This window comes from Escherichia sp. MAL-1, from assembly GCF_052948035.1.
Map to the genome: position 1 here is coordinate 3,324,943 of NZ_CM129609.1, position 461,373 is coordinate 3,786,315.

Sequence of the window (461,373 nt, forward strand, 5' to 3'; positions counted from 1 at the left end):
CCGCGGTGTTTAAGGCGATTGGCGAGGCACAAGAACGCATCATTCTTGAAACGTTTATCTGGTTTGAGGATGACGTCGGCAAACAGCTGCATGCGGCACTACTGGCAGCAGCGCAACGCGGGGTTAAAGCGGAAGTCTTGCTGGATGGCTACGGTTCGCCGGATCTCAGCGATGAGTTTGTCAATGAACTGACGGCAGCTGGCGTGGTATTTCGCTACTACGATCCCCGCCCTCGCCTTTTTGGTATGCGCACCAATGTGTTTCGCCGGATGCATCGCAAAATTGTGGTGATCGACGCGCGTATCGCCTTTATTGGCGGGCTGAATTACTCCGCCGAGCATATGTCCAGCTACGGTCCAGAGGCTAAACAGGATTACGCGGTACGCCTTGAAGGGCCGATTGTCGAAGATATTCTCCAGTTTGAGCTGGAAAACCTGCCTGGACAGAGCGCGGCACGACGCTGGTGGCGACGTCATCACAAAGCGGAAGAGAACCGCCAGCCGGGAGAAGCGCAGGTATTGCTGGTCTGGCGCGATAACGAAGAACATCGCGATGATATTGAACGTCACTATCTGAAAATGCTCACTCAGGCGCAGCGAGAAGTCATTATCGCCAACGCCTACTTCTTCCCCGGCTATCGATTTTTACACGCCTTGCGTAAAGCGGCACGGCGCGGGGTGCGGATCAAACTGATCATTCAGGGCGAACCGGATATGCCGATTGTCAGAGTCGGTGCGCGCTTGCTGTATAACTATCTGGTTAAAGGCGGCGTTCAGGTATTTGAGTACCGCCGCCGCCCGCTCCACGGCAAAGTGGCATTGATGGACGATCACTGGGCGACAGTAGGGTCCAGTAATCTCGATCCGCTCAGTTTGTCACTGAATCTCGAAGCAAATGTCATCATCCACGATCGTCATTTTAACCAGACGCTGCGCGATAATCTGAACGGCATTATTGCCGCAGATTGTCAGCAGGTCGATGAGACCATGCTGCCGAAACGCACCTGGTGGAACCTGACCAAAAGCGTGCTGGCGTTCCACTTTTTACGCCACTTCCCGGCGCTGGTTGGCTGGCTTCCGGCACACACACCACGTCTGACGCAGGTTGATCCCCCCGCACAACCGACAATGGAAACGCAGGATCGGGTAGAAACTGAAAACACGGGGGTAAAACCCTGATGAGTAAATCACACCCGCGCTGGCGCTTAGCAAAGAAGATCCTCACCTGGCTGTTTTTTATCGCGGTGATTGTGTTGCTGGTGGTCTACGCCAAAAAGGTGGACTGGGAAGAGGTCTGGAAGGACATCCGTGACTACAATCGCGTTGCGCTGCTCAGTGCGGTCGGGCTGGTGGTCGTCAGTTATCTGATTTACGGCTGCTATGACCTGCTCGCCCGCTTTTACTGCGGTCACAAACTGGCGAAGCGCCAGGTGATGCTGGTGTCGTTTATCTGCTACGCCTTCAACCTGACACTCAGTACCTGGGTCGGCGGCATTGGTATGCGCTATCGTTTGTACTCTCGTCTGGGGTTGCCCGGTAGCACTATTACGCGGATTTTCTCGCTCAGTATCACCACCAACTGGCTGGGCTATATTTTGCTGGCGGGGATTATCTTTACCGCAGGCGTGGTGGAGTTGCCGGATCACTGGTATGTCGATCAAACTACGCTGCGTATTCTCGGCATTGGCTTACTGATGATTATCGCGGTTTATTTGTGGTTTTGCGCTTTCGCGAAGCACCGCCATATGACCATTAAAGGGCAAAAGCTGGTACTGCCTTCATGGAAATTCGCCCTCGCCCAGATGCTGATTTCCAGCGTTAACTGGATGGTAATGGGGGCGATTATCTGGCTGTTACTTGGTCAAAGCGTTAACTATTTCTTTGTACTGGGCGTGTTGCTGGTTAGTAGTATTGCAGGCGTCATCGTGCATATTCCGGCGGGAATTGGTGTGCTGGAAGCGGTGTTTATCGCGCTACTGGCTGGGGAGCATATCACCAAAGGCACAATTATCGCCGCCCTGCTCGCTTACCGTGTGCTGTATTACTTTATCCCACTGCTGCTGGCGCTGATCTGTTACCTGTTGCTGGAAAGCCAGGCGAAAAAGCTACGAGCGAAAAATGAAGCGGCGATGTGAAGTTCAGTTAAGTTCTTTAGTATCTGCATTTACGACTAATGAAAAAAACGCGTATGCCTTTGCCAGACAAGCGTTATAGCTATCGCGGCAAGTATCCCAAAGAAGCCGATAAAATAGTAATAGAGTGTTAATGCACCTGTAAAAGCGCAACGAACCGGACTCCACAACTCTTCACTATGGCATTTTCCTGCCAGTTCAAGGAGCTTATTTCGTCCATGCGAGATAATGCCTGGCCATAACACAATCATTAAGCAACTTATTACCCAAATGGGCCGTTCACTCATTAATGCCGCATTCACGATGATTACCAGGGCCAACCCTGTCAACGTCATCATAATGATAAAACGGTGAGAACCAGGATCAACATTAAATAATAAACCGGCCAGCATACTGATTAAAAACATCGCGCCCGCAGTGCTGAACACGATGATAATGGCATATACAGGAACTAAACTTGCAACGACAATCGCCACCAAAGAGAGTAAAAACAGATATATTACGCCCGCGATGGCGGCATTTATCTTGTTGATATCCTTACTTAAGCCATACATACAAAGTAATAATAACCCTATGGCGACATACATTGGTGGTGAATCATATTTGGTTGCCGTAATTTCGAGATACTTAGCTCCCCAGGCTAGTCCTGCGGTTGCCACCAAACCTAAAGCGGTAATGAGCCATATACCGTTTAATATCCTGGCCTCGTGCTGAAAATCTAATTTATTGCTGTTTTGCGAGTATGATTCCATTCTTTTAGTTATCCTTAGAAAAAATATTAATATTCATCATGAATAAATTTAAACCCACGCATACAAAATACTTTTGTATTTATGGATACGGAAAACGCTTCCGCTCGTCCATAAGGCGTATTTTATACCTGGTACTTGTTAAGTGTCGTTTTTAGTAAGAAAAAAAATCCCGACACATGGCCGGGATATTGATGGTGAAAAAGAATTAACGGCGGTTGCCGAAGATCCGCAGCAACATCAGGAACAGGTTGATGAAGTCCAGATACAAGGTTAACGCGCCAAGAATGGAATATTTGCGCAGGTTCGACGTGTCGCGGGTATCAATCTGCTCACCCATATTTTTCAGTTTCTGGGTGTCATACGCCGTCAATCCGACAAAGACAATCACGCCGATGTAGGTGACTGCCCACATCAACGCTTCGCTTTTCAGCCAGAAGTTGACCAGCGATGCCAGCACAATGCCGATTAACGCCATAAACAGCATATTGCCAAAGCCGCTTAGATCGCGCTTCGTGGTGTAACCATACAGGCTCATTGCGCCGAACATCCCGGCAGTAACGACGAAAGTACTGGCGATAGAAGCAGCGGTATAGACAATGAAAATACTGGAAAGCGTAAGACCCGTCAGCGCCGAATAAAGCATAAAGAGCATAGTCGTTACACCTGCGCTCAGCTTTTGAATCATCGCTGATAACACAATAACCAATGCTAATTGCGCGATGATCAGACCGATTAAAAAGACACGGTTAGTGAACAACAGCTCCATCACTGCCGCAGAATTAGCTGCATACCAGGCAACAAATGCGGTCAGCAACAAGCCAACGGTCATCCAGCCATAGACTTGCGCCATATAAGTCTGCAAGCCAGCCCGGGGTTGTACAATTGAATCAGAACGTGGGAATCTGTCCATGACGATCTCCTGAAGATATTAGGAATATCTTAAGGATACTGCAAAATGATGAGGCTGTGCATCGACGCAGCGTAAACGCATGTACTGAGCGGTGAAATTGCCGGACGCAGCGGTGCCTTATCCGGCTAACAAAAAACTACCAGCGTTTTGCCGCCTGCCGATCGCTCTCCCGAGCTTCGACCCAGCGGTCGCCTTCCGGCGTGGCTTCACGCTTCCAGAACGGTGCGCGGGTTTTGAGATAATCCATAATAAACTGCCCGGCTTCAAACGCACTGCTGCGATGCGCACTGGTGACACCGACAAAAACGATTTCATCGCCCGGCCATAATTCCCCGATGCGGTGAATCACAGTGACGCGCCCCAGCGGCCAGCGGTTACGCGCTTCATCAACAATTTCTGCCAGTGCTTTTTCAGTCATCCCCGGATAGTGTTCGAGGGTTAATGCGTTGACGCTGTCGCCCAGGTTATGGTTGCGCACCTTACCAGTAAAGGTGACTACCGCACCGTCTTCGTCACGCTCCGCCAGCCACGGGTACTCTTCTCCTACGCTGAACGGCTGCGGACCAACAACAATTTTGGTTTCTGCCATCTTAACCTCCGGTTACCGGCGGGAAGAAAGCTACTTCGTCGCCGTCAGTCAGCGGATGGTCAAAACTCACCAGCGTCTGGTTGACGGCAGCCAGTAATTTGCCATCTTCCAGCGCCAGCGCCCAGCGATCGCTCTGCGCAGCCATGTGCTGGCGTAACGCTTCAACAGTTGGGAAATCCGCAGCCACTTCGGTTGCATCTGTTCCCACCAACTCGCGCACCTGGGCGAAAAAAAGAACTTTAATCATCCGCTTCCACCTTAAAGTCACCCGACTTGCCGCCGCTCTTCGCCAGCAAACGTACCGGACCAATCACCATATCTTTTTGCACCGCTTTGCACATGTCATAAATGGTCAGCGCCGCCACGGAGGCCGCGGTTAATGCTTCCATTTCGACACCGGTTTTCCCGGTCAGGCGGCATAAGGTTTCTATACGCACCCGATTGTGCTCCGGCTCGGCCTGTAAATTGACTTCAACTTTGCTGAGCATCAGCGGATGACAGAGCGGGATCAGATCCCAGGTGCGTTTTGCCGCCTGAATACCGGCAATACGCGCAGTGGCAAATACGTCGCCTTTGTGGTGGCGACCATCAATAATCATCGCCAGCGTCTCGCTGCGCATGGTGACAAAGGCTTCCGCCCGCGCTTCACGCACGGTTTCCGCTTTGGCGGAGACATCCACCATGTGCGCTTCGCCAGCGGCGTTGATATGGGTCAGTTGCGACATACTTATTTCTTCAAATGTGGATGGAAATTACACGGACGCGTACGGGCATCCAACTGCGGCGCGATGATATTTTCCCATGCGGTACGGCACGCTTTGGTCGAACCCGGCATGGCGAAAATCAGCGTTTTGTTAGCGACGCCCGCTACCGCACGAGATTGCAACGTGGAAGTGCCAATCTCTTCAAACGACAACATACGGAACACTTCACCAAAACCTTCAACTTCACGGTCGAACAACGGCAGCAATGCTTCGGGAGCCTGATCACCTTCCGTCAGGCCAGTACCACCCGTAATCAACACCACTTGTACATCGTCGCTGGCGATCCACGCAGATACCTGAGCGCGAATAGCGTAGCGGTTTTCTTTCACAATGGCTTTATCGACAACGTGATGGCCCGCTTCTTGCGCCGAATCGCGCAAATAGTGACCGGAGGTATCGTCTTCTTCACCGCGCCGATTAGAAACCGTAAGAATAGCAATACGGGTCGGGATAAATTCAGTGCTTACCTGACTCATCTGATCTCTCCTTTTGACGTTTTAGCCGCCAATGTACGATAAGTTTTGCGTAATACCGGTGTTGTTTTGATGCAGGAAATGGGTCTGTTTCTTCTCCCGCAGCGCCGCTGAAATACGCGCTTCCAGCGCCTGTTGCTGGGCATCGTCTTCCAGCAGATCGCGCAGGTTAACGCCGCCTTCACCAAACAGGCAGAGATGGAGTTTACCAATGGAGGAAACGCGCAGGCGGTTGCAAGTGGCGCAGAAGTCTTTTTCATACGGCATGATAAGGCCAATCTCTCCGGCGTAATCCGGATGGCAAAAGACTTGCGCGGGACCGTCGCTGCGTTGACGTAATTGGTGGATCCAGCCGCGACGCAGTAGCTCGTCACGCAGAACCTGACCAGAGATGTGATGCTTACGGAAGAGCTCACTGCCCTCGCCCGTTTCCATCAGTTCGATGAAACGCAGCTGGATAGGGCGATGCTGGATCCAGTTCAGAAAGGTGTCGAGCTGGTGATGATTAACATCACGCATCAGCACGGTATTGACTTTGACCTTCTCAAAACCGGCCTCAAATGCAGCATCAATCCCTGCCATGACCTGGTTGAATTTATCCTGCCCGGTAATAGCGTGAAACTGGCGGGCGTCCAGACTGTCGACACTGACGTTAATGCCAGTAAGTCCCGCATCGCGCCAGTTCGCCACATCGCGTTCCAGACGGTAACCATTGGTGGTGACCGCAATCTGGCGGATAGCGTCGTTTTCCCGCACAGCGGCGATGATATCGGTAAAGTCGCGGCGTAAAGACGGCTCTCCTCCTGTCAGGCGCACTTTTTCGGTGCCCAGACTGGCGAAGGCGCGCGTAACCCGGCGAATTTCATCGACGGTAAGAAAGCCTTTATTGGTGACGCCGCTCGGTTTGTAGCCATCCGGCAGGCAGTAGGTGCAACGAAAGTTACACACATCGGTAATCGACAGGCGCAAGTAGTAAAACTTACGCGCAAATGCATCAGTCAGTTGTGAAGCCATGTACACCTTTCCAGATACGGGAGGCGAAGTCATTTCTTCCTTCGCCCTGGTGGCAATCTTTACGAGCATTGTCACGGCCAAAGCACCGTATCAGTTGACCCAGGTGCAGAGGCTAGAGTGTTTAGTGGTTAAGCCGATACTAGCGTGTAAATGAGATTTTTACCATCCACACTTTCGCTATGTAATCATGTATATAGCGTCATGATCGTGCTATTTCGCTACAGAATAAGGGAAAATGGCAGTTTTACTTTGATATACATCATCAGGGCGGCATAGCGTGCATCGTCCTTTAGAGGTAGAAGAAAATAGTTTGTATCCTCAATATTGGCAGGTTAATTGCTGTTTCCCCGCAATTTGCGCTACTGTAGCGCGGATAATCTGACTCCAGGAAACTATATGCGCAATCGTACGCTGGCTGATCTTGATCGTGTCGTTGCTCTCGGCGGAGGGCATGGACTGGGACGCGTTCTCTCATCACTTTCGTCTTTGGGTTCTCGTTTAACGGGTATCGTCACCACCACCGATAATGGTGGCTCGACGGGGCGTATTCGCCGTTCAGAAGGCGGCATTGCCTGGGGCGATATGCGCAACTGCCTCAATCAGCTGATAACGGAACCGAGCGTCGCCTCCGCGATGTTTGAATACCGTTTTGGTGGCAATGGCGAACTTTCCGGTCATAATCTCGGAAACTTGATGTTAAAGGCGCTGGATCACCTTAGCGTGCGGCCTCTGGAAGCCATCAATTTAATTCGTAATCTGCTGAAAGTGGATACGCATTTGATTCCAATGTCAGAGCATCCTGTTGATCTGATGGCGATTGACGATCAGGGGCATGAAGTTTACGGCGAGGTCAATATCGACCAGTTAACTACGCCGATTCAAGAGTTATTGTTAACGCCTAATGTACCCGCAACGCGTGAGGCGGTTCACGCTATCAATGAAGCGGATCTCATCATTATTGGGCCTGGCAGTTTTTATACCAGCCTGATGCCAATTCTGCTGCTGAAGGAAATCGCCCAGGCATTACGCCGCACGCCAGCGCCGATGGTTTATATCGGCAATCTGGGGCGTGAGTTGAGTTTACCTGCGGCTAATTTGAAGCTGGAAAGCAAGCTGGCAATTATGGAGCAGTATGTTGGTAAAAAGGTCATTGATGCGGTCATCGTCGGGCCAAAAGTGGATGTCTCGGCGGTGAAAGAGCGGATTGTGATCCAGGAGGTACTGGAGGCCAGCGATATTCCGTATCGTCATGACCGCCAGTTGTTACATAACGCGCTGGAAAAGGCGTTACAGGCTTTAGGTTAACGGAAATCCGAAGGAAAATTCCGGCTTCCTATTGAAGACAAAGTGCGCGTTGTTTATGCCGGATGCGGCGTGAACGCCTTATCCGGCCTACAAACCGCGCAAATTCAATATATTGCGGAGAAAATGTAGGCCTGATAAGCGTAGCGCATCAGGCTGTTTTCCGTTTGTCATCAGTCTTCTTCGCTATCCTGTTACGATGCCGCGATAAACAGCTCACGCAGCTGATGCAACTGGTCACGAATTTGCGCCGCTTCTTCGAACTCCAGATTCTGCGCGTGTTGCATCATCAACCCTTCCAGCTCATGGATTTTCTGCTGCAACGCTTTAGGCGACATATCCATCGGCACATTATCCGGCTCAACAATCGGGCGCGATTTTCCTCTGCCCTTCGCTTTGGTTTTGGCAATGTTCTGCCCCAGCGCCAGGATATCGACCACTTTCTTGTTCAAGCCTTGCGGCGTAATTCCGTGTTCCTCGTTGTACTTCTGCTGTTTCTCGCGGCGACGTTCGGTTTCGCCAATCGCTTTCGCCATTGATGGGGTGATCTTATCGCCGTAGAGAATCGCTTTACCGTTAACGTTACGTGCCGCACGACCAATGGTCTGGATCAACGAACGTTCGGAACGCAGGAAGCCTTCTTTGTCAGCGTCGAGGATCGCCACCAGCGACACTTCCGGCATATCCAGACCTTCGCGCAGTAAGTTGATCCCTACCAGCACGTCGAACTCACCCAGACGCAAGTCGCGGATAATCTCCATACGTTCGACGGTGTCGATATCTGAGTGAAGATAACGCACGCGCTCGCCATGTTCTTCGAGATATTCGGTAAGATCTTCCGCCATCCGCTTGGTCAGTGTGGTGACCAGTACGCGTTCGTTAATTGCCGCTCGCTGACGAATCTCCGAAAGAAGATCATCAACCTGTGTCGCCACCGGCCGCACTTCGATAATCGGGTCAAGCAATCCGGTTGGACGCACCACCTGATCCACCACATCGCCGCCGGATTTTTCCAGCTCGTAATTACCCGGCGTCGCCGAAACATAGATGGTTTGCGGCGCTAATGCTTCGAACTCTTCAAACTTAAGCGGACGGTTATCCAGCGCTGATGGCAGGCGGAAGCCGTACTCCACCAGTGTCTCTTTACGCGCCCGGTCACCGCGATACATGCCGCCAATTTGTGGAATGGTGACGTGAGATTCATCGACCACTAGCAGCCCATCAGCAGGGAGGTAATCAAACAGCGTCGGCGGTGGCTCACCCGGTCCACGACCGGAGAGGAAGCGCGAGTAGTTTTCAATCCCCGAACAGTAGCCCAGCTCGTTCATCATCTCCAGATCAAACTGGGTACGCTGGGTCAGCCGCTGCTCTTCCAGCAGTTTGTTGTTTTCCAACAGCACTTTGCGTCTGGCGGCCAGCTCTTCTTTGATCTCCTCCATCGCCTGTACGATGCGCTCGCGCGGTGTGACGTAGTGCGTTTTCGGGTAGATGGTAAAACGTGGAATAGTGGAAACAATCTGCCCGGTCAGCGGGTCAAATAACGACAATCGTTCCACTTCCTCGTCAAACAGTTCCACGCGAAGTGCAATGTCATCCGATTCTGCCGGGAAGATATCTATCACCTCGCCACGAACGCGGAAAGTACCACGCTGGAATGCTTGATCATTACGAGCGTATTGCAGCTCCGCCAGTCGGCGCAGAATCGCGCGCTGATCGATAATCATACCGACCGTGAGATGGAGCATCATCTTGAGATATAAATCAGGATCGCCCAGACCATAAATCGCGGAAACAGACGCCACCACAACCACATCACGCCGCTCCAGCATCGCTTTGGTGGCGGATAAACGCATCTGCTCAATATGTTCGTTAACCGAGGCATCTTTCTCAATGAAAGTGTCGGAACTCGGTACATAGGCTTCCGGCTGATAGTAGTCGTAGTAGGAGACGAAATACTCCACCGCGTTTTCCGGGAAGAACTCTTTCATTTCGCCATACAGCTGGGCCGCCAGCGTTTTGTTGGGCGCAAGTACCATGGTTGGGCGCTGAAGGTCAGCAATGACATTGGCAATGGTGAAGGTTTTCCCTGAGCCAGTCACGCCAAGTAACGTCTGGTGCGCCAGGCCATCTTCCAGCCCCTCTTCGAGACGTCGAATCGCCTCTGGCTGATCGCCAGAAGGTTTAAAAGCGGAATTCAGTTTGAACGGTTTACTCATGAGTCGCTACCTGAAGGAGTTGGGCGGGCAGGTATGTAATTTTACTCGTCGTACTTAATTATGCTAACAAATTATACTGGATAAAAAAACAGTTCATCACCATAATATTTCTGATACAGCGTAAACTCCGCTGTCAATCATGAGCAAAATTTACTCTGTGGCGAGATAAAACTCCGGCCTTACCGGGTTATCCCCAAAGCAACGGCTTTTTTAACATTTGTCAAGATGAGTGATGACAGTTTTATGGCAAGAGATGCCTGTTCAGTGACTGCCATTGCATTTATCTAACCAGTTAAAAAATAAAAGATATTTCTTTGAGCCGTCTTTAACGCCAATTCGCGTGCAAGCCGCGTATTCTCTCGCTTGCCTCGTGTTTTCTAACTCTAATACACATGGTTATCCACAGGAATAGTGGATAACTGTCTCCAGCCCCTATCCCCCGCCGCCTGGGCAATTCCCACATTCGCCGCATGAGGCGGAAGTAAAATTTTTTTCGTGATTATTTTAGAATTTAATTGGTTAAATTGCAGTCAATCGAAGACGCGATCTCGCTCGCAATTTAACCAAATACAGAATGGCTACAACAAGGCAAGGTTTATGTACTTTCCGGTTGCCGCATTTTCTGGATTTTCTGCAAGCCAGGGGATCTCTCCCAGCAGCGGCGCGGGAATCATGCGGGTGAGCGTGGTCATATATTCAGCGTGACGTTTTCCCGGAGGCGTAACATCGTTCGCCACCCAACCCGCCAGAGTCAGTCCGGCGTGTTGTATTGCCTGCGCAGTCAACATCGCGTGATTAATACAGCCGAGTTTCACACCAACTACCAGTATCACCGGCAGTTGTTCCTGTGTTACCCAATCTGCAAAAGTGAAAGTGTCAGAAAGCGGCGTAAACCAGCCGCCAGCACCTTCCACTAACACCCAGTCAGCCTGTTGTTCAAGCGCGCGTAATCCGGCGCTCATTACCAATGATTCTATCGGTCTGCCCTCTTGCGCGCTGATGATGTGCGGCGAAGTGGGTTCTGCGAAGGTGTAAGGATTTACTGTTGCGTAATCCAGCTGCAGGCTGCTGTTGCGCTGTAACGCCAGCGCGTCGCTATTGCGTAAACCTTCCGGGGTCTTTTCGCTGCCAGAGGCGACCGGTTTATAACCTGCCGTCCGGTAGCCTGCTGCCTTTGCGGCTTGTAAAAGTGCACAACTGGCGACAGTTTTCCCCACTTCGGTATCCGTTCCGGTGACAAAATAACGTTTACTCACGAGCAATCACTCCCAAAAAAAGATGATACGTCAGAGGATATCGCCCCTGCTGTTGCGGCCAGGCCAGTTGCAATCGCTGCAACTGCGAACGCGTTAATATTCGCGGGTCGCGCCCTTCATGAAGATGCGTGGCACCGATGCCTTTCAGCGAACGCATGGCACTGAGCGCATCATCAAACCACAGCGTGATGGGCTGAATATGATGTTGATAATGCACGCCGTTCAGCGACTGTTCGATTTCATCTGGCGGTAAAAAGCGATTAGCATGCGGACGCTCGTCCACCGCCTGCCACGCCTGATGCAGTTCGGGTAACGATCCCTGCACCAGCGTGGTAAACGCGACCACGCCTTTGGGGCGCACCACCCGATACAGCTCGCGGAGTGCCGTGGATAAATTACCGCACCACTGCACTGCGAGATTGCTCCATGCAAGATCGAACGTCGCAGTCGCTAACGGCAGGGATTCGATATCTCCCGCCAGATAATGGTCTGCGGCATCCTTCTGGCGTGCCTGAACAAGCATTGGCGGCGAGAGATCTAAGGCCGTCACCTGCGCGTGACGTTCCCGCCAGTGGCGGCTCATCCAGCCAGGTCCACAACCCGCGTCCAGTACGTGGGTGTATTTACGCTGTGGAAGTATTGCCAGTAAGGCGTCAGCACTCTGGCGCTGTAGATCTGCATGTTGCTCATAGTGTGCGGCTGCCCGACCAAATGCCGCTGCAATGGCTTGTTTATTAACCGTTGCCATGCAGCACCTCCAGCAGACGGTCGATATCCTGCATTTCATGCGCAGCGGTTAGCGTTAAGCGCAGTCGCGCAGTACCAGCGGGTACGGTTGGCGGGCGAATCGCCGTGACCCAGCAGCCTTGCTGGCGCAGTTTTTCTGCCAGTTGTAACGCACGGCTGTTATCACCGACAATCAATGGCTGGATGGCGCTGCATGAATCAGCATGCGTAAACGGCAAATCCTGTACTCCGGCACGAAAACGCGTAATGAGTGCCGCCAGTTTTTCGCGCCGTGCATCACCCTCATCACTGCGAATGACCGCCAGCGACGCACGTAATGCCTGCGCCTGAGCGGGCGGCATACTGGTGCTGTAGATAAGGTGGCGGGCGAATTGCAGCAGATAATCCGCCACCGTACTGGAGCAAAGCACCGCTGCCCCGCTGACGCCAAATCCTTTGCCAAAAGTCACTACCAGCAATTCTGGTTTTACCTTTTGCAGCCAGCAGCTGCCGCGCCCCTGCTCCCCGATAACGCCCGTGCCGTGGGCATCATCGACCATCAACCAGCCATTGTGCTGTTGCGTTACCTGCTGGATTTCCGCCAGTGGCGCACTATCGCCGTCCATGCTGAACACGCCTTCTGTCACCACCATTTGCTGCCCCGGACAGGGGGAAGCAAGCAGTCGCGCCAGATGAGTGACATCGTTATGAACAAAACGGCGAAGCTGCGACGGGCTTAAACTGGCAGCCTCCAGCAATGAGGCATGGCTAAGCCGGTCGGCAACAATACGGTCCTCTTTCGCCATCATCGCGGCAATGACCGCCTGATTAGCGGCAAAACCAGAGATAAACAGCAGTGCCCGCGAATAGCCCAGCCACTCGGCCAGTTCTTCTTCCAGCGCCTGATGTGCCACGCTATAACCGCTGACGTGACCGGAGCCGCCGCTACCGACGCCAAATTGCTCCGCACTCTGCTTCCAGGCACGGATAATTTGCGGATGATGGCTTAAACCTAAATAATCGTTACTGGAAAAGTTCAGATACTGGCGATCGTCCGCCACCAGCCAGCGTCCTGCTCCTTGCGCCACTGGATAACGGCGACGCAGGGCATCGGCAGCACGCCGCGCATCGAGGGCCGCGTTGATTTTATCCTGCCAGCTCATAGTGCTGCCGCGTTGTAATATTCGTCAGTGTCCGGGGTCATCAGTGCCTGTTCCAGACGCTGCTGTTGTTCGTTATCGCCCGCCAGCACGGCAGTTTGCTGCGGATTTAGCCCCAGTTTGCGGAACAGTTGCAGGTCTTTATCTTCTTCCGGATTCGGCGTGGTCAGCAGTTTGCAACCGTAGAAAATCGAGTTTGCGCCTGCCATAAAGCACATCGCCTGAGTCTGTTCGTTCATCTGCTCGCGTCCGGCAGAAAGGCGCACGTAAGAGGTTGGCATCATGATCCGCGCGACCGCAATGGTGCGAATAAAATCAAAGGCATCGACATCATCGTTATCGGCAAGCGGCGTGCCTTTCACCTTCACCAGCATGTTGATTGGCACGCTTTCCGGCGGCGTCGGCAGGTTTGCCAGTTGCAGCAATAATCCGGCGCGATCTTTTACCGTTTCGCCTAAGCCCACAATGCCGCCAGAACAGACTTTGATCCCGGCATCGCGCACTTTTTCCAGCGTATCGAGGCGTTCCTGATAAGTGCGTGTGGTGATGATATTGCCGTAAAACTCCGGCGAGGTGTCCAGGTTGTGGTTGTAGTAATCCAGCCCGGCGTTCGCGAGGCGCTGCGCCTGAGATTCACTCAACGTGCCCAGCGTCATACACGCCTCCAGCCCCATCGCTTTTACCCCCTGCACCATTTGTTCCAGGTACGGCATATCGCGTTCGTGGGGATTCTTCCACGCCGCGCCCATACAGAAGCGCGTCGATCCTGCCGCTTTCGCTTTGCGCGCCGACTCCAGCACCTGTTCAACTTCCATCAACCGCTCGGCTTCCAGCCCGGTTTTGTAGCGCGAGCTTTGCGGGCAGTATTTGCAATCTTCCGGACAAGCTCCGGTCTTAATCGACAGCAAAGTGCTGACCTGCACCTGACGAGGATCGAAATGCTGTCGATGTACCTGCTGCGCTTCAAACAGCAGATCCAGCAACGGTTTTTCAAATAATTCTGTGACTTGCGACAATGTCCAGCGTGGGCGGTGAGCCATGGGGCTTCTCCAAAACGTGTTTTTTGTTGTTAATTCGGTGTAGACTTGTAAACCTAAATCTTTTCAATTTGGTTTACAAGTCGATTATGACAACGGACGATCTTGCCTTTGACCAACGCCATATCTGGCACCCATACACATCCATGACCTCCCCTCTGCCGGTTTATCCGGTCGCGAGCGCCGAAGGTTGCGAGCTAATTTTGTCTGACGGCAGACGCCTGGTTGACGGTATGTCGTCCTGGTGGGCGGCGATCCACGGCTATAATCACCCGCAGCTTAATGCGGCGATGAAGTCGCAAATTGATGCTATGTCGCATGTGATGTTTGGCGGTATCACCCATGCGCCCGCCATCGAGCTATGCCGCAAACTGGTGGCAATGACGCCGCAACCGCTGGAATGCGTTTTTCTCGCGGACTCCGGCTCCGTAGCGGTGGAAGTGGCGATGAAAATGGCGTTGCAGTACTGGCAGGCCAAAGGCGAAGCGCGCCAGCGTTTTCTGACCTTCCGCAATGGTTATCATGGCGATACCTTTGGCGCGATGTCGGTGTGCGATCCGGACAACTCAATGCACAGCCTGTGGAAAGGCTATCTGCCAGAAAACTTGTTTGCTCCCGCCCCACAAAGCCGTATGGATGGCGAATGGGATGAGCGCGATATGGTGGGCTTTGCCCGCCTGATGGCGGCGCATCGTCATGAAATCGCGGCGGTGATCATTGAGCCGATTGTCCAGGGCGCAGGCGGGATGCGCATGTACCATCCGGAATGGTTAAAACGAATCCGCAAAATATGCGATCGCGAAGGTATCTTGCTGATTGCCGACGAGATCGCCACTGGATTTGGTCGTACCGGGAAACTGTTTGCCTGTGAACATGCAGAAATCGCGCCGGACATTTTGTGCCTCGGTAAAGCCTTAACCGGCGGCACAATGACCCTTTCCGCCACACTCACCACGCGCGAGGTTGCAGAAACCATCAGTAACGGTGAAGCCGGTTGCTTTATGCATGGGCCAACTTTTATGGGCAATCCGCTGGCCTGCGCGGCAGCAAACGCCAGCCTGGCGATTCTCGAATCTGGCGACTGGCAGCAACAGGTGGCGGATATTGAAGTACAGCTGCGCGAGCAACTTGCCCCCGCCCGTGATGCCGAAATGGTTGCCGATGTGCGCGTACTGGGGGCCATTGGCGTGGTCGAAACCACTCATCCGGTGAATATGGCGGCGCTGCAAAAATTCTTTGTCGAACAGGGTGTCTGGATCCGGCCTTTTGGCAAACTGATTTACCTGATGCCGCCCTATATTATTCTCCCGCAACAGTTGCAGCGTCTGACCGCAGCGGTTAACCGCGCGGTACAGGATGAAACATTTTTTTGCCAATAACGAGAAGTCCGCGTGAGGGTTTCTGGCTACACTTTCTGCAAACAAGAAAGGAGGGTTCATGAAACTCATCAGTAACGATCTGCGCGATGGCGATAAATTGCCGCATCGTCATGTCTTTAACGGCATGGGTTACGATGGCGATAATATTTCACCGCATCTGGCGTGGGATGATGTTCCTGCGGGAACGAAAAGTTTTGTTGTCACCTGCTACGACCCGGATGCGCCAACCGGCTCCGGCTGGTGGCACTGGGTAGTTGTTAACTTACCCGCTGATACCCGCGTATTACCGCAAGGGTTTGGCTCTGGTCTGGTAGCAATGCCAGACGGCGTTTTGCAGACGCGTACCGACTTTGGTAAAACCGGGTACGATGGCGCAGCACCGCCGAAAGGCGAAACTCATCGCTACATTTTTACCGTTCACGCGCTGGATATAGAACGTATTGATGTCGATGAAGGTGCCAGCGGCGCGATGGTCGGGTTTAACGTTAATTTCCACTCTCTGGCAAGCGCCTCGATTACTGCGATGTTTAGTTAATCACTCTGCCAGATGGCGCAATGCCATCTGGTATCACTTAAAGGTATTAAAAACAACTTTTTGTCTTTTTACCTTCCCGTTTCGCTCAAGTTAGTATAAAAAAGCAGGCTTCAACGGATTCATTTTTCTATTTCATAGCCCGGAGCAACCTGTGAACACATTTTCAGTTTCCCGTCTGGCGCTGGCATTGGCTTTTGGCGTGACGCTGACCGCCTGTAGCTCAACCCCGCCCGATCAACGTCCTTCTGATCAAACCGCGCCTGGTACCTCTTCTCGCCCGATTCTGTCGGCAAAAGAAGCGCAGAATTTCGATGCTCAACACTATTTTGCATCCCTGACACCAGGTGCTGCAGCGTGGAATCCTTCCCCGATTACCCTGCCTGCGCAACCTGACTTTGTTGTCGGCCCGGCGGGCACTCAAGGTGTAACGCATACCACGATTCAGGCGGCGGTAGATGCGGCAATTATCAAGCGTACCAACAAGCGCCAGTATATTGCCGTGATGCCTGGTGAGTATCAGGGAACGGTATATGTCCCTGCCGCTCCGGGTGGAATTACTCTGTACGGTACAGGTGAAAAACCGATTGATGTGAAGATTGGGCTTTCCCTTGATGGTGGCATGAGCCCTGCCGACTGGCGTCACGACGTCAACCCGCGCGGCAAATATATGCCAGGTAAACCAGCGTGGTATATGTACGATAGCTGCCAGAGCAAACGCAGCGACAGTATCGGTGTTCTCTGCTCTGCGGTCTTCTGGTCACAAAACAATGGCCTGCAACTGCAAAATCTGACCATCGAAAACACGCTGGGCGATAGCGTAGATGCAGGTAACCATCCGGCGGTGGCACTGCGTACTGATGGTGACCAGGTACAGATTAACAACGTTAACATTCTCGGTCGTCAGAACACCTTCTTTGTCACCAACAGCGGTGTGCAGAACCGTCTGGAAACGAATCGTCAGCCGCGTACGCTGGTGACCAACAGCTACATTGAAGGGGATGTGGATATCGTTTCTGGTCGCGGCGCAGTGGTGTTCGATAACACCGAATTCCGCGTGGTGAACTCACGTACTCAGCAAGAAGCGTATGTGTTTGCACCGGCTACGCTGTCCAACATTTACTACGGTTTCCTCGCCGTAAACAGCCGTTTCAATGCTTTCGGTGATGGTGTGGCGCAACTGGGCCGCTCGCTGGATGTTGATGCCAATACCAACGGTCAGGTGGTGATCCGTGATAGCGCCATCAACGAAGGTTTTAACACGGCTAAACCGTGGGCCGATGCGGTGATCTCTAATCGTCCGTTTGCGGGTAATACCGGCAGCGTAGATGATAACGACGAAATACAGCGCAATCTGAATGACACTAACTACAACCGCATGTGGGAATACAATAACCGCGGCGTGGGTAGTAAAGTGGTTGCAGAGGCGAAGAAGTAAGAGCAATTAACTATTTGCCGGATGCGGCGTAAACGCCTTATCCGGCCTACGGTTCGATGCGATTTGTAGGTCGGATAAGATGCGCAAGCATCGCATCCGACAATAAGTGCCGGATGCTGCGAAAATGCCTTATCTGGCCTACAGATTCGATGCGATTCGTAGGTCGGATAAGATGCGCAAGCATCGCATCCGACAATAAGTGCCGAATGCGACCTACATTCACATGGCGCTTTTTACATCTGACGGTTTTTATTGAAGTTAATCAAACTACCCGCCTTGATAATCTCGCGCTCTTCAGCAGTCAGACTTTCCATATAGAGCGTAATTTCCGTTACCGGCGCATCTTCATGGATCACATAACCTTTAAACGTCGTACCCGGATTATCCAGCGCCGCTTTAATGCCAGGGATGTAAATGTAATCCCCCACTTCAAAGGTTGGCACTTCCGCCATCTGCAGCGGTAACATCCCCCAGTTGATGACGTTAGAACGGTAGCGTTTAGTCGCGTACTCTTCGGCAATATTCGCCAGACCGCCAATCACACGCTGGCAGCTCGCCGCCTGTTCACGCGCAGAACCATCGCCTGGTTTCACCGCATATACCATGCTGCCAATTTCAGTTTGCAGCGGATCAATATGCTCCTGACCAGCAATCTGCTTAATGCGCGCAAACACCTCTGTCAGCTCGCTGACATTCCCCGCCAGACGCTGATTTTCCAGCTCAGCAGTCGCTTTACTTCTGCCAACATAACCGGGATCGCGGCGTGACAGGGTAAACTCCGCCAGACCAATCGGATTTGAACGATAAGAAGAGGTTTCACCGGAAGGAATCAGTTCGTCGGTGGTGGTCACTTCGTCGAGGATCTTCGAGCACACTTTCAGGACGATATTGTCAGTCAGCGCACCCAATTCCGGCCAGTCTTTAATGTTCGGTCCGTAAATCAGCGGTTGCTGAGTTGCCCCTTTCACAAAGCCCTGATAAACACGGTTTTTATACGGCGTTACATCGAAGGCGTACTCCGGCACGTTGTCCCAGCAATCAAGTTCGCTGGCAGAGGTTAAATAGCCACCGTTTGCCGCAGTCGCAGCGATAGAACGAGCGTCCATCAACGCCACCGCTGACATCTGCCCATTAGCTGGCTTAGAGCCTTCGCGGTTCGGGAAGTTGCGCGTGGTGTGGCGAATACTTAATCCGTTGTTGATTGGCGTATCGCCCGCGCCAAAGCATGGGCCGCAGAACGCGGTTCTGATGATTGCGCCTGCGCCAATCAAATCTGCTACCACACCTTTTTTGGCGAGATCCATAAACACCGGCTGTGATGACGGGTAAACTGCCAGCGAGAAGGTGTCATTGCCACAGGATTGACCGCGCAGTGCATTCGCCGCCGCGATGACGTTTTCGTAGTTACCGCCAGAACAGCCCGCGATAATCCCCTGCTGCACTTTCAGGCGACCATTTTCCACTTTATCCAGCAGCGAGAGTTTGGCTTTACCGTGCGCCACGCGTTCGGACTCAATTTCAATCTCACGCAGAATGTCGGTCAGGTTCTGGTTCAGTGTGTCGATTTCATACACGTTGCTCGGGTGGAACGGCAGCGCAATCATTGGTTTGATGGCGCTTAAATCAACGCTGATGCAGCCATCGTAGTACGCCATCGGTTGAGGGTTAAGCTGGCAGTAATCCTGGCCGCGACCGTGCAGCGCCAGCCAGTTATGGACTTCTTCATCGGTTTGCCAGACAGAACTTAAACAGGTCGTTTCAGTGGTCATAACGTCAACGCTGTTACGGAAATCGGTAGAGAGCGCAGCAACACCGGGACCTACGAATTCCATCACTTTGTTTTTGACGTAGCCGTTTTTGAACACGGCACCGATGATAGCCAGCGCCACATCCTGCGGCCCCACATACGGCGCTGGTTTTCCGGTCAGATGCACCGCAACAACTCCCGGATAGTCGATATCCCAGGTGTCATTAAGCAGCTGTTTTACCAACTCACCGCCGCCCTCACCGACTGCCATTGTCCCTAATGCACCGTAACGGGTGTGGCTGTCTGACCCGAGGATCATTTTGCCGCCGCCTGCCATCATCTCACGCATATATTGATGGATGACCGCAATATGCGGAGGCACAAAAATACCGCCATAACGCTGAGCTGCCGATAAACCAAAAACATGGTCATCACCGTTAATGGTGCCGCCGACGGCGCAGAGTGAGTTATGGCAGTTGGTCAGCACATACGGCAGCGGGAAACGTTCCATTCCGGACGCTTTAGCGGTCTGTACAATACCAACAAAGGTAATATCGTGAGAGGCTAATGAATCAAACTTAATTTTAAGTTTATCCATATTTCCGGACGTATTATGAGAAGAGAGAATAGACCAGGCAATAGTGCCTTTTTTGGCTTCTTCTTTTTTAATTTCGCCGGTGAAATGTTCTTCGGCAATTATTTCGTTATTACTGGCGAGAAACACGCCTTTTTCAGATAACTTGATCATCAAATGCTCCAGATATCTGCGCACCGTGAAGTGCGCAGAAAGATAATAAATGGATATACTCTAAATAATTCGAGTTGCAGGAAGGCGACAAGTGAGTGAATCCCCAGGAGCTTACATAAGTAAGTGACTGGGGTGAGCGAACGCAAACGCAGCACATGCAACTTGAAGTATGACGAGTATATTTACAGCATGTTCCAGCCGATCAGCATATTCCACCACCACACGCCGAGGGTGATATGCACCAGGAAGGTTAATATCGTCAGTACCGCACCGACCAACCACCAGGATTTAATATCGTTATAACCCACGCCAAAGATGACCGGACCTGCCGCGCCGCCATAGTGAGTAACCATGCCGCCATAGGAGTTGGAGAACAACAGTGCCAGCGCGGTTAACATTAACGGTGCGCCGGAGACGTTCGCCAGCATGGCAAATACCGGTAACATAGCAACGATATAGGCACTACCGGAAGCGAAGAAATAACGCACGATAATGCTGAGGAAAATAATAACGAAGAAAGCAACGTTACCGTGACCATCAAATGCCAGGTTATTTTTAAAGACTTCAGCTAACCATTCGAAGAATTTAACTTTCGATAATAAGGAGCTTAAGCCGATAATACCGCCGTACCAGATTAAGGTATTCCAGCCGCCTTTATTTTTAACCACGTCTTCCCAGGTAACGATACCCAGCAGCAGCATGGTTGCCATAACAACGATTGCCACGGTGGATTCATCAACCCCCAGAGACTTACTGAAAATCCAGCCCAGCAGCGCCAGCACAAAGACACCGAGCAGCATTTTTTCGCGGATTTTCATCGGTCCTAGTTCGGCAAGGCCCGCTTTAGCGATGGTTTTGTTATCCACCTTCTTAATTTCTGGTGGATACATGGTGTAAATCACCAGCGGGGTGACCAGCAGCATAATGATGCCCGGCAATCCGGCTGCCAGCGCCCATCCACCCCAGCTAATTTGCAGGTGCAGAATGTCGTTGATCATTTTCAGCGCCAGAATGTTCCCCGCCATTGCGGTAAAGAACATATAGCTGGTGGTTTTGGTGACCATGTAAATGGACATCATCAGGTAATGTCCGACACGACGCGGACTTTTTTCCGGTTCGGACCCCAAAGCCACCGCCACGCTGTTGATGATCGGTAACACAATGCCGCCCGCACGCGCGGTGTTAGACGGTGTTGCCGGAGCCAGTACCAGATCGAGGAATACCGTAACGTAACCCAGACCCAGCGTGGTGTTACCGATTTTACCAATCAGCAGATAGGCAATACGTTTACCTAAACCGGTGGTCACAAATGCGGCGCTTAAGGTAAACGCCGAGAACACCAGCCAGGTGGTACCTGAAGAGTAACCGCTTAATACGGCGGTGGTTTTAAACGCACCGTCGGATAAGTTACCGACCACCACCATTGAGGCAGCAACGGCAATTAACAGTACGACAGGTTCCGGGAAAGGCTTGATAACCAGCCCCACAATGGCCGCCAGGTAAATACCAAAAAGCACCCACGCCAGTTCGCTTAATCCTGCCGGAGCTGGCATAAAGCCAATAATACATGGGATCGCTAATATCAGAATTAGCTTCCATAACGATTTCTTATTCATTTAAAATCCTGTTCTTTCTGTATGACTCATACAGAAGTCCTTTATTGATTGTCCTTATCCTGACAACGAATTTTTTCAGGGAAGATAAACTTCACCGGAAAATATTTTTCTGGTCGTCCGAATAACAGATGCGCGTAACGTCGTGGCATCCTGACCTTCATTACTTAAATGAACGTCGAGCGCACCACTGGGGTGTTCAATATTGATATTGCCGTATCCTACAGAAGGGACGATTTGTCGGGTGACGGTGCCTTCCAATGCACAACTACTGGAAATAGCAATAGCACCGGTTATCGCCAGCGCGAGATGGCAAGAATGCGGCATAAAATAACGCACATTAATTGCCCCGCCTTTCTGCGCTGGAGAAATAAGCACAGGTTTAGGGATAACCATATTACTGACATCACCTAAGCCCATTGCTTTACCCGCTTGTAGACGGATAGATTCAATGCGGGCTAATAATGCTTTGTCGGCATCCAGTTCCGCCGGTAATTCATAACCTGTTTTTCCCAGATATTCAGCCGGAATAATGACGACTGGCATCGCCATATCGATACAGGTCACCGGGACATCGTCAAAATAATCAATCTGATTATCAGTCGGGAAAACTTTTCCGGTTTTGGTTCCAGCGGCATTCAGGAAAGTGAGCGCAACCGGTGCGGCAGTACCCGGTACGCCGTCAATTCTGGCGCTACCCTCGTACTCGACAACACCATTTGGCGTTTGCACATCAGCTTCGATGAACGTACCCGTATTGACGTTGCGGATACGTACGCGAGTAACTGGCGAAGTCGCTGCAATCAAACCATTTTCAATGGCGAATGCCCCAACACCAGACAGCATATTGCCGCAGTTAGGCGTGGTATCGACACGTTGCTCATGAACGATTACCTGCGCAAACAGATAATCGACATCAGCACGCGGATCGCTGGAACGGCTAATAATGGCGACTTTACTGGTCAGTGGATTACCGCCGCCAATACCGTCAATTTCCAGATCGTTACCGGAACCCATAATTGCCATCAATATTTTATCGCGCTGCGTTTGATCTTCGGGTAAATGTTCCGCTAACAGGAACGCGCCCCTCGAGGTTCCACCTCGCATCATCACGCAGGGTATTTTTTTCATAATAATGCCCTCAATTTAAAAACATAACTTATTGCGATATGGTTACATTAAGGGCAAAGCATCTCTAATGACTTTAGCTCAACGATTAATAACATTTTTTCATTAATTTAAGTTGGCTAAATGCAGTTAAAATTTTTAACGGCCAGCCACCCAAAATCGTCGCTTCCATTTTCCGGAGTAATAATGAAGCATGAATTATCAAGTATGAAGGCATTTGTCATACTGGCAGAGTCCAGTTCGTTTAACAATGCCGCTAAATTACTCAATATTACGCAACCTGCATTAACGCGAAGAATAAAAAAGATGGAGGAAGATTTACATATTCAACTATTTGAGCGTACAACTCGCAAGGTTACGTTAACAAAAGCAGGAAAAAGGTTGCTCCCGGAGGCGCGGGAATTAATAAAGAAATTCGATGAAACGCTTTTTAATATTCGTGATATGAATGCTTATCATCGTGGTATGGTGACGTTAGCGTGTATTCCGACCGCAGTATTTTATTTTTTACCGCTGGCAATCGGTAAATTTAATGAGCTGTATCCCAATATTAAAGTGCGGATTCTGGAACAAGGCACGAATAATTGCATGGAATCGGTGCTGTGTAACGAATCAGACTTTGGCATAAACATGAACAACGTCACAAATTCATCCATTGATTTTACCCCACTGGTCAACGAGCCGTTCGTGCTGGCCTGTCGGCGTGACCATCCATTGGCCAAAAAGCAGCTTGTAGAATGGCAGGAGTTAGTGGGTTACAAAATGATTGGCGTACGCTCCTCCAGCGGCAACCGACTGTTGATAGAACAACAGCTGGCCGACAAGCCCTGGAAGCTGGACTGGTTTTACGAAGTGCGTCATCTTTCGACGTCATTAGGACTGGTGGAGGCGGGACTGGGGATTTCGGCGCTTCCTGGCCTGGCAATGCCTCATGCGCCCTATTCTTCGATTATTGGTATCCCATTGGTGGAACCCGTTATACGTCGAACATTGGGAATAATTCGCCGTAAAGATGCCGTACTTTCTCCAGCAGCAGAACGCTTTTTTGCCTTGCTGATTAATTTATGGACTGACGATAAAGACAATTTGTGGACCAATATCGTCGAACGCCAGAGACACGCGTTACAGGAGATAGGTTAATACACCGGCGCAGGAGAGACTGCGCCGGGTAAATCAGCGGTTAGTGTGCGTTAACCACCACCCACATTGGTCCCTGCCCGACCGCATAGCGGCCTTTTTCATGCAGTAGCCCCTGCTCGCCAACAATTTCGTATACCGAGATGTGGTGAGATTTTTGCCCAGCGGCAATCAGATACTTGCCGCTGTGATCAACATTGAAGCCGCGCGGCTGGGTTTCCGTTGGCTGGAAGCCTTCTTTACTCAACACGCTGCCATCTTCCGAAACGCTGAAGACAGTAATCAGGCTGGCAGTACGGTCACAGGCATATAAGTGACGCCCATCCGGGGTGATATGAATATCAGCCGCCCAACGGGTATCGGAGAAGTTTTCCGGCATCATATCCAGCGTCTGGACACATTCGATATTACCGTGCGGATCTTTCAGTTCCCAGACATCCACTGAGCTGTTTAACTCATTGACGCAATACGCATATTGTTCGTTTGGATGGAATACCATATGACGCGGGCCGGCCCCTTCAACGGTGGTCACTTCCGCAGGGTCCTGCGCCACGAGATGACCATCATCGCTGACCGTAAACAGGCAAATGCGATCCTGCTTTAATGCCGGAACCCACAGCGTACGGTTGTCCGGTGAGATATTGGCGGAATGGCAACCGTCCAGCCCCTCGACCACATCGACGACGCCCACTGGCAGGCCATCTTCCAGACGCGTTACGCTCACGTTACCCGCATTGTAAGAACCTACAAAGACAAACTGCCCCTGGTGATCGGTGGAAATATGCGTCGGACTACCCGGCAGCGCAGACTCTGCGGCAAAGGTCAGTGCGCCATCGTCCGGGGCGATACGATACGCCAGGACGCGAAACTCAGGGCGAACACCAACATAGAGATAACGTTTGTCCTGGCTGACCACCATCGGCTGCACCTGCCCCGGCACATCGACAACCTGTGTCAGCGTCAGTGCGCCTTCATGATTCAGGTTCCAGACGTGAATTTGCTGGCTCTCAGGGCTGGCGATATAAACTGTTTGCTTCATGAATGCTCCTTTGCATTTAGCAACTGACTGTAACAGCTAAAATTAGTCGCTTTTGGCGGTGAATGCTGAATTAAAACGCAGAATTTTGTCCGATAGTGGTATCGGTGTACCATTCGCGCAGACGAAAATTCTTAACCTTAATCTGGAATACGCCATGACCACACGCGTGATTGCTCTCGACTTAGACGGCACCTTATTGACCCCGAAAAAGACCCTGCTTCCTTCATCGATAGAAGCCCTGGCCCGCGCTCGCGAAGCAGGCTATCAATTAATCATCGTCACAGGTCGCCATCACGTCGCTATTCATCCTTTTTATCAGGCGCTGGCGCTGGATACACCTGCTATTTGCTGTAATGGCACCTATTTGTATGATTATCATGCAAAAACCGTGCTGGAAGCGGACCCAATGCCCGTTATTAAAGCCCTGCAACTCATTGAGATGCTGAATGAACACCACATTCACGGTCTGATGTATGTCGATGATGCAATGGTCTATGAGCACCCGACCGGGCATGTCATTCGCACATCTAACTGGGCGCAAACCCTGCCGCCGGAACAGCGTCCGACTTTCACACAAGTCGCTTCTCTGGCTGAAACGGCGCAACAAGTTAACGCCGTATGGAAGTTCGCCCTGACGCACGATGACCTGCCGCAATTGCAGCATTTTGGTAAGCATGTCGAACATGAACTGGGACTGGAGTGTGAATGGTCCTGGCACGATCAGGTTGATATTGCACGCGGCGGCAACAGCAAAGGTAAACGTTTGACGAAATGGGTTGAGGCGCAAGGTTGGTCGATGGAAAACGTCGTGGCATTCGGCGATAACTTTAATGATATCAGTATGCTGGAAGCCGCTGGTACAGGCGTGGCGATGGGCAACGCCGATGACGCGGTAAAAGCGCGCGCCAACATTGTGATTGGTGATAACACCACCGACAGCATTGCCCAATTCATTTATAGCCACCTGATTTAATCAGGCGGTTATCGACACACTTTTAATTTGCGCGTACAGCCACAGGCCAGGTTTGATCGCCAGTTCATCCCTGGCCCACGGGCTGATACGCGCCCACAGCGTTTTACCGCCGACTTCCAGTTCCACTTCCACCTGGCCGTTGTCGTCATAACTATTAACAACTTTTGCCCGCAATACGTTACGAATGCTGGTTTGCTGCGGCGGTTGTAAAACCAGAGAAACATCGGAAGCCTGAATGCGGATACGTAGCGCAGCTTGCAGCGGTTCGTCCAGCTTATTGACCCACAAATGCTGATCGCCCAGCGCCAGCGCGGTCATCGCGTAATGCGGATGATGCTCAAGCACCGTCACTTTCAGAATGCTACTTTGTTGCTCTTTCGGCAGCCACGGATTCATCACGCTACTGCCCCACACTTCCTCCAGCGCGCCAAAGGCTTTCACCTGACCGTTTTCCAGTACCATCACTCTGTCTGCCAGATGGAGGATCTCATCCAGCGAATGGCTGACATACAACATCGGAATGTTGATTTCCCGTGTCAGCCGTTGCAGATAAGGCAACAGTTCGCGTTTACGCGGAATATCCAGTGACGCCAGCGGTTCATCCAGCAACAGCAATTCCGGTGCTGTCAGCAAAGCCCGACCAATCGCCACGCGCTGTTTTTCGCCTCCGGACAGGCTGCCTGGTAAACGGTCAAGCAACGGTTCAATGCCTAAAAGCGCCACCAGCTTATCGAACTGATCGACCATACTTTTCGACATGCCGTAGCGCAGATTGCCACGCACTTTGTAATGCGGGAACAACCGCGCATCCTGAAAAACATAGCCAACGCGACGCTTTTCCGGCGTCAGGCAGATACCTTTTTCGGCATCATTTAGTACCCGCCCATTGAGGACAATCCGCCCTTTTTGCGGGCGCGTCAGTCCACTGATGGCGTTAATCAGCGAAGTTTTTCCGGCACCGGAGACGCCAAAGATAGCAGTGATGCCATTGGCGGGCAGCGTTTCATTAATAGTCAGGCAATGGTTGCCCAACGTCTGGGAAAAATTCAGTTCCAGCATGATTAGCGCCCCGCCCGTTCACGGCTGATTCTGGCCAGCCATTCTGAAATCAACAGGGAGATCATCGCCAGCGCAATAGAAATAATGCACAGTCTCGCCGCTCCACTTTCCCCGCCGGGGGTCTGGATCAGGGTATACATGGCAGAAGGAATGGTTCGCGTTTCACCAGGAATGTTCGACACAAAGGTGATGGTTGCACCAAACTCACCGAGAGAACGAGCAAAAGCCAGTACCGTACCAACAATAATTCCCGGTAAGGTCAGCGGTAACGTGATAGTAAAGAAAACGCGCCAGCGCCCGGCCCCCAGTGTTCTTGCGGCCTGTTCCAGTTTGACATCAACCCCTTCCAGCGCCAGACGAATTGCCCGCACCATCAGCGGAAACGACATGACGGCGGCAGCGAGAACCGCGCCGCGCCAGCTAAAGGCGAAGGTAATACCAAACCAGTCATACAGACGTTCACCGATAAATCCGCGCCGTCCCATCGAAACTAATAATAAGTAACCGACGACCACGGGCGGTAACACCAGCGGTAGATGCAGTACGCTGTCGAGCAGAGCTTTGCCCGGAAACGTGCAACGCACCAGTAACCAGGCAAAAAAGATCCCAAACGGCAGGCTAAACAGCACAGCCAGGGAAGAAACTTTCAGGCTTAATAAAACTGCCTGCCATTCTGGATCGGTCAGTATCATTACTTGATTGTAAATCCGTAACGTTTAAAGATTTCCGCTGCCTGCGGTCCCTTCAGATAATCATAAAATGCTTTCACTGTCGCATTGTTATGCCCTTCCACAACAGCAACCGGATATTCCACTTTTTTATGTGAATCTTCCGGGAAGGTGGCAACCACTTTTACCCCTTTGCTGGCAACTGCGTCAGAACCGTAGACAATGCCCAGAGGCGCTTCGTTACGTTCGACCAGCGCCAGCGCCCCACGAACATCTTCCGCTGGGGCCAGTTTCGGAGAGAGCGTATCCCATGCGCCCAGTTTTTGCAGTGCTTCTTTTGCATAAATGCCAGCGGGAACATGTTCCGGATCGCCAACCGCCAGGCGACCGCCATTCAGCAGTGAAGTCCAGTTGGTTTTGCTGTCGATGGTGAAATCTTTCTGCACGCTGGCTTTCGGTGCTACAACGACCAGGCTATTGCCGAGCAGTGTCTGACGCGTAGCTGTATCGATCGCTTTTTTATCAACCGCATAATCCATCCATTTCTGATCGGCAGAAATAAACAGATCCGCAGGCGCACCCGCTTCAATCTGACGGGCGAGAGTAGATGACGAAGCGAAAGAAGAAACCACATCCACGCCTTTCTCTTTTTTAAACTGCGTAGCAATGTCCTGCATTGCGTTAGTCAGTGATGCGGCGGCGAACACCGTGATTTTCCCTTCATCTGCCAGTGCATTGCCAGCAACAGCGAAAGAGAGTGCCGCCCCGGCAAACAAGTTCAACCATTTACGAGCCATTGGTAACCCCTTAATGTAACGTTATGTAGGCGACAATATAACGACTAACTCGGAATTTTCCCAGCAGTTATTGCTAACCTTTGTGAGGTAGATAAGAAAAAATATCGGCAGGAAAAGCAGGAAGTTGAGAAAAAGAAAATGCCCGACTAAGCGGGCATTCAGGGAATCAATGATTTTGTCCGGGCTGGTCTTTTTTACCAACACCAGAAAAGATGTTGAATACTTCACCAAGACCGTAAATCAGACCCAGGATGATGGCCATCACGACAGGTACCATGATTACGGCGAATACCAGACTTTTTAATAACTCTAACATGGTCAACTCCAGATATAGTCATGAGACTATTCTAACCGCTAAGCACAGAAAAGCACTCCCCTTTTGTGCGGTCAGCTTTGCGTGGCGTTCGTTTTCCGTCACAATAAGACTTTTGCCAGGACATTGTTATGCAGGCCGAAATCCTTCTCACCCTTAAGCTCCAACAAAAATTATTCGCCGACCCGCGCCGCATTTCGCTACTAAAACACATTGCGCTTTCCGGTTCCATTAGCCAGGGAGCGAAAGATGCCGGTATTAGCTATAAAAGCGCCTGGGATGCCATTAACGAGATGAATCAGTTAAGTGAGCATATTCTGGTCGAGCGCGCAACAGGCGGTAAAGGTGGCGGCGGCGCAGTACTGACCCGCTATGGTCAGCGACTGATTCAGCTCTATGACTTACTGGCGCAAATCCAGCAAAAAGCCTTTGATGTGTTAAGTGACGATGACGCCCTGCCGCTGAACAGCCTGCTGGCCGCGATCTCACGTTTTTCACTGCAAACCAGCGCCCGTAACCAGTGGTTCGGTACCATCACCGCCCGCGATCATGATGACGTTCAACAGCATGTTGATGTCTTACTGGCTGACGGAAAAACACGCCTGAAAGTCGCAATTACCGCACAAAGCGGCGCGCGTCTGGGGCTGGATGAAGGCAAAGAAGTGTTGATATTGCTAAAAGCGCCGTGGGTAGGTATTACTCAGGACGAGGCGGTCGCGCAAAACGCTGACAACCAATTACCGGGTATTATTAGTCATATTGAGCGCGGCGCAGAGCAGTGCGAAGTATTAATGGCGCTACCCGACGGGCAAACACTGTGCGCCACAGTGCCGGTAAATGAAGCGACTTCTCTTCAGCAAGGACAGAATGTCACGGCCTACTTTAATGCCGACAGCGTGATTATCGCCACGCTGTGCTAAGCGTGTTGACAATTTGTTATGAAACACGTATCCCTGTCAGTAATCGCTGCACAAAGTGGGATATAAAATGTCATCGTTGCAAATTTTGCAAGGCACGTTTCGTCTTAGCGACACAAAAACGCTGCAATTGCCTCAGCTAACGTTAAACGCGGGTGATAGTTGGGCGTTTGTCGGTTCGAATGGAAGCGGGAAATCGGCCCTGGCCCGCGCGCTGGCGGGGGAACTTCCGCTTTTGAAAGGTGAACGGCAAAGCCAGTTTTCCCACATCACTCGTCTCTCCTTCGAGCAATTGCAAAAACTCGTCAGCGACGAATGGCAGCGGAATAACACCGATATGCTCGGCCCTGGCGAAGATGACACCGGACGCACTACGGCTGAGATCATTCAGGATGAAGTAAAGGATGCACCGCGTTGCATGCAACTGGCGCAGCAGTTCGGTATTACCGCCCTCCTCGACCGACGCTTTAAATACCTTTCCACTGGCGAGACGCGAAAAACCCTGCTGTGTCAGGCGCTGATGTCGGAGCCTGACTTGTTGATTCTTGATGAGCCGTTCGATGGCCTGGATGTTGCCTCACGTCAGCAGCTGGCTGAGCGACTCGCCTCGTTACATCAGTCCGGTATTACTCTGGTACTGGTGCTCAATCGCTTCGATGAGATCCCGGAGTTTGTCCAGTTTGCTGGCGTGCTGGCGGATTGCACGTTAGCGGAAACTGGCGCTAAAGAGGAACTGCTCCAACAAGCACTCGTCGCGCAACTGGCGCATAGTGAACAGCTTGAAGGTGTGCAACTGCCGGAGCCGGATGAACCTTCAGCACGTCACGCCTTACCCGCCAACGAACCGCGCATTGTGCTGAACAATGGCGTGGTTTCTTATAACGATCGCCCCATTCTTAATAACCTTAGCTGGCAGGTGAATCCAAGCGAACACTGGCAAATTGTCGGGCCAAATGGTGCAGGAAAATCGACGTTATTAAGCCTGGTTACTGGCGATCATCCGCAAGGTTACAGCAACGATTTGACGCTTTTCGGACGACGTCGCGGCAGCGGCGAAACCATCTGGGATATCAAAAAGCATATCGGTTACGTCAGCAGTAGTTTGCATCTGGATTACCGGGTCAGCACTACCGTGCGTAATGTGATTCTTTCTGGCTATTTTGATTCGATTGGCATTTATCAGGCCGTTTCGGATCGCCAGCAAAAACTGGTGCAGCAGTGGCTGGATATTCTCGGCATTGATAAACGCACGGCTGACGCTCCGTTCCATAGTCTTTCCTGGGGACAGCAGCGTCTGGCGCTGATTGTCCGCGCACTGGTGAAACATCCGACGTTGCTTATTCTCGATGAACCACTACAGGGGCTTGATCCGCTGAATCGCCAGCTTATCCGCCGTTTTGTTGATGTGCTGATTAGCGAAGGTGAAACGCAATTGTTGTTTGTTTCGCACCACGCTGAAGATGCGCCTGCCTGTATTACCCATCGTCTTGAGTTCGTGCCGGACGGTGGACTCTATCGCTATGTGCTGACAAAAATATATTGAGTCGGTAGTGCTGACCTTGCCGGAGGCGGCCTTAGCGCCCTCTCCGGCCAACGGTTCGACGCATGCAGGCATGAAACCGCGTCTTTTTTCAGATAAAAAGCGCAATCATTCATAAACCCTCTGTTTTATAATCACTTAATCGCGCATAAAAAACGGCTAAATTCTTGTGTAAACGATTCCACTAATTTATTCCATGTCACACTTTTCGCATCTTTGTTATGCTATGGTTATTTCATACCATAAGCCTAATGGAGCGAATTATGAGAGTTCTGGTTACCGGTGGTAGCGGTTACATTGGAAGTCATACCTGTGTGCAATTACTGCAAAACGGTCATGATGTCATCATTCTTGATAACCTCTGTAACAGTAAGCGCAGCGTACTGCCTGTTATCGAGCGTTTAGGCGGCAAACATCCAACGTTTGTTGAAGGCGATATTCGTAACGAAGCGTTGATGACCGAGATCCTGCACGATCACGCTATCGACACCGTGATCCACTTCGCCGGGCTGAAAGCCGTGGGCGAATCGGTACAAAAACCGCTGGAATATTACGACAACAATGTCAACGGCACTCTGCGCCTGATTAGCGCCATGCGCGCCGCTAACGTCAAAAACTTTATTTTTAGCTCCTCCGCCACCGTTTATGGCGATCAGCCCAAAATTCCATACGTTGAAAGCTTCCCGACCGGCACACCGCAAAGCCCTTACGGCAAAAGCAAGCTGATGGTGGAACAGATCCTCACCGATCTGCAAAAAGCCCAGCCGGACTGGAGCATTGCCCTGCTGCGCTACTTCAACCCGGTTGGCGCGCATCCGTCGGGCGATATGGGCGAAGATCCGCAAGGCATTCCGAATAACCTGATGCCATACATCGCCCAGGTTGCTGTAGGCCGTCGCGACTCGCTGGCGATTTTTGGTAACGATTATCCGACCGAAGATGGTACTGGCGTACGCGATTACATCCACGTAATGGATCTGGCGGACGGTCACGTCGTGGCGATGGAAAAACTGGCGAACAAGCCAGGCGTACACATCTACAACCTCGGCGCTGGCGTAGGCAACAGCGTGCTGGACGTGGTTAATGCCTTCAGCAAAGCCTGCGGCAAACCGGTTAATTATCATTTTGCACCGCGTCGCGAGGGCGACCTTCCGGCCTACTGGGCGGACGCCAGCAAAGCCGACCGTGAACTGAACTGGCGCGTAACGCGCACACTCGATGAAATGGCGCAGGACACCTGGCACTGGCAGTCACGCCATCCACAGGGATATCCCGATTAAGGAACGACCATGACGCAATTTAATCCCGTTGATCATCCACATCGCCGCTACAACCCGCTCACCGGGCAATGGATTCTGGTTTCACCGCACCGCGCTAAGCGCCCCTGGCAGGGGGCGCAGGAAACGCCAGCCAAACAGGTGTTACCTGCGCACGATCCAGATTGCTTCCTCTGCGCAGGTAATGTGCGGGTGACAGGCGATAAAAACCCCGATTACACCGGGACTTACGTTTTCACTAATGACTTTGCGGCTTTGATGTCTGACACGCCAGATGCGCCAGAAAGTCACGATCCGCTGATGCGTTGCCAGAGCGCGCGCGGCACCAGCCGGGTGATCTGCTTTTCACCGGATCACAGTAAAACGCTGCCAGAGCTCAGCGTTGCAGCATTGACGGAAATCGTCAAAACCTGGCAGGAGCAAACCGCAGAACTGGGGAAAACGTACCCATGGGTGCAGGTTTTTGAAAACAAAGGCGCGGCGATGGGCTGCTCTAACCCGCATCCGCACGGTCAGATTTGGGCAAATAGCTTCCTGCCTAACGAAGCTGAGCGCGAAGACCGCCTGCAAAAAGAATATTTTGCCGAACAGAAATCACCAATGCTGGTGGATTATGTTCAGCGCGAGCTGGCAGACGGTAGCCGTACCGTTGTCGAAACCGAACACTGGTTAGCCGTCGTGCCTTACTGGGCTGCCTGGCCGTTCGAAACGCTACTGCTGCCCAAAGCCCACGTTTTACGGATCACCGATTTGACCGACGCCCAGCGCAGCGATCTGGCGCTGGCGTTGAAAAAGCTGACCAGTCGTTATGACAACCTCTTCCAGTGCTCCTTCCCCTACTCTATGGGCTGGCACGGCGCGCCATTTAATGGCGAAGAGAATCAACACTGGCAGCTGCACGCGCACTTTTATCCGCCTCTGCTGCGCTCCGCCACCGTACGTAAATTTATGGTTGGTTATGAAATGCTGGCAGAGACCCAGCGAGACCTGACCGCAGAACAGGCAGCAGAGCGTTTGCGCGCAGTCAGCGATATCCATTTTCGCGAATCCGGAGTGTAAGAAATGAGTCTGAAAGAAAAAACACAATCTCTGTTTGCCAACGCATTTGGCTACCCTGCCACTCACACCATTCAGGCGCCTGGCCGCGTGAATTTGATTGGTGAACACACCGACTACAACGACGGTTTCGTTCTGCCCTGCGCGATTGATTATCAAACCGTGATCAGTTGTGCACCACGCGATGACCGTAAAGTTCGCGTGATGGCAGCCGATTATGAAAATCAGCTCGACGAGTTTTCCCTCGATGCGCCCATTGTCGCACATGAAAACTATCAATGGGCTAACTACGTTCGTGGCGTGGTGAAACATCTGCAACTGCGTAACAACAGCTTCGGCGGCGTGGACATGGTGATCAGCGGCAATGTGCCGCAGGGTGCCGGGTTAAGTTCTTCCGCTTCACTGGAAGTCGCGGTCGGAACCGTATTGCAGCAGCTTTATCATCTGCCGCTGGACGGCGCACAAATCGCGCTTAACGGTCAGGAAGCAGAAAACCAGTTTGTAGGCTGTAACTGCGGGATCATGGATCAGCTAATTTCCGCGCTCGGCAAGAAAGATCATGCCTTGCTGATCGATTGCCGCTCACTGGGGACCAAAGCAGTTTCCATGCCCAAAGGTGTGGCTGTCGTCATCATCAACAGTAACTTCAAACGTACCCTGGTTGGCAGCGAATACAACACCCGTCGTGAACAGTGCGAAACCGGTGCGCGTTTCTTCCAGCAGCCAGCCCTGCGTGATGTCACCATTGAAGAGTTCAACGCTGTTGCGCATGAACTGGACCCGATCGTGGCAAAACGCGTGCGTCATATACTGACTGAAAACGCCCGCACCGTTGAAGCTGCCAGCGCGCTGGAGCAAGGCGACCTGAAACGTATGGGCGAGTTGATGGCGGAGTCTCATGCCTCTATGCGCGATGATTTCGAAATCACCGTGCCGCAAATTGACACTCTGGTAGAAATCGTCAAAGCTGTGATTGGCGACAAAGGTGGCGTACGCATGACCGGCGGCGGATTTGGCGGCTGTATCGTCGCGCTGATCCCGGAAGAGCTGGTGCCTGCCGTACAGCAAGCTGTCGCTGAACAATATGAAGCAAAAACAGGTATTAAAGAGACTTTTTACGTTTGTAAACCATCACAAGGAGCAGGACAGTGCTGAACGAAACTCCCGCACTGGCACCCGATGGTCAGCCGTACCGACTGTTAACTTTGCGTAACAACGCAGGGATGGTAGTCACGCTGATGGACTGGGGTGCGACTTTACTTTCCGCCCGTATTCCGCTTTCCGATGGCAGCGTCCGCGAGGCGCTGCTCGGCTGTGCCAGCCCGGAATGCTATCAGGATCAGGCCGCGTTTCTGGGGGCCTCTATTGGTCGTTATGCCAACCGTATCGCCAATAGCCGTTATACCTTTGACGGTGAAACCGTGACGCTTTCGCCAAGTCAGGGCGTTAACCAGCTGCACGGCGGGCCGGAAGGGTTCGACAAACGTCGCTGGCAGATTGTGAACCAGAACGATCGTCAGGTGCTGTTTGCCCTGAGTTCAGATGATGGTGATCAGGGCTTCCCGGGTAATCTCGGCGCGACGGTGCAATATCGTCTGACCGACGATAACCGTATCTCCATTACTTATCGCGCCACAGTTGATAAACCTTGCCCGGTGAATATGACTAATCACGTCTATTTCAATCTTGACGGCGAGCAGTCTGACGTGCGCAATCACAAGTTGCAGATTCTGGCGGACGAATATCTGCCGGTTGATGAAGGCGGCATTCCGCACGACGGCCTGAAATCTGTCGCCGGAACGTCTTTTGATTTCCGCAGCGCCAAAATCATCGCCAGTGAGTTTCTTGCCGACGACGATCAGCGCAAAGTGAAAGGTTACGATCACGCATTCTTGTTACAGGCCAAAGGCGATGGCAAGAAAGTGGCGGCGCATGTCTGGTCAGCAGATGAAAAATTGCAGCTGAAGGTCTACACCACCGCTCCGGCTCTGCAATTCTACTCCGGCAACTTCCTCGGCGGCACACCGTCGCGGGGAACCGAACCTTACGCCGACTGGCAAGGGCTGGCTCTGGAAAGCGAGTTTCTACCGGACAGCCCGAACCACCCTGAATGGCCGCAACCGGACTGCTTCCTGCGTCCTGGCGAAGAGTATTCCAGCCTGACGGAATATCAGTTTATTGCTGAGTAATGTTAAGCCCTCGTCATGAGGGCTTTATCTCATATTGTTCAAATCACCAGCAAACACCGACATATTTGCAACTCAATATTCACAACAACCTTACACTGCGCCACTATTTTCGCTATGGTTATGCGTAAGCATTGCTGTTGCTTCGTCGCGGCAATATAATGAGAATTATTATCATTAAAAGATGATTTGAGGAGTAAGTATATGGCTGTAACTAAGCTGGTTCTGGTTCGTCATGGCGAAAGTCAGTGGAACAAAGAAAACCGTTTCACCGGTTGGTACGACGTGGATCTGTCTGAGAAAGGCGTAAGCGAAGCAAAAGCAGCAGGTAAGCTGCTGAAAGAGGAAGGTTACAGCTTTGACTTTGCTTACACTTCTGTGCTGAAACGCGCTATCCATACCCTGTGGAATGTGCTGGACGAACTGGATCAGGCATGGCTGCCCGTTGAGAAATCCTGGAAACTGAACGAACGTCACTACGGTGCGTTGCAGGGTCTGAACAAAGCGGAAACTGCTGAAAAGTATGGCGACGAGCAGGTGAAACAGTGGCGTCGTGGTTTTGCAGTGACTCCGCCGGAACTGACTAAAGATGATGAGCGTTATCCGGGTCACGATCCGCGTTACGCGAAACTGAGCGAGAAAGAACTGCCGCTGACGGAAAGCCTGGCGCTGACCATTGACCGCGTGATCCCTTACTGGAATGAAACTATTCTGCCGCGTATGAAGAGCGGTGAGCGCGTGATCATCGCTGCACACGGTAACTCTTTACGTGCGCTGGTGAAATATCTTGATAACATGAGCGAAGAAGAGATTCTTGAGCTTAATATCCCGACTGGCGTGCCGCTGGTGTATGAGTTCGACGAGAATTTCAAACCGCTGAAACGCTATTATCTGGGTAATGCTGACGAGATCGCAGCGAAAGCAGCGGCGGTTGCAAACCAGGGTAAAGCGAAGTAAACGTCATTCGTTTAAAATGAGAAAGCCGACTGCAAGTGAGTCGGCTTTTTTGTTGCTAACAATGGAGCACATTGCCTGATGCGACGCTGCGCGACTTATCAGGCCTGTGGTGATTCATCGGATACGCCACTCTGACGGCGCATCCGACAATTAAACCTTACCCGCGACGCGCTTTTACTGCATTCGCCAGTTGACGTAACAGAGCATCGGTATCTTCCCAGCCGATGCAGGCATCGGTGATGCTCTTACCGTAGGCCAGCGGCTCCCCGCTCTCGAGGCTCTGATTGCCTTCCACCAGATGGCTTTCCACCATCACGCCAATAATGGCCTTTTCGCCACCGGCAATCTGCTGGCAAACGTCAGCACAAACATCCATCTGCTTTTTGAATTGTTTGGACGAGTTAGCATGGCTGAAATCGATCATCACCTGTGCTGGCAGGCCTGCTTTGTTCAGCCCTTCTTTCACTTCAGCAACGTGCTTCGCGCTGTAGTTAGGCTCTTTACCGCCGCGCAGAATGATATGGCAATCGCCGTTACCGCTGGTATTCACAATCGCCGAATGCCCCCATTTCGTTACGGACAGGAAGCAGTGCGGCGCACCGGCGGCATTAATGGCATCGATAGCCACTTTAATCGTACCGTCGGTGCCATTTTTGAAGCCGACCGGACAAGAAAGCCCTGATGCCAGTTCGCGGTGCACCTGCGATTCGGTGGTACGTGCGCCAATTGCGCCCCAGCTCATCAGGTCAGCGAGATATTGTGGGGTGATCATATCGAGAAACTCACCTGCCGCTGGCAGACCGCTGTCGTTAATATCAAGCAGCAATTTACGGGCTATACGCAGACCGTCGTTGATCTGGAAGCTATTATCCATATGCGGATCGTTAATCAGCCCTTTCCAGCCCACCGTGGTACGCGGCTTTTCAAAATAGACGCGCATTACGATTTCCAGCTCATCTTTCAGCTCTTCACGCAGCGCCAGCAAGCGAGTGGCATACTCTTTTGCCGCGACAGGATCATGAATTGAGCATGGGCCAATCACAACCAACAGGCGATCATCATTACCTTTCAGGATCTTATGGATCGCTTTTCGGGCATGGGCAACCGTATTCGCGGCATTTTCAGTAGCGGGGAATTTTTCCAGCAATGCGACAGGAGGAAGTAACTCTTTGATTTCTTTGATGCGTAAATCGTCGTTCTGATAATTCATGTCTGTTCCAGTGTTGCCATACTTATCTTAGTGAATGCAATACTTCCAATCTATATCTTCCGTCAGAATGTGTAAACGGGGTTTTACACTATGAACGGATTAATCCTGGAATTAGCAAGAAAAACGCCAGATTGTCGCGAAAAACGAGATCTCTCCTACAATTTCTAACTGTAACTCCTTTGTTTGTTAATTATTTCAAGATTCTCTGCTGCGTTTCATAACCTGGCTGAAATCTTAAACCAATGCCTTATATTCACCTGCAAATGCACTGTTGGAAGAGGTTATCCGACATAACGACCATAACAGGAGCATCCTATGAAAATGACAAAACTGGCCACATTATTTCTGACTGCCACTCTAAGCCTTGCCAGCGGTGCCGCACTGGCTGCCGATAGCGGAGCGCAAACTAATAACGGCCAGGCAAACGCCGCAGCTGATGCGGGCCAGGTAGCCCCTGACGCCCGTGAAAATGTCGCGCCAAATAACGTCGACAATAACGGGGTAAATACCGGTTCTGGCGGCACAATGCTGCATTCGGATGGTTCTTCAATGAACAATGACGGAATGACCAAAGATGAAGAGCACAAGAACACCATGTGCAAAGATGGTCGCTGTCCGGATATCAATAAAAAGGTACAAACCGGTGATGGCATCAATAATGATGTCGATACCAAAACCGACGGTACCACGCAGTAACCCTGCAAAATAGCCAATAATGGGAGAGCGGAGTCTCTCCCTTTTAATTTTTCACTTCTAAAAGCAGTATGATGTCATAAAGTTAAGTGAGAATAATTAAGGGATGACTCGTCATGGCGCACTCACACTCACACACGTCCTCACACCTGCCAGAAGATAATAATGCTCGTCGCTTGTTGTATGCTTTCGGCGTGACTGCCGGGTTTATGCTGGTAGAAGTCGTTGGTGGTTTTCTTTCTGGTTCTCTGGCATTGCTGGCCGATGCGGGTCATATGTTGACCGATACTGCCGCCCTGCTTTTCGCCCTACTCGCCGTGCAATTTTCACGTCGTCCTCCCACCATTCGCCACACTTTCGGTTGGCTAAGACTGACCACGCTCGCGGCGTTTGTGAATGCCATAGCCCTCGTGGTAATTACCATTTTGATTGTCTGGGAGGCGATAGAACGCTTCCGCACGCCGCGTCCGGTCGAGGGCGGCATGATGATGGCAATTGCCGTGGCTGGGTTGCTGGCAAATATACTTTCTTTCTGGTTACTTCATCACGGCAGCGAAGAGAAAAACCTCAACGTACGAGCAGCGGCACTGCATGTGCTCGGGGACCTGCTGGGTTCGGTTGGGGCTATTATTGCCGCGTTGATTATTATCTGGACTGGCTGGACACCTGCTGACCCCATTCTCTCGATACTGGTGTCGCTTCTGGTTCTGCGTAGCGCGTGGCGACTGTTGAAAGATAGCGTGAATGAATTACTTGAAGGTGCACCGGTATCGCTGGATATCGCTGAACTGAAGCGTCGTATGTGCCGGGAAATCCCGGAAGTCCGCAATGTGCACCATGTACATGTATGGATGGTAGGCGAGAAGCCGGTGATGACGTTGCATGTGCAGGTGATCCCGCCACACGATCACGATGCCTTGTTGGATCAGATCCAACACTACCTGATGGATCACTATCAGATTGAGCACGCCACCATTCAGATGGAATATCAACCTTGTCATGGGCCAGACTGCCACCTGAATGAAGGGGTGTCTGGCCATTCACATCATCACCATTAATGGGACAGCGCGCGTGAGCCTCTTTCACGTGCGCTGTTGATCCACATCCGGCTGCCGTTGAGCGCAATAAAGGTCAGGATGATGTACTCCAGAGACATGGCGTAAACGCCCTGAAGTGCAAAAATAACGACGCTAATCACGTTAATAATCACCCACAACAGCCAGTTTTCCACATACTTACGCGTCATCAGAATCATTGCCACGATAGATAACACCATCATGCATGAATCCCAGAACGGGAAAGCGTCCGGTTGCAGTTCAGGCATCACAACCTGTAATCCTAATGCTTGCATGATCATGACTGCCACGCGGGTCAAAAATGCAAACACCGGATTGATAAATACCGTCATCAGACCAATCGAAACAACGCAAACCGCCAACCAGCTGAGTGCCTTCGGCAATGGCAACCAGCGAATTTTCAACTCCGCCTCGTTCTGACTGGTTTGTCGCGACCACGCATACCAACCGTAAATATTCGCGGCAAAGAAAAACACCTGTAATAGCAGGCTGGCATACAGCTGAATCTGAAAGAAAATAATGCCAAACAAGGTGACGTTGATCAGGCCAAAGAAGTAGTTGCTGATCTTCTCCAGACTGGCAAGGCCAATACACAGCAACCCGGCGATCGTGCCTACCGCTTCGATCCATGAGAGATCATAACCGCCTGCCCCTATTGGTATATGTACCAGGATATTCTGCACACTAAAAAAATCCATCTTTCCCCCAAAGCGTAACGTTACGCCTTATTATTCGTTATCCACGTAGTGTAGCCGCAAAATCCAGCATACGATTGAGCGGCACCAGCGCCCTCTCTCGCAGCCTTTCTTCAACATGAACCTCGTGATTGCTTCCTTCCTGTTCTAATGCCTCTGCGATGGCCTGAAGGCCATTCATGGCCATCCACGGACAATGCGCGCAGCTGCGGCAGGTTGCACCCTCACCTGCGGTTGGTGCTTCCAGTAACTCTTTATCTGGCACCGCCTGCTGCATTTTGTAGAAAATACCCCGATCGGTTGCCACAATAAGCCTCTGATGTGGCAATGTTTTCGCAGCAGCGATCAGTTGACTGGTGGAACCGACCGCATCCGCCATATCGACAATAGCTTGTGGTGATTCTGGATGCACCAGTATGGCAGCATCCGGGTATTCTTCTTGCAAGCGGGTTAACGCCTGAGTCTTAAATTCATCATGCACAATACAGGCACCCTGCCAGCATAGAATGTCTCCACCCGTCTGTTTTTGCACGTAACGCCCCAGATGTTTGTCGGGTGCCCAGATGATTTTTTCACCCAAACTATCAAGATGATCAATAAGTTCGACGGCAATGCTTGAAGTTACCACCCAATCTGCGCGCGCTTTTACCGCAGCAGAAGTGTTGGCGTAGACGACGACAGTACGATCGGGATGGGCATCGCAAAATGCGTTAAATTCTTCAACAGGGCAGCCGAGATCCAGTGAACATTCAGCCTGAAGTGTCGGCATCAGAATTGTTTTTTCCGGACTGAGAATTTTGGCGGTTTCTCCCATAAATCTCACCCCAGCGACTAACAAAGTAGAAGCGGGATGCTTTGCACCGAAGCGCGCCATTTCCAGAGAATCAGAAATACAGCCACCGGTTTCTTCTGCCAGTTGTTGAATTTCGGGATCGGTATAGTAGTGGGCAACCATCACCGCATTACGTTCTTTTAGCAGACGTTTTATCTTCTCGCGGTAATACGCTTTTTCATCAATGCTTAACGGCGTCGGCTTCGGGGGGAAAGGATAAATCGCCGTGTCTGGATCAAACATTACGCTCATCTTACCATCTCGTTTTACAGGCTTAACGTTAAAACCGACATTAGCGTAATATTCGCTGTTATCGGTGTAATTTGTTTTATATGCTAAACAAGATAGTCGAATGGTGGGGAAAAGTCACTCGAATTACGTATGAGATGCCGAATGCCACACTTTGCGTCTTATTCCTCCGACGTAAAGTTGTTTACGCAGCAAGCGCGGAGTATGTCATCAGGGTCAAGAATTGAAATTGAGAGATGCCTGAATAGCAAAAAAGCGCCTTTAGGGCGCTTTTTTACATTGGTGGGTCGTGCAGGATTCGAACCTGCGACCAATTGATTAAAAGTCAACTGCTCTACCAACTGAGCTAACGACCCCTTGCGGGATTATGCTGCTTTAATCATTCAGGATGGTGGGTCGTGCAGGATGACTGGACTTCGTCTCGCCCTTCGGGCCGTTGCTAACGCAACGTTATCCTTCACGTTCTCTACCAGTAACCACCTTTAAATTGGTGGGTCGTGCAGGATTCGAACCTGCGACCAATTGATTAAAAGTCAACTGCTCTACCAACTGAGCTAACGACCCATATGGGTGTTACCTGAAAGATTTCTACTCGGAACCAATCTTTAAAATTGGTGGCTCGTGCAGGATGACTCGCTTCGCTCGCCCTACGGGCCGTTGCTGGCGTAACGTTATCCTTCACGCTTAACATCTGAGTTTGATGTTAAAACTGGTGGGTCGTGCAGGATTCGAACCTGCGACCAATTGATTAAAAGTCAACTGCTCTACCAACTGAGCTAACGACCCGAGTGGTGGGTGATGACGGGATCGAACCGCCGACCCCCTCCTTGTAAGGGAGGTGCTCTCCCAGCTGAGCTAATCACCCGATACTGCGCTGGATACTACAAACTACTTCCACCGAACCCACCGTAATTAGTGGTGGGTCGTGCAGGATTCGAACCTGCGACCAATTGATTAAAAGTCAACTGCTCTACCAACTGAGCTAACGACCCGGTGGTGGGTGATGACGGGATCGAACCGCCGACCCCCTCCTTGTAAGGGAGGTGCTCTCCCAGCTGAGCTAATCACCCAATACTACGCTGGATACTACAACTAACTATGTTAGTGGTGGGTCGTGCAGGATGACTCGACTTCGTCTCGCCCTTCGGGCCGTTGCTGATGCAACGTTATCCTTCACGTTTTACTACCGCTTCCACCTTAGCGATTGGTGGGTCGTGCAGGATTCGAACCTGCGACCAATTGATTAAAAGTCAACTGCTCTACCAACTGAGCTAACGACCCACTTTTTCGTTGCTTTCGGTTTGTTTGATATCCCGTGGCAACGGCGGCATATATTACTGATTTCAGACTTGAGCGCAACAAAAATTTCGATGCAGATCACTCAACTGCTTATGATTCGCACGACACGACCAGAAATAATGCGACTTCTGGTCGTGTGTTATGCATTACATCGCGTTCAGACGTTTTTGTGCCTGTTTAGCGCCATCAGTACCAGGGTATTTACTGATAACCTGCTGGTATACGGCTTTCGCTTTTGCGGTGTCACCTTTGTCCTGCATGATGACGCCGACTTTAAACATCGCATCAGCAGCCTTTGGTGACTTCGGATAGTTTTTCACTACCGAAGCAAAATAGTACGCCGCATCATCTTTTTTACCCTTGTTGTAGTTTAACTGACCCAGCCAATAATTGGCGTTTGGCAGGTAAGTTGAATCAGGGTAATTTTTGATGAAATTCTGAAATGCCACCATTGCGTCATCCTGGCGGGATTTATCCTGCACCAGCGCAATAGCTGCATTGTAATCCGTGTTTGCATCGCCGCTTTTCACCGGCGCGCCAGCATTCGCAGTACCAGCATCAGCTGTCGGCGTCGTTGATGCCGCCGCACCGCTTTGATCGCTGCTGGTTGATTGCGCCGCTGCACCACCACTGCTGAGGCTGTCGATCTGCAACAGGATCTGCTTTTGCCGCTCCACGACCTGATTCAGTTGATACTGATTTTCCTGAATCTGACCACGCAGGGAATCAATATCGGATTGATTATCAGAAAGTTGTTGCTGGAGTTGGGTTAAAAGCTGGCTGTGAGCATTAGAAATACGCTCAAGTTGAGTGACGCGGTCTTCGACCGAGCCTGAGCCGACACTACTGATTGGTGCCTGAGCAAAAGCGGCCCAGGGGGCCGCTATACCAACCAGTAACGACAGACTCAATAGTTGATGTCTGAAGTTACTGCTCATGCAATTCTCTTAGTAAACCAGTACCGCACGACGGTTTTTGGAGTATGCCGCTTCGTCATGACCCAGTACTGCAGGTTTTTCTTTACCGTAAGAAACGATGGAGATCTGGTCTGCAGAAACGCCTTTACCCTGCAGGTACATCTTAACGGCGTTCGCACGACGTTCACCCAGGGAGATGTTGTATTCCGGAGTACCACGTTCGTCCGCGTGACCTTCTACGGTGACTTTGTAAGACGGGTTGCTACGCAGGAAGTTTGCATGTGCATCCAGCATTTGAGCGAAGTCAGAACGGATATCGTACTTGTCCAGATCGAAGTAAACGATGTTGTTCTGCTGCAGCTGTTGCATTTGCAGACGAGCCTGCTCTTCGGAAGACATGTTGCCGTTGCCGCCGTTCGCATCCATACCAGTGCCGGCACCCAGCATGCCTTCGCTGCCGTCATTGCTGGCGTTCTTGTTGGAAGAACATGCCGCAATTGCCATAACAGGCAGAGCAATCATCAGCCCTTTCAGCACTTTGTTCAGTTGCATTTCAATGATTCCTTTACTATTCAATTAATTATTATCACAGATACGGCGACCAGGCAGGGAATTTGACCTGTCCATCAGTTGCCGGAAGACGCGCTTTGAAACGCCCATCTGTAGAAACCAAATTCAGCACGGATCCCATCCCCTGAGAAGAGCTGTAGATTACCATAGTGCCGTTAGGTGCCAGACTTGGCGTTTCATCCAGGAACGTGGACGACAGAACTTGTACGCCTCCCGTTGCCAGATCTTGTTTGGCAATGTGCTGCTGCCCACCATTGGAGCTGACCATTACCATAAATTTACCGTCGCTGCTGACATCCGCATCCTGGTTCTGCGAACCTTCCCAGGTAATACGTTGTGGCGCACCGCCGTTGATATTCACTTTATAAACCTGCGGACGACCGGCCTGGTCAGAAGTAAATGCCAGGTTCTGGCTATCCGGGAACCAGGTCGGTTCGGTATTGTTACTGCGACCATCAGTCACCTGGCGGATCTGACCAGAAGCCAAATCCATTACGTACAGGTTCAGACTACCGGTTTTCGACAAGGCGAATGCCAGTTTGCTGCCGTCTGGCGAGAATGCAGGTGCACCGTTGTGACGCGGGAATGAAGCCACCTGACGTACAGCGCCATTTGCCAGCGTCTGAATAACCAGCGCGGAACGACCGCTTTCGAAGGTCACATAAGCCAGTTTAGAACCGTCTGGTGACCACGCCGGAGACATCAGCGGCTGCGGTGAACGGTGAACGACAAACTGGTTGTAACCGTCATAGTCAGATACGCGCAGTTCATACGGGAACTGACCGCCGTTGGTCTGAACAACGTAGGCAATACGAGTACGGAACGCACCTTTAATGCCGGTCAGTTTTTCAAACACTTCATCACTGGCGGTATGACCAGCATAACGCAGCCACTGCTTGTTCACTTTGTACGAGTTCTGAGCAAGTACAGTACCCGGTGCGCCGCCAGTGTCAACAAGTTGATAAGCAACATTGTAAGAACCATCCGGATTCGGAGTGACCTGACCGACAACTACAGCGTCAATGCCCAGTGCGGACCATGCAGCTGGTTGTACTTCCTGCGCACTACCCGGCTGCTGTGGCAGACGAGCGCGATCTAACGGATTAAATTTACCGCTGTTACGCAAGTCAGCAGCAACGATGCCGCCAATATCTTCAGGTGCCGCACCAGGCCCCGCCCACTGGAAAGGAACAACACCAATAGGACGACCGGAATCTACACCGCTGTCGATCACAATGCGGACTTCAGCATGCAGAACTGATGCCCACAGTATGAGAAAACCAAATGCTACTCGTAATGCCTGCTTCATCATATCTCCCTTATCTGGACCGATGGCCCACGATAATTTAGCAGAATGTTAACAAACTAAAATACACAAAACTACCAGAACCCCGTGGCAACCGGTGCCTGATGTTGACCGTCCGAACAGTCAACATCGCGATTACGGTTTGAAGTCCAATGGCGCGTTTTTGAACACTTCATATACTGCCTGGCTTGGTGGTTTCGGGATCTTCGCAAGTTTAGCTGCTGCCAACGCAGCCTGACAAAGTGCGGGATCGCCACCTTCAGGTTTGATATCCAGTAACATACCATCGGGTGCCAGTTTTATGCGCAGCGTACAGGTTTTGCCTGCATAGGACGATGCGTCATAGAACTTACTTTCGATAGCAGATTTAATCTGCCCGGCATAGTTATTGATATCGGCCCCTGATGCGCCATTGTTTTTAGTATTACCACTCCCGGCAGGCGAAGCATTGTTCCCTTTCGCCCCTCCCCCCGTTTTCGGTGCATTCTTACCAGAGCTTAGCTCACCGAAAATATCATCTGCCTCTGCGGCCGCTTTTGCTGCAGCGGCTTTTTCAGCTGCAGCTTTTGCCGCTGCCGCTTTTTTGTCTGCGGCGGCTTTTTCTGCCGCTGCTTTCTTATCAGCTGCTGCCTTTTCAGCAGCCGCTTTTTCTGCTGCTTTTTTGTCGGCTGCAGCTTTCTCTGCTGCCGCTTTCTTATCAGCTGCAGCCTTTTCAGCAGCCGCTTTTTCTGCTGCTTTTTTGTCGGCTGCAGCTTTCTCTGCTGCCGCTTTCTTATCAGCTGCAGCCTTTTCAGCAGCCGCTTTCTTCTCAGCTTCTGCTTTGGCTTTTTCAGCAGCTTCAGTTGCCGCTTTCTTTCTTGCTTCAGCTGCAGCTGCTTCTGCCGCTTCCGCTTTCTTCTTCAGTGCCGCAGCGGCTGCCTCGGCTTTTTTCTGCGCTTCGGCTGCGGCTTTGGCGGCTTCTGCTTCTGCTTTTTTCTTTGCGTCTGCAGCCGCTTTCTTCGCTGCTTCTTCCGCAGCTTTAGCATCTGCTTCGGCCTTCGCTTTAGCATCTGCCGCCGCTTTCGCTGCCGCCTCTTCAGCTTGCTTCTGCTTTAACTCGGCCTGTTTTGCGGCTTCTTCAGCCTGCTTTTTCTGCTCCTGAGCCGCTAACCGCTCTTTCTCAAGTTGCTTCAGGCGTTCCTGTTCAGCCGCTTGTTTCTCACGCAGTTCTTCAGCAGCCTGCTGTTCCTTCATCTTGCGCTGTTCATCAGAACGCTTCGCGCTTGATTCCTGGCTTTGCATGCGTTTGTACTGCTCAACTACCGCACCTGAATCAACCATGACAGCGTCGATGGACGAACCACCGCCGCCTCCGGCTGAAGCTTCTATATTCTCATCGAACGAACTCCAGATCAGCGCCGCAAATAAGATGGCATGCAGCACTGCTGAAATAATTATCGCCCGCTTGAGCTTGTCGTTTTGTTCGGTTGCCTTTGACACTCTCGGTTTCCAAAAACTGTTCGCCTGTTACCCGCTCTCTTTCAAGCAAGGGAAACGCAGATGTTTAGATAGGCTGCGTCATTAAACCAACCGATTTCACACCCGCACTATGTAACAAGTTCAGTGCTTTAATTATTTCATCGTAAGGCACATCTTTTGCGCCACCGATCAGAAAGACCGTTTTCGGGTTGGCCTTGAAACGGCTGGACACTTCCGCCACCACCTGCTCTGGTGGTAAACGCTCCAGGCGATCTTTCTCAACCACCACGGTGTACTGACCAATACCAGACACTTCAACAATCACTGGCGGATTATCGTTACTGCTCACCGCCTGTGATTCAGTAGCGTCTGGCAGATCGACCTCCACGCTCTGGGTGATGATGGGCGCTGTCGCCATAAAGATCAGCAACAGCACCAGCAGTACGTCCAGCAACGGTACAATGTTGATTTCGGACTTGAGATCGCGACGACCTCGTCCACGCGCTCTGGCCATGGCTTACCCCTTGTTGCTCTCGCTAACGGTAAACGCCTGGCGGTGCAGAATCGCGGTAAACTCTTCCATAAAGTTGTCGTAATTCAGTTCCAGTTTGTTTACGCGCTGGTTGAGGCGGTTGTAGGCCATAACTGCCGGGATAGCGGCAAACAGACCAATTGCAGTCGCAATCAACGCTTCTGCGATACCGGGCGCAACCATTTGCAGTGTTGCTTGTTTTACCGCCCCGAGGGCGATAAAGGCGTGCATGATCCCCCAGACCGTACCAAACAGACCAATATACGGGCTGATGGAGCCAACCGTACCGAGGAACGGAATGTGCGTTTCCAGATTTTCAAGTTCACGGTTCATGGAGATACGCATAGCACGCGACGCCCCTTCCACTACGGCTTCCGGCGCATGGCTATTGGCACGATGCAGGCGCACAAACTCTTTGAACCCGCTGTAAAAGATTTGTTCCGAACCAGTCAGATTATCCCGTTTCCCCTGGCTCTCTTGATAGAGGCGAGAGAGTTCGATTCCAGACCAGAATTTATCTTCAAACGCTTCGGCTTCGCGCGCCGCTGCGTTAAGAATACGGGTCCGCTGGATAATAATGGCCCAAGATGCGATTGAAAAACCAATCAAAATCAACATGATAAGTTTAACCAGAAGGCTAGCCTTCAGGAACAAATCAAGGATATTCATGTCAGTCACTGCTTAAACTCCGCGACAATAGACTTGGGAAGCGCACGAGGCTTCATTTTGAGTGGGTCAACGCAAACAACCAGAACCTCTGCTTCATTCAGCAAAGTATTCTCGGCGTTGACAATACGTTGCGTGAAAACCAAAGAGGTGCCACGCATTGATGTTATTTCAGTCTGTATTTCGAGCATATCGTCGAGCCGCGCAGGTGCGTAATATTCCACCGTCATTTTACGTACCACAAAGGCAACGCGTTCAGCCATCAGCGCCTGCTGACTGAAGTGATGATGACGCAGCATCTCTGTGCGTGCTCTTTCATAAAAAGCGACGTAACTGGCGTGGTACACCACACCACCGGCATCGGTATCTTCATAGTAGACGCGAACCGGCCATCGAAACAGCGTTGTATTCACTTTACATCCCGGTAATGCAACAAAAGTTAGAGCTTTTAAACGCTGCTACTATACGCGCGCGATTGAGGTTTGGGAATGAGGGCAAGTTAAGGGAGCGTAAAAATTTATGGGCCTGGAGCGGCCCATAATTTTTTAAAGAGAATTCTGATTTAAAAGAAGAAGAAAATCAGCCCGACAATGAGAACAATATCGGCAAGCAATGGGCAAAAAATCCCTTGCCAAAGAACCTTCTGCGGACGAAAGCCCACGCCGTGAATCACACCAGCACAGACGGCCCACATCAGCAATAAACCATGCCAGATTTCCAGTTCACTGGTCTTCGCGGCAAAACGAGATGGGTCCCAAAACATACATCCTGCTAACAGAAGCGCCATCACGAAGGAAAGCGCCCGCAGGGGGCGCTTGTCCATTACCGCATACAAAGTCGCGATAATCTTACTCATCAGATGTCTTCTTGACCGGCTTTGCCTGATTCGACGTGTTCAAGCGCCAGCGCGGTGATTACCCCAAACGAACAGGCAAGAAGCGTTCCCAGAATCCATGCGAAATACCACATTTTTAGCTCCTTACTTAGTACAGAGAGTGGGTGTTACGTTCAATATCTTCTTTGGTGATACGACCGAACATTTTCCAGTAACACCAGGCGGTGTAGAGCAGAATGATCGGTACCAGAACCACCGCAACCCAGGTCATGACGTTAAGCGTCAGCTGGCTGGAAGTTGCATCCCACATTGTCAGACTTGCGTTCATCATGGTGCTGGACGGCATCACAAACGGGAACATTGCGATACCGGCTGTCAGGATGATGCAGGCCAGCGTCAGGGAGGAGAACACAAACGCCCACGCGGCTTTATCCATACGTGCAGTCAGGATGGTCAGCAGCGGCAGAACCACACCCAGTGCCGGAATAGCCCACAGAATTGGCGTGTTGTTGAAGTTAACCAGCCATGCGCCAGCTTCACGAACCACTTCTTTATTCAGTGGGTTAGAGGCTGCGTAATGGTCCATTGTCGATTTCACGACATAACCATCGATACCGTACATCACCCATACGCCAGCCAGTGCGAAACAGACCAGTGTCACCAGCGCAGCCACCTGAGCCGTTGCACGGGTACGCAGGTGCAGTTCGCCCACGGTACGCATTTGCAGATAGGTTGCGCCCTGAGTAATGATCATCCCTACGCTCACCACGCCTGCCAGCAGGCCGAACGGGTTAAGCAACTGGAAGAAGTTACCGGTGTAGTACAGACGCAGATATTCATCAACGTTGAACGGTACGCCCTGCAACAGGTTACCGAACGCTACACCAATTACCAGCGGCGGAACGAAGCTACCAATGAAGATGCCCCAGTCCCACATGTTACGCCAGCGGGTTTCTTCAATCTTGGAGCGGTAGTCAAAACCGACCGGACGGAAGAACAAAGACGCCAGCACGAGGATCATCGCCACATAGAAGCCGGAGAACGCAGCGGCATAGACCATCGGCCAGGCAGCAAAGAGTGCGCCGCCCGCGGTGATCAGCCAAACCTGGTTACCGTCCCAGTGTGGTGCAATGGAGTTAATCATAATTCGACGCTCGGTGTCGTTACGACCGAGGAAACGGGTGAGCATGCCCACCCCCATGTCGAAACCGTCAGTGACTGCAAAACCAATCAGCAGAACGCCAACCAGCAGCCACCAGATAAAACGCAATACTTCATAATCGATCATTTGACGACTCCTGTCTTAGCGTGCCGGCTGAGTAGTCGTGGAAGACTGCTCAAAGTGATAGCGACCGGTTTTCAGGCTGCTTGGGCCGAGGCGTGCAAACTTGAACATTAAGAACAATTCTGCCACCAGGAACAGGGTATACAGGCCGCAAATCAGCACCATTGAGAAGATGAGATCGCCTGCGGTCAGTGACGAGTTCGCCACAGCTGTCGGCAGCACTTCACCGATAGCCCACGGTTGGCGGCCATATTCAGCCACGAACCAGCCCGCTTCTACAGCAATCCACGGCAGCGGAATACCGTACAGCGCGGCGCGCAGAAGCCATTTTTTCTCGCCAATGCGGTTGCGGATGACACTCCAGAAAGAGAGCGCGATGATTGCCAGAAGCAGGAAGCCACACGCCACCATGATACGGAACGCAAAGTACAGCGGCGCTACACGCGGGATGGAGTCTTTGGTTGCCTGTTGAATCTGCGCTTCAGTCGCATCAGCCACGTTTGGCGTATAGCGTTTCAGCAGCAGACCGTAACCGAGGTCTTTCTTCATGCTATTGAACTGGTCACGAACCGCCTGGTCGGTAGAACCAGAACGCAGTTGTTCGAGCAGAGAGTACGCCTTCATCCCGTTACGAATGCGTTCTTCATGCTGCACCATCAGCTCTTTCAGGCCGATAACCGGGGTATCCACGGAACGCGTTGCAATGATGCCCAGTGCGTAAGGGATCTGAATCGCAAATTTGTTCGTCTCCTCTTCCTGATCAGGAATGCCGAACAGAGTAAAGGCAGCAGGCGCAGGTTGCGTTTCCCACTCGGCTTCAATAGCAGCCAGTTTGGTTTTCTGCACGTCGCCCATTTCGTAGCCGGATTCATCACCCAGAACAATAACAGACAGAACAGCAGCCATACCGAAGCTGGCAGCGATAGCAAAGGAGCGTTTAGCGAAGGCGAAGTCACGACCTTTCAGCATATACCATGCGCTGATACCGAGGATGAACATCGCGCCAGTCACATAACCAGACGCTACAGTGTGAACGAATTTCACCTGAGCAACCGGGTTAAGCACCAGCTCGGAGAAGCTCACCATCTCCATACGCATAGTTTCAAAGTTGAAATCGGACGCGATTGGGTTTTGCATCCAGCCGTTCGCAACCAGAATCCACAGTGCGGACAGGTTTGAACCGAGCGCCACCAGCCAGGTGACACACATATGCTGAACTTTACCCAGACGATCCCAACCGAAGAAGAACAGACCTACAAAGGTGGATTCGAGGAAGAAGGCCATCAGACCTTCGATTGCCAGCGGCGCACCGAAGATATCCCCTACATAGTGGGAATAGTAAGACCAGTTAGTCCCGAACTGGAACTCCATGGTCAGACCGGTAGCCACACCCAGAGCGAAGTTGATACCAAACAACTTGCCCCAGAACTTGGTCATATCTTTATAAATCTGTTTGCCGGAGAGGACGTAGACCGTTTCCATAATGGCCAGCAGGAACGCCATACCGAGCGTCAGTGGCACAAAAAGGAAGTGGTACATCGCGGTCAAGGCAAACTGTAAGCGCGACAGTTCGACTATATCTAACATCATGACTCCTTGCTCATCGCATGAAGACTCCGAGAGTGAACCCCGTTAGAAAGGGTCACACGCATGCCCCAATAGAAATTTGTTTGAACACTTTCATCATACCATGTGAATGCACACAAAAACGGCGTAAAGAAAGGTTGCAAACATGTTAATAAAAACTCAAATTGATCCCACGTATATATTACGCCGCAAAATCCTTACAATAAACAGGTTTTTGTTGAAGCAAATTTGCATTTTTCGACGGTGATCAATTTATAGCTAAATTACCGCCTTTCAGCCAATTTGATCGAGAACAATTTATCTCTTTTTGATGCCCATTTCCAAGACTTATACATTGATAAATATCAATTCCTACAAATTATGTTAATCATGTTTCAATAAGGTAACTTTAGTGACATTTATGTTTAAAATGTGTGAGTTATAAGGCTGAAATTAGTTTCGGTTGGCAATTAAAGATAAAAAGAGACGAAGCAAAAACAGCACGGTTGACCTTAATTCTTTTTTTGGTCACTGGCTAATACGACGCAGAGTTTCAGGATTACTAATAAAGGCATAAATCCACCCCGCTAATATTAACATTTAATTAACTTATAATTATATTATAATTAACTCACCCAGGGTTATTATTTTGTTAAAAATAAAGCCACATATACGTGGCTTGAGAGTGAAGATAAACGCAAAATTACCTGATGCGCTACGCTTGCCAGTGTCTACATCATCTCTGCAATATATTGAATTTGCCTGCTTTTGTAGACCGAATAAAGCGTTCATGCCGTATCCGGCATGAACAAAGCGCCCTTTGTCAACAATCTGGCCGCGCATATGTGGCTTCGGTTTGATTGCTATTCAGGCAAGCCGGTAACTGAACGTCCGTGACTGGCCGGGTAAAAAAGGCCCCGATAGATTTGAACCTTGATTTTCCTCGGTGGTAATGTATTCATCCATCATCGTTTCTGAGCAAGAAATCACCTCGCGACTGAAAGCAACAGTCGCATCACAGGTTGCTGATTCAGCCGGATTAAACAGCCGTAAAATCACTTCTTGTCGGTCTTCAGCTTTCTTAAGTGCGCTTATCAGGCATCCCACTGGGGGCATTTTCAACAAACTATAACTTTCCGGCACGTTGAATCCGGCTTTGTTGAGCTTCATCACATCCCATGGGATTTTGTTGTAACACTGTACTGGAGTCAGCCATGCTCGCGCCTGCTGAGCTACACCAGCGGCGGTTGGCGTACCGGTATAACTCAATAAACTTAGGCGACAAGAAAGCAGACCACGTAGTTGTGAGTCCGGGACTGGCATTTTAATTCCCGAAGGCCGCCCAGGCCTTAAAAGCAGATCTTCTTTGCCCAGTAAGCCCACGCCACGCAGCAACGTAATGGCAAAGGTTTTCTTCTCTTCACCGATGACTTCAAATTCACGTAACCCTTCGCTAAAGACAGCCATGCCGTTACGCCCTTCCTGTAAGGCAACATAGTTGAGCATATTCCATACCGGAACCGGCGCTTCTTTCCAGCCTTCTTGCTGCCAGTTGTTCATTGCACTGTCGTTCACGGGGCGCGTTAGCGAACCAAACTGCGTATCTGCCAGAACACTGTCGGTGTTAAAAGGTGTAGGGACCAGGACACGAAGGCGATGATCGTCAGCCTGGTTATCAAGATTGATATCCACATCAATACGCCTGCTGTTATGACTAAGAGTGACAACCAACACCACCCCTACTCTGCCAGTGGATTGCCGGGCGCTGCGTTCTGACAAATTGAGCGGCACTGCCATGTCATAGCGGATAACAGCCCTGCTCTGCCAGGCTTCATGAATAATATCGCATTGCGGTTTCGCGTTCGCTGCGGTAATTACCCACTCTTCTTTTGCGGGTGAATAGTCATATTCATCACCATCATCAGAGCTTTCTTCAATTTGCAATACCCGGTCATAGCGCACACCGCTGTCTTTATCTACCAGTTGCAGAGAACCATCCTCATTGAGCGCAATTTGCCAGAAAGCATTTTCCAGTATCCCTTCAGCGTCACTTTTTGCCGCAATCACGTTGCCAGGCTGATTCGCTTCGATATAAAGCGTGCGATAGCCCATAGAAGGGACAATCTGGTTGATCTGTATATCAAACTCCATAAAGGGATCGTAATTACCGTAATGAACTATTTGCCGATCGATTAGGCCTGGATCGATCTCACGGGCATGGCGAATAAAATACGGTACAGGCTGACCGCGATCGTCCCGCAAATTAAACTGGCTGGCGCGCAGCCGCACAGTGGTGTTGATAACTTCTTCACGCGGCCAGGGCATCAGGTTAAACAGGACGAGTTTGTCGGCGTCGCTCTGCGGCATGTTGTCGGCAATTTTGCGCATGTAGAAACGAATCAGATTATCCGCCATGTCTTCAGCCAGTTCGAAGCGGGCGACGATTTCGCGATGAACTTTGTCACTACAGCAGCAGCCGATACTGTCGTGGGCATGATTTTTTAAGATCTCTTTCCACATTTTCTCCAGCAAGCCGTGGTGGTATTCAAAACCCAACGTCCAGGCCAGTGTTGCCAGCGGTTCCAGCAGATTAACAATCTTATTTTCAATACGCGCGTGGGCAATTTTGATATCCATACGCGTAGAACCGATGGTGCGATGCACGCGCATATATTTGCCATCAATAAATTCCCCTTTCAGGGTTGCCAGATTATCTCGCTGCGCTTCGATCTTCTCAAATACCTCTTCAAAGCGGCTCATCACAAACTTACGTTGAGGGTAGATCTCACGTAGCTTATCCATCACTTCGAAGATATTTTGCTGCAATGGCATCTGGTCATGCCCATTCGGCAGCAAAATCTCTTTGGTTACAGACGCTTTTTCCAGCACGTCAAAATAACTGTCGAGGCGTTTACGTAATCCGTTTTCGTCGGCAGGTAAGTACTTACCGATGGCGTAGCCCAGCGGCAGCACCTGCGCCGTCACTTCGCTACCGTCACTGCTTTGCCACAAAAACTCGGTTTTATCAGTACCGTGGCGCTCCGAACATCCGCGCCAGAACATGGTGCGGGTAATGCCAAATCCATTGTAGATATGCGGCAGTTGCCCGGACATGCCAAAGGAATCTGGTAAATAACCTATTTTCATCGGCTCGCCAAACGCGAGGCAGTCACGCATTCCGTACATCAGATTACGGACGATGGATTCCGCAGAAACAATCGTGGTATCGGTCTGGGTATACCAGGGGCCGATAATCAACTTGCCGGCTTCTACCTGTTTCTTCACACGGTCTTTGTTTTCCGGTTTCACCGCGAAATAATCTTCGAGGATCGCCGTTTGCCCGTCGAGTACGTAATATTTGTATTCGTTGTCCTGTTCCAGTCGGCACAGGATCTCTTCCATATTATTGACCAGCAGAATACGTGACTCTTCGGTGGTGAAATACCACTCTCGATCCCAGTGCATATGCGGGGTGATGTGAACGCGAGATACTGCTTTCATCGTCGTTTCCTTTTTGTTTATGGCATTACGCCATCAGTCAGATAGTTGCCATGCTTAACCGCGTGACGCCGCCACATCAGGAGAATTGCAGTCGAGATTGCAGCCCCCACCAATGCCGCGCCAAACCAGCCAATTGCCGCCATAACACCGCCCGCGCCATTATCATGAAGTAAAAAGAGCGAGAAAATGCCGGCACCGGGTGTCGAAAGGCCGATATTCATCGCACCGACAATAGCGCCCGTTACCATAGAGCCCAGCACAAACGAACCAATAACCCGCAGCGGATCTTCAATCGCCATCGGGATCGCCCCTTCGGTAATACCTGCCAGCCCTAACAGCCAGGTGGATTTCCCGGTCTCAATTTCAAACTCTTTAAACAGGCGCGGTGCGAGCATCGTGGAAGCGGTTACGGTAAATGCCGAAACCATTTTGACGGAGGCGAAAATGGCATACGGGCCGTAAACGCCGTTCGCCATTGCGCCCAGGCAGAATGCATAAGCGGCTTTATTCACTGGCCCTCCAAGGTCAAAGGAACACATAAAACCGAGAATGGCACCCAGCAACAGCGCGTTACTTCCTGACAGACCGTTCAGCCAGGCGGTAAGCGAGTTATTGATCCAGGCGACAGGTTCCCCCACCACAAACAGCATCAGACTGCCCGCTCCCAACGTACCGAGCACCGGGTAGAGATAAAAAGTCAGGAATCCATTGAATTTACTGCTAAGACGCAAGTGATTTTTCACCCAGCGCATCAAGTAACCGGCTATCAATCCGCCAACGACCGCGCCGAGAAACCCGGAGCCGATCATGTTGGCGGCAAGTCCAGCCGCAAAGCCTGGCGCTAACGCCGGTTTATCTGCCAGAGAATAGGCGGTATAGGCCGCGAGCACCGGTACCATCAAAATTCCGAGCAGCCCGCCGCCCAGCTTGCGGTACATCCACAGCCAGGAGTTTTCTTCATTAAACAGATCTTGTAGCCCGAAGATTTGCGACAGTAATACCGCGACCGCCAGCACCGTGCCCCCCGCGACAATCAACGGTACGGCAAAAGAGATTCCGCTCAACAGTGCCTGTTTCAGCTCCGTTTTGACACTTTTCACCGGTTGCGTATCTTGCTGTACGGTACGCGTCTCATCGCTACGCTTGAGGGTAAGCGCTTGTTGGATCAACGCTTCTGCATGGCGAATCGGCTCGGCAACAGGCACTGAAAGCGCGGGAATGCCATTAAAACGCTCACTCTCCTTGATGGCGACTTCAGCCGCAAAAATACAGGCGGTTGCACTATTGAGTTGATCCGCCGTTAAACGCCCTTCAATGCCGTTAGCGCCTTGTTTTTCAACGTAAACATTTACGCCGAGTTTGCGTCCGGCTTTTTCCAGATATTCCGCAGCCATATAGGTGTGAGCAATACCCGCCGGACAGGCCGTTACGCAGACGATAGTTGGCGCGTTGGAAAAAGAGGCAGAAGGTTGCGTGCCTCCCTTGTCATCCAGCGCCGAGAGCAACTCATCAGGCGTCGTCGCCGACTGTATACGCGCCCGAATCTCATCATCCGCAAGGCGCGTGGTCAGCGCTGTCAGCAGTTGCATATGCGTAGTACCCGCTTCATTGGGGGGAATCGCCAGCAGCACCACTAAATCAACTGCTTCCGGGCCATCAACGCCTTCCCACTGAAGCGGCTCGCTGAGTGTGGCGACCGCAAACGCCGCTTCTTTTACCGCAGCAGTTTTGCCATGCGGCACAGCCAACCCTTCACCTAAGGCGGTCGGGCCAAGGCTTTCACGGCGATACACTTCTTCCAGAAATTGCTCAGTACTGGAAATTTTCCCCAGAGCAGCAAGACGTTGAGTCAACACGTGGATGGCCTCTTCACGGCTGGTAAAGCGCGCATTCAGACACAACGCATCGCGGTGGGTCAGAGTCGTCAGATTCATCATGATCCTCACTTGATCGTTTTTATAGTCGCGCCAGCGCGCCCGATAAAACAATACCATTATGTGATCAATTTCACTTGATTGAAATTATTTGTATTGTATTTGTATTATTTACAGGATGAATTTATCGGGCATAATGGTTAAATTCGTATTAATGAGATACTAAAAATGGGACACAAACCCTTATACCGGCAGATTGCCGATCGCATTCGTGAGCAAATTGCGCGTGGGGAGCTTAAACCTGGCGATGCGTTACCTACCGAATCTGCATTACAAACAGAGTTTGGCGTCAGCCGGGTTACGGTGCGTCAGGCTTTGCGCCAGCTAGTCGAGCAGCAGATCCTCGAAAGCATTCAGGGCAGCGGGACTTACGTCAAAGAAGAGCGGGTCAATTACGATATTTTTCAGTTAACCAGTTTTGATGAAAAACTGTCGGACCGTCACGTCGATACACACAGTGAAGTCCTGATATTTGAAGTGATTCCGGCTGACGATTTTCTTCAGCAACAGCTACAAATCACCGCGCAGGATCGTGTGTGGCATGTGAAGCGCGTGCGCTATCGCAAGCAAAAGCCAATGGCGCTGGAAGAAACCTGGATGCCGCTTGCGTTGTTCCCAGATCTCACCTGGCAGGTCATGGAAAATTCGAAATATCACTTTATTGAAGAAGTGAAGAAAATGGTTATCGAGCGTAGCGAACAGGAAATCATTCCTCTGATGCCAACCGAAGAGATGAGCCGTCTGCTTAATATCAGCCAGACAAAGCCGATTCTTGAAAAAGTATCGCGTGGATATTTAGTTGATGGTCGGGTGTTTGAATATAGCCGCAACGCTTTTAATACCGATGACTATAAATTTACCCTGATAGCGCAGCGAAAATCATCGCGATAAGCACAAAAAAGGCCATCATACGATGGCCAACCATGTCGAAACCGACAGCCCTTCGCCATTCCTGTAGAGGGAAGCGGCGAGGGCTATTTCTTATTACAGATATTTATTTCAGAACAGTTTTCAGTGCTTCACCGATATCCGCCAGGCTGCGAACGGTTTTCACGCCTGCGGCTTCCAGAGCAGCGAATTTCTCATCCGCAGTCCCTTTCCCACCGGCAATGATGGCACCCGCGTGGCCCATACGTTTGCCTTTCGGCGCAGTCACACCAGCAATGTAGCCCACAACTGGCTTGGTAACGTGCTCTTTGATGTACGCTGCCGCTTCTTCTTCAGCGCTACCGCCGATCTCACCAATCATCACGATCGCTTCGGTCTGCGGATCTTTTTCGAACATTTCGAGAATGTCGATAAAGTTAGAGCCAGGGATCGGGTCACCGCCGATACCGACACAGGTCGACTGACCGAAACCGTAATCCGTGGTCTGTTTAACCGCTTCATAGGTCAGTGTACCGGAACGGGAAACGATACCCACTTTACCCGGTTTGTGAATGTGACCCGGCTGGATACCGATTTTGCATTCACCCGGAGTGATAACGCCTGGGCAGTTCGGGCCGATCATACGAACGCCTGCTTCGTCCAGTTTCACTTTCACAGTCAGCATATCCAGCGTCGGGATGCCTTCAGTGATGGTGATAATCAGTTTGATGCCTGCGTCGATGGCTTCCAGAATGGAGTCTTTGCAGAACGGTGCTGGTACGTAGATAACAGAAGCGGTAGCGCCAGTAGCAGCAACAGCTTCACGCACGGTGTTGAACACCGGCAGGCCGAGGTGGGTAGTGCCGCCTTTACCTGGAGTTACGCCACCAACCATTTTAGTGCCGTATGCAATGGCCTGTTCTGAGTGGAAAGTCCCCTGGCTACCGGTAAAGCCCTGGCAGATAACCTTGGTGTTTTTATCGATTAAAATGGACATTATTTCCCCTCCACTGCGGCAACAACCTGCTGAGCTGCATCCGTCAGACCTTTTGCTGCAATAATATTCAGGCCGCTGTCAGCCAGTTTCTTCGCGCCGAGTTCGGCGTTGTTACCTTCCAGACGTACCACGACCGGTACGTTAACACCCACTTCTGCTACCGCGCCGATGATACCGTCAGCGATCAGGTCGCAACGAACGATACCGCCGAAGATGTTAACCAGAACGGCTTTCACTTTGTCGTCAGAGAGGATGATTTTGAACGCTTCGGTTACACGTTCTTTGGTTGCGCCGCCGCCAACGTCAAGGAAGTTAGCCGGTTCGCCGCCGTGCAGTTTAACGATGTCCATCGTACCCATCGCCAGACCTGCGCCGTTAACCATACAACCGATGTTACCGTCCAGCGCAACGTAGTTCAGTTCCCACTGTGCAGCCTGTGCTTCACGCGGATCTTCCTGCGACTGGTCACGCATTTCGCGCAGATCAGGCTGGCGGAACAGTGCGTTGCCGTCAGCGCCCAGTTTGCCGTCGAGGCAAATCAGATCGCCCTGTTTGGTGATGACCAGCGGGTTGATTTCGATCAACGCCAGGTCGCGCTCCAGGAAAATGGTCGCCAGGCCCATGAAGATTTTGGTGAACTGCTGAACCAGTTTACCTTCCAGACCCAGTTTGAACGCCAGCTCGCGTCCCTGATACGGCATCGGGCCAGTCAGCGGATCAAGCGCAACTTTATGGATCAGGTGCGGAGTTTCTTCCGCCACTTTTTCGATTTCCACGCCGCCTTCGGTGGAGGCCATAAAGACCACACGACGGGAACTACGGTCAACAACGGCACCGAGATACAGCTCTTTAGCGATATCGGTCGCTGCTTCAACCAGAATCTGGTTAACCGGTTGGCCATTGGCATCTGTTTGATACGTTACCAGACGCTTGCCCAGCCAGTTTTCTGCAAAAGCACGGATGTCTTCTTTGCTGTTTACAACTTTCACACCGCCCGCTTTACCGCGGCCACCAGCGTGAACCTGACATTTCACTACCCACGGACCGGCACCGATTTTTGAAGCGGCTTCTTCTGCTTCGCGCGGAGTAGTACAGGCATAACCCACCGGTGCTGGTAAGCCATAGCGGGCAAAAAGTTGTTTTGCCTGATATTCATGTAAGTTCATGTGTTCTGTCCATCCTTCAGTAATCGTTATCTTTTAAACCGTAGACCGAATATTTCGTATCGCTTCCGGGCATTGTCGGTCACCCGTAGGCCTGATAAGACACGTTAAACGTCACATCAGGCATCGCTTGTCGGATGCGGCGCTTGCGCCTTATCCGACCTACATTGGTGGTCCCCGTAGGCCTGATAAGACACGTTAACCGTCACATCAGGCATCGCTTGTCGGATGCGGCGCTAGCGCCTTATCCGACCTACATTGGTGGTCCCGTAGGCCTGATAAGACGCGTCAGCGTCGCATCAGGCTTCAATTGCCGGAGAAGGCGATAATGCCTTATCCGGTCTACAGTGCAGGTGAAACTTAAACTACTACACGTCCAGCAGCAGACGCGTCGGATCTTCCAGCAACTCTTTGATCGTTACCAGGAAGCCCACGGATTCGCGACCATCGATCAGACGGTGATCGTAGGACAGCGCCAGGTACATCATCGGCAGGATCTCAACTTGACCATTCACCGCCATCGGACGATCTTTGATAGCGTGCATACCCAGAATTGCGCTCTGCGGCGGGTTGATGATCGGCGTAGACATCAGGGAACCGAACACACCACCGTTGGTGATGGTGAAGTTACCACCGGTCAGATCTTCAACGGTCAGCTTGCCGTCACGGCCTTTGACTGCCAGCTCTTTGATTTTCTTCTCGATGTCTGCCATGCCGAGGGTATCGACATCACGCAGAACCGGCGTCACCAGGCCGCGCGGCGTAGAAACCGCCATGCTGACGTCGAAATAGTTGTGGTAAACCACGTCATCGCCGTCGATAGAAGCGTTCACTTCCGGGTAACGTTTCAGGGCTTCAACCACCGCTTTCACGTAGAAGGACATAAAGCCCAGACGGATGCCGTGGCGTTTTTCAAACGCTTCACCGTACTGCTTACGCAGATCCATAATCGGCTTCATGTTGACTTCGTTGAACGTGGTCAGCATGGCGGTGGAGTTTTTCGCTTCCAGCAGACGCTCTGCCACACGCTTACGCAGGCGAGTCATCGGGACACGTTTTTCACTACGTGCAGCCAGAGCCGGTTGCGCCGCCGGAGCAGCCGCTGCCGGAGCAGACTCTTTCGCCGGGGCTTTCGCCAGATGTTTTTCCACATCTTCACGAGTCAGACGACCACCCACACCAGTGCCTTTAATGGCGCTGGCGTCGAGATTGTGTTCAGCCAGCAGGCGACGGATCGCCGGGCTTAACGCATCGTTGTTTTGCTCTTCCAGAGACGCCTGCTGGCGTTGCGCCGGAGTGGACGCTTTCTCTTCAGATTTGGCGCTGGTTTCTTTACCGGCGCTGTTGCCTTCACGCAGGCGACCAAGGATCTGACGAGACGTTACCGTTGTACCTTCATCTTCCAGAACCGCATCCAGAATGCCGTCTGCTGATGCCGGTACTTCCAGTACCACTTTGTCAGTTTCGATTTCTACCAGCACTTCATCACGTACGACTGCGTCGCCGGGTTTTTTATGCCAGGTTGCGACGGTGGCATCGGCTACGGATTCAGGCAGGTCAGGGACCAGAATATCTACGCTACTCATTGTGTATCCTTTATTTATTCGACGTTCAGCGCGTCATTAACCAGATCTTGTTGCTGTTTCTGGTGAACGGACATATACCCTACCGCCGGAGAGGCGGAGGCCGGGCGGCCTGCATAACGCAGAGAAGCCCCAAACGGAATCACTTCACGGAAATGATGCTGGCTGCAGTACCATGCGCCCTGGTTGAGCGGCTCTTCCTGGCACCAGACAAAATCCTTGACGTGAGCAAACTGCTGCAACACTTCCTGCATCGCTTTATGCGGGAACGGGTAGAGTTGCTCGATACGCACAATGGCGACATCGTGTTGATTGTTCTTACGACGTTGTTCCAGCAGGTCGTAATAAACCTTACCAGAACACATCACTACGCGCTTCACACCCTTCGGATCAAGCTCGTCGATTTCACCGATGGCTGGCAGGAAGGTGCCGTTCGCCAGTTCTTCGAGGCTGGAAACCGCCAGCGGATGACGCAGCAGGGATTTCGGCGACATCACGACCAGCGGACGACGCATCCCGCGCAGCGCCTGACGACGCAGCATGTGGTAAACCTGTGCCGGGGTAGACGGTACGCACACCTGCATGTTTTGCTCAGCACAAAGTTGCAGATAACGTTCCAGACGCGCGGAGGAGTGCTCCGGCCCCTGCCCTTCATAACCGTGCGGCAGCAACATCACCAGACCACACATCCGGCCCCATTTCTGTTCGCCAGAGGAGATGAACTGGTCGATAACCACCTGCGCACCGTTGGCGAAGTCACCGAACTGCGCTTCCCAGATAGTCAGAGTGCGTGGTTCTGCGGTGGCATAACCGTATTCAAACGCCAGCACTGCTTCTTCAGACAGTACGGAGTCCCAGACACGGAACGCGCCCTGGCCGTTATGGATGTGTTGCAGCGGCGTGTAAGTGGAACCGTTAGACTGGTTGTGGATCACCGCGTGGCGGTGGAAGAAGGTACCGCGACCGGAGTCTTCACCCGACAGGCGAACCGGAATGCCTTCGTCAACCAGCGTGGCGTAAGCGAGGTTTTCCGCGCCGCCCCAGTCGAACAGTTTCTCACCGGCAGCCATCGCCTGGCGATCGCCATAAATTTTGGCAACGCGAGACTGCATTTCAACCGCTTCCGGCACCGTGCTGATGCGTTTAGCCAGTTCCTGCAGGCGCTTCATCTCAACTTTGTTCGGGTACTCTTCGTCCCATTCGTGGTTGAGATACGGCGACCAGGTGAAAGAGTGCATGTTCATCGGACGCCACTCTGCCACTACGCAATCGCCAGCATCCAGCGCATCGCGGTACAGGTTAACCATCTCGGTGGCATCTTCCAGCGTCGCCACTTTTTCCTGCTCCAGCTTGTCAGCATAGATTTTGCGCGGCGTCGGATGTTTTTTGATTTTCTGATACATCAGCGGCTGGGTTGCGCTCGGCTCGTCGGCTTCGTTGTGGCCGTGACGGCGGTAGCACACCAGGTCGATGAAGACATCACGTTTAAAGGTGTTACGGAAATCGAGCGCCAGACGGGTCACAAAGGCAACGGCTTCCGGATCATCCGCGTTAACGTGGAAAATCGGTGCCTGAACCATCTTACCGATATCAGTACAGTACGGTGTAGAACGAGCATCCAGCGGATTAGAGGTGGTGAAACCAACCTGGTTGTTGATAACGATACGTACCGTACCGCCAACTTCATAACCACGCGCTTTCGACATGTTCAGAGTTTCCTGAACCACACCCTGCCCGGTCACTGCGGCGTCACCGTGGATGGTGATTGGCAGCACTTTGTTGCTGCTCGGCTCATCAAGTCTGTCCAGACGGGCACGAACAGAACCGATAACTACCGGGCTTACAATCTCAAGGTGAGACGGGTTAAACGCCAGCGCCAGGTGCACCAGGCCGCCATCGGTCTGGAAGTCAGACGAGAAGCCCATGTGGTATTTCACGTCACCCGTGCCGAGGTGTTCTTTATGTTTACCGGCGAACTCGTCGAACAAGTCTTGCGGTTTTTTACCCAGCACGTTCACCAGCACGTTCAGACGACCACGGTGCGCCATCCCGAGAACCACTTCGCGGGTGCCGCTGTTGCCAGCGTGGCGGATCATCTCTTTAAGCATCGGGATTAACGCGTCACCGCCTTCCAGCGAGAAGCGTTTTGCGCCAGGGAATTTTGCGCCGAGGTAACGTTCAAGGCCTTCAGCGGCGGTCAGTTCGCTTAAGAAGCGTTTTTTCTCTTCGCTATTGAAAGTCGCGCGACCAGACTCGATACGCTGTTGGATCCAGCGTTTTTCTTCGGTGCTGGTGATGTGCATATACTCGGCACCAATCGGGCCGCAGTAGGTTTGCTTGAGGGCTTCCAGCAGCTCGCCGAGTTTCATGGTTTCTTTGCCGCTGGCAAATGAACCGACGTTGAAGGTCTCCTGGAAGTCTGCTTCGGTCAGATCGTGGAAAGACGGATCCAGATCGGCCACTTTATCTTGCTGCCACAGTCCCAGCGGATCGAGATTCGCATGCTGGTGACCACGGAAGCGGTATGCGTTAATGAGCTGCAGGACTTTTACCTGCTTCACATTGGTGTCAGGGTCGGAGATCGTTGAAGAGTAACGTGAAGCGTCTTTCGCCAGGCGGCGGAAATATTCACGCGTTTGAGAGTGGAATTGATCCGGTTTGACTCCCGTACCAGGTAACTGCTGGAACGTCGAACGCCAGTTAGCGTCAACCGAGTCAGGATCGGTTAAGAAGTCTTCATAGAGCTGTTCTATCCAGCTCTGGTTTGCGCCAGAGAGGTAAGAAGAGTCCAACCAGGCTTTCAAAGCGCTGTTCTGCATCGTGATCCCTTAAGCATCTTTTTTATGCTTACTTCGCCGTGGATACTACCACGCACAGTGATGTGCGTGCCGGGGTTCACTTGCGAGCTCTTGTCTACGTAGTGGCTCGCGAAGGAACCTTTAAAAACTGTCTTAGTGTCAGGGGCAGTTTTTAAAGATTTCCTGAATAGCCGGGGGATTTCCCCGGCATCAACATTTAATTACGCATTACGTTGCAACAACATCGACTTGATATGGCCGATGGCGCGCGTCGGGTTCAGCCCCTTCGGACATACACTGACGCAGTTCATGATGCTGTGACAGCGGAATACACTGAATGCATCGCTCAAACCGTCGAGGCGGCTGTCAGTCTCGGTATCACGGCTATCGATCAGGAAACGATATGCCGCTAACAAGCCTGCCGGGCCGATAAACTTATCGGGATTCCACCAGAAAGACGGACAAGAGGTTGAACAACATGCGCAGAGAATACATTCATACAGCCCGTCGAGTTTTTCGCGCTGCTCTGGCATCTGTAAATGCTCGCGAGCTGGCGGATTTTGTCCATTATTCAACAGGTAAGGCTTAATTTTCTCATATTGCGCATAGAATTGTCCCATGTCTACCACCAAATCGCGGATCACCGGTAAACCTGGCAGCGGGCGAATCACAATCTTCTTGCCCGGCTGGTTGAGTGCCGAAATCGGGGTAATACAGGCCAGACCATTCTTGCCGTTCATGTTCAGACCGTCGGAACCGCACACACCTTCACGGCAGGAGCGGCGGAACGACAGGCTGGGATCTTTCTCTTTCAGCTGGATAAGCGCATCCAGCAACATCATGTCGCGACCTTCTTCCGCTTCCAGGGTGTAATCCTGCATACGCGGAGCATCATCAACATCCGGGTTATAGCGATAAATTGAAAACTCGAGTCTCATTTTCCTGTCTCCGCATTAGTAAGTACGAATCTTCGGCGGGAATGCCGGGCGCAGTTTCGGTTCCATGTTGACGCTTCGGCGCGTCATGGATTCCGACTCTGGCAGATACAGGGAGTGGCACAGCCAGTTTTCATCATCACGATCCGGGAAGTCGAAGCGGCTATGCGCGCCACGGCTTTCGGTACGGAAGTTGGCAGAAACAGCCGTTGCATACGCCGTTTCCATCAGGTTATCCAGTTCCAGGCACTCAACGCGCTGGGTGTTGAACTCGCTGGAAGTGTCATCCAGACGGGCATTTTTCAGACGCTCGCGGATAACTTTCAACTGCTCAAGCCCTTTCGCCATCGCATCACCTTCACGGAAGACCGAGAAGTTATGCTGCATACATTCTTGCAGCGCTTTACGAATCGCCACCGGATCTTCACCGTTACGATTATTGTTCCAGCGGTTCAGACGATCCAGAGATGCTTCAACATCAGACTCGCTGGCATCGCGCAATGCGCCCTGCTCGGCGATAGACTCTTGCAGATGCAGACCCGCTGCGCGACCAAAGACCACCAGGTCCAGCAGCGAGTTGCCGCCCAGACGGTTAGCGCCGTGTACCGATACACAAGCGATTTCACCAACGGCAAACAGCCCCGGAACAACCACATCTTCGCCTTTCTCGTTCACCGTCAGCGCCTGACCGGTCACTTTGGTCGGAATACCACCCATCATGTAGTGACAGGTTGGGATAACCGGAATCGGCTCTTTCACCGGATCAACGTGAGCGAAGGTACGGGAGAGTTCCAGAATACCCGGCAGACGGGATTCGAGAACTTCTTTACCCAGGTGGTCGAGTTTCAGTTTCGCATGTGGCCCCCACGGACCATCACAGCCGCGACCTTCACGGATTTCAATCATGATGGAACGCGCCACCACGTCACGGCCCGCCAGGTCTTTGGCGTTCGGCGCATAACGCTCCATAAAGCGTTCGCCATGTTTGTTCAGCAGATAACCGCCTTCACCACGGCAACCTTCGGTGACCAGTACGCCCGCACCGGCAATACCGGTCGGGTGGAACTGCCACATTTCCATATCCTGCACCGGTACGCCTGCGCGGATAGCCATGCCGACGCCGTCGCCAGTGTTAATGTGGGCGTTAGTGGTGGACTGATAAATACGCCCTGCCCCGCCAGTCGCCAGCACGGTAGCGCGGGCTTTGAAATAAACCACTTCACCAGTTTCGATGCACAGTGCAGTACAACCCACCACCGCGCCATCCTGGTTTTTCACCAGATCCAGCGCATACCACTCGGAGAAAATAGTGGTGTGGTTTTTCAGGTTCTGCTGATAAAGGGTATGCAACAGTGCGTGACCGGTACGGTCAGCTGCTGCCGCAGTGCGTGCCGCCTGCTCGCCGCCGAAGTTTTTCGACTGACCGCCAAACGGACGTTGATAGATACGACCATCATCAAGACGCGAGAACGGCAGGCCCATGTGTTCGAGTTCCAGAATCGCTTCCGGCCCGGTTTTACACATATATTCAATCGCGTCCTGGTCACCGATATAGTCCGAACCTTTTACGGTGTCGTACATATGCCATTCCCAGTTATCTTCATGGGTATTACCCAGCGCAACGGTAATGCCGCCTTGCGCAGAAACGGTATGGGAACGGGTCGGGAAGACTTTAGAGAGCAGCGCACAGGTTTGACCGCTCTGGGAAATTTGCAGCGCCGCGCGCATACCTGCGCCACCGGCACCAATCACAACTGCATCAAATTCTCTGACTGGCAATTTCATCACACACCCCACACCACAACGAATCCATAAATCACGTAAACCACCAGAGCAACGACAATCACCAGTTGCAGCATCAGGCGCAAGGCCAGCGGTTTAACGTAGTCGGTCAACACCTGCCACATGCCGATCCAGGCATGGATCAAGATAGAAAACAGCGCCAGCAGGGTGAACACTTTGGTGAACGCAGAGGCGAAGAAACCGATCCAGACTTCATATGTCAGCTCGCCACTGGTAGCGAAAAAACCGACCATATAAATGATGTAGAGCGTCAGGACGATAGCGGTAGCGCGAACGAGGATGAAATCATGTACGCCATTGCGTCCTAATGCGGAGGCGTTGCTTACCATACGAGGACTCCTGCGAGAAGTGAAAGCACGACAGTAATAACAAAGGAGATTTTGGCGGAGCGTTTACCCGCTTCGAATGTTTCTTCCAGATAGCCAAAATCCATCATCATGTGGCGAATACCTACGACGACGTGATACGCCAGAGCGGTAAGGATGCCCCACATGATAAATTTGACGAAGAAGCTGCCCATAATCGCGGAAGCTTGCTCGAAACCTTCAGGGGAAGAGAGGCTGGTACCCAGAAGCCACAGCAGGATGCCCACTGCAACAAAGGTGATCACACCGGAAACGCGATGGAGAATGGACGCTATCGCCGTGATGGGGAACCGGATGGTCTGTAGGTCCAGATTAACAGGTCTTTGTTTTTTCACATTTCTTATCATGAATAACGCCCACATGCTGTTCTTATTATTCCCTGGGGACTACGGGCACAGAGGTTAACTTTCTGTTACCTGGAGACGTCGGGATTTCCTTCCTCCGGTCTGCTTGCGGGTCAGACAGCGTCCTTTCTATAACTGCGCGTCATGCAAAACACTGCTTCCAGATGCGAAAACGACACGTTACAACGCTGGGTGGCTCGGGATTGCAGGGTGTTCCGGAGACCTGGCGGCAGTATAGGCTGTTCACAAAATCATTACAATTAACCTACATATAGTTTGTCGGGTTTTATCCTGAACAGTGATCCAGGTCACGATAACAACATTTATTTAATTTTTAATCATCTAATTTGACAATCATTCAACAAAGTTGTTACAAACATTACCAGGAAAAGCATATAATGCGTAAAAGTTATGAAGTCGGTATTTCACCTAAGATTAACTTATGTAACAGTGTGGAAGTATTGACCAATTCATTCGGGACAGTTATTAGTGGTAGACAAGTTTAATAATTCGGATTGCTAAGTACTTGATTCGCCATTTATTCGTCATCAATGGATCCTTTACCTGCAAGCGCCCAGAGCTCTGTACCCAGGTTTTCCCCTCTTTCACAGAGCGGCGAGCCAAATAACAAACGGGTAAAGCCAGGTTGATGTGCGAAGGCAAATTTAAGTTCCGGCAGTCTTACGTAATAAGGCGCTAAGGAGACCTTAAATGGCTGATACAAAAGCAAAACTCACCCTCAACGGGGACACAGCTGTTGAACTGGATGTGCTGAAAGGCACGCTGGGTCAAGATGTTATTGATATCCGTACTCTCGGTTCAAAAGGTGTGTTCACCTTTGACCCAGGCTTCACTTCAACCGCATCCTGCGAATCTAAAATTACTTTTATTGATGGTGATGAAGGTATTTTGCTGCACCGCGGTTTCCCGATCGATCAGCTGGCGACCGATTCTAACTACCTGGAAGTTTGTTACATCCTGCTGAATGGTGAAAAACCGACTCAGGAACAGTATGACGAATTTAAAACTACGGTGACCCGTCATACCATGATCCACGAGCAGATTACCCGTCTGTTCCACGCTTTCCGTCGCGACTCACATCCAATGGCAGTCATGTGTGGTATTACCGGCGCGCTGGCGGCGTTCTATCACGACTCGCTGGATGTTAACAATCCTCGTCATCGTGAAATTGCCGCGTTCCGCCTGCTGTCGAAAATGCCGACCATGGCCGCGATGTGTTACAAGTATTCCATTGGTCAGCCATTTGTTTATCCGCGCAACGATCTCTCCTATGCCGGTAACTTCCTGAATATGATGTTCTCCACGCCGTGCGAACCGTATGAAGTTAATCCGATTCTGGAACGTGCTATGGACCGTATTCTGATCCTGCACGCTGACCATGAACAGAACGCCTCTACCTCCACCGTGCGTACCGCTGGCTCTTCGGGTGCGAACCCGTTTGCCTGTATCGCAGCAGGTATTGCTTCACTGTGGGGACCTGCGCACGGTGGTGCTAACGAAGCGGCGCTGAAAATGCTGGAAGAAATTAGCTCCGTTAAACACATTCCGGAATTTGTTCGTCGTGCGAAAGATAAAAATGATTCTTTCCGCCTGATGGGCTTCGGTCACCGCGTGTACAAAAATTACGACCCGCGCGCCACCGTAATGCGTGAAACCTGCCATGAAGTTCTGAAAGAGCTGGGCACCAAAGATGACCTGCTGGAAGTGGCTATGGAGCTGGAAAACATCGCGCTGAACGACCCGTACTTTATCGAGAAGAAACTGTACCCGAACGTCGATTTCTACTCTGGTATCATCCTGAAAGCGATGGGTATTCCGTCTTCCATGTTCACCGTCATTTTCGCAATGGCACGTACCGTTGGCTGGATCGCCCACTGGAGCGAAATGCACAGTGACGGTATGAAGATTGCCCGTCCGCGTCAGCTGTATACAGGATATGAAAAACGCGACTTTAAAAGCGATATCAAGCGTTAATGATTGATTGCTAAGCCGTTTACTTTCCGGACCCGCCTTTAATAGAGCGGGTTCTTTTTATATGGCTGAACATAATAAATTGTAAAAATTAAACCAGATACAAATACCCATTAATAAGGTGAGAAAATGTGACAAGTCACATACTGAGCAGAATGATAAGTTTATTTTTATACTTTCCTGCTGGTAGCATTGTTAACCCAATGAAAATTATGCATATCCATCCCACCCCATCCTTCATCTCATTAAACAATAAATTTATGCACTCAATTATTCCATTCTTTATATAACAAGATTTTTAATATTGTTAAATAAAACCAAATACATTCAACTGCCAGTTAATATATTCTTGCCACGCAACATTCTATCTCATTATTTAAAGGACTCCGTTATGTTTAAAGGACAAAAAACATTGGCCGCACTGGCCGTATCTCTGCTGTTCACAGCACCTGTTTATGCGGCTGATGAAGGATCCGGTGAAATTCACTTTAAAGGTGAAGTTATTGAAGCACCGTGTGAAATACATCAGGATGATATTGATAAAGAGGTTGAACTCGGTCAGGTGACCACCAGCCACATTAATCAGTCACATCACAGCGATGCCGTTGCTGTCGACCTGCGCTTAGTCAACTGTGATCTGGAAAACTCCAGCAACGGTTCCGGTGGCAAGATTTCTAAAGTTGCAGTCACCTTTGATAGCTCAGCGAAAACCACCGGCGCAGATCCGATTCTCAACAACACCAGCACGGGTGAAGCCACCGGCGTCGGCGTACGTTTAATGAATAAAGATCAAAGCAATATCGTTTTAGGCACCGCTACTCCAGATATCGACCTGGCTCCGACCTCCAGCGAACAAACGCTGAATTTCTTTGCCTGGATGGAACAAATTGATCAGGCTACACCTGTAACGCCAGGCGCAGTTACGGCGAATGCAACCTACGTGCTGGATTATAAATAAGTATTACTTTGGCGGCGCTATCGCCGCCTTTCATAAAATATTTATCAGGTATGGACACCGTGAATATTTATCGACTCTCTTTTGTATCCTGCCTGGTCGTGGCGATGCCTTGCGCATTGGCGGTCGAATTCAACCTTAATGTTCTCGATAAATCGATGCGCGACCGCATTGATATTTCATTATTAAAGGAAAAAGGAGTCATTGCTCCCGGTGAGTATTTTGTTAGCGTTGCGGTAAATAATAACCAAATCAGTAACAGGCAAAAGATTAACTGGCACAAAAATGACGATAAAACCATTCCGTGCATCAATGATTTACTGGTCGATAAATTTGGCTTAAAACCTGAAGTCCGTCAGTCGTTACCATTGATAAATCAGTGCGTCGATTTTAGCTCCCGACCTGAAATGCTCTTCAATTTCGATCAAGCCAATCAGCAACTAAATATCACCATTCCGCAAGCCTGGCTGGCGTGGCACTCAGAAAACTGGACCCCACCCTCCACATGGAAAGAAGGTGTCGCCGGTATCCTGATGGATTACAACTTGTTTGCCAGCAGCTACCGCCCACAGGACGGCAGCAGCAGCACTAACCTGAACGCCTACGGTACCACCGGAATTAACGCCGGGGCATGGCGCTTACGTAGTGATTATCAGTTGAATCAGACTGATAGCGATGATAACCATGAACAGTCAGGCGGGATATCGCGCACCTATCTTTTTCGTCCATTACCGCAATTAGGCTCTAAATTAACCCTCGGCGAAACGGATTTTAGTTCCAATATTTTCGACGGTTTTTCTTATACCGGCGCGGCACTGGCAAGTGACGAGCGAATGTTGCCATGGGAACTACGCGGCTACGCCCCACAAATTAGCGGTATTGCACAGACCAATGCCACGGTGACGATCAGTCAATCAGGCCGCGTCATTTACCAGAAAAAAGTCCCACCAGGCCCATTTATCATTGACGACCTTAATCAGTCTGTTCAGGGCACACTGGATGTCAAAGTGACGGAAGAAGATGGTCGGGTGAACAATTTCCAGGTTTCGGCAGCATCGACGCCCTTCCTGACTCGTCAGGGACAGGTTCGCTATAAACTGGCCGCGGGTCAGCCACGGCCCTCCATGTCACATCAAACTGAAAATGAAACCTTTTTTAGCAATGAAGTTTCCTGGGGGATGCTGTCAAACACCTCGCTGTACGGCGGCCTGCTGCTTTCTGGTGATGACTACCATTCTGCCGCAATGGGTATTGGGCAAAATATGCTGTGGCTTGGTGCGCTGTCGTTTGATGTCACGTGGGCCAGTAGCCATTTTGATACTCAGCAGGACGAGCGGGGCTTAAGCTACCGTTTTAATTACAGCAAACAAGTGAATGCCACTAACAGCACGATTTCCCTCGCCGCTTATCGTTTCTCCGATCGTCATTTTCACAGCTACGCCAACTATCTGGATCACAAATACAACGACAGCGATGCGCAGGACGAAAAACAGACGATCAGCTTATCTGTGGGCCAACCGATTACCCCACTAAACCTCAATCTTTACGCCAACCTGCTACATCAAACCTGGTGGAATGCAGACGCCTCCACGACCGCCAACATCACAGCCGGTTTTAATGTTGATATTGGTGACTGGAGAGATATCTCTATTTCGACGTCATTCAATACAACCCATTACGAAGATAAAGATCGCGACAACCAGATTTACCTGTCGATTTCGCTCCCCTTCGGTAATGGTGGTCGGGTTGGTTATGACATGCAAAACAGTAGCCACAGCACCACACACCGCATGTCGTGGAACGATACGCTGGATGAACGTAATAGCTGGGGCATGTCTGCCGGACTGCAATCCGACCGTCCTGACAATGGAGCCCAGGTGAGCGGTAACTATCAGCACCTGAGTTCAGCGGGTGAGTGGGATATTTCTGGTACCTATGCCGCCAATGATTACAGTTCCGTCAGCAGCAGCTGGAGCGGTTCTTTCACCGCAACCCAATATGGTGCAGCGTTTCATCGCCGCAGCTCCACCAATGAACCTCGCCTGATGGTCAGCACCGATGGCGTGGCAGATATTCCGGTTCAGGGCAATCTCGACTACACCAACCATTTTGGCATTGCGGTGGTGCCGTTGATTTCCAGTTATCAGCCTTCCACCGTGGCGGTGAACATGAATGAATTACCCGACGGCGTAACAGTTACAGAAAACGTTATCAAAGAAACGTGGATTGAAGGCGCGATAGGTTACAAATCACTGGCTTCCCGTTCCGGTAAAGACGTTAACGTCATCATTCGCAACGCCAGCGGTCAGTTTCCTCCCCTCGGAGCGGATATCCGCCAGGATGACAGCGGCATTAGCGTGGGGATGGTTGGCGAGGAAGGACATGCCTGGTTAAGCGGAGTCGCTGAAAATCAAAAGTTTACCGTGGTCTGGGGTGATAGCCAGCATTGCTCGCTCCATCTTCCTGAACATATGGAAGACACCGCAAATCGCCTGATTTTACCTTGTCATTAATTAAGGAAATGAAAATGACATTTATGAAAGGACTACCCCTTTTGTTGTTGGTTGCCAGTCTGTGCAGCCACGCTGCACTACAACCCGATCGCACTCGTATTGTGTTTAACGCTAATGATAAAGCTACCAGTCTGCGGGTGGATAATCGTAGCGATAAACTCCCCTACCTCGCTTATTCCTGGCTCGAAAATGAAAAAGGGGAGAAAAGCGATGATCTTCTGGTCGCCCTGCCGCCGATACAACGTCTGGAACCGAAAGCAACAACGCAGGTACGGATAGTAAAGCAAGCCTCGACCACAAAATTACCGGGCGATCGCGAAACGCTATTTTTCTACAATATGCGTGAAATTCCTCCCGCCCCGGAAAAAAACAGCGACCATGCCGTTCTGCAAGTCGCCATTCAGAGTCGTATCAAGGTGTTCTGGCGACCGGCTGCATTACGCAAGAAAGCAGGAGAAAAGGTCGAACTGCAGTTACAGGTCAGCCAGCAGGGCAACCAACTGACACTGAAAAATCCTACCGCGTATTATCTGACCATTGCCTACCTGGGACGAAATGAAAAAGGCGTTCTCCCCGGCTTCAAAACCGTGATGGTTGCGCCTTTTAGTACGGTCAACACAAACACCGGAAGCTATAGCGGCAGCCAGTTCTATCTCGGTTATATGGATGATTACGGCGCGTTACGCATGACGATGCTCAACTGCAGCGGACAATGCCATTTACAAGCCGTGGAGGCGAAGAAATGAGTGCTGGCAAGGGAGTGTTGCTCGTCATCTGTCTGTTATTTCTGCCGTTGAAGTCTGCGCTTGCCCTGAACTGCTACTTTGGTTCATCCGGTGGCTCGGTAGAAAAATCAGAAGCGATTCAACCTTTTGCTGTACCAGGCAATGCCAAACTCGGCGATAAGATTTGGGAATCTGACGATATTAAAATTCCCGTCTATTGTGACAACAATACCAACGGCAATTTTGAAAGTGAGCATGTTTATGCCTGGGTAAACCCCTACCCGGGGGTGCAGGATCGCTATTATCAACTCGGCGTAACTTACAATGGCGTTGATTATGACGCCAACCAGGGAAAAAGCCGCATCGACACTAACCAGTGTATTGACAGTAAGAACATTGACATTTATACCCCTGAGCAGATTATCGCGATGGGATGGCAGAACAAAATTTGCTCGGGTGATCCCGCTAATATTCACATGTCGCGTACCTTTCTCGCTCGCATGCGGTTATACGTCAAAATACGAGAAATGCCGCCGCATGATTATCAAAGTACGCTTAGCGACTATATCGTCGTGCAATTTGACGGTGCCGGTAGCGTTAACGAAGACCCTACTGCCCAAAACCTGAAATATCATATTACTGGTCTGGAAAACATTCGCGTGCTGGATTGCAGCGTCAATTTTTCCATTTCACCGGAAACACAGGTGATTGATTTTGGTAAATTTAATTTGCTGGATATTCGTCGCCACACAATGTCGAAAACATTCAGTATTAAGACGACAAAATCACAAAATGACCAATGCACCGACGGATTTAAAGTCAGTTCCTCCTTTTATACCGAAGAAACGTTGGTTGAAGAAGATAAAGCATTGTTGATTGGTAATGGTCTGAAGCTACGTTTGCTGGATGAAAACGCCTCGCCTTATACCTTCAATAAATATGCTGAATACGCCGATTTCACCAGCGACATGTTGGTCTACGAAAAAACCTATACAGCTGAACTTTCGTCCATTGCAGGTACCCCCATCGAGGCTGGGCCCTTCGATACAGTGGTGCTTTTTAAAATTAACTATAACTGATTTGCCATGATGCCCTTTGCAGCCGGAAAGGGCATCTCTTTCAGAAAATTGCTGATTTTCCCCTTTTCCTTGATTGCTGTTATTTTTTCCTGGCCCGGCTTTCTTTATGCTGTATCGATACACCAAAGAGAAAATAATGAGGGAGCGAAGGATGCCAGTTTTGCAGTGGGGAATGTTATGTGTGCTATCACTTCTCCTTTCTATTGGTTTCCTCGCGGTACATCTCCCGGCGGCGCTATTACTTGGGCCGATGATCGCCGGGATCATCTTCAGTATGCGCGGAATTACTCTGCAACTTCCCCGCTCCGCTTTTCTCGCCGCCCAGGCCATTCTTGGCTGCATGATTGCGCAAAACCTCACTGGTTCGATTCTCACCACGCTGGCCGCCAACTGGCCGATCGTGCTTGCTATTTTACTGGTGACGCTGCTTTCCAGCGCCATCGTGGGTTGGTTATTGGTGCGCTATAGCTCACTGCCTGGAAATACCGGTGCCTGGGGTTCTTCTCCAGGCGGCGCAGCGGCAATGGTCGCTATGGCGCAAGATTACGGCGCAGATATTCGCCTGGTGGCGTTTATGCAATATCTGCGAGTGCTGTTCGTCGCGGGGGCCGCTGTTCTGGTCACCCGCATGATGCTGGGTGATAACGCTGAAGCGGTTAACCAGCAAATCGTCTGGTTCCCGCCAGTGAGCATTAATCTCCTGCTTACGATTTTGCTCGCAGTCGTTGCCGGTACGGCGGGATGCATGCTGCGTCTTCCTTCCGGCACGATGCTCATCCCGATGCTGGCGGGCGCAGTGCTCCAGTCTGGTCAGCTCATCACCATCGAACTACCGGAATGGCTGCTGGCGATGGCGTATATGGCAATTGGCTGGCGGATTGGTCTTGGTTTCGATAAACAAATCTTACTGCGGGCACTACGCCCACTACCGCAAATCCTGCTGTCGATTTTTGCTCTGCTGGCTATTTGTGCGGGTATGGCGTGGGGGCTGACCCGGTTTATGCACATTGATTTTATGACTGCCTACCTCGCCACCAGTCCCGGCGGGCTTGATACCGTGGCGGTCATCGCCGCAGGGAGCAATGCCGATATGGCGCTTATTATGGCGATGCAAACCCTGCGCCTGTTCAGTATTTTGCTGACGGGGCCAGCCATTGCGCGGTTTATTTCAACCTATGCGCCGAAGCGGTCGGCCTAGTGCTGGCAGCCAGGGCACCAGTAAAACGGGCGAGATGACAGCGTGGTTTTCTCAATGATGCTGCCACAGCGTTCGCACGGTTCGCCATCACGATGAAAAACCTTAAAGCGAAACAGCGCCCCATGATGCTTATTCTCATCCACCTGCCCCCGCGTAGCGTAAGAAAACCGAGGAATCTCCAGTAACGCGTGTGCGAGTGCATCCAGTTGCGCCGCATTGAGATCTTTCGCTTTATGATTTCCAGTCAACCCAACCTGCCAGAGGATCTCCACCCGCAAATAATTGCCAAGCCCAGCCAGAAACGCCTGATCGAGCAGTAATCCTGCAAACTGACGGTTACGAAAGCGCGGTGACAATAACCGTTCCTTTACCACCTCCGGCGTCAGATTCGGATCCAGCACATCGGGACCAACGCGTTGTAAAAACGGATGCGTGGTCAGTTGTTCCGGCCTCAACATCTCAATATCCGAGGCGCTATAAAGCAGAATGGTTTTGTCAGCCGTTTGCAGTTTTACCCGCAATACTCGCGTGGTCTGCGGCTCTTCGCCGGTATCAACCACGCGCCAGACGCCGTAAAGCTGATTATGGCTGTAGAGCGTTAAGTCGTTGGAAAAATGAGTTAACAACGCCTTACCACGCGTTTCCACATGGGTAACGTGTTGACCGATAAGTTGTGATTGATAAGTTTTTAACTGCGGGAAGGCAAACCAGACATCAGTTAGTGGTTTGCCTTTGATCGCCGCCTCCAGGTTATCCGCTGCACGGCGGATCTCCGGGCCTTCAGGCATGGTGATATCCTTTTTTCATTCTTTATTAATCGGGGTTATGCTGCGACAACAATCTCCTTTTCGGCAAATGTAGAGCGTAGTCGGCGGGCGAACGCCAGTGCGTGCTCGCCGTCGCCATGCAGGCAGACTGTTTGCGCCGTGACCGTTGCCCATTCGCCGGTGATACTTTTGACTCTGCCGTGTTGCACCATCTCTAGCGTTTGCGCCAGCGCCTGTTCTTCGTTTTCAATCAACGCGACTGGCTGACTTCGCGGCACCAGCGAGCCGTCAGCCTGATAACCGCGATCGGCAAACACTTCCTCGCGCGTTGTCAGGCCATATTGCTTGCCTGCACGAATCAGCTCGCTTCCTGCCAGCCCAACGAGAATCAATGCCGGATCGCAAGCGTATACCGCTCTGGCGATGGCGTCTGCCAGTTGTGCTTCTTTCGCCGCCTGGTTGTACAACATGCCGTGCGGTTTGACATGACGCATTACGCCGCCTTGCGCACGGGCAATCGTTGCCAGCGCGCCAATTTGATACAGCGTCTGGGCGTAAACGGTTTCTGGCGGCAGCTGCATGGCGCTGCGACCAAAATTTTCCCTGTCGGGAAAACTCGGGTGAGCGCCAATCGCGACACCATTTTTTATTGCTTCACGCACGCAAGCCTGCATGATTTGCGCATCGCCTGCATGAAATCCACAGGCAATATTGGCAGAGGAAACCAGCGTTAATAGCTCTGCGTCGCTGGCGCAGCCTTCGCCCAGATCGGCGTTCAGGTCAATTTTCATTGTGCAGCCGCCACGCTAATTGTTCAAAATAACGTTGCTGATCTTGCCGCGTTTTCAGTGCCTCTTCCAGTGAACACTGGACAAAATGAATCGGCTGACCGAGCGGAATTTGCGCAAGATGGTACATATCAGCCTCAATGATGCAGGCAATACGCGGGTAACCACCGGTGGTCTGTGCGTCGTTCATCAACACAATCGGCTGCCCGTTATGTGGCACCTGCACCACGCCCGGTAACAAACCGTGAGATAACAGTTCGCGATCGGTGGTGCGTTTTAAAATTTGCCCCTGTAAGCGATAGCCCATGCGGTTACTTTGCGGGCTAAGCTGCCAGGGCGAACGCCAGAATGCATCCTGCGAGGCGCGATCGAACTCATGATATTCCGGCCCCGGCAAGGCGCGAATGCGGTTGCCCCACAGCAGCTGTTTAACGCCCTGCGCTTCCATAAAATCATGCTTCGATTTGCCAATCGGGAGTCGGTCACCATCCTTCAGTAAACGGCCTTCCAGCCCGCCAATCCCCACGTTGAGATCGGTGCTGCATGACCCCATTACCGGCGGAACATCAATACCACCCGCGACCGCCAGATAACTGCGCATCCCGTGCTGCGGGCGTTTAAGCGTTAAACGCTGGCCTGCTTTCATCGGCAATCGCCAGCCGGTCCAGACGGCATTATCATCCAGCCGCGCTTCGCAACCGGCACCCGTCAGAGCAAACCACCCATCAGTTTCGAACTCAACAGTTAACTGACCGAGCGTGATCTCCAGCGCGGGGGCATTGGCGTCATTACCCACCAGTAGGTTAGCAATGCGTAACGCGGGCATATCCAGTGCGCCGCAGTGGCTGATACCCGACTGGCGAAAACCGTGACGACCGCCATCCTGCACAGTGGTATACATGCCCGCACGAATAATCTTCAGCATACTCCCTCCTTCTGCGGTACAAAGCGCACGCTGTCTCCCGGACGTAATAAGATGGGTTCGTCACGCGCCGGATCAAACAGGCTGAGTGAGGTATGACCAATCAACTGCCAGCCACCCGGCGTTGCCAGCGGATAAACACCAGTCTGCGGCCCGCCGATCCCGACAGAACCTGCCGGAACGAGTAAGCGCGGTTCAGCGCGCCGTGGCGTGTGTAGTTGTTCCGGCAAACTCCCGAGATACGGGAAGCCCGGTTGAAAACCTAAAAACCAGACCACGTATTCCACGGAGGAGTGCAATTCAACAACCTGTTTTTCGCTCAACCCGCAATGCGCCGCGACCACCGCCAAATCCGGTCCGCCTGCACCACCGTAAACCACCGGAATTTCAATAAAGCGAGACTCAGGTTCCAGGGCCTCGCTCTCCTCCCACCAGCGTTGCAAACGCTCTATGGCATCCAGCGCCAGCGACTCAGGATTACGCAAAATCACCGTAATATTGTTCATGCCGGGAATGGCTTCAACCACATTCGGCATATCCACCAGACGCTGCGCCAGTCGCCAGATCCGTTTCTGGCTAGCCAGCGTCACCGGCGGTTCCAGTTCCAGCACTACCGCCGTTTCACCTATCAGATAACAACGCGCTCGTTGCACTTTCGATCCCTCTGATTATTCGTTATGCAGGATTAGGAATATCAATAAAGGTCACATCAAGATCGGTATTTTCATTCAGCCACTCGCTCAATGCGCGAATACCACCACGTTCAGTGGCATGGTGACCTGCAGCATAAAAATGCAATCCCTGCTCGCGGGCTGAATGAATGGTCTGTTCAGAAACTTCGCCAGTAATAAAAGCATCCACGCCAAAACGCGCGGCGCTATCGATAAAACTTTGCCCGCCGCCCGTGCACCAGGCGACGCGCTGGACCACCTCAGGTCCGGTATCGCCACACCATAACGGCTTACGTCCCAGACGCGCTTCAATCCAGGAAGCCAGCTCCAGTCCCGGCACAGGCATGGTCAGCTCTCCCCACGGCACCAACGGCTCAATTTCGCCCATGACCGTGATCCCCAGTAACGCCGCCAGCTGTGCGTTATTGCCCAGCTCAGGATGTGCGTCAAGCGGCAAATGCCAGCCATACAGGTTGATATCATTCGCCAGCAACGTTTTTAAACGGTTACGCTTCATTCCGCGAATGACCGGAGACTCTCCTTTCCAGAAGTAGCCATGATGCACAATGACCGCATCCGCGCCCAGACGCACTGCCTCATCGAGCAAAGCCTGGCTGGCGGTGACACCGGTAACAATTTTTTGCACCGTCTCTTTGCCTTCCACCTGCAAACCATTCGGCGCGTAATCACTAATCGCCGCGCTGTTCAGTTTTTCGTTAATCAGTTGTTCCAGTTCGGTGTTTTTCATCTTCGCGCCTTCCGTATTCTGATAGCTACACCGTTAACATAGCGTTACCTCGCCTGTTCGTCGATAGCCAATCTTTTGACATATTAAGAAACAAACCCGACGCCAAAAGACGCAAATTGTTTATATCATCACGCTTCAGCTAATGTATATTTATGCAATCAGACAGCATATTGCATAAATAATCAGATCTGTATCAAAGTTTTAACTTTAAGGAAACACAAGCACGCCGCGCAACTATTACGTGACGTTGCAGTCAATTGTGGAATTATCATGAATAAACACGCATCACAGCCGCGCGCTATTTACTATGTCGTTGCGCTGCAAATCTGGGAATATTTTAGCTTTTACGGCATGCGTGCCCTGCTGATTCTCTATCTCACCAATCAACTAAAATACAACGATACTCACGCCTACGAGTTATTTAGCGCCTACTGTTCGCTGGTGTATGTCACGCCAATCCTCGGTGGCTTTTTGGCGGATAAAGTTCTCGGCAATCGCATGGCGGTGATGCTGGGGGCGTTGTTGATGGCGATCGGTCATGTGGTGCTGGGTGCCAGTGAGATCCATCCGTCATTCCTCTATCTGTCCCTGGCGATTATCGTCTGCGGCTATGGCCTGTTTAAATCTAACGTAAGCTGTCTGCTCGGCGAGCTGTATGAGCCAACCGATCCGCGTCGTGATGGCGGTTTCTCGCTGATGTATGCGGCGGGTAACGTGGGGTCTATTATCGCACCTATCGCCTGTGGTTACGCCCAGGAAGAGTACAGCTGGGCGATGGGCTTTGGCCTGGCGGCGGTTGGCATGATCGCGGGTCTGGTCATTTTCTTATGTGGCAATCGTCATTTCACTCATACCCGCGGCGTTAACAAAAAAGTACTGCGTGCGACAAACTTTCTCCTGCCGAACTGGGGATGGCTGCTGGTTCTGCTGGTGGCAACGCCTGCACTGATTACCGTACTGTTCTGGAAAGAGTGGTCGGTATACGCCTTAATTGTCGCGACTATTATTGGCCTGGGTGTACTGGCAAAAATTTATCGCAAAGCAGAAAACCAGAAACAGCGGAAGGAGCTGGGGCTGATTGTGACGCTCACCTTCTTCAGTATGTTGTTCTGGGCCTTCGCACAACAGGGCGGTAGCTCGATTAGCCTTTATATCGACCGCTTCGTTAACCGCGATATGTTTGGTTATACCGTTCCGACCGCGATGTTCCAGTCGATTAATGCCTTCGCAGTTATGCTGTGCGGTGTGTTCCTGGCGTGGGTGGTAAAAGAGAGTGTCGCGGGTAATCGTACCGTGCGCATCTGGGGGAAATTTGCTCTTGGCCTTGGCCTGATGAGCGCCGGATTCTGCATTCTGACCTTAAGCGCCCGCTGGTCCGCAATGTATGGTCACTCTTCTCTGCCACTGATGGTATTAGGCCTGGCGGTGATGGGCTTTGCGGAACTGTTTATCGACCCGGTTGCCATGTCGCAAATTACGCGCATTGAAATCCCCGGTGTGACCGGCGTATTAACCGGCATCTACATGCTGCTTTCTGGCGCGATCGCGAACTATCTGGCGGGCGTGATTGCCGATCAGACATCGCAGGCTTCGTTTGATGCTTCCGGGGCGATCAACTACTCCATCAATGCATATATTGAAGTATTTGATCAAATTACCTGGGGCGCACTGGCGTGTGTAGGAGTGGTACTAATGATTTGGCTGTATCAGGCGCTGAAATTCAGAAACCGCGCGCTGGCGCTGGAGTCATAATAGGCCAGCACCATACCTGATAAAACGCTCGCTGCGTTTTATCAGGCTCCTTTCCTCGCTTCTTCGTACGCTGCCAGCGTTCGCAGCCTTGCCTCTTTGTGATCAACTATCGGTTGCGGATAATCCAGCATCACACCTGCTTTCTGCGCCCACTTCCACGGCTCATGCACCGCTTTCCCTGGTACATCGCGCAGCTCCGGTAACCATCGACGAATAAACTCGCCCTCACGGTCAAATTTCTCGCCCTGGGTTGTCGGGTTGAAAATACGAAAATACGGCGCTGCATCGGTTCCGGTTGAAGCGGCCCACTGCCAGCCACCGTTATTGGCTGCCAAATCACCATCAATCAGCTGCGACATGAAATATCGCTCGCCTTCGCGCCAGTCGATCAACAAATCTTTAACCAGAAAACTGGCTGTAATCATCCGTAGCCGGTTATGCATCCAGCCAGTGCTGTTAAGCTGACGCATGGCAGCATCGACAATCGGGTATCCCGTTTTGCCTTCCTGCCAGGCCTGTAAATGTGCGGGATTGCTCTGCCACTGCACACGATCCGTCCAGGCAATAAACGGACAATGTTTACACAACGAGGGGTAATACGTCATCAGATGACGGTAGAACTCGCGCCAGATCAGCTCACTAAGCCAGACACTACCGGCCCCACCGTCCAGCGCCTGCGGCTGTTCCGCCAACAAGCGATGCAAACACTGGCGAGGCGATAACCCGCCCGTTGCCAGGCTGGCGGACAAACGACTGGTGCCTTCCACTGCCGGAAAATCTCGTTGTTGCTCATATTCTCCGGCACCGTTCTGGCAAAACTGGCGTAATTGCGCAATCGCCGCTTTTTCTTCCACCGGGAAATGCGCAGTATCGAAAGACTGACGAGGATAATTCAGCGTAATGGATGGCGCGGGCTCTATCGATCCGCTACTACGAACTTTTGGCGCAGCGACACACTCCGGCATCCCTTCCCGCAGCCGTTTCAGCCAGGCATTCTTAAAAGGCGTAAAGACTTTGTACATCTCGTGATTACCGGTCATCACCGCGCCAGGCGGCAGGATCACGCTGTCATCAAATCCTTCACACACCACGTTACGCAGCGCTCTTTCAACTTCCACATCCCGCGCCCGCTCATTCACTTCATACTGATAGTTATAAAACAGGTGGGTAACGCTGTTTTCCGCGCACACCTGTTTAACTATTTCGACACTGGCGACAAAGTCATCCACTTCACGGAACAATAAAGGAATACCTTTTTCCGCAAGCGCTATTTGTAGCCCATTCAGTTGAGCATTGATAAGTTCAGCCTGACGCGGCGACATGTTATGCGTCGCCCACTGGCGTGGTGTAGCGATATATAACGCCAGCACGCGTGCAGACGAATTGCGGCAGGCGGCAGCCAGTGCGAGATTATCGTGCAGACGTAAATCCTGGCGAAACCAGACCAGATGGGTAATCATAAAACTCCTGAATGGCGCAAGTTAATCACACGCGGCCAAAGTTCGAAATAACGCTGCCCTGAAAGCCAGGCGTCAGGATAAAGCGCCATATAGTGTTTGATACGCATCAGCGGCGCAAGAAGTGGTTGCTCGCCACGGCGATAACTGTCGATAAGCGCCGCCAACTGCTGGCGTTCTGTGGAATCAATATGCGGGCGAAAATAACCCTGAACGTGCATCAAAACGTTGGTGTGATCGCGCGGGTTGGCGGGATGAGAAAGCAAAACAATTACGCGTTGGTAGTACTGGTTGTAAAAATCATCCAGATTTTGCCACTGGTGAATATCAGCCACGAACGGGCCAAGTTTGCGGTACTCCGGCTGAGAATGCGCCAGAAAGACGAGTTTATAGCGGCTGTGATAATCGAGAAGCGCCCCGCGCGTTAAGCCATGTTCTTTCAGTCGATGTAACTCATGAAGGGCGAAGATACGGATTAGGGTGCTGTCATCAAATCGTTGCTGATTCATTACTGCTCCTGAACGGTTTACAGGAGTAAGTGTAGACGTTGAGAAATGATATTTGTGAAGTTAATCCTGTTGTAGCAGGACAAATTTACGAAAGCCTGCTCCCCGCAAGGACTGACGTCAGGTAGTTTCTAACCATAGCTGCCCTTTCTATTCAAACGTGAAATCAATAAGCTCATCAGGGACATCGCAAACAATATGAAGACGGGTTTCTTCTCTGCCGTGACTCTTTTCACTAATTGCGTAACTGTCATGCTTGGGATTATTTAATTCTTTCAGCGGAAATTTTTCCTCGAAGGCTTTATTTAGCCGCCCCTGGTTTCCTTTTACAGCGAATAAATAATCACCTCCCTGTTTTTGTATCTTCTCTGCAATATCTTTCTGGCAACCCATCGCATCGGTTGTGATGATTTTTCCTTTAATATCCAGCATGTTAAGAAGTTCTGGGATAGCTGTAATCTCATTAGATTTCTCATCCGTCTTGATCTGTCCGATGACCAGACTGTGCATTGTTGAGAACGCACTAATGACATGAATCGCTCCCCTGCGGCGACTCTTGTCATAAGAGTGCCGGAGCGTTTTTCCATCAATTGCAATGACGTCTTTATCATCTGAAGAATGGCAGTCACGCATCCAGTTAATAAAGCACTCGTGAAATTTTGCAGGACTGATACAGGATACAACTCTGGCAATGGTATCGTGAACAGGAATGCCATTTTCAAAATCACCATATTGCTTCAAAAAATCGAGATGTGTTTCCCCAAAATCCTCTATATCTTCCCAACCCTCTGCACCAGAAATAACGGCACAAATAGTCAACAGTAGAATATCCGATAATTTATGTTCCACTTTCCAAGCTTGTCTGTAATCGGGGATAATAGAAATATGTTCCATCAATTTTTTAAGTTCCATTTTGTTCTCCTTAATTATGTAAGAAGTATTTGATCATGTATAAGCAATAAAAAACAGCTTCAGGTAATAAGGAATATCTCAATTTTTAAACATAAAATGCGAATTATTTAGTACAAAAAGCAGGGAAAGATTACGAAAGCCCGCTCCCCGCAAGGACTGACGCGAGATAGTTTCTATCCATGGCTGCTTTTCGCATCTTACGTCTTAACCCTGCCTTGAATACCTTATCATTCGTTAAAATATTAATAGCGATGTGCCGTATCCCTGAAAATAATTCTGCGGCGTTTCCTCTTCTTATTTTGCAGTCGTCTTCATTCATTACCACGTCCAGACGCCAGTGCAGCTTATTCTCCACGTGCCAGTGGTTTCGGATTGCTGTGGCGAACTTTTCTGCGGTTAAATCAGCAGAACTGATATAATATCTGACCGTCATTTCTGGCTCTTTCTTTTGTTCTGCTATTATTGACCGAAAGGAGACTGCCACGCATAATTTCTTCAGTCCTTTCCATTCAAACGTGAAATCAATAAGTTCATCAGGGACATCGCAAACAATATGAAGACGGATTTCTTCTCTGCCGTGACTCTTTTCACTCATTGCGTAACTGTCATGCTCTGGATTATTTAATTCTTTCAGCGGAAATTTTTCCTCAAAGGCTTTATTAAGCCGCCCCTGGTTTCCTTTTACAGCGAATAAATAATCACCGCCCTGTTTTTGTATCTTCTCTGCAATATCTTTCTGGCATCCCATCGCATCAGTTGTGATGATTTTTCCTTTAATATCCAGCATGTTAAGAAGTTCAGGAATGGCTGTAATCTCATTAGATTTCTCATCCGTCTTGATCTGTCCGATGACCAGACTGTGCATTGTTGAGAACGCACTAATGACATGAATCGCTCCCCTGCGGCGACTCTTGTCATAAGAGTGCCGGAGCGTTTTTCCATCAATTGCAATGACGTCTTTATCATCTGAAGAATGGCAGTCACGCATTCAGTTAATAAAGCACTCGTGAAATTTTGCAGGACTGATACAGGATACAACTCTGGCAATGGTATCGTGAACAGGAATACCATTTTCAAAATCACCATATTGCTTCAAAAAATCGAGATGTGTTTCCCCAAAATCCTCTATATCTTCCCAACCCTCTGCACCAGAAATAACGGCACAAATAGTCAACAGTAGAATATCTGACAATTTATGTTCTACTTTCCAGGCTTGTCTGTAATCGGGGATAATAGAAATATGTTCCATCAGTTTTTTAAGTTCCATTTTGTTCTCCTTAATTATGTAAGGAGTATTTGATCATGTATAAGCAATAAAAACAGCTTCAGGTAATGAGGAATATCTCAATTTTTAAACATAAAATGCGAATTATTTAGTACAAAAAGTGAACTTCTGATGATCTTTCCCTGGTACAAAAAGTGAACTTCTGATGATCTTTCCCTGGCAGGTTGCCCCACTCATCGTATTCTGCGCACCATTCTATTGCCCCTTCCGTGCTGATAAGCACTAGCGGCAGGTTATTCGGTTTGCGTCGTTGAGTTCACTACACTAAAAATCCGTGCCCATATAACCCAAGTCGGAGGCATGCCTTCCTCTGGTTCGTTCCATCTAAAATGTCTATACATAACATGGTTATTCAATTATTTTTTCTTTGAATTTATTCTCAATCCAGCTGTGTTTATACCTGATGAAAATTTGACACTCACCAATATTATCAATGTCTCCAGAATTTGTATTTGGAATTTGTCCAACTGCAACTATAGTTGATTCAAAATATTCAACATTGACATTATCTGTAATTATTGAAATTATATAATCATCTGGAATAGAGCCATTAGGAGTTATATTGAAGAAACTAACATCTGAAAATACCAAATAACCATCTTCTAAGTCTTCATTATCATAAAAAATCCATTCTGTTGTACCATAGGCTATCCTTGAGATTAAATTAACCTGAATTCTAATTTGTTTACTCCATAAATCAAATTCAATTTTTTTTATTGCTCGATCACCAAGATATATTCTATCAAACATATTACCCCCCTATTCTAAAAATACTCAGGCATCCCGCCAGGGCAAGATTACGAAAGCCCGCTCCCCGCAAGGACTGACGCGAGATAGTTTCTATCCATGGCTGCTTTTCGCATCTTACGTCTTAACCCTGCCTTGAATACCTTATCATTCGTTAAAATATTAATAGCGATGTGCCGTATCCCTGAAAATAATTCTGCGGCGTTTCCTCTTCTTATTTTGCAGTCGTCTTCATTCATTACCACGTCCAGACGCCAGTGCAGCTTATTCTCCACGTGCCAGTGGTTTCGGATTGCTGTGGCGAACTTCTCTGCGGTTAAATCAGCAGAACTGATATAATATCTGACCGTCATTTCGGGCTCTTTCTTTTGTTCTGCTATTATTGACCGAAAGGAGACTGCCACGCATAATTTCTTCAGACCTTTCCATTCAAACGTGAAATCAATAAGTTCATCAGGGACATCGCAAACAATATGAAGACGGATTTCTTCTCTGCCGTGACTCTTTTCACTGATTGCGTAACTGTCATGCTCTGGATTATTTAATTCTTTCAGCGGAAATTTTTCCTCAAAGGCTTTATTTAGCCGCCCCTGGTTTCCTTTTACCGCGAATAAATAATCACCTCCCTGTTTTTGTATCTTCTCTGCAATATCTTTCTGGCAACCCATCGCATCAGTTGTGATGATTTTTCCTTTAATATCCAGCATGTTAAGAAGTTCTGGGATAGCTGTAATCTCATTAGATTTCTCATCCGTCTTGATCTGTCCGATGACCAGACTGTGCATTGTTGAGAACGCACTAATGACATGAATCGCTCCCCTGCGGCGACTCTTGTCATAAGAGTGCCGGAGCGTTTTTCCATCAATTGCAATGACGTCTTTATCATCTGAAGAATGGCAGTCACGCATCCAGTTAATAAAGCACTCGTGAAATTTTGCAGGACTGATACAGGATACAACTCTGGCAATGGTATCGTGAACAGGAATACCATTTTCAAAATCACCATATTGCTTCAAAAAATCGAGATGTGTTTCCCCAAAATCCTCTATATCTTCCCAACCCTCTGCACCAGAAATAACGGCACAAATAGTTAACAGTAGAATATCCGATAATTTATGTTCCACTTTCCAGGCTTGTCTGTAATCGGGGATAATAGAAATATGTTCCATCAATTTTTTAAGTTCCATTTTGTTCTCCTTAATTATGTAAGAAGTATTTGATCATGTATAAGCAATAAAAAACAGCTTCAGGTAATGAGGAATATCTCAATTTTTAAACATAAAATGCGAATTATTTAGTACAAAAAGTGTACTTCTGATGATCTTTCCCTGGGCATCCCGCACATTATATCAGCCTCATCTTGATTGCTTCCCGTTTTCCGATACGGCGGCGCGGGGAGTCATAAAGGTAAGAAATTTCCAGCAGTACGGCGTCCTATTGTTCACGATGGTAATGCACCAGCCAGTATTGGCTATCGTAGTGATAACCGTGTAACCTGCCGCCGCATCGCGTATCTAATGTTCATTCTTTTCCATAAACCGTCCGTACACATTGTGATAGTAAAAATACAATACATCTTCGCTGATGCGGTTATTCAGCTGCATGTGGGAAGCGCCGAATACTGCTCCCGGTATGGCCAGTAATTACTATTTAGTACGACGTTAGGGGGAGTCACTTAATCTCACAGATACTTCAAGTAACAGATGAAAATCGCTCCTGAAATGAAAAAAGAAATTTTTTGAATGTGTTCCTGTCAAATCAAGTGGTTTTTTCGTCGATATGTAGAGTCATATTGTACACAAAATAGTTACGAAACACACCTTGGTAAAATATTTGAATCGACTGTACAGTGGATTATTTTGTGTGTATTACATGCAACACTTGCCCATCTTTTTTCGCTATTAGTATTGTAAAATTTCCTCCTAACGTCTTCGGTTGTTTTCCCTCGATTTTCCAACAATTATTGTCATCTGTAATACTATATGGTTTCTGAAATTCTGCTTTTTCTTTCCCGTATACATATTTAATGTAAACATATGATAATTCCAAAGCCATTTCACGACTATTTACTAAAATTTCCACTGGATTTTCTTTTCCAAATACTGAGTGTGATATTGTAAACAATATCATAATAAGTAATATTAGTGAGTTTCTCGTGTTCTACACCTATCGAATCTCAAAAGTTGAGGGTAAAACATTACATTCAGAATATATGATATTCTTACCATCGGAATCCATTTTTCCAAATCGACCTTCTGGTGTACCTGGATATCCATTAAGAACATGTTTTTCCGAATGGTTAATTTATTTTCTCAGGAAGATGTTTTATTTTTCTTCACTACGAAGCAGTTCATGCTGTATTTTTGTTAAACATTCGTAAGACTCATCTTTGTTCGGGAGATGTGCTGTCATTCGAGCATAAGTTGGCTTCTCTTCTTTAAAATATTTAACCATGATTGAATTATCAAGGACTGCCAACAACTGAGCTGGATCACTGCTCTTTTTTTGATAGATACCCGCTCTTATATAACTTCTAAACCGATCGCCGAGAAACGCCGTTTTTTCTGCTGTATTTATCAACTCCTGCAACGTTCCTTTGATGGCATGATTTTCATTAAGGCGTAGTGACCCAACGCGAATTAAGAGTCTCGCCCCGCTTGGTGTGAATTTATTATTTTTACATGTGCCCAGTTCTGTTTGCCAATAATACTCACCGATGTCCTCATTCTGATACCATCTCCACATGGCTTTATTATTTAAGACAGGAAACGCGGAAAAAATAGTACCCTTAGCGAAAATAGTAAAACAATCATGATCTTTAGCTTGTATTTCGCAATCAGCTATAACACCAAAACTAACAAATATCATCAGCAAAAAGAACAAAACTCTTTTCATTTTCTTATTCCTCTCGATGTTCTCTGTTTCATCTTAGCTAAAATTTCACCCAAATCATCTATCCCTGCTGTTGCTGGCCCATCGGGTTTATTAATGTCTGGGAATAAATAGGGTTCTGCACAAGTATATCCTGGTGGTAATTGAGTTGTTGGCCAATTTGTCTGTGGCAGGTAATCACTTGCTGTCTTTGTATCCATCCCTGGATACTGGGAATCATCCTGTGGCGTACAAGTCAGATTTGGTTTTACCCACTTCCTGCAATACAGTGTGTAGTCGTAAGGGCTTAATGCTCTGAAGAATGTTTTGAAAACATTAGGCGCACTACTGGCCTGGTCAATAGGATATGGCAGTCTTAATTGTTTCGCTATGTCCGGCAATTTACTTGGATCGGGCGTAGGCGGTTTGTTGGGTCTCGCTCCATATCCGCCATTATTTAAGTGTCCATATTTTGATGCCAGTCCCATTGAATCTATATACTGAACCGGATTCAGCGGATACTGATAAAAATTCCATCCCCCCTTCAGCCCAATCGGATCCTGAGTGATATACCTCCCCTGCAGCGGGTCATAATAGCGGTGGCGGTTGTAATACAGGCCGGACTCCTCATCATACTGCTGCCCCGGCAGGCGGATAAGCTGCTGCAGCTGATGCGGGTTCTCTTCATTCAGCAGGTTGCCCCATTCATCGTATTCTGCGCACCATTCTGTTGCCCCTTCCGTGCTGACAAGCGCCAGCGGCAGGCCGCGATGGTCGCAGTGGTACAGGTGGATTTTTCGCGCCGGCGTGTACACCGGGTCCATCTGGTTTTGCATCTGCTCCACGGTCAGGCCGCACGATGCCAGCCAGCGGCGGCTTTCCTCACTCACCCGGTCAGCCAGGATTTCACTTTCCAGCCGGTCGAGCATCTGCACCAGCACCGGCGGGAACACCACACTGCCACCGTCTTCGCCGCCGGACTGCTGAAGCGCATCCGCCAGGCTGCGGCGCTGCGTTCTGGCCAGTTCACCGGTGGCAGTTTCAACTCTGATGAGTGGTGTGAAGCTCCCCGGCTGATAAATCGTCTGGATGCGGCTCCTGTCGTTCTGTATCGTGGTCAGCCGGTCGCCGTCCCAGCCGTACCAGGTCACTTGCGGTTTCCGTGACAGCGACATCCAGCCCGTCAGGTCCCGTTCACGTCGCCATACCCGTTTTGCCACCCTGCGGCCCAGCGGGTCGTAAAGATAGCGGCTTTCGACCAGCGGCTCTGCATATTGTGTCCGCGTGTAGTGCACCAGCCGGTGCTGACTGTCGTAATGGTACCGGTGGGTGCGCTCATCATCCGTGCGGATAACCCCTTCCGGGATGAGGTCGGTTTTCTCCGTCAGCCTGCCGTGACGGTCATACCGGTAAAGATAGTGCGCGTCACGGGCGATACGGTTATCCGGCCACATGCTGAGGGTGCTGTCCGGGTGCAGCTCCGGGTCGGGCAGGCGGTTACCTGCCGGGTCTGTGGCATACGGGATATCAATGCCCAGGTTACATATAATAATAAGAGCAATTAACTTAATTTATTTGTTTATAATGCGCTTACTTAATACAAACCATTGAATATACCCTCCTGACAGAAAATAAAGCCATATTATTATCGCCATAATATACTTACTATCAATCCTTACGCCAATAATGTCTGATACAGTCCCTATAAATATTAGAGCAATAAAGAATACTATGCCTGTTGGAAAACATATTACCATCATTCCATAAGACATGAGACTAATTAACTCGCTCACATCACGAGTGGAGTCTAATAGTGAAAGTCTATGCATGGAAAAGAATAGTATTAAAAGCGATAAAGCCAGCCATATAGCTCTGAATAAAAAAATAATATATTTCATTACATCACTCCGGTGAATACAAATCTAATAAAACGTCCAATGTTATTTCCGGAGCACTTCATCTTACATGTTTCTAAAGAATCATTAGACCAGTCTTGGCAGTTTTTAAATAGCCCTAAATTTATAGGTGTGAATATATCAGGCAATACAGAATAACGCGGCCTTACCTCTTTAAACTTCCCTTTTAAACAGTTCTCCACACAACTATTATCGGTTTCAACGAGGTCACAACGGCCAGCAGCTTCTTTTGTATCATTACTTGCTTTACCTGGCCCCCATAGACCATCTCCTTTTGATTCTCCCCGTTGGTCTTGGCCACCACAAGTATAGTCCCCTTTACCATCTGGGACACAAAGATATTGATGATAGAACGGATTCCCCCATATATCTGGACCGCTTCTTTCACCAGTTCCGCCCATTGAATGCAGTGGCTTAATGCATTTTAGTGTTTCTAATCCTAATGGATCTATATTTGAGATCGGATTCAACGGATACTGATAAAAATTCCATCCCCCTTTCAGCCCAATCGGATCCTGAGTGATATACCGCCCCTGCAGCGGGTCATAATAGCGGTGGCGGTTGTAATACAGGCCGGACTCCTCATCATACTGCTGCCCCGGCAGGCGGATAAGCTGCTGCAGCTGATGCGGGTTCTCTTCATTCAGCAGGTTGCCCCACTCATCGTATTCTGCGCACCATTCTGTTGCCCCTTCCTTACTGATAAGGGCCAGCGGCAGGCCGCGATGGTCGCAGTGGTACAGGTGGATTTTTCGCGCCGGCGTGTACACCGGGTCCATCTGGTTTTGCATCTGCGCCACGGTCAGGCCGCACGATGCCAGCCAGCGGCGGCTTTCCTCACTCACCCGGTCAGCCAGGATTTCACTTTCCAGCCGGTCGAGCATCTGCACCAGCACCGGCGGGAACACCACACTGCCACCGTCTTCGCCGCCGGACTGCTGAAGGGCATCCGCCAGGCTGCGGCGCTGCGTTTTCGCCAGCTCACCGGTGGCAGTTTCGACCCTGATGAGTGGCGTGAAGCTCCCCGGCTGATAAATCGTCTGGATGCGGCTCCTGTCGTTCTGTATCGTGGTCAGCCGGTCGCCGTCCCAGCCGTACCAGGTCACTTGCGGTTTCCGTGACAGCGACATCCAGCCCGTCAGGTCCCGTTCACGCCGCCACACCCGTTTTGCCACCCTGCGGCCCAGCGGGTCGTAAAGATAGCGACTTTCGACCAGCGGCTCTTCATATTGTGTCCGCGTGTAGTGCACCAGCCGGTGCTGACTGTCGTAATGGTACCGGTGAGTCCGCTCATCATCCGTGCGGATAACCCCTTCCGGGATGAGGTCGGTTTTCTCTGTCAGCCTGCCGTGACGGTCATACCGGTAAAGATAGTGCGCGTCACGGGCGATACGGTTATCCGGCCACATGCTGAGGGTGCTGTCCGGGTGCAGCTCCGGGTCGGGCAGGCGGTTACCTGCCGGGTCTGTGGCATACGGGATGCGGATATCCAGATTCGCTGCGGTGGTGTGAACGCCGGTCAGCCTGCCGGTGGTGCTGTAGCTGTAACTCCGGGTCTGGCGCGGGCTGCTGATGCGGATGAGTTCGCCGTTGTCGTTCCAGGTGTAATCGCGGTCAGACAGCAGGCTGTTCAGGTGCTGGCTCTGTAACTGCCCGGCAGGGGTATAAGCGGTGGTGAGTTCATAACGGCCGAAGCTGCGCAGCGTTTCCCGGTGCAGGCGGTCGCGGGTGTACTCCACCAGCGGTGTGTCGCCGAGTTTCATGCCTGCCAGGTAACCGCTGCCGTAGGTCAGCCATTCCACGGCGGGCAGGCTGTCCGGTATACAGCGGTTCGCCAGCCCCTGCGCGTTGTACGCATGTCTGGTCTCATGCTGCCAGAGCAGTGCTTCCGTCTGCGGGTGATGCACCGTCTGACGCTCACCGGTCAGCCGGCCTTTCTCATCATACCTGTAATGCACCGCCACCCGGTGCCCTTCGCTGATATGGCTGATGTCTGTCAGCCAGCCACGTTCGTCATACTGCCACCGCTCTGCGGTTTCACCCTTCACGGTGCGGTGCGTGAGGCGGTCTGCTTCGTCATAGTGCCAGTGGGTGACCAGACCCTCATCCTCGCTGCGGATAAGTTTGCCGGTCAGGTCGTGGTGATAACGCTGTGTGCGGCCGTCAAAGCCGGTTTCCTGTATCAGCCGGTCAAGTACATCGTAACGGAAGGTGGTGTGGCTGCCGTTTTCACTGGTCAGGCGGATGACCCGTCCGGCAGCATCGTATTCCATACTGCGCGTCAGCCCGCCCTGCGTGGTACGGACGGCCTTTCCCCACGCATCGTACTGTGTCCCGTTTCTGCTGCCGTCCGGGGCAATGACGGCGGTCAGGTCACCGGCGATGTTGTATTCATACCGCGTTTCATGGCCCTGCGTGTCTTTCACGGCAATTAACTGTCCACGGCTGTCGTATGCGCGGTACTGACTCAGCCCTTCCTCGCGGTGCACCGCCGTCATCTGCCCGAAGCGGTCATGGTCATAACGGGTTACATAACCGGAACAGTCGGTGAAGCTCAGCAACTGACCGTAACGGCTCCACGTCATGGTTTTCCGGCTGCCGGTGGCATCTTCCGTTGCGCAGGGTAAGTCACTGTGTGGATTATCATAACGGTAGCGGGTGATATCGCCGTCAGGGGCAGTTTCCTGAATCAGACGGCCCAATTCATCATATTCCCGGCGCAATTCCAGCCCGTCAGGCCCGGTGGCTGACGTTAACTGGTTGTGGTGGTTATAGTAAAACGCCGATGCCCTGCCATCCGGCGTGGTTATGCGCGTGATGAGGCCCGTCACCACATCCGGGCTGTACTCTGTTGTCCTGCCTGCGGCATCCGTCTGTGCCCTGAGCCTGCCCACGGCGTCAAACTGACTCTGCGTGACGCTGCCGTCCGCGTGTTCCTTTTTCACCACCCGCTTCAGCCCGGCTTCGCCCTGCGTGTGCAGCACTTCACGGCGGTCCAGGCTGTCGGTGATGGTGATGCGGTCTTTCTCATACTGATACGTGTAGCTTAAGCCTGCCGGGTTTAGCTGTTCTGTCACCCGCCCGTCGCTGTCGTAACGGTAACGGATTTCCGGCCGGCCCGTGTGACGGTGCGCCACCATCCGGCCCCGGTATTTATCATCGTAAGTAAAGCTGCGCACCTGTTTGCCACTACGGTCATACACCACCGCCAGTTCGCCGCGTGGCGTCCAGCCATAGCGCACCAGCGGCGCGGCAGGTAAATTCTCCGGGTATTCCGGGTCGTGCGTCAGCCACACGGCAGACAGACGGATGCCGTTGTCCCGGCCATATTCGGTGTAACCCGGCAGGGTATCAGGAAAAGCGGACGGTTCCGTCCCGCCGGAAATGGCCTGCTGCCGGGCTTCTTCTGCCCGCTGCGCCTGCGTGGTCAGTACCAGCCGGAAGTGACGCCAGGCACCATCCGTCACGCCGGTGATTTCGCCGCTGAATTCACCGGCGGCTTCGCGGTGGAACGTCTGTGTGCGCCCGAAGCGGTCCACCAGCCCGGTCAGTACCCGGTACGGCGGCAGCGGCGCAGGCAGCACCTCATCCGCTTCCGGCACCCGCTCACACCAGCCGAGCAGCCACCACGGCCCCTGCGGACTGTTTGTCGCCAGATAACGATGCGGACTTAAGCGGAGTTCTTCCGGCAGCGCCTGCCAGAGTGCGGCCAGCCGGTGACCTTCATCCAGTCTCAGGACGCCGCCGCGCACCAGCCACAGTGACTCGCTGCGGCTGTAACCGTCCTCACCGGGAAACAGGTGCTCAAAATACAGGCTTCTGCCGCCGTTATCACTGAGTATCAGTGTGTTATCGCGCAGCTGTAAGCGGATATCCGCAGGCATTTTCCAGCCGGGGCCGAGGCTCCCCACCGGCGCGGGCGTTTTTGTCCGGTAACTGCTGTAGGTGCGGGAGAGAATGAACGGCAGCGGGCCGGGCAGGGCGATGTCGGTTTCACCGGGAAGGACCTTTGCACCGAGCAGCGGATTGACCGGATGGCCGGACGTCACCCCGCCGGGGCACACCGAACAGGCCACGCCGGTGGGGGCACCGATGCGTACCCCGGCTGAACCCTGGACAATGCTACCGCCATACTGCGTCATGTCGCCCTGACGCGCCGCCGGTTTTCCGCTCATCTGCTCATCCTTGTTTTATCGGGTTATTTGTCTGCTGACAGGCGAAACCCTACAGATTTATAAGAAAGCCTTAAGTGAGATATCTGTCAGATAAGAACAATTAGGAAAATATTTATATATATTTCATGAATATATGTTTCGATTGGTATAACGATGTCTAAATATTCCTCTGAACATCTTCCTGATACAAAAAACCGCCAGCGTTTCCGCTGGCGGTTTTCAATGTATTCAAAACTCAGCAATCAATAAAAATCACCAGTTGCCTTTTCGGCCTGATCCATCCACACCGGTTTATCGCTGGTTTTCGACCAGACGCGATGCAGGTAGCTGTAAAAGCGGGCGCGGTCTTTCCAGAAAAGCATGAAAGGCAGCGCCAGAACGCCCGCTGCAACCGCATAAGTACGGCGTAAAAAGATAAGCCATGCAGGATATTCTCTGTAGAGTTCCATACTTTTCTCCCCCTTTTGTATCTACCCGGTGAATGGCACCGGAAAAATGAATTTGTTTATCTGATGAAAATAGTACCGCCTTTTGTGTAATTTTACTACTCATCCGACCACTTATTTTTGCTTATTGATGGTTTATTTACATTCATCCTGTAATTAAGTTACACAAAAGTTAAATTAATACTAAACATTAGTTAAATCATGGCTTTTGCCATTTTTATACTTTTTTTACACCCCGCCCGCAGATTTTTGCGAAATCTTTGCAGCCAGAATTCTACCCTTCCGGTATCACTTTTAGGCCACTGGAGGTGCACTGTGAGTGCAGGCGTGATAACCGGCGTATTGCTGGTGTTTTTATTACTGGGTTATCTGGTTTATGCCCTGATCAATGCGGAGGCGTTCTGATGGCTGCGCAAGGGTTCTTACTGATCGCCACGTTTTTACTGGTGTTAATGGTGCTGGCGCGTCCTTTAGGCAGCGGGCTGGCGCGGCTGATTAATGACATTCCTCTTCCCGGTACAACGGGCGTTGAGCGCGTACTTTTTCGCGCACTTGGCGTCTCTGACCGTGAGATGAACTGGAAGCAATATCTTTGTGCCATTCTCGGCCTGAACATGCTGGGGCTGGCGGTGCTGTTTTTTATGTTGCTCGGTCAGCACTATCTGCCGCTTAATCCACAGCAGTTGCCAGGGCTGTCGTGGGATCTGGCGCTGAATACCGCCGTCAGCTTTGTCACCAATACCAACTGGCAATCTTATAGCGGTGAAACCACGTTGAGCTATTTCAGCCAGATGGCGGGCTTAACGGTGCAAAACTTTCTTTCTGCCGCCAGCGGGATTGCGGTGATTTTTGCCCTCATCCGTGCGTTTACCCGCCAGAGCATGAGCATGCTCGGGAATGCCTGGGTCGATCTGCTACGCATCACGTTATGGGTGCTAGTCCCTGTGGCGTTGTTGATTGCACTGTTTTTTATTCAACAAGGTGCGCTGCAAAACTTTCTGCCTTATCAGGCTGTGAATACCGTTGAAGGAGCGCAACAGCTGTTACCCATGGGGCCTGTAGCTTCTCAGGAAGCGATCAAGATGCTCGGTACTAACGGCGGTGGCTTCTTTAATGCCAACTCGTCGCATCCGTTTGAAAACCCAACCGCACTGACCAACTTCGTGCAGATGCTGGCGATCTTCTTGATCCCAACGGCGCTGTGCTTTGCCTTTGGTGAAGTGACGGGCGATCGCCGCCAGGGGCGCATGTTGCTGTGGGCGATGTCAGTGATTTTTGTCATCTGCGTAGGCGTGGTGATGTGGGCAGAAGTTCAGGGTAATCCTCATCTGCTGGCACTGGGCACGGACAGCAGCATCAATATGGAAGGTAAAGAGAGCCGTTTCGGCGTGCTGGTCAGTAGCCTGTTTGCGGTCGTGACGACGGCGGCTTCCTGTGGCGCGGTGATTGCGATGCATGATTCGTTTACCGCTCTCGGTGGCATGGTGCCGATGTGGCTGATGCAAATTGGTGAAGTGGTGTTCGGCGGTGTCGGTTCTGGTCTTTACGGCATGATGCTGTTTGTCCTGCTGGCGGTGTTTATTGCCGGGCTGATGATTGGTCGTACACCGGAATATCTGGGTAAAAAAATCGACGTACGCGAGATGAAACTGACTGCACTGGCAATTCTGGTTACCCCGACGCTGGTGCTGATGGGCGCGGCGTTGGCGATGATGACCGACGCCGGACGTAGCGCCATGCTCAACCCTGGCCCGCATGGTTTTAGCGAAGTGCTGTACGCCGTGTCATCCGCCGCTAACAACAACGGCAGCGCCTTTGCCGGATTAAGCGCCAACTCTCCGTTCTGGAACTGTTTACTGGCGTTCTGCATGTTTGTCGGTCGCTTCGGGGTGATTATCCCGGTGATGGCAATTGCCGGTTCGCTGGTGAGTAAAAAGAGCCAAGCCGCCAGCTCCGGCACGCTGCCAACGCACGGCCCGCTGTTTGTTGGCCTGTTAATCGGCACCGTGTTGCTGGTTGGCGCACTGACCTTTATCCCTGCCCTGGCGCTTGGTCCGGTGGCGGAATATCTCTCCTGATGATATTGAGTGAGCACTGAATATGAGTCGTAAACAACTGGCGCTATTCGAACCAACACTTGTCGTTCAGGCGCTGAAAGAAGCGGTGAAAAAATTAAACCCGCAGGCGCAATGGCGCAATCCGGTGATGTTTATCGTCTGGATCGGCAGTCTGCTGACCACCTGTATTAGCATCGCGATGGCAAGCGGTGCGATGCCCGGCAATGCGCTGTTTAGCGCGGCCATTAGCGGTTGGCTGTGGATCACCGTACTGTTCGCTAATTTCGCCGAGGCGCTGGCAGAAGGCCGCAGTAAAGCGCAGGCCAACAGTCTGAAAGGGGTGAAAAAAACTGCCTTTGCCCGCAAGCTGCGTGAGCCGAAATATGGCGCTGCGGCGGACAAAGTTCCTGCCGACCAACTTCGTAAAGGCGATATCGTACTGGTAGAAGCTGGCGATATTATCCCCTGCGATGGTGAAGTTATTGAAGGGGGTGCATCGGTCGATGAAAGCGCCATCACCGGGGAATCGGCACCGGTGATCCGTGAATCCGGCGGCGATTTTGCCTCCGTCACCGGCGGCACGCGTATTCTTTCTGACTGGCTGGTGATTGAGTGTAGCGTTAACCCCGGCGAGACATTTCTGGATCGGATGATCGCGATGGTGGAAGGCGCACAGCGACGCAAAACGCCGAACGAAATTGCCCTGACCATTCTGCTGATTGCCCTGACTATCGTCTTTTTACTGGCAACCGCCACGCTGTGGCCGTTTTCCGCGTGGGGCGGTAATGCAGTCAGCGTAACGGTACTGGTGGCGCTGCTGGTCTGTCTGATCCCAACCACTATTGGCGGCCTGTTGTCAGCGATCGGCGTCGCCGGGATGAGCCGGATGCTAGGCGCGAATGTGATTGCCACCAGCGGACGTGCAGTTGAAGCGGCAGGTGACGTTGACGTTCTGCTACTGGATAAAACCGGCACCATCACACTCGGTAACCGTCAGGCGTCGGAGTTTATCCCCGCGCAGGGCGTGGATGAAAAAACGCTGGCTGACGCCGCACAACTGGCTTCGCTGGCTGATGAAACGCCGGAAGGCCGCAGTATTGTGATCCTCGCCAAGCAGCGTTTTAACCTGCGCGAGCGCGATGTGCAGTCGCTCCATGCCACCTTTGTACCGTTTACTGCGCAAAGCCGGATGAGCGGGATCAACATCGACAACCGCATGATCCGTAAAGGTTCTGTCGATGCCATTCGTCGCCATGTTGAGGCTAACGGTGGTCACTTCCCTACCGATGTTGATCAAAAAGTCGATCAGGTTGCGCGTCAGGGAGCCACGCCGCTGGTGGTGGTGGAAGGTTCTCGTGTGCTGGGCGTTATTGCGCTGAAAGATATCGTCAAAGGCGGTATTAAAGAGCGCTTCGCCCAGCTGCGCAAAATGGGCATTAAAACGGTGATGATTACCGGCGATAACCGTCTGACTGCCGCCGCGATTGCTGCGGAAGCGGGTGTCGATGATTTTCTCGCCGAAGCGACACCGGAGGCCAAGCTGGCATTGATCCGTCAGTATCAGGCGGAAGGTCGTTTGGTAGCGATGACCGGCGACGGCACCAACGATGCTCCGGCGCTGGCGCAGGCAGATGTCGCGGTGGCGATGAACTCCGGCACCCAGGCGGCGAAAGAGGCGGGCAATATGGTCGATCTCGACTCTAACCCGACCAAGTTGATCGAGGTGGTGCACATTGGCAAACAGATGCTGATGACCCGTGGCTCGCTGACCACCTTCAGCATTGCCAACGATGTGGCGAAATACTTCGCCATTATTCCGGCGGCATTCGCGGCAACGTATCCGCAGTTAAATGCGCTGAACATCATGTGCCTGCATTCGCCCGACTCCGCAATCCTCAGTGCGGTGATTTTCAACGCCTTGATTATCGTCTTTTTGATTCCCCTGGCGTTAAAAGGCGTGAGTTATAAACCGCTTACCGCTTCTGCCATGTTGCGCCGTAACTTATGGATTTACGGTCTGGGTGGGCTGCTGGTGCCGTTTATCGGTATCAAAGTCATTGATTTACTGCTGACCGTTTGCGGTCTGGTGTGAGGTTTACCATGAGTGGATTACGTCCGGCATTATCAACATTTATCTTTCTGTTATTGATTACTGGCGGCGTTTACCCGCTGCTGACCACCGTACTGGGGCAATGGTGGTTTCCCTGGCAGGCCAATGGTTCGTTGATTCGTGAAGGTGATACGGTGCGCGGTTCGGCATTAATCGGGCAGAATTTTACCGGCAACGGCTATTTTCATGGTCGCCCGTCGGCAACGGCAGAAATGCCCTATAATCCACAGGCTTCTGGCGGGAGCAATCTGGCGGTCAGTAACCCTGAGCTGGATAAACTAATAGCCGCACGCGTTGCTGCATTACGGGCCGCTAACCCGGATGCCAGCGCGAGCGTTCCGGTTGAACTGGTGACGGCATCGGCAAGCGGGCTGGACAATAATATCACCCCGCAAGCGGCGGCCTGGCAAATCCCACGCGTGGCGAAAGCGCGTAATCTCAGCGTTGAACAGCTCACGCAACTGATCGCAAAATACAGCCAACAACCGCTGGTGAAATATATCGGCCAGCCGGTTGTCAACATTGTTGAACTCAATCTGGCGCTGGATAAACTTGATGAATAACGAACCCTTACGTCCCGACCCCGATCGTCTGCTGGAACAAACTGCCGCGCCGCATCGGGGGAAGCTGAAAGTTTTCTTCGGTGCCTGTGCAGGCGTCGGGAAGACCTGGGCGATGCTGGCAGAAGCCCAGCGACTGCGGGCGCAAGGGCTGGATATTGTGGTTGGCGTGGTAGAAACCCACGGGCGAAAAGATACCGCCGCCATGCTGGAAGGGCTGGCTGTTCTGCCGTTAAAACGCCAGGCGTACCGTGGGCGGCATATCAGCGAGTTTGATCTCGATGCCGCCCTCGCCCGCCGCCCGGCGCTGATCTTAATGGACGAACTGGCGCACAGTAATGCGCCAGGTTCCCGTCATCCCAAACGCTGGCAGGATATCGAAGAACTGCTGGAAGCTGGCATTGATGTTTTCACTACCGTCAACGTTCAGCATCTGGAAAGTCTGAATGATGTGGTCAGCGGCGTCACCGGAATTCAGGTACGGGAAACTGTGCCCGATCCTTTTTTCGATGCCGCCGACGACGTGGTGCTGGTGGACTTGCCCCCGGACGATCTGCGCCAGCGGCTGAAAGAAGGCAAAGTCTATATTGCCGGGCAGGCGGAGCGCGCCATTGAACATTTTTTCCGCAAAGGTAATCTGATCGCCCTGCGCGAACTGGCACTGCGCCGTACTGCCGATCGCGTTGATGAGCAAATGCGCGCCTGGCGGGGGCATCCTGGCGAAGAGAAAGTGTGGCACACGCGCGACGCGATCCTTTTATGCATCGGCCATAACACCGGCAGCGAAAAACTGGTCCGCGCAGCGGCGCGGCTGGCGTCACGGCTGGGTAGCGTCTGGCACGCGGTGTATGTTGAAACCCCTGCCCTGCACCGCTTACCGGAAAAAAAACGTCGGGCAATTCTCAGCGCCTTACGTCTGGCGCAGGAACTGGGCGCGGAGACGGCAACACTTTCTGATCCAGCAGAAGAGAAAGCGGTAGTGCGTTATGCCCGTGAACATAATCTCGGCAAGATTATTCTCGGTCGCCCGGCCTCGCGCCGCTGGTGGCGTCGGGAAACGTTTGCTGACCGACTGGCGCGCATCGCCCCCGATCTCGATCAGGTGCTGGTCGCGCTTGATGAACCACCCGCCCGCACGATTAACAACGCGCCGGATAACCGCTCTTTTAAAGACAAGTGGCGTGTACAAATTCAGGGATGCGTGGTTGCCGCCGCGTTATGCGCCGTTATCACCTTAATTGCCATGCAGTGGCTGATGGCGTTTGATGCCGCCAACCTGGTGATGCTGTATCTGCTTGGCGTGGTGGTGGTGGCGCTATTTTATGGACGCTGGCCTTCAGTGGTTGCCACCGTCATTAATGTAGTGAGTTTCGATCTCTTTTTTATCGCCCCACGCGGCACGCTCGCCGTCTCTGATGTGCAATATCTGCTGACCTTCGCGGTGATGTTAACCGTCGGGCTGGTGATCGGGAACCTTACTGCTGGCGTGCGTTATCAGGCGCGGGTAGCCCGTTACCGCGAGCAACGCACACGGCACTTATATGAAATGTCGAAAGCTCTGGCGGTGGGCCGCAGTCCGCAGGATATCGCTGCCACCAGCGAACAATTTATTGCCTCCACGTTTCATGCCCGCAGTCAGGTGTTGTTGCCCGATGACAACGGTAAATTGCAGCCGTTAACACATCCGCAAGGAATGACGCCGTGGGACGATGCCATCGCGCAGTGGAGTTTTGATAAAGGCCTGCCTGCGGGCGCGGGCACCGACACGTTACCCGGTGTACCGTACCAGATTTTGCCGCTAAAAAGCGGCGAGAAAACCTACGGGCTGGTGGTGGTGGAGCCGGGGAATCTGCGCCAGTTGATGATCCCGGAACAGCAGCGCCTGCTGGAGACGTTTACGCTGTTAGTCGCCAATGCCCTTGAGCGGCTGACGCTAACCGCCAGCGAAGAACAGGCGCGGATGGCAAGCGAACGTGAACAGATCCGCAACGCCCTGCTGGCGGCGCTTTCGCATGATTTACGCACGCCGCTTACGGTGCTGTTTGGTCAGGCAGAAATCTTAACGCTCGATCTGGCAAGCGAAGGATCACCCCACGCCCGCCAGGCCAGCGAGATCCGTCAGCACGTGCTGAACACTACCCGACTGGTGAATAATCTACTGGATATGGCGCGAATTCAGTCCGGCGGCTTTAATTTGAAGAAAGAGTGGTTAACGCTGGAAGAAGTAGTCGGCAGCGCGCTGCAAATGCTGGAACCGGGTTTATCGTCGCCCATCAATCTTTCTCTGCCAGAACCGCTGACCTTAATCCACGTTGACGGGCCACTCTTTGAACGGGTGCTGATTAATCTGCTGGAGAACGCGGTGAAATATGCGGGTGCGCAGGCCGAAATTGGTATCGATGCCCACGTTGAGGGCGAAAATCTACAACTGGATGTCTGGGATAACGGCCCCGGTCTTCCGCCAGGCCAGGAGCAGACGATATTTGATAAGTTTGCTCGCGGGAATAAAGAGTCGGCAGTACCGGGGGTAGGGCTTGGACTGGCAATTTGTCGGGCGATAGTGGATGTACACGGGGGCACTATTACCGCGTTCAACCGACCGGAAGGTGGTGCCTGTTTTCGTGTTACACTTCCCCAGCAAACTGCCCCTGAACTTGAATAATTTCATGAGGATATGTGACAAACGTTCTGATTGTTGAAGATGAACAGGCTATTCGTCGCTTTCTGCGCACGGCGCTGGAGGGCGACGGGATGCGCGTCTTTGAGGCCGAAACGCTGCAACGCGGCTTGCTGGAAGCGGCAACCCGTAAGCCAGATTTGATTATTCTCGATCTCGGCCTGCCCGATGGTGATGGGATTGAGTTTATCCGCGACCTGCGCCAGTGGAGCGCGGTGCCGGTGATTGTGCTTTCCGCACGCAGCGAAGAGAGCGACAAAATCGCCGCGCTGGATGCCGGAGCGGATGATTATCTGAGTAAGCCGTTTGGCATTGGCGAATTGCAGGCCCGTCTGCGCGTCGCATTACGCCGCCACTCTGCCACCACCGCGCCCGATCCGCTGGTAAAATTTTCCGATGTTACCGTCGATTTAGCCGCCCGCGTGATTCACCGGGGTGAGGAAGAGGTGCATCTCACACCAATTGAGTTCCGCCTGCTGGCGGTGCTGCTCAACAATGCCGGAAAAGTACTCACCCAGCGCCAGCTCCTTAACCAGGTGTGAGGGCCAAACGCGGTCGAACACAGTCACTATTTGCGTATTTATATGGGACATCTGCGACAAAAACTGGAACAGGATCCCGCCCGCCCACGCCATTTCATTACTGAAACCGGTATTGGCTATCGGTTTATGCTTTGAATATTAATTTTAATACAGCCTGCCTTTTATTAATTAAAGCCGTAATAATAAATACGGCTTTTTATCTTAAACAACACACAAAAATAACAATTCAATATTTTATATTACTGAGTAAAAAGCTCATCATTAAATAAATTAAGATTGATCATTTTTTATTGATCACCTTCACAGTTCAACCGTATTTCCTGGATAGAATATCTTCACCTTCATTCACATCAGGAAAGGTAAATTAAATGGAAAATAACAGCCGCACTATGCCCCATATAAGGCGGACAACTCATATTATGAAGTTTGCTCATCGCAATAGCTTCGACTTTCACTTCTTCAATGCCCGTTAGTCTACCGACTAAGGGCACTTCAGCGTACAGGTCTTCCTGACTCTCTGTATTACAGGCATATGCCTGTATTCCGCAGTGCTCATTCTCTGTTAACCCTTGTATTATCAGCCACCTGACTGGTAAGGGTTTCTGCATTCTGAAAAAAGCAATCTACCTGATTTATTTATCAGCGGGGTAACTTTGCTTTTTTCCGGCACGATCGATTTCTCATTCGAGAAATTGAGGACCTGCTATTACCTAAAATAAAGAGATGAAAAATGTCAAAATTAAAAATTGCGGTTAGTGATTCTTGCCCGGACTGTTTTACCACGCAGCGAGAATGTATCTACATTAATGAAAGTCGTAATATCGATGTGGCGGCAATAGTTTTATCGCTCAACGATGTTACATGCGGAAAACTCGATGAAATCGATGCCACGGGTTATGGCATCCCGGTATTTATTGCTACTGAAAATCAAGAACGTGTACCCGCAGAGTATTTGCCCCGTATTTCGGGTGTCTTTGAGAATTGCGAATCGCGACGAGAATTTTATGGTCGCCAGTTAGAAACCGCTGCCAGCCATTATGAAACTCAACTGCGCCCACCTTTCTTCCGCGCACTGGTCGATTATGTCAATCAAGGTAACAGCGCGTTTGATTGCCCTGGTCATCAGGGCGGCGAATTTTTCCGTCGCCATCCGGCGGGGAATCAGTTTGTGGAATACTTTGGTGAGGCGCTGTTCCGTGCCGACTTGTGCAACGCCGACGTAGCGATGGGCGATCTGCTGATTCACGAAGGCGCGCCATGCATTGCACAGCAACATGCGGCAAAAGTGTTTAATGCCGATAAAACCTACTTCGTTTTAAATGGCACTTCATCTTCTAACAAAGTGGTTTTAAACGCCCTGCTAACACCGGGTGATCTGGTGCTGTTTGATCGCAATAACCACAAATCTAACCACCACGGAGCGTTGCTACAGGCTGGTGCAACACCGGTTTATCTGGAAACGGCACGTAACCCGTATGGCTTTATCGGTGGCATTGATGCGCACTGTTTTGAAGAAAGTTACCTGCGTGAGCTGATCGCGGAAGTCGCACCGCAGCGGGCAAAAGAGGCTCGTCCTTTCCGCCTCGCTGTGATTCAGTTAGGCACCTACGACGGTACGATTTATAACGCCCGCCAAGTGGTGGATAAAATTGGTCATCTGTGTGACTACATCCTGTTTGACTCAGCATGGGTCGGCTATGAACAGTTTATTCCGATGATGGCGGACTGTTCGCCGCTGTTGCTGGATCTTAATGAGAACGATCCGGGTATTCTGGTTACGCAATCTGTGCATAAACAACAGGCTGGTTTTTCTCAGACTTCACAAATTCATAAAAAAGACAGCCACATCAAAGGGCAACAGCGTTATGTACCGCACAAACGCATGAACAACGCCTTTATGATGCACGCCTCCACCAGCCCGTTCTATCCGCTGTTTGCCGCACTGGATATCAACGCCAAAATGCATGAAGGTGTCAGCGGTCGTAATATGTGGATGGATTGTGTGGTAAATGGCATTAATGCCCGCAAACTGATCCTCGATAACTGTCAGCATATTCGTCCGTTCGTACCTGAACTGGTGGATGGTAAACCCTGGCAGTCGTATGAAACAGCGCAAATTGCGGTTGATCTGCGCTTCTTCCAGTTTGTACCAGGGGAACACTGGCATTCTTTTGAAGGCTATGCAGAGAATCAATACTTTGTCGATCCATGCAAACTGTTGCTGACAACCCAAGGTATTGATGCACGTAACGGCGAATATGAAGCGTTCGGTGTACCCGCGACGATTCTTGCTAACTTCCTGCGCGAAAATGGCGTAGTGCCGGAAAAATGCGATCTTAACTCCATCCTCTTCCTGCTGACTCCGGCAGAAGATATGGCCAAACTTCAGCAACTTGTTGCCCTGCTGGTACGCTTCGAAAAACTGCTTGAGTCCGACGCGCCATTAGCAGAAGTGCTACCTTCCATCTACAAACAGCATGAAGAGCGCTACGCCGGTTATACCCTGCGTCAGTTGTGTCAGGAAATGCATGATTTGTATGCCCGCCACAACGTGAAACAACTGCAAAAAGAGATGTTCCGTAAGGAGCACTTCCCACGCGTCAGCATGAATCCGCAAGAAGCCAACTACGCCTATTTACGCGGTGAAGTGGAACTGGTTCGTCTGCCGGATGCAGAAGGCCGTATCGCTGCCGAAGGTGCGCTTCCTTATCCTCCGGGTGTGCTGTGTGTTGTTCCGGGTGAAATCTGGGGTGGTGCTGTTCTGCGTTACTTCAGCGCTCTGGAAGAAGGGATCAACCTGCTGCCAGGTTTTGCACCGGAGCTGCAGGGTGTCTATATCGAAGAACATGATGGTCGTAAGCAAGTTTGGTGCTATGTCATCAAGCCTCGTGATGCGCAAAGCACCCTGTTGAAAGGGGAAAAATTATGAGTCAGGCTAAATCGAACAAAATGGGCGTCGTTCAGTTAACCATACTGACGATGGTCAACATGATGGGCTCCGGTATCATCATGCTGCCGACAAAGCTTGCCGAAGTCGGGACAATCTCAATTATCTCCTGGCTGGTGACAGCCGTAGGCTCAATGGCACTGGCATGGGCATTCGCAAAATGCGGTATGTTCAGCCGTAAATCAGGCGGTATGGGCGGTTATGCCGAGTATGCTTTCGGTAAATCCGGTAACTTTATGGCGAACTATACCTACGGCGTCTCACTGCTGATTGCTAACGTCGCGATTGCTATTTCGGCGGTTGGTTACGGCACCGAACTGCTCGGCGCGAGTTTGTCGCCAGTGCAGATTGGTCTTGCGACCATCGGGGTGCTGTGGATTTGTACCGTGGCTAACTTTGGTGGTGCGCGCATTACCGGGCAAATCAGTAGCATTACCGTGTGGGGGGTCATTATTCCGGTCGTCGGTCTGTGCATTATTGGCTGGTTCTGGTTTAGCCCGACGCTGTACGTTGATTCCTGGAATCCGCATCATGCACCGTTCTTCAGTGCGGTAGGTTCTTCCATCGCTATGACGCTGTGGGCTTTTCTTGGTCTGGAGTCTGCGTGTGCGAATACTGATGTAGTGGAAAACCCGGAACGTAATGTGCCAATCGCGGTACTCGGCGGTACGTTAGGTGCGGCGGTGATTTATATCGTCTCCACCAACGTGATTGCCGGGATTGTGCCAAATATGGAGCTGGCAAATTCAACGGCACCATTTGGTCTGGCCTTCGCGCAGATGTTCACGCCGGAAGTGGGTAAAGTCATTATGGCGCTGATGGTGATGTCCTGCTGCGGTTCGCTACTTGGCTGGCAGTTCACCATTGCCCAGGTGTTTAAATCTTCATCTGATGAAGGCTACTTCCCTAAAATTTTCTCCCGTGTAACCAAAGTGGATGCACCGGTGCAGGGAATGTTGACCATTGTGATTATTCAGAGTGGATTGGCACTGATGACCATTAGCCCGTCGCTAAACAGTCAGTTCAACGTGCTGGTTAACCTGGCCGTGGTGACCAATATCATTCCGTATATTCTGTCAATGGCGGCATTAGTCATTATTCAGAAGGTCGCTAATGTGCCCCCCTCAAAAGCGAAAGTTGCAAACTTTGTTGCTTTTGTTGGCGCGATGTATAGCTTTTATGCGCTGTACTCATCCGGGGAAGAAGCCATGCTGTACGGTTCCATCGTGACCTTCCTTGGTTGGACACTGTATGGTCTGGTATCACCACACTTTGAACTGAAAAATAAACACGGTTAATAAAACAAAGTAAAAAAGGGCGATTGAATGATCGCCCTTTCTGTTTGTTGGCAAATAGTTCGTTATTTATGCCGCATCCGGCAGATGTAGGGTCTAAACGCGATCGAACACAGCAACTATTTGCGTAATTATATGGGGCATCTGCGACAAAAACTGGAACAGGATCCGGCCCGGCCTCGCCATTTTATTACTGAAACCGGTATTGGGTATCGGTTTATGCTTTGAAAAAAGTGGCAATGTATGGATAAAGTCATTTTTTATTCAAATATAAGGAACTTAATATTTAAAAAATGTTCCATACAATTCCTCATCATAAATGACACCGTAGCACACAAGGAGCAAGTAGCGATGCGTGAAATGAATCAGTTAGTAAATACTGAAGATTCAGCCTGGCCAATAATCCAGAACTGGTTAAAAGACGCCACAAACCATACCGAACTCTTACCGGTTAATAAAGATTTAGCCGAAACCGCACTTTATCAATTACAGGTGACAACAAAATCACCGATGGGTGCGCTTGTCTATGGCTCCGGAGGTCTGCTGATTGATAATGGTTGGTTACGCATAGCAGGATCTGGTCACCCCCGGTTGCCACGAGATCCAGTAAGTTGGACACAACGCCCTGAATTCGCAGGCGTGCGGGCTTTACCCATCGCTGACGATGTCGCAGGGGGAATTTTTGCTCTTAATGGTGGCGATCTTGGGGAAGATACTGGCTGCGTTTATTATTTTGCGCCAGATACGCTGAATTGGGAAAGTCTGGAAGTTGGATATTCTGAGTTTCTTCAGTGGGCATTATCCGGTGATTTAGATACCTTCTATGAAAATGTACGATGGCAGCAATGGCGAGAAGACGTAATAAAATTATCGGCAACGGAAGCCTTCACGTTCTACCCTTTCTTATGGGTACAAAGTGAAGAAGCAAGAACAAGAAAAGTTATTTCGCTTACTGAACTCTGGGAAATGCAGTATCAAATGAAAGAAACATTCACGCAATAAGACATGTTCAGGTCCGGGTTTCATTCCCGGACTCACTATTTTAATGTGTATTTATCGCTTTCAATTCTTGCTGGCAATTTTCTGACTGGCAGCGTCGTAACTCAATAATCCCGACATGCATCATCGAGCCAAAAAATCCGCTTTCGCTGACATAATCCTCATTGACTATCGGTCGAGTGCCGGGCTTGCCCTGGCAAACCCGCATAAAAAATGAGGTGTAGCATTGCCAACCGGGATTTAAACCGACCTTTTCTTGTGCTGACATATTATGAAGATAAGTAAGTTCTTTTTCGTTCCCGCCTGACAACTGCCAGCGGCGGGTATTATCAGGTAAGTTATCACCACGGCAATTTGTCTTACACCGGGAAGGTGCAATATTTACCGCAATGCTACCCGTTAATCCTCTGGTTTTATCTTTAGGGGTCAGTAACCAGTCGCCAGCTAATGATGATTGTTCAGGTTGGGCGCATGCAGTCAGCAGTAATGTGGCGGTAATTAGTGACACTATGACGACCAGACTCCTGTTGGTCTTCATTGGGATTTCCTTGAGCTACTCAGTTTGTTGACAAAGTGTTCGTTGTTTTTGCCGGATGCGGCGTGAACGCCTTATCCGGCCTACAAAATCGCTTAAATTCAATATATTGCACCATCCTCGTAGGCCTGATAAGCGTAGCGCATCAGGCAATTCTGTGTTTGTCATACGTAAAAAAGGGCGATCTTGCGACCGCCCTTTTTTTATTAAATGTGTTTACGCGTTTTTCAGAACTTCGCTAACAATCTCAACCGCTTCTTTCTCAATCTGCTTGCGATGTTCTTCACCGAGGAAGCTTTCGCAGTAGATCTTATATGCGTCTTCCGTGCCTGACGGACGCGCGGCGAACCAGCCGTTGTCAGTCATCACTTTCAGACCGCCAATAGAAGCACCGTTGCCCGGAGCAGCAGTCAGGCGCGCGGTGATCGGGTCACCTGCCAGGGTGCTGGCGCTCACCATTTCCGGAGACAGCTTAGACAGCGCCGCTTTTTGTGCGGAAGTCGCAGCTGCCTGCAAACGGTTGTAGCTCGGCGCACCAAAGCGTTTTGCCAGTTCGTTGTAGTGTTCCTGCGGGTTCTTACCGGTGACAGCGGTGATTTCCGCCGCCAGCAGACACATGATGATGCCGTCTTTGTCGGTGGACCACGGCGTGCCGTCGAAACGCAGGAAGGAAGCCCCTGCGCTCTCTTCGCCGCCAAAGCCGAAGCTGCCGTCGAACAGACCATCAACAAACCATTTGAAACCTACCGGGACTTCTACCAGCTTACGACCCAAGTCATTGACCACACGGTCGATCATCGCAGAAGAAACCAGCGTTTTACCAACGGCAACATCTTTGCCCCACTGCGGACGATGCTGGAACAGGTAATTGATCGCCACCGCCAGGTAGTGGTTCGGATTCATCAAACCTGCCGGAGTGACGATACCGTGACGGTCATAATCCGGGTCGTTAGCAAACGCCAGATCGAACTTATCACGCAGTGCCAGCAGGCCCGCCATCGCACACTCGGAGGAGCAGTCCATACGGATCGCGCCGTCTTTATCAAGGTGCATAAAGCGGAAGGTTTGATCGACCTGATCGTTAACGATAGTCAGGTTGAGGTTGTAATACTCGCCAATGCGCTTCCAGTATTCGATACCGGAACCGCCCAGCGGATCAACGCCAAGCGTCAGGCCCGCTTTCTGAATCGCCGCCATATCAACGATATCGGCCAGCCCTTCCACGAACGGCTGCACCAGATCCTGCTCTTTCACATGACCGGATGCCATCGCTTCGTCGAGGGAGATACGCTTCACGCCTTTCAGGCCATCGGCCAGCAGTGCGTTGGCACGATCTTCCACCACTTTAGTGACGTTGGTATCAGCCGGGCCACCATTTGGCGGATTGTACTTGATACCACCATCTTCCGGCGGGTTATGGGACGGTGTAATAACGATACCGTCTGCCAGCGGGCCACCTTTTTTATTGTGAACCAGGATGGCATTGGAAACGGCAGGCGTCGGGGTGAAGCCATTGTTTTCCTGCACAATAACATCTACGCCGTTCGCTGCCAGCACTTCCAGAACGGAAATAAATGCAGGTTCGGACAGGGCGTGAGTATCTTTACCCACATAGCAAGGGCCAGTGATACCGTTTTTCGCACGTTCTTCAGCAATTGCCTGAGCGATCGCCAGAATGTGCGGCTCGTTAAAGCTGTGGCGCGCTGCACTGCCACGGTGACCGGAAGTACCGAATTTCACCGCGTGCTCCGCATTCCCTGCTTCTGGTTTCAGTACATAATATTGCGCCGTCAGTTGGGCGACGTTAATCAAATCACTCTGTTGTGCAGGTTGGCCTGCACGATTGTGGATTGCCATTGCTTTGTCCTTTGTCTGCAACGTTTTAGATAGTTCCGCAAACCTTCTCAATCAATTCCGCCGGGAATTGCATCGACTGCATGATGTGTTCGATCATGCTGCATTTACGGCCGGTGTTGGTGTTGGTGATCACCCAATACGGCGTGCCTGGCACATGTTTCGGCTTGGTCTGATTACCATTTTTCAGCAGCGTTTGTTCATCTGCCGCAAAGTAAACGCGTGTACGACCGTGCAACGATTCCGTTGCTTCGGCAAACGCCTGGGCGTCAAGAGAATATAGTGTAGACAACAGCAGCATAAAGCGATTGACCGCTCGCTTTTGCTCTGCGTATTCGTCCGAAAGCAGAAGTTCACGCATTGCGCGAACCTTGTCTTTAATCGTTTTGACCGGCTTCGCTTCGACGATAGCAGGTGACGCAACGCGAACCTCTTTCGTCACCGGAGCAGCAGGCTGTGATGCGGCGGAAAATTTCAACATACGCCGTAAAATGTCGGATGCGCTCTCGCCGATATGCTTAGTGTGGCTGGCAATATAGCTGTAGAGTTCATCATCAACTTCAATCGTTTTCATCTTAATCCAGTGCAGTGTCTTAGCTGAATACAAGTCGCCAGGAGTATATGAATAAATCCCGGCAGCGGATAGCGTCAAGCCTGGCTTGCAGAAAAACTCGGAATAAACCTTATTTGTTGCAGCCCTGTGGCACAATGGTCAACATAATACCCTAACCCGACAACGCGAAAAAAAGAACTTTGCCATGAAATTGAATATCCGCGCGCAAACTGCACAAAACCAGCACAATAATTCTCCCATCGTTCTTGTCCATGGTCTGTTTGGTAGCCTCGACAACCTTGGCGTACTGGCTCGCGATCTGGTAAACGATCACAATATCATCCAGGTTGATATGCGTAACCACGGTCTTTCACCGAGAGAGCCGGTAATGAATTACCCGGCGATGGCGCAGGATCTTGTTGATACCCTGGATGCACTGCAGATCGACAAAGCAACATTTATCGGTCACTCCATGGGCGGTAAAGCGGTAATGGCACTTACTGCACTGGCCCCCGATCGCATCGATAAACTGGTGGCGATCGATATCGCACCGGTCGACTATCACGTACGCCGTCATGATGAGATTTTCGCAGCTATCAACGCGGTCAGTGAATCGGACGCACAAACTCGCCAGCAAGCAGCAGCAATAATGCGCCAGCATCTTAATGAAGAAGGGGTGATTCAGTTTCTGTTGAAATCTTTTGTTGACGGGGAGTGGCGCTTTAACGTGCCGGTATTGTGGGATCAGTATCCGCATATTGTGGGTTGGGAGAAAATCCCGGCATGGGATCACCCTGCCCTGTTTATCCCTGGTGGTAATTCTCCGTATGTTAGCGAGCAGTACCGTGATGATTTACTGGCACAATTTCCACAGGCACGGGCGCATGTCATTGCAGGCGCGGGTCACTGGGTCCATGCTGAAAAACCAGATGCGGTATTACGCGCTATCCGTCGCTATCTCAATGATTAACGCAACTGATTAAAAACCCAGCGTCCGCGTCGCTTTCCGCGCGTGGGCGTTGGCGTGACTCATCGCGCTGATGTATTATGGCGCGCTATCCATCCGGGCAGAGGCCTGGCTGATTGTTTCCCCCGAAGTCACCAAGATCATGGCCAAAGAACAAACGGACCGTACGACATTAGATCTGTTCGCGCACGAGCGTCGACCGGGACGACCGAAAACTAATCCGCTTTCGCGCGATGAACAGCTGCGTATTAATAAACGCAACCAACTAAAACGCGACAAAGTACGTGGCCTTAAGCGTGTCGAACTGAAGCTGAACGCGGAAGCTGTCGAGGCGCTGAACGAGCTGGCGGAATCGCGCAATATGAGCCGTAGCGAACTGATCGAAGAGATGTTAATGCAGCAACTGGCGGCGCTGCGTAGTCAGGGCATCGTTTAAATTTCCACTTTCATGTAGCACAGTGTGCAGTCCTGCTCGTTTGCTGATTCCGCAAGACTGCCTGTTCTGCTATGATTGCCTTTATCCGTGGGCAATTTTCCACCCCCATTTCAATAAGTTTCAAGAGGTTATTTCACTCATGGCTATCACTGGCATCTTTTTCGGCAGCGACACCGGTAATACCGAAAATATCGCAAAAATGATTCAAAAACAGCTTGGTAAAGACGTTGCCGATGTCCATGACATTGCAAAAAGCAGCAAAGAAGATCTGGAAGCTTATGACATTCTGCTGCTGGGCATCCCAACCTGGTATTACGGCGAAGCGCAGTGTGACTGGGATGACTTCTTCCCGACTCTCGAAGAGATTGATTTCAATGGCAAACTGGTTGCGCTGTTTGGTTGTGGTGACCAGGAAGATTACGCCGAATATTTCTGCGACGCATTGGGCACCATCCGCGACATCATTCAACCGCGCGGTGCAACCATCGTTGGTCACTGGCCAACTGCGGGCTATCATTTCGAAGCATCAAAAGGTCTGGCAGATGACGACCACTTTGTCGGTCTGGCTATCGACGAAGACCGTCAGCCGGAACTGACCGCTGAACGTGTAGAAAAATGGGTTAAACAGATTTCTGAAGAGTTGCATCTCGACGAAATTCTCAATGCCTGATGTGATGCGGCGTAGACTCATGTCTACGCCGTATTAATAGATAATGCCAATCAAAATAATTGCTACAAATTTGTAACTTTTGCTGTTGTACCTGTACAATGTCCCGGTGTTCAAGTGGCCTTGCCGTTGTAAATGTAAGCTATGCCACGTTTTTATTAACAATATTTGCCAGGGACTTGTGGTTTTCATTTAGGCGTGGCAATTCTATAATGATACGCATTATCTCAAGAGCAAATTCTGTCACTTCTTCTAATGAAGTGAACCGCTTAGTAACAGGACAGATTCCGCATGACTGATAACAATACCGCCCTAAAGAAAGCTGGCCTGAAAGTAACGCTTCCTCGTTTAAAAATCCTGGAAGTTCTTCAGGAGCCGGACAACCATCACGTCAGTGCGGAAGATTTATACAAACGTCTGATCGATATGGGTGAAGAAATTGGTCTGGCTACGGTATATCGCGTACTGAACCAGTTTGACGACGCTGGTATCGTCACCCGCCACAATTTTGAAGGCGGTAAATCCGTATTTGAACTGACACAGCAACATCACCACGATCACCTGATCTGCCTCGACTGCGGCAAGGTTATCGAATTTAGTGATGATTCCATCGAAGCGCGTCAGCGTGAAATTGCCGCAAAACATGGCATTCGCCTGACTAACCACAGTCTCTATCTTTACGGTCACTGTGCCGAAGGCGATTGCCGCGAAGATGAGCACGCGCACGAAGGCAAATAAGCCAGCCTGAACGAGAAAAGCCAACCTGCGGGTTGGCTTTTTTATGCAAGGGAAATAAGAAAAGCGAGAGTTACAGCTCTCACTTATTTGTTATTACTGCGAATTTCCTGCCAGACCTTATCACAATCGGCTTTCACCGCCTGATCATTTCCGGTTTGCGTTGCACGCAGACACTGCTGATAATCCAGTACGCGGACACTTTCCTGGTCGGCAAACTGCTGATGTTGTTTCTCTTTCTTCAGCACGTTTAACACGCTCTGGCAGGCTTCAATTTTTTCCGGCGAACCTTGCGCGGTGTTGATACAGGCGCTGTATGCCTCTTTCAGACGGCTGTCTTCCTGTGGTGCGGTTGATTGCGCACAAGCTACCAGCCCCGATGCCATCATGGCGATGAGAATCAGTTTTTTCATAGCAAATTCCTCAAACGTGCGGCAGGCACAAAACCTGCCGCGTCGGGCATCAGAAGATGGTGAATGGTGCGATTACCATAAATTTTACGTCACGCTCATCCTGGAAGATGTTGCCGTAACCACCGCCCCAGCTTGGGATGTCGGAGTGGTTGTCGTATTCGGTGAAGTGCAGTTTGAACATCGTGCCTTTGGCGCGACCGTCCTGAATGGTATAGACCGCATCCAGGCTGTATGCAGACTCTTCAATAGTCCGGTTTTTGTCGTAGTACGCATCCGGATTGCTCTGCCAGGTCGCAGGTTTAGCATCCCATGCGTAAACGTAGGAAGCGCCGATGGCGAAGCCTGGAAGATTCCAGTTTTTCAGGTCATACATCGCACCGAAGAAGACTGCTTTTTCGCCGTTGGCGTTGAAGTCAGAACGGTTGTCCCACCAGATATCCAGGCGACCGTTTGAGGAAGCGTAGGTTGGAGTCATACGTTGCAGGAAGTATCCCTGCTGACCGTCAGCCTTAACCCAGGTGCCTTCGAGGCGCAAATCCACTACGTCAGCCGCCCGGTAACCAAAGGTCAACGCCTGCAGCCAGGCGGTGCCGTCATAAAGGTCGTTGACGCTGCGATCGTCAACTTTATCGCGGGTACCGTAGAACTGGTAGCTGGTGGTTAACGGGCTACCGGCGATATCAAATTTGTAGCTGGCTTTGGCAAAATATTGATCGATATACCCTTCCGCCTGACCAAAAGCCGCTTCCAGTACGAAGTTATTTTTGAAGTCGTATTTCGCCCCAAGGGAGTGCAGATAATCAACTTTGGTGGTTTTATCGTTCTGATAAAACTCATCCATTTCCAGATGCCACGGCGCTTTGTATTCGTTGGTCCACATGTAGGAGAAACTCAACGCACCGGCATCGCCGTAATCAAAATTCGCTCCGGCTTCCGCACCCTGATAAGTACCCGGCATAAAGCTCCAGTGAGGCGCTAACAGCGTCTGACCGGTTGGCTGAATATAACCTGCCCTCGCCCAAACCGGACCGTATTTAAATTTGGCCGCTGCTTTATACAGGCTTATACCGCTTTTGTCGCCGGACCAGTCTTCGTCATAGGCTTTATTACTTTTTGAAAACGCGATTTCGTTCGGGTGAGAGCTGTCGCCGTTTTCCGCCATTTCAATCGCCGTAAACGCGGCAATATCAAGGCCGAACATATCAGCAGCATAACCAGACTGAAAATCGAGGTTGGCATTCCAGGTGGAGTGAGAAAGGTTGGTTTTGTATTTGTCGCCGTCGGTAACATCTTTACGGTCGCGTTCACGCTGCCAGTAATATATACCGCCGGTTAAGGTTGAATCGTCGATGAATCCTTCGGCGCGAGCCTCCGGCATTGCCATAAAGCCCGACATTGCTGTAACACCGGCGATAGCCAGCGCCAGCGTACTACGTTTGCCACTAAACGTACGCATGGGTTAATCCTCTTTGACGTATAAATTGCTGCACCAAAGGTGAACAGCGAAAAAATAAAAATTAAAAAAGTAGCGTTGAGAAAAGTCTCGCTGACTACAGGAACAGACTATTTTTCGCGACGCGAATTATCAATCTCTTTCTGTAACCAGAATGTAAGAACATGAGCAACCGCACATATTTTGATGATTTTTGTTACAAGGCTTAAGTTTGCGGTTGAAAGGCTTGCAGAAGAATAAAAGCGTGAAATTCCAGCAAGATGAAAGCGGTTACATTTTATTTAATTATGTTTTGTTATTTTAAATTTATTTTATGGATAAATTGCGAAGCGGAATTAATTCGCGAAGAAAAGTAGAAAAAACGCCGCTGAACGCGGCGTTTTGGATTGTTTGTTGTTTCTTGCCGGATGCGGCGTGAACGCCTTATCCGGCCTACAAAAGCACGCAAACTCAATATATTGCAGAGATCATGTAGGCCTGATAAGCGTAGCGCATCAGGCAATTTAGCGTTTGAAACTGTTTGTCTGTTCCTTGCCGGATGCGACGTAAACGCCCCATCCGGCATAGCGAAACTTAAAATTACTCGCCTACTTTCGCCCAGGTATCACGCAGCCCAACGGTGCGGTTAAATACCGGTTTTTCCGCCGTAGAATGGCGGCTATCGAGGCAGAAGTAACCTTCACGCTCAAACTGGAATGCTTTACCCGCAACCGCATCTTTCAGCGACGGTTCAGCAAAGCCCTGTTTGATCACCAGCGATTCCGGGTTAATCACCGACAGGAAATCATCCGCAGCACCTGGGTTAGGCACGCTGAACAGACGGTCATACAAACGGATTTCAACCGGCAGCGCATGTGCCGCGCTCACCCAGTGAATAACACCTTTGACTTTACGACCATCTGCCGGATCTTTGCTTAAGGTATCGGCGTCATAAGTACAGAAGATGGTGGTGATATTACCTTCGGCATCTTTCTCGACGCGTTCTGCCTTAATCACATAAGCATTACGCAGACGCACTTCTTTACCCAGCACCAGACGTTTGTACTGCTTGTTAGCTTCTTCGCGGAAATCGGCGCGATCAATCCAAATCTCACCGCTAAACGGCACCTGACGGCTGCCCATTTCCGGTTTGTTCGGATGGTTCGGCATGGTAACCATTTCGCCTTCGCCCTGATAGTTTTCGATAACCAGTTTCACCGGATCGATAACCGCCATTGCGCGCGGCGCATTTTCGTTGAGATCTTCACGGATGCAGGATTCCAGCGACGCCATCTCAATGGTGTTGTCCTGCTTGGTCACGCCGATGCGTTTGCAGAACTCACGAATAGAAGCCGCAGTGTAACCACGACGACGCAGACCGGAAATGGTCGGCATACGCGGGTCATCCCAGCCTTCAACGTGCTTGTCGGTCACCAGCAGGTTCAACTTACGCTTGGACATCACGGTGTATTCCAGATTCAGGCGCGAGAACTCATACTGGCGCGGGTGAACAGGAATCGTGATGTTGTCCAGTACCCAGTCGTACAGACGACGGTTGTCCTGGAACTCAAGCGTACACAGAGAGTGCGTAATACCTTCCAGGGCATCGCTGATGCAGTGGGTGAAGTCGTACATCGGGTAGATGCACCACTTGTTGCCAGTCTGGTGGTGTTCAGCAAATTTAATACGGTACAGCACCGGATCGCGCATCACGATAAACGGTGAAGCCATGTCGATTTTCGCACGCAGGCAGGCTTTACCTTCTTCAAAACCACCGGCACGCATTTTTTCGAACAGCGCCAGGTTCTCTTCAACGCTGCGGTCGCGGTACGGGCTGTTTTTACCCGGTTGCGTCAGGGTGCCGCGGTATTCGCGGATCTGTTCCGGCGTCAGTTCATCAACGTACGCCAGGCCTTTATTGATCAGTTCGATCGCATAGGCGTGGAGCTGATCAAAATAATCGGAGGAGTAACGGACGTTACCAGACCAGTGAAAACCTAACCACTCTACGTCGTTTTTGATCGACTCAACATACTCGATATCTTCTTTTACCGGGTTAGTGTCGTCGAAACGCAGGTTGCACTGGCCTTTATAGTCCTGGGCGATCCCGAAGTTCAGGCAGATAGATTTCGCATGGCCAATATGCAGATAGCCATTCGGCTCCGGCGGGAAACGGGTGTGTACTGTGGTGTGCTTACCACTGGCCAGATCTTCATCGATGATCTGACGGATAAAGTTAGTCGGGCGGGCTTCTGCCTCACTCATCGTGGATTCCTCAAAGCGTAAACAACGTATAACGGCGTATGATCTTATAAGCGGGACAGGCTGACAACTGTTAGTTTTTTAAAATTGATAATCTAACAAGGATTATGGGGATGATTGATGAAAAAAAAAGCGGCAGAGAAGATCTCCACCGCTTGTCATTGTTGGATGCGACGCTCAAGCGTCGCATCAGGCATAAAGCAGATTACTTTTTGATTTCATACAGCGGTGTTTGACCCGCCACAACATGGCCCTGAGCTTTAATGATCAAGCCACTGAAATCGTCGATATTGCTGCAAACCACCGGGCTAATCATCGAGCGGGCGTTAGCGTTCAGGTAATCCAGATCCATTTCCAGAATCGGTTGCCCTGCGCTTACCTGCGCACCCTCTTCCACCAGACGTTTAAAGCCTTTACCTTCCAGCGCTACGGTGTCGATACCCATATGGACGACGATCTCCGCGCCTTTTTCGGTTTCCAGGCAGAACGCGTGGTTGGTGTTGAAGATTTTCACGATTGTCCCTGCGGCTGGTGATACGACGATTTTATCTGTCGGTTTCACCGCCACACCGTCACCCACCGCTTTGCTGGCGAATGCTTCGTCAGGAACCTGATCCAGTGCCACGACATCACCGGTAATCGGCGATACCAGCTCCGCGATAGATACCGCGTTTGGTACAGCCTGCGGTTTTGCTACAGGCGCGGCAGTTGCCGGAGTTGCTTCAGCTGACGCAGCTGCTACCGGACCGCGGGCAACAACTTTCTTCATCGCATCGCCGATGGATTCTGCTTTCGCGCCAACAATCACCTGAATAGTCTGTTTGTTCAGTTTTACTACACCAGAAGCACCCAGACGTTTACACATCGTATCGTTAACGCGGGCAGAGTCAGCCACTGTAAGGCGCAGACGGGTGATACAGGCGTCAATTGCTTTCAGGTTGTCAGTGCCGCCAACCGCAGCAATATAGTTGGTCGCCAGTTGATTGAGGCCTTCTTCAGTGTTGCTGTTGGCTTCTTCAGTAACGATCTCGTCTTCTTTATCTTCACGACCCGGCGTTTTCAGGTTGAACATGCGGATAACCAAACTGAACACCACGAAGTAGATAGCGAAGAAGACAACACCCATCACCAGCAGCATCCAGACGTTCTGGCTGGCGGCCGGCAGGTTATACATCAACGCGTAGTCGATAGCCCCCGCAGAGAAAGAGAAGCCAGCATGGATACCCAGCAGTGTTGCCACAAACAGGCTGATACCGGTCAGCAGTGCGTGCAGGAGGTACAGCAGCGGTGCAAGGAACATGAACAGGAATTCCAGCGGCTCAGTCACACCGGTCAGGAACGCAGTAACAGCAACAGAAAGCAGCATCCCGCCAACCATCGGACGACGCTCTTTCGGTGCTGCGAAGTACATCGCCAGCGCCGCACCCGGCAGACCGAACATCATAATCGGGAAGAAGCCGGACATGAACATCCCCGCGGTGCCGTCACCGGCATAGAAGCGGTTGATATCACCGTGGAAAACCGTACCCGCCGCGTTGGTGAATTCACCAATCTGGAACCAGGCGATGGTGTTCAGCACCTGATGCAGACCGGTTGGGATCAGCAGACGGTTGATGAAACCAAAGATACCGGAACCCAGCGCGCCCGCAGAAACGATCCACTCGCCTCCTGCATGGATAGCGTGCTGTACCGGCGGCCAGACGTAACCAAAAATGGCCGCCAGCACCAGGCAGAAGAAGCCGGTGGCAATCGGCACAAAGCGTTTGCCGCCGAAGAAACTCAGGAAGTCCGGCAGTTTAATATCGGACCAACGGTTATAGGCTGCGCCACCAACCAGACCGGTAATGATACCCGCCAGTACACCCATGTTAATTTCTGGGTTGATGGTCACCATCGCTTTGGTTAACACAAAGTAACCTACCGCACCCGCCAGCGCCGCCGCACCTGCGCTGTCTTTCGACCAGCTGGATGCCACACCGATGGCGAAGATTAATGCGAGGTTATCAAAAATCGCACCGCCCGCCTGGGCAATAAACGCAACGTTAAGTAAATCTGGCTGACCGAATCGCAGCAACAGTGCCGCCACCGGCAGCACCGCAATAGGGAGCTGTAACGCCCTACCGAGTCGCTGGAAAAAACCTAAAATATTCATCTTATTCCCCCTACGAGAACCCTATTTGGCTCGTTTAAAGCCGTATTTTTATTTTGCTGCAAATTGTACTGCCGATGTTCTGTAATCAGATTGTTAGATCATCTGCTACAGAGTGTGTGAAAATTTAATTCGTATCGCAAATTAAACGCGTGTCTTTTGTGAGTTTTGTCACCAAATATCGTTATCATCACTCCCTTTTACTGGCTAAACCAGAAAACTTATTTTATCATTCAAAAAATCAGATCGGATTGACGCCTGTCTGCGCAAATCCAGGTTACGCTTAAAGATGCCTAATCCGCCAACGGCTTACATTTTACTTATTGAGGTGAATAATGAGACTGATCCCCCTGACTACCGCTGAACAGGTCGGCAAATGGGCTGCTCGCCATATCGTCAATCGTATCAATGCGTTCAAACCGACTGCCGATCGTCCGTTTGTACTGGGCCTGCCGACTGGCGGCACGCCGATGACCACCTATAAAGCGTTAGTCGAAATGCATAAAGCAGGCCAGGTCAGCTTTAAGCACGTTGTCACCTTCAACATGGACGAATATGTCGGTCTGCCGAAAGAGCATCCGGAAAGCTACTACAGCTTTATGCACCGTAATTTCTTCGATCACGTTGATATTCCAGCAGAAAACATCAACCTTCTCAACGGCAACGCCCCGGATATCGACGCCGAATGCCGCCAGTATGAAGAAAAAATCCGTTCTTACGGAAAAATTCATCTGTTTATGGGCGGTGTAGGTAACGACGGTCATATTGCATTTAACGAACCGGCGTCTTCTCTGGCTTCTCGTACTCGTATCAAAACCTTGACTCATGACACTCGCGTCGCGAACTCTCGTTTCTTTGATAACGATGTCAATCAGGTGCCAAAATATGCCCTGACTGTCGGTGTTGGTACATTGCTGGATGCCGAAGAAGTGATGATTCTGGTGCTGGGTAGCCAGAAAGCACTGGCACTGCAGGCTGCAGTTGAAGGTTGCGTGAACCACATGTGGACCATCAGCTGTCTGCAACTGCATCCAAAAGCGATCATGGTGTGCGATGAACCTTCCACCATGGAGCTGAAAGTTAAGACTTTAAGATATTTCAATGAATTAGAAGCAGAAAATATCAAAGGTCTGTAATTGTTATCCCTGCCCTGGCTCCTTGCTCAGGGCAATATTTTTTAAAATCGGGGGTCAGAATGTATGCATTAACCCAGGGCCGGATCTTTACCGGCCACGAATTTCTTGATGACCACGCGGTTGTTATCGCTGATGGCCTGATTAAAAGCGTCTGTCCGGTAGCGGAACTGCCGCCAGAGATCGAACAACGTTCACTGAACGGGGCCATTCTCTCCCCCGGTTTTATCGATGTGCAGTTAAACGGCTGCGGCGGCGTACAGTTTAACGACACCGCTGAAGCGGTCAGCGTGGAAACGCTGGAAATCATGCAGAAAGCCAATGAGAAATCAGGCTGTACTAACTATCTGCCGACGCTTATCACCACCAGCGATGAGCTGATGAAACAGGGCGTGCGCGTTATGCGCGAGTACCTGGCAAGACATCCGAATCAGGCGTTAGGTCTGCATCTGGAAGGTCCGTGGCTGAATCTGGTAAAAAAAGGCACCCATAATCCGAATTTTGTGCGTAAGCCTGATGCCGCGCTGGTCGATTTCCTGTGTAAGAACGCCGACGTCATTACCAAAGTGACCCTGGCACCGGAAATGGTTCCTGCGGAAGTCATCAGCAAACTGGCAAATGCCGGGATTGTGGTTTCTGCCGGTCACTCCAACGCGACGTTGAAAGAAGCGAAAGCCGGTTTCCGCGCGGGGATTACCTTTGCCACCCATCTGTACAACGCGATGCCGTATATTACCGGTCGTGAACCGGGCCTGGCGGGCGCGATCCTCGACGAAGCTGACATTTATTGCGGTATTATCGCTGATGGCCTGCATGTTGATTACGCCAACATTCGTAACGCTAAACGCCTTAAAGGCGACAAACTGTGTCTGGTTACCGACGCCACCGCGCCAGCAGGTGCCAACATTGAACAGTTCATTTTTGCGGGTAAAACAATATACTACCGTAACGGACTTTGTGTGGATGAGAACGGTACGTTAAGCGGTTCATCCTTAACCATGATTGAAGGCGTGCGTAATCTGGTCGAACATTGCGGTATCGCACTGGATGAAGTGCTGCGTATGGCGACGCTCTATCCGGCGCGTGCGATTGGCGTTGAGAAACGTCTCGGCACACTCGCCGCAGGTAAAGTAGCCAACCTGACCGCATTCACGCCTGATTTTAAAATCACCAAGACCATCGTTAACGGTAACGAGGTCGTAACTCAATAAGAGAAAGTATGACACCAGGCGGACAAGCTCAGATAGGTAATGTTGATCTCGTAAAACAGCTTAACAGCGCGGCGGTTTATCGCCTGATTGACCAGTACGGGCCAATCTCGCGGATTCAGATTGCCGAGCAAAGCCAGCTTGCCCCCGCCAGCGTAACCAAAATTACGCGTCAGCTTATCGAACGCGGGCTGATCAAAGAAGTTGATCAGCAGGCCTCCACCGGGGGCCGCCGCGCTATCTCCATCGTCACCGAAACCCGCAATTTCCACGCAATCGGCGTACGGCTTGGTCGTCACGACGCCACCATCACCCTGTTTGATCTCAGCAGCAAAGTGCTGGCAGAAGAACATTACCCGCTGCCGGAACGTACCCAGCAAACGCTGGAACATGCCCTGTTGAATGCCATTGCTCAGTTTATTGATAGCTACCAGCGCAAACTGCGCGAGCTGATCGCGATTTCGGTGATCCTGCCAGGGCTTGTTGACCCGGACAGCGGCAAAATTCATTACATGCCGCATATTCAGGTAGAAAACTGGGGGCTGGTAGAAGCTCTGGAAGAACGTTTTAAAGTGACCTGTTTCGTTGGTCACGATATCCGTAGTCTGGCGCTGGCGGAGCACTACTTCGGTGCAAGTCAGGATTGCGAAGACTCCATTCTGGTGCGTGTCCATCGCGGAACCGGGGCCGGGATTATCTCTAACGGGCGCATTTTTATTGGCCGCAACGGTAACGTCGGTGAAATTGGCCATATTCAGGTCGAACCGCTGGGTGAACGCTGCCACTGCGGCAACTTTGGCTGCCTGGAAACTATCGCCGCCAACGCTGCCATTGAACAACGGGTGTTGAATCTGTTAAAGCAGGGCTACCAGAGCCGCGTGCCGCTGGACGACTGCACCATCAAAACTATCTGCAAAGCCGCGAACAAAGGCGATAGTCTGGCGTCGGAAGTAATTGAGTATGTCGGTCGTCATCTGGGTAAAACCATCGCCATTGCTATCAACTTATTTAATCCGCAAAAAATTGTTATTGCCGGTGAAATCACCGAAGCCGATAAAGTGCTGCTCCCTGCTATTGAAAGCTGCATTAATACCCAGGCGCTGAAGGCGTTTCGCACTAATCTGCCGGTGGTACGTTCTGAGCTGGATCACCGCTCGGCAATCGGCGCTTTTGCGCTGGTAAAACGCGCCATGCTCAACGGTATTTTGCTCCAGCATTTGCTGGAAAATTAATGTGCTTTTATAGTGGCGCTTATTGTTGTCAATATTCTGGGTAGTCCATGACCATTAAAAATGTAATTTGCGATATCGACGGCGTGCTGATGCACGATAACGTCGCCGTACCGGGTGCAGCGGAATTTTTGCACGGGATTATGGATAAAGGCCTGCCGCTGGTGTTGCTGACCAACTATCCTTCGCAGACTGGGCAAGATCTGGCGAACCGCTTTGCCACCGCAGGTGTCGATGTACCTGACAGCGTGTTTTATACCTCTGCGATGGCGACTGCCGATTTCCTGCGTCGCCAGGAAGGCAAGAAAGCGTATGTGGTGGGCGAAGGCGCACTGATTCATGAACTGTACAAAGCCGGTTTCACTATTACCGATGTGAACCCTGATTTCGTGATTGTTGGCGAAACGCGTTCCTACAACTGGGACATGATGCATAAAGCAGCCTATTTCGTCGCTAACGGTGCACGTTTTATCGCCACCAATCCGGACACCCACGGGCGCGGTTTTTATCCCGCTTGTGGCGCGTTGTGTGCAGGGATTGAGAAAATCTCCGGGCGCAAACCGTTCTATGTTGGTAAGCCCAGCCCGTGGATCATCCGCGCAGCATTAAACAAAATGCAGGCGCATTCGGAAGAAACGGTGATTGTCGGCGATAACCTGCGCACCGATATTCTGGCCGGCTTCCAGGCAGGTCTGGAGACGATTCTGGTGCTTTCTGGTGTTTCGTCGCTCGACGATATCGACAGTATGCCTTTCCGCCCCAGCTGGATTTACCCGTCAGTCGCTGAAATCGACGTTATCTGAATAGCAACCACGTCTCAGGACGTGGTTGGCTCTGATGACAAACGCCAAACTGCCTGATGCGCTACGCTTATCAGGCCTACGCAGCTCCTGCAATATATTGAATTTTCATGCTTTTGTAGGCCGGATAAGGCGTTCACGCCGCATCCGGCATGAACAAATCGCACTTTGTCAGCAATTTGGCCCCCGTAAAATATAAACATTCAATAAAACCCGCTAAAAATTATCGATTCAGCAATAAATATATCCTCACACCAGACCTTTTTTCACCAATCGACAATCACCATTACGTTTTTTATTTTTTCACCGCCAAATCGCTTGCGCACAGTGCTGCTTTGCGGCATTTTTTTAAACAAGCAAACACAACAAGCAACAAATACCAGGTTAACGGAGAAGGTTATGTGTTCAATTTTTGGCGTATTCGATATCAAAACAGACGCAGTTGAGCTGCGTAAGAAAGCCCTCGAGCTGTCACGCCTGATGCGTCATCGTGGCCCGGACTGGTCCGGTATTTATGCCAGCGATAACGCCATTCTCGCCCACGAACGTCTGTCAATTGTTGACGTTAACGCGGGGGCGCAACCTCTCTACAACCAACAAAAAACTCATGTGCTGGCGGTAAACGGTGAAATCTACAACCACCAGGCACTGCGCGCCGAATATGGCGATCGTTATCAGTTCCAGACCGGATCTGACTGTGAAGTGATCCTCGCGCTGTATCAGGAAAAAGGGCCGGAATTTCTCGACGACTTGCAGGGCATGTTTGCCTTTGCCTTGTACGACAGCGAAAAAGATGCCTACCTGATTGGTCGCGACCATCTGGGGATCATCCCACTGTATATGGGCTATGACGAACACGGTCAGCTGTATGTGGCCTCAGAAATGAAAGCCCTGGTGCCAGTTTGCCGCACGATTAAAGAGTTCCCGGCGGGGAGCTATTTGTGGAGCCAGGACGGCGAAATCCGTTCTTATTATCATCGCGACTGGTTCGACTACGATGCGGTGAAAGATAACGTAACCGACAAAAACGAGCTGCGTCAGGCACTTGAAGATTCCGTTAAAAGCCATCTGATGTCTGATGTGCCTTACGGTGTGCTGCTTTCTGGTGGTCTGGATTCCTCAATTATTTCCGCTATCACCAAGAAATACGCAGCCCGTCGCGTGGAAGATCAGGAACGCTCTGAAGCCTGGTGGCCGCAGTTACACTCCTTTGCTGTAGGTCTGCCGGGTTCACCGGATCTTAAAGCAGCCCAGGAAGTGGCAAACCATCTGGGCACGGTGCATCACGAAATTCACTTCACTGTACAGGAAGGTCTGGATGCCATCCGCGACGTGATTTACCACATCGAAACTTATGATGTGACCACAATTCGCGCTTCAACACCGATGTATTTAATGTCGCGTAAGATCAAGGCGATGGGCATTAAAATGGTGCTGTCCGGTGAAGGTTCTGATGAAGTGTTTGGCGGTTATCTTTACTTCCATAAAGCGCCCAACGCTAAAGAACTGCATGAAGAGACGGTGCGTAAACTGCTGGCCCTGCATATGTATGACTGCGCGCGCGCCAACAAAGCGATGTCAGCCTGGGGCGTGGAAGCACGCGTTCCGTTCCTCGACAAAAAATTCCTTGATGTGGCGATGCGCATTAACCCGCAGGATAAAATGTGCGGTAACGGCAAAATGGAAAAACACATCCTGCGTGAATGTTTTGAGTCATACCTGCCCGCAAGCGTGGCCTGGCGGCAGAAAGAGCAGTTCTCCGATGGCGTCGGTTACAGTTGGATCGACACCCTGAAAGAAGTGGCGGCGCAGCAGGTTTCTGATCAGCAACTGGAAACTGCCCGCTTCCGCTTCCCGTACAACACGCCAACCTCAAAAGAAGCGTATCTGTACCGGGAGATCTTTGAAGAACTGTTCCCGCTTCCGAGCGCCGCTGAGTGCGTGCCTGGCGGTCCTTCCGTCGCGTGTTCTTCCGCTAAAGCGATCGAATGGGATGAAGCGTTCAAGAAAATGGACGATCCATCTGGTCGTGCGGTTGGTGTTCACCAGTCGGCATATAAGTAAGAAATGCGAAACAGCCCCGGTGAAATCCGGGGCTGTTTCAGTTATTGAGGTGCTTGTTGATTCTGATATGCAGTAAGGAAATGTTCCGGGTTTGCCACATCACTGTTTGACAACTCATCACTGTAGGCCAGTATTTCATAGATTAATTTCCCACCACTATTGTTGAATTCCGAATTTCATCCTGTACGACAAAAGAATGGCTGTAGGGTGGGGAAAAAACACAAAGTAAACAATAATTGACGAATATAGCGCCACGCTGTTCGCAACCTAACCAAACAGTCACTTTCGAGCAATTTTCCTTGAAAAAGAGGTTGACGCTGCAAGGCTCTATACGCATAATGCGCCCCGCAACGCCGATAAGGTATCGCGAAAAAAAAGATGGCTACGTAGCTCAGTTGGTTAGAGCACATCACTCATAATGATGGGGTCACAGGTTCGAATCCCGTCGTAGCCACCATCTTTTTTGCGGGAGTGGCGAAATTGGTAGACGCACCAGATTTAGGTTCTGGCGCCGCAAGGTGTGCGAGTTCAAGTCTCGCCTCCCGCACCATTCACCAGAAAGCGTTGTACGGATGGGGTATCGCCAAGCGGTAAGGCACCGGTTTTTGATACCGGCATTCCCTGGTTCGAATCCAGGTACCCCAGCCATCTTCTTCGAGTAAGCGGTTCACCGCCCGGTTATTGGGGTATCGCCAAGCGGTAAGGCACCGGTTTTTGATACCGGCATTCCCTGGTTCGAATCCAGGTACCCCAGCCATCGAAGAAACAATCTGGCTACGTAGCTCAGTTGGTTAGAGCACATCACTCATAATGATGGGGTCACAGGTTCGAATCCCGTCGTAGCCACCAAATTCTGAATGTGTCGAATATGTTCGGCAAATTCAAAACCAATTTGTTGGGGTATCGCCAAGCGGTAAGGCACCGGATTCTGATTCCGGCATTCCGAGGTTCGAATCCTCGTACCCCAGCCAATTTATTCAAGACGCTTACCTTGTAAGTGCACCCAGTTGGGGTATCGCCAAGCGGTAAGGCACCGGATTCTGATTCCGGCATTCCGAGGTTCGAATCCTCGTACCCCAGCCACATTAAAAAAGCTCGCTTCGGCGAGCTTTTTGCTTTTCTGCGTTCATTCAATGTCGAATGCGATGTTGACACGTCTTATCCTTCAATGTCGGATGCGACGCTGCCGCGTCTTATCCGACCTACGGTTGGCACGCATCCGGCAATGTTGTAAGGCTACAACCCTAACGCATATTTCAGCGCCTGACGTTTCAACACGCCAGCACGCTCCGCCGCCATTAACCCGAGATTACGCATAAAACGCAGTGGTGGCAGATTATTGCTGAATCCGGCATAAAACAGATCCATACCGCTTTGCATAATGAAGTTATCCGCCATGCGCCGCATCTGGTAACGCTTGAGGACAGGATAACTGGCCCACGCTTCGCCGTAGCTGCGGGTGTTGACCAGAACATCAATCAGGGCATCGACATCACGATAACCAAGATTCACTCCCTGCCCCGCCAGCGGATGGATGGTATGCGCGGCATCGCCCACCAGCGCAAGCCCTGGCTGCACGTACTGCAACGCATGGCGACGCGTCAGCGGAAACGCACCAGCGGCAAGCGGTGTAACGTAACCCAGACGCGACGGGAAATGCTTCGCGATTTCCGCCTGGAGCTGTGCCATATTCATATTCTGCAACTGGCGAATACGCGCCGGAGAGTCATACCACACCAGCGATGCCCAGTTATCAAACAACGGCAGAAACGCACGCGGTCCGTCCGGAGTAAATTGCTGCCAGGTGCTGTCGCCGGGATCGTTCTCGCACTGGACGCTAATCAACATGCACGACTGCGCATACTGCCATGCATGAACGCCAATTCCCGCCATCTGCCGCACCTGCGAATTTGCGCCGTCGGCACCAATCACCAGCTTCGCGCGAATCACTTCACCGCCTTTCAGCTCCAGCTCCTGAAGATCATCATGGCGATGCAGCGCAATCAGCGAGCCTGGCACACGTAACGTTACTTTCGGATGCGCTTCCAGCGCCTGCCACAACGCCTGTTGCAGGACAGTGTTTTCCACCATATAGCCAAGCAGCGGTAGCTTAAGTTCAGCGGCGTCAAACACCACATGCGCCGTTTCCCACTCCCACGTTTCCAGTCTGCGGTAAGGATGGCAACGCATAGCCTGTACTGCATCCCAGACCCCTAACCCTTTAAGCAATGATACCGAAGCCGCGCTGATCGCCGAGATCCGCACGTCCGGTTGGCTATCAGCGACAAACGGCGCTGGTTCTGCGTGCTCGATCACCGTTACCGCAAATCCGTGCTGTGCCAGCCCCAGCGCCAGTGCGCCGCCGACCATTCCTCCGCCGACAATGGCAATTTCCGTTGGTTGATTTGTCATGGTCAATCATCCTGTTAGCAATATGCTTTAAGTTTACAGGATTTTTACCCCTAAGGGCTGATAACGCTCATACTGGTCACAACGGCAGCAAAGCATTACACTATGCGCCCTGCATTCCTGGCTACTATTTCGCAAGAGCAAGTCGATGACCAAAAAACTCCATATTAAAACCTGGGGCTGTCAGATGAACGAGTACGATTCATCGAAGATGGCCGATCTGCTGGATGCCACCCACGGCTATCAACTGACCGACGTGGCGGAAGAAGCGGATGTGCTGCTGCTGAACACCTGCTCAATCCGCGAGAAGGCTCAGGAAAAAGTCTTCCATCAGTTGGGCCGCTGGAAACTGTTAAAAGAGAAGAATCCAGACCTGATTATCGGCGTCGGTGGCTGCGTGGCATCGCAAGAAGGCGAGCACATTCGCCAGCGCGCCCACTATGTCGATATTATTTTTGGGCCGCAAACGCTGCACCGTCTGCCGGAGATGATCAACTCCGTGCGTGGCGACCGCAGCCCGGTTGTAGATATCAGCTTCCCGGAAATCGAGAAGTTTGACCGTCTACCGGAACCGCGCGCCGAAGGGCCGACCGCGTTTGTCTCCATCATGGAAGGCTGCAATAAATATTGCACCTACTGCGTGGTGCCTTACACCCGTGGTGAAGAGGTAAGCCGTCCGTCCGACGATATTCTGTTTGAGATTGCCCAGCTTGCGGCTCAGGGCGTGCGTGAAGTCAACCTGCTCGGTCAGAACGTGAACGCCTGGCGTGGTGAAAACTACGACGGCACCACCGGATCGTTTGCCGATCTGTTGCGTCTGGTTGCTGCGATCGACGGGATCGATCGTATTCGCTTTACCACCAGCCATCCGATCGAATTCACCGACGATATCATCGAAGTGTACCGCGACACGCCGGAGCTGGTGAGCTTCCTGCACCTGCCGGTACAGAGTGGTTCCGATCGCATTCTGAACCTGATGGGCCGTACCCATACGGCGCTGGAGTACAAAGCGATCATCCGTAAACTGCGTGCGGCGCGCCCGGATATTCAGATCAGTTCTGACTTCATCGTCGGCTTCCCTGGCGAAACCACCGAAGACTTCGAGAAAACGATGAAGCTGATTGCCGACGTCAATTTCGACATGAGCTACAGCTTTATCTTCTCTGCACGTCCGGGTACACCAGCCGCCGATATGGTTGATGATGTTCCGGAAGAAGAGAAGAAGCAGCGTCTGTATATTCTGCAAGAACGTATCAATCAGCAAGCGATGGCGTGGAGCCGCCGGATGCTCGGCACCACCCAGCGTATTCTGGTAGAAGGTACATCGCGTAAGAGCATCATGGAGCTTTCCGGGCGTACCGAAAATAACCGCGTGGTCAACTTCGAAGGTACGCCGGATATGATCGGTAAATTCGTCGATGTAGAAATTACCGACGTCTACCCGAACTCTCTGCGCGGTAAAGTGGTGCGTACTGAAGATGAAATGGGTCTGCGCGTGGCAGAAACACCGGAATCAGTGATTGCCCGTACTCGCAAAGAAAACGACCTTGGCGTGGGTTATTATCAACCGTAATTCTCAGGCCCGCCGTTCCGGTGGGCCTTGTTTTTTCTCTCTTTATCCCCATCTTTATCGCAATGCTTGCGCCTTTTTCCTGTGGCGTGAATAATTTCCTTATAGGCCGGTGAATGTTCAGCTTCCGGCGGCATACAGATAAGAGGAACGGTTTGAACATAGACACTCGCGAAATCACCCTGGAGCCAGCAGACAATGCGCGTCTGTTGAGCCTGTGCGGCCCGTTTGATGACAACATCAAGCAGCTCGAACGCCGTCTCGGCATCGAGATCAATCGCCGCGATAACCACTTTAAACTGACCGGCCGTCCGATTTGCGTCACCGCTGCGGCAGACATTCTGCGTAGCCTGTATGTCGATACTGCCCCGATGCGCGGTCAGATTCAGGATATCGAACCGGAACAGATCCACCTTGCTATTAAAGAAGCACGGGTACTGGAGCAAAGCGCGGAGAGCGTGCCGGAGTACGGCAAAGCGGTCAATATCAAAACCAAACGCGGCGTAATTAAGCCGCGCACGCCAAACCAGGCGCAGTACATCGCCAATATTCTCGACCATGACATTACCTTCGGCGTTGGCCCGGCGGGTACGGGTAAAACCTACCTGGCAGTGGCTGCAGCAGTTGATGCCCTGGAGCGTCAGGAAATTCGCCGTATTCTGCTGACTCGTCCGGCGGTCGAAGCCGGTGAGAAACTGGGCTTCCTGCCTGGCGATTTAAGCCAGAAAGTAGACCCGTATCTGCGCCCACTGTACGACGCGCTGTTTGAAATGCTGGGCTTTGAGAAAGTCGAGAAACTGATTGAGCGCAACGTTATTGAAGTCGCGCCGCTGGCCTATATGCGTGGTCGTACGCTGAACGACGCGTTTATCATTCTCGATGAGAGCCAGAACACCACCATCGAACAGATGAAGATGTTCCTGACCCGTATCGGTTTTAACTCAAAAGCGGTTATCACCGGCGACGTCACGCAGATCGACCTGCCGCGTAATACTAAATCAGGCTTACGTCATGCCATCGAAGTGCTGGCCGATGTCGAAGAGATCAGCTTTAACTTCTTCCACAGCGAAGACGTGGTTCGTCACCCGGTGGTGGCGCGTATCGTTAACGCCTATGAAGCCTGGGAAGAAGCCGAACAAAAACGTAAAGCGGCGCTGGCGGCAGAACGCAAGCGCGAAGAACAGGAACAAAAATGAGTCAGGTGATCCTCGATTTACAACTGGCATGTGAAGATAACTCCGGATTGCCGGAAGAGAGCCAGTTTCAAACATGGCTGAATGCGGTGATCCCGCAGTTTCAGGAAGAGTCGGAAGTGACGATTCGCGTGGTCGATACCGCCGAAAGCCACAGTCTCAATCTGACCTATCGCGGTAAGGATAAGCCGACCAACGTGCTCTCCTTCCCGTTTGAAGTGCCGCCTGGCATGGAGATGTCGCTACTGGGCGATCTGGTTATCTGCCGTCAGGTGGTTGAGAAGGAAGCTCAGGAGCAAGGCAAACCACTGGAGGCACACTGGGCGCATATGGTGGTGCACGGCAGTCTGCATTTGTTAGGTTACGATCACATCGAAGATGACGAAGCAGAAGAAATGGAAGCCCTCGAAACAGAGATTATGCTTGCTCTGGGCTATGAGGATCCGTACATTGCCGAGAAAGAATAATTTGCCAGGCATTTGACTGGCAGACGTCCCCGCCGTTGGTGATTAACGACGGCGTTTTGATTAACTAACATGAGAACCCATACGACGCCATGAGCGACGACAATTCACACAGTAGTGACACGATAAGCAACAAGAAGGGATTTTTCTCCCTGTTACTCAGCCAACTTTTCCACGGTGAACCGAAAAACCGTGACGAACTGCTGGCGCTGATCCGTGATTCCGGGCAGAACGACCTTATCGACGAAGATACGCGCGATATGCTCGAAGGGGTGATGGACATCGCAGACCAACGCGTTCGCGACATCATGATCCCCCGCTCCCAGATGATTACCCTGAAACGCAACCAGACGCTGGACGAATGCCTTGATGTCATCATCGAGTCCGCCCACTCACGTTTCCCGGTGATTAGCGAAGACAAAGATCACATTGAAGGGATTCTGATGGCGAAAGACTTGCTGCCGTTTATGCGCAGCGATGCTGAAGCCTTCAGCATGGACAAAGTGTTACGTCAGGCGGTTGTCGTTCCTGAAAGTAAGCGCGTAGACCGAATGCTGAAAGAGTTTCGCTCTCAGCGTTACCACATGGCGATCGTTATTGACGAATTCGGTGGGGTTTCCGGTCTGGTGACCATTGAAGACATCCTGGAACTGATTGTTGGTGAGATTGAAGACGAGTATGACGAAGAAGATGATATCGACTTCCGTCAGCTGAGTCGTCATACCTGGACCGTGCGCGCACTGGCTTCCATTGAAGACTTCAACGAAGCGTTCGGCACCCACTTTAGCGATGAAGAAGTCGACACTATCGGTGGTCTGGTGATGCAGGCATTTGGGCATCTTCCGGCACGTGGCGAAACCATCGACATCGACGGTTACCAGTTCAAAGTGGCGATGGCCGATAGTCGGCGTATTATTCAGGTTCATGTCAAAATCCCGGATGACTCACCCCAGCCAAAGCTGGATGAATAAAACCGAAACTGGATAGATAACTACATGGCTTTTGCCTCATTAATTGAACGCCAGCGCATTCGCCTGCTGCTGGCGTTATTATTCGGTGCCTGCGGAACGCTGGCCTTCTCTCCTTACGACGTCTGGCCTGCGGCGATTATTTCGTTGATGGGGCTTCAGGCGTTGACCTTTAACCGCCGTCCACTCCAGTCTGCCGCTATTGGCTTTTGCTGGGGATTTGGCCTCTTTGGCAGCGGTATTAACTGGGTCTATGTCAGCATCGCGACCTTTGGCGGAATGCCTGGCCCGGTTAACATCTTCCTGGTGGTGCTGCTGGCGGCGTATTTGTCGCTGTATACCGGACTGTTTGCTGGCGTGCTGTCGCGTCTGTGGCCGAAAACCACCTGGCTGCGCGTGGCGATTGCCGCCCCTGCTCTCTGGCAAGTGACCGAGTTTCTGCGCGGTTGGGTACTGACAGGCTTCCCGTGGTTACAGTTCGGCTATAGCCAGATTGATGGCCCGTTAAAAGGGCTGGCACCGATAATGGGCGTGGAAGCCATTAACTTCCTGCTGATGATGGTTAGTGGCCTGCTGGCACTGGCGTTGGTCAAACGCAACTGGCGTCCGCTGGTGGTGGCCGTCGTGCTGTTTGCCCTACCCTTCCCGCTGCGTTACATCCAATGGTTTACCCCGCAACCGGAGAAAACCATTCAGGTTTCGATGGTTCAGGGCGATATTCCGCAATCACTGAAATGGGATGGAGATCAGCTTCTTAATACGCTGAAGATTTACTACAACGCAACGGCTCCGCTGATGGGCAAATCATCGTTGATTATCTGGCCGGAGTCGGCGATAACCGATCTGGAAATTAATCAGCAACCGTTCCTCAAAGCACTGGACGGTGAGTTGCGCGATAAAGGTAGCTCGCTGGTAACCGGGATTGTCGACGCGCGTCTCAATAAGCAGAACCGCTACGATACCTACAACACCATCATCACACTGGGTAAAGGTGCACCGTACAGCTACGAATCAGCCGATCGCTATAACAAAAACCATCTGGTGCCGTTTGGCGAGTTTGTCCCGCTGGAGTCGATTCTGCGTCCGTTAGCACCGTTCTTTGATCTGCCGATGTCGTCGTTCAGCCGTGGGCCATATATCCAGCCGCCGCTGTCGGTAAATGGTATTGAGCTTACTGCGGCCATTTGCTACGAGATCATTCTTGGCGAGCAAGTGCGCGATAACTTCCGCCCGGATACCGACTATCTGCTGACTATCTCCAACGATGCGTGGTTTGGTAAATCTATTGGTCCATGGCAACACTTCCAGATGGCGCGAATGCGTGCGCTGGAGCTGGCGCGCCCACTGTTGCGCAGCACCAACAACGGCATTACGGCGGTGATTGGCCCGCAGGGTGAGATTCAGGCGATGATCCCGCAGTTCACCCGCGAGGTGTTGACCACTAACGTGACGCCGACGACCGGACTCACACCGTACGCACGAACCGGCAACTGGCCGCTGTGGGTGCTGACGGCGCTGTTTGGTTTTGCCGCTGTGCTGATGAGTCTGCGAGCACGTAAACGTTGATGTGCCTGATGTATCCGGCATGAGCAAAACGTACTTTCTCATTAAGCTTTGGGGCATGGTTATCATGCCCCTTTTTCTTACGGTTCAGGGATACAAGCCACATTGCCATATTGGGGATGACGAATAATTGCCTGCGGATCAAGCGAGCGCGTCCTGTCCAGTTGGATTAACCCGTTCTTCGCCATAACAAATATCTTTCTACCATCCGCCGAAAAACGAAGGTGATTAACGTAGCTGGCAGGATAAACGCCAACAATCTGCCCGGCATTAATATTGAGCAGGATGACATAACCTTGCAAGCCATATGACACCAACGCTAAATACTGACCGTCCGGGCTAATACCCTCAACGGAATAAACGCTCCTGCTACACCATTGCGTCATAATGCTGGCTTGCTGATCCCCAACTCTTATACGTGAAATCCCCTGGCTGTCGGCAAAAATTACATCCCCGTTTTCAGGTCGAAAACGCATCGCCGATATCGTTCCACGCGCATCACCTGCGGGAAAGTCTTCTTTCTGATGCGTGATGGTATTGATGCGTACAATGTCACCTCTGACCATACCGGGTATCAACAATATTTTTTCATCCGGGGAAAGTGCCATAACCCAGGCACCAGGTTTATTACTCGTCCCCGTCCCGTCGTATTTCTCCAGCGGGATATCCGCCACATGCTGATAAGTCACCAGATCAATCGCTGACACACTATTACTGGTGCGATTCATCACCCAGGCTTTTGTGCCATCACGCGAGAGGATAAGACTGTCAGGATGTGCACCGGTGGTAATCGACTGAATAATCTCCCCCGTCGCCACGTTAATGACCGATAACGCATTCGCTTCAAATGAAGTCGCATAAAGCAACGTTTCATCCGGGCTTAGCGTCAGCGATCTGACGCCCTGATCTTTACAGCCACCACAATGTTTGACTGACTTTTCTTTCGCTATGGGGGCTGTAAAGGTATGCAGGATTTTCTTTTGTCCGAGGTCGAAAACAACAATGCTGTTGGTGTTTTCAATTGCGGCATACAACGTATTACCATCCCGACTGATCGCCATATCATGGATATCGGCAATCTCAGCGAGCAAATCACCACTGGCCTGTTCACGACTTACCGGAGCGGATAATGTTTCCCTGAGGGCGTTGCGTTCCTCCGCTAACTGTTGTTTTTTTTGTCGTCGCTCTTGTTCAATCTCCTGCGGATAAAACTCTTCACGCAGGCTTTGCCTGACCTGTAAAACTGACTCATCCATCTGCTGCTGCGCAAGCCAGATAGCCCCGGTCAGAAGAAGACTGCCCGCAACAATAATCCCGCCTTCCGTAACGAGTCGGTTTTGCCCAGATAAACGCGCGCTCAGCCAACCCAACGCGCCACCCGCAATCAGGCCGCCAATGTGGCAAGCGTTATCTATTCCTGTTTGCCGGGCACCGTACAACAGTGTCAGCGCCACCATACCCAACAGAGGAAATACTCGCCGCTGGTTTTTATGGTGTGTGCCCGTACCTGAAGCAAGCTGTGTTGCTATCGCAGCGCCAGCTATTCCCATAATTGCCCCGGATGCCCCAACGCTGATGACTATCTGATCACTATCGCGTAACGCATAACAGGCGCTGATGAGCCCACCAAAGACGCCGGAGAATAACCAAATAATCAGAAGTCGCCATTTCCCCAGTATCCGTTCCGTCACTGCCCCCACCACCAGGAGTGCAAACATATTCATCAGCAAATGGGAAAAACTACTGTGCAGAAAGACACTGCTCAATAAGCGCCAGGGTTCACCCGACAACGAGAGTGAAGCAACGTTAGCACCGAGATGGATGAGTGCGGATTGATCGACTTCTTCATAACTCATCCATTGTGCGAGGTAACAAAATATCCCAACACAGAGCGCAAAAAGGATAAGGGTTATTGCGGGTAATTGAACATTTAACGGCTTAACCGAAGATGCAGACATAAGGTGTTTCTTCCTTGAAAAGACAGATAAAAAGCATTTTTCCCGTGTGCAGTTATCATCCCGGCAAACGTCCCATACCGAAAAGTTAACCCTGTCCGAAATATGACTTTTTCAGCCTAAAATTACAATCGTAATTAATTCGCCCCTAAGTATTTTTTGGCATGTAAGTTGCTTTATTTACTGTGTAAGCGATGAAATCAGCCGCGACGCAACCAGGTTGCACCACCACAAATCAGCGGTAGCACCAAAAGAGTGCATTTTAAGAATTTTGCTTCGGAATGGTGCGGCGCATCTCGCAAAAACAAACAATAAAACAGCAATATCTTTACATTTAGCCAAACTAAATGTTACCTAACAGGCACAACACTGCACAATAAAGTTGCAGACGATAACAACACAAACACTCACAACGGGTATCCATGCGTTCTTAACGCAGAAGATAAAGGAGTTGGATATGCAATTACGTAAACCTGCCATAGCAATCCTGGCCCTGGCGCTTTCCGCAGGACTGGCACAGGCAGATGACGCCGCCCCGGCAGCGGGCAGTACGCTGGACAAAATCGCCAAAAACGGTGTGATTGTCGTCGGTCACCGTGAATCTTCAGTGCCTTTCTCTTATTACGACAATCAGCAAAAAGTGGTGGGTTACTCGCAGGATTACTCCAACGCCATTGTTGAAGCAGTGAAAAAGAAACTCAACAAACCGGACTTACAGGTGAAACTGATTCCGATTACCTCACAAAACCGTATTCCTCTGCTGCAAAACGGCACTTTCGATTTTGAATGTGGTTCCACCACCAATAACGTCGAACGCCAAAAACAGGCGGCTTTCTCTGACACTATTTTCGTGGTCGGTACGCGCCTGTTGACCAAAAAGGGTGGCGATATCAAAGATTTTGCCGATCTGAAAGGCAAAGCCGTAGTCGTTACTTCCGGCACTACCTCTGAAGTTTTGCTCAACAAACTGAATGAAGAGCAAAAAATGAATATGCGCATCATCAGCGCCAAAGATCACGGTGACTCTTTCCGTACCCTGGAAAGCGGTCGTGCCGTTGCCTTTATGATGGATGACGCCCTGCTGGCCGGTGAACGTGCGAAAGCGAAGAAACCAGACAACTGGGATATCGTCGGCAAGCCGCAGTCTCAGGAAGCCTACGGTTGCATGTTGCGTAAAGATGATCCGCAGTTCAAAAAGCTGATGGATGACACCATCGCTCAGGTGCAGACCTCCGGTGAAGCGGAAAAATGGTTTGATAAATGGTTCAAAAATCCCATTCCGCCGAAAAACCTGAACATGAATTTCGAACTGTCAGACGAAATGAAAGCACTGTTCAAAGAACCGAATGACAAGGCACTGAACTAATTACAAGAACCAGGGGCGGAAATTCCAGCCCTCTCGATTGTTACGTAGCACGGACAGACTATACGCCTGATGGTCGTTCCCCATCGGGCCTGAAAACCGCAATACGCTGGGTAACAATCTTCGAGGGTAGCAGTTAACGCTGCTACCCTCTTTTTTCTGGAGTAGATTTATGTCTATAGACTGGAACTGGGGTATTTTTTTACAACAAGCCCCGTTCGGCAACACCACCTATCTTGGTTGGATCTGGAGTGGTTTTCAGGTGACGATCGCTTTGTCGATCTGCGCCTGGATTATCGCTTTCCTCGTCGGTTCATTTTTCGGCATTTTACGTACCGTTCCAAACCGTTTTCTCTCCGGTCTGGGTACGTTGTATGTCGAACTGTTCCGCAACGTGCCGTTGATTGTGCAATTCTTTACCTGGTATCTGGTGATCCCGGAGCTGCTGCCGGAGAAAATCGGCATGTGGTTTAAGGCCGAGCTGGATCCCAATATTCAGTTTTTCCTTTCATCCATGCTCTGCCTGGGGCTGTTTACCGCCGCCCGTGTTTGCGAACAGGTACGCGCCGCGATCCAGTCGCTGCCGCGAGGGCAAAAAAATGCCGCGCTGGCGATGGGTCTGACGCTACCGCAGGCTTATCGATACGTACTGCTGCCTAATGCTTATCGCGTTATCGTCCCGCCAATGACTTCCGAGATGATGAACCTGGTGAAAAACTCCGCCATCGCCTCGACTATCGGTCTGGTGGATATGGCAGCGCAGGCGGGTAAATTGCTCGACTACTCGGCCCACGCCTGGGAGTCGTTTACCGCCATTACGCTTGCGTATGTGTTGATTAACGCTTTTATCATGCTGGTGATGACGCTGGTTGAACGTAAAGTTCGCCTGCCCGGCAACATGGGGGGCAAATAATGTACGAGTTTGACTGGAGTTCCATTGTTCCTTCCCTGCCATATCTGCTCGACGGGCTGGTGATCACCCTGAAAATCACCGTCACGGCAGTCGTGATTGGTATTTTGTGGGGTACCATGCTGGCGGTGATGCGCTTGTCCAGCTTCGCGCCTGTTTCGTGGTTTGCCAAAGCCTACGTTAACGTATTCCGCTCGATTCCTTTAGTCATGGTTTTGCTGTGGTTTTACTTGATTGTGCCGGGATTTCTGCAAAATGTGCTGGGATTATCGCCAAAAAATGATATTCGTTTAATTTCGGCGATGGTGGCGTTTTCGATGTTTGAAGCGGCCTACTATTCAGAGATTATCCGTGCCGGTATTCAAAGTATTTCTCGTGGTCAGTCGAGCGCCGCGCTGGCGTTGGGAATGACTCACTGGCAGTCGATGAAACTGATTATTCTGCCGCAGGCGTTCCGCGCGATGGTGCCGCTGCTGCTCACTCAGGGCATCGTACTGTTCCAGGATACCTCGCTGGTGTATGTGTTATCTCTGGCCGATTTCTTCCGTACCGCCTCAACCATTGGTGAGCGTGATGGTACGCAGGTTGAGATGATCCTGTTTGCCGGATTTGTTTATTTCGTTATTAGTCTTAGCGCGTCGTTGTTGGTCAGCTACTTGAAAAGAAGGACAGCATAATGATTACCCTGAAAAATGTTTCAAAATGGTATGGTCACTTTCAGGTGCTGACCGACTGCTCAACCGAAGTGAAAAAAGGCGAAGTGGTGGTGGTTTGCGGCCCGTCTGGTTCCGGCAAATCAACGCTGATTAAAACCGTCAACGGCCTCGAACCAGTGCAGCAAGGTGAAATCACCGTCGATGGTATCGTGGTTAATGACAAGAAAACCGATCTGGCAAAGCTGCGTTCCCGCGTCGGGATGGTGTTCCAGCATTTTGAGTTGTTCCCCCATTTGTCGATTATTGAAAACCTGACTCTGGCGCAGGTGAAAGTGCTTAAACGCGATAAAGCGCCCGCTCGTGAAAAAGCATTGAAATTGCTGGAGCGCGTGGGACTTTCCGCACATGCCAATAAATTTCCGGCGCAGCTTTCCGGCGGTCAGCAGCAGCGTGTGGCGATCGCTCGCGCATTGTGTATGGATCCTATTGCCATGCTGTTCGACGAACCGACATCGGCGCTGGATCCGGAGATGATCAACGAAGTGCTGGACGTGATGGTGGAACTGGCAAACGAAGGAATGACCATGATGGTGGTGACCCACGAAATGGGTTTTGCCCGTAAAGTGGCGAATCGGGTGATCTTTATGGATGAGGGTAAAATTGTCGAAGACTCGCCGAAAGATGCGTTCTTCGATGATCCGAAATCGGACCGCGCAAAAGACTTCCTCGCGAAAATCCTGCATTAATCACTCTGGCGCGCATACCCAATTGCGCGCCATCTCACGCTTTATCGTTTCGCCCCTCGTATCTGTTACATCCTGGCGTTACCCTTGTCGCAAAGAAGCACACAACAAGGAGCAACAATGGCACTGCCAATTCTGTTAGATTGCGACCCAGGTCATGACGACGCTATCGCAATAGTTCTCGCCCTCGCCTCACCAGAGCTTGATGTCAAAGCAATTACGTCTTCCGCCGGAAACCAGACACCAGAAAAAACCTTACGCAATGTTCTTCGTATGCTGACCTTGCTCAATCGCACCGATATTCCGGTAGCAGGCGGCGCGGTAAAACCGTTAATGCGTGAGTTGATTATCGCGGACAATGTGCACGGCGAAAGCGGTCTCGACGGCCCGGCATTACCGGAACCGGCGTTCGCACCGCAAAACTGTACGGCGGTAGAGCTAATGGCGAAAACGCTGCGTGAAAGTGCGGAACCTGTCACCATTGTGTCTACCGGACCGCAAACTAACGTTGCCTTGCTGCTCAATAGCCATCCGGAACTGCATAGCAAAATTGCCCGTATCGTGATTATGGGCGGCGCAATGGGGCTTGGTAACTGGACGCCAGCGGCTGAATTTAATATTTACGTTGACCCGGAAGCGGCAGAAATTGTCTTCCAGTCAGGGATCCCGGTGGTGATGGCCGGTCTGGATGTTACTCATAAAGCACAAATCCACGTTGAAGACACCGAGCGTTTCCGCGCGATTGGTAACCCTGTTTCAACCATTGTTGCCGAACTGCTGGATTTCTTCCTCGAATATCATAAAGACGAAAAATGGGGCTTTGTCGGCGCACCACTGCATGACCCATGCACCATCGCCTGGCTGTTGAAACCGGAGTTATTTACCTCTGTTGAGCGCTGGGTTGGCGTGGAAACACAGGGGAAATAGACCCAGGGTATGACGGTTGGGTAATGACTCCAACTTATTGATAGTGTTTTATGTTCAGATAATGCCCGATGACTTTGTCATGCAGCTCCACCGATTTTGAGAACGACAGCGACTTCCGTCCCAGCCGTGCCAGGTGCTGCCTCAGATTCAGGTTATGCCGCTCAATTCGCTGCGTATATCGCTTGCTGATTACGTGCAGCTTTCCCTTCAGGCGGGATTCATACAGCGGCCAGCCATCCGTCATCCATATCACCACGTCAAAGGGTGACAGCAGGCTCATAAGACGCCCCAGCGTCGCCATAGTGCGTTCACCGAATACGTGCGCAACAACCGTCTTCCGGAGCCTGTCATACGCGTAAAACAGCCAGCGCTGGCGCGATTTAGCCCCGACATAGCCCCACTGTTCGTCCATTTCCGCGCAGACGATGACGTCACTGCCCGGCTGTATGCGCGAGGTTACCGACTGCGGCCTGAGTTTTTTAAGTGACGTAAAATCGTGTTGAGGCCAACGCCCATAATGCGGGCTGTTGCCCGGCATCCAACGCCATTCATGGCCATATCAATGATTTTCTGGTGCGTACCGGGTTGAGAAGCGGTGTAAGTGAACTGCAGTTGCCATGTTTTACGGCAGTGAGAGCAGAGATAGCGCTGATGTCCGGCGGTGCTTTTGCCGTTACGCACCACCCCGTCAGTAGCTGAACAGGAGGGACAGCTGATAGAAACAGAAGCCACTGGAGCACCTCAAAAACACCATCATACACTAAATCAGTAAGTTGGCAGCATCACCCGCCGCCTGAATTAATAATCGACGAATAATTAATGCTTCCAGTGGACAACGATTTTCTGCATCAAGGCGGCTCACAATCGGCATTAATGATTCTTCTGTAGGTTGGCAGGCCTGCACTAATTGTTTGGCAACTAGATATAATGGCCATAAGGTATGTTCTGTATCACGCGTGAGTGAGATCCGCGGCTTACGTCCTTTGTGCAAAACCATCTCGACCAGTGAACGCCCCAGCGCAGAGAGTTTTTCATCGCTGAGTATTTCGTATAAATGAAAACGCGTACGGGCGCTGTCGCCGGGGACATAAAGTAGCGGTTTTCCCTGATCGTTAACCAGATCACGCGCTTCAATCATCATCACCAGTAATGGGTAATAATCGACCCGATGCTGACGGCACCATTGCAACATTAAAGCATCCGCCTGGGTGGAGGGATACTCGCGCCAGTAGTCACAAAGTTCTGCCAACAGGCTTTCGCCTTCTCCACAATAGACGCGTTGCGCGTATTCATAATAAGGCGCATCTTCATTATCAGGTTCAGTTTCCCGCCATGACTGGGCGTAATCCAGAAGTTCGGGGATATCCAGGCGACCTGCGCTATACCAGCGGAGTAAATTTCTGTGCAGTTTTGCATCATCGGGGATAATCACTGCGCGATGTTGCGCTAAATACAATGTCAGCCATTCTGGATGCGATGACCAAATCCGAGCGAACATTTGGTAAAAATCGATGGTGTCATTTTGCACGGCAACGGGCAGATGCAGAATGGTCTGGAAGTTAAAAACATTCCCCTTCGCAATGGCATATAAAAAGGATTCCAGTTCTTCTTCGTCTATTTCCCCGGTATTTTCCTCCTGTAACCACCGCAATCTTTCTGCTAATAACACCACGCACTCGAAGGATAAATGGGCAGTGTGCATGGCGATTGTGCACAGCGACCAGCGTAATTCATCAATCTCCTCCATCGAGCAATAATTTAATTGCTGAATGAATCGCTGCCAGGCGGAGGGCAGAAAACGTTCACTATCAGAGGCAAGTAACGCACGAAAGGCGAGCAGAATTTCATGTTCTGCTACCTCATATTCTTCTGGTTGCCAAACAGATTTAGCAGGCGACTGCGCAATCCGTAGCGCCTCCTCATACGCCTGACGAAGTTGTTTAAAACCCTGCGGATCGGTTTCTGGATGAAAGGACGGTAACAGCGCCAGATAAGCGCGGCGGATAATATCGACGTCAGTCGTTTCCTCTATATCGAGGATCTTCCAGCAATTTTTCATAGGTCGCTCATATCCTTAAGCGTTTCCGGGCATGCAGAATAGTAAGCCAATGGTTGCCAGGACAAGGTAGGGTAATACGCATCATCACTGGCAAATAATTGATAAAACATATCATTGCCGGAATCGTCGTATTCTTTACGCGCTAAGAATTCGCGTAATAAAGGCAGATGATCATCTTCGGGAGACTGCCAATATTGCCGACCAAAGGTATAACCGGCAAAGTATTGCCGCCAGTTACTATAATAACGTAGAGCCCGTAGATGAATGCGCGACTGGATCCATAGACTTTCTTCTTCGCTCAACCAGTTATTAAGTACGCCCATTCGGCTTAAAAAACCCATCCGGACATAATCCCAGGCTTTGATTCCCCCTTCGCCACAGCATTCGGCGGTGCTGGCGACAAATTGCGCATAAGCCTGACCTTCCTCATTTAGTTCAGCAAGATAGTCACGCCATTCACATGGCGAATAACGAAACCAGCGGTGATAAAACCCTGCCAACCGAGCGGCATGACCGTTATCGATCATTCGGTGAATTGTGCGCAGCAGGTCATCACGGTCATCAATTCCCCATGAGGAAGAAAGGTCAAAAAAGCATGTACCTAAATACATTTTGGGTGATGAATGCGAAGGTAAACAGCATTCATTGCGTATTTCCATCGGAGTGGAAAGTGCAAACAATATTTTTTGCGACTCCATGTCCATATAATTTATCCTTAAATATTCATTAAATGAATATTAGCCGCATTGCGAGGCTCGTTTATTTATACTTTTCTGACGCGACATAATACGCATAAAATAAGGCTTACGCAAAAATGGAACACATAAAAATATAATATGTTTTATCTGCAACCATAAGGAAATGATAATGATTTTCACGTCAAGTTGCTGCGATAATTTATCAATAGATGAGATTATCGAACGTGCTGAAAAAGGCGATTGCGAGGCTCAATATATTGTTGGGTTTTATTATAATCGCGATAGCGCAATTGATTCTCCGGACGACGAAAAAGCCTTTTACTGGCTGAAGCTGGCCGCTGAGCAAGGTCATTGTGAAGCACAGTATTCCTTAGGGCAAAAGTATACCGAGGATAAAAGCCGTCATAAAGATAATGAGCAAGCCATCTTCTGGCTGAAAAAAGCTGCCCTACAAGGCCATACTTTCGCTTCCAACGCCCTTGGCTGGACACTGGATCGTGGAGAAGCCCCCAATTATAAAGAAGCGGTTGTCTGGTATCAGATAGCCGCGGAGAGCGGAATGTCTTATGCGCAAAATAATCTTGGGTGGATGTACAGAAATGGCAACGGAGTCGCAAAAGACTATGCGCTGGCATTTTTCTGGTACAAACAAGCTGCATTACAAGGCCATAGTGACGCGCAAAACAATCTGGCCGATCTTTATGAAGACGGAAAAGGCGTTGCTCAAAACAAGACACTCGCCGCATTCTGGTATTTGAAAAGCGCACAGCAGGGTAATCGGCACGCCCAGTTTCAAATTGCATGGGATTATAACGCTGGCGAAGGGGTGGACCAGGACTATAAGCAAGCGATGTACTGGTATCTGAAGGCTGCCGCTCAGGGGAGCGTCGGCGCTTACGTCAACATCGGTTATATGTATAAACACGGACAAGGCGTTGAGAAAGATTATCAGGCTGCCTTTGAATGGTTTACGAAAGCCGCTGAATGCAATGACGCCACTGCCTGGTATAACCTGGCCATTATGTATCACTACGGAGAAGGAAGACCTGTCGATCTCCGACAGGCTCTCGACCTGTATCGTAAAGTTCAGTCATCCGGAACCAGAGATGTCAGTCAGGAAATTCGTGAGACTGAAGATTTACTGTAGAGATAAAAACAAGGGCCGGGGAATTTCATTCGGCCCATATTCTCTTTATTGCTGTGCGAAATCAGACTATTACGGCTCAAACGGGCGTCTCTGGAACTGGTCATGACCACATTTCGGGCATAGCGTCAGCACTTCCGGTGTGTAGATCGGGAGATGGAAGTGACATTTCTCGCAGACCAGATTTCCCAGCCCGACCACTTCTCCGCTGTGATAAACCCCATGATGATTGAGGTCCTGGAAAACTTCGCGCCATTCAAGCTGCGTTTTATCGGTGATGTCTGCCAGCTCCTGCCACAAGCTTTCTTTAATCACCCGCATAAAGACGCTGTCAGATTCTTCTTTCAGGCTCTCTTCATAGCTCATGGCGAACTCTTCCAGGTCACGTCTGACAGCTCGCGTCAGCTCATCGACCTCGGTTCGCGTTAACTCCCCTGTTTTTATTACGCGCTCGCGCGCCTGTTCCACCAGTGCGTCGATATCACGTTCGCCATTGCGCAGGCGTTCGCTCAGTGACGCAACCAGTTCACGGTAATATTGAGCAACCTTGTTCATCGTTTCATCTCCCGGGTCGTTAACTGACTATAATAATAGACGTTCTTTGTTCCTTGCTTTGCTAATACGCCCACAAACTCTGTAAATTAATGTATGAATAATCCGGGCATCATTTCAACGTCGAGTGCGCGAAAGGCTGTTTTGACGCGGACGTTTGGGCTATGCTATGCGGATCTGAAAAACCACCTCTAACGCTACTTTTGTAGCCGTAATGAAAACAGGACCACTGGCTGCCATGCAAGAGCAATACCGCCCGGAAGAGATAGAATCCAAAGTACAGCTTCATTGGGATGAGAAGCGCACATTTGAAGTAACCGAAGACGAGAGCAAAGAGAAGTATTACTGCCTGTCTATGCTTCCCTATCCTTCTGGTCGACTACACATGGGCCACGTACGTAACTACACCATCGGTGACGTGATCGCCCGTTACCAGCGCATGCTGGGCAAAAACGTTCTGCAGCCGATCGGCTGGGACGCGTTTGGTCTGCCTGCGGAAGGCGCGGCGGTGAAAAACAACACTGCACCGGCACCGTGGACGTACGACAACATCGCGTATATGAAAAACCAGCTCAAAATGCTGGGCTTTGGTTATGACTGGAGCCGCGAGCTGGCAACCTGTACGCCGGAATACTACCGTTGGGAACAAAAATTCTTCACCGAGCTGTATAAAAAAGGCCTGGTATATAAAAAGACTTCTGCGGTCAACTGGTGCCCGAATGACCAGACCGTACTGGCGAACGAACAAGTTATCGACGGCTGCTGCTGGCGCTGCGATACCAAAGTTGAACGTAAAGAGATCCCGCAGTGGTTTATCAAAATCACCGCTTACGCTGACGAACTACTCAACGATCTGGATAAACTGGATCACTGGCCAGACACCGTTAAAACCATGCAGCGTAACTGGATCGGTCGTTCCGAAGGCGTGGAAATCACCTTCAACGTTAACGACTATGACAACACGCTGACCGTTTACACTACCCGCCCGGACACCTTTATGGGTTGTACCTACCTGGCGGTAGCAGCGGGTCATCCGCTGGCGCAGAAAGCGGCGGAAAATAATCCTGAACTGGCGGCCTTTATTGACGAATGCCGTAACACCAAAGTTGCCGAAGCTGAAATGGCAACGATGGAGAAAAAAGGCGTCGATACTGGCTTTAAAGCTGTTCACCCATTAACGGGCGAAGAAATTCCCGTTTGGGCAGCAAACTTCGTATTGATGGAGTACGGCACGGGCGCAGTAATGGCGGTTCCGGGGCACGACCAACGCGACTACGAGTTTGCCTCTAAATACGGCCTGAACATCAAACCGGTTATCCTGGCGGCTGACGGCTCTGAGCCAGATCTTTCTCAGCAAGCCCTGACTGAAAAAGGCGTGCTGTTCAACTCTGGCGAGTTCAACGGTCTTGACCATGAAGCGGCCTTCAACGCCATCGCCGATAAACTGACTGCGATGGGCGTTGGCGAGCGTAAAGTGAACTACCGCCTGCGCGACTGGGGTGTTTCTCGTCAGCGTTACTGGGGCGCGCCGATTCCGATGGTGACGCTGGAAGACGGTACCGTAATGCCGACCCCGGACGACCAGCTGCCGGTGATCCTGCCGGAAGATGTGGTGATGGACGGCATTACCAGCCCGATTAAAGCAGATCCGGAGTGGGCAAAAACTACCGTTAACGGTATGCCAGCGCTGCGTGAAACCGACACTTTCGACACCTTTATGGAGTCCTCCTGGTACTATGCGCGCTACACTTGCCCAGAGTACAAAGAAGGTATGCTGGATTCCGAAGCGGCTAACTACTGGCTGCCGGTGGATATCTACATTGGTGGTATTGAACACGCCATTATGCACCTGCTCTACTTCCGCTTCTTCCACAAACTGATGCGTGATGCAGGCATGGTGAACTCTGACGAACCAGCGAAACAGTTGCTGTGTCAGGGTATGGTGCTGGCAGATGCCTTCTACTATGTTGGCGAAAACGGCGAACGTAACTGGGTTTCCCCGGTTGATGCTATCGTTGAACGTGACGAGAAAGGCCGTATCGTGAAAGCGAAAGATGCGGCAGGCCATGAACTGGTTTATACCGGCATGAGCAAAATGTCCAAGTCGAAGAACAACGGTATCGACCCGCAGGTGATGGTTGAACGTTACGGCGCGGACACCGTTCGTCTGTTTATGATGTTTGCTTCTCCGGCTGATATGACTCTCGAATGGCAGGAATCCGGCGTGGAAGGGGCTAACCGCTTCCTGAAACGTGTCTGGAAACTGGTTTACGAGCACACAGCAAAAGGTGATGTTGCGGCACTGAACGTTGATGCGCTGACTGAAGATCAGAAAGCGCTGCGTCGCGATGTGCATAAAACGATCGCTAAAGTGACCGATGATATCGGCCGTCGTCAGACCTTCAACACCGCAATTGCGGCGATTATGGAGCTGATGAACAAACTGGCGAAAGCACCGACCGATGGCGAGCAGGATCGCGCTCTGATGCAGGAAGCACTGCTGGCCGTTGTTCGTATGCTTAACCCGTTCACCCCGCACATCTGCTTCACGCTGTGGCAGGAACTGAAAGGCGAAGGCGATATCGACAACGCGCCGTGGCCGGTTGCTGACGAAAAAGCGATGGTGGAAGACTCCACGCTGGTCGTGGTGCAGGTTAACGGTAAAGTCCGTGCAAAAATCACCGTTCCGGTGGACGCAACGGAAGAACAGGTTCGCGAACGTGCTGGCCAGGAACATCTGGTAGCAAAATATCTTGATGGCGTTACCGTGCGTAAAGTGATTTACGTACCCGGTAAACTCCTCAATCTGGTCGTTGGCTAAGCGCGGGAGGAAGCGTGCGATATCTGGCAACATTGTTGTTATCTCTGGCGGTGTTAATCACCGCCGGGTGTGGCTGGCATCTGCGTGATACCACGCAGGTTCCTTCCACTATGAAGGTCATGATCCTGGACTCAGGCGATCCGAACGGGCCATTAAGCCGTGCGGTGCGTAACCAGTTACGTCTGAATGGTGTCGAGTTGCTTGATAAAGAAACCACGCGTAAGGACGTTCCATCCCTGCGTTTGGGTGCTGTATCAATCTCGCAGGATACCGCGTCGGTTTTCCGTAATGGTCAAACTGCGGAATATCAGATGGTGATGACTGTTAGCGCGTCGGTATTGATTCCTGGACGAGATATCTACCCGATTAGCGCCAAAGTCTTCCGTTCGTTCTTCGATAACCCGCAAATGGCGTTAGCGAAAGATAACGAGCAGGAAATGATCATTAAAGAGATGTACGACCGTGCTGCCGAACAGCTGATTCGTAAGCTACCAAGCATCCGTGCTGCGGATATTCGTTCCGACGAAGAACAGGCGTCGACCACAACGGATACTCCGGCAACGCCTGCACGCGTCTCCACCACGCTGGGTAACTGATGATTCGGTTGTACCCGGAACAACTCCGCGCGCAGCTCAATGAAGGGCTGCGCGCGGCGTATCTTTTACTTGGTAACGATCCTCTGTTATTGCAGGAAAGCCAGGACGCTGTTCGTCAGGTAGCTGCGGCACAAGGATTCGAAGAACACCACACTTTTTCCATTGATCCCAACACTGACTGGAATGCGATCTTTTCGTTATGCCAGGCTATGAGTCTGTTTGCCAGTCGACAAACGCTATTGCTGTTGTTACCAGAAAACGGACCGAATGCGGCGATCAATGAGCAACTTCTCACACTCACCGGACTTCTGCATGACGACCTGCTGTTGATCGTCCGCGGTAATAAATTAAGCAAAGCGCAAGAAAATGCCGCCTGGTTTACTGCTCTTGCGAATCGCAGCGTGCAGGTGACCTGTCAGACACCGGAGCAGGCTCAGCTTCCCCGCTGGGTTGCTGCGCGCGCAAAACAGCTCAACTTAGAACTGGATGACGCGGCAAATCAGGTGCTCTGCTACTGTTATGAAGGTAACCTGCTGGCGCTGGCTCAGGCACTGGAGCGTTTATCGCTGCTCTGGCCAGACGGCAAATTGACATTACCGCGCGTTGAACAGGCGGTGAATGATGCCGCGCATTTCACCCCTTTTCATTGGGTTGATGCTTTGTTGATGGGAAAAAGTAAGCGCGCGTTGCATATTCTTCAGCAACTGCGTCTGGAAGGCAGCGAGCCGGTTATTTTGTTGCGCACATTACAACGTGAACTGTTGTTACTGGTTAACCTGAAACGCCAGTCTGCCCATACGCCACTGCGTGCGTTGTTTGATAAGCATCGGGTATGGCAGAACCGCCGGGGCATGATGGGCGAGGCGTTAAATCGCTTAAGTCAGCCGCAGTTACGTCAGGCCGTGCAACTCCTGACACGAACGGAACTCACCCTCAAACAAGATTACGGTCAGTCAGTGTGGGCAGAGCTGGAAGGGTTATCTCTTCTGTTGTGCCATAAACCCCTGGCGGACGTATTTATCGACGGTTGATATGAAATCTTTACAGGCTCTGTTTGGTGGCACCTTTGATCCGGTGCACTATGGTCATCTTAAACCCGTGGAAACGCTGGCGAATTTGATTGGTCTGACGCGGGTCACAATCATCCCTAATAATGTTCCTCCGCATCGTCCCCAGCCGGAAGCGAACAGCGTGCAGCGTAAACACATGCTTGAACTGGCGATTGCCGACAAGCCATTATTTACTCTTGATGAACGCGAGCTAAAGCGCAATGCCCCCTCTTACACTGCGCAAACACTGAAAGAGTGGCGGCAGGAACAAGGACCGGACGTGCCGCTGGCGTTTATTATTGGTCAGGATTCATTGCTGACCTTTCCGACCTGGTACGAATACGAAACGATACTCGACAATGCACATTTGATCGTCTGTCGGCGTCCAGGTTACCCACTTGAAATGGCGCAACCGCAATACCAGCAATGGCTGGAAGATCATTTGACACATAACCCGGAAGATCTTCACCTTCAGCCTGCCGGTAAAATTTATCTGGCTGAAACGCCGTGGTTTAACATCTCGGCGACCATCATCCGCGAACGTTTGCAAAACGGTGAATCATGTGATGATTTATTGCCGGAACCGGTACTGACTTACATTAACCAACAAGGCTTGTATCGCTGATACCTGTCGTTACGGAGGGCATGATGCGACTGTGGTTAATTCGTCATGGCGAAACACAAGCGAATGTCGATGGTCTGTACAGCGGTCATGCGCCCACACCCCTGACCGCACGCGGTATTGAGCAAGCGCAAAATCTGCATACACTGCTAGATGATGTTTCCTTTGACCTGGTTTTATGCAGTGAACTGGAACGGGCACAGCATACCGCGCGACTGGTTCTCAGTGACCGCCAGCTCCCCGTTCATATCATCCCTGAACTCAACGAAATGTTTTTTGGCGACTGGGAGATGCGACATCATCGCGACCTCATGCAAGAAGATGCCGAAAACTATAGCGCGTGGTGCAATGACTGGCAGCATGCTATCCCCACGAACGGTGAAGGATTTCAGGCATTTTCGCAACGTGTGGAACGCTTTATCGCAAGGCTTAGTGAATATCAGCACTATCAGAATATTTTAATCGTCAGCCATCAGGGCGTACTGAGTCTGTTAATTGCTCGTTTAATTGGCATGCCTGCCGAGTCTATGTGGCATTTTCGCGTTGACCAGGGGTGTTGGAGCGCCATTGATATCAACCAAAAATTCGCGACGCTACGCGTCCTCAATAGCCGTGCCATCGGGGTCGAGAATGCATGACTTTTCTGTTTTTTTACGGGTAAGCCGCAACGACCATTGACAGCCCCGGGCAGGCTGATATTCTCCGCAGCCAGACTTTTTCCGCCAGACACGACTTTGTAGAAATTGTTTTACAAAAATGGCGATGCAATCTGCGGCGCGGGGTGGGATGATAGCCCACTTTCGAAAGCCGATTCGGCGACAATTGTCCCGAAATCGCCTCTGGTTCAGGTATACTGACAGACCATTTTTATCTATTTGATTCACCCAGGGGGAAAACTTGCAGGGTAAAGCACTCCAGGATTTTGTTATCGACAAAATTGATGACCTCAAAGGTCAGGACATCATCGCCTTAGACGTTCAGGGCAAATCCAGCATCACCGACTGCATGATCATCTGTACGGGTACGTCCAGCCGTCATGTTATGTCCATTGCTGACCACGTTGTGCAGGAGTCTCGCGCAGCGGGCCTGTTACCGCTCGGCGTAGAAGGTGAAAACAGCGCCGACTGGATTGTCGTGGATTTGGGCGATGTGATTGTCCATGTCATGCAGGAAGAGAGCCGTCGCCTGTATGAACTGGAAAAACTCTGGAGTTAATGCGTGAAGCTGCAACTTGTCGCCGTGGGAACGAAAATGCCGGACTGGGTACAAACCGGTTTTACCGAGTACCTGCGTCGTTTTCCGAAAGATATGCCCTTCGAGCTGATTGAAATTCCGGCCGGAAAACGCGGCAAGAATGCGGACATCAAGCGCATACTCGACAAAGAGGGTGAGCAGATGTTGGCGGCCGCAGGCAAAAACCGCATTGTCACCCTCGATATTCCAGGCAAGCCCTGGGATACGCCGCAGTTAGCCGCTGAGCTGGAACGCTGGAAGCTGGATGGTCGCGACGTCAGTCTACTGATTGGCGGGCCTGAAGGGTTGTCGCCTGCCTGTAAAGCGGCGGCGGAGCAGAGCTGGTCGCTGTCGGCGCTTACCCTCCCCCATCCGCTGGTTCGCGTGCTGGTCGCAGAGAGTCTGTACCGGGCGTGGAGCATCACCACCAACCATCCTTATCACCGTGAGTGATAAGGGAGCTTTGAGTAGAAAACGCAGCGGATGAAACTACAGAACTCTTTTCGCGACTATACGGCAGAGTCCGCGCTGTTTGTGCGCCGGGCGCTGGTCGCCTTTTTGGGGATTTTGCTGCTGACCGGCGTGCTTATCGCCAACCTGTATAATCTGCAAATTGTTCGCTTTACCGACTACCAGACCCGCTCTAATGAAAACCGCATTAAGCTGGTGCCTATCGCGCCCAGCCGCGGCATTATCTACGACCGTAACGGTATCCCTCTGGCACTCAACCGCACTATCTACCAGATAGAAATGATGCCGGAGAAAGTCGATAACGTGCAGCAAACGCTGGACGCTTTGCGCAGCGTGGTTGATCTGACCGATGACGATATTGCTGCATTCCGAAAAGAGCGCGCACGTTCACACCGTTTCACCTCTATTCCGGTGAAAACTAACCTGACCGAAGTACAAGTAGCTCGCTTTGCCGTCAATCAGTACCGTTTTCCGGGTGTTGAAGTTAAAGGCTATAAACGTCGTTACTATCCTTACGGTTCGGCGTTGACCCACGTCATCGGCTATGTGTCGAAAATCAACGATAAAGACGTCGAACGCCTGAATAATGACGGCAAACTGGCCAACTATGCGGCAACGCATGATATCGGTAAGCTGGGCATTGAGCGTTACTATGAAGATGTGCTGCACGGTCAGACCGGTTATGAAGAGGTTGAAGTTAACAACCGTGGGCGTGTTATTCGCCAGTTAAAAGAAGTACCACCGCAAGCCGGACACGATATTTACCTGACGCTGGATCTCAAACTCCAGCAATATATTGAAACGCTGCTGGCGGGTAGCCGCGCAGCTGTGGTAGTCACCGATCCGCGTACAGGTGGGGTGCTGGCGCTGGTTTCCACGCCTAGTTATGACCCAAACTTGTTTGTTGACGGTATCTCCAGCAAAGATTATTCCGCCTTGTTGAACGATCCGAATACACCGCTGGTGAACCGCGCCACACAGGGGGTTTATCCTCCCGCGTCTACAGTTAAACCCTATGTGGCGGTTTCGGCATTGAGCGCCGGGGTGATCACGCGCAATACGACGCTGTTTGACCCAGGCTGGTGGCAACTGCCAGGTTCGGAAAAACGTTATCGTGACTGGAAAAAATGGGGCCACGGGCGTCTGAATGTCACAAGATCGCTGGAAGAATCTGCGGATACCTTCTTCTATCAGGTGGCCTACGATATGGGGATCGATCGCCTCTCCGAATGGATGGGTAAATTCGGTTATGGTCATTACACCGGTATCGACCTGGCGGAAGAACGTTCCGGCAACATGCCTACCCGCGAATGGAAACAGAAACGCTTTAAAAAACCGTGGTATCAGGGTGACACCATTCCGGTTGGTATCGGTCAGGGTTACTGGACAGCGACCCCAATCCAGATGAGTAAGGCACTGATGATCCTGATTAATGACGGTATCGTGAAGGTTCCTCATTTGCTGATGAGCACCGCCGAAGACGGCAAACAGGTGCCATGGGTACAGCCGCATGAACCGCCCGTCGGCGATATTCATTCCGGTTACTGGGAGCTGGCGAAAGACGGTATGTACGGTGTTGCTAACCGCCCTAACGGTACGGCGCATAAATACTTTGCTAGCGCACCGTACAAAATTGCGGCGAAATCCGGTACCGCTCAGGTCTTCGGTCTGAAAGCGAACGAAACCTATAATGCGCACAAAATTGCCGAGCGTTTACGTGACCACAAACTGATGACCGCCTTTGCGCCATACAATAATCCGCAAGTGGCTGTCGCCATGATTCTGGAGAACGGTGGTGCGGGTCCGGCGGTTGGTACACTGATGCGCCAGATCCTCGACCACATTATGCTGGGTGATAACAACACCGATCTGCCTGCGGAAAATCCAGCGGTTGCCGCAGCGGAGGACCATTAATCATGACGGATAATCCGAATAAAAAAACATTCTGGGATAAAGTCCATCTCGATCCCACAATGCTGCTGATCTTACTGGCATTGCTGGTTTTCAGCGCCCTGGTTATCTGGAGCGCCAGCGGTCAGGATATTGGCATGATGGAGCGTAAAATCGGCCAAATCGCGATGGGTCTGGTCATCATGGTGGTGATGGCGCAAATTCCTCCACGCGTTTATGAAGGCTGGGCCCCCTATCTCTATATCATCTGTATTATTTTGCTGGTGGCGGTAGATGCTTTCGGTGCCATCTCTAAAGGTGCTCAACGCTGGCTGGACCTCGGTATTGTTCGTTTTCAGCCGTCGGAAATTGCCAAAATAGCCGTACCACTGATGGTTGCGCGCTTTATCAACCGCGACGTTTGCCCGCCATCGTTGAAGAACACTGGCATCGCGCTGGTGCTGATATTTATGCCCACGCTGCTGGTGGCTGCACAGCCTGACCTGGGAACATCAATCCTCGTTGCGCTTTCCGGTCTGTTTGTACTGTTCCTCTCTGGCCTTAGCTGGCGTCTGATTGGCGTCGCAGTAGTGCTGGTAGCGGCGTTCATTCCGATTCTGTGGTTCTTCCTGATGCATGATTACCAGCGCCAGCGCGTAATGATGCTCCTGGACCCGGAATCAGACCCACTCGGCGCGGGCTATCACATTATTCAGTCTAAAATTGCTATTGGCTCCGGCGGATTACGCGGCAAAGGCTGGCTGCACGGCACTCAGTCACAGCTTGAATTTCTCCCCGAACGCCATACTGACTTTATCTTCGCGGTACTGGCGGAAGAGCTGGGATTAGTGGGCATTCTGATTCTGCTCGCTCTCTACATTCTGCTGATCATGCGCGGGCTGTGGATAGCCGCCAGAGCGCAAACCACCTTTGGTCGCGTCATGGCTGGCGGCTTAATGCTGATATTATTCGTTTATGTCTTCGTAAATATTGGTATGGTAAGCGGTATTCTGCCGGTTGTAGGGGTTCCGCTCCCACTGGTCAGTTATGGAGGATCGGCGCTAATTGTGCTGATGGCTGGGTTCGGGATTGTAATGTCAATCCACACCCACAGGAAAATGTTGTCGAAAAGCGTGTAAGAGGTGCGCAATGCGTAAGCAGTGGCTCGGGATCTGCATCGCGGCAGGAATGCTCGCGGCATGTACAAGCGATGATGGTCAGCAACAGACGGTAAGTGTACCGCAGCCTGCGGTATGTAACGGCCCTATAGTTGAAATTAGCGGGGCGGACCCGCGTTTCGAACCACTGAACGCGACGGCAAATCAGGATTACCAGCGCGACGGTAAAAGCTACAAAATCGTGCAGGATCCGTCTCGATTTAGCCAGGCGGGACTGGCGGCAATCTATGATGCCGAACCCGGCAGTAACCTGACGGCCTCTGGCGAAGCATTCGATCCGACACAGCTGACGGCAGCCCATCCAACGCTTCCGATCCCCAGCTACGCCAGAATCACTAACCTGGCTAACGGGCGAATGATCGTGGTGCGCATTAATGATCGCGGTCCTTACGGCAACGACCGCGTTATTTCGCTTTCTCGCGCGGCAGCTGACCGTCTTAACACGTCAAACAACACCAAAGTTCGTATCGATCCGATTATTGTCGCCCAGGATGGTTCGCTTTCTGGTCCTGGTATGGCTTGTACCACTGTCGCCAAACAGACTTACGCCCTGCCTGCACCTCCCGATTTAAGCGGTGGCGCGGGAACAAGTTCAGTGTCTGGCCCGCAGGGTGACATTCTTCCGGTCAGTAATTCGACGCTAAAAAGCGAAGATCCGACCGGCGCGCCGGTAACCAGTAGCGGTTTCCTCGGCGCACCAACGACCTTAGCGCCTGGTGTACTGGAAGGCAGCGAACCGACGCCTGCGCCACAGCCCGTTGTTACAGCTCCGTCGACAACGCCAGCAACCTCGCCTGCAATGGTGACACCGCAAGCCGCCTCGCAAAGCGTCAGCGGCAACTTTATGGTGCAAGTCGGGGCCGTAAGCGATCAGGCTCGTGCGCAACAGTACCAACAGCAACTGGGACAGAAGTTCGGCGTCCCCGGTCGCGTAACTCAAAATGGCGCGGTCTGGCGGATCCAGCTTGGCCCATTCGCCAGCAAAGCCGAAGCCAGTACCTTGCAGCAACGTTTGCAAACCGAAGCCCAATTACAGTCATTTATTACCACCGCGCAGTAGCGTAAAGCAGGCATCTGATGTGTCAATTTCTGTAAATGACGTTAACAAAGTCACGCGGAAAGTCAGATGCCTGCCGGTAGTGCATTTGCTATAGTAGGGCACTTTTTTAATTCCATCACGGATGTCGTAGTTCAGACCATGAATACCATTTTTTCCGCTCGTATCATGAAGCGCCTGGCGCTCACCACGGCTCTTTGCACAGCCTTTATCTCTGCTGCACATGCCGATGACCTGAATATCAAAACTATGATCCCGGGTGTACCGCAGATCGATGCGGAGTCCTACATCCTGATTGACTATAACTCCGGCAAAGTGCTCGCCGAACAGAACGCAGATGTCCGCCGCGATCCTGCCAGCCTGACCAAAATGATGACCAGTTACGTTATCGGCCAGGCAATGAAAGCCGGTAAATTTAAAGAAACTGATTTAGTCACTATCGGCAACGACGCATGGGCCACCGGTAACCCGGTGTTTAAAGGTTCTTCGCTGATGTTCCTCAAACCGGGCATGCAGGTTCCGGTTTCTCAGCTGATCCGCGGTATTAACCTGCAATCGGGTAACGATGCTTGTGTCGCCATGGCCGATTTTGCCGCTGGTAGCCAGGACGCTTTTGTTGGCTTGATGAACAGCTACGTTAACGCACTGGGCCTGAAAAATACCCACTTCCAGACGGTACATGGTCTGGATGCTGATGGTCAGTACAGCTCCGCGCGAGATATGGCGCTGATCGGCCAGGCGTTGATCCGTGACGTACCGAATGAATACTCGATCTATAAAGAAAAAGAATTTACGTTTAACGGTATTCGCCAGCTGAACCGTAACGGCCTGTTATGGGATAACAGCCTGAATGTCGACGGCATCAAAACCGGACACACTGACAAAGCAGGTTACAACCTTGTTGCTTCTGCGACTGAAGGCCAGATGCGCTTGATCTCTGCGGTGATGGGCGGACGTACTTTTAAAGGCCGTGAAGCCGAAAGTAAAAAACTGCTAACCTGGGGCTTCCGTTTCTTCGAAACCGTTAACCCACTGAAAGTAGGTAAAGAGTTCGCCTCTGAACCGGTTTGGTTTGGTGATTCTGATCGCGCTTCGTTAGGGGTTGATAAAGACGTGTACCTGACCATTCCGCGTGGTCGCATGAAAGATCTGAAAGCCAGCTATGTGCTGAACAGCAGTGAATTGCATGCGCCGCTGCAAAAGAATCAGGTCGTCGGAACTATCAACTTCCAGCTTGATGGCAAAACGATCGAGCAACGCCCGCTGGTTGTGTTGCAAGAAATCCCGGAAGGTAACTTCTTCGGCAAAATCATTGATTACATTAAATTAATGTTCCATCACTGGTTTGGCTAAAAATTGAACACTTGAAAGTGTAATTTCCGTCCCCATATACTAAGCATCAGTAAAAAACTCCCGCCTTCTGGCGGGAGTTGCTATTTAATTACGTTACGCCGGAGCTGACATGAAAACCAAACTTAACGAACTGCTTGAATTCCCTACTCCTTTTACTTACAAAGTTATGGGGCAGGCGTTACCTGAGCTGGTTGATCAGGTGGTTGAAGTGGTACAGCGCCATGCGCCAGGTGACTACACCCCAACGGTAAAACCAAGCAGCAAAGGCAACTACCACTCGGTATCTATCACTATCAACGCCACTCATATCGAGCAGGTTGAAACACTGTATGAAGAACTGGGCAAAATCGATATTGTCCGCATGGTTCTGTAACTCGCTTCTCCGTTACCCGGCCCCTGGTCGGGTAACTCCCCTCTCCTCGCTGTGATATACTTTTCCCCCACTTTTACTCATTCTCCACGGAGATGCCGTTTTGTATCAGGATAAAATTCTTGTCCGCCAGCTCGGTCTTCAGCCTTACGAGCCAATCTCCCAGGCTATGCATGAATTCACCGATACCCGCGATGATAGTACCCTTGATGAAATCTGGCTGGTCGAGCACTATCCGGTATTCACCCAAGGGCAGGCAGGAAAGGCGGAGCACATTTTAATGCCGGGTGATATTCCGGTGATTCAGAGCGATCGCGGTGGGCAGGTGACTTATCACGGGCCGGGGCAACAGGTGATGTATGTGTTGCTTAACCTGAAACGCCGTAAACTCGGTGTGCGTGAACTGGTGACCTTGCTTGAGCAAACAGTGGTGAATACCCTGGCTGAACTGGGTATAGAAGCGCATCCTCGGGCTGACGCGCCTGGTGTCTATGTCGGGGAAAAGAAAATTTGCTCACTGGGTTTACGTATTCGACGCGGTTGTTCATTCCACGGTCTGGCATTAAACGTCAATATGGATCTTTCACCATTTTTACGTATTAATCCTTGTGGGTATGCCGGAATGGAAATGGCTAAAATATCACAATGGAAACCCGAAGCGACGACTAATAATATTGCACCACGTTTACTGGAAAATATTTTAGCGCTACTAAACAATCCTGACTTCGAATATATTACCGCTTAATTGCATACCTCAATGGCCCAATTTACACTGGGTCATTACTCATAATACCTGCTAATGCTTTACATCTCCTTCGCGTTTGTATACTTTCTTTATCACTTGCAGAAATGCGGTGCTACGCCTTGCTCCGTAACTCACCCCATTGATTAACCTATTGAAATAGTTGATTATGGTGAGCAAAAGCGTTCCGTTCCAATTAGACATAAGATTATTGTAATTTTTTTAAATATTATTTTTCCATGAATAAAATTGGAGTAAGTGCGTGGATAGTAATAATCAAATTGAACCTTGTTTAAGCAGAAAGTCGTCAGAAGGTAAACCACAAATATTTACAACCTTACGAAATATTGATCTTAACCTTCTGACTATTTTTGAAGCTGTATATGTACATAAAGGGATCGTTAATGCAGCGAAAGTGCTTAATCTGACCCCCTCGGCAATCAGTCAGTCTATTCAGAAACTGCGCGTTATATTCCCTGACCCATTGTTTATTCGCAAAGGCCAGGGTGTCACTCCTACCGCATTTGCGATGCATCTACATGAGTATATCAGTCAGGGCCTTGAGTCCATTCTTGGCGCGCTGGATATCGAAGGAAGCTATGATAAGCAACGAACGATAACTATTGCGACCACTCCCTCGGTCGGAGCCCTGGTCCTTCCTGTCATCTATCGGGCGATTAAAACTCACTATCCGCAGCTTTTACTGCGCAACCCGCCCATCAGCGACGCTGAAAACCAACTCAGTCAGTTTCAAACCGATCTCATCATCGATAACATGTTTTGCACCAATCGTACGGTGCAACATCATGTTCTGTTCACCGACAATATGGTGTTAATTTGCCGCGAGGGAAATCCACTACTCTCTTTAGAAGATGACAGAGAGACTATCGACAACGCTGCGCATGTACTTCTGTTACCGGAAGAGCAAAATTTCAGCGGTCTGCGGCAGAGAGTTCAAGAAATGTTTCCGGACCGGCAAATCAATTTCACCAGCTACAACATTTTGACAATCGCTGCACTGGTTGCCAACAGTGACATGTTAGCGATTATTCCCAGCCGTTTTTATAACCTGTTTAGCCGCTGCTGGCCGCTGGAAAAACTGCCTTTTCCGTCCTTAAATGAGGAGCAAATAGATTTCTCTATCCACTACAACAAATTCAGCCTGCGTGATCCCATCCTGCACGGAGTAATAGATGTTATCCGTAATGCATTTTGAAAAAGTATTGTTACAGCCAGATCACAGCGCAGAACGATAAAATGGCACAATCCAACAACAATTTTACATTTTCGCGACCGCTTTGGCTGCTTTCAGGTCCGTTTCAATGATATACTGCCAGTCGTTAATTCAAAAATAGTTGATAATTACAACAATCTATTGAATTGAAACGCTTTCCTTCGTAATTCGCAACTGGAACACGCACGCTATGAGTAAACCCATTGTGATGGAACGCGGTGTTAAATACCGCGATGCCGATAAGATGGCCCTTATCCCGGTTAAAAACGTGGCAACAGAGCGCGAAGCCCTGCTGCGCAAGCCGGAATGGATGAAAATCAAGCTTCCAGCGGACTCTACACGTATCCAGGGCATCAAAGCCGCAATGCGCAAAAATGGCCTGCATTCTGTCTGCGAGGAAGCCTCCTGCCCTAACCTGGCGGAATGCTTCAACCACGGCACAGCAACGTTTATGATCCTCGGCGCTATTTGTACCCGCCGTTGTCCGTTCTGTGATGTTGCCCACGGTCGCCCGGTAGCTCCTGATGCCAATGAACCAGTGAAACTGGCGCAGACCATTGCCGATATGGCGCTGCGTTATGTGGTTATCACCTCCGTTGACCGTGATGACCTGCGCGATGGCGGTGCCCAGCACTTTGCGGATTGCATTACTGCCATTCGGGAAAAAAGCCCGCAAATCAAAATTGAAACTCTGGTGCCGGATTTCCGTGGTCGTATGGATCGTGCTCTGGATATTCTGACTGCAACGCCCCCAGATGTGTTCAACCATAACCTGGAAAACGTACCGCGTATTTACCGGCAGGTACGGCCTGGCGCAGATTACAACTGGTCGCTGAAGCTGCTGGAACGCTTTAAAGAAGCGCATCCGGAAATCCCGACCAAGTCTGGTCTGATGGTGGGACTGGGTGAAACCAATGAAGAAATTATTGAGGTAATGCGCGACCTGCGCCGTCATGGTGTGACGATGTTAACGCTGGGGCAATATTTGCAGCCAAGCCGCCATCACCTGCCGGTTCAACGTTACGTTAGCCCGGATGAGTTCGACGAAATGAAAGCCGAAGCGCTGGCGATGGGCTTTACCCATGCTGCATGCGGTCCGTTTGTCCGCTCTTCTTACCACGCCGATTTGCAGGCGAAAGGGATGGAAGTTAAGTAATCCTGTAATAATTACTTACATCTGTCTGATAAAAAACCCGCTTTTTGAAGCGGGTTTTTTGTATCGAACAAGATATTGAGGGAGCGTCCTGCTCGCCACGTCACTCTTTATGAGAGAGCTTTTCAGCCTGAAGATCAACGTCTGCGCCTTTTTTCGCCGCAGCATCATCATCATTCATCGCCTTCTTGAACCCTTTAATGGCCGCTCCAAGGTCTCCGCCCAGCGTACGTAACTTCTTAGTCCCAAACAGCAGAACGACCAGCGCCGCAACTACCAGCAGTTTGGTAATACTAATCTCACCCATAGATACCTTCTTGACATATAACCGGCAACAGAACGCGCCTTAAAAACCAGAGAATATTAACGGTCATTCGACGCGCGCACACAATAGCAATCTGTAACAAGGTGAATCAAGCGCCGAGTAAAAAAACATCATAATAATTGCGGCGGCGCAAAGCGACGGTTGTTTAAGACGGGCAGTTGCGCGCGCACCTGACGCACACGTTCGGGCGTCACTTCCGCCATAATGAGTGCAGGCATTTCTGACGCTGCCGCAATGGTGACGCCAAAGGGATCTATAATCCGGCTTTGACCGATATTTTTGTTCCCGCACTCCCCCGCCGCCACCATATAACAGGTGGTATCCAGCGCACGAGCGGCAAGCAACGTTGACCAGTGATGCTCTTTGAGCGGCCCGCGAACCCAGGCGGCAGGAAGTACCAGGATTTCAGCTCCCTGTAATGCCTGTGCCAGCGCCAGCTCTGGAAAGCGTAAGTCATAACAGGTCATCAGACCGACCTTCATCCCCTCCACCTCGAGTAACGGAGCGATTTCATTACCAGCATCAACACGGCGTGATTCCTGAATGGCAAATGCATCATAGAGATGCAATTTGGCATAACGGGCGACGATGTTTCCTGCCTGTAGCGCCACCAGCATATTCCATGCGCGCCCCGGCGTTGAAGGAACATGAATCGTCAGAATTGTCGTCATCATGTTACGTTTACTTTCTCGCCGTAAACGTCCGAGGAATTCGCCTTCCAGCAGCTGTGCTGATTTAACCGATAGATCTGCATCATGATCATCGCGCGCCAGCAATGCTTCCGGCAGAACGAACAGCGATACGTCGTTTTCCGCCGCCTGCGCCATCAACGAGGCACAAATCTCAGCGTTCTTTTCCCACACAGATGTAACAGCAAACTGTCCTGCGGCAACCAGCATTGCCACCTCCTGTCAGAGTCGTAAAATTCGCCAACGACGATTATTCGGCGTTACACTTATCACTCATACAAATCAAATAGCAGGATTTTGCAGTGTTACAACTTCTTTTAGCAGTTTTTATTGGCGGTGGTACGGGAAGCGTGGCGAGATGGCTGTTAAGTATGCGATTTAACCCACTGCATCAGGCGATTCCGTTGGGGACGCTGACAGCAAACCTGATTGGGGCATTCATCATAGGAATGGGATTCGCATGGTTCAGCAGGATGACGAACATTGATCCAGTGTGGAAAGTATTAATCACCACCGGATTTTGTGGCGGTCTAACAACCTTCTCAACATTTTCGGCAGAAGTGGTGTTTTTGTTACAAGAGGGTCGCTTTGGCTGGGCATTACTGAACGTTTTCGTCAACCTTCTGGGGTCTTTTGCCATGACAGCACTGGCTTTCTGGCTGTTTTCGGCCTCAACCGCACACTAAAGACCAAAAAAAACCCGCTGATTAAGCGGGTTTTGAATTCTTGCTGACGTATCTTACAGAGCGATTACGTTTGCAGCAGAAGGGCCTTTGGCACCGTTAGTGATTTCGAACTCTACGCGCTGACCTTCAGCAAGAGTTTTAAAACCATTAGTCTGGATTGCAGAGAAGTGTACGAACACGTCTTTGCTGCCGTCTTCCGGAGTAATGAAACCGAATCCTTTGGACTCATTAAACCACTTAACGTTACCTTTAATCTTAGACATCAAAATTACCTTTACATGAAAAATAGACACAAATGCTGTGTCGGTTACCAGTACACCAATTGTGGTACGCTTTGTCCAGTGCAACTTTACTAAAAAGTGATAAAAGTCGCGTTATTTTTGATGTTAATTATTTTAGTTATTGATTTTAAAGAAGTTACTAAAACTTCATTTGTCTCAAAACTGAAAGCGCATCCAGGCAAAGTACACATTGCCATTGTTATAGGTACCCGGAATGTAGGTCATCTGAAAAGTCACTGGACCATAACCCACAGAGGCCAATGGCAGTAGAACCGGGAGAGGGATGTAATTCCAGTTATCGCGTGCCGTTACGCCAGCGGTGAATCCCAGTCCTAAATGAAAATTTTCATCCGCCAGCGGTCGCCAGGTACTTTCCCATCCGTATCCGGCAATCGGTTCCCATTTGTTCCACGAGTCCTTAAATGCCATGGCATACAGGCCATGCCAGTTTCCTTTTTCATCCCATCGCGGGTGATGCTGCCAACTTACTGATTTAGTGTATGATGGTGTTTTTGAGGTGCTCCAGTGGCTTCTGTTTCTATCAGCTGTCCCTCCTGTTCAGCTACTGACGGGGTGGTGCGTAACGGCAAAAGCACCGCCGGACATCAGCGCTATCTCTGCTCTCACTGCCGTAAAACATGGCAACTGCAGTTCACTTACACCGCTTCTCAACCCGGTACGCACCAGAAAATCATTGATATGGCCATGAATGGCGTTGGATGCCGGGCAACAGCCCGCATTATGGGCGTTGGCCTCAACACGATTTTACGTCACTTAAAAAACTCAGGCCGCAGTCGGTAACCTCGCGCATACAGCCGGGCAGTGACGTCATCGTCTGCGCGGAAATGGACGAACAGTGGGGCTATGTCGGGGCTAAATCGCGCCAGCGCTGGCTGTTTTACGCGTATGACAGGCTCCGGAAGACGGTTGTTGCGCACGTATTCGGTGAACGCACTATGGCGACGCTGGGGCGTCTTATGAGCCTGCTGTCACCCTTTGACGTGGTGATATGGATGACGGATGGCTGGCCGCTGTATGAATCCCGCCTGAAGGGAAAGCTGCACGTAATCAGCAAGCGATATACGCAGCGAATTGAGCGGCATAACCTGAATCTGAGGCAGCACCTGGCACGGCTGGGACGGAAGTCGCTGTCGTTCTCAAAATCGGTGGAGCTGCATGACAAAGTCATCGGGCATTATCTGAACATAAAACACTATCAATAAGTTGGAGTCATTACCCCATCGCGACTGACCAAAACCGCCACCCCACGGTCGCTCGTTATAGCGATCGGTTTTTTCTTTGTCGTAAGCGAAACGTGCATGCCAGGTGATGGCAGGAATATATAAATCATAATGTTCAGGCTGTTGCCAGGTTTGTGCAATATTTTCTCTAAACGTTGTCATCCACTCATCTGCGTTAGCAAAAACTTTACCAACGCTGATTAACTGAATAAAAACAAAGGAAAAGATAGCGACATATTTACTCACGTTCATTTGTGACCATAAAACATTTATCAAAAATCTACTACTAGCATAGCAAAGCTACAATTAACATAACCTTAATAGCCCCAACATAAAGAATAATCTGAATATCTGCTCTATTTATTTCCGCTTGTTCAAGTTAAATATTTCCGCGCATCGATTTAAAATGACACATCGTTTTCTGCGATGGGAATAGTCATAAAAGAAAAAGCTAGTTGTTTCTGATAACAAAATGCAATCAAGAAAAAATGACTTATTTTTTAATAAGATACCAAAAATCATCTTAACAGGGAATATATTATATATCGTCAACCCACGCCCATTGCAGATTATTTTTTGAGCACGCAACCGCAGCTAACACCATTGCAATTAACAAATTTGCATCAATCCTCCATCAATTTACACACATTATTATGTGATAATTGCCAACCGCTAAATATGCGTTTTGTTATCTACGTATAAAAACAGCAACTTCAATGTCTTAATGGCAGTTTTTCTTGATTTTAATCAGCATTCATCGCCAATTTATTGGGCATATTTTTTCCTTAAGCTTTAGGAATTTTTTATTATTTACTTTGGGGCCTGGAGACAGGAAAAATTATGCTGACATTCATTGAACTCCTTATTGGGGTTGTGGTTATTTTGGGTGTAGCTCGCTACATCATTAAAGGGTATTCCGCCACTGGTGTGTTATTTGTCGGTGGCCTGTTATTGCTGATTATCAGTGCCATTATGGGGCACAAAGTGTTACCGTCCAGCCAGGCTTCAACAGGCTACAGCGCCACGGATATCGTTGAGTACGTTAAAATATTGCTAATGAGCCGCGGCGGCGACCTCGGCATGATGATTATGATGCTGTGTGGCTTTGCTGCTTACATGACCCATATCGGCGCGAATGATATGGTGGTCAAGCTGGCGTCAAAACCATTGCAGTATATTAACTCCCCCTACCTGCTGATGATTGCCGCCTATTGTGTTGCCTGTCTGATGTCACTGGCCGTCTCTTCCGCAACCGGTCTGGGTGTTTTGCTGATGGCAACCCTGTTTCCGGTGATGGTAAACGTTGGTATCAGTCGTGGGGCAGCAGCTGCCATTTGTGCCTCCCCGGCGGCGATTATTCTCGCACCGACTTCAGGGGATGTGGTGCTGGCGGCGCAGGCTTCCGAAATGTCGCTGATTGACTTCGCCTTCAAAACGACACTGCCTATCTCAATTGCTGCAATTATCGGCATGGCGATCGCCCACTTCTTCTGGCAACGTTATCTGGATAAAAAAGAGCACATCTCTCATGAAATGTTAGATGTCAGTGAAATCACTACCACTGCCCCTGCGTTTTATGCCATTTTGCCGTTCACGCCGATCATCGGTGTACTGATTTTTGACGGTAAATGGGGTCCGCAATTACACATCATCACTATTCTGGTGATTTGTATGCTGATTGCCTCCATTCTGGAGTTCCTCCGCAGCTTTAATACCCAGAAAGTTTTCTCTGGTCTGGAAGTGGCTTATCGCGGGATGGCAGATGCGTTTGCTAACGTGGTGATGCTGCTGGTTGCCGCTGGGGTATTCGCTCAGGGGCTTAGCACCATCGGCTTTATTCAAAGTCTGATTTCTATCGCTACCTCGTTTGGTTCGGCGAGTATCATCCTGATGCTGGTATTGGTGATTCTGACCATGCTGGCGGCAGTCACGACCGGTTCAGGCAATGCGCCGTTTTATGCGTTTGTTGAGATGATCCCGAAACTGGCGCACTCTTCCGGCATTAACCCGGCGTATTTGACTATCCCGATGCTGCAGGCGTCAAACCTGGGTCGTAGCCTATCACCCGTTTCTGGCGTAGTCGTTGCGGTTGCCGGGATGGCGAAAATCTCACCATTTGAAGTCGTAAAACGCACCTCGGTGCCGGTGCTTGTTGGGCTAGTGATTGTTATCGTTGCTACAGAGCTGATGGTGCCAGGAACGGCAGCAGCGGTCACAGGCAAGTAAATAGTAATGCCGGAGGCAAGTTTCCTCCGGCTTTATCATGTCACCCACTGTGGTATATGCGTTGTGGTCTGCCAACTTTGCCGTGAACAATTTCAGCAATAATCAGATGGCGGCTGGCGCAATATTCAAGATAACGCCTGGCAGTGGTGCGACTGATGGTCAGTGCCTGCGCCACCGTTTCTGCCGTATGTTGCACACCAGGCTCTTTAAACAGTTTTCGCACCGCGTTTAGCGTCAAGGGATCAATGCCGGTCGGCAGTTCGTCTTTAGGTTCACCGCGAGCATAGGCATTAAACATCTCATCAATTTGCTTCTGGCTGGCGCTATCAATACTTTCCAGCATATGTTTACGCTGGCGGAAACGGGTTAGCGTTTGCCCCAGCCGTTCATAGGCAATGGGCTTAATGAGATAATCAAATACACCACAACGTACGGCTTCAGACACCGTTTCCATATCGCTGGCTGCAGTGGTAAACACCACGTCGCCGGGATAATGCGCCTGCACCAGTTCATGCAATAAATTAATCCCTCTGCCGTCAGGAAGATAGTTATCGAGCAAGATTAGCCCCGGCTTAAAACGCTCGATCATCATTCGGGCCTGCGCCAGGTTTCCCGCCAGTAATATCTGACTGAATCCGGGAATGTGACGAATATATTCCGCATGCATCTCTGCCAGCGGCGTTTCGTCCTCAACGATCAATAGGGTTAATGGAGCTGTCATTAGGTTTCACTTTCGGAATATAGATTGAAAACAAGGTACCGCAGGGATCATTATCTTCGAGAGTGATAACACCACCGCAGCGCGTTACGTAGCTGGCAATCAAGTACAACCCAATGCCATGTTCGCCGGGCTCGTCAGCACGCGTACTGACCCCCTGCTCAAATATTTTGTCTCGTAGAGACTCTGGAACGCCGCAGCCCTGATCGGCGACTTCAATCACCACATCATCGCCTTCATCGCTGAGGAATAATTCAACGCTCTTGTTTCCTTCATCGCTACGCAGGCTGGCTTCGAAGGCGTTATCAAGTAAATTGCCCACAATGGCTGCAAACTCGGTGCTATCCAGTCCTGGCGGCAGTTGCGAAAGCTGGCTACCGGGGACAATGATCATTTTTAGCCCCAGTTCCCGGGCGCGCTGCACTTTACCAAAAAGTAGCCCCGCCACCTGGCGATCGGCAAACGCCTCGCGCAGGCTGTCAATAAGCTGTTGCTGGGCCTGAGACTCCCCCTGCACCATCGCCAGCACGCGATCATACTCTTTCATCTGCAACAGACCATTGAGCGTCGACATCCAATTGAGATGCTCGTGTCGCAATGTACGAAGGCTCTCAACGTATTGTTTTATTTGCGTCAGTTGCGCATTGAGGGTGGAAATTTCGTCTTTACTGCGAAAGCTGATAATGGCCCCCAGCAAATCATCACCTGAACGAATAGCTTCCCGATTGGCAATAACGCTCAGACCGTTAAAGTTAGCCACCACATCCTGACGTTTTTCATCAATCTGTTCGGTAAAGAAATCGGCGGGCCTGACCACTTCAGCAATGGGTTTACCCAACCATTGCCGTCCGGGAGAGCTCAGCCCCAGCATCTTTCTTGCGTTACGATTGATGGCGGTAATGTAACCATGCGGATCCACCGCAATCAGCCCTTCATAAACCGAACTAAACAGCGCCTCTTGCTGACGGACCACGCGTGCGATTTGCTTTGGCTCCATGCCCATCATCTGCCGACGGATATGCGCTGCCAGGAACCACGACAGCAACATCAGAATCCCTAACAGCACGACAAACACGCCTGCCATCGGTAATAAAAACTCAGCCCGCCAGCTATCGATTTTACTCACCAGGTAGCCAATCGACACCACGCCGATGACTTTTCCATCGTCATCAAAGATTGGCGTTTTGGCGCGCATCGCCATCCCCATTGACCCTTTCCCGGTAATGAAGTAGCTCTCCCCTTTCTCCAGCGCGCCCTGTTTGGTGAACTGCATAGGATAACCAATTTTCTCCGGATTAGGATGGTAAAGGCGGATCGAGTGCCGGTCCCCAATCACCACATAATCAAAATCGGTATCTCTTTGTAATTTGTTAGCGATGGTCGCCAGCCGTTTGTAGTCACGCGTTTTCACCGCAGAGATGACACTGTCATTGGAGGCAATAATTTTCGCCTGATTCATTGCCATGTCGCGTACATGAAGCGTTAAATAGTCCTCAAAACTGGCCGTAAAATATTGCGCCAGGGCTGCAATGACAAATATTGAGAACACCAGAATCAGCAAAAAGATACGCAGCGGAAATGCCAGTCTTTGGAAAAATGCAAACTGTTTATTCTCGTTAAGCTGCAACATTGTTTTCCTTGCGGGTTGTCCCGATCCTCTTTGACGGATGTAATTAAAATGTTGAATCAAAATACATAGATATTAATTATGATCGTGGCAAATTTTATTCATTAAATCAATTAAATCACTTAAACCTGCAGGTCATTTCGTAATTACATTAATTAAAAAACTTAAAACCATTAAATAAATAAAAAACCACTAACTCTATGTGAAATAAATCAAAATTTCACGCTGCAATACTCCTTAGGATGTATAGCGAAAGGAGAAAAAGATATACCTCGATCACCCCCCTTTCTCCCAAGTGAAAATAAAAGGTTATCAGTTTGCAACATTGAACAACATTCGTTGCAAATCGATAACAACATGCACCTTCAGGATACTATTTATTATGTTCGGCAATGATATTTTCACCCGCGTAAAACGTTCAGAAAATAAAAAAATGGCGGAAATCGCCCAATTCCTGCATGAAAATGATTTGAGCGTTGACACCACAGTCGAAGTATTTATTACCGTAACCCGCGATGAAAAGCTTATCGCGTGCGGTGGAATTGCCGGAAATATTATTAAATGCGTTGCTATCAGTGAATCCGTTCGCGGTGAAGGACTGGCGCTGACATTAGCCACTGAACTGATAAACCTCGCCTATGAGCGGCACAGCACGCATCTGTTTATTTATACCAAAACCGAATACGAGGCGCTGTTCCGCCAGTGCGGTTTTTCCACGCTGACCAGCGTACCCGGCGTGATGGTGCTGATGGAAAACAGCGCCACGCGACTGAAACGCTATGCCGAATCGCTGAAAAAATTTCGTCATCCAGGGAACAAGATTGGCTGCATTGTGATGAACGCCAATCCCTTTACGAATGGTCACCGTTATCTGATTCAACAAGCTGCGGCACAGTGCGACTGGTTGCATCTGTTTTTAGTCAAAGAAGATTCTTCACGCTTCCCCTATGAAGACCGGCTGGATCTGGTGTTAAAAGGCACCGCCGATATTCCACGCCTGACTGTGCATCGCGGCTCCGAATACATCATCTCCCGCGCTACGTTCCCTTGCTACTTCATTAAAGAACAGAGCGTCATTAACCATTGTTACACCGAAATTGATCTGAAGATTTTCCGTCAGTACCTCGCTCCCGCACTGGGTGTAACTCACCGCTTTGTCGGTACTGAACCCTTTTGTCGCGTTACCGCCCAGTACAACCAGGATATGCGCTACTGGCTGGAAACGCCGACTATCTCCGCACCGCCCATCGAACTGGTTGAAATTGAGCGGCTGCGTTACCAGGAGATGCCGATATCCGCTTCCCGGGTACGTCAACTGCTGGCGAAAAACGATCTCACGGCTATCGCGCCGCTGGTCCCTGCAGTCACGCTGCATTATTTGCAGAACCTGCTTGAGCACTCCCGCCAGGACGCGGCAGCTCGTCAAAAGACCCCCGCATGAGAAACAGGTGAAAAATGAAAATAAACCAGCCCGCCGTTGCAGGCACCCTTGAGTCTGGGGATGTGATGATACGCATCGCCCCACTCGATACGCAGGATATCGACCTGCAAATCAACAGCAGCGTTGAGAAACAGTTTGGCGATGCAATTCGCACCACCATTCTGGACGTTCTCGCCCGCTACAACGTGCGCGGCGTACAGCTGAATGTCGATGACAAAGGCGCACTGGACTGCATTTTACGTGCACGACTGGAAGCCCTGCTGGCACGCGCCAGCGGTATCCCGGCTCTGCCATGGGAGGATTGCCAATGATTTCCGCTTCGCTGCAACAACGTAAAACTCGCACCCGCCGCAGCATGTTGTTTGTGCCTGGTGCCAATGCCGCGATGGTCAGCAACTCCTTCATCTACCCGGCTGATGCCCTGATGTTTGACCTCGAAGACTCCGTAGCATTGCGTGAAAAAGACACCGCCCGCCGCATGGTTTACCACGCGCTGCAACATCCGCTGTATCGCGATATTGAAACCATTGTGCGTGTCAACGCGCTGGATTCCGAATGGGGTGTCAACGACCTGGAAGCCGTCGTTCGCGGTGGTGCGGACGTTGTGCGTCTGCCGAAAACCGATACCGCTCAGGATGTTCTGGATATCGAAAAAGAGATCCTGCGTATCGAAAAAGCCTGTGGTCGTGAACCCGGCAGCACCGGCCTGCTGGCGGCGATTGAATCTCCGCTGGGCATTACCCGCGCAGTGGAAATCGCTCACGCTTCCGAGCGTTTGATCGGTATCGCCCTCGGTGCAGAAGACTATGTGCGCAACCTGCGTACAGAACGCTCCCCGGAAGGAACTGAACTGCTGTTCGCTCGCTGCTCCATTTTGCAGGCCGCGCGCTCTGCGGGTATTCAGGCGTTCGATACCGTCTATTCCGACGCTAACAACGAAGCTGGATTCCTGCAAGAAGCCGCCCACATCAAACAGCTGGGCTTTGACGGCAAATCGCTGATCAACCCGCGTCAGATTGATCTGCTGCACAACCTCTACGCACCGACCCAGAAAGAAGTGGATCACGCCCGCCGCGTCGTAGAAGCCGCTGAAGCCGCCGCTCGCGAAGGCCTCGGCGTGGTTTCCCTGAACGGCAAGATGGTGGACGGTCCGGTTATCGATCGCGCCCGTCTGGTGCTCTCCCGTGCAGAACTTTCCGGCATCCGCGAAGAATAAGGCAATCAAAATGACGCAGAAAATTGAACAATCTCAACGACAAGAACGGGTAGCGGCCTGGAATCGTCGCGCTGAATGCGATCTTGCCGCTTTCCAGAACTCACCAAAGCAAACCTCCCAGGCTGAAAAAGCGCGCGATCGCAAACTGTGCGCCAACCTGGAAGAAGCGATTCGTCGCTCTGGTTTACAGGACGGCATGACGGTTTCCTTCCATCACGCTTTCCGTGGCGGTGACCTGACCGTCAATATGGTGATGGACGTCATCGCGAAGATGGGCTTTAAAAACCTGACCCTGGCGTCCAGCTCCCTGAGTGATTGCCATGCGCCGCTGGTAGAACACATTCGCCAGGGCGTGGTTACCCGCATTTATACCTCCGGCCTGCGTGGTCCACTGGCGGAAGAGATCTCCCGTGGTCTGCTGGCGGAACCGGTGCAGATCCACTCTCACGGCGGACGTGTGCATCTGGTACAGAGCGGCGAACTGAATATCGACGTGGCTTTCCTCGGCGTCCCGTCCTGTGATGAATTCGGTAATGCCAACGGCTACACCGGTAAAGCCTGCTGCGGCTCCCTCGGCTATGCAATGGTTGATGCCGACAACGCAAAACAGGTTGTGATGCTTACCGAAGAACTGCTGCCTTATCCGCATAATCCGGCAAGCATTGAGCAAGATCAGGTTGATCTGATCGTCAAAGTTGATCGCGTTGGCGATGCTGCAAAAATCGGCGCTGGCGCTACCCGTATGACCACTAACCCGCGCGAACTGCTTATTGCCCGTAGCGCTGCGGATGTGATTGTCAACTCTGGCTACTTCAAAGAAGGTTTCTCCATGCAAACCGGCACCGGCGGCGCATCGCTGGCGGTAACCCGTTTCCTGGAAGACAAAATGCGTAGCCGCGATATTCGCGCCGACTTCGCCCTTGGCGGTATTACCGCGACGATGGTTGACCTGCACGAAAAAGGTCTGATCCGCAAACTGCTGGATGTGCAGAGCTTTGACAGCCATGCTGCGCAATCGCTGGCCCGTAACCCCAATCACATCGAAATCAGCGCCAACCAGTACGCTAACTGGGGTTCGAAAGGCGCATCGGTTGATCGTCTCGACGTGGTGGTACTGAGCGCGCTGGAAATTGACACCCAGTTCAACGTTAACGTGCTGACCGGCTCTGACGGCGTACTGCGTGGTGCTTCCGGTGGTCACTGCGATACCGCAATTGCCTCTGCGCTTTCCATCATCGTCGCGCCGCTGGTACGCGGTCGTATTCCGACTCTGGTGGATAACGTGCTGACCTGCATCACCCCGGGCTCCAGTGTCGATATTCTGGTCACAGACCACGGTATCGCAGTTAACCCGGCACGTCCGGAACTGGCAGAACGTCTGCAGGAAGCGGGCATTAAAGTGGTTTCCATTGAGTGGCTGCGCGAACGTGCGCGTCTGCTGACCGGTGAACCACAGCCGATTGAATTCACCGACCGCGTCGTTGCCGTTGTGCGTTACCGCGATGGCTCGGTGATCGATGTTGTGCATCAGGTGAAGGAATAAGCCATGCACCTGCTTCCTGAACTCGCCAGCCACCATGCGGTATCAATTCCCGAGCTGCTCGTCAGCCGGGATGAAAGGCAAGCACGGCAACACGTCTGGCTCAAGCGCCATCCTGTTCCACTGGTCTCCTTTACCGTGGTTGCGCCTGGGCCGATTAAAGACTGCGAGGTCACACGCCGAATTTTTAATCATGGCGTGACAGCCTTGCGTGCCTTAGCCGCAAAACAGGGCTGGCAAATTCAGGAGCAGGCTGCACTGGTTTCCGCCAGCGGGCCGGAGGGCATGTTGAGCATTGCCGCCCCGGCTCGCGACCTCAAGCTCGCCACCATTGAGCTTGAACATAGTCATCCTCTCGGGCGGTTATGGGATATCGATGTCCTGACGCCCGAAGGCGAAATTCTCTCCCGCCGCGACTATTCACTGCCGCCTCGCCGCTGCCTGTTGTGCGAGCAAAGCGCAGCCGTCTGCGCGCGTGGAAAAACCCATCAACTGACCGATTTACTCAACCGCATGGAGGCACTGCTGAACGATGTCGATGCCTGCAACGTCAACTAAAACCACAAAGCTTGCGACGTCATTAATCGATGAGTACGCCCTCTTGGGCTGGCGCGCCATGCTGACTGAAGTCAATCTGTCACCGAAACCAGGCCTCGTGGATCGCATTAACTGCGGTGCGCACAAAGATATGGCGCTGGAAGATTTCCACCGCAGCGCGCTGGCGATTCAGGGCTGGTTACCCCGTTTCATTGAATTTGGTGCCTGTAGTGCAGAAATGGCACCGGAAGCGGTACTCCACGGATTACGCCCAATTGGTATGGCTTGCGAAGGTGATATGTTCCGCGCCACTGCGGGCGTAAACACGCATAAAGGCAGCATTTTTTCTTTAGGGCTGCTATGTGCGGCAATTGGCCGTTTGCTTCAGCTCAACCAGCCGGTAACGCCAACAACCGTTTGTTCTACGGCGGCAAGTTTCTGCCGTGGCCTGACCGATCGCGAACTGCGTACCAATAATTCACAACTGACGGCAGGTCAACGGTTGTACCAACAGCTTGGCCTTACCGGCGCACGCGGTGAAGCCGAAGCGGGTTATCCACTGGTGATCAATCACGCCTTGCCGCATTACCTCACTCTGCTGGATCAGGGGTTAGATCCTGAACTGGCATTGCTCGATACCTTGCTCCTACTGATGGCGATCAACGGCGATACCAACGTTGCATCGCGCGGTGGCGAGGGGGGCCTGCGCTGGCTACAGCGCGAGGCGCAAACATTATTGCAAAAAGGGGGCATTCGAACCCCCGCCGATCTCGATTATCTCCGGCAGTTCGACAGGGAGTGTATCGAACGAAATCTCAGTCCAGGCGGCAGTGCTGACCTACTGATCCTTACCTGGTTTTTAGCACAGATTTAATTATTTAAGCACTTGATAAATTTGGAAATATTAATTTTCGGAGAACCCGTATGTCTTTAGCAAAAGATAATATATGGAAACTATTGGCCCCACTGGTGGTGATGGGTGTCATGTTTCTTATCCCTGTCCCCGACGGTATGCCGCCGCAGGCATGGCATTACTTCGCTGTGTTTGTGGCAATGATTGTCGGCATGATCCTCGAGCCAATTCCGGCAACAGCGATCAGTTTTATTGCGGTTACTATTTGCGTTATTGGCAGTAATTACCTGCTCTTTGATGCCAAAGAATTAGCTGACCCAGCGTTTAATGCGCAAAAACAGGCGCTGAAATGGGGCCTGGCTGGTTTTTCCAGCACCACGGTATGGCTGGTATTTGGCGCATTTATTTTTGCATTAGGGTATGAAGTTTCCGGGTTAGGTCGTCGCATTGCCCTTTTCCTGGTGAAATTCATGGGCAAACGCACGCTGACGTTGGGTTATGCGATTGTCATTATCGACATTCTGCTGGCACCGTTTACACCTTCCAACACCGCGCGTACCGGGGGTACGGTTTTTCCGGTCATTAAAAACCTGCCGCCGTTGTTTAAATCATTCCCGAACGATCCGTCCGCGCGTCGTATTGGCGGCTATTTGATGTGGATGATGGTCATTAGTACCAGTCTGAGTTCGTCCATGTTTGTCACCGGTGCGGCACCAAACGTGCTGGGTCTGGAGTTCGTCAGCAAAATTGCCGGTATCCAGATTAGCTGGTTGCAGTGGTTCCTCTGCTTCCTGCCGGTTGGGGTTATCTTGCTTATCATTGCGCCGTGGCTTTCCTACGTGCTGTACAAACCGGAAATCACACACAGTGAAGAAGTGGCAACCTGGGCGGGTGATGAACTGAAAACCATGGGTGCGCTGACACGCAGAGAGTGGACACTGATTGGCCTTGTATTGCTCAGCTTAGGTTTGTGGGTATTTGGCAGTGAAGTCATTAATGCTACTGCGGTTGGTCTGCTGGCAGTTTCGCTAATGCTGGCCCTGCACGTTGTGCCTTGGAAAGACATTACCCGCTATAACAGCGCATGGAACACACTGGTCAACCTGGCAACTCTGGTTGTGATGGCTAACGGCCTGACTCGTTCTGGTTTTATTGACTGGTTCGCCGGTACCATGAGTACGCACCTGGAAGGATTCTCACCAAACGCAACGGTGATTGTACTGGTTCTGGTGTTCTACTTTGCACACTACCTGTTTGCCAGCCTGTCTGCGCACACCGCAACCATGCTGCCGGTTATTCTGGCCGTCGGTAAAGGTATTCCGGGCGTACCAATGGAACAACTGTGTATCCTGCTGGTGCTGTCTATCGGTATCATGGGCTGTCTGACGCCGTATGCAACCGGTCCTGGGGTGATTATTTACGGCTGTGGCTATGTGAAATCAAAAGATTACTGGCGTCTTGGCGCAATCTTCGGGGTGATTTACATCTCTATGTTGCTGTTGGTTGGCTGGCCGATTCTCGCCATGTGGAACTAATACGTTCGCCAAACGCTGAATAAATCATCACGCCCGCCAGGTAAGCCCACCTGGCGGGCTTTTTTATGATTTAATAGATAGTATTCAGTGTATGTATGAGTTCCACACCCATTATGAAAGCATTCTGGCGTAACGCCGCGTTGCTCGCGGTTTCTCTGCTTCCCTTCTCTTCTGCCAACGCCTTAGCGTTGCAGGCAAAACAGTATGGCGATTTTGATCGCTATGTCCTGGCCCTCTCCTGGCAAACCGGATTTTGCCAGAGTCAACACGATCGAAATCGTAACGAACGAGATGAATGTCGCCTGCAAACCGAAACGACCAACAAAGCTGATTTTCTGACCGTACATGGTCTGTGGCCAGGATTGCCTAAATCGGTTGCTGCCCGTGGTGTTGATGAACGCCGCTGGATGCGCTTCGGTTGCGCTACTCGCCCAATCCCGAATCTACCAGAAGCGCGCGCCAGCCGAATGTGTTCATCGCCGGAAACCGGATTATCACTGGAAACGGCCGCTAAACTAAGTGAAGTCATGCCAGGAGCTGGCGGACGTTCCTGCCTGGAACGCTACGAATATGCCAAACACGGTGCCTGCTTTGGTTTTGATCCGGACGCATACTTCGGTACGATGGTACGCCTGAATCAAGAAATTAAAGAGAGCGAAGCCGGAAAATTCCTTGCGGATAATTACGGTAAAACAGTGAGCCGCCGTGACTTTGACGCCGCCTTTGCCAAAAGCTGGGGAAAAGAGAACGTGAAAGCAGTTAAGCTAACGTGCCAGGGTAACCCTGCGTATTTGACTGAAATTCAGATCTCGATCAAAGCTGACGCCATCAACGCTCCGCTTTCTGCAAACTCATTCTTGCCACAACCTCACCCAGGTAACTGTGGCAAAACCTTTGTGATTGATAAAGCGGGTTATTAATCATCTGATTTACAAAACACGCTAATTCGTCTTCCATAAACCAAGGCGATTAAGATTTATACATAATGCGCTGCATTGAGGAATTCCCTGAATGTGACGCAAATCACTTCAAAGAGTGAGCAACAGTCAGTATCATCATGTGAGTTAAACCCTCGCCGCCTGACGGTGAGGGTTTTCTTTTGGGTATGTTTATCTGCGACACTCGCAGCACCGACGACATGGAGTAAAAATGTCCAGACCAACTATCATCATTAACGACCTGGATGCCGAACGCATCGATATTCTGCTGGAGCAACCCGCCTATGCTGGTTTGCCAATCGCCGACGCGTTAAACGCAGAGTTGGATCGCGCCCAAATGTGTTCGCCAGAAGAGATGCCACACGACGTGGTGACAATGAACAGCCGGGTTAAATTCCGCAATCTTAGCGATGGCGAAGTGCGTGTGCGCACGCTGGTGTATCCGGCAAAAATGACCGATAGCAATACTCAGCTTTCCGTTATGGCTCCGGTAGGTGCCGCACTGCTGGGGCTGCGCGTTGGCGATTCCATTCACTGGGAACTTCCGGGCGGCGTTGCAACCCACCTTGAAGTGCTGGAACTCGAATACCAGCCAGAAGCTGCTGGCGACTACCTGCTTTAATCCCATCTGCACAAGCGATAACTCGCTTTGCCCAGAGGATGCACTCGCATCCTCTTTACGCAAAATCAGCAATTTTTCCTGGTTCTCACTGTTCACTTTTGCTGCAAAATTATTCCGTTTCGTTTGTGGGAATAACCATGGCAGAAGCATTTTACATCCTGATAGGATTTCTGATTATGGCGGTGATTATCGTCATGGCTGTCCTTTACCTCGAAAACCACTCCTGACGATCATATTGTTCCCCCCGGCATCGCATTCACCAGACCTGAAACCGCCTTCTGCGCCGCCTCTGCGCTTTGTGCACCGGGTACCAGAATCACCTTACGGCACTCCTCTTCACGTTTTTCGAAAATCTCATATCCCCGGGCGGCCTCTTCAAACGGCATATAGTGGGTAACAATTTCTTCTGGTTTCAGTAATCCTTTCTCAATTAACGGTAATAATTCTCCCAGCCATGCGTGAACGTGGGTCTGTCCCATTTTAAACGACAACCCTTTATCAAAGGCGTCGCCAAACAGGAAACCGTGAATAAATCCAGCGTAGACGCCCGGTACGCTAACAATGCCGCCACGCCTGACCGCCGCAATACACTGACGCAACGCTTTACCGCTGCTGCCCTCCAGTTTCAGGTTAGTCAGCACCGTTTCCGTGGTGCTGCCTTTCGCTTCAAAACCGACGGCGTCTATTACTGCATCCACGCCCCGGTGACCTGCCGTTTGTTCAATAATTGACTGTGCCGGATCGCTGTCTTCATCAAAATTAATCGGGATCGCGCCGTAGCGGTCGGCGGCGAAATGCAAGCGGTAGGGATGATGATCAACAACAAAAATCTGTTCCGCACCGAGCAACCGTGCACAGGCGATTGTCAACAATCCCACAGGACCAGCACCATAGACTGCAACGCTTGAACCTTGTTGGATCTGCGCATTTTTTGCTGCCTGCCATGCCGTTGGCAGAATATCAGAAAGGAAAAGCGCTTTATCATCTGAAAGCAAAGGCGGTACTTTAAACGGCCCCACATTCCCTTTAGGGACGCGGACATATTCCGCCTGCCCACCAGGAACGCCGCCATACAGGTGACTATAACCAAACAATGCCGCTGGAGCTGGTATCTGTTTTTTATTGAGCGCAGCGCCTTTACCCGCATTGGTATTTTCGCAGGCGGCATATTGTTGCAATCGACAGAAAAAACAGTCGCCACAAGCAATGACGAACGGAATTACCACTCGGTCGCCTTTTTGCAAATTTTTTACGTCCTTTCCGGTTTCAACTACTTCCCCCATAAATTCATGACCAAAAATATCGCCATGTTTAACCTGAGGTATTTTGCCTCGATAAAGATGGAGGTCAGAGCCACAGATCGCCGTTGCCGTAATACGCAGAATAATATCATCTGCCTGTTCAACGCCCGGATCGGGAACATTTTCTACCTGAACGTGATGTGGGCCGTGATAAGTCAATGCTTTCATGCAACCTCCAGAGACAGTTCAAAAAAGAGTCAGTCTTTAAGGGTAGCTATCACAGCGGGAAAACGGGCGGTACCACAGGTTTTGGGAGAATTCCTGGTGTTCAGTGAGAATATATTCATCACAGAAACAGTTCGTAAGGAAAAAGAACCAGACAAATATCAGGGATAAATATTATAATCATGGCGAATGATTTGTTCATGATTAACAGGGAGAAAGGGTTATGTATAAGACAATCATTATGCCAGTTGATGTATTTGAAATGGAATTGAGCGACAAAGCTGTTCGCCACGCTGAATTCCTCGCCCAGGATGACGGAGTTATTCATCTACTTCACGTACTACCCGGGTCAGCCAGCCTGAGCCTGCACCGTTTTGCCGCTGATGTGCGTCGTTTTGAAGAGCATCTGCAACATGAAGCACAAGAACGTCTGCAAACGATGGTCAGCCACTTCACCATCGATCCTTCCCGCATTAAACAACATGTCCGTTTTGGTAGCGTGCGGGATGAAGTCAATGAGTTGGCAGAAGAACTGGGGGCTGATGTTGTAGTTATTGGTTCTCGCAACCCATCGATTTCGACCCATCTGTTAGGTTCTAACGCCTCGAGCGTGATCCGCCACGCCAATCTGCCGGTGCTGGTTGTGCGTTAATTGCCAGAATAAGTATCCCGCCCTGCCCGGAGCCATCCCGGCGGGGCTTTTTAATGCCATAAAAAAGCCGCCAGGTTTGACCCCGGCGGCTAAGCAATTGCAGGTGAATCTTACTTCTTCTTATGCAGTTTTGGTGCGAATCAGGTAGTCAAAAGCACTCAGAGAGGCTTTGGCACCTTCGCCAGTGGCGATGATGATCTGCTTGTACGGAACCGTCGTACAGTCACCCGCTGCGAACACGCCTTTCACGTTGGTTTCGCATTTCGCATCAATGATAATCTCGCCCATGCGGTTACGTTCGACTGCGCCTTCGAGCCAGTTGGTGTTCGGCAGCAGACCAATCTGGACGAAAATACCGGCCAGTTCGATGTTGTGAATATCGCCGCTGACACGATCTCGATATTCCAGACCAACGACTTTGCTGCCGTCGCCTTTCACTTCCGTGGTTTGCGCATTCAGAATAATGTCGACGTTTTTCAGGCTGCGCAGTTTGTCCTGCAGAACCTGGTCGGCTTTCATTTCTGGCGCAAATTCCAGCAGCGTTACGTGCTCAACGATACCCGCCAGGTCAATTGCCGCTTCCACGCCGGAGTTACCGCCGCCGATAACCGCTACGCGTTTACCTTTAAACAGCGGGCCGTCGCAGTGCGGGCAGTAGGTCACGCCTTTGGTGCGATACTGATCTTCGCCCGGAACGTTCATGTTGCGCCATTTTGCACCGGTCGCCACGATAATGCTGCGTGCTTTCAGTACCGCGCCAGAAGCTGTTTCAATCTGATGCAGACCACCTTCAACTGCTGCTGGGATCAGTTTGCTGGCGCTCTGGCTGTCGATCACATCAACGTCGTATTCATCAACGTGAACTTTCAGTGCGCCTGCCAGCTTCTGCCCTTCAGTCTTCGGTACAGAAATGTAGTTTTCGATATCAACGGTATCGAGGATCTGACCACCAAAACGTTCGCCCATCAGACCGGTACGGATGCCTTTACGTGCGGAGTAAATTGCTGCCGCTGCACCCGCCGGGCCGGAACCGACGATTAATACGTCATAAGCATCACGCTTGTTCAGCTCTTCTGCCGCACGTTTTTCCGCGCCAGTATCAATTTTGGCAACGATTTCAGTCAACGTCATGCGGCCCTGACCAAACTCTTTCCCGTTTACGAACACTGCCGGAACGCCCATCACGTTGCGATCGGTGATTTCGTTCTGGAAGGTGCCGCCGTCAATTGCAGTGTGCTTGATGCGCGGGTTCAGTACGCTCATCAGGTTCAGCGCCTGCACCACGTCCGGGCAGTTGTGGCAAGAGAGCGAGTAATAGGTTTCGAATTCAAAATCACCGTCAATATGGCGAATCTGCTCCAGCAGAGACTGCGCTTCTTTCGACGGATGACCACCGGTCCACAGCAACGCCAGTACCAGCGAGGTGAACTCGTGGCCCAGCGGGGAGCCTGCAAAACGTGGCCCCTGGTTGGAACCTGGGTTGGTGATCAGGAAAGACGGCTTACGCACCGGCAAGCTGTTATCTTCTTTAAAGGTGACTTTGTCTGACAGTTCTGCGATTTCAGCCAACAGTTCCTTGATTTCTGCCGATTTAGCGCTGTCATCCAGCGTGGCAATTAACTCAACAGGCTTGGTCAATTTCTCAAGGTAAGCCTTGAGTTGAGTTTTCATATTTGTGTCGAGCATGTTTATCTCCTGGGCTTTAAACATCATCATGCAAGCGGCCTCTGCGGCTACCTGGATGCAGCTTGCATCATGGTGCGGGGAAGAAAATCGGGTGCCGCAGCACCCGAAGAATTAGGTGAATTTCCGAAGTATTTCGCGTCAGAGCAAGGCGGCTAGCCTGTGAATCCCCGGGAGCTTACACAAGTAAGTGACCGGGGTGAGCGGGCGACGCCAACGCCGCTATGGCGTGAAAGACGAAGGAAATTTAGATTTTACCAACCAGGTCCAGAGACGGAGCCAGAGTTGCTTCACCTTCTTTCCATTTAGCCGGGCAAACTTCACCTGGGTGAGAAGCTACGTACTGTGCTGCTTTGATTTTACGCAGCAGGTCAGACGCGTCACGGCCAATGCCTTCAGCGGTAACTTCGATTGCCTGGATGATACCCTGCGGGTCAACAACGAAGGTCGCACGGTCAGCCAGACCTTCATCTTCACGCATGTTGTCGAAGTTACGGGTCAGGGCGCCAGTCGGGTCGCCGATCATCGCATATTTGATTTTAGCGATGGTTTCAGAGCTGCTGTGCCATGCTTTGTGGGTGAAGTGAGTATCGGTAGATACTGCGTATACGTCTACGCCCAGTTTCTGCAGTTCTTCGTAGTGGTCAGCAACGTCACCCAGTTCGGTCGGGCATACGAAAGTAAAGTCAGCCGGGTAGAAGAAGAAGACGCTCCAGCGGCCTTCGGTATCTTTTTCGGTGATTTCGATGAATTCGCCGTTTTTGAATGCCTGGTTTTTAAAAGGTTTAATTTTGGTGTTAATCAAGGACATCTATACTTCCTCCGTGTTTTCGATGAGATGTAAGGTAACCAATTTTTGCCGATTCGGCTAATGCGTTTCCATTATCAAATCGATAAGTTTTACCTTACAACCTTCGTAAGACAACTTTGTGAACTTTGCACCGCCAGCGGCGATAAAAAGTAAAATGGCCCCCTTTCCAGGTGACCGTGTAATCTGAACTACCCTTTGGTATCTTCAGTGCCTGCCTGCAGGCTGAGGTGTTGCCCTTACAAATGCAACAACGACATGGATTACAACACCCTCATAAACAAAGGGCAATCACCTGATCTAAGCTCTTACCTATGACAGTGATAGGTTATGCCTTTTACTCGACTTTTGCACTGACTGAAAAGGACAAATTAATGTTAAAAAAGATACTTTTACTGGCTCTGCTTCCTGCAATCACCTTCGCAGAGGAACTTCCTGCTCCAGTAAAAGCGATTGAAAAACAGGGCATTACAATCATCAAAACATTCGATGCCCCCGGAGGAATGAAAGGTTATCTCGGAAAGTATCAGGATATGGGCGTCACCATCTACCTGACTCCAGATGGTAAGCACGCTATCTCTGGTTACATGTACAACGAGAAAGGTGAAAACCTGAGTAACACACTTATCGAAAAAGAAATTTACGCACCAGCCGGACGCGAAATATGGCAACGGATGGAACAATCCCACTGGCTCCTCGACGGTAAAAAAGATGCGCCGGTCATTGTCTACGTCTTCGCCGATCCGTTCTGCCCATATTGTAAACAGTTCTGGCAGCAGGCGCGCCCGTGGGTAGATTCTGGCAAAGTGCAATTAAGAACATTGTTGGTTGGGGTTATCAAGCCAGAAAGCCCGGCGACAGCAGCGGCAATTCTTGCCTCCAAAGATCCCGCAAAAACCTGGCAACAATATGAAGCCTCTGGTGGCAAGCTTAAGCTAAACGTGCCTGCAAACGTAAGTACAGAGCAAATGAAAGTGTTAAGTGACAATGAGAAACTGATGGACGATCTGGGGGCAAATGTCACGCCGGCTATCTATTACATGAGTAAGGAAAATACGCTACAACAGGCCGTGGGGTTGCCCGATCAGAAAACGCTTAATATCATTATGGGGAATAAATAAAAGGTAATTCATGGATGGTTGAACTATATCCCTGCTTTTCAACCATCCTAAAAAAGCATGAATTGCTCGCTCTGCCCTAAGTGGCTGTGCTATTTTAGAAAAACTTAATCCTGAGTTAAGCAAAAAAACATAATCAATAAAAATATATACGCAAAAAACATTGATTAAGTGAATATATCATGGAAGAAAAATATAACCGGAGTAGTGTATGGCCAATCTCTACGACTTGAAAAAGTTCGACTTAAATCTTCTTGTCATATTTGAGTGTATTTACCAGCATTTAAGCATTAGCAAAGCTGCTGAATCACTATATATCACCCCATCAGCCGTGAGCCAGTCGTTACAACGCTTACGTGCGCAATTTAATGACCCTTTATTCATTCGCTCAGGAAAAGGTATCGCGCCGACGACAACAGGGTTAAATCTGCATCACCATCTTGAGAAAAATCTCAGAGGCCTTGAACAAACAATTAATATAGTCAATAAGTCCGAACTAAAGAAAAACTTTATTATCTACGGCCCTCAGCTCATTTCTTGCTCTAATAATAGTATGCTGATCCGCTGCCTACGGCAAGATTCCTCTGTCGAGATTGAGTGCCATGATATCCTCATGTCAGCAGAGAATGCTGAAGAACTGTTGGTTCACCGCAAAGCCGATCTGGTGATCACCCAAATGCCAGTGATCAGCCGTTCCGTCATTTGCATGCCATTGCATACGATTCGCAATACTCTAATTTGTAGTAATAGGCATCCACGAATTACTGACAATAGCACTTATGAACAAATTATGGCAGAAGAGTTCACCCAATTAATATCTAAATCAGCAGGGGTTGATGATATTCAAATGGAAATAGACGAGAGATTTATGAATCGCAAAATCTCATTTCGTGGTTCCTCTTTGCTGACAATCATTAATAGCATTGCAGTTACAGATTTACTGGGAATAGTCCCCTATGAACTTTATAATTCCTACCGTGACTTTCTTAACTTAAAAGAGATAAAACTAGAACATCCGTTACCTTCAATAAAGCTTTACATTTCCTATAATAAATCTTCTTTAAATAATTTGGTGTTCTCCCGATTTATTGACCGTCTAAATGAGAGTTTTTGATATATAACTACAGACAGCTACTATAACTTTCATCTATTTATTCACAGCGCGAATGAAAAATAAAACACTCTGCTTTACAGTGTTTACTTTATAATTAACAGACTTATCTCACTGATCACCCTGTAACGTTCAGAGAGCGTCTTCAGATGTCTATTTATAAAATTCCTCTTCCGCTCAATATTCTGGAAGCTGCACGAGAGCGTATTACCTGGACACTCAACACCCTACCCCGCGTTTGTGTCTCATTTTCTGGCGGCAAAGACTCTGGTTTAATGCTGCATCTGACAGCCGAACTTGCCCGACAAATGGGCAAAAAAATCTGCGTTTTGTTTATCGACTGGGAGGCGCAATTCTCTTGCACCATTAACTATGTTCAGTCCCTGCGCGAGTTGTACACCGATGTCATCGAAGAGTTTTACTGGGTTGCGCTCCCGCTTACGACGCAAAATTCCCTTTCACAATACCAACCCGAATGGCAGTGCTGGGAACCTGATGTCGAATGGGTACGTCAACCTCCCCAAGATGCGATAACCGACCCTGACTTTTTCTCCTTTTACCAGCCAGGCATGACCTTCGAACAATTTGTACGTGAGTTTGCCGAATGGTTTTCACAAAAACGTCCGGCGGCGATGATGATCGGCATCCGTGCGGATGAGTCCTACAACCGTTTTGTCGCCATCGCCAGTTTAAATAAACAACGTTTTGCCGACGATAAACCCTGGACTACGGCCGCACCAGGCGGTCATAGCTGGTACATTTACCCCATTTACGACTGGAAAGTGGCTGATATCTGGACCTGGTATGCAAATCATCAAAGTCTCTGCAACCCACTGTATAACCTAATGTATCAGGCAGGCGTTCCTCTGCGTCATATGCGAATTTGCGAACCTTTTGGCCCGGAGCAACGACAAGGATTATGGCTCTATCACGTTATCGAACCGGATCGCTGGGCTGCTATGTGCGCACGAGTCAGCGGGGTAAAAAGTGGCGGCATTTACGCCGGACATGACAATCATTTCTATGGGCATCGGAAAATCCTCAAGCCAGAACATTTAGACTGGCAAGAATATGCATTATTGCTGCTCAATAGCATGCCGGAAAAAACAGCTGAGCATTACCGCAATAAAATCGCCATTTATTTGCACTGGTATCAGAAAAAAGGCATCGAGGTTCCACAAACCCAGCAAGGGGACATTGGCGCGAAAGATATCCCCTCCTGGCGGCGGATATGCAAAGTTTTACTCAATAACGATTACTGGTGTCGGGCATTATCATTTAGCCCCACAAAATCGAAGAACTATCAGCGTTATAACGAACGGATAAAAGGAAAACGTCAGGAATGGGGGATACTATGCAACAACGATTAACGCAGGATTTAACGCAATTTCTCGCCAGCTTGCCGGAAGATGATCGCATCAAAGCGATTAATGAAATCCGCATGGCGATCCATCAGGTTAGCCCCTTTCGTGAAGAGCCAGTGGATTGCGTTCTGTGGGTTAAAAACAGCCAACTTATGCCTAATGATTACAACCCAAACAACGTGGCACCACCCGAAAAAAAACTGCTGCAAAAATCCATTGAAATAGATGGTTTTACCCAACCCATTGTGGTCACACATACGGATAAAAATGCCATGGAAATCGTGGATGGTTTTCACCGCCATGAAATTGGTAAAGGCTCATCATCATTAAAATTACGCTTAAAAGGTTATTTGCCGGTGACCTGTCTGGAAGGTACGCGTAATCAACGCATCGCCGCGACTATTCGTCATAATCGCGCTCGTGGACGCCATCAAATCACCGCCATGTCGGAAATCGTCCGTGAACTTAGCCAGTTGGGATGGGACGATAATAAAATTGGCAAAGAGCTGGGAATGGACAGCGACGAAGTGCTGCGCCTGAAGCAAATTAACGGCCTGCAAGAGTTGTTTGCCGACCGTCAATATTCCCGCGCCTGGACGGTTAAATAGCTAAAGCTGGCGCAGGCGTTCAGCTGCTGCCAGCAACGTCGATTCCTTCTTGGCAAAACAGAGACGAATCAGTTTATGTGGGAAGGGATCGGCGCAAAACACCGACAGCGGAATCGCCGCTACGCCGTGCTCCTGCGTCAGCCACTGGCAAAACTCAACATCATCCAGGGTAGAAACCGCGCTGTAATCCACCAGCAAAAAGTATGTACCTTCACACGGTAAAATCTCCAGCCGGCTTTCATTTAAAGCATTCACCAGAATATCGCGCTTCTGGCGATAAAAGTCCGGTAACGCAAGATAATGCTCAGGTTCTGCACGTAGCATATCAGCAAGCGCCAGCTGTGCCGGGGTATTCACCGAAAAGGTCAGATACTGATGTACCTTGCGAATTTCGGCGCTGATGGGCGCTGGCGCAACACAATAACCCACTTTCCAGCCGGTCATATGATAGGTCTTGCCAAATGAAGAAACCGCCACTGCCCGCTCACGCAGCTGCGGATGCGCCAGCACACTGGCATGGCCCTGTTGTGAAAAGTTGATGTGCTCGTAGACTTCATCGCTAATGACAAAAATCTCGTGCCCGGCGATCGCCTGCCACAAAGCGGCGAAATCAGCCTGCTGCCAGACAGTTGCACTGGGGTTATGCGGAGTGTTGAGGATCACCAGTCTGGTGCGCTCGCTTAATAATGCGGCAAATTCCTGCCAGTCAACGCGAAAATGCGGTGGTTGCAGTGCCATACGCTTCACTATTCCCCCAGAAAGCGCGATGGCGGGGGCGTAACTGTCATAGCTGGGATCAAAACAAATCACTTCATCGCCATTGCGCACCAGTGCGGTAATCGCCGCGTATAACGCTTCCGTCGCCCCTGCCGTTACGGTGATATCGCTATCGGCATCTGGTTGATAGCCATACAAACGTTCCGTTTTCTGAGCAATCGCCTCGCGCAAGGCCTGCACGCCGGTCATGGGCGCGTATTGGTTTGCCCCCTGTGCAACGTGGTGCGCCAGCCGCTCCTGTAAATAGCGCGGACCATCAAAATCAGGAAAGCCTTGCGACAGGTTAATCGCCTGGTGTTGCTGCGCCAGCGCGCTCATCTGGGTGAAAATAGTGGTGCCAAGTTGTGGAAGTTTGCTTTGTGGAATCAGAGGGTTATTTGTCATTTTTATTGTACCTGACGAAGTTGCGTGTTGAAGGCACTATAACACGATGCTAGTATTTGGCAATCAAGACGTTTAGATGTCTAAATAAAACAATAAGGACAACACAACATGCCTCACAATCCTATCCGCGTGGTCGTCGGCCCGGCTAACTACTTTTCACATCCAGGAAGTTTCAATCACCTGCACGATTTTTTCACTGATGAACAACTTTCTCGCGCGGTGTGGATCTACGGCAAACGCGCCATTGCTGCGGCGCAAACCAAACTTCCGCCAGCGTTTGGACTGCCAGGGGCAAAGCATATTTTGTTTCGCGGTCATTGCAGCGAAAGCGATGTACAACAACTGGCGGCTGAGTCCGGTGACGACCGCAGCGTGGTGATTGGCGTCGGTGGCGGTGCACTGCTCGACACCGCGAAAGCCCTCGCCCGCCGTCTCGGTCTGCCGTTTGTTGCCGTTCCGACGATCGCCGCCACCTGCGCCGCCTGGACACCGCTCTCCGTCTGGTATAATGATGCCGGACAGGCGCTGCATTATGAGATTTTCGACGACGCCAATTTTATGGTGCTGGTGGAACCGGAGATTATCCTCAATGCACCGCAACAATATCTGCTGGCGGGGATCGGTGACACGCTGGCGAAATGGTATGAAGCGGTGGTGCTGGCTCCGCAACCAGAAACGTTGCCGCTAACCGTGCGACTGGGGATCAATAATGCGCAAGCCATTCGCGACGTCTTGTTAAACAGTAGCGAACAGGCGCTGAGCGATCAGCAAAATCAACAGTTAACGCAATCATTTTGCGATGTGGTGGATGCTATTATTGCTGGTGGTGGGATGGTTGGTGGTCTGGGCGATCGTTTTACGCGTGTGGCGGCAGCTCATGCCGTGCATAACGGTCTGACCGTGCTGCCGCAAACCGAGAAGTTTCTCCACGGCACCAAAGTCGCCTACGGAATTCTGGTGCAAAGCGCCTTGCTGGGTCAGGATGATGTGCTGGCGCAATTAACTGGAGCGTATCAGCGTTTTCATCTGCCGACTACACTGGCGGAGCTGGAAGTGGATATCAATAATCAGGCGGAGATCGACAAAGTGATTGCCCACACCCTGCGTCCGGTGGAGTCCATTCATTACCTGCCAGTCACGCTGACACCAGATACGTTGCGTGCAGCGTTCAAAAAAGTGGAATCGTTTAAAGCCTGACGTACAAATTTAGCAGCAGCGCGCGCCGCCTTTTCCACCGTAGCGCGCGTCCTGCCGCTCACGGAAAAACTCTTCGTAGGTCATCGGCGTTTGATCGGGATGGTTAACCCGCATATGTTCGACATAGTTGTCGTAATCAGGCATACCAATCATCAGCTTCGCCGCCTGACCTAAATATTTTCCGGCTTTTGCCAGTGAATCAAACATCTTGGCCTCCGCTAACCATGTTGCTGAAAGAGTGCCGGATGCGGCGTGAACGCCTTATCCGGCCTACAAATGCTATCAACGCGCTCGGTCAGTCCCCTCGCCCCACCGGGGAGAGGGTTAGGGTGAGAGGGAACCCTGGGCACTAAGCCAACATTCGCCAACATCCCCCCCTCACTCTGACTTTAGTGTGCGCCTTTTGCCTGCGCCACGATCTCCTCGACATTTTCCGGCATTGGTTCATACGGCGTTTCTTTCGCCGTTGGCTTCGGATCTTTCAATGCCGCAAGTGCCGTCTTAATCGAGAACAGTGCCAGAACCACCACGACCACCATAAAGAAGATGGTTAACCCGGCATCCAGACGGTTGTTGAACACCAGTTGCGCCAGCTGTGACTCAGTATACTGCGACGGAATATTGCCGCTGTCGATCATTGCCTGGAACTTATTAGCAATGGCCAGGAAGCCGACTTTCGCATCCGGGCTAAACGCTTTCTGCCAGCCTGCGGTCAGGGTACAAATCAGCAGCCAGGCCGTTGGTACCAGCGCCACCCAGGCGTAACGTTGACGTTTCATCTTGAACAACACCACGGCACAGAGCATCAGCGCCATCCCTGCCAGCATCTGGTTGGCAATACCAAACAGCGGCCACAGAGTGTTAATGCCGCCCAGCGGATCGACCACGCCCTGATGGAGGAAGTAGCCCCACGCCAGTACGCACAGCGCTGTTGCCAGCAGGTTAGCAGGCAGTGAATCGGTCCGCTTCAGGCCAGGAGACACCACGCCCAGCAGATCCTGCAACATAAAGCGCGCAGCACGCGTACCTGCATCCACCGCCGTCAGAATAAACAGTGCTTCAAACAAAATGGCGAAGTGATACCAGAACGCCACATCCATCATGCCGCCCAGCGCGCCGTGCAGAATGTAGGCCATCCCCACCGCCAGCGTCGGCGCACCGCCCGCACGGGAAATGATCGACTGTTCACCCACTTCGCTGGCAATCTGGTTTAGCGTATCTGGTGTAATGCTAAAGCCCCAGCTACTCACCACCTGCGCGGCAGAAGCGACCACATCCGCCGTCCCTGCCGGAGCCAGCACCGCCATCGGGCTGTTCATGGCAAAATACACGCCCGGATCGATGATACAGGCGGAAACCAGCGCCATAATCGCCACGAAGGATTCCATTAACATCCCACCGTAGCCGATAAAGCACGCCTGCCCTTCGTTCGCCAGCATCTTCGGCGTGGTCCCAGAAGAGATCAGCGCATGGAAGCCAGACACCGCGCCACAGGCGATGGTGATAAACAGGAACGGGAACAGGTTACCGGTCCATACCGGGCCAGTGCCATCGACAAATTTGGTCAGCGCAGGCATGGTCAGCGTCGGGCGCATAATCAAAATGCCTACCGCCAGACCGACGATAGTCCCGATTTTCAGGAAGGTAGAGAGGTAGTCACGCGGGGCCAGCAGTAACCACACCGGCAGCACCGCCGCCACAAAACCGTAACCCACCAGCATCCAGGTCAACTGCACGCCGGTAAAGTCAAAGTACGGTGCCCAGGTCGGACTTTCTGCCACCCAGCCGCCAGAGATAATGGCGAAAATCAGGAATACCAGACCGATGACCGACACTTCGCCAATACGCCCCGGACGCAGATAGCGCAGGTAGATCCCCATAAACAGCGCCAGCGGAATGGTGAACGCAACGGTATATGTTCCCCACGGGCTATGAGTCAGGGCTTTCACCACGATCATCGCCAGCACTGCAAGGATAATGACCATGATCATAAAGCAGGCCACCAGCGCAATCACCCCGGCGGTTGGCCCCATCTCTTCTTTGACCAGCTCACCCAGCGAGCGACCGTCACGGCGCGTAGAAACAAACAGCACCATGAAATCCTGCACCGCACCGGCGAGAACCACCCCAGCGAGCAGCCAGATCATCCCCGGCAGGTAGCCCATTTGCGCCGCCAGTACCGGCCCCACCAGCGGACCTGCTCCGGCAATGGCCGCAAAATGGTGACCGAACAGCACTTTCTTGTCCGTCGGCACATAGTCCAGCCCGTCGTTATGGCGCACCGCTGGCGTCATACGCGTCGGGTCAACCGCCAGCACATTTTTGGCGATATACAGCCCATAAAAACGGTAAGCGATCAGATAGATACAGACCGACGCCACCACAATCCACAGCGCGTTGATCTGTTCCCCACGATTTAAAGCAATGTATCCCAGAGCAAATGCTCCCATTACAGAGAGCACTGTCCAGACGAGGTATTTCCCTGATTTGTTCATAGTTGTTATCCGTGTGCGTGTCCATAGAGATGTTACATTTTGTTTCTATAACATCTTTGTACAATTTAACAACACAGCAACCATGTAAATCGGAGTTGAAACCAATATTTAACTTAACAATGTTAACTCGATCACTCCGTTAACCGAGTTTTCCTGCAATCTCATCTAATTCTGTCGGGTTCATCCCAAAACTGCCGTACCCAGCCGACAAGTGCAGCAACGCCGCCCCTGTTCATCGAAAACGACGATTTCTCAGCTCTGATTTTGCCGACCAAGATGCAGCGGCTGGCAGACGCCGCGTACCTTTCCCTCAGACACCGGGCGATGGTGTGTTGCATTAAGTTCTGTGCCTACCACACACTGTCCGTCGCGGGTCATCATAAATCCGGCCATCGATCCCAGCGTTTCCGCCAGCGCCGCCGACGCGCCGCCATGTAGTAAACCGAACGGCTGATGAGTACGGGTATCAACCGGCATTTCGGCTTCCAGCACATCATCGCCCAGACGGGTATACACAATTCCCAGATGCGCCACCATTGTGTTATCGCTGGTGGCGTTCAGTTCGTCGAGCGTTAAATGGCGTTTCCAGATCATGCTTATGCCCCCAGCGTTGAGCCGCCATCGACCACAATATCCTGTAGGGTAATATGGCTGGCGAGGTCAGAGGCGAGGAACAAAATCGTGTTGGCGATCTCTTGTGGACGGGCGATTTTCCCCAGCGGAATGCCGAGTTTAAACTGCTCGCCAAAGCCGCGAATACGCTGTTCTTCGGCGTCATCGCTCACCCACAGCGTGCGTTGCATATCGGTGTCGGTGGAGCCAGGCGAAACCACATTACAGCGCACGCCGCTACCCGCCAGTTCCAGCCCGACGCTCAACGCCAGGCTTTTCAGCGCCGCTTTCGATGCGCCATAAGCACTCATGCCAATACGCGGCGTGTGCGCGGCGTCGGACGCCACAGTGACAATCGCCCCGCCCCGCTGACGGCGAAACTGGTTCATGGTTTGCTGGAACAGGTTAAACGCACCGCCGACGTTAACCGCAAAAGTCTGCTGCCAGTCCTCTTTACTGAGCTGATCGGTCGCGCCCATGCGTAAAATTCCCGCCGCATTGACCAGCGCGTCCAGTCGCTCCGTTTCAGCTAACAGTCGCTGACACACTTGCGCGACCTGCGCAGCGTCGGCAACATCCATCACTTCGGTCGCAAAGGGATATTGCTCCTGAGTGAACGCTTGATCAAAACCTGTAACTTTCGCTCCCGCCTCAACAAACGCCAGCGCCGTGGCGTAGCCGATACCTTTACCTGCGCCGGTTACCCAGACATTTTTACCGCTGAAATCCATTATTTCACCTCGCGGGAGAGTAGCTTCCACCAGGCGTCGATGGTCGGGTTTTTCGCCAGCATGACAAAGTCGATATCACCATGCACTTTGCGCCAGCGCGCCGCCAGCGCCATCATGCGCACCGAATCCAGACCGTAGTCGATCAGGTTGTCGTCATCGAACGGTTCATCGGACTCGTCCAGCAACGGCAGGATCACCTCACGCAGCGCCGCTTTGCTGGCGGGGATAGGTGCTGGCAGTAATTCTTCAGTCATCACCACCCGGCCAGAACGTCCGGCCACATATTTCAGCGACATCAAATGCTCGTCACGGCTGAAATCGGCCAGCGCATCCGCCACCATAAACGGTTTAATATCGCGCATAAATGCGTCGGTTGCGGTGGTCATACAGCCAATGTGGGCATATACCCCGGTAATAATCAGCTGGTTACGTCCACTCTCTTTCAGCATTTGCTCCAGCGGAGAACGATGAAACGCGCTGTAGCGCCACTTCACCAGCACCGTGTCGTCGGCATCTGGCGTCAGGCGATCCACCACCTTTTGCTGTTCCGGCGAGCGGGTCAGGCCCGGCCCCCACATATCATTCAACAGCGCCCGATCTTCATCGCTCTGCTCTTTCGGCTGGGCGGTGTAATAAACCGGGATATTGTGCTGTTTGCAGTAGTCGCGCAGCGCAGCAATATTCGCGATCACCTGCTCCATCATCGGGCAGTTCTCGCCCCAGAAGCTGACAAAATAGTCCTGCATATCATGGATTAACAACGCGGCACGTTGCGGTTCAAAGGCCCAGTCAACTTTATTCTGCGGAATATCGTGAGACTCCGGCAGTGCGTAAGCCTGTAATTTTGGAATAGCCATCGTGTTCTCTCCTTCAGGCTGATGCGCGTGACGCCAGCCACTGACGTAATTGTTTTTTATCGACTTTCCCGACCGCCGTCAGCGGAAGTGAATCCACACACTCCACGCGATCCGGTAATTTAAATTCGGCAATACCCTGTTCACGCAGGAAACGACGCACCTGCACCGCGCGCAGCGGCTCTTTTACCACCAGATAAGCGCAGCTTTTTTCGCCCATCAGCTCATCTTCCATGCTCACCAGTGCGGCGTAGATCACCGCCGGGTGGCGCAGCAGCAGGTTTTCGATCTCTTCGGCAGCGATCTTCTCGCCGCCACGGTTAATCTGATCTTTCTCGCGCCCCTGCACGGTGATGTAACCCTCTGGATCAATAGAGATCAGATCGCCGGAACAGTAAAAACCGTTGGCATCAAAGGCGCTGGCATTGTGCTGTGGACTTTTGTAATAGCCGCGGAAGGTGTACGGCCCGCGCGTCATCAGGCGTCCGACTTCCCCTTGCGGCAGTGGATTTCCTTCGGCATCGGCAACCCATACTTCGTCATCTGGACACATTGGGTAACCCTGGGTATGGATAATTTTCTCCGCGCTATCATCAAGTCGGGTGTAGTTCACCAGCCCTTCCGCCATGCCAAACACCTGCTGCAACTGACAGCCAATCTCAGCGGGAATACGCGCCGCAAGGGTGGCAGAAAGACGTGCGCCGCCGACCTGTAACAGTTTCAGCGAGGCAAGCTGCGCCCGGCTTTCGCCTTCGATCAGCGCCTGCAACCACAGGCTGACTGCGGGTGGCACCAGCGCGGTAACGTTAACCTGATGTTTTTCAATCAATGGGAAACAGAGCGTGGCGCTGGGATCGGCCGCCAGAACAACCGTTCCTCCGGCAAGAAAGACGCCCAGCGATCCTGGCGAACTCATGGCGTAGTTATGAGCCGCCGGGATCGCGCACAGGTAGCGTGTCTGTTGTGTGAACTGACAAATCTCGACGCTACGACGCACGCTGTAGTAGTAGTCGTTATGAGTGCGCGGGATCAGTTTCGGTGTGCCGGTGGTGCCACCGGAAAGCTGGAAATAGGCCACTTCATCAGCAGGTGATGGCGTGGCAGTAAAATCCTCAGCCGGATGGTTAATCGCATCCTGCAAGTTATGCTCACCGCTGTCGTTGAGCAGTTGCACCACGCGAATGGAGGAATGTTCTGTGACGAAAGTATTGAGGAAATCATCCCCGCTAAACAGCGCATGTTGGCGATCGGCAATCAGCAATGCGGGTTCAATCTGGCTGGCATAGGCGTTCAGTTCACTACGCTGATGGCTGAACAACGCCAGCACCGGCGCAACGCCCAGTTTCAGCAGCGCGAAAAAGGTAATATACAATTCAGCGACGTTACCCAGTTGTACCAGCGCGGTTTCACCAGGTTTAATGCCCTGACGGCGTAAACTACACGCGAGGTTATCCGCCGCCTGATTCAGCTCCCGATAACTCAACTGTCGCTCGCCGTCGATAACCGCGATGCTGTCACTCGCAGCATGTCGCGTCAGAATGTCGGTCAGCGGCAAATCCTGCCAGTAGCCTTTTTCCCGATAGCGACGGGCAAACTCTTCCGGCCAGCGGGTGAATGGAATGCTCATCCTCGCTCCTTAATGCAATCCAAAAACGTTCAACATGGTAGAAAGTTTGACGCCTGTTTCGCGCCACTCACCCAACGGTGACGACGCAGGCACAATCCCCGCTCCGGCAAACAGACGCACCTGATTTTCCCGCAGCTTCGCGCAGCGGATGGTCACCACCCATTCGCCGTTACCTTCGCTGTCACACCAACCCACAATGCCGCCAAACAGTTCGCGGTCGAACGGTTCCAGTTCAGCAATAACCTGGGTCGCGGCCTGATGCGGGAAACCGCTCAGCGCGGGGGTCGGATGCAGCAGACAGGCCAGAGTCAGTGCGTTTTCTTGCGAATTCGCTTTACCTTCAAAGGGAGTTGCGAGATGCCACAGCGTCGGCGTGGTGATCAGCTGTGGAGAAGAAGGAACGTGTAACTCACTACTGCGTTCGCGCAGTACCTCTTTCATCGCCTGAGTCACCAGTTCATGTTCATGGCGATCTTTTTCTGACGCCAGCAGACGATTACCTGCTTCGCGATCGAGCACTTCATCCGGCTGACGACGCGCGGAACCGGCTAACGGAATGGAGCTAAAACGCTCGCCGTCTTTACGTAGCAGCAGTTCCGGGCTGGCCCCCAGCAGGACGCCACCATCAGCCAGCGGAACATGGAAGTTGTAACTAACCGGGTTTTGCGCAATCAACCGTTCCAGCAATACGCCACTATCAATAGCGGCGTCAGTGGTGATATCAATCAACCGTGACAACACCACTTTGTCGACCTGCGGCGTGGCGGTAAGTGCGGCGGCGCGGGCAACCATCTGTTCAAACGTGGTTTGCTCCGGAATTGCCTGGCGTTCCACCACATTCAGCGACTGGCTGCGGGTGAAACGGCGTGCGGAAGCTTGTTTTTCCTGACGGGAGAACGACTGCCAGGATTCAGGAATATACAGCGACGAAGGCTGACGTGGATCGAAGGGAATCGCCCCGACCATCACCGGATTTTTGATGCCCTGCGCTTTGGCATCGGCAAACAGCGCGGCGAGTTTTTGCTGGAAGGGACTGTCGGGCGAATCCCCGTTCACAGCCGGTTCATCGAAGCGGGCGAAACATCCTGACGTCGTAAAACTGCGGTACGGCGACATAAAGAAAAAGCGATTGGGCGCAAGTGTTGCCATGGTCTGCTGTACTTCCTCAGCCAGTGACGTATCCATATCATCCTCCACAAAATGATAAAGGCTTTAATAATGATTATCATTTATATTTTCGGTCGCTAACCTAAAAGCAAACGCGCACTATGTCAACTCTTGAGGTAACGCAATCTGCAACTCGGGGTTGCATCTGGTTGTGGTTACAATGAAAATGAGAAGCATTATTGATGGATTCGCATAAGCGCAATGTGATGTCCTGCGCCGTTCTGCCCCCTCTCCCTTCCAGGGTGAGGGCTGGGGTGAGGGTTAATGTTCGCACCAGTGCTGGCTGTTCCCCTCACCCTAACCCTCTCCCCAAAGGGGCGAGGGGACGGATTGTGCGCTTTGTCGAATTTGTCATTACGCCCTTAACCTTATTAATAACAGGAAGCTGATTTGTGAGACTCGCCCCGCTCTACCGCAACGCCCTTCTATTAACAGGACTTTTGCTTTCAGGAATAGCCGCAGTTCAGGCCGCTGACTGGCCGCGTCAGATTACTGACAGCCGTGGCACACATACACTGGAAAGCCAGCCGCAGCGTATTGTTTCCACCAGCGTCACCCTGACCGGCTCACTGCTGGCGATTGATGCTCCGGTGATCGCCAGCGGCGCGACCACGCCGAATAACCGCGTCGCGGATGACCAGGGCTTTTTACGCCAGTGGAGCAAGGTGGCGAAAGAACGCAAACTGCAACGGCTCTATATCGGCGAACCGAGCGCCGAAGCCGTTGCCGCGCAAATGCCGGATCTGATTTTAATTAGCGCAACCGGCGGGGATTCGGCGCTGGCACTGTATGATCAGCTTTCCACCATCGCCCCGACATTAATCATCAATTACGACGACAAAAGCTGGCAGTCGCTGTTAACGCAACTTGGCGAAATTACCGGGCATGAGAAACAAGCGGCAGAGCGGATTGCGCAGTTTGATAAGCAACTGGCGGCGGCGAAAGAGCAAATCAAATTACCGCCGCAGCCGGTCACTGCCATTGTCTATACTGCCGCTGCACACAGTGCCAATCTCTGGACGCCAGAATCAGCACAAGGGCAGATGCTGGAACAACTCGGCTTTACGCTGGCGAAGTTACCCGCAGGGTTAAATGCCAGCCAAAGTCAGGGTAAACGCCATGACATCATTCAGCTTGGTGGGGAAAATCTGGCTGCAGGGTTAAATGGCGAGTCACTATTCCTGTTCGCCGGTGATCAGAAAGATGCCGATGCTATTTATGCTAATCCGCTGCTCGCGCACCTGCCTGCAGTACAAAACAAGCAGGTTTATGCGCTGGGAACCGAGACGTTCCGTCTGGATTACTACAGCGCCATGCAAGTGCTGGATAGGCTTAAGGCGCTGTTTTAAGCATTAACTGTCGGACGCTGTCACCTGCGGCGGCGTCTGGCGAAAATGTCGCAACTCCACCAGCACCAGCAATAACAACACGCCGATAATCAACAAACCAAAACCGCTCGCGCTTGCGGAAGCAACCGGTGTCATCATCGCGCCCAAACCACCCAGCAGCGCCGCGCCTATGGCATCGCCCGTCACGTTCTGCGCCGTCCACAAACCGTTAATCCGCCCTAACATCGCTTCCGGGGTTTGCGTTTGCAGCATTGTGTATTGCAGCAACGAGCTGACCGCACTCAACCAGCCGAACAGCGCCAGACAAACCACGCCTAAAATCCACATCGGCATCAGGCCAAACAGACCAATGGCGAGGAACGATCCCAGCGTGGAGAGCAGCATCAATAACCCTGGTCGCGCACTATGTGCCAGCTTCCCGCTGGTTAACGCACCAATAGCCGCGCCGAGCGGGATCGCCGCGTAGAGAAAACCAATCTGTGCCGCTGACATCTGCCAGTTGTCAGCCAGCGCCGGATACAGTACCCGCACCGCGCTCGCCATCGTCAATAAACCACCCAGCAGCGCAATCCCGCCCACCAGCGGGCTGGCAAGCAGAAAACGAAATCCTGCCAGTAATGATTTCAACGGATGCTCACGCGGCTGCGGTGGCGGTGGCAACGCCGGAAGGCTTAACAACGGTAGCAAGGTAATAAACGTGCCCGCCGCCGCCAGCCCGTAGTTCCAGGCTACGCCACCGGTCGCCAGCAATAAACCGCCAATCATGGGCGAAATCACCGACCCCAGACGCACGGTCAACATGGTGATCGCCCCGGCCTGCATTAAGTTTTCACGCCCTACCAGTGCTGGTGTCGCCGCCAATAGCGCCGTAACGCCAAGCGATGCGAAAAAACCATCCCATAAACCAAGTAAATAGATTGCCAGCAATGACGGCTCCGGCAGCAGTGCATTAAGGCACAGTCCAATGAAGCCAATGCCACAGGTGCCGCGCGCCAGCAAAATCACTTTTTTGCGCTCATAGCGATCCGCCAGCACACCGCCAACCATCAGGCCAACAAACATCGCGCCGCCGGTCAGCGTCACCGAAAGCCCCACCTGCCAGGTAGAATGCGTCATCATCTGGATCTGCACCGGCACCGCGACGCCGAGCAAACCCAGAGACACAATTGAGATAAAACGAGCGAGGAATACTGCGCGAAACGCCGGGTGCGTTTTCAACAGGCTGAGGTTAAGCAGCCAGGATTGTTTATTCATTACAATGCCTTGCCATCAAATATTTTAAATACCTATTCTTAGGCTGCACATGCTAACATATCCAAATAAGATCGATAACGATAATTAATTTCATTATCATGGAAGTTCGTATGTCTGGTTCTGTTGCCGTGACACGCGCCATTGCCGTGCCCGGATTGCTGTTATTACTGATTATCGCGACGGCATTAAGCCTGCTCATTGGGGCAAAATCACTCCCCGCTTCCGTAGTGCTGGAGGCCCTCTCCGGCACCTGCCAGAGCGCCGACTGCACCATCGTGCTCGACGCGCGACTGCCGCGCACCCTTGCCGGTTTACTTGCAGGCGGCGCGCTTGGCCTTGCCGGGGCGTTGATGCAAACCCTCACCCGAAATCCACTTGCCGACCCCGGCTTGCTTGGCGTGAATGCCGGAGCCAGCTTTGCCATTGTGCTGGGTGCGGCGCTGTTTGGTTACTCATCCGCGCAGGAACAACTGGCGATGGCCTTCGCCGGGGCGCTGGTGGCCTCATTGATTGTTGCCTTTACCGGCAGTCAGGGCGGCGGGCAGTTAAGTCCGGTGCGTTTAACCCTGGCGGGCGTGGCGCTGGCGGCGGTGCTGGAAGGACTGACCAGCGGCATCGCCCTGCTTAATCCTGACGTCTACGATCAGTTGCGTTTCTGGCAAGCCGGTTCGCTGGATATTCGCAATCTACATACCTTAAAAGTGGTGCTGATCCCGGTGCTGATCGCCGGAGCAACTGCGCTATTACTGAGTCGCGCGCTGAACAGTTTGAGCCTCGGCAGCGACACCGCGACGGCGCTGGGCAGTCGCGTGGCGCGCACACAGTTGATTGGTCTGCTGGCGATTACCGTGCTTTGTGGTAGTGCGACGGCAGTAGTTGGCCCGATTGCCTTTATTGGCCTGATGATGCCGCATATGGCGCGTTGGCTGGTGGGTGCCGATCATCGCTGGTCGCTGCCCGTCACGCTACTTGCTACCCCTGCCCTGCTGCTGTTTGCCGATATCATCGGGCGGGTGATTGTGCCCGGCGAACTGCGCGTTTCTGTGGTCAGTGCGTTTATTGGTGCACCGGTGCTGATCTTCCTCGTGCGACGTAAAACGCGAGGTGGTGCATGATTTACGTCTCTCGCCGATTACTCATCACCTGTTTGCTGCTGGTTTCCGCCTGTGTGGTTGCAGGTATCTGGGGATTACGCAGCGGTGCCGTCACGCTGGAAACCTCGCAGGTATTCGCCGCGCTGATGGGCGATGCGCCGCGCAGTATGACGATGGTGGTCACCGAATGGCGTTTACCACGCGTGCTGATGGCGCTGTTGATTGGCGCAGCACTGGGCGTCAGTGGCGCGATTTTTCAGTCGCTGATGCGTAACCCGCTCGGCAGCCCTGACGTAATGGGCTTTAACACCGGGGCGTGGAGCGGCGTGCTGGTGGCGATGGTGCTGTTTGGTCAGGACCTGACGGCTATCGCGCTGTCAGCAATGGTGGGCGGCATTGTCACTTCGCTGCTGGTCTGGCTGCTCGCCTGGCGCAACGGCATCGACACCTTTCGGTTGATTATTATCGGTATCGGCGTTCGCGCCATGCTGGTGGCCTTTAATACCTGGCTGTTGCTGAAAGCGTCTTTAGAAACGGCGCTAACAGCAGGTTTGTGGAATGCCGGATCGCTCAACGGCCTGACGTGGGCAAAAACCTCGCCTTCCGCACCCATCATTATATTGATGCTCATTGCCGCCGCCTTACTGGTACGCCGGATGCGCTTGCTGGAAATGGGCGATGATACCGCGTGTGCGCTGGGCGTCAGCGTCGAACGTTCGCGTCTGTTAATGATGCTGGTTGCAGTGGTGCTTACCGCTGCGGCAACAGCGCTTGCCGGGCCGATTTCCTTTATTGCTTTAGTCGCACCGCACATTGCCCGACGCATTAGCGGCACCGCTCGCTGGGGGCTAACCCAGGCGGCGCTATGCGGGGCGCTGTTACTGCTGGCGGCCGATCTCTGCGCCCAACAACTGTTTATGCCGTATCAACTTCCGGTTGGCGTCGTTACCGTCAGCCTCGGCGGTATTTACCTTATCGTCTTGTTAATTCAGGAGTCTCGCAAAAAATGACCGAATCAGTAGCCCGTTTGCGCGGCGAACAGTTAACCCTGGGATATGGCAAATATACCGTTGCGGAAAATCTGACTGTAGAAATACCTGATGGTCACTTCACGGCAATTATCGGGCCAAATGGCTGCGGTAAATCCACGTTACTGCGTACCTTAAGCCGCCTGATGACGCCTGCTCATGGGCATGTCTGGCTGGATGGCGAGCACATTCAACATTACGCCAGTAAAGAGGTTGCACGCCGGATTGGTCTGTTGGCGCAAAATGCTACCACGCCGGGCGATATCACCGTGCAGGAGCTGGTGGCGCGTGGACGTTATCCGCATCAACCGCTGTTTACCCGCTGGCGCAAAGAGGATGGAGAAGCGGTAACGAAAGCAATGCAGGCCACGGGAATAACTCATCTGGCAGATCAAAGCGTGGATACCCTTTCTGGCGGACAACGCCAGCGAGCGTGGATCGCGATGGTGCTGGCCCAGGAAACGGCAATTATGCTGCTCGACGAACCCACGACCTGGCTGGATATCAGTCATCAGATTGATTTGCTGGAGTTGTTAAGCGAACTGAACCGCGAAAAAGGCTATACCCTGGCGGCGGTGCTGCACGATCTTAATCAGGCCTGTCGTTACGCCAGCCATTTGATTGCATTGCGAGAAGGGAAAATTGTTGCTCAGGGAGCGCCGAAGGAGATTGTCACTGCTGAACTGATTGAGCGCATTTATGGTCTGCGCTGCATGATCATTGACGATCCGGTAGCCGGAACGCCGCTTGTGGTGCCGCTCGGACGAACGGCACCTTCAACCGCAAATAGTTAAACTAAGTGGTCTGCCATCATGGCATCCTGTTTTCTGGATGCCATCGCATAGCGCAATAACACGCTACCACAAGCCACCATCCCGCCGATCAGCGCGGAAAGGATCACAATAATCGCCTTACCCGGACCGTCTTTTTTCACTGGCAATGACGGGCTTAACTGATATTTAAACGGCGTAAAATTCACATCGTTGATATTTGCTTTTGTTAACTGCTCAACAAGATACTGACGATTACGTAATTCACCGTTCAGTTCCGCAACGTCAGTGACCGCTTTTTCTATTTCCAGTTTGCGTTCAATACCGTCTGCACCGAGAGAAATAGAAAAATCGGGGTCATCTTTAACGGCCTGACCATTACTGTAAACGGGCTTTTTAATTCCTGCCGCGTTGGCAATGTCGAGTGAATAATTGAGGCGCTGAATGTTTGCATCAAGTTGATTTTTCGTTTTAATGCGATCCTGAGCCAGTTTTTCTTTTTCAAACTGGGTTTTGATCTCCAGTTTATTACGGACGTTTTCTAGCGACTCTTTCACCACCAACGTAGAGATATAATCGATATACCCGCTCAAAACGGTCTGCGCCTCTTCACTGGTTGGCGCGGTAAAACTTAGCGTCCAGGAGGTATACAGTGACGGTTCATCTTTTTTCTTACTGGCATTGTCATCAACCGCTTTCATTTTTTCGCTCAATGCGACAATTGCGCGATGCAAATCCAGTTCGTCAATTTTCGCCTCTTTTAATTGGTCCATCACATAAGGTGATGAACGCAGGTACTCTTCCAGCAAGCTAACCGACTGAAACTTCTTGATAAACAGGTTAAATGCTTCTGTACGATCAATTTTGATATCCAGATCCAGCACACGAAGCTTAGTGAATGTTTTCTCCAACTCTTGCCACTGAACAGGTTCTGGAGGCGTGACAACCGCCGCGCTGGTCCATTTTTGCGGCAGGATGAAAGAGATCAGCAAGCCTGCGCAGGCAAACGCAAAAACGACCGCCATGACCGTTTTTTTGGCCCGCCATAAAACTGAGATTAGATTAAGTAAATCAATTTCATTATTACTGGGCGACGCCAGAGGATAATCGGGAAAATGAGCGTCACTTCCCTGTTTAATATTCAGTGATGACATGGGGTATAACCTGAAAATGAGTCCAATAGGGGGAAATCTCCACGGCGCTCACTTTACCAGTTGGTGAGAATTATCCGAAGCTGAAGTTTGTAAATTCCTTCCAATGAATGCAACATTCACTCTATTTAAGAGAAATAACCAGCAAACTTATAAATTAAACAAATGATTAACCCATAATTATTTCCTGTAATTATGGGTTAATAGATAATGTTAATTTACCTGTTTAGCGTTGCGCGAATAATCGGCCCAATTTTTTCAAACGCCCCTGGAGAGATAATATCCACATGCGCACAATCCTGACGATAGATATCCAGCTCGGCTATCCACGGCGACCAGGCGCGTTCGGGGCTCATACCTTCCTGAAGCGTGCGTTCAGCAACAAACAGCGTCGCTTTACCATCAAACGGTACGCTATGAGCAGTCGTCAGCAGGCGCACAGCATCAGCGTAGTTGCCTTCAATGGTGGTAAACAACTCCGTTGAAGTACTTCCCTGCTGTGCCGCCAGGAAGGCCTCGCGTTCGCGGTTAATCTCCGCCAGCACTTCCGGGTCCAGACCATTAGCTTCTTTTTCCTGCCAGTTTTGCGTTTCTGGCGGCCAGGTATCCAGCAAGCCAAGAAATGCCACCTGTTCGCCACGGGCACGCAGCCGCGCCGCAATACCCTGCGCCAGCGTACCGCCCAGCGAATACCCCAGCAGGTAATAAGGGCCGCGCGGTTGTTGTTCAAGTAACGTTGCCAGATGCGCTTCGCAGACTTCATCCAGGTTCGTCGCCGTCTGCATGGGGCCATGAGGGCGCGGCGACTGAATGCCGATAATCGACCATTGTGGATCGATATAACGCGAGAGCACGCTAAACTGCCAGGCAAAACCGGATGCCGGATGGAAACAAAACAGCGTCGGGCCATTACCTTCACGCAACGGCAGAATGGTTTCGAATCCCATGCGCCGGGAGCTGTCCTCTTCACCATCAATAATCGTTGCCAGTTTGGCGACGGTTGACGCAACCATCACCTGCCCCGGCGTCACCTGACGGGCAAACTGCCGACTTAACTGCGCTGCCAGTTTCATTGCCAGTAGCGAATGACCGCCAAGCGCGAAGAAATCAGCGTCAGCATCCTGCACGTCACACCCCAGCAACGACGAGAATGCCGCGGCGATAATCGTTTCACTGCCCGCTTTCGGCGCACGCCCTGGCGCTTGTGCCTTCAGTTCAGGCAACGGTAAGGCTTTGCGATCCAGCTTGCCGTTGGCGCTAAGTGGCAACTGCGGCAGTTGCAGCAGAACGACTGGCACCATATGCGGCGGCAATGTTTCACGAAGCTGCGCCTGCAATGCGCTGGTATCCAACGGCAGGCCCGATTGCGATACCAGATAGCCCACCAACTGACGCGCATCACCACCAGTGGCTGCCGCTTGGTTAATCACACAGGCGTGGGTAACGGCTTGTTCGACATCCGGCAGCGCCTGCATCACGCGATCGATTTCGCCCAGTTCAATACGCTGCCCGCGAATTTTTAGCTGATCGTCACTGCGCCCGAGGTACTCCACCGCGCCGTTATCCAGCCAGCGGGCAACGTCTCCGGTACGGTACATCCGTTCACCAGGAGCAAAAGGATCGGCAATAAAGCGGCTGGCGGTCAGATCGGGTCGTCCAAGATACCCCTGCGCCAGTTGAATACCGGTGAGATAGAGATCTCCCGCCACACCCGGCGGCACCGGATGCATCATCGCATCAAGAATACGCAGGCCCGTGTTCCACACCGGATAACCAATCGGCACACTGCTGCCGCGCACCTGTGCCAGTTCCTCGCCAAAAGCCGGATACCAGCTGACATCTACCGCCGCTTCCGTCGGGCCATATAGATTATGCAACGGCGCGCCAGTTAACTGTTGCCATTCGCGGCATAAATCAGCCGGTAAGGCCTCACCACTACAGAAAACCTGTTTCAACGTCGCGCAACTCTGGCGAGCGGTTTGCGGCGTCAGCGAGGCAACAAACGCCGCCAGCATCGACGGCACAAAGTGCGTGGTCGTTACGCCATATTCGGCAAAGAATTGCTGCATAGCGAGCGGGTCGCGGTGCGCTTCCGGTTCAGCCATCACCAGTTTTGCCCCTGCGATAAACGGCCAGAAAAACTCCCACACCGAGACATCAAAACTGCACGGCGTTTTTTGGGCAACGACATCTTCGCCTGTAAGCGGATAATGATTTTGCATCCAAAGCAGGCGGTTGACGATAGCCGTCTGCCCGACCATTACCCCTTTCGGCCTGCCGGTGGAGCCAGAGGTAAAGATGATATAAGCCGTGTGATGCGGTTGTGAAAGTTGCAGCGGCGCACTGCCCTGCGGTGTAAGCGGGGCGTTATAGCAAAGGTTGGTTAAATCTGGAACATCGGCAAAGCGCGGCAGTTGATCGTCGGTGGTGATTAACAGCGACGGACGCGCATCTTCTAGCATCATTTTCAGGCGATCGTCCGGATAACCGGTATCCAGCGGTAGCCAGGCCGCACCTGCTTCAACAATCGCATGTAGCGCCAGGGTCAAAAAGACCGAGCGCGGTAGCGCCACCGCTACGCTGTCGCCCGGTTTAACGCCGCGCTCACGCAGCAGATTCGCCAGCGCCACCACCTGCTCACGCATTTCCCGATAGCTGAACTGGTAATGCGCATCTGCCAGCGCCGGAGCATCCGGAGTTTTTGCCGCTTGTTCTGCCACCAGAGCGCTAAGCGTGGTTTCTGGAATCTCAACCTGAGTGGCGTTGATCTGCGCCAGCTGCGCGTATTCACCTGGCAGCATAATATCGACATCACCGCACAACAGCGCCGGATCTGCGGCGAACTGGGCAATCAGCATTTTCAGGCGTTCAGCATGCTGGATTAACGTTGGCTCAGCGTAACGCTGTTTATTGGCGAGGATCTCAATACTCAAATCACCGTGTTCATCCGGGAACAGGGCCAGTTCAAGGTCATTAACCGGACCGGTTGCCAGGGTATGGGTTTGCGCCTGAACACCAGGAATATCCAGTTGGTAATCAAATACCTTGATATTGAGTACCGGACCAAACAGCGGTTCATCACCTGCCACTCGCCCGCTGTCACGGACAATTTGTTCGGCATCGTAACGTTGATGACGACGCATTTTTTTCAGTTGTGCTGCCAGTCGGGTTGCCAGTTCCGGCAGCGTTTCTTGCGCCGCAATGTGAATACCCAACGGCAAAACGTTGAGCACGGGTCCGGTAGCCGTCAGCGCCGCCGAGCCCAGTCGACGCATAAAGATAAATCCGGCGGCGTAGTCCATACGATTGCACAATCGCCCCAGCCACAAGGCTGCCAGCGCAAGGGCTAAATCGGTACGCTGCACACCTGAAAGTTGCGTAGCCAGCTGGCGGAATTCCCCGTCGGTAAATTCCAGTTTCAGGCGCAGAATATCTGCCGAGGCGCTGCGCCCCGGTAAAGGTGCCGGAGAAAGTGACGCGGGCGGCGGCAGTTGACGACGCTGTTCTGCCCAGAATGCCGCATCACGCTGCCAGGCTTCGCTTTCGCGGTATTGCTGGTACTCTTCCACTACATCAGCGAAAGGCGTAAATGGCGAAGCAGGCGTTGGTTCGCCACGCAGCCATGTGCAGTAAATATTGGCGATCTGGCGGGTAATGGCCGGGAAACTGAAGCCATCGACCAGCAAATGGTGATAACGCTGATACCAGTACCAGCGGTTATCCGCCACCTGTATCAGCTGATGAAAGACCAGTGGTTTACCGCTATCGACGCGCAGATCTTGTTGCAAATCCGCCTGCATTAATGCCTGCGCAGTACCGTGCGGATCAATGTTGGTTCGTAGGTCGATAATTTCTGGCAGTTCGAACGTCAGCGCATCATCGACCCACTGCCAGACTTCGCCGTTATCTTCCGTAAAACGCATCCGCAGCGTATCTGCTTGCGCTAGTCCGGCAACCACCGCGCGGGCCAGTAATGGCGAATCAACCTCTCCGGTTAACTCAACGTAATGCGCCACGCTCCAGGCGGAGGGTAATTCTGACAGTTTTTCTGCCATCCAGATGCCGGGCTGTGCGGCGACCAAAGGTAAATGCTGGCTCATTGTGCCTCCTGCAACTGGGTAAAATTCGTCGGTGTCAGAGTACGCCAGTGGGCTTCCAGCCACTGCTGGCAGGACGCCTGTGACTGCGGCTGACACACAATGTCCCAGCCTGCCGGTAAGACGCATTGTTGCGGCCACAGACTGAATTGCCCCTGCGCATTGCGCAATATGTAAAACGCTCCCTGCGGATCATCGAAGGGATTACTGAATGCCATATTCAACTCCTGTCATGGAAAAGTGGTTGCCAGAGGTCGATTAGCCCCTGCATCAAGCCACCGCGCCAACAAAGCGCATCATGTCCGCCGTCAACCTGACGCCAGAAAATGGATTCTTTTATGGGGTGTAATTGCGCATACAGCGCCTGATTGGCCCGCATGATCATCGGCTCGCGAATACCCGCTTCCAGCACAATGCGCAGACCTTCGGCGCTAACTTCACCAGCTTTTAGCTTTTCAAGTAACACGCCCTCTTGCTGCCCGCCCCGATGCGGCCACCAGTACGATCCTGACTGGCTTAATACACAGCCAAAGCGTTCAGGCCAGTGCAGTCCGGCATACAGCGCGGAAAGCCCACCAAAACTCTGCCCGGCAACCACGGTGCGATCGGCACGATCGCTAAAAGGGGCAATAGCTTTCACCAGGGGTAATAACTCTTGCTGTACTGCGAGCCAGAAATCCGCATTACACGGCAGTTCGTGGGCGCGGTGCGTGGTGTCGATAGCGTCGATCAACACATACACGGCGGGAGGAAGTTGCTGACGATGGGTCAGCGAAGTCAGCACTGGCCAGACGGGCATACTTTGCGCCCAAAATTCGCCATCGAGCAAAACTGCCAGCGGGCGTTCTTCTGCTGTTGCATCGCCGGTGGTAAAAATCCATACACGCCGTGACTTTTTCAACCGTTCACTTTTCCAGATAATTTCTTTGGCAGGTATTTCTGGCGCTTGCGGACAATCCCATCCCGGTTGCAGAGGCGCTTGCGGCATTTCGAGTGCAGAAACAGCGTGCCCTCGCCCGCCTTTCCAGCTTTGTAGGTTCAGCGGATCGGCTATCGCCTGGGGTAATAGTTTTCGCCAGCCTTCGCGCAATTCGAGGCGATCGGGGGATGGTACAGAAAAAATGTCATCGCGTTCGGTGGGAATAAAACAGTAGCTGCCGCGCCAGTTGGCATTGAGTTGTGTCGTCCACTGCCAGACGTTAGTGCCTGCAATTCGCTGCATCGACTGGGGCTGGCTGTTCTGATGGTGATCGGTCACACCAGTGATGTAGACCCATACGCGCTTTATCGTCGAGTATTCTTCAGAACCTTGGGGATCACGCCACCAGAAAGTGACCTCAAACATTTCGTCATTCAGACGCTGCCATTCCGGGCCATGTTTCGACTGCCACCAGCTCTCACTTCCTACTTTTAACGCCGTCACACCATAACCCCATGTTTACTGTGCAATTTTTCATTGATTGCAGAAATATATTGATAATATTATTGATAACTATTTGCATTTGCAATAGCGTAATAGCGCGCCGTGGGAAGCGCGGACATTAATTAACCAACTGCACTGCGTGTCTTTCAGGATCAAAGGTTTTCGCGGTAGCGGGATGCGTCGTGTTGATGACGACCATGCCCGACAGTTGCAATTCGTGGCAAAAATGCAGGAATAAAACAATGAACAAGAAGATTCATTCCCTGGCCTTGTTGGTCAATCTGGGGATTTATGGGGTAGCGCAGGCACAAGAGCCGACCGATACTCCTGTTTCACATGACGATACTATTGTCGTTACCGCCGCCGAGCAGAACTTACAGGCACCTGGCGTTTCGACCATCACCGCAGATGAAATCCGCAAAAACCCCGTTGCCCGCGATGTGTCGGAGATCATCCGTACCATGCCAGGCGTTAACCTGACCGGTAACTCCACCAGTGGTCAGCGTGGGAATAACCGACAGATTGATATTCGCGGTATGGGTCCGGAAAACACGCTGATTTTGATTGACGGCAAGCCGGTAAGCAGCCGTAACTCGGTGCGTCAGGGCTGGCGTGGCGAGCGCGATACCCGTGGTGATACCTCCTGGGTGCCACCTGAAATGATTGAACGTATTGAAGTTCTGCGTGGTCCGGCAGCTGCGCGTTATGGCAACGGCGCGGCGGGCGGCGTGGTTAACATCATTACCAAAAAAGGCAGCGGTGAGTGGCACGGCTCCTGGGACGCTTATTTCAATGCGCCAGAACATAAAGAGGAAGGTGCCACTAAACGCACCAACTTCAGCCTGACCGGTCCGCTGGGCGACGAATTCAGCTTCCGCTTGTATGGCAACCTCGACAAAACCCAGGCTGACGCGTGGGATATCAACCAGGGCCATCAGTCCGCGCGTGCCGGAACGTATGCCACGACGTTACCAGCCGGGCGCGAAGGGGTGATCAACAAAGATATTAATGGCGTGGTGCGCTGGGACTTCGCGCCTCTGCAATCACTCGAACTGGAAGCGGGTTACAGCCGCCAGGGTAACCTGTATGCGGGCGATACCCAGAACACCAACTCTGACGCTTATACTCGCTCGAAATATGGCGATGAAACCAACCGCCTGTATCGCCAGAACTACTCGCTGACCTGGAACGGTGGCTGGGATAACGGCGTGACCACCAGCAACTGGGTGCAGTACGAACACACCCGTAACTCGCGTATTCCGGAAGGTCTGGCGGGCGGTACCGAAGGGAAATTTAACGAAAAAGCGACACAGGATTTCGTCGATATCGATCTTGATGACGTGATGCTGCATAGCGAAGTTAACCTGCCGATTGATTTCCTCGTTAACCAGACGCTGACGCTGGGTACGGAGTGGAATCAGCAACGGATGAAGGACTTAAGTTCCAACACCCAGGCACTGACCGGAACGAATACCGGTGGCGCTATTGATGGCGTGAGTGCCACCGACCGTAGCCCGTATTCAAAAGCAGAAATTTTCTCGCTGTTTGCCGAAAACAACATGGAGCTGACTGACAGCACCATCGTAACGCCGGGGCTGCGTTTCGATCATCACAGTATTGTCGGCAATAACTGGAGCCCAGCGCTGAACATATCGCAAGGTTTAGGCGATGACTTCACGCTCAAAATGGGCATCGCCCGCGCCTATAAAGCGCCGAGCCTGTACCAGACTAACCCAAACTACATTCTCTACAGTAAAGGTCAGGGCTGCTATGCCAGCGCGGGCGGCTGCTATCTGCAAGGTAATGATGACCTGAAAGCGGAAACCAGTATCAACAAGGAGATTGGTCTGGAGTTCAAACGCGACGGCTGGCTGGCGGGCGTCACCTGGTTCCGTAACGATTATCGCAATAAGATTGAAGCGGGCTATGTGGCTGTAGGGCAAAACGCAGTCGGCACCGATCTCTATCAGTGGGATAACGTGCCGAAAGCGGTGGTTGAAGGTCTGGAAGGATCGTTAAACGTACCGGTTAGCGAAACGGTGATGTGGACTAATAACATCACTTATATGCTGAAGAGTGAAAACAAAACCACGGGCGACCGTTTGTCGATCATCCCGGAGTATACGTTGAACTCAACGCTGAGCTGGCAGGCACGGGAAGATTTGTCGATGCAAACGACCTTCACCTGGTACGGCAAGCAGCAGCCGAAGAAATACAACTATAAAGGTCAGCCAGCGGTTGGACCGGAAACCAAAGAAATCAGTCCGTACAGCATTGTTGGCCTGAGCGCGACGTGGGATGTGACGAAGAATGTCAGTCTGACCGGCGGCGTGGACAATCTGTTCGACAAACGTTTGTGGCGTGCAGGTAATGCCCAGACCACGGGCGATTTGGCAGGGGCCAACTATATCGCCGGTGCCGGGGCGTATACCTATAACGAGCCGGGACGTACGTGGTATATGAGCGTAAACACTCACTTCTGATGCTAACGTCAGATTGTTGACAAAGTGCGCGTCGTTCATGCCGGATGCGGCGTGAACGCCTTATCCGGCCTACAAAAATCTTGCCAATTCAATATATTGCAGGACCATGTAGGCCTGATAAGCGTAGCGCATCAGGCAGTTTTGCGTTTGTCATCAGTCTCGAATATGGTCGATATGAAAACTACGCATACCTCCCTCCCCTTTGCCGGACATACGCTGCATTTTGTTGAGTTCGATCCGGCGAATTTTTGTGAGCAGAATTTACTCTGGCTGCCGCACTACGCACAACTGCAACACGCTGGACGTAAACGTAAAACAGAGCATTTAGCCGGACGGATCGCTGCTGTTTATGCCTTGCGGGAATATGGCTATAAATGTGTGCCCGCAATCGGCGAGCTACGCCAACCGGTGTGGCCTGCGGAGGTATACGGCAGTATTAGCCACTGCGGGGCTACGGCATTGGCCGTGGTTTCCCGTCAACCGATTGGCGTTGATATCGAAGAAATTTTTTCTGCGCAAACAGCGACCGAATTGACAGACAACATTATTACACCAGCAGAACACGAGCGACTCGCAGACTGCGGTTTAGCCTTTTCTCTGGCGCTGACACTGGCATTTTCCGCCAAAGAGAGCGCATTTAAGGCAAGTGAGATCCAAACTGATGCAGGTTTTCTGGACTATCAGATAATTAGCTGGAATAAACAGCAGGTCATCATTCATCGTGAGAATGAGATGTTTGCTGTGCACTGGCAGATAAAAGAAAAGATAGTCATAACGCTGTGCCAACACGATTAATTGACAACATCTGGTACGATTCGCCCGCAGCCATCACTGACCACGGGCGAAAGTGTAAAGCAGGTGCCTTACCATCCTGACCTGACAACCGGATATGCGGGGATTGCTCCCATAAGCGCTAACTTAAGGGTTGTGGTATTACGCCTGATATGATTTAACGTGCCGATGAATTACTCTCACGATAACTGGTCAGCAATTCTGGCCCATATTGGTAAGCCCGAAGAACTGGATACTTCGGCACGTAATGCCGGGGCTCTAACCCGCCGCCGCGAAATTCGTGATGCTGCAACTCTGCTACGTCTGGGGCTGGCTTACGGCCCCGGGGGGATGTCATTACGTGAAGTCACTGCATGGGCTCAGCTCCATGACGTTGCAACATTATCTGACGTGGCTCTCCTGAAGCGGCTGCGGAATGCCGCCGACTGGTTTGGCATACTTGCCGCACAAACACTTGCTGTACGCGCCGCAGTTACGGGTTGTACAAGCGGAAAGAGATTGCGTCTTGTCGATGGAACAGCAATCAGTGCGCCCGGGGGCGGCAGCGCTGAATGGCGACTACATATGGGATATGATCCTCATACCTGTCAGTTCACTGATTTTGAGCTAACCGACAGCAGAGACGCTGAACGGCTGGACCGATTTGCGCAAACGGCAGACGAGATACGCATTGCTGAGCGGGGATTCGGTTCGCGTCCCGAATGTATCCGCTCACTTGCTTTTGGAGAAGCTGATTATATCGTCCGGGTTCACTGGCGAGGATTGCGCTGGTTAACTGCAGAAGGAATGCGCTTTGACATGATGGGTTTTCTGCGCGGGCTGGATTGCGGTAAGAACGGTGAAACCACTGTAATGATAGGCAATTCAGGTAATAAAAAAGCCGGAGCTCCCTTTCCGGCACGTCTCATTGCCGTATCACTTCCTCCCGAAAAAGCATTAATCAGTAAAACCCGACTGCTCAGCGAGAATCGTCGAAAAGGACGAGTAGTTCAGGCGGAAACGCTGGAAGCAGCGGGCCATGTGCTATTGCTAACATCATTACCGGAAGATGAATATTCAGCAGAGCAAGTGGCTGATTGTTACCGTCTGCGATGGCAAATTGAACTGGCTTTTAAGCGGCTCAAAAGTTTGCTGCACCTGGATGCTTTGCGTGCAAAGGAACCTGAACTCGCGAAAGCGTGGATATTTGCTAATCTACTCGCCGCATTTTTAATTGACGACATAATCCAGCCATCGCTGGATTTCCCCCCCAGAAGTGCCGGATCCGAAAAGAAGAACTAACTCGTTGTGGAGAATAACAAAAATGGTCATCTGGAGCTTACAGGTGGCCATTCGTGGGATAGTATCCCTGACAGCCTACAAAACGCAATTGAAGAACGCGAGGCATCGTCTTAACGAGGCACCGAGGCGTCGCATTCTTCAGATGGTTCAACCCTTAAGTTAGCGCTTATGGGAGTGATCCCCGCACAACGGCTACTTCTTCGGTTCGTAAGCGAGAACAGCCTTAAACTCAATATTACGTTCCTTTACGGTGAACTCACACAGCGAATCTCCGACCAGAAGCGTAAATCCCAGCACCGTTAAACACAGCACTATGACTGCCGCAAGGGCATATTTCGTCAGCATGTTTATATTGCCTCCATGCGAAGAAGGGACTACCATCCAAATTGTTCGGGTTTGGAGTGGCAGCCCCAGGGTTGATAGAAATATCTCCTGGGGCTTCATCTTTCCAGACCTCAGAGTAAACCTGAAACCGGAAAGCTTCAGGCACCCGCCGTTATCTTACCCTTCCTCAACAAAATAGCTGTTTATTTATACAGTGAGTCCTGTTTCGGACTTCTCACTCCTCATTTAATCAACTGAAGCTGAACCCGTTTTTTTCTGCATGACTCAATCGTCAAAATTCTTCGCCACCAGTCAGCACTGCCATAACTTGTCACATTGCAAAAGTAGCCAAATTGCTTCAGGCACCATCAGTTCACCATCACCAAAAAAAAGAAACATTCCAGAACTTCCGCATCTCGCCCAGCCGCTCCGACTTCTATACTGAATAGAAAACGCCAACATAAGAGAAACCTATGCCATTACCCGATTTTCATGTTTCTGAACCTTTTACCCTCGGTATTGAACTGGAAATACAGGTGGTTAATCCGCCGGGCTATGACTTAAGCCAGGACTCTTCAATGCTGATTGACGCGGTTAAAAATAAGATCACGGCCGGAGAGGTAAAGCACGATATCACCGAAAGTATGCTGGAGCTGGCGACGGATGTTTGCCGTGATATCAACCAGGCTGCCGGGCAGTTTTCAGCGATGCAGAAAGTCGTATTGCAGGCAGCCACAGACCATCATCTGGAAATTTGCGGCGGTGGCACGCACCCGTTTCAGAAATGGCAGCGTCAGGAGGTATGCGATAACGAACGCTATCAACGCACGCTGGAAAACTTTGGTTATCTCATTCAGCAGGCGACCGTTTTTGGTCAGCATGTCCATGTTGGCTGCGCCAGTGGCGATGACGCCATTTATTTGCTGCACGGCTTGTCACGATTTGTGCCGCACTTTATCGCCCTTTCCGCCGCGTCGCCATATATGCAGGGAACGGATACGCGTTTTGCCTCCTCACGACCGAATATTTTTTCCGCCTTTCCTGATAATGGCCCGATGCCGTGGGTCAGTAACTGGCAACAATTTGAAGCCCTATTTCGCTGTTTGAGTTACACCACGATGATCGACAGCATTAAAGATCTGCACTGGGATATTCGCCCCAGTCCTCATTTTGGCACGGTGGAGGTTCGGGTGATGGATACCCCGTTAACCCTTAGCCACGCGGTAAATATGGCGGGATTAATTCAGGCCACCGCCCACTGGTTACTGACGGAACGCCCGTTCAAACATCAGGAGAAAGATTACCTGCTGTATAAATTCAACCGTTTCCAGGCCTGTCGCTATGGGCTGGAAGGCGTCATTACCGATCCGCACACTGGTGATCGTCGACCGCTAACGGAAGATACCTTGCGATTGCTGGAAAAAATCGCCCCTTCCGCACATAAAATTGGCGCATCGAGCGCAATTGAAGCACTGCATCGCCAGGTCGTCAGCGGTCTGAATGAAGCGCAGCTGATGCGCGATTTCGTCGCCGATGGCGGCTCGCTGATTGGGCTGGTGAAAAAGCATTGTGAGATCTGGGCCGGTGACTAAGTCGGGAATTGCCTTACAGAAGAATATCCCTGACAATGGTGTTTTAACTTACATTTAACAATGTTATGAAACACCCTTTAGAAACCTTGACCACCGCAGCAGGCATTTTGCTGATGGCTTTCCTCTCTTGCCTGCTGCTTCCCGCCCCCGCATTGGGGCTGACGCTGGCACAAAAACTGGTGAGCACGTTCCATCTGATGGATCTTAGTCAGCTTTACACTTTATTGTTTTGTCTGTGGTTTTTAGTGCTGGGCGCTATTGAGTATTTTGTTCTGCGCTTTATCTGGCGACGCTGGTTCTCGCTGGCGGATTAAACGTCGATTATCGCCGTACTTCGCGGCATACTTTGCTTATTCTCCTTCGCCTAAAGGAACGTTTATGGATAAGCAATCACTGCACGAAACGGCGAAACGCCTGGCCCTTGAGTTACCCTTTGTCGAGCTTTGCTGGCCTTTTGGCCCGGAGTTCGATGTTTTTAAAATTGGCGGCAAGATTTTTATGCTGTCGTCGGAGCTACGCGGCGTCCCCTTTATCAATCTGAAGTCCGATCCACAAAAATCCCTGTTAAATCAGCAAATATACCCAAGCATTAAGCCAGGGTATCACATGAATAAAAAGCACTGGATTTCGGTGTATCCCGGCGAGGAAATCTCCGAAGCGTTACTTCGCGATCTGATCAACGATTCGTGGAATCTGGTGGTTGATGGTCTGGCTAAACGCGATCAAAAAAGAGTGCGTCCAGGCTAAAGCGGAAATCTATAGCGCATTTTTCTCGCTTACCATTTCTCGTTGAACCTTGTAATCTGCTGGCACGCAAAATTACTTTCACATGGAGTCTTTATGGATATCATTTCTGTCGCCTTAAAGCGTCATTCCACTAAGGCATTTGATGCCAGTAAAAAACTTACCCCGGAACAGGCCGAGCAGATCAAAACTCTCCTGCAATACAGCCCATCCAGCACCAACTCCCAGCCGTGGCATTTTATTGTTGCCAGCACGGAAGAAGGTAAAGCGCGTGTTGCCAAATCCGCTGCCGGTAATTATGTGTTCAACGAACGTAAAATACTTGATGCCTCGCACGTCGTGGTGTTCTGTGCAAAAACCGCGATGGACGATGCCTGGCTGAAGCTGGTTGTTGACCAGGAAGATGCTGATGGCCGCTTTGCCACGCCGGAAGCGAAAGCCGCGAACGATAAAGGTCGCAAGTTCTTCGCTGATATGCACCGTAAAGATCTGCATGATGATGCAGAGTGGATGGCAAAACAGGTTTATCTCAACGTCGGTAACTTCCTGCTCGGCGTGGCGGCGCTGGGTCTGGACGCGGTACCCATCGAAGGTTTTGACGCCGCCATCCTCGATGCAGAATTTGGTCTGAAAGAGAAAGGCTACACCAGTCTGGTGGTTGTTCCGGTAGGTCATCACAGCGTTGAAGATTTTAACGCTACGCTGCCGAAATCACGTCTGCCGCAAAACATCACCTTAACCGAAGTGTAATTCTCTCTTGCCGGGCATCTGCCCGGCTATTTCCCCTCAGATTCTCCTGATTTGCATAACCCTGTTTCAGCCGTCATCATAGGCTGCTGTTGTATAAAGGAGACGTTATGCAGGATTTAATATCCCAGGTTGAAGATTTAGCGGGTATTGAGATCGATCACACCACCTCGATGGTGATGATTTTCGGTATTATTTTTCTGACCGCCGTCGTGGTGCATATTATTTTGCATTGGGTGGTACTGCGGACCTTCGAAAAACGTGCCATCGCCAGTTCACGGCTTTGGTTGCAAATCATTACCCAGAATAAACTCTTCCACCGTTTAGCTTTTACCCTGCAGGGGATTATCGTCAATATTCAGGCGGTATTCTGGCTGCAAAAAGGCACCGAAGCGGCAGATATTCTGACTACCTGCGCGCAGTTGTGGATCATGATGTATGCGCTGCTTTCAGTCTTCTCGTTGCTGGATGTTATTTTGAATCTGGCGCAGAAATTCCCGGCAGCATCTCAGTTACCGCTGAAAGGGATATTTCAGGGGATTAAACTGATCGGCGCGATTCTGGTCGGCATTTTGATGATCTCGCTGCTGATTGGTCAGTCGCCAGCGATTCTGATCAGCGGTCTTGGTGCAATGGCTGCCGTGCTGATGTTGGTATTTAAAGATCCGATTCTTGGTCTGGTGGCAGGTATTCAGCTTTCCGCGAACGATATGCTGAAACTGGGCGACTGGCTGGAGATGCCGAAATACGGCGCGGATGGCGCGGTGATCGATATTGGGTTAACCACCGTCAAAGTGCGTAACTGGGACAATACCATTACCACTATTCCCACCTGGTCTCTGGTTTCTGACTCCTTTAAAAACTGGAGCGGGATGTCAGCATCTGGCGGGCGACGTATTAAGCGCAGTATCAGTATTGATGTCACCAGTATTCGTTTTCTTGATGAAGACGAAATGCAACGTCTGAATAAAGCGCATTTGTTAAAGCCTTATTTAACCAGCCGCCATCAGGAAATTAATGAGTGGAATCGCCAGCAAGGTTCTACGGAGTCGGTATTAAACCTGCGCCGAATGACCAATATTGGAACCTTTCGTGCCTATCTGAACGAATATCTGCGTAACCATCCGCGGATTCGTAAAGATATGACTTTAATGGTACGCCAACTGGCTCCAGGTGATAATGGTTTACCGCTCGAGATCTATGCGTTTACCAACACCGTGGTGTGGCTGGAATATGAAAGCATTCAGGCTGATATATTCGATCACATATTTGCGATTATCGAAGAGTTTGGTCTGCGACTTCATCAGTCGCCAACCGGCAATGATATTCGCTCTCTGGCGGGTGCATTTAAGCAGTAATTAAAAAAACCGCTCTCATCGAATGGATGAGAGCGGACATCGTTTTGTCGGATGTAGCGTGAATGCCTTATTTCCGACGCAGCGTTTTAAATGCCACAAACAGGAATACAATCCACACCGGCAGCAGGATCGCTGACAAGCGCATATCATCCATCGTGCACATCAGCAGCAAAATCATGCCGAGGAAGGCGATGCAAAGATAGTTGCCGAACGGATAAAGCAGCGCCTTAAACTGTGTTTCACGCCCCTGACGTCGCATCGCTGCACGAAAACGCAGATGCGCCAGACAGATCATAATCCAGTTCAACAGCAGCGTTGCTACCACCAGCGCCATCAGCAGACCAAACGCTTTTTGCGGCAGCAGATAGTTGATTAACACCACCAGCGAAGTGATCGCTCCGGAAAGCATCAGCGAGTTAATCGGCACACCGCGACGGCTGACGCGAGTCAAAAACTTCGGCGCATTACCCTGCACAGAAAGGCCAAACAGCATGCGGCTGTTAGAGTAAACCCCGCTGTTATACACTGACAGCGATGCTACCAGAATGACGAAGTTCAGCGCAGAAGCTACCACGTTGCTGTCGAGATTATGGAAAATCATCACAAACGGGCTACTGTTGGATTTCACTTCCACCCACGGATAGAGCGCCAGTAAAACCACCAGTGAACCGATGTAAAACAGCAGGATGCGATACACCACCTGATTTACCGCTTTTGGAATGCTTTTTTCCGGATCGCGCGCTTCAGCGGCAGTAATCCCAATCAGCTCCAGACCGCCGAAGGAGAACATAATTACCGCCAGCGACAAAATCAGCCCATTCCAGCCGGTGGCGAAGAAACCACCGTAGCGCCAGAGGTTGTCGATACTGGCTTTCTCGCCGCCGTGACCAGAAAACAGCAGCCACAGGCCAAAGCCGATCATACCGATGATCGCCAGCACTTTAATCAGCGCAAACCAGAACTCGGTTTCGCCATATAAGCGCACGTTCACCAGGTTAACGGCGTTGATGATAATAAAGAAGGCGGCAGCCCAAATCCACGTTGGAACATCCGGGAACCAGTACTGCATATAGATGCCCGCAGCGGTCAGCTCTGCCATTCCCACCAGCACGAACATTACCCAGTAGTTCCAGCCAGAGAGGAAGCCCGCAAACGGTCCCCAGTATTTATAGGCAAAGTGGGCAAATGAACCGGATACCGGCTCCTCAACCACCATTTCGCCAAGCTGGCGCATAATCAGGAAAGCGATGATCCCGGCGACGCCGTAGCCCAGCAATACAGCCGGACCCGCCATCTGAATCGCCGGGCCAATGCCAAGAAACAGACCAGTACCAATTGCGCCACCCAACGCAATCAGTTGAATATGACGGTTATGTAATCCGCGATGAAGCGTCGGCTCTTGATTCGACGCAGTATCTTCCGATACGGTTGACGCGTTTTTCACGCCTTTCCCCTGTGTGTCTTTTTTGTTGAGGGGCACCTTTTAACATTTAGTGCCCATCGTCGCAAGACACAATCCACACGGTTAAACGGGGTATCCTGCTTTTATTTCCGTACCCGATGTCGGTGCAGCCACATCAGCTTATACGCCGCCGGGATAATAAACAGCGACAGCAAAGGTGCGGTGATCATGCCGCCAATCATCGGCGCGGCAATCCGGCTCATCACCTCTGAACCAGCCCCCGTTCCCCACAGAATCGGCAGCAGACCGGCGATAATCACCGCCACCGTCATCGCTTTCGGGCGCACGCGCAGGACCGCGCCGTGATATAACGCCTCATCCAGCTTCTGCTCGCTGAATGTTTGTGGATTATTCAACGACGGCACGGCCTCTATGGCGTGACGTAAATACATCAGCATCACCACGCCAAATTCGGCGGCGACCCCGGCGAGGGCGATAAAGCCAGTGCCCGTCGCCACGGAAAGATGAAAGCCCATCCACCACAGCAACCAGATGCCGCCCACCAGCGCAAACGGTACGCTGCTGATAATCAGCAACGCTTCGCCCACCCGACGGAACGCCAGATACAACAGCACGAAGATAATCATCAACGTCATCGGCACCATGAGTTTAAGCTTATGGTTGGCGCGCTCCAGTAGCTCGAACTGCCCGGAGAATGCCACGCTGGTGCCCGGTTTTAACTGCACTTTTTCAGCTATCGCTTTTTGCAAATCGTGAACCACCGACACCATGTCACGATCGCGGGCATCGATATAAATCCAGCTCGTCGGGCGCGCATTCTCGGTTTTCAGCATCGACGGTCCGGTAGAGACTTTAATGTCGGCCACGTCTGCCAGGGTGATTTGCTGCTTCATCGGCGTCAGGATCGGCAGCTGGCGCAGTGCCTGCGGACTATCGCGCCAGCTTTGCGGATAACGCAGATTAATTGGATAACGGGCAATCCTTTCCACCGTTTCGCCAACCATCGCCCCGCCCACCGCAGAAGTCACAAACAACTGCACATCCGCCACCGTCATACCGTAACGTGCGGCTTTTTCACGGTTAATCTCAACGTTGATATAGCGCCCACCTTCCAGCCGCTCGGCAAGCGCAGAAGCTACGCCTGGCACCGTTCGCGCTACTTCTTCAATTTGCTCAGCCATCGCGTCGATATCCGCCAGCACAGTGCCGGAAACTTTAATGCCGATGGGGCTTTTAATGCCGGTTGAGAGCATATCGATACGGTTACGAATTGGCGGCACCCACAGATTCGCCAGCCCCGGCAGCCGCACGGTGTTATCCAGTTCCTCAATGATTTTGTCCATCGTCATGCCTGGCCGCCACTGCTCCTGCGGCTTAAGCTGGATGGTCGTTTCTACCATCTCCAGCGGAGCAGAATCGGTGGCGGTTTCCGCTTTCCCGGTTTTGCCAAATACCCGCGCCACTTCAGGTACGCTCATAATTAGCTTGTCGGTTTTTTGCAGCATACTCGCCGCCTCTGCTGCGGAAATCCCCGGCAGCGTCGATGGCATATACAACAAGTCGCCTTCATTGATCTGCGGTAAAAATTCCCCGCCAACTTTATTGAGCGGCCAGAGAACCGTCAGCACCGAAAGCGCCGCCACCAGCAGCGTGGTTTTCGGCCAGTGCAGTACTTTCAGCAACAGCGGATGATAAACACGAATCAAAAAGCGATTGAGCGGGTTACTGCTTTCCGGCGGAATTTTGCCACGGATCCAGTAGCCCATCAGGATCGGGATCACTACGATCGCCAGCAGCGCCGCACCCGCCATCGCATACGTTTTGGTGAACGCCAACGGGCCAAACAGACGCCCTTCCTGCCCTTCCAGGGTGAAGATCGGGATAAACGACAACGTGATAATCAGCAGACTGATAAATAGCGCCGGCCCCACTTCAACAGACGCATCGGTGATCACCTGCCAGCGCGTTTTATTATCCAGCGTGGCGTCAGGATGCTGGTGCTGCCACTCTTCCAGCCGTTTATGCGCATTCTCGATCATGACGATAGCAGCATCGACCATCGCCCCGACGGCAATCGCAATGCCACCCAACGACATAATATTGGCATTCAGTCCCTGGAAGTGCATGACAATAAAAGCAATACACAACCCCAGCGGCAACGAAATAATCGCCACCAGCGCCGAGCGCACATGCCAGAGAAACAGCGCACAGACTACCGCCACCACAATAAACTCTTCCAGCAACTTGCCGCTGAGGTTGTCGATGGCGCGGTCAATGAGCTGGCTGCGATCGTATGTTGTAACTATCTCCACGCCTTCCGGCAGACTACTTTTCAGCGTTTCCAGTTTGTCCTTCACGGCGGCGATCACTTCTCGGGCGTTTTTGCCGGATCGCAGGATCACCACCCCGCCCGCCACTTCGCCTTCGCCGTTTAGTTCGGCAATGCCCCGGCGCATCTCCGGGCCAATCTGGACCTTCGCAACATCGCGCAGATAAACGGGCACGCCATTTTCACTGGCTTTTAAAACGATGTGATTAAAGTCGTCGAGCGTTTGCAGATAGCCGCTGGCGCGCACCATATATTCCGCTTCCGCCAGTTCGATCGACGAACCGCCCGCTTCCTGGTTTGAAGCATCCAGCGCGCTTTTTACTTCGGCGAGACTGATGCCATACTGCGCCAGGCGCTGGGGATCGATAACCACCTGATACTCTTTCACCACACCGCCCACCGACGCCACTTCCGCAACGTCAGGGATGGTTTTCAGCTCATATTTGAGAAACCAGTCCTGTAATGAGCGTAAATCGGCCAGATCGTGCTTACCGCTGCGATCCACCAGTGCATATTCATAGATCCAGCCAACACCCGTGGCATCTGGCCCCAGCTCGGCGCTGACTCCCGCAGGCAGCTTACCCTGTACCTGGTTGAGGTACTCCAGCACCCGCGAACGCGCCCAGTACGGATCGGTGCCATCTTCGAAAATGACATACACATAAGAGTCGCCAAACTGTGAGAAACCGCGCACAGTCTTCGCGCCAGGCACCGACAACATGGTGGTGGTTAGCGGATAAGTCACCTGATTTTCAACGATTTGTGGTGCCTGACCGGGATAGCTGGTTTTAATAATAACCTGCACATCGGAGAGATCCGGCAGCGCATCCACTGGCGTATTAATGATGGTCCAGGTGCCCCAGATGCTCAGAAACAACGCGCCCATCAGCACCAAAAAACGGTTCGCCACCGAGCGACGAATAATCCATTCAATCATTGGTTATTCCCTCAATGCGCATGGGTAGCACTTTCAGAGCGCATCCGCTCCAGTGCGCCAGAAATATTGGCTTCGGAATCAATCAGGAACAGGCCGCTGGAAACCACCTTTTCACCTTCCGCCAGACCAGAGCGTAATGCGGTGACGCCTTGCGATGCCTGGAAAACAGCAACGCGTTTCGGTACAAAGCGCCCGTCGGCATCAACGGTAATCACCCGCTGTTCGCTGCCGGTATCAATCAGCGCTTGTGACGGAATGAGCAGCATCGGTTCGCTGGCGGTGTTGAGTTGCAACCAGGCGTTCATGCCCGGTTTTAGCGCCTCGTCGGCGTTGTCGACTTCCAGACGCAGCTGCAGCGTGCGGGTCGCGGCATCCACGCCAGGTAGCAGCGTCCATTTGCGGATGGTGAGTGTTTTATCCGGTCGCGCCGGAACGGTGAGGGTAAACTGCGAGGCATCTTTCACCAGCCAGGCGATGGACTCCGGGATCGCAGCAGTGACCCACACCGGGTCCATACCCTGAATTTTCGCGACCACGTTATCTTTGGCGATATTCATTCCCGCGCGCAGATCAAACGCGGTGATCACGCCATCAATGGGCGCTTTGAGCGTAAAGCGAGTCTGGATTTTTTGCGTGGCGATCAGGCGGCGAATATCCGCCTCCGGCATTCCCGCCAGTCGCAGCCGCTCAAGAATGCCTTCAGTCTGGGTCGCCGTACCGCCGGTTTCGCGCAGCAGTAAATACTCACTCTGCGCTTCCACCCAGTCAGGAATGGTCAGGTCGAGAAGCGGTGTGCCCTTTTGTACTTTATCGCCCACGGTAAGCGGATACACCTTGTCGATAAACCCGGCAGCGCGAGCCTGCACAATGGCATACTGATACTCGTTGTAACTGACATTCGCCGGGAAACTCTGGGCAAAAGTCAGCGGCCCGCGCGTGACGGTAGCCGTTTTCACCCCCAGATTCTGCGTCTGAGTCGGGTCAATGCGCACACCAGACGCAGAACTCTCTTCATCGGCATATTTCGGCACCAGATCCATATCCATAAACGGCGATTTACCTGGTTTATCGAACCGCGTATTGGGATACATCGGGTCGTACCAGAATAAAATTTTACGTTCTACGGTCGACGTTTTTTCTGCGGGCGGTTCCGCCTTTGCAACCCAGGTAAAACCTGCCGCAGAAATAATACCGCCCGCGATCATGCTGCCGATAATAAGCGCGATTTTTTTCATCTCATTAAACCTGGGTTACTGGCTGACTTTAATATCCTGTAATAAAGAAAGGTTGCCCTGCTGGACAAAATTAAACGCCACTTTGTCGCCAGTTTTAATTTCACTCATTTTCGTCTGCGGAGTGATGGTAAAGCGCATGGTCATCTCCGGCCAGTTCACGGCAGCAATCGGATCGTGATGGATGGTGATTTTTTTGCTTTCCAGATCAACACCTTTTACCACGCCGGTGGCACTAATGACCTGTGGTTGTGCTTCGCTCATGGTTTCATGATGATGTTCGTTAGCCTGGGCATTAAAGCCAATAACGGTAAACAGACTGAACATTGCGACTTGCAGTGCTTTTTTCATTTATTCTCTCCTGGAGTTAAAAGTCATACTCTAAATAATTCGAGTTGCAGGAAGGCGACAAGCGAGTGAATCCCCAGGAGCTTACATAAGTAAGTGACTGGGGTGAGCGAACGCAGACGCAGCACATGCAACTTGAAGTATGACGAGTATATTGCTGTCAACCGCCACCTAAGGCAGTATACAAAGAAATTTCGTTAACCTGACGGGCATAATTCAGGTCGAGTAAAGTTTGTCGGGTTGCAAATAAAGAACGCTCGGCATCCAGCACTTCCAGATAACTTACCGCGCCGTGCTGATATAATGCCCGCGCCCGTTGCAAAGTAATTTGCAGCGACGCCAGATAACGCTGCTGGGCGCTGATTTGATCGTTCAGGCTTTGACGTAATGCCAGCGCATCTGCCACTTCTTTAAAGGCATTCTGGATTTTCTGTTCATAATTCACTACCGACTGCTGCTGGCGAATTTCGGCGATATCCAGATTGGCCTGGTTGCGTCCGGCATTAAAAATGGGGATCTCAATTTTAGGAATAAAATTCCACATCCCGCTGCTGGCGTTAAATAATGACGACAGATCGCTGCTGGCGGTTGATATTCCGCTGGTCAGGCTTATAGATGGGAAAAATGCCGCGCGTGCGGCCCCAATATTGGCATTAGCCGCCATTAACGCGTGTTCAGCTTCCATAATATCCGGGCGCTGCAATAAGATTTGCGACGACAAGCCCGCCGGTAATTTAACGCTTTGCAGGCTGTCGCTGTTTACTGTTTGCGCTTGCGGCAGCTTGCCGTAGCTTCCCAGCAACAGTTGCAATGCATTATTCGCCTGCGCCAGTTCCCCCTGACGTTTAGCGATGTCGCTGCGGGTACTTTCTATCACCCCGCGAGCCTGTTCCAGCGCCAGAACATTACTGCTACCTGTCAACAGTTGTTTTTCGACAAACGCATATGACTGCTGATAATTACGCAGCGTTTCTTCAGCTATTTGCAATTGCGAATACGCCAGCTGCTGATTGAAATAGCTTTGCGCGACATTAGAAACCAGCAGAATATGCACCGCGCGTTGAGCTTCCTCAGTGGCTAAATAATTTTGTCGCTCGGCTTCGCTCATGTTCTTTAAGCGACCGAAAAAATCGAGATCAAAGCTGGCGTTAAGGCCAGTCGAGAACTCCCGCGTCGTGGCTGAATCGCCTTTAAGATTGCCGCTCCAGCTGCCGCTGCCCTCGCCATTGAGCTGTGGATAGCGGTCGGCATCGGTCAGACGATATTGCGCCCGCGCTTCCTGCACTTTCAGCGTCGCCATGCGCAAATCCCGGTTATTCACCAGCGCCTCGCTAATCAGCGTCTTTACCTGATTATCAACAAAAAAGGTGCGCCAGCCCACGTTCTGGTAGTTATCTGCTGCGTTAACCAAGCCGTTCTGGCTGAGTGAGAACTGCTGCGGCACGGGCATTGCCGGGCGCTGATAATCCGGTGCCAGTGAACAACCAGTTAGCGCAAGGGCCACACAAAATGGCAGAAGTTTACAAGGAGACATAGGCTCATAATTTCTGGTGATTTTATACCGCCAACTTTACTCGCCAGGCTCTGATTTTCCGGTGACAGGAAAATGACAAAATTGTCATTTTGCCAATAAGCGATTGCCATCTGATCCCGCTACTCTAGAATTGCCCGGGCAACATGCGGAGGAAATATGAAACTGTTGATTGTCGAAGATGAAAAGAAAACCGGAGAATACTTGACCAAAGGGTTAACCGAAGCCGGTTTTGTGGTCGATTTGGCCGACAACGGGTTGAATGGCTACCATCTGGCGATGACCGGTGATTATGATCTGATAATCCTCGATATTATGCTGCCGGACGTGAACGGCTGGGATATCGTGCGCATGTTGCGTTCCGCCAATAAAGGGATGCCGATTCTGTTGCTTACCGCGCTTGGCACCATTGAACATCGCGTCAAGGGGCTGGAGTTGGGGGCGGATGACTATCTGGTGAAGCCGTTCGCTTTTGCTGAACTGCTGGCGCGGGTGCGCACTCTCCTGCGGCGCGGGGCGGCGGTGATTATCGAAAGTCAGTTTCAGGTTGCCGATCTGATGGTCGATCTCGTCAGCCGCAAAGTCACCCGCAGCGGCACGCGCATCACTCTGACCAGTAAAGAGTTTACTCTGCTGGAGTTTTTCCTCCGCCATCAGGGCGAAGTGCTGCCCCGCTCGCTTATCGCCTCGCAGGTGTGGGACATGAATTTCGACAGCGACACTAACGCCATTGATGTAGCGGTGAAGCGGCTGCGCGGCAAAATCGACAACGACTTTGAGCCGAAGCTAATTCAGACCGTGCGCGGCGTGGGCTACATGCTTGAGGTGCCGGATGGTCAGTAAGCCATTTCAGCGCCCGTTTTCGCTGGCAACCCGCCTGACCTTTTTTATCAGCCTGGCCACCATCGCGGCGTTTTTCGCCTTTGCATGGATCATGATCCACTCAGTAAAAGTGCATTTTGCCGAGCAGGATATTAATGATTTAAAAGAGATTAGCGCCACGCTTGAACGGGTACTTAATCACCCTGACGAAACGCAAGCCCGACGCTTAATGACGCTGGAAGATATCGTCAGTGGTTATTCCAACGTGTTGATTTCCCTGGCAGATAGCCACGGCAAAACGGTGTATCACTCCCCCGGTGCGCCTGATATCCGCGAGTTTGCACGTGATGCCATACCCGATAAAGACGCGCGGGGTGGCGAGGTGTATCTCCTTTCCGGCCCGACGATTATGATGCCAGGCCACGGTCACGGGCATATGGAACACAGCAACTGGCGGATGATTAACTTGTCGGTTGGCCCGTTGGTGGACGGCAAACCGATTTATACGCTCTACATCGCGCTTTCGATCGATTTTCATCTTCATTACATAAATGATTTGATGAATAAACTTATTATGACCGCATCGGTAATCAGCATCCTGATCGTCTTTATCGTACTGTTGGCGGTACATAAAGGTCACGCGCCGATCCGCAGCGTCAGCCGCCAAATCCAGAATATCACCTCGAAAGATCTCGACGTTCGCCTTGACCCGCAGACCGTGCCCATTGAGCTGGAACAGCTGGTACTGTCGTTCAACCATATGATCGAGCGTATTGAGGATGTCTTTACCCGCCAGTCCAATTTCTCAGCGGATATCGCTCACGAAATTCGCACGCCGATTACCAATCTCATCACGCAAACGGAAATCGCCCTCAGCCAGTCTCGCAGCCAGAAGGAGCTGGAAGATGTGCTCTACTCTAATCTCGAAGAGCTGACGCGAATGGCGAAAATGGTCAGCGATATGCTGTTTCTCGCTCAGGCCGATAACAACCAGCTAATCCCCGAAAAGAAAATGCTCAACCTGGCGGATGAAGTCGGCAAAGTGTTCGATTTTTTCGAGGCGTTAGCGGAAGATCGCGGCGTGGAGTTGCGATTTGTTGGCGACGAATGTCAGGTTGCGGGCGATCCGCTGATGCTGCGTCGGGCGTTAAGCAACCTGCTTTCTAATGCCCTGCGTTATACGCCGCCCGGAGAGGCAATTGTAGTGCGCTGCCAGACGGTCGATCACCAGGTGCAAGTTACCGTCGAAAACCCCGGTACGCCCATTGCGCCCGAGCACTTACCGCGATTGTTTGACCGTTTCTACCGCGTTGACCCTTCCCGCCAGCGAAAAGGCGAAGGTAGCGGCATTGGGCTGGCGATAGTGAAATCGATTGTTGTCGCGCATAAAGGCACGGTTGCAGTAACGTCAGATGCGCGGGGGACAAGGTTTGTGATTATGCTGCCGGAGAGAGAGTGATTATTAAGTTCAAATTCAGGGTGATGCTGCCAACTTACTGATTTAGTGTATGATGGTGTTTTTGAGGTGCTCCAGTGGCTTCTGTTTCTATCAGCTGTCCCTCCTGTTCAGCTACTGACGGGGTGGTGCGTAACGGCAAAAGCACCGCCGGACATCAGCGCTATCTCTGCTCTCACTGCCGTAAAACATGGCAACTGCAGTTCACTTACACCGCTTCTCAACCCGGTACGCACCAGAAAATCATTGATATGGCCATGAATGGCGTTGGATGCCGGGCAACAGCCCGCATTATGGGCGTTGGCCTCAACACGATTTTACGTCACTTAAAAAACTCAGGCCGCAGTCGGTAACCTCGCGCATACAGCCGGGCAGTGACGTCATCGTCTGCGCGGAAATGGACGAACAGTGGGGCTATGTCGGGGCTAAATCGCGCCAGCGCTGGCTGTTTTACGCGTATGACAGGCTCCGGAAGACGGTTGTTGCGCACGTATTCGGTGAACGCACTATGGCGACGCTGGGGCGTCTTATGAGCCTGCTGTCACCCTTTGACGTGGTGATATGGATGACGGATGGCTGGCCGCTGTATGAATCCCGCCTGAAGGGAAAGCTGCACGTAATCAGCAAGCGATATACGCAGCGAATTGAGCGGCATAACCTGAATCTGAGGCAGCACCTGGCACGGCTGGGACGGAAGTCGCTGTCGTTCTCAAAATCGGTGGAGCTGCATGACAAAGTCATCGGGCATTATCTGAACATAAAACACTATCAATAAGTTGGAGTCATTACCCCGTTGAATTATCTCGCCAAACAGCGACAAAAAGTGATGTGGTGAAGGGCAAAGCGGAAACGGATAAGACGGGCATAAATGAAGAAGAAATGGCGCGCCCTGCAGGATTCGAACCTGCGGCCCACGACTTAGAAGGTCGTTGCTCTATCCAACTGAGCTAAGGGCGCGTTGATACCGCAATGCGGTGTAATCGCGTGAATTATACGGTCAACCCTTGCTGAGTCAATGGCTTTTGATCTGGTTGCTGAACAAGTGAACGACCGCGTCTGATTTTCTGATTTATTTCGCTATAGTGGCAAACAAACGCACACCGCTGCGCGTCTGAATCAAGAAAACCCGTATTTTCATGTATCAAAGTACAATTTACCGCCCTAACGGAAAATTGTCCGCTCCTATGAGACTGGTAACTATGAAACCAACGTCGGTGATCATTATGGATACTCATCCTATCATCAGAATGTCTATTGAAGTTCTGTTGCAAAAAAAGGTGATGCTGCCAACTTACTGATTTAGTGTATGATGGTGTTTTTGAGGTGCTCCAGTGGCTTCTGTTTCTATCAGCTGTCCCTCCTGTTCAGCTACTGACGGGGTGGTGCGTAACGGCAAAAGCACCGCCGGACATCAGCGCTATCTCTGCTCTCACTGCCGTAAAACATGGCAACTGCAGTTCACTTACACCGCTTCTCAACCCGGTACGCACCAGAAAATCATTGATATGGCCATGAATGGCGTTGGATGCCGGGCAACAGCCCGCATTATGGGCGTTGGCCTCAACACGATTTTACGTCACTTAAAAAACTCAGGCCGCAGTCGGTAACCTCGCGCATACAGCCGGGCAGTGACGTCATCGTCTGCGCGGAAATGGACGAACAGTGGGGCTATGTCGGGGCTAAATCGCGCCAGCGCTGGCTGTTTTACGCGTATGACAGGCTCCGGAAGACGGTTGTTGCGCACGTATTCGGTGAACGCACTATGGCGACGCTGGGGCGTCTTATGAGCCTGCTGTCACCCTTTGACGTGGTGATATGGATGACGGATGGCTGGCCGCTGTATGAATCCCGCCTGAAGGGAAAGCTGCACGTAATCAGCAAGCGATATACGCAGCGAATTGAGCGGCATAACCTGAATCTGAGGCAGCACCTGGCACGGCTGGGACGGAAGTCGCTGTCGTTCTCAAAATCGGTGGAGCTGCATGACAAAGTCATCGGGCATTATCTGAACATAAAACACTATCAATAAGTTGGAGTCATTACCCAAAAAAACAGTGAATTGCAGATTGTCCTGAAAACGGATGATTACCGCATAACCATCGATTATCTCCGAACCCGTCCTGTTGATTTAATCATTATGGATATAGACTTACCCGGAACAGACGGTTTTACCTTCCTGAAAAGGATCAAACAAATCCAGAGCACAGTGAAAGTGTTATTTTTATCATCGAAATCAGAATGCTTTTATGCTGGCAGAGCGATACAAGCTGGTGCTAACGGTTTTGTCAGTAAATGCAATGATCAGAATGATATTTTTCATGCCGTTCAGATGATCCTCTCCGGATACACGTTTTTTCCTAGCGAAACGCTTAACTATATAAAAAGCAATAAATGTAGTACGAATAGTTCAACGATCACTGTGCTATCTAATCGTGAAGTGACCATATTACGTTATCTGGTTAGCGGATTATCTAATAAAGAAATTGCCGATAAGTTATTACTTAGCAATAAAACAGTTAGTGCGCATAAATCTAATATTTATGGCAAGCTAGGTTTGCATTCAATTGTAGAGCTTATCGACTACGCCAAATTATACGAATTAATATAATATTAATTATAATTGATCATAAATATCGCATCCGCTTTCGCCACACCTGGCCGAACACCGCTGGCTAACGCTCGATAATTGGCAAAAAAGTTTAGTGTGACATTGCCATTTGCATCTACTTCCTCAGTCGGGCTCGCCTCCCCCAGTGCGAGCCGGGAGCGATCGCTATTACGTAATTCGATGGCGACGGTTTGTGCCATTGCGGGATCATCCAGAGCCAGCAGGTTGGTATCGGATGCCGGCGTTCCCGTAAATAAAATCGCAACTGAACCCGGAGGACATCCCTCCAGCCGCAGGCTAAAAGGGACGAGTGCCGTGGTATCGCCAGCGTTCAGTAATTGTGTCGTAGGCCATCTGCCTAAATCTACCGTCTTATCAATATCCGCTGTGTTTACGGTACAGGAGAAATCAACAACGTTACCGTGCAAATTGATATTAATCGTTCCTAAAGGGTCAGCTGCCCATCCAATGGAACTCCACAGTAACCCGCAGAAACAGCTAAAGAGTACTCTTCTCATTCTCCGTACCTCATTGATAATCGACGCGTAAATACCCCAGCGCGCTAAACGGCCCCTCGGTCGGTTTTTGACCGGTAATACTGATAGGCCAGGCGCGAAGTGTGACATTGGCTGCCGCAGCTGCATCCAGACGGAAAGGAATAACGCTATTGAGATCGTTAGGCGTAATCGGCGTATCGTTCTGATCGGCGACAATAAAACCTAAATCCTGATTGTCCGACACCATCGCCTGACCAGAAACGGCACTGGCTTCCAGACGCATTGTTAAATAAGCCTGCGCAGCAACATTCGTACATTTGACCGCAATGCTCTTGGTTTGCGGCATGACGCCAGCTGGTCGATTCCCCGGCCCTGCCGCACTAAATAACGATGCGCCGATATCACCAAAATCAAATTCAACAATCTGCCCGGCATTTAATTCGCAGTTTTGCGGCACTTCAACCCGGCCACCAAAACTAATGGTATAAACAGGTGTAACCAACGGATCGTAAGGCGTTGATGTCACATACACGGTAAACATCACCTGTCTGGGGATCTCCACCATGTTAATAAAGGGACGAATAACCTTTAAACGAAATATTAAACGAGAATCCATCACCCCGAATGGAAGGTTTTGCGAAACGTTAGGATCTGTTCCCATCCGAATATAATTTTGCGGGGGGAACTGAATATCCATCACACTATCAACCAGACTCATCGCACCTAATAGATAATCATGTAATTGCATATATTTATAATTATCGATAGTTTCCTGAACAATAAAGTTGGTGACATAACTACGGTATGTATAATTCACCAGCGTACCGGGTGGACAAATTGCTGAGACACCTACCCAGCCGGATTTTTCCGGTAAAACAACAATCTGCCCTGGCTGGTTATTGGTGCTATTAAAGATATTTGAGAGATCATAGTGTTCATCTTCTGCTACGCCAGTACTATTTGCACAAACAGTAGCCCAGGATATGTTTGCCAGACACAAACATGCCATCGCCAATAATAATCTGCAGATTATCTTATTGATAATTTCCTTTATGAGCCAGGATGTGTGCAAACTGCCGAAATAACAGTGACGGCTTGCTGTAAGCTTTGCTTCGGCAATACATAGTGCGCAATGCAGCGTGAGTTCGCGCCGTCTCCCCACTGAACCAGTAATTCACCAGACAATGGCGCACCACTTAAATAAACTTGCCCGTCATCACCCACCATACTGGTTATTCCGGTACTGTTTTCCCGTACCAGTGATCCAAACGGCACCGGTTTTCTGCCCTGGGTAACGGTAATGAGCGCCCGCACGCCTATGCGGGTATCAAAATTGGCACGAACCAACGCGCCTTGCGTCGGCACAACGCTGCTAATATTTTTTTCAACATCGATGGAATTCCCCATCGTATTGGTATCAAGCGCGATACGGTTATACCGATAAACCGTGGCATACGGCATCACCGCATAGCCGCGCCAGTCGGTTAAAATGCCAGTTTGATTTTCAATGCGTACACCGCCTGCGCCAGGCGCTTTAATCAAAACATTGGTATCCCCTAAAGGCTGGCTCAGCGTTATGCCATTTTCATGCCCGACCACACCGCCAGACAGCTGCCAGTTAACGTCATGTTGATCGCGGTCGTAGTTATACCCGACCCCCAGCGTACCGTAAGCGGCCTGCCAGTTTGCCGTGGCGCTGCCCGTATACCCATTATTCGAGGTATCACCCTGGCTTACGTGATAACTCAGGTTGTGGCCTTCCAGTAAGGTCCCACCTACACCTGCCAGCCAGCTATTTTGCCCGTTGCTGTTACGGTTGGCGTTAAAGGAGGCATAAGCGCGGTCGAGCGCATTTTCCCGGGTGTAGCGACGTTTGGTCAGAACATTGAAAGGCACTGAAACATTAAGTCCGACAATACGTTCGTTATCGGGGTTCCCTACAGATTCATTCCACGAAAATGAGAGTGAATAACTGATGCCAACCCAGCTGCTGGTATACCCCACCTGATACCAGGTATCTGAATCCGAAGTATTCCAGTATTTTTGATGGGTACCAGAGATATAAAGCGAGCCAAAGTCATTAAGTGATTGTGAAATATTTAACTGCAAACGGTCTTTACGGCTAAAGCGTAAATTGTGGTAATTCACGATTATCGGTTCATCGCGATGCTCACCGTCGTAATCGTAATCATATTCGTACCCCTCCATTCGACGATACGCAACATCATCAAGGGTATAAAAACCTTGTGTCGAATAGCGGTAACCCATTAACTGAAAATTGGTGCCGAAGGTGTTCATCGATTTCGCATAGAGGAAGCGAATGGAATCCCCCTCATGACGACTGTCGTCGGCTAACTGACTGCGCGCATGGGTCACATCCAGCGACACTGTGCCCCAGTTCCCGAGGTTGCGCCCCAGCCCTAATAAAAAGGCGGTGTAATTGGCAGATAATTGCGTCCCGCCGTAGGCAGTAAATTCCTGTGGTAAACCGCCGAGTGCCGTACCCTGAAAAAAGAAAGGCGATGATTGCTGACTATTACCGCTACGAAAATCGCCCGCCGTCAGGTCAAATTTGAAACGCCCTTCGCGTTGTAAAATTGGCACTGTTGAATACGGAATTGTGTAATTCTGCTGATTACCATCGCGCTCGTCGATGGTGACGTCCAGATCGCCATTTGAAGATGTCGGGTGCAAATCTGTAATTTCAAAAGCGCCGGGGGAAACATAGCTTTGATAGATAATAAAACCATTTTGCCGAATCGTTAGCTGGGCCGCCGTACGGGCAATCCCACGTACTGTTGGGGCAAACCCTTGCTGGCTATCAGGATACATATTATCGGAAGAGTAAAGCCGTATACCACGAAATCCAACACCATCGAAAATATCACTTCCTGTATTGCCGTCTCCCATTACCAGTTCACTTTTCAGCGGAATAATGGCGCGCTGTACCCAGGTGCCAATATTATTCCACTGTTCTGAATGATATCCATTTCCGCGAAAATAGTTCCAGGAACCATTGTTGCGTAAACGCCACGGGCCAATATTAATCCCGCTGAGCTCACTAAAAAAATAGCTATCGTTACCATTACCTCTGTTACCGGTGAAATTATAATTCAGGAGTAAAGCAGGAATACCTTCATCCCACTCTTCAGGCGGAATGTAACCGTGAGCGCTACTCAACAACGCTATCTGAGGAATAGTGATGTTCAGGCGCATCGCTGCAAAATCAAAGTTAATTGTGGCATCAGGTACAGCTTTCAGTAAATTGATGCATTTATTGTTTTGCTGCTGGGCTAACTCGGGAAATGCACTGCTATTAAGGCTAATTCGTTCAAGGAGTACCTGGTTAAAACAGGGCATTAACCCACCTGATTTATCACCTGTATTTTCTGTTGTCGATTCAAATACGATATCCTGTGAACCAATGAACTCATCATTACGCCAGAGATCTACCCGATACACGCCCGCAGGTTGATGATTACCTCTCTCAAAGCGCGATAAATCAGCAACGGATGTGCCATTCTCTAATAAAAATGCCGGGTTGAAATAACTTTCCGCATAGCTTAAAAAGGAGGGTAAAATGGCAAGAGATGAATAACAAATTCCGGCCAGACACCAGGTATACCTCTGCGGAATATCCGTAGTAGTGGGTATTTTCATAATTAGCTCTGATATTGTCAGATGATTCGGTTAGTTTAAGTTCACTTTTCTGACCGGGGTTACTGAACCATAATCATTAACGGTCTGAAATTTCAGCTTTCCCTGCACTCCTGAGGGTAAGGGAATTTGTGAATTAACTCTGGGTGCAGCCATAGCATTCCCCAACTTTTGGTTGCCCACTTGTAAGTTAACCAGAGTGACATAAAAAGGTGAGGGATTATGAACATTGATATAGTTACCGGATCGCGAAAACTTGAGTGTGTCCGGTGCTTCTGCGGGTAATTCTTGTAATTGAATTAGACGGAGAAATAATTTCATGCGCGATAAAATCGCCAGTTGCAAAACATTCCTGCCGTTCAATGCATTTTTATCTACCGAAGGGATCGTCTTAACATTCATCCAGAACAGAGACTCACGATCTGCTGCCAGCGGTGGACCGGTGTAAATAATACGCAAGGTATTTTCGCTTTTGGGTTCACTAACAAACAGTGGCGGTGTAATGATGAATGACTTTTCTTTTACACCGCTGCTGTTTTCAATCCACGAATTGACCAGAAAGCGCTCATTGGTATGGCTATTTCTAATCCATACCGCAGTCTGTTTAGCATCAGCGGGATAAATAATACGCGTGGCACCTAATGCGATCCCTCCGGCAGCATGGGCGCTGGCCGAAATGATTAAATAAAATATAATGAGCATCAATAACTTTATTTTAGTCATCATAGTTAATACGCCTTGTGTATTCCTGACGGCAAAAATAAGAAATATAAAGAAATGATTGCTTTGGTTTCTTACAACACATCATTCCCTTTTCATTTAATAAAGCGGCATGATACAAAGTGAACATGATTTCGATTTACATTGCCACCATACCGCTTCAGACAACCGGTACATTACTTTGTTATAAGACGTGATATATAATTCAAAACAACGTGGTTTTGATTATTCGTATCTCATAATAAAAGTCGCGTCAGCATTTGCTTGCCCTGCTGATGCACTTGTACCGGTGCCTTTATAACGTGCAGAAAAATGAAGAACGTTGGTCCCGGGGATCAAGTTCTGGTTGGTTGAGAAGCTATTCCCATCAGGTTTGAGAATTGCGGATGTATTATCAAGTATTTCAATACCGACACCCGTTGCTGTTGTTGTATTGGTACTGGATGCAATGGCCAATAAATTATCATTGATTGCATCAGCCTGACCAGAAAATGCAACGGCAGCATTAGCGGCAACAACAGGATCGCAGTCGTTCAACTGAATGGTGAATGGAATTAATGCAGAGGTATTACCAACAGCATTGAAAATATCGGTACGATATTGACCGAGTGTGACAACCTGGTCTGCCGAGTCAGTATTCACTGAACAGGCAGCATTCACCAGTTCGCCTTCAAAGTGAATTGTACCGCCATCTACAACGGCAGCATAACTACCCGTAGCGGCGAATAGTGCGGCAGCCAGCGCAGACGAAATAAATCTTAATTTCATATATATTCCTTCAATCTCATTTATCGACTCCACATCCGTATATAACCGATTACTTTATTTAAGACACTGATAGTAGTAAAATTCCTTTTTATCCTCTAAGAATGTCTTAATTGAAAATATGCACTCTATTCTAAAAAATAGAGAGCCCCGTTAGATGAATACTTTCGCGCAAAATATATTCAACACAAATATAGACCTGAAGCGGTAAATTACCAGGCTGAAAATTCTTTTTATATTGTCAGGTATTTCTTAAATTATCTTAATCCTTAAACAAGGAAATAAATCAGTTCCAGATTTACAACGCCATCATGGACGAAAAATGAAGCTTTCAATCTCAGCGACCTCAGCGACGGTGCGCCTCACCTTCGCAAGAGGTCGCTTCACGCGATAAATCTGAAACGAAACCTGACAGCGCGCCCCGCTTCTGACAAAATAGGCGCATCCCCTTCGACCTACGTAACAGATGGAATCCTCTCTCTGATGGCAGCAAAGATTATTGACGGTAAAACGATTGCGCAGCAGGTGCGCTCTGAAGTTGCTCAAAAAGTTCAGGCGCGTATTGCAGCCGGACTGCGGGCACCAGGACTGGCCGTTGTGCTGGTGGGTAGTAACCCTGCATCGCAAATTTATGTCGCAAGCAAACGCAAGGCTTGTGAAGAAGTCGGGTTCGTCTCCCGCTCTTATGACCTCCCGGAAACCACCAGCGAAGCGGAGCTGTTGGAGCTTATCGATGCGCTGAATGCCGACAACACCATCGATGGCATTCTGGTTCAACTGCCGTTACCGGCGGGTATTGATAACGTCAAAGTGCTGGAACGTATTCATCCGGACAAAGACGTGGACGGTTTCCATCCTTATAACGTCGGTCGTCTGTGCCAGCGCGCGCCGCGTCTGCGTCCCTGCACCCCGCGCGGTATCGTCACGCTGCTTGAGCGTTACAACATTGATACCTTCGGCCTCAACGCCGTGGTGATTGGCGCATCGAATATCGTCGGTCGTCCAATGAGCATGGAACTGTTGCTCGCAGGTTGCACCACTACCGTGACTCACCGTTTCACTAAAAATCTGCGTCACCACGTAGAAAATGCCGATCTGTTGATCGTTGCCGTCGGCAAGCCGGGCTTTATTCCTGGTGACTGGATCAAAGAAGGCGCAATTGTGATTGATGTCGGCATCAACCGTCTGGAAAATGGCAAAGTTGTGGGCGACGTCGTGTTTGAAGACGCGGCTAAACGCGCCTCATACATTACGCCTGTTCCGGGCGGCGTTGGCCCGATGACGGTTGCCACGCTGATTGAAAACACGCTTCAGGCGTGCGTTGAATATCATGATCCACAGGGTGAGTAACATGGCGACATTTTCTTTAGGTAAACATCCGCACGTTGAGCTGTGCGATTTGCTGAAACTGGAAGGCTGGAGCGAAAGCGGCGCGCAGGCGAAAATCGCGATTTCCGAAGGCCAGGTGAAAGTCGACGGTGCGGTTGAAACGCGCAAACGCTGCAAAATCGTCGCCGGTCAGACAGTGAGTTTTGCAGGTCACAGCGTACAGGTTGTTGCCTGATCCCTTTCCCGGCCTGTATCAACAGGCCGGTTCTCTTTTCAGACTTTTGCCCTCTACGCCCCGTTCATCCATGCTGATAGCATCGACATTTTGCCGAAGCGACCATCATGCCAACCGTTATTACGCACGCCGCCGTTCCCCTATGCATTGGTTTAGGGTTGGGTTCGAAAGTCATCCCTCCGCGTCTGTTATTTGCCGGAATCATCCTGGCGATGCTGCCCGACGCCGACGTATTGTCGTTTAAATTTGGCGTTGCTTACGGCAATGTTTTTGGTCATCGCGGGTTTACCCATTCGCTGGTGTTTGCGTTTGTTGTCCCGCTGTTATGTGTGTTTATTGGACGCCGATGGTTCAGGGCTGGGCTGATTCGCTGCTGGCTGTTTTTAACCGTCTCGTTGCTATCGCACAGCTTGCTGGATTCGGTAACCACTGGCGGTAAAGGCGTTGGCTGGCTGTGGCCGTGGTCAGATGAACGCTTTTTCGCTCCCTGGCAGGTGATAAAAGTCGCGCCGTTTGCATTGTCTCGTTACACCACGCCGTACGGGCATCAGGTGATTATTTCTGAATTGATGTGGGTGTGGTTGCCGGGGATGCTACTGATGGGAATGTTGTGGTGGCGCAGACGATAACCGGATGCGAAAACTCGCATCCGGCAATAGCGCAATTACTTACGACGCCAGGTGGTCCCTTGCGGGCCATCTTCCAGCACGATCCCCATCTCGTTAAGACGATCACGCGCCGCATCCGCCGCCGCCCAGTCTTTCGCTTTACGGGCATCCAGACGCTGTTGAATTAACGCTTCAATCTCAGCCACTTCGCTGTCGTCTGCCTGCGCGCCGCTTTGCAGGAACGCTTCCGGTTCTTGCTCCAGCAGGCCCAATACAGCGGAAAGTTTACGCAGGTGAGATGCCATTGCATTCGCCGCTGCCATATCTTCTGCTTTCAGACGGTTTACTTCACGCGCCATATCAAACAGCACGGAATAGGCTTCCGGGGTGTTGAAATCGTCGTCCATCGCTTCAATAAAGCGCGCTTCAAACGCTTCGCCACCGGCAGGCGCAACGGTTTTATCTGTGCCGCGCAGCGCAGTGTAGAGACGCTCCAGCGCCGCACGCGCCTGCTTCAGGTTCTCTTCGCTATAGTTCAGCTGGCTGCGATAGTGGCCCGACATCAGGAAGTAACGCACGGTTTCCGCGTCGTAGTATTTCAGCACATCGCGCACGGTAAAGAAGTTACCCAGCGATTTGGACATCTTCTCGCGGTCAACCATCACCATCCCCGAGTGCATCCAGTAGTTCACATACTGACCATCATGGGCACAGGTGGACTGCGCGATTTCGTTTTCGTGGTGCGGGAACATCAGGTCTGAACCGCCGCCGTGGATATCAAAGTGGTTACCCAGCTGCTTGCAGTTCATTGCCGAACATTCAATGTGCCAGCCAGGACGACCCGCGCCCCACGGAGACGGCCAGCTCGGTTCGCCCTCTTTCGACATCTTCCACAGAACGAAGTCCATTGGGTTGCGTTTGTCGTCGACCACGTCAACGCGCGCGCCTGCCTGCAGCTGGTCGAGATCCTGACGCGACAGCACGCCATAAGTTGGATCGGTCGGGACGTCGAACATCACGTCGCCGTTGTCCGCCACATAAGCGTGACCTTTGGCGATCAGTTGTTCAGTGAGTTCAATAATTTCTGCGATATGGTGCGTCGCGCGCGGCTCCATATCCGGGCGCAGAATGTTCAACGCATCAAAATCTTTGTGCATTTCGGCGATCATGCGATCCACCAGCGCCACAAAGCTTTCGCCATTTTCATTGGCGCGTTTGATGATTTTGTCGTCGATATCGGTAATGTTGCGCACATACTTCAGCTTATAGCCGAGGAAACGCAGATAGCGCGCAACCACGTCAAAAGCAACAAAGGTACGCCCGTGACCGATATGACAGAGATCGTAAACGGTGATTCCACACACGTACATGCCGACTTCCCCGGCGTGAATAGGCTTAAATTCCTCTTTTTGGCGTGTCAGAGTATTGAAGATTTTTAGCATCGAAGATTCCGTTTAGACATGTGTGGGTAATTGAGTTGCGTATAATACCCATATTTCCCGCGCGAATCAGCATACATTGCGTGATGATCCGATCGTGCGGTTATGCTATAACACCACCCTATATATGACCCGAACTGGGTTGAAGCACCAATCAAACGGAACAGGATGCAAAAATGGTTACTTTCCACACCAATCACGGCGATATTGTCATCAAAACTTTTGACGATAAAGCACCTGAAACAGTTAAAAACTTCCTGGACTACTGCCGCGAAGGTTTTTACAACAACACCATTTTCCACCGTGTTATCAACGGCTTTATGATTCAGGGCGGCGGTTTTGAACCGGGCATGAAACAAAAAGCCACCAAAGAACCGATCAAAAACGAAGCCAACAACGGCCTGAAAAATACCCGTGGTACGCTGGCAATGGCACGTACTCAGGCTCCGCACTCTGCAACTGCACAGTTCTTCATCAACGTGGTTGATAACGACTTCCTGAACTTCTCTGGCGAAAGCCTGCAAGGTTGGGGCTACTGCGTGTTTGCTGAAGTGGTTGACGGCATGGACGTGGTAGACAAAATCAAAGGTGTTGCAACCGGTCGTAGCGGTATGCACCAGGACGTGCCAAAAGAAGACGTTATCATTGAAAGCGTGACCGTTAGCGAGTAATCGTGGCGACACTCTTTATTGCAGATCTTCATCTCTGCGTGGAAGAACCGGCGATCACCGCCGGTTTTCTGCGTTTTTTAGCGGGGGAAGCCCGCAAGGCCGACGCGCTGTATATTCTTGGCGATCTGTTTGAAGCATGGATTGGCGACGACGATCCCAACCCACTCCATCGCCAGATGGCGGCAGCGATCAAAGCGGTGTCCGATTCCGGCGTTCCCTGTTATTTCATTCATGGCAACCGTGATTTTCTGCTCGGCAAACGCTTTGCCCGTGAAAGCGGCATGACATTATTGCCGGAAGAAAAGGTGCTCGAACTTTATGGTCGCCGGGTGTTGATTATGCATGGCGACACGCTGTGCACCGATGACGCGGGTTATCAGGCTTTTCGCGCCAAAGTCCACAAACCCTGGCTGCAAACGCTATTCCTCGCCCTGCCGTTGTTTGTGCGCAAACGCATTGCCGCGCGAATGCGAGCGAACAGTAAAGAAGCCAACAGCAGTAAATCGCTGGCGATCATGGACGTTAACCAAAACGCGGTAGTCAGTGCGATGGAAAAACATCAGGTGCAATGGCTGATCCACGGGCATACCCATCGCCCGGCGGTACATGAACTTATCGCCAACCAGCAACCTGCTTTTCGCGTGGTACTCGGTGCCTGGCATACAGAAGGTTCGATGGTGAAAGTCACGGCGGATGACGTTGAGCTGATTCATTTTCCGTTTTAAAAAACCCGCAACTTTGCTGATTTCACAGCCACGCAACCGTTTTCCTTGCTCTCTTTCCGTGCTATTCTCTGTGCCCTCTAAAGCCGAGAGTTGTGCACCACAGGAGTTTTAAGACGCATGTCTTCCCGCAATAATCCGGCGCGTGTCGCCATCGTGATGGGGTCCAAAAGCGACTGGGCTACCATGCAGTTCGCCGCCGAAATCTTCGAAATCCTGAATGTCCCGCACCACGTTGAAGTGGTTTCTGCTCACCGCACCCCCGATAAACTGTTCAGCTTCGCCGAAAGCGCCGAAGAGAACGGTTATCAGGTGATTATTGCGGGCGCAGGCGGCGCAGCGCATCTGCCAGGCATGATTGCCGCCAAAACGCTGGTGCCGGTGCTGGGCGTGCCAGTACAGAGCGCCGCACTGAGCGGTGTCGATAGCCTCTACTCCATCGTACAAATGCCGCGCGGCATTCCGGTGGGTACGCTGGCGATTGGTAAAGCTGGCGCGGCAAACGCGGCGTTACTGGCAGCACAAATTCTTGCGACTCATGATAAAGAACTGCACCAGCGTCTGAATGACTGGCGCAAAGCCCAGACCGACGAAGTGCTGGAAAACCCGGACCCGCGAGGTGCGGCATGAAACAGGTTTGCGTCCTCGGTAACGGGCAGTTAGGCCGTATGCTGCGTCAGGCAGGCGAACCGTTAGGCATTGCTGTCTGGCCAGTCGGGCTGGACGCTGAACCGGCGGCGGTGCCTTTTCAACAAAGCGTGATTACCGCTGAGATCGAACGCTGGCCGGAAACCGCATTAACCCGCGAGCTGGCGCGCCATCCGGCCTTTGTGAACCGCGATGTGTTCCCGATTATTGCTGACCGTCTGACTCAGAAGCAGCTTTTCGATAAGCTCCACCTGCCGACTGCACCGTGGCAGTTACTTGCCGAACGCAGCGAGTGGCCTGCGGTGTTTGATCGTTTAGGTGAGCTGGCGATTGTTAAGCGTCGCACTGGTGGCTATGACGGTCGCGGTCAATGGCGTTTACGCGCCGATGAAACCGAGCAGTTACCGGCTGAATGCTACGGCGAATGTATTGTCGAGCAGGGCATAAACTTCTCTGGTGAAGTGTCGCTGGTTGGCGCGCGCGGCTTTGATGGCAGTACCGTGTTTTATCCGCTGACGCATAACCTGCATCAGGACGGTATTTTGCGCACCAGCGTCGCTTTCCCGCAGGCCAATGCGCAGCAGCAAGCGCAAGCCGAAGAGATGCTTTCGGCGATTATGCAGGAGCTGGGCTATGTGGGCGTGATGGCGATGGAGTGTTTTGTCACCCCGCAAGGTCTGTTGATCAACGAACTGGCACCGCGTGTGCATAACAGCGGTCACTGGACACAAAACGGTGCCAGCATCAGCCAGTTTGAGCTGCATCTGCGGGCGATTACCGATCTGCCGTTACCGCAACCAGTGGTGAATAATCCGTCGGTGATGATCAATCTGATTGGTAGCGATGCGAATTATGACTGGCTGAAATTGCCGCTGGTGCATCTGCACTGGTACGACAAAGAAGTCCGTCCGGGGCGTAAAGTGGGGCATCTGAATTTGACCGACAGCGACACATCGCGTCTGACTGCGACGCTGGAAGCCTTAATCCCGCTGCTGCCGCCGGAATATGCCAGCGGCGTGATTTGGGCGCAGAGTAAGTTCGGTTAACCTGGTGCTCATTTGATTGCCGGATGCGGCGTGAACGCCTTATCCGGCCTACACCGATCCGGTACCCATTGTAGGCCTGATAAGACGCGTCAAGCGTCGCATCAGGCATGGTGCACCGATTGCTGGATGCTCTCATCACTACAGCGAAATACAGGTCCCCGCTTCGCCCGCCAGCGTCTCTTCAATTCGCAATAACGCCCCAATCCACGCGGGTTTACCACGGCTTCTGACATAACCACTCACCGCCGTTACCTTCGGCCCCATCGAACCATCGGCTTTGGCAAATGGCGCTAACTCATCCGGTGTGGCATGGCTAATGGCGCGTTGCTGCGGCGTTCCCCAGTTTTCATATACCGCATCAGCATCAGTGAGGATCACCAGCCCATCGGCGTTAATCTGCTCAGCGAGCAACGCAGCAGCGAGATCTTTATCAATCACCGCTTCACTCCCTGCCCCATCTTCCGTCACAGGCACACCGCCGCCGCCACTGCAAATCACCACATGCCCCTCTTTGAGCAACAACTCGATGGCTTCGCTGTCGAGAATTTTACGCGGTTGCGGAGACGCCACCACCCGGCGCAAATATTTACCATCACGTTTCATCTGCCAGCCGTAAGCTGCTTCCAGTGCCTCTTGTTCTTCTGGCTGATAGACCGGACCGATAAACTTCTCTGGCTGCAAAAACGCCGGATCATCAGGCGAAACTTCAATGCGCGTCAGCACCGTCGTGACAGGCGGCATCTGCGGCTGTGCGCTCAAACTCTGCGCCAGCATATAGCCAATCATCCCCTGACTTTCTGCCACCAGCACATCCAGCGGATACGGTTCCACTTCTTTCCACGCCAGATTCTGTAACGCCAGCAGCCCCACCTGCGGCCCGTTGCCGTGAACAATCGCCAGCCGATAAGAACGGGCCAGGCGCGCCAGCGCAGGTACAGCACTGGCGATATTGCGATATTGATTTTCTGCCGTCAGCGCCTCACCGCGCTGAAGCAAGGCATTGCCCCCAAGAGCTACAACCAGTGTTTTCATGGTTTTCCTTGTAATAATTGTTGACCAAGCCAGAACCCCAGCAGTGTATCTGCCCCTGACGTATGCCCCAGCGCCAGCAGCGAATCAATCGCAACAGCGGTACGTTTCGGGCAACTCAGAGCATGAACAAAGTGCAGGAGTGGCGAGGCGAAATATCCTTGCGCGGCATAACGTAAATAACTGACGCTCACCGCTGTGGTAACGAGTTGCAGATTGTCGGAACAGGCAAAAAACTGGCGACCGGAGCGCGCATCTAAAGCGCCATAATACCAGGCCGCCAGCAGCATTCCGCTCAGCGTGTCATCATGACTCGGCGTTAATCCGGGGCCTTTACCCAGCCAGTGCCGCCAGTCGGTCTTAACGCCATTGAGCGCGGCCTGAAAACAGTGACGAAACTGGCGTAACTCAGCAGGCAGCGGATCGCTTGCCGCCAACGCCAGTGGCCCGAAAAGCCCGGTTTCCTCCGCGCGTTGCATCCATGCAGCTGCAAGTGGTTGAGGATGCGCAGGCGGCGTAATACGCAGCAAACAATAACGCTGTGGCTGTTTAACCGTGAAACGCCCGAGGCGAATCCCTTGAGCCACAACCTGTGGTCGTTCATTGCCGCATAATCCACCGCATAACGCATCGAATTGCGCACGGCGAAGCATCCATCCTCCGGGGCCGAAACCACTACCCTGACGATGCAGCGTTAACAGTTCGCCGCTTTCCGTCATCAGGTTAATCGCCCGTCGCCACACTCCCGCTAACCGCCAGGACTGGCGATAATTCGGTGCACTACGGCTGGCAAGCAGAGGATGGATGATCGTCATTGCGCGTTCCTCAACCAATCCCCATGCTTTCAGCCAGTGCTTCCAGCGCCTGTTCAAAACACGCCAGCGGTGCCCGCACAGTGCCTGCGCCAATCTGCCCGATCCCCGCCTCTTTATGGGCGATACCGGTATTGATGAGTGGCGTAATGCCGGTTTCTACCACGCGACGAATGTCCAGTCCCAGGCACGCGCCCTGAAAATCCCAGCCTGGGATCTGCAACTGCATATTGCGCTCAAGGTAAATTTCCGCCATCTCTTCAGATACCGCTCTGGCCGCTTCCATGCCACCCGCACCGACAAAGCGCGTTACGCCAGGCGCTGCGATCATTGCCGCACCTCCGATACCAAAGGTTTCGGTAATCGCGCTATCGCCCATATCCGGGTTCGCCTGCTCCTGCGAGAAGCCGGTGAAAAACAGACCTTGCGGAGTGTTTACAGGCGCAGTAAACCAGCGTTCGCCCAGCCCGCTTACCCGAATCCCGAACATATTGCCGTTGCGGGTCATTGCCGTGACGATGCTGCCTGCGCGGATCATCGCGCCAGCATCCATCGCCGCCTTGCAGTAAGCCATCGCGAGGTTGAGGAAGAACTGATCGGTCACGCTGAGGAAATCCATCACTTCGGCGATGTGCTGTTTATCATGATCGAGGCGAGCAATTTGTGGGGCCAGCGCACGCATTAACAGTGCAGAGGAAGCAATATTGCGTTGATGGAACTCATCGCCCATCGTAATGCCCTGCGCCATCATCGCCGTGAGATCGATACCGCGCTCCATGCGCCCCAGCGCCGCGCTTAATACTGGCATTAACACATCGCGCATCCAGCGATGGCGAGTCAGGACATCTTCGCCGTAAGCGCCAAAACGCATCACTTTGCCGATACCTTCGTTGAGGTTGCAGTACGCCCGGTTGCCGTCGGTCACGTTCTCAACCACCAGCATCGGCATACTGGCAGAAGTAATACCGCCCATTGGACCGACGGCATTCACATGGTGACAAGGAATGAAGTTCACTTCCCCCTGCTCCAGTATTGCCAGCGCCTGCGCTTCATCTTTCGCCCAGCCTTCGAACAGACATGCGCCCACGCACGCCCCTTTCATGGGTCCGGTCATCTCCTGCCAGCGCATTGGCGGCCCGGCGTGAAGCAGTGTTTTGCCCTCGTTTAGTTCGCTGATAAGTGAAGAAGCCGGTTGCACATCCAGCCAGTGTGGACGAGCGCGACGAATTTGTTCGATAACCGCAGCATTGGCTTGCGCCACTGATGTAAACATGGGAACCCCTTATTGCAAACGTTCTAATAAACGAGCCAGTTTTTTATTGCCGCCGGCGACTGGCGACCATTGGTAATGCACAACCGGTTTGCTGGCGCTTTGTAGCTCCAGCGCAAAGCTGCGTAATCCGATGTTAATCACGGCGACGTTTTCCAGTAATGACGGTGTGTGTTGCTGAGTGGCAGGCGAAAGCGGACGAATCAGTGCCGCCGCCAGCAAGGTGGCTTCCGGCAGCGAACTCACTACCGCGATCCCTGCATCTTCCAGCGTGGCGATTTGCTGCGAGCGGCATTGCGGGTCACGTTCAGTGCCTGTCACCGTGGCAATGGCATACAGTGGTTGATTGTCTGAACGCGCGGCACATGCTTTTTGTCAGGCGCTTACCAGCGAGGCGGCAGGATCGGCGGTCGCACCGAAGCCAATCACGACATCAAGCAGCAATACGCGCACTTGCGGTTTAGCGCCGAGATCGGCAATTAACTGATTGCGTAAGGCTGGGTCGATCATCGGATGGGGACGCCCGACGGTGTAGAAATCATCGCCGAGGTCAATAATCTGGTGACCATCGGCGTCGAGCATCATGCCGTGATGATGGGTATCGTCGGCTTCCACGCCAAGGTGTCCAGCAAGTAATCCCGCCGCTTCGGCAGCCAGGGTACCGCCGGTATACAAACCGCAAATAAATCCGCTGCTGGCAGGCGTTATCGCGTTACGTCGCGCCGTAACGCGTGAAAGCAGGCAAGCCAGGCGTGCGGCCTCATCCAGCGAGGAGGCAAACCAGACATTCTCGTCGCGGGCCACCGCCGGGGTATAACCTAAAAACAGCGCCACCGTCGGTTTGCCGGTTGCTTTCATGGCATTAACAATTTTCAGACGCACAGCTTCGGCAGGCGGTTTTGAAACAAATGCCAGCACTTCGCTTTTCTCGTCTGCACTGAGCATTTCCAGCGCCGTCAGCGCACTGATGCCGCCCACTTCACGGCTGAGGTCGCGCCCGCCAAGGCCAATCGCGTGAGTAATTCCCTCCCCTGCCAGCGCAATCTGCGAACACAGTTCCTGAATCCCGGTACCGGAAGCGCCAATGACGCCAATATTGCCTTCCGGCATCACGTTAGCAAAAGCCAGCGGCGTGCCGGCAATCATCGACGTACCGCAGTCCGGCCCCATCACCAGCAAGCCTTTTTCCCGCGCGCGGCTTTTAAGTTGGATTTCATCTTCCAGCGTGACGTTATCGGAGAACATCATCACGTTGAGGTTGCGATCCAGCGCCTGGTTCGCCAGCTCCGCCGCATACTCGCCAGCCACTGAAATCAGCGCCAGACTGGCGTCGGGTAATTTCTGACAGGCACTGTCCCAGCGACGCACCTGCGTCAAGGCCTGGCTGCTGCCTGACCCCTGCGCCAGTTGTTTTAGCGCCTCTTCAAGCTGCTGCATAATCGCCTGCGCGATCCCCGCATCCGCCGCTTCGCTACGAATTGCCACGCAAATATCGTTCGGCGTGGCGTCATTAAAATCGTCATGCCAGAAACCTGTGGTATCTAATAACGCTTTATTGGCGGGCGTACCCATCATTACGGAAACATCATCAACATTTTCTGATTCGCTGAGTTTTCGTGAAATAATCATTAAACTGACCGAATCCTGAAAACACCCTTTTTTAATAAAGGCGTGGATCATAACAACTCCTTAAAAATTGCACCCATGGCAATTGCACGAGCAGTGTTAATGTGGCGATTACGGTATCGATGACAACGGGTAAATAAGGTGATGAATATCACACAGGGATTATTAACAAAAGAATTCAAATAACCGCCATGCTATTACGTGTTATTTTTTAATAAGCGTGGTTGTTTTAAAAACCAGGTTAAAAGAGAGCGGATTATCAAATAAATTCTAACTATATTTTTTTGCCTGTCTGGATCACATAATCCAGATATTTTCCCTGTATGTTAATTGCAGTCATGCTTCACACCGTCGTTAAAAAGGAAGACAGATGAAAATCAGTCGGGAAACACTCCACCAGCTAATCGAGAATAAACTCTGCCAGGCTGGGTTAAAACGTGAGCACGCTGCAACCGTGGCTGAAGTATTGGTTTACGCCGATGCCAGAGGGATCCACTCTCATGGCGCGGTGCGCGTTGAATACTACGCAGAACGCATTTCAAAAGGCGGCACCAACCGCGAACCGGAGTTTCGTCTTGAAGAAACCGGGCCGTGCTCGGCAATTTTACATGCCGACAATGCCGCCGGACAGGTCGCGGCGAAAATGGGTATGGAACATGCCATCAAAACCGCCCAGCAAAAAGGCGTTGCGGTGGTCGGTATCAGCCGGATGGGTCACAGCGGCGCAATCTCTTATTTTGTGCAGCAGGCAGCCCGCGCTGGATTAATTGGCATTTCGATGTGCCAGTCCGATCCAATGGTGGTGCCGTTTGGCGGCGCGGAAATTTACTACGGTACTAACCCATTGGCCTTTGCCGCGCCGGGAGAAGGCGACGAGGTCCTTACCTTTGATATGGCGACTACCGTACAGGCATGGGGAAAAGTGCTCGACGCCCGCTCGCGTAATATGTCTATTCCGGATACCTGGGCGGTCGATAAAAACGGTGCACCAACAACCGATCCGTTCGCGGTACATGCTCTGCTCCCCGCCGCCGGGCCGAAAGGGTATGGCCTGATGATGATGATTGACGTCCTCTCAGGCGTCTTATTCGGCTTACCGTTCGGGCGACAGGTTAGTTCGATGTATGACGATTTACACGCCGGGCGTAATTTGGGGCAATTACATGTAGTTATTAACCCGAACTTTTTCTCCTCCAGCGAATTATTCCGTCAACATCTTAGCCAGACCATGCGCGAATTAAATGCCATTACCCCCGCGCCCGGTTTTAATCAGGTTTATTATCCCGGACAGGATCAGGATATTAAACAACGCAAAGCCGCCGTCGAAGGCATCGAAATTGTTGATGATATTTACCAGTATTTAATTTCCGACGCGCTTTATAACACGTCATACGAAACGAAAAATCCCTTTGCGCAATAATTATTGAGACAGGACTTTCTTATGATTACACATTTTCGTCAAGCCATAGAAGAAACGCTACCCTGGCTTTCCTCATTTGGCGCTGACCCAGCGGGTGGGATGACCCGTTTACTTTATTCGCCGGAATGGCTGGAAACCCAGCAGCAATTTAAAAAAAGAATGGCAGCAAGCGGGCTGGAAACACGTTTCGATGAAGTGGGGAATTTATACGGTCGCCTGAATGGCACCGAATATCCACAGGAAGTGGTTCTGAGCGGTTCGCATATCGATACCGTGGTTAACGGCGGTAACCTCGACGGGCAATTCGGCGCGCTGGCGGCGTGGCTGGCAATTGACTGGCTGAAAACGCAATACGGCGCGCCGTTACGTACGGTTGAAGTGGTGGCGATGGCGGAAGAAGAAGGCAGCCGCTTCCCGTATGTTTTCTGGGGCAGTAAAAATATCTTTGGGCTGGCGAATCCTGACGACGTGCGGAATATCTGTGATGCCAAAGGAAATAGTTTTGTCGATGCGATGAAGGCTTGCGGATTTACTCTGCCGGACGCCCCGCTAACTCCGCGTCAGGATATTAAAGCCTTTGTCGAACTGCATATCGAACAGGGCTGTGTGCTGGAAAGTAATGGGCAATCAATTGGCGTGGTGAATGCAATTGTCGGGCAACGTCGCTATACGGTGACGCTGAACGGCGAATCAAACCATGCAGGCACCACGCCGATGGGTTACCGTCGTGATACAGTTTACGCTTTCAGTCGCATTTGCCATCAGTCGATCGAAAAAGCGAAAAAGATGGGCGACCCGCTGGTGCTGACCTTTGGTAAGGTGGAGCCGCGCCCGAATACGGTGAATGTGGTGCCGGGTAAAACCACATTCACCATTGATTGTCGTCATACCGACGCCGCCGTGCTGCGCGATTTCACTCAGCAGTTAGAAAACGACATGCGGGCGATTTGCGATGAAATGGACATTGGTATTGATATCGATTTATGGATGGACGAAGAACCCGTGCCGATGAATAAGGACCTGGTCGCCACCCTGACAGAATTGTGTGAAAGCGAAAAACTGAATTACCGGGTGATGCACAGTGGTGCCGGGCACGACGCGCAAATTTTCGCGCCTCGCGTACCAACCTGCATGATTTTCATTCCCCGCATCAATGGGATCAGCCATAACCCGGCGGAACGCACCAATATTACCGACCTTGCCGAAGGGGTCAAAACGTTGGCACTCATGCTTTATCAACTTGCCTGGCAGAAATAAGGAGTCATAAATGGGATATTTAAATAACGTCACCGGTTACCGCGATGATTTACTGGCTAACCGTGCGATTGTTAAACACGGTAATTTCGCACTGTTAACACCAGACGGTCTGGTAAAAAATATTATTCCGGGCTTTGAAAATTGTGACGCGACAATCCTCTCCACGCCAAAGCTGGGTGCCTCTTTTGTTGATTATCTGGTCACACTGCATCAAAACGGTGGCAACCAACAGGGCTTCGGTGGCGAAGGCATTGAAACGTTCCTGTATGTGATCTCTGGAAATATCACTGCCAAAGCCGAAGGCAAAACATTTGCCTTAAGCGAAGGTGGCTATCTTTATTGCCCGCCAGGCTCCTTAATGACGTTTGTTAACGCCCATGCCGAAGACAGCCAAATCTTTTTATATAAGCGCCGCTATGTTCCAATAGAAGGCCATGCACCGTGGCTGGTTTCTGGCAATGCCAGCGAACTGGAACGCATTCATTATGAAGGCATGGACGATGTTATTCTGCTGGATTTTCTGCCCAAAGAGTTAGGTTTTGATATGAACATGCATATCCTCTCTTTTGCACCAGGTGCCAGCCACGGTTATATCGAAACACACGTTCAGGAACACGGTGCCTATATTCTTTCCGGTCAGGGGGTTTATAACCTCGACAATAACTGGATCCCGGTGAAAAAAGGCGATTACATCTTTATGGGCGCTTATTCTTTACAGGCTGGTTATGGTGTAGGGCGTGGTGAAGCGTTCAGCTATATTTACTCGAAAGATTGTAACCGCGACGTAGAGATTTAAGTCATACCACTCGCCTGATTATTTTTAGCTATGTTGGATTTTGCCACGGTTTATACCGTGGCTTTTTTTGTAACATTGCCTGATGCGCTTCGCTTATCAGGCCTACATGATCTCTGCAATATATAGAATTTGCGCGATTTTCAGGAAGGATATGGTACTCATGCCGCATCCGGCATGAGTACTGCACTCTTATGCGATATAAATCGCATCCGCTTTAAAGGTAAGGGTCAGTTTTTAATTCCCTGACCTATTTTAATGGCGCAGGCAATATTTCGCGCGCTGTTGAAGAGATTGGTTTCACCGCTGGCGAGCACTTCGGCTAAAGGTGCCAGACGAGGCAAAATGCTGAATACCGCGTCAATGCCGTACTGGTGCACCACTTCCACGCCATCACCCAATACGCCAGCAATCCCAATCACCGGTACATTAAACTGCTTCGCCACCGACGCCACACCCAGCGGCGCTTTACCGCCTGCCGTTTGCGAGTCGATGCGCCCTTCCCCGGTAATCACCAGTGCTGCGCCCTGCACTGCCTGCGCAAGATTGACCGCATTCAACACAATCTCAATACCTGGTTTAATATCCGCATTGAGAAATACCGCCGCCGCAATACCCATACCGCCCGCAGCGCCGCCGCCCGCCATCTGGCAGACGTTGATTTCAGTTTGCTGTTGTAAAACACGGGCGTAATTTTGCAGCCCCTGTTCCAGCTCTTCGACCATTTCCGGCGTTGCCCCTTTTTGCGGGCCAAACACCGCCGCCGCGCCGCGTGCCCCTACCAGCGGGTTATCAACGTCACATGCTACTTCAATATGGCAATTCGCCAGACGCGGATCGCATTCATCCATCTCAATGCTTGCCACGCGCGCTAAATTACCGCCGTTAGCCACCAGCACCTGACCGTCGGCATCAAGGAAACGCACACCGAGCGCCTGCGCCATGCCCATACCGCCGTCGACCGTCGCACTGCCGCCAATGCCGAGAATAATATGGCGAATGCCGTTATCCAGCGCATGACGAATTAACTCCCCCGTACCAAAACTGGAGGCCAGCAACGGATTACGCTTTTCAGGCGCGACCAGCATCAGGCCACTTGCCGCTGCCATCTCAATCACCGCCGTTTTCCCGTCGCCGGTAAGGCCATAAAAAGCATTCACTGTTTCGCCCATCGGCCCGCAGACTTCAAGCGTCACGATGTTGCCGCCCGTCGCGGCGACCATCGCATCCACCGTTCCTTCGCCGCCATCCGCTATCGGCAAACAGATATAGTGCGCATCGGGAAAGAGGGTCGAAAACCCGGCTTTAATTGCCTGGCAACATTTTTCTGCACTTAAGCTCTCTTTAAAAGAGTCTGGCGCAATGACAATCTTCATTATCAATCCTTTTTCAACAAATTATTCGATGCGTTCCCACGGAATAAGGTTATCCATAAGAACAGCCAGTAAAATCCCGACCAATAAGCCGTTACTGAGCAGAGGACGAAGCGTTAATGGAAGGTCTTGCAGATACACAGGCGGTAATGCCATTAAAAATATGCCGACAAATAACGGCAATGCGAGTCGATAAATATTGCGAGCGGTAAACGTTATTTGCTGGCTAAACACCAGCGCGGAAAAGAGTAAAGGCAGATAAGAAACCAGCATGACCGCACTACTCACGGGTAAAGGGATACTGCAAAACAGTCGCGTGAGTGCCGGAACCAGCGCCACCAGCAGGCAAATAACGCTGCCATAAATAAACGAACGCCGCGTGTAATCGCCAGTCTGGGTTAATAAACCAATGGATGAAACAAACGGTGAAAATGGAATTACTGCCAGCGGCACGGTTATCAGTGTCATAAATCCGGTCGCCACAAAGCTACGACGATAACGCGTATTCCCCGCGCCCTGCTGCGGATAAAAAACATCCGTGCCCCGAATCGCACCGTAGGTATTGCTGATATTCACCAGACCTGTAATCACCGCCGTCAGAATAATCCCCGGCGACAAAGCACCGTCACTGCCGAGCGGGAACCACTGCCAGTGCAACTCACCGGAGAGCGAATGCGAAGAAGGAAAGCAAAAGAACCACAACAACCAGCCGGTTATCGTACCGACCAGCAGACCATAACGGGCAAAACGTTGCGGCAGGAAAATAATCATCGCCAGTACCAGGCACATCACCGCCACCGAGAGCGCGAACGGCGGTAACTGAATTTTAAAATTCGGGTCGGCTATGCCAAACGGCAGCCCGAGCATACCTTTGAAAAAGATAGTGGTCAGCTGCGCGCCCAGCATCAACATAAACAAGACCATCACCGACGGCGTAAATAACCGTGCCAGGCGATGGCCTAATCCGCTAAAACCAATCAACATCGTCAACACGCCGGAGAGTGCAATCCCCACCGCCAGACTGGTAGCGATATCGTTGATCGGTGTCCCGCGCGATGCTTCGCCAAGGGTGATAGTTAGGATGGTTCCCCATCACAGGCCCCCCGGCCCTTCCATAATAGCGCGACGATGACCGCAAAACGCCTGAGCGAAGCAGGCCAGTGCGGTAGCAAGAAAAGCATATTGCGTGAGCGTAAGCAGGCTACTTTGCGGCAACTGAAAAGCAGAAAGTAGCGTAGGAGGAACCACAACCGTGTTGCAAAAAATAAAGAAAAACCACTGAAATCCTGATAACAGGCTTTCGCGGCTAACTGCAAAATTGAACATAAACACACCTTAACCGGAGAATGCCCGCCGCAAGGACGGGCATTGCAGGGGCCAGATTACTGCTGATGTTTAAGGATAAATTGACCTTTCGGCGCAACAGGGAAGCCCTGTTCAATGTCGTAAATCACATCACCACGTAAGATGGTTTTCGTGATACGCGCGCCAATGGTACGGCCAACATACGGGCTGACTTTGTGGCGATATTCCAGATCGTCATTGGTAAGAACATAGCTGCTATTCGGCTGAATGAAGACGAAGTCGGCATCTTTTCCTGGGGCGATACGGCCTTTTTGCTGCAGACCGAAAATATCTGCTGCGTTAGTCGCCATTAATTTGCCGAACATTGGCAGAGACATTCCGCGTTTCTGTACCGCTTCATCGAACATCACGTCCATACAGTTTTGCAGACCGGCAATACCGCCCCATGCTTCCATGATGTTGCCGGCTTTCATTTCCGGAGGGCATGGTGAGTGGTCGGAAACCAGGCAGTCGATTTCACCGTTAAACAGTTTTTCCCACATGCCTTTCTGGTTTTCCAGATCGCGGATCGGCGGTGAACACTTCGCCAGAGTACCGATTTCTTCGAACTGATCGGTATCCAGTACAAAGTAATGCGGGCAGGATTCACAAGTAACGTCCTGACCTTCCTGACGTGCACGAGTCACTTCTTCAACGCCTTCCGGGCTGCTGATATGGCAAACGTGCAGACGGCAACCGGCAACTTTCGCCAGATACAGCACGCGGCGAATCGCTTCCACTTCGGTAAATACCGGACGCGAAGCCACATAGTCATGGGCAGTTACGCGACCTTCACGTTTCGCTTCTTCGCCCAGTGCGTCACAGATCAGCGCGTTTTCGCAGTGCACCAGCACCGGCTGCCCCAGTTCGCCCAGCTTCTGCGCACCTTTGAAGAACTGCCAGTCGTTTACATCACGGAAGTCGTTGTCGATACCGCGATCGCCACAGGTCGCAACGAAGCATTTGAAGCCGACAACGCCCACTTCATCCAGCTCATGCAGACGGTCGATGTTGTAAGACACCAGGCCACCGAGTTGTGCCGCATCGATAGTTAGCTTGCCTTTAGCGGCATCGAACTTCAGTTCAATTGAAGCGCGGTCAACCGTTGCAGGCAGCTGGTTGAGCGGCATTTCGATCATGGTGGTGATACCACCTTTTGCCGCTGCGCGAGTACCGGTTTCATAACCTTCCCAGTGGCTACGACCCGGTTCAGAAATATGGGTGTGCGCATCAACCATGCCCGGCGAAACCACCAGACCAGACGCATCCATAACTTCTTTTGCATCGCCCAGATCCTGACCGATAGCAGCAATTTTTCCGCCTTTAACGGCGATATCTACAACGCGAGCTTCGTTTTCTAAAATAACGGTGCCGTTTTTAATGATTAAATCAAAAGACATAACAAACTCCTTGTAAAATACAGATTGGTTTTTTAACTCAATGTTCAATATCGGGATTAATTAACCTGTGACTTTTTGTTCTCCTGTTTTTTCTGCTGCTGTACGTTTTTTTAATAACGCGTAGGCAGCGAATGCGACAATAACGCCGACAAACCATGAAACGCGTGATAAAGGCTCCATGAACGGAATAAATTTACCACCGAGAGATAAAATAACGGCGACCAAAGTTACTGAGAACGCGGTAAGGTTAAAGCCGTTATCGTAATATTTGAAATCGCCTGCTGCGGTATACAGTTCATCAAGATTAATTTGTCCACGCATCACCACAAAATAATGCGCCATCATGACACCAATTACCGGACCCAGCATCCCGCCGATGATATCGAGGAACAGATAAATACTGTCCTGATTTTCCATTAATTTCCACGGGCAGATCAGCAGGCTGATAATACTGGCAATCAGTACGCCGTTTTTATAGGTCAGTTTTGTCGGTAATGACTCCAACTTATTGATAGTGTTTTATGTTCAGATAATGCCCGATGACTTTGTCATGCAGCTCCACCGATTTTGAGAACGACAGCGACTTCCGTCCCAGCCGTGCCAGGTGCTGCCTCAGATTCAGGTTATGCCGCTCAATTCGCTGCGTATATCGCTTGCTGATTACGTGCAGCTTTCCCTTCAGGCGGGATTCATACAGCGGCCAGCCATCCGTCATCCATATCACCACGTCAAAGGGTGACAGCAGGCTCATAAGACGCCCCAGCGTCGCCATAGTGCGTTCACCGAATACGTGCGCAACAACCGTCTTCCGGAGCCTGTCATACGCGTAAAACAGCCAGCGCTGGCGCGATTTAGCCCCGACATAGCCCCACTGTTCGTCCATTTCCGCGCAGACGATGACGTCACTGCCCGGCTGTATGCGCGAGGTTACCGACTGCGGCCTGAGTTTTTTAAGTGACGTAAAATCGTGTTGAGGCCAACGCCCATAATGCGGGCTGTTGCCCGGCATCCAACGCCATTCATGGCCATATCAATGATTTTCTGGTGCGTACCGGGTTGAGAAGCGGTGTAAGTGAACTGCAGTTGCCATGTTTTACGGCAGTGAGAGCAGAGATAGCGCTGATGTCCGGCGGTGCTTTTGCCGTTACGCACCACCCCGTCAGTAGCTGAACAGGAGGGACAGCTGATAGAAACAGAAGCCACTGGAGCACCTCAAAAACACCATCATACACTAAATCAGTAAGTTGGCAGCATCACCGTTTTGTCGGTGCAATGGCGGCAATCTGATAACCGGCCGGAATAATATTACCGGTGGCGTTAGTGGAAATGGTCGTCATCAGAATAACCAGTACCGCAAAGAACGAGGCAAACAGGCTGTCCCAACGCTGAACAATATCCAGCACGTTCCATGTGTCAGCGCCGTAGTGAATACTGGCTCCGGCAATAATACATACCCCGGCGACCGCAAACAGAATATAAGCTACGACCAAACCCAGCGTTTGCCCCAGCGCTTGCTCACGAAACGAGTGGGCGTTTTGCGTAAAGTCGGATGCGCTCACCGCCGGTGCCGCCCAGACCGCAACTACCGCGTTTATCACCACCAGGAACAGGAAGCCACTGTTTTCTGCTTTCTGAATACCGCTCGGAATGTAGTCAAAGATTGGACCGATCCCGACCAGCGAAATCGCCCAAATCGCCATACCGCCGAAAACGATATAGATGCACGGGTTAAGAATGGCAGTGAATTTATTTAAAACTTTGCCACCGCCAAAACCAATACCAACGTTGACCAGCCAGAAGAGTAAGAAAGTAATTAAGCCCGGTAGAGAAAGCCCTAACAGCGTGAAATCACCACCGAGAGTTAAAAATCCCGGCCAGATTTTGCCAATCAGAATCAAGCAGGCCAGTGACCCCGCATAACATTGCAGGCCAAACCACATAATGGCAGCAATACCGCCTCTTAATAATCCGGGAAACAGTGCGCCACGTACGCCGTAAGAAGCACGCAGGATCATGGCAAACGGTACGCCGTATTTACTGCCCGCAGCGCCGTTTAATACCATTACCGCGGCAATGAAAAAGGCGCTGAGGATAATTGCCAGCATAATACTAAAGGTAGACAAGCCGAGAATAAAAAAGCCGCCGACCATCACATAATTGGGAACGTTATGAACCGAACCCATCCATAAGGTAAAATAGTTAAATGTTTTCCAGGTCCGCTGGCTTTGCGTTTTCGGCAATAGATCTTCGCTATAGCCGCGTTGCTGGAATAGTTTTCTCTGATGTTCCATAAATCCCTCTTAATTTCACGTATCGAATAACGTTGTTTTAATCTAGCTATGAGGAACAAATAAAATAAAAATATTATTTTTAATGCTGAAGCAACATCTTTGGCTGCTTTCTTTTTTTAATATTGCTGGCCGATTCATTTGCTGATATCGGCCATTTTTATTGCGGGCATCAGGCCAGTTTATGATTCGCCATTAATTCCAGCGCCTGCACTAACGCAGAGTGATCCAACTGGCTGCCACCGTTTGCCGCACAGGTATTAAATAGCTCCTGGCAGGTCGCAGTGTTTGGCAGGTTCAGCGCTAGCGCTTTCGCACTTTGCAGTGCCAGGTTGAGATCTTTCTGGTGCAGCGCAATTTTGAAACCTGGATTAAAGGTGCGTTTAATCATGCGCTCACCGTGAACTTCCAGAATACGTGAGGAAGCAAAGCCGCCCATCAGCGCCTGGCGCACACGTACCGGATCTGCACCGGCTTTTGAAGCAAACAGCAGGGCTTCAGAAACCGCTTCAATATTGAGCGCCACAATAATCTGATTTGCCACTTTGCAGGTTTGACCGTCGCCGTTACCGCCCACGAGGGTGATATTTTTACCGAGCAGTTCAAACAGCGGTTTCACGCGTTCAAATACCGCTTCGTCACCGCCAACCATAATTGACAACGTCCCTTCACGCGCGCCGATTTCACCGCCGGAGACTGGCGCATCGAGATAATCGCCACCCAGTTCATTCACCTGACGAGCGAAACGTTTAGTTTCAATCGGGGAAATGGAGCTCATATCAACAATGGTTTTGCCCTTCAGCGAGGCTTTGGTACAACCATTTTCACCGAACAGAACTTCTTCAACCTGTGGTGTATCTGGCACCATAATAAAAATGATGTCCGATGCTTCCGTTACCTGGCGAGCAGTTTCAACACTGACGGCACCCAGTGACAGTAATTCATCAGCAACCGGTCCAATGGTCGTGACATGTAATTGATGACCGGCACGCGCCAGATTAATGGCCATCGGTGTACCCATAATGCCTAAGCCAATAAATCCCAGTTTCATAATTAACCTCTTTTAAATTGTGCTTTTCCTGGATTCAGACAACACGATCCCCTGCCAACTTAGCGGCCTAAAAAAGCATTGCCTGAACAGCGTTACGTTTTAACGGTACGGATCCATCCAGCGTAACCCGGCTTCCGTGGTGGTTTGGGGTTTATATTCACAACCAACCCAACCGTTGTAGTCAGAATTTTCGATTACCTTAAAGAGATAATCATAATTAATTTCTCCGGTCCCCGGTTCGCCGCGATGCGGATTATCGGCAATTTGCAGGTGACCAATTTTATCAGCCCATTGCGTCATAGTGTTGGTTAATTCACCTTCCATCCGCTGCATGTGATAAATGTCATACTGAATTTTCAAATTGCAGCAACCAACATCATCAATCAATTTCAGCGCCTGCCGAGTTCCGGTGAGATGGAAACCAGGAATATCAAAATGGTTAATAGGTTCAATCAGTAATAAAATATCTTCTTTCATCAGCATATTCGCGGCATAACGCAGGTTTTCTACAAGCGTTGCGTGAATCTGTTCACTGCTGAAACCAGCCGGCGTTTTACCGACCAGACAGTTAATTTTTTTATTACCCAGCGCACGGGCATAACGAATCGCTGCTGCTACGCCATCCCGAAACTCTTCTTCACGGCCAGGAATACAGGCAATACCGCGCTCGCCCGCCGCCCAGTCACCTGCCGGTAAATTGTGCAGCGTATGTTCGAGTTTATTACTCGCCAGTACCTGTTTTAATTCTTCAATGTCGTAGTCATAAGGAAACATAAATTCAACGCCGCGAAAACCACACTGCGCAGCTTTCTCAAAACGGGCGAAAAAATCATATTCACCAAATAACATCGATAAATTAGCAGAGAAACGTAACATTATTTATCTCCCTTATTCATAGTGCATGAAGCAGGTTTCAGTCGGTGCGTCCGCTGCGTTATCGGCGATATCTTCAAATTCCATGACGTTATCCAGTTCGCTGCCCATCGAAATATTGGTCACACGCTCGAGAATAACTTCCACGACTACCGGTACCCGATATTGCGCCATTAAGGCTTTCGCCTGTTCAAAGGCTGGCGCAATATCTTCCGGTTTGAAGACGCGAATCGCTTTACAACCTAAACCTTCCGCTACTTTTACGTGGTCGACGCCGTAACCGTTCACTTCGCTGGAGTTGATATTCTCGAAAGCGAGTTGCACGCAGTAGTCCATATCAAACGCGCGCTGCGACTGGCGAATCAGCCCCAGATAAGCGTTGTTGACCAGCACATGGATGTACGGAATGTTGAACTGCGCGCCAACAGCTAACTCTTCAATCAGGAACTGGAAGTCAAAGTCGCCAGAAATCGCCACCACATTGCGTTTCGGATCAGCGGCACAAACCCCTAGCGCAGCCGGAATCGTCCAGCCTAACGGACCAGCCTGACCACAGTTGATCCAGTGGCGGTCTTTAAAGACATGCAGCATTTGTGCCGCAGCGATTTGTGACAGACCAATGGTGGTGACATAACAAACATCGCGACCAAAGGCTTTGTTCATCTCTTCATACACGCGCTGCGGTTTCACCGGCACGTTGTCGAAGTGGGTTTTGCGCAGCAAAGTGCGTTTACGCTGCTGGCAGTCGGCGACCCATTCTTTACGACACGGCAGACGACCCGCTTTTTGCATCTCCTGCGCCACTTCAACCAGCAGTGTCAGCGCCGCTTTAGCATCAGAGACAATACCGAGATCCGGACACAGCACGCGACCAATTTGCGTCGGCTCAATATCAATATGAACGATTTTGCGCCCTTCGGTGTATTTCTCTACCGAGCCGGTATGACGGTTAGCAAAACGGTTACCGATACCAAACACCATGTCAGACGCCAGCAGCGTTGCGTTACCGTAACGATGCGCGGTTTGCAGACCCACCATCCCGGCCATCAGTTCATGATCGTCCGGGATACAGCCCCAGCCCATTAGCGTTGGGATCACCGGAACGCTGGTCAGTTCAGCAAACTGTTGTAACAGTGCAGCTGCGTCAGCATTAATTACCCCGCCCCCGGCAACAATCACCGGACGTTCGGCCTGGATTAACATTTCTACAGCTTTTTCGATCTGCATACGGCTGGCAGCAGGTTTGTAGACCGGCAGCGGTTCGTACATGTCAGGATCAAACTCGATTTCCGCAACCTGAACGTCGAACGGTAAATCCACCAGTACCGGACCCGGACGACCAGAACGCATCAGGTGAAATGCCTGTTGCAGCACGCGAGGCACCAGCGCCGCTTCACGAACTGTAACCGCCATTTTGCTGACCGGTTTAGCAATTGCTTCAATATCTACGGCCTGAAAATCTTCTTTATGCAGACGGGCGCGCGGTGCCTGGCCGGTAATGCACAGAATAGGAATGGAATCAGCAGAAGCGGAATAGAGCGCGGTGATCATGTCCGTGCCCGCAGGACCGGAAGTCCCCAGACATACGCCGATATTCCCTGCCGTTGCGCGGGTATAACCTTCCGCCATGTGCGAAGCACCTTCCACATGACGCGCCAGAATGTGACGAATACCGCCGTGCTTACGCATCGCTGAGTAGAACGGATTGATTGCAGCTCCCGGAACACCGAAGGCGGTAGTGATACCTTCTTTCTCCAGCACATACATTGCCGCGTCAACGGCTCTCATTTTTGCCATTTTATTCCTACCTCTATTTATTGGAAAATTTTTCCAACTTTCAAATTTTGTCAAAAAAACCCGCTCCGCAGAGCGGGATGCGACAGACATTATGGATGTGCTTTCAGTCCCAACGCCGTGCTGATATCGCGGGCGGTGTCTCTGACCAGCTCACCCTGACTGACAAAACGATCTTCTGTCAGTCTTGATGAAGGCCCGGAGATGGAGATAGCGGCAACAACACTACCGACATCATCGTAAATTGCTGAAGCTATGCAATTCAGACCTACAACATGCTCTTCTTTATCTACGGTATAGCCCAGTTCACGCGCTTGTTCCAGGTCCTTCAGCAAGGTGGGCATATCCACAAGCGTAGTTGGCGTAAACTGCTGCAAACCGGTTTGCAGAATGATGCTCATCAACTCCTCTTCCGCCAGCGGATAAAGCAGCGCTTTGCCCGCACCGGAAGCATGCAGTGGCAGACGACTGCCCAGTGGCGCACACATCCTGACCATCGATTTACACTCTAACTGACCAATTAATACCGCTTCATTGCCGTTACGGATCGCGACATTGACCGTTTCGCCGGAAAGTAACATCAGGCGGCGCATAAACGGCCCGGCGACGGAGAGGACATCGCGGTTATGGATGTACGCCGCACCGACGTTAAAGACACCTAATCCTATATGCCACCAGCCTAATTGACTGTCCTGATAGACAAAATCCGCTGCCTGTAAAACCTTCAGCAAGCGAAAGGTCGTGGAGAGCGGCAAATCCAGATTGAGAGAAATATCGCTAACCGACGAACTTCCCCCACTTTTTTCCAAATATTGCAGAATCGCAATTCCCCGCTCTAACGCCTGTGCGCCCTTCTGTGCCACAGGCTCCGCCTGTCCTGGCCTGCCGCGCCGTCTAACTTCCGTCATACCTACGTTAACTCCGACCTACAAGTGAGCATAAACAATGAACAATTAGTTTATCTTATGCAAGTCGGTTGCAGGCGTCACGCAAAACAGAGTTCCTGTTCAGGAATACTTTCAACATCACAGTTGTCACTGCCGCCGCGATCGATGGTCAGAAAATCGGTGACGCGCTGCCAGGCGAAAAGTGGGTGATGCCAGACGTTACGATGGTAATTCACCCCCTGTTCACCGTTGGTGATAAACGCCCGCAGCGTTGACAGGTCTGGTTTGTCGTCACCTAACGCCACGACCACCACAAACACCTCACCTTTCATCGGGATAAAGGCCTGAGTACCCAGCGGATGACGTTCGAGTTCGTGAATGGTCAGCGGCAGATTCACCGGTTGCGCGCGGTTAATGCTGATAAGCGTACGGTCTTGCTCAAGAATCTCAACCAGCGCCAAATCGTGGTAACGCTCCACCAGGCCATTGTTAATATGGAAAAAATCCCGTTGCTGCGTTTCGATTACGTCGCCATAAGCACTAAAGGCTTCCTGACTTAACGGTAATACCTGAAGTTTCATCTTTTTGTCCTTGTAACATAATTCCGTTCAACCACCGCCGACCGGTCAGCTTGGTTTCAATAACAGGCAATCTAAAACCTTAAGAGAACAACATCAATACAAAAGTTGGAATATTTTTCCAAAACTAGATTTAGTCCACAAATTGAACAGGGTTATCATGTAAAAATACTGATAAATCAGAGGATAAGAAAATCACGCAACTTGCGGATTTAAAAGGGGATACCTGAAGATGTTCGATCCAGAAACCTTGCGGACTTTCATTGCGGTTGCTGAAACAGGAAGTTTTTCAAAAGCGGCAGAACGATTATGTAAAACCACGGCGACGATCAGTTATCGCATTAAACTTCTGGAAGAGAATACCGGAGTAGCGCTGTTTTTCCGTACGACTCGCAGCGTGACGTTGACAGCGGCTGGCGAGCATCTACTTTCCCAGGCCAGAGACTGGCTGAGCTGGCTGGAAAGTATGCCAAGCGAGCTGCAACAGGTGAATGATGGCGTGGAACGCCAGGTGAATATTGTCATCAACAACCTGCTCTACAACCCCCAGGCCGTCGCCCAGTTGCTGGCGTGGCTGAATGAGCGTTACCCCTTTACCCAGTTTCACATCTCCCGACAAATCTATATGGGCGTCTGGGACTCGCTATTGTACGAAGGTTTTTCGCTGGCTATCGGCGTCACGGGAACTGAGGCGCTGGCAAATACCTTTAGTCTTGATCCCTTAGGATCGGTGCAATGGCGCTTTGTCATGGCGGCGGATCATCCGCTGGCGAACGTTGAAGAGCCGCTAACAGAAGCGCAGTTGCGGCGCTTTCCGGCGGTCAATATTGAAGACAGCGCCCGCACCTTAACCAAACGCGTCGCCTGGCGATTGCCAGGGCAAAAAGAGATTATTGTTCCCGATATGGAAACGAAAATCGCCGCCCATCTGGCGGGCGTTGGCATTGGTTTTTTGCCAAAATCGCTTTGCCAGTTAATGATCGATAATCAACAACTGGTCAGCCGGGTAATCCCAACGATGCGCCCTCCTTCGCCATTGAGTCTGGCATGGCGCAAATTTGGCAGCGGCAAAGCGGTAGAAGATATTGTGACCTTGTTTACCCAGCGCAGGCCGGAAATCAGCGGATTTTTAGAAATTTTCGGCAACCCACGCAGTTAAAAATCAAGTTTCCTTGCGCGTTGGCGCGTAAAATAGCGCGCAAGCTGATTTGAGGTTCACTTTTAACTATGCAAGAGAGACACACGGAACAGGACTATCGTGCCCTGCTGATTGCTGATACGCCCATTATTGATGTTCGCGCCCCTATCGAGTTTGAGCAAGGCGCAATGCCCGCCGCTATCAATCTGCCGTTAATGAATAACGATGAACGCGCCGCCGTTGGCACCTGCTATAAACAGCAAGGCTCAGACGCAGCGCTGGCGCTGGGACATAAACTGGTTGCGGGTGAAATTCGTCAGCAGCGCATGGACGCCTGGCGGGCAGCGTGCCTGCAAAATCCGCAAGGTATTCTCTGCTGCGCCCGTGGCGGTCAGCGCTCACATATTGTGCAAAGCTGGTTGCATGCAGCGGGGATTGATTATCCGCTGGTGGAAGGCGGTTATAAGGCACTGCGCCAGACCGCGATTCAGGCGACTATTGAACTGGCACAAAAACCGATAGTGCTGATTGGCGGTTGTACCGGCAGCGGTAAAACGCTGTTAGTGCAGCAACAGCCGAACGGTGTTGATCTGGAAGGGTTGGCGCGTCATCGCGGTTCGGCGTTTGGTCGCACGTTACAACCACAACTTAGCCAGGCGAGTTTTGAAAACCTGCTGGCTGCCGAAATGCTAAAAACCGACGCCCGTCAGAATTTGCGCCTGTGGGTGCTGGAAGACGAAAGCCGGATGATCGGTTCGAATCACCTGCCGGAATGTCTGCGCGAGCGAATGACTCAGGCGGCGATTGCGGTGGTAGAAGATCCGTTTGAGATCCGTCTTGAACGCCTGAACGAAGAGTATTTCTTGCGTATGCATCATGATTTTACCCACGCTTATGGCGACGAACAGGGCTGGCAGGAATATTGCGAATACCTGCATCACGGACTTTCGGCGATTAAGCGTCGGCTGGGGTTACAGCGCTATAACGAACTCGCTGCCCAGCTGGATACGGCGCTGACAACGCAACTCACCACCGGCAGCACCGACGGTCATCTGGCCTGGCTGGTGCCGTTACTTAAAGAATATTACGACCCAATGTATCGCTATCAGCTTGAGAAAAAAGCGGAAAAAGTTGTCTTTCGCGGTGAGTGGGCGGAAGTGGCGGAATGGGTTAAGGCGCAGTGATGGGCGGTATTCTGAAACGGCGATTGTCGTAAGAACAGAATGGTTGCACCAGAATACAGATATAAAAAAACCGACATGACAGTCGGTTTTTTTATTTTTTCCGCCCAAGACTTGGTGGTTCCGGGCAGAAATGAAACAGTCCTCATCTAGCAAGTGAATTATAAGTCAGGATGCCTACATATTCAAACAGCTATGTTGGCGATACAATCCCGACGCTAGTAGTGATACTGCCTCAAGGGATTACCGCAGTGCGGAAAAGTACTTTTAAGTCCTGGTCAGGATACAGGTGGTGCTGATTCTGGTGCTCTAATTTGGAGAGAGGCAGTCCTCATCTAGCACATGAAGAAAATCATAGTTACAGGCAACGTAAGGGTAAGCTGTGATTGTCTTTCTCCCTTAAGGGAGCAACGGATGAAAACTTTTCTCGATAAAGTTCTCATCGTTCTTAAGGCGCTAATCGCGCTGCTGGAACTGATCCGTCAGTTTATTGAATAACTGAGGAAACGTAGCTAAGGCCGAAGGTTTACCACCTTCGGTCTTTAAAAAAACCGACATGACAGTTGGTTTCATATTTATTGCCAAAATGCACACTGTTCATGCCGGATGCGGCGTAAACGCCTTATCCGGCCTACACAATCTTGCAAAATCAATATATTGCACGCTCTTCGTAGGCCTGATAAGCGTAGCGCATCAGGCAATCTAACACCTGTCATCACCCCGCAAACTGCCTGAACAGCGCCTTACCCTTAACCAGTCTCGCGCCCAGCCAGCCGCCGAAAAGCGACAGCAGCAGCGCACCGCTGCACGGCAGAACAATCCACAATCGCCAGTCTGGCTCCCACGGGAAATCAAACACTTTCGCCTGCAACACTGCCAGTGCCGTTTCCGCACCAATTGCGGCCACCAGGCCGGAAACAAACCCAAGCATGGCGAACTCACACCACAATGTCGTGCGCAGCAGTTTTTTCCCCGCACCGAGTGTGCGCCATACCACCAGCTCCTGATGACGCTGGCGCATTCCCACCTGCACCTGTGCCAGCAACAGCAACATACCGCAGGCAGTGACCAGCACCACCATCACCTCCAGCGCCCGACTTACCTGCTCCAGCACCTGACCGACCTGTTTTAAAATCGCGCCAATATCTAACAGGCTAATGGTCGGGAACTGGCGGTTGAGTTGCGTCAACATGCCGTTGCCATTCTCCCAGCGGAAACTGGTAAGCCAGCTCTGCGGTTGCCCGTCTAATGCCCCTTCCGGGAAAATAAAATAGAAATTAGGCCGCAGACTTTCCCAGTCCACTTTGCGCAGGCTGGTCACTTTAGCGCGGAACTCCTGGGTATCGCCCATAAAAGTCACGGTATCACCGAGGGCAACGTTTAAGCGTTTCGCCAGCCCCTCTTCCATCGACACTTCATCGGCTTTTGGCGGCCAGTTACCGGCGACAATCGGATTATGATCGGGCCGCGTATTTTGCCAGGTAAGATTGAGTTCGCGATTAAGCGCCTCATCTTCATTACCTTCTGTCGGCTTATCGTTAATCGCCGTCAGCCGCGCCCGCACTACCGGATAAAATGATTCCGGGACTATATGATGTTCCGCGAGGAACGCTTTTAGCGGTGCTACCTGTTCTGTGGCGATGTTAATTAAAAAGTAGTTCGGGCTTTCTGGCGGTAGCTGCTGCTGCCAGCGGTCGAGCAGATCGCCACGCAATACCAGCAACAGCGCCAGCAGCATAAAGGAGAGCGAAAATGCCGAAAGCTGACTTAACGTTGACCACGGCTGACGTAACAGGCGGCTAACCGCCAGGCGCAGAGGCAGCGATTTCAGCGTCATGCGGCGAAGTACATTCAGCAGCATCCAGCCCAGCACACCGCACAGCAAAGCCAGTACTACCGCGCCCGCCAGCACCGCCCAAAGCAGCATGCTGCCACCCATTAATCCGGCGAGCAGCAGCACAACCACCACACTGACAATCGGCAGATAAAACTTCAGCGGCCAGACGTTCGCTACCACATCATTACGTAATACGCGTAAAGGCTGCGTTGCCAGCAACAAGCGATATGGTCGTAGCCCCACCAGCAGCGAGATGACCGTCATGGTGCCAAGCGCCCACAGCCACGGCCAGAGGCTGGCTGGCGGTAGTGCAGCAGGCAGAACGGGCTTGAGCAGCACCATCAACACGTTTTCGAACAACAGACCTATGGCCCCACCGGTAACGGCTGAAAGCGTCAGCACCATCAACCACTGACCGACGATTAGCTTACGCAGTTGCGCTCGCCCTGCCCCCAGCGTTTTGAGGATCGCCACCAGATCGTAGCGACTGCGACAGTAATGATTCATCGCTACCGCCACCGCTGCCACTGCCAGCAGCAAGGTCAGAAGCGCCGAAAGCAGCAGGAACTGTTGCGAGCGTTCCATCGATCGCCCCAGCGCGCCTTCGTCCTGTTCCAGACCGTACCAGCGTTGTTCGGGTTTAAGCTGAGGTAACAACCATTTCTCATAGCCGTCGAGCTGGTTCTCGTTGCCGCCGAATTTATAACGCCAGGTGACCCGACTCCCCGGCTGCACGGCTCCGGTTTTATCGACATCCGCCAGATTCATCATCAGACGCGGAGCCATCTGGAAGGGGTTAAAACCGGAATCCGGTTCCTGAATCACTTCTCCGGCAATCCGCAAGGTGGCATCGCCCACGTCAATGGTGTCGCCCGTTTTCAGGTTAAGCAGTGCCATCAGGCGTGGGGCCAGCAATACGCTGCCCGCCTGCGGTTTCAGGCCAGGGGGATTAGTTTGCAGATCGCCATACATCGGGTAGATATCATCCACCGCTTTGACGTTCGCCAGCTGCGGTGTGTCGCCTGCAAAGGTCATTGTGGCGAAAGTCAGCTGCTTGCCGACTTTCAGGCCGCGCTTTTGCGCTTCCTCCAGCAACGCTTGCGGCACTTCGCGTGAACTGCGCAACGCCCGATCGCCCGCCATAAACTCACGGCTTTGCTGGCTTAAGCCCTTCTCCATGCGATCGCTGATATTGCCCAGCGCCAGCACGCAGGCCACCGCCAGGCTTAGCGCCAGCCAGACAATTAATAGCGACGGCGAACGCCATTCGCGCCAGAACCAACGTGCAATCATGCTTCCTCCTGCAACTGCCCGTTCACCAGCCGTAAGCAGCGGTCGCAGCGTGCCGCCAGTTGCAGGTCGTGGGTCACCATAATCAACGTGGTGCCATGTTCACGGTTGAGGGAAAACAGCAGGTCGGCAATTTTATCGCCCGTCTGGCGGTCAAGGTTGCCGGTGGGTTCGTCGGCAAACAGCACATCAGGTCGACCATTAAAGGCTCGTGCCAGCGCCACTCGTTGCTGTTCACCGCCGGAAAGCTGTGCCGGAAGATGATCCAGACGTTTACCCAGCCCTAACTGTTCGAGCAACGCTTTCGCCCCGTTACGACTTTCCGCGCTACTCTCACCGCGCAGCAGAGCCGGAAGCTCGACGTTTTCCAGCGCGTTAAGGGTAGGAATTAACATAAATGACTGAAAAACAAAGCCGACGTGCTTCGCGCGCAACTTTGCCCGCGCTTCTTCGTCCATATTATGTAGCGGTTGTCCCACCAGACTCACTTCGCCACTGCTGCCGTCATCAAGCCCGGCGAGGATCGCCAGCAAGGTTGACTTACCCGATCCCGACTCGCCCACCAGTGCGATGGTCTCGCCACGTTTGACAACCAGCTCAACTCCGGTGAGGATGGAGAGTTCATGCTCCCCCTGACCGACGGACTTATTAAGATGATGAACTTCAACAATGTTTTCCGCTGGCATTTGCCCTTCCTGTTCCTGGTCCTGTTAACCTTCCGTGCCGCCGCAGCGGACACGTTATTGATTCTGGGTGATAGCCTGAGCGCCGGGTATCGAATGTCTGCCAGCGCGGCCTGGCCTGCCTTGTTGAATGATAAGTGGCAGAGTAAAACGTCGGTAGTTAATGCCAGCATCAGCGGCGACACCTCGCAACAAGGACTGGCGCGCCTTCCGGCTCTGCTGAAACAGCATCAGCCGCGTTGGGTGCTGGTTGAACTGGGCGGCAATGACGGTTTACGTGGTTTTCAGCCACAGCAAACCGAGCAAACGCTGCGCCAGATTTTGCAGGATGTCAAAGCCGCCAACGCTGAACCATTGTTAATGCAAATACGTCTGCCTGCAAACTATGGTCGCCGTTATAATGAAGCCTTTAGCGCCATTTACCCCAAACTCGCCAAAGAGTTTGATGTTCCGCTGCTGCCCTTTTTTATGGAAGAGGTCTACCTCAAGCCACAATGGATGCAGGATGACGGTATTCATCCCAACCGCGACGCCCAGCCGTTTATTGCCGACTGGATGGCGAAGCAGTTGCAGCCTTTAGTAAATCATGACTCATAAAGCAACGGAGATCCTGACAGGTAAAGTTATGCAAAAATCGGTCTTAATTACCGGATGTTCCAGTGGAATTGGCCTGGAAAGCGCGCTCGAATTAAAACGCCAGGGTTTTCATGTGCTGGCAGGTTGCCGAAAACCGGATGATGTTGAGCGTATGAACAACATGGGATTTACCGGCGTGTTGATCGATCTGGATTCACCAGAAAGTGTTGATCGCGCAGCAGACGAGGTGATCGCCCTGACCGATAATTGTCTGTATGGGATCTTTAACAATGCCGGATTCGGCATGTATGGCCCCCTTTCCACCATCAGCCGTGCGCAGATGGAACAGCAGTTTTCCGCCAACTTTTTCGGCGCACACCAGCTCACCATGCGCCTGTTACCCGCGATGTTACCGCACGGTGAAGGGCGTATTGTGATGACATCATCGGTGATGGGATTAATCTCCACGCCGGGTCGTGGCGCTTACGCGGCCAGTAAATATGCGCTGGAGGCGTGGTCAGACGCGCTGCGCATGGAGCTACGCCACAGCGGAATTAAAGTCAGCCTGATCGAACCCGGTCCCATTCGTACTCGCTTCACCGACAACGTCAACCAGACGCAAAGTGATAAACCAGTCGAAAATCCCGGCATCGCCGCCCGCTTTACGTTGGGACCGGAAGCGGTGGTGGACAAAGTACGCCATGCTTTTATTAGCGAGAAGCCGAAGATGCGCTATCCGGTAACGCTGGTGACCTGGGCAGTAATGGTGCTTAAGCGCCTGCTGCCGGGGCGCGTGATGGACAAAATATTGCAGGGGTGAGTTGAAGCGCGCGCTTAAGCCCCCATGTCAAAGAAAATATCGACAACAGAGAGCGACTCCATGTCCGTAGAAAATATTGTCAACATTAACGAATCTAACCTGCAACAGGTTCTTGAACAGTCGATGACCACTCCGGTGCTGTTCTATTTTTGGTCTGAACGTAGCCAGCACTGTTTGCAGTTAACCCCGATCCTGGAAAGCCTCGCGGCGCAGTACAACGGGCAATTTATTCTGGCGAAGCTGGACTGCGACGCGGAGCAGATGATTGCCGCCCAGTTTGGTCTGCGCGCGATTCCGACCGTGTATCTGTTCCAGAACGGGCAAGCGGTAGATGGCTTCCAGGGGCCGCAACCGGAAGAGGCGATCCGCGCCCTGCTGGATAAAGTGCTGCCGCGCGAAGAAGAGCTGAAAGCGCAGCAGGCGATGCAACTGATGCAGGAAAGCAATTACACCGATGCCCTGCCATTGCTGAAAGACGCCTGGCAGTTGTCGAATCAGAACGGGGAGATCGGCCTGCTGCTGGCAGAAACGCTGATTGCGCTGAACCGTTCTGAAGATGCGGAAGCGGTGCTGAAAACCATTCCGTTGCAGGATCAGGACACCCGCTACCAGGGGCTGGTGGCGCAAATCGAACTGCTGAAGCAGGCGGCTGATACTCCGGAAATTCAACAGTTGCAACAGCAGGTGGCGGAGAATCCAGAAGATGCCGCACTGGCGACGCAACTGGCGCTGCAACTGCATCAGGTTGGGCGCAATGAAGAGGCGCTGGAGTTGCTGTTCGGGCATCTGCGTAAAGATCTCACCGCCGCAGACGGTCAGACGCGTAAAACGTTCCAGGAGATCCTCGCTGCGCTGGGTACGGGTGATGCACTGGCGTCGAAGTATCGCCGCCAGCTGTATGCATTGTTGTATTGATATTCCGTTGATCGGCACATGAACCACAACGCCGGATGCGATGCTGCGCATCCGGCATCGCATCATTTCTTCTTCAATTGCGTCACCACCAACTGGTGGCGCGAATTATAAAACTTACGATAGGTTAAATAGCAGGCAATAATGGTCGACAAGCTGGCGGTTGAGAGCAGCATAAAGGTCACCATAATCTGATATTTAATCGCCTTCACCGGATCAATCCCGGCAAATATCAGCCCGGACATCATTCCTGGTAAACTCACTAAGCCAACCGTTTTTGCTGAATCGACCGTCGGAATTAAAGCCGCGCGAATACTGTCGCGAATCAATATCGCTGAAGCCTGCTTCGGCGTCGCACCAAGACTCAGTTTCTCCTGAATCTGTTGCTGTTCGCTAATGACCCGTTGCCCTAAATTGTTGTAACACAACCCCACCGCTACCATGGCGTTACCGGCAATCATCCCGGCGATAGGGATCACCTGCATCGGGATAAATTCAATCGACCCTGAGAGAATCAGCACCGCCAGGGTAATTCCCGCCCCGACCGTAATGGCAATAAACGATGAGATAAAAGCTTTAGCAATATATTTACTGCGTTTTTGCGCGTTCCACGCCGCATTAAAGCAGATAAATAACACCATCAATAATGTCAGGCTGGCATCATCCACGCTGAAAATATACTTCAGCACATAGCCGACAATAATCAGCTGAATTATCGCTCGCCCGACGCTCCAGAGAATATCTTTCTCCAGCGCCAGTTTTTCTTTATGGCTAATTAAGATTGCCACCACCACCAGCATTAATGCCAGTGCTAATGATTCGTTAGTAATATTATGCGAGTTCATAGCGTGCTTCCTGCATTTCTCCGGCATGCGGTTGCAGTGTAATCACTTTATCCGCATGATTAATTTCGTCTTTATCGTGTGTCACCCACAGCACGGCAATATTTTGCTCGCGCACATAACGATGGATCATCTCATTGACGTTATGTTTATTACTTTCATCCAGCGCACTGGTTATTTCATCCAGCAATAAAACCTTCGGCATAAATTGCAGGTTACGAATCAATGAGATGCGTTGTTTTTCACCACCAGATAGCTCGGCGATATTCTTCGTCAAAATGCTGTCCGGCAAGGCGAAGCGTTCGAGAAAATCGAGAAAAATGGCTGGGTCAGGCTGCCGGTTACGGATCTGCCAGGGAAAGATCAGATTATCGTATACCGTATCGCCAAACAGCGTCGGTGTCTGGGCGCAGTAAGAGACTTGTTGGCGGTAGATTTCTGGCTTTAGTGTGCTGACATCCTCACCTTCAAACAGTAACGTTCCGCTGGTTGGGCTGATCAATGAAGCAACTATTTTTAGCAGCGTACTTTTGCCACAACCAGAAGGACCGGTAATTAACTTAAATTCGCCAGCACGCAGCGAAAAATTGATGTTATTAAGAATCTTCGCATCACCCGCCAGATATCCTACGTTTTGTAGCTGAAGCAAAGGACTATTTTCCTGCATCGCTGTTCCCTTTTTCTGATTTTTACTAAAAACAGTTTATCCTTCGCAGGAATAAGGGGGAACTCTCTTTCAGTAATCAGGTATAATTTGTTTAATCAAGCAGCAATTTTGCTGATTATGGACGGTACAACAGGAGGTTTTTCCGATGCTTATCTTTATCCCGATTCTCATTTTTGTCGCGCTGGTCATTGTCGGCGCGGGTGTCAAAATCGTACCGCAGGGCTATCAGTGGACAGTAGAACGCTTTGGTCGCTATACCAAAACGTTACAGCCGGGGCTCAGTCTGGTGGTGCCGTTTATGGATCGCATTGGTCGCAAGATCAATATGATGGAGCAAGTGCTCGATATCCCTTCCCAGGAAGTTATCTCGAAAGATAACGCCAACGTTACCATCGACGCCGTGTGCTTTATTCAGGTGATTGACGCGCCGCGCGCGGCTTATGAAGTCAGCAATCTGGAGCTGGCGATCATCAACCTGACCATGACTAACATCCGTACCGTGCTGGGTTCAATGGAACTTGACGAAATGCTCTCTCAGCGCGACAGCATCAACTCACGCCTGCTGCGTATTGTCGATGAAGCCACCAACCCGTGGGGGATTAAAGTCACCCGTATTGAAATTCGCGACGTGCGCCCACCGGCAGAGCTTATCTCTTCAATGAACGCGCAGATGAAAGCGGAACGTACCAAACGCGCTTACATTCTTGAAGCGGAAGGGATCCGTCAGGCGGAAATCCTCAAAGCCGAAGGTGAAAAACAGTCGCAAATCCTGAAAGCGGAAGGCGAACGTCAGTCGGCGTTTTTACAGGCTGAAGCGCGTGAACGTTCCGCCGAAGCAGAAGCCCGCGCCACCAAAATGGTGTCTGAAGCTATCGCCTCCGGTGATATTCAGGCGGTGAACTACTTCGTAGCGCAGAAATACACCGAAGCGTTACAGCAGATCGGTTCCTCCAGTAACAGCAAAGTAGTGATGATGCCATTAGAGGCCAGCAGCCTGATGGGGTCGATTGCCGGGATTGCCGAGCTGGTGAAAGACAGCGCCAACAAACGGACTCAGCCATGATGGAGTTAATGGTCGTTCATCCACATATTTTCTGGCTCAGTCTCGGCGGTTTGCTGCTGGCAGCCGAGATGCTGGGCGGAAATGGTTATTTGTTGTGGAGCGGCGTGGCAGCGGTGATTACCGGCCTGGTGGTCTGGCTGGTGCCGCTGGGTTGGGAGTGGCAAGGGGTAATGTTTGCCATCCTGACGCTGCTCGCCGCCTGGCTGTGGTGGAAATGGTTGTCGCGGCGGGTGCGCGAACAAAAGCACAGCGATAGTCATTTAAACCAGCGCGGGCAGCAGCTGATTGGCCGACGTTTTGTGCTGGAATCTCCGCTGGTCAACGGGCGCGGTCATATGCGCGTCGGTGACAGTTCATGGCCTGTCAGCGCCAGCGAGGATCTCGGTGCAGGTACGCATGTTGAAGTCATTGCGATAGAAGGGATAACCCTACATATCCGAGCCGTCTCGTCTTAATCACCCTGCCCGATGATGACAGCAGCCGGAGAGATTTTCGATAATCGGGCAGTCGGCGCTGTCATCGCCAGGGCAGGCATTCGCCAGTGCCAGCAGCTGGTCGCGCATGGATTGCAGCTCCTCAATGTGTCGTTCGATCTCCGCCACCTTCTCCAGCGTGCGCCGTTTGACGTCGGCGCTGTGCCGCTGCGGGTCGTTAAACAGATTCACCAGCTCGCCGCTCTCTTCCAGGTTAAAGCCCACCTGCCGTGCCTGGCGCAGTAAGGTCAGTTCGTTGAGATGCTGCTGCGTGTAGGTGCGATAACCGTTTTCGCTGCGCATCGGCGGCGTCACCAGCCCCTTCTCTTCATAGAAGCGAATGGCTTTGCTGGTCAGGCCGGTAATTTTTGCTACATCGCTGATGTTCATCGTTCGCGCAACGCCTCCTGTGCTTTGTTAAAGGGTTTCAACAGATATTCAAGCACGTTTTTTTGCCAGTGCGAATATCGACCGCCACCACAATAATACAGGAAGTACTGCGCACAGAGAGATGTTATACGGTTTTATTGCGCTTCATGACCATTGCCACAATAAGGCTGAGTAAGAGTGAGCCAATAATCCATATCAACGCACGGCTACCCTGGGACCACAGACTGTAGATAAAGCCAACGATCACCAACAACATCACCAACGTACCAACGATAAGAATCGGCAACGAGGCGTGAATATCATGACGCAGGCGGATCGCCACCACAAACACCGCCAGGTAGCAAATCAAAAAGGTGGCGCTGGCAACGCTGGCGAGTGAGCCTAAATTCAGTGCCGCCGTCATCAGCATAATCAACACCACGACAATAATGTTGCCCCAGGTACTCTGCCGCCACAGGGATTTATTCATTAGCTTCGGCAGTTCGCGTTCGCTGCCCATGTTGTCCATGATGTTAAACACGGCGAACAGGTTCGCGTTAATGGCTGAAGCCGTCGCCAGTAAAGCGCCGATGACGACGATCACATAACCCACATGCCCGAGCAGCGGAGAAGCAGCCTGCGCTACGGCGGTATCGGCATATTTTTCTAACTCTAATGCCGATACATCGCTAAGCAAAACCAGTGCCAGCGAGATATAAAGCAACGTGGTAACGCCAATCGCCACCAGAAACGCCCGTGGCATAATGACCTGCGGATCTTTCACTTTATCCGCCGCGTTCGCCATCATGCCAAAGCCCGCATAGGCAAGGAAAGTTATCCCAATACAGGAGAAGAACGCACCGGAGCTGGGGGGCGCAGAGACGGAAATATGCGCCGGTTGCAGCGACCAGACACCGGCAATAATCAGCAATAACAGGATCATCATTTTAATGCCGACGAGGATCACTTCCAGCCGCCCTACCGCATGGTTGCTTAAGGAGTTGAAAAGCGTCATCACCGCAATGATCCCCAACGCGTAGAGCAAAATAAGGTGCTCCTCCTGGCTGCCTTCATGCAAAAACTGCACGGCATAAGCGCCAAAAGCACGGGCGACCATGGCGATGCTCACCGCCAGCGTCAACAGGTACAGTAACGAGAGCGCCAGCGAAAAGACGCCGTTGCCTAATCCGCGACGAAAGAAGTCGATAATGCCGCCATTGCTGGGATAGCTCGCCCCCAGACGCGCATAGGCATAACCGGAAAACATCGCCACAATACCGCCAAAAGCAAAGGCGACCCAGGTCGAGGCTTCCATTAGCAATGCAGCCTGCCCCAGCAGCGCGAAGATCCCCGCCCCCACCATTGCCCCAATGCCGATGGAAACGACGTTCCATAGACCGAGAGGTTTGTTACCGTTATTACCTTCCGTGTTCATCATGATCAGCCCTTAAACACGTTATAGCCGAGTTGGTTAGCGACCGATGCCACCATTTTTTGACCGCGAACACTGTTGCCTTCTTCGTCCAGCGGTGGTGAGAACGCGGCAATTCCCATCACGCCAGGGACGACCGCCAGAATACCGCCACCTACACCGCTTTTGCCCGGTAAACCAACGCGATACGCCCAGTCACCGGAGCGACCATACAGCCCTTCCATCATCATTTCGGCCAGAATGTACGGCACGTTGTCGGCCTGAAGAACGCGTTTATGCGTCAGCGGATTCACACCACCCGCCGCCAGCGTCGCGCCAAGCGTTGCCAGTTCAACAGTATTGATGAGCGTGGAGCACTGACGGGTGTACACGTCACAGGCTTCCATTGCATCACAATAGAGATATCCGGCGGAGTACAGCAGCCAGGCAATGGCCCGGTTATGGAAGTTGGTTGTTTGTTCCGACTGGTTGACTTCATCAGAGAGCGCTACCTGCTCACCAGCCAGTTGCTGTTGGATATGTAAAATTCGCTGCCAGCGTTGTTCAATATTTTCAGCGTTAATCAGGCTGGTGGTGGCAATAGCGCCAGCATTTACCAGTGGCGACAGTGGTTTGCCGCCATGCAACTCTAAGGCGATAACTGAGTTAAAGGGCAATCCGGTCGGGTCAGCGCCAATTTTGTCCTGTACCGCCTGCGGGCCGACATCTTCTAACGCAAGGGCTAACGTACAGACTTTCGAGATGGATTCCAGCGCAAAGCGGTAATCACTATCACCCGCGCGATAGATGTTGCCATCGCAGGTCACAATAGCCACTGCTGCCAGTTGACCAGGTACATTCGCCAGAAAGGGAATGTAGTCGGCATTTTGTCCGCCGTTAAGTGAGTGAAATTGGGTGTAAGCCTGATCCACTGCCTGCTGTAATTTGTTTGCATCTAACATCTTTTGTTAACTCCTTTTTATAGATGCGGGAGGTAATTCCTCACCCCGGTGCCGATTTTCAGGCATCCTGATTTAACTTAGCACCCGCAACTTAACTACAGGAAAACAAAGAGATAAATGTCTAATCCTGATGCAAATTGAGCCAATTTTTTAATCTTTACGGACTTTTACTCGCCTGGTTTATTAATTTCTTGACCTTCCCCTTGCTGGAAGGTTTAACCTTTATCACAGCCAGTCAAAACTGTCTTAAAGGAGTGTTTTATGTCACAAACTATCGACCTGACCCTGGACGGCCTGTCCTGCGGTCACTGCGTTAAACGCGTGAAAGAAAGTCTTGAACAGCGCCCGGATGTTGAGCAGGCGGATGTGTCTATCACTGAAGCGCACGTTACCGGGACTGCCAGTGCAGAACAGCTGATCGAAACCATCAAACAAGCGGGTTATGACGCATCTGTAAGCCACCCAAAGGCTAAACCGCTGGCGGAGTCATCAATCCCGTCGGAAGCACTGACAGCGGTTTCTGAGGCGCTTCCGGCAGCGACCGCCGATGACGATGACAGCCAGCAGTTGCTGCTGAGCGGCATGAGCTGCGCCAGCTGTGTCACCCGCGTACAAAATGCGCTGCAAAGCGTACCGGGCGTCACTCAGGCACGGGTAAACCTGGCGGAGCGTACTGCGCTGGTGATGGGCAGTGCCTCCCCACAAGATTTAGTGCAGGCGGTGGAAAAAGCGGGCTACGGTGCGGAAGCGATTGAAGATGACGCTAAACGCCGCGAGCGCCAGCAAGAAACCGCCGTAGCTACGATGAAGCGCTTCCGCTGGCAGGCAATTGTTGCACTGGCTGTGGGTATCCCGGTAATGGTCTGGGGGATGATCGGCGATAACATGATGGTCACCGCTGACAACCGCAGCTTGTGGTTAGTTATCGGCCTGATAACCCTGGCAGTGATGGTTTTCGCCGGCGGCCATTTTTACCGCAGTGCATGGAAAAGCCTGCTGAACGGTGCAGCGACGATGGATACGCTGGTGGCGCTGGGAACGGGTGTGGCGTGGCTCTATTCGATGAGCGTCAACCTGTGGCCGCAGTGGTTCCCGATGGAAGCGCGGCATCTTTACTATGAAGCCAGTGCGATGATTATCGGTCTGATTAATCTCGGCCATATGCTGGAAGCGCGCGCACGTCAGCGTTCTTCTAAGGCGCTGGAGAAATTACTCGATTTAACCCCACCGACGGCGCGAGTGGTCACCGCAGAGGGTGAAAAAAGCGTGCCGCTGGCGGAAGTTCAGCCAGGGATGTTACTGCGCCTGACGACCGGCGATCGCGTGCCGGTAGATGGCGAGATTACCCAGGGCGAAGCATGGCTGGATGAAGCGATGCTGACGGGCGAACCAATCCCACAGCAAAAAGGCGAAGGCGAAAGCGTCCATGCCGGGACAGTGGTACAGGACGGCAGTGTGCTGTTTCGTGCCAGTGCGGTTGGCAGCCATACCACGCTGTCACGGATCATTCGCATGGTGCGCCAGGCCCAGAGCAGCAAGCCAGAAATCGGTCAGCTGGCGGATAAAATCTCAGCCGTATTTGTACCTGTGGTGGTGGTGATTGCGCTGGTCAGTGCGGCAATCTGGTACTTCTTTGGTCCGGCACCGCAAATTGTTTATACCCTGGTGATTGCCACCACGGTACTGATTATCGCCTGTCCGTGTGCGCTGGGGCTGGCGACGCCGATGTCGATTATTTCCGGCGTCGGGCGGGCGGCTGAGTTTGGCGTGCTGGTGCGGGACGCCGACGCGCTGCAACGCGCCAGTACACTCGATACCGTCGTGTTCGATAAAACCGGGACGCTGACCGAAGGGAAGCCGCAGGTTGTCGCAGTGAAAACGTTTGCTGATGTTGATGAAGCGCAGGCATTGCGTCTGGCGGCGGCACTGGAGCAAGGTTCCAGCCATCCGCTGGCACGGGCGATCCTCGATAAAGCAGGTGATATGCAGCTGCCGCAGGTCAACGGTTTCCGCACATTGCGCGGGCTGGGCGTGAGCGGTGAAGCTGAAGGTCATGCGTTATTGCTGGGCAATCAGGCGCTGTTAAATGAGCAACAGGTTGGTACCAAAGCTATCGAAGCGGAGATTACTGCTCAGGCATCGCAAGGGGCAACGCCTGTGCTGCTGGCGGTTGACGGGAAAGCGGTAGCCCTGCTGGCAGTACGCGATCCATTGCGTAGTGATAGCGTGGCGGCGCTGCAACGCCTGCATAAAGCGGGATATCGTCTGGTGATGTTGACCGGGGATAACCCAACCACCGCCAATGCGATCGCCAAAGAAGCAGGGATTGATGAAGTGATCGCCGGGGTGCTGCCGGACGGTAAAGCCGAAGCGATTAAACGCCTGCAAAGTGAAGGACGTCAGGTGGCAATGGTGGGCGACGGCATTAACGATGCGCCAGCGCTGGCCCAGGCGGATGTCGGCATTGCAATGGGCGGCGGCAGTGATGTTGCCATTGAAACCGCGGCGATTACCCTGATGCGCCATAGCCTGATGGGCGTTGCGGATGCGCTCGCTATTTCCCGCGCAACGCTGCGCAACATGAAGCAGAACCTGCTCGGTGCGTTTATCTACAACAGTATCGGTATTCCGGTCGCCGCCGGTATTTTGTGGCCGTTCACTGGAACACTGCTTAACCCGGTAGTTGCCGGAGCGGCAATGGCGCTCTCGTCGATTACCGTAGTGAGTAACGCCAACCGGTTGCTGCGGTTTAAACCGAAGGAATAAGTACATCATTGCGGATGCGCTGCTTTAGGGTGGCGCATTTGGCATCGACGCATGACTGCCGGATGCGGCGTAAACGCCTTATCCGGCCTACGGTTCAGGCACAGGTTTGTAGGCCTGATAAGACGCGTAAGCGTCGCATCAGGCAATGGTGCTCGGATGCCGGATGCGGCGTAAACGCCTTATCCGGCCTACGGTTCAGGCACAGGTTTGTAGACCTGATAAGACGCGTAAGCGTCGCATCAGGCAATGGTGCTCGGATGCCGGATGCAGCGTAAACGCCTTATCCGGCCTACGGTTCAGGCACAGGTTTGTAGGCCTGATAAGACGCGTAAGCGTCGCATCAGGCAATGGTGCTCGGATGCCGGATGCAGCGTAAACGCCTTCTCCGGCCTACGGTTCAGGCACAGGTTTGTAGGCCTGATAAGACGCGTAAGCGTCGCATCAGGCAATGGTGCTCGGATGCCGGATGCGGCGTGAACGCCTTATCCGGCATCCGAGATGAAGCGATGTTTTGGCCTTACGCGACCTTTTTTGTACGCTCTTCACGGCGTGCTAAATATTCAGCCACTGTTTCAATCCGTCCCAATTCTTCCTGGGTGCGCATGTTGTTTTCAACTTCCCAAAGATCAACCGCCGCCTGGAGGTTTAGCCAAAAATCGACTGTGGTATCAAAAACTTTCGCCAGACGAAATGCCATCTCAGTAGTGAGTTTACGATTGTTATTGATCAGTGCACTGACGCTATTACGATGAACATGCAGCAACTCTGCTAACTCATTGATTTTCAAATCGAGCGGTTCCAGATATTCATAGAGAAGAATATCTCCGGGTGTCGTCGGTTTTCTTGTTGCCTGTTTCATAGTTTTTAACTGTTGCTTCCCTGTGAATAGCGATACAAGAACATACTGAATCATACAAACACATTAAACAAGTCCCCAACTCCATTTGCGCCATCCCTCCCCGCGCGCTAGCATGATATTTCACAAAGGGAGGTCGTATGGATCTGTTGTACCGGGTAAAAACGCTTTGGGCCGCGCTGCGCGGTAATCATTACACCTGGCCTGCCATCGATATCACCCTTCCCGGCAATCGCCATTTTCATCTGATTGGCAGTATTCATATGGGTAGCCACGATATGGCTCCCCTGCCCACCCGTTTGCTCAAAAAGCTCAAAAACGCCGATGCGCTGATCGTCGAGGCGGATGTTTCCACCAGCGATACGCCTTTTGCTAATTTGCCTACTTGCGAGGCGCTGGAAGAGCGCATTAACGAGGAGCAACTCCAAAATCTGCAGCACATTAGCCAGGAGATGGGCATTTCTCCGTCGCTCTTTTCTACTCAACCGCTGTGGCAAATCGCGATGGTTCTTCAGGCGACGCAGGCACAAAAACTGGGGCTGCGGGCAGAATACGGTATCGATTACCAGTTATTGCAGGCGGCGAAGCAACAACATAAACCCGTGATTGAACTGGAAGGGGCTGAAAACCAGATTACCATGTTGCTCCAGCTCCCTGACAAAGGACTGGCGCTGCTGGACGATACGCTGACCCACTGGCATACCAACGCACGGTTGCTGCAACAAATGATGAGCTGGTGGCTGAATGCACCTCCGCAAAATAATGATATAACGCTGCCCAATACGTTCAGTCAGTCGCTGTACGATGTGCTGATGCATCAGCGAAATCTCGCCTGGCGGGATAAATTACGCGCCATGCCGCCGGGGCGATATGTGGTCGCGGTCGGTGCACTACACCTGTATGGAGAAGGGAATTTGCCGCAAATGTTGCGCTAAAAAAATGGCCAATATCGCTATTGGCCCGTCAAAGAGGAATTTCATTTTTTTATTATTATGCCGTCACTTTAAGCGACGGTGTAACTCGATTGTCGCTCAATCTCACCATCCTGCCAATACTCTTAGGCAAGATGACTCTTTTTTTTGGACCGCCATCAGGCGTATGCTTGCTTCGTTTTTTTGTTTAAGGCAGGAAAATTACCATGACACCCGCAGTTAAATTACTCGAAAAAAACAAGATTTCGTTTCAAATCCATACCTACGAGCACGATCCGGCTGAAACCAATTTTGGCGATGAAGTCGTCAAAAAATTAGGTTTGAATCCGGATCAGGTCTACAAAACGCTGCTGGTGGCAGTGAACGGTGATATGAAACACCTTGCCGTGGCCGTTACGCCGGTCGCAGGTCAACTGGATCTTAAAAAAGTAGCAAAAGCGCTGGGTGCCAAGAAAGTTGAGATGGCCGATCCGATGGTCGCGCAGCGTTCGACGGGATACCTGGTTGGGGGGATTAGCCCACTGGGGCAGAAAAAACGTCTGCCAACGATTATCGACGCCCCCGCACAAGAATTTGCCACTATTTATGTTTCCGGCGGCAAGCGCGGACTGGATATCGAACTGACGGCAGGCGATCTGGCAAAGATCCTCGATGCCAAATTTGCTGATATCGCCCGCCGCGATTAAGCATTGTGCCGGATGCAAACATCCGGCACTTTCGGATTACTGCCAGCTCACCTCACCTTTCGGTTCATAAACACTCACATCCAGCGGCGAGCTTTTCTGGATATACGCTTTCAGCACTTCGGCATCAATAAAGCCGGTATTCACATAGCCCGGTTTGTTATCAAGGCGCGGATATCCATCACCGCCGGTGGCATTGAAGTTTAATGTCGCCATACGGTAAGTTTTCGCCGGATCGACCGGTTCGCCTTTGATTTTAAGGTCGTTCAGTTTGCCGTCTTTCGCCACAAAGCTAACGTTGGCAAATTGCGGGTAGGCACCTGAATCTGGCTTCATCTGCGCGACGGCGGTCAGGTAATCAATCACCTCTTTACCGGTCATGTCGGCATACACCACCACATTGCCGAATGGCTGCACTTTCAGCACGTTTTTATAGCTGATATCGCCTGCTTCGATAGAATCACGAATTCCGCCTCCGCTCATCACCGCAAAGTCGGCACCAGTGCGATCCATTTGGGCTGCCAGAATCAACCGCCCCATATTGGTCTGTACAAAACGCACTTTGCCACGATCGCCTTCCAGACGACCATTGGTTTCGCCTATTTTCACTTCCAGCTGCGCTTTGCCTTTGTTCTGGAACGGTGATAACAGCGAGATCATTTGCTGGTTTTCAGCGATTTCAGGAGTGTAAAGCACGCGCTCGCTTTTCCCGTCTTCCCAGGTCACTTTCTTCTTCAGGTTCACCGGAATCAGCTGGTAGTTAACCATTTTCATTTCGCCATTACGAAACTCAAAATCAGCCCGTCCCACGTATTTGCCCCACTCATGCGCCTGCACAATCCAGATGCCGTTTTGTTGATCTGGTTTGCATGGCGTACCCGGCACGTAATCGACCTGTTTTTTGTTTTCTGCCGCCATGCAGACCGGATCTTGCGAGTGACCACCGACGATCATCGCCAGCGATCCGGCAGGCAGCGCGCGTGCCATCTCCACATCGCCCGGTGCGTTAGAGCCGTGCTCACCATTATCGTAATGCCCCATATGGGTCGCCGCGATAATAATGTCTGGCTTTTCTGTCTGTTGCAGCTCCTGAATCACCAGCTTCGCTTCATCGGCGGGCTTACGAAATTCGATATCAGTGAAGTATTCCGGGTTACCAATTTTTGCTGTGTCATCGGTTGTCAGCCCAATAACGGCAATTTTCAGATCCTGACGCTTAAACAGCGCCCACGGTTTAAACAGGCGCTCGCCAGTACTTTTCTGGTAGATATTCGCGGAAAGCAACGGGAACTTGGCCCACTTTTCCTGCTGGCGTAATACGGTGAGCGGATTATCAAATTCATGATTACCGATCGCCATCGAGTCATAGCCCACCAGATTCATACCGCGAAAATCAGGTTCGGCATCCTGTAAGTCAGACTCGGGCACGCCAGTGTTAATGTCGCCACCGGAAAGTAGCAGCACGCTACCGCCTTCAGCCGCAACCTCTTTGCGGATACCATCCACCAGCGTTTTTTGCGCCGCCAGACCATATTCGCCATATTCATTGCGCCAAAAATGCCCATGATGATCATTGGTATGCAGAACTGTAATTTTGTAGGTTTTATCCTGCTCATACGCCAGAGCAGTTTCACTCGCCAGTGTAAATGTGGTTAACAGCGCTAACGCCACGCCCCGCTGCAATAATTTCATACTTCTCTCCCTGACCTGATTTCAACGTGTTGAAAAATAGTATGACGCGACATCATAGACAAGTCTGCGTCCGGTGAAGATAAATCTGCATCCAGATTAGAAATTCTGTATTCGGCGTTGAGACTTCCTTCAGACGACGCATACAGGTATGTTAGTCGGGTAATAATCACAAATAAGATCATTCTTTACATCGCAACCCTGAAAAAGTGACTTTCCTATGGCAATGAGTGAACAACCCCAGCCTGTGGCGGGCGCGGCTGCGTCAACGACCAAGGCCCGAACATCGTTTGGTATTTTAGGTGCTATCAGCCTCTCACATCTGCTGAACGACATGATCCAATCGCTGATTCTGGCGATTTATCCGCTGCTTCAGTCAGAATTTTCTCTGACATTTATGCAGATTGGCATGATAACCCTCACCTTCCAGCTCGCCTCTTCGCTACTGCAACCAGTGGTCGGCTACTGGACCGATAAATATCCGATGCCGTGGTCGTTGCCAATTGGCATGTGCTTTACCTTAAGTGGTCTGGTGCTGCTTGCGCTGGCGGGCAGTTTTGGCGCAGTTCTGCTGGCGGCGGCGCTGGTCGGTACCGGTTCATCGGTCTTTCATCCGGAATCTTCTCGCGTGGCCCGTATGGCTTCCGGCGGGCGGCATGGCCTGGCACAATCTATCTTTCAGGTCGGCGGCAACTTTGGCAGTTCCCTGGGACCCTTGCTGGCGGCGGTGATTATCGCGCCTTATGGCAAAGGCAACGTTGCCTGGTTTGTGCTTGCGGCACTGCTGGCGATCGTGGTGTTGGCACAAATCAGCCGTTGGTACTCGGCACAGCACCGAATGAATAAAGGAAAACCCAAAGCGACGATAATCAATCCACTGCCGCGCAACAAAGTGGTACTGGCAGTCAGCATTCTGTTAATCCTCATTTTCTCGAAATATTTCTATATGGCGAGCATCAGCAGCTATTACACCTTTTATCTGATGCAAAAATTCGGATTATCTATCCAGAATGCCCAGCTTCATCTGTTTGCCTTCCTGTTTGCCGTTGCGGCAGGTACGGTGATCGGCGGGCCTGTAGGGGATAAAATTGGACGGAAATATGTGATTTGGGGCTCTATCCTCGGCGTTGCGCCGTTTACGCTGATTTTACCCTACGCCAGCCTGCACTGGACGGGGGTTTTAACGGTGATTATTGGATTTATCCTCGCTTCGGCATTCTCTGCCATTCTGGTCTACGCTCAGGAGCTACTTCCGGGACGTATCGGTATGGTTTCTGGACTCTTTTTCGGTTTTGCTTTTGGCATGGGAGGTCTGGGAGCGGCAGTTCTGGGGCTTATCGCCGATCACACCAGCATCGAGTTAGTCTATAAAATCTGTGCTTTCCTGCCACTATTGGGGATGTTGACCATATTCCTGCCTGATAACCGGCATAAAGACTGATTTCATTGCAGCCAAAGGCAAACTTTGGCTGCATCGTTTTACAGTCGCCATAAGCCTTTCCTCTGTTAAACCGCCTTCTGTTTTCCGATCCGTGCTTTTTTTGCAGCTAATTCCATTTTTCTGCAAAATTCAATAATTATTCATGAACATCATCAATGAAATTGTCATAAACTATTACCTGTAATTTTGGTTTTCCCGGCCAAAAATGGACAATAACCACCAGGAAAAGGAGACGGAATGCATCACGCCACCCCGCTTATCACCACCATTGTTGGCGGCCTTGTGCTCGCCTTTATCCTCGGCATGCTGGCCAATAAACTACGTATTTCTCCTCTGGTGGGATATCTGTTAGCGGGTGTGCTGGCAGGACCATTCACTCCGGGCTTTGTTGCCGATACCAAGCTTGCCCCGGAACTGGCTGAACTGGGCGTCATTCTGTTGATGTTTGGCGTCGGTTTGCACTTTTCGCTGAAGGATTTGATGGCGGTAAAGGCCATCGCCATTCCCGGTGCGATCGCCCAGATAGCCGTGGCGACGCTGCTGGGTATGGCGCTCTCTGCCGTGCTGGGCTGGTCGTTAATGACCGGTATCGTGTTCGGTTTATGTCTTTCCACCGCCAGTACCGTGGTGTTACTGCGCGCACTTGAAGAACGGCAATTAATTGACAGTCAGCGTGGGCAAATCGCCATCGGTTGGTTGATTGTGGAAGACCTGGTAATGGTTCTGACGCTGGTGTTGCTGCCCGCAGTGGCAGGAATGATGGAACAGGGCGATGTGGGCTTTGCCACTCTTGCAGTCGATATGGGGATCACCATCGGCAAAGTGATCGCATTTATCGCCATTATGATGCTGGTAGGTCGCCGTCTGGTGCCGTGGATTATGGCACGCAGCGCGGCAACCGGTTCTCGCGAGCTGTTTACCCTGTCGGTGCTGGCGCTGGCGTTAGGGGTTGCCTTTGGTGCGGTAGAGCTGTTTGATGTCTCCTTTGCACTCGGTGCGTTCTTTGCCGGGATGGTACTGAACGAGTCTGAACTGAGTCACCGTGCCGCCCACGATACGCTGCCATTGCGCGACGCGTTTGCGGTGCTGTTTTTTGTCTCCGTCGGGATGTTGTTTGATCCGTTAATTCTGATTCAGCAACCGCTGGCAGTGCTGGCGACGCTGGCGATTATTCTGTTTGGTAAGTCGTTAGCCGCATTTTTCCTGGTGCGACTGTTTGGTCACTCCCAACGTACGGCATTAACCATCGCCGCCAGCCTGGCGCAGATTGGTGAGTTCGCGTTTATCCTGGCGGGACTGGGAATGGCATTGAATTTACTGCCGCAGGCCGGACAAAACCTGGTACTGGCAGGGGCGATCCTGTCGATTATGCTCAACCCGGTACTGTTCGCACTACTGGAGAAATATCTGGCGAAGACCGAAACGCTGGAAGAGCAGACGCTGGAAGAGGCAATCGAAGAAGAGAAGCAGATCCCAGTGGATATTTGCAACCATGCGCTACTGGTGGGTTACGGTCGTGTAGGCAGCCTGCTGGGGGAGAAATTGCTCGCCTCTGATATTCCGCTGGTGGTGATTGAGACGTCACGAACCCGTGTTGATGAGCTGCGAGAGCGCGGGGTCCGCGCAGTATTGGGCAATGCGGCGAACGAAGAAATTATGCAACTGGCGCATCTGGAATGTGCAAAATGGCTGATCCTGACGATTCCCAACGGTTATGAAGCGGGTGAGATTGTGGCATCTGCCCGCGCGAAAAATCCGGATATTGAGATTATTGCCCGCGCCCATTATGACGATGAAGTGGCGTATATCACCGAACGTGGTGCGAATCAGGTAGTGATGGGCGAGCGTGAAATCGCCCGTACCATGCTGGAACTGCTGGAAACGCCACCGGCGGGTGAGGTGGTGACGGGGTAAACGGTGGTTGCCGGATGTAAAATATGAAAAATATGTAGGCATGATAAGACGCGCCAGCGTCGCATCAGGCATCGAGAGCCAAATGCCAGATGCGGCGTGAACGCCTTATCTGGCCTACGAACCGACGATAACTTAACGATCCCAGTAAGACTCTTCCAGGCTGTCTTCACGCTCCGGCAAGCCGCGCGTTAAACGAGGTGAATGCTGGTTCAGTACCTGATAGCTCACACGGTTAGCATATTTACACACCTGCGCTAACGATGAATAAGTTAACCAGGTGAATTTATGTTTGCTGGAGTTTGGTACGTTGCTACGATGGTAGCTGTTGGCGGTAATGTCATGCAGCAACGCTGCCAATGCGCCATCCCCCGCTCCATTAGTGTTCATGATTTTTTCCGGCCCGCCCATGTACGGCGCAATGTGCGAATATACACGCAGCGGATTCTGGCAATCCTTGTGGCGCATGGCGCGGCTAAACTCATACTGGTTGAATTCCGCTATAGCGCCCGGCAGCAGCGGATGCTGGGTTTTACGTTTCGCTTCGTCTTCGGTAAAGCCCGCCATATACAAGCCGATTGGCCCGGCGGTGCACAGCACCAGATCTACCCAGTCCAGCGCCTTGTCAGATGCCAACAACGGATCGCTTTCTCCGGTCAACGCTTCGGCTTCATCTTCGTTCATCGCAAGGATAGAGACGTGGTCTTTGAGGAATTGCTGCCACCACTGCGGATTCTCGGCAATGACAAACTTAGTTCCCAGCGTCAGCACCACCGGTACGTTATATTTCTTCGCGTACTCAATGGCTTTCATGGTTGCTTCCGGCATGGGTTCACCCGGCTTGCAACGCACCAGATAAGAGGTGAGAACCAGTGCCGAGGCTCCGGCAATCACATCTTCCGGAATACTTTCAGCCCGCAGCTGGTTCATGTGGCCAGGGCTGATAGCAAAGGTACGTTCCCCGGACTCGCCAATCAGCGTAAAGCAACGACCAATCGGACCATCCACGCCTTGTAGATAGTTAAGATCGGTACGGCTGGAGGTGTTACACAGGTAACGATAGGCATAGCTGCCAATTTCAATATTGCTGCACATGACGCCCAGCAGCACCGAACGGTCGTCCGCGAGCACCGAGTAGTTGTGCATGGTGTTACCAATAGTGCCACCCGCAAACTGATGGGTAATCAGGTTTTTCTGTTTTAGTTCCTGATAAAGCGCTTCGGCTACGTCATCCTCAATCACCAGTGAATGCCCGGCGCTTAATCCATAACGCTCAATGAATTCGTCATCCACTTTCGCTTCAATATCGACCAGCGTTTGATCGATACCCACTACCCAGGCGGCGCTGGTTTCGTTTTCTGGCTGGAACTGCTGAAGCAGCGGATCGCGTGCATTTACAGGGAAGTAATGTTTGGATTTACGTTTACCGGGAAATTTCATGGTTGTTTTTACGGGTGGTTAACTGAGCGGCGAATGTTAACACAATCTGACGGGAGCGCGCGAGACGCAGCCAGTTTCAATATCAGCAGGCGGGATCGCATTTTCATGGCAGTGGTTCCTTACAATGACGTAATTTGAAAGGAGTTTTTGTATGAAGCCGGAAAACAAATTACCTGTTCTGGACCTTATTTCTGCTGGAATGAAGACCGTTGTGAATACTCTTCAGCCGGATTTACCGCCCTGGCCCGCAACGGGAACGATTGCTGAGCAACGACAGTATTACACGCTTGAGCGCCGATTCTGGAGTGCGGGCGCTCCAGAAATGGCAACCAGAGCTTACATGGTTCCAACAAAATATGGGCAGGTGGAAACACGTCTCTTTTGTCCGCAGCCAGATAGCCCGGCGACGCTATTTTATTTGCATGGAGGCGGTTTTATTCTCGGCAATCTCGATACCCACGATCGCATCATGCGCCTGCTGGCAAGCTACAGCCAATGTACGGTGATTGGTATTGATTACACCCTTTCACCTGAAGCGCGTTTTCCGCAAGCGATAGAGGAAATTGTGGCTGCTTGTTGTTATTTCCACCAGCAGGCGGAGGATTATCAAATCAATATGTCCCGCATTGGCTTTGCCGGTGATTCCGCAGGTGCCATGCTGGCGCTCGCCAGTGCGTTGTGGTTGCGTGATAAACAGATCGATTGCGGTAAAATTGCGGGTGTTTTGCTGTGGTATGGGCTTTACGGATTACGGGATTCCGTGACTCGTCGTCTGTTGGGCGGTGTCTGGGATGGCTTAACGCAACAGGATTTGCAGATGTATGAAGAGGCGTATTTAAGCAACGACGCGGACCGCGAGTCGCCGTATTACTGTCTGTTTAATAATGATCTCACTCGCGAAGTTCCGCCCTGTTTTATTGCCGGGGCGGAGTTCGATCCGCTGCTGGATGACAGCCGTCTGCTTTACCAGACGTTAGCGGCGCATCAGCAGCCCTGTGAGTTCAAACTCTACCCAGGCACGCTGCACGCCTTTTTGCATTATTCACGGATGATGAAAACCGCCGACGAGGCTCTTCGCGACGGCGCTCAGTTCTTTACCGCTCAGCTTTAGCGATACGCGGCAACAAGATTAGCCATCATTTCAATATGTTCCGGCGTGGCATTAAGCGCTGGAATATATTCATATTTTTTCCCGCCGGCACCGAGGAAGACCTCACGGTTTTGCTCGGCAATCTCTTCCAGCGTCTCCAGACAATCCGCAGCAAAGCCCGGGCACATCACCTGTATATGACCTACGCCTTTTTCTCCGAGCATTTTCAGCGTTTCGTCGGTATAAGGCATCAGCCAGGGTTCCCGGCCAAAGCGCGACTGAAAGGTCATCATCACTTTTTCCGGTGCCATCCCCAGTGCGGAAGCCAGTTCGCGAGTCGTTGTGCGGCAACGTTGCGGGTAATCATCGCCTTCATCTGCATAACGCTGGGGAATGCCATGATAAGAGAGCAGCAGCAGATCCGGTTCGCCATGTTTGGCAAAAGAAGCGCGTACGCTGTTCGCCAGTGCATTAATGTAATCGTGGTTATCGGCGTAATCACGAATAAACGATATCCCCGGAATGCTACGTTTGCGCGCCAGAATGCGTGCCAGTTCATCCCATACCGCACCGACCGTAGAACAGGAGAATTGCGGATAAAGCGGCAGCACCACAATATGATCTACATGCTCTGCCAGGAGTTCATCGACGGCGCTTTCCAGTGATGGCGAGCCGTAGCTCATGCCCAGCGCTACGGGCGTATCCGGTAAACGTTGTGCCAACGCCTGCTGTTGCTGGCGGCTGTAAACCATCAGCGGCGAGCCGTCTTCCATCCAGACCGAGGCGTACAGCTTCGCCACACGCGGCGAGCGCAGCGGCAAAATCACGCCGCGCAGCAACGGCCACCATAACAACCGTGAGGTATCAACCACGCGTCTGTCGCTTAAAAATTGTTTCAGATAGCGTTTTACCGCTTCAGGTGTGGGGGCATCGGGCGTACCCAGGTTTGCCAGCAGGATACCGGTTTTAGTCTGACGCATTACCGCCTCTTATCGATTCAACTTGTTGATAATTGTAGCGGAAAAGTGAGGAAGAAGAACTAATTGCTGTGAGAGGTCAAATCAGAAAAAGGAATAGCGCAGATTGAGGTTTTTGTAAAAGGCCGAATGAATATCCGGCCTGAGATTGCTGATAAGTTTGCTTGTGCGGGCCTGTTCCCCTCACCCTAACCCTCTCCCCGAGGGGGCGAGGGGACTGTCCGTGCGCGCTTTCGAATTAGCCGAGGATTTTTTCCAGATCAGCGCGAACTTCAGCAACCGGCTTGGTGCCGTCAACTTTCGCGTATTTGGTATTACCCGCTTCTGCTTCTTTGGAGTAGTAGCCGATCAGCGGTGCTGTCATCTGATGGTATTCAACCAGACGTTTACGTACGGTCTCTTCCTGATCATCTTTACGGGTAGTCAGTTCTTCACCGGTAACGTCGTCTTTGCCTTCTACTTTCGGCGGATTGAATTTAACGTGATAAACACGACCAGACGGCGCATGAACGCGGCGACCGACGATACGGTCAACGATCAGTTCGTCCGGTACGTCGAATTCCAGAACGTAATCAACATTGATGCCCGCTTCTTTCATCGCGTCTGCCTGCGGAATGGTACGCGGGAAGCCGTCCAACAGGAAACCATTACGGCAGTCTTCCTGAGCAATGCGCTCTTTAACCAGCGCGATCACCAGTTCGTCGGTGACCAGTTTGCCAGCATCCATAATGTCTTTTGCTTGTTTACCCAGCTCGGAGCCAGATTTGACCGCAGCACGCAGCATATCGCCAGTGGAGATTTGCGGAATACCATATTTCTCCATGATGAACTGAGCCTGAGTCCCTTTCCCCGCGCCCGGAGCGCCAAGCAGAATGATACGCATTGCGAAAATCCCCTTAAAATGTGTCGAATTTTTTGAAAAAGCGATAAACGATACCACCAACAGGCGATTGCCTCAAGAAAGGCACCTGGGGCTGAAACGGTTAATGGCGAGATAATTTGCGGAAAGTGCAGATGATGAAAAGAAAAATGCCGGATGACACGAAGGTCATCCGGCATTACATCAGGAAACCAGCAGCTGGTTCATACGACGAATAAACAGGTTCGGATCTTCCAGCGTGCTGCGTTCTGCCAGCAGCGCCTGATCCAGCAGCAGTTCTACCCACTCGCTGAACTTCGCTTCATCTTCAGTATCTGCCGCACGTTTCACCAGTACGTGATCCGGGTTCAGTTCGAAGATGTATTTCACTTCTGGCACTTTCTGGCCCGCCGCAGCGAACAGTTTCGCCATCTGAGTGCTCATTTCGTCCGCGTCGGTCGAAACGATCGCTGGCGTATCGGTCAGACGGTGAGTCAGACGGACATCTTTCACGCGCTCGCCGAGCAGGGCTTTCACACGGTCGATGAACGGAGTCAGTGCTTTCTCCGCTTCTTTCGCGCTCTCATCAACTTCGTCAGCCAGTTTTTCAAGCGACTCGTCAACTTTAGACACCGACTGGAACGGTTTACCGTCGAACTCAGTCAGATAGTTCATCATCCACTCATCGATGCGGTCGGAAAGCAGCAGAACTTCGATGCCTTTCTTACGCAGCAGTTCCAGGTGCGGGCTGCTCTTCGCTGCCGCATAGCTGTCTGCGGTGATGTAGTAGATTTTCTCCTGCCCTTCTTTCATGCGGGAAACGTAGTCTTCCAGAGATACGGTCTGCGCAGAAGAATCGGTATGGGTAGAAGCAAAACGCAGCAGTTTGGCGATCGCTTCCTGGTTAGCGAAATCTTCCGCCGGACCTTCTTTCAGTACCAGGCCAAACTGTTGCCAGAAGGTCTGGTATTTTTCCGCGTCGTCTTTCGCCAGTTTTTCCAGCATTTGCAGCACACGCTTGGTCAGCGCATTGCGCAGGTTACGCGTTACCGTGCTGTCCTGGAGGATTTCACGGGAAACGTTCAGCGGCAGATCGCTGGAGTCAATCAGACCACGCACGAAGCGCAGATAGTTCGGCATGAACTGTTCTGCGTCGTCCATGATGAACACACGCTGAACATACAGTTTCAGGCCGTGTTTATGATCGCGGTTCCACATATCCCACGGAGCCTGGGACGGGATGTACAGCAGGCTGGTGTACTCCTGCTTACCTTCAACACGGTTGTGGCTCCAGGTCAGCGGATCATTAAAGTCGTGGGCGATGTGTTTGTAGAACTCTTTGTACTCTTCATCGGTGATTTCCGACTTGTTACGAGTCCACAGCGCCTGCGCTTTGTTGATTTTCTCCCAGGAGATAACGGTTTCGCCGTCTTTCTCTTCGCGTTTTTCGATCTCTACCGGCAGCGCGATATGGTCGGAGTATTTGCTGATGATGGAACGCACGCGCCAGTCATCGAGGAACTCGTCTTCGCCTTCACGCAGATGCAGGGTGATTTCAGTACCACGATCTTCTTTGGTGATGTCGGCAACGGTGTATTCACCTTCGCCAGCCGATTCCCAGAAGACGCCATTTTCTGGTTTTTCGCCTGCCGCGCGAGTACGCACGGTCACTTTGTCGGCCACGATAAACGCAGAGTAGAAACCAACACCAAACTGACCGATCAGCTGGCTGTCTTTCGCCTGGTCAGAACCCAGGGATTCGAGGAATGATTTGGTACCGGATTTAGCGATAGTCCCCAGATGGTCAATCACTTCGTCGCGGGTCATCCCCACGCCGTTATCGGAGATGGTCAGCGTACGCTTGTCTTTATCGAAAGAGACACGAACGCGTAGTTCGCCATCACCTTCGTACAGGTCCGGGTTAGAGAGCGCACGGAAACGCAGCTTGTCCGCCGCATCGGAGGCGTTAGAGATAAGCTCACGCAGGAAGATTTCTTTATTGGAATAGAGAGAATGGATCATCAGGTGCAGAAGCTGTTTCACTTCTGACTGAAAACCACGAGTTTCTTGTCCTTTCATGTAGGTCTACCTCAATAATGCCATTTTAAGGTTAAAAACAGGATGTGGGAGAGATGGGGACAAGGGAGAATAATTTCAAGCGAGAGCAGGTGATCCTGCTCTCGTTTGCTTAAAAACGAATCTTATGACGCCCGGCAAGGGAGTGTGACAACGTGGTGCCGTCGACCATTTCCAGCTCGCCGCCAACCGGAACGCCATGAGCGATTCGGCTGGCTTCCACGTCATATTGCGCGCAAAGCTCGGCAATGTAGTTAGCGGTAGCTTCACCTTCAACCGTGGGGTTGGTGGCGAGGATCACTTCAGTGATTTTTTCCTCTGCCAGACGCTGTTCCAGACGATCAAGCCCGATATCATCCGGACCGATGCCGTCCAGCGGTGACAGATGCCCCATCAACACAAAATAACGACCTGAAAACTGCCCCGTCTGCTCAATGGCGTAGATGTCCGCCGGACTCTCCACCACGCAGATTTGACCGTTTTCCTGACGACGCGGATTCGAACAGATGTTACAGACTTCCTGTTCGGTGAAAGTGCGGCAATCGGCGCAGTGGCCGATTTCCGACATCGCCCGGGTGAGCGCCTGCGCCAGACGCATCCCGCCGCTACGATCGCGCTGAAGCAGCGTGAACGCCATACGCTGCGCCGACTTCGGGCCAACGCCCGGCAGACAGCGCAGTGCTTCCATAAGCTGTGTTAACAGCGGGCTGGTTTGCATCAGAACGGCATCTTAAAGCCAGGCGGCAGCTGCATTCCGGAGGATACAGAGGCCATTTTTTCTTTCTGCGTTTCTTCAATACGACGTGCTGCGTCGTTGAATGCTGCAGCCACCAGGTCTTCCAGCATCTCTTTGTCGTCTTCCAGCAGGCTCGGGTCGATCTCTACGCGACGGCAGTTGTGTGCACCGTTGATGGTCACTTTTACCAGACCTGCGCCAGATTCGCCGGTAACTTCCAGCTGCGCGATCTCTTCCTGCATTTTCTGCATTTTTTCTTGCATCTGCTGGGCTTGCTTCATCAGGTTACCCAGACCGCCTTTACCAAACATAGGTTTCTCTCTCAATCACGTTAAGGATGACGAACGTAAGCTGTGCTTACGATCAAATGGGGCGGATACTGTCTTCATCCAGCTCCGCATCGAAGAATCGACGCAGGGTCTGAATATTATTATCCGCAATAATGGACTCGCGCGCCTGCGCAAGTTTTTCTTCGTATATCGCCTGACGCCATTCCAGCGGCGTACGCACCGCGGGATTATCATCTTCAACGATAGTCAGTTCAACCGTTGAACCTTTTAACGTGCTCAACGCTTCAGCCAGTTTTTGCTGTGCACCGCGGTTGTTCAAATGCCGCTGAGAGGTGCGCAAATGCAGACATACTGCGTTGTCGCTCTCCTCTTTCCAGGCATTTAAGGCCACCTGTTCGACCAGTTTTGGTAGCGAAAGTTGGCTAACCTGTGCCGCCCACGCGTCGCGCTCAATGGCTTCTGCCGCCAGCTTCGCCGCCAGTTCCGGCGTTTTTTCATGTTCCAGCGCTTTTTTCAGCGCCTTCGGCGTGGCGACCACTTCTTTTTGCTGCATCACCGGAGTGGTCGCCTTCCAGCGATACGCTTCTTTTTTAGCTGGCGCTTTTTCCAGCGCCGATGGCACCGGACGCGCCTGAACGCGATCGGTGACCGAAGCCAGTCTTTCCAGCGCAGCGTTATTCACCGGCCGCGCGCGGGTAGCGGCTGCCGGTTCACTCTTTTTTGCTTTGGTTGCTCCCTGCACGCGCTGCAACTGCTGGCGCGCCGCCAGCACCTGGCTGGTGGTTTCCGGGAGCGGTACAGTCGGAGCCTGCTGCGGCGCTGATTGCGGTTGCGGCGGCACCTGGGTTGGCGTCATTACTGCCGTTGGTGCGACAGGTGCAAAGGACTGGCGTGGCACTTCTGGCTCAGGCAGCGGCATACGCGGATGGAATGCCAGCGCGCGCAGCAGCGTCATCTCAACGCCCATGCGGCGGTCCGGCGCATACGGTAATTCTTTGCGACCAATCAACAGCGTCTGATAGTAAAGCTGAATATCCGTCGGCGGTATGGTGCGCGCCAGTTCACGCATCCGCAGCTCGATGGCGGCCATGTCGTTGCCAAGTGCAGCAGGCGAAAGTTGTACCATCGCAATACGATGCAACAGACCGAGCATTTCCACCAGCAACGCTTCCCACTCGATACCACGGGCAGCGGCTTCATTAATCAGCGCCATTACGCGCTCGCCGTTGGCCTCGACCATCGCTTCAACCAGCGACAGCGCCTGATCGTCGTCAAGCGTACCCAGCATCGCACTGACCGCCTGGGTTGAAACCTGGCCGTCACCGCTGGCAATCGCCTGGTCGGTCAGACTTAAGGCATCTCGCAGGCTGCCTTCAGCGGCGCGCGCCAGCAATTGCAACGCCCGCGGCTCGTGAGCGATATGTTCTTCGTTGAGGATGTGCTCAAGCTGATGGCGAATTTGCTCGACATCCAGCGCCTTGAGATGAAATTGCAGACAGCGTGACAAAATCGTCACCGGCAATTTCTGTGGATCGGTCGTCGCCAGCAGAAACTTAACGTGCTCCGGCGGCTCTTCAAGGGTTTTTAACAGTGCGTTAAAGCTGTGGCGCGACAGCATATGCACTTCGTCGATCAGATAAACTTTGAAACGACCACGCGCCGGAGCGTACTGGACGTTATCCAGCAGGTCGCGGGTATCTTCAACTTTGGTGCGCGAGGCGGCGTCGATTTCAATCAGATCGACAAAGCGCCCCTGCTCGATTTCACGACAGTTATCGCACACGCCGCACGGCGTCGCGGTAATGCCGGTTTCGCAGTTTAGCCCCTTCGCCAGCAGTCGGGCGATAGAGGTTTTTCCGACGCCACGGGTGCCGGAAAAAAGATAAGCATGATGAATACGCCCTAACGACAAGCCGTTCGCCAGTGCGGTCAGCACATGTTCCTGGCCGACGACGTCAGCAAAGGTTTGTGGGCGCCATTTTCGGGCTAAGACCTGATAACTCATTGGCAGGCTCTGAAACGCTGGAAGGTGGATTCACGAAGGGGTAATGCTAACACAGCCCCGTCAGAACGGCGAGGCTGAATGCACATCTTGTGCTGTCCGTAGCGTGGGCAGCACAAGACTGGCGATAATTAATGGCCCGGGAACGGGACAAGGCTGTAGCTGGTAATGCCCTGTTTTTCGAGACGCTGTTCGCCGCCGAGATCGAACAGGTTGATAATGAACGCAGCGTCAGCCACTTCACCACCCAGACGACGGATCAGTTTAACGGTCGCTTCGATAGTGCCGCCGGTTGCCAGCAGATCGTCCACCACCAGAACTTTGTCGCCCGGTTTGATGGCATCAACGTGGATCTCCAGCTGATCGGTGCCGTATTCCAGATCGTAAGTTTCACTGATAGTTTCACGCGGCAGTTTGCCCGGTTTACGGACCGGCACAAAGCCAACGCCCAGACCCAGAGCTACCGGAGCGCCAAACAAGAAGCCACGCGCTTCGGTGCCGACAACTTTGGTAATGCCCGCATTTTTGTAACGCTCAACCAGCAAGTCGATGCTGAGAGCGTAAGCTTTCGGGTCTTCCAGTAAGCTGGTGACATCGCGGAAAAGAATGCCGGGTTTTGGGTAGTCCTGAATGCTTTTGATGCTATTTTTGAGATACTCAAGCTGCTGTGCAGTCGCGGTCATAAGTGTATGCCTGCTTGTTACGGTGGTACTCACGGCGCGTTTTAAACGTATCAAAAGTAACAGTTGTTTAACCTTTGACCGCCTGCGCCTGTGCTCGAAAACGCCAGAATGTACTGGCTGTACGCAATAATTGCAACTGCGATTGTTGTGCTTCAGTGCTTTTCTTGCTTTTCATCAATCACCGGAATTCGCCACATATAGAAAAGCAAACAGGCGAGAATTACCAGCAACATGATGCGCACCCATGGCATCTGGACGAACCACAGAGAAATGGCAAACGTGAGCAAAATAAGCAAAATCGCCCGCGGTTTGACGCCGCGCGGCATCGCATGATGTTTCTGCCAGAAACGTAGATAGCTGCCAAACCATGAGCGGTACAGCAACCAGGCGTGAAAGCGCGGGGAAGAACGGGCAAAGCACCAGGCCGCCAGCAGGATAAACGGCGTCGTCGGTAATACCGGTAATACCACGCCCAGCGTACCCAGCACTACCGCCAGCCAGCCAATGATGATTAAAATGATTCGTTGCATATTGAGTGTTGTCAGCTTACAGAGTGGCTACTTTAGCATAACAATTATCATTTTCATTGAGGTCTTATCGTGAAAACCGCCCTGCTGCTGGAAAAACTGGAAGGACAGCTCGCTACGCTGCGTCAGCGTTGTGCCCCGGTGTCACAGTTCGCCACGCTAAGTGCTCGTTTCGACAGGCATCTTTTTCAGACTCGTGCGACAACACTACAGGCTTGTCTCGACGAGGCGGGCGATAATCTGGCTGCGCTTCGTCATGCAGTTGAGCAGCAACAGCTGCCGCAAGTGGCCTGGCTGGCGGAACATCTGGCGGCACAACTGGAAGCCATCGCGCGTGAAGCCTCCGCCTGGTCATTGCGCGAGTGGGACAGTGCGCCACCGAAAATTGCCCGCTGGCAGCGTAAACGTATTCAGCATCAGGATTTTGAGCGGCGGCTACGTGAGATGGTTGCCGAACGCAGAGCCCGCCTGGTGCGGGTGACCGATCTCGTGGAACAGCAAACGCTGCATCGTGAAGTGGAAGCCTATGAAGCGCGCCTGGCACGCTGCCGCCATGCGCTGGAAAAAATCGAAAACAGGCTAGCGCGCTTAACCCGCTAGCAATGGAGAGAGTATGTCACTTGAAAATGCCCCTGACGATGTCAAACTGGCTGTCGATTTGATTGTGCTGCTGGAAGAAAATCAGATCCCAGCCCGCACCGTGCTGCGCGCGCTGGATATTGTAAAACGCGATTATGAAAAGAAATTAACGCGCGATGATGAGGCGGAAAAGTGAGAAATAAATGGGGCCGCTAAATGTCCCCTAAGATTGTGGGCAAACGCAAAACTGCCTGATGCGCTACGCTTATCAGGCCTACACCGCTCCTGCAATATATTGAATTCTTGCGGTTTCGTAGGCCGGATAAGGCGGTCACGCCGCATCCGGCATGAACAACGCGCACTTTGTCAGTAATCTCGGGGCAACTAAATGTCGCCCCCTTTGGTTATTACCCAACCGCTGGTGTCGGATCGTCGCCTTTGTAGTCGCGTTTTACTTCCGTCACCTCATCGCCCTTCTCGTTGTGCAGATGCACTTCAAGCTGGTTAAAGGCAATGTTGATGTCGTTTTCACGGCACAGCTGATCGATAGTACGGTTCAGCTCATCGACAGTACGACTACGGTCACGCAGTTCACGCACATACAGACGCAGCTCATGATCCAACGTGCTGGCACCAAACGCCGTAAAGAAGACTTCCGGCATTGGTTCGTGCATCACTCTTGGGTGCTCAGTCGCCGCCTTCAGTAACACTTTACGCACTTTTTCCAGATCGGAGCCATAGGCCACGCCGAGACGGATCACCAGACGCGTAGTAGTGTCAGTCAACGACCAGTTGATCAGACGCTCGGTAACAAACGCTTTGTTCGGGATGATCACTTCTTTGCGATCGAAATCGGTAATCGTTGTCGCACGAATACGGATCTTACTTACCGTCCCCGAGAAGCTACCAATGGTTACCGTATCGCCAATACGCACCGGACGTTCGAATAGAATGATCAAACCGGAGACGAAGTTACCGAAAATTTCTTGTAAACCAAAACCAAGACCTACGGATAATGCTGCGGCCAGCCACTGGAGTTTATCCCAAGAGACGCCCAGCGATCCGAACACCGTCATCGCACCAACAGCAATAATGATGTAGTTAAGGATGGTAGTAATGGCATACGACGCGCCCTGGCGCATATTCAGTCGCGAGAGCACCAGCACTTCCAGTAAACCAGGCAGGTTGCGAATCAACGCCCAGGCCACCATTGAGGCGATAATCGCAAACAACAGACTGCCCATGGTGACGTTTTTCACCACCGCAGCGCCAGCTTCAGTGCCGTTGTAATGCCAGAGCGTGATGCTGTCGAGATAGCTGAACACGGTGATCAAATCGGACCAAATTGCCCAGAACATGACACCGAACAGCGCAAACATCAGCAACATGGTAATACGCAGCGTCTGCTGGTTAACTTGCTCCAGTGCAATGGTGGGTTCTTCCGGCGGTTCAGCACCTTCTGCGCCCTCTTTCACCAGATTCTGCCGACGCGCCAGCGCACGACGCCAGGCGATACGCCGCGCCGCTACGCTTAAGCCACGCAGTACCGTCTGGTACAGCAGGTTCCAGATGATCACCAGATAAACGGTTTCAATCCAGCGTCCTGCCAGACGCAGCGTAGTGTAGAAGTAGCCTGTAGCAGTCAGCACCATCAGCGCAATCGGGATTATCGACAGCACGGTAATGGTGACCAGTCGCATGGTGTGCGACTCTTTATCACGCCAGCTTTCGCGGCACATCGGCCATACCAGGAAGGCAATCAGCAGCAAGTTGAAGAAAATCATCGCTTGCCCCAGCACATCATCCATCAGATGCAGCGGGGAAAGTTCTGCCACCACAGACCAGAAATGGATAGGCAGCAATGCGAGACTGATGCGGACAATTTGCCGACGCCAGTGGCTGGTCTGCTGTTCCGGCATGCCGAAGTGACGTACGGCAACGCCGTTTTTCTCCAGTACCTTCCAGCACAGGCCAAACACCAGCCAGAATATCGCCAGTTTTTTGCTGAACGACCATAGCAGTTCGCTGATGTTGAGCTGCATGGTCAACAGAATCAGGCCAACCGCGAGAATAATCAGGCACACCGGCAGCGCACGGATCAGGTCGATAAGGATCGCTTTTGGTGTGTTGAGCTGGCTGTCGTTACGCAGGGAACCCACAGCGGAAGCCAGTTTTTGTTGATACGCTTTCAGCCAGCCCAGACGCCAGTGGATCAGCCCGGCAATCAACAGCAGCGGCAAACCAGCGAGGAAAGCGATAAAAACGGCGGGCCAGGCTTTTTGCCAGTTCACCGTGATTTTCATCGACTTAAATTCATCTTTCAGGCTTTGCGGGAACGCTTTGATCCAGTCCCAGTCCATTGGACGGTTACTGTTCACCCAAAAGATTTGCTGAGTCAGGATGGATTTCAGGTTTTTCGACACACTCATTAACTGCTGCTGGTTGATTTGCAGGTTAATGGCCATCATCAGCTGGTTACCCAACTGTTTGTTGAGTTGATCCAGCAATTCGCGACGCATATCAACCACTTGCAATAACGCATCGTGAACTTCGCTGTTGACTTCGTTGGTGTGACCTTCTTCCAGTTTGTTGACGAACGCATCGCTCTGGAAGAGTGCATCACGCTGCTGGTTAACTTCAAACTGTTCGAGACGCAAATCCGCGATGCGGTTGGTCATGTTTTCCAGTTCATCCGCCGAGGGCAGCGTTTGTTGTTGCTGGTAAAGGATACGAGACAACAGCAGGCTGCCCTTCAGGACGGCAATCTGCTCTTTAATATTGCGTTCCGATTGCAGCGCCCGCTCCAGCCAGTTTTTGACTTTAATGTTTTGCTGCATCAACTGATTACCGTTTTCAGTCGCGGTAATCAGACGCTGACTTAACTGCTGGTTAATTTCCAGTTCCTGCTTCACCAGCGGATTAGCCTGAATACGCGCGGCTTCATCCGGGGAGACGGCTTCCTGCGCCGTTTTTTCGGTTAAAGTCAGGCGCTTGCTGTTTACCGCTTCTTGCAACAGTTGTAACTGGTGCTCCAGACGAGCGCTGTTCGCCGTCACGTAATCACGTTGCTTTTGCAAGGTATCCTGCAAGACGGTGTTCCCTTCCAGGCTTTTACGCTGCTGGTCAATCTCCGCATTCAGCAACGCCTGCTGGGCCTGCATTAACACTTTCTGGCTGGGACGTAAGGCTGTCTCGCCGACATCAGTCCCATCCAGACGACTGCGAATTTGTTGCAGCTGCTGCGAAGCGTTATACATCGCATTTTGCACGCGTTCGGGCTGCGTCTGTAACGAAACCAGCTGGCTGTTATAAGACGCCAGATCGTTTTGTGCGTTTTGCAAATCGTCCAGCGCCTGGGCAACGCGAGTTTCCAGCTGGCGCAACGAAAGCGTACTCAGAATTTTGCGCGTTTCTTCGTCGTTATCGACATCGCTAAGTGCTGTTAACGCCGCGGTCGCCTGGCGCATTTTTTCCGGCGCTTCAGCGACTTTTTGCCGTAGCTGAACTGTCTCTTCTTTTATGCGATCGATTTTATCGAGGGTGGCTAATGTATCTGTCAGATCCTGCTGCACCAGTTTGTCCTGAGCAGAAAGATCTTTTTGTTTATTTAGTGAGTCAAGTTGCGCCTGCAGGTCCGCTTTTGTCGGCAGATCACCATTCGATGACGCCCGCGCAAACGCCGTGTTCTGGCATAACAAGACAAAAACAAAAGCAATAAATGCTAAAAAAACAAAATGCCGTGATCGTTTGTAATACTGGAACATAGTCATGATGAATGAAGGTTTCTGAACCTGAAGAACGACCTGAAAAAGTCAAACCGCAAGAATATCACGACGCAGTGAACCAGAATAGCAACGACGAAAATGTCCAGGAAAAATCCTGGAGTCAGATTCAGGGTTATTCGTTAGTGGCAGGATTACGAAGCGTGGGGCACAGGAGATACATCTCCAGTAAGATGGCAACGTAATCGCGGGCTTCTTTTTTAAGATCAAAAGATTGCGGGGCAAAGAGCCAGTTTTCCATCAGGCCGGAAATATAGCCGCGCATAATAATTGCTGCCCGACGCGTCATTAAATCCGCAGGCAACATTTTCGCTTCAATACAATGTTTTAACGTTTGTTCTATACGGTCATAACTTTCCAGACAGAGATTACGTTGTGCCTGTTGCACAACAGCCATTTCTCCGACAAATTCGCATTTGTGGAATATAATCTCCATCAATAATCGACGTCGTTCTTCTGTCACCGTGGATTCAAGAACATGAATTAATATCTCTCTTAATACTGAGAGTGGATCGCCAGGGAATTTTGCCTGATACTCAAGCTCTAGTTCACCAATATTGGATTCTGACAGTTCCCAGATCTCACTGAACAAATCCGACTTGTCTTTAAAATGCCAGTAGATTGCACCGCGCGTAACGCCAGCTGCTTTTGCAATCTCGCCCAGCGAGGTGGATGATACCCCCTGCTGTGAGAAAAGACGTAGAGCCACATCGAGGATGTGTTGGCGCGTTTCTTGCGCTTCTTGTTTGGTTTTTCGTGCCATATGTTCGTGAATTTACAGGCGTTAGATTTACATACATTTGTGAATGTATGTACCATAGCACGACGATAATATAAACGCAGCAATGGGTTTATTAACTTTTGACCATTGACCAATTTGAAATCGGACACTCGAGGTTTACATATGAACAAAAACAGAGGGTTTACGCCTCTGGCGGTCGTTCTGATGCTCTCAGGCAGCTTAGCCCTAACAGGATGTGACGACAAACAGGCCCAACAAGGTGGCCAGCAGATGCCCGCCGTTGGCGTAGTAACAGTCAAAACTGAACCTCTGCAGATCACAACCGAGCTTCCGGGTCGCACCAGTGCCTACCGGATCGCAGAAGTTCGTCCTCAAGTTAGCGGGATTATCCTGAAGCGTAATTTCAAAGAAGGTAGCGACATCGAAGCAGGTGTCTCTCTCTATCAGATTGATCCTGCGACCTATCAGGCGACATACGACAGTGCGAAAGGTGATCTGGCGAAAGCCCAGGCTGCAGCCAATATCGCGCAATTGACGGTGAATCGTTATCAGAAACTGCTCGGTACTCAGTACATCAGTAAGCAAGAGTACGATCAGGCTCTGGCTGATGCGCAACAGGCGAATGCTGCGGTAACTGCGGCGAAAGCTGCCGTTGAAACTGCGCGAATCAATCTGGCTTACACCAAAGTCACCTCTCCGATTAGCGGTCGCATTGGTAAGTCGAACGTGACGGAAGGCGCATTGGTACAGAACGGTCAGGCGACTGCGCTGGCAACCGTGCAGCAACTTGATCCGATCTACGTTGATGTGACCCAGTCCAGCAACGACTTCCTGCGCCTGAAACAGGAACTGGCGAATGGCACGCTGAAACAAGAGAACGGCAAAGCCAAAGTGTCGCTGATCACCAGTGACGGCATTAAGTTCCCGCAGGACGGTACGCTGGAATTCTCTGACGTTACCGTTGATCAGACCACTGGGTCTATCACCCTACGCGCTATCTTCCCGAACCCGGATCACACTCTGCTGCCGGGTATGTTCGTGCGCGCACGTCTGGAAGAAGGGCTTAATCCAAACGCTATTTTAGTCCCGCAACAGGGCGTAACCCGTACGCCGCGTGGTGATGCCACCGTACTGGTAGTTGGCGCGGATGACAAAGTGGAAACCCGTCCGATCGTTGCAAGCCAGGCTATTGGCGATAAGTGGCTGGTGACAGAAGGTCTGAAAGCAGGCGATCGCGTAGTAATAAGTGGGCTGCAGAAAGTGCGTCCTGGTGTCCAGGTAAAAGCACAAGAAGTTACCGCTGATAATAACCAGCAAGCCGCAAGCGGTGCTCAGCCTGAACAGTCCAAGTCTTAACTTAAACAGGAGCCGTTAAGACATGCCTAATTTCTTTATCGATCGCCCGATTTTTGCGTGGGTGATCGCCATTATCATCATGTTGGCAGGGGGGCTGGCGATCCTCAAACTGCCGGTGGCGCAATATCCTACGATTGCACCGCCGGCAGTAACGATCTCCGCCTCCTACCCCGGCGCTGATGCGAAAACAGTGCAGGACACGGTGACACAGGTTATCGAACAGAATATGAACGGTATCGATAACCTGATGTACATGTCCTCTAACAGTGACTCCACGGGTACCGTGCAGATCACCCTGACCTTTGAGTCTGGTACTGATGCGGATATCGCGCAGGTTCAGGTGCAGAACAAACTGCAGCTGGCGATGCCGTTGCTGCCGCAAGAAGTTCAGCAGCAAGGGGTGAGCGTTGAGAAATCATCCAGCAGCTTCCTGATGGTTGTCGGCGTTATCAACACCGATGGCACCATGACGCAGGAGGATATCTCCGACTACGTGGCGGCGAATATGAAAGATGCCATCAGCCGTACGTCGGGCGTGGGTGACGTTCAGTTGTTCGGTTCACAGTACGCGATGCGTATCTGGATGAACCCGAATGAGCTGAACAAATTCCAGCTAACGCCGGTTGATGTCATTACCGCCATCAAAGCGCAGAACGCCCAGGTTGCGGCGGGTCAGCTCGGTGGTACGCCGCCGGTGAAAGGCCAACAGCTTAACGCCTCTATTATTGCTCAGACGCGTCTGACCTCTACTGAAGAGTTCGGCAAAATCCTGCTGAAAGTGAATCAGGATGGTTCCCGCGTGCTGCTGCGTGATGTGGCGAAGATTGAGCTGGGTGGCGAGAACTACGACATCATCGCAGAGTTTAACGGCCAACCGGCTTCCGGTCTGGGGATCAAGCTGGCAACCGGCGCGAACGCGCTGGATACCGCTGCGGCAATCCGTGCTGAACTGGCGAAGATGGAACCGTTCTTCCCGTCGGGTCTGAAAATTGTTTACCCGTACGACACCACGCCGTTCGTGAAAATCTCTATTCACGAAGTGGTTAAAACGCTGGTCGAAGCGATCATCCTCGTGTTCCTGGTTATGTATCTGTTCCTGCAGAACTTCCGCGCGACGTTGATTCCGACCATTGCCGTACCGGTGGTATTGCTGGGGACCTTTGCCGTCCTTGCCGCCTTTGGCTTCTCGATAAACACGCTAACAATGTTCGGGATGGTGCTCGCCATCGGCTTGTTGGTGGATGACGCTATCGTTGTGGTAGAAAACGTTGAGCGTGTGATGGCGGAAGAAGGTTTGCCGCCAAAAGAAGCTACCCGTAAGTCGATGGGGCAGATTCAGGGCGCCCTGGTCGGTATCGCGATGGTACTGTCGGCGGTATTCGTACCGATGGCCTTCTTTGGTGGTTCTACTGGTGCTATCTATCGTCAGTTCTCTATTACCATTGTTTCAGCAATGGCGCTGTCGGTACTGGTAGCGTTGATCCTGACTCCGGCTCTTTGTGCCACCATGCTGAAACCGATTGCCAAAGGCGATCACGGGGAAGGTAAAAAAGGCTTCTTCGGCTGGTTTAACCGCATGTTCGAGAAGAGCACGCACCACTACACCGACAGCGTAGGCGGTATTCTGCGCAGTACAGGGCGTTACCTGGTGCTGTATCTGATCATCGTGGTCGGCATGGCCTATCTGTTCGTGCGTCTGCCAAGCTCCTTCTTGCCAGATGAAGACCAGGGCGTATTTATGACCATGGTTCAGCTGCCAGCAGGTGCAACGCAGGAACGTACGCAGAAAGTGCTCAATGAGGTAACGCATTACTATCTGACCAAAGAAAAGAACAACGTTGAGTCGGTGTTCGCCGTTAACGGCTTCGGCTTTGCGGGACGTGGTCAGAATACCGGTATTGCGTTCGTTTCCTTGAAGGACTGGGCCGATCGTCCGGGCGAAGAAAACAAAGTTGAAGCGATTACCATGCGTGCAACACGCGCTTTCTCGCAAATCAAAGATGCGATGGTTTTCGCCTTTAACCTGCCCGCAATCGTGGAACTGGGTACCGCAACCGGCTTTGACTTTGAGCTGATTGACCAGGCTGGCCTTGGTCACGAAAAACTGACTCAGGCGCGTAACCAGCTGCTTGCAGAAGCAGCGAAGCACCCTGATATGTTGACCAGCGTACGTCCAAACGGTCTGGAAGATACCCCGCAGTTTAAGATTGATATCGACCAGGAAAAAGCGCAGGCGCTGGGTGTTTCTATCAACGACATTAACACCACTCTGGGCGCTGCATGGGGCGGCAGCTATGTGAACGACTTTATCGACCGCGGTCGTGTGAAGAAAGTTTACGTCATGTCAGAAGCGAAATACCGTATGCTGCCGGATGATATCGGCGACTGGTATGTTCGTGCTGCTGATGGTCAGATGGTGCCATTCTCGGCGTTCTCCTCTTCTCGTTGGGAGTACGGTTCGCCGCGTCTGGAACGTTACAACGGCCTGCCATCCATGGAAATCTTAGGCCAGGCGGCACCGGGTAAAAGTACCGGTGAAGCAATGGAGCTGATGGAACAACTGGCGAGCAAACTGCCTACCGGTGTTGGCTATGACTGGACGGGGATGTCCTATCAGGAACGTCTCTCCGGCAACCAGGCACCTTCACTGTACGCGATTTCGTTGATTGTCGTGTTCCTGTGTCTGGCGGCGCTGTACGAGAGCTGGTCGATTCCGTTCTCCGTTATGCTGGTCGTTCCGCTGGGGGTTATCGGTGCGTTGCTGGCTGCCACCTTCCGTGGCCTGACCAATGACGTTTACTTCCAGGTAGGCCTGCTCACAACCATTGGGTTGTCGGCGAAGAACGCGATACTTATCGTCGAATTCGCCAAAGACTTGATGGATAAAGAAGGTAAAGGTCTGATTGAAGCGACGCTTGATGCGGTGCGGATGCGTTTACGTCCGATCCTGATGACCTCGCTGGCGTTTATCCTCGGCGTTATGCCGCTGGTTATCAGTACTGGTGCTGGTTCCGGCGCGCAGAACGCAGTAGGTACCGGTGTAATGGGCGGGATGGTGACCGCAACGGTACTGGCAATCTTCTTCGTTCCGGTATTCTTTGTGGTGGTTCGCCGCCGCTTTAGCCGCAAGAATGAAGATATCGAGCACAGCCATACTGTCGATCATCATTGATACAACGTGTAATCACTAAGGCCGCGCAAGCGGCCTTTTTTATGCATAACCTACGAACATTAAGGAGTAATTGAACCACCAACTCAGGATCTCATACGAAAACCAGTATTAACCACGGATAAAATTCATAAAAAATACTGATTGTTAGTTAATTTATATTAAGTAGCGCTAATAGATTTAATAATCCATAATCATTTAGAGGCTATTCTTAATTATTTGCGGTAATTCTTTATTCATTCCTCGGTTATTACGTCATATTCAGAGCAATCCTGGTATTAGTGTCACCAATGTCATCTGGCGATAATCCTGAAATGTTATAAACTGTTCGAGCAAACTGCTTTTACCTGCTGCGGGTTGGTGCTAGTATGAAAAAGTGAGTCCTGTCCCGCTTCCTTCCTAATTGTAATTTTTCGTAATAATGCGATGAAAACCTGCAAAGAGTGGCTTATAGTTAAGCTAACAAACGAGAGGGCAAGTCCAGGTCAGTAAGTTTTTTCCATCCCGAAAGGTGTCCGTTAGTTCAACCGCTAAGAAGGGGACGCGTTATGGATGAATACTCACCCAAAAGACATGATATCGCACAGCTTAAGTTTCTCTGTGAAACCCTGTATCATGACTGCCTTGCAAACCTTGAAGAAAGCAATCATGGCTGGGTTAACGACCCAACCTCGGCGATCAACCTCCAGTTGAATGAACTGATTGAGCATATTGCGACCTTCGCACTTAATTACAAAATTAAGTATAATGAAGACAATAAGCTCATTGAGCAGATCGACGAATATCTGGATGACACCTTTATGTTGTTCAGTAGTTATGGTATTAATATGCAGGATCTTCAGAAATGGCGGAAGTCAGGTAATCGACTATTCCGTTGTTTTGTCAATGCGACGAAAGAGAATCCTGCGAGTTTATCTTGTTAGAATTATTACAACCATGGGTAGAAGTATGTCCGAAAAACCTTTAACGAAAACCGATTATTTAATGCGTTTACGTCGTTGCCAGACAATTGACACGCTGGAGCGTGTTATCGAGAAAAATAAATACGAATTATCAGATAATGAACTGGCGGTATTTTACTCAGCCGCAGATCACCGCCTCGCCGAATTGACCATGAATAAACTGTACGACAAGATCCCTTCCTCAGTTTGGAAATTTATTCGCTAATAAATAATTCGCTTTCGGAGCTATAACCGGCTGTTTATTAAGAATTTTATACTTTTTCGCCATGAAAACATACCCTATGTGATCTTTATCACACAGATGTAATGGGAACGTTCTCTTCACTGACTTTTCGTCTTACTGTGTTGCCGCATTTTCAGCAACCTGAGGTCAGTAATGAGCACAGAAAAAGAAAAGATGATTGCTAGTGAGTTGTATCGCTCGGCAGATGAGACGTTATCTCGCGATCGCCTGCGCGCTCGTCAGCTTATTCACCGATACAATCATTCCTTGGCGGAAGAGCACACATTACGCCAGCAAATTCTCGCTGATCTATTCGGTCAGGTGACAGAGGCTTATATTGAGCCAACGTTTCGCTGTGACTATGGCTATAACATTTTTCTCGGTAATAATTTTTTCGCCAACTTCGATTGCGTGATGCTTGATGTCTGCCCTATTCGCATCGGTGATAACTGTATGTTGGCACCAGGCGTTCATATCTACACGGCAACACATCCCATCGACCCTGTAGCACGTAATAGCGGTGCTGAACTGGGGAAACCCGTCACCATCGGTAATAACGTCTGGATTGGCGGACGCGCGGTCATTAACCCTGGTGTGACCATTGGTGATAACGTCGTGGTAGCCTCAGGTGCAGTTGTCACAAAAGATGTCCCGGACAACGTTGTCGTGGGCGGTAATCCAGCCAGAATAATTAAAAAATTGTAATCGGTTTTTCGCAACTGTTATGCAAAATTGTGGTAGATCTGTTACTTCCCCTCTACTATTCCCACGTTAAAATAGGGTGTTCCCTGGAAAGTTGCAGATACCACGAAGGCAAACGATGACCGAAATACAACGCCTGCTGACCGAAACGATTGAGTCTCTGAATACCCGCGAAAAACGCGACAACAAACCCCGCTTTAGTATCAGTTTTATCCGTAAACATCCGGGGCTGTTTATCGGTATGTACGTTGCTTTTTTTGCCACCCTGGCGGTGATGTTGCAGTCCGAAACGCTGTCAGGCTCTGTCTGGCTACTGGTTGTATTATTTATCCTGCTTAATGGTTTCTTCTTTTTCGATGTCTACCCACGCTACCGCTATGAAGATATCGACGTGCTGGATTTCCGCGTTTGCTATAACGGCGAATGGTACAACACGCGCTTTGTACCTGCCGCGCTGGTTGAAGCCATCTTGAACTCTCCGCGTGTCGCGGATGTTCATAAGGAACAACTGCAAAAAATGATCGTCCGTAAAGGTGAACTGTCTTTTTACGATATTTTTACCCTCGCTCGCGCCGAATCAACATCTTAAGTTAGGGTTACATACCAGGCGTAAAGCTCTGCGCCTGGTCAAATGACAATGATCGTTTCCACCCATCACTTCATGAAATACCAGCTCTACCTCCTTATCTCCAGCCAGCCTTTTTCCACAATCAGATATACTTTCCCTACACTGTGTTAATAAGGATATGCTGGTGAGAACACGACATCTGGTCGGCCTTATTTCGGGAGTACTGATTCTTTCAGTATTGCTGCCTGTCGGCTTAAGCATCTGGCTGGCCCATCAGCAGGTAGAAACATCGTTTATTGAAGAGCTGGATACCTATTCCTCCCGCGTCGCTATTCGAGCCAATAAGGTGGCGACACAAGGGAAAGATGCGCTGCAGGAGCTGGAAAGATGGCAAGGCGCTGCCTGTAGCGAAGCCCATCTCATGGAAATGCGTCGGGTATCTTACAGTTATCGCTATATTCAGGAAGTGGCTTATATCGATAACAACGTTCCCCAGTGTTCGTCTCTGGAGCATGAAAGTCCGCCCGATACCTTCCCCGAGCCAGGTAAAATTTCGAAAGATGGTTATCGTGTCTGGTTAACATCGCATAACGATTTAGGCATTATCCGTTACATGGTCGCCATGGGAACGGCACATTATGTCGTCATGATCGACCCCGCTTCCTTTATTGATGTCATTCCCTATAGCTCATGGCAAATTGATGCCGCCATTATTGGCAATGCCCATAACGTTGTCATAACCAGCAGCGATGAAATTGCTCAGGGAATTATTACCAGGCTACAAAAAACACCCGGTGAGCATATCGAAAATAATGGAATCATTTACGATATCCTGCCCTTACCGGAGATGAATATTTCGATCATCACATGGGCTTCAACGAAAATGTTGCAGAAAGGCTGGCATCGGCAAGTCTTTATTTGGTTACCGCTCGGGTTGGTGATTGGCCTGCTGGCAGCGATGTTTGTGCTGCGTATTTTGCGCCGTATTCAGTCACCGCATCATCGGCTGCAGGATGCTATCGAAAATCGTGATATTTGCGTGCACTATCAGCCGATTGTCTCCTTAGCCAATGGCAAAATTGTCGGTGCTGAGGCACTGGCGCGCTGGCCGCAGACAGACGGTAGTTGGTTGTCACCAGATAGTTTTATTCCGCTGGCACAGCAAACGGGCCTTTCTGAGCCATTGACGCTACTGATTATAAGAAGCGTCTTTGAAGATATGGGCGACTGGCTGCGTCAGCATCCACAGCAGCATATTTCGATCAATCTTGAATCCCCCGTGCTCACCTCGGAAAAAATCCCGCAATTGCTGCGTGACATGATCAATCACTATCAGGTTAATCCCAGACAGATCGCGCTTGAACTCACTGAACGCGAGTTTGCCGATCCGAAAACCAGCGCCCCGATAATTTCTCGCTACCGGGAGGCGGGCCATGAAATTTATCTTGATGATTTTGGTACGGGGTATTCAAGTTTAAGTTATTTACAGGATCTGGATGTCGACATTCTGAAGATCGATAAATCTTTCGTTGATGCGCTGGAATATAAAAATGTCACGCCGCATATCATCGAAATGGCAAAAACACTGAAACTGAAAATGGTAGCGGAGGGAATCGAAACCAGTAAACAAGAAGAGTGGTTACGCCAGCATTGCGTGCACTACGGTCAGGGCTGGCTCTACAGCAAGGCATTACCGAAAGAAGATTTCTTACGCTGGGCCGAGCAACATTTGTGAATTTTTGGGCTGACGGCACGCCGCACAGCCCGTCACGCTACCTATTCGTCGATGATTGACTCGAATCCGCCATAGATCATTCGCTTGCCGTCAAACGGCATGGACTCGCCGAACTCTTTCATCCGTGGGTCCGACATCATCTTTTGATTAGCAGCGTCGCGGACCTCTTTTGAAGGGTATTCAATCCAGCTAAAGACAACCTCTTCATTCTCTTCCGCTTTCACCGCCATACGAAAATCGGTCACTTTGCCATCCGGTACATCGCTGGCCCAGCATTCGACAATACGAAGCGCGCCAAACTCTTTAAACAATGGCGCAGCCTTAGCGGCCATTTCCCGATAGGCATCCTTTTTATCGGCAGGAACGGCAACCACAAAACCATCAACATACTTCATCAGACATACCTCCGAAGCGTACTGCGCAGCCAGACAATTCTTGCGACGTCAGTTATGGTTAAAGTTTAGCCATGTTGGGATTTTTTGACGAAACGGTGGGAGGCAGAAATGGGTGGGGGCCCTGCCAGCTACATCCCGGCACACGCGTCATCTGCCTTGGCTGCTTCCTTCCGGACCTGACCTGGTAAACAGAGTAGCGTTGCGGGAGAACCAACAGAGCCCCCATTGAGAGCGTTGAGAACCAACGCGCAGGCGCATTATCACTGCTGCCCCGGCTAATTGCAACCCATCGCGTGCCAGATGCTGGTTTCTTGCGCAATGCGACTTCACTCGGGCGTTTTTCCAGATTATGCTGAAAAATTACCTCAGGAAGAAAAGATGGAAAAAGAAGATTCATTTCCCCAACGCGTCTGGCAAATCGTCGCCGCTATTCCCGAAGGCTATGTCACCACTTACGGTGATGTGGCGAAACTGGCGGGATCGCCCCGCGCCGCGCGCCAGGTGGGCGGTGTGTTAAAGCGTCTCCCTGAAGGCAGCACCTTACCCTGGCACCGGGTGGTTAATCGCCACGGCACAATTTCGCTAACCGGACCGGATTTACAGCGTCAGCGACAGGCATTACTGGCAGAAGGTGTGATGGTATCGGGAAGCGGGCAAATCGACTTGCAGCGTTATCGCTGGAACTACTAACCCTCTCCGGGCGGAGAGGGTTAACGTCGCTTAATATTGCGTAGGAGCTGGAACTGCCGAAGACGGATTCACCTGAGTTGGTGAAGTCGAAGGTACGGTAGTCGTTGCGCCACCGCTGGCCTGAACCGGCACGGCGGTTTGCTGTACCGGCACCAATGTCAGGTCGGCTTTAGTTCCGCCCTGGTTGATCACCGGCTGAACGGTATCGGTGATAAATACCAGTTTGTCATTCACGGTAATCGCCGCACTCAACAGAATACGCGCGTTCGGCTGAACATCTGCCGGGTTAAATGGCAGAACAAAGCTGAATGGTGACTGTTTACCTTCAGTACGCACCGCTTTCTGCGCCAGCACTTTTGACGGTGCATCGGCTAACGACGCGTCAGAAAGTGTCACGGTCAGCACAGCATCAGGCGGCAGTGCGACTTTCTGACGGATCCAGACGGTACCGGAGACATTCGGTTGCTGGATAGCTGGTTGTTGTGTTGCTGAAATAGACGTATTTGCAGCCGGTGCTGGCGTCTGAATATCCGCGCTTTTATCTGCGCAAGCCGCCAACGCAATCGCAACCGCTAAACCACTGGCCATGTGCACGAGTTTCATTCATTTCTCCTTATTATCAATGCACCAGCGGGCTAACTTTCCTCGCCGGAAGAGTGGTTAACAAAATAGTAACGTCAACAAGTGTGGCACACATCACGCATTTCTGCCTGTAATTAGCCCGTAATTCAGACCATTGCACCCATCGGACCAGTAGCAAATTTGCGTTATACTCAACTCACTTTGGCTTGCTGCGGCAGCTTTGTTACTGGAGAGTTATATGAGTCAGGCGCTAAAAAATTTACTGACATTGTTAAATCTGGAAAAAATTGAGGAAGGACTCTTTCGCGGCCAGAGTGAAGATTTAGGTTTACGCCAGGTGTTTGGCGGCCAGGTCGTGGGTCAGGCCTTGTATGCTGCAAAAGAGACCGTCCCTGAAGAGCGGCTGGTACATTCGTTTCACAGCTACTTTCTTCGCCCTGGCGATAGTAAGAAGCCGATTATTTATGATGTCGAAACGCTGCGTGACGGTAACAGCTTCAGCGCCCGCCGGGTTGCTGCTATTCAAAACGGCAAACCGATTTTTTATATGACTGCCTCTTTCCAGGCACCAGAAGCGGGTTTCGAACATCAAAAAACAATGCCGTCCGCGCCAGCGCCTGATGGCCTACCTTCGGAAACGCAAATCGCCCAATCGCTGGCGCACCTGCTGCCGCCAGTGCTGAAAGATAAATTCATCTGCGATCGTCCGCTGGAAGTCCGTCCGGTGGAGTTTCATAACCCACTGAAAGGTCACGTCGCAGAACCACATCGTCAGGTGTGGATCCGCGCAAATGGTAGCGTGCCGGATGACCTGCGCGTTCATCAGTATCTGCTCGGTTACGCTTCTGATCTTAACTTCCTGCCGGTAGCTCTACAGCCGCACGGCATCGGTTTTCTCGAACCGGGGATTCAGATTGCCACCATTGACCATTCCATGTGGTTCCATCGCCCGTTTAATTTGAATGAATGGCTGCTGTATAGCGTGGAGAGCACCTCGGCGTCCAGCGCACGTGGCTTTGTGCGCGGTGAGTTTTATACCCAAGACGGCGTACTGGTTGCCTCGACCGTTCAGGAAGGGGTGATGCGTAATCACAATTAAAAAAATAGCCGGAGGTGAAAACCGTCCGGCTGTTTTTTGCAGTGCTTGTTACGCGTTATAGGCATTCTCGCCGTGGCTGTTGACATCCAGCCCTTCTCGCTCCTGCTCTTCCGGTACACGCAGACCAACCGTCAGATCCGCCAATTTGTAGCCGATAAATGCCACAACACCGGACCAGACGATCGTAATGGCGATGCTTTCCAGCTGTACCAGCAACTGATGGCCCATCGTCACACCTTCAGCGAAGCCCACGCCGCCCAGCGAGCTGGCGGCAAAAATCCCGGTCATGATACAGCCGACAATGCCACAAACGCCGTGCACACCGAAGACATCGCAGGGATCATCCACCCGCAGCAAGCGTTTGAGCATGGTAACGCCCCACAAGCCCGCCAGACCAGCTACCACGCCGATAATCAACGCGCCGCCAACCCCAATGTAGCCGCAGGCTGGCGTCACGCCGACCAGACCGGCAATCGCGCCAGAACACGCCCCCAGCAGTGAAGGCTTACCACGCAGCGCCCATTCACCGAAGATCCAGCCAAGAATTGCCGCCGCCGTTGCGACCACAGTATTCACAAATGCCAGTGCCGCGATTTCATTCGCCGTGCCCGCTGACCCGGCGTTAAAGCCAAACCAACCGATATAGAGAATGGCAGTCCCGGTGAAGACCATCGGCAGGTTGTGCGGTTTAAACGCCTCTTTACCGAAGCCCACGCGTTTTCCTATCAGATACGCGCCCACCAGACCGGCGATTGCGGCGTTAATGTGCACCACGGTGCCACCCGCGAAATCCAGCGCACCGTGAGAAGCCAGCAAACCACCGCCCCACACCATATGCGCAATCGGAATGTAAGAGAGCGTCAGCCATACCACCACGAAAATCAACACAGCTGAGAAGCGGATTCGTTCCGCCAGCGCCCCAACTATCAAGCCGACGGTAATGCAGGCAAACGATCCCTGAAACGCCACGTGGATATACTGATAAATGCTGCCCATCACCGCCGTCAGTTCGATGTTTTTCAGCATCAACCAGTTAATGTTGCCGAAGAAGTTGTTGCCCTCACCAAACGCCAGCGAGTAACCGTAAACCACCCAGAGAATACAGACCAGTGCAAATGTCACCGTCACCTGCGTCAGCATCGACAGCACGTTTTTGCCGCGAATCAACCCACCGTAAAACAGGGCAATCCCCGGAATAGTCATAAACAGCACCAGCGCAGTACAAATCATCATAAACGCATTGTCGGCTTTATCGGCCACCGCAGGTGCAGCCATTACCAGTCCCGGAAGCATCGCCAGTGAAGCAAGCCCAGTTTTTATCGTCGCTATCTTCATTTTTCGTTCCTGTTGCTGTGTGCCAGAGATTACAGCGCCGCTTCGTCGGCTTCGCCGGTACGAATACGAATGACGCGTTGCAATTCAGCGACGAAGATTTTGCCGTCGCCAATTTTTCCGGTGTAAGCCGCCTTACTGACGATATCGATCACTTCATCGAGTTGGTCATCAGCAATCGCCACATCAATTTTTACTTTTGGCAGGAAATTGACGCTGTATTCCGCCCCCCGGTACAGCTCGGCATGCCCTTTCTGACGCCCGAAACCTTTCACTTCGGTGACGGTCAGGCCCTGAATACCAATGGAAGATAACGCTTCACGAACGTCTTCCAGCTTGAATGGTTTGATTATCACGGTCACCAGCTTCATAGATCCCCTCCGGTCAGAATTCGGTAATGGTTCTGCTACACGAAGAAGGTATTGCAAGCGGTGTGCCAGAAATGAAAAACGAGAAAGAGAGCAGGAAGTTAAGAAGTTTGAAAATGAAAACGCACTATGACAGTGCACAGTGCGTTACATTTTTGCACCAACGATGAAATATTGCGCTATTCAGGCGCTCAATGATTCCTCTTCACGCACGCTGGCTGCCAGCTCTTCGCCCGCAAGTTGCAGTTGATACATCTGCCAGTAGCGTCCCTGGGCCGCCAGCAGTTGCTGGTGAGTGCCCTGCTCCACGGCTTGCCCACGATGAAGCACCAGAATGGTGTCGGCATCAACAATGGTCGATAAGCGGTGAGCAATCACTACCAGCGTGGTATGTTCACGCACCGCCGCCAGAGCATGTTGAATCGCCTGTTCAGTACCGGAGTCAATGCTGGCGGTTGCCTCATCAAGGATCAGGATTTGCGGCGTCTCGACCAGCACGCGCGCCAGTGCCAGCAGTTGCTTTTGCCCAACTGAGAGATTATTCCCCTGCTCGCCCAGCGGCGTGTAAATACCGTCGCTCATGCTACGCGCCAGCTCCGCCAGTTGCACGGTTTCCAGCGCCTGCCAGACGCGTTCTTCGGAGATATCCCGCCCCAGCGTCACGTTGGCGAGGAAGGTATCCGCCAGCACCACCGGATCTTGCTGCACCATTGCCACGCCCTGGCGCAGCGCGCTGTGACTTAGCGAACTTAATGGACGACCATCAAGGCGAATCTCACCTTCCGTTAGCGGGTAATAGCCCATCAATAAACTGGCGAGGGTGCTTTTGCCACTGCCGGTATGCCCGACCAGCGCCACAAAATTGCGCGAAGGCACAGAGAGATTAATGTTCTTTAGCACCAGATTGTTATCGCGATAAGCAAATGACACGTTATCGACTTCGATGGTGCCGCTCTGTAAAGGGCGATCATCATTGCCATATTGCTGGCGCGGTCCGTCCATCAGCTCAAACACGCGCTCACCAGCAACAACAGCCTGTTGCAGCATCGCCTGCTGCGTGGTCAGTTCGATTAAGGGTTCGTTAAGTCGCCCAAGATAGCTGATAAACGCATACAACACGCCCACTTCAATGGTGCCGCTGGCGGAGAAGCCAAACAGCATCAACAAGCCACAAAGAATGAGCGATGAAAACAGACTCAGCAGCGGACGCAGCAGAAAACCGTCGAGGCGCAGGGTTTGCATCCTCGCCATATAGTGTGAACGACTGGCCTCCCCCATACGTTCGCCAAATCGCGCCTGCTGACGAAACTGCTGGATAACGCTCATGCCATTGATGATTTCGTTAAAGCCGTCGTTGATATCCGCCAGATAGGCGCGCACACGACGGACAATCGGCGTGCTGTAACGCTGGTATATCACCATTACCACCAGCACCACCGGGAAAATCATTATCGCCACCAGTGCCATTCGCCAGTCGAGGCTGAACATCGCCACCAGCATCGCGCCCACCAGCGCGGCACTGCGCAGGACAGTTGCCACTACGGTAACGTAGAGATCGCGGATCACTTCAGTGTCATTAGTGACGCGGGAAATCACCTGCCCGACGGGTTGGGTATCAAACTCGCTTAATGGCTGGCGTAACGCAGCATCCATCACGTCGGTACGCAACTGTTGCACTACGCCTACTGCCGCCCGATTAAACAGCAGCGACTGCGCGTAATGTAGCCCGGCGGCAAACAGTTGCAGCCCAACATACGCCGCAGCCAGCCCTGCAACCACTTTCAACGGCAGGTTATTTTTCGCTACCATATTGTCGATAAAATAGCTGATAAGCAGCGGCCCACTGACTTCTGCCGCCGCCGCAACCCACATCATCAGGACCGCAATCCCCAGCGGTTTACGCCACGGTGAACCGTACGCTAACAGGCGCTTGAGAGTCGGCCACAGTTGGCTAAAACTACGCATCGACGGCCTCCTCGCGATTTTCCGGAGCGTCGTCGAGCGCCGCCTCCAGTTGTTGATAGCGATACATATCGCGATACCAGCCGCTTTGTTGTGCCAGCACATCATGATTGCCACGCTGGGCGATATGTCCGTGCTGCATCACAATAATTTCACTGGCTTCCGTCAGTGCAGAAAGGCGATGGGCACTGATGATTACCGTTCTTCCCTGCCCCCACTGACGCAGGTTATGCAGGATCTGGTGCTCAGTGCGTCCGTCCACCGCCGAAAGCGCATCATCAAGGATGAGGATTTCCGCGTTGACTAATAACGCACGAGCAATGGAGATACGCTGTTTTTGCCCGCCGGAAAGCATCACACCGCGCTCGCCCACCTCTGTATCGTAACCTTGCGGTAGACGCAAAATATCGTCATGTACGCTGGCTAACCGCGCGACATGCTCAATCTCTTGCTGGGTGGCATTCGGGCAACCCAGCGCGATGTTATTCGCCACAGTGTCAGAAAAAAGGAATGGCGTCTGGCTAACTACCGCCAGGCGGCTACGCCAGCTATCGAGTTGTAACTTCGTCAGAGGAATATCATGAAAGCGAATATCCCCCTCGCTGACGTCGAAATGACGCTGAATGAGCGACAACAGGGTACTTTTGCCGGAACCAGTCGGCCCGCAGATACCCAGCATCTGACCGGGTTTCAGGGCGAAATTAACGTTTTCCAGCGCAGGATGGTCAGTCTGCGGATACGTGAACTGGTGAATATTTACATCCAGTTCGCCACGCCCTTCCGGCACGGGTTCGCTACCATCGTTCACCACCGGCGCTTCCGCCAGCATCGCGCGAATACGGCTGTACGCAGCACTACCACGTTCCACAATGTTAAACATCCATGCCAGCGCCAGCATTGGCCAAATCATCAGACCTAAATACATCATAAAACTGGTGAGCTGGCCCAGCGTTAAACTGCCCTGCACCACCATCCAACTACCGCCGCCAATCGCCAGCAAGTTCGCCATACCAATCGCGATATAGATGGTCGGGTCGAAACGAGCATCAATACGCGCCACCCGCATGTTTTTTTTGCCGGTATCTTCGGCATCCGCGGCAAATAACGCCGACTGGCGATCTTCCAGACCAAAGGCTTTGATCATGCGGATACTGGTGAGGCTTTCCTGGGTGCGGTCATTAAGACTGGAAAACGCCGCCTGTGCCAGCTTAAAGCGTTCATGCAAAGCATCGCCGTTGCGCTTAATCATGATCGCCATCACTGGCATCGGTAACAGGGCAAATAAGGTCAACTGCCAGCTAATTTGCGTAGACATCATAATCAACACAGCGCAGCCCATTACCAGTGAATCCACCAGCGTCAGCACCCCTTCTCCGGCGGCAAACACGACGCGATCGACGTCATTAGTCGCACGAGCCATGAGGTCACCCGTGCGATGACGCAGGTAAAACTCAGGATGCTGCCGGCTTAGCTGACGGTAATAATCTTCACGCAGTTCAACAGCCAGTTGATAAGACGCACCAAACAGCAATACGCGCCAGACGTAACGCAGGAGATAAACCACAACGGCAATCAGCACCATGGTGGCGATCCACATCAGGATCTGCCCGGTAGTAAAGTGTTGTTCTGTCACGCCATCGACAACAATACCAACCACTTTTGGTGGAACCAGTTGCAGCATCGCGATAATGACAAGCAAGGCGACAGCCCCGAGATAGCGACGCCATTCCCGACGGAAATACCAGCTTAATTGAGCAAATAATCGCACGCGTTGTGTCCTGACCTGATTCTGGATATTTATTCGATGGGTAAAGAAGTGGTGTATTTAATCTGTTCCATCGCGAAGCTGGAAGTGACGTCCGACAGCCCCGGCACGCTGTTTACCAGACGCTTATAAAACTCGTCGTAGCGTTTCATGTCGGCAACCTGGACGCGCATCAGATAATCGTATTCACCAGCCATGCGCCAGAACCCCAGCACTTCTGGCATTTCGGTAACCACCGTGACAAAGCGGCAATACCATTCGCTGCTGTGATGTTGCGTTTTTATCAGCACAAAAGCGGTCAGGCCGAGGCCTATTTTTTCCGGATCCAGCAGGGCGACTTTGCCGATAAGGATACCGTCGTCCTCCAGCCGTTTCAGGCGCTTCCAGCAAGGGGTGGTTGTCAGATTAACGGCTTCAGCCAGTGCCTGCAAAGAGAGGGTGCAATCCTGCTGCAGTAAGGCCAGCAGCTTACGGTCAATTTTATCTAACATAGCCCTTCCACAGAGAATTTTTTTCTCTTTTAATTCTATTTTAAAGGTGAAATCACGACAATTTATTCTGTGCGGTTTAAACACCACGGCACAAAATGACAAATTCAACGCAAAAAAAACCGGGCAATTGCCCGGTGCTGGAAGGGATCTCGTTATTCGGGGGAATAAGGTAGATGTGGATAGTCCAGCCAGTGCGTCAAATAGTGAGAGACAGCCTGATTTCGGCAATGTCCAATCACCGGTAAATGCGGGAGCTCCGCGCGCAGTTGCGGCATCGCATTGCCCATAATAAATCCGCTACCGACGCTGCCTAACATTTCGCGATCGTTCATCGCATCACCAAAGGCCATGCAATCGCGCAACGATAAACCTAAATGTTGGGTCAGCACCGTCAATGCAGCGCCTTTATTGCAGCCCACCGGCAGCACTTCGAGGCAATCCGTGGCGGAAAAACACAAATGTGCACGCTCGCCTAATGCTTCGTATAGCTGGATCTGCAAGCGTGTAAGATCGTCGTGATCGCCACAGAAGCAGATCTTGGTGACGCTGCCGAGTGGCATTTTTTTGACATCGATTATCTGATAACGAAAACCGCTATAGACAAATGCCTGCAACAACGCAGGGATCTCTTTCCCGGTAAACCAACCGTCGTCATTGAAGATATGCATGCTGGCTCGGGTATCCCATTGCTGATACAGCACCAGCTCCGCGACATCCGCAGGTAAATCATCACGATGTAAAAGTTCACCTTCCAGAGAATGCACGCGCGTTCCGTTGCCGGTAATCAAATATGCATCCAGCGATAGCGCCCCGAGAATATGCTGCATCTCCAGCGCATGACGCCCCGTGGCAAAAGTGAGGGTAATGTCGCGTTCACGCAGTCGCGCCAAAGTAGAGAGGGTTTTCTCACCTAAATGATGGTCAGGCATCAATAAAGTGCCATCCATATCAAATGCTGCCAGACGAGCCATTTCTTTCTCCACTCTGTGACACGGTTAATGGTGATTGAGTATCACCTGATATATACGGAAGTAATAGTGAATAGTGAAATAATATTGTTCCGGGTTTATATGCGATTGCTCAACCGTCTTAACCAGTATCAACGTCTGTGGCAACCTTCAGCCGGAAAGCCGCAAATCGTCACCGTCAGCGAACTGGCCGAACGCTGTTTTTGCAGCGAACGCCATGTTCGTACGCTGTTGCGTCAGGCACAGGAGGCGGGATGGCTGGAGTGGCAGGCGCAGTCAGGACGCGGAAAGCGCGGACAATTACGCTTTCTGGTCACGCCGGAATCGCTACGCAATGCGATGATGGAACAGGCACTGGAAACCGGAAAGCAGCAAGATGTGCTGGAGCTGGCGCAACTGGCCCCAGGTGAGCTGCGCACTCTGTTACAGCCGTTTATGGGCGGACAATGGCAAAACGATACACCCACGTTGCGTATTCCCTACTATCGCCCGCTCGAACCGCTACAACCAGGCTTTTTGCCCGGCCGTGCCGAGCAGCATCTCGCCGGGCAGATATTTTCCGGCCTGACCCGCTTCGATAATAATACTCAGCGCCCGATTGGCGATTTAGCGCATCACTGGGAAACCTCTACTGACGGGTTACGCTGGGACTTTTATCTTCGTTCAACCCTACACTGGCATAACGGCGATGCAGTAAAAGCCTCACACTTACACCAGCGATTATTGATGCTGTTACAACTGCCAGCACTGGATCAATTATTTATTAGCGTGAAGCGTATTGAAGTCACCCATCCGCAGTGTCTGACCTTCTTTTTACATCGCCCCGATTACTGGCTTGCGCACCGGCTGGCGAGCTATTGCAGCCATCTGGTGCATCCGCAATTCCCACTGATCGGCACTGGTCCTTTTCGCTTAACACAATTCACAGCGGAGCTGGTGCGCCTGGAGAGCCATGATTATTACCATTTGCGTCATCCGCTGCTTAAAGCGGTTGAGTACTGGATAACTCCGCCGCTTTTCGAAAAAGATTTGGGAACCAGTTGTCGGCATCCCGTGCAAATCACCATCGGCAAACCGGAGGAGCTGCAACGGGTCAGCCAGGTCAGTAGTGGCATCAGTTTAGGTTTTTGCTATTTAACGTTGCGCAAAAGTCCCCGACTCTCCCTCTGGCAGGCGCGAAAAGTGATCTCCATTATTCATCAATCCGGTTTATTACAAACGTTAGAAGTCGGAGAAAACCTGATCACCGCCAGTCATGCATTACTGCCAGGCTGGACTATTCCGCACTGGCAAGTACCGGATGAAGTCAAACTACCGAAAACCTTGACGCTGGTTTATCACCTACCGATAGAACTTCATACCATGGCAGAACGCCTACAGGCGACACTGTCAGCGGAAGGCTGTGAACTCACAATTATTTTTCATAACGCAAAAAACTGGGACGACACGACCCTACTGGCACACGCAGACCTCATGATGGGCGACAGATTAATTGGCGAAGCACCGGAATATACTCTGGAGCAATGGCTACGTTGCGATCCACTGTGGCCACATGTTTTCGACGCTCCAGCATATGCACATCTGCAATCGACGCTGGACGCGGTGCAAGTAATGCCTGATGAGGAAAACCGATTTAATGCCCTGAAAGCGGTTTTTAGCCAGTTAATGGCAGACGCGACGCTGACGCCGCTGTTCAACTATCACTATCGCATTAGTGCCCCTCCCGGCGTGAACGGTGTGCGACTGACACCGCGCGGCTGGTTTGAATTTACCGAAGCCTGGCTTCCCGCGCCGTCGCAATGAATAGCTGGTCCGGGTTAATCGCAGGCGTTACCATAACGCTTTTATTGTTCAAGCAGGATTATCTATGAAACGTGCTGTCGTTGTGTTCAGTGGAGGCCAGGATTCCACCACCTGTCTGGTGCAGGCATTACAACAATATGATGAAGTCCATTGCGTGACGTTCGATTACGGTCAGCGACATCGCGCAGAAATCGACGTGGCACGCGAACTGGCGCTGAAACTGGGAGCACGCGCGCATAAGGTTCTTGATGTAACGCTGCTCAACGAGCTGGCGGTCAGCAGCCTGACGCGTGACAGCATTCCGGTGCCTGATTATGAACCTGAAGCCGATGGCATCCCGAATACGTTTGTCCCAGGGCGTAATATTTTGTTCCTGACGCTGGCGGCAATATATGCGTATCAGGTAAAAGCAGAAGCCGTAATTACTGGCGTCTGCGAAACGGATTTCTCCGGCTACCCGGATTGCCGCGATGAGTTTGTGAAAGCACTAAACCATGCCGTCAGTTTGGGCATGGCGAAAGATATTCGTTTTGAAACGCCGCTGATGTGGATTGATAAAGCGGAAACCTGGGCGCTGGCAGATTATTACGGCAAACTGGATTTAGTCCGTAACGAAACGTTGACCTGCTATAACGGCATTAAAGGCGACGGTTGCGGTCATTGTGCGGCATGTAATTTACGCGCCAACGGTTTGAATCATTATCTGGCCGATAAACCGACGGTGATGGCAGCGATGAAGCAGAAAACCGGGTTGAGGTAATTATTCCGGGTGTCGCCGGATGCGGCTTGAGCATCCGGCACCACAAAACGTTTACTTAACCATCTGCTCCAGCTTTTCGCGCAATTCCCCTTCCAGAGCTAATGCTTTCTGCGTTTTAAGATCAATACAAACAAACGTAATAAGCGCATCCGCTACCACCTGCCCTTCCGGCTCCAGTGTAATGACCTGGCTTAAGATGCCGCTTTTACCGTTTAATTGCTGCAACTGACTGGTAATAGTTAACAGGTCACTTAATACCGCTGGGCGACGATAGTTAATATTGATATTGACCACGACGAAGGCGATGTTATGGGCCGTCATCCACTGAAAACTGTCGCTATTTTCCAACCCATCCCAGCGGGCTTCTTCGAGAAATTCAAGGTAGCGGGCGTTGTTGACGTGCTGGTAAACGTCGAGATGATATCCACGAACTTTGATTTGTGTTTGCATAGCGCAATAACCTTACGTTGTTGTTATAAGTACAGAGGTCATAACTGGTATGACCTCTTCAGTCTGGCAAAAAATTGCCACTATGCAAATTAATTACAGGGTTAATACCGCCAGATTACGTTCCACCAGCGAATTGCCCATCCCCGGCACCTGCTTTAGATCCTCCACAGTTTTAAACGGACCGTACTCTTCGCGATAACTGACAATCGCCTGCGCTTTCTTCAGGCCAACGCCATTCATCGCGCGGGCTAGCTCTTCCGCGCTGGCATTATTAATGCTGACCTGGGTGCCTTCTTCGTCACTGGCTTTCGCCGGTACTGCTGCTTTACTTTGTGCTGCAGGAGCTTCCGCTTTGGTTTCTACCGCCGTCGGTTTCGCCACAGAAGCTGCCGCCAGCGCGCTATGAGACATTCCGGCACAGGCCAGGGAAAGGGTAATGAGCAGTGCTTTAATTCCGTGTTTCATACTGTTTTCTCCTTGTTTGTTAACAGTGGAATCACCTTAACGGCAGTGAAAACAGTAAACAAATGGCAATGTTCAGAAATGGAAAAGGCCGCGAAAGCGACCTTTTCTTGTTACAGCTGCAACGCATTTTTTTGCGAGGCGGCTTCAGGATTATTGCTGTTCCAGCGCATCGCCAATTTTGATTTTCGCCTCTTTACGCAGGTTACTCATCAGAGCTTCAAAGACGATTTGTGCGTTGTTCTGGGTGATACCCTGCACCATCGCTTTTTTCTGATCTTCCGGCATTGAACCTTGTTTCACTTCATCCAGCGCCAGCAGAACCACATTACCTTGCATATCGGTCGCCATACCGTAGCTCGGTTTGTCTTTCGCTGGCAGTGGCAGTGCAAACGCCGCCTGGCTAATCGGGTCACGACCGGAACGGCTTAAGGTTTTCGGCTCGCCAAATTTCAGACCGGCAGCCTGCATAGCTTCCGCACCTTTGCCGGCTTTCAAATCAACCAGCAGTTTCTCAGCATCCACTTTCGCCTGTTGTTCAGCTTTGTTGTGCTGAACCAATGCCTTAACTTGTTCCTGAACATCTGCCAACGGTTTCACCGCTTCCGGTTTGTGCTCGCTGATGCGCAGCACGAATGCGCGGTCGCCGTCTACGGTGATGATGTCAGAGTTGATGCCCGGCGCGCCGTTTTCACCTACCAGACCGCCGTTAAAGATAGCGTCGGCAACCGGCTTGAAGTTCAACTCTTCCGGCAGGTTATCTTTGCTGAACCAACCCGTCTGAGTGGCTTTAACGCCGGCAGCTTGCTCTGCACCGGCCAGAGACTCGGTGTCGTTGCTTGCCGCATCGCTCACTTTCTGCTGCAGCGCGTAGTACGCATCGAGGGCTTTTTCGTGTTTCACTTTCGCCGCAATGTCGTCACGTACTTCGTCTAACGATTTCACTTTCGCTGGCTGAATGTCGTCCAGACGTACAATCAGGAAACCGACCGAAGATTTGATGACACCAGACAGTTGGCCTTTTTCTTTCAGACCAGCATTTTTCAGTTCGTCCGGGATAGTGGCATCTTCTAACCAACCCATATCGCCGCCGTTACGAGCAGAGATAATATCGGCAGATTTTTCTTTGGCTAATGCAGCAAAATCACCGCCTTTATTCAGCTCATCAAGTACCGCTTTCGCTTCATCTTCAGTTTTGGTCTGGATGATGCTGTAGCGGGTACGCTGCGGCTGGGTGAATTGATCCTGATGCTGGTCGTAGTAGCTCTGGATATCCGCATCGCTAACCGGTTGCTGCATCGTTGCGGCATCCAGCTTGATGTAACTCACGCGGAATTGTTCCGGCGTCATGAAATTGTTTTTGTTTTGTTCGTAGTAGCTGGCAATCTCCTGTTCGGTCACAGGCTGCTTCGCCGCCAGCGCGTTAACATCGATAGTCGCCTCACGCACCACGCGTTGTTGCGCGACCAGTGCCGCCAGCTCGTCGGTTTCACCTTTCAGCATAAAATCGGTACCGGCAACGCCGTTAATCAGCTGTTGGGTAGTGAGCTGGTTACGCAGCGCCTGGGCGTACTGATCGGCGGTCATCCCCATCTGGTTGAGGATACCGTTATAGCGGCTGTTATCAAATTTGCCGTCAACCTGGAAGGCTGGGGTCGCGAAAATCGCCTGTTTAACCTGCTCATCGCTGATACCCAGTTTCAGCTCACGTGCGTACTGATCCAGCAGCGCCTCGTCGATCAGACGATTCAGCACCTGTTGACGCAGGGTTTTCATATAGCCTTCGTTCGCTGCCAGCTCGGAGTATTGATCGCCCAGCTGTTGCTGCATGCGATTACGCTCGCTGTTGAAGGCGTTCTCGAATTGCCCACGGCTGATTTCCTGGTCATTCACTTTTGCGGCGTAGTTATTGCCTCCGCCAATCAGGTAACCACTCACGCCGGTCAATATGAATGACACGATAATGATACCGAAAATAATCTTGAGCACGAGACTGTTTGCAGCCGTGCGTAAGCTGTCCATCATGGTGTAACAACACTCCGCTGTAGATGACTGTGTACCTCACGCAACGTATCGATGCGCGCAAAGGCCTATTGTGACAAGAAACGGGGGCAATTGTCAGCCCACAAGACGCAGAAAGTCACCGAATACAAATAAAAAAGGCACATCAGTAGATGCGCCCTTGAACTTCGTCACATCCCCACTGGGGACAACGCTTAGTTTACCGCGTCTTTCAGTGCTTTACCTGCACGGAAGCTCGGTACTTTAGCAGCAGCGATGGTGATCTCTTTACCGGTCTGCGGGTTGCGGCCAGTACGGGCAGCACGCTCTTTAACGGCAAAAGTACCAAAACCTACCAGTGCTACATCATCCCCTTCTTTCAGAGATTCAGTTACGGAAGCAATAATAGCATCTAACGCACGGCCAGCCGCAGCTTTAGAGATATCAGCCCCTGCAGCAATCTTGTCGATCAATTGAGATTTATTCACTCTTCTCTTCCTCTTTATAATTTATATCGCACTTGAATCCTTCAAGGTACGAACGCGCAGCAGTTATATCAGGCCAGCCATCCCCTTACAACACCCCTTAATAAGGGCAAGCCCGATCCGCCATCTAACTTAGCGAGACAAAAAAAGGCTGGCAAGCCCGAATTAGCCTGCCAGCCCTGTTTTTATTAGTGCATTTTGCGCGAGGTCACTATTTTGCAGTCACAACCTGCATGCCAGACGGTTCATTTTGCAGCGCCAGAGTCAGAACTTCCTCAATGCGCTTCACAGGATGAATGTCCAGATCGGCAATTACGTTGTCAGGAATCTCTTCCAGATCGCGTTTATTTTCGAACGGAATTAACACTGTTTTAATCCCGCCGCGATGCGCTGCCAGGAGTTTTTCTTTCAAACCACCGATCGGCAGTACCTGACCACGCAGAGTGATCTCACCGGTCATTGCCACATCGGCACGAACCGGGTTACCGGTCAGGCAAGAAACCAGCGCGGTGCACATAGCAATACCGGCACTCGGACCATCTTTCGGCGTCGCACCTTCCGGTACGTGGACGTGGATGTCGCGTTTTTCGTAAAAATCAGGGTTGATCCCCAGTTTTTCCGCACGCGCACGAACCACCGTTAACGCCGCCTGAATGGACTCCTGCATCACTTCGCCGAGCGAACCGGTATAGGTCAGTTTGCCTTTACCCGGAACACATGCGGTTTCAATGGTCAGCAAGTCACCGCCCACTTCCGTCCACGCCAGACCGGTTACCTGACCGACACGGTTTTCGTTATCCGCGCGACCATAGTCGAAACGCTGAACACCGAGATAGTCATGCAGGTTATCGCCGTTAATTTCGATATGTTTTAATGACTTATCGAGCAGTAACTGCTTAACCGCTTTGCGACACAGTTTGGAGATTTCACGCTCCAGACCACGCACGCCCGCCTCACGGGTGTAGTAACGAATAATGCCGATAATGGCGCTATCGTCGACGGTCAGCTCACCTTTTTTCAGTGCATTACGTTCAATCTGCTTCGGCAGCAGGTGACGTTTGGCGATGTTCAGTTTTTCATCTTCGGTATAACCGGAGAGGCGAATCACTTCCATACGATCCAGCAGCGGTGCCGGAATGTTCATGGAGTTCGACGTCGCGACAAACATCACGTCGCTGAGATCGTAATCCACTTCCAGGTAGTGGTCGCTGAACGCTACGTTCTGCTCTGGATCCAGCACTTCAAGCAGTGCGGAGGCCGGATCGCCACGCATGTCAGAAGACATTTTGTCGATCTCATCGAGCAGGAACAGCGGATTTTTCACGCCCACTTTCGCCATTTTCTGGATCAGTTTACCCGGCATAGAACCGATGTAAGTACGGCGGTGACCACGGATTTCCGCTTCATCACGCACGCCGCCCAGCGCCATACGGACATATTTACGCCCGGTGGCTTTGGCAATAGACTGACCAAGAGAGGTTTTACCTACCCCCGGCGGCCCTACCAGGCAGAGGATCGGTCCCTTGATTTTGTTGACACGGCTTTGAACCGCAAGGTACTCAAGGATTCGATCTTTCACGCGCTCCAGACCATAATGGTCGGTATCAAGGATTTCCTGCGCCTGACGCAGGTCTTTTTTGACCTTGCTACGCGCATTCCACGGCACCTGTACCATCCAGTCGATATAACCACGCACTACGGTCGCTTCTGCCGACATCGGAGACATCATTTTCAGCTTCTGCAACTCTGCTTCCGCTTTCTCTTTTGCCTCTTTCGGCATCTTCGCCGCGTCGATTTTGCGCTTCAGGGCTTCGTTTTCGTCCGGCGCGTCGTCCATTTCACCGAGTTCTTTCTGAATAGCTTTCATTTGCTCGTTCAGATAGTACTCACGCTGGGATTTCTCCATCTGCTTTTTAACGCGGTTGCGAATGCGTTTCTCAACCTGCAGCAGATCGATTTCCGATTCCATCATTGCCATCAGATATTCCAGACGTTCGTTAACGTCGGACATCTCCAGAACGGACTGTTTGTCAGCCAGTTTCAGCGGCATATGTGCAGCAATGGTATCCGCCAGACGCGCCGGATCGTCGATGCTATTCAACGACGTCAGCACTTCTGGTGGGATTTTTTTGTTCAGCTTGATGTAGCCTTCGAACTGGCTGATTGCAGTACGCACCAGCACTTCCTGTTCCCGCTCATCAATGGTCGGCGACTCCAGATACTCCGCCTTCGCAGAAAAGTGTTCGCCATTGTCAGAGAGCGCAGAAATACGCGCGCGCTGTAACCCCTCGACCAGCACTTTGACGGTGCCGTCAGGCAGTTTCAGCATCTGCAATATAGAGGCCACGGTCCCGACGGTGAAAAGATCGTTTACACCCGGCTCATCCGTTGAAGCTTCTTTCTGCGCGACCAGCATAATTTTTTTATCATGGTCCATCGCCGCTTCCAGACAACGGATAGATTTTTCCCGCCCGACAAATAAGGGGATGACCATGTGCGGATAAACCACCACATCGCGCAGCGGCAATACGGGGATTTCAATGCGTTCAGAACGCTCAGGATTCATAGAGCTCTCTCTTAGTTTAATTTCCGCCAGGTAATCAGATGACACGACTGTGCTTCACGCCATCTATTAACATGTACGTCAGTATATGGGGATGTTTCCCCCACATTCAACGCCGAGAATAGAGGAAAAATTAAAGGGGAGATAAAATCCCCCCTTTTTCGTTAACTAATTGTATGGGAATGGTTAATTATTCACCGGATGCCTGTTGCGCTTCCGGCTTGCCATAAATCAGCAACGGTTTGCTTTGACCATCAATTACCGACTCGTCGATAACCACTTTTTCGACGTCTTCCATGGACGGCAGATCGTACATGGTATCGAGCAGTGCGGCTTCTACGATGGAACGCAGGCCACGGGCACCGGTTTTACGCGCCATCGCTTTCTTAGCGATAGCATCCAGCGCCTCGTCACGGAATTCCAGATCCACGCCTTCCAGATTAAACAGCGCCTGATACTGCTTGGTCAGGGCGTTTTTCGGCTCTTTGAGGATCTGAATCAGAGCTTCTTCGCTCAGTTCATTCAACGTTGCGACAACCGGCAGACGACCAATGAACTCAGGGATCAGACCAAACTTGATCAGATCTTCCGGTTCAACCTGCGCCAGCAGCTCGCCTTCGCTTGCTTTGTCGGACTTCGCTTTTACCGTCGCGCCAAAACCAATGCCGGAGCCGGTTTCTACACGGTGGGAAATCACTTTATCCAGACCGGCAAACGCACCGCCACAAATAAACAGGATCTTAGAGGTATCAACCTGCAAGAATTCCTGCTGCGGATGTTTACGCCCACCTTGCGGTGGAACAGCAGCTACCGTACCTTCGATCAGTTTCAACAGTGCCTGCTGTACGCCTTCACCGGAAACGTCTCGGGTAATGGACGGGTTGTCTGACTTACGAGAAATCTTGTCGATTTCATCGATGTAGACAATACCACGCTGTGCTTTCTGGACATCGTAGTCGCATTTCTGCAACAGCTTCTGAATGATGTTTTCAACGTCTTCACCCACATAACCGGCTTCGGTCAGTGTAGTCGCGTCGGCCATGGTGAACGGAACATCCAGCAGGCGCGCCAGCGTTTCAGCCAGCAGCGTTTTACCGGAACCGGTCGGACCGATCAGCAGAATGTTACTTTTGCCCAACTCGACGCCATTGCTGGTATCGCCGTTGCGCAGACGTTTGTAATGGTTGTATACCGCGACCGCCAGCACTTTTTTCGCCTGTTCCTGGCCGATAACGTAATCGTCCAGGTGGTTGCGAATTTCATGCGGCGTCGGTAGCGCACTGCGTTCACGATGCGGTGCAACTTCTTTAATCTCTTCGCGAATGATGTCGTTACATAAATCAACACATTCGTCGCAGATATACACGGATGGACCGGCAATCAGCTTGCGCACTTCATGCTGGCTTTTGCCGCAAAAAGAGCAATACAGCAATTTGCCTGAGCCATCTTTGCGTTTATCTGTCATGGGTCAAAACCTCTTCTTTGTTCTTTGTGCCGCACACGACGACGCAAATGCCATTCTCAGGCGCAAGCCGCTTACAGCGTTGTGCCGCCCTGGATAAGTATAGCGGCACAGTTGCGCCTCTGGCATCAATTACGATGGGTCAGAATCGAATCGACCAGACCGTATTCCACCGCTTCAGGGGCGGAAAGGAAGCGATCGCGCTCGGTATCACGTTCAATCTGTTCTAATGATTGACCCGTATGAAGCGCCATAAGTTCATTCATGCGCCCTTTAACTTTCAGAATTTCACGGGCATGAATTTCGATATCGGTCGCCTGGCCCTGGTAGCCGCCCAACGGTTGGTGAATCATCACGCGCGAATTCGGCAGGCAAAAACGTTTACCTTTTGCCCCTGCGGTCAGCAAGAAAGCGCCCATCGAGGCCGCCTGGCCCATACAGATGGTGCTGACATCAGGCTTGATAAACTGCATGGTGTCATAGATAGACATCCCGGCAGTGATCACCCCGCCTGGGGAGTTAATGTACAGATAGATATCTTTTTCTGGGTTTTCCGCTTCCAGGAACAGCATCTGCGCCACAATCAGGTTAGCCATGTGGTCTTCAACCTGGCCAGTCAGAAAAATGACGCGTTCCTTAAGTAGACGAGAATAGATATCAAAAGAGCGCTCACCGCGTGAGGTCTGTTCAATGACCATCGGCACCAGCGCCATATGGGGTGCAAAGTTATCTCGTTCGCCGCTGTATGACATTTCCGTCTCCTGGATAAAATTGAAAAAACCTGCTGTACCGATTGTAACCTTATGGACGGATTATCAGCTAGTCCCTGTGTTATGGGTACGGCATCACCATATTTCAAGCATAACAATCTTTTGTTGTTACGCTAACACCGAAAGAGGCTTTTCGCACGGTTCCATGCAAAATTCATGACAAAAAAAAGCCCACCACCTGGCGGTGACGGGCCTTTGTGCGAATTTAGCGCGTTATGCTGCGTAAATTACGCCTGCTGGTTCATCAGCTCGTTGAAAGTGGTTTCTTTTTCAGTCACTTTCGCTTTCGCCAGTACAGCTTCAACAGCCTGTTCTTCCAGAGCAACATTGCGCATGTTGTCCATCAGTTCTTTGTTTTTGCTGTAGAACTCGATAACTTCTTTCGGATCTTCGTACGCAGAAGCCATCTCTTCGATCAGGCCTTTCACGCGCTCTTCGTCAGCTTTCAGCTCGTTGGTGCGGATAACTTCGCCCAGCAGCAGGCCAACAACTACGCGGCGTTTAGCCTGTTCTTCGAACAGTTCGCGCGGCAGTTCCAGAGCTTGTTTTTCGTTGCCACCGAAACGCTGTGCAGCCTGGCGACGCAGAACGTCGATTTCGCTGTCGATCAGCGCAGCCGGTACGTCGATGTCGTTAGCTTTTACCAGACCTTCGATCGCCTGAGACTTAACGCGGTTACGGATGGCGCTCTTCAGCTCGCGCTCCATGTTTTTACGCACTTCAGCGCGCAGACCTTCTACGGAACCATCTTCAACGCCGAAACGTTTGATGAATTCTGCAGTCAGTTCCGGCAGTTCACGCTCTTCAACTTTCTTCAGGTTGATAGCGAATTTCGCTGCTTTACCTTTCAGGTTTTCTGCGTGGTATTCTTCCGGGAAGGTCACGTCGATGGTGAACTCTTCGCCAGCTTTGTGGCCTTTGATACCGTCTTCAAAGCCCGGGATCATACGACCCTGGCCCATCGCCAGTACGAAATCAGACGCTTTACCGCCTTCGAACTCTTCGCCGTCTACAGAACCGGTGAAGTCGATGGTTACGCGGTCTTCTGCTTCAACAGCGCCGTCTTTTTCTTTCCAGGTCGCCTGCTGTTTACGCAGAGTATCCAGCATGCCGTCAACGTCAGCGTCGGTCACTTCAACGATCGGTTTTTCAACTTCGATCGCTTCCAGACCCTGCAGTTCAACTTCCGGATAAACTTCAAACTCTACAGAGTAAGTGAAGTCTTCACCCAGCTTGTATTCGCCCGGAACATAAGTCGGTGCGCCAGCCGGATTGATTTTTTCTTTAATGATGGCGTCAATGAAGTTACGGCTCATCAGGTCACCCAGAACGTCCTGGCGTACAGACGCGCCATAACGCTGAGCAACGATATTCATTGGCACTTTGCCTTTGCGGAAGCCGTCAATACGTACTTTTTTCGCAACGTTGACCAGCTCGCTTTTAACAGCGGTCTCGATGCTGTCAGCAGCGATAGTAATCGTTACACGGCGGCCAAGGCCTTGAGTGGTTTCAACTGAAACTTGCATCTTGTTACCTCAAAAAATCACAGTGCTCGGTCAACTCTTACCCCGCAAGCACAGGTTGTTGGCTTCGCGGAACCGGGATGTTCTTATAATCAATCACATTCCCTGTTACCAGAATCATCCCGAAAGCATTCAAATAGGACGCGGCATTATAGCGGCATCACTTTTATGAGTCGAGAACGGTTATTGCGCGCTGTCGCGTATTTTTTCACAATTCCCGGGCAATTTTCGTCTGAATGCTGGGCAAAAAGCGCAAAATCCAGACAAAACAAAACGGCCCGCAGGCCGTTTTTCATAAAATCTTTAGCAACATACTGGAAAAGCGCCGACAGTTGCAAATGCGTTTTTACGCGATGCTTCCTGCTCCACGACAGGGAGGAGAGGCAAAGACGGTGTCCTGCAACCCTTCCCACTCCTTAATAGTGTAAGTATGCAGAGCCAGCGCATGAACGGTAGTAGAGAGTTCCTCCGCTAAAGTACTGTAAATCATTCGATGACGATTCAGAAAACGTTCACCCGTAAAACGATCGCTGACCAGCACAACTTTAAAATGGCTTTCAGAGCCGGCTGGGACATTGTGACGATAGCTTTCATCCACTACTTCGAGGAATACGGGTTGGAACGCCGCCCTTAATTTTTCTTCTATCCGCTCACGTATCATCATGAAGTATCTCCTCCGACAACGCTGAGATGTCATCCATCCCTTTAAATACTAGCCGCTTTTACCGTTTCCATTGCAGCTTAACAACAAATATTTAGGTTTCGTCCTGGTTTTTCCGTCAAGCGTATGAAGTTTACTGATTTAAAGATTGAAACACAGGCCTCGCATCAGTGTTTCTTTTACCAGGGGCGATTATTTCGTCAACATGATGAATTTACATGCCTTACCCACTTCCCCTCGCCGTTGGCAATGTTATGATGGCGGGAATTTTTACCAAACACGCTTAAGAGTCTCTGAGAGCCCGAACATGTTCAAAAAAATCCTCTTCCCGTTAGTTGCTCTGTTTATGCTTGCAGGATGCGCAAAACCGCCAACAACTATTGAAGTTTCCCCGACGATTACACTGCCACAGCAGGATCCAAGCCTGATGGGCGTCACCGTAAGCATTAATGGTGCCGATCAGCGTACCGATCAGGCGCTGGCAAAAGTCACCCGCGATAATCAAATCGTTACCCTGACCGCCTCCCGCGATCTGCGTTTCCTGCTGCAAGAAGTGCTGGAAAAACAGATGACCGCGCGTGGTTACATGGTTGGTCCGAATGGCCCGGTTAATCTGCAAATCATCGTTAGCCAACTGTATGCTGACGTGTCCCAGGGCAACGTGCGCTACAACATCGCGACCAAAGCGGATATCGCCATCATCGCTACCGCGCAGAATGGCAACAAAATGACCAAAAACTATCGTGCCAGCTACAACGTTGAAGGTGCGTTCCAGGCCTCCAACAAAAATATCGCCGATGCGGTTAACAGTGTGCTGACCGATACCATCGCTGATATGTCTCAGGACACCAGCATCCACGAATTCATCAAGCAGAACGCGCGTTAATTTCTGCCCTCTGGCCCGGTGCAAGCCGGGCCTGTAGACGCCCATGTCCAGTCAATATTTACGTATTTTTCAACAGCCGCGTTCAGCCATATTGCTGATCCTGGGTTTTGCTTCCGGGCTACCGCTCGCCCTGACATCCGGTACCTTACAGGCCTGGATGACGGTCGAGAATATTGATCTCAAAACCATTGGTTTCTTCTCTCTGGTAGGCCAGGCTTACGTTTTTAAATTCCTCTGGTCACCGCTGATGGACCGCTACACGCCCCCATTTTTTGGGCGGCGGCGCGGTTGGCTGCTCGCCACGCAAATCCTGTTATTAGTCGCCATTGCGGCGATGGGTTTTCTCGAACCAGGCACCCAACTCCGCTGGATGGCGGCGCTGGCGGTGGTGATCGCTTTTTGCTCGGCCTCTCAGGATATTGTCTTCGATGCGTGGAAAACCGATGTGCTCCCGGCAGAAGAGCGTGGTGCGGGCGCGGCAATCAGCGTGCTGGGTTACCGTTTAGGGATGCTGGTTTCCGGCGGCCTAGCCCTGTGGCTGGCAGATAAATGGCTGGGCTGGCAGGGCATGTACTGGTTGATGGCGGCGCTGTTGATCCCCTGTATTATCGCGACGTTGCTTGCACCAGAACCAACCGACACCATTCCTGTGCCCAAAACGCTGGAACAAGCGGTTGTTGCACCTCTGCGAGATTTCTTTGGTCGCAATAATGCCTGGCTTATTTTGCTTCTTATCGTGCTGTATAAGCTGGGCGACGCATTCGCCATGAGCCTGACAACCACGTTTTTGATTCGCGGCGTCGGGTTTGATGCGGGTGAAGTAGGCGTGGTAAACAAAACGCTTGGCTTACTGGCGACCATTGTGGGCGCATTGTACGGTGGGATTTTGATGCAGCGCCTGTCGCTGTTCCGGGCGCTGCTGATTTTCGGCATTTTACAAGGTGCGTCTAACGCTGGTTACTGGCTGCTGTCGATTACTGATAAGCATCTCTACAGCATGGGCGCAGCCGTCTTTTTCGAAAACCTCTGTGGCGGGATGGGCACATCAGCCTTTGTCGCGCTGTTAATGACGCTGTGTAATAAGTCATTTTCCGCTACTCAATTTGCCCTGCTCTCAGCGCTTTCCGCTGTAGGACGAGTTTATGTCGGCCCCGTGGCGGGTTGGTTTGTTGAAGCACACGGCTGGTCGACATTCTATCTATTCTCCGTCGCCGCTGCCGTACCGGGGCTTATTTTGCTGCTGGTTTGCCGCCAGACGCTTGAATATACACGAGTAAATGACAACTTTATCTCCCGTACCGAATATCCGGCAGGTTATGCCTTTGCCATGTGGACACTGGCGGCGGGCGTCAGCCTGTTGGCCGTGTGGTTACTGCTGTTGACGATGGACGCGCTGGATTTGACGCACTTCTCTTTCCTGCCTGCTCTGCTGGAAGTCGGGGTTTTAGTCGCCCTTTCTGGCGTCGTGCTTGGTGGTTTGCTGGATTATCTGGCGCTACGAAAAACGCATCTGACGTAATCTGTAAATATTATTTAGCTGTAGTAATCACTCGCCGTAATTATTACGGCTAAATAAACATCAGTATCGCTTAATAATATTTGTTCTTTTGTGCGGCTTAGCGTTTGGAAATTATTGACGCAATTTATGAATTCTATTTTTTCTTACACGATTCAGCTAATGAGTCTTTATTTTCCCCCCCACCCAATTGTCACCATAATGATAATTATTTGTTAAACAATTGTTTTATTCCAGATTGGTTATACCAATTGCCCGTCCAAACTCCTTCTGCACTCCCCTTTCGTTATAACGCCCTTTTGCAACAGCTTCTTAAAATCAACTTGATATGTTTTGCAACATATGTGACCTGACAGCCAAATCCAAGTAACAGGAATTTAATCATGTTTACAGTAATGTAACCTTACCGTAAAATGCCCACACACTTTAAACGCCACCAGATCCCGTGGAATTGAGGTCGTTAAATGAGACTCAGGAAATACAATAAAAGTTTGGGATGGTTGTCATTATTTGCAGGCACTGTATTGCTCAGTGGCTGTAATTCTGCGCTGTTAGATCCCAAAGGACAGATTGGTCTGGAGCAACGTTCACTGATACTGACGGCATTTGGCCTGATGTTGATTGTCGTTATTCCCGCAATCTTGATGGCTGTTGGTTTCGCCTGGAAGTATCGTGCGAGCAATAAAGATGCTAAGTACAGCCCGAACTGGTCACACTCCAATAAAGTGGAAGCTGTGGTCTGGACGGTACCTATCTTAATCATCATCTTCCTTGCGGTACTGACCTGGAAAACCACTCACGCTCTTGAGCCTAGCAAGCCGCTGGCACACGACGAGAAGCCCATTACCATCGAAGTGGTTTCCATGGACTGGAAATGGTTCTTCATCTACCCGGAACAGGGCATTGCTACCGTGAATGAAATCGCTTTCCCGGCGAACACTCCGGTGTACTTCAAAGTGACCTCCAACTCCGTGATGAACTCCTTCTTCATTCCGCGTCTGGGTAGCCAGATTTATGCCATGGCCGGTATGCAGACTCGCCTGCATCTGATCGCCAACGAACCCGGTACTTATGACGGTATCTCCGCCAGCTACAGCGGGCCGGGCTTCTCAGGCATGAAGTTCAAAGTTATTGCAACACCGGATCGCGCCGAATTCGACCAATGGGTCGCAAAAGCGAAACAGTCGCCGAACTCCATGTCTGACATGGCAGCGTTCGAAAAACTGGCCGCGCCTAGCGAATACAACCAGGTGGAATATTTCTCCAACGTGAAACCAGACTTGTTTGCCGATGTGATTAACAAGTTTATGGCTCACGGTAAGAGCATGGACATGACCCAGCCAGAAGGTGAGCACAGCGCACACGAAGGTATGGAAGGCATGGACATGAGCCACGCGGAATCCGCCCATTAAAGGGGTTGAGGAAGAATAAAGATGTTCGGAAAATTATCACTTGATGCAGTCCCGTTCCATGAACCTATCGTCATGGTTACGATCGCTGGCATTATTTTGGGAGGTCTGGCGCTCGTTGGCCTGATCACTTACTTCGGTAAGTGGACCTACCTGTGGAAAGAGTGGCTGACCTCCGTCGACCATAAACGCCTCGGTATCATGTATATCATCGTGGCGATTGTGATGTTGCTGCGTGGTTTTGCTGACGCCATTATGATGCGTAGCCAGCAGGCTCTTGCCTCGGCGGGTGAAGCGGGCTTCCTGCCACCTCACCACTACGATCAGATCTTCACCGCGCACGGCGTGATTATGATCTTCTTCGTGGCGATGCCTTTCGTTATCGGTCTGATGAACCTGGTGGTTCCGCTGCAGATCGGCGCGCGTGACGTTGCGTTCCCGTTCCTCAACAACTTAAGCTTCTGGTTTACTGTTGTTGGTGTGATTCTGGTTAACGTTTCTCTCGGCGTGGGCGAATTTGCGCAGACCGGCTGGCTGGCCTATCCACCGCTATCGGGAATAGAGTACAGTCCGGGAGTCGGTGTTGATTACTGGATATGGAGTCTCCAGCTATCCGGTATAGGTACGACGCTTACCGGTATCAACTTCTTCGTTACCATTCTGAAGATGCGCGCACCGGGCATGACCATGTTCAAGATGCCAGTATTTACCTGGGCATCACTGTGCGCGAACGTACTGATTATTGCTTCCTTCCCAATTCTGACGGTTACCGTCGCGTTGTTGACCCTGGATCGCTATCTGGGCACCCATTTCTTTACCAACGATATGGGTGGCAACATGATGATGTACATCAACCTGATTTGGGCCTGGGGCCACCCGGAAGTTTACATCCTGATCCTGCCTGTTTTCGGTGTGTTCTCCGAAATTGCGGCAACCTTCTCGCGTAAACGTCTGTTTGGTTATACCTCGCTGGTATGGGCAACCGTCTGCATCACCGTGCTGTCGTTCATCGTTTGGCTGCACCACTTCTTTACGATGGGTGCGGGCGCGAACGTAAACGCCTTCTTTGGTATCACCACAATGATTATCGCCATCCCGACCGGGGTGAAGATCTTCAACTGGCTGTTCACCATGTATCAGGGCCGCATCGTGTTCCATTCTGCGATGCTGTGGACTATCGGTTTTATCGTCACCTTCTCGGTGGGCGGTATGACTGGCGTGCTGCTGGCAGTACCGGGCGCGGACTTCGTTCTGCATAACAGCCTGTTCCTGATTGCGCACTTCCATAACGTGATCATCGGCGGCGTGGTCTTCGGCTGCTTCGCAGGGATGACCTACTGGTGGCCTAAAGCGTTCGGTTTCAAACTGAACGAAACCTGGGGTAAACGCGCGTTCTGGTTCTGGATCATCGGCTTCTTCGTTGCCTTTATGCCGCTGTATGCGCTGGGCTTCATGGGCATGACCCGTCGTTTGAGCCAGCAGATTGACCCGCAGTTCCACACCATGCTGATGATTGCAGCCAGCGGTGCAGTACTGATTGCGCTGGGTATTCTCTGCCTCGTTATTCAGATGTACGTTTCTATTCGCGACCGCGACCAGAACCGTGACCTGACTGGCGACCCGTGGGGTGGCCGTACGCTGGAGTGGGCAACCTCTTCCCCGCCTCCGTTCTATAACTTTGCCGTAGTGCCGCACGTTCACGAACGTGATGCATTCTGGGAAATGAAAGAGAAAGGCGAAGCGTATAAAAAGCCTGACCACTATGAAGAAATTCATATGCCGAAAAACAGCGGTGCAGGTATCGTCATTGCAGCTTTCTCCACCATCTTCGGTTTCGCCATGATCTGGCATATCTGGTGGCTGGCGATTGTTGGCTTCGCAGGCATGATCATCACCTGGATCGTGAAAAGCTTCGACGAGGACGTGGATTACTACGTGCCGGTGGCAGAAATCGAAAAACTGGAAAACCAGCATTTCGATGAGATTACTAAGGCAGGGCTGAAAAATGGCAACTGATACTTTGACGCACGCGACTGCCCACGCGCACGAACACGGGCACCACGATGCAGGCGGAACCAAAATCTTCGGATTTTGGATCTACCTGATGAGCGACTGCATTCTGTTCTCTATCTTGTTTGCTACCTATGCCGTTCTGGTGAACGGCACCGCAGGCGGCCCGACAGGTAAGGACATTTTCGAACTGCCGTTCGTTCTGGTTGAAACTTTCTTGCTGTTGTTCAGCTCCATCACCTACGGCATGGCGGCTATCGCCATGTACAAAAACAACAAAAGCCAGGTTATCTCCTGGCTGGCGTTGACCTGGTTGTTTGGCGCCGGATTTATCGGGATGGAAATCTACGAATTCCATCACCTGATTGTTAACGGCATGGGTCCGGATCGCAGCGGCTTCCTGTCAGCGTTCTTTGCGCTGGTCGGCACGCACGGTCTGCACGTCACTTCCGGTCTTATCTGGATGGCGGTGCTGATGGTACAAATCGCTCGTCGCGGCCTGACCAGCACTAACCGTACCCGCATCATGTGCCTGAGCCTGTTCTGGCACTTCCTGGATGTGGTTTGGATCTGTGTGTTCACTGTTGTTTATCTGATGGGGGCGATGTAATGAGTCATTCTACCGATCACAGCGGCGCGTCCCATGGCAGCGTAAAAACCTACATGACAGGCTTTATCCTGTCGATCATTCTGACGGTGATTCCGTTCTGGATGGTGATGACAGGGGCTGCCTCTCCGGCCGTAATTCTGGGAACAATCCTGGCAATGGCAGTGGTACAGGTTCTGGTGCATCTGGTGTGCTTCCTGCACATGAATACCAAATCAGATGAAGGCTGGAACATGACGGCGTTTGTCTTCACCGTGCTAATCATCGCTATCCTGGTTGTAGGCTCCATCTGGATTATGTGGAACCTCAACTACAACATGATGATGCACTAAGAGCGGCGGTTATGATGTTTAAGCAATACCTGCAAGTAACGAAACCAGGCATCATCTTTGGCAACCTGATCTCGGTGATTGGGGGATTCCTGCTGGCCTCAAAGGGCAGCATTGATTATCCCCTGTTTATCTACACGCTGGTTGGGGTGTCACTGGTTGTGGCGTCGGGTTGTGTGTTTAACAACTACATCGACAGGGATATCGACAGAAAGATGGAAAGGACGAAGAATCGGGTGCTGGTTAAAGGCCTGATCTCTCCTGCTGTCTCGCTGGTGTACGCCACCTTGCTGGGTATTGCTGGCTTTATGCTGCTGTGGTTTGGCGCGAATCCGCTGGCCTGCTGGCTGGGGGTGATGGGCTTTGTGGTTTATGTCGGCGTTTATAGCCTGTACATGAAACGCCACTCAGTCTACGGCACATTGATTGGTTCGCTCTCCGGCGCTGCGCCGCCGGTGATTGGCTACTGTGCAGTAACCGGCGAGTTCGATAGCGGCGCAGCGATCCTGCTGGCTATCTTCAGCCTGTGGCAGATGCCTCACTCCTATGCCATCGCCATTTTCCGCTTTAAGGATTACCAGGCGGCAAACATTCCGGTATTGCCAGTGGTAAAAGGCATTTCAGTGGCGAAGAATCACATCACGCTGTATATCATCGCCTTTGCCGTTGCCACGCTGATGCTCTCTCTTGGCGGTTACGCTGGATATAAGTATCTGGTGGTCGCCGCGGCGGTGAGCGTCTGGTGGTTAGGTATGGCCCTGCGCGGTTATAAAGTTGCTGATGACAGAATCTGGGCGCGCAAGCTGTTCGGCTTCTCTATCATCGCCATCACTGCCCTCTCGGTGATGATGTCCGTTGATTTTATGGTGCCGGACTCGCATACGCTGCTGGCTGCTGTGTGGTAACACAACCTCTCTATTAAAAAGGTGCTACGGCACCTTTTTTCTTAGCATTAGAAACATATCCCTCTCGAAATATTTACTAAAAAATCCGCATGTTTACCCCATTCGTTTGCCGCTTTACACTAGTCGCGAATTTAAAACAGAGGTGGTAATGAACGATTATAAAATGACGCCAGGTGAGCGGCGCGCGACCTGGGGTTTAGGGACCGTATTCTCGTTGCGCATGCTGGGCATGTTCATGGTTCTGCCGGTTCTGACCACGTACGGCATGGCTCTGCAAGGTGCCAGCGAAGCATTAATCGGTATTGCCATTGGTATTTATGGTCTGACTCAGGCCGTTTTTCAGATTCCGTTTGGCCTGCTTTCCGACCGCATTGGTCGCAAACCATTAATTGTCGGTGGGCTGGCAGTGTTTGCCGCCGGTAGCGTTATCGCTGCGCTCTCTGACTCCATCTGGGGAATTATTCTGGGTCGGGCGCTACAAGGCTCCGGTGCGATTGCCGCTGCCGTTATGGCGCTGCTTTCCGATCTCACGCGCGAACAAAACCGCACCAAAGCAATGGCGTTTATCGGCGTGAGCTTTGGCATTACCTTTGCCATTGCGATGGTGCTTGGCCCGATCATCACTCACAAACTTGGGCTGCACGCGCTGTTCTGGATGATCGCTATTCTGGCAACGACCGGCATTGCGTTGACCATTTGGGTTGTGCCCAACAGTAGCACTCACGTACTTAATCGTGAGTCCGGAATGGTGAAAGGCAGTTTCAGTAAAGTGCTGGCGGAACCGCGGCTGCTGAAACTCAACTTTGGCATTATGTGTCTGCATATTTTGCTGATGTCGACGTTTGTTGCCCTGCCCGGACAACTGGCTGATGCAGGGTTCCCGGCGGCTGAACACTGGAAGGTCTATCTGGCGACAATGCTAATCGCCTTTGGCTCGGTCGTGCCTTTCATTATCTACGCTGAAGTTAAGCGCAAAATGAAGCAAGTCTTTGTCTTCTGCGTCGGGTTGATCGTGGTTGCGGAAATTGTGTTGTGGAACGCGCAAACGCAGTTCTGGCAACTGGTGGTCGGCGTGCAGCTTTTCTTTGTGGCGTTTAATTTGATGGAAGCCCTCCTGCCCTCACTTATCAGTAAAGAGTCGCCAGCAGGTTACAAAGGTACGGCGATGGGTGTTTACTCCACCAGCCAGTTTCTTGGCGTGGCGATTGGCGGTTCGCTGGGCGGCTGGATTGACGGCATGTTTGACGGTCAGGGGGTATTTCTCGCTGGCGCAATGCTGGCCGCAGTGTGGCTGACAGTCGCCAGTACCATGAAAGAACCGCCGTATGTCAGCAGTTTGCGCATTGAAATCCCAGAAAACGTAATGGCAGATGAAAAACTGGAAAAATGCTTACTGACAACGCCTGGTGTCAAAGATGTACTGCTGGCGAAGTTAGAACATTGCGTCTATGTGAAAGTAGACAGTAAAATCACCAATCGTTTTGAAATAGAACGAGTAATCAACGAAGTATCTTATTAAATAATAAGCACGGTGCTATTCATGAAAAATAAAATAGCACCGTACTTCGTAACACCATAATCCTTTAAACCCTCCATTATTAATACTTCGCTTAACTCCATATAACTGGACGATTACATTAGAAGTAAACTATACTTTTTATGAAATATCAGGGATAAATTATTCACATGGAAAATACATCATGTACAAATCATTATTTACTATTATCATTCTACTGTATAGCGCCAGTTCATATGCAAAAAGCGAATCCCCTCCCGCAAGCACTATAACTTTCATTGCACAAATCGATCATGTTGAGCTAAATAAAACAGCATTATCTCATGATATGAAACTCGTTCTTGCCGATCGTTTTTATTTCAAAACCAGTAATCCTTGCGAAACAAATTCAATTTCTGCTCGACCAGAATCAATGGGTATTACTGACAAAGCCTATGCCGACAAATTAAAAAAATTAGAAACTCCTTTTCTTGATGATCGCTATTTCTTTATGACCATCAATCAGTGTGACGGTAATGGCACTCCCATGCTGACAGACATAAAAGTATGTACAACAGAATTATGTGGTGCTGAATATACAAAGAAAATGTCTACTGTATGGCTCGATGAAACTTTAAAACCAACTGCTAAACGTCTGGCAATTTATTTTATTCAATCTCCTTTACCCTATGACGATGAGAAAAAACAATGGAAAGTCACCGGATGGTATATCTCATCAACTGATAATCAGTCTTCAACTAAACAGATTGCATTTGAAGGATATACAGACACAGATAACTTCTCCGATTCTAAATTTATTTCTTCATTTAAATCCTGGTTTGAAAGTGGAAAGATAAAAAACATTGCTAACTATAATCCAAAAGGAGAAAGAGATGGAAAATACGAAAGTTATTACAATAGCAATGGTAACGTCTATGAATCTCTAAGTTTTTCTAATGGTCTTATCAACGGCGAGTTTATTACATATTATGAAAATGGGGCCATTGAAAGTAAACGTCATTTTAATAACGGCAAAATTAAAGATGGTGAATGCCCTCATTTTTATGAAGATGGAAAAATCAAACAGCAACATAGCTATCTGAATAGTAAACTCGATGGTCCTGCATATGAATATTATCCTGATGGCAAACTCATGCAGGAAAATTTCTATCAGCAAAGTGTGTTGATTGGAAAAGATACCAGTTACTACCAATCCGGAAAAATAAGCTCTATACACAATAGAAATTCCCGTGGTCAGTATGATGGAGCTAACGAACGTTATAGTGAAGAGGGTAAGTTACTGTCTAAATCCGTCTATAAAGACGGAAAACAAATTTCTGTTCAAACCTGGTATGAAAATGGGCAGAAAGAAGAGGAGAAACATTTTGATGAGCAAGGCCAATTAAATGGTCTGGTTAAGCAATGGTATAAAAATGGTAATCTTGCAAAATCACAAAACTATAAACATGACATACTCGATGGTAACAGTGAAGAGTGGTACGAAAATGGCATCCCTGAGAGTTTGTACCCTTATAAGAATGGAAAAACCGACGGCATTGCCAAATCATGGAATAAGTATGGTAAATTAACCTATTCAATCGAATACAAAAATGGCGTAGAGAATGGGGCATATCGTAACTGGAGCAAAAACACAGGTAAACTAACCAAAGAAACCCTGTACGTCAATGGTATCAGACAGGGAGTGGAAAAAGAGTTTAACGATCGCACAGGTAAACTATTAACCTCCACGCAATATGTTAATAATAAAAGACATGGTACGGAGGAAACTTATGATCAAAACGGAATAAAATATATTACATGCTATCAAAATGATCAGAAATTATCGTCTTTAGACAATCCAACACAAATAAAAGATAATGCAACAACAGGCGATTCCAGTGCTCAATTTGCATTAGGAAAATACGAATTCATCTGTGTAAATATAGATGAAGGGATTAAATGGTTAACCAAATCTGCAGAGCAAAAAAACACTGATGCGATATACTTTTTAGCTACAGCCTACAAAGGCAATGGTATACCTGCAAACAATGAAAAATACCTGGCATATCTGCAACAAGCTGCAACACTGGGCAGTAGTAATGCCCAGGCGGAAATTGGCTATTTATATCTCATCGGAAAAGAACTACCACAGAATCTTCCTGATGCTGGTGTCTGGTTCAAAAAAGCAGCTGCACAAGGTAATTTTGCCGCACATTTCTATCTGGGAAGGATGTATCAGAATGGTGACGGCGTTGAGAGAAATATGGAAAAAGCCAGGTTTCATCTATCTAATGCGGCAGAAGGTGGAATAGAACCTGCGCTTAAAGCATTAAATGAACTTGAACATCAAACAAAATAAAGCGCTCAGGGACCACGTAAGGTTCATCAAACAGAAAAGGATATAGTTTGCGATGAAAGCGAAATCTACTTTGTTATTAATGATTTTATCTGTTTTTTATTCTCATCAGGTTTTATCCAGCGAACCCACTCAGCCGGATGTTTATTCTGTCGTCGAGCAAAAACTAAACTCTGCTTTACCTCTGGAAGAAAATACCACCTTCAGATCGCAGGCTGAATGGTTTAATTTGCAATATGAATTATTAGTATCTGGCTACCCTGAACGTGCTTACAATTTACTGAGCAAACTTGAAACAGAATCGAAAAACGCTAAATATTATCTGGATTTAACTGCCTCCAGAGTCGCTGAAGAAGGAGCACCAGAGACAGCCTTAACTTTTTTATCAAAAATTGGGTTAAATAAACCGGCTACTCTTACATCCTTTGAGAGCTATATCAATAGCTGGATAAAAAGCAAACAACCCGAAAAGGCTATGCAGCTTCTCAGCCTCGATGACAATGCCCTGCATTATTATTTACCTACTGTGTTAGTCGCATATCAGAGCGTTCCTGATAAGGCAATAAGTATTTATAATACTGTATATGGTGATAATGTTGTTATACCCTATCAGCAAGTCACCATGTTACTTACAGTTGCGGAGGGTTATCAAACAAAAGGCGATATAAAAAACACCATTCATTATGCCGATAAGGCGCTGAATATGTTTGATAAAGCTATTGCTGTAGATAGCAGTCGTGAATCCCATTATGGTGATGAGTATTTGAAACTCATGAATATCTACGCCGCCAATGGCAACAAAGAAAAAGCGGTGGTTTTATCTCAACGTCTACACAAAGCCATTACCGAATCTCAATCGAATTACTTAAGTACTCTGGAAGGAATTTTATTGTTTTATAGAAATAATGATATGCAGCAAGACTATCAAAACAGCCTTTCAAATTACATAGTATTTATCGATAAAATTTTTGCCTTTTCCCCATCAACAAGAAGTGAATTAAGCCTCATTAATTTATTAAATTCATTAAATGAGGTGGAATTGATGAAAAAACGTCTGGTGCTTCTGATGACAGCACCAGAATACGCTTGTTATGATAGTCAGTATTGTTATGAAGACAAAGTCAGCGCATTAAAAATCCTGTATAGTCATCAGGACAATGAGCTAATGGACAAATATTTCACGACTCTTCTTAAAGAGATCAGTAATCAACCATTAGAAGACTGGGATTTAATAATAAGTAATACTGGTGAAAAACTTAGTGAAGTGGGTCTAACCAAATATGCTCAACATCTCGCATCTTTCGCTGAAGAATTTTATATAAAAGAGCAAAAATCACATTCTGAAAGTGAAATGAGAGGACTATTTTCATCACTTGCCGAATTATATAGTTTTGGTAACGATACTGCCAGCGCAAACCGAGTGTTGCATCAGCATGTCCCTGCCTTCAATACAGATCATATGATTCAATATTATATAAATGCCAAAGAATGGAACAATGCCAGGGAATTATTGATAAAAGAGGAAATGTTGGGTATGCATAATCTGATATTGTTGGAGAATATTTGTATGCAAAAAAATGCAGAATGCATGGCACACATTACCTTTACGCTTAATAAATTAACAACACAACCAGCAATAACAAAAATAGATAGCGTGGGTAATGAGCAACTTTATCAGATTGGCAAAATCTACCATAAGTTGGAAATTAAACCTGAGCCAGAGCAACAGGTTTTAATTCAGTCGCTTTATGACCGGGCATCAGGAAGCGCCTCTGCAACTCAATAAATGCATGGTCAAAAGGGCCACCACGGTGGCCCTGACAATCAGTAGCTATATCCAGAAAGTTAATCGCGGAAATTTTTGAACTGGAACGGCTGACCGAGATCGCCACCACGTACCATCGCCATGACAGCCTGCAAATCATCACGAGATTTGCCAGTCACGCGGATCTCATCGCCCTGAATTTGCGCCTGCACTTTCAGTTTGCTGTCTTTGATCATCTTGACGATTTTTTTCTGGGTCGCGCTCTCAATGCCCTGTTTCAGTTTCGCTTCCACAAACCAGGTTTTACCGCTATGAACGATATTTTCCGGTACATCCAGTGAACTGCCTTCAATGCCGCGCTTCAGCAGCTTGGCACGCAGAATATCCAGCAACTGATTGACCTGGAAATCGGACTCGCTCAACACTTTGATGGTTTTGCTGGCGTCGTTCAGCTCAAATGAGGCTTCAACGTTACGGAAGTCAAAACGGGACTCCACTTCGCGGCTCGCGTTATCGACCGCGTTACGTGCTTCCTGAAGATCAACTTCAGAGACAATATCGAAAGATGGCATCTTTTCCTCTCCCTTCATTTTTGATGCGAAGCATAATACCCGCAAAGTTAAATAACCGACAGTCCTGCACCAGGACGTATCCCTTAATTGTGCATAGTCGCAACAGCATGCACAATTAAGGGATAGCCTTATTGAACACCCGGAGTGGTTGCGGGTGAGGAGGAACAATGAAAATTACCGTATTGGGATGCGGTGCCTTAGGGCAATTATGGCTTACAGCACTTTGCAAACAGGGTCATGAAGTTCAGGGCTGGCTGCGCGTACCGCAACCTTATTGTAGCGTGAATCTGGTTGAGACAGATGGTTCGATATTTAACGAATCGCTGACCGCCAACGATCCCGATTTTCTCGCCACCAGCGATCTGCTCCTGGTGACGCTGAAAGCATGGCAGGTTTCCGATGCCGTCAAAAGCCTCGCGTCCACACTGCCTGTAACTACGCCAATACTGTTAATTCACAACGGCATGGGCACCATCGAAGAGTTGCAAAACATTCAGCAGCCATTACTGATGGGCACCACCACCCATGCAGCCCGCCGCGACGGCAATGTCATTATTCATGTGGCAAACGGTATCACGCATATTGGCCCGGCACGGCAACAGGACGGGGATTACAGTTATCTGGCGGATATTTTGCAAACCGTGTTGCCTGACGTTGCCTGGCATAACAATATTCGCGCCGAGCTGTGGCGCAAGCTGGCAGTCAACTGCGTGATTAATCCACTGACTGCCATCTGGAATTGCCCGAACGGTGAATTACGTCATCATCCGCAAGAAATTATGCAGATATGCGAAGAAGTCGCGGCGGTGATCGAACGCGAAGGGCATCATACTTCAGCAGAAGATTTGCGTGATTACGTGATGCAGGTGATTGATGCCACAGCGGAAAATATCTCGTCGATGTTGCAGGATATCCGCGCGCTGCGCCACACTGAAATCGACTATATCAATGGTTTTCTCTTACGCCGCGCCCGCGCGCATGGGATTGCCGTACCGGAAAACACCCGCCTGTTTGAAATGGTAAAAAGAAAGGAGAGTGAATATGAGCGCATCGGCACTGGTTTGCCTCGCCCCTGGTAGTGAAGAGACTGAAGCCGTCACCACTATCGATCTGCTGGTTCGCGGCGGTATCAAAGTCACCACTGCCAGCGTCGCCAGCGATGGTAACCTGGCGATTACCTGCTCGCGCGGCGTGAAGCTGCTGGCGGATGCGCCGCTGGTCGAAGTGGCTGATGGCGAATATGACGTGATCGTGCTGCCTGGTGGCATTAAAGGCGCGGAGTGTTTTCGCGATAGCACTCTGCTGGTTGAAACCGTTAAACAGTTCCACCGTTCCGGGCGTATCGTCGCGGCTATTTGCGCCGCGCCAGCCACCGTGCTGGTGCCGCACGATATCTTCCCGATTGGTAATATGACCGGCTTCCCGACGCTGAAAGACAAAATTCCCGCCGAACAATGGCTGGACAAGCGCGTCGTCTGGGATGCACGGGTAAAATTGCTGACCAGCCAGGGGCCGGGTACAGCTATCGACTTTGGTCTGAAAATTATCGACCTGTTGGTTGGGCGTGAAAAAGCCCATGAAGTGGCATCACAACTGGTGATGGCGGCAGGGATTTATAATTATTACGAGTAGTGTCGGATGCGGCAAACGTCGCATCTGACCAGATGCGACGTAAAAACCACAAATTACGGGCGATATACCTTCACATTGTTAAAGCCCTGCTCGCGCAGATAGAGCGCCTGCAGACGGCTCATCACCCCGCGCTCACACCACAGCAGCCAAGTTTTGTTCTGGTCGAGATCGCCAAATTTGGTGCTCAGTTTATAGAACGGCAGAGAAACCACATCAATCCCTTCGACTTTCAGTGGCTTATCTTCCTGTTCATCGATAGAACGGATATCGAGGATCACGTCGTTCGGGCCGAAGCCATTGACGGTTTCCACTTCCACCACTTCCTGCTCGGTCTGCTGGGCGATTTCGCGGATATCAACGTTATTCGCCTCCTCAACCACTTTATCGAGAATGCTGAAGTCGAACTTCTCTTCTTCCGCTTCAATCTTCGATTTAACCGCTTTCACCGTCGGGCTTTTGGAGATCACGCCACAATATTCCGGCATCGTGCGAGCAAAGTCTTCAGTGCCAATCTGGCGGGCCAGGTTGATGATGTGCTCTTTGTCGTAAGAAATCAGCGGACGCAGGATCAGCGTATCAGAGACGTTATCAATCAGGCGCAGGTTGGTCAGCGTCTGACTGGACACCTGGCCGAGCGCTTCGCCGGTGACCAGCGCCTGTACGCCGTAACGTTCAGCCACTTTAGACGCGGCACGCACCATCATACGTTTGAGGATAACGCCCATCTGACCGTCGTCGATTTTCTCGAGAATTTCCCCGACGACCGGTTCGAAATTAATAGCGACAAAACGCACGCGGTGGGAGCTGCCAAAACGATTCCACAGATAATGCGCCACCTGACGCACGCCAATTTCATGCGCCGCGCCGCCGAGGTTAAAGAAGCAGTAATGCACGCGGCAGCCGCGACGCATCAACATATAACTGGAAACACCGGAGTCGAAACCACCGGAAATGAGCGACAGCACATCTTCCTGGGTGCCGATCGGGAAACCGCCAATACCTTCGTAGCGGCCTTTAATCAGCAGGAGACGATCGTCTTCCACTTCCAGATGGACAGTCACTTCCGGATTGGTCAGCTTCACGCGCGCGGACTCAATATGCTGATTTAAACCGCCGCCGACGTAACGTTCCACATCAATCGAGCTAAAATCATGTTTGCCACGGCGCTTCACGCGTACGCAGAAGGTTTTGCCTTCCAGCTGATCGCGATACTGAACCAACGCTTTCTCGAAAATATCGTGCATGTCGGTAAACGGCACGTCTTCGACTTCGAGAATATGGTGGATACCCGGAATACGGGTCAGGGCGTCGCGAATAGCCAGACGCTGGTTTTCATCTTTTGCGCGAACTTCGATGTTATCCCAGTGGCGGACGACAGCGAGCGTCTCATCATAGTGCTTTAAAACGTTACGAATGTTCCCGGTAAGGATTTTTATAAAGCGCAAGCGCACAGATTGGCTTTTGATGGTGATTTCCGGGAACAATTTAATGATAAACTTCATGGCGGCAATGGTTCGTTGGCAAGCCTTAAGCGACTTGTATAGGGAAAAATACAGCAGCCCACACCTGCGGCTGCATCCAGGCGCGGAAGTATACCACTAACATCGCTTTGCTGCGCACATCACCTTACCATTGCGCGTTATTTGCTATTTGCCCTGAGTCCGTTACCATGACGGGGCGAAAAATATTGAGAGTCAGACATTCATTATGCCGAAGAAAAATGAGGCTCCCGCCAGCTTTGAAAAGGCGCTGAGCGAGCTGGAACAGATTGTAACCCGTCTGGAAAGTGGCGACCTGCCGCTGGAAGAGGCGCTGAACGAGTTCGAACGCGGCGTGCAGCTGGCACGTCAGGGGCAGGCCAAATTACAACAAGCTGAACAGCGCGTACAAATTCTGCTGTCTGACAATGAAGACGCCTCTCTAACCCCTTTTACACCGGACAATGAGTAATGGACTTTCCGCAGCAACTCGAAGCCTGCGTTAAGCAGGCCAACCAGGCGCTGAGCCGTTTTATCGCCCCACTGCCCTTTCAGAACACTCCCGTGGTCGAAACCATGCAGTATGGCGCATTATTAGGTGGTAAGCGCCTGCGACCTTTTCTGGTTTATGCCACCGGTCATATGTTCGGCGTTAGCACAAACACGCTGGACGCACCCGCTGCTGCCGTAGAGTGTATCCACGCTTACTCATTAATTCATGATGATTTACCGGCGATGGATGATGACGATCTGCGTCGCGGTTTGCCGACCTGCCATGTGAAGTTTGGCGAAGCGAACGCGATTCTCGCTGGCGACGCTTTACAAACGCTGGCGTTCTCGATTTTAAGCGATGCTGATATGCCGGAAGTGTCGGATCGCGACAGAATTTCGATGATTTCTGAACTGGCGAGCGCCAGCGGTATTGCCGGAATGTGTGGTGGTCAGGCGTTGGATTTAGACGCGGAAGGCAAACACGTACCTCTGGACGCGCTTGAGCGTATTCATCGTCATAAAACCGGCGCATTGATTCGCGCCGCCGTTCGCCTTGGCGCATTAAGCGCCGGAGATAAAGGGCGTCGTGCTCTGCCAGTACTCGACAAGTACGCAGAGAGCATCGGCCTTGCCTTCCAGGTTCAGGATGACATCCTGGATGTGGTAGGAGATACTGCAACGTTGGGAAAACGCCAGGGTGCCGACCAGCAACTTGGTAAAAGTACCTACCCTGCACTTCTGGGTCTTGAGCAAGCCCGGAAGAAAGCCCGGGATCTGATCGACGATGCCCGTCAGTCGCTGAAACAACTGGCTGAACAATCACTCGATACCTCGGCACTGGAAGCGCTAGCGGACTACATCATCCAGCGTAATAAATAAACAATAAGTATTAATAGGCCCCTGATGAGTTTTGATATTGCCAAATACCCGACCCTGGCACTGGTCGACTCCACCCAGGAGTTACGACTGTTGCCGAAAGAGAGTTTACCGAAACTCTGCGACGAACTGCGCCGCTATTTACTCGACAGCGTGAGCCGTTCCAGCGGGCACTTCGCCTCCGGGCTGGGCACGGTCGAACTGACCGTGGCGCTGCACTATGTCTACAACACCCCGTTTGACCAATTGATTTGGGATGTGGGGCATCAGGCTTATCCGCATAAAATTTTGACCGGACGCCGCGACAAAATCGGCACCATCCGTCAGAAAGGCGGCCTGCACCCGTTCCCGTGGCGCGGCGAAAGCGAATATGACGTATTAAGCGTCGGGCATTCATCAACCTCCATCAGTGCCGGAATTGGTATTGCGGTTGCTGCCGAGAAAGAAGGCAAAAATCGCCGTACCGTCTGTGTAATCGGCGATGGCGCGATTACCGCAGGCATGGCGTTTGAAGCGATGAATCACGCGGGCGATATCCGTCCTGATATGCTGGTGGTCCTCAACGACAACGAAATGTCGATTTCCGAAAATGTCGGCGCGCTCAACAACCATCTGGCGCAGCTGCTTTCCGGTAAGCTTTACTCTTCACTGCGCGAAGGCGGGAAAAAAGTTTTCTCTGGCGTGCCACCCATTAAAGAGCTACTCAAACGTACCGAAGAACATATTAAAGGCATGGTAGTCCCTGGCACGTTGTTTGAAGAGCTGGGCTTTAACTACATCGGCCCGGTTGACGGTCACGATGTGCTGGGGCTTATCACCACGCTGAAGAACATGCGTGACCTGAAAGGCCCGCAGTTCCTGCATATCATGACCAAAAAAGGTCGTGGTTATGAACCGGCAGAAAAAGACCCAATCACTTTCCACGCCGTGCCTAAATTTGATCCCTCCAGCGGTTGTTTGCCGAAAAGTAGCGGCGGTTTGCCGAGCTATTCAAAAATCTTTGGCGACTGGTTGTGCGAAACGGCAGCGAAAGACAACAAGCTGATGGCGATTACTCCGGCGATGCGTGAAGGTTCCGGTATGGTCGAGTTTTCTCGTAAATTCCCGGATCGCTATTTTGATGTAGCGATTGCCGAGCAACACGCAGTGACCTTTGCTGCGGGACTGGCCATTGGTGGATACAAACCCATTGTCGCGATCTACTCCACCTTCCTGCAACGCGCCTATGATCAGGTGCTGCATGACGTGGCAATTCAAAAACTCCCGGTCCTGTTCGCCATCGACCGCGCGGGCATTGTTGGTGCTGACGGTCAAACCCATCAGGGTGCTTTTGATCTCTCTTACCTGCGCTGCATACCGGAAATGGTCATTATGACCCCGAGCGATGAAAACGAATGTCGCCAGATGCTCTATACCGGCTATCACTATAACGATGGCCCGTCAGCGGTGCGCTACCCGCGTGGCAACGCGGTAGGCGTGGAGCTGACGCCGCTGGAAAAACTGCCAATTGGCAAAGGCATTGTGAAGCGTCGTGGCGAGAAACTGGCGATCCTTAACTTTGGTACGCTGATGCCAGACGCGGCGAAAGTCGCTGAATCGCTGAACGCCACGCTGGTCGATATGCGTTTTGTGAAACCGCTTGATGAAGCGTTAATTCTGGAAATGGCCGCCAGCCATGAAGCGCTGGTCACCGTAGAAGAAAACGCCATTATGGGCGGCGCAGGTAGCGGAGTGAACGAAGTGCTGATGGCCCATCGTAAACCAGTACCCGTGCTGAACATTGGTCTGCCGGACTTCTTTATTCCGCAAGGAACTCAGGAAGAAATGCGCGCCGAACTCGGCCTCGATGCCGCCGGTATGGAAGCCAAAATCAAGGCCTGGCTGGCATAATCCCTACTCCACTCCTGCTATGCTTAACAAATTATTCATAGACTCTAAATAATTCGAGTTGCAGGAAGGCGGCAAACGAGTGAAGCCCCAGGAGCTTACATAAGTAAGTGACTGGGGTGAACGAATGCAGCCGCAGCACATGCAACTTGAAGTATGACGAGTATGGCAGGAGTGGCAGCATGCAATACAACCCCTTAGGAAAAACCGACCTTCGCGTTTCCCGACTTTGCCTCGGCTGTATGACCTTTGGCGAGCCAGATCGTGGTAATCACGCATGGACACTGCCGGAAGAAAGCAGCCGTCCCATAATTAAACGCGCGCTGGAAGGCGGCATAAATTTCTTTGACACCGCCAATAGCTATTCCGATGGCAGCAGCGAAGAGATCGTCGGTCGCGCACTGCGGGATTTCGCCCGTCGTGAAGACGTGGTCGTTGCCACCAAAGTATTCCATCGCGTTGGTGATTTGCCGGAAGGATTATCCCGTGCGCAAATATTGCGCTCTATCGACGACAGCCTGCGCCGTCTCGGCATGGATTATGTCGATATCCTGCAAATTCATCGCTGGGATTACAACACGCCGATCGAAGAGACGCTGGAAGCCCTGAACGACGTGGTAAAAGCCGGGAAAGCGCGTTATATCGGCGCGTCATCAATGCACGCTTCGCAGTTTGCTCAGGCACTGGAACTCCAAAAACAGCATGGCTGGGCGCAGTTTGTCAGTATGCAGGATCACTACAATCTGATTTATCGCGAAGAAGAGCGCGAGATGCTGCCACTGTGTTATCAGGAGGGCGTGGCGGTGATTCCGTGGAGCCCGCTGGCGCGGGGGCGACTGACGCGTCCGTGGGGAGAAACTACCGCACGACTGGTGTCTGATGAGGTGGGGAAAAATCTCTATAAAGAAAGCGATGAAAATGACGCGCAGATCGCAGAGCGGTTAACGGGCGTCAGTGAAGAACTCGGTGCAACACGAGCACAAGTTGCGCTGGCCTGGTTGTTGAGTAAACCGGGCATTGCCGCACCGATTATCGGTACATCGCGGGAAGAACAGCTTGATGAGCTATTGAACGCGGTGGATATCACTTTGAAGCCGGAACAGATTGCCGAACTGGAAACGCCGTATAAACCGCATCCGGTAGTAGGATTTAAATAAGAGTCCAGGCCTGATGAGACGCAACAAGCGTCACATCAGGCATCGGTGCACAACTACGACAGAATGCCCAGCGGCCAGTGATGACCAATAAAGTACAGGATGCCAGCGGAGATCACCCCGGCGACAATATCATCTATCATGATCCCCATGCCGCCATGCACATTGCGATCAAACCAGCGGATCGGCCACGGTTTCCACATATCCAGAATACGGAAAATCACAAACCCGGCGGCAACCCACTGCCAGTCATTGGTCGGCAGCGCCATGAGCGTGATCCACATACCAATAAATTCGTCCCAGACAATGCTGCCGTGATCGTGCACGCCCATATCTTTTGCGGTCTGATGACAAAGATAGACGCCGATACAGATCCCCAGCATCACCACCAGCGAGTAGAGCTGCCAGGGCAAAAAGGTCATCAGATACCAGAACGGAATCGCTGCCAGCGAGCCCATCGTCCCAGGAACGATCGGGCTTAATCCACTTCCGAATCCGACAGCAAGCAGATGCCACGGATTACTCATCTTCAGGCGACTTTTCGCGACATCTTTATGGCGTGGCAAAATGGTCATATCCTTTCCAGTCAAACGTGACAGGTTCGCCGTCACGAATAAAACAAAGCCCTTCGATATCGGCGGTCATTTGCCCGATACAGGTAAACGGTACGCCAAGGTGTCCGAGAGCAACATCCAGCGCGCCACGGTTCAGTTCCGGCACCGTGAAACACAACTCGTAATCTTCACCGCCAGAGAGCGCCCAGCGCAGCGCCTGTTCCGGTTCAACATGGCGAGAAAGCGCATCAGAAAACGGCAGCAATGCCAGGTCAATACGTGCGCCGCAGTCGCTGGCTTTCACGATATGCCCGAGATCGGAAATCAGACCGTCAGAGAGATCGATAGCTGAATTTGCCAGATCGCGCAGTGCCTGCCCCTGTAAAATACGCGGCGATGGACGGAGATGACGTTTGATCAAGTAGTCAGCATCTTTAGCATCGGCAACCTGCAAACGGTTTTGCAAAATCGCCAGCCCGGCGGCGCTATCGCCCGGTGTACCGGTCACATAGATCCAGTCACCCGGTTTCGCCCCAGAGCGCGTTAAGGCTCGTCCCATCGGAACAAAGCCGTGGATACCCAACGTCATTGATAATGGCCCACGCGTGGTATCGCCGCCAATGAGTTGCATATCGTAATAATTGAGAAGATCAAACAAACTGTCGCTGAAGGACTCAAGCCACGCTTCGTCTACGTCCGGTAAGGTTAATGCCAGCGTCAGCCAGGCCGGATCGGCCCCCATCGCTGCCAGATCGCTTAGGTTCACCGCCAGTGCTTTATAAGCCAGATCAGCAGGATCGATATCAGGGAGGAAATGGTTACCCGCCACCAGCGTATCAGTGCTGATCGCCAGGGTCTGTTTCTCGGGGATATTGAGAAGTGCGCAATCGTCGCCGATGCCCAGTTCGACATCAAGACGAGAACTTCTTACACGGTCAAAATAACGGGCAATCAGGGAGAACTCGCCACATGCCATACGTTATGCCTCAGCAGGTAAAAAAGAAAAGGCCGGCGATCATGGAACGGTCTTCCGTGAATCTACCGGCCTGGATATCACTTTTTGTTAGGGCGAATCACAGGTGCTGCTTTATCGAGTACGCCGTTGACGAACTTATGGCTGTCTTCTGCGCCGAACGATTTCGCCAGTTCGATCGCTTCGTTAATGGCCACTTTGTATGGCACATCGCTACGTTTAGACAGTTCGTACAGCGCAATGCGCAGTACTGCTTTTTCTACCTGTCCCAGTTCTTCCAGCAGGCGGGACAGGTATGGCTTCATCAGTCCGTCGAGGTATGCGGTATTAGTCGCCACCCCGGCCAGCAGCTCACGGAAGTACAGGACGTCAACGTCTTTTACATCCTGTTCAGCCAGGAACTGGTATTCAACATCAGCGATGTCGTTCTGGGACAACTGCCAGGAGTAGAGCGCCTGGACGGCACACTCACGAGCGCGGCGACGAGCAGCAGGTTTCACGGATTTCCCCTTACTAATTTCAGGCCTTGATGGCTTTCAATACATTAATCATTTCAAGCGCGGTCAGTGCAGCTTCTGCACCTTTGTTGCCAGCTTTGGTGCCAGCACGTTCGATCGCTTGTTCAATGCTTTCAGTGGTCAGAACCCCAAAAGCAACCGGAATTTCGCTGTCCTGGGCAACATGCGCCAGGCCGTTGCTTGCACCACCAGCGACATATTCAAAGTGGGCAGTGCCACCACGAATAACCGTACCCAGCGCAATCACCGCGTCGTATTTACCGGTTTTAGCCAGTGCACCCGCCGCCAGCGGCAGCTCATAGGCACCAGGCACCCAAACAACGGTAATGTTTTCATCTTTTACCTGACCGATACGTTTCAGTGCGTCAATTGCACCTTCCAGCAGGCTGTCATTGATAAAGTTGTTGAAACGCGCGATGGTGATGGCGACGCGAGCGTCCGGGGTAGCAACGTTAGCTTCAATAATGTTCATTTTCTTCCTTCGGGTTCGAGTATGGCCCCGCAGGGGGGCGGATTTTAGCATAATATTTCGTGCGCTGCTTCCCTTTCGAGCCGGGAGATCATGCACCTACTAAATGCAGGCAAACATCCGGGCCTACATGACGTATCTCTTTGAATTTAAATTGGGGGGCGTCGGCTAATTTCTCAAGCCCTGGCAGCGAGCATAATCCACGGGCGTCGCTGCCTAATAGTTTAGGTGCGATATAGACAATCAGCTCATCGACTAAACCCGCCTGCAGCAATGCGCCAGCGAGCGTTGGCCCCGCTTCCACCCAGATGCTGTTAATTTGCTGTTTACCCAGTTGCATCATCAGTACAACCAGATCCAGATGACCTTTATGCGCTGGAATCAGCAAGGTACGCACCGTTTCCGGCCACTCACGAGAATCTTCCTGCGTACGCGCGAACCAGGTTTCGCCGGGCTGCTGCACAATGCGATGTACCGGCGTCACGCGATTTTGGCTATCAATCACAATACGTATCGGCTGACGGAGATTTTGTTGCGGATAGAGCGCCTGAGTTTGTTCATCCAGTTCAGACCAACGCACCGTTAAGGCAGGATCATCCGCCAGCACCGTGGCGCTGCTGGTTAAAATGGCATGACTTTGCGCGCGCAGTAGTTGTACATCACGCCGCGCCTGGGGCGAAGTGATCCACTGGCTTTCGCCGCTCGCCATCGCCGTGCGACCATCAAGCGATGCGCCAAGTTTTAACTGAATATAAGGAAAGCCGGTGCGCATCCGCTTGAGAAAGCCTTTATTCAATTGCTCGGCTTCACTCATCATCAGGCCGTGGCTGACGTCAATGCCAGCCTGTTGCAGACGGTAAAGTCCACGCCCAGCGACCTGCGGGTTAGGATCTTGCATCGAGGCAACCACGCGCGCTACGCCAGCGGCGATGAGTGCGTCACAGCACGGTGGCGTACGACCATGATGGCTACAGGGTTCGAGTGTGACATAGGCGGTCGCACCTTTGGCTTTTTCACCCGCCATACGCAACGCGTGTACTTCGGCATGTGGTTCACCCGCACGTTGGTGGTAACCTTCACCGACAATTTCGCCATCTTTGACAATGACGCACCCGACATTCGGGTTGGGATGCGTGGTAAAACGTCCTCGTTGCGCCAGCTTTAGCGCCCGCGCCATGTAATACTCGTCCTGCACGGCTTAGTCCTCCAGGCGCGCGATCTCTTCGCCAAATTCTTTGATATCTTCGAAACTGCGGTAGACAGAGGCAAAACGGATATAGGCGACTTTATCGAGCTTTTTCAATTGCTCCATCACCAGATTGCCAATCATCTTGCTCGGCACTTCGCGCTCACCGGTGGCGCGCAGCTGCGATTTAATATGATTGATTGCCATTTCGACGTCATCGGAACTCACCGGACGTTTTTCCAGCGCCCGCAGCATTCCGCTACGCAATTTCTCTTCATTAAACGGTTCACGCACGTCGTTGCTTTTTACAACACGCGGCATAACCAGCTCCGCCACTTCAAAGGTGGTGAAACGTTCATTACACACCAGACACTGCCGACGGCGGCGTACGGATGAACCCTCGCCCACGAGACGAGAGTCAATTACCTTAGTGTCCACGGCGAAACAGAATGGGCAATGCATACGGCGTCCTGACCAGGTGGTTAACGGAAATCTATTTTACCCTGAACTGACGATACAACAAAGGCGCAACGCTTTTGAGATAAAGGATCGATGCTTTCGCTGCTTTTACCCTCTACCATTAGGCTAATTGCGACGAGAAAGGGACGACCTATGAATACTAACGTTTTTCGACTGCTCCTGCTGGGAAGCCTGTTCAGCCTTAGCGCCTGTGTGCAGCAAAGTGAAGTGCGACAGATGAAACACAGCGTCAGCACGCTGAACCAGGAGATGACGCAACTCAATCAAGAAACAGTCAAAATCACTCAGCAAAACAGGCTGAATGCAAAATCCAGCAGTGGGGTTTACCTTCTGCCTGGAGCGAAAACACCGGCAAGACTGGAAAGCCAGATCGGTACTTTACGTATGTCGCTGGTGAATATTACGCCTGATACAGATGGCACCACCCTGACGCTACGTATTCAGGGCGAGTCGAATGATCCCTTGCCCGCATTCAGCGGAACTGTTGAATATGGGCAAATTCAGGGAACAATAGACAACTTTCAGGAAATCAATGTGCAGAATCAATTGATTAATGCCCCTGCCAGCGTCCTTGCCCCCAGCGATGTTGATATTCCGTTACAGTTAAAGGGGATTTCTGTGGATCAATTAGGCTTTGTACGTATCCACGACATTCAACCTGTTATGCATTAAACGTATTGCGGGGCAATTTTGTGCGTCCCGCAACATCTTTCCCCGTCATTTTGTTACTCCGCTTACATCACCCAGATTGATAGTAAAAGTTTGCAACAAGGGTGAAAGTCAGTACAATCTCTGCCCGAATGTGTGTAAACGTGAACGCAATCGATTACGTAAATGATAGAACTGTGAAACGAAACATATTTTTGTGAGCAATGATTTTTATAATAGGCTCCTCTGTATACGAAATATTTAGAAACGCAATTTGCGCCTTTTTCACTCCCGCAAGGGATTTTCAAACAGTGGCATACATATGAAAAAAACATTACTGGCAGCCGGTGCGGTACTGGCGCTCTCTTCGTCTTTTACTGTCAACGCAGCTGAAAACGACAAACCGCAGTATCTTTCCGACTGGTGGCACCAGAGCGTTAACGTTGTCGGAAGCTATCACACCCGTTTCGGACCGCAGATCCGCAACGATACCTACCTTGAGTACGAAGCATTCGCTAAAAAAGACTGGTTCGACTTCTATGGTTATGCGGATGCGCCGGTATTCTTCGGCGGTAACTCCGATGCAAAAGGTATCTGGAACCACGGTTCTCCGCTGTTTATGGAAATCGAACCACGTTTCTCCATCGACAAGCTGACCAATACTGACCTTAGCTTCGGTCCGTTCAAAGAGTGGTACTTCGCGAACAACTACATTTACGACATGGGTCGTAATAAAGATGGTCGCCAGAGCACCTGGTACATGGGTCTGGGTACCGATATCGACACTGGCCTGCCGATGAGCCTGTCCATGAACGTCTATGCGAAATACCAGTGGCAGAACTATGGCGCAGCGAACGAAAACGAGTGGGACGGTTACCGTTTCAAAATTAAATACTTTGTGCCGATTACCGATCTGTGGGGCGGTCAGCTGAGCTACATCGGCTTCACCAACTTCGACTGGGGTTCCGATTTAGGGGATGACAGCGGTAACGCAATCAACGGTATTAAGACCCGTACTAATAACTCTATCGCTTCCAGCCATATTCTGGCTCTGAACTACGATCACTGGCACTACTCTGTCGTAGCTCGTTACTGGCACGACGGTGGTCAGTGGAACGACGATGCAGAACTGAACTTCGGCAACGGCAACTTCAACGTTCGCTCTACCGGCTGGGGTGGTTACCTAGTAGTAGGTTACAACTTCTGATTATGAAAATGCCGGGATTTATTCCCGGCATTTCTGATTGTTAACAACGTGTGCTTTGTTCATGCCGGATGCGGCGTAAACGCTTTGTCCGGCCAACAAAAGCACGTAAATTCAATATATTGCTGAAATAACGTAGACCTGATAAGCGTAGCGCATCAGGCAATTTTACGTTTTAATCACTTCTTCTTGTTCATCATCGCTTTCAGGTCAGCGAATGGGTTGTACTTCGCTTCACCGACATCTTTCTGCGCATCTTCCCCTGCGATAACGGTCGTACCATACTGATCCGCTTCGGTATATTTCGAATGCTCATGATCGTGGCAATAGAGACACAACAATTCCCAGTTACTGCCATCTTCCGGGTTATTGGTATGGTCGTGATCAATGTGGTGAACGGTAAGTTCACGCAGGTTGGAATAAACAAACTCGCGGGAACAGCGACCGCAGACCCACGGATAGATTTTTAATGCTTTTTCGCGATAGCCGCTTTCTAACCGCGCATAGTTTTTTGGGATGATAGCCATGAAAAGTTACCTGGATGAAATGTAGGGTTACGCGCAGTTTCCCAAGATGCGGGGATTTTCGCAATCTCCATACATCAAAAAAATCCCGATCTTCTGACCGGGATTTTCAACATCAACGGGAACTTGATTACGGCAGAATTGACGGCTGATCCGCCCCTTCTTTTTCCACTTTCTGCTGCAACATGTGTTCGCGCTTCATACCCAGTTTCAGAGCCAACGCAGATGCCACATAGATGGAAGATGCAGTACCGATGGAAACACCGATAAGCATGGTCAGCGAGAAGCCTTCCAGTACCGGACCACCGAAGAGGTACAGCATCAGGATAACCATCAAGGTAGTACCGGATGTGATCAAGGTACGGTGCAGCGTCTGGGTCAAGGACACGTTAAAGATTTCGTAAGGCGTACCGCGACGGATCTTGCGGAAGTTTTCACGAATACGGTCCGATACCACGATACTGTCGTTAAGCGAGTAACCGATAACCGACATCAACGATGCCACAATGGTCAGGTCAATCTCGATATGGAATAACGACAAAATACCCAGCGTAATGATAACGTCGTGCGCCAGCGCAATAACCACCCCTGCCGCCAGTCGCCACTCAAAGCGGAAACCTACGTACACGAGGATAGACAGCAGCGCTGCCATCAACGCCATCGCACCGGTTTGCGCAAGGTCTGCCCCCACGCTCGGACCGACGAACTCAATACGCTTCACTGCTGCATTCTGATTGGTGGATTCGTTAATCACCTTCAGAACCTGGCTGCCCAACACCTGACCGCCGGTTTCGCCTTCAGCAGGCGGCATACGGACCATGATGTCATGGCTGCTACCAAAGTTTTGCAGCATCGGCTCTTCAAAACCGGCTTTTTGCAATGCATCACGCATTACGTCAATTTCAGCCGGTTTTTCGAGCGTAATTTCAATAACCGTACCACCGGTGAAATCCAGCCCCCAGTTAAAGCCGCGCACGCCCATAATAACGATAGCGGCGATTAACAGCAGACCAGAGATGCCGAAAGCCCAGTAGTCCCAGCGCATAAAGTCATAGACTTTACGGCCATGGTTTAGTTGTTCAACAGTATATTCCTGTGCCACATCGCACTCCTCAGATTGACAGCTTCTTGACGCGCTTGCCGCCATATAGCAGGTTTACGATGGCACGCGTACCGACAATCGCGGTAAACATCGACGTCGCCACACCGATACCGGTAGTAATCGCGAACCCTTTAATTGCCCCGGTACCCACTGCGTACAGGATGATGACTTTAATCAGCGTGGTGATGTTCGCATCGAAGATAGAACTGAATGCGCCACGATAACCTTCATCAATTGCCTGTTGAACAGTACGTCCGTTGCTCAACTCTTCTTTAATACGTTCGTTGATAAGTACGTTCGCATCGACCGCTACCGCAAGTGTTAAGACGATACCCGCGATACCTGGCATACTCAGCGTTGCGCCTGGCAACAGCGACATAATGCCGACGATCAAGATCAAGTTGGCAATCAGAGCACTGGTCGCAATCAGACCAAATTTCTTATAGAAGATGATCATGAACAGAATAGAAACCAGCAGACCGGCAAGGCAAGCCTCCAGCCCCTGCTCAATGTTCTGCATACCCAGGGTCGGGCCAATGGTACGTTCTTCAACAATCTGAATCGGCGCGATCAACGCACCGGCACGCAGCAGCAGTGACAGCTGACGGGCTTCGTTCGGGTTGTTGATGCCGGTGATACGGAAGCTGTTACCCAGACGAGACTGGATGTTGGCGATGTTAATCACCTCTTCCTGTTTCACCAGAACCGCACGACCATTTGCATCTTTCTTACCGCTGTCTTTGTACTCCACAAACAGGGTTGCCATCGGTTTGCCGATGTTGTCCTTAGTGAAGTTAGACATGATGTTACCACCAGCGCTATCGAGCGAGATGTTAACCTGCGGTTGGTTGTATTCGTCCTGGCTGGAAGTGGAGTCGGTGATATGGTCACCGGTCAGAATTACGCGTTTGTACAGCACAACTGGCTGACCTTCGCGGGTCTGTTTCACTTCAGAGTCGCCCGGTACGCGACCGGATGCCGCAGCGGCCTGGTCAACGTTGGTGTTTACCAGACGGAATTCCAGCGTTGCCGTCGCACCCAGAATCTCTTTCGCACGCGCAGTGTCCTGAATACCTGGCAGTTCAACAACGATACGGTCAGCACCCTGACGCTGAACCACCGGCTCCGCCACGCCAAGTTGGTTTACACGGTTACGCAGGATATTGATGTTCTGCTGCACCGCATATTCACGCGCTTCACTCAGACGAGCATCGCTCATTACCGCACGCAGCTGGTTGCTGCCCTGGCTACTAATCACCAGGTCCGGATGGCGCTTGCTCAGATACGCAATGGCTTCATCACGAGCTTTAGCATCGCGGAAAGTAATGCTCAGGCCGTAGTTGTTTTCTTTACGAACGGTGGTATACGGGATGCCCTTTTCACGCAGATCGCTGCGCAGGCTATCGATATTTTGTTCCTGGAGTTTGCCAAGCGCGGTGTCCATATCCACTTCCATCAGGAAGTGAACGCCGCCACGCAGGTCAAGGCCGAGCTTCATCGGCTCAGCGTGAATAGCTGCCAGCCAGCGCGGTGTTGCCGGGGCAAGGTTAAGCGCCACGACGTATTTGTCACCCATAACGCCCATTAATGCTTCACGAGCGCGCAGCTGGGTGTCAGTGGAGTCGAAGCGCGCAAGAATAGCGCCCTCTTCCAGTGCCACAGACTTAGCAGTTATTTTTTCTTCTTGTAACGTTTTCTGGACCTGGATCAGCGTTTGCTCACTGGCGGCGACTCCGCGCGCACCAGTGATCTGAACAGCCGGATCCTCACCAAACAGGTTGGGAAGCGCATACAGCAGACCGATGACAATCACCACGATCAGCATGACGTACTTCCACAAAGGATAACGGTTTAACACGGCAATTCCCTTAGGGAAAAATTTTAATTACAGCGCCTTCATGGTGCCTTTCGGCAGGACGGCAGCTACGAAGTCACGTTTAATAACTACTTCAGTGGTGTCATTCAGCGCGATAGCAATGTAGCCGTTTTCCGCTACTTTGGTTACGCGACCAACCAGGCCACCGTTCGTCAGAACTTCATCACCTTTGGCAATGGAGTCCATCAGCTTTTTGTGTTCTTTGGTGCGCTTCTGCTGTGGACGCAGGATCATGAAATAGAAAATCAGACCGAATACCACCAGCATCAAAATCAAAGACATCGGGCTACCTTGCGCCGGTGCACCCGTTGCCGCTACCGCATCAGAAATAAAAAAGCTCATTAAATTTCCCTCATTATTAATATTAATCAACGTTCAAAGGTGGTACTTCTCGCCCCTGACGCTGGTAAAAATCAGTTACGAAGCTCTCTAATTTACCCTCTTCAATAGCCTTGCGTAAACCCGCCATCAAACGCTGGTAGTAACGAAGGTTATGAATGGTGTTGAGTCGCGCGCCTAATATTTCGTTGCAACGGTCAAGATGATGCAAGTAAGCGCGTGAATAATTGCGACAGGTGTAGCAATCACACTCAGGATCGAGTGGGCCAGTATCGCTCTTATACTTCGCATTGCGGATTTTCACCACGCCATCGGTCACGAACAAATGACCATTTCGGGCGTTGCGGGTTGGCATTACGCAGTCAAACATATCGATACCACGACGTACGCCTTCAACCAGGTCTTCTGGTTTACCAACGCCCATCAGGTAACGCGGTTTGTCTGCCGGAATTTGCGGGCATACATGCTCCAGAATGCGGTGCATATCTGCTTTCGGCTCACCCACAGCCAGACCGCCGACAGCGTAGCCATCAAAACCGATATCTACCAGACCTTTAACAGAAATATCACGTAAATCTTCGTAAACGCTGCCCTGGATGATACCAAACAGCGCATTTTTGTTTCCGAGACTGTCAAAACGCTCACGGCTACGCTTCGCCCAACGCAGAGACATCTCCATGGAGCGTTTTGCGTAATCCCAGTCAGCAGGATACGGCGTACACTCATCAAAGATCATGACGATATCCGAACCAAGATCGTACTGAATCTCCATTGATTTTTCAGGATCGAGGAAAATCGGATCGCCGTTGATCGGGTTACGGAAGTGCACGCCCTGTTCGGTGATTTTACGAATATCGCCAAGGCTGAAGACCTGGAAGCCGCCGGAGTCGGTGAGGATCGGCCCCTTCCACTGCATAAAATCGTGCAGATCGCCGTGCAGTTTCATGATTTCCTGGCCCGGGCGCAGCCACAGGTGGAAGGTGTTGCCGAGGATAATTTGCGCGCCAGTGGCTTCAACTTCTTCCGGCGTCATCCCTTTTACGGTGCCGTAGGTGCCAACAGGCATAAAACAAGGCGTTTCCACTACGCCACGATCAAAGACCAGGCGGCCACGGCGTGCGCGACCGTCGGTGGTGTCCAGTTCAAATTTCATTTTTTCTCCACTACGTCAGAAAAACAGTCCAACGTTTTAAACCAGCGCCGCGGAATTACTCCCCGACGCGCTCATTAATTGCCTGCGGATTGTACGTGATAAACATCGCATCACCGTAACTAAAAAAGCGATATTTCTCTTCTACCGCTGCTTTATAGGCGTTCATGGTGTGTTGATAACCGGCAAAGGCCGAAACCAGCATAATCAGCGTCGACTCTGGCAAGTGGAAGTTCGTCACCAGCGCATCGACCACTTTGTACTGGAAGCCCGGATAGATAAAGATTTGGGTATCGTCGAAGAACGGTTCAATGAGATCGTTTTTCGCTGCCTGAGCCGCGCTTTCCAGCGAACGTACTGAAGTGGTGCCAACCGCAATCACCCGGTTACCGCGCGCTTTCGCCGCCAGTACCGCGTCTACCACATCCTGCGGTACTTCAGCGTATTCCGAGTGCATGATGTGATCTTCAATGGTGTCGACGCGCACCGGCTGGAAGGTGCCCGCACCAACGTGCAACGTCACAAACGCCATCTCCACGCCTTTGGCGCGCAATTTTTCCAGCAAAGGCTCGTCAAAATGCAGACCTGCGGTCGGGGCTGCAACCGCGCCCGGTTTTTCGCTATAAACGGTTTGATAAAGTTCGCGGTCAGCGTCTTCGTCCGGACGGTCGATATACGGCGGCAGCGGCATATGGCCGATGCTGTTGAGAATATCCAGCACCGAGCGTTCATCATTAAATTCGACTTCAAACAGTGCGCCGTGGCGCGCGGTCATTGTTGCGTTAATACTTTCGTCATCGCCCAGCAGCAGTTCTGCGCCAGGTTTTGGCGCTTTCGAGGCGCGAATATGCGCAAGAATGCGTTTGTCGTCGAGCATCCGTTCAACCAGCACTTCAATCTTGCCGCCGCTGGCTTTACGCCCAAACAGGCGCGCCGGGATCACGCGGGTATTATTAAAAACCAGAAGATCGCCGGGGTTGAGCTTATCAAGTAAATCGGTGAAAGTACCGTGCGTCAGCGCGCCCGTCGGCCCGTCCAGCGACAGTAAACGACAGCTACTGCGTTCAGGCATGGGATAGTGGGCAATCAGGGATTCGGGCAATTCAAAGGAGAAATCGGTAACGCGCATGACACTGACTCAGACTAAAATAAGAGGCGGGTAGTCTAGTGCCGGGGCGCTCTCCCTGCAACCTTTACCCCCTTTTGGATAGAATATAATCGATGAATTTTTTAGCTCACCTGCATTTAGCCCATCTCGCGGAAAGCTCGCTTTCCGGCAATTTACTGGCTGATTTCGTACGCGGAAATCCTGAAGAAAGTTTTCCGCCCGACGTCGTGGCTGGCATTCATATGCATCGACGTATCGACGTATTGACTGACAATCTGCCGGAAGTCCGCGAAGCACGGGAGTGGTTTCGTAGTGAAACGCGCCGCGTTGCGCCTATTACGCTGGATGTCATGTGGGATCACTTTCTTTCCCGCCACTGGTCGCAGCTGTCGCCGGACTTTCCGCTACAGGAATTTGTCTGTTATGCCCGCGAGCAAGTGATGACGATTTTGCCGGACTCACCGCCACGTTTTATCAATCTGAACAATTACTTGTGGTCAGAGCAGTGGCTGGTGCGCTATCGCGATATGGATTTCATCCAGAACGTGTTAAACGGCATGGCAAGCCGCCGCCCACGTCTGGATGCCCTGCGTGACTCCTGGTACGATTTAGACGCTCATTATGACGCCCTCGAAACCCGCTTCTGGCAGTTTTATCCGCGGATGATGGCGCAGGCGTCACGCAAGGCGTTATAAAACGTTAGTTCATCCATACCGTAGCCGAAATGGCAGGCAAAGCCAGAATCCCGTCAGTCAGTTGCCCATGCCCTTCTTTGCATTGCCATTGCACGGCATTGAGAAACGGTGACGCGGGTAGCACCACTTCACAGGCCTCGCCACGGTTGATTGCCACCAGTACACGTTGCTGATTCAGCACGCGGACAAATACCACCACGTTATCTTCCGCATACAGCACCTGACAGCCGCCATGACGTAGCGCCTGACTTTTCTTACGCAGCGCAATCATTCGCTGGTACAGCGCGAATAACGCCGTATCCTGCTTTTCCACCTGCCAGGGGAACGGTTTACGGCAAAACGGATCGTTTTTGCCATCCAGTCCTACTTCATCACCGTAATAAATGCACGGTACACCAGGCCAGGTGAACAGCCAGACCACCGCCAGCGGCAGGCGCGCAATATCCCGACCGAGCAGCGTTTTAAATCGCGCAGTATCGTGGCTGTCGAGCTGATTAAACATACGTAATTGTTGTTGATGAGAAAGCCCTGCGCGGTAATTATCCATCCAGGCCATACAGGTTTGGGCATCAATTTGCTGCGGATCGTAAGAGATATCGGTATTGGCAAGAAATCCCCACAACGGGAATGTGAAGCCACGATAGTTCATGGCGGCATCTTCCACATCGGCCTGTAACCATTGCCGTGCATCGCCAAAATGTTCGCCGACAATATACGCTTCCGGCTGGGTTTCTTTCGCCGCTTCGGTGATCCCAGCAACGTGCTGCATATTATTGCGCGCCCCACCCGCCTCCCCCAGCATATGCACCACATCCAGCCGCCAGCCGTCCATACTCCACGGCGCTTTCAGCCAATGGCGGACAATACTGTCTTCCCCGCGATAAATTTCATTCACCAGACTTTCCGACTGATAATCCAGCTTCGGCAAGCTGGCATAGCCAAGCCAGTCGAGCGCCGTGCCATCATCACTAAACGAGTACCAGTCGCGCCAGGGCGATTCGGGGTTGTGACAAGCTCCCCCCGTGCCACGATTGTGCCTGTCAAACCAGGCATGGGAATCGCCACTGTGGTTAAACACGCCGTCCAGCACCAGCCGCATTCCCAGCTGCTGCGTATTGTGTCGCAAACGCAGCAACGCCCCATCACCGCCAAACTGCGGATCGACATGGCGATAATCCTCGGTATCGTATTTATGTACGCTGGGAGCTTTAAACACCGGATTGAGATACAGCGCTGTCACGCCAAGCTTTTTCAGATACGGCAGTTTTTCGCTTATCCCGTCCAGATCGCCGCCATAGAACGTTGATCCGCCCGCCTGCGCCGTGACCGGTTCATCCCAGTCACGCAAGATGATCTCTTGTCCGGCTGCATGATGGTAATAGACATGATCCTGTTCAGCTTCACGAGGAAGACTACGCGCAAAACGATCAGGGAAGATCTGATAAAAAATCTGATCCGCAGCCCATTGTGGGCCGATATCCGGTACATCGACGGCAAACTGCTCCAGTCGTGCCGGCGGCATTCGGCTGAAGCCCTGCGGTGTAAACCAACGCTGGCGATCGTGCCACAGCAGTTTGAAACTGTAACGCCGCCGGGGTTGTCCGCTGGAGAGATCAATCGCCGCACGCCATGCGGTGACGCCTGGCTGCGGCTGACTGCGCTGCTTATGCATTGGTACTGACATTTCTTCGTTATCGTGTTCTGTACGCAGCATAATGCGCTGCGGTGGGTCTTCGCCCGTCAGCCACAGTGTTATGAGCAGTTGATCTTTGCTTTGTTTAACAAATGGGGGCACCGGCAGGTGCCATGCATTTAACATCATAATTCCCCTGTGATGAAAATCTGATCACCTTGCCATAGCCTAATGCAGGATCACTCATCATCTGAAGGATATTTGGGGGAGGAGGACGGGGGCGGATAACTTTCGGAATAGCCGGATCAGGATTTCCTCCTGAACCGGCTTACAGAACGCAAGTATTATTGGTTTTCAGCCAGCTGACGATCGTGGCGACGCTTAAACATCCAGCCAATCAACAGCACAACAATCCACGCGAAACCGACATACAGCGAGATACGCGTATCCGGGTGATAACCAATCAACCCGATAATAAAGAGCAGGAAAATCAGCCCGCCGATGGTCGTTGCTACCCCACCCGGCACTTTAAATTTCAGCGCCTTAACTTCTTCTGGCGGCAAACGGCGACGGAAGGCAATTTGCGACAGCAGGATCATAATCCACACCCACACCGTGGCGAAGGTTGCCAGCGAAGCGATCACCAGGAAGACGTTTTCCGGCATGATGTAGTTCAGATACACCGCAAACAGCAGCGCGGTAGTCATCACCAGCACCGTAACCCACGGAATACCGCGACGCGACGTTTTGCTGAAAATTTTCGGCGCGCTGCCCTGCTCTGCCATACCGTGGAGCATACGGCCTACGCCAAATACATCACTGTTAATTGCCGACAGCGAAGCAGTCAGCACAACAAAGTTAAGAATGCTGGCGGCAAAGGTAATGCCCATATGCTGGAACGTCAGCACGAACGGGCTACCGGCAGTGCCAACCTGATTCCACGGGTAGATAGACATAATGACGAACAGCGTACCGACGTAGAACACCAGAATACGCATCGGCACGGAGTTAATCGCACGCGGTATCGATTTCTCAGGATCTTTCGCTTCACCGGCGGTAATCCCGATAATTTCGATCCCACCGTAAGCAAACATCACCATTTGCAACGACATTACCATGCCAAGCCAGCCGTTACTGAAGAAGCCGCCGTTGCTCCACAGGTTATGAATACCGGTCGGTTGCCCGCCGTTGCCAATCCCCCAGATGATGATGCCGAAACCGGCGACAATCATGATGATGATGGTGGCGACTTTAAAGAACGAGAACCAGAATTCCAGCTCACCGAATACCTTCACGCTCATCAGGTTTACGGCGCAAATGATCAGCACCACGCTCAGTACCCAAATCCAGTGCGGCACCGTCGGGAACCAGACACCCATATAGATACCAAAAGCGGTCACATCGGCGATGGCGACAATAAGGATTTCAAAGCAGTAGGTCCAGCCGGTAATGTAACCTGCCAGCGGGCCGAGGTTTTCCTGCGCATAACGCGAGAAAGAGCTGGCGGCCGGGTTATGTACCGACATTTCCCCCAGCGCACGCATAATGATATACGCCGCGATACCACCGATAATATAGGCCAACAACACGCTCGGACCGGCCATTTTGATGGCGTCTGCCGAACCGTAAAACAGCCCGGTGCCAATTGCTGAACCCAGTGCCATAAAGCGTATGTGGCGGGTACTTAGCCCACGCTTTAGCTTGTTCTTACTTTCCATCAATTCCTAACCCATCAACACAATAAAAAACCACGGGGCATCGCAGCCCCGTGGTTAAAACAAATGTTCAGTGATTTAGTGAGCGCTGGAGGTCACCTGACGACCTGCCGCGCGATCCCAGATAATGGCCAGAACCACCATCACCACTGTTGGCATTAACCACGCCAGACCTTGTTCGGCCAGCGGTAAACGCTGCGCCCAGGACGGTAAGATATCGCTGAATGCAGATGCTTTGATCCCGTCGAGAATACCAAAAAGCAGGCTGATAAACATCGGCGGAGCAATCACGCGGGACGAATTATGCCACCATGAGCGTGTAAAACTTAATACAACCAGTGCGATACACGGCGGATAAATAGCGGTCAGCACCGGTACGGAGATCTGGATCAGCTGGCTTAAGCCGAGGTTAGAAACCACCATCGAGAAGCCGCCGAGGATAAACACCAGCGTACGATAAGAGAGCGGTACGTACTGGGCAAAGAATTCTGCACAAGCACAGGTCAGGCCAACTGCCGTTACCAGGCAGGCGATGAAGATTAACGCCGCCAGCAGGAAGCTACCGCCGCCGCCAAAGGTGTGCTGAACGTAAGCATGCAGAATAGCAGCGCCGTTTGCAGACTGATCGACCAGCGACGCGCTGTCTGAACCCAGACGGAACAGCGCGAGGTACAGCAGAGTCAGACCAACACCCGCCATCAGGCCAGCCCAGACGGTATAACGGGTCAGTAGGCGCGCTTCGGTAACGCCACGAGAACGCGCCGCGTTAACAATAACGATACCAAACACCATTGCGCCCAGCGTATCCATGGTCAGATAGCCGTTAACGAAACCGTTAGAAAACGCAGCGTTTTGATAAGCCTCAGTCGCCGTGCTGATAGAACCCGCCGGCCAGACAATCGCGGCAACAGACAGGATGACCAGCGCGATAATTTTCAGCGGCGCAAGGAAGTTGCCCACGGTATCCAGCAGCTTGCCCGGATAGAGCGAAACCAGAATAACGATAGCGAAATAGACCAGGCTGTAGATAAACAGCGGCAGCGCGGAATCACCCGTCAGCGGCGCAATCCCCACTTCAAAAGAAACGGTAGCTGTACGCGGCGTAGCGAAAAGCGGCCCCACCGCCAGGTAACAAACCGTTGCCAGCAGTACGCCAGCGACTTTACCGATTGGCGTGCTGAGGCTGTCAACACCGCCGCCAACTTTTGCCAGCGCCACTACTGTTAATACCGGCAGGCCAACGGCAGTAATGAGGAAGCCGAATGCCGCAGTCCAGACGTGTTCGCCTGCCTGTAAGCCGACCATTGGAGGGAAAATAATGTTACCTGCGCCGACGAACAACGCAAATGTCATAAAGCCCAGAGCGATGATATCGCGCGATCTTAATTGATGGGTCATAAATCATACTGCCTGTGGATGTGGTGTTGTAACGTTAAATTTTTGTGCCAATCCCTGGGGATGATACAGCGGTATATTTAAACAATTTTAGCGGGAAATACTCCCAACCAGGCGCGGCGAAGAATAGTTTTTCGATTTACCGCGTTAATGCAGTCAGTATGACAGCACCTGAAGCGCAATTTAAACGCTTATAACGTTTTAAAGCAAGGAGGGATCTAAAAACCAGAGGTATATAGCGATAAGAAATCACCAACCAGTATAAAACACTATTTCCGTGAAAAAGACATGGCTAATCATGCGAACAAAAAATCACCAACCGTTGTAAAATCTAACGCCCGTATTTTGACTGCAAAGAAAATAAGCCAGCATCGACTGGCTTATGGCAATAAAAGATGACAAAGGCGGATTAATCGCTGTTTTTGGCAATTAAACGTTCCGGGATAACAAAACTGAAACGTGTTCCTTTTCCTACTGTACTCTCAATATTCAGGCGACTTTCGTGATGATTCACCGCATGTTTCACGATCGCTAACCCTAATCCGCTACCGCCGGTTTGCCGGGAACGCGCTTTATCAACGCGATAAAAACGCTCGGTCAGGCGCGGAATATGCTCCGGTGCAATGCCCGGTCCGTTATCTTCAACGCTAAATTCGGCACCGTGCGGCACTCGCTGCCAGCGTACGGTGATATGCGTGCCTTCCGGCGTATGATTCACGGCGTTATAGACCAGGTTCGAAATCGCACTGCGTAGCTGATCTTCATTGCCAGACACCTTGAGGCCGTTATCTATCTCAAAGGTAAATGTCTGTTTTTTCTGACTCAGAGTCTGAGCCTCGCGCTCAACAACGCGCAGCATCATCGGCACATCAACCTTTTCATTGAGCAAATGCGTCGGCGCGGCTTCAATTTTCGACAGCGTCAGCAATTGCTTCACCAGCCCTTCCATCCGCTGGGTCTGCTCGCGCATGGTGTGCAACGCTTTTTCGCGTACCGCGCCTTCCAGCGGCTGCTCATCCATCATCTCCAGGTAACCCTGTAACACGGTCAATGGCGTGCGTAACTCATGGCTTACGTTGGCGAAAAAGTTGCGCCGCGCCCCTTCCAGTTGATGCATTTGCGTGACATCACGCGCCACCATCAGCAACTGTTTGTGGGTATAAGGCATGACGCGAATTTCCAGATGCCGCCCGGTGTTGAGCACCAGATTGAGCGGGCGAGAAAAATCACGCGTTTTCAGATATTGCGTAAACTCCGGGTAACGCAGTAGGTTAAGGATGTTCTGCCCGTTATCTTCCGGCCAGCGCAAACCAAGAATTTGTTGCGCCAGACCGTTACACCAGAAAATACCGCCCTCTTCCGTGGTCAGCACCACCGCGTCGGGCAGCGACTCCGCGCCGCTACGAAAGCGTTTAATCAGATTGCCCAGTTCACGGCGGCGTTTTTTATTTCGCAGCTGCATCTGGTGTAAGCCGTATAGTAGCGGTTCCCAGCTACCACGCCCCGGTGGCGGGGTCATACTGCGATCCACCCACAGCCACCATGAAAGGCGCAATAAATTCCAGAAATGCCAGATAAGCAGTCCTGTTACCGATGCCAGCAAAAACCAGGGCAGGTAACCAAAAAATGCACCCAGGATGAAAGCCGGGAGGCAGCAAAGTAGCAGCTCCAGCACCAGCCTTTTCCACGACAGCCGTTCCAGCACGTAAGATACTCCAGTTAAGAAATCATAAGCCCTGCTCTGCGTCCGATGAGCAAGGCGTTAAAAGCGGGTTGAAAAACGATATCCTGTACCGCGCACGGTCTGCACCATGCGGTCATGCCCGCCGGGCTCCAGTGCTTTACGCAGGCGACGAATGTGGACATCGACCGTGCGGTCTTCCACATACACGTTAGTTCCCCAGACGTGGTTTAACAGCTGCTCGCGGCTGTACACGCGCTCAGGATGCGTCATAAAAAAGTGCAGCAGTTTAAATTCTGTCGGCCCCATCTCCAGCGGCTCTTCGCCCGCCATCACTCGGTGAGATGTCGGGTCGAGACTTAATCCCTGCATCTCAATCACCTCTTCCACCGCCATTGGCGAAATACGGCGCATTACCGCTTTGATTCGCGCCACCAGCTCCTTCGGCGAAAACGGCTTGGTGATATAGTCATCCGCGCCGGTTTCAAGGCCGCGCACGCGATCTTCTTCTTCCCCTCTGGCGGTCAACATCACCACTGGAATATCCCGGGTCATCGACTCGCGCTTGAGGTGTTTTATGAACTGGATACCGGAGCCGCCAGGTAACATCCAGTCAAGGAGAATTAAATCCGGCCAGGGTTCATTCAGTTGATTCACAGCACTGTCATAATCTTCCGCTTCGACCGGCTGAAAGCCATTTTGTTCGAGCACGAAGCAGACCATTTCGCGAATTGGAGCTTCATCTTCTACGACCAGAATACGTCTCGCCATGATTTGCCCTGTTGTAATAAATAGGTTGCGATCATTAATGCGACGTCATTATGCGTCAGATTTATGACAGATTTATGAAAAGCTCGTCGCACATATCTTCAGGTTATTGATTTCCGTGGCGCAGAAAAAAGCAAATGGCACATCTGTTTGGGTATAATCGCGCCCATGCTTTTTCGCCAGGGAACCGTTATGCGCATCCTTCACACCTCAGACTGGCATCTCGGCCAGAACTTCTACAGTAAAAGCCGCGAAGCTGAACATCAGGCTTTTCTTGACTGGCTGCTGGAGACAGCACAAACCCATCAGGTGGATGCGATTATTGTTGCCGGTGATGTTTTCGATACCGGCTCGCCGCCCAGTTACGCCCGCACGTTATACAACCGTTTTGTTGTCAATTTACAGCAAACTGGCTGTCATCTGGTGGTACTGGCAGGAAACCATGACTCGGTCGCCACGCTGAATGAATCGCGCGATATCATGGCGTTCCTCAATACTACCGTGGTCGCCAGCGCCGGACATGCGCCGCAAATCTTGCCTCGTCGCGACGGGACGCCAGGCGCAGTGCTGTGCCCCATTCCGTTTTTACGTCCGCGTGACATTATTACCAGCCAGGCGGGGCTTAACGGTATTGAAAAACAGCAGCATTTACTGGCAGCGATTACCGATTATTACCAACAACACTATGCCGATGCCTGCAAACTGCGCGGCGATCAGCCTCTGCCCATCATCGCCACGGGACATTTAACGACCGTGGGGGCCAGTAAAAGTGACGCCGTGCGTGACATTTATATTGGCACGCTGGACGCGTTTCCGGCACAAAACTTTCCACCAGCCGACTACATCGCGCTCGGGCATATTCACCGCGCACAGATTATTGGCGGCATGGAACATGTTCGCTATTGCGGCTCCCCCATTCCACTAAGTTTTGATGAATGCGGTAAGAGTAAATATGTCCATCTGGTGACATTTTCAAACGGCAAATTAGAGAGCGTAGAAAACCTGAACGTACCGGTAACGCAACCCATGGCGGTGCTGAAAGGCGATCTGGCGTCGATTACCGAACAGCTGGAACAGTGGCGCGATGTATCACAGGAGCCACCTGTCTGGCTGGATATCGAAATCACTACTGATGAGTATCTGCATGATATTCAGCGCAAAATCCAGGCATTAACCGAATCATTGCCTGTCGAAGTATTGCTGGTACGTCGGAGTCGTGAACAGCGCGAGCGTGTGTTAGCCAGCCAACAGCGTGAAACCCTCAGCGAACTCAGCGTCGAAGAGGTGTTCAATCGCCGTCTGGCACTGGAAGAACTGGATGAATCGCAGCAGCAACGTCTGCAGCATCTTTTCGCCACGACGTTGCATAGCCTCGCCGGAGAACACGAAGCATGAAAATTCTCAGCCTGCGCCTGAAAAACCTGAACTCATTAAAAGGCGAATGGAAGATTGATTTCACCCGCGAGCCGTTCGCCAGCAACGGGCTGTTTGCCATTACCGGCCCAACCGGTGCGGGGAAAACCACCCTGCTGGACGCCATTTGTCTGGCGCTGTATCACGAAACTCCGCGCCTCTCTAACGTTTCACAATCGCAAAATGATCTCATGACCCGCGATACCGCTGAATGTCTGGCGGAGGTGGAGTTTGAAGTGAAAGGTGAAGCGTATCGCGCGTTCTGGAGCCAGAATCGGGCGCGTAACCAGCCGGACGGTAATTTGCAGGTGCCACGCGTAGAGCTGGCGCGCTGCGCCGACGGCAAAATTCTCGCCGACAAAGTGAAAGATAAGCTGGAACTGACAGCGACGTTAACCGGGCTGGATTACGGGCGCTTCACCCGTTCGATGCTGCTTTCGCAGGGGCAATTTGCTGCCTTCCTGAATGCCAAACCCAAAGAACGCGCGGAATTGCTCGAGGAGTTAACCGGCACTGAAATCTACGGGCAAATCTCGGCGATGGTTTTTGAGCAGCACAAATCGGCCCGCACTGAGCTGGAGAAGCTGCAAGCGCAGGCCAGCGGCGTCGCGTTGCTCACGCCGGAACAAGTGCAATCGCTGACAGCGAGTTTGCAGGTACTTACTGACGAAGAAAAACAGTTACTTACCGCACAGCAGCAAGAACAACAATCACTAAACTGGTTAACGCGTCTGGACGAATTGCAGCAAGAAGCCAGCCGCCGTCAGCAGGCCTTGCAACAGGCGTTAGCCGAAGAAGAAAAAGCGCAACCTCAACTGGCAGCGCTCAGTCTGGCACAACCGGCACGAAATCTTCGTCCGCACTGGGAACGCATCGCAGAACACAGCGCGGCGCTGGCGCATACTCGCCAGCAGATTGAAGAAGTAAATACTCGCTTACAGAGCACAATGGCGCTTCGCGCGAGCATTCGCCACCACGCGGCGAAGCAGTCAGCAGAATTACAGCAGCAGCAACAAAGCCTGAATACCTGGTTACAGGAACACGACCGCTTCCGTCAGTGGAACAACGAACTGGCGGGTTGGCGTGCGCAGTTCTCCCAACAAACCAGCGATCGCGAGCATCTGCGGCAATGGCAGCAACAGTTAACCCATGCTGAGCAAAAACTTAATGCGCTTGCGGCGATCACGTTGACGTTAACCGCCGATGAAGTTGCTACCGCCCTGGCGCAACATGCTGAGCAACGCCCACTGCGTCAGCACCTGGTCGCGCTGCATGGACAGATTGTTCCCCAACAAAAACGTCTGGCGCAGTTACAGGTCGCTATCCAGAATGTCACGCAAGAACAGACGCAACGTAACGCCGCACTTAACGAAATGCGCCAGCGTTATAAAGAAAAGACGCAGCAACTTGCCGATGTGAAAACCATTTGCGAGCAGGAAGCGCGCATCAAAACGCTGGAAGCTCAACGTGCACAGTTACAGGCGGGTCAGCCTTGCCCACTTTGTGGTTCCACCAGCCACCCGGCGGTCGAGGCGTATCAGGCGCTGGAGCCTGGCGTTAATCAGTCTCGATTACTGGCGCTGGAAAACGAAGTTAAAAAGCTCGGTGAAGAAGGTGCGACGCTACGTGGGCAACTGGACGCCATAACAAAGCAGCTTCAGCGTGATGAAAACGAAGCGCAAAGCCTCCGACAAGATGAGCAAGCACTTACTCAACAATGGCAAGCCGTCACGGCCAGCCTCAATATCACCTTGCAGCCACTGGACGATATTCAACCGTGGCTGGATGCACAAGATGAGCACGAACGCCAGCTGCGGTTACTCAGCCAACGGCATGAATTACAAGGGCAGATTGCCGCGCATAATCAGCAAATTATCCAGTATCAACAGCAAATTGAACAACGCCAGCAACTACTTTTAACGACATTGACGGGTTATGCACTGACATTGCCACAGGAAGATGAAGAAGAGAGCTGGTTGGCGACACGTCAGCAAGAAGCGCAGAGCTGGCAGCAACGCCAGAACGAATTAACCGCGCTGCAAAACCGTATTCAGCAGCTGACGCCGATTCTGGAAACGTTGCCGCAAAGTGATGAACTCCCGCACTGCGAAGAAACTGTGGTATTGGAAAACTGGCGGCAGGTACATGAACAATGTCTCGCATTACACAGCCAGCAGCAGACGTTACAGCAACAGGATGTTCTGGCGGCGCAAAGTCTGCAAAAAGCCCAGGCGCAGTTTGACACCGCGCTACAGGCCAGCGTCTTTGACGATCAGCAGGCGTTCCTTGCGGCGCTAATGGATGAACAAACACTAACGCAGCTGGAACAGCTCAAGCAGAATCTGGAAAACCAGCGCCGTCAGGCGCAAACGCTGGTCACTCAGACAGCAGAAACGCTGGCACAGCATCAACAACACCGACCTGACGACGGGTTGGCTCTCACTGTGACGGTGGAGCAGATTCAGCAAGAGTTAGCGCAAACTCACCAAAAGTTGCGTGAAAACACCACGAGTCAAGGCGAGATTCGCCAGCAGCTGAAGCAGGATGCAGATAACCGTCAGCAACAACAAACCTTAATGCAGCAAATTGCTCAAATGACGCAGCAGGTTGAGGACTGGGGATATCTGAATTCGCTAATAGGTTCCAAAGAGGGCGATAAATTCCGCAAGTTTGCCCAGGGGCTGACGCTGGATAATTTAGTCCATCTCGCTAATCAGCAACTTACCCGGCTGCACGGGCGCTATCTGTTACAGCGCAAAGCCAGCGAGGCGCTGGAAGTCGAGGTTGTTGATACCTGGCAGGCAGATGCGGTACGCGATACCCGTACCCTTTCCGGCGGCGAAAGTTTCCTCGTTAGTCTGGCGCTGGCGCTGGCGCTTTCGGATCTGGTCAGCCATAAAACACGTATTGACTCGCTGTTCCTTGATGAAGGTTTTGGCACGCTGGATAGCGAAACGCTGGATACCGCCCTTGATGCGCTGGATGCCCTGAACGCCAGTGGCAAAACCATCGGTGTGATTAGCCACGTAGAAGCGATGAAAGAGCGTATTCCGGTGCAGATCAAAGTGAAAAAGATCAACGGCCTGGGCTACAGCAAACTGGAAAGTACGTTTGCAGTGAAATAACTATTCAGCAGGATAATGAATACAGAGGGGCGAATTATCTCTTGGCCTTGCTGGTCGTTATCCTGCAAGCTATCACTTTATTGGCTACGGTGATTGGTAGCCGTTCTGGTGGTTGTGATGGTGGTATGAAAAAAGTCATTTTATCTTTGGCTCTGGGCACGTTTGGTTTGGGGATGGCCGAATTTGGCATTATGGGCGTGCTCACGGAGCTGGCGCATAACGTAGGAATTTCGATTCCTGCCGCCGGGCATATGATCTCGTATTATGCACTGGGGGTGGTGGTCGGTGCGCCAATCATCGCACTCTTTTCCAGCCGCTACTCACTCAAACATATCTTGTTGTTTCTGGTGGCGTTGTGCGTCATTGGCAACGCCATGTTCACGCTCTCTTCGTCTTACCTGATGCTCGCCATTGGTCGGCTGGTATCCGGCTTTCCGCATGGCGCATTTTTTGGCGTCGGAGCGATCGTGTTATCAAAAATTATCAAACCCGGAAAAGTCACCGCCGCCGTGGCGGGGATGGTTTCCGGGATGACAGTCGCCAATTTGCTGGGCATTCCGCTGGGAACGTATTTAAGTCAGGAATTTAGCTGGCGTTACACCTTTTTATTGATCGCTGTTTTTAATATTGCGGTGATGGCATCGGTCTATTTTTGGGTGCCAGATATTCGCGACGAGGCGAAAGGAAAGCTGCGCGAACAATTTCACTTTTTGCGCAGCCCGGCCCCGTGGTTAATTTTCGCCGCCACGATGTTTGGCAACGCAGGTGTGTTTGCCTGGTTCAGCTACGTAAAGCCATACATGATGTTTATTTCCGGTTTTTCGGAAACGGCGATGACCTTTATTATGATGTTAGTTGGGCTAGGGATGGTGCTGGGAAATATGCTAAGTGGCAGGATTTCAGGACGTTATTCACCACTGCGCATTGCAGCAGTGACTGACTTTATCATTGTACTGGCACTGCTGATGCTCTTTTTCTGCGGCGGCATGAAAACAACGTCGCTTATTTTTGCTTTTATTTGTTGCGCGGGATTATTTGCCCTTTCAGCACCTCTGCAAATATTGTTACTGCAAAATGCCAAAGGCGGAGAGTTATTAGGTGCCGCAGGTGGGCAAATAGCGTTTAACCTCGGTAGCGCCGTCGGCGCATATTGCGGAGGTATGATGCTGACGCTGGGGCTGGCATATAATTACGTGGCGCTGCCTGCCGCCCTGCTTTCGTTTGCTGCGATGTCATCGTTGCTGCTGTATGGTCGCTATAAGCGCCAGCAAGCGGCGGATAGTCCGGTGCTGGCGAAACCACTGGGGTAGATTACTGTCACGGTGCGCGTTGCTTATTGCCGGATGCGGCGTGAACGCCTTATCCGGCCTACGGTTCTGGCACCTTTTGTAGGCCTGATAAGCCGCGGCAAGCGTCGCATCAGGCATGATGCGCCAATTGCCTACGTTTTTTACTCTTGTGGCCATAACCACGTAGCGCCGCGTACGCCGCTGGAATCACCGTGCTTCGCCTTACGCACCGGCGTTTCACATTCGCCGCCGAAGACAAATTGTTTAATCAACTGCGGAACCGTTTGATATAAACGGTCTACATTGCTCATCCCGCCCCCCAGGACAATTACATCCGGATCGAGAATATTCACGACATGTGCCAGCGATTTTGCCAGCCGCAGCTCGTAGCGACACAATGCCAGTTCCGCTACCGGATCGCTTTCTTCAACCAGGCGGATAATTTCACTGCCTTTCAGCGCATGTCCGCTCAAACGACGATAATCCGTCGCGAATCCCGTGCCCGAAATAAAGGTTTCAATACAACCTTGTTTACCGCAATAACAAGGGACTTCCTCGCGATAACGCAGTTCGTCTTCGTCCATCCACGGTAGCGGATTGTGTCCCCACTCACCTGCCGTGCCATTGCCGCCGATATGCGCCCGCCCATTGAATGCCACGCCCGCGCCGCATCCCGTGCCGATAATCACGGCAAATACCGTCTGCGCTCCCGCTGCCGCGCCATCTACTGCTTCTGAAACCGCCAGACAGTTAGCGTCATTTGCCAGCCGCACTTCCCGCTGCAACCTCGCGCTTAAGTCTTTATCGAATGGCTGACCGTTGAGCCAGGTTGAATTGGCATTCTTCACCACACCGGTGTAAGGCGAAATTGAGCCAGGAATGCCCATACCTACCGTTCCGCGCTGTCCCGTCGCCTGCTCCGCCATATCAACCAACGTGGCGATCGTTTCAATAGTCTGCCGGTAATCATCACGCGGCGTGGGCAGACGATGGCGGTACAACTGCTCCCCTGCATCGCCCAGTGCAATCACTTCAGTTTTGGTGCCGCCTAAATCGATACCTATACGCACGGTACTCTCCTTATTTTTTTCAATATCAATAGCGTAGAGACGGACAACCGGATTGGCAATGCAAGGCCGCCGACAATTCGTTATCATGCCCGCTAAATTTAACGACAAGGCCGTGGAAATTATCATGCTGTGGTTCAAAAATTTAATGGTTTACCGTCTTAGCCGCGAGATTTCGCTGCGTGCAGAAGAGATGGAAAAACAGCTAGCCTCGATGGCATTTACCCCATGCGGCAGCCAGGACATGGCGAAGATGGGCTGGGTTCCTCCGATGGGATCGCACAGCGATGCGTTAACGCACGTTGCCAATGGTCAAATTGTTATCTGCGCGCGCAAAGAAGAAAAAATCCTCCCGTCTCCGGTGATTAAACAGGCGCTGGAAGCGAAAATCGCCAAACTGGAAGCGGAACAGGCGCGTAAGCTGAAGAAAACCGAAAAAGATTCGCTGAAAGACGAAGTGCTGCACTCTCTGCTGCCGCGTGCTTTCAGCCGTTTTAGCCAGACAATGATGTGGATCGACACGGTTAACGGTTTGATTATGGTGGACTGCGCCAGTGCCAAAAAAGCGGAAGATACGCTGGCATTACTGCGTAAAAGCCTGGGGTCGTTACCGGTTGTACCATTGAGCATGGAAAACCCGATTGAACTGACGCTGACCGAATGGGTTCGCTCCGGTAGTGCGGCACAGGGCTTCCAGCTGCTTGATGAAGCCGAGCTGAAATCGTTGCTGGAAGATGGCGGCGTGATCCGCGCGAAGAAACAAGATCTGACCAGCGAAGAGATCACCAATCACATTGAAGCCGGAAAAGTGGTGACTAAACTGGCGCTCGACTGGCAGCAGCGCATTCAGTTTGTGATGTGCGACGATGGTTCGCTCAAGCGTCTGAAGTTCTGCGACGAGCTGCGCGATCAAAACGAAGATATCGACCGTGAAGATTTCGCCCAGCGTTTTGATGCCGATTTCATCCTGATGACTGGTGAACTGGCAGCGTTAATTCAAAACCTGATTGAAGGATTAGGTGGCGAAGCACAACGTTAATTGCTGATTTTCCTTTAATGCCGGATGCGACGCCTGCCGCGTCTTATCCGGCGTACGAAGCCACACCAGGCATATAATTATTCGCTACGGCGAGCAATAATTTTTAGCGCAGCAATATTATGCGTTTTACGCTGTAACTTGCTCCATGGACGTTGTGTCATTGTTTTTCCTCAAGCCGGTGACGCGCTTCACTGCGAATTTTCCGCGTTGCCCCGGTTTTCACTAAATCACGTAACAGCGAAAGATCGGGTTGTTCGACAAATAAGAGTAATGATGGATCCTCTTTTAACCACGCCGTTTTCACATCGGCAGCCAGCTGTGGATTATTAATAGCCAGCGACCGATCCTGAGGCTCAGTCAATGTCGTTAACAACAACGCCGGGGTATGTGCGTTGCGCAATGCCGTTTGGCGTAAATGATCATTGCGACTTTGCAGCAATGCACGCCACCATTCATCATCTGATTTATCTTTTATCGTAGCCAGTTCCGCAACAATATCTGGAGATCTTCACTGATATTTATATCAACCTTGATAAATTATGAATATATCGGAAATTGAAAAAATCGCAGCAAAGGAAATATTATTATGGGTTAAAGAAAGGATATTTCAGAAAAATGCCCTCCCGTTCAAGGGGAAGGCGAGGAATTACAGATAGCGGCACAGATAAGAGGTGGGTTCGGCAACTTGCAGATGAAACTCACTGTGACCGGGAACATTAAACACCGAACCGGCTTCATACACCTGCCAGTCGGTCGCGTCAGGCAGTAACACATTCAGCGCGCCACTGATTACCGTCATCTCTTCCGGCTCAGCGGTGCTGAAGGTGTATTCGCCTTCAACCATAACACCCACGCTGGCGCGACCAGTGCTGCTGCTGGAAAAGCCGATTGATTTCACTTTGCCGGAAAAGTACTCATTACTTTGAAGCATAAACTGGCCCTGTTTGGTAGTTGAACATCTACTTCACTATAGGGGCCAGAGGCGCTGGCTGTCACGCAAAATTACACCAGTAATTCCGCAGCCAGCCGTGCAATCAATACGTTAGACAGCAAGACAGGAACATCGAGCTGTTTTTGCAGTAAATCGCGATGACGTTGGTGAAATCCTAAACAATCCAGCATGATGACATCAGCCCCTTTTGCCAGTAATTCTTTCCCGGCATCAATGATTTTTTGTTCTGAATCATGAATGGGGTTACCCAATGAAAATACCGGCGATTTCTGCAAAATTTGCCATTTTTGCGCCTGAACGGGCAGCATCTCCTCAACCGGAACGATAACCCCCACCTGATGATCTTCAACAATAGAGGAAACCAGTGGAGGCAATATTCGCGACGGCTCAAGAAAGATCGTATTACGCGCAGTCATACTACTAATGTTTGCTGTACTCATTAATAAAATGACGTCATAACCCTGATTATCGAGCACTTCAACCACACCTTGCAGGTCTCGCTCCACTTTACGACGCGAAACATGGGCCAGCTGGTTGTCATTTAATAATGTGAGAATGGTGTCTTCGCCTGCTTCTGGCGCGTACTCCGCCATCACTTCTTCACGACTTAACTTCCCCAGCAGGCTATGATGGGAAATATTATCTTCGTCAATGTATTCCGTCAGGAGCGGCAAAACTTCCTGCATAGGTACAATGCCGATGGTCAGGATCGCCAACGACGCACTCATTGTTCTTCCACCTTACTTTTCTTTCGTCGTTAATTACCGGGCAAGTGTGAAGCACCACTGCTGACACTTACTTGTGCTACAAATGACAAAAAGCGTAGCAGCAGACGTGCACGGCATAATGTAAAGATTCCAAATGATTCCAGTAATGGATTGTTATTGTTTAATATTCTAATTATTAGAAAAATATGAATTATGAAAAATGTGACGCAGATCCCTTGTAGTGGCACTCAGAATCCCTTCCGAGCAGTCTGATGCGGTCACTCTTTGTCAGGGTCCTCATAGCGTTTTTTCGCATCCATCGCTTCCTGAGCGGTCGGATGTTCACTGATCAACGAGTCTGGTTTAGGATGATCGGCTCTGAGTTGGTACGAGGTTACCGTCTGTCCTGGTTTTCCTTTTTCAATCGTCACTATATATGCTTCACGAGGATAAGGCGGTTTCGTTGGCATCGTTCTTCCTTATTTCACGGGATGAACGTTAAGTATAGGCGCTCTAAAATCAACAATTGATCGTCTGTGCCAGGGCGCTGCGAATTTCAGAAATCACCTGGCTGGGTTCGTTTGTTGCGTCGATGATAATATGCGCAACTTCGCGATATAGCGCATCGCGTTCTTCCAGCACTTCCTGAACTTCTTCGCTCAGAGGTTTTCCCGTTAAGGTTGGCCGTAAATCTTCTTCCGGTGCAGCTTGCAGTCGGTTAACCAGGACTGAAACTGGCGCACACAAATAAACCACGATTCCGTTATTTTGCATGAAGTGACGATTAAATTCCGTCAGAATAATGCCGCCGCCTGTAGCGATAACGGTGGATGGCGCAGTTACCGCTTCCAGCGCCGCCGTTTCTCTGGCGCGAAATCCCGCCCACTCTTCCCTTTCGACGATCTCCGCGACCGTCATATTGAGCTGTGATTGCAACCACTGATCGGTATCGACAAACCGACGGTTAAGCGAATCGGCAAGGGCCATTCCGACCGTTGTTTTACCACAGCCCCGAGGCCCGATCAGAAAAAGAGGTTGTGTCATCGTGGGTTTTCCCCAATAGGTCGCAATGCGGCGAAAGCCGGTGTCATGAGAATAGCGATCATACCATCAAACTAGTACAATTTCGATTGTAAAGAAAAAATTCCACTTAAAGTGAAAATCTCAATACATTTCTTACTATACCAATAAATATTCAAGAATGAAGTGTAAATAATAAATTACATTTAGCCACGACTACGTTGCACTTCCAGCCACCACTTCTCCAGCTCCGCGGCAAAGGCCTGGCGGTCACGTTGTGAAAGGCTATCTGGTCCGCCGGTCTGGATCCCACTGGCACGTAAGGTATCCATAAAATCGCGCATCGTCAGGCGCTCACGAATGGTCGCTGGCGTGTAACGTTCGCCGCGCGGATTAAGCGCCGCAGCGCCTTTCTCGATGGCTTCAGCAGCCAAAGGTATATCTGCGGTGATCACCAAATCGCCCGCTTCACACTGCCGGACAATTTCGTTATCGGCAACGTCGAAACCTGCCGCGACGCGCAGCGTACGAATAAATCGCGATGGCGGCACGCGTAAACTCTGGTTTGCTACCAGTACCAGCGGCATCTGCATACGTTCCGCCGCGCGATACAAAATCTCTTTAATTACATTGGGACACGCGTCGGCATCCACCCAAATTGTCATAAAGTCATCCTTTGTTGGGTAATCCTCTATTGTGTCGCGCTTTTGCCTTCCGGCATAGTTCTGTTTATGCTTCTGCCAGCGATTATCAAAACAATGAATTTCACGGCAGGAGTGAGGCAATGGAAAAGAAAATCGGTTTTATTGGCTGCGGCAATATGGGAAAAGCCATTCTCGGCGGTCTGATTGCCAGCGGTCAGGTGCTTCCAGGGCAAATCTGGGTATACACCCCCTCCCCGGATAAAGTCGCCGCCCTGCATGACCAGTTCGGCATCAACGCCGCAGAATCGGCGCAAGAAGTGGCGCAAATCGCCGACATCATTTTTGCTGCCGTTAAACCTGGCATCATGATTAAAGTGCTTAGCGAAATCACCTCCAGCCTGAATAAAGACTCTCTGGTCGTTTCTATTGCTGCAGGTGTCACGCTCGACCAGCTTGCCCGCGCGCTGGGCCATGACCGGAAAATTATCCGCGCCATGCCGAACACTCCCGCGCTGGTTAATGCCGGGATGACCTCCGTAACGCCAAACGCGCTGGTAACCCCAGAAGATACCGCTGATGTGCTGAATATTTTCCGCTGCTTTGGCGAAGCGGAAGTAATTGCTGAGCCGATGATCCACCCGGTGGTCGGTGTGAGCGGTTCTTCGCCAGCCTACGTATTTATGTTTATCGAAGCGATGGCCGACGCCGCCGTGCTGGGCGGGATGCCACGCGCCCAGGCGTATAAATTTGCCGCTCAGGCAGTAATGGGTTCCGCAAAAATGGTGCTGGAAACGGGAGAACATCCGGGGGCACTGAAAGATATGGTCTGCTCACCGGGAGGCACCACCATTGAAGCGGTACGCGTACTGGAAGAGAAAGGCTTCCGTGCTGCAGTGATCGAAGCGATGACGAAGTGTATGGAAAAATCTGAAAAACTCAGCAAATCCTGATGACTTTCGCCGGACGTCAGGCCGCCACTTCGGTGCGGTTACGTCCGGCTTTCTTTGCTTTGTAAAGCGCCAAATCTGCCGATTTCAACCACTCACGATAGTGACTCATTTGTGGGTTCAGCGGCGCAACCCCCACACTAATCCGTAAAGTTACCTGTGGCGTATTCGGCAAGCGTAACGTGTTTAGCCCTTCATGCACCCGTAACATGGCGGTAATGGCGCTCTCAGCTGGCGTACCGGACATGATTACCGCAAACTCATCGCCGCCAAACCGACCAATCACATCGCTACCGCGCAGGGTAATTTGTAACTGTCGGGTAAGCGCCACAATCGCTTCATCGCCCACATCATGGCCCCAGGTATCGTTGATGCTCTTGAAATGGTCGATATCGATAATCAGTAACGTTGCATCGCGATTATGCCGCCGACAGTTATCAAATTCATTGCGTAACATAGTTTCCCAATGACGTCGGTTATACACGCCCGTCATGCCGTCGCGGGTACTCATGACCTGCAACCTGCGTTTATGTTCCGCCAGTTTAGTCGCCGTCTGGTAGCTGACCCAGCCAAACAGCAGAGGATAAATGACAATAATGGGAAGGGAGAGCCACCATTCCAGCGGCGCACTATTGAACGACACGGTGATGCCCGTCAGCTCGAGGGTGACAAGGCAGGAAACCACCATCAACACCAGACCCGCGACAAACAGACGGGGGCCGCCTGCCCCCATCAAATTCAGACACATAATCATCAACATCGCGGTGGAAGGCAGCACGTTTACGCCCATTACGCCTACCCACATTCCCGCTAATACTGCATCGGTTTTTAAGTTGTAAATTTCCCGGCTAAGCGGATCGACGGCCCTGCTCGCTATCTGCCAGGCTAAATGCGGCCAGACGAACGCCCAGCCGACCAACACCAGCCACCACCAGCCCGGCGGCGGGTGTGAAACCAGCGTTGAAGCAATCGGTAAGAACATGCCAGCCAGGCCAACCGCACGGGGTAGTCTGACGCGACGGGCGAAGCGCAGCCCGGACCGCTGATGTTCGTTTTGAGGAGTTAAAGGAGGTTCCTCCCCGTGCGCCGCCGCTTTTTTGAAAAAGTTTTCATCATTCATTATTTTTGGGAACATTCAGAAACAATTTTCCCAAATTATAGAGACGGGGCTAAAGGCAGAAGTATGAAATTTCGGGTGAGCCATTTTCGTAGCTCACCCGTTAGCACTATCAGGTATCAGGCGGCTTTCTTGAGGCAGGCGCTCATAAACTTATTACGATCATCACCTTTCAGAGATTGTTGCGTTGCTTGATTATTACATTCGCGCATCTTTTGCTGCTGTGGCGTCAAACTTTTTTCACCAGGCGCAGACTTGCTGTTCTTCAGGCAATCACTCATGTAGGTCTTACGAGCATCCCCTTTCAACGCCTGCGCCGTCGCCTGCTGATTACAGGAGGTCATACGCTGTTGTTGCGGGGTTAAGGTTCTCTCGGCAGCGCCGACGGTGGTTAAAAAAACCAGTCCGAAAAGCAAGGTAACCAGTAATGTTATTTTCATAGCACCATCCCTCTTCATGTTTTAACCATGAGCGTTTGCGCCCGTGATCTGCCATTAAGTCTGGTTGCTAACAGCAAAAAAACCACCCGACAGCGAAAATTCACCGCCGGGCGCGGTTTTATTTCAGCCCCAGGGCGGCTTTCATGGTGTAGAAGAGATCGGTCTGGTCGGTCAGTCCAACGACATTGGCGGCATGTGGGCCATACGCCGCAATACGCAGCTGACTACCGGTATGTTCTTGTGAATCCTCTTCGGAGTTCCCGTAACTCATCACCATCACTGCGCCATCTTTGGTATTTAGCGCCTGGGTGAGGCCCGGCGCTTTGGTGTCCGGCGCAACAATCTGGCTGGCGTGGGCGTGATCAGCGGTGACTATGACCAGCGTGTTGCCATCCTTTTTAGCGAATTCCAGCGCCCGTTGTACGGCTTCGTCGAGATCGACCGTCTCGCCAATTTGCCCACAAGGATTCGCAGCGTGATCCTGTTTATCGATTGATGCACCTTCAACTTGCAGGAAAAAGCCTTTCTCATTTTTACTCAACAATTCAATGGCTTTATCAGTCATCTGCGCCAGGGTCGGTACGCTGTCATTACGTTGCGGATTAGGCGTACAGGTAACTGCGGGCTTGTCGATATTGCCGTGGTACGTTGCTTTCGGTCCTTGCCAGCGCACTGGCATATTGCCGTCAGCAAACAGTCCTAGCAGGGGTTTTTGCTGGTTCGCTTCCGTCACCGCATTCAGTGAGGCAGCATCGCTCACCAACTGATAACCACGCGCCTGTGCCTGTTCACGCAGCGTTTTTCCCTGCCATTCACCGGCGGTTGCCGTTTCAGCAAAGGTTTTTGCGCCGCCGCCAAGCGTAACATCGGCACGAGCGTTAAGCAGCTGTTCGGTAATCGATCCTCTCCCGCCTTTTTCTAGCGCGTTACCCGGACATTTTTCACTGGTCGCGCTCGGACCGTAGCATTTGCGCGAGGTCACATGTGCCACCAGCGCAGCGGGCGTGGCATCCTGCAACTCTGCGGTAGAAACGTTACCGGTCGCCAGACCTGCGGCTTTTGCCATTTCCAGAATCGTTGGGTGATCTTTTTCGTGAATATCGACGCCCAGCGCGCCGTTATAGGTTTTGACACCGGTTGACCAGGCGGTTGCTGATGCAGCCGAGTCGGTGACGTAGTCCGGTTTGCCGGTTTTTTTATTCAGCGCATAGTGAGTGTATTGCCCGGTAAGCGGTAAGGCATCGATACCTTTAAAAAAGCCGCCCGCACCTTCGGCATAATTGCGTGCGGCAGTAATTTCCGAGTCCCCCATACCATCGCCAATCAGCAAAATAATATTTTTTGCAGGTTTATCGCTAAGAGAATCACGCAGAGCGGCGGTCTGATCACCCGTTAAGCGGCGAGCACCGCCGGGTGCAGTAATATCGCCCTGAGCAGCCCGGTTTTCCAGAACAGGCATTTCTGGTGTCCGGGCTTTTGTCACAGGGGTAAACAGTAACGGTAAGAGTGCCAGTGCAATAGTGCTTTGTTTCACTTTATTTTCTCCATGTACAAATACATTAAAAAATAAAAACAAAGCGACTATAAGTCTCGGCCGTGAAAACTTTATGACAGCTGTTGAAAAGATTAACTTTTTACTGACGAGGATGCTTCAATAACTTCTTTACGTAATCGCGCAGCAGCTCCGTATCGTCGTCAGGAATGCTGGCATCGGGCTTTACCTCGTACAGCGCCCCCTCTACCTGATCAATCAACCGCTGTTGGTCATTTTGCGCCATATTGCGAAGCATTGCAGTGACGATAATCTCCAAAGCTTCTACCTGCGCACACAGTTCTTTCGACTCTTCTTCTTTTTGGGCAAGCTTAAATAACAACTCAGCAATGAGATTTTTCATGTCTGTATTTCCTTATCCAAAGTATGGAGAAGTTAACATTATGTTTCACAACTTCATAGTGTCTGGAAGTATTATTTTTATGACAAAGGAAATACTTTGCGCAAATATTTTTTGTTTGATTACCAGCGAAACGTTTCTCTTATTTAAATAATTACACACACAAAATATAGGCTTTTAATTATCAACCTTTATTATAAATAAAAGTTATGAAATATATTCTCTTCGTTAACTTATAATTAAGAGAAAAAAACTCACCGCATGGCCATTTAAGCCAGGAATAAATTAGCTTCCCGTTCATCATTTTTGTGATCTTGCGCACATCTTTGAGATAACGCACTTTCTTCACCAGTACGTTGCACGCTTTGTCAGCAGAAGATTGCAACAATCTTTCAGAAGGCCGCGAATCCCCCGTTTTGTCGTGGTAATGTATGCACTTTGTGTTAGACGGGATAGGTTTTTAAGATGGAAAAACTGCGGGTAGGAATCGTTTTTGGTGGTAAATCAGCGGAACATGAAGTGTCTCTGCAATCGGCAAAAAACATTGTCGATGCCATTGATAAAAGTCGCTTCGACGTTGTGCTGCTGGGCATTGATAAACAAGGGCAATGGCACGTCAGCGATGCCAGCAATTATCTGCTAAATGCAGACGATCCTGCCCATATTGCGTTGCGCCCTTCGGCGACCAGCCTTGCGCAGGTGCCAGGTAAACATGAGCATCAGCTTATCGACGCGCAAAACGGTCAGCCGTTGCCGACGGTGGATGTCATTTTCCCGATTGTCCACGGTACGCTGGGCGAAGATGGTTCCTTGCAGGGAATGCTGCGGGTCGCCAATTTACCGTTTGTAGGTTCTGATGTTCTGGCTTCAGCAGCCTGTATGGATAAAGATGTTACCAAACGTCTGCTGCGCGATGCCGGGCTGAACATTGCGCCATTTATTACCCTGACGCGCGCCAATCGTCACAACATTAGTTTTGCCGAAGTGGAGTCTAAACTGGGGTTACCACTGTTTGTAAAACCGGCTAATCAGGGCTCTTCTGTTGGTGTCAGCAAAGTAACCAGTGAAGAACAGTACGCAATTGCCGTCGATCTGGCGTTCGAATTCGATCATAAAGTGATCGTTGAGCAAGGGATCAAAGGTCGTGAGATCGAATGCGCAGTTCTGGGCAACGACAACCCGCAAGCCAGCACCTGTGGCGAGATCGTACTCACCAGCGACTTCTATGCCTACGACACCAAGTACATTGACGAAGATGGCGCGAAAGTGGTAGTTCCGGCAGCCATTGCGCCAGAAATCAACGATAAGATCCGGGCGATTGCCGTTCAGGCTTATCAAACGTTGGGATGCGCAGGCATGGCGCGTGTAGACGTGTTTTTAACCCCAGAGAACGAAGTGGTGATCAACGAGATCAACACACTGCCTGGCTTCACCAACATCAGTATGTATCCGAAGCTGTGGCAAGCCAGCGGTCTCGGTTACACCGATCTGATCACACGTTTGATTGAACTGGCGCTGGAGCGTCACGCTGCGGATAACGCATTGAAAACCACAATGTAATATTTTAACGCCCGATAATATTCTTATTGGGCGTTTTCAGTTTCTTCATCGCGACGACGAATAATCAGCCCCGCCAGCCAGAAACTAATCACCCACGTCACCAGACCGACGGCATAGGTCTGCCAACCTTTTGCTTCAAATCCCAGTAGCCCCACCACGCCATTAAGAATGAATATAAGGCCAATGGCGAACGCATAGTAGTGCCAGTCACGGCGGATTTTTACAGGCAGATTCATGGCAGCTCCGTTAACGAAAAACAACATCCTTGCATATTCTGTAACAACCGTCTGTGGTGTAGACAACATTTTCGTAATTGTTAATAAATTTAACTTAAGGTTGCCATTTTGTGACTCACAACGAAGATTCACGCTTCGGGAATATTCCCAACATCAATTTACCATGATTCTGATATTGACAATCTAAATGACCTGTCAGACTTGCCATAAGCCGCTGGTATCACACCAGAAGAGAAGCAGATGACTTCCGGAGGTTTTTATGGCTGATTTCACCCTGTCAAAATCGCTGTTTAGCGGAAAATATCGCAATGCCTCTTCAACGCCTGGCAACATTGCCTATGCGTTGTTTGTGCTGTTTTGCTTTTGGGCTGGGGCGCAATTGCTGAACCTGTTAGTGCATGCGCCCGGCGTCTATGAGCGTTTAATGCAGGTCCAGGAAACAGGTCGCCCACGGGTGGAAATTGGTTTAGGTGTCGGCACCATTTTCGGGCTGATCCCGTTTTTAGTAGGCTGCCTCATTTTTGCAGTGGTGGCGCTATGGCTGCACTGGCGACATCGCCGCCAGTAAGATTTACGTTGCCAGATACGGCCTAAAACGCCTTATCTGGCATGACATTCCTGTTTGATCACTGTTTCATACAACGCGCCCGCCGTTCGTCTACGCGCTTCGCAAACCAGGCCGTAGTCAGGTTGCGGGTGATTTTCGGGCTTTCCAGTTGAATGCCAGGCAACATTTCGCGGGGTAGTGATTCACCCGTTTTCGCTTCGGCAAGTTGATAAACTTTCTTGTACAGCGCCGTCTCCTCAAAAGAGAAGCTGTCACCTTTCTCTAACTGACGGCGAATTTCGCTGTCGCTCATCCCCAGTTTTCCCGCCAGTTTGCGCGTTGCCAGTTCTGTTTTCCCGGGTTCTTTACTGTCGTAACGAATTAAATCACCGTCCAGTGCCAGCTTCACGCCGCTGGCCTTACTGACCGCGTTCTGAAACGCGGCATTACGGCTGGCGTACCAGCCAGCGTTAAAATCAGCAAAGCGGTATATCGGTGCGCTATAGCTGGCGGGATAATTCAGTAAATGGTAAGTACCAAACCACAACCCGCCGCGGCGACTGAAGACTTCCTGACGAACTGTACCGTCCATTTTCCACGGATACCCTTTGGTATGCTGTTCGGCAAAAGCAATGCTGACCTGCATCGGCCCACCGGTGCGCACCGGATTAAGCGAACCAAACAGCGTCTGCCCCATTGGTACCATGCTGATCAGATCGTCAAAAATCGCGCTCAATTGCTTTTCTGTACGCACCGAATCTAACCGTTCGCTATAACTTTTGCCGTTTGGCGATTTGATTTTTAGCGCGGTATGAACCAGAAAAGCAGGAATGTGCATCCGTTCAGCACGACGGTCAATCTCTTGCCAGGCGATCTTGCTTAAGCCCGGAACGGCCGGATCTGCCTGATAATTTGACTCCTGCTGCGCCACCGCCAGCACCGAGCAGACGTTTTCCAGCGTCGGTGCCAGCCCCTGACTTTCAAAGGTGGTGGCGAGATCTTTCGCCCAGGCATCGCGGTCTTTCACGCTCGCAGGCATCTTCTGCCGCACGACGCTCACTACATCTATCGCTTTTTCGCCCTTTTTCAACGGTTGCGGAGCCTGACTACTACACCCCGCTAAAACCAGAACCGCCAACAATGACAGCGAAGATAGATGATTGACGCGCGACATTACTTCTCCTTTTTAGCTCAAGGTATGGGTTACTTCCTGAATTTTGTCACCATCCAGCTCATGTTCAAAGCTGCGCAGACGTTTGTAGATAGACATCAACTCAACCAGTGTGGTCCATGAGTTAATCAGGTACTGGAAAGCACCGCGAACCTGACCAAAAACGTTGGTAATCTGCGTCATCAGGCCGAGCGTAATCGTACCGGCAACAATTGACGGAAACAGCAAGAACAAACCGAAAACGTTATCGACCTGCAAATAGAGAATGCGGGCGATGTTGAAATACATATAGTGAAAATAGAGGCGAAAATAGTTTTTCCGTACGGCGCTAAACAGCTCGCGTACCGTAGGCGGCGTCGCGCGCGTGGCATCGTCTTCACCATAAACCAGCTCTTTACGGTAGGCGGCCTCTACTCGCTGGTTTTTAAACTCCAGCCCCGGCAGTTTGATCCCTACCACTGCCAGCAATCCGGTCCCCATCAGCGACCAGACGATAGCGGCAATCACCAGACCATACGGAATGTGCCCGATAATCGGCAGCTCCGGCACATGCGCGGAGAGCGTTACCAGCACCGGCAGGAAGGCGATCAACGTCATGATGGCGTTGATAAAACTGACGCCCATATTCTCCAGCGTTGAAGCAAAACGCATGGTGTCTTCCTGCACACGCTGTGCGGCACCTTCGATATGACGCAGTTGTTGCCAGTTCGCCATGTAATATTCGTTCATCGCCGTACGCCAGCGGAACACATAGTGACTGACAAAGAAGTTGTTCAGTACACTGATCACCACCGCGATCAGCGCAATCCCCAGAAAGACGCCCACTTCGCGGTAAAATTGTTCGATAGTGACTTTATGCGGCGAACTTAGCGCGGTTTGAATCAGATCATAGAACGGTGCATACCAGGCGTTGACGGCGACCCCGACTTCCACCAAAAACCAGGTGACGAAGATGATCAGTGCAGTACCGAGTATTGACCAGTATTGCCAACGGTGCGGGCTGTAGATAAACCAGAAAAATGCAAAAAGTCCTACGCAAACAATGTAGTAAGCGTAAAAAATCAGGAAATCCAACGACCAGAAACGCGCGGCGCTAATCGGGATCTGCCCGGAAGCGCCGGTGATACGCGCCACCCAGTCTCCCCCACCGGCTTGCCAGAAGATAACGGCAATCAATGCCCAAACAAAGGCCGAGAGAAAAAACGCTCCCGGCTTTGGGAAAAAAGACTTAAACATATGCACTCCTGCTAACTTCTTATCGTTTTAACAACTGCTGTGTATTAACCGCATGACCACTACAAAGCGTCAGCCAAATGAAACCGCCCATTGTGACCCATAGCAAGGCGCTTAGTTCGCCAGCCTGACCATAAGAATTGTTTCGACGGATTTCACAAACCAAAGATTGTTTACATAAGCGGATTAACACGCGCAGGATCACAAATGCAGGCATTGGTGAGCAGGAAAAAGATCGTGTTTACGCGCCGTTACGTTTTTAACACTATTATTGCACTAATTCGCCCTTTGCAATCCATCAATGAGTAGTATAAATACGCTCAGTTACCTTCATTCAATTTATGGACACCAGCGTTGAAACGTAGTCTGCTTTTTTCTGCCGTGCTGTGTGCGGCGTCATTGACCTCCGTCCATGCGGCGCAGCCGATCACTGAACCGGAGTTTGCCTCTGATATTGTCGATCGTTATGCCGATCATATTTTTTACGGCAGCGGTGCCACGGGGATGGCGCTGGTTGTTATCGACGGTAACCAGCGCGTCTTTCGCAGTTATGGCGAAACGCGACCTGGTAATAACGTTCGCCCGCAGCTGGATTCGGTCGTGCGTATTGCTTCCCTCACCAAGCTAATGACCAGTGAGATGCTGGTGAAATTGCTCGACCAGGGGACCGTGAAGTTAAACGATCCGCTAAGTAAATATGCTCCGCCAGGCGCACGCGTGCCAACCTACAATGGGACGCCCATTACGCTGGTCAATCTGGCAACCCATACCAGCGCCCTGCCCCGTGAACAGCCCGGTGGTGCGGCACATCGTCCGGTGTTTGTCTGGCCAACGCGCGAGCAACGCTGGAAATACCTTTCTACGGCGAAGCTGAAAGCCGCGCCAGGCAGTCAGGCGGCGTACTCTAACCTTGCGTTCGATCTGCTGGCAGATGCACTGGCGAATGCGTCCGGCAAGCCTTATACCCAGTTGTTTGAAGAGCAGATTACCCGTCCATTGGGGATGAAAGACACCACCTACACCCCCTCACCGGATCAGTGCCGCCGTTTAATGGTTGCAGAGCGCGGTGCCAGTCCATGCAATAACACGCTGGCGGCAATTGGCAGCGGCGGCGTCTATTCCACGCCTGGCGATATGATGCGCTGGATGCAGCAGTATTTGTCATCTGATTTTTATCAGCGCAGTAACCAGGCAGATCGCATGCAGACGTTGATTTATCAGCGCGCGCAGTTTACGAAAGTGATTGGCATGGATGTCCCCGGCAAAGCGGATGCGCTTGGTTTAGGCTGGGTATATATGGCCCCGAAAGAGGGTCGTCCGGGGATTATTCAGAAGACAGGTGGTGGTGGCGGTTTCATTACCTATATGGCGATGATCCCGCAGAAGAATATTGGCGCGTTTGTGGTGGTCACTCGTTCGCCGTTGACGCGCTTTAAAAATATGAGCGATGGCATCAATGACCTGGTGACCGAGCTAAGCGGGAATAAACCGCTAGTTATCCCCGCATCCTGATTAATACTCTGAAGGCAAACGGTTGATAGCGACCAGTTTGCCTTTATTCATTTCGATATAGCCGCCTTTACGCAAAGCAGCGAGAACTTCTGCGACGACAGAACGCGATATGCGTGTACGTTGATGGATATAATTCATCACACCAATACGTGATCGCAATTCTTCATTCCAGTCAATCATTGATAATAATGTTGCGCGGATTTGTTCGTAGGAATTATGCCCAATGAGCTGCACGTCACGTAATTCCAGAATTCTATTTTGCCAGGCTAACCAGTAAAAAGCGTCTCGCCAGAGTTGATTTTGTTCAATAAGCGTAATGGTTTGTTTGGCTGGTAGATGATATCCCGTACAATTTCCTTCTGATATTAATTTGTATGGTATATCGTTTTTCATTAAACCATCAGCCAGCCCCATAATATAAGGAGCCTGGGTAATACCGATAAGTACGTTTTCTTCTCTACGCAGAGAGATAATTCCCTCTAAAATAACGAAAGTATCTTCGTTATTGACATCACTGGAAAATATAACTTGCTTTTCATTATTAAACTCGAAGCGCGTACCGTATCTGGACAAACATTTATCGAGCTTACCAAATTCCTGAAGAGGTTTAACTACAGATAACATTTGCGCGTCCTTTGCAGTAATGCCCGTCAAATCCTTGACGGGCATTATTTAGATTAAATTACCAGAATTTCTTCGGAGTGAAGAATATTACCAGGTATATTTAACACCCACGTTCGCGGACCAGTCTTGATCTACGTCACCACCACCGAGGTAGTTAGCATCGGTATAGGCGCTGAAGTTCTTGGTGAAGCTGAACTGAGTACCCAGACCAACACGTACCGCAGACCCTTCAGTACCGTTATCGATGGAATCACCGTTCACATCGTTATCGTTGTTAGAGTCGTCGTAGACGTAAGCCAGTTTGAAGTACGGAGTCAGAGCCTGGTCTTCGCTGTAGGTGAAGGTATAACCTGCATCTACACCCAGTTCATAACGCATGCTGTCGTAAGACTGACCGTCAACTTTCATGTCGTTGCTCAGCTGGTAGTCATCACCAGACTGGAACAGACCAGAAATGCTGCCGTAAGGAGTCACATAACCAGCATCACCCAGTTTGAAGTCGTAACCGGCTTTCAAGCCGAAGCCCCAAGCGTCGGAGTTGGTGCTACCGTCAACGTAAGTACCGTTGCTCATGGTTGCAGACAGGTCGTTGTTGAAGTGAGAGTAGCTCAAGCTACCATCAACAAAGACGTTGTTCGCGAAGTGAGCAGAAGAGTAGATGTAGGCAGTCTGGCTATCTTGATCTACCTGACCAGAACGATCATTCATGTCACCTTTAGCGAAGCCTGCAGCCGCACCGACGATCCACTTAGCGTTGTTACCGTCAATTTTGGTATCAACACCGACCATGATGCCGTTAACATCCTGATCATAGTTGATGGTGCCGTTGTCGCCGTTGAAGTTACCACCGAAGTAGCTTACCCATGCGCCGCCGTTATCAGCCAGGCCATGACGAGAGTTGGTCAGACGAGTACCAACGGTGTCTTGTTCCAGGTTCCAGATATTGGTGTTCGCAGACGGGATGCTCAGCGCCATGTTAGCGTAGTCGGTCAGCTCCATCTGTTGCAGAACAACGGTGTTACCGCGCTGTTCAGCCTGATAGGTGTATGCACCCAGGTCAGCTTTGTTAGCAGCAGAGAAGGTCGCGTTGCTGTTTTTGTCGTTGACGTAGATCAGCTCGTTGCCGTTGTAGTCAGCGATAGAACCAGCACCAGTTGCGTTGTCGATACGAACTTTGTAGTTACCGGTTGCAGCAACAACGTTATCAACAGAGCTGTTATCCAGTTCAGTACCGTTGTCTACGTCGCCGTTACCATTGATAGTCAGGTGACCATCAGAGTTCATAGCAACAATACCGTAACCGTAGTTAGACTTGGAAGTATCCCACGTACGGTCGTTCACCAGATCAGCGTTCAGAACGTAATCGCTGCTATGGATATTGAACACACCGGATACTACGTTACCGTTATGGTCAGCGATGTTGCCGCTGGTCAGTTCCAGTTTATCGGTACGGAAAGCTTCAGTATCGAACTGATCAACGTTCACATCCAGCACACCACCGTTAGTTACGGTGATAGTATTGGCGTACAGGTTAGAATAGTTATTCCAACCAGTAGATTCGGTTAAATTAACAGTACTATAGCTATCAACTGTCAGGTGGTCAGTAGCAACTTCACCATCTTCACCAATGTTCAGTGAAGAGCCATTAGTTAAGCCAATAGTATCAGAAAGTAAGGAAGAATTCGTAACATTGACTTCAGAGCCATTATTTACAGCTAAAGTATCAATGTTTGAAGCGTTAACGGTATTCCATTCAGAACCATTATTCAGAGTGACGTTAAACACACCGCTCTGGAATACTTGATTATCAATCGTACGACCCCAGGCATTATCTTCTGCTACAACGCCTGGATACAGGCTATTACCTGTAACATCATACCAGTCAGTCGATACAGTAGAGTCAACGTCAACATTCGCTGATGTAGTTGCTGAACCTACCCATTTGGAACCATTATCCAGAGTGATATTCAGTTCATCAACATTAAGTGAGTCGTCAGCCCAGCCACCATTGGTGTCCAGTACGCCATCGGCATTACTGTCATGACCATGCGGATAGAAGTTTGCGTTGAAAGTACTTGCGAAAACAACATCACCCAGCAGAGTAGAATTGCTGAAATAAACATTGTTTTTCATGGAGTAATTTGAAGCCGCACTATCACTGAAATACAGAGCTACATCATTAGCTCCGCCCTTACCAGAGTAATCACTAGGTTCCGCAGAGTTACCATAGAAACCACTGTCTTCCAGAGTAGTTACAGAACCTGAAGTCACTGTGGAATCGATAACTGAGATATTGTTATCCCAAGTATGAGATTCAGTAGTGTAAGTATTGTTTACGGTATTACCCTGAGTCAGGCTGATACCAGCAACACGGGAGTTGTTAGAAATATTGATGTTACTTTCGACATCAAGATTCACTGCCAGCCCAAGACCGACACCACCGTTTGCAAACAAACCGGCGTATTCTTCACCTTCACCAGCTGGGGTACGGAAGGTTTCGTTAGTATATTTGGTAACGTCACCATTCAGATATGAATCAGTGAAGTATAAACCTTCGTAATCGTCATCAATTGTAGAATTAGCAATATTTAAAGTGAATACATCACCATCATGCCAATTATCATCAATTACGCGATCAGTACCGTATTCAGAGAACTGATATACATAATGACCATCACTGCTTTCACCCATAGGCAGCATTGAAGTGATTGAACCATGAATCAGGGAGTTGCTGATGTTCAACTGGTTTGTTGTTCCATCAGTAAAATCATGATTCAGGTAATATGTAGAGATAGCCCCGTTAACAGTGTCACCATTAAAGGTGGTATCGAAATCACCGTTTGTGTTGTTATAGTAGACAAAGCCACTATAATTCACATAGTTACCATCTACAGTACCCGGTAAATCCATATTGCTCCAGTCAAGAGCAGTAGTTGGATTGTCGTAATAAGTCCAGGTGTTATAAGTAGTTGCATTAGCCTGAGAGGTGATAGCCAGAGTGCAAGCCAATGCTAATTGTGATACTACAAGTTTCTTTTTCCAGGAGTGCATTTGTCATCCCTCCTCAGGGACGTAATAAGTTGATCCATCAATTATCAATGCATAGAAAACATATTATGTTTCGCGCTAACGATTATGCTGTGTTACAGACGAATGGTTCAATTATTCTTTCCCCTAAGTCCGAATGTGGACATATATAATTTATGGAGAAAAACACGCATCGAATTGATAAAAACACCATATTTCAATATGTTGCAGATGATGTTATTTTTGATACATACGCGTCACAAATATCACAGACACAAACCAGATAAATATCCTATCAATATGCAACAAAGTTTTAATTATTCAATTTATAGCAGGGCAACCAAACTCCCAAAATAATAACCAAGAGCTATTAATAAAGATTAAAAATATTTTCAGTGAATATGAAATTATTGCTATTTCTATTACAACGATGTCCTGGTCTCTCTTTCATTCTCTTCTTGTCAACATCGCGACAACTTTCGTAAAACACTCCTGCCCCGCTTCAGGTATACTGTGCACCTTAATTCCACAAACATCAGGCAGACCATGACAGACTTAATCCAACGCCCTCGTCGCCTGCGCAAATCTCCTGCGCTGCGCGCTATGTTTGAAGAGACAACACTTAGCCTTAACGACCTGGTGTTGCCGATCTTTGTTGAAGAAGAAATTGACGACTACAAAGCCGTTGAAGCCATGCCAGGCGTGATGCGCATTCCAGAGAAACATCTGGCACGCGAAATTGAACGCATCGCCAACGCCGGTATTCGTTCCGTGATGACTTTTGGCATCTCTCACCATACCGATGAAACCGGCAGCGATGCCTGGCGGGAAGATGGACTGGTGGCGCGTATGTCGCGCATCTGCAAGCAGACCGTGCCAGAAATGATCGTCATGTCAGACACCTGCTTCTGTGAATACACTTCTCACGGTCACTGCGGTGTGCTGTGCGAGCATGGCGTCGACAACGACGCGACTCTGGAAAATTTAGGCAAGCAAGCCGTGGTTGCAGCTGCTGCAGGCGCAGACTTCATCGCCCCTTCCGCCGCGATGGATGGCCAGGTACAGGCTATTCGCCAGGCGCTGGACGCTGCAGGCTTTAAAGATACGGCGATTATGTCGTATTCGACCAAGTTCGCCTCTTCCTTTTATGGTCCGTTCCGTGAAGCTGCCGGAAGCGCATTAAAAGGCGACCGCAAAAGCTATCAGATGAACCCAATGAACCGTCGCGAGGCGATTCGTGAATCACTGCTGGATGAAGCCCAGGGCGCAGACTGCCTGATGGTTAAACCTGCTGGAGCATACCTCGACATCGTGCGTGAGCTGCGTGAACGTACTGAATTGCCGATTGGCGCGTATCAGGTGAGCGGTGAGTACGCGATGATTAAGTTCGCCGCGCTGGCGGGTGCTATAGATGAAGAGAAAGTCGTGCTCGAAAGCTTAGGTTCGATTAAGCGTGCGGGTGCGGATCTGATTTTCAGCTACTTTGCGCTGGATTTGGCTGAGAAGAAGATTCTGCGTTAATTTTTTTCCTCTCAGAAAGGGGGAGTTAACCTGTTGAAAGTACGGTGAACGCCCCCTCACCCTAACCCTCTCCCCAAGGGGGCGAGGGAACCGTCCGCACTCGTATCACCCCGCCCGATAAAACGGTTTATCCCCAAGGATCGTCGCCCGATGCATAATCCGCCGCTGTGGCAGGTAATCGGCATTGGCATAGTGCTGAGTCACGCGGTTATCCCAAATCGCAATATCATTCGGTTGCCAGCGCCAACGCACCTGAAACTCCGGTTTAGTGATATGGGCGAATAAAAAGCCTAACAAGGCTTCGCTCTCTTTCTCGCTGACATCGACAATTCGCGTAGTAAAGCCTTCATTCACAAACAGCGCCTGTTTACCGCTCACCGGATGCGTTCGCACCACCGGATGTAGCAACGGAGGATTTTTCGCGACCGCCTCGCGCCAGCGTTGATGTTCCTCCTCGGTTTTGCGGTATTTGTATTCCGGGAACGATTTACGGAAATCATGCTCCGCACGCAGCCCGCTCAGCAGCTGGCGGAAGGGAACAGAGAGCGCCTCATAGGCCGCAATACCGCTGGTCCAGAGCGTATCACCGCCGGTCGAAGGTAACTCTTTAGCTGCCAGAATCGCCCCTGCGGGTGGCGTTTCAATAAATGTCACATCGGTATGCCAGTTGTCGTTATCCGGCGGATTATCGTTATGGGTATCCAGCACGATGATCTCGTCAACCCCTTCGGCATGAGGGTAAACAGGGTGAATATGCAGTTCGCCAAAACGCTGGGCCAGCGCGCGTTGCTGCTGCGGCGTAATAGTTTGATCGCGCAGAAACACCACCTGATGGCGCAGCACCGCATGGTAAAGCTGTTCAAACTGATTATCGCTTAACGGGCGCGTCAGGTCGGCACCCGAAATTTGTGCGCCGATATACGGCCCCAGCGGGGTAATGCTCAGACGTTCACTCATTGTACTTCTCCATGCCAGGGCGTCAGACGGCGCTGTAACGCGCGCAAACCCAGTTCTAAAAGAAAGGCGATAATCGCAATCACCGCGATCCCCGCCAGCACCACGTCAGTCGCGAGAAATTCACCCGCTGACTGAACCATAAATCCTAAACCGCGCGTCGCGGCAATCAGCTCCGCCGCTACCAGCGTAGACCAGCCCACACCCAGACCAATGCGTAATCCGGTGAGGATTTCCGGCAGCGCGCCGGGCAAAATGACAAACCACAGCACCTGCGCACGGCTGGCTCCCAGCGACTGGGCGGCACGAATGCGAACCTGCTGCGCGCTTTTCACCCCCGCCAGCGCCGACATCGCCACCGGTGCAAAAATCGCTAAATAGATCAGTAAGATCTTCGAGGTTTCACCAATACCAAACCAGATCACCATCAGCGGCAAATAAGCCAGCGGCGGCACCGGACGATAAAGTTCGATTACCGGATCCAGAATGCCGCGCACCGTCGGGCTTAGCCCCATGGCGATCCCGACCGGAATACCGATCACCACCGCCGCGAGTAGCGCCAGCACAATGCGCGTCAGGCTGGCGGCCAGATGCTGCCACAGCGTGGCGTCCATAAATCCCTGCGGCCCGGCAATGGTGAGCAGTTTTGCCAGTACCTGTTGCGGTGGCGGCAAAAACAGCGGGCTAATCAGTTGCAGCGCTGCCACCACCCACCATACAGTGAGCAAAACCGCTAACGTGCCAATGCTTAAGGTCACCTGACGCGAGAGCGGCCAGCGCCATTTCAGCCGATGCGAATGCAGTTTTTCATTAATGAGCACACTCATGAGAACGCCTCCCGCTGCTCAAATACGCGGCTTAAAACATATTCGCGCATGGCGATGAATTGTGGATCGGACTTGATGCTGCGGCTCGACTCTCCCGCAACAAAGCGGCGAGCAAAGTTGAGCGGCAGCCGCTCCAGCACGCGGCCAGGGCCGGGTGAAAGCAGAACCAGTTCAGTCGCCATAAACACCGCTTCTTCTATATCGTGGGTAATCAACAGCACCTGCTTGCCCGTCTCCTGCCAGAGTTTCAGCAGCAGGGTTTGCATCTGGTCGCGGGTGAAGGCATCCAGCGCACCAAACGGTTCGTCGAGTAATAACAGCTGGGGATTTGCCGCCAGCGCGCGAGCAATGCCCACCCGCTGACGTTGACCGCCGGAGAGCTGCCAGATGTAGCGTTTTTCTGCTCCTTCCAGCCCCACTTTTTTCAGCATCTGGTGCGCGATTTCCAGTCGCTGCATTTTCTCTATACCTGCCAGTTGCAGGCCGAACGCCACGTTGTCCTGGACATTGCGCCACGGTAGCAGCCCTTCATTCTGAAAAACCACGCCGCGCTCTGCTCCCGGCCCCTCAATACGCTTACCCGCCAGTTGAATGCTGCCGTGCTGATAAGGCACAAAACCGGCAATCAGATTCAGCAGGGTGGTTTTACCGCAGCCGGACGGCCCCAGCACCACCAGTAGCTCACCGCTTTCCAGCGTCAGGTTGATATCTTCCAGTGCCGGTTTGCCACCATAATCGGCGTAAAGATGAGAGATTTGCAGCATCTGCGCCTCCTTTTATTGCACGAAGCGCGAGGTAACGTACTGGCTGTAATCATTCGCTACAGCCGGGACCTTGCCCTGCTCTTTCAAAAACTGCGCGGTGTCGATGATCGCTTTGTTCACCGGTCCGGTCAGTTCTGCCGTTTGTTGCTGTGGCGTCAGATAGGTATTCCCCTTCACCAGCCCCGGAACGTCACCTTCCGGCACGCCGCTTAAACGCGCCAGTTTGCTGATGTTTTCCGGCTGTTTCAGCCACGTGTCTGGGTTAGCAATGTACGGTTGCTGAGCATCGATGGCGCTTTTAGCGAACGCTTTCACCACCTCAGGATGTTTCTCGGCAAAATCTTTGCGCACCACCCAGACGTCCAGTGTCGGCGCGCCCCACTGCCCGACCTGTTCAGAATCGGTCAGCACTTTGCCGTCTTTTTCCAGGGCGTTAACCGCCGGTGCCCAGACATAAGCACCATCAATATCTCCCCGCTGCCATGCAGCGATAATCGCGGGCGGCTGCAGGTTCACAATCTCCACTTGCCCAGGTTTAATGCCCCAGTGTTTCAGCGCCGCCAGCAGGCTGTAGTGGGTGGTGGAGATAAACGGTACGGCGATGCGTTTGCCAATCAGATCTTCCGGTTTGCTGATAGTTTTCTTTACCACCAGCGCTTCGGAGTTACCCAGTTTTGACGCCAGCAAGAAGACTTCAATCGGCACCTGTTGGCTGGCTGCAACCGCTAACGGGCTGGAACCGAGGTTGCCGATTTGCACGTCGCCTGAAGCCAGCGCCCGCACGATGCTGGCTCCGCTGTCAAACTTACGCCAGTCCACGGTTGCTCCGCTTTCTTTAGCAAAGGTGTTGTCGGCCTGAGCCACTTTCGCCGGTTCGGCTGAGGTTTGATACGCCACGGTGACGTTCACCGCCTGTGCCTGAAAAGCGATGAATGCCAGTGCGGCAAGAAGTGTGTTACGCGATGAAATTGCCATGATTGTCTGCTCCCCTGTCTTGTTATGGGAGCAGTATTCAGGAATAAAAACATTCATTAAAAGAATTAGTCGTTATCGCACAGATGATTTTATTCTTAGCAAAAAAACGGCAAAGGAAAGATTAAATATGCAATTACTCCGTTCTAACAATTGGGAAAATTACTACACTTCATTTTAGTGATGCATAAACAACCACATTACGAGATTTATTACTTCATTATTTCTATCAATATCAATACATATAATAAAACTATTATATTCGCATTGTATATATCACTGTATCATTCTCAATCACTCGCATATTACATTCACATAATGTATATAAACAATGCTTGTTCACAGAACATATTTTTTAAATGCAATTAATTGACAAACTAAATCACATCTAAATACAATGTATAAAACAAAATAACTATACATACCAAACATACAAACACTTAACATATGAATTGCATAGAAACATTACCCAGTCGAACCCCCGGGTCTGAAAGCCCTTGCTTTTCAGTTATTAGCAACATTTAACATTTATAAATTAACATCTGGCTGCGCCAGAGATTACGTCTCTGAGTGCATCGTTGTGCTTGTAGTATAATAAATAAAATGGAGTGTCATTAAGTGGATAAGGTTTTAGATTCAGCCCTCCTTTCTTCGGCAAATAAAAGAAAGGGTATCCTTGCTATTGGCGCACATCCTGACGATATAGAATTAGGCTGTGGCGCATCGCTTGCTCGTCTTGCGCAAAAAGGAATTTATATCGCAGCCGTGGTGATGACTACCGGCAACTCTGGCACAGATGGAATAATCGATCGCCATGAAGAATCGCGCAACGCCCTAAAGGTATTAGGGTGCCACCAAACTATTCATCTTAATTTTGCTGACACCCGCGCTCATTTACAGCTCAATGATATGATTTCCGCCCTGGAAGACATCATTAAAAATCAAATTCCTTCTGATGTTGAAATCATGCGGGTATATACCATGCATGATGCCGACCGCCATCAGGATCATCTCGCTGTTTATCAAGCTTCAATGGTTGCCTGCCGCACTATTCCACAAATTCTAGGCTACGAAACCCCAAGTACCTGGCTTTCATTTATGCCTCAGGTTTTTGAATCCGTTAAAGAAGAATATTTCACAGTCAAACTTGCTGCATTAAAAAAACATAAAAGCCAGGAACGACGCGATTATATGCGTCATGATCGCCTGCGTGCAGTTGCACAATTTCGCGGGCAACAGGTCAATAGCGATCTGGGTGAAGGCTTTGTAATTCATAAAATGATTCTTTGAGCAAATTGCATGAAAACCTGGATATTTATCTGTATGTCCATAGCAATGTTGCTATGGTTTTTAAGTACGCTAAGACGTAAACCCAGTCAAAAGAAAGGCTGTATTGACGCCATTATACCTGCGTATAACGAAGGCCCGTGTCTGGCGCAGTCACTGGATAATCTACTGCGTAACCCTTATTTTTGCCGGGTAATTTGCGTTAACGACGGCTCCACGGACAATACCGAAGCGGTCATGGCGGAAGTCAAACGCAAATGGGGCGACCGCTTTGTTGCCGTCACGCAAAAAAATACCGGTAAAGGTGGTGCGCTGATGAATGGCCTCAATTATGCCACCTGCGACCAGGTTTTTTTAAGTGATGCCGACACCTATGTTCCGCCCGATCAAGACGGAATGGGCTATATGCTGGCAGAAATTGAGCGCGGTGCTGATGCCGTAGGCGGCATTCCCTCTACTGCGTTGAAAGGCGCGGGGCTGTTACCGCACATCCGCGCGACCGTAAAGTTGCCGATGATTGTTATGAAGCGCACGTTACAGCAGCTCCTGGGCGGCGCACCGTTTATTATCAGCGGTGCCTGCGGAATGTTCCGTACTGATGTATTGCGTAAGTTCGGTTTCTCGGATCGTACTAAAGTCGAAGACCTTGATCTCACCTGGACATTAGTGGCAAACGGCTACCGTATTCGGCAGGCGAATCGCTGCATCGTATACCCACAGGAATGCAACAGTCCGCGTGAGGAGTGGCGTCGCTGGCGGCGTTGGATTGTGGGCTACGCGGTCTGTATGCGCCTGCATAAAAGGCTTTTATTTAGCCGCTTCGGTATCTTCAGTATATTTCCTATGCTGTTGGTTGTGATTTATGGCGTTGGGATTTATCTCACTACCTGGTTTAATGAATTCATCACCACCGGGCCGCATGGTGTGGTGTTGGCAATGTTTCCGCTTATCTGGGTCGGCGTAGTTTGTGTTATTGGTGCTTTTAGCGCCTGGTTTCATCGTTGCTGGTTGTTGGTGCCTTTAGCGCCGCTTTCCGTTGTGTATGTATTATTAGCTTATGCCATCTGGATTATTTATGGACTTATTGCCTTTTTTACTGGACGCGAACCTCAGCGCGACAAACCCACCCGCTATTCCGCACTGGTGGAAGCGTCAACCGCTTATTCCCAACCTTCTGTCACAGGAACTGAAAAACTATCTGAAGCTTAATGTTAAAGAGAAAAATATTCAGATTGCAGACCAGGTAATTATTGATGAAACTGCAGGTGAAGTTGTTATCGGCGCGAATACCCGTATTTGTCATGGTGCCGTTATTCAGGGTCCGGTAGTGATTGGCGCAAACTGCCTGATAGGTAATTATGCGTTTATTCGTCCTGGCACAATAATCAGCAATGGTGTAAAAATTGGTTTTGCCACCGAAATTAAAAATGCGGTTATTGAAGCGGAAGCAACGATTGGTCCGCAATGTTTTATTGCCGACTCGGTAGTTGCAAACCAGGCATATTTGGGCGCACAAGTACGTACCAGTAATCATCGTCTGGATGAACAGCCTGTGTCTGTTCGAACTCCAGAGGGAATTATCGCTACCGGATGCGATAAATTAGGTTGTTATATCGGGCAGCGTTCACGCCTTGGCGTACAAGTTATAATTTTGCCTGGGCGAATTATTTCCCCGAACACGCAACTTGGTCCGCGCGTGATTGTAGAACGTAATTTACCTGCCGGAACTTATTCACTCCGACAAGAACTTATCCGTACAGGAGATTAAAATGATAAAACGGACGTTATTAGCGGCGGCCATTTTTAGCGCATTGCCCGCTTATGCCGGGTTAACTTCCATTACCGCGGGCTACGATTTTACCGATTATTCTGGCGATCATGGCAACCGTAATTTAGCGTATGCTGAACTGGTGGCGAAAGTTGAAAACGCAACGCTGCTTTTTAATCTTTCCCAGGGGCGTCGTGATTATGAAACTGAACATTTCAATGCCACTCGCGGTCAGGGTGCGGTCTGGTATAAATGGAATAACTGGCTGACAACCCGAACGGGTATTGCCTTTGCGGATAATACGCCGGTCTTTGCCCGCCAGGATTTTCGTCAGGATATTAACCTGGCCCTGTTGCCAAAAACGCTTTTCACGACCGGTTATCGCTACACTAAATATTACGATGATGTCGAAGTCGATGCCTGGCAAGGCGGCGTATCACTCTATACTGGCCCGGTGATCACCAGCTACCGCTATACCCATTATGACTCCAGCGATGCAGGTGGTAGTTATAGCAATATGATTTCCGTGCGTCTGAATGACCCGCGCGGCACTGGTTATACGCAACTATGGCTAAGCCGCGGAACAGGCGCTTACACCTATGACTGGACGCCAGAAACACGCTACGGCAGCATGAAGAGCGTCAGTCTGCAACGTATTCAACCGCTGACTGAGCAACTTAATCTCGGGCTGACGGCAGGTAAAGTGTGGTACGACACCCCAACCGATGATTATAACGGTCTGCAACTTGCAGCCCATCTGACCTGGAAATTCTGATTCCTTCTGCCGCCCGCTATCCGGGGCGGCCTTCCCTGCCGATTAGCCCCCCCCTTTCCTCTTTGTTTTCCGACCACATTCACCGGATAAATTTTATTCTCCAGTATTATATACTATAGGGGGGTATGCATTGACATATAGCATACCCCCCTATAGTATATTGCGTGCAGATAATGAGGTGCGAAATGCCCAGTACTCCGGAAGAGAAGAAAAAGGTCCTTACTCGAGTTCGTCGTATTCGAGGGCAGATTGATGCTCTGGAACGGTCGCTGGAGGGTGATGCCGAATGCCGTGCCATACTCCAACAGATCGCTGCCGTTCGGGGCGCGGCTAATGGGCTGATGGCAGAAGTGCTTGAAAGCCATATCCGGGAAACGTTTGACCGAAATGACTGCTACAGCCGCGAAGTCAGCCAATCCGTTGACGACACTATTGAACTGGTTCGAGCCTATCTTAAATAGCTGAATCTATTACCATATTGAGGAAGAGCGAGAGATGAAATCACGTGCTGCCGTTGCATTTGCTCCCGGTAAACCGCTGGAAATCGTTGAAATTGACGTTGCACCACCGAAAAAAGGTGAAGTGCTGATTAAAGTCACCCATACCGGCGTTTGCCATACCGACGCATTTACCCTCTCCGGGGATGACCCGGAAGGTGTATTCCCGGTGGTTCTCGGTCACGAAGGGGCCGGCGTTGTGGTTGAAGTCGGTGAAGGCGTAACCAGCGTCAAACCTGGCGACCATGTGATCCCGCTTTACACCGCGGAGTGCGGCGAGTGTGAGTTCTGTCGTTCTGGCAAAACTAACCTCTGTGTTGCGGTTCGCGAAACCCAGGGTAAAGGCTTGATGCCAGACGGCACCACCCGTTTTTCTTACAACGGGCAGCCGCTTTATCACTACATGGGGTGCTCTACATTCAGTGAATACACCGTGGTCGCGGAAGTGTCTCTGGCCAAAATTAATCCAGAAGCAAACCATGAACACGTCTGCCTGCTGGGCTGTGGCGTGACCACCGGTATTGGCGCGGTGCACAACACAGCTAAAGTCCAGCCAGGTGATTCTGTTGCCGTGTTTGGTCTTGGCGCGATTGGTCTGGCAGTGGTTCAGGGCGCGCGTCAGGCGAAAGCGGGTCGGATTATCGCTATTGATACGAACCCGAAGAAATTCGATCTGGCGCGTCGCTTCGGTGCTACCGACTGCATTAACCCGAATGACTACGACAAACCGATTAAAGATGTCCTGCTGGATATCAACAAATGGGGTATCGACCATACCTTTGAATGCATCGGTAACGTCAACGTGATGCGTGCGGCGCTGGAAAGTGCGCACCGCGGCTGGGGTCAGTCGGTGATCATCGGGGTAGCAGGTGCCGGTCAGGAAATCTCCACCCGACCATTCCAGTTGGTCACCGGTCGCGTATGGAAAGGTTCCGCGTTTGGCGGCGTGAAAGGTCGTTCCCAGTTACCGGGCATGGTTGAAGATGCGATGAAAGGTGATATCGATCTGGAACCGTTTGTCACGCATACCATGAGCCTGGATGAAATTAATGACGCCTTCGACCTGATGCATGAAGGCAAATCCATTCGAACCGTAATTCGTTACTGATTTCCCGCAGGTTTACCCCGTCCAGTTCAGGCGGGGGTTCTTAATACTCTCCCCGGGCAGCCGTCCGGGGGATTAACCGTGAGATAATGACTGATGGAACTCATTGAAAAACATGCCAGCTTTGGCGGCTGGCAAAATGTGTATCGGCATTATTCCCAATCACTGAAATGTGAAATGAATGTCGGCGTCTATCTCCCACCAAAAGCCGCGAATGAAAAATTGCCGGTGCTGTACTGGCTTTCAGGCCTGACCTGCAACGAGCAGAATTTCATTACTAAATCGGGGATGCAGCGTTACGCGGCTGAGCACAACATTATTGTTGTTGCGCCGGACACCAGTCCGCGAGGCAGTCATGTCGCAGATGCTGACCGTTACGATCTCGGGCAAGGTGCCGGGTTTTACCTGAACGCGACGCAAGCGCCGTGGAATGAACATTACAAAATGTATGACTATATCCGCAACGAGCTGCCGGATTTAGTGATGCATCATTTTCCGGCAACGGCCAAAAAGTCTATCTCTGGTCATTCTATGGGCGGGCTGGGCGCGCTGGTGCTGGCGTTACGTAACCCAGATGAATATGTCAGCGTCTCGGCGTTTTCGCCCATTGTCTCCCCATCGCAAGTGCCGTGGGGACAGCAAGCCTTTGCTGCATATCTTGCTGAAAATAAAGATGCCTGGTTGGATTACGACCCGGTGAGTCTTATTTCACAAGGTCAACGCGTTGCGGAAATCATGGTTGATCAGGGGTTGAGTGATGATTTTTACGCAGAACAGCTGCGGACTCCAAATCTTGAAAAGATCTGCCAGGAGATGAATATCAAGACGTTAATCCGTTATCACGAGGGTTATGATCACAGCTATTATTTTGTCTCCAGTTTTATTGGCGAGCATATTGCCTACCACGCCAATAAACTGAATATGCGTTGATAATAGTGCACGACTGCCGGATGCGGCGTGAACGCCTTATCCGGCCTACACTTCGCCCGTAAACCGTAGGCCTGATAAGACGCGCAAAGCGTCGCATCAGGCATGGCGCACGACTGCCGGATGCGGCGTGAACGCCTTATCCGGTCTACACTTCGCCCATAAACCGTAGGCCTGATAAGACGCGCATAGCGTCGCATCAGGCATCTGCGCACGACTTATCTATGTTTACCACATCAAATCATCAGGCACTTTGAAGTCGGCATACGGGTCGTCTTCATCCTGCTCTTCGGCGCTGAGCGCGCTGTGCAACACTATACTGCTGGCATCGCGCTGAGCAATTTTATCGGCAACGCTGGCGGGAATAATGGCGTATTCACCTTCGCTATTGTTATCGACCAACAAGCGGGCAATCGCCAGACGACCATTAATCAACTGCGCCTGTGTGAGCTTATCGACAAAAATCTTCTTAATCAGATTGCCGTCAGTGAAGTTAAAACCAATATCGCCATTGGCAATGGTGATTCGGTTCATTTCAATAAGCTGCTTCACCTGAGCTTTATATTCTTTCGCCAACGCCGCTTGTTTTTGCTGTTCGCTAAGCTGTTTATCACGCTCAAGCTGTGCCTTTTTATTTTCTTCTACCGCCGCCCGAGCTTCACGCGCCTGAACGCGCGATTTTTTCGCCGTTCTCTCCACCTTCGCCGCTTTTTTGCTGGTGACTAATCCTGCTTTGAGCAACTGCTCTTGTAAGGTAAGTTTTGCCATCTTTGTTTCCAAACCCGCTGAATAATTTTTAGCGAGTATACCTGTAAACGCCGTAGGTGTATTGGGGTGAAGTCCCTTTCGCCCCTGCCTAATAAGGCACGTCAGGCATCGGCGCACGGCTGTATTCGTGATCTCCGGCTCATCAAAATAAACACCGCCAACCCAGCAACAAGAATACCCGGTGCAGAAGCGGCCATTACGCCGACCGTGCCAGTGCCTAATGCCAGCATTTTCCCGGCCAGTAACGGACCGCTCATAGCCCCCAGACGCCCTACCGCCACGGCTGTTCCCACACCTGTTGCGCGGATCTGCGAACTGTAAAACAACGGTGCCAGGGCATACAAAACGCTTTGCCCACCTGTCGCAAACAACCCCGCGACAAATCCCGCCAGCAACATACCGTTAAATGACGACACCGTTCCAAGCGCCAGCAGCGAAGCTAACATGCCGCTATAAATCAGTAGCGACATGGTTACTGGACGCAGCTTATCCATCAATGCGCCCAACATTAACGTCCCGCTTGCCGCCCCCATTTGCAGGGCAAACATCACCCCTGCCGCCTGCGATGGCTGGAATCCTTGCTCCACCAAAAGTAGCGGTAGCCAGTTGATCAACATGTAGACCACCAGCAGAGTGAAGAAATAACACAACCACAGCAGCAGCGTCGCGGTTGCCGTTTCTGGCGCAAATAAGGCACGCAGTGGTGGCGCAGACTGTTTTTCGCCAGCGAAAACCGCCGACTCCGGCAGCCAGCGCATTAATAGCGGCACCAGAATCAACGGCACCACACCACCTACCCAAAACACCGTTTGCCATGCTAAGTTTGCCCCCGCGAAACCCAGTGTCGCCGCCAGCGCCGCGCCAATGGGAACACCGCAATACATCAGGCTCACTGCCGTCCCACGAAAACGTGGACCCGCGGCTTCAGACGTCAGGGCGATAAGATTCGGCAACGCCGCCCCCAGCCCGACACCGGTCATCAGCCGCGCAAAGACCAGTGAGGGGAAATCCCAGGCAATCGCCGCTGCCAGTGAGAACAAACCAAACAGCGCAACTGAGCCAATCAAAATGCGCTTGCGACCATAACGGTCCGCCAGCATTCCGCCAACCAACGCGCCGGGTAGCAAACCGAGTATTCCGGCGCTGAATATCCAGCCCATTTGCATTTTATCGAGTGCAAAAGCCTGGGCGATGCCACCCGCCGCAATGCCAGCCGCCTGAAGATCCAGCCCTTCCATCAGAGCGACCAAAAAACAAAGCCCGATGGTCAGCATCAAGCGGGATGAAGATGATGAAGGGGTACGAGTCGACATAAGATGAACCTCGTTGCGAGTGCAGGTGAATCGCGACTGATACATTGCCAGCCGCGTAATCAGAACTATTTAATGACTGCCTACGGGCGAAATGTAGGCCGGATAAGACGTTTACCGCATCCGGCAGTCGTGTGCAGATGCCTGATGCGACGCTAACGCGTCTTATCAGGCCTACAAATTCCCGCGCCATCCGTAGGCAGGATAAGGCGTTTACGCCGCATCCGGCAGTCGTGCGCAGATGCCTGATGCGACGCTAACGCGTCTTATCAGGCCTACAAATTCCCGCGCCATCCGTAGGCCGGATAAGGCGTTCACGCCGCATCCGGCAGTCGTGCGCAGATGCCTGATGCGACGCTAACGCGTCTTATCAGACCTACAAATTCTCACGCCATCCGTAGGCCGGATAAGGCGTTCACGCCGCATCCGGCAGTCGTGCTGGGATGGGCATACAAAATGCACGTTCTCGGCAGTCAATATTATTTGTTGTTGCGCAGATCCAGCGCCACGTCAACGATCATATCCTCCTGGCCGCCAACCATCCGGCGTTTGCCCAGCTCAACGAGAATATCCACCGCACTTAAGCCATAACGCGCCGCCGCCGTTTCACAGTGACGCAGGAAGCTCGAGTAAACACCAGCGTATCCCAGCGCCAGCGTTTCGCGATCGACTCGTACCGGTCGATCCTGCAACGGACGCACCAGGTCGTCGGCGGCATCCATTAACGCATAGAGATCGGTCCCATGCTGCCAGCCCAGTTTATCCGCGGCGGCAATAAACACTTCCAGCGGTGCGTTACCTGCGCCCGCGCCCATTCCCGCGAGGCTGGCGTCGATTCGGTCGCAGCCCTCTTCCACCGCCGCGATAGAGTTCGCCACGCCAAGACTCAGGTTATGGTGAGCGTGCATGCCAGTTTGCGTTTCTGGTTTCAGCTCTGCTTTCAGGGCGCGGAAACGGTCACGGATATCGCTCATGTTCATCGCACCGCCAGAATCCACCACATAAATACAGGTCGCACCGTAGCCTTCCATCAGCTTTGCCTGCTTGGCGAGATTCTCCGGCGTGGTCATATGGCTCATCATCAGAAAACCAACGGTGTCCATTCCGAGCTCGCGGGCATACTGAATATGCTGGGCGGAAACATCAGCTTCGGTACAGTGCGTTGCCACACGAACCACCCGCGCGCCAGCCTGCCAGGCATTTTTCAGATCGTGAATAGTGCCGATTCCTGGCAGCAACAACGTCGCGATTTTGGCGTGCTTCACCACATCCGCCGCCGCTTCAATCCATTCAAGGTCGCTATGTGCGCCGAAACCATAGTTAAAGCTGGAACCTTGCAAACCGTCGCCGTGGGCCACTTCAATCGAATCCACACGGGCATCGTCCAGTGCTTTGGCAATCTGGCGAACGTTTTCCAGCGAATACTGATGACGAATGGCGTGCATACCGTCACGCAATGTGACGTCCGAGATATAAAGTTTTTTACCGTTCATGCCGCTTCTCCTGCCTTGCGCGCCAGTGACTGGGCCATTTTTTCCGCTGTCGCCAGCGCACTGGAAGTCATAATGTCGAGGTTGCCCGCATAGGCAGGCAGATAATGCGCTGCGCCTTCGACTTCCAGCCAGACCGCTGTTTTCAGTCCGGAGAATTGCCCCACGCCCGGTAAATTGACCGGTTTATCCTGCGGGATAACTTCAAACTGCACGCGCTGTTTCAGGCGATAACCCGGTACGTAAGCCTGCACCGCCTCAGCCATTTCATTGATTGAGGCTTCGATATCATCTTGTGAAGCTTCGTCGCTCAATACATACACCGTGTCACGCATCATCAACGGTGGCTCTGCTGGGTTAAGCACAATAATCGCCTTCCCTTTTGCCGCGCCGCCCACCACTTCAATGGCTCGGGAAGTGGTTTCCGTAAATTCATCGATATTGGCACGCGTGCCAGGTCCGGCAGATTTACTGGCGATAGAAGCGATAATTTCGGCGTAATGAACACGCGCCACGCGTGAAACTGCCGCCACCATTGGAATGGTGGCCTGGCCGCCGCAGGTGACCATGTTGACGTTCAGTTGATCGACGTTCGCCTCGAGGTTAACCACCGGCACGCAGTAAGGGCCGATGGCAGCAGGCGTCAGGTCAATTAAGCGAATATCCGGTTTCGCTTCGCGTAAAGCGGCATCGTTTTTCACATGAGCACCGGCGCTGGTCGCATCAAATACAATGTCGATATCAGCAAATTCAGGCATGTTCATCAGTCCGATCACCCCTTCATGGGTGGTGGCGACGCCCATACGTCTGGCGCGCGCCAGACCGTCGGACTGAGGATCAATGCCAACCATCACCGCCATCTCCAGATGCTGACCGTGACGCAAAATTTTAATCATCAGATCGGTGCCAATGTTGCCAGAACCGATAATGGCGACTTTACGCTTACTCATGACAGACTTCCTTTTGGGGCTGCGCTTGAAAATGTCGCAGCAACTGAACCTATGCCTTCAATATGGGCTTCAAAACGATCGCCCGCATTCACCGCCACCATCGGACCTAATGCCCCGGTAAGAATGATATCTCCGGTGCGCAGCGGTTCACCCAGACTGGCCATTTTGCGTGCCAGCCAGACGGCCGCATTAAGCGGATGTCCCAGGCATTCGCTGCCGCGCCCGCTAGAAACCTCTTCGTTATTACGCGTCATCTTCATGGCGCAGTTTTTCAGGTCTAACCCCGCCGGACGTTGCGCCGGACCGCCGATGACATACACCCCACAGGAGGCGTTATCTGCCACGGTATCGACAAACTGAATCGACCAGTCGCGAATGCGGCTCCCCACCACTTCCAGCGCCGGAAGTACCCATTCAATGGCGTTATACAATTCGTCGAAGGTGATATCGGTTGCGGGCAAATCGCGGTTCAACACCAGTGCGATCTCCGCTTCAATGCGGGGTTGCAGAACACGGGAAAAAGGAATGATTTCGTTATCGCCATAACACATGTCGGCAAATAACGTCCCAAAATCCGGTTGATCAACGCCCAGTTGTTGTTGCACTTTCGGATGTGTCAGGCCCACTTTACGCCCTACCACGCGACGCCCCTGCGCAACGTCATGTTGCACATTTATGTGCTGAATGGCGTAAGCCGCTTCAGCGTTATCGATACCAATCAGATCGCGCAGCGGTGCAATCGCTTCGCCCTGCTCTGCGGCGCGGCGTAAATCCGCCGCCAGTTGCTCAAGAGTATGCTTCGTCATGACCATTCCTTAAGGGCGTGCGAGGAAATTCAGCACCAGTTGATTGAAAGCGTCGGCATGTTCCCACTGCGCCCAGTGACCGCAGTCGCGGAAGATATGCAGTTCAGAACCGGCAATGCCGGACAGCAGACGCAGACCCGCATCCATCGGCACAAAGCGGTCGTTGCGCCCCCAGACAATCAGGGTTTGCGCTTTGATTTCCGCCAGACGTGGGCCAAAATCCGGGAACTGTTTCGGATTAGCTTCCAGGCTCTTAACGAAGTTTTCCAGGTGATCGCGGCGCGACAGCATATTATTCAGGCGCGCTTCATACAGGGCGTCGGTCAAATCGCTGGTATCAAAAACGAAGATATCCATCATCAGTTTCAGGTTTTCGATAGTCGGCTGACGATAAAGCTGATTCAGTCGCTTAATACCTTCGGTTGGCATCGGCGTAAACAAACTCATGCCGCCCGTACCGCCGCCCATCAGCACCAGTTTGCCGACGCGCTCCGGCCAGTTAAGGGTGAACGCCACAGAACTATGGCCGCCCATCGAGTTGCCCAACAGGTGGATTTTGGCGATATCCAGTTGATCCACCACGCTTTTCAGGATTCGTGCATTAAGATCCGATCGTGAACCACTATTAACGATCGAATCGCTCTTGCCCCAACCCGGACAATCCAGCAGGATCACCCGATAGCCCGCCTCTACCAGCGGTTCGATATTGCGGCTGAAATTCGCCCAGCCAGTAGCACCCGGGCCGGAACCATGCAGCAGGACAACGGTTTCGTCGCCTTGTCCGCAGTCATTAAAATGGATGCGCAGCGTTTTACCCGCTTCTTCTACATTCAGAAAACGGCTGGTGGCGGCTTCGGTTTGTGGCTGATAACTCATCATCTTCTCCTGCATATTCAGTTCTCTGTTCTGGCGCTTAACGAGCCAAATCCGGCAATCCACTCCGGGATTGGGCGGTAATAACGCCCTTCGCTACGCCAGTTGCCAAATGCAGAAATAGCGGCAAAAGCGGCGACCCAGGTTTTGATTTCATGTGTCGACTTTCCGGCAATGGCGGAAAGCTCTTCGTTACTGACGGCATCCAGTTCCTGTATGCGTCCCTGCTCCAGCAAAGTCATGAACTGGTTATCCCAAATCGGGTTGAGCGGATGCAGAGTTCTCTGATCCTCAACAAACTTCTCAGCGGCGCTAATCACCCGTTGCTGACGCAATTCGCGCTCACTGGCGGGTAAATCTTTCCCGCTCCCCAACAGACGGTCGCGCATATGGGCATCGGCTTTCGCCAGTTCGGGCACCGGCGGCTGATGGGAAAGCCCACCGGAACCCAGGAACAGCACGCGTTTATTGAGAGTGCTGGTGAAACGTCCAATGGCTTCACCCAACATGCGGGTACGCTGGAAACCGGGCAGCGGCGTGGCGACACCGTTGATGAACACAGGCAGAACTGGCACCTTATCCAGCCCGCCGAGCAGGAACTCCAGTGGCTGGGCGAACCCGTGGTCCACCTGCATACAGTAAGAAACGGCAAGATCGATCCCGCTCTTCATGACGGCATGCGCACAGGCCTCCGCCAGCTCCACAGGCACGGGCAGCTCTCCTGCCGCACTGCCGAAATCACCAATTGCCGTCGCCCCAACGCCTAAACAGAACGGTGGCATCACGTCATAGAAAAAGCCGTTGTAGTGATCTGGCGCAAACAGCACCACCAGTTCAGGGGAGAAAGCCGCAATACGCTCGCGGGCGCTGGCAATCACGCCATTGACCTCATCGAGTACCTCTTGCGCCGGGTCGACATATCCCACCAGCGGCGAGTGGGAAAGACAGTGAAGATAAGCGTGCATATCAGGCTACCTTTTCGACAGAAACGTCGGCATCAGGGCGGGTCAGCGTCATCACCGACGCCAGTTTATTCAGCGTATTACCCAGGGTTTGCGGAATGGCGGTGGCGGCAACAAAGCGATCCGGGCGCATCACCACCAGCGAAGCATTATGTTGTGCGAACCAGCTACGCAGGCGACCTTGCGTATCCCCCACGCGTAGTACGCCGTCGTGGTTATCCTGTGCGGTATGAATTTGCACTTCCGGCACCACCTGAATGAAGCGGGTGCCCAACGCGCGCCACTGCTGGATTTGCTCGTCGCTCATCCCCCACAGTGGATTGCATCCCCAGCCAATTACCGCGAAGTTCGCGCCGATCGCGTTATCGAGCAGCGCCACGTCGCCGTTTTCCAGCGTGACTTTCGGCTGAATAAACATCTTGCCGACCGGAGAGTGCTTCGCTTCGCCCTCTCGCACCAGCGCACCGCCGTAATATTGCGGCATCGGCTTGAAGCGCATTTCGAGGAAGTAGCGTTTTACTGGCGGCAGATAATTCAACAGCCAGGAAACGCCGTCACGTAACGTACCCTGCCAGCGTTTCGGCGGAGCCAGCACGTTGCCCGCCGTCACGGACAGGTCAATCATCGCTTTGGCGTGATCGCGTCGTTCTTGTTGATAGGTATCGAGCAGCGCATCACGGGCTTTCCCCTGGATAACCAACGCCAGTTTCCAGGCGAGGTTAAAGGCGTCGCGCATACCGCTGTTATAGCCCTGCCCCTGCCATACCGGCATGATGTGCGCGGCATCGCCCGCCAGCAGTACGCGATCAATACGGAAACGTTGCGCCAGTCGCGCGTTGTGGGTGTAGACACGCTGGCGAATCAATTCAACATTGTCCGGATTAGGCAGCACTTTGCTTAACAGCTTGCGCATATTTTGCGGCTCACGCAGCTGTTCTTCGGTTTCTCCCGACATCACCATAAATTCAAAGCGACGTACCGCATGAGGCAGCGCGGCAGAAACATACGGGCGCACCGGATCGCAACACAAATAGATATGCGGCGTACTTAACGGATCGTTGGCGATATCTACCACAATCCACTGATTTGGCGCAGTTTTACCTTCAAACGGCACATTCAGGGTGCGACGGACAAAACTTGCCCCACCATCACAGGCCACCAGCCACTGGGCTTTGACTATTTCCCGCTGCCCTTCTGCCGTTTTCAGGTGCAAGGTCACTTCGTCATCTTGCTGACTGAAGGCCTCCAGCTCGCGGGAAAACAAGCAGCGCACATTCGGAAAACGCGACACCCCTTCCAGCATCACCGCATCGACCTGCGGCTGAATAAAGGCGTTACGGCGCGGCCAGCCAAATTCATCGGTCATTGGCTGAATATCAGCAAAACAGCGGCCTTTTGGGGTGAGAAAACGCATCGCGTGCCACGGTGTAGTGTGCGGCAGAACATTATCGACCAGGCCGACCGACTGCATGGTGCGCAGCGCCTCGTCATCAATACCAATCGCACGCGGGTAGTCGATCAACTTATCGAGTTTCTCCACCACCAGCACGTCAATGCCCATCTGACCGAGATAGTTCGCCATCATCAGCCCAACCGGGCCGGCACCAGCGATCGCCACCTGAACGCTATGGTTAACAGCAGGCTGGATGTCAGGGTGTTGTATTGCCATTTCAGTACCTCACGACTCGGACAAAATGTCGTTGCGCGCACAGTACAGCGCAACTTATTTTGTTAAAAACATGTAAATGATTTTTTATTGTGCGCTCAGTATAGGAAGGGTGTTTTCGGCTACAATCAAAACATGCCCGAATGTGCACCAGGTGCACCACGTTGTTTTAACTATAGAAATGTCAATTAATATGCAGAACAATGAGCAGACGGAATACAAAACCGTGCGCGGCTTAACCCGCGGTCTAATGTTATTAAATATGTTAAATAAACTTGATGGCGGTGCCAGCGTCGGGCTGCTGGCGGAACTCAGCGGCCTGCATCGCACCACTGTGCGGCGACTGCTGGAGACGCTGCAGGAAGAGGGATATGTCCGCCGTAGCCCCTCCGATGATAGTTTTCGACTGACCATCAAAGTGCGGCAATTAAGCGAAGGATTTCGTGACGAACAGTGGATTTCTGCACTGGCGGCCCCACTGCTGGGCGATCTGTTGCGCGAAGTGGTATGGCCGACAGATGTGTCCACGCTGGATGTTGATGCAATGGTGGTACGCGAAACCACTCACCGTTTCAGCCGCTTATCCTTTCACCGGGCAATGGTCGGGCGACGTTTGCCGCTTCTGAAAACCGCCTCGGGCCTGACCTGGCTGGCCTTTTGCCCGGAACAAGACCGCAAGGAATTAATCGAAATGTTAGCCTCCCGCCCCGGTGATGACTATCAACTGGCACGGGAACCGTTAAAGCTGGAAGCCATTCTGGCGCGCGCGCGCAAAGAGGGTTACGGACAGAACTACCGCGGCTGGGATCAGGAGGAGAAGATCGCCTCTATCGCCGTACCGCTGCGCAGTGAACAACGGGTGATTGGCTGTCTGAATCTGGTGTATATGGCGAGCGCAATGACCATTGAACAGGCAGCGGAAAAGCATCTTCCGGCGCTACAACGGGTAGCAAAACAGATCGAAGAAGGGGTTGAATCGCAGGCTATTCTGGTGGCCGGAAGGCGAAGCGGCATGCATTTACGTTGACACCATCGAATGGCGCAAAACCTTTCGCGGTATGGCATGATAGCGCCCGGAAGAGAGTCAATTCAGGGTGGTGAATGTGAAACCAGTAACGTTATACGATGTCGCAGAGTATGCCGGTGTCTCTTATCAGACCGTTTCCCGCGTGGTGAACCAGGCCAGCCACGTTTCTGCGAAAACGCGGGAAAAAGTGGAAGCGGCGATGGCGGAGCTGAATTACATTCCCAACCGCGTGGCACAACAACTGGCGGGCAAACAGTCGTTGCTGATTGGCGTTGCCACCTCCAGTCTGGCCCTGCACGCGCCGTCGCAAATTGTCGCGGCGATTAAATCTCGCGCCGATCAACTGGGTGCCAGCGTGGTGGTGTCGATGGTAGAACGAAGCGGCGTCGAAGCCTGTAAAGCGGCGGTGCACAATCTTCTCGCGCAACGCGTCAGTGGGCTGATCATTAACTATCCGCTGGATGACCAGGATGCCATTGCTGTGGAAGCTGCCTGCACTAATGTTCCGGCGTTATTTCTTGATGTCTCTGACCAGACACCCATCAACAGTATTATTTTCTCCCATGAAGACGGTACGCGACTGGGCGTGGAGCATCTGGTCGCATTGGGTCACCAGCAAATCGCGCTGTTAGCGGGCCCATTAAGTTCTGTCTCGGCGCGTCTGCGTCTGGCTGGCTGGCATAAATATCTCACTCGCAATCAAATTCAGCCGATAGCGGAACGGGAAGGCGACTGGAGTGCCATGTCCGGTTTTCAACAAACCATGCAAATGCTGAATGAGGGCATCGTTCCCACTGCGATGCTGGTTGCCAACGATCAGATGGCGCTGGGCGCAATGCGCGCCATTACCGAGTCCGGGCTGCGCGTTGGTGCGGATATCTCGGTAGTGGGATACGACGATACCGAAGACAGCTCATGTTATATCCCGCCGTTAACCACCATCAAACAGGATTTTCGCCTGCTGGGGCAAACCAGCGTGGACCGCTTGCTGCAACTATCTCAGGGCCAGGCGGTGAAGGGCAATCAGCTGTTGCCCGTCTCACTGGTGAAAAGAAAAACCACCCTGGCGCCCAATACGCAAACCGCCTCTCCCCGCGCGTTGGCCGATTCATTAATGCAGCTGGCACGACAAGTTTCCCGACTGGAAAGCGGGCAGTGAGCGCAACGCAATTAATGTGAGTCAGCTCACTCATTAGGCACCCCAGGCTTTACACTTTATGCGTCCGGCTCGTATGTTGTGTGAAATTGTGAGCGGATAACAATTTCACACAGGAAACAGCTATGACCATGATTACGGATTCACTGGCCGTCGTATTACAACGTCGTGACTGGGAAAACCCTGGCGTTACCCAACTTAATCGCCTTGCGGCACATCCCCCTTTCGCCAGCTGGCGCAATAGCGAAGAAGCCCGCACTGTTCGCCCCTCCCCGCAGTTGCGCAGCCTGAATGGTGAGTGGCAATTTGTCTGGTTTCCGGCACCAGAAGCGGTGCCGGAAAGCTGGCTGGAGTGCGATCTTCCTGACGCCGATACTGTCATCGTCCCCTCAAACTGGCAGATGCACGGTTACGACGCGCCCATCTACACCAACGTGACCTATCCCATTACGGTCAATCCGCCGTTTGTTCCCACGGAGAATCCGACGGGTTGTTACTCGCTCACATTTAATATTAATGAAAGCTGGCTACAGGAAGGCCAGACGCGAATTATTTTTGATGGCGTTAACTCGGCGTTTCATCTGTGGTGCAACGGGCGCTGGGTCGGTTACGGCCAGGACAGTCGTTTGCCGTCTGAATTTGACCTGAGCGCATTTTTACGCGCCGGAAAAAACCGCCTCGCGGTGATGGTGCTGCGCTGGAGTGACGGTAGTTATCTGGAAGATCAGGATATGTGGCTAATGAGCGGCATTTTCCGTGACGTCTCGTTGCTGCACAAACCGACTACACAAATCAGCGATTTCCATGTTGCCACTCGCTTTAATGATGATTTCAGCCGCGCTGTACTGGAGGCTGAAGTTCAGATGTGCGGCGAGTTGCGTGACTACCTACGGGTAACAGTTTCTTTATGGCAGGGTGAAACGCAGGTCGCCAGCGGCACCGCGCCTTTCGGCGGTGAAATTATCGATGAGCGTGGTGGTTATGCCGATCGCGTCACACTACGTCTGAACGTCGAAAACCCGAAACTGTGGAGCGCCGAAATCCCGAATCTCTATCGTGCGGTGGTTGAACTGCACACCGCCGACGGCACGCTGATTGAAGCAGAAGCCTGCGATGTCGGTTTCCGCGAGGTGCGGATTGAAAATGGTCTGCTGCTGCTGAACGGCAAGCCGTTGCTGATTCGAGGCGTTAACAGTCACGAGCATCATCCTCTGCATGGTCAGGTCATGGATGAGCAGACGATGGTGCAGGATATCCTGCTGATGAAGCAGAACAACTTTAACGCCGTGCGCTGTTCGCATTATCCGAACCATCCGCTGTGGTACACGCTGTGCGACCGCTACGGCCTGTATGTGGTGGATGAAGCCAATATTGAAACCCACGGCATGGTGCCAATGAATCGTCTGACCGATGATCCGCGCTGGCTACCGGCGATGAGCGAACGCGTAACGCGAATGGTGCAGCGCGATCGTAATCACCCGAGTGTGATCATCTGGTCGCTGGGGAATGAATCAGGCCACGGCGCTAATCACGACGCGCTGTATCGCTGGATCAAATCTGTCGATCCTTCCCGCCCGGTGCAGTATGAAGGCGGCGGAGCCGACACCACGGCCACCGATATTATTTGCCCGATGTACGCGCGCGTGGATGAAGACCAGCCCTTCCCGGCTGTGCCGAAATGGTCCATCAAAAAATGGCTTTCGCTACCTGGAGAGACGCGCCCGCTGATCCTTTGCGAATACGCCCACGCGATGGGTAACAGTCTTGGCGGTTTCGCTAAATACTGGCAGGCGTTTCGTCAGTATCCCCGTTTACAGGGCGGCTTCGTCTGGGACTGGGTGGATCAGTCGCTGATTAAATATGATGAAAACGGCAACCCGTGGTCGGCTTACGGCGGTGATTTTGGCGATACGCCGAACGATCGCCAGTTCTGTATGAACGGTCTGGTCTTTGCCGACCGCACGCCGCATCCAGCGCTGACTGAAGCAAAACACCAGCAACAGTTTTTCCAGTTCCGTTTATCCGGGCAAACCATCGAAGTGACTAGCGAATACCTGTTCCGTCATAGCGATAACGAGCTCCTGCACTGGATGGTGGCGCTGGATGGCAAGCCGCTGGCAAGCGGTGAAGTGCCTCTGGATGTCGCTCCACAAGGTAAACAGTTGATTGAACTGCCTGAACTACCGCAGCCGGAGAGCGCCGGGCAACTCTGGCTCACAGTACGCGTAGTGCAACCGAACGCGACCGCATGGTCAGAAGCCGGACACATCAGCGCCTGGCAGCAGTGGCGTCTGGCTGAAAACCTCAGCGTGACACTCCCCGCCGCGTCCCACGCCATCCCGCATCTGACCACCAGCGAAATGGATTTTTGCATCGAGCTGGGTAATAAGCGTTGGCAATTTAACCGCCAGTCAGGCTTTCTTTCACAGATGTGGATTGGCGATAAAAAACAACTGCTGACGCCGCTGCGCGATCAGTTCACCCGTGCACCGCTGGATAACGACATTGGCGTAAGTGAAGCGACCCGCATTGACCCTAACGCCTGGGTCGAACGCTGGAAGGCGGCGGGCCATTACCAGGCCGAAGCAGCGTTGTTGCAGTGCACGGCAGATACACTTGCTGATGCGGTGCTGATTACGACCGCTCACGCGTGGCAGCATCAGGGGAAAACCTTATTTATCAGCCGGAAAACCTACCGGATTGATGGTAGTGGTCAAATGGCGATTACCGTTGATGTTGAAGTGGCGAGCGATACACCGCATCCGGCGCGGATTGGCCTGAACTGCCAGCTGGCGCAGGTAGCAGAGCGGGTAAACTGGCTCGGATTAGGGCCGCAAGAAAACTATCCCGACCGCCTTACTGCCGCCTGTTTTGACCGCTGGGATCTGCCATTGTCAGACATGTATACCCCGTACGTCTTCCCGAGCGAAAACGGTCTGCGCTGCGGGACGCGCGAATTGAATTATGGCCCACACCAGTGGCGCGGCGACTTCCAGTTCAACATCAGCCGCTACAGTCAACAGCAACTGATGGAAACCAGCCATCGCCATCTGCTGCACGCGGAAGAAGGCACATGGCTGAATATCGACGGTTTCCATATGGGGATTGGTGGCGACGACTCCTGGAGCCCGTCAGTGTCGGCGGAATTCCAGCTGAGCGCCGGTCGCTACCATTACCAGTTGGTCTGGTGTCAAAAATAATAATAACCGGGCAGGCCATGTCTGCCCGTATTTCGCGTAAGGAAATCCATTATGTACTATTTAAAAAACACAAACTTTTGGATGTTCGGTTTATTCTTTTTCTTTTACTTTTTTATCATGGGAGCCTACTTCCCGTTTTTCCCGATTTGGCTACATGACATCAACCATATCAGCAAAAGTGATACGGGTATTATTTTTGCCGCTATTTCTCTGTTCTCGCTATTATTCCAACCGCTGTTTGGTCTGCTTTCTGACAAACTCGGGCTGCGCAAATACCTGCTGTGGATTATTACCGGCATGTTAGTGATGTTTGCGCCGTTCTTTATTTTTATCTTCGGGCCACTGTTACAATACAACATTTTAGTAGGATCGATTGTTGGTGGTATTTATCTAGGCTTTTGTTTTAACGCCGGTGCGCCAGCAGTAGAGGCATTTATTGAGAAAGTCAGCCGTCGCAGTAATTTCGAATTTGGTCGCGCGCGGATGTTTGGCTGTGTTGGCTGGGCGCTGTGTGCCTCGATTGTCGGCATCATGTTCACCATCAATAATCAGTTTGTTTTCTGGCTGGGCTCTGGCTGTGCACTCATCCTCGCCGTTTTACTCTTTTTCGCCAAAACGGATGCGCCCTCTTCTGCCACGGTTGCCAATGCGGTAGGTGCCAACCATTCGGCATTTAGCCTTAAGCTGGCACTGGAACTGTTCAGACAGCCAAAACTGTGGTTTTTGTCACTGTATGTTATTGGCGTTTCCTGCACCTACGATGTTTTTGACCAACAGTTTGCTAATTTCTTTACTTCGTTCTTTGCTACCGGTGAACAGGGTACGCGGGTATTTGGCTACGTAACGACAATGGGCGAATTACTTAACGCCTCGATTATGTTCTTTGCGCCACTGATCATTAATCGCATCGGTGGGAAAAACGCCCTGCTGCTGGCTGGCACTATTATGTCTGTACGTATTATTGGCTCATCGTTCGCCACCTCAGCGCTGGAAGTGGTTATTCTGAAAACGCTGCATATGTTTGAAGTACCGTTCCTGCTGGTGGGCTGCTTTAAATATATTACCAGCCAGTTTGAAGTGCGTTTTTCAGCGACGATTTATCTGGTCTGTTTCTGCTTCTTTAAGCAACTGGCGATGATTTTTATGTCTGTACTGGCGGGCAATATGTATGAAAGCATCGGTTTCCAGGGCGCTTATCTGGTGCTGGGTCTGGTGGCGCTGGGCTTCACCTTAATTTCCGTGTTCACGCTTAGCGGCCCCGGCCCGCTTTCCCTGCTGCGTCGTCAGGTGAATGAAGTCGCTTAAGCAATCAATGTCGGATGCGGCGCGAGCGCCTTATCCGACCAACATATCATAACGGAGTGATCGCATTGAACATGCCAATGACCGAAAGAATAAGTGCAGGCAAGCTATTTACCGATATGTGCGAAGGCTTACCGGAAAAAAGACTTCGTGGGAAAACGTTAATGTATGAGTTTAATCACTCGCATCCATCAGAAGTTGAAAAAAAGAGAAAGCCTGATTAAAGAAATGTTTGCCACGGTAGGGGAAAACGCCTGGGTAGAACCGCCTGTCTATTTCTCTTACGGTTCCAACATCCATATAGGCCGCAATTTTTATGCAAATTTCAATTTAACCATTGTCGATGACTACACGGTAACAATCGGTGATAACGTACTGATTGCACCCAACGTTACTCTTTCCGTTACGGGACACCCTGTACACCATGAATTGAGAAAAAACGGCGAGATGTACTCTTTTCCGATAACGATTGGCAATAACGTCTGGATCGGAAGTCATGTGGTTATTAATCCAGGCGTCACCATCGGGGATAATTCTGTTATTGGCGCGGGTAGTATCGTCACAAAAGACATTCCACCAAACGTCGTGGCGGCTGGCGTTCCTTGTCGGGTTATTCGCGAAATAAACGACCGGGATAAGCACTATTATTTCAAAGATTATAAAGTTGAATCGTCAGTTTAAATTATAAAAATTGCCTGATACGCTGCGCTTATCAGGCCTACAAGTTCAGCGATCTACATTAGCCGCATCCGGCATGAACAAAGCGCAGGAACAAGCGTCGCATCATGCCTCTTTGACCCACAGCTGCGGAAAACGTACTGGTGCAAAACGCAGGGTTATGATCATCAGCCCAACGACGCACAGCGCATGAAATGCCCAGTCCATCAGGTAATTGCCGCTGATACTACGCAGCACGCCAGAAAACCACGGGGCAAGCCCGGCGATGATAAAACCGATTCCCTGCATAAACGCCACCAGCTTGCCAGCAATAGCCGGTTGCACAGAGTGATCGAGCGCCAGCAGCAAACAGAGCGGAAACGCGCCGCCCAGACCTAACCCACACACCATCGCCCACAATACCGGCAATTGCATCGGCAGCCAGATAAAGCCGCAGAACCCCACCAGTTGTAACACCAGCGCCAGCATTAACAGTTTGCGCCGATCCTGATGGCGAGCCATAGCAGGCATCAGCAAAGCTCCTGCGGCTTGCCCAAGCGTCATCAATGCCAGTAAGGAACCGCTGTACTGCGCGCTGGCACCAATCTCAATATAGAAAGCGGGTAACCAGGCAATCAGGCTGGCGTAACCGCCGTTAATCAGACCGAAGTAAACACCCAGCGTCCACGCGCGGGGAGTGAATACCACGCGAACCGGAGTGGTTGTTGTCTTGTGGGAAGAGGCGACCTCGCGGGCGCTTTGCCACCACCAGGCAAAGAGCGCAACAACGGCAGGCAGCGCCCACCAGGCGAGTGTTTGATACCAGGTTTCGCTATGTTGAACTAACCAGGGCGTTATGGCGGCACCAAGCCCACCGCCGCCCATCAGAGCCGCGGACCACAGCCCCATCACCAGTGGCGTGCGCTGCTGAAACCGCCGTTTAATCACCGAAGGCATCACCGCCTGAATGATGCCGATCCCCACCCCACCAAGCAGTGCGCTGCTAAGCAGCAGCGCACTTTGCGGGTAAAGCTCACGCATCAATGCACCGACGGCAATCAGCAACAGACTGATGGCGACACTGCGACGTTCGCTGACATGCTGATGAAGCCAGCTTCCGGCCAGCGCCAGCCCGCCCATGGTAACCACCGGCAGAGCGGTCAACAGGGCAGCCACGCTAAAGCTCATTCCGCTCGCCTGGCGCAATTGCGGTAGCAGTGGCCCGACGGAGGTGAGCAGTGGTCGCATATTAAGACCAATCAGCACCAGTACCAGCAGCATCGTGAACGTCTTTTGATGGTTGCGCATGGCTGTCAGAACGGTTTGGTCGGCAGATATTTACCATCTAAGGTGATGACCGCACGTTCGCCACCTTCCGGGTCCGCCACTTTCTTAACGTCGAGTTTGAAGTTAATCGCGCTAATAATGCCATCGCCAAATTTCTCATGAACCAACGCTTTCAGGGTTGTACCGTACACCTGCAACATTTCATAGAAACGATACATCGTTGGGTCAGTTGGAATACGGTCATCAATGCAGCCACGCAGTGGAATCATCTGCAACAGTAGAATGGAGTCTTCGTCGAGATCCAGCTTCGCCCCGACCAGGCGGGCGGCGTCGGCAGGAAGCGCCTGCTGACCCAGCAAAGCCGCGGTTACAAAGGCTTCTGCCAGACCGGTGCCGTCGGCAATCTCGGCAAATGAGAGATCTTTTTTAGCTTTGCTGAGCAAAATGGCATCGGCAAGATCAAGACGAATATTGCGGTTAATTTGTGACTGAATCATGGTGGAACTCCTGATGGTTTAAAAATAAGGTTACGCTGCGGTCGGTTGGCGTAGCGGTATGGCACAAACGCGAGGATTAGCGGCCAGTGGCACAAACTGGCGGGTTGCGCCGTCAAAAGCTGCGATGCTGCCGCTTTCAATGTCGTAGACCCAGCCGTGCAGGGCGATCCGCCCCTCTTCGAGCGCCAGGCGCACCGATGGATGAGTTTGCAAATTAGCCAACTGAGCAATGACGTTTTCACGTACCATCGCCGCAGCTTTTGACGGTAAATCGGAATGCGGGCGCGCCTCATTAACGACGCGGGCTGAATCGGCATAACGCAGCCAGTGGGAGACGGCAGGCATATGGTCCATGCACTGACAGCTGGCAATGGCGGTCATCGCGCCACAGTTGGAATGACCACAAATCACAATGTCAGATACCCGAAGCGCAGCGACGGCATACTCCACCGAAGCAGAAACGCCACCGGGTTCCGGCCCGTAGGAAGGGACGATATTGCCCGCGTTGCGAATAACGAACAGATCGCCAGGCTCACGTTGCGTCACCAGCTCAGGGACCAGACGGCTGTCGGAGCAGGAGATAAAAAGTGTGCGCGGGCTTTGCTGTGTCGCCAGCTGTTTAAACAAGGCTTCCCGCTTCGGAAATGCCTCGCGCTGGAATTTAAGGAATCCATCAATAATCTCTTTCACCGTTAACCTCTGTCTGTCTCTGGAATGAGAGGCAGACTACTCGCCGATTATCATAAGGTAAAAGTCTCATTTATGATGAGTTCCATTGGATTTACTTATAGGTTGCGAATGCTCTCTCGACATATCAATTATTTTCTTGCCGTGGCTGAACATGGCAGCTTCACCCGTGCCGCCAGTGCGTTGCACGTCTCCCAGCCTGCGCTTTCCCAGCAGATTCGCCAGTTAGAGGAGAGTTTAGGCGTGCCGCTGTTTGACCGTAGCGGGCGAACGATTCGTCTCACTGATGCAGGAGAAGTCTGGCGACAGTACGCCAGCCGGGCGTTACAGGAACTGGGGGCGGGTAAACGGGCGATTCATGATGTTGCCGATCTGACGCGAGGATCGCTGCGTATCGCCGTCACCCCCACCTTTACGAGCTACTTTATCGGCCCCTTAATGGCGGATTTCTATGCGCGCTATCCCAGCATCACGCTCCAGCTACAGGAAATGTCGCAGGAGAAAATCGAGGATATGCTTTGCCGCGACGAGTTGGACGTTGGGATTGCCTTCGCGCCTGTGCATTCGCCGGAGCTGGAGGCAATTCCTTTACTGACAGAAAGTTTAGCGTTAGTCGTGGCGCAACATCATCCGCTGGCCGTCCATGAACAGGTGGCGTTGAGTCGCTTGCATGATGAAAAACTGGTCCTGCTCAGCGCGGAATTTGCCACCAGAGAGCAAATTGACCACTACTGCGAGAAAGCGGGGCTACATCCACAGGTGGTCATTGAGGCGAACTCAATTAGCGCGGTTCTGGAGCTGATTCGCCGCACTTCCCTTTCCACATTGTTACTAGCAGCGATTGCCACACAACATGACGGGCTTAAAGCTATTTCTCTTGCCCCGCCACTACTGGAGAGAACGGCGGTTTTGTTGCGGCGGAAAAATAGCTGGCAGACAGCCGCCGCGAAGGCATTTTTGCACATGGCGTTGGATAAATGCGCGGTTGTTGGCGGAAATGAATCACGGTAGCCGCTGACACAGGTCTGCGGCTGGAATTGCCTGATGCGCTACGCTTATCAGGCCTACGAGTTCAGTGCTCTACGTAGGCCGGATAAGGCGTTCACGCCGCATCCGGCATAAACTACAGCTGGCAGACAGCCGCTGCGAAGGCATTTTTGCACATGGCGTTGGAGGAATGCGCGGTTGTTGGCGGGAATGAATCACGGTAGCCGCTGACACAGATCAGCGGCTGGAATTGCCTGATGCGCTACGCTTATCAGGCCTACGAGTTCAGTGCTCTACGTAGGCCGGATAAGGCGTTCACGCCGCATCCGGCATAAACTAAGCTCGCTGTAACCCAGTCGTTCAACGTTTGTAATCGATGGCTTCTGGCTGCTCCAGATATACGGTGGTTTGTGCCGGTTGTGTGCTGGCAATCACCTTGCCGCCACGTACCGAATAACGTACCGGAACCTGACGGCGCAGCGCATCAAACCCATTTTCAGCCGGCAGGATAATCAGGTTGGCGCTGTTTCCGGCGGCAATGCCGTAATCCTGCAAATTCAACGTCCTTGCGCTGTGGTGGGTGATTAAATTCAGGCCATCGTTAATCTGCCCGTAGCCCATCAACTGGCAAACATGCAGCCCCATATGCAGCACTTGCAGCATATTCGCCGTTCCCAGCGGATACCACGGATCGAAGACATCATCGTGACCAAAGCAGACGTTAATGCCGGACTCCAGCATCTCTTTAACGCGCGTGATGCCGCGACGTTTTGGATACGTATCGAAACGTCCTTGCAGATGAATATTGACCAGCGGGTTGGCGACAAAGTTAATACCGGACATTTTCAGCAAGCGGAACAGGCGTGAGGTATACGCCCCGTTATAGGAGTGCATTGCCGTGGTGTGGCTGGCGGTGACTCGCGCGCCCATGCCTTCATGGTGCGCCAGGGCAGCAACGGTTTCGACAAAGCGCGACTGCTCGTCATCGATCTCATCACAGTGAACGTCGATGAGACGGTCGTATTTTTGCGCCAGGGCGAAGGTTTTATGCAGCGACTCCACGCCGTATTCACGGGTAAATTCAAAATGCGGAATCGCCCCCACTACATCTGCCCCTAAGCGTAACGCCTCTTCCAGCAACGCTTCACCGTTGGGATACGACAAAATCCCTTCCTGAGGGAAGGCGACGATTTGCAGATCAATCCACGGCGCGACTTCCTGCTTCACTTCCAGCATTGCTTTCAGCGCAGTTAGCGTTGCATCCGAAACATCGACATGGGTACGCACATGCTGAATGCCGTTGGCAATCTGCCATTTCAGCGTTTGCCATGCGCGTTGTTTCACATCGTCATGGGTTAATAACGCTTTGCGCTCGGCCCAGCGTTCAATGCCTTCAAACAGCGTGCCGGACTGATTCCAGTTCGGTTGTCCGGCGGTTTGCGTGGTGTCCAGGTGAATATGTGGCTCCACAAACGGCGGTATAACTAAACCTTGTTCGGCATCCAGGCTGTTTTCAGTTATGGGCATCACGCCGGATTGCGCATCAATGGCGCTGATTTTTCCGTCCTGCAGATGAATCTGCCACAGCCCCTCTTCGCCTGGTAACCGGGCGTTAATAATTGTTTGTAAAGCGTTATTCGACACTGTTAGCCTCCACATGCGTCATTGCTGCTGTCGTTTTACGATTCAAAATCGGGTTAAGGATCAGATAGCTCAGCGCGCCACCTAATACCGCGTTGACCGGAACAATTCCCGGTAACCAGTGGCCTGCAGCAATCCCCAAGGCGACCGCCAGAATCGCCACCCAATTGACACTCATCATACGCGTGGTCGCAAAGTGCTCATAGCGGCGACGGTTCATCAGATAGTCGGCGATGATCACGCCACCCACTGGAGGAATAGCTGCCGAAAGGAAGGTCAACCAGCCGACAAAATTGTTATACAGCCATAATGCGCAGACCGTACCGATAATACCGTTGATTACCGAAAGGGTTTTGCTCGACATCCCGGTAATGTTGGCGAAACCTAAACCCGACGCATAGAGTGCGTTATCGTTGGTGGTCCAGATATTCAGCCCCAGCACCACAATCGCAGGCAGCAGCAGGCCCTGAGCAATCATCACATCAGAGATATCCGCCATGCCCAGTGCCGCAGCGCCCGCTGCACCGAAAATAAACATCAACGAGTTGCCGAGGAAAAAGGCCACCATCGCCACCAGCACCGCCAGTTTGGCATTGCGACCAAACCGGACAAAGTCAGCGGTGAGCGTACCCGCACTGATAAATGACCCCACAACCAGCGCCAGCGCGACATTGAAATCTAACGGTTGTGCGGGAACGACCGCTTTTAATGCGTCCAGGCCGCCCATGCCGTTAACAGCCAGCCACACGGAATAACCGCCCAGGCAGGCGATAGCCGGAACCGCAATCACCGAAAGAACCGTCAGCGCCGAAATGCCAAAAAAGACGGTGACGGTCATCAGTAAACCGGAAACGGCAATCAGCAAATTAATATCCAGCCCGGTTGCCTTACCCACCGGAATGGCAAACATCGCCACACCGACGCCAAACCAGCCAACCTGAGTTCCGCCCAGTAGCAGTGAAGGCAGCCATGAGCCTTTAACACCAAACGAGAAGCGAGCAAGAAGATGAGTGGTCAGGCCGGTTTTTGCGCCAATGTAACCGAGAAATGAAGTGTAAATACCGAGGAGAAGATTACCGATGAGAACTGCGAGGAAGAAATCATGATAGCTAAGACCGGTTCCGAGAGTGCCGCCGGTCCACATACTGGCGGAAAAGAAGGTTAATCCCAGCATGACGAACGTCAATGCCAATACCCCTTTCCGCGCCGACTGCGGGACTGGCCCCTGGCTAAAGTTGTTATCTTGCGACACGAAATTCCCCCTTTTTGCTGTTTGAAACCCAAAAAATCCGCCGCATTCTATTCATCTGAAGATAAAAAGCAATCGTTTTCGTGGGGAAATATATTTTTTATATGAATGAGTGCAAAAAGGTGGGGGAAAAATTATCGGTGTAAAAACAGTGGGTAGGCCTGATAAGACGCGTCAGCGTCGCATCAGGCATCTGAGCATGGTGTCGGATGCGGCGCGAGCGCCTTATCCGACCTACGGTTCAGACCTGTAGGCATGATAAGACGCGTCAGCGTCGCATCAGGCATCGGCGCATGGTGTCGGATGCGACGCGAGCGCCTTATCCGACCTACGGTTCAGGTCCGTAGGCATGATAAGACGCGTCAGCGTCGCATCAGGCATCGGCACACAGTGCCGGATGCACCGCGCGACGCATCCGACAATAACCTACTCTTCCATCGCCTGGCGGATCTGATCCAACGACGCAGGATCATCAATGGTCGTCAGATCTCCAGGATCGCGTCCTTCGCAAATCGCCTGGATCGTGCGGCGCAGCATTTTTCCGGATCGCGTTTTTGGCAATTGCGAGACAAACCAGACGTGCGCCGGGCGGCCAAAGTTGCCAATCTGGCTGTCCACCAGCGCCATAATCGCCTTCTCTTGCGAGTGCGCCACATCACGATCTTCCAGACTGTCGCTCTCTTTCGGAATGACAAACGCCACCGCCACCTGCCCTTTCAGCGCATCTTTCACCCCAACCACCGCCACTTCGGCAACGCCCGGATGGCTGGAGATACTCTCTTCAATCTCGCGCGTCCCCAGCCGATGCCCGGCAACGTTAATTACATCGTCAGTGCGCCCGAGAATAAAGTGATAACCGTCAGCGTCACGGATGCCCCAGTCAAAGGTGGCGTACACCGGGCGGGAAAACAGCGACCAGTAAGTCTTCACAAAGCGGCCGTCGTCGCCCCAGATGGTCTGAATACACCCCGGCGGCAGCGGCCCTTCCACCACCAGCATCCCTTTCTCGTTGACGCCACACGGTTCGCCGGTGACTTCATTAAGCAACTGCACGTTATAGCCATACATCGGCACACCGGGGCTTCCCAGACGCGTCGGCCTGTCGTCCAGACCGCGAGCAATCGCCATAATCGGCCAGCCGGATTCGGTCTGCCAGTAGTTGTCGATGACCGGCACATCCAGCGTATTGCTCACCCAACTGGCGGTCGGCTCGTCCAGCGGTTCTCCAGCCAGATAGAGCACTTCCAGCGACGAGAGATCGTGTTTGCGAATTTCAGCGGTAGGGAATTTTTTCAGCACGCGAATGGCGGTCGGCGCTGAGAACATCCGGCTAACCTGATATTTCTCGACGATTTTCCACCACACGCCGCAGTCCGGCCAGGTCGGTAATCCTTCGTAAACGATAGTCGCCATCCCCGCCAGCAGCGGCGCGTAGACGATATACGAATGCCCCACCACCCAGCCGATATCCGAAGCACAAAAGAACACACCGCCCGCTTTGCCGCCAAAAATGGTGTCCATCGAGGTCGCCAGCGCCACCGCATATCCGCCGACGTCACGCTGCACGCCTTTAGGTTTGCCGGTCGTGCCGGAGGTGTAGAGAATGCAGGAGGTTTCGTTGGATTCCAGCCACGCCACCGGTACCCGCGCGCCGATGTGTTGATGGCGCAACGACGCGAAATCGACATCCCGCCCGCTGACGCGCGCCATTTTCGCCAGCCCGCGATCCACCAGCAAAACATGGCGCGGCTGGTGCTGCGCCTGACTTATCGCATCGTCGAGCAATTTTTTATAGGGAATGATTTTGCCACCGCGCGCTCCGGCATCAGCCGAGACAATCAGCACCGGTTTAGCATCATCAATTCGCGCCGCCACGCTGTGCGAAGCAAATCCCCCAAACACCACCGAGTGAATAGCGCCAATGCGCGCGCAGGCCAGCAGAGTAATATGCGCTTCGGCAATCATCGGCATATACACCAGCACCCGATCGCCACGCTGCACGCCCAATGAACGCAACATTGAGGCCACCGCGTTCACTTCGTCATGCAGCTGACGAAAGGTAAAGGTGCGCTCTTCTTCTGTTTCCGAAGAGACGGCAATCAGCGCCAGCGCCTCTGGCTGTTTCTCCAGCCAGCGGTCGATAGCGTTGTGACACAAGTTGGTTCGGCCTTCACAAAACCAACGGGCAAACGGCGGATTGCTGTGATCGAGCGTTTGCGTAAAGGGCGTCTGCCAGTCAATACGCCAGGCCTGCTCGGCCCAGAACTGCTCCGGTTCGTTAATCGAACGCTGATAAAATTCGCTAAAAGACATAATGCTCTCCTGTTGAACTTACGCCTTACCGCTGTTTGCTTAAATGGCGTACAGGTCGAGATACTCATTGACCGGCATCTGTTCCAGGCGAGTTCTGTCGAGAGAAACCTCCAGAATGCGCTGCTGTTGGCGAGTCGGGAACTGGCGCGCGAGATTGATTTTGAATTTATCGACCAGTTTCGGAATACCATCCTGACGGCGGCGAGCATGACCAATGGGGTACTCCACCACCACTTCTTCAAAGCGCGTACCGTCGGTGAACTCAAGGGTAATGGCATTGGCGATGGCGCGTTTTTCCGGGTCGTGGTAGTCAGCGGTAAATGCCGGATCTTCAAAGCAATTGATCTTCTCGCGCAGGGCGTCGATACGTTTATCTTGCGCCACGTTGTCCTCGTAATCTGCCGCCGTTAAGCGCCCGAACAGCAGCGGGATCGCCACCATGTACTGAATGCAGTGATCGCGGTCTGCCGGGTTATTGAGCGGTCCTTTTTTGTCGATGATGCGAATACAGGCTTCGTGGGTGCGAATGGTCACTTTTTCGATATCCGCCGCCGTTTTGCCTGCTGCCTGCATCTGTTCATAGAGCGTCATCGCTGCTTCAACTGCCGTCTGGGAGTGGAACTCCGCCGGGAAGGAGATTTTGAACAGCACATTTTCCATAACGTAGGAACCGTACGGGCGCTGGAAGCGGAACGATTCACCTTTAAAGGAGACGTCGTAGAAGCCCCACACCGGCGCAGTCAGGGCTGACGGGTAACCCATTTCGCCCGTTTTCGCCATCAGTGCCAGACGTACCGCGCGGGAAGTGGCATCGCCCGCCGCCCAGGATTTACGCGTGCCGGTGTTCGGCGCATGGCGATAGGTGCGCAGCGACTGACCGTCCACCCACGCCAGCGAAACGGCGTTGAGAATTTCCTCGCGGGTCAGGCCGAGCATTTCGGCGACCACGGCGGTGGAAGCCACTTTCACTAACAGAACGTGGTCGAGGCCGACGCGGTTAAAGGAGTTTTCCAGCGCGATGCAGCCCTGAATTTCATGGGCTTTGATCATTGCGGTCAGCACCTGTTTCATGGTCAACGGCGCTTTGCCGCTGGCGACCGCGTTGCGCGAAAGCCAGTCCGCCGTTGCCAGAATGCCGCCGAGGTTGTCGGAAGGATGGCCCCACTCCGCCGCCAGCCAGGTATCGTTGAAATCGAGCCAGCGGATCATCGCGCCGATGTTAAATGCCGCCTGGACGGGGTCGAGCTGGAACTGAGTTCCGGGGACGCGCACGCCGTTGGGTACGACGATGCCGGGAACAATTGGCCCCAGCAGTTTTTTACAGGCCGGGTATTCGAGAGCTTCCAGACCGCAGCCGAGCGTGTCGAGCAGGCAGTAATGTGCGGTGTCGTAGGCCACTTTAGAGCTGATTTCGTAGTTCATGACGTAATCGACGATATCAACGATTTCACGATCAAATTCCGGGCGGATGTTGTTGATTTGAGCTGACATTGGGTACGTTTCCTTATTGTTATTCGTAGAGGTTTACTGGCGCTTATCCAGCGCGACAAACTGGCGGTCTTCCGGTCCAACATAATTGGCGGAAGGACGGATAATTTTGTTGTCCTGACGTTGTTCGATAATGTGCGCCGCCCAGCCGGTGACGCGGGCGATAACAAACAGTGGTGTGAACATCTCGGTGGGAACGCCCATCATGTTGTAGGAAACAGCGGAGAACCAGTCGAGATTGGGGAACATCTTTTTCGTTTCCCACATCACCGTTTCCAGGCGATCGGCGATGTTGTACATCTTCAGCGAGCCGCCTTCCTGCGAGAGCTGCTTCGCCACACGTTTAATCACCTGGTGGCGCGGGTCGGCGATGGTATAAACCGGATGACCAAAACCAATGACCACTTCTTTGTTTTCCACGCGCTTGCGGATATCTGCTTCGGCTTCGTCCGGCGTTTCGTAGCGTTGCTGGATCTCCAGCGACACTTCATTCGCCCCGCCGTGTTTTGGCCCGCGCAGTGCGCCAATCGCGCCAATAATCGCGGAATACATATCAGAGCCGGTGCCCGCAATCACCCGACTGGTAAAGGTGGAGGCGTTAAACTCGTGTTCGGCGTACAGCACCAGCGAGATATGCATCGCCTTTTCCCAGCTTTGCGATGGCTTTTCGCCGTGCAGCAGATGCAGGAAGTGACCGCCGATGGAGTCGTCATCGGTTTCCGGTTGGATGCGTTCGCCGTTGTGGCTGTAGTGATACCAATAAAGGAGAATCGAGCTAAGCGACGCCAGCAGTTTGTCGGCAATATCCCGCGCGCCAGAGACGGTATGCCCCTCTTTTTCTGGCAGCGTGCAGCCGAGCGCGGAAACACCGGTGCGCATAACATCCATCGGGTGTGACGCCGCCGGTAAGGCTTCCAGCACGGTACGCACGTTAGCCGGTAAACCGCGCAGGGCTTTCAGTTTCGTTTTGTAAGCGGCGAGTTCGTCACGGGTCGGCAGTTTGCCGTGGATCAGCAGATGCGCCACTTCTTCAAATTCGCAATGTTTCGCCAGATCAAGAATATCGTAGCCGCGGTAATGCAGGTCATTGCCACTTTTACCCACGGTGCAGAGCGCCGTATTGCCCGCCGGAACGCCAGAAAGTGCCACAGATTTTTTCGGTTTAATGACATGGGTACTGTTTTGCAGGATCGTTGTGTCGCTCATGTTGTCCTCGTCATTGTTATCATTTGTAGGGTCGAGATTGTTGTCGGATGCGACGCTATGCGTCTTATCCGACCTACAGTTCAGTTCACCCCGTAGGCCTGATAAGTCGCGTCAGCGGCGCATCAGGCATCGGTTGTCGGATGCGACGCTATGCGTCTTATCCGACCTACAGTTCAGTGCACCCCGTAGGCCTGATAAGTCGCGTCAGCGGCGCATCAGGCATCGGTTGTCGGATGCGACGCCATCCGTCTTATCCGACCTACAGTTCAGTGCACCTCGTAGGCCTGATAAGTCGCGTCAGCGACGCATCAGGCATCGGCTGTCGAATACAATCAACGGGCGTTTTTTATTTCACCTGGCTACGGGCAAACAGGTTGTCGAGCTTCTCTTCGTACTGGTAGTAGTTGATGCTTTCGTACAGCTCGTTGCGGGTCTGCATGGTGTCGATGACGCTTTTCTGCGTCCCTTCCTGACGCAGGACGTTGTAGACATGCTCAGCGGCGCGGTTCATGGCGCGGAACGCTGAAAGCGGGTACAGCGCCATTGCGACATGGGCGCTGCGTAATTCGTCGATGGTAAACAGCGGCGTGGCACCAAATTCGGTAATGTTGGCGAGGATTGGCACCTGCACCGCATCGGCAAACTGGCGGTACATGGCGAGTTCGGTAATCGCCTCCGGGAACAACATCTCGGCACCCGCTTCAACATAGGCCTGCGCACGCTCGATCGCCGCATCCAACCCCTCTACCGCCAGCGCATCGGTGCGCGCCATGATCACAAAATCAGGATCGGTTTTCGCATCCACCGCCGCGCGGATCCGATCCACCATCTCCTCTTTCGAGACGATCGCTTTATTCGGACGATGACCGCAGCGTTTCGCACCAACCTGATCTTCAATATGCAATCCTGCCGCACCGGCTTTAATCATCGATTTCACCGTACGCGCCACGTTAAAGGCCGAAGAACCAAAACCGATATCCGCATCCACCAGCAGCGGCAGCGAACAAACGTCGGTGATACGGCGAATATCTGTCAACACGTCATCAAGAGTAGAAATACCGAGATCGGGCAGCCCCAGCGACCCTGCCGCCACGCCACCGCCGGAGAGATAAATTGCCTGATATCCGGCACGCTGCGCCAACAGCGCATGGTTGGCGTTAATGGTGCCAACAATCTGCAATGGATTTTCTTTAGACAGTGCAGCGCGAAACGCTTTACCTGGAGAGTGTAGAGACATAGCCCATCCTTTGTTATCAACTTGTTATTTGCGTTGATAAAGACAAGGCAAGGGGTGTGCCACAATTGCCTTAATAAAATTAAATGTTTAATTTCAATTTGTTAGAGATAAAGTCATGAACTAATCCGCAAATATGCGTTTCAGTTAACGTTTCAGGCAATGTTTCACCGCGTTTCATTGCAACAATTATGAAACAAGACTAAACCCAATATTCGGTTTCTTAACTTTGCGGTGCGCTATGGCACATCCACCACGGCTTAATGACGACAAACCGGTTATCTGGACGGTATCTGTAACGCGCCTGTTCGAGCTGTTTCGCGATATCAGCCTCGAGTTTGATCACCTGGCGAACATTACCCCTATTCAGCTTGGCTTTGAAAAAGCAGTGACCTACATCCGCAAGAAACTGGCAAACGAACGCTGTGACGCCATCATCGCGGCTGGCTCTAACGGCGCGTACCTGAAAAGCCGCCTGTCAGTGCCAGTTATTTTGATTAAACCGAGCGGCTACGATGTGTTACAGGCACTGGCAAAAGCCGGAAAACTCACCTCTTCTATCGGCGTTGTCACCTATCAGGAAACCATTCCAGCGCTGGTGGCGTTTCAAAAAACCTTTAATCTGCGCCTCGATCAACGTAGCTACATTACCGAAGAAGACGCGCGCGGGCAGATTAATGAGCTGAAAGCTAACGGCACCGAAGCGGTGGTCGGCGCGGGGCTGATTACCGATCTGGCAGAAGAAGCCGGAATGACTGGAATTTTTATCTATTCCGCCGCCACCGTGCGCCAGGCGTTCAGCGATGCGCTGGATATGACGCGCATGTCGTTACGCCATAACACTCACGATGCTACCCGTAACGCCCTGCGTACTCGTTACGTGCTGGGCGATATGCTCGGTCAATCACCACAGATGGAACAAGTACGGCAGACTATTTTGCTGTATGCCCGCTCCAGTGCAGCGGTGTTGATTGAGGGGGAAACGGGGACGGGTAAAGAGCTGGCGGCCCAGGCGATTCATCGGGAATATTTTGCCCGCCACGATGCGCGACAGGGCAAAAAGTCGCATCCGTTTGTTGCCGTCAACTGCGGGGCGATAGCCGAATCGCTGCTGGAAGCAGAGCTGTTTGGCTATGAGGAAGGGGCGTTTACCGGCTCGCGACGCGGAGGTCGCGCCGGGCTGTTCGAAATTGCCCACGGCGGTACGCTGTTTCTGGATGAGATTGGCGAAATGCCGCTACCTTTGCAGACTCGCCTGTTACGGGTGCTGGAAGAAAAAGAGGTTACTCGCGTCGGCGGGCATCAGCCTGTTCCGGTGGATGTGCGGGTCATTAGCGCCACTCACTGCAATCTGGAAGAAGATATGCGGCAAGGGCAGTTTCGCCGTGATCTGTTTTATCGGCTGAGTATTTTGCGTCTGCAATTGCCACCACTGCGTGAGCGGGTGGCGGATATTCTGCCGCTGGCGGAAAGCTTTTTGAAAGTGTCTCTGGCGGCGCTCTCCGCCCCGTTTTCTGCCGCATTACGCCAGGGATTACAGGCAAGCGAAACCGTGCTGGTGCACTACGACTGGCCAGGTAATATTCGTGAACTGCGCAATATGATGGAGCGACTGGCGCTATTTTTAAGTGTGGAACCGACGCCGGATTTAACGCCGCAGTTTTTGCAGCTGCTACTGCCGGAACTGGCGCGCGAGTCGTCGAAAACTCCCGCTCCACGCTTACTGACACCACAACAGGCACTGGAGAAATTTAATGGCGATAAAACAGCAGCGGCGAATTATTTAGGCATCAGCCGGACGACGTTCTGGCGGCGGCTGAAAAACTGAACTGCCGAATGCAGCGCGAACGCTTTATCCGGCATAAATTTCAATAGATGATCACCGATAAACTTACGCATCGGGGATGTTTACATAGGATTCAGAATTACTTCTTCTTATAAATATTTGCCGTGCCGTGGATCTTATTGTCAGTTTGACCGGAGGTCAGTACCAACACATCAGCCCCTTTTTCATCCGCTTTTTTGATCAAATCCTCTTTCGCATCTGCGGTCGACATTTCATTGCTGGTTGAAATATCACCTATTTTTTCATATTGCGATTCGACTTTTTCAAATTCCGCTTTAGTCATCAATTCAGCGGCATAGACATTGGTAACGGCAAACGCTAACGCACCGACTAACATTTTAGAGATTATTTTCATATTACGGCTCCAGAGTTGTTATCACACTATCACCCACCGACATTATTGGGTTGATTAATAATTAGTTCAGTCAGGGCATAAACGCCAGTAACCGGAAATAAGACACTTTGTGATCTCTCTCGCACCCGATTATTTTTGGTAGAAATATGATGCAGTTAGTTCACTTATTTATGGATGAAATCACTATGGATCCTTTGCATGCCGTTTACCTGACCGTAGGACTGTTCGTGATTACTTTTTTTAATCCGGGAGCCAATCTCTTTGTGGTAGTACAAACCAGCCTGGCTTCCGGTCGACGCGCAGGGGTGCTGACCGGGCTGGGCGTGGCGCTGGGCGATGCATTTTATTCCGGGTTGGGTTTGTTTGGTCTTGCAACGCTAATTACGCAGTGTGAGGAGATTTTTTCGCTTATCAGAATCGTCGGCGGCGCTTATCTCTTATGGTTTGCGTGGTGCAGCATGCGCCGCCAGTCAACACCGCAAATGAGCACACTACAACAACCGATTAGCGCCCCCTGGTATGTCTTTTTTCGCCGCGGATTAATTACCGATCTCTCTAACCCGCAAACCGTTTTATTTTTTATCAGTATTTTCTCAGTAACATTAAATGCCGAAACACCAACATGGGCACGTTTAATGGCCTGGGCGGGGATTGTGCTCGCATCAATTATCTGGCGAGTTTTTCTTAGTCAGGCGTTTTCTTTGCCCGCTGTGCGTCGTGCTTATGGGCGTATGCAACGCGTTGCCAGTCGGGTTATTGGTGCAATTATTGGTGTATTCGCGCTACGCCTGATTTACGAAGGGGTGACGCAGCGGTGAGCAGATAATTTACTCTCTACGTAATCAACCTGATTTGCCGAATCACGGCCATCGGCGATGATAGCCCCCGTAATGCGTGGTCCTTATTTCCGATAAGTTTACTTGAGTCTTTAGCTTCCCATTTCAGCCCACTCTCCCCTGTGTGGGCTTTTTTCATTGGTCTGCCCCATCCTGAATAGCCAAACAATGGCAATGTTCCACTTTGCAGGGATGATAATAAGGGGATCTGATTCAGAAGAGTTTTGAAAAGTTGGACCGCCATCGAGGCCTCGAACCCCGTACCATACAACAATCCTGGTTGTCGTCTGCTCTTCCTGATGAGCTAATGGCGGTTTTTGATATGAGCCTTACAGCATATTTTCTGTCAGGCTTGAGTGCGATGCGTAAGATACAGAAAAGACCCCACACAAACATGATGGAATTATGATTTTTTTCATATGAATGTCAACCCACACATTCACAAAACATCCGCATGAGATCATTTTTTATACACCGCATGGCTGCGAAACCACTACTGGTGCTTTTTTAAGCGAAGTGTCGCCGATCACAACAAAATATAGGCGAAAAAAGAGATGGAATGCCTGTTGGCATACAGATATACAGATGAAATGATTACCTGCATTGCGATTCACTCTCAGGTGGAATAACAATTTGCAGGTGGAACCCTTTCTGAACTAAAGAGTGTAGCGGATTTTAACGTGCTTATTTACAGAATAATATCTGTCACCTAATTCCTGCACTCTATTAGATATCCATTCATTTAATCGCGCATCATCTCTGTATGTTTTTACGTCCAGAACAGAGAGCAATAACATCACCAGTGATTCAGGAAAAACAGGGTAGATATTTTTTAAGTGTAATAATAATCCATGCGCAAGCGCCTGCTTAATGGGCGCGTCTGTCTCCGGAATAGACGACATTTCGCGAAGCCATTTTTCCACATGCATACACTCTTTCCCTTTAGGGAAAATTCTCAGCAAAGGCATATGGTGTTCAAGAAGAATACATTTGCAATCTGTTCGCACTGAATCGATAAACTGCACTAATTTCTTAAGCCCGGTAAAGCGTCCAGCCTGCACGTTTGCTTTAATATCAAGAAACGCATCATCCTGGTCATATACCCAAACTGTCCCTTTTTGATTTTCAAGTATGTGAAAAACAAACTTAACCGGGTGATCAGGGTAATCCATCCAGTCATAAAATCCAGGGAAATCATTAAACTGCACATTTATGGTGAGTGCGTTATCGTCTGACCACTCACAGTCTCGTACGGCAGCCATGAGATGAATGAGTTTGTCGTCATCGACTAAATCATCACGACAATCATAAGGATAATCATAATATTGTTTAATCAAAACCTTGAATATATCGACACAGGAAACCAGGGAGCTTTTGATATCCTCTGGTAACTGATTGTTTTTAACCGTATTAAGTATGCTTTGTTGCGTATATGGCATCAAATTATTGTGCGGAGCTTTTAATGATATCATCGCGATCTCTCTTAAATAAAAATAAACGTCGCAGATAATAAAGCTCTGATTAAACCAGGCACTATCAGAAATCGCTCATAACTAACGTGTGAAGTATTGTGTACTGGAGGGCGTTAATTTAACAATTTAAATTTACGTTATAGGTTTTACTGCTACTTTGATATTATTTCGCTCTCCTTAACTAAAAAGTTAAGTGGAGAGCGAAGTTAATATGTTAAACCACAGGGTATTTATTAATTTTTTCAGTCTGTTAGTGTGCGATTATCGATAACAAAACGATATTTCACATCACCGCGCAGCATTCGCTCATAGGCTTCATTAATTTGATCGGCCCGAATCATCTCTATATCAGCCACGATGCCATGTTCGGCGCAAAAATCGAGCATCTCCTGAGTTTCTGGAATGCCGCCAATCATAGAACCGGCTATCGCACGGCGTTTCATGATCAGGTTGAAAACTTCCGGCGATTTATGCGGTGTCGCAGGCGCACCAACCAGCGTCATGGTGCCATCACGCTTCAGCAAGGTGGTAAAATCGTCGAGATTATGTGGCGCAGCTACTGTATTCAAAATGAAATCGAAACTCTTCAGATGAGCCGCCATCTCATCGGCATTGCGTGAGTTAACAACTTCATCGGCCCCCAGGGCTTTTGCCGCTTCGCGTTTTGCCTCAGAAGTGGTAAATGCCACCACATGTGCCCCCATCGCGTGGGCCAGCTTAATCCCCATATGTCCCAGACCGCCGATGCCGACCACGCCCACTTTTTTACCCGGCCCGGCCTGCCAGTGACGTAGCGGCGAATACGTGGTGATCCCTGCACACAACAAAGGAGCCACCGCCGCCAGCTGCTCTTGCGGGTGACGAATACGCAGAACATATCGCTCATGAACGACGATCTGTTGTGAGTAGCCGCCCAGAGTATGGCCCGGTTCGTCCGGCGTCGGCGAGTTATAGGTGCCGGTCATGTGATCACAGTAGTTTTCCAACCCGTCTTCACACTCTTCGCAATGTTTACAACTGTCGACAATGCAGCCGACACCGACCAGATCGCCCGGCGCATATTTTTCTACCTGATCACCAACGGCTACCACACGCCCCACAATTTCATGACCCGGCACGCAGGGGTAAACCGTCCCCGCCCACTCGGAACGGACCTGGTGGAGATCGGAATGGCAAACGCCACAGTAAGCGATTTCGATTTTGACATCATTCGGTCCCGGTTCACGCCGGGTGATATCCATCGGTTCAAGTGGTTGTTTAGCGGAATATGCACCAACAGCTTTGATCTTCATTGTGTTTACTCCTGATTAGCTATGTGTATTTGGCAACGCCTGATATGTCATCGCGGCAAAACGCGTCCATTGAATATAGCCAATATTTAAACCACCCGATCCAGCCCCAACATGCCGCGAGCCTGAATGAAACAGAGCAGCAACGTTCCCCATAAGGCGAGCGCCTGTAAGTGTGATATTTGCTATCTGTAAAAGACTAAAATCGGCAAAACTGATGATCTTTTCACGTAGACAAATAGTTATCTACACAACGTCAATAAGGGCATATTCCTCAAAGATAATGTCCATTTCTGCCGACACACTCATATTCAGATTGCCCCACTCCCTGGGGCTTAAATCTCTTACTATTCACCGTTGCAGGCGTTTCAAATGCGCATCAACCTGCCACACTCCCCCACACCAGTTGCCCTTTATGGAACGTTGCGGTTCTCGGCGAGATACGCGCCACCGCCTCGGCGGAACAGGAGGCGTCCACCAGCACAAAGCTGGCGTCATCCTGCGCTTTTGGCCATACACGCTCGCCTTTTTCATTCAGCGGCAATACATCGCCAGTGGCTAAAAACAGCGAGCGGGAGAGGTTCTGTTCGTTAGGACGAATATAGAGCTGCGCGTACAGATTGGCTTTTTCCAGCATGTCGCCCAGACCATAAGGCGACCAGTGGTCGATAACGCTGTCAGTGCCAGTCATCACTTTTACGCCTTTGTCGTGCAACTGTTTGAGCGGCATATGCAGCGTGCCAATCGGCACCGTCGAGGCGATAGAAATTTGTTGCACCACCATCCGGTTCGCCAGTTCATCTACCTGTTGCTCGTTGAGCGTTGCCAGCGCAAAGGCGTGACTGATGGTCAGCTTGCCCTTCAGCTGTGGCGTTTTCTCTACCGTTTCAACCATATAATTGATGGCTGCCACGCCTGCCGGAGTGGTTTCGTGCAGGTGAATATCGACGCCTTTGTCGTAGTCCAGCGCAATCTGGAACATGGTGTCGAGGGATTTTTCCATCGCGCCATCAACACTGGTCGGGTCCAGGCCGCCGACGTAATGCGCCCCCGCCTGCATCGCTTCACGCATTAAAGGTTCAGATTTCGACAGCAGCAAACCGTGCTGCGGGAAGGCGACGATTTCACACTCAAAGCCCGCCTGACGTCGCGCCAGCACCGCCTGCAAATTTTGCAGATTTTTCAGGCCGGAAACCGGTTCGATATTGCAGTGGCTGCGGGCAATGGTGGTGCCTTTCGACTGCAATAAATCAATCAGTTTTTCTGCCCGCTCCTGAGTGTACGGTTGCAGTTCCGGCAGCATTTTCTGCTCGAGTTTGATCATGTCCTGGATGGTGGTGCCTGCCGGACGATTGAGCGAGCGCCACGGCCCGCCGTAAAAGGTTTTGTCGAGATGAATATGCATGTCGCGGGTGGTGGGCAGCATCAGCTTACCGCCAGCGTCATAGTGCGGCAGCGTGGCGTCCGGATGCAGCTTGTTCTCGCGCAGGGCGACAATTTTGCCGTCCTGAATCTCCACGGTCTGGCGCGCCGTGCGGGTCTGCACCGCCACGCCATTTTCGTAGTCAAAACCGGTTTCCAGCAGCACGTTATCGAGATAGTAATGCGGGTCAGTGATTTTCATGGTGTTGTTCGCTTCGCAGTTTAGGGTGCCAGCTACCGCCGCATGGGCGAGCGGCACAGAGGTACCAAACAGCGCGGCGGCGGTGACCATCTTACCGCTCTGGCTCAGAAATTCACGGCGGCTATTGCTTTCTTTCATCTTACGTCCTTACGTTTTAATAATATGAGTGCCCGTTTCGCCGCGCAGCGCCGCAGGCAGGCATTCCGGCGTGGTGATAATCACTTCTTTGCCGCCTTGTTCTAAAAATGTCAGGCTGGCGATGATTTTTGGCAACATGCTGCCGGGCGGGAAATGCCCTTCCTGCATATAGCGGGTCATGGTGGCAATATCCACCCGATCGAGCGCCTGCTGCTGCGGTTTGCCAAAGTGGATACAGACTTTTTCGACGCCGGTGGTGATCACCAGAATGTCGGCGTGAATTTCACGGGCCAGCAGCGCGGTAGAGAGATCTTTGTCGATAACCGCGTCCACGCTTTGGTAATCTCCCGCTTCGCTGCGCACCACAGGAATTCCACCGCCGCCCGCGCCAATTACGACAAAGCCTTGTTGGATCAGCGCCTTAATGGCAGGTGCCTCGACAATACGTTTCGGTTCCGGCGAGGCGACCACGCGGCGATAGCCCCGTCCGGCATCTTCAACAAAACGCCAGTCAGGGTTTGCCTTTTGTAATTCGTCACGCTGGCTTTCACTGAAGAATACGCCGATGGGCTTGGTGGGATGAGCGAAACCCGGATCGTTTTTATCCACTTCCACCTGAGTCACCACGGTGACGGCTTTTTTCTCGCTGTGACGCGCCAGTCGGTTGTTCAGCGCCTGCTGGATCAAGTAGCCAATGCCGCCTTGCGTATCTGCCACACAGTTCGCCAGCGGCGTTAAGGGTAGCCCTTCACGCTCGTGGGCAATCTCCGCACGGCGTAAATCCAGCCCGACCTGCGGCCCGTTGCCGTGGGTCAGCACAATGTCGTAATCGGAAGCCAGCATTTCCAGCACCGTATCAGCGACGGCTTTCACCGCCTCCGCCTGATGCTCAATCGACTGGCTGGCGTTATCTTTGATAATGCTGTTGCCACCAATGGCAACGACCACAAGCTCTTTCATGTTGTTATGTCCGCTACAGAGGGTGATGGGGTTATGACCAACGCCAGACTGCCTGATGCGCTACGCTTATCAGGCCTACAATTCTCGCGCCACTCGTAGGCCGGATAAGGCGTTCACGCCGCATCCGGCAATGGTGACAAATGCCTGATGCGCTACGCTTATCAGGCCTACAGATTCTCGCGCCACTCGTAGGCCGGATAAGGCGTCCACGCCGCATCCGGCAGTGGTGGCAAATGCCTGATGCGCTACGCTTATCAGGCCTACAGATTCTTGCGCCATTCGTAGGCCGGATAAGGCGTTCACGCCGCATCCGGCAATGGTGACAAATGCCTGATGCGCTACGCTTATCAGGCCTACAGATTCTTGCGCCATTCGTAGGCCGGATAAGGCGTTCACGCCGCATCCGGCATGAACATGTAGGTCAGACGCCGTAACGTTCGCACCAGCCAAGAATGGCTTTCTCGAAGCAGGCAAAAGGTGGATGCACAATGCCCGCGCCAATCATGCCGACGCCCGCATCTTTATGGGCGATGGCGGTGTTGATCACCGGCAGAATGCCGCTGCTACCCACGCGGGTGATGTCGATTGCCGACGGCACGCCCATAAAACCGAGCAGCGGAATGGTGACGTTGGGGTTTTCACCGAGGGTGATTTCGCGCATCTGACGGGAGAAATCAATAGCTTCTTCCACCGTGCCGCCCACCAGCGCGACGATAGCGGGCGCGGTCGCCATAGCAAATCCGCCAATACCGTAGGTTTCGGTGATGGCGCTGTCGCCGATATCCAGCCCCGAATCTTCCGGCTTATAACCGGCAAACATCGGGCCGATCACCTGCTGCGCCGGGCCGGTAAACCATTGCCCCGGCAGGCCGCTGACCCGCAGGCCGAACTCGACGCCGTTACGCGCCATGGTGGTGACCACGGTGCTGTATTCGATGCCATGCGCCGCATCCATCGCCGCTTTACACATCGCCATCCACGTCGGGCCGGAGAAGTAGTCGCTGCTGGCGACAAACTCAAACACTTCGCGCTGTTGCTCGACGGAATAACCCGCCTGAATAATCCCCGGCGTCAGCGCCTGAATCAGCAGCGTCGTCCCGGCGTTATTGCGGTTATGGCACTCATCGCCCATATGCAGCGCCTGCGCCAGCATTAAGCGCAGATCGATTTCGCCGATAATTTTCATCGCGTCGCGCAGTATTGGTCCCTGCACATCACGCATCCAGTTCAGGCGGTCAATCACGCTCTGGTCGTTAGCGCCCATACGCAAAATCTTCGCCATCTGCTCGCTCATGTTGGTATAAGCGATGTTGCCGTAGGTTTTGTTTTTTACGATGTGCATAAACATCGAGGCCGAGGTAACACCCGCCATCGATCCCACGCAGTCGTGCTCGTGACACGGCGAGAAGGTGATCTCCCCGGAAGCCGCCAGTTCAGCCGCCTCGTCGAGATCTTTCGCCAGTCCTTCGAACACCAGCGCTCCGGTGACCGCGCCTTTCATCGCGCCGCACATTTTTTCCCAGGTGATCGGCGGCCCGGCGTGAAGAATGGTTTTCGCCGTCATGCCCGGCACCACGTTAATCGCCTGATCAAAACCAATCAGCACCGGATGCGACTGGATAATACGCTCCAGCGCCTGCTGGTTAGCGGCGGCGATTTTGTCCGCCAGCGGCGAATCGGCAATGTTATCCAGCGCCTGCACCACCTGCATATTGCCCTGCCCCGGCGGCGTCCAGTCGAGTTGAGTCACTTCTACATGCTGCTTTTTCAGGTCATCGCTAAACATGGCGATGCCGACGTTAATAACGTTCAATGGTTGGCTAAACAGTGACTGGCTCATCAGGCTTCCTCCCCTTTGCAGATAAATTCACGCGCCAGCAATCCGGTATTGGTGCTGCTGCTCGCCAGAATCACTCCGGCATCAAGCAGCATCTGGCTTTGTTGTTCTAACGATGGCGTATCAAGATCGGTACCCAGCACATAGGCGAGAATGATCAACTCGCGTCCTTCGGCAGCGGCGATCGCTTTCGCTTCTTTGATCGCCTCGATGGTGGAGCCGACCGGATCTTCATGCGATCCAAATCCGAGCACAAAATCCATCACGATCACCGCCACTTCTGGATCGCGCGCCTCTTCGATCAAGCGACTGATGCGGTTGGTGGGGTCAATCATTGGATGCGGCTTGCCGTTGGTGAAGTCGTCATCACCAAAGTCGAGGAAGGTGTGTTTGATGCTGCGGTTGATATCTTTCAGGCGGAATTCCGGATCGGGCTGGATATTGCTGTAGACATCGCCATGTTTTTCCATCACCGCGAACATGGTTTCGTCGCACAACGTGCCGCCGCAGAACAGGCCACGAATGTATTTCTGCTGCGGTTGCAGACGCGCACGCACATCCGCAATCAACGGCTGGTTAAGCGTATGCAGGTCGAGATTTTCCTGTTTCACGCCGGAGAGCATCACCGCTTTTAGCGCCGCCTCTTTGCTGCCGCGGGCAAACTGTAGCCCCTGCTCATCCACCGGCGTTTCAACGCGACCGAGGAAGCAGACCACCACCGGCTTGCGGCAGGCACGTGCGCGTTCCAGCACTTTGCGGGCCACCGCAGGCGCGGGAGGTTTTGAAATCAGCGCGATAATTTCAGTTTGCGGATCGTTTTCCAGCATCCCGATGGCGTCGAGCATCATCAGGCCGCCGATTTTCTCGCTCAGGTCGCGCCCGCCGGTGCCGATGAGTTGCGAAACGCCGCCGCCAAATTCATGAATGCGGACGCTCAGCTCCTGGCTGCCGGTGCCGGATGCGCCAACAATACCGATGTTGCCGCGACGCACGGCGTTACCAAAACAGAGCGCCGCGCCGTTGATAATCGCCGTGCCACAGTCTGGCCCCATCATCAGCAGCCCTTTTTCGTGGGCCAGTTGCTTGAGCGCCAGTTCATCTTCAACTGAGACGTTATCGGAAAACAGCATCACGTTGAGATCGTTTTGCAGCGCCTGACGCGCTTCGCGAGCGGCAAACAAACCGTTGACCGAAATCACCGCCAGGTTACTTTCCGGGATATGCTTTTTGGCGCTGGCAATAGTGGCGTAACGCGCCTCGTGCGAGCCGCTTTGCGCTTTGGTGTTGAACAGTTCTTCAATCTCCACCAGCAACTGCTCGTTGTCCGCACCCGATTTACCATTGATGACAATCATCAGGTCACCGTTTTTCGCCTGCTCCAGTTCCGGCGTCAGCAGTCCTAAATTCTTCAGCACGCCTTTGTTCATTTCGGTCGCCATCGCCACAAATGCCTGCTCGACGCCGTCGAGTTTATTTGCACGCGCGGAGATAGACATCAGCGAGACAGAATCAAAATAGGTATTCGGTTTAATGACTATTTTAACTGACATAATTCCCTCCGTAGGTTTGGCTCAGCGCACAACCATCGGCCATGCCATACAGCATGTCGCAGCCGGAACTGGAGCCAATATGTTTAATTTTTTCTATTGCCTGAGTTGCGTTCCCAGGGATGTCATAAATAATGTTGTGAATAAAGCGATGAATATTTTCCCGGCAGCGTTGTTGTAATGCGGCTTCCAGCGTTATGGCACTTAATAACGTGGTATTATTTCTGCCGCGTTGCAGACCGAGATAAAATTCCTCTTTGTATTTTTCCGCCGGATGTCCGGAAATAAATAAAATAAGTACCAGTCCGGTCAGATAATCATCGGCTGATGGCGTAAGGCCAATCCCTAACCCCATCATACTGGCGACCGCTGAGGCGATATTTTGTTTATCGTTTACGGCCTGAATAACTGCCCGTCGTTTAATATGTAATTCTTTATTTAACGCCTGATAAAACGGATTATCGCCGCGATAATTAAACAGGGTTTCATTTTCCCCCAGGTGCTGATGAATAATGTCGTGCCACTGTTGCCAGGCGATAAGGTGAAAATTCACAGCGGTCATTTGCAAGGTTGGGGACAGCCAACGCCGACAACGACTCATCTCTATATGAAGATGTTGACCAACCGTAATGCCTTGATCGTCAAACTGAACCTTATCACCATGCCGGAAAAGATCATCAAAGTGAGTGAGTGCCAACCGACAACTGTTTGGCGCATTGTCGTACTCTTCACAAAGCAGCGTCAGCAACTGCTGGCGGGCCGGGAGTGCGATATTTACCGCTCTGGCAAAGACCTGTTCAACCTGTCCTTGCCCCCGCTGCGCCAGAAAATCTGCATCCGCAGTTAGCGCCCACACACACCGTTTTTCTGGTGTGTTGATAGCCAGCCTCCCGGGTTATGCGCCTGCGGCAATCAGCAACTGAGCAATCTCTTCAAAGCCCCGTTCCCGCGCCAGTTCCAGCGGCGTTTTGCCATATTTATCCGTCATGTGCGGACTGGCACCGTGTTCCAGCAATAGCTGGACAATCGCCTGCTGTTTAATACCGCCATCATTAAGCACAATCGCTTCCAGTAGCGGCGTCCAGCCTACATGGTTGGTCTGGTTAACGTTAATTTCCGTATGCGCCAAAAGCTCTTTTACAATACTTAAATGGCCTTTTTCACAGGCAGGCGTCAGGCCGACACCGCCAAAACGGGTTACGCAATTAAGATCAGGTTTAGCCGGTAAAATAATTCGTAGTAGCGTTAAATCATCGTTCAGACAGCTAATTAAAAAAGGATTTAAACAGGTATGATCTTGCTTATTAATATCCGCTCCGGCATCAATTAATGCCTGAACGCAAGCATATTGCTGATATAAACTTGCCAGCGTAATTGCCGTTTTCCCCTGACGATCGCAGGTATTAATATCGACACCCAGCGCAAGGCAGGTTTTTACTTTATCGATATCACCCTGTTGTGCAGCCAATAAATAGTCGGCAGGTAGATTTTTTATACTCATTCACATTCCCCTGGTTTTTGTGGCTGTTTTCGATGAATTGAGAATAGCAACGATAATCTGATAAAAGAACCCGCTTAAATTTAATTCGCCGTATTTCGCCTTTTTGTTGAATGATGTTCAACAATCTTTTCGCAGTGTGCGGTAGTGCAATATTTGTTTCTTTGACCCGATACCCTTTCACTCAATCAGGTTTTATTTCTCTATAGTCTGCACATGTAAGAGTAGCTTTCGTCCATGTCTAACCAGAGGGGAACAAGATGAACGGACTCACGGCAACGGGTGTCACCGTCGGTATTTGTGCAGGGCTTTGGCAGTTAGTGTCTTCACATGTCGGGCTCTCTCAGGGATGGGAATTATTAGGAACCATTGGCTTCGTCGCCTTTTGCAGTTTTTATGCCGCAGGCGGCGGTAAATCGGGGTTTATCAGAAGTCTGGCGGTTAATTATTCCGGGATGGTGTGGGCGTTTTTCGCCGCGCTGGCTGCCGGTTGGCTGGCCTCGGTGAGTGGGATTTCCGGGTTCTGGGCGAGCGTGATTACTACCGTGCCTTTCTCTGCAGTAGTGGTCTGGCAAGGGCGTTTCTGGTTACTGTCTTTTATTCCCGGAGGCTTTCTCGGCATGACGCTATTTTTTGCCAGCGGGATGAACTGGACGGTGACATTACTGGGTTTTCTGGCGGGTAACTGCGTGGGGATAATTTCAGAATATGGTGGACAAAAATTAAGCGAAGCGACGACTAAACGCGACGGGTATTAAAAGTTATTCAAAAATGATTATCTATCTTTAACCGATACCTCTACAGTCATAGCTGGAGAAATTCATAGTAGATAATGGCGAGAATGGTTTAATGAACTCAATTTTTACCGAAGAGAATCTGTTGGCATTTACTACCGCTGCGCGTTTTGGCAGCTTCAGTAAAGCCGCAGACGAGTTGGGTTTAACCACTTCCGCCATTAGCTACACCATCAAGCGTATGGAGACGGGGCTGGATGTGGTGCTGTTCACTCGCAACACCCGCAGCATTGAGTTAACCGAGTCCGGGCGTTATTTTTTCCGCAAAGCTACCGACCTGCTGAATGATTTTCACGCCATCAAACGCAGTATCGATACTATTTCGCAGGGCATAGAAGCACGGGTGCGCATTTGTATTAATCAGCTGCTTTATACGCCCAAACACACCGCGCGCTTATTACAGGTGCTGAAAAAGCAGTTTCCTACCTGCCAGATTACCGTGACGACCGAAGTGTATAACGGCGTCTGGGATGCGATTATTAATAATCAGGCCAATATCGCCATCGGCGCACCCGATACACTACTGGACGGCGGCGGTATTGATTACACTGAAATTGGCGCGATTCGCTGGGCTTTTGCTATCGCCCCGGATCACCCGTTAGCCTTTATGCCGGAACCCATCGCCGAAAGCCAACTGCGTCTCTACCCTAATATTATGGTGGAGGACACCGCGCATACGATTAATAAAAAAGTGGGCTGGTTGCTGCACGGGCAGGAGTCAATTCTGGTGCCAGATTTCAACACCAAATGTCAGTGCCAGATTTTAGGTGAAGGGATTGGTTTTTTGCCGGATTACATGGTCCGTGAGGCGATGACGCAATCCCTGCTGGTTACCCGACAAATCCATAATCCGCGCCAGGATTCGCGCATGTTACTGGCGACTCAGCATTCTGCTACGGGTCAGGTGACGCAGTGGATTAAAAAACAATTTGCGCCAAATGGCATATTAACGGGGATCTATCAGGATTTACTGCATCGGGAGAATTAATCGCTGCCAACCTCCCGATGCGCTGTGAATAGCGGTTTACATCAACCACCTGCTTTCATTACCCATTCAGAGATAAATTTATTACCCGGAACTGGCGGGGAGTACAAATAGCCCTGCAAAAAGTGAACGCCTTTACCGATCATTAAATCCGCCTGCTCCTGGGTTTCTACCCCTTCCGCTACGATACTCAGACCAGGCTTACGCGCCAGTTCGACAATATTGTCCACAATATGACCGGAGATTTCGTCGACACTCGCCATTTGCACAAACGACTTGTCAATTTTAATAAAATCGACCGGAAACGCCTGCAGATAACGATAGGTCGCATAACCCGTACCAAAGTCATCCAGCGCAAAGGTAATGTTGTGCTGATGAAGGCTGTCAAATATCGCTCTGGCTTCTGGCGTTACCGGAATAGGGTTACGTTCCGTTAGCTCGAGAACCAGTTTGATTTTATCGTTTCCTAATTTCTTGACCAGGTTCAGGCATTCTTTTTCAAATCCCGCGGCCAAAAAACAACCCGCCGAGACGTTGATACCAATATGGAAATTATCCGGCAGCAAATGTTTTACCGGCATCAGAATATCCGCAGTCTGTTTCATCAGTTGGCGGGTCATTATGACAATAAGACCGGATGACTCCGCCAGAGGAATAAACTGATCCGGTGGGATAATTCCCGTTTGTGGATGTTCCCAGCGGACAAGCACCTCACAGCCCGTCAGTACCCCAGTCTGCGCGCAGAAAACCGGTTGGATCCACGGTTTGAATTCGTGGTTTTCCAACGCCAGACTGATGGCTTCAGGCGTGACGATATGGTGATAGTGATTATCATTAATATATCTGTGACTATTACTCCCCGTGGCGGATATGATCTCCGGATTGTACTGAAAGAAAATATCGCGCCAGAAAGTAATATCGCTCTGAATCCCCAGTTTCTCAAAGAGCTGTTTCTTTTGATGTGAAATTGTCTTTGCACTGCGATTTCTGTACTGTGATATTTCTGTTACTGACATTCCCTGCATCAGCAGCTTGAGTAGCAGTCGTTCTTTCTCGGATACGCTACCAGGCAATGACAAATGAACCGTTGTACCGAACTCTTGCAGAAAAACACGAAAATCACATGAATTCATGAACACACCTTTATCTTTTATCGCTGTTCAGTATGAGTGATTACCTGTCGATTCCTGAGCACACATAAGGGGTAACCATAAACATCAGCGATGCCATACGTATAACATCCCACATCACTATCAATAAGATTATCTTTACCTCTGATGCTCGCTCAAAAACAGTTACGCTAAATACCTTAAAAAGGTAATCACAAGTCAAACTCAGGAGATAATCACGCAAGAATGCAATATTAAAATTCAGATACTCATTTTTGGTAATAAAGAAGTAGTTGGACTATTTCAATATTTATAATTTCCCACTACGTACTGGCATCCATTCATGAGCAAAGGCGCATTATATGAATTTAACAATCCAGATCAACTGAAAATATCTCTCTCTCATAAACACATAGCGTCAACATTCAATGACATAATGAGTAAAGATGTTGGTTATGCATACATATCATTACGCTATGCCTGTCCTTTAAAAACCCACCAATTAAGGCTGAATCCATTCATCAAATGATAACTAATATTATAGCAGTGACAATAAAAACAATATTTAAAACAATCAATAAAATATCAGACACAGACAATTAAACCTTAAACAACAAACGGTTACATTGATTTTAGTTGATTTGCGCTACGCGTTCCCCATGAATAAAGCGTCATTTCAAATTAGCACCAATATTTACATTAAATAAGACTAAGCTTATTGAACATTCACAACAGTCCAAATGTAGGTTTTGGGCTTCAATAGTTCTTTTCTTTTTTATTATCTGTTGCCTGGCAATCATCAATCGATACTAAGGGCTTAACCGTACAGATATAACGTATCAAGAGGTAAGAGAAACCGCGCCATATGCAGACATGGCGCGGTTTTATGCAATAACAATCACGCGTCCGGGAACATCACGCTATGGCCCGGTGCTTCACGATGGAGATGGATAAAGTTAAGGTGCCGCTCGTACTGGTCGAGAATATCGGTGATCACCTGCTCTTTGCTGTAGTCCATCAGGTCGTTGCCCTGGCTGCCTTCTAACAGGAAAGTTTCCAGCCGGTAGTAAGTCGATTTACCGCTGCGTGCGCGGTAGGTAAAGCCCGGCACCGAATATTGCTGCGGCCAAATCTGATAGACAAAGTTTTGCTCTTCGCCCATATGCACCAACAAATCCAGATGCCCCAACTGTTGTCCCTCTTCCGGCGGCAGGCTTTTTAGCTCCACGTACGCGCCGCGCAACCGCAGCTCCTGCGCCACTTCTTCCATTGCCGGGTAACAGACCGTCTCCATCATCTGTTTAGTGTAACGCGTGCCCGGATAATTCATCAGGCGCGAGAGACGTTTTTTCCAGCTCAGGCGATCCTGAAGCCCCAGCGGTCGCGGTGCGGTATCGCGGTTGGCACTTTCACGGCGGTAATCTTCTACCTTCAGAGATTTATACAACCCCGCCATCACGAAGAAGATCACAAAGCTGAACGGCAGCCCCATAATCACCGTGGTGTTTTGCAGCGCGGATATCCCGTTGGTCATCAGCATGCCGAGCGTCAGCAGGCCAATCGCCACCGACCAGAAGACGCGCAGCCAGCCGGGGGCGTCGCTGTTGATATCTTTAAGCTGCGAGGTGAAATTCCCCAGCACCAGCGCCC

Annotated in this window: 409 protein-coding genes, 15 tRNA genes, 1 other RNA gene, 24 pseudogenes, 1 riboswitch and 1 other annotated feature (2 of these 451 cut by a window edge); of the genes and pseudogenes, 202 read left to right on the top strand and 247 right to left on the bottom strand. The window is 51.4% G+C overall.

From position 1 onward, the window contains the following. On the top strand, nucleotides 1–1,178 hold the 3' portion of the coding sequence (gene clsB, locus ACU8XX_RS16615) for a cardiolipin synthase ClsB (RefSeq protein ID WP_000650314.1). It extends 64 nt beyond the left edge of the window; only the last 1,178 of its 1,242 coding nucleotides appear in the window; the start codon falls outside the window, past its left edge; its stop codon occupies nucleotides 1,176–1,178. Then, a complete protein-coding gene (locus ACU8XX_RS16620) occupies nucleotides 1,178–2,134 on the top strand; it encodes a lysylphosphatidylglycerol synthase domain-containing protein (protein ID WP_016241987.1) in 957 nt (318 codons plus the stop codon). The genes clsB and ACU8XX_RS16620 overlap by 1 nt, the downstream gene beginning before the upstream one ends. Before the next feature lie 35 nt (nucleotides 2,135–2,169). Here the strand turns inward: ACU8XX_RS16620 and ACU8XX_RS16625 are convergent, their stop codons facing one another. The 7 genes from ACU8XX_RS16625 to moaA form a co-directional block, all read right to left on the bottom strand. Continuing rightward, nucleotides 2,170–2,883: a Bax inhibitor-1/YccA family protein gene (locus ACU8XX_RS16625; protein ID WP_000446914.1), complete on the bottom strand. Its 714-nt coding sequence runs from the start codon at nucleotides 2,881–2,883 to the stop codon at nucleotides 2,170–2,172. A gap of 205 nt (nucleotides 2,884–3,088) precedes the next feature. Then, nucleotides 3,089–3,793 carry a Bax inhibitor-1/YccA family protein gene (locus tag ACU8XX_RS16630; protein WP_000373624.1) on the bottom strand — a complete coding sequence of 235 codons (705 nt, stop codon included), beginning with the start codon at nucleotides 3,791–3,793 and terminating at the stop codon, nucleotides 3,089–3,091. Nucleotides 3,794–3,929: 136 nt separating this feature from the next. Further along, nucleotides 3,930–4,382 carry a molybdopterin synthase catalytic subunit MoaE gene (gene moaE, locus ACU8XX_RS16635; protein ID WP_000852297.1) on the bottom strand — a complete coding sequence of 151 codons (453 nt, stop codon included), beginning with the start codon at nucleotides 4,380–4,382 and terminating at the stop codon, nucleotides 3,930–3,932. A gap of 1 nt (nucleotide 4,383) precedes the next feature. Then, nucleotides 4,384–4,629 (bottom strand): molybdopterin synthase sulfur carrier subunit, encoded by a 246-nt coding sequence (moaD, locus tag ACU8XX_RS16640; protein ID WP_000598619.1) that lies wholly within the window; start codon nucleotides 4,627–4,629, stop codon nucleotides 4,384–4,386. Then, the gene (gene moaC, locus ACU8XX_RS16645) at nucleotides 4,622–5,107 is read right to left on the bottom strand and encodes a cyclic pyranopterin monophosphate synthase MoaC (protein WP_000080885.1); all 486 of its coding nucleotides are present in this window, start codon (nucleotides 5,105–5,107) and stop codon (nucleotides 4,622–4,624) included. The genes moaD and moaC overlap by 8 nt, the downstream gene beginning before the upstream one ends. Before the next feature lie 2 nt (nucleotides 5,108–5,109). Beyond that, on the bottom strand, nucleotides 5,110–5,622 hold the full coding sequence (gene moaB, locus ACU8XX_RS16650) for a molybdenum cofactor biosynthesis protein B (RefSeq protein ID WP_000084639.1): 513 nt from the start codon (nucleotides 5,620–5,622) through the stop codon (nucleotides 5,110–5,112). 21 nt (nucleotides 5,623–5,643) lie between these two features. Next, nucleotides 5,644–6,633, bottom strand: coding sequence for a GTP 3',8-cyclase MoaA (gene moaA / locus ACU8XX_RS16655; RefSeq protein WP_001408763.1), 990 nt, complete (start codon nucleotides 6,631–6,633; stop codon nucleotides 5,644–5,646). After that, a riboswitch (molybdenum cofactor riboswitch) is annotated at nucleotides 6,621–6,765 on the bottom strand. (Overlaps the previous gene by 13 nt.) A gap of 264 nt (nucleotides 6,766–7,029) precedes the next feature. Here moaA and yvcK point away from each other — a divergent pair. Beyond that, entirely contained in the window at nucleotides 7,030–7,938 is a 909-nt protein-coding gene (gene yvcK / locus ACU8XX_RS16660; protein ID WP_001295302.1) for a uridine diphosphate-N-acetylglucosamine-binding protein YvcK, read from the top strand. A 191-nt stretch (nucleotides 7,939–8,129) separates the two neighbouring features. Here yvcK and uvrB read toward each other — a convergent pair whose 3' ends face one another. From uvrB to bioB, 5 genes are all read right to left on the bottom strand, one after another. Next, on the bottom strand, nucleotides 8,130–10,151 hold the full coding sequence (gene uvrB, locus ACU8XX_RS16665) for an excinuclease ABC subunit UvrB (RefSeq protein WP_000042533.1): 2,022 nt from the start codon (nucleotides 10,149–10,151) through the stop codon (nucleotides 8,130–8,132). Between the two features lie 578 nt (nucleotides 10,152–10,729). Then, nucleotides 10,730–11,407, bottom strand: coding sequence for a dethiobiotin synthase (gene bioD, locus ACU8XX_RS16670; RefSeq protein ID WP_000044837.1), 678 nt, complete (start codon nucleotides 11,405–11,407; stop codon nucleotides 10,730–10,732). Further along, complete coding sequence (bioC, locus tag ACU8XX_RS16675) at nucleotides 11,400–12,155, bottom strand: malonyl-ACP O-methyltransferase BioC (RefSeq protein WP_016241986.1); 756 nt, start codon at nucleotides 12,153–12,155, stop codon at nucleotides 11,400–11,402. The genes bioD and bioC overlap by 8 nt, the downstream gene beginning before the upstream one ends. Then, complete coding sequence (gene bioF, locus ACU8XX_RS16680) at nucleotides 12,142–13,296, bottom strand: 8-amino-7-oxononanoate synthase (protein WP_000118796.1); 1,155 nt, start codon at nucleotides 13,294–13,296, stop codon at nucleotides 12,142–12,144. Before bioF ends, bioC begins: the two co-directional genes overlap by 14 nt. Further along, nucleotides 13,293–14,333: a biotin synthase BioB gene (bioB, locus tag ACU8XX_RS16685; RefSeq protein ID WP_000951213.1), complete on the bottom strand. Its 1,041-nt coding sequence runs from the start codon at nucleotides 14,331–14,333 to the stop codon at nucleotides 13,293–13,295. The genes bioF and bioB overlap by 4 nt, the downstream gene beginning before the upstream one ends. Nucleotides 14,334–14,419: 86 nt before the next feature. On the opposite strand from bioB, the gene bioA reads away from it, so the two are divergent. From bioA to ACU8XX_RS16700, 3 genes are all read left to right on the top strand, one after another. Continuing rightward, a complete protein-coding gene (gene bioA / locus ACU8XX_RS16690) occupies nucleotides 14,420–15,709 on the top strand; it encodes an adenosylmethionine--8-amino-7-oxononanoate transaminase (RefSeq protein WP_001300379.1) in 1,290 nt (429 codons plus the stop codon). Nucleotides 15,710–15,767: 58 nt separating this feature from the next. Next, a complete protein-coding gene (locus ACU8XX_RS16695; RefSeq protein ID WP_001509705.1) occupies nucleotides 15,768–16,244 on the top strand; it encodes a kinase inhibitor in 477 nt (158 codons plus the stop codon). A 151-nt stretch (nucleotides 16,245–16,395) separates the two neighbouring features. Next, on the top strand, nucleotides 16,396–17,679 hold the full coding sequence (locus ACU8XX_RS16700; protein ID WP_001091569.1) for a putative acyl-CoA thioester hydrolase: 1,284 nt from the start codon (nucleotides 16,396–16,398) through the stop codon (nucleotides 17,677–17,679). Nucleotides 17,680–17,912: 233 nt separating this feature from the next. Here ACU8XX_RS16700 and ACU8XX_RS16705 read toward each other — a convergent pair whose 3' ends face one another. The 3 genes from ACU8XX_RS16705 to ACU8XX_RS16715 form a co-directional block, all read right to left on the bottom strand. Continuing rightward, on the bottom strand, nucleotides 17,913–20,174 hold the full coding sequence (locus ACU8XX_RS16705; protein ID WP_000593906.1) for a hydratase: 2,262 nt from the start codon (nucleotides 20,172–20,174) through the stop codon (nucleotides 17,913–17,915). Between the two features lie 182 nt (nucleotides 20,175–20,356). Then, the gene (locus ACU8XX_RS16710) at nucleotides 20,357–21,790 is read right to left on the bottom strand and encodes an anion permease (RefSeq protein WP_001036475.1); all 1,434 of its coding nucleotides are present in this window, start codon (nucleotides 21,788–21,790) and stop codon (nucleotides 20,357–20,359) included. Between the two features lie 75 nt (nucleotides 21,791–21,865). Continuing rightward, the gene (locus tag ACU8XX_RS16715; RefSeq protein ID WP_240765216.1) at nucleotides 21,866–22,918 is read right to left on the bottom strand and encodes a 4-oxalomesaconate tautomerase; all 1,053 of its coding nucleotides are present in this window, start codon (nucleotides 22,916–22,918) and stop codon (nucleotides 21,866–21,868) included. 183 nt (nucleotides 22,919–23,101) lie between these two features. On the opposite strand from ACU8XX_RS16715, the gene ACU8XX_RS16720 reads away from it, so the two are divergent. Then, nucleotides 23,102–24,055, top strand: a complete 954-nt coding sequence (locus ACU8XX_RS16720) for a LysR family transcriptional regulator (RefSeq protein WP_000679972.1) — start codon at nucleotides 23,102–23,104, stop codon at nucleotides 24,053–24,055. Between the two features lie 40 nt (nucleotides 24,056–24,095). Here ACU8XX_RS16720 and pgl read toward each other — a convergent pair whose 3' ends face one another. Continuing rightward, nucleotides 24,096–25,091: a 6-phosphogluconolactonase gene (gene pgl, locus ACU8XX_RS16725; RefSeq protein WP_016241984.1), complete on the bottom strand. Its 996-nt coding sequence runs from the start codon at nucleotides 25,089–25,091 to the stop codon at nucleotides 24,096–24,098. A gap of 154 nt (nucleotides 25,092–25,245) precedes the next feature. On the opposite strand from pgl, the gene ybhA reads away from it, so the two are divergent. Beyond that, a complete protein-coding gene (ybhA, locus tag ACU8XX_RS16730; RefSeq protein WP_001300666.1) occupies nucleotides 25,246–26,064 on the top strand; it encodes a bifunctional pyridoxal phosphate/fructose-1,6-bisphosphate phosphatase in 819 nt (272 codons plus the stop codon). On the opposite strand, the gene modC is transcribed toward ybhA, so the two are convergent. The 4 genes from modC to acrZ form a co-directional block, all read right to left on the bottom strand. Further along, the gene (gene modC / locus ACU8XX_RS16735) at nucleotides 26,065–27,123 is read right to left on the bottom strand and encodes a molybdenum ABC transporter ATP-binding protein ModC (protein ID WP_000891692.1); all 1,059 of its coding nucleotides are present in this window, start codon (nucleotides 27,121–27,123) and stop codon (nucleotides 26,065–26,067) included. A gap of 2 nt (nucleotides 27,124–27,125) precedes the next feature. Continuing rightward, nucleotides 27,126–27,815: a molybdate ABC transporter permease subunit gene (gene modB, locus ACU8XX_RS16740; RefSeq protein ID WP_000604034.1), complete on the bottom strand. Its 690-nt coding sequence runs from the start codon at nucleotides 27,813–27,815 to the stop codon at nucleotides 27,126–27,128. Further along, nucleotides 27,815–28,588: a molybdate ABC transporter substrate-binding protein gene (gene modA / locus ACU8XX_RS16745; RefSeq protein WP_000101984.1), complete on the bottom strand. Its 774-nt coding sequence runs from the start codon at nucleotides 28,586–28,588 to the stop codon at nucleotides 27,815–27,817. Before modA ends, modB begins: the two co-directional genes overlap by 1 nt. Nucleotides 28,589–28,754: 166 nt before the next feature. Further along, nucleotides 28,755–28,904, bottom strand: a complete 150-nt coding sequence (gene acrZ, locus ACU8XX_RS16750; protein ID WP_000891515.1) for a multidrug efflux pump accessory protein AcrZ — start codon at nucleotides 28,902–28,904, stop codon at nucleotides 28,755–28,757. A 128-nt stretch (nucleotides 28,905–29,032) separates the two neighbouring features. On the opposite strand from acrZ, the gene modE reads away from it, so the two are divergent. The 7 genes from modE to gpmA all read left to right on the top strand — a co-directional run bounded on the left by modE (nucleotide 29,033) and on the right by gpmA (nucleotide 36,834). Then, nucleotides 29,033–29,821, top strand: a complete 789-nt coding sequence (gene modE / locus ACU8XX_RS16755) for a molybdenum-dependent transcriptional regulator (RefSeq protein ID WP_001147439.1) — start codon at nucleotides 29,033–29,035, stop codon at nucleotides 29,819–29,821. Between the two features lie 67 nt (nucleotides 29,822–29,888). Further along, nucleotides 29,889–31,361 carry a molybdate ABC transporter ATP-binding protein ModF gene (modF, locus tag ACU8XX_RS16760; RefSeq protein WP_000096875.1) on the top strand — a complete coding sequence of 491 codons (1,473 nt, stop codon included), beginning with the start codon at nucleotides 29,889–29,891 and terminating at the stop codon, nucleotides 31,359–31,361. A 260-nt stretch (nucleotides 31,362–31,621) separates the two neighbouring features. Then, nucleotides 31,622–32,638 carry a UDP-glucose 4-epimerase GalE gene (gene galE, locus ACU8XX_RS16765; protein WP_001265438.1) on the top strand — a complete coding sequence of 339 codons (1,017 nt, stop codon included), beginning with the start codon at nucleotides 31,622–31,624 and terminating at the stop codon, nucleotides 32,636–32,638. A 9-nt stretch (nucleotides 32,639–32,647) separates the two neighbouring features. Then, a complete protein-coding gene (gene galT, locus ACU8XX_RS16770; protein WP_000191497.1) occupies nucleotides 32,648–33,694 on the top strand; it encodes a galactose-1-phosphate uridylyltransferase in 1,047 nt (348 codons plus the stop codon). Between the two features lie 3 nt (nucleotides 33,695–33,697). After that, on the top strand, nucleotides 33,698–34,846 hold the full coding sequence (gene galK, locus ACU8XX_RS16775) for a galactokinase (protein ID WP_000053415.1): 1,149 nt from the start codon (nucleotides 33,698–33,700) through the stop codon (nucleotides 34,844–34,846). Next, the gene (gene galM, locus ACU8XX_RS16780) at nucleotides 34,840–35,880 is read left to right on the top strand and encodes a galactose-1-epimerase (RefSeq protein WP_000931389.1); all 1,041 of its coding nucleotides are present in this window, start codon (nucleotides 34,840–34,842) and stop codon (nucleotides 35,878–35,880) included. Before galK ends, galM begins: the two co-directional genes overlap by 7 nt. A 201-nt stretch (nucleotides 35,881–36,081) precedes the next feature. Then, nucleotides 36,082–36,834, top strand: a complete 753-nt coding sequence (gpmA, locus tag ACU8XX_RS16785; RefSeq protein WP_001295305.1) for a 2,3-diphosphoglycerate-dependent phosphoglycerate mutase — start codon at nucleotides 36,082–36,084, stop codon at nucleotides 36,832–36,834. Nucleotides 36,835–36,991: 157 nt separating this feature from the next. Here gpmA and aroG read toward each other — a convergent pair whose 3' ends face one another. After that, a complete protein-coding gene (aroG, locus tag ACU8XX_RS16790; protein ID WP_001109196.1) occupies nucleotides 36,992–38,044 on the bottom strand; it encodes a 3-deoxy-7-phosphoheptulonate synthase AroG in 1,053 nt (350 codons plus the stop codon). Between the two features lie 315 nt (nucleotides 38,045–38,359). Here aroG and ACU8XX_RS16795 point away from each other — a divergent pair, with 315 nt between their 5' ends. Beyond that, a complete protein-coding gene (locus tag ACU8XX_RS16795) occupies nucleotides 38,360–38,740 on the top strand; it encodes a YbgS-like family protein (protein WP_000784351.1) in 381 nt (126 codons plus the stop codon). 113 nt (nucleotides 38,741–38,853) lie between these two features. Further along, a complete protein-coding gene (gene zitB, locus ACU8XX_RS16800) occupies nucleotides 38,854–39,795 on the top strand; it encodes a CDF family zinc transporter ZitB (protein WP_000951292.1) in 942 nt (313 codons plus the stop codon). Here the strand turns inward: zitB and pnuC are convergent. The 22 genes from pnuC to mngA all read right to left on the bottom strand — a co-directional run bounded on the left by pnuC (nucleotide 39,792) and on the right by mngA (nucleotide 57,458). After that, nucleotides 39,792–40,511 (bottom strand): nicotinamide riboside transporter PnuC, encoded by a 720-nt coding sequence (gene pnuC / locus ACU8XX_RS16805; RefSeq protein WP_000345410.1) that lies wholly within the window; start codon nucleotides 40,509–40,511, stop codon nucleotides 39,792–39,794. The two genes, zitB and pnuC, sit on opposite strands and share 4 nt — an antisense overlap. A gap of 37 nt (nucleotides 40,512–40,548) precedes the next feature. Then, nucleotides 40,549–41,592 (bottom strand): quinolinate synthase NadA, encoded by a 1,044-nt coding sequence (nadA, locus tag ACU8XX_RS16810; protein WP_000115291.1) that lies wholly within the window; start codon nucleotides 41,590–41,592, stop codon nucleotides 40,549–40,551. Nucleotides 41,593–41,869: 277 nt separating this feature from the next. After that, nucleotides 41,870–41,945 (bottom strand) — tRNA-Lys (locus ACU8XX_RS16815). 132 nt (nucleotides 41,946–42,077) lie between these two features. Continuing rightward, nucleotides 42,078–42,153: transfer RNA gene (locus tag ACU8XX_RS16820), tRNA-Lys, on the bottom strand. Between the two features lie 146 nt (nucleotides 42,154–42,299). Further along, nucleotides 42,300–42,375 (bottom strand) — tRNA-Lys (locus ACU8XX_RS16825). A 3-nt stretch (nucleotides 42,376–42,378) separates the two neighbouring features. Further along, a tRNA-Val gene (locus ACU8XX_RS16830) sits at nucleotides 42,379–42,454 on the bottom strand. Between the two features lie 51 nt (nucleotides 42,455–42,505). Next, nucleotides 42,506–42,581 (bottom strand) — tRNA-Lys (locus tag ACU8XX_RS16835). Nucleotides 42,582–42,583: 2 nt separating this feature from the next. Then, nucleotides 42,584–42,659, bottom strand: a tRNA-Val gene (locus ACU8XX_RS16840). Nucleotides 42,660–42,794: 135 nt separating this feature from the next. Further along, nucleotides 42,795–42,870: transfer RNA gene (locus ACU8XX_RS16845), tRNA-Lys, on the bottom strand. Between the two features lie 164 nt (nucleotides 42,871–43,034). Then, a complete protein-coding gene (gene cpoB / locus ACU8XX_RS16850; RefSeq protein WP_000097580.1) occupies nucleotides 43,035–43,826 on the bottom strand; it encodes a cell division protein CpoB in 792 nt (263 codons plus the stop codon). A gap of 9 nt (nucleotides 43,827–43,835) precedes the next feature. Next, nucleotides 43,836–44,357, bottom strand: a complete 522-nt coding sequence (gene pal, locus ACU8XX_RS16855) for a peptidoglycan-associated lipoprotein Pal (protein WP_001295306.1) — start codon at nucleotides 44,355–44,357, stop codon at nucleotides 43,836–43,838. 34 nt (nucleotides 44,358–44,391) lie between these two features. Continuing rightward, on the bottom strand, nucleotides 44,392–45,684 hold the full coding sequence (gene tolB, locus ACU8XX_RS16860) for a Tol-Pal system beta propeller repeat protein TolB (protein WP_001295307.1): 1,293 nt from the start codon (nucleotides 45,682–45,684) through the stop codon (nucleotides 44,392–44,394). Between the two features lie 132 nt (nucleotides 45,685–45,816). Continuing rightward, nucleotides 45,817–47,160 carry a cell envelope integrity protein TolA gene (gene tolA, locus ACU8XX_RS16865; protein WP_073527434.1) on the bottom strand — a complete coding sequence of 448 codons (1,344 nt, stop codon included), beginning with the start codon at nucleotides 47,158–47,160 and terminating at the stop codon, nucleotides 45,817–45,819. A 64-nt stretch (nucleotides 47,161–47,224) separates the two neighbouring features. Continuing rightward, nucleotides 47,225–47,653 (bottom strand): colicin uptake protein TolR, encoded by a 429-nt coding sequence (gene tolR, locus ACU8XX_RS16870; protein WP_000090097.1) that lies wholly within the window; start codon nucleotides 47,651–47,653, stop codon nucleotides 47,225–47,227. Nucleotides 47,654–47,656: 3 nt separating this feature from the next. Beyond that, nucleotides 47,657–48,349: a Tol-Pal system protein TolQ gene (gene tolQ / locus ACU8XX_RS16875; protein ID WP_000131314.1), complete on the bottom strand. Its 693-nt coding sequence runs from the start codon at nucleotides 48,347–48,349 to the stop codon at nucleotides 47,657–47,659. After that, on the bottom strand, nucleotides 48,346–48,750 hold the full coding sequence (gene ybgC / locus ACU8XX_RS16880) for a tol-pal system-associated acyl-CoA thioesterase (protein WP_001098384.1): 405 nt from the start codon (nucleotides 48,748–48,750) through the stop codon (nucleotides 48,346–48,348). The genes tolQ and ybgC overlap by 4 nt, the downstream gene beginning before the upstream one ends. A 149-nt stretch (nucleotides 48,751–48,899) precedes the next feature. After that, a complete protein-coding gene (gene ybgE / locus ACU8XX_RS16885; protein ID WP_000034602.1) occupies nucleotides 48,900–49,193 on the bottom strand; it encodes a cyd operon protein YbgE in 294 nt (97 codons plus the stop codon). Continuing rightward, nucleotides 49,193–49,306: a cytochrome bd-I oxidase subunit CydX gene (cydX, locus tag ACU8XX_RS16890; RefSeq protein ID WP_000270282.1), complete on the bottom strand. Its 114-nt coding sequence runs from the start codon at nucleotides 49,304–49,306 to the stop codon at nucleotides 49,193–49,195. Before cydX ends, ybgE begins: the two co-directional genes overlap by 1 nt. A gap of 14 nt (nucleotides 49,307–49,320) precedes the next feature. Further along, entirely contained in the window at nucleotides 49,321–50,460 is a 1,140-nt protein-coding gene (gene cydB / locus ACU8XX_RS16895; protein WP_000568275.1) for a cytochrome d ubiquinol oxidase subunit II, read from the bottom strand. 15 nt (nucleotides 50,461–50,475) lie between these two features. Next, nucleotides 50,476–52,044 (bottom strand): cytochrome ubiquinol oxidase subunit I, encoded by a 1,569-nt coding sequence (gene cydA / locus ACU8XX_RS16900; RefSeq protein ID WP_000884361.1) that lies wholly within the window; start codon nucleotides 52,042–52,044, stop codon nucleotides 50,476–50,478. Nucleotides 52,045–52,890: 846 nt separating this feature from the next. Further along, entirely contained in the window at nucleotides 52,891–55,524 is a 2,634-nt protein-coding gene (mngB, locus tag ACU8XX_RS16905) for a mannosylglycerate hydrolase (RefSeq protein ID WP_112033992.1), read from the bottom strand. A 17-nt stretch (nucleotides 55,525–55,541) separates the two neighbouring features. Beyond that, a complete protein-coding gene (mngA, locus tag ACU8XX_RS16910) occupies nucleotides 55,542–57,458 on the bottom strand; it encodes a PTS 2-O-a-mannosyl-D-glycerate transporter subunit IIABC (protein ID WP_001300489.1) in 1,917 nt (638 codons plus the stop codon). Nucleotides 57,459–57,626: 168 nt separating this feature from the next. Between mngA and mngR the strand changes: the two genes are divergently transcribed. Beyond that, nucleotides 57,627–58,349, top strand: coding sequence for a mannosyl-D-glycerate transport/metabolism system transcriptional repressor MngR (gene mngR, locus ACU8XX_RS16915; RefSeq protein ID WP_000509900.1), 723 nt, complete (start codon nucleotides 57,627–57,629; stop codon nucleotides 58,347–58,349). Between the two features lie 103 nt (nucleotides 58,350–58,452). On the opposite strand, the gene sucD is transcribed toward mngR, so the two are convergent. The 8 genes from sucD to sdhC form a co-directional block, all read right to left on the bottom strand. Further along, entirely contained in the window at nucleotides 58,453–59,322 is an 870-nt protein-coding gene (gene sucD / locus ACU8XX_RS16920; protein ID WP_000025458.1) for a succinate--CoA ligase subunit alpha, read from the bottom strand. Then, the gene (gene sucC / locus ACU8XX_RS16925; RefSeq protein ID WP_001048602.1) at nucleotides 59,322–60,488 is read right to left on the bottom strand and encodes an ADP-forming succinate--CoA ligase subunit beta; all 1,167 of its coding nucleotides are present in this window, start codon (nucleotides 60,486–60,488) and stop codon (nucleotides 59,322–59,324) included. The genes sucD and sucC overlap by 1 nt, the downstream gene beginning before the upstream one ends. 365 nt (nucleotides 60,489–60,853) lie before the next feature. Further along, nucleotides 60,854–62,071, bottom strand: a complete 1,218-nt coding sequence (odhB, locus tag ACU8XX_RS16930) for a 2-oxoglutarate dehydrogenase complex dihydrolipoyllysine-residue succinyltransferase (protein ID WP_000099823.1) — start codon at nucleotides 62,069–62,071, stop codon at nucleotides 60,854–60,856. A 14-nt stretch (nucleotides 62,072–62,085) separates the two neighbouring features. Then, complete coding sequence (sucA, locus tag ACU8XX_RS16935) at nucleotides 62,086–64,887, bottom strand: 2-oxoglutarate dehydrogenase E1 component (protein WP_001181473.1); 2,802 nt, start codon at nucleotides 64,885–64,887, stop codon at nucleotides 62,086–62,088. 200 nt (nucleotides 64,888–65,087) lie between these two features. Beyond that, nucleotides 65,088–65,804 carry a succinate dehydrogenase iron-sulfur subunit SdhB gene (gene sdhB, locus ACU8XX_RS16940; RefSeq protein WP_001235263.1) on the bottom strand — a complete coding sequence of 239 codons (717 nt, stop codon included), beginning with the start codon at nucleotides 65,802–65,804 and terminating at the stop codon, nucleotides 65,088–65,090. A 15-nt stretch (nucleotides 65,805–65,819) separates the two neighbouring features. Then, nucleotides 65,820–67,586, bottom strand: coding sequence for a succinate dehydrogenase flavoprotein subunit (sdhA, locus tag ACU8XX_RS16945; protein WP_000775540.1), 1,767 nt, complete (start codon nucleotides 67,584–67,586; stop codon nucleotides 65,820–65,822). After that, complete coding sequence (gene sdhD / locus ACU8XX_RS16950; protein WP_000254365.1) at nucleotides 67,586–67,933, bottom strand: succinate dehydrogenase membrane anchor subunit; 348 nt, start codon at nucleotides 67,931–67,933, stop codon at nucleotides 67,586–67,588. The genes sdhA and sdhD overlap by 1 nt, the downstream gene beginning before the upstream one ends. Further along, on the bottom strand, nucleotides 67,927–68,331 hold the full coding sequence (gene sdhC / locus ACU8XX_RS16955) for a succinate dehydrogenase cytochrome b556 subunit (RefSeq protein WP_000263347.1): 405 nt from the start codon (nucleotides 68,329–68,331) through the stop codon (nucleotides 67,927–67,929). The genes sdhD and sdhC overlap by 7 nt, the downstream gene beginning before the upstream one ends. Nucleotides 68,332–68,711: 380 nt before the next feature. Between sdhC and ACU8XX_RS16960 the strand changes: the two genes are divergently transcribed. From ACU8XX_RS16960 to ACU8XX_RS16990, 7 genes are all read left to right on the top strand, one after another. Continuing rightward, the gene (locus tag ACU8XX_RS16960; protein WP_001305582.1) at nucleotides 68,712–68,819 is read left to right on the top strand and encodes a hypothetical protein; all 108 of its coding nucleotides are present in this window, start codon (nucleotides 68,712–68,714) and stop codon (nucleotides 68,817–68,819) included. A 205-nt stretch (nucleotides 68,820–69,024) separates the two neighbouring features. Next, a complete protein-coding gene (gltA, locus tag ACU8XX_RS16965) occupies nucleotides 69,025–70,308 on the top strand; it encodes a citrate synthase (RefSeq protein WP_000785834.1) in 1,284 nt (427 codons plus the stop codon). Between the two features lie 388 nt (nucleotides 70,309–70,696). Continuing rightward, complete coding sequence (locus tag ACU8XX_RS16970) at nucleotides 70,697–71,263, top strand: fimbrial protein (protein ID WP_000472422.1); 567 nt, start codon at nucleotides 70,697–70,699, stop codon at nucleotides 71,261–71,263. 50 nt (nucleotides 71,264–71,313) lie between these two features. Further along, nucleotides 71,314–73,773, top strand: a complete 2,460-nt coding sequence (locus ACU8XX_RS16975) for a fimbria/pilus outer membrane usher protein (protein WP_072217296.1) — start codon at nucleotides 71,314–71,316, stop codon at nucleotides 73,771–73,773. 14 nt (nucleotides 73,774–73,787) lie between these two features. Beyond that, the gene (locus tag ACU8XX_RS16980) at nucleotides 73,788–74,519 is read left to right on the top strand and encodes a fimbrial biogenesis chaperone (protein ID WP_000143530.1); all 732 of its coding nucleotides are present in this window, start codon (nucleotides 73,788–73,790) and stop codon (nucleotides 74,517–74,519) included. Then, nucleotides 74,516–75,577, top strand: a complete 1,062-nt coding sequence (locus tag ACU8XX_RS16985; RefSeq protein ID WP_001272421.1) for a fimbrial protein — start codon at nucleotides 74,516–74,518, stop codon at nucleotides 75,575–75,577. Before ACU8XX_RS16980 ends, ACU8XX_RS16985 begins: the two co-directional genes overlap by 4 nt. A 151-nt stretch (nucleotides 75,578–75,728) precedes the next feature. Further along, nucleotides 75,729–76,775, top strand: coding sequence for an AbrB family transcriptional regulator (locus tag ACU8XX_RS16990; protein WP_001297246.1), 1,047 nt, complete (start codon nucleotides 75,729–75,731; stop codon nucleotides 76,773–76,775). Here ACU8XX_RS16990 and nei read toward each other — a convergent pair. Genes nei through ybgI form a run of 5 tightly spaced genes read right to left on the bottom strand, consistent with a single transcriptional unit; the run spans nucleotide 76,772 to nucleotide 80,671 of the window. Further along, on the bottom strand, nucleotides 76,772–77,563 hold the full coding sequence (gene nei / locus ACU8XX_RS16995) for an endonuclease VIII (protein ID WP_001114026.1): 792 nt from the start codon (nucleotides 77,561–77,563) through the stop codon (nucleotides 76,772–76,774). The genes ACU8XX_RS16990 and nei overlap by 4 nt on opposite strands. 35 nt (nucleotides 77,564–77,598) lie before the next feature. After that, complete coding sequence (gene pxpA / locus ACU8XX_RS17000) at nucleotides 77,599–78,333, bottom strand: 5-oxoprolinase subunit PxpA (RefSeq protein WP_240765219.1); 735 nt, start codon at nucleotides 78,331–78,333, stop codon at nucleotides 77,599–77,601. Then, nucleotides 78,323–79,255, bottom strand: a complete 933-nt coding sequence (pxpC, locus tag ACU8XX_RS17005) for a 5-oxoprolinase subunit PxpC (protein ID WP_112034172.1) — start codon at nucleotides 79,253–79,255, stop codon at nucleotides 78,323–78,325. Before pxpC ends, pxpA begins: the two co-directional genes overlap by 11 nt. Then, nucleotides 79,249–79,905, bottom strand: a complete 657-nt coding sequence (gene pxpB, locus ACU8XX_RS17010) for a 5-oxoprolinase subunit PxpB (protein ID WP_001188343.1) — start codon at nucleotides 79,903–79,905, stop codon at nucleotides 79,249–79,251. The genes pxpC and pxpB overlap by 7 nt, the downstream gene beginning before the upstream one ends. Before the next feature lie 22 nt (nucleotides 79,906–79,927). Beyond that, the gene (ybgI, locus tag ACU8XX_RS17015) at nucleotides 79,928–80,671 is read right to left on the bottom strand and encodes a radiation resistance protein YbgI (RefSeq protein ID WP_000798871.1); all 744 of its coding nucleotides are present in this window, start codon (nucleotides 80,669–80,671) and stop codon (nucleotides 79,928–79,930) included. A gap of 270 nt (nucleotides 80,672–80,941) precedes the next feature. Here ybgI and dtpD point away from each other — a divergent pair, with 270 nt between their 5' ends. Continuing rightward, nucleotides 80,942–82,423 (top strand): dipeptide permease DtpD, encoded by a 1,482-nt coding sequence (dtpD, locus tag ACU8XX_RS17020; protein WP_001032697.1) that lies wholly within the window; start codon nucleotides 80,942–80,944, stop codon nucleotides 82,421–82,423. Between the two features lie 41 nt (nucleotides 82,424–82,464). Here the strand turns inward: dtpD and phrB are convergent, their stop codons facing one another. The 13 genes and pseudogenes from phrB to ACU8XX_RS17085 all read right to left on the bottom strand — a co-directional run bounded on the left by phrB (nucleotide 82,465) and on the right by ACU8XX_RS17085 (nucleotide 96,741). Next, the gene (gene phrB, locus ACU8XX_RS17025; RefSeq protein WP_000628033.1) at nucleotides 82,465–83,883 is read right to left on the bottom strand and encodes a deoxyribodipyrimidine photo-lyase; all 1,419 of its coding nucleotides are present in this window, start codon (nucleotides 83,881–83,883) and stop codon (nucleotides 82,465–82,467) included. After that, entirely contained in the window at nucleotides 83,880–84,389 is a 510-nt protein-coding gene (locus ACU8XX_RS17030; protein WP_001076004.1) for a YbgA family protein, read from the bottom strand. The genes phrB and ACU8XX_RS17030 overlap by 4 nt, the downstream gene beginning before the upstream one ends. A 150-nt stretch (nucleotides 84,390–84,539) precedes the next feature. Next, nucleotides 84,540–85,298, bottom strand: a pseudogene (locus tag ACU8XX_RS17035) (ISAs1-like element ISEc1 family transposase); the annotation flags it as partial. A gap of 130 nt (nucleotides 85,299–85,428) precedes the next feature. After that, nucleotides 85,429–86,565 (bottom strand): annotated as a pseudogene (locus ACU8XX_RS17040) (ISAs1-like element ISEc1 family transposase). 163 nt (nucleotides 86,566–86,728) lie between these two features. After that, a pseudogene (locus tag ACU8XX_RS17045) lies at nucleotides 86,729–86,815 on the bottom strand (RHS domain-containing protein); the annotation flags it as partial. 116 nt (nucleotides 86,816–86,931) lie between these two features. Next, entirely contained in the window at nucleotides 86,932–87,333 is a 402-nt protein-coding gene (locus ACU8XX_RS17050; RefSeq protein ID WP_000460274.1) for a DUF6258 family protein, read from the bottom strand. 47 nt (nucleotides 87,334–87,380) lie between these two features. Beyond that, nucleotides 87,381–88,517: an ISAs1-like element ISEc1 family transposase gene (locus ACU8XX_RS17055; RefSeq protein WP_000420795.1), complete on the bottom strand. Its 1,137-nt coding sequence runs from the start codon at nucleotides 88,515–88,517 to the stop codon at nucleotides 87,381–87,383. A gap of 667 nt (nucleotides 88,518–89,184) precedes the next feature. Next, nucleotides 89,185–89,412: an NTF2 fold immunity protein gene (locus ACU8XX_RS17060; RefSeq protein WP_000404861.1), complete on the bottom strand. Its 228-nt coding sequence runs from the start codon at nucleotides 89,410–89,412 to the stop codon at nucleotides 89,185–89,187. Nucleotides 89,413–89,655: 243 nt separating this feature from the next. Next, entirely contained in the window at nucleotides 89,656–90,225 is a 570-nt protein-coding gene (ybfC, locus tag ACU8XX_RS17065; protein WP_000832333.1) for a protein YbfC, read from the bottom strand. Further along, nucleotides 90,222–91,742: pseudogene (locus ACU8XX_RS17070) on the bottom strand (RHS repeat-associated core domain-containing protein); the annotation flags it as partial. The gene ybfC and the pseudogene ACU8XX_RS17070, both read right to left, overlap by 4 nt. 30 nt (nucleotides 91,743–91,772) lie before the next feature. Beyond that, complete coding sequence (gene ybfB, locus ACU8XX_RS17075; RefSeq protein ID WP_000873944.1) at nucleotides 91,773–92,099, bottom strand: protein YbfB; 327 nt, start codon at nucleotides 92,097–92,099, stop codon at nucleotides 91,773–91,775. Beyond that, nucleotides 92,099–96,292: a rhs element protein RhsC gene (gene rhsC / locus ACU8XX_RS17080; RefSeq protein ID WP_240765221.1), complete on the bottom strand. Its 4,194-nt coding sequence runs from the start codon at nucleotides 96,290–96,292 to the stop codon at nucleotides 92,099–92,101. Before rhsC ends, ybfB begins: the two co-directional genes overlap by 1 nt. A 242-nt stretch (nucleotides 96,293–96,534) precedes the next feature. Beyond that, complete coding sequence (locus ACU8XX_RS17085; RefSeq protein ID WP_000424924.1) at nucleotides 96,535–96,741, bottom strand: YbfA family protein; 207 nt, start codon at nucleotides 96,739–96,741, stop codon at nucleotides 96,535–96,537. Nucleotides 96,742–97,053: 312 nt separating this feature from the next. Here ACU8XX_RS17085 and kdpF point away from each other — a divergent pair, with 312 nt between their 5' ends. The 11 genes and pseudogenes from kdpF (at nucleotide 97,054) to ACU8XX_RS17140 (ending at nucleotide 109,928) form a co-directional block, all read left to right on the top strand. Further along, complete coding sequence (kdpF, locus tag ACU8XX_RS17090) at nucleotides 97,054–97,143, top strand: K(+)-transporting ATPase subunit F (RefSeq protein ID WP_001272653.1); 90 nt, start codon at nucleotides 97,054–97,056, stop codon at nucleotides 97,141–97,143. Then, on the top strand, nucleotides 97,143–98,816 hold the full coding sequence (kdpA, locus tag ACU8XX_RS17095) for a potassium-transporting ATPase subunit KdpA (protein ID WP_016241977.1): 1,674 nt from the start codon (nucleotides 97,143–97,145) through the stop codon (nucleotides 98,814–98,816). The genes kdpF and kdpA overlap by 1 nt, the downstream gene beginning before the upstream one ends. 22 nt (nucleotides 98,817–98,838) lie before the next feature. Then, nucleotides 98,839–100,887 (top strand): potassium-transporting ATPase subunit KdpB, encoded by a 2,049-nt coding sequence (gene kdpB / locus ACU8XX_RS17100; RefSeq protein ID WP_000087939.1) that lies wholly within the window; start codon nucleotides 98,839–98,841, stop codon nucleotides 100,885–100,887. Nucleotides 100,888–100,895: 8 nt separating this feature from the next. Next, a complete protein-coding gene (gene kdpC / locus ACU8XX_RS17105; protein ID WP_001300431.1) occupies nucleotides 100,896–101,468 on the top strand; it encodes a K(+)-transporting ATPase subunit C in 573 nt (190 codons plus the stop codon). Next, entirely contained in the window at nucleotides 101,461–104,127 is a 2,667-nt protein-coding gene (kdpD, locus tag ACU8XX_RS17110; RefSeq protein ID WP_446908307.1) for a two-component system sensor histidine kinase KdpD, read from the top strand. Before kdpC ends, kdpD begins: the two co-directional genes overlap by 8 nt. Nucleotides 104,128–104,141: 14 nt before the next feature. Then, a pseudogene (kdpE, locus tag ACU8XX_RS17115) lies at nucleotides 104,142–104,819 on the top strand (two-component system response regulator KdpE). Nucleotides 104,820–105,052: 233 nt separating this feature from the next. Then, nucleotides 105,053–105,157, top strand: a complete 105-nt coding sequence (locus ACU8XX_RS17120; RefSeq protein WP_211180488.1) for a leader peptide SpeFL — start codon at nucleotides 105,053–105,055, stop codon at nucleotides 105,155–105,157. A gap of 257 nt (nucleotides 105,158–105,414) precedes the next feature. Beyond that, the gene (gene speF / locus ACU8XX_RS17125) at nucleotides 105,415–107,613 is read left to right on the top strand and encodes an ornithine decarboxylase SpeF (protein WP_240765223.1); all 2,199 of its coding nucleotides are present in this window, start codon (nucleotides 105,415–105,417) and stop codon (nucleotides 107,611–107,613) included. Then, on the top strand, nucleotides 107,610–108,929 hold the full coding sequence (gene potE / locus ACU8XX_RS17130; RefSeq protein WP_032173885.1) for a putrescine-ornithine antiporter: 1,320 nt from the start codon (nucleotides 107,610–107,612) through the stop codon (nucleotides 108,927–108,929). The genes speF and potE overlap by 4 nt, the downstream gene beginning before the upstream one ends. 90 nt (nucleotides 108,930–109,019) lie before the next feature. Next, nucleotides 109,020–109,154 (top strand): annotated as a pseudogene (locus ACU8XX_RS17135) (winged helix-turn-helix domain-containing protein); the annotation flags it as partial. A 123-nt stretch (nucleotides 109,155–109,277) separates the two neighbouring features. Then, a complete protein-coding gene (locus ACU8XX_RS17140) occupies nucleotides 109,278–109,928 on the top strand; it encodes a DUF2625 domain-containing protein (protein WP_001208814.1) in 651 nt (216 codons plus the stop codon). A gap of 40 nt (nucleotides 109,929–109,968) precedes the next feature. Here ACU8XX_RS17140 and ACU8XX_RS17145 read toward each other — a convergent pair whose 3' ends face one another. The 3 genes from ACU8XX_RS17145 to seqA form a co-directional block, all read right to left on the bottom strand. Beyond that, nucleotides 109,969–110,463, bottom strand: a complete 495-nt coding sequence (locus tag ACU8XX_RS17145; RefSeq protein ID WP_000856355.1) for a hypothetical protein — start codon at nucleotides 110,461–110,463, stop codon at nucleotides 109,969–109,971. 213 nt (nucleotides 110,464–110,676) lie between these two features. Further along, entirely contained in the window at nucleotides 110,677–112,317 is a 1,641-nt protein-coding gene (gene pgm / locus ACU8XX_RS17150; RefSeq protein ID WP_001297249.1) for a phosphoglucomutase (alpha-D-glucose-1,6-bisphosphate-dependent), read from the bottom strand. A gap of 25 nt (nucleotides 112,318–112,342) precedes the next feature. Next, a complete protein-coding gene (seqA, locus tag ACU8XX_RS17155; protein ID WP_000848387.1) occupies nucleotides 112,343–112,888 on the bottom strand; it encodes a replication initiation negative regulator SeqA in 546 nt (181 codons plus the stop codon). Nucleotides 112,889–113,072: 184 nt separating this feature from the next. Here seqA and ybfF point away from each other — a divergent pair, with 184 nt between their 5' ends. The 5 genes from ybfF (at nucleotide 113,073) to fur (ending at nucleotide 115,675) form a co-directional block, all read left to right on the top strand. Beyond that, nucleotides 113,073–113,837, top strand: a complete 765-nt coding sequence (gene ybfF / locus ACU8XX_RS17160; RefSeq protein WP_000773301.1) for an esterase — start codon at nucleotides 113,073–113,075, stop codon at nucleotides 113,835–113,837. A gap of 139 nt (nucleotides 113,838–113,976) precedes the next feature. Continuing rightward, nucleotides 113,977–114,270, top strand: a complete 294-nt coding sequence (ybfE, locus tag ACU8XX_RS17165; protein ID WP_001300829.1) for a LexA regulated protein — start codon at nucleotides 113,977–113,979, stop codon at nucleotides 114,268–114,270. Nucleotides 114,271–114,409: 139 nt separating this feature from the next. Then, nucleotides 114,410–114,940: a flavodoxin FldA gene (gene fldA, locus ACU8XX_RS17170; RefSeq protein WP_240765225.1), complete on the top strand. Its 531-nt coding sequence runs from the start codon at nucleotides 114,410–114,412 to the stop codon at nucleotides 114,938–114,940. 209 nt (nucleotides 114,941–115,149) lie between these two features. Beyond that, nucleotides 115,150–115,236 carry a fur leader peptide gene (gene uof / locus ACU8XX_RS17175; RefSeq protein WP_001406816.1) on the top strand — a complete coding sequence of 29 codons (87 nt, stop codon included), beginning with the start codon at nucleotides 115,150–115,152 and terminating at the stop codon, nucleotides 115,234–115,236. Then, nucleotides 115,229–115,675, top strand: coding sequence for a ferric iron uptake transcriptional regulator (fur, locus tag ACU8XX_RS17180; RefSeq protein WP_000131702.1), 447 nt, complete (start codon nucleotides 115,229–115,231; stop codon nucleotides 115,673–115,675). The genes uof and fur overlap by 8 nt, the downstream gene beginning before the upstream one ends. Before the next feature lie 83 nt (nucleotides 115,676–115,758). Here the strand turns inward: fur and chiQ are convergent, their stop codons facing one another. The 3 genes from chiQ to glnS all read right to left on the bottom strand — a co-directional run bounded on the left by chiQ (nucleotide 115,759) and on the right by glnS (nucleotide 119,782). Beyond that, a complete protein-coding gene (gene chiQ, locus ACU8XX_RS17185; protein ID WP_000733592.1) occupies nucleotides 115,759–116,085 on the bottom strand; it encodes a ChiQ/YbfN family lipoprotein in 327 nt (108 codons plus the stop codon). Between the two features lie 49 nt (nucleotides 116,086–116,134). After that, nucleotides 116,135–117,541, bottom strand: coding sequence for a chitoporin ChiP (gene chiP / locus ACU8XX_RS17190; protein WP_001258839.1), 1,407 nt, complete (start codon nucleotides 117,539–117,541; stop codon nucleotides 116,135–116,137). A gap of 576 nt (nucleotides 117,542–118,117) precedes the next feature. Beyond that, nucleotides 118,118–119,782, bottom strand: a complete 1,665-nt coding sequence (gene glnS / locus ACU8XX_RS17195) for a glutamine--tRNA ligase (RefSeq protein WP_001287154.1) — start codon at nucleotides 119,780–119,782, stop codon at nucleotides 118,118–118,120. A gap of 110 nt (nucleotides 119,783–119,892) precedes the next feature. Between glnS and ACU8XX_RS17200 the strand changes: the two genes are divergently transcribed. Continuing rightward, nucleotides 119,893–120,015, top strand: coding sequence for a hypothetical protein (locus tag ACU8XX_RS17200; protein ID WP_001297734.1), 123 nt, complete (start codon nucleotides 119,893–119,895; stop codon nucleotides 120,013–120,015). Here the strand turns inward: ACU8XX_RS17200 and nagE are convergent. Continuing rightward, complete coding sequence (gene nagE, locus ACU8XX_RS17205; RefSeq protein ID WP_001023104.1) at nucleotides 119,985–121,931, bottom strand: PTS N-acetyl glucosamine transporter subunit IIABC; 1,947 nt, start codon at nucleotides 121,929–121,931, stop codon at nucleotides 119,985–119,987. The two genes, ACU8XX_RS17200 and nagE, sit on opposite strands and share 31 nt — an antisense overlap. 332 nt (nucleotides 121,932–122,263) lie before the next feature. Here nagE and nagB point away from each other — a divergent pair, with 332 nt between their 5' ends. The 12 genes from nagB to ACU8XX_RS17265 all read left to right on the top strand — a co-directional run bounded on the left by nagB (nucleotide 122,264) and on the right by ACU8XX_RS17265 (nucleotide 129,445). Then, complete coding sequence (gene nagB, locus ACU8XX_RS17210) at nucleotides 122,264–123,064, top strand: glucosamine-6-phosphate deaminase (RefSeq protein WP_001237072.1); 801 nt, start codon at nucleotides 122,264–122,266, stop codon at nucleotides 123,062–123,064. A 59-nt stretch (nucleotides 123,065–123,123) separates the two neighbouring features. Further along, entirely contained in the window at nucleotides 123,124–124,272 is a 1,149-nt protein-coding gene (nagA, locus tag ACU8XX_RS17215; protein ID WP_000271170.1) for an N-acetylglucosamine-6-phosphate deacetylase, read from the top strand. Nucleotides 124,273–124,280: 8 nt separating this feature from the next. Further along, nucleotides 124,281–125,501 carry a DNA-binding transcriptional regulator NagC gene (nagC, locus tag ACU8XX_RS17220; protein WP_000187594.1) on the top strand — a complete coding sequence of 407 codons (1,221 nt, stop codon included), beginning with the start codon at nucleotides 124,281–124,283 and terminating at the stop codon, nucleotides 125,499–125,501. Between the two features lie 47 nt (nucleotides 125,502–125,548). After that, nucleotides 125,549–126,301, top strand: coding sequence for a ribonucleotide monophosphatase NagD (nagD, locus tag ACU8XX_RS17225; RefSeq protein WP_000153129.1), 753 nt, complete (start codon nucleotides 125,549–125,551; stop codon nucleotides 126,299–126,301). Nucleotides 126,302–126,697: 396 nt separating this feature from the next. Continuing rightward, on the top strand, nucleotides 126,698–128,362 hold the full coding sequence (asnB, locus tag ACU8XX_RS17230; RefSeq protein ID WP_000337081.1) for an asparagine synthase B: 1,665 nt from the start codon (nucleotides 126,698–126,700) through the stop codon (nucleotides 128,360–128,362). A gap of 380 nt (nucleotides 128,363–128,742) precedes the next feature. Further along, nucleotides 128,743–128,819: transfer RNA gene (locus ACU8XX_RS17235), tRNA-Met, on the top strand. Between the two features lie 8 nt (nucleotides 128,820–128,827). Further along, a tRNA-Leu gene (locus ACU8XX_RS17240) sits at nucleotides 128,828–128,912 on the top strand. Between the two features lie 23 nt (nucleotides 128,913–128,935). After that, nucleotides 128,936–129,010 (top strand) — tRNA-Gln (locus ACU8XX_RS17245). Between the two features lie 34 nt (nucleotides 129,011–129,044). Continuing rightward, a tRNA-Gln gene (locus ACU8XX_RS17250) sits at nucleotides 129,045–129,119 on the top strand. A 15-nt stretch (nucleotides 129,120–129,134) separates the two neighbouring features. Continuing rightward, a tRNA-Met gene (locus ACU8XX_RS17255) sits at nucleotides 129,135–129,211 on the top strand. A 47-nt stretch (nucleotides 129,212–129,258) separates the two neighbouring features. Further along, nucleotides 129,259–129,333 (top strand) — tRNA-Gln (locus ACU8XX_RS17260). A gap of 37 nt (nucleotides 129,334–129,370) precedes the next feature. Continuing rightward, nucleotides 129,371–129,445, top strand: a tRNA-Gln gene (locus tag ACU8XX_RS17265). Nucleotides 129,446–129,598: 153 nt separating this feature from the next. Here the strand turns inward: ACU8XX_RS17265 and ubiF are convergent. Then, nucleotides 129,599–130,774: a 3-demethoxyubiquinol 3-hydroxylase gene (ubiF, locus tag ACU8XX_RS17270; protein ID WP_112034099.1), complete on the bottom strand. Its 1,176-nt coding sequence runs from the start codon at nucleotides 130,772–130,774 to the stop codon at nucleotides 129,599–129,601. Between the two features lie 145 nt (nucleotides 130,775–130,919). Here ubiF and miaB point away from each other — a divergent pair, with 145 nt between their 5' ends. The 5 genes from miaB to lnt all read left to right on the top strand — a co-directional run bounded on the left by miaB (nucleotide 130,920) and on the right by lnt (nucleotide 136,532). Then, the gene (miaB, locus tag ACU8XX_RS17275; protein ID WP_000162740.1) at nucleotides 130,920–132,344 is read left to right on the top strand and encodes a tRNA (N6-isopentenyl adenosine(37)-C2)-methylthiotransferase MiaB; all 1,425 of its coding nucleotides are present in this window, start codon (nucleotides 130,920–130,922) and stop codon (nucleotides 132,342–132,344) included. A 152-nt stretch (nucleotides 132,345–132,496) separates the two neighbouring features. Further along, nucleotides 132,497–133,537 carry a PhoH family protein gene (locus ACU8XX_RS17280; protein ID WP_001018040.1) on the top strand — a complete coding sequence of 347 codons (1,041 nt, stop codon included), beginning with the start codon at nucleotides 132,497–132,499 and terminating at the stop codon, nucleotides 133,535–133,537. Then, complete coding sequence (gene ybeY / locus ACU8XX_RS17285) at nucleotides 133,534–134,001, top strand: rRNA maturation RNase YbeY (protein WP_000084469.1); 468 nt, start codon at nucleotides 133,534–133,536, stop codon at nucleotides 133,999–134,001. Before ACU8XX_RS17280 ends, ybeY begins: the two co-directional genes overlap by 4 nt. A gap of 89 nt (nucleotides 134,002–134,090) precedes the next feature. Further along, nucleotides 134,091–134,969, top strand: coding sequence for a CNNM family magnesium/cobalt transport protein CorC (gene corC / locus ACU8XX_RS17290; RefSeq protein ID WP_001278605.1), 879 nt, complete (start codon nucleotides 134,091–134,093; stop codon nucleotides 134,967–134,969). A gap of 24 nt (nucleotides 134,970–134,993) precedes the next feature. Continuing rightward, nucleotides 134,994–136,532, top strand: coding sequence for an apolipoprotein N-acyltransferase (gene lnt, locus ACU8XX_RS17295; RefSeq protein ID WP_000853030.1), 1,539 nt, complete (start codon nucleotides 134,994–134,996; stop codon nucleotides 136,530–136,532). A gap of 77 nt (nucleotides 136,533–136,609) precedes the next feature. Here the strand turns inward: lnt and ACU8XX_RS17300 are convergent, their stop codons facing one another. After that, nucleotides 136,610–138,487, bottom strand: a complete 1,878-nt coding sequence (locus tag ACU8XX_RS17300; protein WP_001543570.1) for a rhomboid family intramembrane serine protease — start codon at nucleotides 138,485–138,487, stop codon at nucleotides 136,610–136,612. Between the two features lie 454 nt (nucleotides 138,488–138,941). Between ACU8XX_RS17300 and gltI the strand changes: the two genes are divergently transcribed. The 5 genes and pseudogenes from gltI to rihA form a co-directional block, all read left to right on the top strand. Further along, the gene (gene gltI, locus ACU8XX_RS17305) at nucleotides 138,942–139,850 is read left to right on the top strand and encodes a glutamate/aspartate ABC transporter substrate-binding protein GltI (RefSeq protein WP_001300834.1); all 909 of its coding nucleotides are present in this window, start codon (nucleotides 138,942–138,944) and stop codon (nucleotides 139,848–139,850) included. Between the two features lie 169 nt (nucleotides 139,851–140,019). Continuing rightward, nucleotides 140,020–140,760 carry a glutamate/aspartate ABC transporter permease GltJ gene (gene gltJ / locus ACU8XX_RS17310; protein ID WP_000020941.1) on the top strand — a complete coding sequence of 247 codons (741 nt, stop codon included), beginning with the start codon at nucleotides 140,020–140,022 and terminating at the stop codon, nucleotides 140,758–140,760. Then, nucleotides 140,760–141,434, top strand: coding sequence for a glutamate/aspartate ABC transporter permease GltK (gene gltK / locus ACU8XX_RS17315; RefSeq protein ID WP_000272830.1), 675 nt, complete (start codon nucleotides 140,760–140,762; stop codon nucleotides 141,432–141,434). Before gltJ ends, gltK begins: the two co-directional genes overlap by 1 nt. Beyond that, nucleotides 141,434–142,159: a glutamate/aspartate ABC transporter ATP-binding protein GltL gene (gene gltL / locus ACU8XX_RS17320; protein ID WP_000631384.1), complete on the top strand. Its 726-nt coding sequence runs from the start codon at nucleotides 141,434–141,436 to the stop codon at nucleotides 142,157–142,159. Before gltK ends, gltL begins: the two co-directional genes overlap by 1 nt. A 117-nt stretch (nucleotides 142,160–142,276) precedes the next feature. Further along, nucleotides 142,277–143,080 (top strand): annotated as a pseudogene (gene rihA, locus ACU8XX_RS17325) (pyrimidine-specific ribonucleoside hydrolase RihA); the annotation flags it as partial. 37 nt (nucleotides 143,081–143,117) lie between these two features. Here rihA and ACU8XX_RS17330 read toward each other — a convergent pair. The 3 genes and pseudogenes from ACU8XX_RS17330 to ACU8XX_RS17340 form a co-directional block, all read right to left on the bottom strand. Continuing rightward, a protein-coding gene (locus ACU8XX_RS17330) for an IS1-like element IS1A family transposase (RefSeq protein ID WP_103215986.1) occupies nucleotides 143,118–143,815 on the bottom strand; the annotation gives its coding sequence in 2 pieces (ribosomal slippage) (nucleotides 143,118–143,566 and nucleotides 143,566–143,815; 699 coding nt in all). Nucleotides 143,816–143,870: 55 nt separating this feature from the next. Then, nucleotides 143,871–145,142: pseudogene (locus ACU8XX_RS17335) on the bottom strand (J domain-containing protein); the annotation flags it as partial. Beyond that, the gene (locus ACU8XX_RS17340; protein WP_240765227.1) at nucleotides 145,139–145,846 is read right to left on the bottom strand and encodes a DUF1266 domain-containing protein; all 708 of its coding nucleotides are present in this window, start codon (nucleotides 145,844–145,846) and stop codon (nucleotides 145,139–145,141) included. The gene ACU8XX_RS17340 and the pseudogene ACU8XX_RS17335, both read right to left, overlap by 4 nt. Nucleotides 145,847–146,009: 163 nt before the next feature. Between ACU8XX_RS17340 and ybeQ the strand changes: the two genes are divergently transcribed. Then, nucleotides 146,010–146,987 (top strand): Sel1 family TPR-like repeat protein YbeQ, encoded by a 978-nt coding sequence (gene ybeQ, locus ACU8XX_RS17345; protein ID WP_000578178.1) that lies wholly within the window; start codon nucleotides 146,010–146,012, stop codon nucleotides 146,985–146,987. Nucleotides 146,988–147,056: 69 nt separating this feature from the next. Here the strand turns inward: ybeQ and ACU8XX_RS17350 are convergent, their stop codons facing one another. Next, nucleotides 147,057–147,539, bottom strand: coding sequence for a zinc ribbon-containing protein (locus ACU8XX_RS17350; RefSeq protein WP_001044880.1), 483 nt, complete (start codon nucleotides 147,537–147,539; stop codon nucleotides 147,057–147,059). Between the two features lie 235 nt (nucleotides 147,540–147,774). On the opposite strand from ACU8XX_RS17350, the gene leuS reads away from it, so the two are divergent. From leuS to lipA, 15 genes are all read left to right on the top strand, one after another. Continuing rightward, nucleotides 147,775–150,357 (top strand): leucine--tRNA ligase, encoded by a 2,583-nt coding sequence (leuS, locus tag ACU8XX_RS17355; protein ID WP_001157890.1) that lies wholly within the window; start codon nucleotides 147,775–147,777, stop codon nucleotides 150,355–150,357. A 14-nt stretch (nucleotides 150,358–150,371) separates the two neighbouring features. Continuing rightward, on the top strand, nucleotides 150,372–150,953 hold the full coding sequence (gene lptE, locus ACU8XX_RS17360; protein WP_004014787.1) for an LPS assembly lipoprotein LptE: 582 nt from the start codon (nucleotides 150,372–150,374) through the stop codon (nucleotides 150,951–150,953). Further along, nucleotides 150,953–151,984 carry a DNA polymerase III subunit delta gene (gene holA / locus ACU8XX_RS17365; protein WP_000620532.1) on the top strand — a complete coding sequence of 344 codons (1,032 nt, stop codon included), beginning with the start codon at nucleotides 150,953–150,955 and terminating at the stop codon, nucleotides 151,982–151,984. The genes lptE and holA overlap by 1 nt, the downstream gene beginning before the upstream one ends. Nucleotide 151,985: 1 nt before the next feature. Beyond that, entirely contained in the window at nucleotides 151,986–152,627 is a 642-nt protein-coding gene (gene nadD / locus ACU8XX_RS17370; RefSeq protein WP_000838887.1) for a nicotinate-nucleotide adenylyltransferase, read from the top strand. Between the two features lie 23 nt (nucleotides 152,628–152,650). Then, complete coding sequence (locus ACU8XX_RS17375; RefSeq protein WP_001241888.1) at nucleotides 152,651–153,262, top strand: adenosylcobalamin/alpha-ribazole phosphatase; 612 nt, start codon at nucleotides 152,651–152,653, stop codon at nucleotides 153,260–153,262. A 259-nt stretch (nucleotides 153,263–153,521) separates the two neighbouring features. Next, nucleotides 153,522–153,839 (top strand): ribosome silencing factor, encoded by a 318-nt coding sequence (gene rsfS, locus ACU8XX_RS17380; RefSeq protein ID WP_001161664.1) that lies wholly within the window; start codon nucleotides 153,522–153,524, stop codon nucleotides 153,837–153,839. Nucleotides 153,840–153,842: 3 nt separating this feature from the next. Beyond that, the gene (gene rlmH, locus ACU8XX_RS17385; protein WP_000776104.1) at nucleotides 153,843–154,310 is read left to right on the top strand and encodes a 23S rRNA (pseudouridine(1915)-N(3))-methyltransferase RlmH; all 468 of its coding nucleotides are present in this window, start codon (nucleotides 153,843–153,845) and stop codon (nucleotides 154,308–154,310) included. Nucleotides 154,311–154,340: 30 nt separating this feature from the next. After that, nucleotides 154,341–156,242, top strand: coding sequence for a peptidoglycan DD-transpeptidase MrdA (gene mrdA / locus ACU8XX_RS17390; RefSeq protein WP_000776191.1), 1,902 nt, complete (start codon nucleotides 154,341–154,343; stop codon nucleotides 156,240–156,242). Nucleotides 156,243–156,244: 2 nt separating this feature from the next. After that, nucleotides 156,245–157,357 carry a peptidoglycan glycosyltransferase MrdB gene (gene mrdB, locus ACU8XX_RS17395; RefSeq protein WP_112034156.1) on the top strand — a complete coding sequence of 371 codons (1,113 nt, stop codon included), beginning with the start codon at nucleotides 156,245–156,247 and terminating at the stop codon, nucleotides 157,355–157,357. A gap of 10 nt (nucleotides 157,358–157,367) precedes the next feature. Continuing rightward, nucleotides 157,368–158,456 (top strand): endolytic peptidoglycan transglycosylase RlpA, encoded by a 1,089-nt coding sequence (gene rlpA / locus ACU8XX_RS17400; RefSeq protein ID WP_001231429.1) that lies wholly within the window; start codon nucleotides 157,368–157,370, stop codon nucleotides 158,454–158,456. A 138-nt stretch (nucleotides 158,457–158,594) separates the two neighbouring features. Beyond that, a complete protein-coding gene (gene dacA, locus ACU8XX_RS17405; RefSeq protein ID WP_001092082.1) occupies nucleotides 158,595–159,806 on the top strand; it encodes a D-alanyl-D-alanine carboxypeptidase DacA in 1,212 nt (403 codons plus the stop codon). A 109-nt stretch (nucleotides 159,807–159,915) separates the two neighbouring features. Beyond that, entirely contained in the window at nucleotides 159,916–160,179 is a 264-nt protein-coding gene (ybeD, locus tag ACU8XX_RS17410) for a DUF493 family protein YbeD (RefSeq protein ID WP_000850550.1), read from the top strand. Between the two features lie 100 nt (nucleotides 160,180–160,279). Continuing rightward, nucleotides 160,280–160,921 (top strand): lipoyl(octanoyl) transferase LipB, encoded by a 642-nt coding sequence (gene lipB, locus ACU8XX_RS17415; protein ID WP_000284027.1) that lies wholly within the window; start codon nucleotides 160,280–160,282, stop codon nucleotides 160,919–160,921. 259 nt (nucleotides 160,922–161,180) lie between these two features. Next, entirely contained in the window at nucleotides 161,181–162,134 is a 954-nt protein-coding gene (locus ACU8XX_RS17420) for a YbeF family transcriptional regulator (RefSeq protein ID WP_000378026.1), read from the top strand. A gap of 208 nt (nucleotides 162,135–162,342) precedes the next feature. Next, the gene (gene lipA, locus ACU8XX_RS17425; protein ID WP_000042632.1) at nucleotides 162,343–163,308 is read left to right on the top strand and encodes a lipoyl synthase; all 966 of its coding nucleotides are present in this window, start codon (nucleotides 162,343–162,345) and stop codon (nucleotides 163,306–163,308) included. A 100-nt stretch (nucleotides 163,309–163,408) separates the two neighbouring features. On the opposite strand, the gene tatE is transcribed toward lipA, so the two are convergent. Both tatE and ACU8XX_RS17435 read right to left on the bottom strand, forming a co-directional pair. Beyond that, nucleotides 163,409–163,612 carry a twin-arginine translocase subunit TatE gene (gene tatE, locus ACU8XX_RS17430; protein WP_000503931.1) on the bottom strand — a complete coding sequence of 68 codons (204 nt, stop codon included), beginning with the start codon at nucleotides 163,610–163,612 and terminating at the stop codon, nucleotides 163,409–163,411. 128 nt (nucleotides 163,613–163,740) lie between these two features. Continuing rightward, the gene (locus ACU8XX_RS17435; protein ID WP_000959109.1) at nucleotides 163,741–164,529 is read right to left on the bottom strand and encodes a deaminated glutathione amidase; all 789 of its coding nucleotides are present in this window, start codon (nucleotides 164,527–164,529) and stop codon (nucleotides 163,741–163,743) included. Between the two features lie 92 nt (nucleotides 164,530–164,621). Here ACU8XX_RS17435 and crcB point away from each other — a divergent pair, with 92 nt between their 5' ends. Continuing rightward, a complete protein-coding gene (gene crcB / locus ACU8XX_RS17440) occupies nucleotides 164,622–165,005 on the top strand; it encodes a fluoride efflux transporter CrcB (RefSeq protein WP_000939749.1) in 384 nt (127 codons plus the stop codon). Between the two features lie 53 nt (nucleotides 165,006–165,058). Here crcB and cspE read toward each other — a convergent pair whose 3' ends face one another. Continuing rightward, the gene (gene cspE, locus ACU8XX_RS17445; RefSeq protein ID WP_000034825.1) at nucleotides 165,059–165,268 is read right to left on the bottom strand and encodes a transcription antiterminator/RNA stability regulator CspE; all 210 of its coding nucleotides are present in this window, start codon (nucleotides 165,266–165,268) and stop codon (nucleotides 165,059–165,061) included. A 174-nt stretch (nucleotides 165,269–165,442) separates the two neighbouring features. Beyond that, nucleotides 165,443–165,766: pseudogene (gene pagP, locus ACU8XX_RS17450) on the bottom strand (lipid IV(A) palmitoyltransferase PagP); the annotation flags it as partial. A gap of 45 nt (nucleotides 165,767–165,811) precedes the next feature. Between pagP (ACU8XX_RS17450) and ACU8XX_RS17455 the strand changes: the two are divergent. Then, nucleotides 165,812–166,509 (top strand): IS1-like element IS1A family transposase gene (locus tag ACU8XX_RS17455; RefSeq protein WP_103215986.1). Its coding sequence is split into 2 segments (ribosomal slippage): nucleotides 165,812–166,061 and nucleotides 166,061–166,509, totalling 699 coding nucleotides; the frame shifts between segments, so codons are not numbered across the junction. Here the strand turns inward: ACU8XX_RS17455 and pagP (ACU8XX_RS17460) are convergent. Then, nucleotides 166,510–166,779 (bottom strand): annotated as a pseudogene (gene pagP / locus ACU8XX_RS17460) (lipid IV(A) palmitoyltransferase PagP); the annotation flags it as partial. Nucleotides 166,780–167,367: 588 nt separating this feature from the next. Here pagP (ACU8XX_RS17460) and dcuC point away from each other — a divergent pair. Continuing rightward, entirely contained in the window at nucleotides 167,368–168,753 is a 1,386-nt protein-coding gene (dcuC, locus tag ACU8XX_RS17465; RefSeq protein WP_240765229.1) for an anaerobic C4-dicarboxylate transporter DcuC, read from the top strand. Between the two features lie 40 nt (nucleotides 168,754–168,793). Here dcuC and dpiA read toward each other — a convergent pair whose 3' ends face one another. Beyond that, nucleotides 168,794–169,474: a two-component response regulator DpiA gene (dpiA, locus tag ACU8XX_RS17470; protein WP_000126500.1), complete on the bottom strand. Its 681-nt coding sequence runs from the start codon at nucleotides 169,472–169,474 to the stop codon at nucleotides 168,794–168,796. Continuing rightward, nucleotides 169,443–171,101 carry a sensor histidine kinase DpiB gene (dpiB, locus tag ACU8XX_RS17475; protein ID WP_001325442.1) on the bottom strand — a complete coding sequence of 553 codons (1,659 nt, stop codon included), beginning with the start codon at nucleotides 171,099–171,101 and terminating at the stop codon, nucleotides 169,443–169,445. Before dpiB ends, dpiA begins: the two co-directional genes overlap by 32 nt. 379 nt (nucleotides 171,102–171,480) lie before the next feature. Between dpiB and citC the strand changes: the two genes are divergently transcribed. From citC to yldA, 10 genes are all read left to right on the top strand, one after another. Beyond that, a complete protein-coding gene (gene citC, locus ACU8XX_RS17480; protein WP_000467705.1) occupies nucleotides 171,481–172,539 on the top strand; it encodes a [citrate (pro-3S)-lyase] ligase in 1,059 nt (352 codons plus the stop codon). 14 nt (nucleotides 172,540–172,553) lie between these two features. Further along, nucleotides 172,554–172,850: a citrate lyase acyl carrier protein gene (citD, locus tag ACU8XX_RS17485; RefSeq protein ID WP_000700703.1), complete on the top strand. Its 297-nt coding sequence runs from the start codon at nucleotides 172,554–172,556 to the stop codon at nucleotides 172,848–172,850. Then, nucleotides 172,847–173,755, top strand: coding sequence for a citrate (pro-3S)-lyase subunit beta (gene citE / locus ACU8XX_RS17490; protein WP_000622357.1), 909 nt, complete (start codon nucleotides 172,847–172,849; stop codon nucleotides 173,753–173,755). Before citD ends, citE begins: the two co-directional genes overlap by 4 nt. Nucleotides 173,756–173,765: 10 nt before the next feature. Next, the gene (gene citF / locus ACU8XX_RS17495) at nucleotides 173,766–175,298 is read left to right on the top strand and encodes a citrate lyase subunit alpha (RefSeq protein WP_097466649.1); all 1,533 of its coding nucleotides are present in this window, start codon (nucleotides 173,766–173,768) and stop codon (nucleotides 175,296–175,298) included. Between the two features lie 3 nt (nucleotides 175,299–175,301). Continuing rightward, complete coding sequence (gene citX / locus ACU8XX_RS17500) at nucleotides 175,302–175,853, top strand: citrate lyase holo-[acyl-carrier protein] synthase (protein WP_000550414.1); 552 nt, start codon at nucleotides 175,302–175,304, stop codon at nucleotides 175,851–175,853. After that, entirely contained in the window at nucleotides 175,828–176,706 is an 879-nt protein-coding gene (gene citG / locus ACU8XX_RS17505) for a triphosphoribosyl-dephospho-CoA synthase CitG (protein ID WP_000062457.1), read from the top strand. The genes citX and citG overlap by 26 nt, the downstream gene beginning before the upstream one ends. A 50-nt stretch (nucleotides 176,707–176,756) precedes the next feature. Beyond that, nucleotides 176,757–178,220 (top strand): citrate/succinate antiporter CitT, encoded by a 1,464-nt coding sequence (gene citT, locus ACU8XX_RS17510; protein WP_000050323.1) that lies wholly within the window; start codon nucleotides 176,757–176,759, stop codon nucleotides 178,218–178,220. Between the two features lie 113 nt (nucleotides 178,221–178,333). Beyond that, a complete protein-coding gene (rna, locus tag ACU8XX_RS17515) occupies nucleotides 178,334–179,140 on the top strand; it encodes a ribonuclease I (RefSeq protein WP_000643397.1) in 807 nt (268 codons plus the stop codon). 229 nt (nucleotides 179,141–179,369) lie between these two features. Beyond that, nucleotides 179,370–179,780 (top strand): nucleoside diphosphate kinase regulator, encoded by a 411-nt coding sequence (rnk, locus tag ACU8XX_RS17520; RefSeq protein ID WP_000089731.1) that lies wholly within the window; start codon nucleotides 179,370–179,372, stop codon nucleotides 179,778–179,780. A gap of 137 nt (nucleotides 179,781–179,917) precedes the next feature. Next, a complete protein-coding gene (gene yldA, locus ACU8XX_RS17525; protein WP_016241970.1) occupies nucleotides 179,918–180,007 on the top strand; it encodes a small membrane protein YldA in 90 nt (29 codons plus the stop codon). Between the two features lie 3 nt (nucleotides 180,008–180,010). Here yldA and ACU8XX_RS17530 read toward each other — a convergent pair whose 3' ends face one another. Then, nucleotides 180,011–181,249 carry a zinc-dependent alcohol dehydrogenase gene (locus tag ACU8XX_RS17530; protein WP_000646173.1) on the bottom strand — a complete coding sequence of 413 codons (1,239 nt, stop codon included), beginning with the start codon at nucleotides 181,247–181,249 and terminating at the stop codon, nucleotides 180,011–180,013. A 220-nt stretch (nucleotides 181,250–181,469) separates the two neighbouring features. On the opposite strand from ACU8XX_RS17530, the gene uspG reads away from it, so the two are divergent. Further along, a complete protein-coding gene (uspG, locus tag ACU8XX_RS17535; RefSeq protein WP_000278509.1) occupies nucleotides 181,470–181,898 on the top strand; it encodes a universal stress protein UspG in 429 nt (142 codons plus the stop codon). Between the two features lie 120 nt (nucleotides 181,899–182,018). On the opposite strand, the gene ahpF is transcribed toward uspG, so the two are convergent. Next, nucleotides 182,019–183,584, bottom strand: a complete 1,566-nt coding sequence (gene ahpF, locus ACU8XX_RS17540; protein ID WP_000887629.1) for an alkyl hydroperoxide reductase subunit F — start codon at nucleotides 183,582–183,584, stop codon at nucleotides 182,019–182,021. Between the two features lie 244 nt (nucleotides 183,585–183,828). After that, nucleotides 183,829–184,392: an alkyl hydroperoxide reductase subunit C gene (gene ahpC / locus ACU8XX_RS17545; RefSeq protein ID WP_000052796.1), complete on the bottom strand. Its 564-nt coding sequence runs from the start codon at nucleotides 184,390–184,392 to the stop codon at nucleotides 183,829–183,831. A 371-nt stretch (nucleotides 184,393–184,763) separates the two neighbouring features. Here ahpC and dsbG point away from each other — a divergent pair, with 371 nt between their 5' ends. The 4 genes from dsbG to ACU8XX_RS17565 all read left to right on the top strand — a co-directional run bounded on the left by dsbG (nucleotide 184,764) and on the right by ACU8XX_RS17565 (nucleotide 188,590). Next, nucleotides 184,764–185,510 carry a thiol:disulfide interchange protein DsbG gene (gene dsbG, locus ACU8XX_RS17550; RefSeq protein WP_112034097.1) on the top strand — a complete coding sequence of 249 codons (747 nt, stop codon included), beginning with the start codon at nucleotides 184,764–184,766 and terminating at the stop codon, nucleotides 185,508–185,510. A 208-nt stretch (nucleotides 185,511–185,718) separates the two neighbouring features. Continuing rightward, nucleotides 185,719–186,621, top strand: coding sequence for a DNA-binding transcriptional repressor CitR (citR, locus tag ACU8XX_RS17555; RefSeq protein WP_000002474.1), 903 nt, complete (start codon nucleotides 185,719–185,721; stop codon nucleotides 186,619–186,621). 146 nt (nucleotides 186,622–186,767) lie between these two features. Further along, nucleotides 186,768–187,988, top strand: coding sequence for a phosphoadenosine phosphosulfate reductase (locus ACU8XX_RS17560; protein WP_000029825.1), 1,221 nt, complete (start codon nucleotides 186,768–186,770; stop codon nucleotides 187,986–187,988). Next, nucleotides 187,961–188,590: an IbrB-like domain-containing protein gene (locus tag ACU8XX_RS17565; protein ID WP_000502945.1), complete on the top strand. Its 630-nt coding sequence runs from the start codon at nucleotides 187,961–187,963 to the stop codon at nucleotides 188,588–188,590. The genes ACU8XX_RS17560 and ACU8XX_RS17565 overlap by 28 nt, the downstream gene beginning before the upstream one ends. Here ACU8XX_RS17565 and ybdL read toward each other — a convergent pair whose 3' ends face one another. Next, nucleotides 188,591–189,751: a methionine-oxo-acid transaminase gene (ybdL, locus tag ACU8XX_RS17570; RefSeq protein ID WP_000183907.1), complete on the bottom strand. Its 1,161-nt coding sequence runs from the start codon at nucleotides 189,749–189,751 to the stop codon at nucleotides 188,591–188,593. 108 nt (nucleotides 189,752–189,859) lie between these two features. Here ybdL and hcxA point away from each other — a divergent pair, with 108 nt between their 5' ends. Then, on the top strand, nucleotides 189,860–190,948 hold the full coding sequence (hcxA, locus tag ACU8XX_RS17575; protein ID WP_001120441.1) for a hydroxycarboxylate dehydrogenase HcxA: 1,089 nt from the start codon (nucleotides 189,860–189,862) through the stop codon (nucleotides 190,946–190,948). 9 nt (nucleotides 190,949–190,957) lie between these two features. Here the strand turns inward: hcxA and ACU8XX_RS17580 are convergent, their stop codons facing one another. The 7 genes and pseudogenes from ACU8XX_RS17580 to entC all read right to left on the bottom strand — a co-directional run bounded on the left by ACU8XX_RS17580 (nucleotide 190,958) and on the right by entC (nucleotide 198,452). Next, a complete protein-coding gene (locus ACU8XX_RS17580) occupies nucleotides 190,958–191,155 on the bottom strand; it encodes a YbdD/YjiX family protein (protein WP_000460431.1) in 198 nt (65 codons plus the stop codon). 182 nt (nucleotides 191,156–191,337) lie between these two features. After that, nucleotides 191,338–193,443 (bottom strand): pyruvate/proton symporter CstA, encoded by a 2,106-nt coding sequence (gene cstA / locus ACU8XX_RS17585; protein WP_001043156.1) that lies wholly within the window; start codon nucleotides 193,441–193,443, stop codon nucleotides 191,338–191,340. Nucleotides 193,444–193,623: 180 nt separating this feature from the next. Beyond that, nucleotides 193,624–194,037, bottom strand: a pseudogene (entH, locus tag ACU8XX_RS17590) (proofreading thioesterase EntH). A gap of 2 nt (nucleotides 194,038–194,039) precedes the next feature. Continuing rightward, nucleotides 194,040–194,786, bottom strand: a complete 747-nt coding sequence (gene entA, locus ACU8XX_RS17595) for a 2,3-dihydro-2,3-dihydroxybenzoate dehydrogenase EntA (protein ID WP_000347651.1) — start codon at nucleotides 194,784–194,786, stop codon at nucleotides 194,040–194,042. After that, a complete protein-coding gene (entB, locus tag ACU8XX_RS17600; protein WP_001007138.1) occupies nucleotides 194,786–195,643 on the bottom strand; it encodes an enterobactin biosynthesis bifunctional isochorismatase/aryl carrier protein EntB in 858 nt (285 codons plus the stop codon). Before entB ends, entA begins: the two co-directional genes overlap by 1 nt. Before the next feature lie 13 nt (nucleotides 195,644–195,656). Further along, complete coding sequence (gene entE / locus ACU8XX_RS17605; protein WP_000026812.1) at nucleotides 195,657–197,267, bottom strand: (2,3-dihydroxybenzoyl)adenylate synthase EntE; 1,611 nt, start codon at nucleotides 197,265–197,267, stop codon at nucleotides 195,657–195,659. 9 nt (nucleotides 197,268–197,276) lie between these two features. Then, complete coding sequence (entC, locus tag ACU8XX_RS17610) at nucleotides 197,277–198,452, bottom strand: isochorismate synthase EntC (RefSeq protein WP_000381303.1); 1,176 nt, start codon at nucleotides 198,450–198,452, stop codon at nucleotides 197,277–197,279. A 374-nt stretch (nucleotides 198,453–198,826) separates the two neighbouring features. Between entC and fepB the strand changes: the two genes are divergently transcribed. Further along, complete coding sequence (gene fepB, locus ACU8XX_RS17615) at nucleotides 198,827–199,783, top strand: Fe2+-enterobactin ABC transporter substrate-binding protein (protein WP_001234311.1); 957 nt, start codon at nucleotides 198,827–198,829, stop codon at nucleotides 199,781–199,783. A gap of 3 nt (nucleotides 199,784–199,786) precedes the next feature. On the opposite strand, the gene entS is transcribed toward fepB, so the two are convergent. After that, nucleotides 199,787–201,037 (bottom strand): enterobactin transporter EntS, encoded by a 1,251-nt coding sequence (gene entS / locus ACU8XX_RS17620; protein ID WP_001041786.1) that lies wholly within the window; start codon nucleotides 201,035–201,037, stop codon nucleotides 199,787–199,789. Between the two features lie 110 nt (nucleotides 201,038–201,147). Between entS and fepD the strand changes: the two genes are divergently transcribed. Genes fepD through fepC form a run of 3 tightly spaced genes read left to right on the top strand, consistent with a single transcriptional unit; the run spans nucleotide 201,148 to nucleotide 203,953 of the window. Next, on the top strand, nucleotides 201,148–202,152 hold the full coding sequence (fepD, locus tag ACU8XX_RS17625) for a Fe(3+)-siderophore ABC transporter permease (RefSeq protein ID WP_001295314.1): 1,005 nt from the start codon (nucleotides 201,148–201,150) through the stop codon (nucleotides 202,150–202,152). After that, a complete protein-coding gene (gene fepG, locus ACU8XX_RS17630) occupies nucleotides 202,149–203,141 on the top strand; it encodes an iron-enterobactin ABC transporter permease (protein ID WP_000640988.1) in 993 nt (330 codons plus the stop codon). Before fepD ends, fepG begins: the two co-directional genes overlap by 4 nt. Next, complete coding sequence (gene fepC / locus ACU8XX_RS17635; protein WP_112034098.1) at nucleotides 203,138–203,953, top strand: iron-enterobactin ABC transporter ATP-binding protein; 816 nt, start codon at nucleotides 203,138–203,140, stop codon at nucleotides 203,951–203,953. The genes fepG and fepC overlap by 4 nt, the downstream gene beginning before the upstream one ends. On the opposite strand, the gene wzz(fepE) is transcribed toward fepC, so the two are convergent. From wzz(fepE) to fes, 4 genes are all read right to left on the bottom strand, one after another. Then, nucleotides 203,950–205,083, bottom strand: a complete 1,134-nt coding sequence (gene wzz(fepE) / locus ACU8XX_RS17640; RefSeq protein ID WP_000096701.1) for an LPS O-antigen length regulator Wzz(fepE) — start codon at nucleotides 205,081–205,083, stop codon at nucleotides 203,950–203,952. The two genes, fepC and wzz(fepE), sit on opposite strands and share 4 nt — an antisense overlap. A 215-nt stretch (nucleotides 205,084–205,298) precedes the next feature. Next, complete coding sequence (gene entF, locus ACU8XX_RS17645; RefSeq protein ID WP_004014737.1) at nucleotides 205,299–209,180, bottom strand: enterobactin non-ribosomal peptide synthetase EntF; 3,882 nt, start codon at nucleotides 209,178–209,180, stop codon at nucleotides 205,299–205,301. Further along, complete coding sequence (gene ybdZ / locus ACU8XX_RS17650) at nucleotides 209,177–209,395, bottom strand: enterobactin biosynthesis protein YbdZ (RefSeq protein ID WP_000885798.1); 219 nt, start codon at nucleotides 209,393–209,395, stop codon at nucleotides 209,177–209,179. Before ybdZ ends, entF begins: the two co-directional genes overlap by 4 nt. Nucleotides 209,396–209,397: 2 nt before the next feature. Next, the gene (fes, locus tag ACU8XX_RS17655; RefSeq protein ID WP_000125843.1) at nucleotides 209,398–210,600 is read right to left on the bottom strand and encodes an enterochelin esterase; all 1,203 of its coding nucleotides are present in this window, start codon (nucleotides 210,598–210,600) and stop codon (nucleotides 209,398–209,400) included. Nucleotides 210,601–210,842: 242 nt separating this feature from the next. On the opposite strand from fes, the gene fepA reads away from it, so the two are divergent. The 3 genes from fepA to ACU8XX_RS17670 all read left to right on the top strand — a co-directional run bounded on the left by fepA (nucleotide 210,843) and on the right by ACU8XX_RS17670 (nucleotide 215,156). Beyond that, entirely contained in the window at nucleotides 210,843–213,083 is a 2,241-nt protein-coding gene (gene fepA, locus ACU8XX_RS17660; RefSeq protein WP_001612583.1) for a siderophore enterobactin receptor FepA, read from the top strand. A gap of 174 nt (nucleotides 213,084–213,257) precedes the next feature. After that, nucleotides 213,258–213,878 (top strand): enterobactin synthase subunit EntD, encoded by a 621-nt coding sequence (gene entD, locus ACU8XX_RS17665; protein WP_240765233.1) that lies wholly within the window; start codon nucleotides 213,258–213,260, stop codon nucleotides 213,876–213,878. Between the two features lie 165 nt (nucleotides 213,879–214,043). Next, nucleotides 214,044–215,156: an IS4-like element IS421 family transposase gene (locus ACU8XX_RS17670; RefSeq protein ID WP_016232034.1), complete on the top strand. Its 1,113-nt coding sequence runs from the start codon at nucleotides 214,044–214,046 to the stop codon at nucleotides 215,154–215,156. Between the two features lie 192 nt (nucleotides 215,157–215,348). Here ACU8XX_RS17670 and hokE read toward each other — a convergent pair whose 3' ends face one another. After that, the gene (gene hokE / locus ACU8XX_RS17675; RefSeq protein ID WP_000956455.1) at nucleotides 215,349–215,501 is read right to left on the bottom strand and encodes a type I toxin-antitoxin system toxin HokE; all 153 of its coding nucleotides are present in this window, start codon (nucleotides 215,499–215,501) and stop codon (nucleotides 215,349–215,351) included. On the opposite strand from hokE, the pseudogene ACU8XX_RS17680 reads away from it, so the two are divergent. The 6 genes and pseudogenes from ACU8XX_RS17680 (at nucleotide 215,470) to ybdG (ending at nucleotide 219,921) form a co-directional block, all read left to right on the top strand. Continuing rightward, a pseudogene (locus ACU8XX_RS17680) lies at nucleotides 215,470–215,738 on the top strand (hypothetical protein). The gene hokE and the pseudogene ACU8XX_RS17680 sit on opposite strands and share 32 nt — an antisense overlap. Before the next feature lie 215 nt (nucleotides 215,739–215,953). Continuing rightward, nucleotides 215,954–217,072, top strand: a complete 1,119-nt coding sequence (locus ACU8XX_RS17685) for a YbdK family carboxylate-amine ligase (RefSeq protein ID WP_016241964.1) — start codon at nucleotides 215,954–215,956, stop codon at nucleotides 217,070–217,072. A 65-nt stretch (nucleotides 217,073–217,137) separates the two neighbouring features. Beyond that, a complete protein-coding gene (locus ACU8XX_RS17690; protein WP_000682514.1) occupies nucleotides 217,138–217,386 on the top strand; it encodes a DUF1158 domain-containing protein in 249 nt (82 codons plus the stop codon). Between the two features lie 64 nt (nucleotides 217,387–217,450). Next, nucleotides 217,451–217,819, top strand: a complete 369-nt coding sequence (locus ACU8XX_RS17695) for an MmcQ/YjbR family DNA-binding protein (RefSeq protein WP_000360951.1) — start codon at nucleotides 217,451–217,453, stop codon at nucleotides 217,817–217,819. Nucleotides 217,820–217,912: 93 nt separating this feature from the next. After that, nucleotides 217,913–218,566, top strand: coding sequence for an oxygen-insensitive NAD(P)H nitroreductase (gene nfsB / locus ACU8XX_RS17700; RefSeq protein ID WP_000351464.1), 654 nt, complete (start codon nucleotides 217,913–217,915; stop codon nucleotides 218,564–218,566). A 107-nt stretch (nucleotides 218,567–218,673) separates the two neighbouring features. Then, nucleotides 218,674–219,921 carry a mechanosensitive ion channel YbdG gene (gene ybdG / locus ACU8XX_RS17705; RefSeq protein ID WP_016241963.1) on the top strand — a complete coding sequence of 416 codons (1,248 nt, stop codon included), beginning with the start codon at nucleotides 218,674–218,676 and terminating at the stop codon, nucleotides 219,919–219,921. 67 nt (nucleotides 219,922–219,988) lie between these two features. On the opposite strand, the gene pheP is transcribed toward ybdG, so the two are convergent. From pheP to cusC, 5 genes are all read right to left on the bottom strand, one after another. After that, a complete protein-coding gene (pheP, locus tag ACU8XX_RS17710) occupies nucleotides 219,989–221,365 on the bottom strand; it encodes a phenylalanine transporter (protein WP_000786320.1) in 1,377 nt (458 codons plus the stop codon). Between the two features lie 101 nt (nucleotides 221,366–221,466). Further along, complete coding sequence (cusA, locus tag ACU8XX_RS17715) at nucleotides 221,467–224,610, bottom strand: Cu(+)/Ag(+) efflux RND transporter permease subunit CusA (protein WP_444247969.1); 3,144 nt, start codon at nucleotides 224,608–224,610, stop codon at nucleotides 221,467–221,469. A gap of 11 nt (nucleotides 224,611–224,621) precedes the next feature. After that, the gene (cusB, locus tag ACU8XX_RS17720; protein ID WP_000717166.1) at nucleotides 224,622–225,845 is read right to left on the bottom strand and encodes a Cu(+)/Ag(+) efflux RND transporter periplasmic adaptor subunit CusB; all 1,224 of its coding nucleotides are present in this window, start codon (nucleotides 225,843–225,845) and stop codon (nucleotides 224,622–224,624) included. 15 nt (nucleotides 225,846–225,860) lie between these two features. After that, nucleotides 225,861–226,193 carry a Cu(+)/Ag(+) efflux RND transporter periplasmic metallochaperone CusF gene (gene cusF, locus ACU8XX_RS17725; protein ID WP_000709873.1) on the bottom strand — a complete coding sequence of 111 codons (333 nt, stop codon included), beginning with the start codon at nucleotides 226,191–226,193 and terminating at the stop codon, nucleotides 225,861–225,863. A 157-nt stretch (nucleotides 226,194–226,350) separates the two neighbouring features. After that, nucleotides 226,351–227,724 (bottom strand): Cu(+)/Ag(+) efflux RND transporter outer membrane channel CusC, encoded by a 1,374-nt coding sequence (gene cusC, locus ACU8XX_RS17730; protein WP_000074249.1) that lies wholly within the window; start codon nucleotides 227,722–227,724, stop codon nucleotides 226,351–226,353. A gap of 156 nt (nucleotides 227,725–227,880) precedes the next feature. On the opposite strand from cusC, the gene cusR reads away from it, so the two are divergent. The 3 genes from cusR to ACU8XX_RS17745 all read left to right on the top strand — a co-directional run bounded on the left by cusR (nucleotide 227,881) and on the right by ACU8XX_RS17745 (nucleotide 230,774). Then, on the top strand, nucleotides 227,881–228,564 hold the full coding sequence (gene cusR / locus ACU8XX_RS17735) for a copper response regulator transcription factor CusR (RefSeq protein ID WP_000770953.1): 684 nt from the start codon (nucleotides 227,881–227,883) through the stop codon (nucleotides 228,562–228,564). Next, entirely contained in the window at nucleotides 228,554–230,002 is a 1,449-nt protein-coding gene (gene cusS / locus ACU8XX_RS17740) for a Cu(+)/Ag(+) sensor histidine kinase CusS (RefSeq protein ID WP_000253805.1), read from the top strand. Before cusR ends, cusS begins: the two co-directional genes overlap by 11 nt. 74 nt (nucleotides 230,003–230,076) lie before the next feature. Next, nucleotides 230,077–230,774, top strand: a protein-coding gene (locus ACU8XX_RS17745) for an IS1-like element IS1A family transposase (RefSeq protein ID WP_103215986.1) whose coding sequence is annotated in 2 segments (ribosomal slippage) — nucleotides 230,077–230,326 and nucleotides 230,326–230,774 — 699 coding nt in all. Because the reading frame shifts where the segments join, the coding sequence is not laid out codon by codon here. Between the two features lie 105 nt (nucleotides 230,775–230,879). Here ACU8XX_RS17745 and ACU8XX_RS17750 read toward each other — a convergent pair. Then, nucleotides 230,880–230,956: transfer RNA gene (locus ACU8XX_RS17750), tRNA-Arg, on the bottom strand. A 242-nt stretch (nucleotides 230,957–231,198) separates the two neighbouring features. On the opposite strand from ACU8XX_RS17750, the pseudogene ACU8XX_RS17755 reads away from it, so the two are divergent. The 3 genes and pseudogenes from ACU8XX_RS17755 to fimZ all read left to right on the top strand — a co-directional run. Continuing rightward, nucleotides 231,199–231,273: pseudogene (locus tag ACU8XX_RS17755) on the top strand (fimbria biosynthesis transcriptional regulator FimZ); the annotation flags it as partial. A 57-nt stretch (nucleotides 231,274–231,330) separates the two neighbouring features. Then, a protein-coding gene (locus ACU8XX_RS17760; RefSeq protein WP_103215986.1) for an IS1-like element IS1A family transposase occupies nucleotides 231,331–232,028 on the top strand; the annotation gives its coding sequence in 2 pieces (ribosomal slippage) (nucleotides 231,331–231,580 and nucleotides 231,580–232,028; 699 coding nt in all). Further along, nucleotides 232,029–232,607: pseudogene (fimZ, locus tag ACU8XX_RS17765) on the top strand (fimbria biosynthesis transcriptional regulator FimZ); the annotation flags it as partial. 2 nt (nucleotides 232,608–232,609) lie between these two features. Here the strand turns inward: fimZ and sfmF are convergent. The 5 genes from sfmF to fimA form a co-directional block, all read right to left on the bottom strand. Next, nucleotides 232,610–233,125 (bottom strand): fimbria assembly protein, encoded by a 516-nt coding sequence (gene sfmF / locus ACU8XX_RS17770; RefSeq protein ID WP_001255226.1) that lies wholly within the window; start codon nucleotides 233,123–233,125, stop codon nucleotides 232,610–232,612. Between the two features lie 10 nt (nucleotides 233,126–233,135). Then, on the bottom strand, nucleotides 233,136–234,113 hold the full coding sequence (gene fimH, locus ACU8XX_RS17775; RefSeq protein WP_001301128.1) for a type 1 fimbria D-mannose specific adhesin FimH: 978 nt from the start codon (nucleotides 234,111–234,113) through the stop codon (nucleotides 233,136–233,138). 41 nt (nucleotides 234,114–234,154) lie between these two features. Further along, nucleotides 234,155–236,764: a fimbrial biogenesis usher protein gene (locus ACU8XX_RS17780; protein WP_016241957.1), complete on the bottom strand. Its 2,610-nt coding sequence runs from the start codon at nucleotides 236,762–236,764 to the stop codon at nucleotides 234,155–234,157. 30 nt (nucleotides 236,765–236,794) lie between these two features. After that, nucleotides 236,795–237,487, bottom strand: a complete 693-nt coding sequence (gene fimC / locus ACU8XX_RS17785) for a type 1 fimbria chaperone FimC (protein WP_154311833.1) — start codon at nucleotides 237,485–237,487, stop codon at nucleotides 236,795–236,797. 219 nt (nucleotides 237,488–237,706) lie between these two features. Further along, nucleotides 237,707–238,249: a type 1 fimbrial major subunit FimA gene (gene fimA / locus ACU8XX_RS17790; protein ID WP_000776555.1), complete on the bottom strand. Its 543-nt coding sequence runs from the start codon at nucleotides 238,247–238,249 to the stop codon at nucleotides 237,707–237,709. Between the two features lie 480 nt (nucleotides 238,250–238,729). Here fimA and folD point away from each other — a divergent pair, with 480 nt between their 5' ends. From folD to ACU8XX_RS17805, 3 genes are all read left to right on the top strand, one after another. After that, entirely contained in the window at nucleotides 238,730–239,596 is an 867-nt protein-coding gene (folD, locus tag ACU8XX_RS17795) for a bifunctional methylenetetrahydrofolate dehydrogenase/methenyltetrahydrofolate cyclohydrolase FolD (RefSeq protein WP_000729155.1), read from the top strand. A gap of 1 nt (nucleotide 239,597) precedes the next feature. Further along, nucleotides 239,598–239,810 (top strand): ribosome-associated protein YbcJ, encoded by a 213-nt coding sequence (gene ybcJ, locus ACU8XX_RS17800; RefSeq protein WP_000190293.1) that lies wholly within the window; start codon nucleotides 239,598–239,600, stop codon nucleotides 239,808–239,810. Between the two features lie 107 nt (nucleotides 239,811–239,917). Then, nucleotides 239,918–240,439, top strand: coding sequence for a metal-dependent hydrolase (locus tag ACU8XX_RS17805; protein ID WP_001143542.1), 522 nt, complete (start codon nucleotides 239,918–239,920; stop codon nucleotides 240,437–240,439). Between the two features lie 35 nt (nucleotides 240,440–240,474). Here ACU8XX_RS17805 and cysS read toward each other — a convergent pair whose 3' ends face one another. Beyond that, nucleotides 240,475–241,860 (bottom strand): cysteine--tRNA ligase, encoded by a 1,386-nt coding sequence (gene cysS / locus ACU8XX_RS17810; protein ID WP_000912345.1) that lies wholly within the window; start codon nucleotides 241,858–241,860, stop codon nucleotides 240,475–240,477. A 173-nt stretch (nucleotides 241,861–242,033) separates the two neighbouring features. Between cysS and ppiB the strand changes: the two genes are divergently transcribed. The 4 genes from ppiB to purK all read left to right on the top strand — a co-directional run bounded on the left by ppiB (nucleotide 242,034) and on the right by purK (nucleotide 244,944). Next, entirely contained in the window at nucleotides 242,034–242,528 is a 495-nt protein-coding gene (gene ppiB, locus ACU8XX_RS17815) for a peptidylprolyl isomerase B (RefSeq protein WP_000255997.1), read from the top strand. Nucleotides 242,529–242,530: 2 nt separating this feature from the next. Next, complete coding sequence (lpxH, locus tag ACU8XX_RS17820) at nucleotides 242,531–243,253, top strand: UDP-2,3-diacylglucosamine diphosphatase (protein WP_000212253.1); 723 nt, start codon at nucleotides 242,531–242,533, stop codon at nucleotides 243,251–243,253. Nucleotides 243,254–243,370: 117 nt separating this feature from the next. Further along, on the top strand, nucleotides 243,371–243,880 hold the full coding sequence (gene purE / locus ACU8XX_RS17825) for a 5-(carboxyamino)imidazole ribonucleotide mutase (protein ID WP_001295318.1): 510 nt from the start codon (nucleotides 243,371–243,373) through the stop codon (nucleotides 243,878–243,880). Further along, the gene (gene purK, locus ACU8XX_RS17830; protein ID WP_000815566.1) at nucleotides 243,877–244,944 is read left to right on the top strand and encodes a 5-(carboxyamino)imidazole ribonucleotide synthase; all 1,068 of its coding nucleotides are present in this window, start codon (nucleotides 243,877–243,879) and stop codon (nucleotides 244,942–244,944) included. The genes purE and purK overlap by 4 nt, the downstream gene beginning before the upstream one ends. Before the next feature lie 138 nt (nucleotides 244,945–245,082). Here the strand turns inward: purK and ACU8XX_RS17835 are convergent, their stop codons facing one another. The 4 genes and pseudogenes from ACU8XX_RS17835 to ACU8XX_RS17850 form a co-directional block, all read right to left on the bottom strand. Beyond that, nucleotides 245,083–245,976 (bottom strand): carbamate kinase, encoded by an 894-nt coding sequence (locus ACU8XX_RS17835; RefSeq protein ID WP_240765237.1) that lies wholly within the window; start codon nucleotides 245,974–245,976, stop codon nucleotides 245,083–245,085. Beyond that, on the bottom strand, nucleotides 245,973–246,788 hold the full coding sequence (locus ACU8XX_RS17840) for a DUF2877 domain-containing protein (protein WP_001306952.1): 816 nt from the start codon (nucleotides 246,786–246,788) through the stop codon (nucleotides 245,973–245,975). The genes ACU8XX_RS17835 and ACU8XX_RS17840 overlap by 4 nt, the downstream gene beginning before the upstream one ends. Before the next feature lie 10 nt (nucleotides 246,789–246,798). Beyond that, entirely contained in the window at nucleotides 246,799–248,058 is a 1,260-nt protein-coding gene (locus tag ACU8XX_RS17845; RefSeq protein WP_000495365.1) for a YlbE family protein, read from the bottom strand. Between the two features lie 9 nt (nucleotides 248,059–248,067). After that, nucleotides 248,068–249,735: pseudogene (locus ACU8XX_RS17850) on the bottom strand (acyl-CoA synthetase FdrA). Nucleotides 249,736–250,051: 316 nt separating this feature from the next. On the opposite strand from ACU8XX_RS17850, the gene allD reads away from it, so the two are divergent. The 3 genes from allD to allE are packed head-to-tail and all read left to right on the top strand — an operon-like array spanning nucleotide 250,052 to nucleotide 253,154. Then, the gene (gene allD / locus ACU8XX_RS17855) at nucleotides 250,052–251,101 is read left to right on the top strand and encodes an ureidoglycolate dehydrogenase (RefSeq protein WP_032173864.1); all 1,050 of its coding nucleotides are present in this window, start codon (nucleotides 250,052–250,054) and stop codon (nucleotides 251,099–251,101) included. Between the two features lie 21 nt (nucleotides 251,102–251,122). After that, nucleotides 251,123–252,358 carry an allantoate deiminase gene (gene allC, locus ACU8XX_RS17860; RefSeq protein ID WP_016241953.1) on the top strand — a complete coding sequence of 412 codons (1,236 nt, stop codon included), beginning with the start codon at nucleotides 251,123–251,125 and terminating at the stop codon, nucleotides 252,356–252,358. Nucleotides 252,359–252,368: 10 nt separating this feature from the next. After that, nucleotides 252,369–253,154, top strand: a complete 786-nt coding sequence (gene allE / locus ACU8XX_RS17865) for a (S)-ureidoglycine aminohydrolase (protein ID WP_000540943.1) — start codon at nucleotides 252,369–252,371, stop codon at nucleotides 253,152–253,154. A gap of 227 nt (nucleotides 253,155–253,381) precedes the next feature. On the opposite strand, the gene glxK is transcribed toward allE, so the two are convergent. From glxK to allA, 11 genes and pseudogenes are all read right to left on the bottom strand, one after another. Further along, nucleotides 253,382–254,527 (bottom strand): glycerate 3-kinase, encoded by a 1,146-nt coding sequence (gene glxK, locus ACU8XX_RS17870; protein WP_000706344.1) that lies wholly within the window; start codon nucleotides 254,525–254,527, stop codon nucleotides 253,382–253,384. A 21-nt stretch (nucleotides 254,528–254,548) separates the two neighbouring features. Then, nucleotides 254,549–255,850: pseudogene (locus tag ACU8XX_RS17875) on the bottom strand (uracil/xanthine transporter). A 56-nt stretch (nucleotides 255,851–255,906) separates the two neighbouring features. Next, nucleotides 255,907–257,268 (bottom strand): allantoinase AllB, encoded by a 1,362-nt coding sequence (gene allB, locus ACU8XX_RS17880; protein ID WP_000006887.1) that lies wholly within the window; start codon nucleotides 257,266–257,268, stop codon nucleotides 255,907–255,909. 60 nt (nucleotides 257,269–257,328) lie between these two features. Further along, nucleotides 257,329–257,760: pseudogene (locus ACU8XX_RS17885) on the bottom strand (cytosine permease); the annotation flags it as partial. A gap of 13 nt (nucleotides 257,761–257,773) precedes the next feature. Next, a protein-coding gene (locus tag ACU8XX_RS17890) for an IS1-like element IS1A family transposase (RefSeq protein ID WP_103215986.1) occupies nucleotides 257,774–258,471 on the bottom strand; the annotation gives its coding sequence in 2 pieces (ribosomal slippage) (nucleotides 257,774–258,222 and nucleotides 258,222–258,471; 699 coding nt in all). A 56-nt stretch (nucleotides 258,472–258,527) separates the two neighbouring features. Further along, nucleotides 258,528–259,559: pseudogene (locus ACU8XX_RS17895) on the bottom strand (cytosine permease); the annotation flags it as partial. Between the two features lie 169 nt (nucleotides 259,560–259,728). Next, a complete protein-coding gene (gene glxR, locus ACU8XX_RS17900; protein WP_000765839.1) occupies nucleotides 259,729–260,607 on the bottom strand; it encodes a 2-hydroxy-3-oxopropionate reductase in 879 nt (292 codons plus the stop codon). 99 nt (nucleotides 260,608–260,706) lie between these two features. After that, entirely contained in the window at nucleotides 260,707–261,483 is a 777-nt protein-coding gene (gene hyi, locus ACU8XX_RS17905; protein ID WP_001514995.1) for a hydroxypyruvate isomerase, read from the bottom strand. Nucleotides 261,484–261,495: 12 nt separating this feature from the next. Continuing rightward, the gene (gcl, locus tag ACU8XX_RS17910) at nucleotides 261,496–263,277 is read right to left on the bottom strand and encodes a glyoxylate carboligase (protein WP_001096881.1); all 1,782 of its coding nucleotides are present in this window, start codon (nucleotides 263,275–263,277) and stop codon (nucleotides 261,496–261,498) included. Between the two features lie 89 nt (nucleotides 263,278–263,366). Beyond that, nucleotides 263,367–264,182 carry an HTH-type transcriptional repressor AllR gene (gene allR, locus ACU8XX_RS17915; RefSeq protein WP_000141275.1) on the bottom strand — a complete coding sequence of 272 codons (816 nt, stop codon included), beginning with the start codon at nucleotides 264,180–264,182 and terminating at the stop codon, nucleotides 263,367–263,369. Nucleotides 264,183–264,259: 77 nt separating this feature from the next. Continuing rightward, nucleotides 264,260–264,742, bottom strand: coding sequence for an ureidoglycolate lyase (gene allA / locus ACU8XX_RS17920; RefSeq protein WP_016241949.1), 483 nt, complete (start codon nucleotides 264,740–264,742; stop codon nucleotides 264,260–264,262). A gap of 229 nt (nucleotides 264,743–264,971) precedes the next feature. Between allA and allS the strand changes: the two genes are divergently transcribed. The 3 genes from allS to dinQ all read left to right on the top strand — a co-directional run bounded on the left by allS (nucleotide 264,972) and on the right by dinQ (nucleotide 267,556). After that, nucleotides 264,972–265,898 carry an HTH-type transcriptional activator AllS gene (allS, locus tag ACU8XX_RS17925; RefSeq protein ID WP_024233338.1) on the top strand — a complete coding sequence of 309 codons (927 nt, stop codon included), beginning with the start codon at nucleotides 264,972–264,974 and terminating at the stop codon, nucleotides 265,896–265,898. Nucleotides 265,899–265,966: 68 nt separating this feature from the next. Continuing rightward, a complete protein-coding gene (gene mnmH / locus ACU8XX_RS17930) occupies nucleotides 265,967–267,061 on the top strand; it encodes a tRNA 2-selenouridine(34) synthase MnmH (RefSeq protein WP_001157986.1) in 1,095 nt (364 codons plus the stop codon). Between the two features lie 411 nt (nucleotides 267,062–267,472). Beyond that, nucleotides 267,473–267,556, top strand: a complete 84-nt coding sequence (gene dinQ, locus ACU8XX_RS17935; protein WP_349808740.1) for a damage-inducible type I toxin DinQ — start codon at nucleotides 267,473–267,475, stop codon at nucleotides 267,554–267,556. Between the two features lie 217 nt (nucleotides 267,557–267,773). Here the strand turns inward: dinQ and ybbP are convergent, their stop codons facing one another. Both ybbP and ybbA read right to left on the bottom strand, forming a co-directional pair. Further along, nucleotides 267,774–270,188 carry a putative ABC transporter permease subunit YbbP gene (gene ybbP / locus ACU8XX_RS17940; RefSeq protein ID WP_000561806.1) on the bottom strand — a complete coding sequence of 805 codons (2,415 nt, stop codon included), beginning with the start codon at nucleotides 270,186–270,188 and terminating at the stop codon, nucleotides 267,774–267,776. Further along, nucleotides 270,185–270,871 carry a putative ABC transporter ATP-binding protein YbbA gene (gene ybbA, locus ACU8XX_RS17945; RefSeq protein WP_016241948.1) on the bottom strand — a complete coding sequence of 229 codons (687 nt, stop codon included), beginning with the start codon at nucleotides 270,869–270,871 and terminating at the stop codon, nucleotides 270,185–270,187. The genes ybbP and ybbA overlap by 4 nt, the downstream gene beginning before the upstream one ends. On the opposite strand from ybbA, the gene tesA reads away from it, so the two are divergent. From tesA to cnoX, 3 genes are read left to right on the top strand one after another with little or no spacing between them, the layout of a single operon-like run. Next, nucleotides 270,842–271,465: a multifunctional acyl-CoA thioesterase I/protease I/lysophospholipase L1 gene (gene tesA / locus ACU8XX_RS17950; RefSeq protein ID WP_001295836.1), complete on the top strand. Its 624-nt coding sequence runs from the start codon at nucleotides 270,842–270,844 to the stop codon at nucleotides 271,463–271,465. The two genes, ybbA and tesA, sit on opposite strands and share 30 nt — an antisense overlap. Then, nucleotides 271,455–272,264 carry an NADP(+)-dependent aldehyde reductase gene (ybbO, locus tag ACU8XX_RS17955; RefSeq protein ID WP_000148941.1) on the top strand — a complete coding sequence of 270 codons (810 nt, stop codon included), beginning with the start codon at nucleotides 271,455–271,457 and terminating at the stop codon, nucleotides 272,262–272,264. The genes tesA and ybbO overlap by 11 nt, the downstream gene beginning before the upstream one ends. Before the next feature lie 60 nt (nucleotides 272,265–272,324). Then, complete coding sequence (gene cnoX / locus ACU8XX_RS17960) at nucleotides 272,325–273,179, top strand: chaperedoxin (RefSeq protein WP_016241947.1); 855 nt, start codon at nucleotides 272,325–272,327, stop codon at nucleotides 273,177–273,179. Between the two features lie 62 nt (nucleotides 273,180–273,241). On the opposite strand, the gene fetB is transcribed toward cnoX, so the two are convergent. Beyond that, nucleotides 273,242–274,021, bottom strand: coding sequence for an iron efflux ABC transporter permease subunit FetB (gene fetB, locus ACU8XX_RS17965; RefSeq protein WP_001295323.1), 780 nt, complete (start codon nucleotides 274,019–274,021; stop codon nucleotides 273,242–273,244). After that, a complete protein-coding gene (gene fetA / locus ACU8XX_RS17970) occupies nucleotides 274,008–274,685 on the bottom strand; it encodes an iron efflux ABC transporter ATP-binding subunit FetA (RefSeq protein WP_001157540.1) in 678 nt (225 codons plus the stop codon). Before fetA ends, fetB begins: the two co-directional genes overlap by 14 nt. Nucleotides 274,686–274,830: 145 nt before the next feature. On the opposite strand from fetA, the gene ACU8XX_RS17975 reads away from it, so the two are divergent. Together ACU8XX_RS17975 and ACU8XX_RS17980 are read left to right on the top strand one after the other, a co-directional pair. Continuing rightward, the gene (locus ACU8XX_RS17975; RefSeq protein WP_000904502.1) at nucleotides 274,831–275,748 is read left to right on the top strand and encodes an SPFH domain-containing protein; all 918 of its coding nucleotides are present in this window, start codon (nucleotides 274,831–274,833) and stop codon (nucleotides 275,746–275,748) included. Then, nucleotides 275,745–276,203 carry an NfeD family protein gene (locus ACU8XX_RS17980; protein WP_000970323.1) on the top strand — a complete coding sequence of 153 codons (459 nt, stop codon included), beginning with the start codon at nucleotides 275,745–275,747 and terminating at the stop codon, nucleotides 276,201–276,203. Before ACU8XX_RS17975 ends, ACU8XX_RS17980 begins: the two co-directional genes overlap by 4 nt. On the opposite strand, the gene cueR is transcribed toward ACU8XX_RS17980, so the two are convergent. The 4 genes and pseudogenes from cueR to glsA all read right to left on the bottom strand — a co-directional run bounded on the left by cueR (nucleotide 276,204) and on the right by glsA (nucleotide 278,963). After that, nucleotides 276,204–276,611, bottom strand: coding sequence for a Cu(I)-responsive transcriptional regulator (cueR, locus tag ACU8XX_RS17985; RefSeq protein ID WP_001026747.1), 408 nt, complete (start codon nucleotides 276,609–276,611; stop codon nucleotides 276,204–276,206). Then, nucleotides 276,608–276,705: pseudogene (locus tag ACU8XX_RS17990) on the bottom strand (hypothetical protein); the annotation flags it as partial. The pseudogene ACU8XX_RS17990 and the gene cueR, both read right to left, overlap by 4 nt. A gap of 30 nt (nucleotides 276,706–276,735) precedes the next feature. Further along, complete coding sequence (locus ACU8XX_RS17995) at nucleotides 276,736–278,028, bottom strand: APC family permease (RefSeq protein ID WP_000982172.1); 1,293 nt, start codon at nucleotides 278,026–278,028, stop codon at nucleotides 276,736–276,738. Between the two features lie 2 nt (nucleotides 278,029–278,030). Beyond that, a complete protein-coding gene (gene glsA / locus ACU8XX_RS18000; protein ID WP_000883020.1) occupies nucleotides 278,031–278,963 on the bottom strand; it encodes a glutaminase A in 933 nt (310 codons plus the stop codon). A gap of 261 nt (nucleotides 278,964–279,224) precedes the next feature. Here glsA and copA point away from each other — a divergent pair, with 261 nt between their 5' ends. After that, nucleotides 279,225–281,729 (top strand): copper-exporting P-type ATPase CopA, encoded by a 2,505-nt coding sequence (copA, locus tag ACU8XX_RS18005; protein WP_000083980.1) that lies wholly within the window; start codon nucleotides 279,225–279,227, stop codon nucleotides 281,727–281,729. Between the two features lie 517 nt (nucleotides 281,730–282,246). Here the strand turns inward: copA and ACU8XX_RS18010 are convergent. Beyond that, nucleotides 282,247–282,588 carry a HigA family addiction module antitoxin gene (locus tag ACU8XX_RS18010; protein WP_001338329.1) on the bottom strand — a complete coding sequence of 114 codons (342 nt, stop codon included), beginning with the start codon at nucleotides 282,586–282,588 and terminating at the stop codon, nucleotides 282,247–282,249. A gap of 137 nt (nucleotides 282,589–282,725) precedes the next feature. Between ACU8XX_RS18010 and ACU8XX_RS18015 the strand changes: the two genes are divergently transcribed. Both ACU8XX_RS18015 and ybaK read left to right on the top strand, forming a co-directional pair. Next, nucleotides 282,726–283,520 carry a TraB/GumN family protein gene (locus ACU8XX_RS18015; RefSeq protein ID WP_000365182.1) on the top strand — a complete coding sequence of 265 codons (795 nt, stop codon included), beginning with the start codon at nucleotides 282,726–282,728 and terminating at the stop codon, nucleotides 283,518–283,520. 203 nt (nucleotides 283,521–283,723) lie between these two features. Then, nucleotides 283,724–284,203, top strand: a complete 480-nt coding sequence (gene ybaK, locus ACU8XX_RS18020; RefSeq protein WP_000186634.1) for a Cys-tRNA(Pro)/Cys-tRNA(Cys) deacylase YbaK — start codon at nucleotides 283,724–283,726, stop codon at nucleotides 284,201–284,203. Nucleotides 284,204–284,239: 36 nt separating this feature from the next. On the opposite strand, the gene ushA is transcribed toward ybaK, so the two are convergent. Then, nucleotides 284,240–285,892: a bifunctional UDP-sugar hydrolase/5'-nucleotidase gene (gene ushA / locus ACU8XX_RS18025; RefSeq protein WP_240765239.1), complete on the bottom strand. Its 1,653-nt coding sequence runs from the start codon at nucleotides 285,890–285,892 to the stop codon at nucleotides 284,240–284,242. Nucleotides 285,893–286,109: 217 nt separating this feature from the next. Between ushA and fsr the strand changes: the two genes are divergently transcribed. Beyond that, a complete protein-coding gene (gene fsr / locus ACU8XX_RS18030; protein WP_001251608.1) occupies nucleotides 286,110–287,330 on the top strand; it encodes a fosmidomycin MFS transporter in 1,221 nt (406 codons plus the stop codon). A gap of 237 nt (nucleotides 287,331–287,567) precedes the next feature. Then, on the top strand, nucleotides 287,568–289,244 hold the full coding sequence (gene ybaL, locus ACU8XX_RS18035; RefSeq protein ID WP_000546237.1) for a YbaL family putative K(+) efflux transporter: 1,677 nt from the start codon (nucleotides 287,568–287,570) through the stop codon (nucleotides 289,242–289,244). Nucleotides 289,245–289,376: 132 nt separating this feature from the next. Here ybaL and gsk read toward each other — a convergent pair whose 3' ends face one another. Then, complete coding sequence (gsk, locus tag ACU8XX_RS18040; RefSeq protein WP_000671574.1) at nucleotides 289,377–290,681, bottom strand: inosine/guanosine kinase; 1,305 nt, start codon at nucleotides 290,679–290,681, stop codon at nucleotides 289,377–289,379. A gap of 151 nt (nucleotides 290,682–290,832) precedes the next feature. Between gsk and aes the strand changes: the two genes are divergently transcribed. Then, nucleotides 290,833–291,792 carry an acetyl esterase gene (aes, locus tag ACU8XX_RS18045; RefSeq protein ID WP_112033926.1) on the top strand — a complete coding sequence of 320 codons (960 nt, stop codon included), beginning with the start codon at nucleotides 290,833–290,835 and terminating at the stop codon, nucleotides 291,790–291,792. On the opposite strand, the gene hemH is transcribed toward aes, so the two are convergent. The 8 genes from hemH to ACU8XX_RS18085 all read right to left on the bottom strand — a co-directional run bounded on the left by hemH (nucleotide 291,789) and on the right by ACU8XX_RS18085 (nucleotide 299,924). After that, nucleotides 291,789–292,751, bottom strand: a complete 963-nt coding sequence (gene hemH, locus ACU8XX_RS18050) for a ferrochelatase (RefSeq protein WP_001250088.1) — start codon at nucleotides 292,749–292,751, stop codon at nucleotides 291,789–291,791. The genes aes and hemH overlap by 4 nt on opposite strands. A gap of 235 nt (nucleotides 292,752–292,986) precedes the next feature. Next, nucleotides 292,987–293,631: an adenylate kinase gene (gene adk, locus ACU8XX_RS18055; RefSeq protein ID WP_001220233.1), complete on the bottom strand. Its 645-nt coding sequence runs from the start codon at nucleotides 293,629–293,631 to the stop codon at nucleotides 292,987–292,989. A 180-nt stretch (nucleotides 293,632–293,811) separates the two neighbouring features. Next, the gene (htpG, locus tag ACU8XX_RS18060; protein WP_032173855.1) at nucleotides 293,812–295,686 is read right to left on the bottom strand and encodes a molecular chaperone HtpG; all 1,875 of its coding nucleotides are present in this window, start codon (nucleotides 295,684–295,686) and stop codon (nucleotides 293,812–293,814) included. Nucleotides 295,687–295,795: 109 nt separating this feature from the next. Beyond that, the gene (gene recR, locus ACU8XX_RS18065; protein WP_001195025.1) at nucleotides 295,796–296,401 is read right to left on the bottom strand and encodes a recombination mediator RecR; all 606 of its coding nucleotides are present in this window, start codon (nucleotides 296,399–296,401) and stop codon (nucleotides 295,796–295,798) included. Beyond that, nucleotides 296,401–296,730, bottom strand: a complete 330-nt coding sequence (locus ACU8XX_RS18070) for a YbaB/EbfC family nucleoid-associated protein (RefSeq protein WP_000467098.1) — start codon at nucleotides 296,728–296,730, stop codon at nucleotides 296,401–296,403. Before ACU8XX_RS18070 ends, recR begins: the two co-directional genes overlap by 1 nt. A gap of 52 nt (nucleotides 296,731–296,782) precedes the next feature. Then, the gene (gene dnaX / locus ACU8XX_RS18075; protein ID WP_000122010.1) at nucleotides 296,783–298,714 is read right to left on the bottom strand and encodes a DNA polymerase III subunit gamma/tau; all 1,932 of its coding nucleotides are present in this window, start codon (nucleotides 298,712–298,714) and stop codon (nucleotides 296,783–296,785) included. Then, nucleotides 297,386–297,450 (bottom strand) — a sequence feature (DnaX frameshifting element). It overlaps the preceding gene by 65 nt. 128 nt (nucleotides 298,715–298,842) lie before the next feature. Further along, entirely contained in the window at nucleotides 298,843–299,394 is a 552-nt protein-coding gene (gene apt / locus ACU8XX_RS18080; RefSeq protein WP_000127356.1) for an adenine phosphoribosyltransferase, read from the bottom strand. Between the two features lie 152 nt (nucleotides 299,395–299,546). Continuing rightward, complete coding sequence (locus tag ACU8XX_RS18085; RefSeq protein WP_001188905.1) at nucleotides 299,547–299,924, bottom strand: DUF454 family protein; 378 nt, start codon at nucleotides 299,922–299,924, stop codon at nucleotides 299,547–299,549. A gap of 69 nt (nucleotides 299,925–299,993) precedes the next feature. Between ACU8XX_RS18085 and priC the strand changes: the two genes are divergently transcribed. Beyond that, nucleotides 299,994–300,521 (top strand): primosomal replication protein N'', encoded by a 528-nt coding sequence (gene priC / locus ACU8XX_RS18090; protein ID WP_000844876.1) that lies wholly within the window; start codon nucleotides 299,994–299,996, stop codon nucleotides 300,519–300,521. A 13-nt stretch (nucleotides 300,522–300,534) separates the two neighbouring features. Continuing rightward, a complete protein-coding gene (rsmS, locus tag ACU8XX_RS18095) occupies nucleotides 300,535–300,696 on the top strand; it encodes a pleiotropic regulatory protein RsmS (RefSeq protein ID WP_000051146.1) in 162 nt (53 codons plus the stop codon). Between the two features lie 211 nt (nucleotides 300,697–300,907). On the opposite strand, the gene mscK is transcribed toward rsmS, so the two are convergent. Together mscK and acrR are read right to left on the bottom strand one after the other, a co-directional pair. Further along, nucleotides 300,908–304,270 (bottom strand): mechanosensitive channel MscK, encoded by a 3,363-nt coding sequence (mscK, locus tag ACU8XX_RS18100; protein WP_016241945.1) that lies wholly within the window; start codon nucleotides 304,268–304,270, stop codon nucleotides 300,908–300,910. Nucleotides 304,271–304,397: 127 nt separating this feature from the next. After that, nucleotides 304,398–305,045, bottom strand: coding sequence for a multidrug efflux transporter transcriptional repressor AcrR (gene acrR / locus ACU8XX_RS18105; RefSeq protein ID WP_000101737.1), 648 nt, complete (start codon nucleotides 305,043–305,045; stop codon nucleotides 304,398–304,400). Nucleotides 305,046–305,186: 141 nt separating this feature from the next. Here acrR and acrA point away from each other — a divergent pair, with 141 nt between their 5' ends. From acrA to pdeB, 7 genes are all read left to right on the top strand, one after another. Next, entirely contained in the window at nucleotides 305,187–306,380 is a 1,194-nt protein-coding gene (acrA, locus tag ACU8XX_RS18110) for a multidrug efflux RND transporter periplasmic adaptor subunit AcrA (protein ID WP_001295324.1), read from the top strand. A 22-nt stretch (nucleotides 306,381–306,402) separates the two neighbouring features. Next, on the top strand, nucleotides 306,403–309,552 hold the full coding sequence (gene acrB / locus ACU8XX_RS18115; RefSeq protein ID WP_001132469.1) for an efflux RND transporter permease AcrB: 3,150 nt from the start codon (nucleotides 306,403–306,405) through the stop codon (nucleotides 309,550–309,552). Between the two features lie 545 nt (nucleotides 309,553–310,097). Beyond that, complete coding sequence (gene tomB / locus ACU8XX_RS18120; RefSeq protein ID WP_000344800.1) at nucleotides 310,098–310,472, top strand: Hha toxicity modulator TomB; 375 nt, start codon at nucleotides 310,098–310,100, stop codon at nucleotides 310,470–310,472. Between the two features lie 25 nt (nucleotides 310,473–310,497). Beyond that, complete coding sequence (locus ACU8XX_RS18125; protein WP_001291435.1) at nucleotides 310,498–310,716, top strand: HHA domain-containing protein; 219 nt, start codon at nucleotides 310,498–310,500, stop codon at nucleotides 310,714–310,716. Between the two features lie 171 nt (nucleotides 310,717–310,887). Next, nucleotides 310,888–311,439 carry a maltose O-acetyltransferase gene (maa, locus tag ACU8XX_RS18130; protein WP_097466604.1) on the top strand — a complete coding sequence of 184 codons (552 nt, stop codon included), beginning with the start codon at nucleotides 310,888–310,890 and terminating at the stop codon, nucleotides 311,437–311,439. Between the two features lie 115 nt (nucleotides 311,440–311,554). Continuing rightward, nucleotides 311,555–312,025 carry a YlaC family protein gene (locus tag ACU8XX_RS18135; protein WP_000136192.1) on the top strand — a complete coding sequence of 157 codons (471 nt, stop codon included), beginning with the start codon at nucleotides 311,555–311,557 and terminating at the stop codon, nucleotides 312,023–312,025. A 163-nt stretch (nucleotides 312,026–312,188) separates the two neighbouring features. Further along, complete coding sequence (gene pdeB, locus ACU8XX_RS18140; protein WP_016241944.1) at nucleotides 312,189–313,739, top strand: cyclic-guanylate-specific phosphodiesterase PdeB; 1,551 nt, start codon at nucleotides 312,189–312,191, stop codon at nucleotides 313,737–313,739. A gap of 41 nt (nucleotides 313,740–313,780) precedes the next feature. On the opposite strand, the gene ACU8XX_RS18145 is transcribed toward pdeB, so the two are convergent. Together ACU8XX_RS18145 and ffs are read right to left on the bottom strand one after the other, a co-directional pair. Continuing rightward, the gene (locus ACU8XX_RS18145) at nucleotides 313,781–314,134 is read right to left on the bottom strand and encodes a DUF1428 domain-containing protein (RefSeq protein WP_000878140.1); all 354 of its coding nucleotides are present in this window, start codon (nucleotides 314,132–314,134) and stop codon (nucleotides 313,781–313,783) included. 119 nt (nucleotides 314,135–314,253) lie between these two features. Further along, an RNA gene (gene ffs / locus ACU8XX_RS18150) (signal recognition particle sRNA small type) lies at nucleotides 314,254–314,350 on the bottom strand. 162 nt (nucleotides 314,351–314,512) lie between these two features. Here ffs and ACU8XX_RS18155 point away from each other — a divergent pair. Beyond that, nucleotides 314,513–314,824: an MGMT family protein gene (locus tag ACU8XX_RS18155; RefSeq protein ID WP_000409911.1), complete on the top strand. Its 312-nt coding sequence runs from the start codon at nucleotides 314,513–314,515 to the stop codon at nucleotides 314,822–314,824. A 30-nt stretch (nucleotides 314,825–314,854) separates the two neighbouring features. Here the strand turns inward: ACU8XX_RS18155 and ACU8XX_RS18160 are convergent, their stop codons facing one another. Continuing rightward, nucleotides 314,855–315,427, bottom strand: a complete 573-nt coding sequence (locus ACU8XX_RS18160; protein ID WP_000779831.1) for a YbaY family lipoprotein — start codon at nucleotides 315,425–315,427, stop codon at nucleotides 314,855–314,857. Between the two features lie 217 nt (nucleotides 315,428–315,644). On the opposite strand from ACU8XX_RS18160, the gene tesB reads away from it, so the two are divergent. Further along, complete coding sequence (gene tesB, locus ACU8XX_RS18165; protein WP_000075876.1) at nucleotides 315,645–316,505, top strand: acyl-CoA thioesterase II; 861 nt, start codon at nucleotides 315,645–315,647, stop codon at nucleotides 316,503–316,505. A 48-nt stretch (nucleotides 316,506–316,553) separates the two neighbouring features. On the opposite strand, the gene amtB is transcribed toward tesB, so the two are convergent. The 6 genes from amtB to cof form a co-directional block, all read right to left on the bottom strand. Continuing rightward, nucleotides 316,554–317,840, bottom strand: coding sequence for an ammonium transporter AmtB (amtB, locus tag ACU8XX_RS18170; RefSeq protein ID WP_000685029.1), 1,287 nt, complete (start codon nucleotides 317,838–317,840; stop codon nucleotides 316,554–316,556). A 29-nt stretch (nucleotides 317,841–317,869) separates the two neighbouring features. Next, the gene (gene glnK / locus ACU8XX_RS18175; protein ID WP_000780338.1) at nucleotides 317,870–318,208 is read right to left on the bottom strand and encodes a P-II family nitrogen regulator; all 339 of its coding nucleotides are present in this window, start codon (nucleotides 318,206–318,208) and stop codon (nucleotides 317,870–317,872) included. Nucleotides 318,209–318,388: 180 nt separating this feature from the next. Beyond that, nucleotides 318,389–320,170 (bottom strand): SmdB family multidrug efflux ABC transporter permease/ATP-binding protein, encoded by a 1,782-nt coding sequence (locus ACU8XX_RS18180; RefSeq protein WP_001256211.1) that lies wholly within the window; start codon nucleotides 320,168–320,170, stop codon nucleotides 318,389–318,391. Next, a complete protein-coding gene (locus ACU8XX_RS18185; RefSeq protein ID WP_001235611.1) occupies nucleotides 320,163–321,935 on the bottom strand; it encodes a SmdA family multidrug ABC transporter permease/ATP-binding protein in 1,773 nt (590 codons plus the stop codon). Before ACU8XX_RS18185 ends, ACU8XX_RS18180 begins: the two co-directional genes overlap by 8 nt. Nucleotides 321,936–321,964: 29 nt before the next feature. After that, on the bottom strand, nucleotides 321,965–322,423 hold the full coding sequence (decR, locus tag ACU8XX_RS18190; protein WP_000884589.1) for a DNA-binding transcriptional regulator DecR: 459 nt from the start codon (nucleotides 322,421–322,423) through the stop codon (nucleotides 321,965–321,967). A gap of 152 nt (nucleotides 322,424–322,575) precedes the next feature. Further along, on the bottom strand, nucleotides 322,576–323,394 hold the full coding sequence (cof, locus tag ACU8XX_RS18195) for an HMP-PP phosphatase (protein ID WP_000113027.1): 819 nt from the start codon (nucleotides 323,392–323,394) through the stop codon (nucleotides 322,576–322,578). A 99-nt stretch (nucleotides 323,395–323,493) separates the two neighbouring features. On the opposite strand from cof, the gene ACU8XX_RS18200 reads away from it, so the two are divergent. After that, a complete protein-coding gene (locus tag ACU8XX_RS18200) occupies nucleotides 323,494–325,194 on the top strand; it encodes an SgrR family transcriptional regulator (RefSeq protein ID WP_024176543.1) in 1,701 nt (566 codons plus the stop codon). Between the two features lie 64 nt (nucleotides 325,195–325,258). Beyond that, nucleotides 325,259–325,954 (top strand): 7-cyano-7-deazaguanine synthase QueC, encoded by a 696-nt coding sequence (gene queC, locus ACU8XX_RS18205; protein WP_000817229.1) that lies wholly within the window; start codon nucleotides 325,259–325,261, stop codon nucleotides 325,952–325,954. A gap of 51 nt (nucleotides 325,955–326,005) precedes the next feature. Here the strand turns inward: queC and fadM are convergent, their stop codons facing one another. The 9 genes from fadM to bolA all read right to left on the bottom strand — a co-directional run bounded on the left by fadM (nucleotide 326,006) and on the right by bolA (nucleotide 336,334). Next, nucleotides 326,006–326,404 (bottom strand): long-chain acyl-CoA thioesterase FadM, encoded by a 399-nt coding sequence (fadM, locus tag ACU8XX_RS18210; RefSeq protein ID WP_001194534.1) that lies wholly within the window; start codon nucleotides 326,402–326,404, stop codon nucleotides 326,006–326,008. A 93-nt stretch (nucleotides 326,405–326,497) separates the two neighbouring features. Continuing rightward, complete coding sequence (locus tag ACU8XX_RS18215; protein WP_016241942.1) at nucleotides 326,498–326,869, bottom strand: helix-hairpin-helix domain-containing protein; 372 nt, start codon at nucleotides 326,867–326,869, stop codon at nucleotides 326,498–326,500. Nucleotides 326,870–327,019: 150 nt separating this feature from the next. Then, complete coding sequence (gene ppiD, locus ACU8XX_RS18220) at nucleotides 327,020–328,891, bottom strand: peptidylprolyl isomerase (protein WP_000969372.1); 1,872 nt, start codon at nucleotides 328,889–328,891, stop codon at nucleotides 327,020–327,022. Nucleotides 328,892–329,082: 191 nt separating this feature from the next. After that, nucleotides 329,083–329,373, bottom strand: a complete 291-nt coding sequence (gene hupB / locus ACU8XX_RS18225) for a nucleoid-associated protein HU-beta (RefSeq protein ID WP_254892905.1) — start codon at nucleotides 329,371–329,373, stop codon at nucleotides 329,083–329,085. Between the two features lie 190 nt (nucleotides 329,374–329,563). Further along, nucleotides 329,564–331,918 carry an endopeptidase La gene (gene lon / locus ACU8XX_RS18230; protein WP_001295325.1) on the bottom strand — a complete coding sequence of 785 codons (2,355 nt, stop codon included), beginning with the start codon at nucleotides 331,916–331,918 and terminating at the stop codon, nucleotides 329,564–329,566. 187 nt (nucleotides 331,919–332,105) lie between these two features. After that, nucleotides 332,106–333,380: an ATP-dependent protease ATP-binding subunit ClpX gene (clpX, locus tag ACU8XX_RS18235; protein ID WP_000130305.1), complete on the bottom strand. Its 1,275-nt coding sequence runs from the start codon at nucleotides 333,378–333,380 to the stop codon at nucleotides 332,106–332,108. 125 nt (nucleotides 333,381–333,505) lie between these two features. Then, on the bottom strand, nucleotides 333,506–334,129 hold the full coding sequence (gene clpP / locus ACU8XX_RS18240; protein ID WP_000122253.1) for an ATP-dependent Clp endopeptidase proteolytic subunit ClpP: 624 nt from the start codon (nucleotides 334,127–334,129) through the stop codon (nucleotides 333,506–333,508). Nucleotides 334,130–334,374: 245 nt separating this feature from the next. Next, on the bottom strand, nucleotides 334,375–335,673 hold the full coding sequence (tig, locus tag ACU8XX_RS18245; protein ID WP_001198386.1) for a trigger factor: 1,299 nt from the start codon (nucleotides 335,671–335,673) through the stop codon (nucleotides 334,375–334,377). A 343-nt stretch (nucleotides 335,674–336,016) separates the two neighbouring features. Continuing rightward, entirely contained in the window at nucleotides 336,017–336,334 is a 318-nt protein-coding gene (gene bolA / locus ACU8XX_RS18250) for a transcriptional regulator BolA (protein ID WP_000973448.1), read from the bottom strand. A gap of 304 nt (nucleotides 336,335–336,638) precedes the next feature. Here bolA and ACU8XX_RS18255 point away from each other — a divergent pair, with 304 nt between their 5' ends. The 10 genes from ACU8XX_RS18255 to ACU8XX_RS18300 all read left to right on the top strand — a co-directional run bounded on the left by ACU8XX_RS18255 (nucleotide 336,639) and on the right by ACU8XX_RS18300 (nucleotide 349,630). Beyond that, nucleotides 336,639–337,217: a lipoprotein gene (locus ACU8XX_RS18255; RefSeq protein WP_001295326.1), complete on the top strand. Its 579-nt coding sequence runs from the start codon at nucleotides 336,639–336,641 to the stop codon at nucleotides 337,215–337,217. A gap of 43 nt (nucleotides 337,218–337,260) precedes the next feature. After that, nucleotides 337,261–338,736 (top strand): muropeptide MFS transporter AmpG, encoded by a 1,476-nt coding sequence (gene ampG / locus ACU8XX_RS18260; protein WP_000098438.1) that lies wholly within the window; start codon nucleotides 337,261–337,263, stop codon nucleotides 338,734–338,736. Between the two features lie 461 nt (nucleotides 338,737–339,197). Then, nucleotides 339,198–340,145, top strand: a complete 948-nt coding sequence (cyoA, locus tag ACU8XX_RS18265) for a cytochrome o ubiquinol oxidase subunit II (protein ID WP_089640167.1) — start codon at nucleotides 339,198–339,200, stop codon at nucleotides 340,143–340,145. A 21-nt stretch (nucleotides 340,146–340,166) separates the two neighbouring features. Continuing rightward, on the top strand, nucleotides 340,167–342,158 hold the full coding sequence (gene cyoB / locus ACU8XX_RS18270) for a cytochrome o ubiquinol oxidase subunit I (RefSeq protein WP_000467180.1): 1,992 nt from the start codon (nucleotides 340,167–340,169) through the stop codon (nucleotides 342,156–342,158). Next, the gene (locus ACU8XX_RS18275) at nucleotides 342,148–342,762 is read left to right on the top strand and encodes a cytochrome o ubiquinol oxidase subunit III (protein ID WP_000179819.1); all 615 of its coding nucleotides are present in this window, start codon (nucleotides 342,148–342,150) and stop codon (nucleotides 342,760–342,762) included. The genes cyoB and ACU8XX_RS18275 overlap by 11 nt, the downstream gene beginning before the upstream one ends. Further along, nucleotides 342,762–343,091 carry a cytochrome o ubiquinol oxidase subunit IV gene (locus tag ACU8XX_RS18280; protein ID WP_000019869.1) on the top strand — a complete coding sequence of 110 codons (330 nt, stop codon included), beginning with the start codon at nucleotides 342,762–342,764 and terminating at the stop codon, nucleotides 343,089–343,091. Before ACU8XX_RS18275 ends, ACU8XX_RS18280 begins: the two co-directional genes overlap by 1 nt. A gap of 11 nt (nucleotides 343,092–343,102) precedes the next feature. After that, nucleotides 343,103–343,993, top strand: a complete 891-nt coding sequence (gene cyoE, locus ACU8XX_RS18285; RefSeq protein WP_000971336.1) for a heme o synthase — start codon at nucleotides 343,103–343,105, stop codon at nucleotides 343,991–343,993. 148 nt (nucleotides 343,994–344,141) lie between these two features. Then, nucleotides 344,142–345,512 carry an MFS transporter gene (locus tag ACU8XX_RS18290; protein ID WP_016241941.1) on the top strand — a complete coding sequence of 457 codons (1,371 nt, stop codon included), beginning with the start codon at nucleotides 344,142–344,144 and terminating at the stop codon, nucleotides 345,510–345,512. A gap of 181 nt (nucleotides 345,513–345,693) precedes the next feature. Beyond that, on the top strand, nucleotides 345,694–347,847 hold the full coding sequence (locus ACU8XX_RS18295; protein ID WP_032169783.1) for an SEL1-like repeat protein: 2,154 nt from the start codon (nucleotides 345,694–345,696) through the stop codon (nucleotides 347,845–347,847). Nucleotides 347,848–347,899: 52 nt separating this feature from the next. Then, the gene (locus tag ACU8XX_RS18300) at nucleotides 347,900–349,630 is read left to right on the top strand and encodes a tetratricopeptide repeat protein (protein WP_016241939.1); all 1,731 of its coding nucleotides are present in this window, start codon (nucleotides 347,900–347,902) and stop codon (nucleotides 349,628–349,630) included. Nucleotides 349,631–349,689: 59 nt separating this feature from the next. Here ACU8XX_RS18300 and yajQ read toward each other — a convergent pair whose 3' ends face one another. Continuing rightward, nucleotides 349,690–350,181 carry a nucleotide binding protein YajQ gene (yajQ, locus tag ACU8XX_RS18305; protein WP_001138904.1) on the bottom strand — a complete coding sequence of 164 codons (492 nt, stop codon included), beginning with the start codon at nucleotides 350,179–350,181 and terminating at the stop codon, nucleotides 349,690–349,692. 167 nt (nucleotides 350,182–350,348) lie between these two features. Here yajQ and panE point away from each other — a divergent pair, with 167 nt between their 5' ends. Continuing rightward, nucleotides 350,349–351,260 (top strand): 2-dehydropantoate 2-reductase, encoded by a 912-nt coding sequence (gene panE / locus ACU8XX_RS18310; protein ID WP_000705865.1) that lies wholly within the window; start codon nucleotides 350,349–350,351, stop codon nucleotides 351,258–351,260. Then, entirely contained in the window at nucleotides 351,223–351,813 is a 591-nt protein-coding gene (gene yajL, locus ACU8XX_RS18315) for a protein deglycase YajL (RefSeq protein WP_001276305.1), read from the top strand. The genes panE and yajL overlap by 38 nt, the downstream gene beginning before the upstream one ends. 53 nt (nucleotides 351,814–351,866) lie before the next feature. Here the strand turns inward: yajL and thiI are convergent, their stop codons facing one another. Beyond that, nucleotides 351,867–353,315 (bottom strand): tRNA uracil 4-sulfurtransferase ThiI, encoded by a 1,449-nt coding sequence (gene thiI / locus ACU8XX_RS18320; RefSeq protein ID WP_000668682.1) that lies wholly within the window; start codon nucleotides 353,313–353,315, stop codon nucleotides 351,867–351,869. 205 nt (nucleotides 353,316–353,520) lie between these two features. Here thiI and xseB point away from each other — a divergent pair, with 205 nt between their 5' ends. The 4 genes from xseB (at nucleotide 353,521) to yajO (ending at nucleotide 357,703) form a co-directional block, all read left to right on the top strand. Beyond that, nucleotides 353,521–353,763, top strand: coding sequence for an exodeoxyribonuclease VII small subunit (gene xseB / locus ACU8XX_RS18325; RefSeq protein WP_001124935.1), 243 nt, complete (start codon nucleotides 353,521–353,523; stop codon nucleotides 353,761–353,763). Further along, on the top strand, nucleotides 353,763–354,662 hold the full coding sequence (gene ispA, locus ACU8XX_RS18330) for a (2E,6E)-farnesyl diphosphate synthase (RefSeq protein ID WP_000347217.1): 900 nt from the start codon (nucleotides 353,763–353,765) through the stop codon (nucleotides 354,660–354,662). Before xseB ends, ispA begins: the two co-directional genes overlap by 1 nt. Before the next feature lie 24 nt (nucleotides 354,663–354,686). Then, nucleotides 354,687–356,549, top strand: a complete 1,863-nt coding sequence (dxs, locus tag ACU8XX_RS18335; protein WP_000006806.1) for a 1-deoxy-D-xylulose-5-phosphate synthase — start codon at nucleotides 354,687–354,689, stop codon at nucleotides 356,547–356,549. A gap of 179 nt (nucleotides 356,550–356,728) precedes the next feature. Beyond that, nucleotides 356,729–357,703, top strand: coding sequence for a 1-deoxyxylulose-5-phosphate synthase YajO (yajO, locus tag ACU8XX_RS18340; RefSeq protein WP_001199800.1), 975 nt, complete (start codon nucleotides 356,729–356,731; stop codon nucleotides 357,701–357,703). A 53-nt stretch (nucleotides 357,704–357,756) separates the two neighbouring features. Here the strand turns inward: yajO and pgpA are convergent, their stop codons facing one another. From pgpA to nrdR, 6 genes are all read right to left on the bottom strand, one after another. After that, nucleotides 357,757–358,275, bottom strand: coding sequence for a phosphatidylglycerophosphatase A (gene pgpA / locus ACU8XX_RS18345; RefSeq protein ID WP_000154044.1), 519 nt, complete (start codon nucleotides 358,273–358,275; stop codon nucleotides 357,757–357,759). Further along, nucleotides 358,253–359,230 (bottom strand): thiamine-phosphate kinase, encoded by a 978-nt coding sequence (thiL, locus tag ACU8XX_RS18350; protein ID WP_000742107.1) that lies wholly within the window; start codon nucleotides 359,228–359,230, stop codon nucleotides 358,253–358,255. Before thiL ends, pgpA begins: the two co-directional genes overlap by 23 nt. Nucleotides 359,231–359,307: 77 nt before the next feature. Continuing rightward, entirely contained in the window at nucleotides 359,308–359,727 is a 420-nt protein-coding gene (gene nusB / locus ACU8XX_RS18355; RefSeq protein WP_000801125.1) for a transcription antitermination factor NusB, read from the bottom strand. A 19-nt stretch (nucleotides 359,728–359,746) separates the two neighbouring features. Then, nucleotides 359,747–360,217, bottom strand: coding sequence for a 6,7-dimethyl-8-ribityllumazine synthase (gene ribH / locus ACU8XX_RS18360; RefSeq protein WP_001021161.1), 471 nt, complete (start codon nucleotides 360,215–360,217; stop codon nucleotides 359,747–359,749). An 88-nt stretch (nucleotides 360,218–360,305) separates the two neighbouring features. Beyond that, nucleotides 360,306–361,409 (bottom strand): bifunctional diaminohydroxyphosphoribosylaminopyrimidine deaminase/5-amino-6-(5-phosphoribosylamino)uracil reductase RibD, encoded by a 1,104-nt coding sequence (ribD, locus tag ACU8XX_RS18365; protein WP_001150456.1) that lies wholly within the window; start codon nucleotides 361,407–361,409, stop codon nucleotides 360,306–360,308. 3 nt (nucleotides 361,410–361,412) lie between these two features. Beyond that, nucleotides 361,413–361,862, bottom strand: a complete 450-nt coding sequence (gene nrdR, locus ACU8XX_RS18370; protein ID WP_000543535.1) for a transcriptional regulator NrdR — start codon at nucleotides 361,860–361,862, stop codon at nucleotides 361,413–361,415. 150 nt (nucleotides 361,863–362,012) lie between these two features. Here nrdR and ACU8XX_RS18375 point away from each other — a divergent pair, with 150 nt between their 5' ends. Together ACU8XX_RS18375 and tsx are read left to right on the top strand one after the other, a co-directional pair. After that, complete coding sequence (locus tag ACU8XX_RS18375) at nucleotides 362,013–362,552, top strand: SadB/YajI family lipoprotein (protein WP_001301329.1); 540 nt, start codon at nucleotides 362,013–362,015, stop codon at nucleotides 362,550–362,552. Nucleotides 362,553–362,850: 298 nt separating this feature from the next. Next, complete coding sequence (gene tsx / locus ACU8XX_RS18380) at nucleotides 362,851–363,735, top strand: nucleoside-specific channel-forming protein Tsx (RefSeq protein WP_001295328.1); 885 nt, start codon at nucleotides 362,851–362,853, stop codon at nucleotides 363,733–363,735. Nucleotides 363,736–363,911: 176 nt separating this feature from the next. Here the strand turns inward: tsx and yajD are convergent, their stop codons facing one another. From yajD to queA, 6 genes are all read right to left on the bottom strand, one after another. After that, on the bottom strand, nucleotides 363,912–364,259 hold the full coding sequence (yajD, locus tag ACU8XX_RS18385; RefSeq protein ID WP_000974813.1) for an HNH nuclease YajD: 348 nt from the start codon (nucleotides 364,257–364,259) through the stop codon (nucleotides 363,912–363,914). 127 nt (nucleotides 364,260–364,386) lie between these two features. Continuing rightward, a complete protein-coding gene (secF, locus tag ACU8XX_RS18390; protein ID WP_000046637.1) occupies nucleotides 364,387–365,358 on the bottom strand; it encodes a protein translocase subunit SecF in 972 nt (323 codons plus the stop codon). A gap of 10 nt (nucleotides 365,359–365,368) precedes the next feature. Continuing rightward, nucleotides 365,369–367,216, bottom strand: coding sequence for a protein translocase subunit SecD (secD, locus tag ACU8XX_RS18395; protein WP_000934822.1), 1,848 nt, complete (start codon nucleotides 367,214–367,216; stop codon nucleotides 365,369–365,371). A gap of 27 nt (nucleotides 367,217–367,243) precedes the next feature. Next, on the bottom strand, nucleotides 367,244–367,576 hold the full coding sequence (yajC, locus tag ACU8XX_RS18400) for a preprotein translocase subunit YajC (protein WP_000007629.1): 333 nt from the start codon (nucleotides 367,574–367,576) through the stop codon (nucleotides 367,244–367,246). Between the two features lie 22 nt (nucleotides 367,577–367,598). Further along, the gene (gene tgt / locus ACU8XX_RS18405) at nucleotides 367,599–368,726 is read right to left on the bottom strand and encodes a tRNA guanosine(34) transglycosylase Tgt (RefSeq protein ID WP_000667319.1); all 1,128 of its coding nucleotides are present in this window, start codon (nucleotides 368,724–368,726) and stop codon (nucleotides 367,599–367,601) included. Nucleotides 368,727–368,781: 55 nt separating this feature from the next. Beyond that, nucleotides 368,782–369,852 (bottom strand): tRNA preQ1(34) S-adenosylmethionine ribosyltransferase-isomerase QueA, encoded by a 1,071-nt coding sequence (queA, locus tag ACU8XX_RS18410; protein ID WP_001266503.1) that lies wholly within the window; start codon nucleotides 369,850–369,852, stop codon nucleotides 368,782–368,784. 92 nt (nucleotides 369,853–369,944) lie between these two features. Here queA and acpH point away from each other — a divergent pair, with 92 nt between their 5' ends. Continuing rightward, the gene (gene acpH, locus ACU8XX_RS18415; RefSeq protein WP_001009885.1) at nucleotides 369,945–370,526 is read left to right on the top strand and encodes an ACP phosphodiesterase; all 582 of its coding nucleotides are present in this window, start codon (nucleotides 369,945–369,947) and stop codon (nucleotides 370,524–370,526) included. 4 nt (nucleotides 370,527–370,530) lie between these two features. On the opposite strand, the gene malZ is transcribed toward acpH, so the two are convergent. The 5 genes from malZ to phoB all read right to left on the bottom strand — a co-directional run bounded on the left by malZ (nucleotide 370,531) and on the right by phoB (nucleotide 377,721). After that, entirely contained in the window at nucleotides 370,531–372,348 is a 1,818-nt protein-coding gene (malZ, locus tag ACU8XX_RS18420; protein WP_001300528.1) for a maltodextrin glucosidase, read from the bottom strand. Between the two features lie 155 nt (nucleotides 372,349–372,503). Beyond that, on the bottom strand, nucleotides 372,504–373,877 hold the full coding sequence (gene proY / locus ACU8XX_RS18425; RefSeq protein ID WP_001295329.1) for a proline-specific permease ProY: 1,374 nt from the start codon (nucleotides 373,875–373,877) through the stop codon (nucleotides 372,504–372,506). Between the two features lie 75 nt (nucleotides 373,878–373,952). Further along, the gene (gene brnQ / locus ACU8XX_RS18430) at nucleotides 373,953–375,272 is read right to left on the bottom strand and encodes a branched-chain amino acid transporter carrier protein BrnQ (protein ID WP_000149639.1); all 1,320 of its coding nucleotides are present in this window, start codon (nucleotides 375,270–375,272) and stop codon (nucleotides 373,953–373,955) included. Nucleotides 375,273–375,678: 406 nt separating this feature from the next. Continuing rightward, complete coding sequence (gene phoR / locus ACU8XX_RS18435) at nucleotides 375,679–376,974, bottom strand: phosphate regulon sensor histidine kinase PhoR (protein ID WP_000893603.1); 1,296 nt, start codon at nucleotides 376,972–376,974, stop codon at nucleotides 375,679–375,681. Nucleotides 376,975–377,031: 57 nt separating this feature from the next. Continuing rightward, a complete protein-coding gene (gene phoB / locus ACU8XX_RS18440) occupies nucleotides 377,032–377,721 on the bottom strand; it encodes a phosphate response regulator transcription factor PhoB (protein WP_000113933.1) in 690 nt (229 codons plus the stop codon). Nucleotides 377,722–377,910: 189 nt separating this feature from the next. Here phoB and sbcD point away from each other — a divergent pair, with 189 nt between their 5' ends. The 3 genes from sbcD (at nucleotide 377,911) to araJ (ending at nucleotide 383,566) form a co-directional block, all read left to right on the top strand. After that, on the top strand, nucleotides 377,911–379,113 hold the full coding sequence (gene sbcD, locus ACU8XX_RS18445; RefSeq protein ID WP_001221324.1) for an exonuclease subunit SbcD: 1,203 nt from the start codon (nucleotides 377,911–377,913) through the stop codon (nucleotides 379,111–379,113). Continuing rightward, nucleotides 379,110–382,256, top strand: a complete 3,147-nt coding sequence (sbcC, locus tag ACU8XX_RS18450) for an exonuclease subunit SbcC (protein WP_000698909.1) — start codon at nucleotides 379,110–379,112, stop codon at nucleotides 382,254–382,256. The genes sbcD and sbcC overlap by 4 nt, the downstream gene beginning before the upstream one ends. Nucleotides 382,257–382,381: 125 nt before the next feature. After that, on the top strand, nucleotides 382,382–383,566 hold the full coding sequence (gene araJ, locus ACU8XX_RS18455; protein ID WP_001306939.1) for an MFS transporter AraJ: 1,185 nt from the start codon (nucleotides 382,382–382,384) through the stop codon (nucleotides 383,564–383,566). Nucleotides 383,567–383,706: 140 nt separating this feature from the next. On the opposite strand, the gene mak is transcribed toward araJ, so the two are convergent. Then, nucleotides 383,707–384,615 carry a fructokinase gene (gene mak, locus ACU8XX_RS18460; protein WP_112033929.1) on the bottom strand — a complete coding sequence of 303 codons (909 nt, stop codon included), beginning with the start codon at nucleotides 384,613–384,615 and terminating at the stop codon, nucleotides 383,707–383,709. 124 nt (nucleotides 384,616–384,739) lie between these two features. On the opposite strand from mak, the gene rdgC reads away from it, so the two are divergent. Then, nucleotides 384,740–385,651 (top strand): recombination-associated protein RdgC, encoded by a 912-nt coding sequence (rdgC, locus tag ACU8XX_RS18465; protein ID WP_001298537.1) that lies wholly within the window; start codon nucleotides 384,740–384,742, stop codon nucleotides 385,649–385,651. Nucleotides 385,652–385,728: 77 nt separating this feature from the next. Here rdgC and ACU8XX_RS18470 read toward each other — a convergent pair whose 3' ends face one another. The 7 genes and pseudogenes from ACU8XX_RS18470 to ACU8XX_RS18500 form a co-directional block, all read right to left on the bottom strand. Further along, nucleotides 385,729–385,812, bottom strand: a complete 84-nt coding sequence (locus tag ACU8XX_RS18470; protein ID WP_120795376.1) for a protein YkiD — start codon at nucleotides 385,810–385,812, stop codon at nucleotides 385,729–385,731. Continuing rightward, a pseudogene (locus tag ACU8XX_RS18475) lies at nucleotides 385,809–386,150 on the bottom strand (DUF2773 domain-containing protein); the annotation flags it as partial. The gene ACU8XX_RS18470 and the pseudogene ACU8XX_RS18475, both read right to left, overlap by 4 nt. A gap of 147 nt (nucleotides 386,151–386,297) precedes the next feature. Then, on the bottom strand, nucleotides 386,298–386,582 hold the full coding sequence (gene ppnP / locus ACU8XX_RS18480; protein WP_000941942.1) for a pyrimidine/purine nucleoside phosphorylase: 285 nt from the start codon (nucleotides 386,580–386,582) through the stop codon (nucleotides 386,298–386,300). A gap of 71 nt (nucleotides 386,583–386,653) precedes the next feature. Further along, nucleotides 386,654–387,331: an AroM family protein gene (locus tag ACU8XX_RS18485; RefSeq protein ID WP_001276420.1), complete on the bottom strand. Its 678-nt coding sequence runs from the start codon at nucleotides 387,329–387,331 to the stop codon at nucleotides 386,654–386,656. Nucleotides 387,332–387,588: 257 nt separating this feature from the next. Then, nucleotides 387,589–387,780 (bottom strand): protein YaiA, encoded by a 192-nt coding sequence (yaiA, locus tag ACU8XX_RS18490; protein WP_016241936.1) that lies wholly within the window; start codon nucleotides 387,778–387,780, stop codon nucleotides 387,589–387,591. Between the two features lie 49 nt (nucleotides 387,781–387,829). Next, nucleotides 387,830–388,354 carry a shikimate kinase AroL gene (aroL, locus tag ACU8XX_RS18495; RefSeq protein ID WP_000193393.1) on the bottom strand — a complete coding sequence of 175 codons (525 nt, stop codon included), beginning with the start codon at nucleotides 388,352–388,354 and terminating at the stop codon, nucleotides 387,830–387,832. 182 nt (nucleotides 388,355–388,536) lie between these two features. Continuing rightward, nucleotides 388,537–388,995, bottom strand: a complete 459-nt coding sequence (locus ACU8XX_RS18500) for a YaiI/YqxD family protein (RefSeq protein WP_000158159.1) — start codon at nucleotides 388,993–388,995, stop codon at nucleotides 388,537–388,539. Between the two features lie 119 nt (nucleotides 388,996–389,114). On the opposite strand from ACU8XX_RS18500, the gene proC reads away from it, so the two are divergent. Then, nucleotides 389,115–389,924, top strand: a complete 810-nt coding sequence (proC, locus tag ACU8XX_RS18505) for a pyrroline-5-carboxylate reductase (RefSeq protein ID WP_001295331.1) — start codon at nucleotides 389,115–389,117, stop codon at nucleotides 389,922–389,924. A 16-nt stretch (nucleotides 389,925–389,940) separates the two neighbouring features. Here the strand turns inward: proC and adrA are convergent, their stop codons facing one another. From adrA to ACU8XX_RS18530, 5 genes are all read right to left on the bottom strand, one after another. After that, nucleotides 389,941–391,056 carry a diguanylate cyclase AdrA gene (gene adrA / locus ACU8XX_RS18510; RefSeq protein ID WP_000484048.1) on the bottom strand — a complete coding sequence of 372 codons (1,116 nt, stop codon included), beginning with the start codon at nucleotides 391,054–391,056 and terminating at the stop codon, nucleotides 389,941–389,943. 101 nt (nucleotides 391,057–391,157) lie between these two features. Beyond that, nucleotides 391,158–391,478 (bottom strand): phosphate starvation-inducible protein PsiF, encoded by a 321-nt coding sequence (psiF, locus tag ACU8XX_RS18515; RefSeq protein ID WP_001295332.1) that lies wholly within the window; start codon nucleotides 391,476–391,478, stop codon nucleotides 391,158–391,160. Nucleotides 391,479–391,596: 118 nt separating this feature from the next. Then, on the bottom strand, nucleotides 391,597–393,012 hold the full coding sequence (gene phoA / locus ACU8XX_RS18520; protein ID WP_001351635.1) for an alkaline phosphatase: 1,416 nt from the start codon (nucleotides 393,010–393,012) through the stop codon (nucleotides 391,597–391,599). A 100-nt stretch (nucleotides 393,013–393,112) separates the two neighbouring features. Then, nucleotides 393,113–393,373 (bottom strand): anti-adapter protein IraP, encoded by a 261-nt coding sequence (gene iraP / locus ACU8XX_RS18525; RefSeq protein ID WP_000792970.1) that lies wholly within the window; start codon nucleotides 393,371–393,373, stop codon nucleotides 393,113–393,115. A 181-nt stretch (nucleotides 393,374–393,554) separates the two neighbouring features. After that, a complete protein-coding gene (locus tag ACU8XX_RS18530; RefSeq protein ID WP_001300163.1) occupies nucleotides 393,555–393,758 on the bottom strand; it encodes a hypothetical protein in 204 nt (67 codons plus the stop codon). Between the two features lie 77 nt (nucleotides 393,759–393,835). Between ACU8XX_RS18530 and ddlA the strand changes: the two genes are divergently transcribed. Then, complete coding sequence (ddlA, locus tag ACU8XX_RS18535; protein ID WP_000413677.1) at nucleotides 393,836–394,930, top strand: D-alanine--D-alanine ligase; 1,095 nt, start codon at nucleotides 393,836–393,838, stop codon at nucleotides 394,928–394,930. A gap of 23 nt (nucleotides 394,931–394,953) precedes the next feature. Here the strand turns inward: ddlA and ACU8XX_RS18540 are convergent, their stop codons facing one another. Next, a complete protein-coding gene (locus tag ACU8XX_RS18540; protein ID WP_001295334.1) occupies nucleotides 394,954–395,166 on the bottom strand; it encodes a DUF2754 domain-containing protein in 213 nt (70 codons plus the stop codon). A gap of 259 nt (nucleotides 395,167–395,425) precedes the next feature. On the opposite strand from ACU8XX_RS18540, the gene ACU8XX_RS18545 reads away from it, so the two are divergent. Beyond that, nucleotides 395,426–395,734 carry a YaiY family protein gene (locus ACU8XX_RS18545; RefSeq protein WP_000763151.1) on the top strand — a complete coding sequence of 103 codons (309 nt, stop codon included), beginning with the start codon at nucleotides 395,426–395,428 and terminating at the stop codon, nucleotides 395,732–395,734. A 58-nt stretch (nucleotides 395,735–395,792) separates the two neighbouring features. On the opposite strand, the gene yaiW is transcribed toward ACU8XX_RS18545, so the two are convergent. After that, entirely contained in the window at nucleotides 395,793–396,887 is a 1,095-nt protein-coding gene (gene yaiW, locus ACU8XX_RS18550) for a surface-exposed outer membrane lipoprotein YaiW (protein ID WP_016241933.1), read from the bottom strand. 12 nt (nucleotides 396,888–396,899) lie between these two features. Then, nucleotides 396,900–398,120: a peptide antibiotic transporter SbmA gene (gene sbmA, locus ACU8XX_RS18555; protein WP_001297134.1), complete on the bottom strand. Its 1,221-nt coding sequence runs from the start codon at nucleotides 398,118–398,120 to the stop codon at nucleotides 396,900–396,902. A gap of 351 nt (nucleotides 398,121–398,471) precedes the next feature. Between sbmA and ampH the strand changes: the two genes are divergently transcribed. Next, on the top strand, nucleotides 398,472–399,629 hold the full coding sequence (ampH, locus tag ACU8XX_RS18560) for a D-alanyl-D-alanine-carboxypeptidase/endopeptidase AmpH (protein WP_000830741.1): 1,158 nt from the start codon (nucleotides 398,472–398,474) through the stop codon (nucleotides 399,627–399,629). On the opposite strand, the gene iprA is transcribed toward ampH, so the two are convergent. After that, nucleotides 399,630–400,253: a hydrogen peroxide resistance inhibitor IprA gene (iprA, locus tag ACU8XX_RS18565; protein ID WP_112033930.1), complete on the bottom strand. Its 624-nt coding sequence runs from the start codon at nucleotides 400,251–400,253 to the stop codon at nucleotides 399,630–399,632. Between the two features lie 87 nt (nucleotides 400,254–400,340). Continuing rightward, complete coding sequence (locus ACU8XX_RS18570; protein ID WP_016241931.1) at nucleotides 400,341–403,304, bottom strand: autotransporter outer membrane beta-barrel domain-containing protein; 2,964 nt, start codon at nucleotides 403,302–403,304, stop codon at nucleotides 400,341–400,343. A 522-nt stretch (nucleotides 403,305–403,826) separates the two neighbouring features. Here ACU8XX_RS18570 and hemB point away from each other — a divergent pair. Next, on the top strand, nucleotides 403,827–404,801 hold the full coding sequence (gene hemB / locus ACU8XX_RS18575; protein ID WP_001295337.1) for a porphobilinogen synthase: 975 nt from the start codon (nucleotides 403,827–403,829) through the stop codon (nucleotides 404,799–404,801). 105 nt (nucleotides 404,802–404,906) lie between these two features. On the opposite strand, the gene tauD is transcribed toward hemB, so the two are convergent. From tauD to tauA, 4 genes are read right to left on the bottom strand one after another with little or no spacing between them, the layout of a single operon-like run. Beyond that, the gene (tauD, locus tag ACU8XX_RS18580) at nucleotides 404,907–405,758 is read right to left on the bottom strand and encodes a taurine dioxygenase (RefSeq protein WP_000004049.1); all 852 of its coding nucleotides are present in this window, start codon (nucleotides 405,756–405,758) and stop codon (nucleotides 404,907–404,909) included. Then, on the bottom strand, nucleotides 405,755–406,582 hold the full coding sequence (tauC, locus tag ACU8XX_RS18585; protein WP_001408416.1) for a taurine ABC transporter permease TauC: 828 nt from the start codon (nucleotides 406,580–406,582) through the stop codon (nucleotides 405,755–405,757). Before tauC ends, tauD begins: the two co-directional genes overlap by 4 nt. Continuing rightward, nucleotides 406,579–407,346, bottom strand: coding sequence for a taurine ABC transporter ATP-binding subunit (tauB, locus tag ACU8XX_RS18590; protein WP_000939373.1), 768 nt, complete (start codon nucleotides 407,344–407,346; stop codon nucleotides 406,579–406,581). Before tauB ends, tauC begins: the two co-directional genes overlap by 4 nt. A 12-nt stretch (nucleotides 407,347–407,358) precedes the next feature. After that, on the bottom strand, nucleotides 407,359–408,321 hold the full coding sequence (tauA, locus tag ACU8XX_RS18595) for a taurine ABC transporter substrate-binding protein (RefSeq protein WP_240765247.1): 963 nt from the start codon (nucleotides 408,319–408,321) through the stop codon (nucleotides 407,359–407,361). Nucleotides 408,322–408,936: 615 nt separating this feature from the next. Here tauA and ACU8XX_RS18600 point away from each other — a divergent pair. After that, nucleotides 408,937–409,347: pseudogene (locus ACU8XX_RS18600) on the top strand (PIG-L deacetylase family protein); the annotation flags it as partial. Nucleotides 409,348–409,473: 126 nt separating this feature from the next. Here the strand turns inward: ACU8XX_RS18600 and ACU8XX_RS18605 are convergent. After that, a complete protein-coding gene (locus ACU8XX_RS18605) occupies nucleotides 409,474–409,593 on the bottom strand; it encodes a hypothetical protein (RefSeq protein WP_123059036.1) in 120 nt (39 codons plus the stop codon). 24 nt (nucleotides 409,594–409,617) lie between these two features. Between ACU8XX_RS18605 and ACU8XX_RS18610 the strand changes: the two genes are divergently transcribed. The 6 genes from ACU8XX_RS18610 (at nucleotide 409,618) to fghA (ending at nucleotide 414,680) form a co-directional block, all read left to right on the top strand. After that, nucleotides 409,618–410,814, top strand: a complete 1,197-nt coding sequence (locus tag ACU8XX_RS18610; protein ID WP_000860439.1) for a glycosyltransferase — start codon at nucleotides 409,618–409,620, stop codon at nucleotides 410,812–410,814. Next, nucleotides 410,792–411,373 carry an acetyltransferase gene (locus ACU8XX_RS18615; protein ID WP_024194469.1) on the top strand — a complete coding sequence of 194 codons (582 nt, stop codon included), beginning with the start codon at nucleotides 410,792–410,794 and terminating at the stop codon, nucleotides 411,371–411,373. The genes ACU8XX_RS18610 and ACU8XX_RS18615 overlap by 23 nt, the downstream gene beginning before the upstream one ends. A gap of 1 nt (nucleotide 411,374) precedes the next feature. Beyond that, the gene (locus ACU8XX_RS18620) at nucleotides 411,375–412,148 is read left to right on the top strand and encodes a YaiO family outer membrane beta-barrel protein (protein ID WP_000596085.1); all 774 of its coding nucleotides are present in this window, start codon (nucleotides 411,375–411,377) and stop codon (nucleotides 412,146–412,148) included. 185 nt (nucleotides 412,149–412,333) lie between these two features. Next, nucleotides 412,334–412,609 carry a formaldehyde-responsive transcriptional repressor FrmR gene (gene frmR / locus ACU8XX_RS18625; RefSeq protein WP_001141271.1) on the top strand — a complete coding sequence of 92 codons (276 nt, stop codon included), beginning with the start codon at nucleotides 412,334–412,336 and terminating at the stop codon, nucleotides 412,607–412,609. A 34-nt stretch (nucleotides 412,610–412,643) separates the two neighbouring features. Beyond that, entirely contained in the window at nucleotides 412,644–413,753 is a 1,110-nt protein-coding gene (gene frmA, locus ACU8XX_RS18630) for an S-(hydroxymethyl)glutathione dehydrogenase (protein ID WP_000842100.1), read from the top strand. Nucleotides 413,754–413,846: 93 nt separating this feature from the next. Then, nucleotides 413,847–414,680: an S-formylglutathione hydrolase gene (gene fghA / locus ACU8XX_RS18635; protein ID WP_000419042.1), complete on the top strand. Its 834-nt coding sequence runs from the start codon at nucleotides 413,847–413,849 to the stop codon at nucleotides 414,678–414,680. 225 nt (nucleotides 414,681–414,905) lie between these two features. On the opposite strand, the gene ACU8XX_RS18640 is transcribed toward fghA, so the two are convergent. The 8 genes from ACU8XX_RS18640 to ACU8XX_RS18675 form a co-directional block, all read right to left on the bottom strand. After that, the gene (locus tag ACU8XX_RS18640; RefSeq protein WP_001096705.1) at nucleotides 414,906–415,445 is read right to left on the bottom strand and encodes a DUF2058 domain-containing protein; all 540 of its coding nucleotides are present in this window, start codon (nucleotides 415,443–415,445) and stop codon (nucleotides 414,906–414,908) included. 101 nt (nucleotides 415,446–415,546) lie between these two features. After that, the gene (gene mhpT, locus ACU8XX_RS18645) at nucleotides 415,547–416,758 is read right to left on the bottom strand and encodes a 3-(3-hydroxy-phenyl)propionate transporter MhpT (protein ID WP_240765249.1); all 1,212 of its coding nucleotides are present in this window, start codon (nucleotides 416,756–416,758) and stop codon (nucleotides 415,547–415,549) included. Nucleotides 416,759–417,234: 476 nt separating this feature from the next. Continuing rightward, nucleotides 417,235–418,248: a 4-hydroxy-2-oxovalerate aldolase gene (gene mhpE, locus ACU8XX_RS18650; RefSeq protein ID WP_001013499.1), complete on the bottom strand. Its 1,014-nt coding sequence runs from the start codon at nucleotides 418,246–418,248 to the stop codon at nucleotides 417,235–417,237. Beyond that, nucleotides 418,245–419,195 carry an acetaldehyde dehydrogenase gene (gene mhpF / locus ACU8XX_RS18655; RefSeq protein ID WP_000044314.1) on the bottom strand — a complete coding sequence of 317 codons (951 nt, stop codon included), beginning with the start codon at nucleotides 419,193–419,195 and terminating at the stop codon, nucleotides 418,245–418,247. Before mhpF ends, mhpE begins: the two co-directional genes overlap by 4 nt. Then, nucleotides 419,192–420,001 carry a 2-keto-4-pentenoate hydratase gene (mhpD, locus tag ACU8XX_RS18660; RefSeq protein ID WP_000160710.1) on the bottom strand — a complete coding sequence of 270 codons (810 nt, stop codon included), beginning with the start codon at nucleotides 419,999–420,001 and terminating at the stop codon, nucleotides 419,192–419,194. Before mhpD ends, mhpF begins: the two co-directional genes overlap by 4 nt. A gap of 9 nt (nucleotides 420,002–420,010) precedes the next feature. Further along, on the bottom strand, nucleotides 420,011–420,877 hold the full coding sequence (mhpC, locus tag ACU8XX_RS18665; protein ID WP_240765528.1) for a 2-hydroxy-6-oxonona-2,4-dienedioate hydrolase: 867 nt from the start codon (nucleotides 420,875–420,877) through the stop codon (nucleotides 420,011–420,013). A 17-nt stretch (nucleotides 420,878–420,894) separates the two neighbouring features. Continuing rightward, nucleotides 420,895–421,839: a 2,3-dihydroxyphenylpropionate/2,3-dihydroxicinnamic acid 1,2-dioxygenase gene (gene mhpB / locus ACU8XX_RS18670; RefSeq protein WP_000543457.1), complete on the bottom strand. Its 945-nt coding sequence runs from the start codon at nucleotides 421,837–421,839 to the stop codon at nucleotides 420,895–420,897. Nucleotide 421,840: 1 nt separating this feature from the next. After that, nucleotides 421,841–423,505: a bifunctional 3-(3-hydroxy-phenyl)propionate/3-hydroxycinnamic acid hydroxylase gene (locus ACU8XX_RS18675; protein ID WP_112033931.1), complete on the bottom strand. Its 1,665-nt coding sequence runs from the start codon at nucleotides 423,503–423,505 to the stop codon at nucleotides 421,841–421,843. Nucleotides 423,506–423,695: 190 nt separating this feature from the next. Here ACU8XX_RS18675 and ACU8XX_RS18680 point away from each other — a divergent pair, with 190 nt between their 5' ends. The 5 genes and pseudogenes from ACU8XX_RS18680 to lacA all read left to right on the top strand — a co-directional run bounded on the left by ACU8XX_RS18680 (nucleotide 423,696) and on the right by lacA (nucleotide 430,868). Beyond that, the gene (locus ACU8XX_RS18680; protein ID WP_001301325.1) at nucleotides 423,696–424,529 is read left to right on the top strand and encodes a DNA-binding transcriptional regulator; all 834 of its coding nucleotides are present in this window, start codon (nucleotides 423,696–423,698) and stop codon (nucleotides 424,527–424,529) included. Between the two features lie 76 nt (nucleotides 424,530–424,605). Continuing rightward, complete coding sequence (gene lacI, locus ACU8XX_RS18685; RefSeq protein ID WP_000805902.1) at nucleotides 424,606–425,688, top strand: DNA-binding transcriptional repressor LacI; 1,083 nt, start codon at nucleotides 424,606–424,608, stop codon at nucleotides 425,686–425,688. Nucleotides 425,689–425,810: 122 nt separating this feature from the next. Beyond that, the gene (gene lacZ / locus ACU8XX_RS18690; RefSeq protein WP_240765251.1) at nucleotides 425,811–428,885 is read left to right on the top strand and encodes a beta-galactosidase; all 3,075 of its coding nucleotides are present in this window, start codon (nucleotides 425,811–425,813) and stop codon (nucleotides 428,883–428,885) included. Between the two features lie 51 nt (nucleotides 428,886–428,936). Then, complete coding sequence (gene lacY / locus ACU8XX_RS18695) at nucleotides 428,937–430,190, top strand: lactose permease (RefSeq protein ID WP_000291549.1); 1,254 nt, start codon at nucleotides 428,937–428,939, stop codon at nucleotides 430,188–430,190. Between the two features lie 65 nt (nucleotides 430,191–430,255). Further along, nucleotides 430,256–430,868, top strand: a pseudogene (lacA, locus tag ACU8XX_RS18700) (galactoside O-acetyltransferase). A gap of 102 nt (nucleotides 430,869–430,970) precedes the next feature. Here the strand turns inward: lacA and cynX are convergent. From cynX to cynT, 3 genes are read right to left on the bottom strand one after another with little or no spacing between them, the layout of a single operon-like run. After that, a complete protein-coding gene (cynX, locus tag ACU8XX_RS18705; protein WP_001301263.1) occupies nucleotides 430,971–432,152 on the bottom strand; it encodes a cyanate transporter CynX in 1,182 nt (393 codons plus the stop codon). A gap of 5 nt (nucleotides 432,153–432,157) precedes the next feature. Next, nucleotides 432,158–432,628, bottom strand: a complete 471-nt coding sequence (gene cynS, locus ACU8XX_RS18710; RefSeq protein WP_000616243.1) for a cyanase — start codon at nucleotides 432,626–432,628, stop codon at nucleotides 432,158–432,160. A gap of 30 nt (nucleotides 432,629–432,658) precedes the next feature. Then, nucleotides 432,659–433,318: a carbonic anhydrase CynT gene (gene cynT / locus ACU8XX_RS18715; RefSeq protein ID WP_000658652.1), complete on the bottom strand. Its 660-nt coding sequence runs from the start codon at nucleotides 433,316–433,318 to the stop codon at nucleotides 432,659–432,661. Nucleotides 433,319–433,426: 108 nt separating this feature from the next. On the opposite strand from cynT, the gene cynR reads away from it, so the two are divergent. Both cynR and ACU8XX_RS18725 read left to right on the top strand, forming a co-directional pair. Further along, nucleotides 433,427–434,326, top strand: a complete 900-nt coding sequence (cynR, locus tag ACU8XX_RS18720; protein ID WP_154311755.1) for a transcriptional regulator CynR — start codon at nucleotides 433,427–433,429, stop codon at nucleotides 434,324–434,326. A 116-nt stretch (nucleotides 434,327–434,442) separates the two neighbouring features. Continuing rightward, a pseudogene (locus ACU8XX_RS18725) lies at nucleotides 434,443–434,526 on the top strand (hypothetical protein); the annotation flags it as partial. Nucleotides 434,527–434,662: 136 nt separating this feature from the next. Here the strand turns inward: ACU8XX_RS18725 and codA are convergent. The 6 genes from codA to prpB all read right to left on the bottom strand — a co-directional run bounded on the left by codA (nucleotide 434,663) and on the right by prpB (nucleotide 443,436). Then, nucleotides 434,663–435,946: a cytosine/isoguanine deaminase gene (gene codA, locus ACU8XX_RS18730; protein WP_001301240.1), complete on the bottom strand. Its 1,284-nt coding sequence runs from the start codon at nucleotides 435,944–435,946 to the stop codon at nucleotides 434,663–434,665. Beyond that, nucleotides 435,936–437,195 (bottom strand): cytosine permease, encoded by a 1,260-nt coding sequence (gene codB / locus ACU8XX_RS18735; RefSeq protein ID WP_000076233.1) that lies wholly within the window; start codon nucleotides 437,193–437,195, stop codon nucleotides 435,936–435,938. The genes codA and codB overlap by 11 nt, the downstream gene beginning before the upstream one ends. Before the next feature lie 423 nt (nucleotides 437,196–437,618). Then, nucleotides 437,619–439,505, bottom strand: a complete 1,887-nt coding sequence (gene prpE / locus ACU8XX_RS18740) for a propionate--CoA ligase (protein ID WP_016241922.1) — start codon at nucleotides 439,503–439,505, stop codon at nucleotides 437,619–437,621. A gap of 39 nt (nucleotides 439,506–439,544) precedes the next feature. Further along, nucleotides 439,545–440,996 (bottom strand): 2-methylcitrate dehydratase, encoded by a 1,452-nt coding sequence (gene prpD, locus ACU8XX_RS18745; RefSeq protein ID WP_032173842.1) that lies wholly within the window; start codon nucleotides 440,994–440,996, stop codon nucleotides 439,545–439,547. A gap of 33 nt (nucleotides 440,997–441,029) precedes the next feature. Further along, nucleotides 441,030–442,199 carry a bifunctional 2-methylcitrate synthase/citrate synthase gene (prpC, locus tag ACU8XX_RS18750; protein WP_001285928.1) on the bottom strand — a complete coding sequence of 390 codons (1,170 nt, stop codon included), beginning with the start codon at nucleotides 442,197–442,199 and terminating at the stop codon, nucleotides 441,030–441,032. 346 nt (nucleotides 442,200–442,545) lie between these two features. Next, entirely contained in the window at nucleotides 442,546–443,436 is an 891-nt protein-coding gene (gene prpB / locus ACU8XX_RS18755; protein ID WP_000052168.1) for a methylisocitrate lyase, read from the bottom strand. Between the two features lie 238 nt (nucleotides 443,437–443,674). Between prpB and prpR the strand changes: the two genes are divergently transcribed. Continuing rightward, nucleotides 443,675–445,261, top strand: coding sequence for a propionate catabolism operon regulatory protein PrpR (gene prpR / locus ACU8XX_RS18760; RefSeq protein ID WP_000941056.1), 1,587 nt, complete (start codon nucleotides 443,675–443,677; stop codon nucleotides 445,259–445,261). 97 nt (nucleotides 445,262–445,358) lie between these two features. Here the strand turns inward: prpR and yahO are convergent, their stop codons facing one another. After that, nucleotides 445,359–445,634 carry a DUF1471 family periplasmic protein YahO gene (gene yahO, locus ACU8XX_RS18765; RefSeq protein ID WP_000691953.1) on the bottom strand — a complete coding sequence of 92 codons (276 nt, stop codon included), beginning with the start codon at nucleotides 445,632–445,634 and terminating at the stop codon, nucleotides 445,359–445,361. 146 nt (nucleotides 445,635–445,780) lie between these two features. Here yahO and ACU8XX_RS18770 point away from each other — a divergent pair, with 146 nt between their 5' ends. Further along, a complete protein-coding gene (locus tag ACU8XX_RS18770) occupies nucleotides 445,781–446,452 on the top strand; it encodes a LysE family transporter (protein ID WP_000983410.1) in 672 nt (223 codons plus the stop codon). Nucleotides 446,453–446,468: 16 nt separating this feature from the next. Here the strand turns inward: ACU8XX_RS18770 and yahM are convergent, their stop codons facing one another. The 12 genes and pseudogenes from yahM to ACU8XX_RS18830 all read right to left on the bottom strand — a co-directional run bounded on the left by yahM (nucleotide 446,469) and on the right by ACU8XX_RS18830 (nucleotide 456,838). Then, on the bottom strand, nucleotides 446,469–446,714 hold the full coding sequence (gene yahM / locus ACU8XX_RS18775; protein ID WP_000290616.1) for a protein YahM: 246 nt from the start codon (nucleotides 446,712–446,714) through the stop codon (nucleotides 446,469–446,471). After that, nucleotides 446,684–446,866 carry a hypothetical protein gene (locus ACU8XX_RS18780; protein WP_437438054.1) on the bottom strand — a complete coding sequence of 61 codons (183 nt, stop codon included), beginning with the start codon at nucleotides 446,864–446,866 and terminating at the stop codon, nucleotides 446,684–446,686. Before ACU8XX_RS18780 ends, yahM begins: the two co-directional genes overlap by 31 nt. Before the next feature lie 260 nt (nucleotides 446,867–447,126). Continuing rightward, entirely contained in the window at nucleotides 447,127–447,942 is an 816-nt protein-coding gene (gene yahL / locus ACU8XX_RS18785) for a protein YahL (protein WP_016241920.1), read from the bottom strand. Between the two features lie 242 nt (nucleotides 447,943–448,184). After that, entirely contained in the window at nucleotides 448,185–449,234 is a 1,050-nt protein-coding gene (yahK, locus tag ACU8XX_RS18790; RefSeq protein WP_000692754.1) for an NADPH-dependent aldehyde reductase YahK, read from the bottom strand. An 86-nt stretch (nucleotides 449,235–449,320) separates the two neighbouring features. Next, a pseudogene (locus tag ACU8XX_RS18795) lies at nucleotides 449,321–449,395 on the bottom strand (hypothetical protein); the annotation flags it as partial. Between the two features lie 215 nt (nucleotides 449,396–449,610). Then, on the bottom strand, nucleotides 449,611–450,993 hold the full coding sequence (locus tag ACU8XX_RS18800) for an amidohydrolase family protein (protein WP_000665120.1): 1,383 nt from the start codon (nucleotides 450,991–450,993) through the stop codon (nucleotides 449,611–449,613). Nucleotides 450,994–451,002: 9 nt separating this feature from the next. Further along, nucleotides 451,003–451,953 (bottom strand): carbamate kinase family protein, encoded by a 951-nt coding sequence (locus tag ACU8XX_RS18805; protein WP_154311753.1) that lies wholly within the window; start codon nucleotides 451,951–451,953, stop codon nucleotides 451,003–451,005. Nucleotides 451,954–452,028: 75 nt separating this feature from the next. Next, on the bottom strand, nucleotides 452,029–452,325 hold the full coding sequence (locus tag ACU8XX_RS18810) for a protein YahH (RefSeq protein ID WP_001295687.1): 297 nt from the start codon (nucleotides 452,323–452,325) through the stop codon (nucleotides 452,029–452,031). 49 nt (nucleotides 452,326–452,374) lie between these two features. Further along, nucleotides 452,375–453,793, bottom strand: coding sequence for a YlbE family protein (locus tag ACU8XX_RS18815; RefSeq protein ID WP_000083429.1), 1,419 nt, complete (start codon nucleotides 453,791–453,793; stop codon nucleotides 452,375–452,377). Further along, on the bottom strand, nucleotides 453,793–455,340 hold the full coding sequence (fdrA, locus tag ACU8XX_RS18820) for an acyl-CoA synthetase FdrA (protein ID WP_000111773.1): 1,548 nt from the start codon (nucleotides 455,338–455,340) through the stop codon (nucleotides 453,793–453,795). Before fdrA ends, ACU8XX_RS18815 begins: the two co-directional genes overlap by 1 nt. Beyond that, nucleotides 455,330–456,193 carry a DUF2877 domain-containing protein gene (locus ACU8XX_RS18825; protein WP_001514959.1) on the bottom strand — a complete coding sequence of 288 codons (864 nt, stop codon included), beginning with the start codon at nucleotides 456,191–456,193 and terminating at the stop codon, nucleotides 455,330–455,332. Before ACU8XX_RS18825 ends, fdrA begins: the two co-directional genes overlap by 11 nt. 39 nt (nucleotides 456,194–456,232) lie before the next feature. After that, nucleotides 456,233–456,838: an ankyrin repeat domain-containing protein gene (locus ACU8XX_RS18830; RefSeq protein WP_000023636.1), complete on the bottom strand. Its 606-nt coding sequence runs from the start codon at nucleotides 456,836–456,838 to the stop codon at nucleotides 456,233–456,235. 257 nt (nucleotides 456,839–457,095) lie between these two features. Between ACU8XX_RS18830 and ACU8XX_RS18835 the strand changes: the two genes are divergently transcribed. Together ACU8XX_RS18835 and ACU8XX_RS18840 are read left to right on the top strand one after the other, a co-directional pair. After that, nucleotides 457,096–457,593: a DUF1097 domain-containing protein gene (locus ACU8XX_RS18835; RefSeq protein ID WP_001013877.1), complete on the top strand. Its 498-nt coding sequence runs from the start codon at nucleotides 457,096–457,098 to the stop codon at nucleotides 457,591–457,593. Between the two features lie 91 nt (nucleotides 457,594–457,684). Further along, on the top strand, nucleotides 457,685–458,617 hold the full coding sequence (locus ACU8XX_RS18840) for a LysR substrate-binding domain-containing protein (RefSeq protein ID WP_001084379.1): 933 nt from the start codon (nucleotides 457,685–457,687) through the stop codon (nucleotides 458,615–458,617). A 41-nt stretch (nucleotides 458,618–458,658) separates the two neighbouring features. Here ACU8XX_RS18840 and pdeL read toward each other — a convergent pair whose 3' ends face one another. From pdeL to betT, 3 genes are all read right to left on the bottom strand, one after another. Further along, nucleotides 458,659–459,747: a DNA-binding transcriptional activator/c-di-GMP phosphodiesterase PdeL gene (gene pdeL / locus ACU8XX_RS18845; protein WP_001324749.1), complete on the bottom strand. Its 1,089-nt coding sequence runs from the start codon at nucleotides 459,745–459,747 to the stop codon at nucleotides 458,659–458,661. A gap of 497 nt (nucleotides 459,748–460,244) precedes the next feature. Next, a complete protein-coding gene (locus ACU8XX_RS18850; protein ID WP_175091847.1) occupies nucleotides 460,245–460,316 on the bottom strand; it encodes a hypothetical protein in 72 nt (23 codons plus the stop codon). 305 nt (nucleotides 460,317–460,621) lie between these two features. After that, a protein-coding gene (gene betT, locus ACU8XX_RS18855; RefSeq protein ID WP_000131044.1) for a choline BCCT transporter BetT crosses the window boundary here: on the bottom strand, nucleotides 460,622–461,373 show its end. Its footprint extends 1,282 nt past the window's final position; 752 of the gene's 2,034 nt are visible here — the last part of the coding sequence; its start codon lies beyond the right edge, outside the window — the gene reads right to left on this strand; its stop codon occupies nucleotides 460,622–460,624.

Bases quoted from the DNA above. Each gene is read 5' to 3' on its own strand.
- ACU8XX_RS16620 (WP_016241987.1), top strand. From the start codon at position 1,178: ATGAGTAAATCACACCCGCGCTGGCGCTTAGCAAAGAAGATCCTCACC.
- ACU8XX_RS16625 (WP_000446914.1), bottom strand. From the start codon at position 2,883: ATGGAATCATACTCGCAAAACAGCAATAAATTAGATTTTCAGCACGAG.
- ACU8XX_RS16630 (WP_000373624.1), bottom strand. From the start codon at position 3,793: ATGGACAGATTCCCACGTTCTGATTCAATTGTACAACCCCGGGCTGGC.
- moaE (WP_000852297.1), bottom strand. From the start codon at position 4,382: ATGGCAGAAACCAAAATTGTTGTTGGTCCGCAGCCGTTCAGCGTAGGA.
- moaD (WP_000598619.1), bottom strand. From the start codon at position 4,629: ATGATTAAAGTTCTTTTTTTCGCCCAGGTGCGCGAGTTGGTGGGAACA.
- moaC (WP_000080885.1), bottom strand. From the start codon at position 5,107: ATGTCGCAACTGACCCATATCAACGCCGCTGGCGAAGCGCACATGGTG.
- moaB (WP_000084639.1), bottom strand. From the start codon at position 5,622: ATGAGTCAGGTAAGCACTGAATTTATCCCGACCCGTATTGCTATTCTT.
- moaA (WP_001408763.1), bottom strand. From the start codon at position 6,633: ATGGCTTCACAACTGACTGATGCATTTGCGCGTAAGTTTTACTACTTG.
- yvcK (WP_001295302.1), top strand. From the start codon at position 7,030: ATGCGCAATCGTACGCTGGCTGATCTTGATCGTGTCGTTGCTCTCGGC.
- uvrB (WP_000042533.1), bottom strand. From the start codon at position 10,151: ATGAGTAAACCGTTCAAACTGAATTCCGCTTTTAAACCTTCTGGCGAT.
- bioC (WP_016241986.1), bottom strand. From the start codon at position 12,155: ATGGCAACGGTTAATAAACAAGCCATTGCAGCGGCATTTGGTCGGGCA.
- bioF (WP_000118796.1), bottom strand. From the start codon at position 13,296: ATGAGCTGGCAGGATAAAATCAACGCGGCCCTCGATGCGCGGCGTGCT.
- bioB (WP_000951213.1), bottom strand. From the start codon at position 14,333: ATGGCTCACCGCCCACGCTGGACATTGTCGCAAGTCACAGAATTATTT.
- bioA (WP_001300379.1), top strand. From the start codon at position 14,420: ATGACAACGGACGATCTTGCCTTTGACCAACGCCATATCTGGCACCCA.
- ACU8XX_RS16695 (WP_001509705.1), top strand. From the start codon at position 15,768: ATGAAACTCATCAGTAACGATCTGCGCGATGGCGATAAATTGCCGCAT.
- ACU8XX_RS16705 (WP_000593906.1), bottom strand. From the start codon at position 20,174: ATGATCAAGTTATCTGAAAAAGGCGTGTTTCTCGCCAGTAATAACGAA.
- ACU8XX_RS16710 (WP_001036475.1), bottom strand. From the start codon at position 21,790: ATGAATAAGAAATCGTTATGGAAGCTAATTCTGATATTAGCGATCCCA.
- ACU8XX_RS16715 (WP_240765216.1), bottom strand. From the start codon at position 22,918: ATGAAAAAAATACCCTGCGTGATGATGCGAGGTGGAACCTCGAGGGGC.
- ACU8XX_RS16720 (WP_000679972.1), top strand. From the start codon at position 23,102: ATGAAGCATGAATTATCAAGTATGAAGGCATTTGTCATACTGGCAGAG.
- pgl (WP_016241984.1), bottom strand. From the start codon at position 25,091: ATGAAGCAAACAGTTTATATCGCCAGCCCTGAGAGCCAGCAAATTCAC.
- ybhA (WP_001300666.1), top strand. From the start codon at position 25,246: ATGACCACACGCGTGATTGCTCTCGACTTAGACGGCACCTTATTGACC.
- modC (WP_000891692.1), bottom strand. From the start codon at position 27,123: ATGCTGGAACTGAATTTTTCCCAGACGTTGGGCAACCATTGCCTGACT.
- modB (WP_000604034.1), bottom strand. From the start codon at position 27,815: ATGATACTGACCGATCCAGAATGGCAGGCAGTTTTATTAAGCCTGAAA.
- modA (WP_000101984.1), bottom strand. From the start codon at position 28,588: ATGGCTCGTAAATGGTTGAACTTGTTTGCCGGGGCGGCACTCTCTTTC.
- acrZ (WP_000891515.1), bottom strand. From the start codon at position 28,904: ATGTTAGAGTTATTAAAAAGTCTGGTATTCGCCGTAATCATGGTACCT.
- modE (WP_001147439.1), top strand. From the start codon at position 29,033: ATGCAGGCCGAAATCCTTCTCACCCTTAAGCTCCAACAAAAATTATTC.
- modF (WP_000096875.1), top strand. From the start codon at position 29,889: ATGTCATCGTTGCAAATTTTGCAAGGCACGTTTCGTCTTAGCGACACA.
- galE (WP_001265438.1), top strand. From the start codon at position 31,622: ATGAGAGTTCTGGTTACCGGTGGTAGCGGTTACATTGGAAGTCATACC.
- galT (WP_000191497.1), top strand. From the start codon at position 32,648: ATGACGCAATTTAATCCCGTTGATCATCCACATCGCCGCTACAACCCG.
- galK (WP_000053415.1), top strand. From the start codon at position 33,698: ATGAGTCTGAAAGAAAAAACACAATCTCTGTTTGCCAACGCATTTGGC.
- gpmA (WP_001295305.1), top strand. From the start codon at position 36,082: ATGGCTGTAACTAAGCTGGTTCTGGTTCGTCATGGCGAAAGTCAGTGG.
- aroG (WP_001109196.1), bottom strand. From the start codon at position 38,044: ATGAATTATCAGAACGACGATTTACGCATCAAAGAAATCAAAGAGTTA.
- ACU8XX_RS16795 (WP_000784351.1), top strand. From the start codon at position 38,360: ATGAAAATGACAAAACTGGCCACATTATTTCTGACTGCCACTCTAAGC.
- zitB (WP_000951292.1), top strand. From the start codon at position 38,854: ATGGCGCACTCACACTCACACACGTCCTCACACCTGCCAGAAGATAAT.
- pnuC (WP_000345410.1), bottom strand. From the start codon at position 40,511: ATGGATTTTTTTAGTGTGCAGAATATCCTGGTACATATACCAATAGGG.
- nadA (WP_000115291.1), bottom strand. From the start codon at position 41,592: ATGAGCGTAATGTTTGATCCAGACACGGCGATTTATCCTTTCCCCCCG.
- cpoB (WP_000097580.1), bottom strand. From the start codon at position 43,826: ATGAGCAGTAACTTCAGACATCAACTATTGAGTCTGTCGTTACTGGTT.
- pal (WP_001295306.1), bottom strand. From the start codon at position 44,357: ATGCAACTGAACAAAGTGCTGAAAGGGCTGATGATTGCTCTGCCTGTT.
- tolB (WP_001295307.1), bottom strand. From the start codon at position 45,684: ATGAAGCAGGCATTACGAGTAGCATTTGGTTTTCTCATACTGTGGGCA.
- tolR (WP_000090097.1), bottom strand. From the start codon at position 47,653: ATGGCCAGAGCGCGTGGACGAGGTCGTCGCGATCTCAAGTCCGAAATC.
- ybgE (WP_000034602.1), bottom strand. From the start codon at position 49,193: ATGAGTAAGATTATCGCGACTTTGTATGCGGTAATGGACAAGCGCCCC.
- cydX (WP_000270282.1), bottom strand. From the start codon at position 49,306: ATGTGGTATTTCGCATGGATTCTGGGAACGCTTCTTGCCTGTTCGTTT.
- cydB (WP_000568275.1), bottom strand. From the start codon at position 50,460: ATGATCGATTATGAAGTATTGCGTTTTATCTGGTGGCTGCTGGTTGGC.
- cydA (WP_000884361.1), bottom strand. From the start codon at position 52,044: ATGTTAGATATAGTCGAACTGTCGCGCTTACAGTTTGCCTTGACCGCG.
- mngB (WP_112033992.1), bottom strand. From the start codon at position 55,524: ATGAAAGCAGTATCTCGCGTTCACATCACCCCGCATATGCACTGGGAT.
- mngA (WP_001300489.1), bottom strand. From the start codon at position 57,458: ATGAATCTGACGACTCTGACCCACCGCGATGCGTTGTGTCTGAATGCG.
- mngR (WP_000509900.1), top strand. From the start codon at position 57,627: ATGGGACACAAACCCTTATACCGGCAGATTGCCGATCGCATTCGTGAG.
- sucD (WP_000025458.1), bottom strand. From the start codon at position 59,322: ATGTCCATTTTAATCGATAAAAACACCAAGGTTATCTGCCAGGGCTTT.
- sucC (WP_001048602.1), bottom strand. From the start codon at position 60,488: ATGAACTTACATGAATATCAGGCAAAACAACTTTTTGCCCGCTATGGC.
- odhB (WP_000099823.1), bottom strand. From the start codon at position 62,071: ATGAGTAGCGTAGATATTCTGGTCCCTGACCTGCCTGAATCCGTAGCC.
- sucA (WP_001181473.1), bottom strand. From the start codon at position 64,887: ATGCAGAACAGCGCTTTGAAAGCCTGGTTGGACTCTTCTTACCTCTCT.
- sdhB (WP_001235263.1), bottom strand. From the start codon at position 65,804: ATGAGACTCGAGTTTTCAATTTATCGCTATAACCCGGATGTTGATGAT.
- sdhA (WP_000775540.1), bottom strand. From the start codon at position 67,586: ATGAAATTGCCAGTCAGAGAATTTGATGCAGTTGTGATTGGTGCCGGT.
- sdhD (WP_000254365.1), bottom strand. From the start codon at position 67,933: ATGGTAAGCAACGCCTCCGCATTAGGACGCAATGGCGTACATGATTTC.
- sdhC (WP_000263347.1), bottom strand. From the start codon at position 68,331: ATGTGGGCGTTATTCATGATAAGAAATGTGAAAAAACAAAGACCTGTT.
- ACU8XX_RS16960 (WP_001305582.1), top strand. From the start codon at position 68,712: ATGCGTAAAAGTTATGAAGTCGGTATTTCACCTAAGATTAACTTATGT.
- gltA (WP_000785834.1), top strand. From the start codon at position 69,025: ATGGCTGATACAAAAGCAAAACTCACCCTCAACGGGGACACAGCTGTT.
- ACU8XX_RS16970 (WP_000472422.1), top strand. From the start codon at position 70,697: ATGTTTAAAGGACAAAAAACATTGGCCGCACTGGCCGTATCTCTGCTG.
- ACU8XX_RS16975 (WP_072217296.1), top strand. From the start codon at position 71,314: ATGGACACCGTGAATATTTATCGACTCTCTTTTGTATCCTGCCTGGTC.
- ACU8XX_RS16980 (WP_000143530.1), top strand. From the start codon at position 73,788: ATGACATTTATGAAAGGACTACCCCTTTTGTTGTTGGTTGCCAGTCTG.
- ACU8XX_RS16985 (WP_001272421.1), top strand. From the start codon at position 74,516: ATGAGTGCTGGCAAGGGAGTGTTGCTCGTCATCTGTCTGTTATTTCTG.
- ACU8XX_RS16990 (WP_001297246.1), top strand. From the start codon at position 75,729: ATGCCAGTTTTGCAGTGGGGAATGTTATGTGTGCTATCACTTCTCCTT.
- nei (WP_001114026.1), bottom strand. From the start codon at position 77,563: ATGCCTGAAGGCCCGGAGATCCGCCGTGCAGCGGATAACCTGGAGGCG.
- pxpA (WP_240765219.1), bottom strand. From the start codon at position 78,333: ATGAAAATTGACCTGAACGCCGATCTGGGCGAAGGCTGCGCCAGCGAC.
- pxpC (WP_112034172.1), bottom strand. From the start codon at position 79,255: ATGCTGAAGATTATTCGTGCGGGCATGTATACCACTGTGCAGGATGGC.
- ybgI (WP_000798871.1), bottom strand. From the start codon at position 80,671: ATGAAAAACACCGAACTGGAACAACTGATTAACGAAAAACTGAACAGC.
- dtpD (WP_001032697.1), top strand. From the start codon at position 80,942: ATGAATAAACACGCATCACAGCCGCGCGCTATTTACTATGTCGTTGCG.
- phrB (WP_000628033.1), bottom strand. From the start codon at position 83,883: ATGATTACCCATCTGGTCTGGTTTCGCCAGGATTTACGTCTGCACGAT.
- ACU8XX_RS17030 (WP_001076004.1), bottom strand. From the start codon at position 84,389: ATGAATCAGCAACGATTTGATGACAGCACCCTAATCCGTATCTTCGCC.
- ACU8XX_RS17050 (WP_000460274.1), bottom strand. From the start codon at position 87,333: ATGTTTGATAGAATATATCTTGGTGATCGAGCAATAAAAAAAATTGAA.
- ACU8XX_RS17055 (WP_000420795.1), bottom strand. From the start codon at position 88,517: ATGGAACTTAAAAAATTGATGGAACATATTTCTATTATCCCCGATTAC.
- ybfC (WP_000832333.1), bottom strand. From the start codon at position 90,225: ATGAAAAGAGTTTTGTTCTTTTTGCTGATGATATTTGTTAGTTTTGGT.
- ybfB (WP_000873944.1), bottom strand. From the start codon at position 92,099: ATGAAATATATTATTTTTTTATTCAGAGCTATATGGCTGGCTTTATCG.
- rhsC (WP_240765221.1), bottom strand. From the start codon at position 96,292: ATGAGCGGAAAACCGGCGGCGCGTCAGGGCGACATGACGCAGTATGGC.
- ACU8XX_RS17085 (WP_000424924.1), bottom strand. From the start codon at position 96,741: ATGGAACTCTACAGAGAATATCCTGCATGGCTTATCTTTTTACGCCGT.
- kdpA (WP_016241977.1), top strand. From the start codon at position 97,143: ATGGCTGCGCAAGGGTTCTTACTGATCGCCACGTTTTTACTGGTGTTA.
- kdpB (WP_000087939.1), top strand. From the start codon at position 98,839: ATGAGTCGTAAACAACTGGCGCTATTCGAACCAACACTTGTCGTTCAG.
- kdpC (WP_001300431.1), top strand. From the start codon at position 100,896: ATGAGTGGATTACGTCCGGCATTATCAACATTTATCTTTCTGTTATTG.
- kdpD (WP_446908307.1), top strand. From the start codon at position 101,461: ATGAATAACGAACCCTTACGTCCCGACCCCGATCGTCTGCTGGAACAA.
- ACU8XX_RS17120 (WP_211180488.1), top strand. From the start codon at position 105,053: ATGGAAAATAACAGCCGCACTATGCCCCATATAAGGCGGACAACTCAT.
- speF (WP_240765223.1), top strand. From the start codon at position 105,415: ATGTCAAAATTAAAAATTGCGGTTAGTGATTCTTGCCCGGACTGTTTT.
- potE (WP_032173885.1), top strand. From the start codon at position 107,610: ATGAGTCAGGCTAAATCGAACAAAATGGGCGTCGTTCAGTTAACCATA.
- ACU8XX_RS17140 (WP_001208814.1), top strand. From the start codon at position 109,278: ATGCGTGAAATGAATCAGTTAGTAAATACTGAAGATTCAGCCTGGCCA.
- ACU8XX_RS17145 (WP_000856355.1), bottom strand. From the start codon at position 110,463: ATGAAGACCAACAGGAGTCTGGTCGTCATAGTGTCACTAATTACCGCC.
- pgm (WP_001297249.1), bottom strand. From the start codon at position 112,317: ATGGCAATCCACAATCGTGCAGGCCAACCTGCACAACAGAGTGATTTG.
- seqA (WP_000848387.1), bottom strand. From the start codon at position 112,888: ATGAAAACGATTGAAGTTGATGATGAACTCTACAGCTATATTGCCAGC.
- ybfF (WP_000773301.1), top strand. From the start codon at position 113,073: ATGAAATTGAATATCCGCGCGCAAACTGCACAAAACCAGCACAATAAT.
- ybfE (WP_001300829.1), top strand. From the start codon at position 113,977: ATGGCCAAAGAACAAACGGACCGTACGACATTAGATCTGTTCGCGCAC.
- fldA (WP_240765225.1), top strand. From the start codon at position 114,410: ATGGCTATCACTGGCATCTTTTTCGGCAGCGACACCGGTAATACCGAA.
- uof (WP_001406816.1), top strand. From the start codon at position 115,150: ATGATACGCATTATCTCAAGAGCAAATTCTGTCACTTCTTCTAATGAA.
- fur (WP_000131702.1), top strand. From the start codon at position 115,229: ATGACTGATAACAATACCGCCCTAAAGAAAGCTGGCCTGAAAGTAACG.
- chiQ (WP_000733592.1), bottom strand. From the start codon at position 116,085: ATGAAAAAACTGATTCTCATCGCCATGATGGCATCGGGGCTGGTAGCT.
- chiP (WP_001258839.1), bottom strand. From the start codon at position 117,541: ATGCGTACGTTTAGTGGCAAACGTAGTACGCTGGCGCTGGCTATCGCC.
- glnS (WP_001287154.1), bottom strand. From the start codon at position 119,782: ATGAGTGAGGCAGAAGCCCGCCCGACTAACTTTATCCGTCAGATCATC.
- ACU8XX_RS17200 (WP_001297734.1), top strand. From the start codon at position 119,893: ATGATTGATGAAAAAAAAAGCGGCAGAGAAGATCTCCACCGCTTGTCA.
- nagE (WP_001023104.1), bottom strand. From the start codon at position 121,931: ATGAATATTTTAGGTTTTTTCCAGCGACTCGGTAGGGCGTTACAGCTC.
- nagB (WP_001237072.1), top strand. From the start codon at position 122,264: ATGAGACTGATCCCCCTGACTACCGCTGAACAGGTCGGCAAATGGGCT.
- nagA (WP_000271170.1), top strand. From the start codon at position 123,124: ATGTATGCATTAACCCAGGGCCGGATCTTTACCGGCCACGAATTTCTT.
- nagC (WP_000187594.1), top strand. From the start codon at position 124,281: ATGACACCAGGCGGACAAGCTCAGATAGGTAATGTTGATCTCGTAAAA.
- nagD (WP_000153129.1), top strand. From the start codon at position 125,549: ATGACCATTAAAAATGTAATTTGCGATATCGACGGCGTGCTGATGCAC.
- asnB (WP_000337081.1), top strand. From the start codon at position 126,698: ATGTGTTCAATTTTTGGCGTATTCGATATCAAAACAGACGCAGTTGAG.
- ubiF (WP_112034099.1), bottom strand. From the start codon at position 130,774: ATGACAAATCAACCAACGGAAATTGCCATTGTCGGCGGAGGAATGGTC.
- miaB (WP_000162740.1), top strand. From the start codon at position 130,920: ATGACCAAAAAACTCCATATTAAAACCTGGGGCTGTCAGATGAACGAG.
- ybeY (WP_000084469.1), top strand. From the start codon at position 133,534: ATGAGTCAGGTGATCCTCGATTTACAACTGGCATGTGAAGATAACTCC.
- corC (WP_001278605.1), top strand. From the start codon at position 134,091: ATGAGCGACGACAATTCACACAGTAGTGACACGATAAGCAACAAGAAG.
- lnt (WP_000853030.1), top strand. From the start codon at position 134,994: ATGGCTTTTGCCTCATTAATTGAACGCCAGCGCATTCGCCTGCTGCTG.
- ACU8XX_RS17300 (WP_001543570.1), bottom strand. From the start codon at position 138,487: ATGTCTGCATCTTCGGTTAAGCCGTTAAATGTTCAATTACCCGCAATA.
- gltI (WP_001300834.1), top strand. From the start codon at position 138,942: ATGCAATTACGTAAACCTGCCATAGCAATCCTGGCCCTGGCGCTTTCC.
- gltJ (WP_000020941.1), top strand. From the start codon at position 140,020: ATGTCTATAGACTGGAACTGGGGTATTTTTTTACAACAAGCCCCGTTC.
- gltK (WP_000272830.1), top strand. From the start codon at position 140,760: ATGTACGAGTTTGACTGGAGTTCCATTGTTCCTTCCCTGCCATATCTG.
- gltL (WP_000631384.1), top strand. From the start codon at position 141,434: ATGATTACCCTGAAAAATGTTTCAAAATGGTATGGTCACTTTCAGGTG.
- ACU8XX_RS17340 (WP_240765227.1), bottom strand. From the start codon at position 145,846: ATGGACATGGAGTCGCAAAAAATATTGTTTGCACTTTCCACTCCGATG.
- ybeQ (WP_000578178.1), top strand. From the start codon at position 146,010: ATGATTTTCACGTCAAGTTGCTGCGATAATTTATCAATAGATGAGATT.
- ACU8XX_RS17350 (WP_001044880.1), bottom strand. From the start codon at position 147,539: ATGAACAAGGTTGCTCAATATTACCGTGAACTGGTTGCGTCACTGAGC.
- leuS (WP_001157890.1), top strand. From the start codon at position 147,775: ATGCAAGAGCAATACCGCCCGGAAGAGATAGAATCCAAAGTACAGCTT.
- holA (WP_000620532.1), top strand. From the start codon at position 150,953: ATGATTCGGTTGTACCCGGAACAACTCCGCGCGCAGCTCAATGAAGGG.
- nadD (WP_000838887.1), top strand. From the start codon at position 151,986: ATGAAATCTTTACAGGCTCTGTTTGGTGGCACCTTTGATCCGGTGCAC.
- ACU8XX_RS17375 (WP_001241888.1), top strand. From the start codon at position 152,651: ATGCGACTGTGGTTAATTCGTCATGGCGAAACACAAGCGAATGTCGAT.
- mrdA (WP_000776191.1), top strand. From the start codon at position 154,341: ATGAAACTACAGAACTCTTTTCGCGACTATACGGCAGAGTCCGCGCTG.
- mrdB (WP_112034156.1), top strand. From the start codon at position 156,245: ATGACGGATAATCCGAATAAAAAAACATTCTGGGATAAAGTCCATCTC.
- rlpA (WP_001231429.1), top strand. From the start codon at position 157,368: ATGCGTAAGCAGTGGCTCGGGATCTGCATCGCGGCAGGAATGCTCGCG.
- dacA (WP_001092082.1), top strand. From the start codon at position 158,595: ATGAATACCATTTTTTCCGCTCGTATCATGAAGCGCCTGGCGCTCACC.
- ybeD (WP_000850550.1), top strand. From the start codon at position 159,916: ATGAAAACCAAACTTAACGAACTGCTTGAATTCCCTACTCCTTTTACT.
- lipA (WP_000042632.1), top strand. From the start codon at position 162,343: ATGAGTAAACCCATTGTGATGGAACGCGGTGTTAAATACCGCGATGCC.
- tatE (WP_000503931.1), bottom strand. From the start codon at position 163,612: ATGGGTGAGATTAGTATTACCAAACTGCTGGTAGTTGCGGCGCTGGTC.
- ACU8XX_RS17435 (WP_000959109.1), bottom strand. From the start codon at position 164,529: ATGCTGGTTGCCGCAGGACAGTTTGCTGTTACATCTGTGTGGGAAAAG.
- cspE (WP_000034825.1), bottom strand. From the start codon at position 165,268: ATGTCTAAGATTAAAGGTAACGTTAAGTGGTTTAATGAGTCCAAAGGA.
- dcuC (WP_240765229.1), top strand. From the start codon at position 167,368: ATGCTGACATTCATTGAACTCCTTATTGGGGTTGTGGTTATTTTGGGT.
- dpiA (WP_000126500.1), bottom strand. From the start codon at position 169,474: ATGACAGCTCCATTAACCCTATTGATCGTTGAGGACGAAACGCCGCTG.
- dpiB (WP_001325442.1), bottom strand. From the start codon at position 171,101: ATGTTGCAGCTTAACGAGAATAAACAGTTTGCATTTTTCCAAAGACTG.
- citC (WP_000467705.1), top strand. From the start codon at position 171,481: ATGTTCGGCAATGATATTTTCACCCGCGTAAAACGTTCAGAAAATAAA.
- citD (WP_000700703.1), top strand. From the start codon at position 172,554: ATGAAAATAAACCAGCCCGCCGTTGCAGGCACCCTTGAGTCTGGGGAT.
- citE (WP_000622357.1), top strand. From the start codon at position 172,847: ATGATTTCCGCTTCGCTGCAACAACGTAAAACTCGCACCCGCCGCAGC.
- citF (WP_097466649.1), top strand. From the start codon at position 173,766: ATGACGCAGAAAATTGAACAATCTCAACGACAAGAACGGGTAGCGGCC.
- citX (WP_000550414.1), top strand. From the start codon at position 175,302: ATGCACCTGCTTCCTGAACTCGCCAGCCACCATGCGGTATCAATTCCC.
- citG (WP_000062457.1), top strand. From the start codon at position 175,828: ATGTCGATGCCTGCAACGTCAACTAAAACCACAAAGCTTGCGACGTCA.
- citT (WP_000050323.1), top strand. From the start codon at position 176,757: ATGTCTTTAGCAAAAGATAATATATGGAAACTATTGGCCCCACTGGTG.
- rna (WP_000643397.1), top strand. From the start codon at position 178,334: ATGAAAGCATTCTGGCGTAACGCCGCGTTGCTCGCGGTTTCTCTGCTT.
- rnk (WP_000089731.1), top strand. From the start codon at position 179,370: ATGTCCAGACCAACTATCATCATTAACGACCTGGATGCCGAACGCATC.
- yldA (WP_016241970.1), top strand. From the start codon at position 179,918: ATGGCAGAAGCATTTTACATCCTGATAGGATTTCTGATTATGGCGGTG.
- ACU8XX_RS17530 (WP_000646173.1), bottom strand. From the start codon at position 181,249: ATGAAAGCATTGACTTATCACGGCCCACATCACGTTCAGGTAGAAAAT.
- uspG (WP_000278509.1), top strand. From the start codon at position 181,470: ATGTATAAGACAATCATTATGCCAGTTGATGTATTTGAAATGGAATTG.
- ahpF (WP_000887629.1), bottom strand. From the start codon at position 183,584: ATGCTCGACACAAATATGAAAACTCAACTCAAGGCTTACCTTGAGAAA.
- ahpC (WP_000052796.1), bottom strand. From the start codon at position 184,392: ATGTCCTTGATTAACACCAAAATTAAACCTTTTAAAAACCAGGCATTC.
- dsbG (WP_112034097.1), top strand. From the start codon at position 184,764: ATGTTAAAAAAGATACTTTTACTGGCTCTGCTTCCTGCAATCACCTTC.
- citR (WP_000002474.1), top strand. From the start codon at position 185,719: ATGGCCAATCTCTACGACTTGAAAAAGTTCGACTTAAATCTTCTTGTC.
- ACU8XX_RS17560 (WP_000029825.1), top strand. From the start codon at position 186,768: ATGTCTATTTATAAAATTCCTCTTCCGCTCAATATTCTGGAAGCTGCA.
- ACU8XX_RS17565 (WP_000502945.1), top strand. From the start codon at position 187,961: ATGGGGGATACTATGCAACAACGATTAACGCAGGATTTAACGCAATTT.
- ybdL (WP_000183907.1), bottom strand. From the start codon at position 189,751: ATGACAAATAACCCTCTGATTCCACAAAGCAAACTTCCACAACTTGGC.
- hcxA (WP_001120441.1), top strand. From the start codon at position 189,860: ATGCCTCACAATCCTATCCGCGTGGTCGTCGGCCCGGCTAACTACTTT.
- ACU8XX_RS17580 (WP_000460431.1), bottom strand. From the start codon at position 191,155: ATGTTTGATTCACTGGCAAAAGCCGGAAAATATTTAGGTCAGGCGGCG.
- cstA (WP_001043156.1), bottom strand. From the start codon at position 193,443: ATGAACAAATCAGGGAAATACCTCGTCTGGACAGTGCTCTCTGTAATG.
- entA (WP_000347651.1), bottom strand. From the start codon at position 194,786: ATGGATTTCAGCGGTAAAAATGTCTGGGTAACCGGCGCAGGTAAAGGT.
- entB (WP_001007138.1), bottom strand. From the start codon at position 195,643: ATGGCTATTCCAAAATTACAGGCTTACGCACTGCCGGAGTCTCACGAT.
- entE (WP_000026812.1), bottom strand. From the start codon at position 197,267: ATGAGCATTCCATTCACCCGCTGGCCGGAAGAGTTTGCCCGTCGCTAT.
- entC (WP_000381303.1), bottom strand. From the start codon at position 198,452: ATGGATACGTCACTGGCTGAGGAAGTACAGCAGACCATGGCAACACTT.
- entS (WP_001041786.1), bottom strand. From the start codon at position 201,037: ATGAATAAACAATCCTGGCTGCTTAACCTCAGCCTGTTGAAAACGCAC.
- fepD (WP_001295314.1), top strand. From the start codon at position 201,148: ATGTCTGGTTCTGTTGCCGTGACACGCGCCATTGCCGTGCCCGGATTG.
- fepG (WP_000640988.1), top strand. From the start codon at position 202,149: ATGATTTACGTCTCTCGCCGATTACTCATCACCTGTTTGCTGCTGGTT.
- fepC (WP_112034098.1), top strand. From the start codon at position 203,138: ATGACCGAATCAGTAGCCCGTTTGCGCGGCGAACAGTTAACCCTGGGA.
- entF (WP_004014737.1), bottom strand. From the start codon at position 209,180: ATGAGCCAGCATTTACCTTTGGTCGCCGCACAGCCCGGCATCTGGATG.
- ybdZ (WP_000885798.1), bottom strand. From the start codon at position 209,395: ATGGCATTCAGTAATCCCTTCGATGATCCGCAGGGAGCGTTTTACATA.
- fepA (WP_001612583.1), top strand. From the start codon at position 210,843: ATGAACAAGAAGATTCATTCCCTGGCCTTGTTGGTCAATCTGGGGATT.
- entD (WP_240765233.1), top strand. From the start codon at position 213,258: ATGAAAACTACGCATACCTCCCTCCCCTTTGCCGGACATACGCTGCAT.
- ACU8XX_RS17670 (WP_016232034.1), top strand. From the start codon at position 214,044: ATGAATTACTCTCACGATAACTGGTCAGCAATTCTGGCCCATATTGGT.
- hokE (WP_000956455.1), bottom strand. From the start codon at position 215,501: ATGCTGACGAAATATGCCCTTGCGGCAGTCATAGTGCTGTGTTTAACG.
- ACU8XX_RS17685 (WP_016241964.1), top strand. From the start codon at position 215,954: ATGCCATTACCCGATTTTCATGTTTCTGAACCTTTTACCCTCGGTATT.
- ACU8XX_RS17690 (WP_000682514.1), top strand. From the start codon at position 217,138: ATGAAACACCCTTTAGAAACCTTGACCACCGCAGCAGGCATTTTGCTG.
- ACU8XX_RS17695 (WP_000360951.1), top strand. From the start codon at position 217,451: ATGGATAAGCAATCACTGCACGAAACGGCGAAACGCCTGGCCCTTGAG.
- nfsB (WP_000351464.1), top strand. From the start codon at position 217,913: ATGGATATCATTTCTGTCGCCTTAAAGCGTCATTCCACTAAGGCATTT.
- ybdG (WP_016241963.1), top strand. From the start codon at position 218,674: ATGCAGGATTTAATATCCCAGGTTGAAGATTTAGCGGGTATTGAGATC.
- cusA (WP_444247969.1), bottom strand. From the start codon at position 224,610: ATGATTGAATGGATTATTCGTCGCTCGGTGGCGAACCGTTTTTTGGTG.
- cusB (WP_000717166.1), bottom strand. From the start codon at position 225,845: ATGAAAAAAATCGCGCTTATTATCGGCAGCATGATCGCGGGCGGTATT.
- cusF (WP_000709873.1), bottom strand. From the start codon at position 226,193: ATGAAAAAAGCACTGCAAGTCGCAATGTTCAGTCTGTTTACCGTTATT.
- cusC (WP_000074249.1), bottom strand. From the start codon at position 227,724: ATGTCTCCTTGTAAACTTCTGCCATTTTGTGTGGCCCTTGCGCTAACT.
- cusR (WP_000770953.1), top strand. From the start codon at position 227,881: ATGAAACTGTTGATTGTCGAAGATGAAAAGAAAACCGGAGAATACTTG.
- cusS (WP_000253805.1), top strand. From the start codon at position 228,554: ATGGTCAGTAAGCCATTTCAGCGCCCGTTTTCGCTGGCAACCCGCCTG.
- sfmF (WP_001255226.1), bottom strand. From the start codon at position 233,125: ATGAGAAGAGTACTCTTTAGCTGTTTCTGCGGGTTACTGTGGAGTTCC.
- fimH (WP_001301128.1), bottom strand. From the start codon at position 234,113: ATGGCATGTTTGTGTCTGGCAAACATATCCTGGGCTACTGTTTGTGCA.
- ACU8XX_RS17780 (WP_016241957.1), bottom strand. From the start codon at position 236,764: ATGAAAATACCCACTACTACGGATATTCCGCAGAGGTATACCTGGTGT.
- fimC (WP_154311833.1), bottom strand. From the start codon at position 237,487: ATGATGACTAAAATAAAGTTATTGATGCTCATTATATTTTATTTAATC.
- fimA (WP_000776555.1), bottom strand. From the start codon at position 238,249: ATGAAATTAAGATTTATTTCGTCTGCGCTGGCTGCCGCACTATTCGCC.
- folD (WP_000729155.1), top strand. From the start codon at position 238,730: ATGGCAGCAAAGATTATTGACGGTAAAACGATTGCGCAGCAGGTGCGC.
- ybcJ (WP_000190293.1), top strand. From the start codon at position 239,598: ATGGCGACATTTTCTTTAGGTAAACATCCGCACGTTGAGCTGTGCGAT.
- ACU8XX_RS17805 (WP_001143542.1), top strand. From the start codon at position 239,918: ATGCCAACCGTTATTACGCACGCCGCCGTTCCCCTATGCATTGGTTTA.
- cysS (WP_000912345.1), bottom strand. From the start codon at position 241,860: ATGCTAAAAATCTTCAATACTCTGACACGCCAAAAAGAGGAATTTAAG.
- ppiB (WP_000255997.1), top strand. From the start codon at position 242,034: ATGGTTACTTTCCACACCAATCACGGCGATATTGTCATCAAAACTTTT.
- purE (WP_001295318.1), top strand. From the start codon at position 243,371: ATGTCTTCCCGCAATAATCCGGCGCGTGTCGCCATCGTGATGGGGTCC.
- purK (WP_000815566.1), top strand. From the start codon at position 243,877: ATGAAACAGGTTTGCGTCCTCGGTAACGGGCAGTTAGGCCGTATGCTG.
- ACU8XX_RS17835 (WP_240765237.1), bottom strand. From the start codon at position 245,976: ATGAAAACACTGGTTGTAGCTCTTGGGGGCAATGCCTTGCTTCAGCGC.
- ACU8XX_RS17840 (WP_001306952.1), bottom strand. From the start codon at position 246,788: ATGACGATCATCCATCCTCTGCTTGCCAGCCGTAGTGCACCGAATTAT.
- ACU8XX_RS17845 (WP_000495365.1), bottom strand. From the start codon at position 248,058: ATGTTTACATCAGTGGCGCAAGCCAATGCTGCGGTTATCGAACAAATT.
- allD (WP_032173864.1), top strand. From the start codon at position 250,052: ATGAAAATCAGTCGGGAAACACTCCACCAGCTAATCGAGAATAAACTC.
- allC (WP_016241953.1), top strand. From the start codon at position 251,123: ATGATTACACATTTTCGTCAAGCCATAGAAGAAACGCTACCCTGGCTT.
- allE (WP_000540943.1), top strand. From the start codon at position 252,369: ATGGGATATTTAAATAACGTCACCGGTTACCGCGATGATTTACTGGCT.
- glxK (WP_000706344.1), bottom strand. From the start codon at position 254,527: ATGAAGATTGTCATTGCGCCAGACTCTTTTAAAGAGAGCTTAAGTGCA.
- allB (WP_000006887.1), bottom strand. From the start codon at position 257,268: ATGTCTTTTGATTTAATCATTAAAAACGGCACCGTTATTTTAGAAAAC.
- glxR (WP_000765839.1), bottom strand. From the start codon at position 260,607: ATGAAACTGGGATTTATTGGCTTAGGCATTATGGGTACACCGATGGCC.
- hyi (WP_001514995.1), bottom strand. From the start codon at position 261,483: ATGTTACGTTTCTCTGCTAATTTATCGATGTTATTTGGTGAATATGAT.
- gcl (WP_001096881.1), bottom strand. From the start codon at position 263,277: ATGGCAAAAATGAGAGCCGTTGACGCGGCAATGTATGTGCTGGAGAAA.
- allR (WP_000141275.1), bottom strand. From the start codon at position 264,182: ATGACGGAAGTTAGACGGCGCGGCAGGCCAGGACAGGCGGAGCCTGTG.
- allA (WP_016241949.1), bottom strand. From the start codon at position 264,742: ATGAAACTTCAGGTATTACCGTTAAGTCAGGAAGCCTTTAGTGCTTAT.
- allS (WP_024233338.1), top strand. From the start codon at position 264,972: ATGTTCGATCCAGAAACCTTGCGGACTTTCATTGCGGTTGCTGAAACA.
- mnmH (WP_001157986.1), top strand. From the start codon at position 265,967: ATGCAAGAGAGACACACGGAACAGGACTATCGTGCCCTGCTGATTGCT.
- dinQ (WP_349808740.1), top strand. From the start codon at position 267,473: ATGAAAACTTTTCTCGATAAAGTTCTCATCGTTCTTAAGGCGCTAATC.
- ybbP (WP_000561806.1), bottom strand. From the start codon at position 270,188: ATGATTGCACGTTGGTTCTGGCGCGAATGGCGTTCGCCGTCGCTATTA.
- tesA (WP_001295836.1), top strand. From the start codon at position 270,842: ATGAACTTCAACAATGTTTTCCGCTGGCATTTGCCCTTCCTGTTCCTG.
- ybbA (WP_016241948.1), bottom strand. From the start codon at position 270,871: ATGCCAGCGGAAAACATTGTTGAAGTTCATCATCTTAATAAGTCCGTC.
- ybbO (WP_000148941.1), top strand. From the start codon at position 271,455: ATGACTCATAAAGCAACGGAGATCCTGACAGGTAAAGTTATGCAAAAA.
- cnoX (WP_016241947.1), top strand. From the start codon at position 272,325: ATGTCCGTAGAAAATATTGTCAACATTAACGAATCTAACCTGCAACAG.
- fetB (WP_001295323.1), bottom strand. From the start codon at position 274,021: ATGAACTCGCATAATATTACTAACGAATCATTAGCACTGGCATTAATG.
- fetA (WP_001157540.1), bottom strand. From the start codon at position 274,685: ATGCAGGAAAATAGTCCTTTGCTTCAGCTACAAAACGTAGGATATCTG.
- ACU8XX_RS17975 (WP_000904502.1), top strand. From the start codon at position 274,831: ATGCTTATCTTTATCCCGATTCTCATTTTTGTCGCGCTGGTCATTGTC.
- ACU8XX_RS17980 (WP_000970323.1), top strand. From the start codon at position 275,745: ATGATGGAGTTAATGGTCGTTCATCCACATATTTTCTGGCTCAGTCTC.
- cueR (WP_001026747.1), bottom strand. From the start codon at position 276,611: ATGAACATCAGCGATGTAGCAAAAATTACCGGCCTGACCAGCAAAGCC.
- ACU8XX_RS17995 (WP_000982172.1), bottom strand. From the start codon at position 278,028: ATGATGAACACGGAAGGTAATAACGGTAACAAACCTCTCGGTCTATGG.
- glsA (WP_000883020.1), bottom strand. From the start codon at position 278,963: ATGTTAGATGCAAACAAATTACAGCAGGCAGTGGATCAGGCTTACACC.
- copA (WP_000083980.1), top strand. From the start codon at position 279,225: ATGTCACAAACTATCGACCTGACCCTGGACGGCCTGTCCTGCGGTCAC.
- ACU8XX_RS18010 (WP_001338329.1), bottom strand. From the start codon at position 282,588: ATGAAACAGGCAACAAGAAAACCGACGACACCCGGAGATATTCTTCTC.
- ACU8XX_RS18015 (WP_000365182.1), top strand. From the start codon at position 282,726: ATGGATCTGTTGTACCGGGTAAAAACGCTTTGGGCCGCGCTGCGCGGT.
- ybaK (WP_000186634.1), top strand. From the start codon at position 283,724: ATGACACCCGCAGTTAAATTACTCGAAAAAAACAAGATTTCGTTTCAA.
- ushA (WP_240765239.1), bottom strand. From the start codon at position 285,892: ATGAAATTATTGCAGCGGGGCGTGGCGTTAGCGCTGTTAACCACATTT.
- fsr (WP_001251608.1), top strand. From the start codon at position 286,110: ATGGCAATGAGTGAACAACCCCAGCCTGTGGCGGGCGCGGCTGCGTCA.
- ybaL (WP_000546237.1), top strand. From the start codon at position 287,568: ATGCATCACGCCACCCCGCTTATCACCACCATTGTTGGCGGCCTTGTG.
- gsk (WP_000671574.1), bottom strand. From the start codon at position 290,681: ATGAAATTTCCCGGTAAACGTAAATCCAAACATTACTTCCCTGTAAAT.
- aes (WP_112033926.1), top strand. From the start codon at position 290,833: ATGAAGCCGGAAAACAAATTACCTGTTCTGGACCTTATTTCTGCTGGA.
- hemH (WP_001250088.1), bottom strand. From the start codon at position 292,751: ATGCGTCAGACTAAAACCGGTATCCTGCTGGCAAACCTGGGTACGCCC.
- adk (WP_001220233.1), bottom strand. From the start codon at position 293,631: ATGCGTATCATTCTGCTTGGCGCTCCGGGCGCGGGGAAAGGGACTCAG.
- htpG (WP_032173855.1), bottom strand. From the start codon at position 295,686: ATGAAAGGACAAGAAACTCGTGGTTTTCAGTCAGAAGTGAAACAGCTT.
- recR (WP_001195025.1), bottom strand. From the start codon at position 296,401: ATGCAAACCAGCCCGCTGTTAACACAGCTTATGGAAGCACTGCGCTGT.
- ACU8XX_RS18070 (WP_000467098.1), bottom strand. From the start codon at position 296,730: ATGTTTGGTAAAGGCGGTCTGGGTAACCTGATGAAGCAAGCCCAGCAG.
- dnaX (WP_000122010.1), bottom strand. From the start codon at position 298,714: ATGAGTTATCAGGTCTTAGCCCGAAAATGGCGCCCACAAACCTTTGCT.
- apt (WP_000127356.1), bottom strand. From the start codon at position 299,394: ATGACCGCGACTGCACAGCAGCTTGAGTATCTCAAAAATAGCATCAAA.
- ACU8XX_RS18085 (WP_001188905.1), bottom strand. From the start codon at position 299,924: ATGCAACGAATCATTTTAATCATCATTGGCTGGCTGGCGGTAGTGCTG.
- rsmS (WP_000051146.1), top strand. From the start codon at position 300,535: ATGTCACTTGAAAATGCCCCTGACGATGTCAAACTGGCTGTCGATTTG.
- mscK (WP_016241945.1), bottom strand. From the start codon at position 304,270: ATGACTATGTTCCAGTATTACAAACGATCACGGCATTTTGTTTTTTTA.
- acrR (WP_000101737.1), bottom strand. From the start codon at position 305,045: ATGGCACGAAAAACCAAACAAGAAGCGCAAGAAACGCGCCAACACATC.
- acrA (WP_001295324.1), top strand. From the start codon at position 305,187: ATGAACAAAAACAGAGGGTTTACGCCTCTGGCGGTCGTTCTGATGCTC.
- acrB (WP_001132469.1), top strand. From the start codon at position 306,403: ATGCCTAATTTCTTTATCGATCGCCCGATTTTTGCGTGGGTGATCGCC.
- tomB (WP_000344800.1), top strand. From the start codon at position 310,098: ATGGATGAATACTCACCCAAAAGACATGATATCGCACAGCTTAAGTTT.
- ACU8XX_RS18125 (WP_001291435.1), top strand. From the start codon at position 310,498: ATGTCCGAAAAACCTTTAACGAAAACCGATTATTTAATGCGTTTACGT.
- maa (WP_097466604.1), top strand. From the start codon at position 310,888: ATGAGCACAGAAAAAGAAAAGATGATTGCTAGTGAGTTGTATCGCTCG.
- ACU8XX_RS18135 (WP_000136192.1), top strand. From the start codon at position 311,555: ATGACCGAAATACAACGCCTGCTGACCGAAACGATTGAGTCTCTGAAT.
- ACU8XX_RS18145 (WP_000878140.1), bottom strand. From the start codon at position 314,134: ATGAAGTATGTTGATGGTTTTGTGGTTGCCGTTCCTGCCGATAAAAAG.
- ACU8XX_RS18155 (WP_000409911.1), top strand. From the start codon at position 314,513: ATGGAAAAAGAAGATTCATTTCCCCAACGCGTCTGGCAAATCGTCGCC.
- ACU8XX_RS18160 (WP_000779831.1), bottom strand. From the start codon at position 315,427: ATGAAACTCGTGCACATGGCCAGTGGTTTAGCGGTTGCGATTGCGTTG.
- tesB (WP_000075876.1), top strand. From the start codon at position 315,645: ATGAGTCAGGCGCTAAAAAATTTACTGACATTGTTAAATCTGGAAAAA.
- amtB (WP_000685029.1), bottom strand. From the start codon at position 317,840: ATGAAGATAGCGACGATAAAAACTGGGCTTGCTTCACTGGCGATGCTT.
- glnK (WP_000780338.1), bottom strand. From the start codon at position 318,208: ATGAAGCTGGTGACCGTGATAATCAAACCATTCAAGCTGGAAGACGTT.
- ACU8XX_RS18180 (WP_001256211.1), bottom strand. From the start codon at position 320,170: ATGCGTAGTTTTAGCCAACTGTGGCCGACTCTCAAGCGCCTGTTAGCG.
- decR (WP_000884589.1), bottom strand. From the start codon at position 322,423: ATGTTAGATAAAATTGACCGTAAGCTGCTGGCCTTACTGCAGCAGGAT.
- cof (WP_000113027.1), bottom strand. From the start codon at position 323,394: ATGGCTCGTCTGGCAGCATTTGATATGGATGGCACTTTATTGATGCCT.
- ACU8XX_RS18200 (WP_024176543.1), top strand. From the start codon at position 323,494: ATGCGATTGCTCAACCGTCTTAACCAGTATCAACGTCTGTGGCAACCT.
- queC (WP_000817229.1), top strand. From the start codon at position 325,259: ATGAAACGTGCTGTCGTTGTGTTCAGTGGAGGCCAGGATTCCACCACC.
- fadM (WP_001194534.1), bottom strand. From the start codon at position 326,404: ATGCAAACACAAATCAAAGTTCGTGGATATCATCTCGACGTTTACCAG.
- ACU8XX_RS18215 (WP_016241942.1), bottom strand. From the start codon at position 326,869: ATGAAACACGGAATTAAAGCACTGCTCATTACCCTTTCCCTGGCCTGT.
- ppiD (WP_000969372.1), bottom strand. From the start codon at position 328,891: ATGATGGACAGCTTACGCACGGCTGCAAACAGTCTCGTGCTCAAGATT.
- lon (WP_001295325.1), bottom strand. From the start codon at position 331,918: ATGAATCCTGAGCGTTCTGAACGCATTGAAATCCCCGTATTGCCGCTG.
- clpX (WP_000130305.1), bottom strand. From the start codon at position 333,380: ATGACAGATAAACGCAAAGATGGCTCAGGCAAATTGCTGTATTGCTCT.
- clpP (WP_000122253.1), bottom strand. From the start codon at position 334,129: ATGTCATACAGCGGCGAACGAGATAACTTTGCACCCCATATGGCGCTG.
- tig (WP_001198386.1), bottom strand. From the start codon at position 335,673: ATGCAAGTTTCAGTTGAAACCACTCAAGGCCTTGGCCGCCGTGTAACG.
- bolA (WP_000973448.1), bottom strand. From the start codon at position 336,334: ATGATGATACGTGAGCGGATAGAAGAAAAATTAAGGGCGGCGTTCCAA.
- ACU8XX_RS18255 (WP_001295326.1), top strand. From the start codon at position 336,639: ATGTTCAAAAAAATCCTCTTCCCGTTAGTTGCTCTGTTTATGCTTGCA.
- ampG (WP_000098438.1), top strand. From the start codon at position 337,261: ATGTCCAGTCAATATTTACGTATTTTTCAACAGCCGCGTTCAGCCATA.
- cyoA (WP_089640167.1), top strand. From the start codon at position 339,198: ATGAGACTCAGGAAATACAATAAAAGTTTGGGATGGTTGTCATTATTT.
- cyoB (WP_000467180.1), top strand. From the start codon at position 340,167: ATGTTCGGAAAATTATCACTTGATGCAGTCCCGTTCCATGAACCTATC.
- ACU8XX_RS18275 (WP_000179819.1), top strand. From the start codon at position 342,148: ATGGCAACTGATACTTTGACGCACGCGACTGCCCACGCGCACGAACAC.
- ACU8XX_RS18280 (WP_000019869.1), top strand. From the start codon at position 342,762: ATGAGTCATTCTACCGATCACAGCGGCGCGTCCCATGGCAGCGTAAAA.
- cyoE (WP_000971336.1), top strand. From the start codon at position 343,103: ATGATGTTTAAGCAATACCTGCAAGTAACGAAACCAGGCATCATCTTT.
- ACU8XX_RS18290 (WP_016241941.1), top strand. From the start codon at position 344,142: ATGAACGATTATAAAATGACGCCAGGTGAGCGGCGCGCGACCTGGGGT.
- ACU8XX_RS18295 (WP_032169783.1), top strand. From the start codon at position 345,694: ATGTACAAATCATTATTTACTATTATCATTCTACTGTATAGCGCCAGT.
- ACU8XX_RS18300 (WP_016241939.1), top strand. From the start codon at position 347,900: ATGAAAGCGAAATCTACTTTGTTATTAATGATTTTATCTGTTTTTTAT.
- yajQ (WP_001138904.1), bottom strand. From the start codon at position 350,181: ATGCCATCTTTCGATATTGTCTCTGAAGTTGATCTTCAGGAAGCACGT.
- panE (WP_000705865.1), top strand. From the start codon at position 350,349: ATGAAAATTACCGTATTGGGATGCGGTGCCTTAGGGCAATTATGGCTT.
- yajL (WP_001276305.1), top strand. From the start codon at position 351,223: ATGAGCGCATCGGCACTGGTTTGCCTCGCCCCTGGTAGTGAAGAGACT.
- thiI (WP_000668682.1), bottom strand. From the start codon at position 353,315: ATGAAGTTTATCATTAAATTGTTCCCGGAAATCACCATCAAAAGCCAA.
- xseB (WP_001124935.1), top strand. From the start codon at position 353,521: ATGCCGAAGAAAAATGAGGCTCCCGCCAGCTTTGAAAAGGCGCTGAGC.
- ispA (WP_000347217.1), top strand. From the start codon at position 353,763: ATGGACTTTCCGCAGCAACTCGAAGCCTGCGTTAAGCAGGCCAACCAG.
- dxs (WP_000006806.1), top strand. From the start codon at position 354,687: ATGAGTTTTGATATTGCCAAATACCCGACCCTGGCACTGGTCGACTCC.
- yajO (WP_001199800.1), top strand. From the start codon at position 356,729: ATGCAATACAACCCCTTAGGAAAAACCGACCTTCGCGTTTCCCGACTT.
- pgpA (WP_000154044.1), bottom strand. From the start codon at position 358,275: ATGACCATTTTGCCACGCCATAAAGATGTCGCGAAAAGTCGCCTGAAG.
- thiL (WP_000742107.1), bottom strand. From the start codon at position 359,230: ATGGCATGTGGCGAGTTCTCCCTGATTGCCCGTTATTTTGACCGTGTA.
- ribH (WP_001021161.1), bottom strand. From the start codon at position 360,217: ATGAACATTATTGAAGCTAACGTTGCTACCCCGGACGCTCGCGTCGCC.
- nrdR (WP_000543535.1), bottom strand. From the start codon at position 361,862: ATGCATTGCCCATTCTGTTTCGCCGTGGACACTAAGGTAATTGACTCT.
- ACU8XX_RS18375 (WP_001301329.1), top strand. From the start codon at position 362,013: ATGAATACTAACGTTTTTCGACTGCTCCTGCTGGGAAGCCTGTTCAGC.
- tsx (WP_001295328.1), top strand. From the start codon at position 362,851: ATGAAAAAAACATTACTGGCAGCCGGTGCGGTACTGGCGCTCTCTTCG.
- yajD (WP_000974813.1), bottom strand. From the start codon at position 364,259: ATGGCTATCATCCCAAAAAACTATGCGCGGTTAGAAAGCGGCTATCGC.
- yajC (WP_000007629.1), bottom strand. From the start codon at position 367,576: ATGAGCTTTTTTATTTCTGATGCGGTAGCGGCAACGGGTGCACCGGCG.
- tgt (WP_000667319.1), bottom strand. From the start codon at position 368,726: ATGAAATTTGAACTGGACACCACCGACGGTCGCGCACGCCGTGGCCGC.
- queA (WP_001266503.1), bottom strand. From the start codon at position 369,852: ATGCGCGTTACCGATTTCTCCTTTGAATTGCCCGAATCCCTGATTGCC.
- acpH (WP_001009885.1), top strand. From the start codon at position 369,945: ATGAATTTTTTAGCTCACCTGCATTTAGCCCATCTCGCGGAAAGCTCG.
- malZ (WP_001300528.1), bottom strand. From the start codon at position 372,348: ATGATGTTAAATGCATGGCACCTGCCGGTGCCCCCATTTGTTAAACAA.
- proY (WP_001295329.1), bottom strand. From the start codon at position 373,877: ATGGAAAGTAAGAACAAGCTAAAGCGTGGGCTAAGTACCCGCCACATA.
- brnQ (WP_000149639.1), bottom strand. From the start codon at position 375,272: ATGACCCATCAATTAAGATCGCGCGATATCATCGCTCTGGGCTTTATG.
- phoB (WP_000113933.1), bottom strand. From the start codon at position 377,721: ATGGCGAGACGTATTCTGGTCGTAGAAGATGAAGCTCCAATTCGCGAA.
- sbcD (WP_001221324.1), top strand. From the start codon at position 377,911: ATGCGCATCCTTCACACCTCAGACTGGCATCTCGGCCAGAACTTCTAC.
- sbcC (WP_000698909.1), top strand. From the start codon at position 379,110: ATGAAAATTCTCAGCCTGCGCCTGAAAAACCTGAACTCATTAAAAGGC.
- araJ (WP_001306939.1), top strand. From the start codon at position 382,382: ATGAAAAAAGTCATTTTATCTTTGGCTCTGGGCACGTTTGGTTTGGGG.
- rdgC (WP_001298537.1), top strand. From the start codon at position 384,740: ATGCTGTGGTTCAAAAATTTAATGGTTTACCGTCTTAGCCGCGAGATT.
- ACU8XX_RS18470 (WP_120795376.1), bottom strand. From the start codon at position 385,812: ATGACACAACGTCCATGGAGCAAGTTACAGCGTAAAACGCATAATATT.
- ppnP (WP_000941942.1), bottom strand. From the start codon at position 386,582: ATGCTTCAAAGTAATGAGTACTTTTCCGGCAAAGTGAAATCAATCGGC.
- ACU8XX_RS18485 (WP_001276420.1), bottom strand. From the start codon at position 387,331: ATGAGTGCGTCGTTGGCGATCCTGACCATCGGCATTGTACCTATGCAG.
- yaiA (WP_016241936.1), bottom strand. From the start codon at position 387,780: ATGCCAACGAAACCGCCTTATCCTCGTGAAGCATATATAGTGACGATT.
- aroL (WP_000193393.1), bottom strand. From the start codon at position 388,354: ATGACACAACCTCTTTTTCTGATCGGGCCTCGGGGCTGTGGTAAAACA.
- ACU8XX_RS18500 (WP_000158159.1), bottom strand. From the start codon at position 388,995: ATGACAATTTGGGTGGATGCCGACGCGTGTCCCAATGTAATTAAAGAG.
- proC (WP_001295331.1), top strand. From the start codon at position 389,115: ATGGAAAAGAAAATCGGTTTTATTGGCTGCGGCAATATGGGAAAAGCC.
- adrA (WP_000484048.1), bottom strand. From the start codon at position 391,056: ATGTTCCCAAAAATAATGAATGATGAAAACTTTTTCAAAAAAGCGGCG.
- psiF (WP_001295332.1), bottom strand. From the start codon at position 391,478: ATGAAAATAACATTACTGGTTACCTTGCTTTTCGGACTGGTTTTTTTA.
- iraP (WP_000792970.1), bottom strand. From the start codon at position 393,373: ATGAAAAATCTCATTGCTGAGTTGTTATTTAAGCTTGCCCAAAAAGAA.
- ddlA (WP_000413677.1), top strand. From the start codon at position 393,836: ATGGAAAAACTGCGGGTAGGAATCGTTTTTGGTGGTAAATCAGCGGAA.
- ACU8XX_RS18540 (WP_001295334.1), bottom strand. From the start codon at position 395,166: ATGAATCTGCCTGTAAAAATCCGCCGTGACTGGCACTACTATGCGTTC.
- ACU8XX_RS18545 (WP_000763151.1), top strand. From the start codon at position 395,426: ATGGCTGATTTCACCCTGTCAAAATCGCTGTTTAGCGGAAAATATCGC.
- yaiW (WP_016241933.1), bottom strand. From the start codon at position 396,887: ATGTCGCGCGTCAATCATCTATCTTCGCTGTCATTGTTGGCGGTTCTG.
- sbmA (WP_001297134.1), bottom strand. From the start codon at position 398,120: ATGTTTAAGTCTTTTTTCCCAAAGCCGGGAGCGTTTTTTCTCTCGGCC.
- iprA (WP_112033930.1), bottom strand. From the start codon at position 400,253: ATGTTATCTGTAGTTAAACCTCTTCAGGAATTTGGTAAGCTCGATAAA.
- ACU8XX_RS18570 (WP_016241931.1), bottom strand. From the start codon at position 403,304: ATGCACTCCTGGAAAAAGAAACTTGTAGTATCACAATTAGCATTGGCT.
- hemB (WP_001295337.1), top strand. From the start codon at position 403,827: ATGACAGACTTAATCCAACGCCCTCGTCGCCTGCGCAAATCTCCTGCG.
- tauD (WP_000004049.1), bottom strand. From the start codon at position 405,758: ATGAGTGAACGTCTGAGCATTACCCCGCTGGGGCCGTATATCGGCGCA.
- tauC (WP_001408416.1), bottom strand. From the start codon at position 406,582: ATGAGTGTGCTCATTAATGAAAAACTGCATTCGCATCGGCTGAAATGG.
- tauB (WP_000939373.1), bottom strand. From the start codon at position 407,346: ATGCTGCAAATCTCTCATCTTTACGCCGATTATGGTGGCAAACCGGCA.
- tauA (WP_240765247.1), bottom strand. From the start codon at position 408,321: ATGGCAATTTCATCGCGTAACACACTTCTTGCCGCACTGGCATTCATC.
- ACU8XX_RS18605 (WP_123059036.1), bottom strand. From the start codon at position 409,593: ATGAATTACAAAGCCTTCACCCAGATCGCTATTGACCTGTTGCCCGCG.
- ACU8XX_RS18610 (WP_000860439.1), top strand. From the start codon at position 409,618: ATGAAAACCTGGATATTTATCTGTATGTCCATAGCAATGTTGCTATGG.
- ACU8XX_RS18620 (WP_000596085.1), top strand. From the start codon at position 411,375: ATGATAAAACGGACGTTATTAGCGGCGGCCATTTTTAGCGCATTGCCC.
- frmR (WP_001141271.1), top strand. From the start codon at position 412,334: ATGCCCAGTACTCCGGAAGAGAAGAAAAAGGTCCTTACTCGAGTTCGT.
- frmA (WP_000842100.1), top strand. From the start codon at position 412,644: ATGAAATCACGTGCTGCCGTTGCATTTGCTCCCGGTAAACCGCTGGAA.
- fghA (WP_000419042.1), top strand. From the start codon at position 413,847: ATGGAACTCATTGAAAAACATGCCAGCTTTGGCGGCTGGCAAAATGTG.
- ACU8XX_RS18640 (WP_001096705.1), bottom strand. From the start codon at position 415,445: ATGGCAAAACTTACCTTACAAGAGCAGTTGCTCAAAGCAGGATTAGTC.
- mhpT (WP_240765249.1), bottom strand. From the start codon at position 416,758: ATGTCGACTCGTACCCCTTCATCATCTTCATCCCGCTTGATGCTGACC.
- mhpE (WP_001013499.1), bottom strand. From the start codon at position 418,248: ATGAACGGTAAAAAACTTTATATCTCGGACGTCACATTGCGTGACGGT.
- mhpF (WP_000044314.1), bottom strand. From the start codon at position 419,195: ATGAGTAAGCGTAAAGTCGCCATTATCGGTTCTGGCAACATTGGCACC.
- mhpD (WP_000160710.1), bottom strand. From the start codon at position 420,001: ATGACGAAGCATACTCTTGAGCAACTGGCGGCGGATTTACGCCGCGCC.
- mhpC (WP_240765528.1), bottom strand. From the start codon at position 420,877: ATGAGTTATCAGCCACAAACCGAAGCCGCCACCAGCCGTTTTCTGAAT.
- mhpB (WP_000543457.1), bottom strand. From the start codon at position 421,839: ATGCACGCTTATCTTCACTGTCTTTCCCACTCGCCGCTGGTGGGATAT.
- ACU8XX_RS18675 (WP_112033931.1), bottom strand. From the start codon at position 423,505: ATGGCAATACAACACCCTGACATCCAGCCTGCTGTTAACCATAGCGTT.
- ACU8XX_RS18680 (WP_001301325.1), top strand. From the start codon at position 423,696: ATGCAGAACAATGAGCAGACGGAATACAAAACCGTGCGCGGCTTAACC.
- lacZ (WP_240765251.1), top strand. From the start codon at position 425,811: ATGACCATGATTACGGATTCACTGGCCGTCGTATTACAACGTCGTGAC.
- lacY (WP_000291549.1), top strand. From the start codon at position 428,937: ATGTACTATTTAAAAAACACAAACTTTTGGATGTTCGGTTTATTCTTT.
- cynX (WP_001301263.1), bottom strand. From the start codon at position 432,152: ATGCGCAACCATCAAAAGACGTTCACGATGCTGCTGGTACTGGTGCTG.
- cynS (WP_000616243.1), bottom strand. From the start codon at position 432,628: ATGATTCAGTCACAAATTAACCGCAATATTCGTCTTGATCTTGCCGAT.
- cynR (WP_154311755.1), top strand. From the start codon at position 433,427: ATGCTCTCTCGACATATCAATTATTTTCTTGCCGTGGCTGAACATGGC.
- prpE (WP_016241922.1), bottom strand. From the start codon at position 439,505: ATGTCTTTTAGCGAATTTTATCAGCGTTCGATTAACGAACCGGAGCAG.
- prpD (WP_032173842.1), bottom strand. From the start codon at position 440,996: ATGTCAGCTCAAATCAACAACATCCGCCCGGAATTTGATCGTGAAATC.
- prpC (WP_001285928.1), bottom strand. From the start codon at position 442,199: ATGAGCGACACAACGATCCTGCAAAACAGTACCCATGTCATTAAACCG.
- prpB (WP_000052168.1), bottom strand. From the start codon at position 443,436: ATGTCTCTACACTCTCCAGGTAAAGCGTTTCGCGCTGCACTGTCTAAA.
- prpR (WP_000941056.1), top strand. From the start codon at position 443,675: ATGGCACATCCACCACGGCTTAATGACGACAAACCGGTTATCTGGACG.
- yahO (WP_000691953.1), bottom strand. From the start codon at position 445,634: ATGAAAATAATCTCTAAAATGTTAGTCGGTGCGTTAGCGTTTGCCGTT.
- ACU8XX_RS18770 (WP_000983410.1), top strand. From the start codon at position 445,781: ATGATGCAGTTAGTTCACTTATTTATGGATGAAATCACTATGGATCCT.
- yahM (WP_000290616.1), bottom strand. From the start codon at position 446,714: ATGGCGGTCCAACTTTTCAAAACTCTTCTGAATCAGATCCCCTTATTA.
- ACU8XX_RS18780 (WP_437438054.1), bottom strand. From the start codon at position 446,866: ATGTTTGTGTGGGGTCTTTTCTGTATCTTACGCATCGCACTCAAGCCT.
- yahL (WP_016241920.1), bottom strand. From the start codon at position 447,942: ATGATATCATTAAAAGCTCCGCACAATAATTTGATGCCATATACGCAA.
- yahK (WP_000692754.1), bottom strand. From the start codon at position 449,234: ATGAAGATCAAAGCTGTTGGTGCATATTCCGCTAAACAACCACTTGAA.
- ACU8XX_RS18800 (WP_000665120.1), bottom strand. From the start codon at position 450,993: ATGAAAGAAAGCAATAGCCGCCGTGAATTTCTGAGCCAGAGCGGTAAG.
- ACU8XX_RS18805 (WP_154311753.1), bottom strand. From the start codon at position 451,953: ATGAAAGAGCTTGTGGTCGTTGCCATTGGTGGCAACAGCATTATCAAA.
- ACU8XX_RS18810 (WP_001295687.1), bottom strand. From the start codon at position 452,325: ATGGCGCAAGAATCTGTAGGCCTGATAAGCGTAGCGCATCAGGCATTT.
- ACU8XX_RS18815 (WP_000083429.1), bottom strand. From the start codon at position 453,793: ATGAGCCAGTCACTGTTTAGCCAACCATTGAACGTTATTAACGTCGGC.
- fdrA (WP_000111773.1), bottom strand. From the start codon at position 455,340: ATGTCAGTTAAAATAGTCATTAAACCGAATACCTATTTTGATTCTGTC.
- ACU8XX_RS18830 (WP_000023636.1), bottom strand. From the start codon at position 456,838: ATGAGTATAAAAAATCTACCTGCCGACTATTTATTGGCTGCACAACAG.
- ACU8XX_RS18835 (WP_001013877.1), top strand. From the start codon at position 457,096: ATGAACGGACTCACGGCAACGGGTGTCACCGTCGGTATTTGTGCAGGG.
- ACU8XX_RS18840 (WP_001084379.1), top strand. From the start codon at position 457,685: ATGAACTCAATTTTTACCGAAGAGAATCTGTTGGCATTTACTACCGCT.
- pdeL (WP_001324749.1), bottom strand. From the start codon at position 459,747: ATGAATTCATGTGATTTTCGTGTTTTTCTGCAAGAGTTCGGTACAACG.